At 72.3% G+C, this 446,681-nt stretch carries 442 protein-coding genes, 6 tRNA genes, 3 rRNA genes, 1 pseudogene and 1 riboswitch (2 of these 453 running past the window's edge); of the genes and pseudogenes, 265 read left to right on the top strand and 187 right to left on the bottom strand.

Annotation, left to right across the window (positions count from 1 at the left end; genetic code table 11):
* A protein-coding gene (locus NL142_RS15475) for a DUF998 domain-containing protein (RefSeq protein WP_435080412.1) crosses the window boundary here: on the bottom strand, positions 1 to 609 show its 5' portion. Its footprint begins 66 nt before the window's first position; 609 of the gene's 675 nt are visible here — the first part of the coding sequence; it begins with the start codon at positions 607 to 609; its stop codon lies beyond the left edge, outside the window.
* Positions 610 to 785: 176 nt separating this feature from the next.
* On the opposite strand from NL142_RS15475, the gene NL142_RS15470 reads away from it, so the two are divergent.
* The gene (locus NL142_RS15470) at positions 786 to 1,469 is read left to right on the top strand and encodes a hypothetical protein (RefSeq protein WP_194684072.1); all 684 of its coding nucleotides are present in this window, start codon (positions 786 to 788) and stop codon (positions 1,467 to 1,469) included.
* On the top strand, positions 1,462 to 1,752 hold the full coding sequence (locus tag NL142_RS15465; RefSeq protein ID WP_194667332.1) for a transcriptional regulator: 291 nt from the start codon (positions 1,462 to 1,464) through the stop codon (positions 1,750 to 1,752). Before NL142_RS15470 ends, NL142_RS15465 begins: the two co-directional genes overlap by 8 nt.
* A gap of 81 nt (positions 1,753 to 1,833) precedes the next feature.
* On the opposite strand, the gene NL142_RS15460 is transcribed toward NL142_RS15465, so the two are convergent.
* The gene (locus tag NL142_RS15460; RefSeq protein ID WP_435080411.1) at positions 1,834 to 2,838 is read right to left on the bottom strand and encodes an iron-siderophore ABC transporter substrate-binding protein; all 1,005 of its coding nucleotides are present in this window, start codon (positions 2,836 to 2,838) and stop codon (positions 1,834 to 1,836) included.
* A gap of 102 nt (positions 2,839 to 2,940) precedes the next feature.
* Between NL142_RS15460 and NL142_RS15455 the strand changes: the two genes are divergently transcribed.
* From NL142_RS15455 to NL142_RS15445, 3 genes are read left to right on the top strand one after another with little or no spacing between them, the layout of a single operon-like run.
* Positions 2,941 to 3,999 (top strand): FecCD family ABC transporter permease, encoded by a 1,059-nt coding sequence (locus NL142_RS15455; protein WP_435080410.1) that lies wholly within the window; start codon positions 2,941 to 2,943, stop codon positions 3,997 to 3,999.
* Complete coding sequence (locus tag NL142_RS15450; protein ID WP_435080409.1) at positions 3,996 to 5,102, top strand: FecCD family ABC transporter permease; 1,107 nt, start codon at positions 3,996 to 3,998, stop codon at positions 5,100 to 5,102. Before NL142_RS15455 ends, NL142_RS15450 begins: the two co-directional genes overlap by 4 nt.
* A gap of 19 nt (positions 5,103 to 5,121) precedes the next feature.
* Entirely contained in the window at positions 5,122 to 5,979 is an 858-nt protein-coding gene (locus NL142_RS15445) for an ABC transporter ATP-binding protein (RefSeq protein WP_435081610.1), read from the top strand.
* Between the two features lie 24 nt (positions 5,980 to 6,003).
* Here the strand turns inward: NL142_RS15445 and NL142_RS15440 are convergent, their stop codons facing one another.
* Both NL142_RS15440 and NL142_RS15435 read right to left on the bottom strand, forming a co-directional pair.
* Positions 6,004 to 6,432, bottom strand: a complete 429-nt coding sequence (locus NL142_RS15440) for a VOC family protein (protein ID WP_435080408.1) — start codon at positions 6,430 to 6,432, stop codon at positions 6,004 to 6,006.
* Positions 6,433 to 6,546: 114 nt separating this feature from the next.
* Positions 6,547 to 7,566 (bottom strand): hypothetical protein, encoded by a 1,020-nt coding sequence (locus NL142_RS15435; protein WP_435080407.1) that lies wholly within the window; start codon positions 7,564 to 7,566, stop codon positions 6,547 to 6,549.
* A gap of 130 nt (positions 7,567 to 7,696) precedes the next feature.
* Between NL142_RS15435 and NL142_RS15430 the strand changes: the two genes are divergently transcribed.
* Positions 7,697 to 8,998 (top strand): ATP-dependent DNA helicase, encoded by a 1,302-nt coding sequence (locus tag NL142_RS15430; RefSeq protein ID WP_012039613.1) that lies wholly within the window; start codon positions 7,697 to 7,699, stop codon positions 8,996 to 8,998.
* 31 nt (positions 8,999 to 9,029) lie between these two features.
* On the opposite strand, the gene NL142_RS15425 is transcribed toward NL142_RS15430, so the two are convergent.
* From NL142_RS15425 to NL142_RS15415, 3 genes are all read right to left on the bottom strand, one after another.
* Positions 9,030 to 9,728 (bottom strand): hypothetical protein, encoded by a 699-nt coding sequence (locus NL142_RS15425; protein ID WP_435080406.1) that lies wholly within the window; start codon positions 9,726 to 9,728, stop codon positions 9,030 to 9,032.
* Positions 9,729 to 9,865: 137 nt separating this feature from the next.
* Positions 9,866 to 10,285 (bottom strand): DUF4383 domain-containing protein, encoded by a 420-nt coding sequence (locus NL142_RS15420; RefSeq protein WP_043583712.1) that lies wholly within the window; start codon positions 10,283 to 10,285, stop codon positions 9,866 to 9,868.
* 100 nt (positions 10,286 to 10,385) lie between these two features.
* Positions 10,386 to 11,036, bottom strand: a complete 651-nt coding sequence (locus NL142_RS15415; RefSeq protein WP_435080405.1) for a dienelactone hydrolase family protein — start codon at positions 11,034 to 11,036, stop codon at positions 10,386 to 10,388.
* Positions 11,037 to 11,091: 55 nt separating this feature from the next.
* On the opposite strand from NL142_RS15415, the gene NL142_RS15410 reads away from it, so the two are divergent.
* The gene (locus NL142_RS15410) at positions 11,092 to 11,805 is read left to right on the top strand and encodes a DUF305 domain-containing protein (protein ID WP_435080404.1); all 714 of its coding nucleotides are present in this window, start codon (positions 11,092 to 11,094) and stop codon (positions 11,803 to 11,805) included.
* A gap of 99 nt (positions 11,806 to 11,904) precedes the next feature.
* Here the strand turns inward: NL142_RS15410 and NL142_RS15405 are convergent, their stop codons facing one another.
* A complete protein-coding gene (locus NL142_RS15405) occupies positions 11,905 to 13,200 on the bottom strand; it encodes a M18 family aminopeptidase (protein ID WP_435080403.1) in 1,296 nt (431 codons plus the stop codon).
* On the bottom strand, positions 13,200 to 13,922 hold the full coding sequence (deoC, locus tag NL142_RS15400; RefSeq protein WP_435080402.1) for a deoxyribose-phosphate aldolase: 723 nt from the start codon (positions 13,920 to 13,922) through the stop codon (positions 13,200 to 13,202). Before deoC ends, NL142_RS15405 begins: the two co-directional genes overlap by 1 nt.
* A 107-nt stretch (positions 13,923 to 14,029) precedes the next feature.
* Here deoC and NL142_RS15395 point away from each other — a divergent pair, with 107 nt between their 5' ends.
* Positions 14,030 to 14,248, top strand: a complete 219-nt coding sequence (locus NL142_RS15395; RefSeq protein ID WP_194667318.1) for a hypothetical protein — start codon at positions 14,030 to 14,032, stop codon at positions 14,246 to 14,248.
* 22 nt (positions 14,249 to 14,270) lie between these two features.
* On the opposite strand, the gene NL142_RS15390 is transcribed toward NL142_RS15395, so the two are convergent.
* A complete protein-coding gene (locus NL142_RS15390) occupies positions 14,271 to 14,474 on the bottom strand; it encodes a hypothetical protein (protein WP_435080401.1) in 204 nt (67 codons plus the stop codon).
* 251 nt (positions 14,475 to 14,725) lie between these two features.
* Here NL142_RS15390 and NL142_RS15385 point away from each other — a divergent pair, with 251 nt between their 5' ends.
* The 3 genes from NL142_RS15385 to NL142_RS15375 all read left to right on the top strand — a co-directional run bounded on the left by NL142_RS15385 (position 14,726) and on the right by NL142_RS15375 (position 17,075).
* Positions 14,726 to 15,049, top strand: coding sequence for a DUF7882 family protein (locus NL142_RS15385; RefSeq protein ID WP_012039605.1), 324 nt, complete (start codon positions 14,726 to 14,728; stop codon positions 15,047 to 15,049).
* Positions 15,050 to 15,197: 148 nt separating this feature from the next.
* Positions 15,198 to 15,524, top strand: coding sequence for a hypothetical protein (locus NL142_RS15380; RefSeq protein ID WP_435080400.1), 327 nt, complete (start codon positions 15,198 to 15,200; stop codon positions 15,522 to 15,524).
* Between the two features lie 375 nt (positions 15,525 to 15,899).
* Positions 15,900 to 17,075, top strand: coding sequence for a zinc-dependent alcohol dehydrogenase (locus tag NL142_RS15375; protein ID WP_435080399.1), 1,176 nt, complete (start codon positions 15,900 to 15,902; stop codon positions 17,073 to 17,075).
* 86 nt (positions 17,076 to 17,161) lie between these two features.
* On the opposite strand, the gene NL142_RS15370 is transcribed toward NL142_RS15375, so the two are convergent.
* The 3 genes from NL142_RS15370 to NL142_RS15360 all read right to left on the bottom strand — a co-directional run bounded on the left by NL142_RS15370 (position 17,162) and on the right by NL142_RS15360 (position 19,676).
* A complete protein-coding gene (locus tag NL142_RS15370) occupies positions 17,162 to 17,713 on the bottom strand; it encodes an NAD(P)H-dependent oxidoreductase (RefSeq protein WP_435080398.1) in 552 nt (183 codons plus the stop codon).
* 132 nt (positions 17,714 to 17,845) lie between these two features.
* Positions 17,846 to 18,871, bottom strand: coding sequence for a Gfo/Idh/MocA family protein (locus NL142_RS15365; protein ID WP_435080397.1), 1,026 nt, complete (start codon positions 18,869 to 18,871; stop codon positions 17,846 to 17,848).
* Positions 18,872 to 18,929: 58 nt separating this feature from the next.
* Positions 18,930 to 19,676 (bottom strand): SDR family oxidoreductase, encoded by a 747-nt coding sequence (locus NL142_RS15360; protein ID WP_435080396.1) that lies wholly within the window; start codon positions 19,674 to 19,676, stop codon positions 18,930 to 18,932.
* Positions 19,677 to 19,883: 207 nt separating this feature from the next.
* On the opposite strand from NL142_RS15360, the gene NL142_RS15355 reads away from it, so the two are divergent.
* From NL142_RS15355 to NL142_RS15345, 3 genes are read left to right on the top strand one after another with little or no spacing between them, the layout of a single operon-like run.
* Positions 19,884 to 20,966 (top strand): hypothetical protein, encoded by a 1,083-nt coding sequence (locus tag NL142_RS15355; protein WP_435080395.1) that lies wholly within the window; start codon positions 19,884 to 19,886, stop codon positions 20,964 to 20,966.
* Positions 20,967 to 21,014: 48 nt separating this feature from the next.
* Complete coding sequence (locus NL142_RS15350; RefSeq protein WP_435080394.1) at positions 21,015 to 21,824, top strand: DNA-formamidopyrimidine glycosylase family protein; 810 nt, start codon at positions 21,015 to 21,017, stop codon at positions 21,822 to 21,824.
* A 44-nt stretch (positions 21,825 to 21,868) separates the two neighbouring features.
* Complete coding sequence (locus NL142_RS15345) at positions 21,869 to 22,444, top strand: pyridoxamine 5'-phosphate oxidase family protein (RefSeq protein WP_435080393.1); 576 nt, start codon at positions 21,869 to 21,871, stop codon at positions 22,442 to 22,444.
* On the opposite strand, the gene NL142_RS15340 is transcribed toward NL142_RS15345, so the two are convergent.
* Positions 22,441 to 23,841: a GntP family permease gene (locus tag NL142_RS15340; protein ID WP_435080392.1), complete on the bottom strand. Its 1,401-nt coding sequence runs from the start codon at positions 23,839 to 23,841 to the stop codon at positions 22,441 to 22,443. The genes NL142_RS15345 and NL142_RS15340 overlap by 4 nt on opposite strands.
* 66 nt (positions 23,842 to 23,907) lie before the next feature.
* On the bottom strand, positions 23,908 to 24,426 hold the full coding sequence (locus NL142_RS15335) for a gluconokinase (RefSeq protein WP_435080391.1): 519 nt from the start codon (positions 24,424 to 24,426) through the stop codon (positions 23,908 to 23,910).
* Between the two features lie 145 nt (positions 24,427 to 24,571).
* Here NL142_RS15335 and NL142_RS15330 point away from each other — a divergent pair, with 145 nt between their 5' ends.
* Positions 24,572 to 25,300 carry a FadR/GntR family transcriptional regulator gene (locus NL142_RS15330; protein WP_435080390.1) on the top strand — a complete coding sequence of 243 codons (729 nt, stop codon included), beginning with the start codon at positions 24,572 to 24,574 and terminating at the stop codon, positions 25,298 to 25,300.
* 61 nt (positions 25,301 to 25,361) lie between these two features.
* On the opposite strand, the gene NL142_RS15325 is transcribed toward NL142_RS15330, so the two are convergent.
* The 3 genes from NL142_RS15325 to NL142_RS15315 all read right to left on the bottom strand — a co-directional run bounded on the left by NL142_RS15325 (position 25,362) and on the right by NL142_RS15315 (position 27,621).
* Positions 25,362 to 25,712: a hypothetical protein gene (locus NL142_RS15325; protein ID WP_435080389.1), complete on the bottom strand. Its 351-nt coding sequence runs from the start codon at positions 25,710 to 25,712 to the stop codon at positions 25,362 to 25,364.
* A 60-nt stretch (positions 25,713 to 25,772) separates the two neighbouring features.
* Positions 25,773 to 27,422: a KAP family P-loop NTPase fold protein gene (locus NL142_RS15320; RefSeq protein WP_435080388.1), complete on the bottom strand. Its 1,650-nt coding sequence runs from the start codon at positions 27,420 to 27,422 to the stop codon at positions 25,773 to 25,775.
* A gap of 125 nt (positions 27,423 to 27,547) precedes the next feature.
* Positions 27,548 to 27,621, bottom strand: a tRNA-Gly gene (locus tag NL142_RS15315).
* An 81-nt stretch (positions 27,622 to 27,702) separates the two neighbouring features.
* Between NL142_RS15315 and dcd the strand changes: the two genes are divergently transcribed.
* Positions 27,703 to 28,308 carry a dCTP deaminase gene (gene dcd / locus NL142_RS15310; protein WP_435080387.1) on the top strand — a complete coding sequence of 202 codons (606 nt, stop codon included), beginning with the start codon at positions 27,703 to 27,705 and terminating at the stop codon, positions 28,306 to 28,308.
* A gap of 24 nt (positions 28,309 to 28,332) precedes the next feature.
* Here dcd and NL142_RS15305 read toward each other — a convergent pair whose 3' ends face one another.
* Together NL142_RS15305 and NL142_RS15300 are read right to left on the bottom strand one after the other, a co-directional pair.
* Complete coding sequence (locus NL142_RS15305; protein WP_435080386.1) at positions 28,333 to 28,557, bottom strand: hypothetical protein; 225 nt, start codon at positions 28,555 to 28,557, stop codon at positions 28,333 to 28,335.
* Positions 28,558 to 28,575: 18 nt separating this feature from the next.
* Positions 28,576 to 29,478 (bottom strand): AraC family transcriptional regulator, encoded by a 903-nt coding sequence (locus NL142_RS15300; RefSeq protein ID WP_435080385.1) that lies wholly within the window; start codon positions 29,476 to 29,478, stop codon positions 28,576 to 28,578.
* A gap of 63 nt (positions 29,479 to 29,541) precedes the next feature.
* Here NL142_RS15300 and NL142_RS15295 point away from each other — a divergent pair, with 63 nt between their 5' ends.
* Together NL142_RS15295 and NL142_RS15290 are read left to right on the top strand one after the other, a co-directional pair.
* Complete coding sequence (locus NL142_RS15295; RefSeq protein ID WP_435080384.1) at positions 29,542 to 30,369, top strand: MBL fold metallo-hydrolase; 828 nt, start codon at positions 29,542 to 29,544, stop codon at positions 30,367 to 30,369.
* Positions 30,360 to 30,767 (top strand): nuclear transport factor 2 family protein, encoded by a 408-nt coding sequence (locus NL142_RS15290; RefSeq protein WP_435080383.1) that lies wholly within the window; start codon positions 30,360 to 30,362, stop codon positions 30,765 to 30,767. Before NL142_RS15295 ends, NL142_RS15290 begins: the two co-directional genes overlap by 10 nt.
* A gap of 51 nt (positions 30,768 to 30,818) precedes the next feature.
* Here NL142_RS15290 and NL142_RS15285 read toward each other — a convergent pair whose 3' ends face one another.
* The gene (locus NL142_RS15285) at positions 30,819 to 31,310 is read right to left on the bottom strand and encodes an Lrp/AsnC family transcriptional regulator (RefSeq protein ID WP_435080382.1); all 492 of its coding nucleotides are present in this window, start codon (positions 31,308 to 31,310) and stop codon (positions 30,819 to 30,821) included.
* Positions 31,311 to 31,477: 167 nt separating this feature from the next.
* Here NL142_RS15285 and ald point away from each other — a divergent pair, with 167 nt between their 5' ends.
* Positions 31,478 to 32,596 carry an alanine dehydrogenase gene (gene ald / locus NL142_RS15280; RefSeq protein ID WP_435080381.1) on the top strand — a complete coding sequence of 373 codons (1,119 nt, stop codon included), beginning with the start codon at positions 31,478 to 31,480 and terminating at the stop codon, positions 32,594 to 32,596.
* A 74-nt stretch (positions 32,597 to 32,670) separates the two neighbouring features.
* Entirely contained in the window at positions 32,671 to 33,366 is a 696-nt protein-coding gene (locus tag NL142_RS15275) for a DUF4190 domain-containing protein (protein ID WP_435080380.1), read from the top strand.
* A gap of 54 nt (positions 33,367 to 33,420) precedes the next feature.
* On the opposite strand, the gene NL142_RS15270 is transcribed toward NL142_RS15275, so the two are convergent.
* Positions 33,421 to 35,493, bottom strand: coding sequence for an MMPL family transporter (locus NL142_RS15270; RefSeq protein ID WP_435080379.1), 2,073 nt, complete (start codon positions 35,491 to 35,493; stop codon positions 33,421 to 33,423).
* Between the two features lie 77 nt (positions 35,494 to 35,570).
* Between NL142_RS15270 and NL142_RS15265 the strand changes: the two genes are divergently transcribed.
* Positions 35,571 to 36,134, top strand: a complete 564-nt coding sequence (locus NL142_RS15265; protein ID WP_204576117.1) for a MarR family transcriptional regulator — start codon at positions 35,571 to 35,573, stop codon at positions 36,132 to 36,134.
* 129 nt (positions 36,135 to 36,263) lie between these two features.
* The gene (locus NL142_RS15260; protein ID WP_435080378.1) at positions 36,264 to 37,142 is read left to right on the top strand and encodes a patatin-like phospholipase family protein; all 879 of its coding nucleotides are present in this window, start codon (positions 36,264 to 36,266) and stop codon (positions 37,140 to 37,142) included.
* A gap of 72 nt (positions 37,143 to 37,214) precedes the next feature.
* On the opposite strand, the gene idi is transcribed toward NL142_RS15260, so the two are convergent.
* On the bottom strand, positions 37,215 to 37,793 hold the full coding sequence (gene idi / locus NL142_RS15255) for an isopentenyl-diphosphate Delta-isomerase (protein WP_435080377.1): 579 nt from the start codon (positions 37,791 to 37,793) through the stop codon (positions 37,215 to 37,217).
* A gap of 44 nt (positions 37,794 to 37,837) precedes the next feature.
* Between idi and NL142_RS15250 the strand changes: the two genes are divergently transcribed.
* The 6 genes from NL142_RS15250 to NL142_RS15225 are packed head-to-tail and all read left to right on the top strand — an operon-like array spanning position 37,838 to position 44,426.
* The gene (locus tag NL142_RS15250) at positions 37,838 to 38,908 is read left to right on the top strand and encodes a polyprenyl synthetase family protein (protein WP_435080376.1); all 1,071 of its coding nucleotides are present in this window, start codon (positions 37,838 to 37,840) and stop codon (positions 38,906 to 38,908) included.
* Positions 38,905 to 41,541, top strand: coding sequence for a phytoene desaturase family protein (gene crtI, locus NL142_RS15245; protein ID WP_435080375.1), 2,637 nt, complete (start codon positions 38,905 to 38,907; stop codon positions 41,539 to 41,541). The genes NL142_RS15250 and crtI overlap by 4 nt, the downstream gene beginning before the upstream one ends.
* Positions 41,541 to 41,885 (top strand): lycopene cyclase domain-containing protein, encoded by a 345-nt coding sequence (locus tag NL142_RS15240; protein WP_043583763.1) that lies wholly within the window; start codon positions 41,541 to 41,543, stop codon positions 41,883 to 41,885. Before crtI ends, NL142_RS15240 begins: the two co-directional genes overlap by 1 nt.
* Positions 41,882 to 42,250, top strand: coding sequence for a lycopene cyclase domain-containing protein (locus NL142_RS15235; protein ID WP_435080374.1), 369 nt, complete (start codon positions 41,882 to 41,884; stop codon positions 42,248 to 42,250). Before NL142_RS15240 ends, NL142_RS15235 begins: the two co-directional genes overlap by 4 nt.
* Complete coding sequence (locus NL142_RS15230) at positions 42,243 to 43,139, top strand: prenyltransferase (protein WP_435080373.1); 897 nt, start codon at positions 42,243 to 42,245, stop codon at positions 43,137 to 43,139. Before NL142_RS15235 ends, NL142_RS15230 begins: the two co-directional genes overlap by 8 nt.
* Positions 43,140 to 43,163: 24 nt before the next feature.
* The gene (locus NL142_RS15225) at positions 43,164 to 44,426 is read left to right on the top strand and encodes an MFS transporter (RefSeq protein WP_435080372.1); all 1,263 of its coding nucleotides are present in this window, start codon (positions 43,164 to 43,166) and stop codon (positions 44,424 to 44,426) included.
* Between the two features lie 23 nt (positions 44,427 to 44,449).
* Here the strand turns inward: NL142_RS15225 and NL142_RS15220 are convergent, their stop codons facing one another.
* The gene (locus NL142_RS15220; protein WP_435080371.1) at positions 44,450 to 44,770 is read right to left on the bottom strand and encodes a hypothetical protein; all 321 of its coding nucleotides are present in this window, start codon (positions 44,768 to 44,770) and stop codon (positions 44,450 to 44,452) included.
* 149 nt (positions 44,771 to 44,919) lie between these two features.
* On the opposite strand from NL142_RS15220, the gene NL142_RS15215 reads away from it, so the two are divergent.
* A complete protein-coding gene (locus NL142_RS15215; protein WP_435080370.1) occupies positions 44,920 to 45,651 on the top strand; it encodes an SGNH/GDSL hydrolase family protein in 732 nt (243 codons plus the stop codon).
* A gap of 30 nt (positions 45,652 to 45,681) precedes the next feature.
* Here NL142_RS15215 and NL142_RS15210 read toward each other — a convergent pair whose 3' ends face one another.
* Positions 45,682 to 46,707, bottom strand: a complete 1,026-nt coding sequence (locus NL142_RS15210; RefSeq protein ID WP_435080369.1) for a LysR family transcriptional regulator — start codon at positions 46,705 to 46,707, stop codon at positions 45,682 to 45,684.
* Between the two features lie 103 nt (positions 46,708 to 46,810).
* On the opposite strand from NL142_RS15210, the gene NL142_RS15205 reads away from it, so the two are divergent.
* Complete coding sequence (locus tag NL142_RS15205) at positions 46,811 to 47,242, top strand: DUF5997 family protein (protein WP_104235202.1); 432 nt, start codon at positions 46,811 to 46,813, stop codon at positions 47,240 to 47,242.
* Between the two features lie 110 nt (positions 47,243 to 47,352).
* Positions 47,353 to 48,822: a DUF2079 domain-containing protein gene (locus NL142_RS15200; protein WP_435080368.1), complete on the top strand. Its 1,470-nt coding sequence runs from the start codon at positions 47,353 to 47,355 to the stop codon at positions 48,820 to 48,822.
* 123 nt (positions 48,823 to 48,945) lie between these two features.
* On the opposite strand, the gene NL142_RS15195 is transcribed toward NL142_RS15200, so the two are convergent.
* Positions 48,946 to 50,373 (bottom strand): CitMHS family transporter, encoded by a 1,428-nt coding sequence (locus NL142_RS15195; RefSeq protein ID WP_234424972.1) that lies wholly within the window; start codon positions 50,371 to 50,373, stop codon positions 48,946 to 48,948.
* Between the two features lie 159 nt (positions 50,374 to 50,532).
* On the opposite strand from NL142_RS15195, the gene NL142_RS15190 reads away from it, so the two are divergent.
* From NL142_RS15190 to NL142_RS15175, 4 genes are read left to right on the top strand one after another with little or no spacing between them, the layout of a single operon-like run.
* Positions 50,533 to 52,401 (top strand): sensor histidine kinase, encoded by a 1,869-nt coding sequence (locus NL142_RS15190; RefSeq protein ID WP_435080367.1) that lies wholly within the window; start codon positions 50,533 to 50,535, stop codon positions 52,399 to 52,401.
* Positions 52,398 to 53,060, top strand: a complete 663-nt coding sequence (locus tag NL142_RS15185; RefSeq protein ID WP_435080366.1) for a response regulator transcription factor — start codon at positions 52,398 to 52,400, stop codon at positions 53,058 to 53,060. The genes NL142_RS15190 and NL142_RS15185 overlap by 4 nt, the downstream gene beginning before the upstream one ends.
* 28 nt (positions 53,061 to 53,088) lie before the next feature.
* Positions 53,089 to 53,556 carry a YybH family protein gene (locus NL142_RS15180; protein ID WP_194684155.1) on the top strand — a complete coding sequence of 156 codons (468 nt, stop codon included), beginning with the start codon at positions 53,089 to 53,091 and terminating at the stop codon, positions 53,554 to 53,556.
* 38 nt (positions 53,557 to 53,594) lie between these two features.
* The gene (locus NL142_RS15175) at positions 53,595 to 53,942 is read left to right on the top strand and encodes an ASCH domain-containing protein (protein WP_194684157.1); all 348 of its coding nucleotides are present in this window, start codon (positions 53,595 to 53,597) and stop codon (positions 53,940 to 53,942) included.
* A gap of 64 nt (positions 53,943 to 54,006) precedes the next feature.
* On the opposite strand, the gene ectB is transcribed toward NL142_RS15175, so the two are convergent.
* Positions 54,007 to 55,341, bottom strand: coding sequence for a diaminobutyrate--2-oxoglutarate transaminase (gene ectB, locus NL142_RS15170; protein WP_435080365.1), 1,335 nt, complete (start codon positions 55,339 to 55,341; stop codon positions 54,007 to 54,009).
* A 147-nt stretch (positions 55,342 to 55,488) separates the two neighbouring features.
* On the opposite strand from ectB, the gene NL142_RS15165 reads away from it, so the two are divergent.
* Together NL142_RS15165 and NL142_RS15160 are read left to right on the top strand one after the other, a co-directional pair.
* Positions 55,489 to 56,358 (top strand): alpha/beta fold hydrolase, encoded by an 870-nt coding sequence (locus NL142_RS15165; protein ID WP_435080364.1) that lies wholly within the window; start codon positions 55,489 to 55,491, stop codon positions 56,356 to 56,358.
* A 111-nt stretch (positions 56,359 to 56,469) separates the two neighbouring features.
* Positions 56,470 to 57,291: a DUF4062 domain-containing protein gene (locus NL142_RS15160; RefSeq protein ID WP_435080363.1), complete on the top strand. Its 822-nt coding sequence runs from the start codon at positions 56,470 to 56,472 to the stop codon at positions 57,289 to 57,291.
* 127 nt (positions 57,292 to 57,418) lie between these two features.
* Here the strand turns inward: NL142_RS15160 and NL142_RS15155 are convergent, their stop codons facing one another.
* From NL142_RS15155 to NL142_RS15110, 10 genes are all read right to left on the bottom strand, one after another.
* A complete protein-coding gene (locus tag NL142_RS15155) occupies positions 57,419 to 58,054 on the bottom strand; it encodes a HEAT repeat domain-containing protein (protein WP_435080362.1) in 636 nt (211 codons plus the stop codon).
* A 63-nt stretch (positions 58,055 to 58,117) separates the two neighbouring features.
* Positions 58,118 to 59,227, bottom strand: a complete 1,110-nt coding sequence (locus NL142_RS15150; RefSeq protein WP_435080361.1) for a VIT1/CCC1 transporter family protein — start codon at positions 59,225 to 59,227, stop codon at positions 58,118 to 58,120.
* A 251-nt stretch (positions 59,228 to 59,478) separates the two neighbouring features.
* Positions 59,479 to 60,348 (bottom strand): M56 family metallopeptidase, encoded by an 870-nt coding sequence (locus NL142_RS15145; protein ID WP_435080360.1) that lies wholly within the window; start codon positions 60,346 to 60,348, stop codon positions 59,479 to 59,481.
* Between the two features lie 59 nt (positions 60,349 to 60,407).
* The gene (locus NL142_RS15140) at positions 60,408 to 60,869 is read right to left on the bottom strand and encodes a MarR family winged helix-turn-helix transcriptional regulator (RefSeq protein WP_043583791.1); all 462 of its coding nucleotides are present in this window, start codon (positions 60,867 to 60,869) and stop codon (positions 60,408 to 60,410) included.
* A 113-nt stretch (positions 60,870 to 60,982) separates the two neighbouring features.
* Complete coding sequence (locus NL142_RS15135) at positions 60,983 to 61,702, bottom strand: HAD family hydrolase (RefSeq protein WP_435080359.1); 720 nt, start codon at positions 61,700 to 61,702, stop codon at positions 60,983 to 60,985.
* A 49-nt stretch (positions 61,703 to 61,751) separates the two neighbouring features.
* Entirely contained in the window at positions 61,752 to 63,410 is a 1,659-nt protein-coding gene (locus NL142_RS15130; RefSeq protein ID WP_435080358.1) for a glycosyltransferase family 2 protein, read from the bottom strand.
* Between the two features lies 1 nt (position 63,411).
* Positions 63,412 to 64,533: a hypothetical protein gene (locus NL142_RS15125; protein WP_435080357.1), complete on the bottom strand. Its 1,122-nt coding sequence runs from the start codon at positions 64,531 to 64,533 to the stop codon at positions 63,412 to 63,414.
* Between the two features lie 268 nt (positions 64,534 to 64,801).
* A complete protein-coding gene (gene nucS / locus NL142_RS15120; protein WP_043583795.1) occupies positions 64,802 to 65,497 on the bottom strand; it encodes an endonuclease NucS in 696 nt (231 codons plus the stop codon).
* 9 nt (positions 65,498 to 65,506) lie between these two features.
* Positions 65,507 to 66,475, bottom strand: a complete 969-nt coding sequence (locus tag NL142_RS15115) for a DMT family transporter (RefSeq protein ID WP_435081609.1) — start codon at positions 66,473 to 66,475, stop codon at positions 65,507 to 65,509.
* A 134-nt stretch (positions 66,476 to 66,609) separates the two neighbouring features.
* On the bottom strand, positions 66,610 to 67,218 hold the full coding sequence (locus tag NL142_RS15110; RefSeq protein ID WP_435080356.1) for a TMEM175 family protein: 609 nt from the start codon (positions 67,216 to 67,218) through the stop codon (positions 66,610 to 66,612).
* A gap of 62 nt (positions 67,219 to 67,280) precedes the next feature.
* Between NL142_RS15110 and NL142_RS15105 the strand changes: the two genes are divergently transcribed.
* Positions 67,281 to 67,991 (top strand): alpha/beta fold hydrolase, encoded by a 711-nt coding sequence (locus NL142_RS15105; protein ID WP_435080355.1) that lies wholly within the window; start codon positions 67,281 to 67,283, stop codon positions 67,989 to 67,991.
* A 64-nt stretch (positions 67,992 to 68,055) separates the two neighbouring features.
* Entirely contained in the window at positions 68,056 to 68,574 is a 519-nt protein-coding gene (locus tag NL142_RS15100; RefSeq protein ID WP_435080354.1) for a GNAT family N-acetyltransferase, read from the top strand.
* Here NL142_RS15100 and NL142_RS15095 read toward each other — a convergent pair.
* On the bottom strand, positions 68,571 to 69,131 hold the full coding sequence (locus tag NL142_RS15095; RefSeq protein ID WP_435080353.1) for a GNAT family N-acetyltransferase: 561 nt from the start codon (positions 69,129 to 69,131) through the stop codon (positions 68,571 to 68,573). The two genes, NL142_RS15100 and NL142_RS15095, sit on opposite strands and share 4 nt — an antisense overlap.
* Positions 69,132 to 69,197: 66 nt before the next feature.
* Positions 69,198 to 69,734: a hypothetical protein gene (locus NL142_RS15090; RefSeq protein WP_194684187.1), complete on the bottom strand. Its 537-nt coding sequence runs from the start codon at positions 69,732 to 69,734 to the stop codon at positions 69,198 to 69,200.
* Between the two features lie 56 nt (positions 69,735 to 69,790).
* Between NL142_RS15090 and NL142_RS15085 the strand changes: the two genes are divergently transcribed.
* Genes NL142_RS15085 through NL142_RS15070 form a run of 4 tightly spaced genes read left to right on the top strand, consistent with a single transcriptional unit; the run spans position 69,791 to position 72,541 of the window.
* Entirely contained in the window at positions 69,791 to 70,306 is a 516-nt protein-coding gene (locus tag NL142_RS15085; RefSeq protein ID WP_435080352.1) for an ASCH domain-containing protein, read from the top strand.
* Positions 70,306 to 70,740 carry a hypothetical protein gene (locus NL142_RS15080; protein ID WP_435080351.1) on the top strand — a complete coding sequence of 145 codons (435 nt, stop codon included), beginning with the start codon at positions 70,306 to 70,308 and terminating at the stop codon, positions 70,738 to 70,740. Before NL142_RS15085 ends, NL142_RS15080 begins: the two co-directional genes overlap by 1 nt.
* Positions 70,737 to 71,657, top strand: coding sequence for a methyltransferase family protein (locus tag NL142_RS15075; RefSeq protein ID WP_435080350.1), 921 nt, complete (start codon positions 70,737 to 70,739; stop codon positions 71,655 to 71,657). The genes NL142_RS15080 and NL142_RS15075 overlap by 4 nt, the downstream gene beginning before the upstream one ends.
* 23 nt (positions 71,658 to 71,680) lie before the next feature.
* Entirely contained in the window at positions 71,681 to 72,541 is an 861-nt protein-coding gene (locus tag NL142_RS15070; protein WP_435080349.1) for an aldo/keto reductase, read from the top strand.
* Positions 72,542 to 72,556: 15 nt separating this feature from the next.
* Here NL142_RS15070 and NL142_RS15065 read toward each other — a convergent pair whose 3' ends face one another.
* Positions 72,557 to 73,885, bottom strand: a complete 1,329-nt coding sequence (locus NL142_RS15065; RefSeq protein ID WP_435080348.1) for an MATE family efflux transporter — start codon at positions 73,883 to 73,885, stop codon at positions 72,557 to 72,559.
* Positions 73,886 to 73,965: 80 nt separating this feature from the next.
* On the bottom strand, positions 73,966 to 75,765 hold the full coding sequence (locus tag NL142_RS15060; protein WP_435080347.1) for a MinD/ParA family ATP-binding protein: 1,800 nt from the start codon (positions 75,763 to 75,765) through the stop codon (positions 73,966 to 73,968).
* Positions 75,766 to 75,921: 156 nt separating this feature from the next.
* Here NL142_RS15060 and NL142_RS15055 point away from each other — a divergent pair, with 156 nt between their 5' ends.
* On the top strand, positions 75,922 to 76,476 hold the full coding sequence (locus NL142_RS15055) for a MarR family winged helix-turn-helix transcriptional regulator (RefSeq protein ID WP_435080346.1): 555 nt from the start codon (positions 75,922 to 75,924) through the stop codon (positions 76,474 to 76,476).
* Between the two features lie 38 nt (positions 76,477 to 76,514).
* Here NL142_RS15055 and NL142_RS15050 read toward each other — a convergent pair whose 3' ends face one another.
* The 5 genes from NL142_RS15050 to NL142_RS15030 form a co-directional block, all read right to left on the bottom strand.
* Positions 76,515 to 77,165: a hypothetical protein gene (locus tag NL142_RS15050; RefSeq protein ID WP_435080345.1), complete on the bottom strand. Its 651-nt coding sequence runs from the start codon at positions 77,163 to 77,165 to the stop codon at positions 76,515 to 76,517.
* A 63-nt stretch (positions 77,166 to 77,228) separates the two neighbouring features.
* Positions 77,229 to 77,966: a ZIP family metal transporter gene (locus NL142_RS15045; RefSeq protein ID WP_435080344.1), complete on the bottom strand. Its 738-nt coding sequence runs from the start codon at positions 77,964 to 77,966 to the stop codon at positions 77,229 to 77,231.
* A 55-nt stretch (positions 77,967 to 78,021) separates the two neighbouring features.
* Positions 78,022 to 78,627 carry a hypothetical protein gene (locus tag NL142_RS15040; RefSeq protein ID WP_435080343.1) on the bottom strand — a complete coding sequence of 202 codons (606 nt, stop codon included), beginning with the start codon at positions 78,625 to 78,627 and terminating at the stop codon, positions 78,022 to 78,024.
* A gap of 47 nt (positions 78,628 to 78,674) precedes the next feature.
* A complete protein-coding gene (locus NL142_RS15035) occupies positions 78,675 to 79,028 on the bottom strand; it encodes a biopolymer transporter Tol (RefSeq protein ID WP_435080342.1) in 354 nt (117 codons plus the stop codon).
* Between the two features lie 196 nt (positions 79,029 to 79,224).
* A complete protein-coding gene (locus NL142_RS15030) occupies positions 79,225 to 81,300 on the bottom strand; it encodes a PhoX family protein (RefSeq protein ID WP_435080341.1) in 2,076 nt (691 codons plus the stop codon).
* 193 nt (positions 81,301 to 81,493) lie between these two features.
* On the opposite strand from NL142_RS15030, the gene NL142_RS15025 reads away from it, so the two are divergent.
* Positions 81,494 to 82,246: an SDR family NAD(P)-dependent oxidoreductase gene (locus NL142_RS15025; RefSeq protein WP_435080340.1), complete on the top strand. Its 753-nt coding sequence runs from the start codon at positions 81,494 to 81,496 to the stop codon at positions 82,244 to 82,246.
* Between the two features lie 100 nt (positions 82,247 to 82,346).
* Here the strand turns inward: NL142_RS15025 and NL142_RS15020 are convergent, their stop codons facing one another.
* From NL142_RS15020 to NL142_RS15005, 4 genes are read right to left on the bottom strand one after another with little or no spacing between them, the layout of a single operon-like run.
* Positions 82,347 to 82,640, bottom strand: coding sequence for a putative quinol monooxygenase (locus NL142_RS15020; protein WP_435080339.1), 294 nt, complete (start codon positions 82,638 to 82,640; stop codon positions 82,347 to 82,349).
* Positions 82,637 to 83,434, bottom strand: coding sequence for an ATP-binding cassette domain-containing protein (locus NL142_RS15015; RefSeq protein WP_043583835.1), 798 nt, complete (start codon positions 83,432 to 83,434; stop codon positions 82,637 to 82,639). Before NL142_RS15015 ends, NL142_RS15020 begins: the two co-directional genes overlap by 4 nt.
* A complete protein-coding gene (locus NL142_RS15010) occupies positions 83,431 to 84,474 on the bottom strand; it encodes an ABC transporter permease (protein WP_194684214.1) in 1,044 nt (347 codons plus the stop codon). Before NL142_RS15010 ends, NL142_RS15015 begins: the two co-directional genes overlap by 4 nt.
* A 2-nt stretch (positions 84,475 to 84,476) precedes the next feature.
* Complete coding sequence (locus NL142_RS15005; protein WP_012039530.1) at positions 84,477 to 85,577, bottom strand: substrate-binding domain-containing protein; 1,101 nt, start codon at positions 85,575 to 85,577, stop codon at positions 84,477 to 84,479.
* 113 nt (positions 85,578 to 85,690) lie between these two features.
* Here NL142_RS15005 and NL142_RS15000 point away from each other — a divergent pair, with 113 nt between their 5' ends.
* The 3 genes from NL142_RS15000 (at position 85,691) to NL142_RS14990 (ending at position 88,743) form a co-directional block, all read left to right on the top strand.
* The gene (locus tag NL142_RS15000) at positions 85,691 to 86,755 is read left to right on the top strand and encodes a LacI family DNA-binding transcriptional regulator (RefSeq protein WP_435080338.1); all 1,065 of its coding nucleotides are present in this window, start codon (positions 85,691 to 85,693) and stop codon (positions 86,753 to 86,755) included.
* Positions 86,748 to 87,638 carry a carbohydrate kinase family protein gene (locus tag NL142_RS14995; RefSeq protein ID WP_435080337.1) on the top strand — a complete coding sequence of 297 codons (891 nt, stop codon included), beginning with the start codon at positions 86,748 to 86,750 and terminating at the stop codon, positions 87,636 to 87,638. The genes NL142_RS15000 and NL142_RS14995 overlap by 8 nt, the downstream gene beginning before the upstream one ends.
* A gap of 235 nt (positions 87,639 to 87,873) precedes the next feature.
* On the top strand, positions 87,874 to 88,743 hold the full coding sequence (locus tag NL142_RS14990; protein ID WP_435080336.1) for an SDR family oxidoreductase: 870 nt from the start codon (positions 87,874 to 87,876) through the stop codon (positions 88,741 to 88,743).
* Between the two features lie 46 nt (positions 88,744 to 88,789).
* Here NL142_RS14990 and NL142_RS14985 read toward each other — a convergent pair whose 3' ends face one another.
* The 6 genes from NL142_RS14985 to NL142_RS14960 form a co-directional block, all read right to left on the bottom strand.
* Positions 88,790 to 89,701, bottom strand: coding sequence for a carbohydrate ABC transporter permease (locus tag NL142_RS14985; RefSeq protein WP_081840891.1), 912 nt, complete (start codon positions 89,699 to 89,701; stop codon positions 88,790 to 88,792).
* A gap of 10 nt (positions 89,702 to 89,711) precedes the next feature.
* The gene (locus NL142_RS14980) at positions 89,712 to 90,551 is read right to left on the bottom strand and encodes a carbohydrate ABC transporter permease (protein ID WP_051629215.1); all 840 of its coding nucleotides are present in this window, start codon (positions 90,549 to 90,551) and stop codon (positions 89,712 to 89,714) included.
* Between the two features lie 134 nt (positions 90,552 to 90,685).
* Positions 90,686 to 91,984 carry an ABC transporter substrate-binding protein gene (locus NL142_RS14975; protein ID WP_239544797.1) on the bottom strand — a complete coding sequence of 433 codons (1,299 nt, stop codon included), beginning with the start codon at positions 91,982 to 91,984 and terminating at the stop codon, positions 90,686 to 90,688.
* Positions 91,985 to 92,097: 113 nt separating this feature from the next.
* Positions 92,098 to 92,451, bottom strand: a complete 354-nt coding sequence (locus tag NL142_RS14970) for a DUF202 domain-containing protein (RefSeq protein WP_435080335.1) — start codon at positions 92,449 to 92,451, stop codon at positions 92,098 to 92,100.
* Entirely contained in the window at positions 92,448 to 92,837 is a 390-nt protein-coding gene (locus NL142_RS14965) for a YidH family protein (protein ID WP_435080334.1), read from the bottom strand. Before NL142_RS14965 ends, NL142_RS14970 begins: the two co-directional genes overlap by 4 nt.
* On the bottom strand, positions 92,834 to 93,811 hold the full coding sequence (locus tag NL142_RS14960) for a DMT family transporter (RefSeq protein ID WP_435080333.1): 978 nt from the start codon (positions 93,809 to 93,811) through the stop codon (positions 92,834 to 92,836). Before NL142_RS14960 ends, NL142_RS14965 begins: the two co-directional genes overlap by 4 nt.
* 89 nt (positions 93,812 to 93,900) lie before the next feature.
* Between NL142_RS14960 and NL142_RS14955 the strand changes: the two genes are divergently transcribed.
* The gene (locus NL142_RS14955; protein WP_435080332.1) at positions 93,901 to 94,836 is read left to right on the top strand and encodes a LysR family transcriptional regulator; all 936 of its coding nucleotides are present in this window, start codon (positions 93,901 to 93,903) and stop codon (positions 94,834 to 94,836) included.
* Positions 94,837 to 94,869: 33 nt separating this feature from the next.
* Here the strand turns inward: NL142_RS14955 and NL142_RS14950 are convergent, their stop codons facing one another.
* The 3 genes from NL142_RS14950 to NL142_RS14940 form a co-directional block, all read right to left on the bottom strand.
* Positions 94,870 to 95,736: an aldo/keto reductase family oxidoreductase gene (locus NL142_RS14950; protein WP_435080331.1), complete on the bottom strand. Its 867-nt coding sequence runs from the start codon at positions 95,734 to 95,736 to the stop codon at positions 94,870 to 94,872.
* Positions 95,737 to 95,838: 102 nt separating this feature from the next.
* Positions 95,839 to 97,140, bottom strand: a complete 1,302-nt coding sequence (locus tag NL142_RS14945; protein ID WP_435080330.1) for an MFS transporter — start codon at positions 97,138 to 97,140, stop codon at positions 95,839 to 95,841.
* Between the two features lie 76 nt (positions 97,141 to 97,216).
* Entirely contained in the window at positions 97,217 to 97,597 is a 381-nt protein-coding gene (locus tag NL142_RS14940) for a winged helix-turn-helix transcriptional regulator (RefSeq protein ID WP_435081608.1), read from the bottom strand.
* A 112-nt stretch (positions 97,598 to 97,709) separates the two neighbouring features.
* Between NL142_RS14940 and NL142_RS14935 the strand changes: the two genes are divergently transcribed.
* A complete protein-coding gene (locus NL142_RS14935) occupies positions 97,710 to 98,573 on the top strand; it encodes an SDR family oxidoreductase (protein ID WP_435080329.1) in 864 nt (287 codons plus the stop codon).
* A gap of 88 nt (positions 98,574 to 98,661) precedes the next feature.
* Here the strand turns inward: NL142_RS14935 and mmuM are convergent, their stop codons facing one another.
* Entirely contained in the window at positions 98,662 to 99,567 is a 906-nt protein-coding gene (mmuM, locus tag NL142_RS14930; protein WP_435080328.1) for a homocysteine S-methyltransferase, read from the bottom strand.
* Between the two features lie 134 nt (positions 99,568 to 99,701).
* Here mmuM and NL142_RS14925 point away from each other — a divergent pair, with 134 nt between their 5' ends.
* Positions 99,702 to 100,211: a MarR family winged helix-turn-helix transcriptional regulator gene (locus tag NL142_RS14925; RefSeq protein WP_435080327.1), complete on the top strand. Its 510-nt coding sequence runs from the start codon at positions 99,702 to 99,704 to the stop codon at positions 100,209 to 100,211.
* 134 nt (positions 100,212 to 100,345) lie between these two features.
* Here the strand turns inward: NL142_RS14925 and NL142_RS14920 are convergent, their stop codons facing one another.
* Positions 100,346 to 101,419, bottom strand: coding sequence for a hypothetical protein (locus NL142_RS14920; RefSeq protein ID WP_435080326.1), 1,074 nt, complete (start codon positions 101,417 to 101,419; stop codon positions 100,346 to 100,348).
* A gap of 247 nt (positions 101,420 to 101,666) precedes the next feature.
* Here NL142_RS14920 and NL142_RS14915 point away from each other — a divergent pair, with 247 nt between their 5' ends.
* Positions 101,667 to 102,365, top strand: a complete 699-nt coding sequence (locus tag NL142_RS14915) for an HAD family hydrolase (protein WP_435080325.1) — start codon at positions 101,667 to 101,669, stop codon at positions 102,363 to 102,365.
* A 20-nt stretch (positions 102,366 to 102,385) separates the two neighbouring features.
* Here NL142_RS14915 and NL142_RS14910 read toward each other — a convergent pair whose 3' ends face one another.
* Positions 102,386 to 103,072, bottom strand: a complete 687-nt coding sequence (locus NL142_RS14910; protein WP_435080324.1) for a GntR family transcriptional regulator — start codon at positions 103,070 to 103,072, stop codon at positions 102,386 to 102,388.
* A gap of 149 nt (positions 103,073 to 103,221) precedes the next feature.
* On the opposite strand from NL142_RS14910, the gene NL142_RS14905 reads away from it, so the two are divergent.
* The 3 genes from NL142_RS14905 to atzF are packed head-to-tail and all read left to right on the top strand — an operon-like array spanning position 103,222 to position 107,116.
* Positions 103,222 to 104,598, top strand: a complete 1,377-nt coding sequence (locus tag NL142_RS14905; protein ID WP_435080323.1) for a purine-cytosine permease family protein — start codon at positions 103,222 to 103,224, stop codon at positions 104,596 to 104,598.
* Positions 104,595 to 105,326 (top strand): biuret amidohydrolase, encoded by a 732-nt coding sequence (gene biuH, locus NL142_RS14900; RefSeq protein ID WP_435080322.1) that lies wholly within the window; start codon positions 104,595 to 104,597, stop codon positions 105,324 to 105,326. Before NL142_RS14905 ends, biuH begins: the two co-directional genes overlap by 4 nt.
* Positions 105,323 to 107,116 carry an allophanate hydrolase gene (gene atzF / locus NL142_RS14895; RefSeq protein ID WP_435080321.1) on the top strand — a complete coding sequence of 598 codons (1,794 nt, stop codon included), beginning with the start codon at positions 105,323 to 105,325 and terminating at the stop codon, positions 107,114 to 107,116. The genes biuH and atzF overlap by 4 nt, the downstream gene beginning before the upstream one ends.
* Here atzF and NL142_RS14890 read toward each other — a convergent pair.
* The 4 genes from NL142_RS14890 to NL142_RS14875 all read right to left on the bottom strand — a co-directional run bounded on the left by NL142_RS14890 (position 107,095) and on the right by NL142_RS14875 (position 110,634).
* Positions 107,095 to 108,492: a hypothetical protein gene (locus NL142_RS14890; RefSeq protein WP_435080320.1), complete on the bottom strand. Its 1,398-nt coding sequence runs from the start codon at positions 108,490 to 108,492 to the stop codon at positions 107,095 to 107,097. The genes atzF and NL142_RS14890 overlap by 22 nt on opposite strands.
* A 184-nt stretch (positions 108,493 to 108,676) precedes the next feature.
* On the bottom strand, positions 108,677 to 109,960 hold the full coding sequence (locus NL142_RS14885; protein ID WP_435080319.1) for a uracil-xanthine permease family protein: 1,284 nt from the start codon (positions 109,958 to 109,960) through the stop codon (positions 108,677 to 108,679).
* Between the two features lie 91 nt (positions 109,961 to 110,051).
* Positions 110,052 to 110,453 (bottom strand): hypothetical protein, encoded by a 402-nt coding sequence (locus NL142_RS14880; RefSeq protein WP_435080318.1) that lies wholly within the window; start codon positions 110,451 to 110,453, stop codon positions 110,052 to 110,054.
* A complete protein-coding gene (locus NL142_RS14875) occupies positions 110,437 to 110,634 on the bottom strand; it encodes a helix-turn-helix transcriptional regulator (RefSeq protein ID WP_194684242.1) in 198 nt (65 codons plus the stop codon). Before NL142_RS14875 ends, NL142_RS14880 begins: the two co-directional genes overlap by 17 nt.
* A 92-nt stretch (positions 110,635 to 110,726) precedes the next feature.
* On the opposite strand from NL142_RS14875, the gene NL142_RS14870 reads away from it, so the two are divergent.
* The 5 genes from NL142_RS14870 to NL142_RS14850 all read left to right on the top strand — a co-directional run bounded on the left by NL142_RS14870 (position 110,727) and on the right by NL142_RS14850 (position 115,906).
* On the top strand, positions 110,727 to 112,709 hold the full coding sequence (locus tag NL142_RS14870; RefSeq protein WP_435080317.1) for a M13 family metallopeptidase: 1,983 nt from the start codon (positions 110,727 to 110,729) through the stop codon (positions 112,707 to 112,709).
* Positions 112,710 to 112,720: 11 nt separating this feature from the next.
* Positions 112,721 to 113,629 carry a serine hydrolase gene (locus tag NL142_RS14865; RefSeq protein ID WP_194684553.1) on the top strand — a complete coding sequence of 303 codons (909 nt, stop codon included), beginning with the start codon at positions 112,721 to 112,723 and terminating at the stop codon, positions 113,627 to 113,629.
* A 107-nt stretch (positions 113,630 to 113,736) separates the two neighbouring features.
* The gene (locus tag NL142_RS14860) at positions 113,737 to 114,480 is read left to right on the top strand and encodes a histidine phosphatase family protein (RefSeq protein WP_406566691.1); all 744 of its coding nucleotides are present in this window, start codon (positions 113,737 to 113,739) and stop codon (positions 114,478 to 114,480) included.
* 59 nt (positions 114,481 to 114,539) lie between these two features.
* A complete protein-coding gene (locus NL142_RS14855; RefSeq protein WP_435080316.1) occupies positions 114,540 to 115,523 on the top strand; it encodes a 1,4-dihydroxy-2-naphthoate polyprenyltransferase in 984 nt (327 codons plus the stop codon).
* Positions 115,524 to 115,528: 5 nt separating this feature from the next.
* The gene (locus tag NL142_RS14850) at positions 115,529 to 115,906 is read left to right on the top strand and encodes a hypothetical protein (protein WP_435080315.1); all 378 of its coding nucleotides are present in this window, start codon (positions 115,529 to 115,531) and stop codon (positions 115,904 to 115,906) included.
* 29 nt (positions 115,907 to 115,935) lie between these two features.
* On the opposite strand, the gene NL142_RS14845 is transcribed toward NL142_RS14850, so the two are convergent.
* Positions 115,936 to 116,217: a DUF1905 domain-containing protein gene (locus NL142_RS14845; RefSeq protein ID WP_194684248.1), complete on the bottom strand. Its 282-nt coding sequence runs from the start codon at positions 116,215 to 116,217 to the stop codon at positions 115,936 to 115,938.
* Positions 116,218 to 116,312: 95 nt separating this feature from the next.
* The gene (locus NL142_RS14840; protein WP_435080314.1) at positions 116,313 to 116,693 is read right to left on the bottom strand and encodes a DUF4229 domain-containing protein; all 381 of its coding nucleotides are present in this window, start codon (positions 116,691 to 116,693) and stop codon (positions 116,313 to 116,315) included.
* 139 nt (positions 116,694 to 116,832) lie between these two features.
* Here NL142_RS14840 and NL142_RS14835 point away from each other — a divergent pair, with 139 nt between their 5' ends.
* The gene (locus tag NL142_RS14835) at positions 116,833 to 117,255 is read left to right on the top strand and encodes a PLD nuclease N-terminal domain-containing protein (RefSeq protein WP_104235256.1); all 423 of its coding nucleotides are present in this window, start codon (positions 116,833 to 116,835) and stop codon (positions 117,253 to 117,255) included.
* Positions 117,256 to 117,345: 90 nt separating this feature from the next.
* Entirely contained in the window at positions 117,346 to 119,028 is a 1,683-nt protein-coding gene (gene menD, locus NL142_RS14830; protein ID WP_435081607.1) for a 2-succinyl-5-enolpyruvyl-6-hydroxy-3-cyclohexene-1-carboxylic-acid synthase, read from the top strand.
* Between the two features lie 35 nt (positions 119,029 to 119,063).
* Here the strand turns inward: menD and NL142_RS14825 are convergent, their stop codons facing one another.
* Positions 119,064 to 119,798, bottom strand: coding sequence for a tyrosine-protein phosphatase (locus NL142_RS14825; protein WP_435080313.1), 735 nt, complete (start codon positions 119,796 to 119,798; stop codon positions 119,064 to 119,066).
* A 98-nt stretch (positions 119,799 to 119,896) separates the two neighbouring features.
* Between NL142_RS14825 and NL142_RS14820 the strand changes: the two genes are divergently transcribed.
* Positions 119,897 to 120,442 (top strand): ArsR/SmtB family transcription factor, encoded by a 546-nt coding sequence (locus NL142_RS14820; protein ID WP_435080312.1) that lies wholly within the window; start codon positions 119,897 to 119,899, stop codon positions 120,440 to 120,442.
* The gene (locus NL142_RS14815) at positions 120,439 to 121,740 is read left to right on the top strand and encodes an MFS transporter (RefSeq protein WP_435080311.1); all 1,302 of its coding nucleotides are present in this window, start codon (positions 120,439 to 120,441) and stop codon (positions 121,738 to 121,740) included. Before NL142_RS14820 ends, NL142_RS14815 begins: the two co-directional genes overlap by 4 nt.
* Here the strand turns inward: NL142_RS14815 and NL142_RS14810 are convergent.
* Positions 121,737 to 123,011, bottom strand: coding sequence for an isochorismate synthase (locus NL142_RS14810; RefSeq protein ID WP_435080310.1), 1,275 nt, complete (start codon positions 123,009 to 123,011; stop codon positions 121,737 to 121,739). The genes NL142_RS14815 and NL142_RS14810 overlap by 4 nt on opposite strands.
* A 160-nt stretch (positions 123,012 to 123,171) precedes the next feature.
* Between NL142_RS14810 and ubiE the strand changes: the two genes are divergently transcribed.
* From ubiE to NL142_RS14785, 5 genes are all read left to right on the top strand, one after another.
* Positions 123,172 to 123,906, top strand: coding sequence for a bifunctional demethylmenaquinone methyltransferase/2-methoxy-6-polyprenyl-1,4-benzoquinol methylase UbiE (gene ubiE / locus NL142_RS14805; protein ID WP_435081606.1), 735 nt, complete (start codon positions 123,172 to 123,174; stop codon positions 123,904 to 123,906).
* A 35-nt stretch (positions 123,907 to 123,941) separates the two neighbouring features.
* Positions 123,942 to 125,015 (top strand): polyprenyl synthetase family protein, encoded by a 1,074-nt coding sequence (locus tag NL142_RS14800; protein WP_194684263.1) that lies wholly within the window; start codon positions 123,942 to 123,944, stop codon positions 125,013 to 125,015.
* Positions 125,016 to 125,106: 91 nt separating this feature from the next.
* Positions 125,107 to 126,477: an FAD-dependent oxidoreductase gene (locus NL142_RS14795; RefSeq protein ID WP_435080309.1), complete on the top strand. Its 1,371-nt coding sequence runs from the start codon at positions 125,107 to 125,109 to the stop codon at positions 126,475 to 126,477.
* Between the two features lie 132 nt (positions 126,478 to 126,609).
* Entirely contained in the window at positions 126,610 to 127,311 is a 702-nt protein-coding gene (locus NL142_RS14790) for a prepilin peptidase (protein WP_435080308.1), read from the top strand.
* Positions 127,312 to 127,435: 124 nt separating this feature from the next.
* The gene (locus NL142_RS14785) at positions 127,436 to 127,924 is read left to right on the top strand and encodes a MarR family winged helix-turn-helix transcriptional regulator (protein ID WP_435080307.1); all 489 of its coding nucleotides are present in this window, start codon (positions 127,436 to 127,438) and stop codon (positions 127,922 to 127,924) included.
* 27 nt (positions 127,925 to 127,951) lie between these two features.
* On the opposite strand, the gene cls is transcribed toward NL142_RS14785, so the two are convergent.
* Positions 127,952 to 129,421: a cardiolipin synthase gene (cls, locus tag NL142_RS14780; protein ID WP_194684271.1), complete on the bottom strand. Its 1,470-nt coding sequence runs from the start codon at positions 129,419 to 129,421 to the stop codon at positions 127,952 to 127,954.
* Between the two features lie 81 nt (positions 129,422 to 129,502).
* The gene (locus tag NL142_RS14775; RefSeq protein ID WP_043583901.1) at positions 129,503 to 129,991 is read right to left on the bottom strand and encodes a YajQ family cyclic di-GMP-binding protein; all 489 of its coding nucleotides are present in this window, start codon (positions 129,989 to 129,991) and stop codon (positions 129,503 to 129,505) included.
* 130 nt (positions 129,992 to 130,121) lie between these two features.
* Here NL142_RS14775 and NL142_RS14770 point away from each other — a divergent pair.
* The 5 genes from NL142_RS14770 to NL142_RS14750 all read left to right on the top strand — a co-directional run bounded on the left by NL142_RS14770 (position 130,122) and on the right by NL142_RS14750 (position 134,387).
* Positions 130,122 to 130,203, top strand: a tRNA-Tyr gene (locus NL142_RS14770).
* 114 nt (positions 130,204 to 130,317) lie between these two features.
* The gene (locus tag NL142_RS14765; RefSeq protein WP_435080306.1) at positions 130,318 to 131,304 is read left to right on the top strand and encodes an aldo/keto reductase; all 987 of its coding nucleotides are present in this window, start codon (positions 130,318 to 130,320) and stop codon (positions 131,302 to 131,304) included.
* A gap of 62 nt (positions 131,305 to 131,366) precedes the next feature.
* Positions 131,367 to 132,107, top strand: a complete 741-nt coding sequence (locus NL142_RS14760; RefSeq protein WP_435080305.1) for a YoaK family protein — start codon at positions 131,367 to 131,369, stop codon at positions 132,105 to 132,107.
* 45 nt (positions 132,108 to 132,152) lie between these two features.
* Complete coding sequence (locus tag NL142_RS14755) at positions 132,153 to 132,962, top strand: inositol monophosphatase family protein (RefSeq protein ID WP_435080304.1); 810 nt, start codon at positions 132,153 to 132,155, stop codon at positions 132,960 to 132,962.
* A gap of 225 nt (positions 132,963 to 133,187) precedes the next feature.
* The gene (locus NL142_RS14750; protein ID WP_435080303.1) at positions 133,188 to 134,387 is read left to right on the top strand and encodes a M23 family metallopeptidase; all 1,200 of its coding nucleotides are present in this window, start codon (positions 133,188 to 133,190) and stop codon (positions 134,385 to 134,387) included.
* 78 nt (positions 134,388 to 134,465) lie between these two features.
* Here the strand turns inward: NL142_RS14750 and NL142_RS14745 are convergent, their stop codons facing one another.
* Positions 134,466 to 136,205 (bottom strand): glycoside hydrolase family 13 protein, encoded by a 1,740-nt coding sequence (locus NL142_RS14745; protein WP_435080302.1) that lies wholly within the window; start codon positions 136,203 to 136,205, stop codon positions 134,466 to 134,468.
* Positions 136,206 to 136,365: 160 nt separating this feature from the next.
* Here NL142_RS14745 and NL142_RS14740 point away from each other — a divergent pair, with 160 nt between their 5' ends.
* The 7 genes from NL142_RS14740 (at position 136,366) to NL142_RS14710 (ending at position 140,617) form a co-directional block, all read left to right on the top strand.
* Positions 136,366 to 137,304, top strand: a complete 939-nt coding sequence (locus tag NL142_RS14740; RefSeq protein WP_435080301.1) for an aldo/keto reductase — start codon at positions 136,366 to 136,368, stop codon at positions 137,302 to 137,304.
* A 113-nt stretch (positions 137,305 to 137,417) separates the two neighbouring features.
* Positions 137,418 to 137,489 (top strand) — tRNA-Thr (locus NL142_RS14735).
* Positions 137,490 to 137,527: 38 nt separating this feature from the next.
* Positions 137,528 to 137,601: transfer RNA gene (locus NL142_RS14730), tRNA-Met, on the top strand.
* A gap of 168 nt (positions 137,602 to 137,769) precedes the next feature.
* Positions 137,770 to 137,961: a hypothetical protein gene (locus NL142_RS14725; protein WP_194684286.1), complete on the top strand. Its 192-nt coding sequence runs from the start codon at positions 137,770 to 137,772 to the stop codon at positions 137,959 to 137,961.
* Between the two features lie 607 nt (positions 137,962 to 138,568).
* Complete coding sequence (locus NL142_RS14720) at positions 138,569 to 139,018, top strand: FAS1-like dehydratase domain-containing protein (protein ID WP_435080300.1); 450 nt, start codon at positions 138,569 to 138,571, stop codon at positions 139,016 to 139,018.
* Complete coding sequence (locus tag NL142_RS14715) at positions 139,015 to 139,455, top strand: MaoC/PaaZ C-terminal domain-containing protein (RefSeq protein WP_435080299.1); 441 nt, start codon at positions 139,015 to 139,017, stop codon at positions 139,453 to 139,455. Before NL142_RS14720 ends, NL142_RS14715 begins: the two co-directional genes overlap by 4 nt.
* 7 nt (positions 139,456 to 139,462) lie before the next feature.
* Positions 139,463 to 140,617: a UDP-N-acetylmuramate dehydrogenase gene (locus tag NL142_RS14710; protein ID WP_435080298.1), complete on the top strand. Its 1,155-nt coding sequence runs from the start codon at positions 139,463 to 139,465 to the stop codon at positions 140,615 to 140,617.
* A 33-nt stretch (positions 140,618 to 140,650) separates the two neighbouring features.
* Here the strand turns inward: NL142_RS14710 and NL142_RS14705 are convergent, their stop codons facing one another.
* Positions 140,651 to 141,868, bottom strand: a complete 1,218-nt coding sequence (locus NL142_RS14705) for a pyridoxal phosphate-dependent aminotransferase (protein WP_194684291.1) — start codon at positions 141,866 to 141,868, stop codon at positions 140,651 to 140,653.
* A gap of 189 nt (positions 141,869 to 142,057) precedes the next feature.
* Between NL142_RS14705 and NL142_RS14700 the strand changes: the two genes are divergently transcribed.
* The 6 genes from NL142_RS14700 (at position 142,058) to NL142_RS14675 (ending at position 145,727) form a co-directional block, all read left to right on the top strand.
* Positions 142,058 to 142,130: transfer RNA gene (locus NL142_RS14700), tRNA-Trp, on the top strand.
* Between the two features lie 87 nt (positions 142,131 to 142,217).
* A complete protein-coding gene (secE, locus tag NL142_RS14695; RefSeq protein ID WP_012039478.1) occupies positions 142,218 to 142,490 on the top strand; it encodes a preprotein translocase subunit SecE in 273 nt (90 codons plus the stop codon).
* A 185-nt stretch (positions 142,491 to 142,675) separates the two neighbouring features.
* Complete coding sequence (gene nusG, locus NL142_RS14690; RefSeq protein WP_194684293.1) at positions 142,676 to 143,710, top strand: transcription termination/antitermination protein NusG; 1,035 nt, start codon at positions 142,676 to 142,678, stop codon at positions 143,708 to 143,710.
* Positions 143,711 to 143,763: 53 nt separating this feature from the next.
* Positions 143,764 to 144,195: a 50S ribosomal protein L11 gene (rplK, locus tag NL142_RS14685; protein WP_012039476.1), complete on the top strand. Its 432-nt coding sequence runs from the start codon at positions 143,764 to 143,766 to the stop codon at positions 144,193 to 144,195.
* 99 nt (positions 144,196 to 144,294) lie between these two features.
* Positions 144,295 to 144,981 carry a 50S ribosomal protein L1 gene (gene rplA, locus NL142_RS14680; RefSeq protein ID WP_012299879.1) on the top strand — a complete coding sequence of 229 codons (687 nt, stop codon included), beginning with the start codon at positions 144,295 to 144,297 and terminating at the stop codon, positions 144,979 to 144,981.
* 149 nt (positions 144,982 to 145,130) lie between these two features.
* Positions 145,131 to 145,727 carry a GNAT family N-acetyltransferase gene (locus NL142_RS14675; RefSeq protein ID WP_435080297.1) on the top strand — a complete coding sequence of 199 codons (597 nt, stop codon included), beginning with the start codon at positions 145,131 to 145,133 and terminating at the stop codon, positions 145,725 to 145,727.
* 25 nt (positions 145,728 to 145,752) lie between these two features.
* Here the strand turns inward: NL142_RS14675 and NL142_RS14670 are convergent, their stop codons facing one another.
* Positions 145,753 to 146,838 (bottom strand): LacI family DNA-binding transcriptional regulator, encoded by a 1,086-nt coding sequence (locus NL142_RS14670; protein ID WP_435080296.1) that lies wholly within the window; start codon positions 146,836 to 146,838, stop codon positions 145,753 to 145,755.
* 202 nt (positions 146,839 to 147,040) lie between these two features.
* Between NL142_RS14670 and NL142_RS14665 the strand changes: the two genes are divergently transcribed.
* The 5 genes from NL142_RS14665 (at position 147,041) to NL142_RS14645 (ending at position 152,403) form a co-directional block, all read left to right on the top strand.
* A complete protein-coding gene (locus NL142_RS14665) occupies positions 147,041 to 148,390 on the top strand; it encodes an ABC transporter substrate-binding protein (RefSeq protein WP_435080295.1) in 1,350 nt (449 codons plus the stop codon).
* A gap of 152 nt (positions 148,391 to 148,542) precedes the next feature.
* Positions 148,543 to 149,379, top strand: coding sequence for a carbohydrate ABC transporter permease (locus tag NL142_RS14660; protein ID WP_043584209.1), 837 nt, complete (start codon positions 148,543 to 148,545; stop codon positions 149,377 to 149,379).
* Positions 149,379 to 150,203, top strand: coding sequence for a carbohydrate ABC transporter permease (locus NL142_RS14655; protein WP_435080294.1), 825 nt, complete (start codon positions 149,379 to 149,381; stop codon positions 150,201 to 150,203). Before NL142_RS14660 ends, NL142_RS14655 begins: the two co-directional genes overlap by 1 nt.
* Positions 150,203 to 151,195, top strand: a complete 993-nt coding sequence (locus NL142_RS14650) for a glycoside hydrolase family protein (RefSeq protein ID WP_435080293.1) — start codon at positions 150,203 to 150,205, stop codon at positions 151,193 to 151,195. Before NL142_RS14655 ends, NL142_RS14650 begins: the two co-directional genes overlap by 1 nt.
* Positions 151,192 to 152,403, top strand: a complete 1,212-nt coding sequence (locus tag NL142_RS14645) for a serine hydrolase domain-containing protein (protein ID WP_435080292.1) — start codon at positions 151,192 to 151,194, stop codon at positions 152,401 to 152,403. Before NL142_RS14650 ends, NL142_RS14645 begins: the two co-directional genes overlap by 4 nt.
* A 155-nt stretch (positions 152,404 to 152,558) precedes the next feature.
* Here the strand turns inward: NL142_RS14645 and NL142_RS14640 are convergent, their stop codons facing one another.
* Together NL142_RS14640 and NL142_RS14635 are read right to left on the bottom strand one after the other, a co-directional pair.
* Positions 152,559 to 153,611 (bottom strand): NADP-dependent oxidoreductase, encoded by a 1,053-nt coding sequence (locus tag NL142_RS14640; RefSeq protein ID WP_081840896.1) that lies wholly within the window; start codon positions 153,609 to 153,611, stop codon positions 152,559 to 152,561.
* Between the two features lie 180 nt (positions 153,612 to 153,791).
* Entirely contained in the window at positions 153,792 to 154,454 is a 663-nt protein-coding gene (locus tag NL142_RS14635; protein ID WP_194684557.1) for a YqaJ viral recombinase family protein, read from the bottom strand.
* A 172-nt stretch (positions 154,455 to 154,626) separates the two neighbouring features.
* Between NL142_RS14635 and NL142_RS14630 the strand changes: the two genes are divergently transcribed.
* The 17 genes from NL142_RS14630 to NL142_RS14550 all read left to right on the top strand — a co-directional run bounded on the left by NL142_RS14630 (position 154,627) and on the right by NL142_RS14550 (position 168,947).
* On the top strand, positions 154,627 to 154,857 hold the full coding sequence (locus NL142_RS14630) for a hypothetical protein (protein ID WP_104235286.1): 231 nt from the start codon (positions 154,627 to 154,629) through the stop codon (positions 154,855 to 154,857).
* Between the two features lie 10 nt (positions 154,858 to 154,867).
* Positions 154,868 to 155,779 carry a TOMM precursor leader peptide-binding protein gene (locus NL142_RS14625; RefSeq protein WP_194684316.1) on the top strand — a complete coding sequence of 304 codons (912 nt, stop codon included), beginning with the start codon at positions 154,868 to 154,870 and terminating at the stop codon, positions 155,777 to 155,779.
* Complete coding sequence (locus NL142_RS14620; protein WP_435080291.1) at positions 155,776 to 157,038, top strand: YcaO-like family protein; 1,263 nt, start codon at positions 155,776 to 155,778, stop codon at positions 157,036 to 157,038. The genes NL142_RS14625 and NL142_RS14620 overlap by 4 nt, the downstream gene beginning before the upstream one ends.
* A gap of 64 nt (positions 157,039 to 157,102) precedes the next feature.
* Entirely contained in the window at positions 157,103 to 158,071 is a 969-nt protein-coding gene (locus tag NL142_RS14615; RefSeq protein ID WP_435080290.1) for a SagB/ThcOx family dehydrogenase, read from the top strand.
* On the top strand, positions 158,064 to 159,020 hold the full coding sequence (locus tag NL142_RS14610; protein WP_435080289.1) for an ABC transporter ATP-binding protein: 957 nt from the start codon (positions 158,064 to 158,066) through the stop codon (positions 159,018 to 159,020). Before NL142_RS14615 ends, NL142_RS14610 begins: the two co-directional genes overlap by 8 nt.
* Positions 159,008 to 159,799, top strand: a complete 792-nt coding sequence (locus NL142_RS14605; protein ID WP_435080288.1) for an ABC transporter permease — start codon at positions 159,008 to 159,010, stop codon at positions 159,797 to 159,799. Before NL142_RS14610 ends, NL142_RS14605 begins: the two co-directional genes overlap by 13 nt.
* Positions 159,800 to 159,927: 128 nt before the next feature.
* On the top strand, positions 159,928 to 161,004 hold the full coding sequence (locus tag NL142_RS14600; protein WP_435080287.1) for a sugar phosphate isomerase/epimerase family protein: 1,077 nt from the start codon (positions 159,928 to 159,930) through the stop codon (positions 161,002 to 161,004).
* A complete protein-coding gene (locus tag NL142_RS14595; protein ID WP_194684324.1) occupies positions 161,001 to 161,939 on the top strand; it encodes a TolB-like translocation protein in 939 nt (312 codons plus the stop codon). The genes NL142_RS14600 and NL142_RS14595 overlap by 4 nt, the downstream gene beginning before the upstream one ends.
* 190 nt (positions 161,940 to 162,129) lie before the next feature.
* The gene (locus tag NL142_RS14590; RefSeq protein WP_104293090.1) at positions 162,130 to 163,158 is read left to right on the top strand and encodes a TerC family protein; all 1,029 of its coding nucleotides are present in this window, start codon (positions 162,130 to 162,132) and stop codon (positions 163,156 to 163,158) included.
* 116 nt (positions 163,159 to 163,274) lie between these two features.
* Positions 163,275 to 164,072 carry a tetratricopeptide repeat protein gene (locus NL142_RS14585; RefSeq protein WP_435080286.1) on the top strand — a complete coding sequence of 266 codons (798 nt, stop codon included), beginning with the start codon at positions 163,275 to 163,277 and terminating at the stop codon, positions 164,070 to 164,072.
* A 59-nt stretch (positions 164,073 to 164,131) separates the two neighbouring features.
* Entirely contained in the window at positions 164,132 to 164,905 is a 774-nt protein-coding gene (locus tag NL142_RS14580; RefSeq protein WP_435080285.1) for a response regulator transcription factor, read from the top strand.
* A complete protein-coding gene (locus NL142_RS14575; protein WP_435080284.1) occupies positions 164,902 to 166,563 on the top strand; it encodes a sensor histidine kinase in 1,662 nt (553 codons plus the stop codon). The genes NL142_RS14580 and NL142_RS14575 overlap by 4 nt, the downstream gene beginning before the upstream one ends.
* Before the next feature lie 59 nt (positions 166,564 to 166,622).
* Entirely contained in the window at positions 166,623 to 166,889 is a 267-nt protein-coding gene (locus tag NL142_RS14570; RefSeq protein WP_194684326.1) for a hypothetical protein, read from the top strand.
* A gap of 51 nt (positions 166,890 to 166,940) precedes the next feature.
* On the top strand, positions 166,941 to 167,483 hold the full coding sequence (locus tag NL142_RS14565; protein WP_086521916.1) for an amino-acid N-acetyltransferase: 543 nt from the start codon (positions 166,941 to 166,943) through the stop codon (positions 167,481 to 167,483).
* 98 nt (positions 167,484 to 167,581) lie between these two features.
* The gene (locus tag NL142_RS14560) at positions 167,582 to 168,253 is read left to right on the top strand and encodes a hypothetical protein (RefSeq protein WP_435080283.1); all 672 of its coding nucleotides are present in this window, start codon (positions 167,582 to 167,584) and stop codon (positions 168,251 to 168,253) included.
* A gap of 108 nt (positions 168,254 to 168,361) precedes the next feature.
* Positions 168,362 to 168,520 carry a zinc transporter permease gene (locus NL142_RS14555; RefSeq protein ID WP_435080282.1) on the top strand — a complete coding sequence of 53 codons (159 nt, stop codon included), beginning with the start codon at positions 168,362 to 168,364 and terminating at the stop codon, positions 168,518 to 168,520.
* 112 nt (positions 168,521 to 168,632) lie between these two features.
* Positions 168,633 to 168,947, top strand: coding sequence for an ArsR/SmtB family transcription factor (locus tag NL142_RS14550; protein ID WP_435080281.1), 315 nt, complete (start codon positions 168,633 to 168,635; stop codon positions 168,945 to 168,947).
* A gap of 31 nt (positions 168,948 to 168,978) precedes the next feature.
* Here NL142_RS14550 and radA read toward each other — a convergent pair whose 3' ends face one another.
* From radA to NL142_RS14530, 4 genes are all read right to left on the bottom strand, one after another.
* The gene (gene radA, locus NL142_RS14545; RefSeq protein ID WP_435080280.1) at positions 168,979 to 170,340 is read right to left on the bottom strand and encodes a DNA repair protein RadA; all 1,362 of its coding nucleotides are present in this window, start codon (positions 170,338 to 170,340) and stop codon (positions 168,979 to 168,981) included.
* A gap of 178 nt (positions 170,341 to 170,518) precedes the next feature.
* Positions 170,519 to 171,037 carry a toll/interleukin-1 receptor domain-containing protein gene (locus NL142_RS14540; protein WP_435080279.1) on the bottom strand — a complete coding sequence of 173 codons (519 nt, stop codon included), beginning with the start codon at positions 171,035 to 171,037 and terminating at the stop codon, positions 170,519 to 170,521.
* Complete coding sequence (locus NL142_RS14535) at positions 171,034 to 172,167, bottom strand: TIR domain-containing protein (protein ID WP_435080278.1); 1,134 nt, start codon at positions 172,165 to 172,167, stop codon at positions 171,034 to 171,036. Before NL142_RS14535 ends, NL142_RS14540 begins: the two co-directional genes overlap by 4 nt.
* A 325-nt stretch (positions 172,168 to 172,492) precedes the next feature.
* The gene (locus NL142_RS14530; protein ID WP_435080277.1) at positions 172,493 to 173,269 is read right to left on the bottom strand and encodes an SGNH/GDSL hydrolase family protein; all 777 of its coding nucleotides are present in this window, start codon (positions 173,267 to 173,269) and stop codon (positions 172,493 to 172,495) included.
* Between the two features lie 85 nt (positions 173,270 to 173,354).
* Here NL142_RS14530 and NL142_RS14525 point away from each other — a divergent pair, with 85 nt between their 5' ends.
* Positions 173,355 to 174,305: a toll/interleukin-1 receptor domain-containing protein gene (locus NL142_RS14525; RefSeq protein WP_435080276.1), complete on the top strand. Its 951-nt coding sequence runs from the start codon at positions 173,355 to 173,357 to the stop codon at positions 174,303 to 174,305.
* A gap of 302 nt (positions 174,306 to 174,607) precedes the next feature.
* Here NL142_RS14525 and NL142_RS14520 read toward each other — a convergent pair whose 3' ends face one another.
* The 11 genes from NL142_RS14520 to NL142_RS14470 form a co-directional block, all read right to left on the bottom strand.
* Complete coding sequence (locus tag NL142_RS14520; protein ID WP_435080275.1) at positions 174,608 to 175,312, bottom strand: response regulator; 705 nt, start codon at positions 175,310 to 175,312, stop codon at positions 174,608 to 174,610.
* Entirely contained in the window at positions 175,309 to 177,906 is a 2,598-nt protein-coding gene (locus tag NL142_RS14515) for a DUF4118 domain-containing protein (RefSeq protein ID WP_435080274.1), read from the bottom strand. The genes NL142_RS14520 and NL142_RS14515 overlap by 4 nt, the downstream gene beginning before the upstream one ends.
* Before the next feature lie 32 nt (positions 177,907 to 177,938).
* On the bottom strand, positions 177,939 to 178,547 hold the full coding sequence (kdpC, locus tag NL142_RS14510) for a potassium-transporting ATPase subunit KdpC (RefSeq protein WP_043583959.1): 609 nt from the start codon (positions 178,545 to 178,547) through the stop codon (positions 177,939 to 177,941).
* A 52-nt stretch (positions 178,548 to 178,599) separates the two neighbouring features.
* Positions 178,600 to 180,753: a potassium-transporting ATPase subunit KdpB gene (gene kdpB, locus NL142_RS14505; protein ID WP_435080273.1), complete on the bottom strand. Its 2,154-nt coding sequence runs from the start codon at positions 180,751 to 180,753 to the stop codon at positions 178,600 to 178,602.
* Positions 180,750 to 182,426 (bottom strand): potassium-transporting ATPase subunit KdpA, encoded by a 1,677-nt coding sequence (kdpA, locus tag NL142_RS14500; RefSeq protein WP_435080272.1) that lies wholly within the window; start codon positions 182,424 to 182,426, stop codon positions 180,750 to 180,752. The genes kdpB and kdpA overlap by 4 nt, the downstream gene beginning before the upstream one ends.
* Positions 182,426 to 182,530 carry a K(+)-transporting ATPase subunit F gene (kdpF, locus tag NL142_RS14495; protein WP_041464319.1) on the bottom strand — a complete coding sequence of 35 codons (105 nt, stop codon included), beginning with the start codon at positions 182,528 to 182,530 and terminating at the stop codon, positions 182,426 to 182,428. The genes kdpA and kdpF overlap by 1 nt, the downstream gene beginning before the upstream one ends.
* A gap of 282 nt (positions 182,531 to 182,812) precedes the next feature.
* Positions 182,813 to 183,337 carry a putative immunity protein gene (locus tag NL142_RS14490; protein WP_435080271.1) on the bottom strand — a complete coding sequence of 175 codons (525 nt, stop codon included), beginning with the start codon at positions 183,335 to 183,337 and terminating at the stop codon, positions 182,813 to 182,815.
* Positions 183,338 to 183,374: 37 nt separating this feature from the next.
* Positions 183,375 to 184,028, bottom strand: coding sequence for a hypothetical protein (locus NL142_RS14485; RefSeq protein ID WP_435080270.1), 654 nt, complete (start codon positions 184,026 to 184,028; stop codon positions 183,375 to 183,377).
* Positions 184,029 to 184,156: 128 nt separating this feature from the next.
* Complete coding sequence (locus NL142_RS14480) at positions 184,157 to 184,639, bottom strand: hypothetical protein (RefSeq protein WP_435080269.1); 483 nt, start codon at positions 184,637 to 184,639, stop codon at positions 184,157 to 184,159.
* Between the two features lie 43 nt (positions 184,640 to 184,682).
* A complete protein-coding gene (locus NL142_RS14475; protein ID WP_435080268.1) occupies positions 184,683 to 185,483 on the bottom strand; it encodes a sulfite exporter TauE/SafE family protein in 801 nt (266 codons plus the stop codon).
* A 9-nt stretch (positions 185,484 to 185,492) separates the two neighbouring features.
* Positions 185,493 to 186,218 (bottom strand): NADPH-dependent F420 reductase, encoded by a 726-nt coding sequence (locus NL142_RS14470; RefSeq protein WP_435080267.1) that lies wholly within the window; start codon positions 186,216 to 186,218, stop codon positions 185,493 to 185,495.
* 421 nt (positions 186,219 to 186,639) lie between these two features.
* Here NL142_RS14470 and NL142_RS14465 point away from each other — a divergent pair, with 421 nt between their 5' ends.
* On the top strand, positions 186,640 to 187,323 hold the full coding sequence (locus tag NL142_RS14465) for a GAF and ANTAR domain-containing protein (protein WP_435080266.1): 684 nt from the start codon (positions 186,640 to 186,642) through the stop codon (positions 187,321 to 187,323).
* A 50-nt stretch (positions 187,324 to 187,373) separates the two neighbouring features.
* Complete coding sequence (locus NL142_RS14460; RefSeq protein WP_435080265.1) at positions 187,374 to 188,102, top strand: GAF and ANTAR domain-containing protein; 729 nt, start codon at positions 187,374 to 187,376, stop codon at positions 188,100 to 188,102.
* Between the two features lie 53 nt (positions 188,103 to 188,155).
* Here NL142_RS14460 and NL142_RS14455 read toward each other — a convergent pair whose 3' ends face one another.
* Positions 188,156 to 188,797, bottom strand: a complete 642-nt coding sequence (locus tag NL142_RS14455) for an HAD family hydrolase (protein ID WP_435080264.1) — start codon at positions 188,795 to 188,797, stop codon at positions 188,156 to 188,158.
* A gap of 168 nt (positions 188,798 to 188,965) precedes the next feature.
* On the opposite strand from NL142_RS14455, the gene NL142_RS14450 reads away from it, so the two are divergent.
* On the top strand, positions 188,966 to 189,547 hold the full coding sequence (locus NL142_RS14450; RefSeq protein WP_435080263.1) for a hypothetical protein: 582 nt from the start codon (positions 188,966 to 188,968) through the stop codon (positions 189,545 to 189,547).
* Between the two features lie 56 nt (positions 189,548 to 189,603).
* Positions 189,604 to 189,693 (top strand) — tRNA-Ser (locus tag NL142_RS14445).
* A gap of 240 nt (positions 189,694 to 189,933) precedes the next feature.
* Here the strand turns inward: NL142_RS14445 and NL142_RS14440 are convergent.
* The 3 genes from NL142_RS14440 to NL142_RS14430 form a co-directional block, all read right to left on the bottom strand.
* The gene (locus NL142_RS14440) at positions 189,934 to 190,860 is read right to left on the bottom strand and encodes a DUF4365 domain-containing protein (protein ID WP_435080262.1); all 927 of its coding nucleotides are present in this window, start codon (positions 190,858 to 190,860) and stop codon (positions 189,934 to 189,936) included.
* A gap of 323 nt (positions 190,861 to 191,183) precedes the next feature.
* The gene (locus NL142_RS14435) at positions 191,184 to 191,804 is read right to left on the bottom strand and encodes a response regulator (RefSeq protein ID WP_012039429.1); all 621 of its coding nucleotides are present in this window, start codon (positions 191,802 to 191,804) and stop codon (positions 191,184 to 191,186) included.
* Entirely contained in the window at positions 191,801 to 192,979 is a 1,179-nt protein-coding gene (locus NL142_RS14430; RefSeq protein WP_435080261.1) for a sensor histidine kinase, read from the bottom strand. The genes NL142_RS14435 and NL142_RS14430 overlap by 4 nt, the downstream gene beginning before the upstream one ends.
* Positions 192,980 to 193,128: 149 nt before the next feature.
* Here NL142_RS14430 and NL142_RS14425 point away from each other — a divergent pair, with 149 nt between their 5' ends.
* From NL142_RS14425 to NL142_RS14375, 11 genes are all read left to right on the top strand, one after another.
* Positions 193,129 to 194,226 (top strand): ABC transporter permease, encoded by a 1,098-nt coding sequence (locus NL142_RS14425; protein ID WP_435080260.1) that lies wholly within the window; start codon positions 193,129 to 193,131, stop codon positions 194,224 to 194,226.
* Complete coding sequence (locus NL142_RS14420) at positions 194,223 to 194,963, top strand: ABC transporter ATP-binding protein (protein ID WP_435080259.1); 741 nt, start codon at positions 194,223 to 194,225, stop codon at positions 194,961 to 194,963. The genes NL142_RS14425 and NL142_RS14420 overlap by 4 nt, the downstream gene beginning before the upstream one ends.
* A 45-nt stretch (positions 194,964 to 195,008) precedes the next feature.
* The gene (locus tag NL142_RS14415; RefSeq protein WP_194684352.1) at positions 195,009 to 195,419 is read left to right on the top strand and encodes a BlaI/MecI/CopY family transcriptional regulator; all 411 of its coding nucleotides are present in this window, start codon (positions 195,009 to 195,011) and stop codon (positions 195,417 to 195,419) included.
* Positions 195,420 to 195,662: 243 nt separating this feature from the next.
* Positions 195,663 to 196,352: a M48 family metalloprotease gene (locus tag NL142_RS14410; protein ID WP_435080258.1), complete on the top strand. Its 690-nt coding sequence runs from the start codon at positions 195,663 to 195,665 to the stop codon at positions 196,350 to 196,352.
* A 182-nt stretch (positions 196,353 to 196,534) separates the two neighbouring features.
* Positions 196,535 to 197,173: an ABC transporter ATP-binding protein gene (locus NL142_RS14405; RefSeq protein WP_435080257.1), complete on the top strand. Its 639-nt coding sequence runs from the start codon at positions 196,535 to 196,537 to the stop codon at positions 197,171 to 197,173.
* A complete protein-coding gene (locus NL142_RS14400; RefSeq protein WP_435080256.1) occupies positions 197,170 to 198,678 on the top strand; it encodes an ABC-2 family transporter permease in 1,509 nt (502 codons plus the stop codon). Before NL142_RS14405 ends, NL142_RS14400 begins: the two co-directional genes overlap by 4 nt.
* Before the next feature lie 186 nt (positions 198,679 to 198,864).
* A complete protein-coding gene (locus NL142_RS14395) occupies positions 198,865 to 199,998 on the top strand; it encodes an AI-2E family transporter (protein WP_435080255.1) in 1,134 nt (377 codons plus the stop codon).
* A gap of 58 nt (positions 199,999 to 200,056) precedes the next feature.
* Positions 200,057 to 201,043 (top strand): class II fructose-bisphosphatase, encoded by a 987-nt coding sequence (gene glpX, locus NL142_RS14390; protein WP_435080254.1) that lies wholly within the window; start codon positions 200,057 to 200,059, stop codon positions 201,041 to 201,043.
* Positions 201,044 to 201,055: 12 nt separating this feature from the next.
* Positions 201,056 to 201,967: an alpha/beta hydrolase fold domain-containing protein gene (locus NL142_RS14385; protein ID WP_435080253.1), complete on the top strand. Its 912-nt coding sequence runs from the start codon at positions 201,056 to 201,058 to the stop codon at positions 201,965 to 201,967.
* A 103-nt stretch (positions 201,968 to 202,070) separates the two neighbouring features.
* Positions 202,071 to 203,429: an ABC transporter substrate-binding protein gene (locus tag NL142_RS14380; protein ID WP_435080252.1), complete on the top strand. Its 1,359-nt coding sequence runs from the start codon at positions 202,071 to 202,073 to the stop codon at positions 203,427 to 203,429.
* Positions 203,430 to 203,480: 51 nt separating this feature from the next.
* Positions 203,481 to 203,545: riboswitch (guanidine-III (ykkC-III) riboswitch) on the top strand.
* Positions 203,546 to 203,554: 9 nt separating this feature from the next.
* The gene (locus tag NL142_RS14375) at positions 203,555 to 203,878 is read left to right on the top strand and encodes a DMT family transporter (protein WP_194684359.1); all 324 of its coding nucleotides are present in this window, start codon (positions 203,555 to 203,557) and stop codon (positions 203,876 to 203,878) included.
* Between the two features lie 27 nt (positions 203,879 to 203,905).
* On the opposite strand, the gene NL142_RS14370 is transcribed toward NL142_RS14375, so the two are convergent.
* The 3 genes from NL142_RS14370 to NL142_RS14360 form a co-directional block, all read right to left on the bottom strand.
* On the bottom strand, positions 203,906 to 204,901 hold the full coding sequence (locus NL142_RS14370; RefSeq protein ID WP_435080251.1) for a carbohydrate ABC transporter permease: 996 nt from the start codon (positions 204,899 to 204,901) through the stop codon (positions 203,906 to 203,908).
* On the bottom strand, positions 204,901 to 205,863 hold the full coding sequence (locus NL142_RS14365; protein WP_435080250.1) for a carbohydrate ABC transporter permease: 963 nt from the start codon (positions 205,861 to 205,863) through the stop codon (positions 204,901 to 204,903). The genes NL142_RS14370 and NL142_RS14365 overlap by 1 nt, the downstream gene beginning before the upstream one ends.
* A gap of 168 nt (positions 205,864 to 206,031) precedes the next feature.
* On the bottom strand, positions 206,032 to 207,126 hold the full coding sequence (locus NL142_RS14360; protein WP_435080249.1) for an ice-binding family protein: 1,095 nt from the start codon (positions 207,124 to 207,126) through the stop codon (positions 206,032 to 206,034).
* A gap of 99 nt (positions 207,127 to 207,225) precedes the next feature.
* On the opposite strand from NL142_RS14360, the gene NL142_RS14355 reads away from it, so the two are divergent.
* Complete coding sequence (locus tag NL142_RS14355) at positions 207,226 to 207,648, top strand: GNAT family N-acetyltransferase (protein WP_435080248.1); 423 nt, start codon at positions 207,226 to 207,228, stop codon at positions 207,646 to 207,648.
* Positions 207,649 to 207,678: 30 nt separating this feature from the next.
* On the opposite strand, the gene NL142_RS14350 is transcribed toward NL142_RS14355, so the two are convergent.
* Positions 207,679 to 208,623 (bottom strand): hypothetical protein, encoded by a 945-nt coding sequence (locus tag NL142_RS14350; protein ID WP_435080247.1) that lies wholly within the window; start codon positions 208,621 to 208,623, stop codon positions 207,679 to 207,681.
* Positions 208,624 to 208,750: 127 nt separating this feature from the next.
* On the opposite strand from NL142_RS14350, the gene NL142_RS14345 reads away from it, so the two are divergent.
* Positions 208,751 to 209,377 carry a histidine phosphatase family protein gene (locus tag NL142_RS14345; RefSeq protein WP_435080246.1) on the top strand — a complete coding sequence of 209 codons (627 nt, stop codon included), beginning with the start codon at positions 208,751 to 208,753 and terminating at the stop codon, positions 209,375 to 209,377.
* On the opposite strand, the gene NL142_RS14340 is transcribed toward NL142_RS14345, so the two are convergent.
* Entirely contained in the window at positions 209,374 to 209,742 is a 369-nt protein-coding gene (locus NL142_RS14340) for a hypothetical protein (protein WP_435080245.1), read from the bottom strand. The two genes, NL142_RS14345 and NL142_RS14340, sit on opposite strands and share 4 nt — an antisense overlap.
* A 265-nt stretch (positions 209,743 to 210,007) precedes the next feature.
* Here NL142_RS14340 and NL142_RS14335 point away from each other — a divergent pair, with 265 nt between their 5' ends.
* The 4 genes from NL142_RS14335 to NL142_RS14320 all read left to right on the top strand — a co-directional run bounded on the left by NL142_RS14335 (position 210,008) and on the right by NL142_RS14320 (position 213,496).
* Positions 210,008 to 210,346, top strand: coding sequence for an STAS domain-containing protein (locus tag NL142_RS14335; RefSeq protein WP_043584030.1), 339 nt, complete (start codon positions 210,008 to 210,010; stop codon positions 210,344 to 210,346).
* Positions 210,339 to 210,761, top strand: a complete 423-nt coding sequence (locus tag NL142_RS14330; RefSeq protein ID WP_043584032.1) for an ATP-binding protein — start codon at positions 210,339 to 210,341, stop codon at positions 210,759 to 210,761. Before NL142_RS14335 ends, NL142_RS14330 begins: the two co-directional genes overlap by 8 nt.
* Positions 210,761 to 212,089: a PP2C family protein-serine/threonine phosphatase gene (locus tag NL142_RS14325; RefSeq protein WP_435080244.1), complete on the top strand. Its 1,329-nt coding sequence runs from the start codon at positions 210,761 to 210,763 to the stop codon at positions 212,087 to 212,089. The genes NL142_RS14330 and NL142_RS14325 overlap by 1 nt, the downstream gene beginning before the upstream one ends.
* A gap of 153 nt (positions 212,090 to 212,242) precedes the next feature.
* Entirely contained in the window at positions 212,243 to 213,496 is a 1,254-nt protein-coding gene (locus tag NL142_RS14320; protein ID WP_435080243.1) for a PP2C family protein-serine/threonine phosphatase, read from the top strand.
* Positions 213,497 to 213,514: 18 nt separating this feature from the next.
* On the opposite strand, the gene NL142_RS14315 is transcribed toward NL142_RS14320, so the two are convergent.
* The 12 genes from NL142_RS14315 to NL142_RS14260 form a co-directional block, all read right to left on the bottom strand.
* Positions 213,515 to 213,892, bottom strand: a complete 378-nt coding sequence (locus NL142_RS14315; protein WP_146080090.1) for a hypothetical protein — start codon at positions 213,890 to 213,892, stop codon at positions 213,515 to 213,517.
* Complete coding sequence (locus NL142_RS14310; protein ID WP_435080242.1) at positions 213,873 to 214,385, bottom strand: hypothetical protein; 513 nt, start codon at positions 214,383 to 214,385, stop codon at positions 213,873 to 213,875. Before NL142_RS14310 ends, NL142_RS14315 begins: the two co-directional genes overlap by 20 nt.
* Before the next feature lie 283 nt (positions 214,386 to 214,668).
* On the bottom strand, positions 214,669 to 215,520 hold the full coding sequence (locus NL142_RS14305) for a hypothetical protein (RefSeq protein ID WP_435080241.1): 852 nt from the start codon (positions 215,518 to 215,520) through the stop codon (positions 214,669 to 214,671).
* Positions 215,517 to 215,924, bottom strand: coding sequence for a DUF4913 domain-containing protein (locus tag NL142_RS14300; protein WP_435080240.1), 408 nt, complete (start codon positions 215,922 to 215,924; stop codon positions 215,517 to 215,519). Before NL142_RS14300 ends, NL142_RS14305 begins: the two co-directional genes overlap by 4 nt.
* Entirely contained in the window at positions 215,921 to 217,693 is a 1,773-nt protein-coding gene (locus tag NL142_RS14295; protein WP_435080239.1) for a type IV secretory system conjugative DNA transfer family protein, read from the bottom strand. The genes NL142_RS14300 and NL142_RS14295 overlap by 4 nt, the downstream gene beginning before the upstream one ends.
* A complete protein-coding gene (locus tag NL142_RS14290) occupies positions 217,690 to 219,387 on the bottom strand; it encodes an ATP/GTP-binding protein (RefSeq protein WP_435080238.1) in 1,698 nt (565 codons plus the stop codon). The genes NL142_RS14295 and NL142_RS14290 overlap by 4 nt, the downstream gene beginning before the upstream one ends.
* A 66-nt stretch (positions 219,388 to 219,453) precedes the next feature.
* Positions 219,454 to 220,962 (bottom strand): SCO6880 family protein, encoded by a 1,509-nt coding sequence (locus NL142_RS14285; protein WP_012039405.1) that lies wholly within the window; start codon positions 220,960 to 220,962, stop codon positions 219,454 to 219,456.
* 12 nt (positions 220,963 to 220,974) lie between these two features.
* Positions 220,975 to 222,549: a TrbL/VirB6 family protein gene (locus tag NL142_RS14280; protein ID WP_435080237.1), complete on the bottom strand. Its 1,575-nt coding sequence runs from the start codon at positions 222,547 to 222,549 to the stop codon at positions 220,975 to 220,977.
* A 3-nt stretch (positions 222,550 to 222,552) separates the two neighbouring features.
* The gene (locus NL142_RS14275) at positions 222,553 to 223,311 is read right to left on the bottom strand and encodes a DUF8175 domain-containg protein (RefSeq protein WP_435080236.1); all 759 of its coding nucleotides are present in this window, start codon (positions 223,309 to 223,311) and stop codon (positions 222,553 to 222,555) included.
* Between the two features lie 78 nt (positions 223,312 to 223,389).
* Complete coding sequence (locus NL142_RS14270; protein WP_435080235.1) at positions 223,390 to 224,151, bottom strand: DUF8175 domain-containg protein; 762 nt, start codon at positions 224,149 to 224,151, stop codon at positions 223,390 to 223,392.
* A gap of 45 nt (positions 224,152 to 224,196) precedes the next feature.
* Positions 224,197 to 224,520 carry a hypothetical protein gene (locus NL142_RS14265; protein ID WP_194634731.1) on the bottom strand — a complete coding sequence of 108 codons (324 nt, stop codon included), beginning with the start codon at positions 224,518 to 224,520 and terminating at the stop codon, positions 224,197 to 224,199.
* Positions 224,521 to 224,548: 28 nt separating this feature from the next.
* Positions 224,549 to 225,160, bottom strand: coding sequence for a DUF6668 family protein (locus NL142_RS14260; RefSeq protein WP_435080234.1), 612 nt, complete (start codon positions 225,158 to 225,160; stop codon positions 224,549 to 224,551).
* Positions 225,161 to 225,188: 28 nt separating this feature from the next.
* On the opposite strand from NL142_RS14260, the gene NL142_RS14255 reads away from it, so the two are divergent.
* The 7 genes from NL142_RS14255 to NL142_RS14225 all read left to right on the top strand — a co-directional run bounded on the left by NL142_RS14255 (position 225,189) and on the right by NL142_RS14225 (position 230,748).
* A complete protein-coding gene (locus tag NL142_RS14255; protein WP_194684377.1) occupies positions 225,189 to 225,431 on the top strand; it encodes a hypothetical protein in 243 nt (80 codons plus the stop codon).
* The gene (locus NL142_RS14250; protein ID WP_435080233.1) at positions 225,428 to 226,822 is read left to right on the top strand and encodes a MinD/ParA family ATP-binding protein; all 1,395 of its coding nucleotides are present in this window, start codon (positions 225,428 to 225,430) and stop codon (positions 226,820 to 226,822) included. Before NL142_RS14255 ends, NL142_RS14250 begins: the two co-directional genes overlap by 4 nt.
* Before the next feature lie 441 nt (positions 226,823 to 227,263).
* On the top strand, positions 227,264 to 227,398 hold the full coding sequence (locus tag NL142_RS14245) for a hypothetical protein (RefSeq protein ID WP_303054882.1): 135 nt from the start codon (positions 227,264 to 227,266) through the stop codon (positions 227,396 to 227,398).
* 17 nt (positions 227,399 to 227,415) lie between these two features.
* On the top strand, positions 227,416 to 228,570 hold the full coding sequence (locus NL142_RS14240; protein WP_435080232.1) for a M23 family metallopeptidase: 1,155 nt from the start codon (positions 227,416 to 227,418) through the stop codon (positions 228,568 to 228,570).
* Between the two features lie 101 nt (positions 228,571 to 228,671).
* Positions 228,672 to 229,118 (top strand): helix-turn-helix domain-containing protein, encoded by a 447-nt coding sequence (locus NL142_RS14235; protein ID WP_051629233.1) that lies wholly within the window; start codon positions 228,672 to 228,674, stop codon positions 229,116 to 229,118.
* 148 nt (positions 229,119 to 229,266) lie between these two features.
* The gene (locus NL142_RS14230) at positions 229,267 to 229,725 is read left to right on the top strand and encodes a hypothetical protein (RefSeq protein ID WP_435080231.1); all 459 of its coding nucleotides are present in this window, start codon (positions 229,267 to 229,269) and stop codon (positions 229,723 to 229,725) included.
* Positions 229,726 to 229,728: 3 nt separating this feature from the next.
* On the top strand, positions 229,729 to 230,748 hold the full coding sequence (locus tag NL142_RS14225; protein WP_435080230.1) for a zeta toxin family protein: 1,020 nt from the start codon (positions 229,729 to 229,731) through the stop codon (positions 230,746 to 230,748).
* On the opposite strand, the gene NL142_RS14220 is transcribed toward NL142_RS14225, so the two are convergent.
* Positions 230,745 to 231,224 (bottom strand): DUF2087 domain-containing protein, encoded by a 480-nt coding sequence (locus NL142_RS14220; RefSeq protein ID WP_435080229.1) that lies wholly within the window; start codon positions 231,222 to 231,224, stop codon positions 230,745 to 230,747. The genes NL142_RS14225 and NL142_RS14220 overlap by 4 nt on opposite strands.
* An 89-nt stretch (positions 231,225 to 231,313) precedes the next feature.
* Here NL142_RS14220 and NL142_RS14215 point away from each other — a divergent pair, with 89 nt between their 5' ends.
* Both NL142_RS14215 and NL142_RS14210 read left to right on the top strand, forming a co-directional pair.
* Complete coding sequence (locus tag NL142_RS14215) at positions 231,314 to 231,454, top strand: hypothetical protein (protein WP_435080228.1); 141 nt, start codon at positions 231,314 to 231,316, stop codon at positions 231,452 to 231,454.
* Positions 231,455 to 231,502: 48 nt separating this feature from the next.
* Positions 231,503 to 232,909 (top strand): Fic family protein, encoded by a 1,407-nt coding sequence (locus NL142_RS14210; protein WP_435080227.1) that lies wholly within the window; start codon positions 231,503 to 231,505, stop codon positions 232,907 to 232,909.
* Positions 232,910 to 232,965: 56 nt separating this feature from the next.
* Here NL142_RS14210 and NL142_RS14205 read toward each other — a convergent pair whose 3' ends face one another.
* From NL142_RS14205 to NL142_RS14175, 7 genes are all read right to left on the bottom strand, one after another.
* Positions 232,966 to 233,157, bottom strand: a complete 192-nt coding sequence (locus NL142_RS14205) for a DUF2795 domain-containing protein (protein ID WP_194684385.1) — start codon at positions 233,155 to 233,157, stop codon at positions 232,966 to 232,968.
* 89 nt (positions 233,158 to 233,246) lie between these two features.
* The gene (gene rfaE2, locus NL142_RS14200) at positions 233,247 to 234,803 is read right to left on the bottom strand and encodes a D-glycero-beta-D-manno-heptose 1-phosphate adenylyltransferase (RefSeq protein ID WP_435080226.1); all 1,557 of its coding nucleotides are present in this window, start codon (positions 234,801 to 234,803) and stop codon (positions 233,247 to 233,249) included.
* The gene (locus NL142_RS14195) at positions 234,800 to 236,239 is read right to left on the bottom strand and encodes an aldehyde dehydrogenase family protein (RefSeq protein ID WP_435080225.1); all 1,440 of its coding nucleotides are present in this window, start codon (positions 236,237 to 236,239) and stop codon (positions 234,800 to 234,802) included. Before NL142_RS14195 ends, rfaE2 begins: the two co-directional genes overlap by 4 nt.
* Before the next feature lie 107 nt (positions 236,240 to 236,346).
* Complete coding sequence (locus tag NL142_RS14190; RefSeq protein WP_435080224.1) at positions 236,347 to 238,146, bottom strand: glycoside hydrolase family 35 protein; 1,800 nt, start codon at positions 238,144 to 238,146, stop codon at positions 236,347 to 236,349.
* A gap of 81 nt (positions 238,147 to 238,227) precedes the next feature.
* A complete protein-coding gene (locus NL142_RS14185) occupies positions 238,228 to 239,580 on the bottom strand; it encodes an ABC transporter substrate-binding protein (RefSeq protein ID WP_435080223.1) in 1,353 nt (450 codons plus the stop codon).
* A gap of 61 nt (positions 239,581 to 239,641) precedes the next feature.
* Positions 239,642 to 240,592, bottom strand: a complete 951-nt coding sequence (locus tag NL142_RS14180; protein ID WP_194684390.1) for a carbohydrate ABC transporter permease — start codon at positions 240,590 to 240,592, stop codon at positions 239,642 to 239,644.
* Between the two features lie 2 nt (positions 240,593 to 240,594).
* Positions 240,595 to 241,536, bottom strand: coding sequence for a carbohydrate ABC transporter permease (locus NL142_RS14175; RefSeq protein ID WP_194684561.1), 942 nt, complete (start codon positions 241,534 to 241,536; stop codon positions 240,595 to 240,597).
* 109 nt (positions 241,537 to 241,645) lie between these two features.
* Between NL142_RS14175 and NL142_RS14170 the strand changes: the two genes are divergently transcribed.
* Positions 241,646 to 242,695 carry a LacI family DNA-binding transcriptional regulator gene (locus NL142_RS14170; RefSeq protein WP_435080222.1) on the top strand — a complete coding sequence of 350 codons (1,050 nt, stop codon included), beginning with the start codon at positions 241,646 to 241,648 and terminating at the stop codon, positions 242,693 to 242,695.
* Positions 242,696 to 242,704: 9 nt separating this feature from the next.
* Here NL142_RS14170 and NL142_RS14165 read toward each other — a convergent pair whose 3' ends face one another.
* A complete protein-coding gene (locus NL142_RS14165) occupies positions 242,705 to 243,784 on the bottom strand; it encodes a hypothetical protein (protein ID WP_435080221.1) in 1,080 nt (359 codons plus the stop codon).
* 233 nt (positions 243,785 to 244,017) lie between these two features.
* Here NL142_RS14165 and NL142_RS14160 point away from each other — a divergent pair, with 233 nt between their 5' ends.
* Positions 244,018 to 245,154: a glycosyltransferase family 9 protein gene (locus tag NL142_RS14160; protein WP_435080220.1), complete on the top strand. Its 1,137-nt coding sequence runs from the start codon at positions 244,018 to 244,020 to the stop codon at positions 245,152 to 245,154.
* A 67-nt stretch (positions 245,155 to 245,221) separates the two neighbouring features.
* Here NL142_RS14160 and NL142_RS14155 read toward each other — a convergent pair whose 3' ends face one another.
* The 3 genes from NL142_RS14155 to NL142_RS14145 all read right to left on the bottom strand — a co-directional run bounded on the left by NL142_RS14155 (position 245,222) and on the right by NL142_RS14145 (position 248,486).
* Entirely contained in the window at positions 245,222 to 246,562 is a 1,341-nt protein-coding gene (locus NL142_RS14155; RefSeq protein WP_435080219.1) for an ABC transporter substrate-binding protein, read from the bottom strand.
* Positions 246,563 to 246,625: 63 nt separating this feature from the next.
* Complete coding sequence (locus NL142_RS14150; RefSeq protein WP_435080218.1) at positions 246,626 to 247,537, bottom strand: carbohydrate ABC transporter permease; 912 nt, start codon at positions 247,535 to 247,537, stop codon at positions 246,626 to 246,628.
* A 10-nt stretch (positions 247,538 to 247,547) separates the two neighbouring features.
* Entirely contained in the window at positions 247,548 to 248,486 is a 939-nt protein-coding gene (locus tag NL142_RS14145; RefSeq protein WP_194684396.1) for a carbohydrate ABC transporter permease, read from the bottom strand.
* A gap of 269 nt (positions 248,487 to 248,755) precedes the next feature.
* Between NL142_RS14145 and NL142_RS14140 the strand changes: the two genes are divergently transcribed.
* From NL142_RS14140 to NL142_RS14125, 4 genes are read left to right on the top strand one after another with little or no spacing between them, the layout of a single operon-like run.
* Positions 248,756 to 249,985, top strand: a complete 1,230-nt coding sequence (locus tag NL142_RS14140) for an ROK family transcriptional regulator (RefSeq protein ID WP_194684397.1) — start codon at positions 248,756 to 248,758, stop codon at positions 249,983 to 249,985.
* Entirely contained in the window at positions 249,982 to 251,058 is a 1,077-nt protein-coding gene (locus tag NL142_RS14135; RefSeq protein ID WP_435080217.1) for an ROK family protein, read from the top strand. The genes NL142_RS14140 and NL142_RS14135 overlap by 4 nt, the downstream gene beginning before the upstream one ends.
* A gap of 10 nt (positions 251,059 to 251,068) precedes the next feature.
* Positions 251,069 to 252,088, top strand: a complete 1,020-nt coding sequence (locus tag NL142_RS14130) for a Gfo/Idh/MocA family protein (RefSeq protein ID WP_435080216.1) — start codon at positions 251,069 to 251,071, stop codon at positions 252,086 to 252,088.
* 5 nt (positions 252,089 to 252,093) lie between these two features.
* Complete coding sequence (locus tag NL142_RS14125; protein ID WP_435080215.1) at positions 252,094 to 253,125, top strand: Gfo/Idh/MocA family protein; 1,032 nt, start codon at positions 252,094 to 252,096, stop codon at positions 253,123 to 253,125.
* Between the two features lie 4 nt (positions 253,126 to 253,129).
* Here NL142_RS14125 and NL142_RS14120 read toward each other — a convergent pair whose 3' ends face one another.
* The 3 genes from NL142_RS14120 to NL142_RS14110 form a co-directional block, all read right to left on the bottom strand.
* On the bottom strand, positions 253,130 to 254,443 hold the full coding sequence (locus NL142_RS14120; protein WP_194684400.1) for an alpha/beta hydrolase: 1,314 nt from the start codon (positions 254,441 to 254,443) through the stop codon (positions 253,130 to 253,132).
* A 127-nt stretch (positions 254,444 to 254,570) separates the two neighbouring features.
* A complete protein-coding gene (locus NL142_RS14115; RefSeq protein WP_435080214.1) occupies positions 254,571 to 255,983 on the bottom strand; it encodes a glycoside hydrolase family 26 protein in 1,413 nt (470 codons plus the stop codon).
* A gap of 112 nt (positions 255,984 to 256,095) precedes the next feature.
* Entirely contained in the window at positions 256,096 to 257,106 is a 1,011-nt protein-coding gene (locus NL142_RS14110; protein WP_435080213.1) for a glycoside hydrolase family 26 protein, read from the bottom strand.
* Between the two features lie 214 nt (positions 257,107 to 257,320).
* On the opposite strand from NL142_RS14110, the gene NL142_RS14105 reads away from it, so the two are divergent.
* Positions 257,321 to 257,698, top strand: coding sequence for a hypothetical protein (locus tag NL142_RS14105; RefSeq protein WP_194684403.1), 378 nt, complete (start codon positions 257,321 to 257,323; stop codon positions 257,696 to 257,698).
* 110 nt (positions 257,699 to 257,808) lie between these two features.
* Here the strand turns inward: NL142_RS14105 and NL142_RS14100 are convergent, their stop codons facing one another.
* The 9 genes and pseudogenes from NL142_RS14100 to NL142_RS14060 form a co-directional block, all read right to left on the bottom strand.
* Positions 257,809 to 258,513 (bottom strand): SDR family oxidoreductase, encoded by a 705-nt coding sequence (locus tag NL142_RS14100; protein ID WP_435080212.1) that lies wholly within the window; start codon positions 258,511 to 258,513, stop codon positions 257,809 to 257,811.
* 67 nt (positions 258,514 to 258,580) lie between these two features.
* Complete coding sequence (locus NL142_RS14095; RefSeq protein WP_435080211.1) at positions 258,581 to 259,990, bottom strand: PfkB family carbohydrate kinase; 1,410 nt, start codon at positions 259,988 to 259,990, stop codon at positions 258,581 to 258,583.
* Complete coding sequence (locus NL142_RS14090; RefSeq protein ID WP_435080210.1) at positions 259,987 to 261,951, bottom strand: glycosyltransferase; 1,965 nt, start codon at positions 261,949 to 261,951, stop codon at positions 259,987 to 259,989. Before NL142_RS14090 ends, NL142_RS14095 begins: the two co-directional genes overlap by 4 nt.
* Positions 261,948 to 263,000 carry a glycosyltransferase gene (locus NL142_RS14085; protein WP_435080209.1) on the bottom strand — a complete coding sequence of 351 codons (1,053 nt, stop codon included), beginning with the start codon at positions 262,998 to 263,000 and terminating at the stop codon, positions 261,948 to 261,950. Before NL142_RS14085 ends, NL142_RS14090 begins: the two co-directional genes overlap by 4 nt.
* The gene (locus NL142_RS14080) at positions 262,997 to 264,061 is read right to left on the bottom strand and encodes a glycosyltransferase family 9 protein (protein ID WP_435081605.1); all 1,065 of its coding nucleotides are present in this window, start codon (positions 264,059 to 264,061) and stop codon (positions 262,997 to 262,999) included. Before NL142_RS14080 ends, NL142_RS14085 begins: the two co-directional genes overlap by 4 nt.
* Positions 264,062 to 264,088: 27 nt before the next feature.
* Positions 264,089 to 264,580, bottom strand: a pseudogene (locus NL142_RS14075) (D-glycero-alpha-D-manno-heptose-1,7-bisphosphate 7-phosphatase); the annotation flags it as partial.
* Between the two features lie 90 nt (positions 264,581 to 264,670).
* On the bottom strand, positions 264,671 to 265,321 hold the full coding sequence (locus NL142_RS14070; protein ID WP_435080208.1) for a DUF2238 domain-containing protein: 651 nt from the start codon (positions 265,319 to 265,321) through the stop codon (positions 264,671 to 264,673).
* Positions 265,315 to 266,160 (bottom strand): endonuclease/exonuclease/phosphatase family protein, encoded by an 846-nt coding sequence (locus NL142_RS14065; protein ID WP_435080207.1) that lies wholly within the window; start codon positions 266,158 to 266,160, stop codon positions 265,315 to 265,317. The genes NL142_RS14070 and NL142_RS14065 overlap by 7 nt, the downstream gene beginning before the upstream one ends.
* Before the next feature lie 63 nt (positions 266,161 to 266,223).
* Positions 266,224 to 266,694 (bottom strand): MarR family winged helix-turn-helix transcriptional regulator, encoded by a 471-nt coding sequence (locus NL142_RS14060; protein ID WP_435080206.1) that lies wholly within the window; start codon positions 266,692 to 266,694, stop codon positions 266,224 to 266,226.
* Positions 266,695 to 266,739: 45 nt separating this feature from the next.
* On the opposite strand from NL142_RS14060, the gene NL142_RS14055 reads away from it, so the two are divergent.
* Complete coding sequence (locus NL142_RS14055) at positions 266,740 to 266,979, top strand: hypothetical protein (protein WP_435080205.1); 240 nt, start codon at positions 266,740 to 266,742, stop codon at positions 266,977 to 266,979.
* A 39-nt stretch (positions 266,980 to 267,018) separates the two neighbouring features.
* On the opposite strand, the gene NL142_RS14050 is transcribed toward NL142_RS14055, so the two are convergent.
* Positions 267,019 to 267,666, bottom strand: coding sequence for a GNAT family N-acetyltransferase (locus NL142_RS14050; protein ID WP_435080204.1), 648 nt, complete (start codon positions 267,664 to 267,666; stop codon positions 267,019 to 267,021).
* Positions 267,667 to 267,731: 65 nt separating this feature from the next.
* Here NL142_RS14050 and NL142_RS14045 point away from each other — a divergent pair, with 65 nt between their 5' ends.
* Complete coding sequence (locus tag NL142_RS14045; protein ID WP_435080203.1) at positions 267,732 to 268,355, top strand: TetR/AcrR family transcriptional regulator; 624 nt, start codon at positions 267,732 to 267,734, stop codon at positions 268,353 to 268,355.
* Positions 268,356 to 268,391: 36 nt separating this feature from the next.
* On the opposite strand, the gene bla is transcribed toward NL142_RS14045, so the two are convergent.
* The 3 genes from bla to NL142_RS14030 all read right to left on the bottom strand — a co-directional run bounded on the left by bla (position 268,392) and on the right by NL142_RS14030 (position 271,568).
* Positions 268,392 to 269,375: a class A beta-lactamase gene (bla, locus tag NL142_RS14040; RefSeq protein WP_435080202.1), complete on the bottom strand. Its 984-nt coding sequence runs from the start codon at positions 269,373 to 269,375 to the stop codon at positions 268,392 to 268,394.
* Between the two features lie 133 nt (positions 269,376 to 269,508).
* Positions 269,509 to 270,819, bottom strand: coding sequence for an ABC transporter permease (locus tag NL142_RS14035; RefSeq protein WP_435080201.1), 1,311 nt, complete (start codon positions 270,817 to 270,819; stop codon positions 269,509 to 269,511).
* Complete coding sequence (locus NL142_RS14030) at positions 270,816 to 271,568, bottom strand: ABC transporter ATP-binding protein (RefSeq protein WP_435080200.1); 753 nt, start codon at positions 271,566 to 271,568, stop codon at positions 270,816 to 270,818. The genes NL142_RS14035 and NL142_RS14030 overlap by 4 nt, the downstream gene beginning before the upstream one ends.
* A gap of 167 nt (positions 271,569 to 271,735) precedes the next feature.
* On the opposite strand from NL142_RS14030, the gene NL142_RS14025 reads away from it, so the two are divergent.
* The 3 genes from NL142_RS14025 (at position 271,736) to NL142_RS14015 (ending at position 274,389) form a co-directional block, all read left to right on the top strand.
* On the top strand, positions 271,736 to 272,917 hold the full coding sequence (locus NL142_RS14025) for a sensor histidine kinase (RefSeq protein ID WP_435080199.1): 1,182 nt from the start codon (positions 271,736 to 271,738) through the stop codon (positions 272,915 to 272,917).
* Entirely contained in the window at positions 272,914 to 273,597 is a 684-nt protein-coding gene (locus NL142_RS14020) for a response regulator (protein ID WP_435080198.1), read from the top strand. Before NL142_RS14025 ends, NL142_RS14020 begins: the two co-directional genes overlap by 4 nt.
* A gap of 126 nt (positions 273,598 to 273,723) precedes the next feature.
* Entirely contained in the window at positions 273,724 to 274,389 is a 666-nt protein-coding gene (locus tag NL142_RS14015; RefSeq protein WP_435080197.1) for a DedA family protein, read from the top strand.
* 21 nt (positions 274,390 to 274,410) lie between these two features.
* Here NL142_RS14015 and NL142_RS14010 read toward each other — a convergent pair whose 3' ends face one another.
* From NL142_RS14010 to NL142_RS13995, 4 genes are read right to left on the bottom strand one after another with little or no spacing between them, the layout of a single operon-like run.
* Positions 274,411 to 275,103: an ABC transporter ATP-binding protein gene (locus NL142_RS14010; RefSeq protein WP_435080196.1), complete on the bottom strand. Its 693-nt coding sequence runs from the start codon at positions 275,101 to 275,103 to the stop codon at positions 274,411 to 274,413.
* Positions 275,100 to 276,083 carry an ABC transporter ATP-binding protein gene (locus NL142_RS14005; protein ID WP_435080195.1) on the bottom strand — a complete coding sequence of 328 codons (984 nt, stop codon included), beginning with the start codon at positions 276,081 to 276,083 and terminating at the stop codon, positions 275,100 to 275,102. The genes NL142_RS14010 and NL142_RS14005 overlap by 4 nt, the downstream gene beginning before the upstream one ends.
* Complete coding sequence (locus NL142_RS14000; RefSeq protein WP_435080194.1) at positions 276,080 to 278,968, bottom strand: hypothetical protein; 2,889 nt, start codon at positions 278,966 to 278,968, stop codon at positions 276,080 to 276,082. Before NL142_RS14000 ends, NL142_RS14005 begins: the two co-directional genes overlap by 4 nt.
* A complete protein-coding gene (locus tag NL142_RS13995; RefSeq protein WP_435080193.1) occupies positions 278,965 to 282,339 on the bottom strand; it encodes an FtsX-like permease family protein in 3,375 nt (1,124 codons plus the stop codon). The genes NL142_RS14000 and NL142_RS13995 overlap by 4 nt, the downstream gene beginning before the upstream one ends.
* A 370-nt stretch (positions 282,340 to 282,709) precedes the next feature.
* On the opposite strand from NL142_RS13995, the gene NL142_RS13990 reads away from it, so the two are divergent.
* From NL142_RS13990 to NL142_RS13980, 3 genes are all read left to right on the top strand, one after another.
* Positions 282,710 to 283,735 carry a glycosyltransferase family 9 protein gene (locus NL142_RS13990; protein WP_435080192.1) on the top strand — a complete coding sequence of 342 codons (1,026 nt, stop codon included), beginning with the start codon at positions 282,710 to 282,712 and terminating at the stop codon, positions 283,733 to 283,735.
* A gap of 805 nt (positions 283,736 to 284,540) precedes the next feature.
* Positions 284,541 to 284,954, top strand: coding sequence for a helix-turn-helix domain-containing protein (locus tag NL142_RS13985; RefSeq protein WP_435080191.1), 414 nt, complete (start codon positions 284,541 to 284,543; stop codon positions 284,952 to 284,954).
* 3 nt (positions 284,955 to 284,957) lie between these two features.
* On the top strand, positions 284,958 to 285,422 hold the full coding sequence (locus tag NL142_RS13980; RefSeq protein WP_435080190.1) for a hypothetical protein: 465 nt from the start codon (positions 284,958 to 284,960) through the stop codon (positions 285,420 to 285,422).
* A gap of 437 nt (positions 285,423 to 285,859) precedes the next feature.
* Here the strand turns inward: NL142_RS13980 and NL142_RS13975 are convergent, their stop codons facing one another.
* The 3 genes from NL142_RS13975 to NL142_RS13965 form a co-directional block, all read right to left on the bottom strand.
* The gene (locus NL142_RS13975; RefSeq protein WP_435080189.1) at positions 285,860 to 286,912 is read right to left on the bottom strand and encodes a DUF1266 domain-containing protein; all 1,053 of its coding nucleotides are present in this window, start codon (positions 286,910 to 286,912) and stop codon (positions 285,860 to 285,862) included.
* Between the two features lie 55 nt (positions 286,913 to 286,967).
* Positions 286,968 to 287,561, bottom strand: coding sequence for a hypothetical protein (locus NL142_RS13970; protein ID WP_435080188.1), 594 nt, complete (start codon positions 287,559 to 287,561; stop codon positions 286,968 to 286,970).
* An 85-nt stretch (positions 287,562 to 287,646) separates the two neighbouring features.
* A complete protein-coding gene (locus NL142_RS13965; RefSeq protein WP_435080187.1) occupies positions 287,647 to 288,711 on the bottom strand; it encodes a S66 family peptidase in 1,065 nt (354 codons plus the stop codon).
* Between the two features lie 182 nt (positions 288,712 to 288,893).
* On the opposite strand from NL142_RS13965, the gene NL142_RS13960 reads away from it, so the two are divergent.
* The 3 genes from NL142_RS13960 to NL142_RS13950 all read left to right on the top strand — a co-directional run bounded on the left by NL142_RS13960 (position 288,894) and on the right by NL142_RS13950 (position 290,062).
* Entirely contained in the window at positions 288,894 to 289,100 is a 207-nt protein-coding gene (locus NL142_RS13960) for an antitoxin VbhA family protein (protein ID WP_435080186.1), read from the top strand.
* 113 nt (positions 289,101 to 289,213) lie between these two features.
* Positions 289,214 to 289,882, top strand: coding sequence for a Fic/DOC family protein (locus NL142_RS13955; protein ID WP_435080185.1), 669 nt, complete (start codon positions 289,214 to 289,216; stop codon positions 289,880 to 289,882).
* A gap of 6 nt (positions 289,883 to 289,888) precedes the next feature.
* Positions 289,889 to 290,062 (top strand): type II toxin-antitoxin system ParD family antitoxin, encoded by a 174-nt coding sequence (locus tag NL142_RS13950; protein WP_194684427.1) that lies wholly within the window; start codon positions 289,889 to 289,891, stop codon positions 290,060 to 290,062.
* Between the two features lie 44 nt (positions 290,063 to 290,106).
* Here the strand turns inward: NL142_RS13950 and NL142_RS13945 are convergent, their stop codons facing one another.
* Positions 290,107 to 290,775, bottom strand: coding sequence for a response regulator transcription factor (locus NL142_RS13945; protein WP_435080184.1), 669 nt, complete (start codon positions 290,773 to 290,775; stop codon positions 290,107 to 290,109).
* A gap of 124 nt (positions 290,776 to 290,899) precedes the next feature.
* Here NL142_RS13945 and NL142_RS13940 point away from each other — a divergent pair, with 124 nt between their 5' ends.
* The gene (locus tag NL142_RS13940) at positions 290,900 to 291,178 is read left to right on the top strand and encodes a GlsB/YeaQ/YmgE family stress response membrane protein (RefSeq protein WP_086506568.1); all 279 of its coding nucleotides are present in this window, start codon (positions 290,900 to 290,902) and stop codon (positions 291,176 to 291,178) included.
* 115 nt (positions 291,179 to 291,293) lie between these two features.
* Here NL142_RS13940 and NL142_RS13935 read toward each other — a convergent pair whose 3' ends face one another.
* On the bottom strand, positions 291,294 to 292,112 hold the full coding sequence (locus tag NL142_RS13935) for a ferritin-like domain-containing protein (RefSeq protein ID WP_435080183.1): 819 nt from the start codon (positions 292,110 to 292,112) through the stop codon (positions 291,294 to 291,296).
* A gap of 353 nt (positions 292,113 to 292,465) precedes the next feature.
* On the opposite strand from NL142_RS13935, the gene NL142_RS13930 reads away from it, so the two are divergent.
* On the top strand, positions 292,466 to 294,364 hold the full coding sequence (locus tag NL142_RS13930) for an ABC transporter ATP-binding protein (protein WP_435080182.1): 1,899 nt from the start codon (positions 292,466 to 292,468) through the stop codon (positions 294,362 to 294,364).
* 72 nt (positions 294,365 to 294,436) lie between these two features.
* Here NL142_RS13930 and NL142_RS13925 read toward each other — a convergent pair whose 3' ends face one another.
* Entirely contained in the window at positions 294,437 to 295,318 is an 882-nt protein-coding gene (locus NL142_RS13925) for a sugar phosphate isomerase/epimerase family protein (protein WP_435080181.1), read from the bottom strand.
* A gap of 176 nt (positions 295,319 to 295,494) precedes the next feature.
* Between NL142_RS13925 and NL142_RS13920 the strand changes: the two genes are divergently transcribed.
* The 3 genes from NL142_RS13920 (at position 295,495) to NL142_RS13910 (ending at position 298,085) form a co-directional block, all read left to right on the top strand.
* Entirely contained in the window at positions 295,495 to 296,226 is a 732-nt protein-coding gene (locus NL142_RS13920) for a ThuA domain-containing protein (RefSeq protein ID WP_435080180.1), read from the top strand.
* A complete protein-coding gene (locus tag NL142_RS13915) occupies positions 296,223 to 297,359 on the top strand; it encodes a Gfo/Idh/MocA family protein (RefSeq protein WP_435080179.1) in 1,137 nt (378 codons plus the stop codon). Before NL142_RS13920 ends, NL142_RS13915 begins: the two co-directional genes overlap by 4 nt.
* A 117-nt stretch (positions 297,360 to 297,476) precedes the next feature.
* Complete coding sequence (locus NL142_RS13910) at positions 297,477 to 298,085, top strand: nitroreductase family protein (RefSeq protein ID WP_435080178.1); 609 nt, start codon at positions 297,477 to 297,479, stop codon at positions 298,083 to 298,085.
* 69 nt (positions 298,086 to 298,154) lie between these two features.
* Here NL142_RS13910 and NL142_RS13905 read toward each other — a convergent pair whose 3' ends face one another.
* The gene (locus NL142_RS13905) at positions 298,155 to 298,562 is read right to left on the bottom strand and encodes a hypothetical protein (RefSeq protein WP_435080177.1); all 408 of its coding nucleotides are present in this window, start codon (positions 298,560 to 298,562) and stop codon (positions 298,155 to 298,157) included.
* 315 nt (positions 298,563 to 298,877) lie between these two features.
* Between NL142_RS13905 and NL142_RS13900 the strand changes: the two genes are divergently transcribed.
* Together NL142_RS13900 and NL142_RS13895 are read left to right on the top strand one after the other, a co-directional pair.
* Entirely contained in the window at positions 298,878 to 300,260 is a 1,383-nt protein-coding gene (locus NL142_RS13900; RefSeq protein WP_435080176.1) for a serine hydrolase domain-containing protein, read from the top strand.
* Complete coding sequence (locus NL142_RS13895; RefSeq protein WP_435080175.1) at positions 300,236 to 301,612, top strand: acid phosphatase; 1,377 nt, start codon at positions 300,236 to 300,238, stop codon at positions 301,610 to 301,612. Before NL142_RS13900 ends, NL142_RS13895 begins: the two co-directional genes overlap by 25 nt.
* A gap of 157 nt (positions 301,613 to 301,769) precedes the next feature.
* Here NL142_RS13895 and NL142_RS13890 read toward each other — a convergent pair whose 3' ends face one another.
* From NL142_RS13890 to NL142_RS13875, 4 genes are all read right to left on the bottom strand, one after another.
* Entirely contained in the window at positions 301,770 to 301,970 is a 201-nt protein-coding gene (locus tag NL142_RS13890) for a KTSC domain-containing protein (RefSeq protein WP_435081604.1), read from the bottom strand.
* Positions 301,971 to 302,174: 204 nt separating this feature from the next.
* Complete coding sequence (locus tag NL142_RS13885) at positions 302,175 to 304,049, bottom strand: amidase family protein (protein ID WP_435080174.1); 1,875 nt, start codon at positions 304,047 to 304,049, stop codon at positions 302,175 to 302,177.
* A 115-nt stretch (positions 304,050 to 304,164) separates the two neighbouring features.
* Positions 304,165 to 304,347, bottom strand: a complete 183-nt coding sequence (locus NL142_RS13880) for a PspC domain-containing protein (protein WP_012039344.1) — start codon at positions 304,345 to 304,347, stop codon at positions 304,165 to 304,167.
* Between the two features lie 64 nt (positions 304,348 to 304,411).
* Positions 304,412 to 304,819, bottom strand: a complete 408-nt coding sequence (locus tag NL142_RS13875) for a hypothetical protein (protein WP_435080173.1) — start codon at positions 304,817 to 304,819, stop codon at positions 304,412 to 304,414.
* Between the two features lie 123 nt (positions 304,820 to 304,942).
* Here NL142_RS13875 and NL142_RS13870 point away from each other — a divergent pair, with 123 nt between their 5' ends.
* Positions 304,943 to 305,755, top strand: a complete 813-nt coding sequence (locus NL142_RS13870; protein WP_435080172.1) for a hypothetical protein — start codon at positions 304,943 to 304,945, stop codon at positions 305,753 to 305,755.
* Between the two features lie 209 nt (positions 305,756 to 305,964).
* Positions 305,965 to 306,567: an ANTAR domain-containing protein gene (locus NL142_RS13865; RefSeq protein WP_435080171.1), complete on the top strand. Its 603-nt coding sequence runs from the start codon at positions 305,965 to 305,967 to the stop codon at positions 306,565 to 306,567.
* A 114-nt stretch (positions 306,568 to 306,681) separates the two neighbouring features.
* Here the strand turns inward: NL142_RS13865 and NL142_RS13860 are convergent, their stop codons facing one another.
* Positions 306,682 to 307,689 carry a sigma-70 family RNA polymerase sigma factor gene (locus NL142_RS13860; protein WP_435080170.1) on the bottom strand — a complete coding sequence of 336 codons (1,008 nt, stop codon included), beginning with the start codon at positions 307,687 to 307,689 and terminating at the stop codon, positions 306,682 to 306,684.
* Positions 307,690 to 307,943: 254 nt separating this feature from the next.
* On the opposite strand from NL142_RS13860, the gene NL142_RS13855 reads away from it, so the two are divergent.
* Positions 307,944 to 309,476 carry an amino acid permease gene (locus tag NL142_RS13855; protein WP_435080169.1) on the top strand — a complete coding sequence of 511 codons (1,533 nt, stop codon included), beginning with the start codon at positions 307,944 to 307,946 and terminating at the stop codon, positions 309,474 to 309,476.
* A gap of 18 nt (positions 309,477 to 309,494) precedes the next feature.
* Here the strand turns inward: NL142_RS13855 and NL142_RS13850 are convergent, their stop codons facing one another.
* From NL142_RS13850 to NL142_RS13840, 3 genes are all read right to left on the bottom strand, one after another.
* Positions 309,495 to 310,298 carry a DNA-formamidopyrimidine glycosylase family protein gene (locus tag NL142_RS13850; protein ID WP_435080168.1) on the bottom strand — a complete coding sequence of 268 codons (804 nt, stop codon included), beginning with the start codon at positions 310,296 to 310,298 and terminating at the stop codon, positions 309,495 to 309,497.
* A gap of 87 nt (positions 310,299 to 310,385) precedes the next feature.
* Positions 310,386 to 315,206: a DNA glycosylase AlkZ-like family protein gene (locus NL142_RS13845; protein ID WP_435080167.1), complete on the bottom strand. Its 4,821-nt coding sequence runs from the start codon at positions 315,204 to 315,206 to the stop codon at positions 310,386 to 310,388.
* A gap of 81 nt (positions 315,207 to 315,287) precedes the next feature.
* Positions 315,288 to 315,929 carry an alpha/beta hydrolase gene (locus NL142_RS13840; protein WP_435080166.1) on the bottom strand — a complete coding sequence of 214 codons (642 nt, stop codon included), beginning with the start codon at positions 315,927 to 315,929 and terminating at the stop codon, positions 315,288 to 315,290.
* Positions 315,930 to 316,046: 117 nt separating this feature from the next.
* Here NL142_RS13840 and NL142_RS13835 point away from each other — a divergent pair, with 117 nt between their 5' ends.
* Positions 316,047 to 316,601, top strand: coding sequence for an NUDIX hydrolase family protein (locus NL142_RS13835; protein ID WP_012039335.1), 555 nt, complete (start codon positions 316,047 to 316,049; stop codon positions 316,599 to 316,601).
* Positions 316,602 to 316,652: 51 nt separating this feature from the next.
* Here the strand turns inward: NL142_RS13835 and NL142_RS13830 are convergent, their stop codons facing one another.
* The 3 genes from NL142_RS13830 to NL142_RS13820 all read right to left on the bottom strand — a co-directional run bounded on the left by NL142_RS13830 (position 316,653) and on the right by NL142_RS13820 (position 319,880).
* A complete protein-coding gene (locus tag NL142_RS13830; protein ID WP_153259348.1) occupies positions 316,653 to 317,276 on the bottom strand; it encodes a TetR/AcrR family transcriptional regulator in 624 nt (207 codons plus the stop codon).
* 179 nt (positions 317,277 to 317,455) lie between these two features.
* A complete protein-coding gene (locus tag NL142_RS13825; protein WP_435080165.1) occupies positions 317,456 to 318,997 on the bottom strand; it encodes a DEAD/DEAH box helicase in 1,542 nt (513 codons plus the stop codon).
* Between the two features lie 235 nt (positions 318,998 to 319,232).
* Positions 319,233 to 319,880: a DUF1684 domain-containing protein gene (locus NL142_RS13820; protein ID WP_435080164.1), complete on the bottom strand. Its 648-nt coding sequence runs from the start codon at positions 319,878 to 319,880 to the stop codon at positions 319,233 to 319,235.
* 158 nt (positions 319,881 to 320,038) lie between these two features.
* On the opposite strand from NL142_RS13820, the gene NL142_RS13815 reads away from it, so the two are divergent.
* Positions 320,039 to 320,500 (top strand): hypothetical protein, encoded by a 462-nt coding sequence (locus NL142_RS13815; protein ID WP_194684447.1) that lies wholly within the window; start codon positions 320,039 to 320,041, stop codon positions 320,498 to 320,500.
* Positions 320,501 to 320,508: 8 nt separating this feature from the next.
* Here the strand turns inward: NL142_RS13815 and NL142_RS13810 are convergent, their stop codons facing one another.
* Positions 320,509 to 321,051, bottom strand: a complete 543-nt coding sequence (locus NL142_RS13810) for a hypothetical protein (RefSeq protein WP_435080163.1) — start codon at positions 321,049 to 321,051, stop codon at positions 320,509 to 320,511.
* 69 nt (positions 321,052 to 321,120) lie between these two features.
* On the opposite strand from NL142_RS13810, the gene NL142_RS13805 reads away from it, so the two are divergent.
* The 3 genes from NL142_RS13805 (at position 321,121) to NL142_RS13795 (ending at position 322,621) form a co-directional block, all read left to right on the top strand.
* Positions 321,121 to 321,621, top strand: coding sequence for an EVE domain-containing protein (locus NL142_RS13805; RefSeq protein WP_063070768.1), 501 nt, complete (start codon positions 321,121 to 321,123; stop codon positions 321,619 to 321,621).
* On the top strand, positions 321,605 to 322,195 hold the full coding sequence (locus NL142_RS13800) for a 2-phosphosulfolactate phosphatase (RefSeq protein ID WP_194684449.1): 591 nt from the start codon (positions 321,605 to 321,607) through the stop codon (positions 322,193 to 322,195). Before NL142_RS13805 ends, NL142_RS13800 begins: the two co-directional genes overlap by 17 nt.
* Positions 322,196 to 322,318: 123 nt before the next feature.
* Positions 322,319 to 322,621 carry a DUF427 domain-containing protein gene (locus tag NL142_RS13795; RefSeq protein ID WP_435080162.1) on the top strand — a complete coding sequence of 101 codons (303 nt, stop codon included), beginning with the start codon at positions 322,319 to 322,321 and terminating at the stop codon, positions 322,619 to 322,621.
* A gap of 10 nt (positions 322,622 to 322,631) precedes the next feature.
* Here the strand turns inward: NL142_RS13795 and NL142_RS13790 are convergent, their stop codons facing one another.
* Genes NL142_RS13790 through NL142_RS13765 form a run of 6 tightly spaced genes read right to left on the bottom strand, consistent with a single transcriptional unit; the run spans position 322,632 to position 327,216 of the window.
* On the bottom strand, positions 322,632 to 323,327 hold the full coding sequence (locus tag NL142_RS13790) for a CGNR zinc finger domain-containing protein (RefSeq protein WP_435080161.1): 696 nt from the start codon (positions 323,325 to 323,327) through the stop codon (positions 322,632 to 322,634).
* Positions 323,324 to 323,833, bottom strand: coding sequence for a SprT-like domain-containing protein (locus NL142_RS13785; RefSeq protein ID WP_435080160.1), 510 nt, complete (start codon positions 323,831 to 323,833; stop codon positions 323,324 to 323,326). Before NL142_RS13785 ends, NL142_RS13790 begins: the two co-directional genes overlap by 4 nt.
* Positions 323,834 to 323,869: 36 nt before the next feature.
* Positions 323,870 to 324,400, bottom strand: coding sequence for a hypothetical protein (locus NL142_RS13780; RefSeq protein ID WP_043561078.1), 531 nt, complete (start codon positions 324,398 to 324,400; stop codon positions 323,870 to 323,872).
* Positions 324,401 to 324,410: 10 nt separating this feature from the next.
* The gene (locus NL142_RS13775) at positions 324,411 to 325,595 is read right to left on the bottom strand and encodes a PQQ-dependent sugar dehydrogenase (RefSeq protein WP_435080159.1); all 1,185 of its coding nucleotides are present in this window, start codon (positions 325,593 to 325,595) and stop codon (positions 324,411 to 324,413) included.
* 41 nt (positions 325,596 to 325,636) lie between these two features.
* Complete coding sequence (locus tag NL142_RS13770) at positions 325,637 to 326,494, bottom strand: spermidine synthase (RefSeq protein WP_435080158.1); 858 nt, start codon at positions 326,492 to 326,494, stop codon at positions 325,637 to 325,639.
* Positions 326,495 to 326,547: 53 nt separating this feature from the next.
* Positions 326,548 to 327,216: an MBL fold metallo-hydrolase gene (locus tag NL142_RS13765; RefSeq protein ID WP_194684456.1), complete on the bottom strand. Its 669-nt coding sequence runs from the start codon at positions 327,214 to 327,216 to the stop codon at positions 326,548 to 326,550.
* Between the two features lie 305 nt (positions 327,217 to 327,521).
* Between NL142_RS13765 and rpoB the strand changes: the two genes are divergently transcribed.
* From rpoB to map, 36 genes are all read left to right on the top strand, one after another.
* Complete coding sequence (gene rpoB, locus NL142_RS13760; protein WP_435080157.1) at positions 327,522 to 331,010, top strand: DNA-directed RNA polymerase subunit beta; 3,489 nt, start codon at positions 327,522 to 327,524, stop codon at positions 331,008 to 331,010.
* 48 nt (positions 331,011 to 331,058) lie between these two features.
* Positions 331,059 to 334,958: a DNA-directed RNA polymerase subunit beta' gene (locus tag NL142_RS13755; protein ID WP_435080156.1), complete on the top strand. Its 3,900-nt coding sequence runs from the start codon at positions 331,059 to 331,061 to the stop codon at positions 334,956 to 334,958.
* Positions 334,959 to 335,183: 225 nt separating this feature from the next.
* A complete protein-coding gene (locus tag NL142_RS13750; protein ID WP_234425020.1) occupies positions 335,184 to 335,663 on the top strand; it encodes a hypothetical protein in 480 nt (159 codons plus the stop codon).
* Positions 335,664 to 335,857: 194 nt separating this feature from the next.
* Positions 335,858 to 336,706 carry an amino acid ABC transporter substrate-binding protein gene (locus NL142_RS13745; protein WP_435081603.1) on the top strand — a complete coding sequence of 283 codons (849 nt, stop codon included), beginning with the start codon at positions 335,858 to 335,860 and terminating at the stop codon, positions 336,704 to 336,706.
* A 44-nt stretch (positions 336,707 to 336,750) separates the two neighbouring features.
* On the top strand, positions 336,751 to 337,416 hold the full coding sequence (locus NL142_RS13740) for an amino acid ABC transporter permease (protein WP_012039316.1): 666 nt from the start codon (positions 336,751 to 336,753) through the stop codon (positions 337,414 to 337,416).
* A complete protein-coding gene (locus tag NL142_RS13735) occupies positions 337,403 to 338,242 on the top strand; it encodes an amino acid ABC transporter ATP-binding protein (RefSeq protein WP_194684459.1) in 840 nt (279 codons plus the stop codon). Before NL142_RS13740 ends, NL142_RS13735 begins: the two co-directional genes overlap by 14 nt.
* 73 nt (positions 338,243 to 338,315) lie before the next feature.
* Positions 338,316 to 339,323, top strand: a complete 1,008-nt coding sequence (locus NL142_RS13730; RefSeq protein ID WP_435080155.1) for a hypothetical protein — start codon at positions 338,316 to 338,318, stop codon at positions 339,321 to 339,323.
* A gap of 19 nt (positions 339,324 to 339,342) precedes the next feature.
* Positions 339,343 to 339,768, top strand: coding sequence for a DUF6121 family protein (locus tag NL142_RS13725; protein WP_308726745.1), 426 nt, complete (start codon positions 339,343 to 339,345; stop codon positions 339,766 to 339,768).
* Positions 339,769 to 340,032: 264 nt separating this feature from the next.
* Positions 340,033 to 340,407: a 30S ribosomal protein S12 gene (rpsL, locus tag NL142_RS13720; RefSeq protein ID WP_012039312.1), complete on the top strand. Its 375-nt coding sequence runs from the start codon at positions 340,033 to 340,035 to the stop codon at positions 340,405 to 340,407.
* A complete protein-coding gene (gene rpsG, locus NL142_RS13715) occupies positions 340,407 to 340,877 on the top strand; it encodes a 30S ribosomal protein S7 (protein ID WP_012039311.1) in 471 nt (156 codons plus the stop codon). Before rpsL ends, rpsG begins: the two co-directional genes overlap by 1 nt.
* A 47-nt stretch (positions 340,878 to 340,924) precedes the next feature.
* A complete protein-coding gene (fusA, locus tag NL142_RS13710) occupies positions 340,925 to 343,039 on the top strand; it encodes an elongation factor G (RefSeq protein ID WP_119372177.1) in 2,115 nt (704 codons plus the stop codon).
* A gap of 113 nt (positions 343,040 to 343,152) precedes the next feature.
* Entirely contained in the window at positions 343,153 to 344,346 is a 1,194-nt protein-coding gene (gene tuf, locus NL142_RS13705; protein WP_043584326.1) for an elongation factor Tu, read from the top strand.
* Positions 344,347 to 344,496: 150 nt separating this feature from the next.
* Positions 344,497 to 345,465 carry a DNA topoisomerase IB gene (locus tag NL142_RS13700; protein ID WP_435080154.1) on the top strand — a complete coding sequence of 323 codons (969 nt, stop codon included), beginning with the start codon at positions 344,497 to 344,499 and terminating at the stop codon, positions 345,463 to 345,465.
* A 440-nt stretch (positions 345,466 to 345,905) separates the two neighbouring features.
* Positions 345,906 to 346,214 (top strand): 30S ribosomal protein S10, encoded by a 309-nt coding sequence (gene rpsJ, locus NL142_RS13695; RefSeq protein ID WP_012039307.1) that lies wholly within the window; start codon positions 345,906 to 345,908, stop codon positions 346,212 to 346,214.
* An 8-nt stretch (positions 346,215 to 346,222) separates the two neighbouring features.
* Positions 346,223 to 346,876 (top strand): 50S ribosomal protein L3, encoded by a 654-nt coding sequence (gene rplC, locus NL142_RS13690; RefSeq protein ID WP_012039306.1) that lies wholly within the window; start codon positions 346,223 to 346,225, stop codon positions 346,874 to 346,876.
* A 2-nt stretch (positions 346,877 to 346,878) separates the two neighbouring features.
* Positions 346,879 to 347,535: a 50S ribosomal protein L4 gene (gene rplD / locus NL142_RS13685; RefSeq protein WP_043584322.1), complete on the top strand. Its 657-nt coding sequence runs from the start codon at positions 346,879 to 346,881 to the stop codon at positions 347,533 to 347,535.
* A complete protein-coding gene (gene rplW, locus NL142_RS13680) occupies positions 347,532 to 347,831 on the top strand; it encodes a 50S ribosomal protein L23 (protein WP_012039304.1) in 300 nt (99 codons plus the stop codon). The genes rplD and rplW overlap by 4 nt, the downstream gene beginning before the upstream one ends.
* 22 nt (positions 347,832 to 347,853) lie before the next feature.
* The gene (gene rplB, locus NL142_RS13675) at positions 347,854 to 348,693 is read left to right on the top strand and encodes a 50S ribosomal protein L2 (protein WP_435080153.1); all 840 of its coding nucleotides are present in this window, start codon (positions 347,854 to 347,856) and stop codon (positions 348,691 to 348,693) included.
* Positions 348,694 to 348,705: 12 nt separating this feature from the next.
* Positions 348,706 to 348,987, top strand: coding sequence for a 30S ribosomal protein S19 (gene rpsS / locus NL142_RS13670; protein WP_012039302.1), 282 nt, complete (start codon positions 348,706 to 348,708; stop codon positions 348,985 to 348,987).
* A 25-nt stretch (positions 348,988 to 349,012) separates the two neighbouring features.
* On the top strand, positions 349,013 to 349,405 hold the full coding sequence (rplV, locus tag NL142_RS13665; protein WP_012039301.1) for a 50S ribosomal protein L22: 393 nt from the start codon (positions 349,013 to 349,015) through the stop codon (positions 349,403 to 349,405).
* The gene (gene rpsC, locus NL142_RS13660; protein ID WP_012039300.1) at positions 349,405 to 350,202 is read left to right on the top strand and encodes a 30S ribosomal protein S3; all 798 of its coding nucleotides are present in this window, start codon (positions 349,405 to 349,407) and stop codon (positions 350,200 to 350,202) included. The genes rplV and rpsC overlap by 1 nt, the downstream gene beginning before the upstream one ends.
* Before the next feature lie 2 nt (positions 350,203 to 350,204).
* The gene (gene rplP, locus NL142_RS13655; RefSeq protein WP_012039299.1) at positions 350,205 to 350,624 is read left to right on the top strand and encodes a 50S ribosomal protein L16; all 420 of its coding nucleotides are present in this window, start codon (positions 350,205 to 350,207) and stop codon (positions 350,622 to 350,624) included.
* A complete protein-coding gene (gene rpmC, locus NL142_RS13650; protein WP_012039298.1) occupies positions 350,624 to 350,950 on the top strand; it encodes a 50S ribosomal protein L29 in 327 nt (108 codons plus the stop codon). The genes rplP and rpmC overlap by 1 nt, the downstream gene beginning before the upstream one ends.
* A 2-nt stretch (positions 350,951 to 350,952) precedes the next feature.
* Positions 350,953 to 351,249 (top strand): 30S ribosomal protein S17, encoded by a 297-nt coding sequence (gene rpsQ / locus NL142_RS13645; RefSeq protein ID WP_012039297.1) that lies wholly within the window; start codon positions 350,953 to 350,955, stop codon positions 351,247 to 351,249.
* Positions 351,250 to 351,276: 27 nt separating this feature from the next.
* The gene (rplN, locus tag NL142_RS13640) at positions 351,277 to 351,645 is read left to right on the top strand and encodes a 50S ribosomal protein L14 (protein ID WP_012039296.1); all 369 of its coding nucleotides are present in this window, start codon (positions 351,277 to 351,279) and stop codon (positions 351,643 to 351,645) included.
* A 2-nt stretch (positions 351,646 to 351,647) separates the two neighbouring features.
* Positions 351,648 to 352,007 (top strand): 50S ribosomal protein L24, encoded by a 360-nt coding sequence (gene rplX / locus NL142_RS13635; protein ID WP_015491186.1) that lies wholly within the window; start codon positions 351,648 to 351,650, stop codon positions 352,005 to 352,007.
* A 2-nt stretch (positions 352,008 to 352,009) separates the two neighbouring features.
* Positions 352,010 to 352,606: a 50S ribosomal protein L5 gene (gene rplE, locus NL142_RS13630; protein ID WP_194684462.1), complete on the top strand. Its 597-nt coding sequence runs from the start codon at positions 352,010 to 352,012 to the stop codon at positions 352,604 to 352,606.
* A 137-nt stretch (positions 352,607 to 352,743) separates the two neighbouring features.
* Positions 352,744 to 353,142, top strand: coding sequence for a 30S ribosomal protein S8 (gene rpsH, locus NL142_RS13625; RefSeq protein WP_012039293.1), 399 nt, complete (start codon positions 352,744 to 352,746; stop codon positions 353,140 to 353,142).
* A 4-nt stretch (positions 353,143 to 353,146) separates the two neighbouring features.
* Positions 353,147 to 353,683, top strand: coding sequence for a 50S ribosomal protein L6 (gene rplF, locus NL142_RS13620; RefSeq protein ID WP_012039292.1), 537 nt, complete (start codon positions 353,147 to 353,149; stop codon positions 353,681 to 353,683).
* A 2-nt stretch (positions 353,684 to 353,685) separates the two neighbouring features.
* Positions 353,686 to 354,057 carry a 50S ribosomal protein L18 gene (gene rplR / locus NL142_RS13615; RefSeq protein WP_012039291.1) on the top strand — a complete coding sequence of 124 codons (372 nt, stop codon included), beginning with the start codon at positions 353,686 to 353,688 and terminating at the stop codon, positions 354,055 to 354,057.
* A 35-nt stretch (positions 354,058 to 354,092) separates the two neighbouring features.
* A complete protein-coding gene (gene rpsE, locus NL142_RS13610) occupies positions 354,093 to 354,758 on the top strand; it encodes a 30S ribosomal protein S5 (protein ID WP_012039290.1) in 666 nt (221 codons plus the stop codon).
* Positions 354,758 to 354,940 carry a 50S ribosomal protein L30 gene (gene rpmD, locus NL142_RS13605; RefSeq protein ID WP_012039289.1) on the top strand — a complete coding sequence of 61 codons (183 nt, stop codon included), beginning with the start codon at positions 354,758 to 354,760 and terminating at the stop codon, positions 354,938 to 354,940. Before rpsE ends, rpmD begins: the two co-directional genes overlap by 1 nt.
* Complete coding sequence (rplO, locus tag NL142_RS13600) at positions 354,940 to 355,518, top strand: 50S ribosomal protein L15 (RefSeq protein ID WP_435080152.1); 579 nt, start codon at positions 354,940 to 354,942, stop codon at positions 355,516 to 355,518. The genes rpmD and rplO overlap by 1 nt, the downstream gene beginning before the upstream one ends.
* A gap of 125 nt (positions 355,519 to 355,643) precedes the next feature.
* Positions 355,644 to 356,966 carry a preprotein translocase subunit SecY gene (gene secY, locus NL142_RS13595; RefSeq protein ID WP_194684464.1) on the top strand — a complete coding sequence of 441 codons (1,323 nt, stop codon included), beginning with the start codon at positions 355,644 to 355,646 and terminating at the stop codon, positions 356,964 to 356,966.
* Positions 356,963 to 357,565, top strand: a complete 603-nt coding sequence (locus NL142_RS13590) for an adenylate kinase (RefSeq protein ID WP_435080151.1) — start codon at positions 356,963 to 356,965, stop codon at positions 357,563 to 357,565. Before secY ends, NL142_RS13590 begins: the two co-directional genes overlap by 4 nt.
* Positions 357,566 to 357,569: 4 nt before the next feature.
* Positions 357,570 to 358,406 (top strand): type I methionyl aminopeptidase, encoded by an 837-nt coding sequence (map, locus tag NL142_RS13585; protein WP_435080150.1) that lies wholly within the window; start codon positions 357,570 to 357,572, stop codon positions 358,404 to 358,406.
* 53 nt (positions 358,407 to 358,459) lie between these two features.
* Here the strand turns inward: map and NL142_RS13580 are convergent, their stop codons facing one another.
* Entirely contained in the window at positions 358,460 to 360,448 is a 1,989-nt protein-coding gene (locus NL142_RS13580) for a BglG family transcription antiterminator (RefSeq protein ID WP_435080149.1), read from the bottom strand.
* Positions 360,449 to 360,660: 212 nt separating this feature from the next.
* Here NL142_RS13580 and NL142_RS13575 point away from each other — a divergent pair, with 212 nt between their 5' ends.
* From NL142_RS13575 to glmM, 17 genes are all read left to right on the top strand, one after another.
* A complete protein-coding gene (locus NL142_RS13575) occupies positions 360,661 to 361,041 on the top strand; it encodes a PTS sugar transporter subunit IIB (RefSeq protein ID WP_435080148.1) in 381 nt (126 codons plus the stop codon).
* 93 nt (positions 361,042 to 361,134) lie between these two features.
* Positions 361,135 to 361,401: an HPr family phosphocarrier protein gene (locus NL142_RS13570; protein ID WP_012039282.1), complete on the top strand. Its 267-nt coding sequence runs from the start codon at positions 361,135 to 361,137 to the stop codon at positions 361,399 to 361,401.
* Positions 361,398 to 363,068, top strand: coding sequence for a phosphoenolpyruvate--protein phosphotransferase (ptsP, locus tag NL142_RS13565; RefSeq protein WP_194684470.1), 1,671 nt, complete (start codon positions 361,398 to 361,400; stop codon positions 363,066 to 363,068). The genes NL142_RS13570 and ptsP overlap by 4 nt, the downstream gene beginning before the upstream one ends.
* A gap of 116 nt (positions 363,069 to 363,184) precedes the next feature.
* Positions 363,185 to 364,714, top strand: a complete 1,530-nt coding sequence (locus tag NL142_RS13560; RefSeq protein ID WP_435080147.1) for a PTS mannitol transporter subunit IIBC — start codon at positions 363,185 to 363,187, stop codon at positions 364,712 to 364,714.
* A 108-nt stretch (positions 364,715 to 364,822) separates the two neighbouring features.
* Positions 364,823 to 365,260 (top strand): PTS mannitol transporter subunit IIA, encoded by a 438-nt coding sequence (locus NL142_RS13555; protein WP_012039279.1) that lies wholly within the window; start codon positions 364,823 to 364,825, stop codon positions 365,258 to 365,260.
* Positions 365,257 to 366,426: a mannitol-1-phosphate 5-dehydrogenase gene (locus NL142_RS13550; protein ID WP_435080146.1), complete on the top strand. Its 1,170-nt coding sequence runs from the start codon at positions 365,257 to 365,259 to the stop codon at positions 366,424 to 366,426. Before NL142_RS13555 ends, NL142_RS13550 begins: the two co-directional genes overlap by 4 nt.
* Before the next feature lie 241 nt (positions 366,427 to 366,667).
* A complete protein-coding gene (gene infA / locus NL142_RS13545) occupies positions 366,668 to 366,889 on the top strand; it encodes a translation initiation factor IF-1 (RefSeq protein ID WP_012039277.1) in 222 nt (73 codons plus the stop codon).
* Positions 366,890 to 366,961: 72 nt separating this feature from the next.
* Positions 366,962 to 367,075 (top strand): 50S ribosomal protein L36, encoded by a 114-nt coding sequence (gene rpmJ / locus NL142_RS13540; protein ID WP_012039276.1) that lies wholly within the window; start codon positions 366,962 to 366,964, stop codon positions 367,073 to 367,075.
* Positions 367,076 to 367,228: 153 nt separating this feature from the next.
* Complete coding sequence (rpsM, locus tag NL142_RS13535) at positions 367,229 to 367,603, top strand: 30S ribosomal protein S13 (RefSeq protein ID WP_015491172.1); 375 nt, start codon at positions 367,229 to 367,231, stop codon at positions 367,601 to 367,603.
* Positions 367,604 to 367,647: 44 nt separating this feature from the next.
* Positions 367,648 to 368,046 carry a 30S ribosomal protein S11 gene (rpsK, locus tag NL142_RS13530; protein ID WP_012039274.1) on the top strand — a complete coding sequence of 133 codons (399 nt, stop codon included), beginning with the start codon at positions 367,648 to 367,650 and terminating at the stop codon, positions 368,044 to 368,046.
* 161 nt (positions 368,047 to 368,207) lie between these two features.
* Positions 368,208 to 369,203, top strand: a complete 996-nt coding sequence (locus NL142_RS13525) for a DNA-directed RNA polymerase subunit alpha (RefSeq protein WP_012039273.1) — start codon at positions 368,208 to 368,210, stop codon at positions 369,201 to 369,203.
* Between the two features lie 52 nt (positions 369,204 to 369,255).
* Positions 369,256 to 369,819: a 50S ribosomal protein L17 gene (gene rplQ, locus NL142_RS13520; RefSeq protein WP_194684473.1), complete on the top strand. Its 564-nt coding sequence runs from the start codon at positions 369,256 to 369,258 to the stop codon at positions 369,817 to 369,819.
* Positions 369,820 to 369,923: 104 nt separating this feature from the next.
* On the top strand, positions 369,924 to 371,015 hold the full coding sequence (locus tag NL142_RS13515) for a GNAT family N-acetyltransferase (protein WP_234424852.1): 1,092 nt from the start codon (positions 369,924 to 369,926) through the stop codon (positions 371,013 to 371,015).
* On the top strand, positions 371,012 to 372,016 hold the full coding sequence (gene truA / locus NL142_RS13510) for a tRNA pseudouridine(38-40) synthase TruA (protein ID WP_435080145.1): 1,005 nt from the start codon (positions 371,012 to 371,014) through the stop codon (positions 372,014 to 372,016). The genes NL142_RS13515 and truA overlap by 4 nt, the downstream gene beginning before the upstream one ends.
* Before the next feature lie 151 nt (positions 372,017 to 372,167).
* Positions 372,168 to 372,614, top strand: coding sequence for a 50S ribosomal protein L13 (gene rplM, locus NL142_RS13505; RefSeq protein WP_012039269.1), 447 nt, complete (start codon positions 372,168 to 372,170; stop codon positions 372,612 to 372,614).
* A gap of 50 nt (positions 372,615 to 372,664) precedes the next feature.
* Entirely contained in the window at positions 372,665 to 373,150 is a 486-nt protein-coding gene (gene rpsI / locus NL142_RS13500) for a 30S ribosomal protein S9 (protein ID WP_012039268.1), read from the top strand.
* Positions 373,151 to 373,173: 23 nt separating this feature from the next.
* Complete coding sequence (glmM, locus tag NL142_RS13495; protein ID WP_435080144.1) at positions 373,174 to 374,523, top strand: phosphoglucosamine mutase; 1,350 nt, start codon at positions 373,174 to 373,176, stop codon at positions 374,521 to 374,523.
* 26 nt (positions 374,524 to 374,549) lie between these two features.
* Here the strand turns inward: glmM and coaA are convergent, their stop codons facing one another.
* Positions 374,550 to 375,509 (bottom strand): type I pantothenate kinase, encoded by a 960-nt coding sequence (gene coaA / locus NL142_RS13490; protein WP_194684476.1) that lies wholly within the window; start codon positions 375,507 to 375,509, stop codon positions 374,550 to 374,552.
* A gap of 149 nt (positions 375,510 to 375,658) precedes the next feature.
* Here coaA and glmS point away from each other — a divergent pair, with 149 nt between their 5' ends.
* The 7 genes from glmS (at position 375,659) to NL142_RS13455 (ending at position 383,515) form a co-directional block, all read left to right on the top strand.
* Positions 375,659 to 377,509 carry a glutamine--fructose-6-phosphate transaminase (isomerizing) gene (gene glmS, locus NL142_RS13485; RefSeq protein ID WP_012039265.1) on the top strand — a complete coding sequence of 617 codons (1,851 nt, stop codon included), beginning with the start codon at positions 375,659 to 375,661 and terminating at the stop codon, positions 377,507 to 377,509.
* A 10-nt stretch (positions 377,510 to 377,519) separates the two neighbouring features.
* Positions 377,520 to 377,879 carry a holo-ACP synthase gene (locus NL142_RS13480; protein WP_194684477.1) on the top strand — a complete coding sequence of 120 codons (360 nt, stop codon included), beginning with the start codon at positions 377,520 to 377,522 and terminating at the stop codon, positions 377,877 to 377,879.
* Complete coding sequence (gene alr, locus NL142_RS13475) at positions 377,876 to 379,033, top strand: alanine racemase (protein ID WP_435080143.1); 1,158 nt, start codon at positions 377,876 to 377,878, stop codon at positions 379,031 to 379,033. The genes NL142_RS13480 and alr (NL142_RS13475) overlap by 4 nt, the downstream gene beginning before the upstream one ends.
* A complete protein-coding gene (gene alr, locus NL142_RS13470) occupies positions 379,030 to 380,724 on the top strand; it encodes an alanine racemase (protein WP_435080142.1) in 1,695 nt (564 codons plus the stop codon). Before alr (NL142_RS13475) ends, alr (NL142_RS13470) begins: the two co-directional genes overlap by 4 nt.
* Before the next feature lie 9 nt (positions 380,725 to 380,733).
* Entirely contained in the window at positions 380,734 to 381,351 is a 618-nt protein-coding gene (tsaB, locus tag NL142_RS13465; RefSeq protein ID WP_435080141.1) for a tRNA (adenosine(37)-N6)-threonylcarbamoyltransferase complex dimerization subunit type 1 TsaB, read from the top strand.
* Positions 381,348 to 382,985 (top strand): tRNA (adenosine(37)-N6)-threonylcarbamoyltransferase complex transferase subunit TsaD, encoded by a 1,638-nt coding sequence (gene tsaD, locus NL142_RS13460; protein WP_435080140.1) that lies wholly within the window; start codon positions 381,348 to 381,350, stop codon positions 382,983 to 382,985. Before tsaB ends, tsaD begins: the two co-directional genes overlap by 4 nt.
* 104 nt (positions 382,986 to 383,089) lie before the next feature.
* Positions 383,090 to 383,515: a DUF4190 domain-containing protein gene (locus tag NL142_RS13455; RefSeq protein ID WP_435080139.1), complete on the top strand. Its 426-nt coding sequence runs from the start codon at positions 383,090 to 383,092 to the stop codon at positions 383,513 to 383,515.
* Between the two features lie 85 nt (positions 383,516 to 383,600).
* Here the strand turns inward: NL142_RS13455 and NL142_RS13450 are convergent, their stop codons facing one another.
* The gene (locus NL142_RS13450) at positions 383,601 to 384,803 is read right to left on the bottom strand and encodes a class I SAM-dependent methyltransferase (RefSeq protein WP_194684482.1); all 1,203 of its coding nucleotides are present in this window, start codon (positions 384,801 to 384,803) and stop codon (positions 383,601 to 383,603) included.
* A 144-nt stretch (positions 384,804 to 384,947) separates the two neighbouring features.
* Between NL142_RS13450 and groES the strand changes: the two genes are divergently transcribed.
* From groES to NL142_RS13435, 3 genes are all read left to right on the top strand, one after another.
* Positions 384,948 to 385,244 carry a co-chaperone GroES gene (groES, locus tag NL142_RS13445; protein ID WP_012039257.1) on the top strand — a complete coding sequence of 99 codons (297 nt, stop codon included), beginning with the start codon at positions 384,948 to 384,950 and terminating at the stop codon, positions 385,242 to 385,244.
* A 106-nt stretch (positions 385,245 to 385,350) separates the two neighbouring features.
* The gene (gene rarD / locus NL142_RS13440; protein WP_435080138.1) at positions 385,351 to 386,304 is read left to right on the top strand and encodes an EamA family transporter RarD; all 954 of its coding nucleotides are present in this window, start codon (positions 385,351 to 385,353) and stop codon (positions 386,302 to 386,304) included.
* 178 nt (positions 386,305 to 386,482) lie between these two features.
* The gene (locus NL142_RS13435; RefSeq protein WP_194684484.1) at positions 386,483 to 387,766 is read left to right on the top strand and encodes an ABC transporter substrate-binding protein; all 1,284 of its coding nucleotides are present in this window, start codon (positions 386,483 to 386,485) and stop codon (positions 387,764 to 387,766) included.
* Between the two features lie 392 nt (positions 387,767 to 388,158).
* On the opposite strand, the gene NL142_RS13430 is transcribed toward NL142_RS13435, so the two are convergent.
* From NL142_RS13430 to NL142_RS13415, 4 genes are read right to left on the bottom strand one after another with little or no spacing between them, the layout of a single operon-like run.
* Positions 388,159 to 388,917, bottom strand: coding sequence for an ABC transporter ATP-binding protein (locus NL142_RS13430; protein WP_104235996.1), 759 nt, complete (start codon positions 388,915 to 388,917; stop codon positions 388,159 to 388,161).
* The gene (locus tag NL142_RS13425) at positions 388,914 to 389,837 is read right to left on the bottom strand and encodes an ABC transporter ATP-binding protein (RefSeq protein WP_012039253.1); all 924 of its coding nucleotides are present in this window, start codon (positions 389,835 to 389,837) and stop codon (positions 388,914 to 388,916) included. Before NL142_RS13425 ends, NL142_RS13430 begins: the two co-directional genes overlap by 4 nt.
* Positions 389,830 to 390,801, bottom strand: coding sequence for a branched-chain amino acid ABC transporter permease (locus tag NL142_RS13420; RefSeq protein WP_194684485.1), 972 nt, complete (start codon positions 390,799 to 390,801; stop codon positions 389,830 to 389,832). The genes NL142_RS13425 and NL142_RS13420 overlap by 8 nt, the downstream gene beginning before the upstream one ends.
* A 6-nt stretch (positions 390,802 to 390,807) precedes the next feature.
* The gene (locus NL142_RS13415; protein ID WP_308726746.1) at positions 390,808 to 392,208 is read right to left on the bottom strand and encodes an ABC transporter permease subunit; all 1,401 of its coding nucleotides are present in this window, start codon (positions 392,206 to 392,208) and stop codon (positions 390,808 to 390,810) included.
* 297 nt (positions 392,209 to 392,505) lie between these two features.
* On the opposite strand from NL142_RS13415, the gene guaB reads away from it, so the two are divergent.
* The 8 genes from guaB to guaA all read left to right on the top strand — a co-directional run bounded on the left by guaB (position 392,506) and on the right by guaA (position 401,673).
* Positions 392,506 to 394,008: an IMP dehydrogenase gene (gene guaB, locus NL142_RS13410; protein WP_043584288.1), complete on the top strand. Its 1,503-nt coding sequence runs from the start codon at positions 392,506 to 392,508 to the stop codon at positions 394,006 to 394,008.
* 167 nt (positions 394,009 to 394,175) lie between these two features.
* On the top strand, positions 394,176 to 395,276 hold the full coding sequence (locus NL142_RS13405) for a hypothetical protein (protein ID WP_435080137.1): 1,101 nt from the start codon (positions 394,176 to 394,178) through the stop codon (positions 395,274 to 395,276).
* Positions 395,269 to 396,387 carry a GuaB3 family IMP dehydrogenase-related protein gene (locus NL142_RS13400; protein WP_012039248.1) on the top strand — a complete coding sequence of 373 codons (1,119 nt, stop codon included), beginning with the start codon at positions 395,269 to 395,271 and terminating at the stop codon, positions 396,385 to 396,387. Before NL142_RS13405 ends, NL142_RS13400 begins: the two co-directional genes overlap by 8 nt.
* A 101-nt stretch (positions 396,388 to 396,488) precedes the next feature.
* Complete coding sequence (locus NL142_RS13395; RefSeq protein ID WP_043668926.1) at positions 396,489 to 397,022, top strand: cation:proton antiporter regulatory subunit; 534 nt, start codon at positions 396,489 to 396,491, stop codon at positions 397,020 to 397,022.
* A gap of 3 nt (positions 397,023 to 397,025) precedes the next feature.
* Positions 397,026 to 398,546: a cation:proton antiporter gene (locus NL142_RS13390; protein WP_435080136.1), complete on the top strand. Its 1,521-nt coding sequence runs from the start codon at positions 397,026 to 397,028 to the stop codon at positions 398,544 to 398,546.
* Positions 398,546 to 399,544: an SURF1 family cytochrome oxidase biogenesis protein gene (locus NL142_RS13385; RefSeq protein WP_435080135.1), complete on the top strand. Its 999-nt coding sequence runs from the start codon at positions 398,546 to 398,548 to the stop codon at positions 399,542 to 399,544. Before NL142_RS13390 ends, NL142_RS13385 begins: the two co-directional genes overlap by 1 nt.
* Before the next feature lie 9 nt (positions 399,545 to 399,553).
* Complete coding sequence (locus NL142_RS13380) at positions 399,554 to 400,096, top strand: DUF3817 domain-containing protein (protein WP_435080134.1); 543 nt, start codon at positions 399,554 to 399,556, stop codon at positions 400,094 to 400,096.
* On the top strand, positions 400,093 to 401,673 hold the full coding sequence (guaA, locus tag NL142_RS13375) for a glutamine-hydrolyzing GMP synthase (RefSeq protein ID WP_194684491.1): 1,581 nt from the start codon (positions 400,093 to 400,095) through the stop codon (positions 401,671 to 401,673). The genes NL142_RS13380 and guaA overlap by 4 nt, the downstream gene beginning before the upstream one ends.
* Positions 401,674 to 401,781: 108 nt before the next feature.
* On the opposite strand, the gene NL142_RS13370 is transcribed toward guaA, so the two are convergent.
* Positions 401,782 to 402,585: a Bax inhibitor-1/YccA family protein gene (locus NL142_RS13370; RefSeq protein ID WP_435080133.1), complete on the bottom strand. Its 804-nt coding sequence runs from the start codon at positions 402,583 to 402,585 to the stop codon at positions 401,782 to 401,784.
* A 132-nt stretch (positions 402,586 to 402,717) separates the two neighbouring features.
* Here NL142_RS13370 and NL142_RS13365 point away from each other — a divergent pair, with 132 nt between their 5' ends.
* Together NL142_RS13365 and NL142_RS13360 are read left to right on the top strand one after the other, a co-directional pair.
* Positions 402,718 to 403,776: a glycerophosphodiester phosphodiesterase family protein gene (locus NL142_RS13365; protein WP_435080132.1), complete on the top strand. Its 1,059-nt coding sequence runs from the start codon at positions 402,718 to 402,720 to the stop codon at positions 403,774 to 403,776.
* A gap of 128 nt (positions 403,777 to 403,904) precedes the next feature.
* Positions 403,905 to 406,355, top strand: coding sequence for an ATP-dependent helicase (locus NL142_RS13360; RefSeq protein ID WP_043584279.1), 2,451 nt, complete (start codon positions 403,905 to 403,907; stop codon positions 406,353 to 406,355).
* Here the strand turns inward: NL142_RS13360 and NL142_RS13355 are convergent.
* Positions 406,327 to 408,228: a hypothetical protein gene (locus NL142_RS13355; RefSeq protein ID WP_435080131.1), complete on the bottom strand. Its 1,902-nt coding sequence runs from the start codon at positions 408,226 to 408,228 to the stop codon at positions 406,327 to 406,329. The genes NL142_RS13360 and NL142_RS13355 overlap by 29 nt on opposite strands.
* A gap of 195 nt (positions 408,229 to 408,423) precedes the next feature.
* The gene (locus tag NL142_RS13350; RefSeq protein ID WP_435080130.1) at positions 408,424 to 409,245 is read right to left on the bottom strand and encodes an oxygenase MpaB family protein; all 822 of its coding nucleotides are present in this window, start codon (positions 409,243 to 409,245) and stop codon (positions 408,424 to 408,426) included.
* A 247-nt stretch (positions 409,246 to 409,492) separates the two neighbouring features.
* On the opposite strand from NL142_RS13350, the gene sucC reads away from it, so the two are divergent.
* The 11 genes from sucC (at position 409,493) to NL142_RS13295 (ending at position 426,837) form a co-directional block, all read left to right on the top strand.
* Positions 409,493 to 410,656 carry an ADP-forming succinate--CoA ligase subunit beta gene (sucC, locus tag NL142_RS13345; protein ID WP_094114572.1) on the top strand — a complete coding sequence of 388 codons (1,164 nt, stop codon included), beginning with the start codon at positions 409,493 to 409,495 and terminating at the stop codon, positions 410,654 to 410,656.
* Between the two features lie 27 nt (positions 410,657 to 410,683).
* Positions 410,684 to 411,571, top strand: coding sequence for a succinate--CoA ligase subunit alpha (gene sucD, locus NL142_RS13340; RefSeq protein ID WP_012039236.1), 888 nt, complete (start codon positions 410,684 to 410,686; stop codon positions 411,569 to 411,571).
* Positions 411,572 to 411,731: 160 nt separating this feature from the next.
* Complete coding sequence (locus NL142_RS13335) at positions 411,732 to 413,012, top strand: cell division protein PerM (RefSeq protein ID WP_435080129.1); 1,281 nt, start codon at positions 411,732 to 411,734, stop codon at positions 413,010 to 413,012.
* Positions 413,013 to 413,021: 9 nt separating this feature from the next.
* On the top strand, positions 413,022 to 413,615 hold the full coding sequence (purN, locus tag NL142_RS13330; protein ID WP_435080128.1) for a phosphoribosylglycinamide formyltransferase: 594 nt from the start codon (positions 413,022 to 413,024) through the stop codon (positions 413,613 to 413,615).
* Positions 413,612 to 415,237: a bifunctional phosphoribosylaminoimidazolecarboxamide formyltransferase/IMP cyclohydrolase gene (gene purH, locus NL142_RS13325; RefSeq protein ID WP_435080127.1), complete on the top strand. Its 1,626-nt coding sequence runs from the start codon at positions 413,612 to 413,614 to the stop codon at positions 415,235 to 415,237. Before purN ends, purH begins: the two co-directional genes overlap by 4 nt.
* Positions 415,238 to 415,813: 576 nt before the next feature.
* Positions 415,814 to 417,334: ribosomal RNA gene (locus tag NL142_RS13320) — 16S ribosomal RNA — on the top strand.
* Between the two features lie 428 nt (positions 417,335 to 417,762).
* Positions 417,763 to 420,882: ribosomal RNA gene (locus tag NL142_RS13315) — 23S ribosomal RNA — on the top strand.
* A gap of 116 nt (positions 420,883 to 420,998) precedes the next feature.
* Positions 420,999 to 421,115: ribosomal RNA gene (rrf, locus tag NL142_RS13310) — 5S ribosomal RNA — on the top strand.
* Together the 16S, 23S and 5S rRNA genes form the textbook arrangement of a ribosomal RNA operon.
* Before the next feature lie 275 nt (positions 421,116 to 421,390).
* Positions 421,391 to 422,602 (top strand): dimethylargininase, encoded by a 1,212-nt coding sequence (gene ddaH, locus NL142_RS13305; RefSeq protein WP_435080126.1) that lies wholly within the window; start codon positions 421,391 to 421,393, stop codon positions 422,600 to 422,602.
* A 663-nt stretch (positions 422,603 to 423,265) separates the two neighbouring features.
* Complete coding sequence (locus NL142_RS13300) at positions 423,266 to 425,032, top strand: ABC transporter ATP-binding protein (protein WP_435081602.1); 1,767 nt, start codon at positions 423,266 to 423,268, stop codon at positions 425,030 to 425,032.
* Positions 425,029 to 426,837: an ABC transporter ATP-binding protein gene (locus tag NL142_RS13295; RefSeq protein WP_104237254.1), complete on the top strand. Its 1,809-nt coding sequence runs from the start codon at positions 425,029 to 425,031 to the stop codon at positions 426,835 to 426,837. The genes NL142_RS13300 and NL142_RS13295 overlap by 4 nt, the downstream gene beginning before the upstream one ends.
* Positions 426,838 to 426,913: 76 nt before the next feature.
* On the opposite strand, the gene NL142_RS13290 is transcribed toward NL142_RS13295, so the two are convergent.
* The 3 genes from NL142_RS13290 to NL142_RS13280 form a co-directional block, all read right to left on the bottom strand.
* Positions 426,914 to 427,351 (bottom strand): hypothetical protein, encoded by a 438-nt coding sequence (locus NL142_RS13290; RefSeq protein WP_435080125.1) that lies wholly within the window; start codon positions 427,349 to 427,351, stop codon positions 426,914 to 426,916.
* Between the two features lie 142 nt (positions 427,352 to 427,493).
* Entirely contained in the window at positions 427,494 to 427,814 is a 321-nt protein-coding gene (locus NL142_RS13285) for an MGMT family protein (protein ID WP_194685026.1), read from the bottom strand.
* 3 nt (positions 427,815 to 427,817) lie between these two features.
* Entirely contained in the window at positions 427,818 to 428,270 is a 453-nt protein-coding gene (locus tag NL142_RS13280; protein ID WP_194685025.1) for a GNAT family N-acetyltransferase, read from the bottom strand.
* 239 nt (positions 428,271 to 428,509) lie between these two features.
* Here NL142_RS13280 and NL142_RS13275 point away from each other — a divergent pair, with 239 nt between their 5' ends.
* From NL142_RS13275 to NL142_RS13265, 3 genes are all read left to right on the top strand, one after another.
* Complete coding sequence (locus NL142_RS13275; protein WP_012039226.1) at positions 428,510 to 429,724, top strand: NADP-dependent isocitrate dehydrogenase; 1,215 nt, start codon at positions 428,510 to 428,512, stop codon at positions 429,722 to 429,724.
* A 259-nt stretch (positions 429,725 to 429,983) separates the two neighbouring features.
* Complete coding sequence (locus tag NL142_RS13270) at positions 429,984 to 433,595, top strand: S8 family serine peptidase (RefSeq protein ID WP_435080124.1); 3,612 nt, start codon at positions 429,984 to 429,986, stop codon at positions 433,593 to 433,595.
* Positions 433,596 to 433,905: 310 nt separating this feature from the next.
* On the top strand, positions 433,906 to 437,523 hold the full coding sequence (locus NL142_RS13265; RefSeq protein ID WP_435080123.1) for a S8 family serine peptidase: 3,618 nt from the start codon (positions 433,906 to 433,908) through the stop codon (positions 437,521 to 437,523).
* A 106-nt stretch (positions 437,524 to 437,629) separates the two neighbouring features.
* Here the strand turns inward: NL142_RS13265 and purU are convergent, their stop codons facing one another.
* Positions 437,630 to 438,502, bottom strand: coding sequence for a formyltetrahydrofolate deformylase (gene purU / locus NL142_RS13260; protein WP_194685022.1), 873 nt, complete (start codon positions 438,500 to 438,502; stop codon positions 437,630 to 437,632).
* Between the two features lie 78 nt (positions 438,503 to 438,580).
* Between purU and NL142_RS13255 the strand changes: the two genes are divergently transcribed.
* The 3 genes from NL142_RS13255 to NL142_RS13245 all read left to right on the top strand — a co-directional run bounded on the left by NL142_RS13255 (position 438,581) and on the right by NL142_RS13245 (position 442,260).
* Positions 438,581 to 439,885: an MFS transporter gene (locus tag NL142_RS13255; protein ID WP_435080122.1), complete on the top strand. Its 1,305-nt coding sequence runs from the start codon at positions 438,581 to 438,583 to the stop codon at positions 439,883 to 439,885.
* Between the two features lie 64 nt (positions 439,886 to 439,949).
* Positions 439,950 to 440,879, top strand: coding sequence for a hypothetical protein (locus tag NL142_RS13250; RefSeq protein ID WP_435080121.1), 930 nt, complete (start codon positions 439,950 to 439,952; stop codon positions 440,877 to 440,879).
* 130 nt (positions 440,880 to 441,009) lie between these two features.
* Positions 441,010 to 442,260 carry an Nramp family divalent metal transporter gene (locus NL142_RS13245; protein ID WP_435080120.1) on the top strand — a complete coding sequence of 417 codons (1,251 nt, stop codon included), beginning with the start codon at positions 441,010 to 441,012 and terminating at the stop codon, positions 442,258 to 442,260.
* 21 nt (positions 442,261 to 442,281) lie between these two features.
* On the opposite strand, the gene NL142_RS13240 is transcribed toward NL142_RS13245, so the two are convergent.
* Positions 442,282 to 442,956 carry a metal-dependent transcriptional regulator gene (locus NL142_RS13240; RefSeq protein WP_435080119.1) on the bottom strand — a complete coding sequence of 225 codons (675 nt, stop codon included), beginning with the start codon at positions 442,954 to 442,956 and terminating at the stop codon, positions 442,282 to 442,284.
* Between the two features lie 117 nt (positions 442,957 to 443,073).
* Here NL142_RS13240 and NL142_RS13235 point away from each other — a divergent pair, with 117 nt between their 5' ends.
* Positions 443,074 to 444,105 carry an aldo/keto reductase gene (locus NL142_RS13235; RefSeq protein ID WP_435080118.1) on the top strand — a complete coding sequence of 344 codons (1,032 nt, stop codon included), beginning with the start codon at positions 443,074 to 443,076 and terminating at the stop codon, positions 444,103 to 444,105.
* Here the strand turns inward: NL142_RS13235 and NL142_RS13230 are convergent.
* The gene (locus tag NL142_RS13230) at positions 444,014 to 445,480 is read right to left on the bottom strand and encodes an MFS transporter (protein WP_435080117.1); all 1,467 of its coding nucleotides are present in this window, start codon (positions 445,478 to 445,480) and stop codon (positions 444,014 to 444,016) included. The genes NL142_RS13235 and NL142_RS13230 overlap by 92 nt on opposite strands.
* Before the next feature lie 156 nt (positions 445,481 to 445,636).
* Between NL142_RS13230 and NL142_RS13225 the strand changes: the two genes are divergently transcribed.
* On the top strand, positions 445,637 to 446,494 hold the full coding sequence (locus NL142_RS13225; RefSeq protein WP_194636070.1) for a LysR substrate-binding domain-containing protein: 858 nt from the start codon (positions 445,637 to 445,639) through the stop codon (positions 446,492 to 446,494).
* Positions 446,495 to 446,524: 30 nt separating this feature from the next.
* Here the strand turns inward: NL142_RS13225 and NL142_RS13220 are convergent, their stop codons facing one another.
* A protein-coding gene (locus NL142_RS13220) for a hypothetical protein (RefSeq protein WP_435080116.1) crosses the window boundary here: on the bottom strand, positions 446,525 to 446,681 show its final stretch. Its footprint extends 344 nt past the window's final position; only the last 157 of its 501 coding nucleotides appear in the window; its start codon lies beyond the right edge, outside the window; it ends in the stop codon at positions 446,525 to 446,527.

The raw sequence follows: 446,681 nt of genomic DNA, 5'->3' as shown, positions 1-446,681 counted from the left end.
CTCCCACGCGGTGACGGTGTAGACGGATCCGCGCTCCCAGATGCCGTCGATGTCCGACCCGCCGAGCGTCTGGAGCAGGGCGAGCGCGATGAGGCCGACGACGCCCAGCGCGACGCTCGCGACGCGGAAGGTCCGCGCGGCGCCGATGCGGCCGGATCCGAGGCCCGCCACGATCGAGGCGGCGTTGCCCGCGATGATCGCCATCCCGGCGCCGACCACGTGCATCCAGCCGATGCCGCTCGCGTCGCTCGACGCGCTGCCGTGGATGAGGCCGACCACCGTGATCCCGACGGCGTGCACCACGGCGAGGGCGAGGAAGGCGCGGCGGGGGCCGGCGCGGAGCGCACGGGTGGCGATCACGGCGGCCACGAGGTAGAGGACGCCCTGCAGGATGAAGCCCGCGTTCATCACCGCGGAGAGCGGGGAGTCGATGGCGCGGCCCTGGAAGACGGCGACGTCGGGGACGCCGAGGTCGCTGATGTAGTTGGCGGAGTAGCTGTAACCGGGGAAGGCGGACGCGGCTACGCCCTCGGTGCCGACGTAGACGGCGGCGGCGGCGATCCAGGCGATGCCGGCGGCCGCGGGGATGGGGGCGGTGCGGGTGCTCATGGGTCTCCTTCGACGTCGGACCCGGGGAGGATCGGTCTCATCGATGATGACGGACGCCGAGGCCGGAGATGGCCGCATCATCCTGCGGGATGCCATTGACACGGCAAAGCAGTTTGCGTTACAAAGTATTCAGGGCGGGAGCCCGGCGGGCGACGGTCGTCCGAGGAGAGGCGCACATGGACACGACGATGCACGAGGACGCGGTCGACGACGACGGGCCCGCGCCCGACCCGCGCGAGATGCGCGCGCTCATGGAGGACCAGCGGCGGGTCGCGGTCGACGCGCAGACCTCGTTCGTCTGGAAGATGGAGGTGTGCTGGGGCGTCGCGTGGATCCTCGGGTACACGGCCATGTGGCTCATCGACGGTTCGGACGCGGTGAGCCTGCCTGCGCCGGTGGCCGTCGGGATCTTCGCGGGGTCGATCGTGCTGTCGAGCATCGTGAGCATCGTGCTCGGGATCCGGAACGCCCCGGGTGTGGAGGCCTCGCCCCAGTCCGCGTGGCAGGGACGCGTCTACGGGATCAGCTGGTCGGTGGCGATGATCTCGGTCTACGTGCTCGGCATCGGCCTCGCGTTCAACGACGCTCCGGACCACCTGCTGGCGATCTTCTACACGTCGGGCTTCGCGTTCGTCGCGGGGCTCATGCTGCTGTCGACCGCCGCGCTGTTCTCCTCGCGCTCGTCGCTGCTGCTCGGGTCGATCCTCGTGGTCGCGGCGATCGCGGCGCCCTTCTTCGGCTACCCGGGCAACTACCTCGCGATGGCCGTGCTCGGCGGTGGCTCGTACCTCGTCACGGGGATCGCGCTGGCCGTGATGAGCGCCCGTGCCCGCCGCTCGCTGCGAGCCCGCCTTGGCTGACCTCGATCCCGTGATCCACGCGCAGGCCCGGCTCCGCATAGTGGCGTCGCTCGCGACGCTCGACGCGGGGGAGGCGCTGTCCTTCCCGCGGCTGCAGGAGATCCTCGACATGACGGCCGGCAACCTGTCGACGCACCTCAGGAAGCTCGAGGATCCCGGCTACGTCGAGGTGCGGAAGACGCACGAGGGTCGGCAGCCCGTGACGTACCTGGCGCTCACCACGGTGGGCCGCCGCGCGTTCGAGGACTACCGGCGGGCGCTCACGGCGATGCTCGAGACGTAGCTCGGGAGGCACCGGGCTGCCGAGACGACGAGGGCCCGCCGCGCTGCGTGCGCGACGGGCCCTCGGGGGTGCGGATCCGGATCAGCTCGTGGCGGTCTCCAGCAGCGGCACGAGCTGGTCGAGCGCGTACCCGGTGGAGAGCGTGGTGCCGATCGAGTAGGCCGACGAGACGTCGCCGTCGAGGACGATCGAGTGGCCGGCCGCGACCGCGGGGATCGCCTGCCACAGCGGGTCGTCGGTGATGACGGACTTGTCGATGAAGATCGGGAACGCCACGATCACGTCGGCGTCGAGCAGGTCGAGCTGCTCGGAGGAGACGTCGACGGAGAAGCCGCCGGCGTTGACGGGGATCCCCGCGATGGTCGGGCTCTGCTCGAAGCCGAGCTTCTCGAGGAACGCGACGCGCTCGCTGCCCTCGGCGTAGGCGCCCCAGCCCTCGCTGGTCTTGGTGGCGGCGGTGGCCGTCTTGCCCTTCCAGTCCGGGTGCGCGGCCTCGACCTGGTCGAAGCGCTGGTCGACTGCGTCGAGGAGGGCGTCGCCCTGGTCCTCGCGGCCGAGGGCCTCGGCGACCATGTCGACCTGGTCCTCCATGTCGGTGAGGTAGCTGTCGGCGCCCTCGGGCACGCCGATGGTGGGCGCGATCTGCGAGAGGCGGTCGTAGCGGGCCTGGTCGCCCGAGCCCTTGGTGTCGAGGATGAGGTCGGGCTTGAGCGCCGCGATCGCCTCGTAGGAGGGCTCGAGCGTCTCGATGATCTGCGGCTTCTGCGTGTAGAGGCCCTGCGCCCACGGGCCGACGCCGTCCGCGTCGGCGCCGAAGCCGAGCCAGTCGGACGCGCCGACGGGCTGGACGCCGAGGGCGAGCGCGGTCTCCGCGTCTCCCCAGCCGAGGGCGACGACGCGCTTGGGCTCGCTCGGCACGGTGACAGCGCCGAACTTGGTGTCGACGGTCGCGGGGAAGGCGCCGGTGGCGGATCCGGACGCGGGCGGAGCCGAGGCGCCCGGGTCGGAGGAGGCGGTGCATCCGGTGAGGGCGAGCGTCGCGACGGTGAGCGCGACGAGGGCGGAGCCGGTGGTGGGGAACCTCATGGTGCGGGGCCTCTCGGGTGTTCGGGTGCGGGCTGACGGACCGGTGTGGATCCCGTCAGGCAAGGGCAGCCTAACCTAAGGGCACGGTAGGATCATCGGGCCATGTCGCTCCGGGTCCTCGCGCGCGCCTCCGCTCCCGACGCCCCCGAGGGCCGGGCGCGGAGCGGTCCGTCACGCGCAGCGGGCCTGCTGCTCGCGCTCGGCGTGCTCGTGCTGGCGACGCTCGCGAGCATCGCGATCGGGTCGCGCGACATCCCGCTCGGCGCCGTCGTCGACGCGCTCGCCGGCCGGCCGCGCGACCCGGCCGAGCTCGTCGTGATCACCGACCTCCGCGTCCCACGCACCCTCGTCGGCCTCGCCGCGGGACTCGCGCTCGGGGTCGCGGGCGCGCTCATCCAGGCCGTCACGCGGAACCCGCTGGCGGATCCCGGCATCCTCGGCGTCACCGCGGGCTCGGCCTTCGCGGTCGCCATCGCGACGGGCGTCCTCGGCGTGACCGCCGTGAGCGGTTACCTCTGGTTCGCCTTCGGCGGGGCGCTGGTGGCGGCCGTGGTGGTCTACGTCGTGGGATCCGCGGGGCGCGGCGGCGGGGATCCGGTGCGCCTCACGCTGGCCGGCGTCGCCCTCGGCGCGGTGCTCGCGGGCATCACCTCGGGCATGCTGCTGGCCGACCCGCAGGGCTTCAGCGCCATGCGCGCGTGGGAGTCGGGCTCGCTGCAGGACCGCGGCTGGGACGCCCTCCTGCCGGTCGCGCCCTTCCTCGCGGCGGGCGTGCTGCTCGCCGCCCTCATCGCGCGGAGCCTCGACGCGGTCGCGCTCGGCGACGACCTCGCGCGGTCCCTCGGCGCGAACGTGGTCGTGGTGCGGGCCGTGGCCGTCGTCGCCGTGACGCTGCTGGCGGGCGGGGCGACCGCGATGGCCGGGCCGATCGCGTTCGTGGGGCTGATGATCCCGCACATCGCGCGCTGGATCGTGGGGCCTGACCAGCGCTGGATCCTCGCGTACACGATCGTCCTCGCGCCCGTGCTGCTGCTCGCCGCCGACATCGTGGGCCGGATCGTGCTGCGGCCGGCCGAGCTGCCCGCCGGGATCGTGACGGCCGTGCTGGGCGCGCCCGTGCTGATCCTGCTCGTCCGCCGGCAGAGGGCGTCGGCGCTGTGAGCGCGCCCGCCCGCGCCGGTCGCCGCCCCGACGCGACCCGATCAGGGGCGACCCGACCCACCGCGGTCCGCCCCGCCCGCGTGGCCGGGACCATCCGCCTGCCCGTGGTGGGGATCCGCCTGCAGCGCCGCGAGGTGCTCGTGGGGGCGGCGCTCGCCGTCGCGACCGTCGTCCTCGCGCTGGTGGCTCTCGGCACCGGCGACTTCCCGCTGTCGGTGCCCGAGGTGATCCGCGCGATGGCGCTCCCCGACGGCTCGTTCGCGTCCACCATCGTGCTCGAGTGGCGCCTCCCGCGCGTGCTCGCCGCGCTCGCGTTCGGCGCGGCGCTCGGGGTCGCGGGCGCCGTGTTCCAGTCGCTCACGCGCAACCCGCTCGGCTCGCCCGACATCATCGGCTTCTCGACGGGCTCGTACACGGGCGCGCTGATCGTCACGACGCTCGCCGGCGCGACCTTCCTGCCCACGGCGGTCGGCGCGCTCGCGGGCGGGCTCGGCACGGCGCTCGTCGTCTACCTGCTCGCGTACCGTGGCGGCGTGCAGGGGTTCCGGCTGATCATCACGGGCATCGCCGTCACCGCCGTGCTGCACGGGGTCAACACCTTCCTGCTGCTGAAGGCCGGCACCGAGGTCGCGATGGCCGCCTCGATCTGGGGCGCAGGATCCCTCGCGCTCGTCGGCTGGGACCGCGCGCTGCCCGCCTTCGTCGCCCTCCTCGTGCTCGCGCCGGCGATCCTGCTGCTCTCCGCGCCGCTCCGGCAGCTCGAGCTCGGCGACGACGCCGCTCGAGCCCACGGCGTGCGGGCCGAGCCGACGCGCCTGGCGCTGCTGATCCTCGGGGTCGCCCTCACGGCGATCGTGACCGCTGCCGCAGGCCCCATCGCGTTCGTCGCGCTCGCGGCCCCGCAGATCGCCCGACGCCTCACCCGGAGCGCCGGCCTGCCGCTCGTGCCGGCCGCGCTCACGGGCGGCCTGCTGCTCCTCGCCGCCGACTTCGCCGCCCAGCACGCGCTGCCCGGGACGGTGCCCGTGGGCATCGTCACGGTCGTCGTCGGCGGCGCCTACCTGATCGCGCTGCTGATCCGCGAGGCGTCCCGCCGTGCCTGACGCCGCCGCCCCCGACCCGATGGGAGATCCACCCGTGGACGACACCGCCACCGACACCGCCACTGCCGCGCCCGCCACCGCCGCGCCCACCGCGCCGCGCCTCCGGGTCGAGGGCGTCACGCTCTCCTACGACCGGCGGGTGATCTCCGAGGGCCTCGACGTCTCCGTGCCCGACCGCTCCTTCACGGTCATCGTCGGCCCGAACGCGTGCGGCAAGTCGACCCTGCTCCGCGCCCTGTCGCGCCTGCTCGCGCCCACCGCGGGCGGCGTGCTCCTCGACGACCGGCCGCTCGGCTCGTACCGCGCCAAGGAGGTCGCGCGGATCGTCGGCCTCCTGCCGCAGAGCGCCATCGCGCCCGACGGGATCACGGTGGCCGACCTCGTGGCGCGCGGCCGCTTCCCGCACCAGAACCTCATCCGCCAGTGGACCCCGACCGACGAGGACGCCGTGCAGGAGGCCATGGCCGCCACGGGCGTCGCCGACCTCGCCGCCCGGCACGTCGACGAGCTCTCCGGCGGTCAGCACCAGCGCGTGTGGGTCGCGATGGCGCTCGCGCAGCAGACGCCCGTGCTGCTGCTCGACGAGCCGACGACGTTCCTCGACATCGCCCACCAGATCGAGCTGCTCGACCTCCTCGCCGACCTGCACCGCGACGGCAGCACCATCGTCGCCGTGCTGCACGACCTCAACCACGCCGCGCGCTACGCCGACCACCTCATCGTGATGAAGGACGGCCGCGTCGTCTCCTCCGGCGCCCCGCGCGACATCGTCACCGCCGAGCTCGTCGAGGAGGTCTTCGGCCTGCCCTGCCTCGTGATCGACGACCCCGTCTCGCACACGCCGCTCATCGTCCCGCGCGGCGGCCGCTGGGACTGAGACCGGCGACCCGGCGGCGCGGGATCAGGCGTCGGCCGGCGGGGAGGCCTGCGCGATCGACACCATCCAGTCGATCCCGTACCGGTCCGTGCACATGCCGAACCGCTCGCCCCACGGCGCCAGCTCGAGCGGCAGCACGACGGTGCCATCGGCCGTGAGCGCGTCCCACCACCCGTCGAGGACGGCCGCGTCGTCGCCCGAGAGCGAGAGCGTGATGGCGGATCCGCTCGGCACGCCCATCGACGCCGGGGTGTCCGACGCCATGAGCACGAAGCCCGCGCCCGAGTCCAACCGGCCGTGCATGACCTTGTCGGCCTCGGCGGGGTCCGGGGCCATGCCGCCCTCGGCGAAGGTCGTCGTCGTGAGGCCGCCGCCGAAGATCCCCTGGTAGAAGCGGAGCGCGTCGGCCGCCTGGTCGCGGAAGGACAGGTACGGGGTCATGATCGCGGACATGGGGGCGCTCCTCGGGTGACGGATCCCCGCGGTCGCACGGACCCTGTTGCGTCCCGATCCTGGCCCTGCCGCGTCCGCACCGCACCGTGACGCCGGGGGAGGGTGCCGGAGCGGCTACAGCCCCTGGATCCGCACGCCCGTCGTGTCGTCCACGCTCACGCGCCAGCCCACGCTGAACGGCACGTCCTCGTCGAGGTCCTTCACGCTGCCGTCGTAGAGGGAGCGGACGGGGACCTCGATGTGCGCGGTGCCGACGGTCGACGGCACCACCCAGTCGAGTTCGGCGGGGTCGTCGCTCGCGGGCTGCAGGGTGATCTGCGGCATGGCCGTCATGCTCCACACGGGCGGCGCGGTGATCCGGTCGCGGATCGTCTTCCCGAACGGGCAGCCCGACGGGAAGAGCACGGCCTGCGTCGTGCACTCGGTGAGGTACGCCTCGACCTCCGACTGCACGGAGGCGACGAGCTCGTCGGTCGGCTCCGCGTCGACGCGCGCGGGGACGACGCTGCCCGGCTCCGTGACGGCGACCTCGGCGTCCGCCGCCTGGAGGTACTCCGACGCGTGGTCGAGCGCGAGGGACGCGGGCGCGAGCACGAGGTAGGTGGATCCGGCACCCGCTGCCGTCTCGCCGCCCGGCGTCGCGGAGACGGCCACCCCGTTGGCGGTGAACGTGGACGCGTGCCGCAGCTCGAGGTCGATCGCCGCGACCGGGCTCGTCGCGAACTCCCACCGGGCGAAGAGGCCGAGGGCCGCGGGGGTCTCGCGCACGCGGAACTCGGTGGATCCCGGCCCCGACGGCAGCGTGTAGGAGTACGTGACCGCGCGCTCGCCGCCGCCCGCGGGCTCGTCGGACACGAGCTGCACGTCGGCGAGGCCGGGCAGCGCGCGGGCGTCGAGGAGGGCGCGGCTGCCGTCGTCGGGCAGCACGACGCCGGGCGTGGCGAGCGCGTCGCGGCTGTCCTCGCGTGCCAGCGCGTCGAGGTAGGAGCGCACGAAGCCGTGGGCGCTGTAGGTGCCCTGGTTGAGCGCGGCGACGGTGCCGAGGAACGCCCCGACGAGGAGCGCCGCGAGGAGGGACCAGACGACGACGGCCCGACGCAGCTCGCCGCGCGCATCGACGGCGGGGCTCGGCATGCGGATCATCCTACGGGCGGGGCATCGACGCCTCGCCGGGCGGGCGCCGGGGTAGATTCGAGTGCGCATCGCGCGGCGCCGCCGCCGCCGGACGCGCACCCTCCCGTCCCCGACCCGCCAGGAGCCCCGCGTGAGCACGGTCCCCCTCTCCCCGGAGCAGGCCGCGGTCTTCCAGGCCATCGAGGGCACGCGCGACCACATCTTCGTCACGGGCCGCGCCGGCACCGGCAAGTCGACCCTCCTCACGCACCTGTCGTGGAACACCGAGAAGCAGATCGTCATCTGCGCGCCCACGGGCGTCGCGGCGCTCAACGTCGGCGGGCAGACCATCCACTCGCTGTTCAAGCTGCCCATCGGGGTCATCGCCGACGAGGAGATCGAGCAGACCGGCGAGCTGCGGAAGCTCCTCAACACCATCGACACGCTCGTCATCGACGAGGTCTCGATGGTCAACGCGGATCTCGTGGACGCCATCGACCGCAGCCTCCGCCAGGCGCGCCACAAGAAGGACGTCCCGTTCGGCGGCGTGCAGGTCGTGCTCTTCGGGGATCCGTACCAGCTGGCCCCCGTGCCGGGCGACGGCGACGAGCGCGCCTACTTCGCCGACCGCTACCGCTCCATGTGGTTCTTCGACGCGAAGGTGTGGGAGGAGGCGCAGCTGCGGATCTACGAGCTGACCGAGATCCACCGGCAGCACGAGGAGGCGTTCAAGGAGATGCTCAACGCCGTGCGCCACGGACGGGTCACGGCCGAGATCGCGGGCGTCCTCAACGCGGCGGGCGCGCGCCCCGCCCCGACGGACGGCGCCATCACGCTCGCCACCCGCAACGACACCGTGAACCGGATCAACGCGGAGGCCCTCAAGCGCCTGCCCGGCCGCTCGCTCACCGCCACCGCCGACGTCACGGGCGACTTCGGCGGACGCACGTACCCGGCCGACGAGAAGCTCGACCTCAAGATCGGCGCGCAGGTGATGTTCCTCCGCAACGACGTCGACCAGCGCTGGGTGAACGGATCCGTCGGCGTCGTCACGCGCATCGACACCAACGTGTACGTGGAGCTCGACGGCGTCGTGCACGAGGTCGAGCCGGTCACGTGGGAGAAGCACAAGTACTCGTACTCGCCCACCACCAAGCAGCTGCGGCGCGACGTCGTGGCCGACTTCACGCAGTTCCCGCTGCGCCTCGCGTGGGCGGTCACCATCCACAAGTCGCAGGGCAAGACCTACGACCGGGCGATCGTGGATCTGGGGGCTCGCGTCTTCAGTCCCGGCCAGACGTACGTGGCGCTCAGCCGGATCACCGACATCGACGGGCTGTTCCTCACGCGGCCGCTGCGCCCGGGCGACATCATCGTCGACGAGAACGTGCGGCGGTTCATGAGCGAGGCCACGCGGATCCGCGTCACGCCGGCGGTCGCGCCCGCGAGCTGACCCGGGCGTCTGCCGGCTCGAGCGCGCCCGCTCAGTGGCCGGAGTGCTCGCTCTGGATGCCGTCGAGGTCGATCGAGCTGTGCTGGCCGTGCGGGACGGCGAACTCGCCGGCGCGCGTGAGCGAGAGGGCCGGGGTGACGAGGCCGGCGACGACGAAGGCGCCGACGAGCACGCCCACCAGGTAGCGGCCGCCGGTGCGCTCGGGCTCGGGACCGGCGGGGGAGGCGTCCCCAGCGCTGGCCGCTGTCGGCAGCGTGGTGGCCACGACGGCGGGCGACGCGGCGGGGGACGGGAGCGGCGCGCCGGATCCGACGAGCGCGACGTCGGCCGGGAACGTGGCCTCGACGGCCGTGCACGCGGCCTGGGCGTCGGACTCGGCGCGGGAGCGGAGGTGGCGGCCGACGACGGCGGCGACCACGAGGTCGAGCAGGGTCGCGGCGAGCATGGGGATCGCGGGCAGGTCGCTCGTGATGCCGGGGGCGGACATGACGACCGCCGCGGTGACGAGGAGCGCCCAGCCGGCGACCGGGACGAGCGCGCCGAGGGCGGCCCAACCCGGGACCGGGAGGCGGTCGGAGCGGAGGACCGCGATGGCCCACGCGCCCTCGGCGACGCCGATGAGGAGGAGGGCCACCATGGCCGCGGGCGGGGATCCCGCCCCGACGGCCAGGTGGATGAGCGCGGCGCCCAGGGCGGCGAGGGCCAGCCAGTGGCGGATGAGCAGTGACACGTGCTGGTCCCTTCGTCGTCCCGGGCGCCGCGGGTGGTGCGGTGCTGCGTGCTGTCGTGCTGTGGTGCTGTCGTGCGGGTGGTGCCGGTGATGCGTTGCGTGACGCGCCCGGTGCAGCGGCGCGGCGGGTTCGCTGCCTAGGCGGCGCGGGCGGCGCGGTTGCGGACGCCCTTCTCGGCGCCGAGGCCCACGATCAGCAGCACGACGGCGCTGCCGAGGTGCAGGAAGTGGTCAGCGGTGTTGAGCGCGAGGATGTTGAAGTCGGTGTTCACGAGGAAGAAGCCGACGATGCCGAGCGCGAGGTACGCGAATCCGATGGTGGAGTTCACGGCCTTGGCCGACGCGACGCTGGAGAGGCCGCCGATGAGGAGGGCCGCGCCGATGAGGAGGTGCGCCACGTTGTGGAACGGGTTCACCATGAAGATCCCGAGCAGCAGGCCGCCGTCGGAGGAGAAGAAGCCCCCGCTCTGCGGCGGGAACAGGAAGCCGAGAAGGCCGACGAGGACGTAGACGGCGCCGAAGACGGTGCCGAGCAGGCGGTTCGGGGATGAGCTCATGATGGTGCCTCCACTGGTAGGGAAGAGCCGGGGTTCTCCCAGGCTCCCTACATTCGTACCGCCTAAGCGACCGGATTGGTGCCTATGCCGCACTGATCGGTCACTGGTCTCCGAGATGCTCGAGGAGGAACGTCTCAGTACGGCGGTACGCGAGGGCCGCGGCGTCGGGGTCGAAGCGGTCGCGGAGGCTGGCATCGGGGAACACGGGGGTCGTGCCGGGATAGGTGTGCGAGGCGACGGGCGTGCCGTGCTCGCGGAGCCGGCCGATGAACTCCTCGGGCCGCTGGTCGTCGATCCACTCGTCGTGCTCGGCGAGGTGGAGGAGCACCGCGCACGGGATGACGCCGTGCTCCTGGGGGCCGAGGCTCGCGCAGTAGGCGACGACCGCGTCGGCGCCGCCGTCCTGCGCCTCGAGGAGCGCGAGCCAGCCGCCGGGCGCGAAGCCGACGAGCCCTACGTGCCGGGATCCGCGGGCGCGCGCCGAGTCGATGCCGTCGCGGATCGTGCCGAGGGCGAACCCGACGTCGAGCTCGGCGGCGAGGCCCGCGGCGAGGCCGTCGTCGAGGGTGGCGCGGCCGTCGTAGAGGTCGGGGACGAGCACGTGGAAGCCCGCGCGGGCGAGCGCGAGCGCGTACTGGTCGAGCCAGGGGAGGCGACCGTGGTCGTCGTGGACGAGCACGACCACGGGGCTGCCGGGTTCGCCGAACTCGAGGGTGGCTCCGGGATGCGGCAGGTCGACGATCTCGGGCATGGGGAGAACCTATCGTCGGCCCCGCCGACGCCGCGCCGTGGAGGAGGATCGTCGCATGGGATACCGCAACCGCATCGCCGCCGCCACGACCGCCCTCGTCATCGCCGCCGCGCTCGCCGGATGCTCCACCCCGCCGCGCACCACCGACGACGCCGCCAGCCCCAGCGCCGACGCGGCCGCTCCCTCCGAGACGGAGTCGCAGGGCTGGAACCGCGCCGACCTGTCCTTCGCCGAGGAGATGGGCGACCACGCCGCGGGATCCGTCGAGCTCGCCGTGGCCGCGCTGCAGGTGCGCGACCTGCCGCCGGGTGCGCAGGAGCTGGCCGCGCAGATCCGCGACGAGCAGGGCCCGCAGGCCAGGACGCTCGCGCAGCTCGCCGAGGAGTGGTCGGGCGAGGAGGGCGGATCCGGCGCCACCGGCACCGAGGACCGCGACGAGGCCGGCGGGGTGTCGGCCAGCAGCGGATCCGAGGACGGCAGCACGGACGGCTCGGCGGGCGGCGGGGCGTCCGAGGCCGACATCGAGGCGATGAGCGACACCGCGTTCGACTCCGAGCTGCAGGTGCTCAAGGCGTCGAGCGGCACGGACGCCGGCCGGCTGTTCCTGCAGGGGATGATCTCCCGGCATCAGGCCGCGATCGACCTGGCCGACGGGGAGGCGCAGCTCGGCACGTCGACCGAGGCGCTCGAGCTGGCGGGCGCGATGGCGGCGGCGCAGGGCGACCAGCTCACGAAGATGCGCGCGCTGCTGGAGTCGTACGGGGGCTGATCCCCGGTGCACGATCGAGGGCCCGGCGCGGATCGCGTCGGGCCCTCGATCGTGTCGTACGCTGCGGAGCGTCGCTCGGGTGCGTCGCCCGCTCCGGCGTCAGGCGGCCGGGCGGAGGAACGCGGCGGCCGCGGCGGCGAGGTGCCCCGGGTCGTCGGCGCCGCACAGCTCGCGGGCCGAGTGCATCGAGAGCAGCGGGATCCCGACGTCGACCGTGCGGATCCCGAGGCGCGTGGCCGTGATCGGCCCGATGGTCGAGCCGCACGGCACCGCGTTGCTGGACACGAACTCCTGGAACGGGACGCCGGCGCGCTCGCAGGCCAGCGCCCACTCGCGGGCGCCGACGCCGTCCGTCGCGTAGCGCTGGTTCGCGTTGATCTTCAGCAGCGGGCCGCCGTTCGGCACCGGCCGGTTGGCGGGGTCGTGTCGGTCGGGGTAGTTCGGGTGCACGGCGTGGCCGGCGTCGGCGGAGAGGCACCAGGAGGAGGCGAACGCGCGGCGGCGGTCCTCCGAGGAGGCGCCGAGGCCCGCGGAGATGCGGCCGAGGACGTCCTCGAGGATGGGGCCGGCGGCGCCCGACGGCGTCGCGGATCCGACCTCCTCGTGGTCGAAGGCGGCGAGCACCGCGATGGGCGCGTCCGGGTCCTCGTCCGCGGCGGCGGCGAGCTCGAGCAGGGCGGCGAGGCCGGCGTGCACGGAGCTGAGGTTGTCCATGCGGCCGGCGGCGAAGAGCTCGCCCGCGAGGCCGAGGGATCCGGGCGCCTGCGTGTCCGCGACGCCCACGTCGTAGCCGAGCACGTCGTCGGCGGCCACTCCCGCGAGGCCGGCCAGGTGGCCGAGCACGTCGGCGTCGGCGGGGGAGCCCGTGCCGAGGATCGGGGACATGTGGCGCTGCGGATCCAGTCGGAGCCCGTCCGTGTTGACGCCGCGGTCGAGGTGCACGGCGAGCTGCGGGAAGCGCAGGAGCGGGCCGGTGCGGACGAGGTGGCGGGATCCGTCGCGCATCACGAGGCGCCCGGCGAGCTCGAGGTCGCGGTCGAGCCAGGAGTTGAGGAGCGGGCCGCCGTAGACCTCGACGCCGGCCTGGAGCCAGCCGTCGGATCCGATGGTGGGCTTCGGCTTCAGCTTGAAGCCGGGGGAGTCGGTGTGGGCGCCGAGCACGCGGAAGGGCGTGGTGGCGTGCGCGCCGGCCGGCTGGATCCAGGCGAGGAGCGCGCCGTCGCGGACGATGAACCGTCGCCCGGCGCCGGTGGGCCAGGCGTCGCGCTCGTCGAGTCGGGCGAAGCCCGCGGCCGCGAGCCGTCGGGCGCCCTCCTCGGCCGCGTGGAAGGAGGAGGGGGATGCCTGGATGAAGCGGCCGAGGTCCGCGAGGTGTGCGCGGCGGTCGGTCGGCATCAGTAGCCGCTCGATCCGAGCGCGCCGTTCTCGGGCGTCTGCACCGGACCCGCCAGCACGACCGCGCTGCCCGAGACGCCGAGGCGCGTGGCCCCCGCCTCGATCATCTGCACGGCGGTCTCGTAGGTGCGGATCCCGCCGGACGCCTTGATGCCGGCCTTGCCGTCGACGGTGCGGCTCATCAGCTCGACCGCGTGCACGGTCGCGCCGCCGGTGGGGTGGAAGCCCGTGGAGGTCTTGACGAAGTCGGCCCCGGCGGCGACGGCCGCCTGGCAGACGGCGACGATCTGGTCGTCGTCGAGCGCGGCGGACTCGATGATCACCTTGAGCACGGCGGGCGCGGGCACGGCCTCGCGCACGGCGCGGATGTCGGCCTCGACGTCGGCGAAGCGGCCCTCGCGGGCGGCGCCCACGTCGATCACCATGTCGACCTCGTCGGCGCCCTGGCGGATCGAGAGCGCGGCCTCGGCGGCCTTGACCTCGCTGTGGTGCTTGCCGCTCGGGAAGCCGCAGACCACGGCGACCTTGAGGTCGGATCCCGCGGGCAGCTCGAGCGGGAGCATCGAGGGCGAGACGCACACGGAGTAGGTGCCGAGCTCGACGGCCTCGGCGACGAGCGCGGCTACCTCGTCGCGCGTGGCCTCGGGCTTCAGGAGCGTGTGGTCGATGATGCGGGCGATCGCGGCCGTGTCGGTCGCGGGCGTGGACGGGCTGGTGCTCATGCGGGATTCCTCACCTCGTGCGGGACCTCGATCCTACGGCGGGGGTGCGGATGGGCCCGGCCGGACGGGGGTCAGCCGCCGACGGTCCGCGCCGGTAGCGTCGATGCGTGATCTCCGACGGCACGACCACCGCGCTCCTGTACGTGGCCCTCGCGGCCCTGGCCGTGGGGGTCGTGCTCCAGGTGATCGGCGCCATCAAGGGGGCCCGTGAGCACGGCTGGGGCAGGGCGAAGCTCTTCGCCCAGCCCGTCCTGCCATGGACGCTCGCGTCCTTCGGTGCGCTCGCGGTCAGCGTCCTCTGCTGCCTGCCGATCGTGTGGAGCTAGAGGAGCGCGACGGCCCCGCGGCTCAGGAGTAGTCGGCGCCCGGGATGCCGGCGGGACGGTAGACGTAGCCGTCCGCGTCGGCGTCGAGCTCCCACACGACCTCCTCCTCGCTGAGCGAGGTGGCGCGGACGAAGCTCTTCACGGGCTCGCCGTTGATGAGCTCCACCTCGGTCTCATCCGTGCCATCGGGGCCGACCAGCTGTGCGGTGTACGTCGAATCAGTCATGTCCCGACCCTACGACCGTCGGCCCGCGACGACCGGGCCGGCCGCATCCGCACGGCCCCCGCGCAGGTCGGCGACGGCGCCGCCCCCAGCGGCGATCCATTACCACATGCGGATCCCCCTTCCGGACGAGGCGATCCCAGCCGACAACGCTGGCATAGTGGGTGGGCACGGCCGAAGCTCAGCGCCGCTCTCTGGCCCCCTCTCCGTCGGCGCGGGGCCCGAGAGCTCATGAGGGGAACACGGGATCGATCATGGGGACGTTCAAGTACGACTCGACGCTGACGGCGGAGTTCGATGACCGCCTTCTCGCTCACCTGCAGCTCGTCATCGGCGCGAAGCTGCGCCGCGGGGAGAACTTCTACTTCTCCTGGCGCGACGACGTGGAGGTGGGCGACGGGCGCACGACCATCTGGATGCACAACTCGCTGCCGCTGGTGTTCAAGTACCACGGCAGCCGCGTGCCGCCCATCAACCGCAAGTGGGTGGACGCCCTCATGACCACGGCGAACAGCCCCGGCGGCCTGCTCATCATGCGAGAGCCACCCGAGGACGAGCCGCGCGACGACGCGCGCTGACCCCGCACGGCGGCAGGGGTCCGCGCACCCGCTGGTAGTCCGGCTCGCCTTCCCGTGTCAACCCCCGGCTTCGCATTCGGGCGTATCCGTGGCGCCTGGCATCGTGGGAGCGGGTCACGCGGGGGCGTCGCCCGATGAGAGGGACGCGATGCAGGACACCGGCACCGACGACATGGGTGATCCGGTCCAGTCCTCCGCGAGCGAGACCCTTCCGCCGCGACCCGCGGGCCCCGGCCGCAGCCCCACCGAGCAGGCCCGGTTCGTGGCGGGCTACTTCGGCTGGTCCATGACCGGGGACGAGATCCGCGAGCCGGACGGCACCGTCGCCCTCTACATCGAGGACCTGGCGGTCGCGCTCACCGACCTCCACTGGATCTCCGACGACGGCATCCGCTGGGACCTCATGCCCTGCGACGAGCTCGAGGCCGCCGATGCCCTGCGCGTCGCGCAGCGCGCTCGCGGCTGGGAGATCTGAGCCCCGCACCTGGCCATCCGCCGGGTGACGCATCCGTGCTCTTCTCATTTCCTCACGCGAGGAGCAGACTGCGGCCACGAGGCCGTCGCGGGCTCGGGCGCTTGAGGGTTGTCGAGAGTCCTCCTATGCAGTCCGGACCGTCATCACCGGCCCTCCAGATCCGCCCCGGTGCGGTCGTGTCGTGGACGACCGACTCCCCGGGGCGGATCGTCTGAGCGGCCGACGTCCGCGCCCTCGCAGCTCACCCGTCGGCGCGCCCGGATGTCCCCGCTGCCTGGACGCGGCCTGACCTTCGCTTGGCGGACAGCCCGCGAGGGCGTTGTGTGGAGGAGCGCGCGTCTCACGAGGATCCGCGCCCGAGGACGAAGGAGCACGATGAAGGCACTCACCTGGCAGGGCATCCACGACGTCGAGGTCAAGGAGGTCGCCGACCCCGTGATCGAGCAGGACACCGACGCGGTGATCCGCATCACGTCGACCGCGATCTGCGGATCCGACCTCCACCTCTACGAGGTCTTCGGCCCGTTCCTCGAGAAGGACGACGTGCTCGGCCACGAGAACATGGGCGTCGTCGAGCAGGTCGGCAGCGCCGTCACGAAGCTCAAGGTCGGCGACCGCGTCGTCGTCCCGTTCGTCATCGCGTGCCACGACTGCTTCATGTGCGACAAGGGCCTGTTCACGCAGTGCGAGACCACGCAGGTCAAGGCGCAGGGCAGCGGCGCCGCGCTCTACGGCTTCAGCGAGATGTACGGATCCATCCCCGGCGGCCAGGCCGAGCGCCTCCGCATGCCGCTCGCCGACGTCAACGCGATCGTCGTGAACAGCGAGCTCCCCGACGAGCGCTACCTCTTCCTCAGCGACATCCTCCCCACCGCATGGCAGGGCGTGCAGTACGCGAACGTGCCCGAGGGCGGCACGCTCGGCGTCATGGGCCTCGGCCCGGTCGGCCAGTTCGCGGCCCGCATCGGCAAGCACCTCGGCTACCGCGTCATCGCGGTGGACCCGGTCCCCGAGCGCCGCGCCATGGCCGAGCGCCACGGCATCGAGACCCTCGACCTCACCGACGACGTGGCCGACAAGCTGCGCGAGATGGTCGACGGCCGCGGACCCGACGCGATGGTCGAGGCCGTCGGCATGGAGGCGCACGGCAGCCCCGTCGCCTCGTTCGCGCAGAAGGCCGCGGGCCTCCTGCCCGACGGCATCGCGAAGAAGGTCATGGACGTCGCGAGCGTCGACCGCCTCGCGGCGCTGCACACGGCGTTCGACGCGGTCCGCCGCGGCGGCACCGTCTCCATCTCCGGCGTCTACGGCGGCGAGGCCGACCCGCTGCCCATGAAGTCGCTCTTCGACAAGCAGATCGCGATCCGCATGGGCCAGTGCAACGTCCAGCACTGGATCGAGGACCTGCTGCCCCTCGTCGAGGACCCGTCCGACCCGCTCGGCGTCATGGACCTCGTCACGCACTCCGTGCCGCTCAGCGAGGCCGCGCACATGTACGAGATCTTCCAGAAGAAGGAGGACGGCTGCATCAAGGTGGTGCTGAAGCCGTAGCCTCTCTGGCGCACGACGACGGCCGCGTCCCCTCGGGGGCGCGGCCGTCGTCGTGCGCGGGCGTGCTGCCCGGTCGGTGGGTCGGCTCAGGCGGCCGTCGCCGAGGAGCGCACGGCGCCGAGCACCTCGCGGAGCTGCGCCACGACCTCGGCGTCGTCCGCTGGGTGGCGCTCGGCGAAGCGGATCACCGACTCGGGGACGGCCATCTTGACGTCCTCAAGCACGTGCGCGCCGGCGATGCCGAGCGACTTGCGCGCCTCGTCCTGCGCCCACACGCCGCCGTACTGGCCGAAGGCGCTGCCGATCACCGCGGTCGGCTTCCCGGCGAGGGCGGACGCGCCGAACGGGCGCGAGGCCCAGTCGATGGCGTTCTTCAGCACCGCGGGCATCGTGCCGTTGTACTCGGGGGTGACCACGAGGAGCGCGTCGGCCGCGGCGATCGCGTCGCGGAAGGCCACGGCGGCGGCGGGCACGGATCCCTCGACGTCGATGTCCTCGTTGTAGAAGGGGAGCCGGTCGAGGCCGGCGTGGATGTCGAGCGTGACGCCGTCGGGGGCGTGGCGCACCGCCGCCTCGGCGATCTGCTGGTTGGTGGAGCCTGAGCGCAGGCTGCCGACGAGCACGAGGACGTGCGTCATGGTGTTCTCCTTCGGGGTCGTTCCGGGTCGGATCGTCTCCGTCGACGTGCCGCAGGGCGGAGGCGCGAGCCTCGCCATCGACCCTAACGACCGTCTTCTGACGGCTCCCCGGACGTGCGCCTCGGGCGCCGGTCAGCGCGCGCCGATGTCCGCGAGGATCCCGTCCATCAGCTCCGCCAAGGCGACGGACTCCGCGTGCGGCATCTGGGCGCACTCGACGGCGCCCGCGCGGATCGCATCCCGGGCCGCCCGGAACATGGGGACGTAGCCGCGGCCCTCGATCGCGTGCTCCTGCCGCTCCGGATCCCCGTCGGCGGGCACGACCGTGAGCGCGCGGGAGGCGAGGAACAGCGGATCCACCTCGATGCGGCCGGCCGTGCCGCTGACGGTGGCGCCCGTGGGGAGCGCGGCGACGAGCGAGCAGGCGAGCGTGGCCTGGCGGCCGTCGGGCCAGCCGAGCAGGATCGCGACCTCGGTGTCGACGACGCCGTCGATCACCGTGCCGACAGCGGAGACGGACGACGGCGTGCCGAACAGGCCATGCGCGAAGGCGAGCGGGTACACGCCCATGTCGAGCAGCGTGCCGCCGCCGACCTCCGGGTCCCAGAGTCGGCCCGTCCCGTCGGTGACGAATCCGAAGGCGACGGAGATGGCGCGCGGATCCCCGATGCGGCCGTCCGCGATCGCCTGCCGGACGGCCAGGTAGCCGGGGGAGAACGCCATCCAGAGCGCCTCGAGGAACAGCAGGCCTTCCGCGCGGGCGAGGTCGACGAGCGCGCGGGTGTCCTCCGCCGTGGTGGTGGCGGGCTTCTCGCAGACGACGTGCTTGCCGGCGCGGAGGGCTGCCTCGGCCTGCGACCGGTGGAGGGTGTGCGGGGTGGCGACGTAGACGGCGTCCACCTCGGGGTCGGCGAGGAGCGCGTCGAGGGTGTCGTGGATCCGCGCGATGCCGTGCTCCTCGGCCAGCGCCTCGGAGCTCGCGCGGGTGCGGGAGTGCACGGCCACGACCTCGACGCCGGGGACGAGCAGCATGTCGGGGACGACCGAGGTCGCGATGCCGGCGGCGCCGATCACGCCGAAGCGGATGGGGCGGGCGGCGTCGTCAGTCGGCTCCGGGTCGGGCGTGCGGGCGGGGGCGGGCGGCATCGTCGTCGACATGGATCGAGCCTAGGCGCGGGTGTACGTGGCCGACCGGTGCGGCCGGCGGCCCGGCGGATCAGTGCCCGCTGAGCAGCGCGAGCATCTCGTCGTGGCGGCAGTCGCGCTCGGCGAAGCGGAGGCCGTGGACGTCCTGCACGAGGATCTCCTCGTCCTCCGGGCGCGCCTGCAGGATCCCCATCACCTCGTCGAGGAAGTCCTCGAGCGGCATGGCGTCGGCCGCCTCGGCCTGGCCGGGCATGAGCGCGGTCTGCACCTTGGGCGGCACCAGCTCGACCACCTCGACGGACGTGCCGACGAGCTGCGCGCGGAGGCTCTGCGTGTACGAGTGCACGGCGGCCTTGGTGGCGCAGTAGGTGGGCGTGGCTGGCAGCGGGACGAACGCGAGGCCCGACGACACGGTCATCAGGGTGGCCTCGTCGCTCGCGAGGAGGCCGGGCAGGAACGCGTCGATCGTGCGGATGGTGCCGAGGAGGTTGGTCGTGACGACGGCCTCGGCGGTGGGCTGGTGCGCGGGATCCCGGAGGTCCTCGGCCTGCATGATGCCAGCCGTGGTGATCACGACGTCGAGGTCGGGGTGGCTCGCGGCGAGCTCGTCGCGCGCGGCCGTGATGGACGCGGGGTCGGCGACGTCGAGCACGACAGAGGCCATGCCGTCGTGCTGCGCGGTGATCTCGTCGAGCAGCTCCCGGCGGCGGCCCGCGATGACGACGCGGTTGCCCGCGGCGTGGAACCGCTCGGCGAGCCCGCGCCCGATGCCGGAGGTGCTGCCGGTGATGAGGACGGTGCGGCCGGTGATCTTCATGGGGCTCCTTCGCCGCGGTGGCGTGCGGCAGTCGGGACGGGCTTCGGGTTCGTGGGTCGAGTGTGGCCTGTCGCGCGGGCGGCGGCGGCGGGCGCGCGGGGATGCGCGGAGGATCCAGCGGGAGTTCACGTGGGGAGGGACGGCGGGGCGCGAACGGGGGCCAGTGGCGGGTCGGGTGGCTGGTCGCCCGGCCGATACGGTCGGAGGATGAGCGGACGCGGCACGGACCCCGGATCCACCCCGACCGACGCTGCGCGGGCCGGGAGCCTCGGCGCCCGGATCGCCCTGCTGATCGTCCTGGTGTTGCTGATCCTCGGGCTCGGCACGCTCTACGGCTTCGGCCTCTACCAGGCGGCCGTCGTCTCCGACGTGGACGCGGTCGCCGTCCTCCCGCAGCTGATCGCCGGCCTCCTCGCGCTCGCATTCGCCCCGGCGCTCGGCCTGCTGGAGCTGCAGTCGTGGCGGGACCCCGAGCGATCCGCCGGGACGCGCCGGCGTCCGGTGCGGGTGATCGTGTGGCTCGGGATGACCGCGCTCGCCGTGGTCGTGCACGCCGTAGCGTCGCTGGTCGCGGGCGTCTCCCTGCTCGTGGTGCTCGGCTTCGCGGTGGCGGCCGTCGCCACGGCCGCCACCAGCTGGATCCTGGTGCTCCGCGCGCAGGCCGCCGCCATCCTCCGTGTGGGCGCGCGCCTCGCCGAGGACGCCCCGGCCATCTCGATCGACCTCGACTGGACCGCGGACACCGCCCGCCGCAAGTGGCGCCTCATCGGCCTGGTGTTCGTGGTCGCGCTCGTCGTCACCCTCGGCGGGACGCTGCTGCTCGATCGGTATGAGCCGCAGGACACCGCCCAGGCGGTCGCCCTCGTGCTCCAGTTCTCGCTGCTCGCGCCGGCGCTCACGTGCCTGTTCGTCTCGGTCGGGGCGCAGCTGTCGGGATCCTCCATCACAGCGGGTCTGTCGAAGGAGGACCGGAAGGCGGTCGCGCAGCGTTCCGTGGGCAAGGGCCAGGAGCTGGAGCCGGAGCTCGAGTGGCGCGCTGCCCGGCTCGCTGTCTACAGCCGCACGCTGCAGCCGTTCCAGTTGGGTCAGTCCGCGATGCTGCTGGTCGGGATCTTCGTCCCCACCCTCCTCCGCGGCGACATCGACGGGTGGATCCTCGTCCTCTTCCTCGCAAGCCTCATCACCCTGGTCGGCACGGTGCCGTTCGCGGTCGTGCAGCACCGCCGCATGTCGCGGTACGCGGCGACCGTCGGCGACCTCCCGCGCTCGTACTCGCCCGCGCCCGCCTGAGCCGCCGCCTGAGCCGTCCCTGTCGGCGGCCCCCGCTACCGTCGACCCATGCCCGAGGGTGACTCCGTCTTCGTCCTCGCGGCACGCCTCCGGGCGCAGGTCGGCGGGGCGCTCATCGCCGACGGGGAGCTGCGGTCCGGCGCGCGGGCGGGTGCGCGGCTCGGCGGCAGGCGCATCACCGGGTTCGACACGCACGGCAAGCACCTGCTCATGCGGCTCGACGACGACACCACCCTCCACACGCACCTGCGCATGCAGGGCTCGTGGACGGTCACCGGCGCGGGCAAGCGCGTGCCCGCGCGGATCCAGCACCAGGTGCGCGTGCGCCTCCGCCTCGACGACGGCCGCACCCTCTGGGGCATCGACCTGCCGGTGGTCGAGCTGATCCCCACCCGCGACGAGCGCGCGGCCATCGGCCACCTCGGGCCCGACCCGCTGCGCGACGACTGGGATCCGGCGCTCGCCGTGTCCCGTCTCGCGGCTCGGCCCGACGAGACGATCCGTGCCGCCCTCCTCGACCAGCGCCCCATGGCGGGCCTTGGCAACCTCTGGGTCAACGAGGTCGGCTTCCTGCGCGGCGTGCATCCGGCGACGCGGGTCCGCGACGTGGACCTCCCGCCGCTGGTCGACCTCGCCGCCCGTTCGCTCCGGCGCTCGGCGACGGTGCCGGCGGCGTACCAGATCACGACGGGCGATCCCCGCCGAGGCCGCACGCACTGGGTGGTCGGCCGCGCGGGCCGCCCGTGCCTGCGCTGCGGGACGACGGTGATCGGCGTCGACGATCCGGGCGGCACGAGCGAGCGCGGGCGGCGGGCGTGGTGGTGCCCGAGGTGCCAGCCGGCGACCGATCGGACCTGAGGGCATCCGTCCCCCGTCGCGCCCCCGCCCGCGAGGATGGACCCATGACCTCCGACGACTTCGCCCGCTGGCTCCGCGCCCAGCCCTCGCTGACCGGATCCGCCCCGACGGTCGACCTCGACGACCTGCCCGACGACCCCGACGACCTCTTCCGCGCGTGGATCACCGCGGCCGCCGACGCGGGCGTGCCCGAGCCGCACGCCGCGACGCTCGCGACCGTCGACGCCGACGGCCTGCCCGACGCGCGCGCGCTGATCCTCAAGGACGTCTCCCCGCGCGGCTGGGCGTTCGCCAGCACGCGCTCCTCGGCGAAGGGCGCGCAGCTCGCGGCGGCACCGGCCGCGGCGCTCGCGTTCTGGTGGCAGCCGATCGTGCGGGCGGTGCGGGTGCGCGGATCCGTCGAGGAGGCCACGGCGGAGGAGAGCGCCGCCGATCTCGCTGCCCGCTCGGCGGCCGCGCGCGCCGACGTCGACCCGGGCGACTGGGTGCTGTGGCGCATCCGACCTGTGCACGTGGAGTTCTGGCAGGGCTCGCCCGACCGGCGGCATGCGCGGATCCTGTTCGACCGCGTCGGCGACACGTGGATCCGGAGCGGTGCCAGCGGCGAGGGCCGCGTCTAGACGAGCGACGCCACCCCGAACACCGCCGTCGCGATCGCGAAGCCCATGACGCCGATGGTGGTCTCCATCACCGTCCACGTCTTGAGGGTCGTCTTCACGTCCATCTCGAAGAAGCGGCCGACGAGCCAGAAGCCGGAGTCGTTCACGTGGCTCGCGACCACGGATCCGCCGGCCACCGCCACGACGAGCGCCGCCACCTGGAACGCGTTGTAGTCGCCCGCGAGGATCGCCGGGGAGACGAGGCCCGCGGCCGTGGTGAGCGCGACGGTCGCCGACCCTTGCGCGATGCGGAGGATCGCCGCGATGAGGAACCCGGCCAGGATGATCGGGATGCCGAGGTCGCCGAGCACGTCCGCGAGGGCGTCCCCGATGCCGCTGGTGCGGAGGACGCCGCCGAACATGCCGCCGGCGCCGGTGATGAGGATCACGGAGCAGACCGGGCCGAGCGCCGACTCGAGCGTCTTCTCGAGCGCGGTCTTGTCGATCCCGCGGCGACGGCCGAGCAGGAACGCCGCGAACAGCAGCGAGATCAGCAGCGCGACGGGCGTCTCGCCGAGGGTGCGGAGGATCTGGAACCACGACTGTTCGCTCGTGCCCTCGGGCAGGATCCCGCCGGTCGACGCCGCGTTGAGGCCGGTGTTCAGGAAGATGAGGAGCAGCGGGAGCAGCAGCACGGCGAGCACGGTGCCGAACTTGGGCGGGTTCGACTCGGCGCGCTCGTCGGCCTGGCCGAGGATCGAGGGGATCGGCAGCACGAACTTCTTGCCGACCCAGAGACCGAAGAGGTACGCGGTGACGTACCAGGTGGGGATCGCGGCGATGAGGCCGACGATGATCACGATTCCGACGTTCGCGCCGAAGAACTCGGACGCCGCGACGGGGCCGGGGTGCGGCGGCACGAAGATGTGCATGACCGAGAAGGCGCCGGCCGCGGGGAGGCCGTAGCGGAGCACGCCGCCGCCGAGGCGACGGGCCACCGAGAAGACGATGGGCAGCATCACGACGAGCCCGGCGTCGAAGAAGATCGGGAAGCCGAAGATCAGCGACGCGACCCCGAGCGCGAACGGGGCGCGCTTCTCGCCGAAGATCCGGATCAGCGTGTCGGCCAGCGTCTTCGCGCCGCCGCTGGTCTCGACGAGGCGGCCGAGCATCGCCCCGAGGCCCACGAGCAGCGCGACCGTGCCGAGCGTGGAGCCGAAGCTGCCGACGAGCACGGTGACGATCTGCGAGGTCGGGATCCCGGTGGCGAACGCCGTGAGGAGGCTCACGAGGATCAGGGCCACGAACGCGTGGACGCGCAGCGTGATGATCAGGAACAGCAGGACGGCGATGGCGCCCGCGGCGATCAGGAGGAGCGGACCCGCGGTGAGGGTCTGCGTCCAGTCTTCGATGGTCATGTTCTCTCCGTTGATGAACCGTGCGGTGTGCCGTGGTGGTGCGGGCTGGTGGTGGGGTGCGCGGCGCTAGCTCGCGACGAGGCCGAGCTCGTCGACGATGCGGGTCGTGACCTCGTCGGGCGTCCCGGTGTTCTCGAGCGTCAGGCCGCGCTCGCCGGCGTCGAGCGGCTCGAGCGTGCTGATCTGCGACGGCAGCAGCGAGGCCGGCATGAAGTGGCCGCTGCGCGTCTTCATGCGCTCGCGGATCAGCTCGGTGTCGCCCGAGAGGTGCACGAAGCGCACGTCGCCCTCCGCCCCGTCGAGCATGTCGCGGTAGGCGCGCTTGAGGGCCGAGCAGGTGACGACGGTGCTGCGACCGGCGCGGGCCTCGCCGCCCATCCAGTCGCGCATGGCCTCGAGCCACGGCCAGCGGTCGTCGTCGGTGAGGGGCGTGCCGGCCGACATCTTGGCGATGTTCGCCTCGGGGTGGAACTCGTCCGCCTCCGCGAAGGTCCAGCCGAGCCGCTCGGCGAGGGCGGTGGCGATCGTGGTCTTGCCGGATCCGGAGATCCCCATCACCACGACGTGGCGGGGCTGTGCGGCCATGCTGACTCCTTCGTCGACGCTGCCGGTGACGGATCACCGCTCAACGAAAGATAATACCTTTCACGCAGCAGGCGTTCGTTCGCTCGGCCGCACCGACCTACGCTGTACCGGTCGGACGCCCGCCGACGCGCACCCGGAGAGGACCATGACGACGCGGTCAGTCCCACCCTCGGCACCCGCCGGCGCGCTTCCCGCCGCCACGGTGCTGGCCACGCGGATCATCGAGGAGCTCGGCCGCGACATCGTCGACGGGCGGCTCGCGGAGGGCACCCGCCTCACCATCGAGGACCTCCAGCAGCGCTTCGGCGTCTCCCGCACGGTGGTGCGCGACTGCGTGCGCGTGCTCGAGGCGATGGCGCTCCTCGTGCCGAAGCGCCGCGTGGGTCTCGTGGTGCAGGGCCCGGACCGCTGGAACGTCTACGACCCGCGCATCATCCGCTGGCGCCTCACCGGCCCCGGCCGCTCGGACCAGTTCCGCTCCCTCACCCAGCTCCGCCGCGCGGTCGAGCCGGTCGCGGCGTCACTCGCCGCGCGCAATGCCACTGCCGCTCAGCGCACGCGCATCGCCGAACTCGCGGTGGATCTCCGCCGCCTCGGCGAGGCCGGCGCCCTCGTCGACTTCCTCGCCGCCGACATCGAGTTCCACCACCTGATCCTCGAGGCCAGCGGCAACGACATGTTCTGCGCCCTCCGCGAGGTGATCACGGAGGTCCTCAGTGGTCGCACGCACCAGGGGCTGATGCCGCGGACGCCGCGTCCGCATGCGCTCGACACGCACGAGCAGGTGGCCCATGCCATCCGGGATGGGGATGCGGCGACGGCGGAGGTGGGGATGGCGTCGTTGCTGGCGGAGGTCAGCAGCGCGATCAATTGATATTGGGTGAACTCGGCGACTCGCGATTGGGCCCTGACAATGCAGTAATTGCCCTTACGTGTCACCAAATGACTTCAGAAGTTTCATCAGTTCCACGAATGCGACCTAGACCCTGCATGGCAACACGGCGAATCTGATCGGCTGTTGGGTAGCTTTGAAACATATGATCGGTCTCTTTAGCTTCGTCACCCAGCAATGACTTAACGCTTTCTCGGTGACGAATGATAACTTCGTCCGAAACGGCAAACCTGAGATCCACAACGTTCAATTCCGGCTCGTACCGCGTGCCGGAACCCACCCACTGTCCTACGGTTACGAATTGAATTGCTACATCAATGAGATTTTGGACGCTTCTGACCTTCGCTGACAAAAAGCCTTCAAAATGTGGCGCGATGTCTGTGGTGTGTGCCAACGAAGTAATAGCGTAAAGCTCCGAACGCTGGAGAAGGCGGGACAGCGAAAGATGCTTGACCTATTCTAGCCAGGCAAGGCATACACCCGTGTACAATAGAGAAGCGCTTTCTTTGCCTTCGGTAGTGTTGCGACGGGCCCAGTACGCGCTAGCGACTACGGATTCGTATCCGACGGTGCTAATAATAGTCCGCATTTCTATGTCCTGCGTACGTAAAGCCCGATGTATTTCCCCCGCCAGCCACTGGTCGACAGAGGCCCAAACGTTTACATTGCGACTCTCCCGGTGTTCAATTATTGTGTGCAGATAGGCTACATAACGCAAGCGTTCTAAGCTGGTCACTTGATCTGGCATAGATGATTGCCGTGCGTAGGCGAGGGAGAGCAGCGCTCGATTCTGGTCTTCGCCCAATACCGAGTCTTTTAAATAGAGTACTGACGGGCGCGTTGATTCGCCGGTGAGGAGAAACTGAAGAGCATTAGATATTCGATCCTCGCTCACATCGTCATCGGCGATGTTTACATGAAAGTATCTCTCAAAGTATCTCTCATCGCGCATCCGACGGTTCATGACAGCGCCAATCGGTTCATGTGCCGAGTCGAAAAGAAAGCCAACAAGTGCTTCCAGGGGCGCGAGTCTAGGCCCTGAGACTATTTTAGACATATGTTCGTAACGCGCCTGCACGGCCTCGGGGGTACTTTTATCCCCCCAGTTCTTGTACATGGCGTGATTGCGACGAATGTTGTCCCAAAGCGCATGATGCGACAGTCTGATGAAGCTAAGAGCTATGAAGTCGTACGCAAATAGTTCTGCATCTGCGGCAAGCTGTCTTGTCGTCCGGAGTTGCGCATTCAGCCGACCCGCTGCTCTTGGGGTTTCCAGCGCCTCCGCTAATAGTTGAACGAGTAGGTTCTGCATTTCGGCGAAGCCTGTCGCAGAATCTGGAATATAGGACCCGAACTCGTCACACATCGCTTGGCTCCATCGACGACGTTCGACGACAGCAATCGGCGGGACCTCATACGGATACTGTACAATTTTCTCTAAGAACGATGACGTGACATTTTCGCTTTCTCCAAGCGTCTGCCGGAGTGTGTCCTCATCGTAAGACATAAGATAATGAACGTTTCTAAATCTGCCCAGTAGGCGCACCACTCTTAAAAGAGCATACAATTCGTCGCTTTGTAGCCGGTCAACATCGTCAATTATGACGAGGACTCGAGTGCCCTGGGCTTCGGTGCGCGCCGCAATGTCTGAGTAGTCCGCATGCCACGAATGTTTTTGGTCATTCTTTAGCCATATGCTGTCCACAACTTTGGTAAGTACCCCTCCAAAGACCGGCACTCTTTGAAGTAATGGCGTACCGTATCGCGCGTACGATCCAAGCCGCTTATAGATCGGAGATTTTCTAGGAAACGCGGATGAAAGGGCTGCAATGAATTCCTTCGTGACTGCTGCGCTATCAGCAGCCGACCAGGGGCTAAAGTGGACGACCTTCCAATGCGTAAGGCGCCCCGCAATATCTCTAAGCAGACGAGTCTTACCGGAGCCCCAGGAGCCGACGAGGCCAAAAACAGTTGAGGGGTGCCCTGGGTAACATCTATCAATTTGACTGGCAACTGCATTTGCGAATGGCAAACGCCCGGGGATATCGGAGCCTAGCCCTGACTCGTCGGCCCAGGCGGCGTCGTCAAATCCTTCGAGGCTCATGGCGAAATTACACCACAAACTGTGGCCCCGTGAGCGTGGCTACACGCAAAAAAGTGCTGACGGATGCGGGACTCGACGTGCGCGACGTCAAAGTGGTTACCTACGCAGATTGGCGTCAAGCTCTGTGGAGCGAGTGACGGGAATCGAACCCGCGCTATCAGCTTGGGAAGCTGAAGTTCTACCATTGAACTACACTCGCGCGACCGGCCTTGGGCCGGGTCGAGACCACAGCCTAGCAAGAGTCCGGCCGGGCGCCACCCCGCGCCGGTAGGCTCCTGCCGTGCTCCTCTCCGACCGTGACATCACCGCCGAGCTCGACGCCGGACGAGTGGCCCTCGATCCGTACGACCCCGGGATGCTGCAGCCCGCGAGCATCGACGTGCGCATCGACCGCTTCTTCCGGCTGTTCGACAACCACAAGTACCCCTACATCGACCCCGCCGAAGACCAGCCCGAGCTCACGCGCCTCATCGAGTCGAAGCCGGGGGAGCCGTTCATCCTGCACCCGGGCGAGTTCGTCCTCGGATCCACGTTCGAGCTGGTCACGCTGCCCGACGACGTCGCCGCGCGCCTCGAGGGCAAGAGCTCGCTCGGCCGCCTGGGCCTCCTCACGCACTCCACCGCGGGCTTCATCGACCCCGGGTTCTCCGGCCACGTCACCCTGGAGCTCAGCAACGTCGCGACGCTGCCCATCAAGCTCTGGCCCGGGATGAAGATCGGCCAGCTCTGCTTCTTCCGCCTGTCGTCGCCCGCCGAGAAGCCCTACGGATCCGGCGAGTACGCCTCCCGCTACCAGGGCCAGCGCGGCCCCACGGCCTCCCGCTCGCACCTCAACTTCGTACACACCGACGTGACGGTGACCGACGCGGGGCAGCCGGGGGAGTAGCCCTTCGGCTGCGTCCGTCCGCGTTCAGCGTGAACGGACCTCGTGGGCAGCGGCGGCCACCACCTGCACGGCGTCCGCCGGTGCGCGACCGATCAGCATCGGTCTATGGCCACTCGTGTCCGCGAGGAAGCCGTGCCGCATGGGCGTGTAGATCGACAGGAGCATCGCGGGGTGGAATGCCTGGAGCCCGGCGTCCTCATAGGACGTGCGTCGGCCGGCGAGGTCGAGAAAGGCGAGCGGTGCGCCCACGCCCGACCCGCCACTCGCTCACCTCCCGCCGAAGGCCGCCCCTGCCCGGAACCCGCCCGGCGTCTCGCCTGCGCGCAGGCGGAAGAACGTGGAGAAGTTCGACGCGTCGTCGAAGCCCAGGTCGGCGGCGATGTCCGCCACCGGCTGCTGCGTGTGCACGAGGAGGCGCCGCGCCTCCAGGACGATCCGGTCGTCGATGACCGCCTTCGGCGTGGTGCCGTGCTCGGCGGCCGCGCGCACCAGCGTCTTGGTCGACCAGCCCAGGCGGCCGGCGTAGTCGGCGACCAGGCGCTCGGAGCGGAAGCGCGCATCCACCTCGGCCTGGAACGACGCGAAGACGCGGTGGCGATCCGTGCTCGGGCCGCCGGCGCTCGCGTGCTGCGCGCGATCCGCAGCATCGGGCGCTGCCGCAGCCAGGCGGAGGAGCACGGCGGACAGCGCCGCCTCGCGCGCCAATGACCGAGCGGTCGGATCCCGGATCCCCGCGTCGTCCGCGTGCAGCGCCCGCCACGCGTCCGCGGCCCCCGAATCCCGCAGCTGATCCGCGGTCCAGGCGGGGACGCTGCCCGCCGAGCCGGAGTACCCCGCAGCGGTGACCGCCCGCTGCACCTCGGGCGGGATGACGTGCGCGGGGAACATCGCTACCCGGCCCTCGAGGGTCGAGATGTCGCCCCAGCGGTGCACCTGCCCGGCCCGCACCCAGAGCGCGTGGCCGATGCCGAGCTCATGCGGCACGAAGTCGACCACGTGCACGGTGCTCCCGCGCTCGAGCAGGTAGACCATGTCGAAGCCGAGTCGCTGCGTGCTGGCGAACTCCCGGCGCCCGCCCCGGCGGATGATCTCGCGGAGGCCCGTCAGCTCGATCGCCGGCCCGGGCCCGGGCAGTGAGAACCGCACGCGCTTGATCGCCGTCTGTCCCATATCCACCATGATGGCAGCCACGACGACCGTGACGGCGACTTCCGGGGGCGGCAACATCGGTGCATGACCACCACGCAGGCGACTCCCGCCAGTCTCGACTACACCATCCTCGACTCGGGCTCCTCCGCCCTCGAGAAGACCCTCACCCTCGTCACCGGCAGCACGGAGGCCGTGCTCGTCGACGCCGGCTTCACCCGCTCCGCCGGCCACCGCGCCGTGGCGGCCGTGCTCGACTCCGGCAAGGAGCTCACGACCGTCTTCATCGGTGCCGGCGACCCCGACTTCTACTTCGGCGCCGAGGTGATCCAGGACGCGTTCCCGGAGGCCCGCTTCGTCGCCCCCGCCGCCGTGATCGAGCACATCGACCACAGCTACGAGGGCAAGCTGCAGGCCTGGGCGCACCTGGGCGCGAACCTCCCCACCCGCAAGGTCGAGCTCACGCCCTTCGACGACGACCGCATCGCCATCGACGACGCCGTGCTCGAGGTGCGCCACGCGGAGGTCGACCCGGCCGACCGCGGCTGGTACCTCTTCGACCCGGCCAGCCGCACCATCCTCGGCGGGATCCTCGTCTTCGGCGGCCTGCACGTCTGGACGGCCGACACCGCGGCTCCCGAGCAGCGCGCGGCCTGGTCGGCGGCCCTCGACGGGCTCGAGGCCCTTGACCCCACGCTCGTCGTGGCCGGCCACCGCGATCCGGCGTTCCCCGCCGACGTGCGCGCGATCCGCCACACCCGTGACTACCTCGCGGCCTTCGAGGCCGCGATCGCCGCGAGCGGCACCGCGGAGGAGGCCGAGAGGATCCTCCAGGCCCGGTACCCGGACGCCGGCCTCGGCGTGGCCGCTCACCTCGGCACCCGGGTCGCGAAGGGGGAGATGTCATGGGGCTGACCCCGACCGACGACTCGCCGCGCGCCGTCGTCCGCCGGCAGTACCTCGCCTCCGCCGCGGGCGACCTCGAGGCCCTGCGCGCCACCCTCGCGCCCGACGTGGAGTGGACCGAGATGGCCGGCTTCCCCCTGGCCGGCACCTACCGCACCCCCACGGGCGTCACCTCCGCGGTGATGGAGGAGCTCGGCGCCGAGTGGGTCGGCTGGGTCGCCCACGACGACACCTACGTGGTCGAGGGCGAGGACGTGGTGGTGCTCGCGCGCTACACGGCCACGCACGGCATCACGGGCAAGGCGCTCGACGCCCGGGTCGCGCACCACTTCGTCGTGCGCGGCGGCCTCATCGTGCGCTTCGAGCAGTTCGTCGACACGGCGCTCGTGCGCGACGCCGCATCCTGACGGAGGTCCGCCCCGCCGACGGGTCGCGCTGATCCGGCGGCGGGCGGGTGGCTACGGCCCCTCGCCCACCGCCGGCCCCGAGTGGTGGTGGTCGAACACCACGCTCGTGCGGGTCGAGGCCACCGCCGGGTGCGCCGACAGGTGCTTCAGCACGAAGTCGCGGAGGTGGCCGCTGTCGCGGACGGCGATGTGGAGGATGAAGTCCTCGGATCCGCCGAGGAAGAAGAGCTGCACGACGTCGGCGAGCTCGCGCATCTCGGACGCGAACGCGGCCATCTCGTGGCGGGCTCCCGCGCGGATCGCGATGCTGATGAGCGCCTGCAGGCCCACGCCCACCGCGTCCGCGTCGATGGTGGCGGTGAAGCCGGTGATCACGCCGCGCTCCACGAGGCCGCGCACGCGGGTCACGCACGTCGACGGCGCGATGCCCGCCTGCTCGGCGAGGCGGCTGTTCGGGGTGCGCGCGTCGGCCCGGAGGAGGGCCACGAGCTTCCGGTCGATCGCGTCGAGCGGCTCGAGCGTCCGCAGTTCCTTCGTCGGCATCCGGTCCTCCTCGGCTGGTGGGCGCACGATCACGCGGATCGAGCGGCCGTCGCCGACGATCCTACGGATTTCACGCGCTCGAAACGCACGATGGCCACCATGAGTCTCGCCCTCCCGCATCGCTGCCGCCGGCCGCACCTCGCGGGGAGACGAGACGGAGCACGCGCATGAAGGTCGGGATCCCCACCGAGATCAAGAACAACGAGAACCGGGTCGCCGCCACGCCTGCGGGCGTGCACGAGCTCGTGCGCCGCGGCCACGAGGTGCTCGTGCAGGAGGGCGCGGGGCTCGGGTCCAGCATCACCGACGCCGACTACGTCGAGGCGGGCGCGACGATCGTCGCCACGGCCGACGAGGTGTGGGGCGCCGCGGATCTGCTGCTCAAGGTCAAGGAGCCGATTCTCGAGGAGTACCCGCGCATGCGCCCGGGCCAGACCCTCTTCACGTACTTGCACCTCGCGGCGTCGCGGCCCTGCACGGACGCGCTCGTCGCCTCCGGCACCACGGCCATCGCCTACGAGACGGTGCAGCTCCCCAACCGCCAGCTGCCGCTCCTCCAGCCGATGAGCGAGGTCGCCGGCCGGCTCTCCACCCAGGTCGGCGCGTACCACCTGATGCGCGCGGCCGGCGGGCGCGGGATCCTCCTCGGCGGCGTCCCCGGCACCCCGAAGGCGCGCGTCGTCGTGATCGGCGGCGGCGTCGCGGGCGAGCACGCGGCGGCGAACGCGCTCGGCATGGGCGCCGACGTCACGATCATCGACCTCTCGATCCCGCGCCTCCGCGAGCTCGAGATCCGCTTCGGCGGACAGGTGCAGACGCGCGTGTCGTCCGCCTACGAGATCGCGGCGCAGCTGAAGGACGCCGACCTCGTGATCGGCTCGGTCCTGATCCCCGGCGCGCAGGCCCCCAAGCTCGTGACCGACGCGATGGTGGCGACCATGAAGAAGGGATCTGTGCTCGTCGACATCGCCATCGACCAGGGCGGCTGCTTCGAGGGATCCCACGCCACCACGCACGACGACCCCACCTTCGACGTGCACGGCAGCGTCTACTACTGCGTCGCCAACATGCCCGGTGCGGTGCCGGAGACCTCCACGCGCGCGCTCACCAACGCGACGCTGCCGTACGTGATCGCGCTCGCCGAGAAGGGGTGGAAGAGGGCCCTCGCGGAGGATCCGGCGCTCGCCCTCGGCCTCAACGTGCACGACGGGCACGTGACGAACTCGCACGTCGCGGCGGCGCTCGAGATGCCGCTGACGCCGATCGCGGACGTGCTCGCCGCCTGACGCGCGCCCCGGCCGTCGCGGGATCGTGACCCCGTGACGGCCGGATCCGCCCGCATCCCTGGCAGGGTCGATGCATGACCTTCAGCTACGCGCCCGAACCCGACACCCGCGAGCCCCGCGAGCGGAAGACGCTCAACGGCGTCGGCCTCGCCGCGCTCATCGTGGGCGTGCTGTCGCTCATCGGCTCGGTCATCCCGATCCTCAACTACGTCTCCGGCTTCCTCGCGGCGGTCGGCATCGTGCTCGGGATCATCGGCCTCGTCCTCAAGGACCGGCCCAAGGGAATGGCGCTCGGCGGCCTCATCACGAGCGCAGTCGCGCTGATCCTGTCGATCGTGCTGGCCATCGTCTACACGGCGGGCATCGTCACGGCCATCACGGGCGCGGTGCGGGAGTCGGAGGCGCGGTCATCTGCGGAGGCGTCCGACGAGCCGCGCGTCAGCTACCAGGTGGAGGGCTCGGGCGGCACGGTCACCGCGGGCGTGCTCTGGACCACCTCCGTCGGCGGCACCGCGGGGTCCGAGCAGGCGTCCGACCAGCCGCTCCCGTTCAGCCGCGAGGTCGTCATCCCGGACACCACGGCCTTCGACATGGCGATGTTCTCGATCAGCGCGGTCGCGGGCGTCGACGCGACGGCGGGCTCGGACCCCGACATCACCTGCCGGATCCTCGTGGGCGACTACATCGTCACCGAGCAGCGGGCCGAGGGTGACGGCGCCACGGTCACGTGCACCGCGACGGCCGAGGACCTGCGGGACATCGCGGACTGATCCGCGCGGCGGGCCCCGCCATCCGCTCCGCCGACTCGCGGGCCGCGGCGCGCCTCACGCGTCCGCCGCCTCATGGCGTCCGAGGTGGCGCGACGGCCACCAGAACCGGTCGCCCAGCAGGAACACCAGCGCCGGCACGAGGAGCGTCCGCACCACGAGCGTGTCGAGCAGCACGCCGATGCAGACGATGACGCCGATCTGCGTGAGCGCCACCACGGGCAGCACGCCGAGCACCGCGAACACGGCGGCGAGCAGGATCCCCGCGCTCGTGATCACGCCGCCCGTCGACGCCAGCGCTCGCACCATGCCCTCGCGCGTGCCGTGCAGGCGCCGCTCCTCGCGCGCCCGGGTCACGAGGAAGATGTTGTAGTCGACGCCCAGCGCCACCAGGAAGAGGAACGCGAACAGCACCACGTTCGCGTCGAACGCGGGGAAGCCGAGCACCTGCTGGAACAGCACGTTCGCCGCGCCGAGGCTCGCGAAGAACGTCGCCAGCACGCTCGCGATGAGGATCACCGGGGCCACCAGCGACCGCAGGAGCAGGCCGAGGATCACGAACACGATGGCCAGGATGATCGGGATGATCAGCCCCTGGTCCCGCTCGGAGGAGGCGGCCGTGTCGGCCGCGGTGGCGTCGCTGCCGCCGACGAGCGTCGTGGACTCGGCGCCCGGCGCGTCCGCGTAGGCGTCGCGGAGGTCCTGCACGGCCGCGAAGGCCGCGGCGCTCTCGGGTTCGGCGTCGAGCTGCACGTCGATCCGCGTGCGGCCCTCCGCCGACTCGCCCGCCCGGGCGCCCGCGACGCCGGGGACCGACTCGGCCGTGGCGACCGCGTCGTCGGCCACCGCGTCCGGCGCGAGCACGACGGTCTGCGCCGTGAGGCCGGCGGAGAACGAGGCGTCCACGACCTCCTGGGCCGCGACCGACTCGGGGTCGCCGAGCAGCTGGTCCGTCTGCGACAGGCCGACGCGCGCGCCGACGAGGCCGAGCGCGAGCACGCCGACGCCGGCGAGGGCGACGACGGCCACGACCGCGGGGCGACGCCGGACCCCGAGGCCGAGCCGCCGCCACACGCCCGGCTTCCCGCCGTGGTCGGCGTCGGTCCCGGCGCGCGGGATGAACGGCCAGAAGAGGCCGCGCCCGCAGACCACGAGGGCCGCGGGCAGCACGAGCAGGGCGGCGGCGATCGCGATGAGCACGCCGATCGCGCACGCGAACCCGAGCGCGCGGTTGCCGGAGAGCTCGGCGAGCAGCAGCGTGATCAGGCTGAGCGCGACCGTGCCGCCGCTCGCCGCGATGGCGGGTCCCGCGCTCGTGACCGCCGTGAGCATCGCCGCGTGGCGGTCCTCCTGGCGCGTCAGCTCCTCGCGGTAGCGCGCGACGAGCAGCAGCGCGTAGTTCGTGCCGGCGCCGAAGACCAGCACCGAGAGGATCCCGCCGATGGAGGCGTCGATCGTGATGCCGAGCGGATCCGCGAGCGCCGTGACGACCACGCGGGCGAGGCCGTCGGCCGCGCCGACCACGACGAGCGGGACGATCCAGAGCACGGGGCTCCGGTACGTGACGATGAGCAGCACCGCGACCACGAGCACCGTCACGAGCAGGAGCCGGAAGTCGGCGCCCGCGAACGCGTTCGAGATGTCGGCCTGGAAGCCGACCGGGCCGGTCAGCTGCGCGACGAGCCCGTCCGGCAGGCCGTCCGCGGCCGTGGTGCGGAGGGTCGCGGCCGTCCCGGCGACGTCGTCGGCGGCCTCCGACGCGTCGAGCGGCACCGCGACGAGCGCCGCGCGCCCGTCGTCGCTGAGCTGCGGGACGACCGCCAGCGGGGCGGTCGAGTCGGCGGCCAGGGCCGCGGCGCGCTGCGCGATCGCGGCGGTGTCGGCGTCCGTGAGCGCGGCGCCGTCCCGGCTGAAGACGAGGATCCCGACCGTCGTGTCGGCGCTCGGGAACCGCTCGAGCAGCTCGCTCACCTGCTTCGCCTGGCTCGAGTCCGGCAGGCCGGAGGGCGGGAACGCGTCGGCCTCGCCCTTCGGCAGGAAGGCGAACAGGGCGGCGACGGCGGCGGCCGCGATGACGAGCGCCATCCAGGCGGTGCGGCGGGCGCTGACGAATCGGGCGATGGATCTCACGGGTCCTCCAGGGGTGCGGTGATCGTCAGCCTACTGATGATCAAGCGGCTTAGCTACCCGCGGCGTACGATGCCCGCATGCCCCGACGCCGTCCCCGCCCCGATGCGGACGCGCCCGTCGCCCTCCCCGCACCGGGCGCCGGCGTCCCCGTCGAGGCGGGCGAGGCCGGCGAGCTCGGCCGGATCCTCCGTGACGTGCTGGGCCTCGCCGCCGGGTTCGAGCGCCGCCTCGGCGGCGTGCTCGAGGTGAACCCCACCGACATGAAGGCGATGGAGCACCTCATCCAGGAGGGGTCGCTGTCGCCCACCGAGCTCGCGGGCCGCCTCGGGGTCACCACCGCGGCCGCCACGCTCGTGGTGGACCGGCTCGTCGAGGTCGGCCACGTCGACCGGCGCCCGCACCCGCACGACCGCCGCCGCGTCGTCGTCGTCCCGCGGCCGGCCTCCGTCGGCCGGGCCATGGCCGAGCTGATGCCCATGATCGGCGGGGTCGCGCGCGCCGCCGACGCCCTCACCGCCGAGGAGCGCGCCGCCGTGACGCGGTTCCTCGGGGAGGTGCGGGAGGTCTACCGGGAGGCGGCCGACGGCCCCGCGGGCCCCGCCGGATCCGCGTCCGTCGCGGATCCGCCCGCCGCGCGCTGATCCGGAGCACGTCCACCGCGCGTGCACCCCTCGCTCGGCCGGCGTCCACCGTGTTCGGGGATGATGGGTCCGCATCAACCACCACCACGACGCGCACGCGTGCCTCCGGGCGCGCGGAAGAGGAGGACCATGACCGGCACCGAGCGGGACACGACCACGCCGACGCGGGGACTGGTGCTCGGCGGCGGCGGCGTCGCCGGGATCGCCTGGGAGACGGGGCTCCTCTCCGGCCTCATCGCGGCGGGCGTGGACGTCGGCGCGGCCGACACGGTCGTCGGCACGTCGGCCGGATCCGTCGTCGCGATCAACCTGCGCGCGGGCGCCATCCAGGCCGCCTACGACGAGCACTTCGTCGACGTGGCGGGCATGGCCGAGCCGATGGGCAGCCGCGACCTCTCCCGCACGATCGAGGTCATCGGCGAGGGCGTCGTGAGCACCGCGGGCGAGATCCCGACTCGGCAGAAGATCGGCGAGTTCGCGCTCGAGGAGTACGACCCCGAGGTGGACGACGCCGCGAGCGTGGAGCGCATCGGCCAGCTGCTGCCGATCCGCGACTGGCCCGACGAGGATCTCCGGATCACCGCGGTCGACGCCGGCACCGGCCGCTTCACCGTCTTCGACCGGGAGTCCGGCGCCGACCTCGTGCGCGCGTCCGCCGCGAGCTGCGCGGTGCCCGGCGTCTTCCCGCCCGTCACCATCGACGGCCGGCCCTACATGGACGGCGGCATGCGCTCCGGCACGAACGCCGACGTCGTCGCCGACCACGAGCGGATCCTCGTCGTCGCGTGCGGCCCCGAGGCCCCGCAGAGCGGCATGGGCCCGACGCTCGCGACCGTCGTGCAGCAGCTCCGCGGCCGCGCCGACGTGCTCGTGGTCCAGGCCGACGCCGAGAGCACCGCCGCGTTCGGCGAGAACTCGCTCCTCCTCTCGACCCGCACGGCGTCCGCCGAGGCGGGCCGCCGCCAGGGCGAGCGCCTCGCCGAGGAGATCCGCGCCTTCTGGGGGTGATTCCGCCCGCACCACGTCGAGGGGCCCGGCCGCGCATCGCGGCCGGGCCCCTCGTGTCAGTGGATCCGGGGATCAGGCGGCGGGCACCGCGTCGGCGTCCGCCTCGGCGAGCCCCACGTGCGCCGCGTGCTCCGGGTAGAGCAGCGGCAGCTGCAGCGTGAGCCACGGGCTGAAGGCCCACGGGGTGTGGGCGACCGCGGGGATGAGCTCCTCCGGATCCACCCACTGGTACTCCCCGACCTCCTCGGGCCGCGGATCCACCGGCGTGGCCGCGACCGCGCGGAACACCGGGCAGATCTCGTTCTCGACGACGCCCGCGGCGTCGGTGGCGCGGTAGCGGAAGTCGGGCAGCACGAGCTCGACCGACGCGAGCGTCAGGCCCAGCTCCTGCTCGGCGCGGCGGTGCACGGCCTCGAGCATGTCCTCGTCGGGCGCGGGGTGGCCGCAGAACGAGTTGGTCCAGACGCCCGGCCAGGTGAGCTTGCCGATCGCCCGGCGCGTGACGAGGATCCGACCCTCCGCGTCGAAGACGTGGCACGAGAACGCGAGGTGCAGCGCGGTGTCGCGGGTGTGGACCGTCGCCTTGGGCGCCGTCCCGATGGTCTCGCCGTCGTCATCCAAGAGGACGACGAGCTCGGTGTGCTGTGGCATGCGCTCCCTGCTTTCCGTTACCCCCACGATGTTAGGTTTCATCCGTGGACGCCACCAACCTCGCTGCCGTCTCCACATCGAGGCAGGCCCATGTGAACGGCGTGCTGGATGCGTTCTTCGCCCGCTCGCTCGTCCGCGCGGAGGTCATGGGCGACGAGTACGTGAAGCTGTGGCGCACGCTCGAGTCGAACACGGCCGGCGGCAAGCGCTTCCGTCCCCGCATGGTCATGGCCGCGTACGACGGGCTCGGCGGCGAGGACACGAAGGCCGCGGCCCACGTCGGCGCCGCGTTCGAGATGCTGCACACCGCGCTCATCGTCCACGACGACGTCATCGACCGCGACTTCACGAGGCGCGGCGGACCCAATGTCTCCGGCGCCTACCGCGACATCGCCACCACGCAGGGCCTGCCCCAGCCGCTCGCCGAGCACCGCGGCATGTCGGCCGCCGTCATCGCGGGGGATCTGGCGCTCGTCAACGCCTACCGCCTGATCGACGCGAGCGGCGTGCGCGACCTCACGCGGTCGCACCTCATGGAGATCCTCGACGACGCCGTGTTCGCGTCGGCCGCGGGCGAGCTCATCGACGTCGAGTTCTCGCTCACCGCGGACGTGCCGAGCGTGGAGGAGATCCTCCGCATGGAGCGCCTCAAGACCGCCGTCTACTCTTTCGAGGCGCCGCTGCAGGCGGGCGCCGTGCTGGCCGGCGCGCGACCCGAGGTCGTCTCGGCGCTCGGCGACTTCGGCCGCGACATCGGCATCGCCTACCAGGTGGTCGACGACGTGCTCGGCGTCTTCGGCGACGAGCAGGAGACCGGCAAGACCAACCTCGGCGACCTGCGCGAGGGCAAGCGCACCGTGCTCATCGCGCACGCCGTCCGCTCGTCGGAGTGGGGCGAGATCAGCGCGCTCGTCGGCAAGGACGACCTCTCCCGCGGCGAGGCGGCGCTCGTGCGCTCCGTGCTGGAGAGCTCGGGCGCGCGGGCGTACGCCGAGGGCGTGGCGCGGGATCTCGCGGTCGCGGCCGTCGCGCGCCTCGACGACCCGGTCGTGCCGGAGGCGCTCCGCCGGGAGCTCGCGCCCGTCGCGGAGTCCGTGCTCGGGCGCATCCGATGACGCGTCGCCGGCCCGCCGCTCCCGAGGCGCCCACGGGACTCGAGAAGTACGACCGCGTGGCGCAGGAGACGGCCTCCGTCGTGATCCGCCGCTACTCCACCTCCTTCGGGCTCGCCTCGCGACTCCTCGGGCCTGACGTCCGCCAGCACATCGAGAACGTGTACGCGCTCGTGCGCGTGGCCGACGAGATCGTCGACGGCGCCGCGGCCGGGGCGGGCGTGGATCCCGCGCACGTCGAGGCCCTGCTGGATGCGCTGGAGCAGGAGACCGAGGACGCCATGCTCCGCGGCTACAGCACCAACCTCGTCGTGCACGCGTTCGCCATCACCGCCCGCCGCGCGGGCTTCGGCGCCGAGCTGACCGCGCCGTTCTTCGCGTCCATGCGCATGGACCTGCGCCGGATGGAGCACACGCCCGCGTCCTTCACGGAGTACGTGTACGGATCCGCCGAGGTCGTCGGCCTCATGTGCCTGCGCGCGTTCCTGGTCGGCCACGCCACGACGCGACCGGAGCGGATCCGCTTCGAGGAGGGCGCCAAGCGCCTGGGCGCCGCGTTCCAGAAGGTCAACTTCCTGCGCGACCTCGCCGCCGACCACGGCGCGCTCGGCCGCAGCTACTTCCCCGGCGTCGACGTCGCGACCTTCTCGGAGGCCGACAAGGAGCGCATCCTCGACGACATCGACCACGACCTCCGCATGTCCGGCGCCGTGATCCCCGACCTCCCCGCCTCCAGCCGCCGCGCCGTCGCGCTCGCGCAGGGCCTGTTCGCGGAGCTCGCCGTGCGCCTGCGCGACACCCCGGCGTCCGAGCTCGTGCGCACGCGCGTGCGGGTGCCGGATCCCGTCAAGGCCCGCATCGCGCTCGCCGCCGCGTCGGGCGCCGAGCCGTCGGGCGTCGACGGCCGCCTGGTGCGCCGCTCCCGCGGACCCCGCGCGCACGCGGCCCGGCCGGTACCCGCATCGCGGCCGGCCCCCGCCGCCCGACCCGCCCCGACCCAGCCCGCCCCGTCCGACCCCGAGCAGCAGGAGAGCGCCATGACCGCACCCACCGCCATCGTGATCGGCGGCGGGATCGCCGGCCTCGCCTCCGCGTCGCTCCTCGCCCGCGACGGCTACCGCGTGACCCTCGTCGAGGGCCGCGACGAGGTCGGCGGCCGCGCCGGATCATGGGAGAAGGACGGCTTCCGCTTCGACCTCGGCCCCAGCTGGTACCTCATGCCCGAGGTGTTCGACCACTTCTTCCAGCTCATGGGCACGAGCGCCGCCGAGCAGCTCGACCTCATGCGCCTGCCTGGCTACCGCGTGCTCTTCGAGGGCGATCCCGACCCCATCGACATCCGCGACTCCCGCGAGGCCAACCTCGACCTGTTCGAGAGCGTCGAGCCCGGATCCCGCCCGGCGATGACCCGCTACCTCGACTCCGCGAAGGACGTCTACGAGGTCGCGAAGAAGCGCTTCCTCTACACGACGTTCGCCGACTACCGGCCGCTGCTGAAGCGCGACGTCGTCACCCGCACGGGCACGCTCGGGAAGCTGCTGCTCACGCCGCTCGAGACGCACGTCGCGCGCTACGTGAAGGACCGGCGCCTCCGCCAGATCCTCGGCTACCCGGCCGTGTTCCTCGGCTCCTCGCCCAAGCTCGCACCGAGCATGTACCACCTGATGAGCCACCTCGACCTCGAGGACGGCGTGCTCTACCCGCAGGGCGGCCTCATCACCGTGATCGACGCGATCGAGCGGGTCGCGCGGGCCGAGGGCGTCGAGATCCGCACGGGCGCGCCCGTCTCGCGCATCCTCACCGAGCCGACGAAGGCCGGCAAGGCGCGGGCACGCGGCGTGCAGATCACGACCGACGCCGGCACCGAGACGCTCCAGGCCGACGTGGTCGTCTCCACCGCCGACCTGCACCACACGGAGACCGAGCTCATCCCCGAGGCGTTCCGCACCTACCCGCAGGCGTACTGGGACAAGGCCACCGCCGGCCCCGGCGCCGTGCTCGTGTACCTCGGCGTGAGGGGAGAGCTGCCCGCGCTGCACCACCACACGCTGCTGTTCACGGAGGACTGGGACGAGAACTTCTCCCGCATCTTCCCGCCGAAGGGCGGCACGACCTCCGTGCCGGATCCCGCGAGCATCTACGTCTGCAAGCCCAGCGCCACCGACCCCTCGGTCGCGCCCGAGGGCCACGAGAACGTCTTCATCCTCGTGCCCATCCCCGCCGACCCGACCATCGGCCGCGGCGGCATCGACGGCGCAGGCGACGCGCGGGTCGAGGAGATCGCCGACCGCGCCATCCAGCAGATCAGCGACTGGGCCGGCATCCCCGACCTCGCCGAGCGCATCGTCCTCCGGCGCACCTCGGGCCCCGGCGACTTCGCCGCCGACCTGCACTCCTGGAAGGGCACCATCCTCGGGCCCGCCCACACGCTCACGCAGTCGGCCATGTTCCGCGCCGGCAACACGAGCAAGAAGGTCGACGGGCTGCACTACGCCGGCGGATCCACCATCCCCGGCATCGGCCTGCCCATGTGCCTCATCAGCGCGGAGATCCTCGTCAAGCGGCTCCGCGGCGACACGTCGACCGGCCCCGGCGCCGTGCCGCTCGTGCGCACGGTCGGCCGCCCGGTGGTCTGATGGGCCTCGTCTACCTGGTGCTGCTGCTCGGCGCGCTCGGCTGCATGATGCTCATCGACCGGCGCTGGCGCCTGTTCTTCTGGCGCGACCGCACGGCCGCGGCGGGCACCCTGCTCATCGGCGTCGCGTTCTTCCTGCTGTGGGACATCGCGGGCATCTCGCAGGGCATCTTCTTCCGCGGGGAGACGCCGTTCATGACGGGGATCCTCGTCGGCCCGGAGCTGCCGCTCGAGGAGGTCTTCTTCCTCGCGCTGCTCTGCTACCTCACGATGAACCTCGTCAACGGGTTCAGCCGCCTCGCCGACCACCACGTCGCCCGGGCGAGGGAGCGCGCGAACCGATGAGCTACCTCGTGCTCGACCTGCTGTTCCTGATCCCCGTCGCGATCGTCGGGTTCCTGTTCCGTCGCCTTCTGCTCCGCGAGGCGAACGCCGTGCCCTACGGATCCAGCCGCTTCGACTACCCCGAGTACTACTGGTACCGGCGGATGCCCGTCGTGATCCTGCTCGTGATGACCCTGATCTTCGACAACATCATGATCAAGGTCGGCCTCGTCGGCTACGACGACGACAAGCTGGTGGGCCTCATCCTCGGCTACGCGCCCATCGAGGACTTCGCCTACGCGATCGCCGCGCTCGTGCTGCTGCCCGCGGTCTGGTACCTGCTGCGTCGGCGCCGCAGCGTCTCCGGCATCGAAGCGCATGAGTGACGTGCGGGCGCGTCCGGGCGCCACGGAGATGCTGCGCACCATCGCGCTCTCGTCGCGCCCGCTCTCCTGGGTGAACACGGCGTTCCCGTTCGCGGCCGCGTACCTCACGGTCACGCGCGAGCTCGACCTCACCGCGATCCTCGGCACCATCTACTTCCTCATCCCGTACAACCTCGCGATGTACGGCATCAACGACGTCTTCGACTACGAGTCCGACATGCGGAACCCGCGCAAGGGCGGCGTGGAGGGCGCGGTGCTCGCGAGCGCCATGCACCGGCCCGTGCTCATCGCGGTGCTCGTCACGAACGTGCCGTTCCTCGTCTACCTCGTGGCAGTGGGATCCGCGGCGAGCGTCGCCGTGCTCGCCGTGAGCGTCTTCGCGGTGGTCGCGTACTCGCTCAAGGGCCTGCGCTTCAAGGAGCGGCCGGTGCTCGACTCGCTCACGTCGAGCACGCATTTCACCTCTCCCGCGGTCTACGGGATCGTGCTCGCGGGCGGCGCGTTCACGCCCGCGCTGTGGGCGATCCTCGCCGCCTTCTTCCTGTGGGGGGTCGCGTCGCACGCGTTCGGCGCGGTGCAGGACATCGTTGCCGACCGCGAGGGCGGCATCTCCTCCATCGCGACCGTGCTCGGCGGAGCAGTCACCGTGCGGATCGCCGTGCTCGCGTACGCAGCGGCCGGTGCGGCGATGCTGTTCACGGGGCTGCCGGGGATCATCGCGGCCGTGCTCGTGATCCCGTACATCCTCAGCACCGCGCCCTTCTGGTCGATCCGCGACGAGGACGCGGAGGCCGCGAACCGCGGCTGGCGCCGCTTCCTCGGCCTCAACTTCCTGTCCGGCTTCGTGGTGACGATGCTCCTCATCGCGTACTGGCTCACGAACCCCTGACGCATCCGGCCGGGTGAGGGGCGGATGGGCGCGGGAACGGAGGGCGGGGCGGCCGACGTGCGCGCCGACCGCCGGGGGACGTGGCGGCGCCTGCCCGCCGAGGTCCGCATCCTCGTCGTCGCGCGGGCCGTCAACAGGCTGGGCGCCTTCACGCTGCCGTTCCTCACGGTCGTGCTCACCGTCGACCTCGGGGCCTCGCTCGCCACCGCCGGCCTCGTGGTCGCGCTGTTCGGGGCCGCCACGATCCCGTCGCGGATCCTCGGCGGGCTCCTCGCCGACGCCATCGGCCGCCGGAGCACCATCGCCATCGGCCTGATCCTGACCGCCTGCTTCCAGCTGATGCTGGCCGCGGCTCCGGGGATCGCGACGGCCGCGGTCGCGGCGGTGCTGCTCGGCCTCGCGTTCGAGCTGTACGAGCCGCCGTCGCAGGCGCTCGTCGCGGACCTCGTGACGGACGACCGCGAGCGGGTCTCCGCGTACGGCCTGCACGGCGCGGCGCTCGCGGTCGCGGGCGTGCTCGCCGGTGTCCTCGCGGCGATCCTGGGCGGCGTCGACCTGCGCCTGCTGTTCGTCGCGGACGCGGCCACCTGCCTGGCCTGCGCCGCCCTCGTGCTCGTCGGGCTCCGCCGGCGCCCGACCGCCGTGGCCGCGGAGCCGACGGCGGATGCGCCCGCGCCAGCGCCCGCCGCGCGCAGCCCGTGGCGCGACCCGCTGCTCCTCGCGATGCTCGCCAGCGGCACCGGGTTCGCGGTGCTCTACCTGCAGATCGACGTCGCCCTCCCGCTGACGCTGGCCGAGCGGGGGATCGGCCCGTCGATGCTCGGCGTGCTGCTCGCCGCATCCGCCCTCACGATCGTCATCGGACAGCCCCTCCTGGCCCGCGGGCCGGTGTCCCGCCTCGGGAGCACGGCGGCGATGTCGGCCGGCTTCGTGCTCCTCGGCGCCGGATTCGCGCTCGTGGGCCAGGCGGCGGACCTCCCCGGGCTCGTCGCGGCGACCGTGGTCTGGAGCATCGGCGACCTCATCCTGCTGGGCCGCGCGACCGCGCTCGTCGCCGCCATCGCACCCGCGGACGCGCGCGGCCGCTACCTGTCGGCCTACGGGATCAGCTGGGGCATCGCCGCGATGGTGGGGCCCCTGCTCGGGACGCAGCTCGTCGCGCGGCTGCACGCGTCCGGCACGTGGGATGCGCTCGGCGCCCTCTGCCTGGTGCTCGCCCTCGCGCAGCCGGTGGTCTCCGGGATCGCGCGGCGGACCGGGCGGCTCCCCGCGCCGCCCGCGCCGTGAGACGGGTGCCCGATCTCGCTCGCTCAGTAGTGCGTCGGCAGCATGCCGGTGGCGAGCTCGCGGCGGCGGCGCGCGTGCTCGCCCGCGAAGGAGAGCAGCTCCATGTCGTGCTCGCGCATCCACGCGACGGCGTCCTCGAGCGTGACCGCGGTGGAGACCCAGACCCGGCGGCCCGAGTCGTCGACCGCGTCGGCGTAGATCTCGAAGACGGGACCCGCACCGGCCGCGCGCGCGGTCGGCACGACGTATCCGAGGACGGGCTGCGACGCGACCTGCACGCGCCACGCGCCCTGGTGGTAGCGGGCGTGCGGGTGGTGGATGAGGGGCTCGGGCTCGCGGGTCATCGGTGCTCCAGGTGTCAGGACGGGGGCGCGAGCACCCGGCCGTGCTCGTGGACGACGATAGGCTGTGCGTCCGACACGGGGGTGGTCGGTGCCTGGTCTGCGCACGGTCTGCGCATGATGGACGGACGCCCCGCGATCCCCAGGAGCCCATGTCACCGCCGATCCGCCTCCTGCACCAGACGGTGCGCCCCTTCGTGGCGGCCGGCCTGCGCGGCGGCATCCCCACGCCGCTGACCGCGGCCGTGCCCACGGACGCGCCCGTCGGCGTGGTGCCGGGGACGGATCCGGATCGCATCCTCGCGCTCGGCGGCATCGGCGGATCCGGCGTCGGGCTGCGCACGCACGCGGAGGGCGTCGCGGCGCAGTCGGCGAAGGCGCTCGCCGCGATCACGGGTCGCGGCGTCGAGTGGCGCACCGTCCCGCTCGCCGACCAGCACATCACGGCCACGCAGGAGGCCGTCCACCAGATCACCGAGCTGCACCGGTACGACGTCGTGCTCGTGATGCCCGGGGTCGCCGACGCGCTGGAGCTCGCGCGCATCACGCCGTGGGTCCACCGCCTCGAGGACCTGCTCGACCACCTCGTGGAGCAGACCGCCGACAACTCGATCGTGCTCGTCTCGGACGTGCCGCAGGTGTCGCAGTACGTGGAGGCCGGCACGTTCGTGCGGGGCCTGTTCCGGGATCACGCGATGTACCTGTCGCAGCGCAAGGCCGAGGTCTGCGCGCGCTTCCCGCAGGTCACGTCGGTGAAGCTGCCGGATGCGGGTCCCGTCGACTTCGAGGGCGGCGAGTTCCGCTACTCCTCCATGTACCGCCGCTGGGGCGAGCACGTGGGCCGCGTGATCGCCGACCTGCAGGCGGGGCGCCCCGGGGTCTGAGCCGGCCGGCGGATCCGTCCGCTCGAGTCCCTAGCGCCCGCGCCGCTGCCCGCGCGGCGGTGGAGTGCGCTTGCCGCCGCCCTTCGGGGTCGGCTTCTTCGCGCCCGCGGCGCCCGCGGCGCCCGGCTTCCCCGCGGCCTTGCGCGCGGTCTTCTGCGCCGCGGTCGGCTTCCGGCGGTCGCGCTCGTCGTCGTCCCGCTGCGACCGCGAGCTCGCGGCCGTGCGCCCGCGGACGATGCCCACGAGCTCCTCGATGTCGGGGGAGGCGTCGCCCTCGCGCCAGGCCACGGCGATCCGCGTCTCCGGCAGGTCGTGCACCGGCACCGCGACGACGTCCTTGCGCGCGTGCAGCCGGCCGAGCGCGTGCGGCACGACCACGAAGCCGACGCCGGCGGCGACCAGCTCGACGGCCGCGGCGACGTCCTCGGGCATCGGGACGGGATCCGCGCCCGCGGTGCGCCCGGGCCAGCCCGGCACCTGCTCGGCCGGCTGCAGGAGCAGGTCCTCCGCCAGGTCGGCGATCGCGATCGCGTCGGCCGTGGCGTGCGCGTGGTCCTTGGGCAGGATCGCGACCTGCACCTCGCCGTAGAGCGGCACGATCGTGAGGCCGCGGCCGTCGACGGGGAGACGCAGGAACGCGACGTCCGCGGATCCGTCGACCACGGCGGGAGCTGCGTCCGGCTCCGCGAGCGGCACGACGCGCAGCGGCACGTCGGCGACGCGCTCGTCCCAGGCGCGGGTCCACTTCGCGACGGTGACGCCCGGCACGATCGCGACGACGAGACCGCGCGGCGGCGCTGCGGCTTCCTCAGCCAGGCGCGCGTCGTCCGCGGCGATCGCGGCGCGGGCCTCGACGAGCCGGTCCTCGCCCGCGGGGCTGAGGCGGGTGGGGCCGTCGTCGCGCACGAACAGCTCGACGCCCCAGAGCGCCTCGAGGTCGAGGATCGAGCGGCTCACGGCGATGCGCGAGACGTTGAGGGCCTTCGCGGCGCGGGCGAAGTGCAGCTCGTCGGCGACGGCGGCGAAGTGCCGGAGGGCGGTCGGGTCGGCGTCCACGGGAGTCCCCTCGATGGCCCGCACGGTGGTGGCACGCGGAGCGGCGGCGGGTCGGATCCAGGGTAGTGCAGGGCGCCCGGGGCCCCGACGGTACCCTGGGGGCATGACGAGCCCCGGATCCAGCCAGACGATGAAGGCCGCGACCGCGGCGAAGAAGCTGGGCGTGCACCTCCCGGCGACCCCCGTGGAGTTCCAGGAGTCGACCCCGTCCCGCGCGGAGCTCGCCGAGATGCACGAGAACCCGCCCGAGTGGCTCGCCACGCTGTTGCGCGACGGCCCGCACCCGCGCCAGGTCATCGCCGGCAAGCTCGGCGTCTCCATCGCGGGCCTCGCCCGCGGCGGTGTCGACGAGGCCCTCACCACCGCCCAGATCAAGGAGCTGCTGCAGGCCCCGCCGCAGTGGCTCGTGCAGGAGCGCGCGACGCAGGCCGAGGTGCGCGAGGAGCAGATCCGCGTGAAGAACCGCGACGCCGGCCGCGCCGCCATGGCCGCCGAGCGCGAGCGCCAGGACGGTGCCGGCGGCGCGCGCCGCTGAAGCGACCCGCGTCCCCAAGCGCTCTCGCGCTCCTCGGTCGACCGGCCCTGAGCGGATGATCCCGGGGATCCCGCCGCCGCGAACCCGGCCCCGCGTGAGACCCTGATGCCGTGACCCGCACGAACGACACGGCCCACCGCCGCCACGCCGCCGACGACGCATCCGGCGAGCCGGATCCCGCGGGCGGCGTCCGCGCACCGATCACCGGATCCCGCGTCCCCGGCACCGTCGGCTCCATCGTCGTCGCCGCGCTCGTCACCGCCGTCTACGTGCTGTACTCCGCGCTCGAGTGGCGCCGCTTCACCGTGAAGTCGTGGGATCTCGGCATCTTCACGCAGCTCGCGCAGGACTACTCGCGCCTCCAGGCGCCGCTCGTCTCCATCAAGGGCGACGGCTTCAACCTCATGGGCGACCACTTCCACCCGATCCTCGTGCTGCTCGGCCCGGTCTACGCCGTCTGGCCGCACGCGTTCGCGCTGCTCGTGGTGCAGGCCGTCCTCATCGGCATCTCGGTGGTCGGCATCGGCCGCCTCGCCGGCCGGGTCGCGGGCCGGTGGGGCGCGATCGTCGTGGCGGCCGCGTACGGGCTGAGCTGGGGGATCCAGGGCGCCGTCGCGTTCCAGTTCCACGAGATCGCGTTCGCCCTGCCGCTGCTGGCCTTCGCGCTCGACGCCGTGATCGCCCGCCGCGCGATGGCCGCCGCGGCGTGGGCCGTGCCGCTCGTGTTCGTGAAGGAGGACCTCGGCCTCACGGTCGCGGTGCTCGGCGCGATCATCGCGCTCACGATGGACCGCCGCATCGGCGTCGCGCTCGCCGGCTGGGGCGTCGCGTGGTTCGTGCTCGCGACCACCGTGATCCTGCCGGCCTTCAACCGCGAGGCCCGCTGGGACTACGCGTCGAAGCTCGACGCGGGCGGCGCGCTCGCGGATCCGCTCGGAACGGTCGCCGGGCTCTTCGTCGCACCGAAGCTCGAGACGGTGGCCTTCCTGATCCTCGCCGGCGCGCTGATCGCCCTGCGCTCGCCGCTGCTCCTCCTCGTGGTGCCGACGCTCGCCTGGCGCTTCCTCTCGCCGACCGAGGCGTACTGGGGGCCGGGCTACCACTACGACGCCGTGCTCATGCCGATCGTGTTCGCCGCCGCCATCGACGGCATCGTGCGCGCTCGCCGGGGCCGGCAGCACTGGCTCGCGATGGCGTCGCGCGCGACCGTGCCGCTGCTCGCGATCGCCGCCGTCCTCCTCTTCTTCCGCTCGCCCATGGCCGAGCTGACGAAGCCGGCCATCTGGCAGCCGGCCCCCCGGGCCGCGCAGGCGCAGGCCGCGCTCGACCAGGTGCCTGCGGGCGCGAGCGTCCTCAGCGACATCGGCCTCATGTCGTACCTCGTCGACGACCACGAGGTCTACTGGCTCGGCAACCCGGGCAACCCGGCGCCGCAGTACGTCGTGATCGACAGCCTCGGCGGCGGCCTCGGCCAGGGCGCGCTCAACGCGGACCAGTACGGCGAGGCGACGCAGGCGGGCACGACCTACGAGATCGTCTACGCCGACGCCGGGTACCAGGTGGCGCGGCGCACCCAGTAGGACGCACGGGCGGATCCAGGCGGCTCCCGTCGGACGGGCGGACCCGCCGCACGCGCGGAGGCCGGGCGCTCCCCCGAGCCGCCCGGCCTCCGCGTGCGCGCGCCCCTCGCGGAGCGCCCCCGATCAGATCGGGATCACCGCCGTGAGCACGCCCACGGCGAGCATCGCGAGCGACACGAGCACCGCCCGCCACAGCACCTTGCGGTGGTGGTCGCCGAGGTTCACGTCCGCGAGCGACACGAGCAGCAGGATCGCCGGCACGAGCGGGCTCTGCAGGTGCACGGGCTGCCCGGTGATGGACGCGCGCGCCATCTCGACGGGGTCGATGCCGTAGTTCGCCGCGCTCTCCGCGAGCACCGGGAGCATGCCGTAGTAGAAGGCGTCGTTGCTCATGAAGAAGGTCATCGGGATGCTGAGCACGCCCGTGATGACCGCGAGGCCGGGCCCGAGGGCGTCCGGGATGATCGTGACGAGCCAGGCGGACATCGCCGAGACCATGCCGGTGCCGTTGAGCACGCCGATCAGCACGCCCGCCGCGAGCACCATCGAGACCACGCCGACCACGCTGGGCGCGTGCGCCGCGATGCGCTCGCCCTGGTGCTTGAGGTCGCGGAAGTTGGCGATCAGCGCGATGGCGGCGCCGACCATGAAGACGTAGGCCAGCGGCAGCTGGTCCATGATCAGCAGCGCGAGCACCACGATCGTGAGGCCGAGGTTGAACCAGATCATGCGCGGGCGCAGGGTCTCGCGGTCGGGGTCGAGCATGGTCGTGCCGAGCGTGGAGACGGCGGCCGTCTCGGCGCGGACGAGCGACGGGGCCATCGTGATGAGGCCGCCGCGCGGGGTCGCGGGGGCGCCGCGACCGGCGCGCCACCAGCCTGAGCCGCCCGTGGACCCGCCGGAGCCGCTGCCGCTTCCGCCCGCGGCGTCGAGGCCGCCCTCGGCGCGCGCCTCGCCGAGAGCCGCCAGGCGGCTGCGCTCGCGGAGGCCCATGGTCCAGGCGAAGATCATGACGAGCGCGATGCCCACGAGGAGCGACGGGATCATCGGCACGAAGATGTCCGTCGGCGAGACCTTGAGCGCCGCCGCCGCGCGGACGGTCGGGCCGCCCCACGGGACGATGTTGAGCGTGCCGTTCGCGAGGCCGGCCGTGCAGGTGAGGACCACCGGGCTCATCCCGAGCTTGCGGTAGATGGGCAGCATGGCAGCCGTCGTGACGATGAAGGTCGTGGATCCGTCGCCGTCGAGGGAGACCGCGGCCGCGAGGATCGCCGTGCCGAGCACGATCTTCGCCGGGTCGCCGCCCGCGAGGCGGAGGATGAGGCGCACCAGCGGGTCGAACAGGCCGACGTCGATCATGATGCCGAAGTAGATGATGGCGAACATCAGCAGCGCGGCCGTGGGGGCCAGGTCGCCGAGCGCCTCGATCACCATGTCGCCGATGCCGAGCCCGGCACCCGCGAAGAGGCCGAAGATGGTCGGCACGAGGATGAGGGCGACCATGGGCGTCAGCCGCTTGGTCATGATGAGGGCCATGAAGGTGAGGACCATGGCGAAGCCCAGGAATACCAGCACGCGTGACTCCTTCGTCGGTGGGCGGGACGCCCGGCTGAACACCACACGCTAGGTGGGCGTCCGCGTCCCGTCGCGCTTGTGCCGCTTCATCGCGATAGTGCACGTAGACGACGTTCTGCGCATTATTCTCAGTGGGTGGGAGAGGCGACGGGGCGACGACGGGCGGGGCTCGACTTCGCGCGCCGCACCCTCGTCCTCCAGCTGCTCGTCGTGCTCGTGGTGGTGGGGATCGCGACGATCGCCTACGGCCTGCTGAGCTCCTCCGAGAACCGCCAGGAGGCGCAGGCGACGGCGCTCGCGATCGCGCGGACGGCCGCCGAGGATCCCGCGCTCCGGGCCGCCGTGACGGCCGAGACCGCGGATCCCGGGGTCGCCACCGCGTCCGACCTCGCCGACGGTCCGGTGCAGCTGACAGCGGAGGCCGTGCGGGAGCGCACTGGCGCGCTGTTCGTCGTGGTCACCGACGACCGGGGGCTGCGGCTCGCGCACCCGGACCCGGCCGAGCTCGGGGAGCGCGTGAGCACGGATCCGACGGTCGCGCTCGCGGGGCGCGAGGAGGTGACCTGGGCGACCGGGACGCTCGGGGAGTCGGCGCGGGCGAAGGTGCCGGTGAGGGCGCTGGCGGACGCGGGTGCTCCCAGTGACGCGTCCGCCGACGACCCCGACCGCGTCGTCGGCGAGGTCAGCGTCGGCTTCGCGGCCGCCACGGTGCGCGACTCCATCGGCGTCGACGTCGCGGCCATCGCGGTCGTCGCCCTGCTCGCGCTCGGCGTCGGGGCGGTGGCCAGCGGGATCCTCTCGCGGCGGCTCGCGCGCCTCACCCTCGGCCTCCAGCCGTCCGAGCTCGCGGGCCTCGTGCAGGACCAGGCGGCCGTCCTCTCCGGCGTCGGCGAGGGCGTCCTCGGCATCGGACCCGACGGGCGGGTGACCGTCTGCAACCCGCGGGCCGCGGCGCTGCTCGGCCTCGTGGATCCGGTCGGCCGCACGCTCGCCGACCTCGGCGTCGCGCCGGTGCTGCGCGACGCGGTAGCCGAGGCGCAGGCCGGGGCCGCCGCCGGATCCCCGTCGCTGCGCGCGGTCGTCGACGACCGGCTCCTCTTCGTCGACGTCGCCCGCGTCGACCGCGACGGCCGCGACCTCGGCACCGTGATGGTGCTGCGCGACGAGACCGACATCGAGGCGATGAGCCGCCGCCTCACCGCCGTCACCGCGATGTCCACGGCGCTCCGCGTGCAGCGGCACGAGTTCGCGAACCGCCTCCACGTCGTGCGCGGCCTCGTCGCGACCGGCCGGGTCGACGAGGCCGACAGCTACCTCGCGGGCGTGCTCGAGCAGGGGCCCGTGGCGTTCCCGACGGTCGACGCCGGGCTCGTCGACGAGCCGTACCTGCAGGCGTTCCTCGGCGCGAAGGCGATGGAGGCGGAGGAGCGGGGCGTGGTGCTGCGGGTCGGACCCGGCACGCTCGTCCGCGGGATCCTGGTGCGGCCCGAGGAGGTCACCACCGTCCTCGGCAACCTCGTCGACAACGCCATGCACGCGGCCGTCCGCGGATCCCGCGCCGACAGGTGGGTGGAGGTGGAGGCGCTCGACGACGGGGCCGACCTGCACATCGCGGTGTCGGACTCGGGCGACGGGCTCGCCGCGTCCGATGCCGGACGCGTGTTCCAGCGGCGGGCGGACGACGTGGGCGGCACCGCGGAGGCGCTGCTGTCCGAGGGCTCGTCCGCGGGCGGTGCATCCGTCGCCGGCGCGGGCGGCCGCGGGGGAGCGGATCCCGCGCACGGACTCGGATTCGGCCTGCCGCTCGTGCGCGACATCGCCCGGCGCGACGGCGGCGACGTGTGGGTCGCGGATCCCGGCGGGCCGCCGCCTGACGCCGACTCCGGCGCGGTGTTCTGCGCGCGCCTGGCCGGCGTGGTCGAGCTGCCCGACGCGGATCCGCCCGCCCCCGCCCCCACCGACGACACCCGGACCGACACCGACCCCGACGGAGCCCGCGCATGACCGACGACCTCACCGTCCTCATCGTCGACGACGACTTCCGCATCGCCCGCCTGCACGAGGGCATCGTGGAGCAGGCGCCGGGCTTCCGGGCCGTCGGCACCGCGGGCAGCGTGCGCGCGGCGCTCGCCGTGCTCGACACGTCGCGCCCCGACCTCGTGCTCCTCGACGCGTACCTGCCCGACGGCAGCGGGATCGACCTCGTGCGGCGCATCGAGCCGGACGTGATCCTCGTCACGGCCGCCGACGACCCCGCAACCGTCCGCCGCGCCCTCCGCGGCGGCGCCGTCTCCTACCTCGTCAAGCCGTTCGCGCCGGAGCTGCTCACCGCGCGCCTGGCGGCCTACGCGGCGTTTCGCGCCGGCCTCGCGAGCGACCGCCCGCTCGACCAGGCCGGGATCGACCGCGCCATCCACGCCCTGCGGCCCGGCCGGGTCTCCGCGCGCGAGCGGCCGGCGACCGAGCAGGCCGTGCTGGACGCCCTGTCCGCATCGGATGCGGAGCTCAGCGCCCCCGAGATCGCCGAGCGCGTCGGCGTCTCCCGCGCCACCGCGCAGCGCTACCTCGGCGCGCTCGCCCGCGACCGCGTGGTCGACGTGCAGCTCAACTACGGATCCACGGGCCGCCCGGAGCACCGCTACCGGATCCTGCGGCCGCGGTGACGTCGCCGGTCGGACGTACGCTCTCCCGATGACCTCCCCGCTCGACCGCCCCTCCTGGCACGCGCCACGATCCGTCTCGCGTGCCGGCATCAGCAGGGCCGCCGTGGCGCGCTGGCTCGACGCCTACGTCGCCGCCTGGCGGTCCTACGAGCCCGCCGACATCGCGGCCCTGTGGTCGGAGGACGCAGTGTGGCACTACCCGTTCGAGATCCGCGCGACGGGACGCGCCGCCATCGTCGCGGAGTGGATGGCCGAGCGCGACGCCTTCGTCGGCGAGCGCTTCGAGGCCGAGTACCAGCCGGTGGTGGTCGAGGGGCACACCGCGGTCGCGCACGGGCGCACCGTCTTCCTCGCGTCGGACGGCGACGAGGTCGTCACGGCGTACGACAACATCTGGTTCCTCCGGTTCGACGCCGACGGCCGGTGCACGGAGTTCCACGAGTGGTACGCCGGTCGCCCCGAGGACGAGCCGGACCGCGCCGTCCCGCGCCGATGACCGTCCGCGAGCGGGTGTCGCGCCCGTAGGCTCGACGGATGTCCGACGCAGGAGCCCAGGTCGTCCACTTCCATCGGAAGCACCACGACGCGATCGTGAGCGGCGAGAAGGTCACCACCGTGCGCTTCGCCGAGGACCTGCGGGTCGGCCCGGCGACGTTCGTCTTCGACGAGCACCCCACCGCGGTCCCCCTCGCCGGACGGGTCACCTCCGTGCGGCGGCACCTCCTGGCGGATCTGACGCCGGCGGACGCGCACCAGCCTCCGGGCACGGACATGGCGCTCTTCGCCGAGCAGCTGCGCGAGAACTATTACCCCGCGATGCCGGCGTCGGCGGCCGTCGTGGTCGCGGAGATCGAGCTGCAGGACAGCTCGCCCCTGGCCTGAGTCGAGCGACGGCCCGGCCACGGCGCATGCGGGACCGGGCCGTGAGGTGATGCGGAGGAGCGGATCAGCTCCCGACGACCACCGGCAGCGGCACCTCGTCGGCCGCGAGCTCCTCGCTCGTGGATCCGAGGACCTCGGCGACGGACGCGCGGATGATCGCGAGCCCCTCCTCGATCTCGGCGTCGGTGATGGTGAGGGCGGGCAGCACCTTCATGACCGTCCCGCCGGCACCGCTCGTCTCCATGAGCATGCCGCGCTCGAACGCCGCCCGGCAGACCGCGCCGGCGAGATCGCCCGAGGGGAACTCGATGCCGCGCGCGAGCCCGCGGCCGCGCACCTTCAGCTGCATCTCCGGCGCGGCCGAGGCGGCGATCTCGGTGAAGACCTCGTGGATGCGCTCGCCCTTGCGCAGCGTGGACGCCTCGAGCTCGCCGTCGGCCCAGTAGAGCCGCAGCGCCTCGGCGCCCGTGAGGAACGCGGGCGCGATGCCGCGGAAGGTGCCGTTGTGCTCGCCCGGCTTCCACTGGTCGAGCTCCGGCTTGAGGAGCGTGAGCGCCATGGGCAGGCCGTAGCCGCCGATGGACTTGGAGAGCGTGACGATGTCGGGGACGATGCCCGACTCCTCGAAGCTGAAGAACCCGCCCGTGCGGCCGCAGCCCATCTGCACGTCGTCGACGATGAGCACGATGCCGTGGCGAGTGGTGAGGTCGCGCAGCTTCCGCAGCCACTCGGGCGTAGCGACGTTGATGCCGCCCTCGCCCTGCACGGTCTCGACGATGACCCCGGCAGGGGTGTCGAAGCCGGAGCCCGAGTCGTCGAGCAGCTTCTCGAAGTACGCGAGGCTGTCGGTCTCGCCGCCGAGGTAGCCGTCGAACGGCACCGCGACCGCGTGGTGCAGCGGGTGCCCGGCGCCGCCGCGCTTGAGCGCGTTGCCGGTGACCGCGAGCGCGCCCTCGGTCATGCCGTGGAACGAGTTGGTGAAGTGGACGATCGTGGTGCGGCCGGTGACCTTGCGCGCGAGCTTCAGCGCCGCCTCGACCGCGTTCGCGCCGCCCGGGCCGGGGAACATGATGCGGTAGTCGAGCCCGCGCGGCTGGAGGATGACGTCCTGGAAGGTCTGCAGGAAGTCGCGGCGGGCCTCCGTGAACATGTCGAGGGAGTGCGTGACGCCGTCTCGGAGGATGTAGTCGACGAGCTTCTGCTTGAGCCCCGGGTTGTTGTGCCCGTAGTTGAGCGCGCCGGCGCCCGCGAAGAAGTCGAGGTAGCGATCGCCGTCGGCCGTGAACATCTCGCTGCCCACCGCGCGGTCGAACACGACCGGCCAGCCGCGGCTGTAGCTCCGGACCTCGGACTCCATCTGCTCGAAGATCGTCATGCCGTGTCGCTCCTTGATGCTCATCGGCGACCTGGGTCGATCGCCGCACGTCGGGCGGGCTCGTGGCTCCGGGCGACGGGGAAGGCGCTGCGATGCGCAGCCCCTCCATCGTCGCACCTCCTCCCGACATCGCTGAATCCCTCGGGCGAGGGATCTCGGTAGGGTCGCGGCATGGCCGCATCCGGGGACGTCGATCCGCTCGGGGCCCCGGGGACCGCGATGCTCGACGTCGACGGCCGGCGGGTGCGGCACCGCGTGACGGGCTCCGGGGATCCGCTCCTCCTCCTGCACGGCATCGGCCGCAGCCTCGAGGACTGGGACGAGCAGCACGCCCGCCTCTCCGCCGGCCACGAGCTGCACAGCCTCGACCTGCCGGGGTTCGGCTGGTCGGATCCCGTCGCCGGGCCCACCACGCTCGAGTCGCTCGCCGACGCGCTGCCCGCGTACCTCGACGCGGCGGGCGTCGCGGGTCCCGTGACCGTGGTCGGCAACTCCCTCGGCGGCGCGGTCGCCATGACCCTCGCGACCCGGCACCCGGATCGCGTGCGCGCTCTCGTGCTCGCCGACAGCGCGGGCTTCGGCCGGCAGGTCACCGTCGGTCTCCGGATGCTCGCCTTCGACCCGCTCGCGACGCTGCTGATGCGCCCGACGCCCGGCAACTCGCGCCGCTCGACCCGCACGATCTTCCACGACCCCGCGCTCACGACCGACGCGCGCGTGCGGCACGCGCAGGAGCTGTCGGCCCGGCCGACCCACGCGGCGACGATGCTCGACATCGCGCGCGACCTCGGCACCGTCCGCGGCGTCAGCTCGCGCTGGCGTCGGCCGCTCGTGGAGGGCGTGCGGGAGTCGCGCCTGCCGGTGCTCGCGGTGTGGGGCGACCGCGACCGGATCCTCCCGCCCGCGCACCTCGCGGCCGTCGCGCGCGAGCTCCCCGACGCGCGCACGCGCCTGATCCCCGACTGCGGGCACATGCCCCAGATCGAGCGGCCCGATCTCTTCGCGGGCCTGGTGGAGGACTTCCTCGCGTCGCTGCCCTGATGCTTTTGCGAGGCTCATGGCACCTATTCGGGGGATCTGTGATGTGACGATCGGCATGCGGGAATTGGCTACTCTCGCCTTATGACATATCTAGCCACAGTCGTCCGCGTCATGATCGCGTCTCCCTCGGATGTCGCAGATTCGCGCGATGCTGTAGAGCGCGCGATATACGGCTGGAACGATGCAAATTCGGAATCGAAAGGCATAATCCTGCAGCCGTGGCGCTGGGAGACATCGGCTATACCTCTCCTGGGTGCGCATCCGCAGCAGTTGATCAACTCACAAGGAGTCGATCAATCAGACATAGTCTTTGCAATGTTCGCCGGAAGACTCGGATCTGCGACACCTGATGCAATATCCGGAACGGCGGAAGAGATTAACCGCGCAGTCGGCGCGGGTAAGCCAGTACACCTCTACTTCTCATCGGCTGATTTGCCAGCGGATGTTGATACGGATCAGCTTGCAGCGGTCAGGGCCTTTCGTGCGGACATGGAGTCGAAGGGCCTCTTAGGCGAATATAAGAACGTAAGCCAACTTCAACATGAGGTTTGGAAGGCCATCGAACACGACATTGCTGACCTTACGCCTACGGACTTAGCCCCATCTGCGACGCGCAGAGGTATCGAGTTTCTCGTGCAGCCCAAACGTGAAAGTGATGTGACGTACAACACAAAGGGGCAGCCGAAAAACCGAACGCGTACATGGCTAGAGGTCACAAACAACGGTGGCGTTGACGCCCAAGGTGTTACCTATGCATCAGTCGGAGAACCGACTTCTATGCATATCGCAACCAGTGACGGCCCAACCGTTGTGCACGCTGGCCAAACGCGTCGAGTCAACACGGCATTCACATACGGCGGCGGCGAAAGTATTTTGCGTATAACCTGGACTGAAGACGGCAGGTCGGTATCAAAAGACTTTTATGTCGACTGAGATCCTTTAAATAGGGCCTTCCGTAAATTGGGCACAATAGCCCGCTTGGTATTCCGCGATCATAGTCGGAATCATGGAAAGTCTTACCCTCGTCGGTTAAAGGCTGCCTCGTTTCCGGGATCAAGGCCTAGGAGCGGTCGTCGTCCTCGGCGTCGGCGTCGTCGTCATCCTCGGCGGCCGCGCTCGCCTCGGCCGCCGCGGCCGCGTGCCGGCCCGCGGGGGAGAGCACCTGATCGTGGCGGGCGGCGAGGGCCTCGAGGCCGTCGTGGGCGGCGACGCGGACGGAGGTGTCGGGATCCGTCAGCGCGCGGCGGATGACCTCCTCGTCGGACGGGCCGCCGACGGCGCCGAGCGCGCGGAGGGCGGCGCCGCGGACGCGGGCGTTCTCGTCGGTGACGAGCACGGTGAGGGCGCGCACGAGCGGCAGCTGCCGGGTCGCGACGACCTTGGCGCACGCCTCGCGCACGCGCCAGGCGCGGTTCGTGAGGTTCTTCTCGACGACCTTCGCGGCCTCGGGCGTCCAGGCGTAGAGGAGCGCGCGGGCGCCCCACGCTTCGGGCCAGTAGAGGGGAGGTGCGCCGTTGAGGATCCCGCGGGCGTGGCGTCCGCCGACCAGCAGCAGGAAGTCGTCGCCCTCGTACAGCCCGTCCAGCAGGCCCATCGCCCGCAGGGCGACCTCCCGCTCGCTCGTGCGCGACACCGCGTCGCTCATGCGCGTCGCGAGGGAGTCCTCGCGACGGCGGGGGTCATCTCCGTCAGCCATGCGGACAACCGTATCGGCTGCGGCAGGCCGGCCCCGCCGCCCGAGGACGGCGGGACCGGCGGATCAGCCGGCCTGTGTGTTGAAGAGCAGCCCCAGCAGGTAGGTGGCACCGGCCGCGCCGAAGCCGATGACCAGCTGGCGTCCCGCGCGGCGCAGCGGCGGGCCGCCCGAGAGGAGGCCGGTGACCGCGCCCGTGATCGACAGCGCGATGGCCACGAGCACGCACGCGACCGCGAGGGCCGCGAGGCCCTGCAGGCCGAAGAGGTAGGGGAGCACCGGGATCACGGCGCCGGACGCGAAGAAGCAGAAGCTCGAGATGGCCGCGCCCCAGGCGGTGCCGACGCTCTCGTGGTCGTCCTCCGGTGCGGCGACGCCCGCGATGCTGACCGGGATCGGCCGGGTCTCGGCCGCGAGGTCGCGCAGCACCTCGTCGGCGTGCGTCAGCGCCTCCTCCTCCGTCATGCCGCGAGCGCGGTAGACGAGGGCGAGCTCGTTGGCGTCGACGTCGAGGTGGGGGAGGGCGTCGCGCGTGCCCGGATCCGGGGCCGAGGCCTCGAGCAGCTCGCGCTGGGAGCGCACCGACACGAACTCGCCCGCGCCCATGGAGAGCGCGCCGGCGAGGAGGCCCGCGAGGCCCGTGGCGAGGATCACGGCGTTGGGCACGCCCGTGGCGGTGATGCCGAGCACGAGCGCCAGGTTGCTGACGAGCCCGTCGTTGGCGCCGAACACGGCGGCGCGGAACGTGCCCGACAGGCGCATGCGCCCGCGGGTGGCGAGGCCGCGCACGACCTCCTCGTGCACGCGCTCGTCGGCGGCCATGGCGTCGGTCGCGTCGGCGTCGTCCGCGTACGGCGAGCGGCTCTCGGCGCGCTGCGCGAGCGCCAGCACGAAGACGGATCCGAAGCGGCGGGCGAGCAGGCCGAGGATCCGCGTGCGGATGTCGCCGCGCACGGGCTTGCCGACGCGGTCGCCGAGCAGCTCGATCCAGTGGTCGGCGTGGCGGCCCTCGGCCTCGGCGAGGGCGAGCAGGATCTCGCGCTCCTCGCCCGTGCGGCGACCGGCGAGGTCGCGGTAGACGGCGGCCTCGGCGCGCTCGTCGGCGAGGTACTGCCGCCAGCGGCGCACCTGGGCGGGCGTCGGATCGGGCGTGAGGGCAGGGGGCATGGATGTCATGGGTCCTCCGGTCGGGCGACGGCCGGGAACCTGGGAGGGTCTCCGGCCGACGCGACGGCGCATCGTGCGCCTGTCGTTCGTCTGGCCGAAGGTCTCGTCCGCCCGCCGCTCGTGCTCGTGGCGGGTGATGCACCGGGCCCGGGGGCCAGCATGTCGACGCATCGCCGTCCGGCTCGAAGGCCGGGGGGACTACTCCCCTTCGAGAGGAGACCCTAGCGCACGGGTCCGAGCGGCCCGGGTGCCCCCGTCGCTCAGGCTGCCGGCAGCAGCACGATGACCAGCGGCAGCACGGGGAGCGCGCACGCGACGGCGCACAGCAGCCGCAGCGCGATCCGGTGCCCGCCGCGGGGGTGGCGCATGCGGTCGGCGCGGAGGGCGGAGAGGCCGCCGTCGGGATCCAGCTTGCGGAGGGCCGCGGCGACCGTGGCCGGTCCGGCGACCCGGGCCGCGTGGTCGTCGGCGATGAACTCGATGGCGATGGTGGTGGAGAGCGCGAGGCGCTGGCTGGCGGGCAGCGCCGGCAGGATCGCGCGGGAGACCTGGGCGATCCGCACCGCGAGCGCGTGCCGCTGCTCCAGGTGCGCGGTCTCGTGCTCGAGCACGGCCGCGAGCTCGTCGTCGTCGAGGCGGGCGCGCGCCTCGGTGGTGAGGAGGATCACGCCGGTCGCGGGGGAGAGCGCGGCGAGCGGCACGTCGGACTCGACGAGGCGCGCATCCCGCCCGGCCACCCGGTACGGCCGCGACGCGAGCAGCAGCGTCGCCACCTCGCCCGCGCGCTGCCTGGCCTCGCGCACCACCCGGCCGCCCTCCTCCACGATGCGGAACAGCAGCACGCCGAGCACGCCGGCGGCCACGTAGGCCAGCGGGATCGCGGCGACGGGCGCCGTGTCCGCGTCCTGCTGCGGGCCGGCGCCCGCCTGCATCGCCATGCCCTGGTGGATGAGGAGGCCGAGCCCCGATCCGAGGCTCAGCACCGCCGTGACGAGGAACCCGTGCCAGGCCGCGAGCATCGCGACGGGACGCTGCGCGACGAGCGGCAGGCGGCCGAGGAGGAGCGGCGCCAGGAGGGTGACCGTGACGTAGCACTCCAGCAGGAGCACCGCGCGGACCGTGTCGCTCACTGGTCGCGCTCCGATCGGGTGGTGCGTGGGTGCCGGTGATGCGGGTGCCGGGGATCCGGTCAGATGGTCTCGGGGAGGGCCTTCGCGTTGTCGATGACCTGGCTCAGCACGGTCTTCAGGCCCTCGAGCTGCTCCTCCGTCATGGAGAGGCGGTCGCGGATCTGCTGCGGGATGTCGACGGCCTTCTCGCGGAGCTCGCGGCCCTGGTCGGTGAGGCCGATCTCCAGCACGCGCTCGTCCGTGGCCCGGCGGACGCGCCACACGTGGCCCATCGCCTCCAGCCGCTTGAGGAGCGGGGACAGCGTGGCGCTGTCGAGCTGGAGCTCGTGGCTCAGGTCCTTGACCGAGCGGGGCCCGCGGGCCCAGAGGGCGAGGAGCACGAGGTACTGGGGGTGGGTGAGCCCCAGCGGGTCGAGGATGGGTCGGTAGAGGGCGGTCACGCTGCGGGCGGCGACGACGAGCGAGTAGCTGACCTGCCTGTCGAGCGCGAGCGGGTCCTGCAGGTCCTGCGGTGTTGACATGGTTCCTCCGCGGGTCATTCTGTCACTCCGTGTTGCTAACCCCGGGGCCATCGGGCCTCAGCAACCGGATCTGTGGAAAGGCTCCTGCTTGTGAGGGATTCGGAGCGGCAGCCTCAGGCGGCGGGTCTGGCCGCCGTCGGGATCAGCCGGGCCTCGAGCTCGGCGGCCGTCTCGACCACCGCGATGGTGCCCGCCGCCTCCGCCGGGCTGCCGTAGCCCCAGCCGACCATCACGGTCGGGATCCCGTGGGCGGCCGCGCCGAGGACGTCATGCTCGCGGTCGCCCACCATCACCGCGTTGCCGAGGTCGACCCCGGCCTCGCGCAGTCGGCGCAGGGCCTCCTCGATGACGTCGGCCTTCGCGGATCGCACCTCGTCCTCGCTCGCGCCGCAGATCTCGGTGAAGAAGGGGGTGAGGCCGTAGTGGTCGAGCACGCGGCGGGCCTGCGACTCGGGCTTGCTGGTGGCGAGGGAGAGCGGGATGCCGGCCGCGTGGATCGCGCGCAGCACCTCGGGGACGCCGGCGTACACCGAGCTGTCGAAGACGCCGCCGCCCGCGTAGCCCTCGCGGTAGTGGGCGAGCGCGCGCTGCTGGGCGTCGTCGTCCATGCCTGCGAGGTCGCGGAACGAGTCGAGGATGGGCGGGCCGACGTACTCGAGGAGCTGCGCCGGGCCGGGCACGGGCAGGCCCATGAAGACCAGCGTCTTCGCGAGCTGCGCGGTGATCCCGGGGGCCGAGTCGGTGATGGTGCCGTCGAGGTCGAAGAGGATGCAGCTCCAGGGCGCGGAGCCGACGACGGCGGCGGACGGCGTGGACGTGTCGGGTGCGGTCACGCTGCCACCCTACGAGGGTCGTGCGGGTGCCCGCCGGGAACCCGCACCCTCACTGCTGCGTGAGGCCGTGCTCCGTCTTCTCCCAGTAGTGCGGACGGGTGAGCAGCTGCCAGAGGCCCTTGTACGCGGCGATGGAGTGCAGGATCCAGTACACCGGGTTGAGCAGCGACCACAGGATCAGGTGGAAGGTGCCGCGCTTGAACGGCCCCATCATCGAGACGTAGACCATGACCCCGTTGCCGATGAGGAAGTTGAACAGGCTCGTCCAGAGCGCCCACGCCGGGAAGACGGAGGTGAGGACCGTGCTCGGGATCGCGAGCGACGCGATGGTCACGAGGTAGAAGGGGATGACGCCGAGGAACGTGGCCGGCGTCCCGCCGATGAGCAGCGCGAACGACAGGAAGCGCACGATCCCGACCTCGCGGATGAGGGCGACGGGGCGCCGGGCGTGCACGAGCGTCGTCTGCATGTACCCCTTGATCCACCGCGAGCGCTGGCGGATGAAGTTCGGGATGGAGGTGTTCGCCTCCTCCATGGTCGTGGAGTTGATGACGCCCACGCGGTAGCCGACGGCCGAGGCGCGGATGCCGAGGTCGGCGTCCTCCGTCACGTTGTAGGGGTCCCAGCCGCCGAGCTCGACGAGCGCGCCCGTGCGGAAGTGGTTGGAGGTGCCGCCGAGGGGGATCGGCAGCTCCGAGTGGTCGAGGCCCGCGAGCATGTAGTCGAACCAGTACGAGTACTCGAGCGTGAACATGCGCGTGAGCGCGTTCTCGGTCGCGTTGAAGTAGTTGAGCGCGGCCTGCACGCACACCATCTCGGGCCCGCCGCGCTCGAACGCGATGAGGGCCTTCTTGAGCTGGTCGGGATCCGGCGTGTCCTCGGCGTCGTAGATCACGAGGAACTCGCCCGACGCGAGCGTGAGGCCGACGTTGCAGGCGCGCGGCTTGGTCTGCGGCTGGCCGGCGGGCACGGTGACGATGTGGAAGTGGGCGGGCGGATCCGCGTGGACGATCGCATCCCGCGTCTCGGAGTCCTCCTCCTCGATGAGGATGAGCACCTCGAGCTTGTGCGCCGGGTAGTCGAGGCCGCCGAGGTTCTCGATGAGCTGGGCGACGATGTTCGCCTCCCGGAACACCGGCACGAGGACCGTGTAGACGGGCAGGTCGGCGTCGTCGAGGCGCGCGACCTCCGCGTCGGTGACGCGCTCCACCACGTCGAAGCGCGCCCCCTGCAGCGCCACCAGGAACTTGAACGTCGTCGCCGCGAGGAACGCGAGGCTCACCGCGGAGAGCGCGCCGACGGCGGTCTGCCGCGGCCACACCACGGCCAGCGCCACGAGGAGGATCGCGGCCACCAGGGCGCCCGCCTTTTGCCCGCGCGAGAAGACGAAGCGGCCGGACAGCTCGGGGTTCCGCCGGAATAGCCGGTTGGCGGCGTCGTCCGCGACGGCCTCGCCGAAGAGGCGGAGGACGGCGTCCTTCAGCTCCCACGCGTCGACGAGCGTGACCGAGATCGGCCCGCCCAGCTCCGCGGCCAGCGCGGCCTCGAACCCCGGATCCCGGCGCCGCTCCTCTGCGGCGACGAGCTGCCGGCCGTCGTCGAGCCGTCGGACGGGGAGCCAGCCCTCGGCGAGGTAGCGCGCGCGGTCGCCCGGCCGGGCGAGGTCCGGGTCGATCCCGTCCGTCCACGTCGGCTGCGCGATCGTCATCTCACGCCCACCCGAGGACGCGGGCGATGGATCCCATCCAGTCGAGCACCACGGGCCGGTTGTACGCGGCCGCCCAGGCGATGGCGATCTGCACGGCGGCGACGACCGTGATGAGCACGTCGGCCCGTCGCGTGGTCGCGGCCGGGAGGATCGCCATGCCCATCATCGTCATGATGAAGAAGGTGTTGCCTGCGGAGTTGGCAGGGATCAGGCCGAGGATGTAGCCCGTCAGCAGGCCGAGGAACAGCAGCGTGGAGATGAGCACGGCGCCGGGGCGGCGGACCAGGAGCGCGAGGATCCAGCCGGAGATCATCGGGGCGAGCAGCAGGAACCCGTTGAGGGTGGTGACGAGCTGCGGCACGGTCGCCCAGAGCACGGGGTCGTAGTGGAACTGCGCCTCGATGAACGCGAAGGGCCGGTGCAGGAACACGAGCTGCAGGAACGACACGGTGAGGAACGCCGAGAGGGTCGGGAACAGGAGCACGAGGATGTTCGACGCCCGGGCCCCGCGCTCCCCGCGGCGGGCCAGCGTGACCAGCGGCGCGGCCAGCCCGATGACGACGATGTAGACGATGCCGCTCGCGCTCGAGAGGGCCGCGAGCGAGAACAGCAGCCCCGCGCGGAAGCCGGCCTGCGTGTTCCGGTAGGCGACGAACCGGACCATGCTGGTCGCGCCCACGCCGAACGCCGCGACGCCGAGGAACGCCTCGAGGTTGGTGGTCACCATGTGGGCGAACAGGGGGTTGGCGCCGAGGGCCGCCATGAACATGGCGGACTCGACCGGTGGGAAGCGGCGCTGCTGCATCGCCTGGAGCATCTGCTGCAGGAACGGACCCGCGATGAGCGCGCCGACGATCCCGAGGCCGAGCGTCCCGCCTGGCGTGATGGCCGCGATGACCGTCCCGACGGGCGGGTAGAGGTCGCCCACCCACGCGGCGTCGGCGCGGGTCCAGTCGATCCGGGCGACCCGCGCGAGGAGGTCGGCGTTCACCGTGCTCATCGCCGGGGGCGTCTGCGCGGCCGCCCGCTCGCCGAGGATCGCGACCACGACGTACGGGAGGGAGAAGAGCAGGCGCAGCAGCCAGCGGTTCCCGCGGCGGCGCGGATACGGGTCGATGCGCACGCGCGCGACGGTCGGTCCCGCTCCGGGCCCGGCACCGGCTCCGGCTGCTCGCGCGGCGGCGCGGGAGGCGGTGGCGTCCATCGTCGTCACGGCGTCGACCCGGCGATCGCTTCCACACGCCTCACGTCCACCCCCGGCCATGCGGCGATGAGCCGTCGCCCGTCAGACGCTAGGCACGGGTCCGAGCAGTGCACAGCCCCCGAACGGGGACACGTCGCGCGATGGACAGGCGGGCGCTCGCGACGCGGCGGGCCGCGGGCGGATCGGGTCAGAACAGGCGGGAGTGCCCGTCGTCCATCCCGCGCATGGCGTCGTAGTCGAGGAGGAGACAGCGGATGCCGCGGTCCTCGGCGAGCGTGCGGGCCTGCGGCTTGATCTCCTGCGCGGCGTAGACGCCCGTGACCGGCGCGAGGTGCGGATCCCGGTTCATCAGCTCGAGGTAGCGCGTGAGCTGCTCGACGCCGTCGATGTCGCCGCGCCGCTTGAGCTCCACCGCGACGGACTTCCCGGACGCGTCGCGCGCGAGGATGTCGACCGGCCCGATGGCCGTCATGTACTCGCGGCGCACGAGCTCGTGGCCGTCGCCCAGCAGGTGGATCTGCTCGGCCAGCAGCTTCTGCAGGTGCGCCTCCACGCCGTCCTTCACGAGGCCGGGATCGACGCCGAGGTCGTGCGCGGAGTCGTGCAGCACCTCGTGGATCGAGACGACGAGCATGTCGGCCGTCTTCGGCTGCACGACGCGCCAGATCTCGCGGACGCCCGCGAGCGCCTGGTCGTCGTCGGGCTCGACCTCGACGATCGTGCAGGGCGGGCTCATCCAGTTGAGCGGCTTGTAGGAGCCGCCGTCCGAGTGGACGAGGAGGCTCCCATCGGCCTTGACCATGAGGAGGCGGGTGGCGAGGGGGAGATGCGCGCTGAGGCGGCCGGCGTAGTCGACGGAGCAGCGGGCGATGACGAGACGCACCCGGCGAGCCTATCCGGGCGTCGGAGGGGTGCGCGTCGCGGCGGGCGCGGCGCCGGTGCCCACGGCGGGTGCGGCGGTCGCGGAGGCCCGGGTCACGGATCCGCGCGCGGCGCGGCGGCGGCCCTGCGAGAGGAGCACGCCGAGGAGCACGAGGACGGCACCCGCGGGCTCGTTCCAGTGCAGGGTCTCGCCGAGCACGAGGATCCCGAGCGCGACGCCGACCACGGGCGTGATGTACGTGACGGTGGAGGTGGCGGTCGGGCCCCACGCCAAGAGCACGTTCATGTTCCAGAGGTACGCGAGGCCCGTGCCGACGACGCCGAGCACCACGAGGCTGAGGACGACGGGCAGGTCGAGCGCCACCGGGCCGGTCGCGAGGAACGGGGTGGCGAGGATCATCGCGGCGGCGCCCATGCCGATCTGCATGAACGCGGTGACGACGCCCGGGATGCCGCGGTGCGTGAGGAACCGGCGGAGGTAGCCGAACGTGATCCCGTAGCAGAGGGCCGCGCCGAGGCAGGCGAGCTGGCCGGCGAGCTCGAGCAGCGGCTGGCCGGACGCGGTGGTCTCGGCGGACGGCGTGAGGCGCCAGGGGCCGATGATCACGACGACGCCGACGATCCCGAGCGCGATGCCCGCGAGCTGCCGGCGGCCCAGCCTCTCGACGCGGAAGGCGAGCGTCGCGAGGAGGGCCGTCATGATCGGCGTGGTCGCGTTGTAGATGCTGGCGACGCCCGACGTGACGTGCTGCTCGGCCCAGGCGAACAGCGAGTAGGGGATGGCGGATCCGACGACGCCGACCACCGCGAAGTGCAACCACACGACGCGCTCCTTCGGCAGCGGGAGGCGGCGCGCGGCGACGATGAGGCCGAGCGCCAGGGCGCCGAGCACCAGCCGCGTCCACGACACCTGGCCGAACGAGACGCCCTCGAGCGCGACCTTCATGAAGAGGAAGCTGGCGCCCCACACCGTGCCCATGGCGGCGAACTGGATCGCGATGCGGCGGCCGCCGGCGAGCGCGAGCGGCGAGGCGGCGGATGCGGGCGCGGGGGTGGGCGCCGATGCGCCGCGGGGTGTCACGTCGTCAGCGTATCGACGGGGTGCGACGTGGATCAGCGGCGCGAGACGCTCGGCCGTCCGAGACGCTCGGCCGGGATCGCCACGAGCAGGACGAGCAGCGCCCAGGTGCCGACGCCGGGGATCGCCGCGGCGAGCACGAGGGCGAGGAGCATGAGTCCCGCGGGGATCCAGCGGCGGCGGCGGAGCGAGGCGGTCGCGGCCTCCGCGGCGTCGTCCTCGGCGCCGGCGCGGTGGGCGAGCTCGGCGACGATCGCCAGCGAGGAGGTGGCGACGACCATCGTGCCGATGTAGATCACGACGCCGAGCCGGTCCACGCTGGTCGTCCCGACGATGAGCACCGTCGGCAGCGGCAGGAAGACGATGGCGGCGAGCCAGGCGAAGTTCATCCGCATCATGCCGCGCGTCGCCGACGTGAACCGGCCCCAGACGGAGTGGTGCGCCTGCCACAGGCTCGCGATCACCACGAAGCTCAGTGCCGCCGCGCCCAGCGGGGCCGCGTTCTCGCGGAGGAACCCGAGGACGCTGTCGCTGGCGCCGTCGCGCGCCGTGTCGACGAGCGGGAGCACGACGAGCGTGATGGCGATGGCGACGACCGCGTCGCTGAAGGCGACGAGGCGCTCGAGTCCGCGTTCCGGGGGCATGGGGCAATCAGATCATGCGCGCGGCTGGACCGCGGCAGGCGCCGGCGTGATCTCCTGGACGGATGCGCCTCCACATCGACGAGACCGGCACCGGGCCGCGCGCGGCCGTCCTGCTCCACGGGCTGATGGGATCCGCCGAGAGCTGGTGGCGCATCGCGCCGCTCCTCGTAGCGCGCGGGTACCGGGTGCTCGCCGTGGACCTGCCCGGCCATGGGCTGTCGGACCGGGATCCGGCGCTCACGATCCCGCGGGCGGCCGACGCGGTGACGCGCGCCGTCGCGGACGCGGGCGTCGAGCGGCCGGCGCTCGCGATCGGGCACTCGTTCGGCGGGATCGTGCTCGGGGAGGCGTTCCCCGAGCGGCGCCCCGAGGTCGTCATCTACGTGGATGCGCCGCTCGCGCCGGCCGGTGGTGGCGACCCCGTCGAGATCCGGGACGCCTACGAGCGCGACCGCCGGAACCGGACGGCCGAGGCGCTGCGGATCTCGCGGCCGGAGTACTCCGAGCGCGACCGCGAGGTCGAGGGCCGCGCCGCGGAGCGCTTCGACCCGGCCACGGCCGCCGCGCTCGCCGCGGTCCCGTCGTACGCGTGGGCGCCCGAGCCGGGATCCATCGTCGTGCGGGCCGACCCGAGCCGCTTCGTCAGCGCGGAGGAGGCCGCGCGCCTCGCGGCGGTGGGCGTCGACGTGCGCAGCATCCCGGGCGCCGCGCACTCGGTCTGGTACTCCCACTTCGCCGAGTTCACGGCGGCGCTGCCGGAGGCGTTCGGCTGATCCCCGTCCGGCGTCGCAGCGACGGGCGAGCAGCACCCCGCCCGACACGTGCGAGCATCGGGCCATGACGACGTCGTCCGCTCCCGTGCTCGTCACGGCGAGGTTCGCGCTCGAGCCGCTGGTGGTCGCGCACGCGCGGGAGATGGTCGGTGTGCTGGCGGATCCGGCCTTGTACCGCTTCACCGGGGGCGAGCCGCCGTCGCCCGCCGCGCTCGAGGTCCGGTTCGCGCGGCAGGCCGCGGGGCGCTCGCCGGACGGATCCGCGCGGTGGCTCGTCTGGATCCTCCGCGACCGCGGCACGGGACGGGCGGCCGGCTTCGTGCAGGCGACCGTGACCGGCGGCGCGCCCGCGCGGGTGGCGGAGGTCGCGTGGCTCGTCGGGACCGCGGCGCAGGGATCCGGCGCGGCGGCCGAGTGCGCGGCGGCGATGGTCGCGTGGCTGCGGGAGGACGGCGTCCGCGTCGTGCGGGCGCACATCCACCCCGACCACGCGGCGTCCGAGGCGGTCGCCCGGCGGCTGGGGCTCGCGCCCACGGACGAGCGCGTCGACGGCGAGGTGCGCTGGGAGACGCGGGAGGCCTAGGCGCTCGCGGGCGGCGGATCGCCGAGGTCGCACACCATCCAGACGGTGTCGCCGTCCTCGGGATCCGGCGTCACTCGGCCGCTCTCCGCGAAGCCCGCCTTCCCCAGCACGCGGAAGGACGCGGTGTTCCACCGGCGCACGGTCGACCAGAGCCGTGCGCGGCCGGACGCCCGGGCGGCGTCGACCACGGCGCGCGCGGCCTCCGTCGCGAGCCCCGAGCCGTGGACGACGCGGAGCAGCTCGAACGCCATCTCGGGCTCGTCCACGGAGGCGCTGCCGACGACGAGGCCGCAGTAGCCGATCGCCCCCGGCTCGTCCCGGCGCTCGATGGCGAGCAGCCCGATCCCCGTGCGGAGCGACTCCTCCGCCTGCACCGTGAGGCGGTCGCGCACCTCGTCGCGGGACGGGCGGCCCTCGTCGTCGAGGCGCCGCCTCGCGGGGTGGCGGGGATCGCGCTCGGCCCAGAGACGGTGGACGACGTCGACGTCCGACGGGCCCAGCGGCCGCATCCGGAGGCGGGCGGTCTCGAGGAGCGCGGGCAGCGGGGACGCGGTCATGCGTCCACGCTACGTGGCGGGTGCGCCGGGTCGGCGGCGGGCCTCGGCGAGCGGACACCCGGCGGATCAGTGGACGGCGAGCTCCACCACGAGCACCGCCACGCCGAGCACCGCGACCCCCGCGAGCACCAGCAGCTTGACGCCGAACGCCACGCGCAGGCGCCGGACGGCCACGAGCGTCACGACCACCAGCGTCGCCACGAGCACGATCGCGATGATCCGCAGGGCCGTCGCCAGATCGAGCGCGCCGAGGGCGGAGAGCCCGAGGATCGCCATCGGCGCGGGCAGGGCGCCGAGCGAGCTCGCGGCGACGTAGAGGATGTGCCCGACGTCGCGTCGGTCCGGCACCTCCCCGTCGCGCACCATCTGCGCGATGTACTCCGCCACCGACACCGCGAGCAGCGTGCCGACGACGGTGAGCAGCAGGGTGAGCGCGGCGCCGCCGACGGTCGCGTGCTCCGCCTCGCGCTCGGTCGCGATGGTGACCGCGAGCGCGGTGAACGTGACGTAGATCCGCTCCTTGAGCGCCTCGGAGCGCTGCTCGGCGTCGGGGGCGCGGCGGGCGCGGGGGTCGGGGGCGGGGTGCGGATGCGGGTCGGTCACGGGATCAGGCTAGGCGCGCCTCGGGCAGGCACCGTATGCGTGGGAGCATCGGATCCATGAGCGATGCGACCGCGCCCGTCTCCCCTCCCGACCGCGAGGCCGCCGCGCGCATGTGGGCCGCGTACGCCGAGGCGCACCCGCAGGCCGTCGCCGCGGGTCCGGAGCACACGGTCGAGCACTTCGGCGACCATGCCCGGCTCGCCGACGAGCTGCTCGGGATCGTGCTCTCCGGCCGGAAGCGGGCCACCGCCGAGCTGGTCGCCGACTTCCTCGCGCGCGGCGATGAGGTGCCGCGCATCGGCTCGCACTGGATCGCCTGCGACAGCACCGGGGCGCCGCGCATCGTGATCCGCAGCACCGAGCTCCGCGTCGGCCCCTTCACGAGCGCCGACGCCGCCTTCGCGCGCGACGAGGGCGAGGACGACCTCTCGCTCGAGAGCTGGCGCACGCAGCACCGGATCTACTGGGAGCGCGTCAGCGCGGCGCGCGGTGCCGTGTGGTCGGAGGACGACGAGATCGTCTTCGAGCGCTTCGCCCTGGTGTGGCCGCCGGAGCACGCGGACCCGCGGTGATGGGTCTGCGGAGGGCGGCGGCGCTCGGGGCCGCTGCGGTCGTGCTGGCCGGCGTGCTCTCGGGTTGCGGTGCGCTCCGGTCGGACCGCTGCCTGCCCGCGCCGCTCAGCGCATCACCCGCGACGGTCGCCCCCGGCGGCACGGTGACCGTCTCGAGCCCGGCCGTCGACTGCGACCTGGGCTACGGATCCGGTCGCACGCACACCATCGCGGTCAAGAGCGACGCGCCGCTCCCCGGCGGCGGGGTCGCGTCCCTGCGCGGCGAGGGGTTCGAGGTGGGCGCGGACGGCGCCTTCCGCCGCGACGTCGTCGTGCCGGGGGACATCGCGCCCGGCCCGGCCTCGATCTCGGTGCGGGGCAGCGCCATCGACGACTGCGACGACGGCGAGGGCTCGTGCGCGTCGTACCAGGTGCCGATCACGGTGACGGGGTGACCGCGCGCACCTGGGCGCGCCTCTGGTTCGCCGCGCAGGCGCTCGGCGGGGCCGCGTGGTGGATAGCCGTCCCGCTCGTCCCGGCGGTGCGCGTCGCGACGCTCGGGTCGCTGGATCCGCTGCCCGTCGCCCTCCTCGACGTCCCGCTGTTCGTGGTCGGGTCGGCGCTGGCCGCGGCGGGGATCCGGTGGGCGGCCGTCGTCGCGTCCGCGTGGACGCTCCTGGTCGCCGTCGCGCTCGCCGCGTACGCGACCGTCACGACCGAGGCCGGGATCGGCGTCGTGATCATGGCCGCGGCGGCCCTCGGATCCCTCGTCGCCTGCGCCCTGCTGCTCGTCGGCCGGCTGCCGACCCGGTGGGCGCTCATCGGCCCGTTCGCCGCGCGCCCGGCCGACGCGAGCGCGGCCACGTCCCGGCACGTGCTTGCGACGGCGGCGCAGATCGTCGTCTTCTGGGGCTCCTTCCTCGTGGTCGCGCCGCTCGGGATCCGCTGGCTGGAGCTGCGCTGGCGCGTGGCCGTGCCGCTGCCGTCGTGGTCGCTGCCCGTGGGGATCGCCGTGCTGGTGCTCGCGAGCGCGCTCGGGATCTGGTCGGCCGCCGCCATGTCGACCCGCGGCGGCGGCACCCCGCTCCCGGCGGCGACCGCCACGCGCCTCGTGATCGCGGGCCCGTACCGCTTCGTCCGCAACCCGATGGCGCTCGCGGGCGTGACGCAGGCTGCGGCCGTCGGGCTGATCCTCGGATCCTGGCTCGTGGTCGCCTACGCCGTCATCGGCTCGTCGCTCTGGAACCACGTCGTGCGTCCGGGCGAGGAGGCGGACCTCGAGGCCCGCTTCGGGGATCCGTTCCGCCGCTACCGCGCCGCCGTGCGCTGCTGGGTGCCGACGTTCCCGGGCGTCGCGGCGACGCCGCGCTGACGCACCGGCCCGACCGGCGGAGGATGGACGCGATGGCTGACACCGAGATCCCCACGACCACCTTCCCCGACGGCCGCAGCGCGGTCGCCCTCGCCCAGGGCACCTGGAACATGGGCGACGCGCCCGCCGCCCGCGCGACCGAGCTCGACGCCCTGCGCGCCGGCCTCGACGCGGGCCTCACCGCGATCGACACCGCCGAGATGTACGGCAGCGGGCGATCCGAGGAGCTCGTCGGCGAGGCGATCACCGGACGCCGCGACGAGGTCTTCCTCATCAGCAAGGTGCTGCCGTCGAACGCGTCCCGCCGCGGCACGGGCGAGGCCGCGCGCCGCAGCCTCCGCCGCCTCGGCACCGACCGGCTCGACCTCTACCTGCTGCACTGGCGCGGATCCCACCCGCTCGCCGACACGGTCGCCGCGATGCAGGAGCTCGTGGAGGAGGGCCTGATCCGCGCCTGGGGTGTCAGCAACCTCGACGCCCGCGCCCTCGACGAGCTGGCCGCGATCCCCGGCGGCGACGCCGTGCAGACCGACCAGGTGCTCTACAACCTCGTGCAGCGCGGGCCCGAGGCCGACGTGATCCCGTGGGCCGGCTCCCGCCGCATGCCCGTCATGGCGTACTCGCCGCTCGACCAGGGACGCCTCGCGACGGATCCGGCCCTCGCCGCCCTCGCCCAGCCGCTCGGCGTGAGCGCGGGTCAGCTCGCGCTCGCCTGGGTCCTCCGCCAGGCGCCGCACGTCTTCGCGACCGCCAAGGCCGCGACCGCCGCGCACGTCGCCGAGAACCGCGCGGCGCTCGACCTCGTGATCCCGGACGAGACGCTCGCGGAGCTCGACCGCGCGTTCCCGGCACCCGAGGGCGCGGGTCCGCTCGCGATGTACTGACGCGCGCGGCACGGATCAGGCCCGCGCGACCCCCGTCACGATCCACCGGTCGCCGCGCGCCCGCAGGCCCAGCGTGAGCGCCCGCGCGCCGATGTAGACGAGGCCGAAGGCCGCCCACAGCGCGAGGAGGGCGGGGGTGCCGGCGACGCGGCCGGTCTCGGTGAGCCAGGCCACGAGGATCAGCGCGGGCGCGTAGATCGCGAGGTTCACGAGGCCCGCGAGGGCGAGGTAGCGGGCGTCGCCGGCGCCGATGAGCACGCCGTCGAGCACGAAGACGTAGCCGGCGACGGGCAGGCCGACGGCGAGCACGAGCGTCACGGCGGTGAGCATGCGGTGGATCCCCGCGTCGCCCGTGAAGACCGGCCCGAGCAGCGGCGAGAGGGCCGCGAGCACGAGGCCGAGGATCGCGCCGAGGCCCACGCCCCACTGCACGAGCCGACGGGACACGGCGCGCACGCGCGGGACGTCGTCGGCGCCGAGCCCGTGGCCGACGAGCGCCTGGCCGGCGATCGCGAGCGCGTCGAGCACGAACGCGACGGTCGAGAAGAGCGTGAGCGCGATCTGCAGGGTCGCGAGCCCGGTGACCCCGAGGCCCGCGCCCACCGCGACCGTCGCGAGGATCGCCGCCCGGAGCGACGCCGTGCGCACGAGCAGCCAGCCGCCGGACGCCGCCGAGCGCGCGACCCCGCGGATCCCGGGCCGCAGCGTCGTGCCGGTCTCGCGGGCGGCGCGCACGGCGATCACGACGAAGACCGCCGCCATGCCCCACTGCGCGATGACGGTGCCCCACGCGGATCCGGCGATGCCGAACCCGAGCCCGTAGATGAGGAGCGCGTTGAGCGCCGCGTTGGCCGCGAAGCCGGAGACGGCGACGACGAGCGGCGTGCGCGTGTCCTGGAGGCCGCGGAGGAGGCCGGTCGCGGCGATGACGAGGAGCATCGCGGGCATCCCGGCGAGCGAGATGCCGAGGTAGGTGCGCGCGGCGTCGACCACGGCGGCGGTGGCGGCCGGATCCGCGTCGGCGCCGCCGGTGTCCGCGAGGGCGCGCACGAGCGGATCCGCGACCACGAGCCCCACGACCAGCACCACCGCGCCGAGGGCGAGCGCGAGCCACAGGCCGTCGATGCCCGCGCGGATCGCGCCCGGCCGGTCGCCCGCGCCGAGCCGCCGGGCGACCGTGGGGGTCGTCGCGTAGGCGAGGAAGACGAGGAGGCCGACGATCGTCTGCAGGATCACGCTCGCGATGCCGAGGCCCGCGAGCGGCGCGCTGCCGAGGTGCCCGACGAGCGCCGTGTCGGTGAGGAGGAACAGCGGCTCGGCCACGAGCGCGCCGAGCGCGGGCACCGCCAGCGCGAGGATCTCGCGGTCGAGCGGGCGGCGGATCCGCAGGCGGCGCCCGGCGGATCCGCCCTCGGAGGCGCCTGTCAGCGGACTGCGTGCGCGAGCCGCTGCACGACCCCGGCGGTCGCTGCCGTGAAGGCGCGCGCGACCTCGGGGTCGAGCGAGGCGAGCGAGATCGGGCCGCGCTCCGCGATGTGCGCGTCGTACGGCACCGTGAAGATCTGCGCCGGGCGGGCGTCGTCGAGGATCCGGTCGATGCGCGCGACGACCGCGGGATCCTCCGGGCGCCCGTCGTGCAGGCGGATGATGATCGCGTTGTCCGCGAGCATCGCCGCGTGACCGCCGAGCTCGCGCAGGAAGTCGAGCAGCGCGACGGCCTCGAGCACGGCGTCGCCCGCGTTGAGCACCGGGACGACGAGCACGTCGGTGACCTCGATCGCGCCGCGGAACGCGGACGACGACGGCTGGTTGCCGGAGTCCATCACGCGCATCGCGTAGTACTCGTCGATGAGGCGCGAGACGCCGATGACGTCGTCGCCCGTGAGCTCGCGGCGCGGCCCGACGGACGCGACCACGGAGGCGAAGCTCGTCTGCGGCGCCGTGTAGCCGGCGAGCTGGCCCGCGCTGTGGATCTCGTCGCGGTCGCGCACGAGCTCGCCGAGCCCTCGGGTCGGCTGGCCCTCGGCGCGGTAGCCGAGCGCTCCGGGATCGTCGGTGACCTCGACCACCGCGACGGATCCGCCGCGGATGGAGCCGAGCACGCCGCCGAGGATCAGGGAGGTGGGCGTCTTGCCGACGCCGCCCTTGCGGTTGGCGACCAGCACGCTGACCGCGCGCGACCAGGTGGCCTGGCGGATCACGCGCTCGTCGCCCTGGCGTCGCGTGACCTCCGCGTTCGCGGCTGCCTCCTCGGCGCCCGGGCCGATCTTGAAGACGCCGCCCGTGATGCTGTTCATGAAGCCGCGGAAGCCCGTGCGCGCGACGGCGGGTCCACGCGGCGCGCGCTGGCCCGTCTGCTCGGGGAAGAGGGTGAGGGCGCTCGTGGCGGCGTCGGCGCGCGGCGTGCGCATGGCGTAGCGCTGGGGATCCGCGTCGGGGAACGCCGTGAGGTCGGTGCCGGGGCGCGGGGCGGCGGCGGGATCCTCGATGTCGTCCGGCGCGGCGGGGAGCGAGGCGACCGGGGTCGGCTGGGGCTCCACCGCGGCGGCGGCGGGCGGGCGGGCGGGCGGCGCGTCGTCGAGGGGCGCGGCGTCGTCGCGCGCGGCGGGCGACTCGGCCGGGGCGGGGCTCGTGCGCTCGGCGTCCGCCGGCTCGGGGCCGGACAGCTCCGCGCTCGGGCGCAGCGGCATGCGGAAGGGATGCGCGTTCACGACGTGCGGCGCCGGGACCGCCCACGCGGATCCGGCTTCGGGGGAGACGACGGCGTCGAAGGGGGTGGACGCGGCGGCGGGTCGCGCGTCGTCGTCCGCGTCGTCCTCCGCGGGAGAGGGCGCGGCGGCGGCGGGCACGCGGTCCTCGGGATCCACGTCGTCGTCCTCCGCGTCGTCGAACAGCTCGTCGAAGGCGTGCATGCCGACGATGACCTCCTCGTCGGGCTCGGCGCCGGACGCGTCGGCGTCGCGCACGTCCGCGTCATCGGCCTCGGGAGCCGCGGCCTCGACGGGAGCTGCGCCGGGGCGCACGCGGTCGGGCCCGAACAGGCCGCCCTCGGAGGTGCGCGGCACGGCGGGGAACGGATCCACCCAGCGGTGCGCGTCGCCCGACGCGTCGGCGGAGCTCCGCTCCATCTCCTGCTGGCGGCGGCGCAGCTCCCTGCGGCTGAGGAGGGGAGGCTCGGATGCGCCGCCGTCGCGGTGGCCGGTGTCGTGCGTGTCGTCGGTCATGTGGCTCGCCTTCATCGTCCCCGCCTGCGCGGACGAGGCTACCAGGGGGCGGTCGGGCACCCGGATCCCGCTGGCGCCCCCGCGGCCGCGCCCCCGTCGGGGAGCCTGTCTCCCCATGCGGCGGATGCCCGGATCGGCGTCGGTTAGGGTCGGCACGTGATCCCGGAGCCGACCCTCGACCGCCCCGCCGGCGTGCCCGTCCACGCCGCGCCCGCGGACGGCGGCGCCGGGCCCGACGCGCCCGTCCCCGCGCCCGCCGGCGACCGCTCGGCCGCGGTGTCGTCCGTCGCGACCGAGCTCGGGGTCCTGCTCATGCAGATCCGCACGCTCCGCGTCGAGGAGGCGGCCGCGTTCCACGCCGGCCTCCAGCCCGGCGCGTTCGCCGTCGCCCGGTGGCTCCGCACCGACGGGCCCGCGTCCGCCGGCGCCGTCGCCACCGGCCTCCTCATGGACAAGAGCTCGGTGAGCCGGCACCTGCGCGTGCTGCGCGAGGCCGGCTACGTGCAGGACGAGCCGGATCCCGAGGACCGCCGCTCCACGATCCTCACCCTCACGCCGCTCGCCGAGGAGCGCCTCGCGCAGGTGCGGATGGGCACGCGCGAGCGGCTGCAGAACCGCCTCCATGCGTGGGACACCGATGAGGTCGAGCAGTTCGCCGGCCTGCTGCACCGCTTCAACGTGTCGCCGCGCGACCGGCCCGCGGACGCCTGACGCGGACGCCTGAGGGCAGCACCGGCGGGTCCGGACGATCAGCGAGGCCGGCTCCTCCGATCCTCGTCGGGGAGGTCCTCGGGGAGCCCGCGGGAGAGGCGGAGCCTCTGGGCCTTCCGCTCCACGCGGTAGAGGTGCCACCCGGCGAACGGGGCGAGGAAGGACACGGCCACGAAGAACCACTCGACCGGAGTGAGCACCCTGTCCCCCGGGGTCTTCGCCATGAGGCCGGCATCCTGCGCGATGAGGATCCCGATCATGACGAGCACGAAGACGGAGATCGCCGACAACGCGATGGAGAGCGCCAGGAGCCCCCTCGCCGAGGTGACCGTCAGCCTCCCCGGGTTCAGCACGAAGAGGTCGCCCTTGTAGACGCCGTACTCCTCGCGCGTGAGACCCCGACTCGCGGCGTCCGCGTCGGAGAGCCTCCGGAAGACGCCGGGGCGGCGCGGGTGCTTCCTCGCCCACAGCGCGTTGACGATCGAGAGCACGATGGCGGCCACGGGACCGAGGAGGGCGATGCCGGTGGGGATCATCGCGAGCAGGTGCCAGACGCGCCCGTCCGCGTCCAGCATCGCGCCGCTGATGAGGATGGACACGACGAAGATCACCGGGGCGGCGAGCAGCGGCAGGATCCACGATCGACGCCAGCGCGGTCGGTCTGTCGCGGATCCGGGAGCATCGGTCACCGGGGAAGTCTCTCAGCTCAGCTCAGCTCTGCTCAGCACGGATCGCGACAGTCCCGATCGGCCTCAGCCGGCCTGGTGCACCGCGTAGCTCGCCACGAACCCGAGCACCGTCACGAGCCCGGTGAGCGCCTGCGCCTTGCGGAACGCCTCGGGGATCATGGTGTCGCAGATCATCGCGAGGATCGCGCCGGCCGCGAACGCCATCACGACCGACTGCCCGCTCTCCGGCAGGCCGCCGAGCAGCGCGTAGCCGCCGAGCGAGGAGAGCGCGCAGACCACGGCGATGGATGTCCAGAGCCCGAAGGCGTAGCGCGCGCTCCGTCCGCTCTGCTTCAGATCCGCGGTGCTCGACATGCCCTCGGGGAAGTTCGAGATGACGACCGCGACGAGCACGCCGATGCTCAGCGCCCCGCCGCCTGTGAGGCTGAGGCCCTGCACGGCCGTCTCGGGCACGCCGTCGAGCAGGGCGCCGAGCGCGATCCCGACCCCCGTTCCGCCTCCGCCGCCCGACTTCCCGTGGTGCTTCTTGCGGAACCCGCCGTGCTCGAGGATCTGGTCGAGCACCACGTACACGACCGCGCCCGCGACGAAGCCGCCGAGCGTGGGGATCACGCCCCCGCTCGCCGCCGCCTCGTCGACCAGGTCGAAGGACAGCGCCGAGATCAGCACGCCGGCGCCGAACGCCATCACCAGCGCGACGACCTCGCGCGGCACCTTCACGAACCAGGCGACGAGGGATCCGACGACGAGCGACAGCCCGGAGAGCAAGCCGGCGAGACCGGCCAGGAGGAGAGGCGACATGCCTCCGAGGATGCTCCTCGCATGCGGCCCCGTCACATCGGCCGCGGTCGACCCGTCAGCGACCGCCCGACACCCCCGCGTCCCGCAGCGCGAGATCGGCGAGCTGGCGCACGACACGCGGGTCGCCCGCGCGCCAGGCGGCGACCGGATCCGGGTGCGCCTTCAGCAGCGCCGCCGGCTTCCTGGACGAGAGGGCCCGCAGCGCGAGCAGCTCGGTGCCGCCAGGCGTCGCGGCGAGCTGCCGGGCGGCCGCCGCGCGCCGCACGAACGAGACGCGCCGCAGCAGCCAGTGCCGCACGATGAACGCGATCGGCACGAGCGCCACGAGGAGCCCGAGCACGAGCGCGATGGTGCCGACGAGCGACTGCTGGTCGCGCCCTGCCTGCACGAGGCCGGATCCGATGCCGCTCGCGTCCTCGAACGGCCCGCGCGCGGCGTCGCCCACGAGCGGCAGGCGGCCGAGGGCGTCGGCCGCGTCGGTCATGGATCCGCTGAGCCGCGTGCCCGACTCCTCCATGCTGCGGCCGAGGTCGCCGAGCGGGCGGATGAGCGCGGCCACCGCGATCCCCACCAGCACCGACACGACGATGCCCGCGAGCGCCGCGGTGTCGGCCGCAATCTGCCGGGCGCGGACGAGGGGGAGCGCGGAGTAGAGCTGCATGCGTCCAGCCTGGCCCGCGGGCCGTCCCGGGTGCGCCGGGCGGTCGGTCAGCCGGACGCGTCGAGCGCCTCCAGAGCCCGCAGCGCCTCCCGCGCCCGCTCGAGGCGCGCGTCCTCCGGCTCGTCCCACCAGCGCGGGCCGCGCTCGCCGAGGCCGTGCTTCGCGAGGCTGACCCGCTCCCGGGCCGTGGCGATCGCGGCGTCGTCGCCCGCGCGCTTCGCCGCGCGGATCCCCGACCGGCCGCGGCCGAGGTGCGACTTCAGCGCGTCGACCAGCTCGGCCGGCAGCGACGGATCCGTGCGGGGCCAGCGCCGCCCGTCCACGACCAGCCAGCGCTCCGCCTCGATCGCGGCGGCAGACGCCGCGGCGTCTGCGTCGGGATCCTGCGGGCGCTCGGTCATGATCCCGACGCTAGCCCCGGTCGCACCGGGCGACCGACCGTCCGCGGCGATCGGCCACGTACGGCGACGGGCCCGCACGCACGCGGCCCCGCGCGCGCCCGGCAGACACACGAGGGCCGGGGCGCACGCACGCCCCGACCCTCGGATCGGCCCCCCGATCAGCTCGCGGGTCGCCCCGCGAGCAGCTCTCGGCGGGTCAGCCCCGCCACACCTGGATCACCGACGGGCGCGGTCCGCGCCACGCGCCCTTGGGCGGGGTGGCGCCTGCCGGCACGTAGTCGGGGAAGAACGAGTGCTGCTCGGCGAACGAGCCGTCCTCGCCCGGGTGCTGCACCGCGACGAACACCATGCCCTCGGTGTCGTGCACGACCGGCCCGCAGGTCTCCGCCTCGGTGGGCACGGAGAGGAACTGCTGCACGTGGCCGCGCTCGGCGCCCTCGACGGGGACCTTGAACAGGCCGTCGTTGAGGCCGATGGTGCTCGGGGCGCCGTCGGTGGAGATCCAGAGGTTGCCCTCGGAGTCGAACGCGACGTTGTCCGGGCAGCTGATGGGCGAGACCTTGTCCTTCGGGAAGCCCGAGAAGTAGGTGGACTCGTTCTTCGCCGGGTCGCCCGCGACGAGCAGCAGGTTCCAGGTGAAGGTGGTCGAGCGGGCGTCGCCGCCGTCCTCGGTGATCTCCACGATGTGGCCGTCGCGGTTGGTCGTCCGCGGGTTCATCTCCGTGGCACCCTCCTTGCCGGCCTTGCCGCGGTCGGTGTTGTTGGTGCAGGCGACGTAGATCTTGCCGGTGACGGGGCTCGGCTGGACGTCCTCGCAGCGGTCCATCTTCGTGGCGCCCGCGGCGTCGGCGACGAGGCGCGTGTGCACGAGCGCCTCGTCGGTGGTGAACCCGGGGACCTGGCAGACCCCGTCGATCACGAGCGGGATCCACTGGCCGATGCCGTCGAACGAGCCGTCCGACGGGACCTGGCCGGTGCCCGTGATCTCCGCGACGGGCGAGTCGCCCGTGAAGCGCGCCACGTAGAGCGCGCCGCGCGTGAGCAGCTGCTTGTTCCGCTTGCGGTCCTGGCGCGTGGTGCCGGTGACCATCGTGTCGTGCGAGACGAACTTGTAGAGGTAGTCGAAGCGCTCGTCGTCGCCCATGTACGCGGCGACGTGGCCGCTCTTCCCGAGGATCACGTTGGCGCCCTCGTGCTTGAAGCGGCCGAGCGCGGTGTGCTTCACGGGCGCCTCGCCGGGCTCGAACGGGTCGACCTCGACGATCCAGCCGAAGCGGTTCGGCTCGTTCTCGTAGCCGGCGGTGCGGGCGTCGAAGCGGGGGTCGATGGCCTCCCAGCCGCGGGTCGTCGCCTTGTCGGCGAGGCCGTAGCGCTTGTCGGCGGCGCTCGTGCCCGGGGTGCGGAAGTAGCCGTTGAAGTTCTCCTCGCCGGAGAGCACGGTGCCCCAGGGGGTGGTGCCGCCGGCGCAGTTGCCGAGCGTGCCGAGGATCCGCGTGCCCTTCGGGTCGTCCTTGGTGCGCAGGGACGCGGATCCGGCGGCGGGGCCCGACACGGAGAAGGGCGTGTCCGCGGTGATGCGGCGGTTGCGGTGGTGCCCGATCGTGTAGGTCCACGGCTGGCCGACGGTCTTGCGGCGGAGCGCGACCACCGACATGCCGTGCGAGGCCTTGCCGATGCGGCGCTGCTCGGCGAGCTCGGCGTCGTCGGCCGCGGGCGGGAACATGATGTTCTCGTTCGTGTACTCGTGGTTGGCGACGAGCAGCGCCTCCTTGTTCCGCGAGTTGATCGGGATGATGTCGAGGTAGTCGTTGTTGTAGCCGAACTGGCGCGACGCGAGCTTGGCGGTCTGGTTGTCGGCGTCGAAGTCGTCGGCGTAGCTGAAGAGCGGGTCGCCCCAGCGGATGATCGGCTGCCAGCGGTACCCGGTCGGCACGGTGAACTGGTCGACGGCGGCGTCGACGGGCGTGATCGCCGTGAAGGGCAGGTTCGACGCGGCCTGCGCGGCGGCGGCCTCGGCGCCGGGAGCCGCGGCGTTCTGGGCCACGAGGATCGCGAGGGCACCGGCGCCCGCGCCGCCGAGCAGCGTGCGGCGCGAGAGGGCGCGGCCGGCGATGTCGCGGAAGTAGGAGTTGTCGGTGACGTTCGGCACGGGCTTCGTGCACGCGTCGTCGCACTTGAGGTGGCAGGTGACGGTGCTGCGCTTGCCGCGGGCGTGCGGGTCGCGGGACAGGATCGGCAGCAGCCGGTGGTGGTTCTCGCGGGTGAGGGTCATGTGGGGTCTCCATCGATCTCGGGCGTCCCCAGCGGGGGCGGCGGACGCATCACGCTTGGAAGGTATTGGCGCCCTCGGGCGCGCCCCCGACTCCGGGGTGGACGCCGGGTTAACCGGGGATGGACGGATCGCGCGGGCGTAGCGTCGAGGAGCGGCGCGGATCCGCGCCGCCTCAGACCCGAGGAGGATCCCCATGGCCAGGTTCGACACGAAGACCGCGCTCGTGACCGGGGGAGGCAGCGGCATCGGCGCCGCGATCTCCCGCGCGCTCGCCGCGGAGGGCGCGTCGGTCGTCGTCACCGACATCCAGCTGGAGGCGGCCGAGCGCGTCGTCGCCGAGATCGAGGCGGCGGGCGGCACCGCGACCGCGTTCCGCCAGGACACCGCGAAGGCGGAGGACTCGGAGGCCGCCGTCGCGCACGCCGTGGACACCTACGGCGCCCTGCACCTCGCGGTCAACAACGCCGGCATCAGCGCGCCCGCGGCCGACATCGGCGACTACGAGATCTCCGCGTGGGACCGCACGCGCGCCATCGACCTCGACGGCGTCTTCTACGGCCTCCGCTACCAGCTCCCCGCGATGGTGGAGGCGGGCGGCGGCGCGGTCGTCAACATGAGCTCGGTGCTCGGATCCGTCGGCTTCGCCCAGAACGCCGCATACGTCGCGAGCAAGCACGCCCTCGTCGGCCTCACCAAGGTCGCGGCGCTCGAGTACACGGCCCGCGGCGTGCGCACCAACGCGGTCGGCCCCGGCTTCATCGACACCCCGCTCGTGCGCTCGTCCCTCTCGGCGGACGCGCTCGCGTACCTCGAGAGCCAGCACGCGACCGGCCGCCTCGGCACGGACAAGGAGGTCGCGGCCCTCGTGCTCTTCCTCCTCAGCGACGACGCGTCCTTCATCTCGGGCAGCTACCACCTGGTCGACGGCGGGTACTCGGCGCGCTGATCCGCGGGTCGCGCGCGCATCCGCGGCGCACGACCTCGCATGGCCGCGGCCGCCCGGCGCGTCGAGACGCCGGGCGGCCGCGGGGTCGGTGCCGCGCCCGTCAGACGGGCGCGAGGAACGTGAGCTGCGACCCGTCCTCCACGATGAGCGGCCCGAGAGCCGCGTTGAACTCGGCGCCGTACGACGCCCCGATGTGCGCCTGGAACGCCGCGTCGTCCCGGTAGACCTCGTGCACCACGAAGCGCGCCGGTTCCTCCACCCTGCGGTACGGCTCGAAGACGACGTTGCCGGGCTCGGCGCGCACGAGCTCGGCGAACTCCGCGATCATCCGCGCGACCTGCTCCTCGTTCCCCGGCAGCGCCGTGAACTCCGCGTACAGGACGGTGGCGGTCATGCCGTGGCCGCGCCCGTCATGATCGCGACGGCGTCGGTCATCGAGTGCGACTGCGGCGTGATCGTCGCGGCCTTCTTGCCGAGGCGCTGGATGTGGATCCGGTCGGCGACCTCGAACACCTGCGGCATGTTGTGGCTGATGAGGATCACCGGGATGCCGCGGTCGCGCAGGTTCCGCACCAGCTCGAGCACCTGGTTCGACTCGCGCACGCCGAGCGCCGCGGTGGGCTCGTCGAGCACCACGACCTTGGATCCGAACGCGGCGGCGCGCGCCACGGCGACCGCCTGCCGCTGCCCGCCGGAAAGGTTCTCGACGGGCACGGTCACGTCCTGCAGCGTAGAGATGCCGAGCTCGGTCAGCTCCGCCTTGGCCTCGCGGCGCATGCCGGCCGTGTCGAGCATGCGGAAGACGGATCCGAGGATCCCCTTCTTCCGCTTCTCGCGCCCGAGGTAGAGGTTCGAGGCCACGTCGAGCGCGGGCGAGACGGCGAGGTTCTGGTACACCGTCTCGATCCCCGCGGCCCGGGCGTCCTGCGGCCGCTTGAACGACACCGGCTTCCCGTCGAGGAACAGCTCGCCCTCGTCGGGCGTCTCCGCTCCCGTGAGGCACTTGATGAGCGTCGACTTGCCGGCGCCGTTGTCGCCGATGATCGCGAGCACCTCGCCGGGGAAGAGCTCGAGGCTGACGCCGTCGAGGCCGACCACCCGGCCGAAGGTCTTCACGAGCCGCTTCGCCTCGAGGACGGGCGTGCGGGTCGGGGCGGGGGCGCTCCCCGCGGGGTCGGTGAGGGTCACTTGCGCACCTTTCGGATCCACTGGTCGACGGAGACCGCGACGATGATGAGGACGCCCACCGCGAGGGTCTGGTACAGCACGTCCAGCCCGGCGAGCGAGAGCCCGTTGCGGAAGACGCCGACGATGAGCGCGCCGAGGAGCGTGCCCCAGACGGTGCCGCGTCCGCCGAAGAGGCTCGTCCCGCCGATGACCACCGCGGTGATGGAGTCGAGGTTGAGGTCGGCTCCCGCGTTGGGGCTGGCCGCGTTGCTGCGGCCGATCGCGATCCACGCGCCGACCGCGAGGATCGCCCCGGCCGCGAGGTACACGCTCATGAGCACCCGGTTGACGCTGATGCCGGCGAGGCGCGCGGCCTCCTTGTCGTCGCCGACCGCGTACACGTGCCGGCCCCACGCGGTCTTGCCGAGGATGAACGCGACCACGATGTAGAGCACCAGCATGAGCACCACGCCGAAGCTGATCTTCACCCCGGCCAGGTCGAACGTGCGGCCCGTCCACGAGAGGGCGGCGGGCATGTCCACGCCGCGGATGGTCGCGCCGTTGGAGTAGAGGAGCGTGAGCGCCACGAAGATGTTCAGCGTCCCGAGCGTGACGATGAACGGGGGCAGCCGAAGCCGCGTCACGAGCAGCCCGTTGAACGCGCCGGCCGCGAGGCCGACGATGAGCCCGGCGGCCAGCGCGGCGGGTGCCGGCAGGCCGTTCTCGCTCGCGGTCTGCGCGATGACCATCGACGTGAGCACCATCACCGCGCCCACCGAGAGGTCGATGCCCGCGGTGAGGATGATCAGCGTCTGCGCCACCGCGAGCGTGCCGACCACGGCGACCTGCTGCGTGACGAGCGACAGGTTGGCGGGATCGAGGAACCGGTCGTTGAGCAGGCCGAACACGATGACCGCGAGGACCAGCACGACGGCGGGGCTGACGGCGGGGTAGCGGTGGAGCACCCCGCGGATCCGGTCGACGGGGGAGCGCCGGTCGAGGAACTCGTTCGCGAGGTCGAGGGCGGAGGTGGGCGGGTTCGGGTCGGTGGTCCGGCTCACGGTCACTCGCCCCAGCACTTCGTCGCGGCGTCGTCGGCCGTGATGCTCTCGAGGCCGTCGACGGGGGTGTCGGTGACGAGCGCGGATCCTGTGTCGAAGAAGTCGAGGCCGGCGCTCGTGGCGGGCTTGGTGCCGTCCTTCGCGAGCTGCGCGATGGCCTCGACGCCGAGCTGCGCCATCTTCACCGGGTACTGCTGGGCGGTGGCGCCGATGACGCCCTCCTTGACGTTCTTGACGCCCGCGCAGCCACCGTCGACCGAGACGAGGATCACGTCCTTCTCCTTGCCGGCCGCCTGGAGCGCCTGGTACGCGCCGAACGCGGCGGGCTCGTTGATCGTGTAGACGACGTTGATGTCCGGGTCCTTCGACAGCAGCGTCTCCATCGCCGTGCGGCCGCCGTCCTCGGCGCCCTGCGTGGCCTCGTTGCCGACGATCTCGTAGTCGCCGCCGCTGTAGTCGCCGGTCTTCGCCTCGTCGCCGTTCTTGGCCTTGTCGCCGACGTCGATGCCCATGCCGGTGAGGAAGCCCTGGTCGCGGTTGTAGTCGACCGAGATGGCCTTGTCGTCGTACAGGTCGAGGAGGGCGATGGTCGCCTTCTTGCCGCCGAGCTGCGCGGCGGCCCACTTGCCGATGGACTCGCCCGCGGCGAAGTTGTCGGTGGCGAACGTGATGTCGACGGAGTCGGCCGGGTCGGGCGCCGTGTCGAGCGCGATGACGAAGAGGCCGGCGTCGCGGGCCTTCTGGATCGCGTCGAGGACCGACGGGCCGTTGATCGTGATGAGGATGCCCTTGTCGCCCTTCGAGATGGCGTTCTCGATGGCCTGGATCTGGGTGTCCTCGTCGCCGTCCGCCTTGCCGGCGGCGAGCGTGAGGTCGATGCCGTCCTTCGCCGCGGCCTCCTTCGCGCCGTCCTCCATCGCGACGAAGAAGGGGTTCGTGGTCGTCTTCACGATGAGCGAGACGCCGACGTCGCCGGAGCCGCCGCTGCCGCCGGATCCGGAGCCGCCGCTGGAGCTGGAGCAGCCGGCGAGCCCGCCCGCGGCGATGAGGGCCGCAGAGCCGAGGGCGATGGTGCGCACGAGGCGCGGGGATCGGTTCGTCATTGATGGATCCTGTCCTTCGGGTGGGAGCGCGCTCCCGACAACGTTGTCAGGTAGAGGTCTACCGGGTGAGACCCGATAAGGTCAACCCATTGCGCAGAGAGCGAGACCGTTTCGTGACACCGTTGTCATCCCCGCCCGGATCCCCGGCCGACCCGCCGTCGGGCGCGCGCCGCCCCACGATGAAGCACGTGGCGCGGCTCGCGGGCGTCGGCATCAAGACCGTGTCGCGCGTGGTCAACGGCGAGCCGAACGTCTCCGCGGAGATGACCGCCCGGGTGCAGGCCGCCGTGGAGCAGCTGCAGTACCAGCCCGATCTGCACGCGGGCAACCTGCGCCGCGCCGACCGGCGCACCAACACGCTCGGCCTGCTCGTCGGCAGCGTGGCCAACCCGTTCTCGGGAGCGGTGCATCGCGCGGTCGAGGAGGTGGCCAAGGAGCGCCGGGTCGCCGTCTTCGCCTCGAGCCTCGACGACGACCCCGAGCGCGAGCGCTCCTCCGTCGACGCGTTCCTCGCCCGCCGGGTCGACGGGCTCATCCTCACCACCATCGCGCCCAGCCAGGCCTACCTCGGCGTCGCGGCGTCGCGTGGCACCCCGCTCGTGTTCGTCGACCGCGTGCCCGCCGGGCTCGAGGCCGACTCGGTCATCGTCGACAACGCGGCCGGCATCTCCCGGGCGGTCGCGCACCTCGCCGACCAGGGCCACCGCCGGATCGCGTTCCTCGGCGACCGGCCGGAGATCTTCACGGCCCGGGAGCGCGAGCGCGGCTTCGTCGAGGAGATGCAGCGGCGCGGGCTGCCCGTGGCTCCCGAGCTCGTGCTCGACGGCGCGTGGGACGAGCGCGTGGCCGAGGCGCTCGCCGAGCGACTGCTCGCCCTGCTCGAGCCGCCGACCGCGATCGTCAGCGGGCAGAACCTCATCACCATCGGCGTCATCACGGCCCTCCGGCGGCACGACGCCCACCGTCGCATCGCGCTCGTCGGCTTCGACGACCTGCCGCTGGCGGCCCTGCTGGATCCGGCCGTCACCGTGATCGCGCAGGACCCGTCGGGCATCGGCCACGCCGCCGCAGAACGCGTCTTCGCCCGGCTCGACGGGGACGCCGGCCCCGCGCAGACCGTCGTCGTCCCCACCACGCTCATCGTCCGAGGCTCAGGAGAGGTCCCCCGCCATGCATGACCAGCCCATCGTCGTCGTCGGCGACGCCCTGATCGACCTCATCCGCGAGGGCGGCGAGGAGACCGCCTTCGTCGGCGGAGCCGCGCTCAACGTCGCCGTCGGCCTCGCGATACTCGGGCACCGCGTGCAGCTCGTCGCCATGGTCGGCGATGACGAGCACGGCGAGCGGATCCGCGCCGAGCTCGCCGCGCACGGGGTCGAGCTCATCGCCACCGTCGGCCCGTCCGGGACCTCCGTCGCGGTGAGCGAGCGCGAGGACGGCGAGCCGCGCTACTCCTTCAACGAGGCGGCGTGGAACCGGCGCGTGCGCATCGGCGAGGCGGAGCGGGCGTCGCTCGACGCGGCGTCGCTCGTGGTCGTCAGCTGCTTCCCGTACGACGACCACGCGCAGGCCGACGAGCTGCTGGCGGCCGTGCGGGATCCGCGGGAGCGCCTCCTCGTCGACCCGAACCCCCGCGGCGGCATGCTCCACGACGCGGCCCGGTTCCGCGCCGGGTTTGCGCGTGCGGCGGCTCAGGCGCTGCTGGTGAAGATCGGCGACGACGACACGGCGCTGCTCGGCCTGGGTGCGCTGGCCGACGCGCGCGCGCAGCTGCACGCGACCGGCAGCCGCCTCGTGCTCGCCACCGAGGGCGCGCGCGGCGCGAGCGTGCAGCTCGAGGGCGGCGAGGTCGTCACCACGGGCATCGCGCCGGATCCGCGACCCGTCGTCGACACCATGGGCGCCGGGGACGCGTGCCTCGCCGCCGCGGCCGACGCCATCGTGCGCCGGGGTGCGCCGCGCACGCCCGCGGAGGGCGAGGCGATGCTGCGCACCTGCATGGCGATCGCCGCGGCCACCTGCCGCGAGCAGGGCGCGCTGCTGAGGATGCCGACCGCCTGAGGCGAGCGCAGGGCGCAGCGTACCGCCGCGCGGGGCTGTCCGATCCGGCTCCCGCGTGCGGCGTAGCGTCGACGCGAACGAATCGATCGAACCGCCGGGCGGACATCCCCTCGGCGGCGGTGCTCGGGCAGGTCAGCGCAGTCCTCACGTGATGCGTCCGCCGGCGACACCCTTCCTCGGCAGGCGGCTGCGGGCCCTGCGCCGCGCACCGATGGAGCAGACGAGGAGGATCACCATGGACGACGCACGAACCCTGATCATCGGCGGCACCGGGACGGTCGGCTCGGCCGTCATCGCCGAGGCCCTGCGTCGAGGGATGACCGGACTGCGGGTCATGAGCCGCGACGCGCGGCGGCTCGAAGACCTCGCCGACGGCGTCGAGGGCGTGGTCGGGGATCTGGGCGACCCCTACGACGCCATGCCGGCGTTCGACGGAGTCGAGCAGGTGTTCCTGGCCCTGACGGGGACGCCCACCGAGCTGTACGAGACCACCGTCGCGGTCGACCACGCCGTGGCGGCGGGGGTCCGCCGGATCGTCTACCTCTCCGTCCAGGACCTCGACCGGGCGCCGCAGGTGCCGCACAACTCGGCGAAGCTCGCCGTGGAGTCCCTCCTCGAGCACAGCGGCGTCGAGGCCTGCTTCCTCCGCGTCAACAACTTCTTCCAGAACGACGTCTGGTACCTCGACGCGATCCGCGACGGCGTGTACCCGCAGCCGCTCGGCGGGACGGGCGTCTCCCGGGTCGACGTGCGCGACATCGCCGAGGTCGCGGTGAGCGCCCTGACCCCGGGGACGGAGCTCGCGGGCCCGATCGACGTGGCCGGCCCGACCGCGTGGACCGGCGAGGCGACGGCCGCGGCCCTGTCCGACGCCCTCGGGAGGACCGTGACGTACGGGGGAGACGACCTGGTGGCGTGGCGCGAGGCGTCCCTCGCCTCCATGCCCTCGTGGCTGGTCTACGACTACGAGCGCATGTACTCCGGCTTCCAGCGCGACGGGCTCGTCGGGAGCCCCGAGGCCATCGCGCGTCTCCGCGGCATCCTCGAGCACGCGCCCCGCGCGTACGAGGACTACGTGCGGGAGCTGCTCGGGCCCGTCTCCTAGCGGGACCCGGCCAGCATGCCGATCACGGCGGCGTCCGGGCGTCGCGTCAGCGGATCCCGCTGCGGGCGAACCCCTGCACGAAGTAGCGCTGGAAGACCAGGAACAGCACCACCATCGGCGCCACGTTGATGAGTGCGAACGCCATCGTGCCGCCGTAGTCGGAGCCGAACTGGCCCTGCAGGTAGAGCAGGCCGATCGGCAGCGTGAAGAGCTCGTTCTGCTTGAGCGCGATGAGCGGCCAGGAGAAGTCGTTCCACGTCGACAGCAGGCTCATGAAGAAGAGCACCGCGAGCAGCGGCTTGGACAGCGGCAGGACGATGCTGCGGAGGATGCGCAGGTGGCTCGCGCCATCGATGCGCGCGGCCTCGATGAGCTCCGTCGGGATCCCGAGGATGGACTGGCGCGCGAGGAACAGCCCGAAGGCGCTCGCTGCGGTCGGCAGGATGACGGCCCAGTACGTGCCGTAGAGGTCGAGGCCGGTGACGAGCGTGAACAGCGGCACCATGATCACCTGCACCGGGATCATGAGCGTCGCGAGCGCGACGAGGAACACGGCGTTGGATCCGCGGAACCTCAGCCGCGCGAACGCGTATCCGCCCAGCACGTTGATGGTCACGGTGATGAGCGCGACCACGAGGGCGATCGCGGTCGAGTTCCCGAACCAGGTGGCGACGGGGAAGGAGTCGAGCACGCGCTCGAAGTTCGCCGTCGTGAGGGTCGTCGGGAAGATGCGCAGCGCCCCGCCGAGGAGGTCGGCGCGCGTGGAGAAGGCGACGACGACCATCCAGTACAGCGGGAACAGGATGATCAGCGAGACGACGACGGCGGCGAGGAGCCGCAGCGCGCGGAGGCGGCGTTCGCGGGCGCGGCGGGCGCCGGGGCGGGTGAGGGGCGCGTCGGGAGCGGTCCGCGCGCGGCGGACCTCCTGCTCCACGGGCGCGACGGGTGCGGTGGTCATGGCGCGGCTCTCAATCCACGAGGTCCCGGGAGCGGCTGGAGTACCAGCGCACCACCGTGAAGGCGAGCATGACGGCGAGCAGCACGACGCCGATGGCGGCCGCGTAGCCCTGGTCGCGCGTCACGAAGCCCTGGTCGTAGGCGTACGTGACGATGACGCTGGTGGCGTTGCCCGGCCCGCCGCCCGTCATCACGAAGACCAGATCGAAGACCTGGAACGAGTAGATGACGTTGAGGATCAGCAGGAAGAACGACGACGGGCCCACGAGCGGCACCGTGAGGTACCGGAAGCGCTGCCAGCCGCCCGCGCCGTCGAGCCGACCGGCCTCGTAGACGCCCGCGTCGACGGACTGCAGGCCCGCGAGGTAGATGAGCATGTTGAAGCCGACGCGCCACCACAGCGTGATGAGCACGATCGAGACGAACGCCGCCGTCCCGTCCGACTGCCACGGCACACCCGGCAGGCCGACCGCGCGCACGAGCTTGTCGATGAGCCCGCTGTTCTCGTCGAACAGGAGCACGCCGATGAGCGCGGTCGCGACGCCCGAGATCGCCATCGGGAGGATGAGGATCGAGCGGAAGAGCCCGCGCGCCGGCAGCACCGAGTTGAGCAGCACGGCGGCGCCGAGGCCGAGGCCCATCGACAGCGGCGTGACGATCACGGTGAAGAGCACGGTGTTGGCCGCCGAGCGCCAGAACACGGGATCGGACACGAGCCGCTGGTAGTTGTCGAGGCCCGTGAACGTGCCGCCGCCGAAGCCGTCGGTGCGCTGGAGGCTCACGAACACGGCCCAGACGAGCGGTACGAGCACGAAGAGCGTGAGCATGAACAGGTTCGGCGTGAGGAGCATCCACGCGACCGCCGCCTCGCCGCGGGAGCGCGAACGGGACCCCGGCCGCTGCGGGCGGGGCGTCGACCTCCCGGCGTCCGTCCCCCGGCCGACGGGTGGGGTCGCGCGGGGCGCGACCCCGGGTGCCGCCGTCATCAGCCCGCCTGGACGGCCGACGCGATGCCCGTGCTGAGCGCCGCCACGACGTCGTCCGTGCTCGCGTCGCTCGTGAACGCCTTCTCGAGCTCGTCCTGCAGCACCGTGATGATGCGCGACATCGATGGGGAGGCGACCTGCCCCGAGTCCGACGCCTGCACGGTGCTGGCCTGGCCGACGTAGACGGGCGCCAGCTCCGGGCGCACGGCGAACTCGATCCCCGAGTCGATGAGGTCCTGCCGCGTGGGAAGCAGCGACGCGCCCTCGCAGAAGGCGCGCATGGCGTCCTCCTGGGTGAGGAAGTCCAGGAAGGCGGCGGCCAGCTCGGGATCCGCCGTGTCCTTGGTCACGACGAGGGCGTTGCCGCCGAAGTCGCTCGCGGCGCGCACGTCGCGCGGCGCGAAGGTCGCGCCCCACTCGAAGTCGAGCGTGTCGGTGGCGTCCGGGATGGAGAAGGCGCCCGAGAAGACCATGGCCGTGGTCTGCGCGTACCAGCTGTCCTGCGCGTAGGTGGAGGACTTGATCGTGTCGTTGTCCGGCACGTAGCCCTTGGCGAAGAAGGCGCGCGTGAAGTCGACGGCCTTGCGCGCGGCGTCGGAGTCGATGGCCGCGTCGGACAGGTCCTCGGTGAGGAAGCGACCGTCGGCCTCGAACAGCCAGGTGAGCCAGCGCGTGACCCCGTTGCCCTGCCAGTTGTAGGCGAACGGGTACTGGTCAGCGGGGAGGGACGCGCGCAGCTGCGCGGCGACCGCGTCGAACTCCTCCCACGTCCAGGCATCCTCGAGTGCGGTGGGGATGTCCGTGACACCGGCGGCGTCCAGGAGCGCCTTGTTGTAGAGGATCGCCGTGGTGTCGGTGTGGTGCGGGATGCCGAAGGGGGAGCCCTCGTTCTGCACGGCCGCCCACGCGCCGCGCGTGAAGCGGTCGCCGAAGTCGCCGTCGAGGTGGTCGCTCAGGTCGAGGAGCTGGCCGCGTCCCGCGTAGCTGCCGAACGTGTAGTACGGCACGCGGAAGACGTCCGGCGGGTTGCCGGCCTGGAGCTGCGCGTCGATGTTCGTGAACATCTGCTCGTACGGGACTGCGTTGAGCGCGACGGTGGATCCGGGGTTGGCGTCCTGGAACCGGGAGATCTGGTCGCGGAAGCCGGCCAGCTCGGAGTCGGTGCCCCAGGTCGTGAAGGTGAGGGTGCCGGCGGCGGCGGACGTCGCGGGCTTGCTGAAGCCGGCGCAGCCGGCGAGGAGCGCGGTGAGCGACACGGCGCCGGTGGCGGTGAGGAAGCGTCGGCGGTCGAGTTCCATGGGTTTCCTTTCCGATGGGGCATCGCCCGAGTCGACGCGATGTACCGCCACTGAATACCCCAGGCGAGGGAACCGGGGCGCCCTCGGATGCATCCGTCAGATCTGCTGTCCGTTCAGCGTCCGAGCGCCAGGAAGAGCGCGGCGAGGCCGGCGCACGCGGTGAGGGCGGCCACGAGCGCCGGGAGCGCGCCGCCGGGGAGGCCGGTGCCGGGGTCGACGGATCCCGCGGTGAGGATCCGGTGCACGCGCCGGTAGCGGAGGTGCGCGGTCGTGAGCACGGCGAGGGCGGCGATGACACCGGCCGCGGCGACCACCAGGCCGGCCGCGCCGAGGAGCGTGGGGAGCACGCGCAGCCCGAGCAGGGAACCGGCGACCAGCGCCAGCGCCGTCCGCCGCCACGCGAGCGCCGTGCGCTCGGGCTGGAGGCCGGGGTCGGAGGGGCGGCTGGCCGGATCCGGCGTGCTCACGCCGTCAGCACGCCCAGCAGCACGAGCACCCCGGCCGCGACCACGGCGATCCCGAGCGGAAGCGACAGCGCGGCCGACGGCAGCGGGCGGTCGCGGCGGAGGGCGCGCTCGGTGCGCATCCAGCCGATCCAGGCCTGCGCGGGCGCGGCGATCCCGGTGACGATCAGCACGATCGAGGCCGCCAGTCGGAACCCCGGCTGCAGCCCGAGCCCCAGCGCCTCGAGCGCGACGCCGCCGGCGATCAGGGCGAGCGAGGTGCGGATCCAGGCGAGGAACGTGCGCTCGTTCGCGAGCGTGAAGCGCACGTCGGGCTCGGCGCCCTCGCGGTAGACGCTCCGCGGGAAGCGGCGGTCGCTCGGCGGCGAGCCGGGGGCGGGGGCGGTCATGCGGCGGGATCCAGGGACCGGTCGGCCGGGGCGCGCGAGGGCATGTCGCCATCCTGGCCGACCGGACCGACCGCCGCGTCGATCCGCGCCCGGTGCCGCCGCTCGATCGCCTGGCCCGCGTACGACGCCGCGACGATCAGCGCCGCGCCGGCCGCGCCGACCGGCCCGATCGCCTCCCCGGCCAGCACCACGCCCACCAGCAGCGCCCACACCGGCTCGGTGCCCATGAGGATGCTCGCGCGCGACGCCGACGTCCGCCGCACGGCCCAGAGCTGCACCGCGAACGCGAACAGCGAGCACAGCACGCCGAGGAAGAGGACGCCGGCCCAGCCCCGGGCGTCGAGCGCCGCGGCCGCCGCGGGCAGGTCGGGTCCCGCCATCGCGGAGAAGAGCGTCGCGCACACGGCCATCTGCACGAGGACCACGCCGAGGGATCCCTCGCTCCGCCCGCGCGTGAGGTGCCCGCTCGCGGTGACGTGCACGGCCCGCACGACCGCCGCGGCGATCACGAGCCCGTCGCCCGGCGTCGGCGCGCGCAGGCCGCCCTCGGACACGAGCAGCGCGACGCCGACCACGGCCGCGACCGCCGCCACGAAGTACGACCGCGGCAGCCACGAGCGCGACGCGGCGCCCTCGAGCACAGGCGTCATCACGAGCGCGAGGCTGATGAGGAGGCCCGCGTTGGTCGCGCTCGTCAGGTGCACGCCCCAGGTCTCCAGGCCGATGACCGCGGCCTGCGAGCAGCCGAGCGCCGCCGCGATCAGGAGGCCGCGACCGCGCGGCAGCCGCTCGCGCCGGGCCAGGCAGACGATCCCGGTCGCGACCGCCGCGACGAGGAAGCGCAGCGCGACGGCCGCGGGCACGCCCGTCTCCGCCGCGAGGTCCTTGGCCGCGAGGAAGCTCGCGCCCCAAACGGCCGCGACGGCCAGGAGCAGCAGGTCGACGACGGGCTCGGGGCGGGTGCGGGAGGCCATGTCCCCACTGTCCGGCAGGCGACGCGGAAGATCGACGGGCATCGTCTTCATCGATGCGTTAGGCAGCGCTGATGCATTAGACAGGGCTCATGGATCCCGCCCGCCTCCGCCTCCTGCGCGAGCTCGGCGACCGGGGCAGCGTCGCGGCCGTCGCGGTCGCGATGCACGTGAGCGCGTCCGCCGTCTCGCAGCAGCTCGCCGCGCTGCAGGCCGGCGTCGCGGTGCCGCTCACCGTCAAGCGCGGGCGGCGGCTGGTGCTCACGGAGGCCGGCGAGGCGCTCGCCGCGGCGTCGGTGCGCGTGGACGAGGCGCTCGCCGCGGCCCGGGACGCCGTCGGGTCGTTCCTCGAGCACGACGCCCGGGTCGTCCGCGTGTCCGCGTTCCACAGCGCCGGTCTCGCGCTCTTCGGGCCGCTGCTCGCGGAGCTGGCGGGCGCGGAGGGATCCGGCACGGGCGTCGCGCTCGCGGACGCCGACGTGGCGCAGGGCGACTTCGCCGGCCTCACCGCGGATCACGACCTCGTCGTCGCGCACCGCCTCCCGCACGACCCGCCGTGGCCGACCGCCCGCCTCGTGGTCGTGCCGCTCCTCGTGGAGCCGCTCGACGTCGCCCTCCACGCCGGGCACCCGCTCGCATCGTCCGCGGGCATCGCGCCCGACCAGCTCCGCGACGAGCGGTGGATCTCCACCCACGCCGGCTTCCCGCTCGCGGGCGTGCTCGACCACCTCGGCGCGCTCATCGGGGAGGCGCCGCGCATCGTCCACCGCGTCAACGAGTTCTCGGTGGCGGCGCAGATCGTGCGGGCCGGCGACGCGATCGCCGTGATGCCCCGCACGACCGGAGCCCCGCTCGCGGTCGACGGGATGGTGCTGCGGCCGGTCGTCGGCGCGACCCTCGTGCGTCACGTCGACGTGCTCGCCCGGCCGGACGCGCTCGCGCAGGCGCCCGTCCGCGTGGTGCTGGCGGCGCTGCGACGGGTGGCGGACGCCGCGGCGGAGGCCGCCGAGCGGACCGCCGCGACCTGACGCGGCGCGCGCCGGGCGTTCGGGGCCGCGGGCTCAGCCCCCGATCCCCTCCAGCTCCGCGAGCGCGTCCTCGGGCAGCCGGATCCGCGCGCCCGCCACGTTCTCCCGCAGGTGCTCCACCGACGACGTGCCCGCGATGACGAGCAGGTTCGGTGACCGCTGCAGGAGCCAGGCGAGCGCGACCGGCAGCGGCGAGGAGCCGAGCGAGGCGGCGACACGCGCCAGCGCCTCCGACTGCAGCGGCGAGAAGCCGCCGAGCGGGAAGTACGGCACGTACGCGATGCCGTCGGCGGCCAGCTCGTCGATGAGCGCGTCGTCGTCGCGGCGCGCGAGGTTGTAGTGGTTCTGTACGGAGACGATGGGCGCGATCCCGCGGGCCTCGGCCACCTGCGCGGGCGTCACGTTGCTCACGCCGAGGTGCCGGATCAGCCCCTCCCGCTGCAGCTCCGCCAGCGCGGTGAACGGCTCCTCGATGGATCCGTCGGTCGGGCTGTCGAACGCCCCGACGCGGAGGTTCACGACGTCGAGCACGTCGAGCGTCAGGTGCGTGAGGTTGTCGTAGACGGCCTGGCGGAGCTCGGCCGCGGAGAGCGCCTGCGGCCAGCGGCCCTTGGCGTCGCGCAGGGATCCGACCTTCGTCACGATGTGCAGGCGCTCCGGGTACGGGAACAGCGCCTCCTCGATGATCGCGTTCGTGTGCCCGGGGCCGTAGAAGTCGGCCGTGTCGATGTGCGTGATCCCGAGCGCGACGGCCTCGCGCAGCACGGCGCGGGCGGCGTCCGGATCCGCGGGCGGCCCGAACACACGAGGCCCCGCGAGCTGCATGGCGCCGTAGCCGAAGCGCGTGACGGTGAGGTCGTGGGCGAGCGGGAAGAGCCCTCCGGGCAGGTCGGTCGGCATGGCGATCCTCTCGGGTGGCGGGCGTGGACCCACTCTCCCGCGGTCGGATGCGCCAGCCGCCGCACTCGCAGGAGCCCGTGAGCGGATCCGCCCGCGAGCGCCCTAGGAGGAGGCGCCGGCCGACCCCACGGCAGGCAGCTCCTGCGCCGCCGGGTGCGCCCGCCGCGTCGCGAGCACGCGCGAGAACACGAGCACGAGCAGACCGGCCGCCGGGATGAAGATCAGGCCGAAGCGGAGCGACGAGGCGTCCGCGATGGCGCCGACGACGGGCGGCGAGATGAGGAAGCCGAGCCGCAGCAGCCAGCCGACGATGGTGAGGCCGGTGCCGGGCTTGAAGCCCGGGAGCTCGTCCGCGGCCTGCATGGCGGCGGGGATGAGGGTCGCGACGCCGAAGCCCGCGACGCCGAAGCCGACGATCGTGCCGACGATGCTCGGGAACGCGAGCGCGGCGCCCATGCCGACGAGCACGAGGACGCCGCCGAGCCGGGCGATGGCGCGCTGGCCGAAGCGGTCGACCATGCGGTCGCCGAGCATCCGGCCGATGAACTGCATGCCCTGGAGCGAGATGAAGCCGAGGCCCGCGACGAACGCGCTGGCGCCGAGGTCGCCCGAGAGGTAGATGGCGGACCAGGAGCTGCCGGCGTCCTCGACGATGGCGCCGCCGGACGCGATGATCACGAGCGCGAGCAGCACGCCGTACTTCGCGACCAGGCCGAGCGCGCGCGGGGAGGCGGCGCGCGCGACGTCGCCCTCGGGATCCGGCGCGTGCGCGTGCGCCGCGCCGCCCTCGCCGGGCTCCGGCTCCGGGCCCTTCAGCAGCCACAGCAGCGACAGCACCGCCAGCGCGCTGAACAGCACGGCCGAGATGGAGAGGTGCACGATCAGCGGCATCCGGATCTGCGCGGCGGCCGCGCCCATGATGCCGCCCGCGACCGCGCCGATCGACCAGACCGCGTGGAACGAGTTGATGATCGACCGCCCGTACAGCCGCTGCACCCGGAGCGCGTGCGAGTTCTGCGCGACGTCGGTGATCGAGTCCATGGCGCCCGCGAGGAAGAGGGCGCCCGCGAGCACGAGCCAGCCGGGCGCGAGGCCGGCCAGCAGGATCCCGATGGAGGCCACCACGGTCGCGGCGACCGCCACGCGCGCCGACCGGTACCGGCGGATGAGCACGCCCGCGGCGAGCCCGGCGATGAGCGCGCCCAGCGGTGACGCGGCGACCGCGGCCCCGAACTCGACGTTGGCGAGCCCGAGCTCCGCCTTGATCGACGGGTATCGCGGCAGCAGGTTCGCGAAGATCGCGCCGTTGGTGAAGAAGAGGACGCCGACGGCGACGCGCGCGCGGCGGACGTCGCGGGTCGGGGCGGGCGTGCGCGACAGCGTCGGCGCGGACGGGGAGGGCATCGTCGGTCTCTCTCTGGCCGGGTGGCGCCGTGGCGCGGGGCGGGTCGGCGCCGATCCCTCGGCTGCCGGATCCAGCCTAGGGTCGGCGCGATGCCAGCGGTGACGTGTCCTCGGTGATGTCCATCACGAGGTCCATCAGCGGCACGAGCCGGGCGCTCACCTCGTGGCCGAGCTCGGTGAGCCGGTAGTCGACCCGCGGCGGGATGGTGGGCTGCGCCTCCCGGAGGACGAGCCCGTCGTCGGCGAGCGTGCGCAGCGTGGAGGCGAGCATCTTCTCGCTGATCCCCTCGACCTCGCGCCGCAGCTCGCCCCAGCGGCGGGACCGCTCGCCGAGCGCGAGGAGCACGAGCACGCCCCACTTGCTCGTGATGTGGTCGAGCAGGGTGCGCGACGGGCAGTTCGCGGGGTAGCGGCCCTCGGTCACGCCGGGTCGGCCGCGGCTCACCCGGAAGCTCATCTGCGTCACATCACACAACTTACCAGAAAGTGGGTACCTCCCTGTGGGAAGGTACTCGGCGACGGAGTCGTTGACCCCGGCGTACCGCTCCTCCCGACTCGAAAGGCATCCCATGACCATCGTCGTCACCGCCGCCACCGGCCGCCTCGGATCGCGCATCGTCGCGTCCCTCCTCGCCCGCGGCGCCGCCGCCTCCGACGTGCTCGCCACGGCGCGCCGCCCCGAGGCCCTCGCCGACCTCGCCGCGCAGGGCGTGCGCACCGCGCGCCTCGAGTACACCGACGCCGACAGCGTCGCCGCCGCGATCCAGCCCGGCGACACCCTCGTGCTCGTCTCCGGCAGCGAGGTCGGCCAGCGCGTGCCGCAGCACACCACCGTCATCGAGGCCGCGAAGGCCGCGGGCGTCGGCCGGATCCTCTACACGAGCGTCCTCCGCGCCTCCACCACCGAGCTCTTCATCGCGGGCGAGCACAAGGCCACCGAGGAGGTGCTCGCCGCCTCGGGCGTGCCCGTCACGCTCCTCCGCAACGGCTGGTACACCGAGAACTACGCCGGCACGGTCGACTCCGTGAAGCAGTCCGGCGCGCTCCTCACGAGCGCGGGCGACGGCCGCGTCGCGAGCGCCACCATCGCCGACTTCGCCGAGGCCACCGCGGTCGCGGCCCTCGACGACTCGCTCGCCGGGCAGACCCTCGAGCTCGCGGGCGACGAGCGCTGGACCCAGGACGACCTCGCCCAGGCGATCTCCGGCATCCTCGGCCAGCCCGTCCCCGTCTCGCAGGTCTCGAGCGAGGAGCACGCGCGGATCCTGGGCGGCGCCGGCCTCGACGAGGGCACCGTCGGCTTCGTCGTGGGCCTCGACGCCGCGACGCGCGCCGGCCAGCTCGACGACGAGACGGGCGACCTCGCGCGCCTCCTCGGCCGTCCCACCACGTCGCTCGCCGACGGCCTCCGCCAGGCGGTCGCGGGCGCCTGATCCGCCCGGATCCGCGCCCGAGGCGGATCCGCACGCCACGACGGCCCGTCCCCGCGCGGGGGCGGGCCGTCGTCGTGCGAGCGCGGCCTCAGCCGAGCGCGGCCCGCATCCGCCGGATCTCGTCGGGTCCCACCCGGCAGCACCCGCCGACGAGCGACGCGCCCGCCTCGATCCACGCGTCGACGGCCGGCAGCGCCGGGTCGCCGCCCCAGGCGCGCGCGACCGCGTCCCAGCGCTCGCCGGAGTTCGGGTAGACGACCACCGGCCGGTCGGTGACGCTCCGCGCCGCGGCGATCGCGGCGGGCACCTCCTCCGGTTGCGCGCAGTTGATCCCGACGGCGACGACCTCGTCGGCCTCATCCGCGAGCGCGAAGCCCTCGGCCATGGGCTCGCCCGAGCGCAGCCGCCCGCCCGCGACCGTGAACGCGAGCCAGGCGGACGCGCCCGAGCCGCGCGCGAGGTCCACCAGCGCGCGGCCCTCGTCGAGGCTGGGGATGGTCTCGCAGGCGAGGAGGTCGGCGCCCGCGTCGGCGAGCACGGCGAACCGCGCGGCGTGCCAGCGGCGGAGCTCGTCGCGCGTCAGGCCGCTGGATCCCGCGTACTCGGAGCCGTCGCCGAGCGTCGCGCCGTACGGACCGACGGACGCGGCGATCCACCGGTCTCGGCCTGCCCCGGCGGCGTCCTCGCGCGCGACCTCGTCCCGCGCCTCGGCCGCGAGCCGCACGCTCGCCCGCAGCAGCGCCTCGGTCTCCGCCGCGCCCAGCCCGCGCGCCGCGAAGGCCGCGAAGCCCACCTGGTACGACGCCGTGATCGCCACGTCCGCCCCCGCGCGGAAGAACTCGGCGTGCGCCGCCCGCACCGCGTCGGGCTCGTCGGCGAGCACGCGGGCGCTCCACAGCGGATCCGACAGGTCGTGCCCGCGCGCCTCCAGCAGCGTGCCGAGGCCGCCGTCGAGCACCAGCGGGCGGTCGGGGAGCGGGGGCGGCCGGGTCATGCGCACATCCTGCCGGAGCACGGTGACGGATCCGCCGTCCGCGACGCCCCGCGACACCGAGCGTCCGCCGCGTGCCCACCCGACCGCGAGGCGCCGCCGTCCCGGGTACCGTGGACGCGACGGTGGGAGTCCCGATGAAGGATGACGACGACGTCGACCTGGTGATCGACGCGTGGGGCGCCGCCATGCCCGACGTCGACTTCGCGCCGCTCGACGTGGTGTCGCGGCTGCGGCGCCTGCTGCCGCAGATGCAGCGGATCCGCGAGGGCGCCTTCGCCGCCGAGGGCCTCACGACGAGCGAGTTCGAGTTCCTCTCCGTGCTCCGCCAGCAGGGCGACGCGGGCCTCACGCGCGCCGGGCTCGCGGAGCGCCTCGGCACCGACACCGGCAGCCTCGTGCACCGCGTGAACCGGCTGACCGCGCGCTCCTTCATCACGCGCGAGGAGGATCCGGCGGGCGGCCGCAGCCGGCTCGTGGTGCTCACGCCGTTCGGCATCGAGCGCGTCGACCGGGCGATGCGCCGCCTCGTGGCCGACGAGGACGAGGTGCTCGCCGACCTCAGCCGAGAGCAGATCGCGACGCTCATCGACAGCCTGCGGGTCATCGCGCGGACGACCGAGCGGGTGCGGGCGCGGCGCGGTTAGAGTCAATGACCTGCAATCAGCCCGGTCGTTCTCGCGACCCTCGAGCTAGGGCTACTCAAGACGGACTTTTCAGGTCCCGCGATGATGCGGGTCAGCTGCTTAGAGGGCTGCCGATGAAGTACGAAGAAGCGCCATCAGCTACGCGTCTCCTTTGCGCGGCGCGAGCGATTCCTGTGGAATAGAGAAAAGAAGACATTCTTGTCCTTGTCGGCCACTGCTTCCGGGGTTGGTTGCGCCGGAGCGGCCTTGGCTGCCATTATCTGCTGGTCCCAAGAGAAGAGAATCGGGTGAATATTGGGATCGTCGAGAATTGTAACGACTAGGAGGTCGTTCGCGGAGAACGTGCTTTGCAATCCACGAACAGTCATTATGGTGAGAATTGCGTATAGTGCAGCTACGAACACGAAAGCCTGCCCTAGCGTAACCGCACTATAGAAGCCGGGAATATAAGAGAGAAGCGCTGCTGTGAGTGCTATAAGTGGGATAGTAAGAGCGTAGCGAAAAGAAGCCTCGGTGATTTCTCTATCGTACTCGCTGTGGACGCTGGGGTGTTTTAGCATTAACCGTTGAGCTGCCCGCGGCATGGCATCTTGTAGATCCTCGTCAAGAGAATCAGAGGCGCCCCTCACAAGCTCCCATAGGTTCTTTGGCTTGCCTTCCCTTCGCTTTACCGTGATTGAACTCTCTAAAAGCTCGCGTGTTCGGGGCAATTCTTGAAGCACTTCGGCCGGCGAGACTCCAGCTCGCTCCGCTTCATGGAGGCGAGTTAGTGCAAGCTTATGCAGCTTATCGCTGTCAGCCTCCCTCATTGCTGTCAGTGAACCCGCAATTTTCCAGGTGCTTTGCGACTCAAGGATATAATCGTAATCGTTGGCCAGGCCGCGAAATGCCGGAAGCTTTAACATGAGCTGGACCATCGGCCGGGTCATGGCCAGCGCTGGTGCCGACAGCGCTCTGTAGACCTGCGAGAGCTGAACCGATAACACCACTCCCGCGAGATAGGCCACGAATGTGACGACGGCCACTACTCCAGGGGTGCCAAGCGGCTCGACGAGTCGCCAGATCTCGCGCACTAGCTGAGGAGCCTCTTCGCTGTCCACATCTGGTGATTGGCGCGCTATGGCAAACCAGGCTGCAAGCAGCCAGAGGAGCCCGCACGCCAGCGGTGACCTCAAATCCCGTAAACCGGGCACGAGAGCAGCGAACATGGCGTCTTTCTGACTGGGGGGGGGGGTAGCGAGCATGCGGTCGTCGGCGACTGGGATGTGGGCCGCGGCAATCTGTGGATGGCAAGCGCGTACTTTATGCGAGCCGGCTTCATTAATAGCATTCCTCTCATTCCATCGCGACCCCCCTTTAGCGTCTCAAAGCTTCAGATGTGGGTAAGTGACGGTCCGCGCCCTCGGGACCGCAACGATTTGGTCGCACGGACGCGCACCGGAGCACGATGGACGGATGGCCGACACCGCATCCACCCCGCCCGCCGTCCTCTTCGACATCGACGAGACCCTCATCCACACGGGCGGGTCCGGCGCCCGCAGCTGGGCGATGGCGTTCCGCGACCTGCACGACGTCGAGGCCGACATCGGCGAGCACTCGTCGGCGGGGGAGACGGATCCGCAGGTCGGCGCCGCGACCTTCCGCGCCGTGATCGGCCGCGACCCCGAGCCCGCCGAGCTCGCCCGCCTCTACGCCTCCTACCTGCGGCACCTCGCCGACGACATCCGCGTGTCCGAGGGCTACCGCGTGCTCGACGGCGCCGAGGCGCTGCTCGATCGGCTCGCCGACGCGGGCGTCGTGCTCGGCGTCGTCTCCGGCGCGATGGAGGGCGCGGCCCGCACGAAGATGGAGCCCGCGCGGCTCGGCCGCTTCTTCGTGTTCGGCGCGTACGGATCCGACTCGCCCGACCGCGTCGACGTGGTGCGCCGCGCCATCGCCACGGCCGGCACCCTGCGCGGCGCCGCCCCCGCGCGCGACGAGGTGCTCGTCGTCGGCGACACCCCGAACGACATCACCTCCGCGCACGACGCCGGCGCGACCGCGGTCGGCGTCGCGAGCGGCCACTACTCGGCCGACGAGCTGCGCGACGCGGGCGCCGACCTCGTGCTCGAGTCCCTGGAGGGTCCGGCGCTGGAGCGGCTGCTCGGGCTCTGATCCTGAGCCGGCGACGCCTCCTAGCCCGCGGCCTCGGCCGCGTCGGCCTCCCCGCGCAGGAGGTCCTCGAGCGCCGCGCACGCGTCGACGCGCGTGGCCTCGACGTGCCGGCGCGCGAGATCCGCCGCCCGCTCGCCCTCGCGACGTTCGACCAGCGCCAGCAGCTCGCGGTGGTCGGCGAGCGAGTCGGTGCGCCGGGCGCTCGCGGCGGGCAGGTAGTGGAAGCGCACGCGCTTCGACATCGACTCGACGACCTGCGCGAGCGTGCTGTTGTGCGCGGCGGCCGCGATCGCGACGTGGAAGTCGTAGTTGAGGCGCGCGAGGTCGGCCGGATCCGCGGCGCGCTCCTGCAGGCGGATCACGCGCTCGAGCTCGCGGAGGTCGTCGGCCGTGCGGCGCCCCGCGGCGAGCTCGACGGCGCGCGGCTCGACGAGCGCGCGCGCCTCGAACAGGTCAACCAGCTCGGACAGCACGCGCGGCCGCACCGACATGCCCTCGTGCGCGCGATGCACGACCCAGCCGTCGGCCTCGAGCGCCCGCAGCGCCTCGCGCACGGGGATGTGGCTCGTGCCCATCCGCTGGGCGACCTCGTCGGCCTTCACGCGGGATCCGGGGGCGATGAGGCCGCCGAGGATCTCCTCCTCGAGCAGCACGCGCACGCGCTCCGCGGCGCCGAGACGGGCGGGGACGAGGGCGGGGGAGGCCATGGCCTGATTATAGGATCCGCCGCCAGGCCACCACCCAGACGTGTTTCACATCCCGGAAACACGGCAGAAACGCCCGTGTGCGGCCGGGCTGTTCCTATAGGACGCAGCCGGATCCCCCGCCGGCGTCACCCGACTCCCCAGGAGATCCCATGTCGCACCCCGCCGCCCCGCCGGTCGCGCGCCACGCCGACCCCGCCGCCCCGGATCCCGCCGACCGCCCCGCGTTCTCCGAGTACGAGTCGGAGCCCGTGCCGCCCCACGCGCGCCGCCGCACCGCGTCGGTCGCCGCCGTGTGGCTCGGCTTCCCGATGATCCTCACCTGCGCCGTCTTCGGCGGCCTGGTCGTCCACTCGCTCGGCTTCTGGCCGGGCATGGGCGCGATCGCGGTCGGCACGCTCGTCCTCATGGTCTACGTCGGGGCGCTCAGCTACCTGGCCGGCCGCAGCGGCGAGAGCTTCGCGCTCATGGCGATGCGCACGTTCGGCGCGAAGGGGTACGTCGTGCCGGCGGGCTTCCTCGCCACCGTGGTCATCGGCTGGTTCGCGTTCCAGACCGGGCTCACCGGATCCACCCTGCACGGCAGCCTCGGCTGGGACCAGACGGGCACGACCCTCGTGGCCGGCCTCCTCTTCGTCGCGGTCACGCTGCTCGGCATCCGCGCGCTCTCCTGGATCGGCGTCGTCGCCGCTCCTCTCTACCTCGTGCTCGGCGCGGTCGCCGTCGTCATCGTGGCGACCAGGCCGGGCGGCGCGGAGCTCCAGACCGCGCCCGCCGCGGGAGCGGGCGCGCTCAGCTTCGGCGCGGCCGTGACCCTCGTCGTCGCGCTCTTCGCCGACTCGGGCACCATGACCGCCGACTTCACCCGCTGGGCGCGCTCGGGCCGGCAGGCCGTGCTCGCGACCCTCGCGGCGTTCCCGTTCGGCAACGCGATCGCGCTGGTGGTCGGCGGCCTCGTCGTCGCGCTGGGCGGCGCGACCGACCCGGGCACCGCGGGCGGCGACTTCCTCGGGATCCTCGTCGCGCAGGGCGGTGCCCTCGTGCCGCTCGCCGTGCTGTTCGTGGTGGTGAACCTCGGATCCGTGTGCGCCCACTGCCTCTACAACGGCGCCGTCGGCTGGAGCCAGCTCACCGGCATGCGCATGCGCCGCACGACGCTCGTGCTCGGCGCGGTGGGCGTCGTCCTCGCGGTCGCCGGCATCTGGACCTACTTCGAGGTGTGGCTGAACCTGCTCGGCGTGATCGTGCCGCCCATCGGCGCCGTGCTCATCGTCGACCAGCTCCTGCTCGCGCCGCGACGCGCGGCGGCCGGATCCATCGTCGCCCGCGGCGCCTGGCGAGCCCCCGCCTTCGTGGGCTGGGCGGTCGGAGCCGTCGTCGCGCTCGTGGCGCACGCGTACGCCGACTTCCTCTCCACGGCCGTCGTCGGCATGGTCGTCGGCGCGGTCGTCCTCGTCGTCGCGGACGCCGCGGGGCGGGTGCGCGCCCCGCTGGCCGCGGCCGTCGACGCGGGGGAGGCCCGCTCGTGAGCGCGGTCACCGTGCCCGCGACCGTCGCCGGCACCACGTCCGTCGCGGCGGATCCCTACGCCTGGCCCTACGACGGCGCCGTCGACGTCGCCCGCACCGCCGTGGTCTGCATCGACTGGCAGGTCGACTTCTGCGGAGTCGGCGGCTACGTCGACCGCATGGGCTACGACCTCGCCCTCACCCGCGCGGGCCTCGCGCCCACCGCGCGGCTGCTCGAGCGGGTGCGCGCGCTCGGCATGACCGTCATCCACACCCGCGAGGGCCACCGCCCCGACCTCTCCGACCTGCCCGCGAACAAGCGCTGGCGGTCGGAGCGCGCGGGCGCCGAGATCGGCAGCGTCGGCCCGTGCGGGCGGATCCTCGTGCGCGGCGAACCCGGCTGGGAGATCGTCCCCGAGGTGGCCCCGCTCCCGGGCGAGCCCGTGATCGACAAGCCCGGCAAGGGCGCGTTCTACGCGACCGACCTCGACCTGGTGCTGCGGGCGCGCGCCATCGACCGGCTGATCCTCACGGGCATCACGACCGACGTCTGCGTCTCCACGACCATGCGCGAGGCCAACGACCGCGGCTACGAGTGCCTCGTGCTGTCGGACTGCACGGGTGCCACGGATCCGTCGAACCACGACGCGGCGCTGCGCATGGTCACGATGCAGGGCGGCGTGTTCGGCGCGGTCGCCGCATCGGGCGACGTGCTCGCGGCGCTCGCCGGGGCGGAGGTGCGCGCGTGAGCGGCGACTTCGGTGCGGCCGGCGCGACCACTCCGCTGCCGGCCGTGGGAAACGCATCCGTCGTCGACCGCGTGGAGGCCGCGTACGCGCGCATCGCCGAGGTCGACCGGCCCGAGGTGTGGATCACGCTGCTCGACCTGGCCGAGGCACGGGAACGCGCCGCCGAGCTCGACGACCGCATCGCCCGGGCGCCTGCGGGATCGCTGCCGCTCGCGGGCTGGCTCGTGGCCGTTAAGGACAACATCGACGTCGCCGGGATGCCCACGACCGCCGCCTGCCCGTCCGCCGCCACGACGCCCGAGGTCGACGCGCCCGCCGTCGCGCGCCTGCGGGAGGCCGGCGCGCTCGTGCTCGGCAAGACCAACCTCGACCAGTTCGCCACCGGCCTCGTCGGCACGCGCAGCCCCTACGGCGCCGTGCGGCACGCGACCCGGCCCGACCGCATCTCGGGCGGATCCAGCTCGGGCTCGGCGGTCGCCGTCGCGCTGGGCCTCGTCGACGTGGCGCTCGGCACCGACACCGCGGGATCCGGCCGCGTGCCCGCCGCGCTGCACGGTCTCGTCGGGATCAAGCCCACGCTCGGCCTGGTGCCCGCCACGGGCGTCGTGCCCGCCTGCCGCTCCTACGACACCGTGAGCGTGCTCGCCGCCGACCTCGCGACCGCGCAGCGCGCGCTCGCCGTGATGGTCGGGCCCGACCCGGCGGATCCCGCGAGCCGCGACTGGCCGTCCACCACGCGCCTCGCGCCGCGCGGCGTCCCCGTCATCGGCGTTCCCGCCGACGGCGACCTCGCGCCCCTCTCGCCCGGCGCCCGCGCGGCGTTCGCGGCCGCCGTCGAGCGGATGAGCGACTCGGGCGCCGTCGTCGAGACCGTCGACCTCGGCCCCTTCCTCCGCGCCGCGCTCCTCCTCTACGAGGGCGCGCTCGTGGCGGAGCGCTGCGAGGCGGCCGGGGCGTCCGTGCTCGCGGACGCGCCGGACCTGGATCCCACGGTCGCCGGCATCGTGCGCGCCGCCCTCGGGATCCCCGCGCACCGGCTGGTGGAGGACCGCGCGCTCCTCGAGCGCCTGCGCGTCGCCGCCTGCGCGGTGTTCGACGCCCCGCGCGGCGACCACCGCGGGATCGACGCGCTGCTCCTGCCGACGACCACCGAGCACCCGACGCTCGCCGAGGTCGCCGCCGAGCCGGTCGCCGTCAACGCGCGCCTCGGCACGTACACGAACTTCGTGAACCTCTTCGACCTGTGCGCCGTCGCGGTGCCCGCGGGGGAGGCGGACGGATCCCCCTTCGGCGTCAGCCTCGTGGCGCCCGCGTTCGCCGACCAGGTCGTGCTCGACCTCGCCGGGCGGATCACGGGCGATCCCGCGCGTCCCGCGCTCCTGCCGACCGACGCGGTCGACGTGGTCGTGTTCGGCGCGCACCTGGGCGGGCAGCCGCTGCATCGCCAGCTCAGCGACCTCGGCGCGCGCTTCTCCCGCGACGTGCGCACGAGCGCGGCGTACCGCATGGCGCACCTCCCGGGCGAGCCCGCGCGACCCGGCGTCGCGCCGGCACCCGACGGCGACGGCGTCCCGCTCGAGGGCGAGGCCTGGACCCTCACCCGCGCCGGCCTCGCCGCGTTCCTCGCCGGAATGGTCCGGCCCATGGCCCTCGGTCCGCTGGAGCTCGAGGACGGCACGTGGGCCGTCGGGTTCCTCTGCACCGACACGGCAGGCGCGCCGGACATCAGCGCGCACGGCGGGTGGATGCGGTACCTGGCGTCCCGCGGTCAGGCGGTCTCGGGCTCCTGATCCGCGGGCGCCGACCGCCACGGGCTGATCTCGTGCGCGGCGGCGGGGGCTGTCGCGGAGGTGGCCGTCGTGCCGGGGGCCGCCGCGGCCGCCGCCCGCGCCGCGCGTCCCGCCCGGACCCGCGCGGGCCCGTCCGCCGCCGTGCCGCGCAGCCGCACGAGCTGCATCACGGCCACGCCCAGGAGCGCGATCTCGCCGAGGTCGCGCAGCGTGATCACCCCGACCATCAACGGGACCACGTCGATGAGCAGCAGGTACGCGTAGGGGAACACGAGCTGCGTGAGCGCGGCCACGACCAGCCCGAGGCGCGCCGCGAGGGCCGTGCCGGGGGCGTGGCGGTCGTGCACGAGCATCACGATGATCGGCACGGCGAACCACGACACGTACTGCGGCGAGCCGACCTTGTTCGTCACGATGAGCGCCGCCACCAGCGCGAGCGACAGCGGCCCGATCAGCGCGGCGGGGGAGGCGCCGCGGTGGTGGGCGCGGATCCCGAGCAGCGTCACGACGAGCACGACGCCCAGCATGATCGGCGTGAGCGCGGCCGCGACGGCGTCCACCCCGGGGCCCGACACCTGGAAGGTGATGAGTGCCGCGTCGTGGTAGACGCGATAGCGGTCGTCGCCCGCGACGATGAGCCACAGGTGGTACAGCGCGGCGGTCGACTCGACCTGCAGCCCGCGGCCGGTCTGCTCGCCCACGAAGCCCAGCACGTTCGCGCCGCTGCCGAGGGCGAGGGATCCGGCGACGACGACGGCCGTGGTGCCGAGCGCGGCGGCGACGACCTTGCCGCGCGCGAGCCCGCGGCGGGCGATCACGCCGGTGAGCAGCAGCGCTGCCGGCCACACCTTGACCCAGGCTCCGACGGTCAGGAGCGCGGAGGCCAGGGCGGGCCGGGTCGCGAGCACGAGCAGGCCGGCGAGGGCGAGGGGCACGGTGACCGCGTCGATCCGGCCGAGCGAGATGGGCCCGAGCGCCACGAGGAAGCCGAGCCACCAGGCGGCGGGAGCGTGGCCCCGCCCGCGGCGGATGCGGAGCAGCAGGGCGAACGCGGCGGCGTCGAGCGACGTCACCAGCGCGAGCCACACCGTGCCGTAGAACGCGGTGCCGCCGACGAGCGAGATGAGCATGGGCACGGCCGCGAGGATCGGGTACACCCACGGCAGGTCCACGCCCACCCGGCCGCCGCCCGCCATCCCCTCCTGCATCCAGACGCGGTAGACGTCCGTCACGTCCGTGAGCGCCGAGGTGGGGCCGATCAGGTTGAGCGCGATGAGCCAGAGGTGGCAGAGGGCGAACGCCAGCCACGGCCGCGACATGATGCCCCGGGCCGGCGGGCGGACGGCGTGCGCGGCGAGGGACGCGTCCGCGGTCACCGGGCGGCGCCCTCTCGGCGCGCAGGCGGGTGCATGTCGGGTGGTTCTCCTGCGGTCGGGACGGACGGGGACGCGGGCCGCGGCGGCCGGAGCCCGGTTCGCGGACGCCCGGCAGGCGGGCGGTGCACCCGCGATGCTAGGACACGCGGGCGGCGGCCCGCCGTGAGCGGGGGCCGCCGCGCGATCAGTCGGTGCCGCGGAGCCGCGCCACCGTGTGCATCACGTGGTAGACGACGATGGCCGCGACGGTGCCGAGCGCGATCCCGTTGAACGTCACGGTGCCGAGCGTGAAGGTGAACGGCGCGATCGCGACGATGAGCGCGGTGGCGGCCGTGAGCTGGTTGACGGGCTTGGCGAAGTCCACCTTGTTGTCGAGCCAGATCTTCACGCCGATGATCCCGATGAGGCCGTACAGCGCGGTGGTCACGCCGCCGAGCACGCCCTGCGGGATCGTGTTGATCACCGCGCCGACCTTGGGCGAGAGCCCGAGCAGCACGGCGAACGCGCCCGCCACCCAGTACGCGGCGGTCGAGTAGACGCGGGTGGCCGCCATCACGCCGATGTTCTCGCCGTAGGTCGTGGTGCCGGATCCGCCGCCGAGGCCCGCGAGCACGGTCGCGAGGCCGTCGGCGAGGAGCGCGCGGCCGGTCAGCTTGTTGACGCTGCCGTCGGTCATCTGCGCGACGCCGCGGATGTGGCCGACGTTCTCCGCGACCAGCACGAGCACCACGGGCAGGAACGCGGGGAGCAGCGCCCAGAACTGCGGCGTGATCTCGGGCGCGTGGAACTCGGGCAGGCCGATCCACGCGGCCGACCCGACCGCGTCGAACACGATCTCGCCGCGGATCGCGGCCACGACGTAGCCCACGACCACGCCGAGCACGATGGAGAGCCGGCCGAGGATCCCGCGGAACAGCACGGTCGAGAGGATCACCGCGGCGAGCGTGATGCTCGCCGTCACGGGCGCCTTCACGAAGTTGTCGCGCGCGGCCGACGCCAGGTTGAAGCCGATGAGCGCCACGATCGCGCCGGCGACGACGGGCGGGAGCAGCGCGTCGATCCAGCCCGTGCCGGTGAGCTGCACGATGCCGCCGACGATGGCGAGCATCACGCCGACCGCCACGATGCCCGCGAGCGCCGCCCCGATGCCGCCGCCGCCCGCCGCCGTGGCCGCGTTGGCCGCGCCGATCGGCGCGATGAACGCGAAGGACGAGCCGAGGTAGCTGGGCAGCCGGTTCTTGGTGATGAGGAGGAAGAGGATCGTGCCGATCCCGGAGAAGAACAGCGTGGTCGTGGGCGGGAAGCCCGTGAGCGCGGGCACGAGGAAGGTCGCGCCGAACATCGCGACGACGTGCTGCATCCCGAGGCCGATGGTGCGCGGCCAGGTGAGGCGCTCGCCGGGGCCGACGACCGCGGAGGTCTCCACCGTCCGTCCGTCGCCGTGGAGGGTCCAGATCTGTCGGGCCATGATCGCCTGCTCTCGCGCGGGTGTGTGGGGAGACGCCCCGATCGGCGAGCGTACCGACGCCGTGTTGCGGTGGCGTTTCCGGGGGCGGATCTCAGCCCCGGCGGACCGCGATCCGGTTGGCGACGCCCCACACGACGACGAGCACGAGCACCTGCCCGCCGAGCCACCAGTCGAGGTCGCCCAGCATCGTGCGCACGAGGAACGCCCCGCAGGAGAGGAGGATCGCGGCGACGCCGACCGCGGCGAATCCGCGCTGGGCGAGCTGCCGGTCGCGCTCGTCCCGGTACTCGAGCCCGTCGATCCGCGTCCCGTCGCTCGCCTCCGGCTGCGCCGCGACCACGGCCTGGATGAGGCAGATGACGGCGAACGCGGCCAGGGTGATCGCCCGGTCCGTGTATCCGAGGATGAGCACGACGACCGCGGCGAGCAGGAACGCCCCGACGAGGATCATGTTGACGCGGGAGATCCCGCGGCGTTCAGTCGTCTTCGACATGGAAGACCTCCTCGACGGATCGGTGGAAGAAGCGCGCCGTCTTCACGGCGAGGGCGAGCGACGGGTCGTAGCGGCCCGTCTCGATGGCGTTGATCGTCTGGCGGGAGACACCGAGCGCGTCGGCGAGGGACTGCTGGGAGAGCCCGGCCGCCGTCCGGAGCGTCCTCACCTCGCTGCGCATGGATGACAAGCTAGCTTGACACCCGTGCGGTGTCAAGCGCGCTTGTCATCTCTCCCGGCGCGGATCCGGCCGACGCGCCTAGGCTCGTGCCCATGAGCGCCGAGACACCTCCGACCGGGATCCGCACCGACGAGCTGGACGCGGGGGTGCGCCCGCAGGACGACCTCTACCTCCACGTGAACGGGCGCTGGCTCGACCGCACCGAGATCCCCGACGACAAGGCCCGCTGGGGCTCGTTCCACCAGCTGGCCGAGGCGGCGGAGGACGCAGTCCGCGTGATCATCGAGGAGGCCGTCGACGCCGAGCCCGGCACCGAGGAGCGCAAGACCGGCGACCTCTTCACCAGCTTCATGGACGAGGAGCGCGTCGAGCGCCTCGGCGTCGAGCCGATCCGCGACCAGCTCGACGCCGCTGCCGCCGTCACCGACGTGCCGTCCTTCCTGCGCACCCTGGGAGCCCTCGAGCAGACCAACGTGAGCGGCCTGCTCGGCCTCTTCGTCGACAACGACCCGGGCGACCCCGAGCGCTACGTCGTGCAGATCGAGCAGGGCGGCATCGGCCTGCCCGACGAGAGCTACTACCGCGAGGACGGCCACGCGGACATCCGCACGGCGTACCGCGCGTTCGTCGAGCGCATGCTCGACCTCGCCGGCCTCGACGACGCGTCCGCCCACGCCGACCGGATCCTCGACCTCGAGACCCGCATCGCCGCGGCCCACTGGGACAACGTCCGCACCCGCGACAGCCAGGCCACCTACAACCTCGTCTCCTGGGCCGATCTCCGCGAGCTCGTTTCGAAGGCGGCCGGCGCCGACCTCGACGTCTGGCGCGCGGCCCTCGACGCGCCCGCCGCCGCGCTCGACGAGGTCGTGCTCCGCGAGCCGAGCTTCGCCGAGGGCCTCGGCGCGCTGCTGACCGACGCCGAGATCCCGGCGCTCCGCGACTGGCTCACCTGGCAGGTCGTCCGCTCCAACGCGGCCCTGCTGCCGAAGGCCTTCTCCGAGGCGTCGTTCGACTTCTACGGCCGCACGCTCACGGGTGCGCCCGAGCAGCGCGTGCGGTGGAAGCGCGGCGTCTCGCTGGTGGAGGGATCCATGGGCGAGGCCATCGGCCGGATCTACGTCGAGCGCCACTTCTCGCCCACCGCCAAGGCCGAGATGGACGTGCTCGTCGGCCACCTCGTGCAGGCCTACCGCGACTCCATCTCCGGCCTCGAGTGGATGACCGCCGAGACGCGCGGGCGGGCGCTGGAGAAGCTGGAGAAGTTCACCCCGAAGATCGGCTTCCCGGACAAGTGGCGCGACTACTCCGCGCTCGAGATCGACCCGACCGACCTCGTCGGCAACGTCCGCGCGACCGCCCGCTTCGAGACGCGGCGCGAGCTCGCCAAGATCGGCGCCCCGCTCGACCGCGACGAGTGGTTCATGACGCCGCAGACCATCAACGCGTACTACAACCCGGGGTTCAACGAGATCGTGTTCCCGGCCGCGATCCTGCAGTTCCCGTTCTTCGACGAGGCGCGGGATCCGGCCGCCAACTACGGCGCGATCGGCGCGGTCATCGGCCACGAGATCGGCCACGGCTTCGACGACCAGGGCTCGCGCTACGACGGCGACGGCCGCCTCACCGACTGGTGGACCCCGGCCGACCGCGCGGCGTTCGAGGAGCGGACGGCGTCGCTGATCCAGCAGTACGACGCCCTCGTGCCGGCGCAGCTGACGGCCGACGACGCCCCGCACGTCAACGGCGCGCTCACCATCGGCGAGAACATCGGCGACCTCGGCGGCCTCTCCATCGCGTGGAAGGCGTACCTCCTGTCCCTCGACGGCGCCGAGCCGCCGGTGATCGACGGGCTCACAGGCGCCGAGCGGTTCTTCCTCTCCTGGGCGCAGGCCTGGCAGCAGAAGGGCCGCGACGCCGAGGTGATGCGGCTGCTCGCCATCGACCCGCACGCGCCGAACGAGTTCCGCTGCAACCAGATCGTCCGCAACATCGACGCGTTCTACGAGACGTTCGACGTGCAGCCCGGCGACGGCCTCTGGCTCGACGAGGAGGCCCGCGTCACCATCTGGTGACGCGCCGCGCGATGGCCGCCGTCGGCGAGGATCCGCGACGCCGCTCCCGGCACGCCGGGGGCGGTCCCGCGCGCCACGCGGGGCAGGAGCCGACCGACGGCTTCCGCTCCGCGTTCCGCGCGCTCGGCGGACTCGCCCTCGACGGGATGCGGGTCGCGGCCCGCGCGACCGACCTCGACTCGGGCGACGTCGTGCTCGCCGTCGACGACCACGTCGCCCTGCCCGCGGCCGGGCTCGGCCGCGTGCTGCTCCTCGTCGAGCTCTCCGCGCGCATGACGGGCGGGGACCTCTCGCCGCTGCACCTCGTGGATCGCCGGCCCGACGACGAGGGCGGCACCGCGGGCCTGTGGCGCCACCTCGTGGTGCCCTCGCTGCCCGTCACCGACCTGGCCTCGCTCGTCGGCGCGACGGGCGACGCGGCCGCCACCAACGCGCTCCTCGGGCTCGTCGGCCTCGACGCCGTGCGCACGCGCGCCGAGTCGCTCGGCCTCCGTCGCACAGCGCTCCTCGACGTGGCGCGCGGCACCCGCGGACCGGACGACGCCCCGCAGCTCTCCGTGGGATCCGCCCGCGAGCTCGCGTCGCTCTTCGCCTCGCTCGTGCACGGCGAGGTGGTCGACGAGGAGACGAGCACGCGCGTGGTCGGCTGGCTCGCGCTCAACACCGACCGATCCATGGTGGCCGCCTCCTTCGGGCTGGACGCGCCCGTGGGCCGCGGCGGCGAGCACGGCATGGCGCTCGTGGACTGCACGGGCGTGGACGCGGGCGTCCGGGCCGAGGCCGGCGTGCTCCGCGGGCCGCGCGGCGCGGTCGCCTACGCCGTCATGGTCCACTTCGACGACGCCGACCTCCGCGCCCGCCTCGCCGTCCGCGACGCCCTGGGCGTGGTCGGCCTCGACCTGCTGGAGCACGTGCACTGAGCCCCGCGGATCCGGCCGCCCACCGGTCGTGGATCCGCCCGGGCGTAGAGTCGGATGTCGCCCGCAACCCCTCCCGGGCGACGGAGGAGACCCCCACGATGACCGGCATGAACCCCGCCACCGCCAAGCGCCTCGCCCGCGACGACGTCGCGCCGATGTACGCGGAGGTGGATGCGGCCATCGCGCGCGCCGAGATCCCCGGCACCCCGGAGTGGCAGGAGAAGGTCCGCGGACGCATCGTCATGGTGCGCCACGGCCAGACCGAGTGGAGCGTCAACGGGCGCCACACCGGCACGACCGACATCCCCCTCACGGAGACCGGCGAGGAGCAGGCCCGCGCGGTCGGCGGCGTGCTCGCCGGCACCGAGTTCGGCCTCGTGCTCGCCAGCCCGCGCTCCCGTGCGCAGCGCACCGCGGAGCTCATCGGCTACGGCGACCAGGCCGAGGTCGACGACCGGCTCGTCGAGTTCGACTACGGCGCGTACGAGGGCCGCACCACCGCCGACATCCAGTCCGAGCGCGGCCACTGGGACCTGTGGACCGACGGCGTCCCCGCGGGCGACACCCCCGGCGAGACGTCCCAGCAGGTCCGCGACCGCGTGCTCCAGGTGCTCGAGCGCGTGCTGCCCGTGCTCGAGTCCGGCCAGGACGTGCTCCTCGTCGCGCACGCGCACGTGATCCGCGCGCTCGCCGTCGCCTGGGTCGGCCTGCCCGCGGAGGCCGGAGGGATCCTCACCCTCTCCACCTCCACGCTCAGCGAGCTCGGCTTCGAGCACGGCCGCCACGCGATCATGCGCTGGAACTGCCCGGCCGACGGCTGGGCGCCGTCGCCCGTGGGCGGCAGCCGGTAGCCACCGCGGTCGCGACGGCGGGCCCGACGCCTGACGGGCGGCGCGTAGGATCGCCCTTCGTGGCACAGAAGAAGAAGCGCACCCGGCAGGCCCCGTCATCCGCAGCCCGCACCCGACCGGGATCGCCCGCGAAGGCCCGCTCCGGCAACCCGGCCAAGGTGCGGAAGGCCACCGCGCGCGACTGGATCTCCGGCGCCCGCATCCGCACCCTCCCGCTCGCCGTCGCCCCCGTCGCGATCGGCGCCGGAGCCGCTCGCGCGCTCGGCCCCGACGAGGGCGTCTCCCTCGGCCTCGCGCTCCTCTGCCTCGCTGTCGCGGTGCTGCTGCAGATCGGCGTGAACTACGCCAACGACTACTCCGACGGCGTGCGCGGTACCGACGACGTGCGCGTCGGCCCCGCCCGCCTCACCGGATCCGGCGCCGCGAAGCCCCGCACCGTGCTCGCCGTGGCGCTCACGTTCTTCGGCCTCGCCGCGGTCGCGGGCCTCGCCATCGTGCTCATCACCGGCCACTGGTGGCTGCTCGCGGTCGGAGCCGTCGCCATCGTCGCGGCCTACTTCTACACCGGAGGCAAGCGCCCCTACGGCTACGCGGGCCTCGGCGACGTCGTCGTCTTAGTGTTCTTCGGCCTGGTCGCGACCGCGGGCACGCAGTTCATCCTCATCGGCATGATCACGGGCGAGGGCTGGCTGGGCGGCGTCGCGGCGGGCGGATTCGCGTGCGCGGTGCTCATGGTCAACAACATCCGCGACATCGAGCAGGACGGCAAGGTCGGCAAGCGCACGCTGGCGGTGCGGCTCGGCCCGCGCGGCTCGCGGATCGTCTACTGCATCGAGATCGCGATCGCCTACGGCGTCGTGGCCTTCTTCTTCCTCTTCTACCCGAAGGCGCTGCTCGTGCTGTTCACGCTCGTGCTGGCGCTGCCGGCCGCGATCATCGCGTGCACCGGCCGCACGCCCAAGGAGCTGATCCTCTCGCTGCAGCTCACGAGCATGGCGGCGCTCACGTTCGGCCTGGGCCTCGGGGCGGCGTTCGCGTTCTGAGCGCGATGGATCCCGCCCTCGTCCGCGCCCTCGAGGTCGACCACCAGACGTGGCCGACCGGCGATCCACGGCTCCTCGCCGTCCGAGAGCGGTCGGGCCGCGGGCGGCTCGCGGTCCTCGTGGTCGACGCGGCGCTCCTGGCCTGGTGGGGCGAGCGGTCGGCGACGGATCCCGAGCGTGCGGCTGCCGCCCTCGCGGCCCGGGTCGCGCGGGCGCTCGCGGAGGCGCGTCCGGGGGAGCGGTACCTCGTGCTCGACGGCGGGCGCCTCGCGCCATCGACGCGCACGACGGCCCCCGCGGTGCGCGACACGCCCCCGACGACGGGCGGCCGGTGGGTCGCCTACGTGCCGATCGAGCGCGACGGATCCGCGGACCCGGGCTGACGCGCGCGGCTCAGCTGCGCGCGGGGCGGTCAGGTCAGGCGCTCGGTGATCCGGACGGCGACCTGGTCGCCCAGGTCCTTGCCCAGCTTCTTCCGGAGCTTCGCGCTGATCGAGAGCATGTGGCCGCCGGTGCCGGTGGGCAGGAGACCAGCCGTCAGCGGCTCGCCGTCGACGGTCGCCGTCACCTTCACCGCCTTGCCCGTCCCGAGGAGCTCCACGGAGCCGGGGACCTCCACGCACGGCCACAGGTCGCCCTTGACGGTGACGCCGATGGTCGCCGAGAAGGCGAGGTCGAGAGGTCTGGCGCTCACGCGTGCATCCCCTCGTCGACGTCCGTGCTTGTGCGGCTCGAGCGTATCCGGCGGGGCGCTGAGGCTCCAGCCCCGCCGTGATGTCGGCTCCGGCGTCAGCTGCGCTCGGCCTCGCCGTCGGCGCGCGGGGCGGCCGACGCGGTGCCGGCGGATCCGGCACCCGGCGTGCCCGAGGCCGCGACGTCGGGGGATCCGGCCGCCCGGGCCCGGCGCTCGGCGGCGTCCACCGCGGCGTCCTCGGAGTCGTCGTCCTCGACGGGCGCCTTGCGGCCGGCCGCGATGGCCGCGAGATCCGCCGCCATGGCCTCGCGCTGCTTGCGCAGGAAGATGTACGACCCGCAGAACGACACCACGGCGCCGACGACCGCGGCGAGCGGCCAGAAGTCCGGGCTCACGGCGACCACCAGCCCGAACGGGACGGCGAACAGGAGGATGCGGACGACGGTGTAGACGAGCCAGTAGCGACGGGAACTCACCGGGTCAGCATAGGTCGGTCGCCTGGGCAGGCCTCTCCCCTGCACAGGCCGCCGCCGTCCAGCCGGGGCCCGGCCGCCGCCCCCTTCCCGCTCGCTGGACGCCCGGCGTCCTCCCCGGTTGCGGAGCTACCATCGGGAGATGCCCCGCCTGTTGATCGGTCTCGCCGTCGTGATCGTGTTCTTCACGGTCTTCGTCATCGTGGACACCTCCCTGACGCCGCGGACCCGCATGCGCGGCCTCCCCAAGCCCGCGTGGATCGCGGTGGTCGTCCTGGTGCCCGTCATCGGCGGCGTCCTGTGGCTCACCATCGGCAAGGACCGCACCGACCTCGCCCGTGCATCCGGCCGTCGCCTCGGCCCGGACGACGACCCCGACTTCCTCTCCGGCCTCGGCCGCACGCGGTCGGAGGAGGAGCGGATCCGCCGCCTCGAGCAGGAGCTCGCCGACCTCGACAGCGACGGCACCGGCCCCGACGAGCCGCAGCAGCCCGGTGCCACCGGCGGCCCCACCCGGCCAAACCGCGACGACGACGACCGGGCGCCTGGCCGCCGGGACGCCTGACCGCCGGTGAGCTCGACCGAGTCCCGCCCCGCCCAGCCGTCCTCCACCTCGCCCCGCACGGGCAACCCCTCCACGGATCGCGCCATCGCGATGCTCCTCTCGCTCGTCGCGGAGGGCGTCACCGACATCGTCCTCTGCCCCGGATCCCGCTCCCAGGCCCTCGCGCTCGTCGCGGCCGAGCTCGAGCGGGTCGCGGGCGTCCGCCTGCACGTGCGCATCGACGAGCGGGCGGCCGCGTTCCTCGCGCTCGGCCTCGGCGTGGAGTCCGGCAGGCCGGCGCCCGTCATCACGACCTCCGGCACGGCCGTCGCCAACCTGCACCCCGCCGTGCTCGAGGGCTGGCACTCGGGCGTCCCGATGCTGCTGCTCACGGGTGACCGCCCGGCGGAGCTCCGCGGCATCGCGAGCAACCAGACCACCCGCCAGCCCGGCATGTTCGGCGACCGGGTCGTCGTCGTCGACGTGCCGGCGCCCGAGGAGACCGACGAAGACCTGGCACGCGATGCGGGTCTGGCCCGTGACGCGTACCGCCGCGCCCGCGACGAGCGGACGCCCGTGCACGTGAACGTGGCGTTCCGGGATCCGCTGTCCGTCGCGGTGCCGGACCTCACGGAGGCCGTGGCGGAGGCGCGCGCCGCCGCAGATGCCGAGGCCGCCGCCGCGCCTGAGCCCGCCGGCCCGCCCGCCGCCGACGTCCTCGACCTCCCGCACGGCCCGCGCACGCTCGTCGTCGCCGGCCACGCCGCGGGCGAGGCCGCCGAGGAGCTCGCGCGCGCCGGCGGCTGGCCGCTCGCGGCCGAGATATCGAGCGGATCCCACTTCGGCCCGAACCTCGTCGTCTCCTTCCGCGAGCTGCTCGCCCGCCCCGGCTTCGGCGACCGCGTCGAGCGCGTCATCGTCTTCGGCCACCCGACCCTCACCCGCGAGGTCCCGCTGCTCGTCGGTCGCGAGGACGTCGAGGCGATCGTCGTCGGATCCACCGGCGGCGAGGACTACGACCCGCGCCACCGCGTCACCGCCCACCCGGCCGCCGTGCGCGTCGTGGGCGAGCCCGCGGATCCCGCCGACGCCCGCCGCTGGCTCGGCACGTGGGTGCAGGAGAGCCGCGCGATCCTCGACGAGGCGAGCGCCGCGGAGTCCGCGCCGCTCCTGCCCTCGGGCACCACGCCGGCCGAGCGCCGCGACTTCGCGCGCGCCGAGCTCGCCGCCGTGCGCGCCGACGTCACCCGCCGCCACCTCGTGCGCGCGCTCTGGCAGGCCACCTGGCCGCACGACCGGCTCGTGCTCGGGGCGTCGCGCCTCATCCGCGAGGCCGATCGCGCGCTCCCCGGCAAGCGCGTGCGCGTGCACGCCAACCGCGGGCTCGCCGGCATCGACGGCACGATCTCCACCGGTCTCGGCATCGCGCTCGCCTCGCAGGCCGGATCCGGGAGCGCGGCCGCCGGCATCACGCGCGTGCTCGTGGGCGACCTCACGCTCCTGCACGACGTCGGGTCGCTGCTCATCGGCACGGGCGAGCGGATGCCGCGGATCCAGGTCATCGTCGGCAACGACGGCGGCGGCACCATCTTCGACGGCCTCGAGGTCGCGAACACGGCCGCGCCCGCCGCCATCGACCGCGTCATGTTCACGCCGCAGCGGGTGGACCTCGCGAGCCTCGCGAAGGCCTACGGCTGGGCGTACCTGCGCGCCGCGACCCACGGCGAGCTGGAGGCGGCGCTCACGACCGCGTCCGAGGCGCCGCTGCTCATCGAGGTGCCGCTGGTCCGGTAGCCGATCCGGATCGGCGGGCGGGCGCACGACCCGGGTCAGGCGGGGATCGCGCCGCGCCACGTGCGCAGCAGCCCGCGCTCGGACTCCGTCAGATCAGCTGCGTCGAAGAGCGAGTCGAGGTCGACGCCCGTCATCGCGTCCCGGAACGCCGCCTCGCTCGTGGTGCCGCGCTCGGCGAGGAACGCCTCGATCGCGGGCTCCAGGTCTGGCTGGCCTTGGTTCGCCGACCGCTCCAGCCCGAGTCGGATCGTCTCCAGGTAGTCGTCGACGATCTCGTCCGGCTCGGCGCCCACCGCGAGCAGCAGGAGCAGGGCGACGAGGCCCGTGCGATCGCGGCCGGCGCCGCAGTGGAAGAGGATGCCGCCGGCGGGCGCGTGCGCGATCGTCCGCAGGGCGGCGCCGGCTCGGTCCGGCAGCTCGGCGAGGTGCGGCAGGTAGTAGATCGGCGTGCCGTGGAGGCCGGCGGACCAGTAGGGCTCCCAGAAGCCGGGGTGGTCGTCGAGCCCGTCGAGGTCGACGTGCGCGCGGTGGATCCAGTCGGGCCGCGGATGCGTGTCCCGGGCGCGCTCGCCGGGCTGGCGGAGGTCGAGCACCGTGCGGTAGCCGAGCTCGCGCAGGCGCTCCCAGCCGGCGTCGGTGATGAGGTCGGCGTCCTCGCAGCGGGCGAGGACGCCGGTCGGGGTCGTGCCGCCGTCCCGGAGGCGGATGCCGCCGAGGTCGCGGGCGTTGACGAGGCCGTCGATCGGGAGGGCGCGGTCGGATGCGGTCATCGCCCGAGTCGACCACGGCGGTCGGCGCCGCCGCATCATCCTCCCGACCATCAAACGGATGTTTGACAGTGGTGCACCCGCCGTGGTCCGATGGCCGCATGCCCGCCGACGAGACCGACCTGCGCGACCTCCGCGTCATCGCCCACCCGCTGCGCCTGCGCCTGCTCTCCCTCTGCACCCGCTCGCCGATGAGCGCGTCCGAGGCCGCACGCGAGCTGGGCGAGACGCAGGCGAACGTCAGCTACCACCTGCGCCGGCTGCGCGAGGCCGGGCTCCTCGAGGACGCGGGCGTCGAGCGGATCCGCGGGGGAGCGGCCAAGCGCTACCGGCACGTGCCCGCGAGCGGCGAGCGGCTCGACGCCCTCACCGGCGGCAGCATGCCGACCCTGGCCGCGGCGCTCACGGCGGAGCTGACCCGCCGGGCCGCGCTGCACGAGGAGGGCACTCGGCCGGTGATCACGGACGCCGAGCTCACGGTCTCGACCGGCACGTGGATCCGCGTGCAGGAGCTGGCCCGCGAGCTCGGCACCGTGCTCCACGACGACTCCGCCCGCCGGCCGGGGGATGACGACGTGCAGGTGAGCGCGACGCTCGCGCTGTTCGCGATGGCGGCGCCCGCGCCCACGGCTCCGGCGTCGGCGTGACCGCCACCCGGACGCCGCCGCCCGCCCGCACCGGATACCTCGCCGTCCTGGCGCTGCCCGGCGCGCTCCGCGTGTTCCTCCCGGCGATGCTCGGCCGGCTCTCCTTCGCGATGGTCGCCCTCGCGCTGCTGCTCCTCGTCCAGGCGGGCACCGGGTCCTTCGCGGCGGCCGGCCTCGCGACCGGCGCGCTCGGCCTCGCCAACGTCCTCGCGTCGCCCATCCGGGCACGGCTCGTGGACGCGCACGGCCAGCGTCCCGTGCTCGTGGCGCTCGCGGTCGCCCACGCGCTCGGGCTCGTCGGGGTCCTCGCGGTGGTCCGCATCGGCGCGCCCGTGGGGGTCGTCGTCGTGGCGGCCGCGCTCGCCGGCCTCGCGATGCCGCCGCTCGGCGCCGCCATGCGCGTCGTCTGGGCCGCCCTCGTGCCCGACCCTCGGATGCGGACGCGCGCCTACAGCCTCGACGCCGTGGGGGAGGAGGTCGTCTTCACCGTCGGGCCGCTCATCGTGGCGGCGCTCGTGGCGGTCGCGGATCCCGAGGTCGCCGTGCTCGCGTCGGCCGCCGCGAGCGTCATCGGCACCCTGGGCATGACGTCGTCGCGCCTGTCCCGGGCGCAGGGCGCGCGGCCGGCCCGGCCGGAGGCCCGGCCGACGGGAGACGGGCGCGCGCGTCGCCGGTCCGCGGATCCGCTCCGCCAGCCGCTCGTGATCCCGCTGCTCGTGACGCTGCTCGGCGTCGGCGCCGTGCTCGGATCCGTCGAGGTCGCCGTCGCGGCGCTGGCCGAGCGCGCGGGCAGCACGGCGCTCGCGGGTCCGCTGCTCGCCGCCTTCGCCGCGGGCAGCGCGGTCGGCGGGCTCGCGTACGGGACGCGCGCGTGGCGGTCTCCCGCGCGGATCCGCCTGGTCGTCCTCGTCGCGGCGATGCTCGCCGCGACGGCCGTGCTCGCCGCGGTCGCGGCCCGCGTCCCAACCGCCCCGGACGCTCTCGCCCTGCTCCTGCTCGCCGCCGCGCTCGTCCCCGTCGGCCTGTTCCTCGCGCCCGCGATGGTCACGGGCTACCTCCTCGCCGACGCGCAGACGGAGCCGTCGGTGCGGACCGAGGCATCCGCGTGGGTCAACACGGCCGTCAACACCGGGGTCGCGCTCGCGGCGGCCGCGGTCGGCGCGGTGGTGGACGCTGCGGGCCCGCTGGCCGGCATCGGGGTCGGCGCGGTCGCGGCGCTCGTCGTGGCCGGGATCGCGGCGCCGGCGCTGCTGCGGCGACGCGCGACGGCCGAGCCGACCCGGCCCGGCGCGTCCTAGCCCAGCGCCTCCACGACGGGCCGGAACTTCATGGCCGTCTCGGCGCGCTCGCGCTCGGGATCCGATCCCGCGACGATGCCGGCGCCCGCATGCGCGACGATGGCGCCCGACGGATCCACCTGGGCGCCGCGCAGCGCGATGGCCCACTCGCCGTCGCCGTCGGCCGCGACCCAGCCGACCGGCCCGGCGTAGCGGCCCCGGTCGGCGGGCTCGAGCTCGGCGATGAGCGACAGGGCGGCGGCCGTCGGGTGCCCGGCGACCGCGGCGGTCGGGTGCAGCGCGCCCACGAGGTCGAGCGACGAGGATCCGTCGCCGAGCGTGCCCGTGACGTCGCTCGCCAGGTGCCAGAGGTTCGGCAGCTTGAGCGTGAAGGGCGCGTCGGTGGTGGAGAGGTCGCGGCTGTGCGGGCGGAGCGCGTCGAGCACGCTGTCGCGCGCGAACGCGTGCTCCTCGTTGTCCTTGCGGGATGCGGCGAGGCCGGCGGCCGCGGCGGCGTCGGTCCGCGCGTCCGTGCCGCGCGAGACGGTGCCGGCGAGCACGCGCGCGCCGACCGTGCCGCCGCCGACGCGCACGAGCGTCTCGGGGCTCGCGCCGATGAGGCCGTCGACCGCATAGGTCCAGCAGTCCGGGTAGCCGAGCGCGAAGCGGCTGAGCGCGAGCCGCAGGTCGCCGCCGAGGGGGAGGCGGCCGACGAGGTCGCGCGCGAGCACGACCTTCTGCACCTCGCCCGTGCCGATGGTCGCGACGGCGCTCGCGACGGCCCGCTCGTACTCGTCGGGGCCCATGGATCCGGGGCGCAGGTGCAGGCGGTACTCGGCGCCGGAGCGCTCGGGCACGGGGATGGAGCCCGCGGCCAGGGCGTCGAGCGGGGACGCGGCGTCGCCGTCCTCCTGATCGGCGAGCCGGATCCGCGTGACCCACGACACCCCGTCCCGTCGGCCGACCACGATGCGGGGCACGACGAGCACGCTCGCGGCCTCCGAGTCGTCGGCGAAGGCGAAGGCGCCGAACGCGATGAGGCCCGTGCCGGGGATCCCGAGCGGATCCGTCACGGTCGCGGCCGCGGCCACCTCGCGCCACGCGGCGGCGGCGTCCCGCACGCGGTCGGGCCCGCGGAACTCGAGGCGGAGGGCCTCGCCGATGCCGCCCATCCCGGATCCGTGCCGGAGCCACAGGAGCGGGTGCCGGGCGTCGAGGAGGGGGACGAGCCGGGCGATGGAGTCGACGGGGGTGGTGTCGACGAGGAGCGCTCGGACGCGGGATGCGGTCACGGATGCCAGCCTACCGCCGGGGATCCGGGCCTCCCCGGGTGCCGGCCGACCGCGGACGAGGGCCCCGTCGGTGCCCGCCGCCCCCGTCCTCTGATGGGCCCCTGGGCATCCGGCCGCCGCCCACCGCGTGCCCAGCGCGCCCGAATAGACTGACCGCGTGATGCGAGCAGACCTCAGCAAGAAGCCCGGCCAGGTGTCGGCCATGTTCGACGAGGTCTCGAGCGCCTACGACCGCACGAACACCCTCCTGTCGGTAGGGAACGACCAGCTGTGGCGCGTAGCCACCACGCGCGCCGTCGCCCCGGTCGCGGGGGAGCGGATCCTCGACCTGGCTGCCGGCACCGGCACCTCGAGCGCCGCGCTCGCCGTGTCCGGCGCCCACGTGGTCGCCGCCGACTTCTCCGAGGGCATGCTCGAGGTCGGCCGCCGCCGCCTCGCCGGCAACGAGCGGGTCGAGTTCGTGCACGCCGACGCAACCGACCTCCCGTTCGACGACGACTCCTTCGACGCCGTCACCATCTCCTTCGGCCTCCGCAACGTGGTCGAGCCGCGCAAGGGCCTCGACGAGCTGCTCCGCGTGCTCAAGCCCGGCGGCCGCATCGTCATCTGCGAGTTCAGCACCCCGCCCGTGCCGCTCGTGCGCCGCGGCTACGACCTCTACATGAAGGCCGTCGCGCCGTCGCTCGTGAAGCTCGTCAGCTCCAACGCCAGCGCGTACGAGTACCTCAACGAGTCGATCCAGGCCTGGCCCGACCAGGAGACGCTGTCGTCGTGGCTCCGTGAGGCTGGATTCGCGTCGGTCGAGCACCGTAACCTCACTGCGGGGATCGTGGCGCTGCACCGCGGCGTCAAGCCAGCCGGCCGTCACGCCGCTCCCCGTCCCGCCGCGTCCTGACCGCGCGTGAACCCCCACAGACAAGGACGCCGAACATGAGTCCGAGCATCCCGCTCGCCCGCCGCGGCACCTCCGTCGCCTCGCACGCCAGCCTCACCGAGCGCCTCTTCTCGTCCTCGGACGACCGCCGCATGGCGCGCAGCATCGACGACGGGCTCGCGCTCGTCGAGGAGCAGCTGCTCCGCGAGGTCCGGTTCGCCGACGACGTTGCGGACGTCACCACGCGCTACCTGCTCGACGCGGGCGGCAAGCGCGTGCGCCCGATGCTCGCGCTCCTCATCGCACAGCTCGGCGAGGGCAACACGCAGCAGGTGGTGGACGCTGCGGTCGCCATCGAGATCACGCACCTCGCGTCGCTGTACCACGACGACGTCATGGACGAGGCGGACATGCGCCGCGGCGTCCCGAGCGCGCAGGCCGTGTGGGGCAACTCCGTCGCGATCCTCGCGGGCGACCTCCTCTTCGCGCGTGCCAGCAAGATCGTCGCCGACCTCGGCCCGCGCGCCATCCGCCTGCAGGCCGCCACCTTCGAGCGCCTCGTCCTCGGCCAGCTGCACGAGACCATCGGCCCGCGCGACGAGCAGGATCCGATCGAGCACTACCTCGACGTCCTCGCCGACAAGACCGGCTCCCTCATCGCATGCGCCGCGCAGATGGGCGTCATCTACTCCGGCGCGGATCCCGAGCTCGAGTCGGCCGTGCTGGCCTTCGGCGAGCGCACGGGCGTCGCCTTCCAGCTCGTCGACGACGTGCTCGACCTCGCCGACCAGCCCGAGGAGACCGGCAAGCTCGCCGGCACCGACCTCCGCGCCGGCGTCGCCACCCTCCCCCTCCTCTACCTGCGCCGGCTCGCGGAGACGGACGCCGCCGCGGCGTCGCTGCTCGCCCGGATCCAGCGCGACGTCGCGCACGAGGAGACGCCCGAGTCCGAGGCCGACCTCACGGCAGCCATCGCCGAGCTGCGCGACCACGAGGTCACGGCCCGCACCATCGCGGAGGCGCACCGCTGGGCCGCCGAGGCGGTCGACGCGCTCGCGCCGCTCCCGGAGGGCCCGGTCAAGAAGGCGCTCACGCGCTTCGCCGACACCATCGTCGAGCGCACGCGCTAGCTGCCGCTCGTCCCCGCCGGCTCTCGCGGGGATCCGCACCACCACGCCCCCGCACGGCCGGCACGGGGACGACGACGAACCGGAGACACCAGTGACCAAGCTCAGGCTGGCCATCGTGGGCGCAGGGCCCGCGGGCATCTACGCGGCCGACATCATCCTGAAGGCCGAGAAGCAGTTCGACGTCTCCATCGACCTCTTCGAGCGCCTCCCCGCGCCCTACGGCCTGGTCCGCTACGGCGTCGCGCCCGACCACCCGCGCATCAAGGGCATCATCGGCGCGCTGCGCGACGTGCTCGACCGCGGCGACATCCGCATCTTCGGCAACGTCGAGTACGGCCGCGACATCACGCTGGAGGACCTCCAGAGGCACTACAACGCGGTCATCTTCTCCACGGGCGCGATCCGCGACGCCGAGCTCGACATCCCCGGCATCGACCTGCCGGGCTCCTACGGCGCGGCCGACTTCGTCAACTGGTTCGACGGCCACCCGGACTTCCCGCGCGACTGGCCGCTCGACGCCCGCGAGGTCGCCGTCATCGGCAACGGGAACGTGGCGCTCGACGTGGCGCGCATGCTCGCCAAGCACGCCGACGACCTGCTGCCCACCGAGATCCCGGACAACGTCTACACGGGGCTCAAGCACTCGCCCGTCACCGACGTGCACGTCTTCGGCCGCCGCGGACCCGCGCAGGTCAAGTTCACGCCGCTCGAGCTCCGCGAGCTCGGCGAGGTCCCGGACGTCGACGTGATCGTCTACGACGAGGACTTCGGCGTGGATCCCGCCGCCGAGGAGGCCGCGAAGACCAACAAGCAGGTCATGGTCATCAGCCGCGTGCTCGAGAAGTGGCGCGCGCGCGAGACCGGATCCGCGTCCCGCCGCCTCCACCTGCACTTCTACTCGCGCCCCGCGGAGGTGCTCGCGTCCGACGACGCCGAGCCCCGCGTCGCCGGCCTGCGCATCGAGCGCACGCGTCCCGACGGCCTCGGCGGCGTCGAGGGCACGGGCGAGTTCCGCGACGTGCCCGTGCAGGCGATCTACCGCGCGGTCGGGTACTTCGGCTCGCCGGTCGACGGGATCCCGTTCGACGAGCGCCGCGGCGTCATCCCGAACCACGAGGGCCAGGTCCTCGACGAGGACAACAACCGCATCCCCGGCGTCTACGCCACGGGCTGGATCAAGCGCGGCCCCATCGGCCTCATCGGGCACACCAAGTCCGACGCCATGGAGACCATCTCGCACGTGCTCAACGACCAGGGCGACTGGTGGACCCCCGAGGCGCCCGAGGAGCAGGCGATCGTCGACCTCCTCGCCGAGCGCGGCATCGAGCACACCGACCTCGCCGGCTGGCACGCGCTCGACGAGCACGAGATCGCCCTGGGGCAGCCGCACGGCCGCGCCCGCATCAAGGTGGTCGAGCGCGACGAGATGCTCGAGGCGTCGCGGCCGCGGCAGTCCGTCTGATCGGCGCGCGCCGCACGATCTGATCGACGCCGACGGGCGCCCGCGGTCCTCCCGCTGGCGCCCGTCCGTCATCCGTCCCCAGCCGCTCGCGCGTACGCCCGGCCGGCGGTCCGCAGCCCCTAGGGTCGCCGCGTGATCCTCGCCGCCGCGCCCGCCCTCGCCGCCGCGCCCGCCCTCGCCGCCGCGGCCGGGCTCGCCGGCGCCGCCGTCGGCGCCTGGTCCCCGGCGCTCGCCCGCGTCGCCCTCGCGGGAGGCCGGCGCCTCGACGGCCTCGACGCCCGCCCGCTGGATCCGCTCCCCGGCCTCGGCCGCACGGCCGCGGTCGTCGCCGCGCCGGTCACGGGCGCGCTCGCGGCCCTGGTCGTCGCCGAGACGCCGCCCGCGCGGATCCCCGTGGCGCTCCTCCTCGTGATCGTGGGCCCGGTGCTCGTGCTCGCGGACCTCGCCGCGCACCGCCTGCCCGACCGCGCCACCGCTCCCGCGGCCGTCGCCGCCGCGTCCCTCGCGCTGGTCGCGGGCGGATCCGGCCTCCTGCTCCAGGCCGCGGCGTGCGGCGCGGGCGCCGTCCTGGTGCTCGCGCTCCTCCAGGCGGCCACCGGCGGCGGCCTCGGCACGGGCGACGTGAAGCTCGCGGGCGTCATCGGGCTGGCGCTCGGGCAGGCCGGACCCGCTCAGGTCGCGCTGGGCCTCGCCGCGGGCACGCTCCTCGGCGGCGTCGCGGCGACCGCCCTGCTCGTCGCGGGACGCGCTCGGGCGTCGACCGCCGTGCCGTTCGGCCCGTGGCTCGTGCTGGGCGCGCTCCTGGTGGCGGCCGTTCCCCGTACGCTCGCCTGAGCGCGCACGCGACCCCGGCCGATGATCGCCTGTGCGCCGAGACCCTCGCGCGTCCGCAGGCGTACGGTGGAGGAAGTGTCCAAGACCCCGGCATCGACGTACTGACGAGCCAGAGGAAAAAAAGATGGCACAGAGATCGCTCACACTGCTGCATGACGAGACCGGCGTGCTCCTCGCCGCGGCCTCGCGCGCGGTGGTCTCGCTCTACCGGCCCCTGCTGCAGCCGCTCAACCTCACGCATCCGCAGTACCTCGTGCTGCTGGCCCTCGACGAGGAGGAGCCGCAGGCCGTCGTCGACCTGGCGGAGAAGCTGCACATAACCCCGGGCACGCTCTCGCCGCTGCTCAAGCGCCTGGAGGTCTTCGGGTACGTCACCCGGTTCCGCGACACGACGGACGAGCGTCGCCTGTCCGTCGGCCTCACGGACGCCGGGCGCGAGATGCTGCCCGTCATCTGGCGCGTGGGCGACCAGGTCCGCCGTGACATCGCCGGCGAGGACGCGGGCGACTCCGCGCTCCGCGGCCTGCTGCAGGACGTCCTCGACCGCGCCACCGCGCACGAGCAGGACCAGGGGCACGACCACCCGGACGCATCCGCCGCCGACCGCGACTGACGCGCATCCCGCGCGCGGGCCCCGCGGCTACTGCACGCCCGAGGTCAGCCGCGCGAGGTTGTCGAGGACGGTGCTCCAGCGCGTGCGCCTGCTCCACTCCTCGAGGGTCAGCTCGCGGCTGCGCTCGCGGTAGCCGTCCTCGACCCGCCGCATCTCGCGCACGAAGCCGGGACCGCGCACCATCAGCGAGACCTCCATGTTGAGGCTGAACGAGCGCATGTCCATGTTGCTGGATCCGATGACCGCCACGTCGTCGTCGATCGTGAAGTGCTTGCTGTGCAGGATGTACGGGGCCCGGTACATCCAGATCCGCACGCCCGCCTTCAGCAGCTCCTCGTAGTACGAGCGCTGCGCGTGATAGACCACGGGCTGGTCGCCGATCTCGCTCACGAACAGCTCCACCGAGAGCCCGCGCTGCACGGCCGTCGTGATCGCGTACCGCATCGAGTCGTCGGGCACGAAGTACGGCGACGTGATGACGATCCGCTCCTGCGCGTAGTAGAGCAGCGCGTTGAACAGGCGCAGGTTGTTCTCGCCGGGGAACCCGGGGCCGGACGGCACGACCTGGCAGTCGAGCTCCTCGTCGTCGTCCGACGCCGCGATCTCGATGGGCTCGGTCTCGCGCACGAGCAGCTGGTCGGTCTCGGCGTACCAGTCGGTGATGAAGATCGCGTTGAGGCCGCTGACGATGGGGCCCTCGAGCCTGGTCATGAGGTCCTGCCACTTGAGGCCGCGCTTGCGGTTGACGACCTTGTTGTAGCTGCGGTGCACCATGTTCTGCGATCCCATGAAGCCCACGCGGCCGTCGACCACGAGCACCTTGCGGTGGTTGCGGAGGTCCGGCCGCTGGTAGCGCCCGCGCAGCGGCTGCACGGGGAGCATGAGGTGCCAGTCCGCGCCGATCGCCGTGAGCTTGCGCGTGGTGCGCTTGTAGCCGGGCGCGCGCAGCGACGCGATGTGGTCGAGCAGCACCCGCACGGTGACGCCGCGCTGCACCGCGCGCTCGAGCGCGTCGAAGAAGGGGGCGCTCGTGACGTCCCACGCGAGGATGTAGAACTCGACGTGCACGTAGCGCGTCGCGCGGTCGACCTCGGCGGTCATCGCCTGGATCGACTCGTCGTAGTGGCTGTAGAGCTTCGCCCGGTTGCCGCCCACGAGCGGCATGGAGCCGAGCGTGCGGTTGAGCTCCACGACCGAGTCGAGCCACGACGGCCACGAGTGCTCGCGCGTGACGCGCTCGATGCCCTCGGTCGACTCGATGATGAACCGGTTGATCTCCTGCTGCTTCTCTCGGCGCCGCTTCGGCAGCCGGGTGGAGCCGATGAGGAGGAACAGGAAGATGCCGATGTACGGCAGGAAGAAGATCGCCATCAGCCACGCCATGGCGGTGGACGGCCGGCGATTCCGGGGGATGACCAGCAGGGCCACCACGCGCACGATGAAGTCGACGACGACCGCGAGCCCCGCGAGGACGAGGGTGGTCATCGAGGGGTCCATCAGCCGGAGTCTATCCGCCGATCGCCGCCGGCCCGGGGGTCGCGGCACCCGCCGGACAGGCCGGGCGGGCGCCGCGGAGGATCAGCGGAAGTTGACGAACTGCAGGTCGAGATCCACGTCGGCGCCCTTGAGCAGCGCGATGGTCTGCTGCAGGTCGTCGCGGCTCTTGCTCGAGACGCGGAGCTCGTCGCCCTCGACGCGGCTCTTGATGCTCTTGGGGCCCTCGTCGCGGATGATCTTGCCGATCTTCTTCGCGTTGGCCTGGTCGATGCCCTGCTTGAGGGTGACCTCGATGCGGTACTCCTTGCCCGAGGCGAAGGGCTCGCCCTCCTCGAGGCTCTTGAGGCCGATGCCGCGCTTGATCATCTTCGTCTGCAGCACGTCGAGGATCGCCTTCACGCGCTCCTCGCTCGAGGCCTTCATGAGGATGGTGTCGCCGCTCCACTCGATGGAGGCGCCTACGTTCTTGAAGTCGTAGCGCTGCTCCACCTCCTTCTGGGTCTGGTGGACGGCGTTGTCCGCCTCCATGCGGTCGACCTTGCTGACGACGTCGAACGAGGAATCTGCCATGCCGACCATGTTAAGGGACGGGCGGCAGCGGGCCCGCGGCGAGGGGATCCGACGATTTCGGTTCGCGGCCCGGCGCCCGCTATCATCGACGAGCGTCTCCGGTCCGTGATCACACAGGTCGGGTGCGCATGGCGAGTTACCCTAGCGGCCAAAGGGATCTGACTGTAAATCAGACGGCTCAGCCTTCGGGGGTTCGAATCCCTCACTCGCCACCGCACTGGACGGCCCCGCTCGCACGGGGCCGTTCGTCTGCCCCGCCGCATCCGTCGGGGCCCGCCCGCGCCGGCAGAGTCGCCCGCGCGCCCGACGACCTGGATCCACCACCGATGTTCCCCGCCGCACCCGGCCCACGCACGCGCGCCCTCGGCACGTCCGGCGTCGTCGTCTCCACGCTCGGCCTCGGCACGAGCGGCTTCGGCTGGACCGCCGACCGCGATGAGGCGTTCGCGATCCTCGACGCCTACCGCGAGGAGGGCGGCACCTTCATCGACACCGCGTCCTCGTACTCGCAGTGGGTGCCCGGCCACGCGGGCGGCGAGTCCGAGGCGATCATCGGCGGCTGGCTGGCCGCGCGCGGCTGCCGCGACGACGTGGTCGTGGGCACGAAGGTCGGCAAGAGCCGCGACGCCCCCGGCACGTCGGCCGACTCCATCCGCCGGGGCGTGGACGCCTCGCTCCGCCGCCTCGGCACCGGGCACGTCGACGTGGTGCACGCGCACCTCGACGACACCCGCACGCCGCTCGAGGAGACGGTCGCGGCGCTGTCCGACCTGGTGAAGGCGGGCAAGGCGCGGCTCGTCGGCGTCTCCGGCTTCCGCCCCGAGCGGATCGAGGAGGCGCTCGCGCTCGCGCACGGATCCGGCGCGGTGCCCGTCGGCGTGGTGCAGGAGGAGTACAGCCTCCTGGCGCGCGACCACGCGGAGGGGCGCCTGCAGGCGCTCGTCCGGCAGGAGGGCCTCGGCCTCGTCGCGCACAGCGTGCTCGCCAAGGGCTTCCTCACGGGCAAGTACCTGCCGGGCGCGCCCGCCGTGCCGTCCGCGCGTGCGCTCGACGCCGAGCAGTACATGTCAGCGGGCGGGCACGCCACGGTGCGCACCGCCGAGGAGATCGCGCGGATGCGCGGCGTCACGGTCGCCGAGGTCGCCATCGCCTGGGTGCTCGGGCGGCCCGGGATCGCCAGCGCGCTCGTCGGCGCGCGCACGGCCAGGCAGATCCGGCAGCTGATGCCTGCGGCGCGGCTCGTGCTCGACGACGACGAGGTGTCGCGGCTGGCGTCCGCCGCGGCCCGGGCGACGCGCGACGAGACCGCCTGACCCGCCCGTATCCTGGGGCGACCGCCGCCCGAGCGGCCCGAGCCTCCCGAGGAGATCCGCCCGTGTCCCGTCCCTGGCCCGAGGGCTCCTACATCGCCGCCCTGCTCGTGATGACCACCGCGACGGGCGCCATCGACGGCGTCAGCTACCTCGCGCTCGACCGCGTCTTCACCGGCAACATGACCGGCAACGTGCTCTTCATCGGCTTCGGCCTCGTCGGCGTCGCCGACATCCCCGTGCTCAACAACCTCGTGGCGCTCGTGGCCTTCATGCTCGGCGCGGTCATCGCGTCGCGCATCACGCGGCGCGCGCCCACCGACGTGCACCTGCCGCGCTCCTCCGTCTGGATCCTCGTCACGGGCACCCTGCTCACCCTCGCGCTCGCGGTGGTCTGGCTCGCGGTCGGGACGCTCGAGACCGGGATCATGGTGGCCATCACGGGCTTCCTCGCGCTGCTCCTCGGCGCGCAGGCGGCGGCCGTGAAGAGCATCGGGCTGCGCGACCTCTCCACCGTCGTCGTGACCATGACGATGGTGAACCTCTCCTCCGACAGCCGCGTGGCCGGCGGCACGGGCGCCGCGTGGGCCCGCCGCATCGGCGCGATCGTGTGCATGGGGCTCGGCGCCCTGGTCGCCGCGCTCATCACGACGCACGTCGGCGGCGCGTGGGCGCTGCTGGCGGCGGGCGGGCTGATGGTGGTGGGCGTCGGCCTGCTGTGGAACGCGCGGCGCGTGGAGCGCAAGCGCCTGCGGGAGACCGCCGCGTCGGGCCACGACGAGCGCGCGGCCGCCTCGCCCGCCTGAGCGCCGCCCGCCTGCCGGCCGCGACCCCTCTGGCAGGCTGGGCGCATGACGACCCCCGGTGACACCGAGCTCCTGACCATGGCCCGCGACATCGCCGTCCGCGCCGGGGAGCTCGCGCTCCGCCGCCGCCGGGAGGGCGTCGAGGTGGCCGCCTCGAAGTCCAGCCCCGAGGACATCGTCACGCACACCGATCGCGAGACCGAGGACCTCATCCGGCAGGCGCTCGCGGACGTGCGCCCCGACGACGGCTTCCTCGGCGAGGAGTCCGAGGGCACGTCGGGCAGCTCGGGCCTCACCTGGGTGGTCGACCCGATCGACGGCACCGTCAACTTCCTCTACGGGATCCCCGCGTGGGCCGTGAGCATCGCCGTGGTCGAGGGCGAGGCGGATCCGCTCACCTGGACCGCGCGCGCCGGCTGCGTCGTGAACCCCACCCTCGGCGAGGTGTACACGGCGACGAAGGGCGGCGGATCCGCGCTGGACGGCCGACCGCTCGCCGTGAACGCCGGCGTGCCGCTCTCCCTCGCGCTCGTCGGCACCGGCTTCTCCTACGGCGCCGAGACGCGCATGCGACAGGGCCGCGTGATCACGGACCTGCTCGGCGAGGTGCGCGACATCCGCCGCATCGGCGCCGCGTCGCTCGACCTCTGCAACGTCGCGGCGGGCCGCACCGAAGCCTACTTCGAGCGCGGCCTCAAGCCGTGGGACCACGCGGCGGGCGGCCTCATCGCGGCCGAGGCCGGCGCGCGCGTGACCGGGATCGCCGGCGGACCGGCGTCGGCCGAGCTCCTCATCGCGGCGGATCCGGAGCTCGCGCGCGCCCTCGAGGAGCGGCTGGAGCGCCCGCGCGCTTAGCCCCTGAGGGCCCTGCGGCGCATCCCCCGGGTGGCGCGAATCCCTTCCGGCGGTTAGCCTTTACCGATCCGTTACACGAAGACCGGGCACGAACCGGTCGCACGCGCACGCCCCGACCTCCGTCGGACGGCACAGCGCAGCACCTGTCCCTCGCACTAGGAGTCCCACGATCCTGTCCGTCCTCCACGCCTCGCGTGCCCCCCAGACCTCCGACCGGCGGCCCTCGTGCTGACCCCCGACGAGACCGCAGGGACCGTGTACCCGACGCGACGCGAGCGCCGCGAGGCGGAGCGCCGGGGGGCGGAGGCGCAGCAGGCAGCCGAGGCGCAGGAGGCGCCCCTGGACGACGCCGCCGCGCAGCCCGCGGACGAGCAGCCCGTGGCCGAGCCCGCGCAGGTCGCCCCCGCGCCCCGCATCCTCCACATCCCGGTCGAGGCCCCCGCGGCCCCCCGAGCGCACCTCCCCGCGGATGACGAGGCCGCCTCCGCGGCCGCCGCCGAGACCGTCCCCCTCGCGACCCGCGCCCGTCGCCTCCGCGCCGCGTCCGCCGCCGCGCCCGAGTCGCGCCGCTCCTCGTACGTGCCCGCGAAGCGCGCGAGCGTCCCCGCCGCCGCGCCGCACGCGCGCATCCGCGGACGCCGCGTCCCCGCCTCCTCGCGCCCCGCCCTCGCCGCGCCGGCGCCCGAGGCCGCCGCCGGCCGTCGTCGTGCGAACGCGTCGCGCGGCCTCACGCTCCTCACCATGGCCTTCGTCGCGACGGTGACCATCGCGACCTCGCTGCCGTCCTCCGCGTTCCTCACCGGCCAGGACATGGCGCAGGCGACCGTCGTCACGGACGCGCCGGCCACCTCGATCCCCAGCCAGAGCGTCGCGCTCTCCGCGGCCCCCGCGGCGACGGTCGTCGGCGGCACCGACGACGCCTTCACCGCCACGACGCCGCAGCAGATCATGCTCGCCCAGACGTCCAAGGGCGCGGGCGCCTTCACGAACGACATCAACGGCACGATCCAGTGGCCCTTCGCCTCGGGCGTGCCCATCAGCGGCGTCTTCGGCAAGCGCATCGCGCCCTGCTCCAACGGCTGCTCGAGCAACCACCAGGGCGTCGACTTCGCTCCCGGCCTGGGCGCGCCCATCCAGGCCATCGCCGACGGCGTCGTGCGCGAGGCCGTCAACAGCGACACCGGCCTCGGCGTCCATCTCGTCATCGACCACGTGATCGACGGGCAGCTCATCACGAGCGTCTACGGTCACCAGCTGCCGGGATCCCTGCGCGTCAAGGCGGGCGACCCGGTCAAGGTCGGCCAGCAGCTCGGCCAGGTCGGCAACACGGGCGCGTCCACCGGCCCGCACCTCCACCTCGAGATCCGCATGGCGGACGGCACCGCGGTGGATCCGTTCGCCTGGCTGAAGGAGCACGCGAACTAGCAGGCCTCCGCCGCAGCGCCCGCACGACGACGCCCCCTCGCCCGAAGGCGAGGGGGCGTCGTCGCGTCCGGGACGGGACTACTCCCGGATCAGCCACACGGTCGTGTCCGACGGCACGGCGTCGCCGTCGAGCGGCCGGCTCGCGAGCAGCACGCGTCCCTCGGGCAGCGGCACGGCGGCGTCGCCGAGGTTCGCGATCACGGTGACGCCCGCGCTCTCGAACGCGATCACGTCGTCGCCCTCCGCGGTGATCCACTCGAGCGCGCCCAGCGCGAGCCCGTGCTCGCGGCGCAGCAGCAGCGCCTCCGTGTAGAGGGAGAGGGTGGACGCGGGATCCGCCTGCTCGGCGTCGCGTGCGAAGCGGTCCCAGTCGTCGGGCTGCGGCAGCCAGCTGGCCTCGCCCTCGCTGAAGCCGTACGACGGCTTCCCGGCCTCCCACGGGATCGGCACGCGGCAGCCGTCGCGGCCGTAGCGCTCGCCCGCGGTGCGGTGGAACGTCGGATCCTGGCGCGCCTCGTCGGGCAGGCGGGTGTCCTCGGGCAGCCCGAGCTCCTCGCCCTGGTAGATGTACGCGCTGCCGGGGAGAGCCAGCATGAGCGCGCTGGCGGCGCGGGCCCGGCGGAGGCCGAGCTCCTCGTCCACCGTCACGGTCGAGAGCGGCCCGATGCCGACGCCCTGCGGGTTCTCGCCCGAGAGCGCGAGGCGGCTGGCGTGCCGCACCACGTCGTGGTTCGACAGCACCCACGTGCTGGGCGCGCCCACGGAGGAGAACGTCGCGAGCGACGCGTCGATCGACCCGCGCAGCGCCGCGGCGTCCCACGGCGTCTCGAGGTAGCTGAAGTTGAAGGCCTGGTGCATCTCGTCCGGGCGCACCCAGTCGGCGAGCTTGGCGAGCGGCTCGACCCACGCCTCGGCGACCATCGCGCGGTCGCCCTCGTAGGAGTCGAAGATCTCGCGCCACTCGCGGTAGATCTCGTGCACGCCGTCCTGCGCGAAGTACGGCGGCGGGGGAGCGGGCTGGTCGTCAACGCCGCCGGCGCCTCCCATGCTGCCCTGTCCCTCGGGCGGGGTGTAGTCGGGGAGGCCGGGCGCCTTGACCATGCCGTGCGCGACGTCCACGCGGAACCCGTCGACGCCGCGGTCGAGCCAGAAGCGCAGGATCTCGCGGAAGCGCTCGCGCACCCACGGGTTCGTCCAGTCGAGGTCGGGCTGCGACGAGTCGAACAGGTGCAGGTACCACTGGCCGGGCGTGCCGTCGGGCTCGGTGAGGCGCGTCCACGCCGGGCCGCCGAAGATCGACTCCCAGTTGTTCGGGGGCAGCTCACCGTCGGCGCCCTTCCCGTCGCGGAACATGTAGCGCGCGCGCTCCTCGCTGCCGGCGGGGGCCGCGAGCGCCTCCTGGAACCAGCGGTGCGCGGAGGACGTGTGGTTCGGGACGATGTCGACGATCACGCGCAGGCCGAGCTCGTGCGCGCGGCGCTGCATCCGCTCGAAGTCGTCGAGGGTGCCGAACAGCGGATCCACCGCGCAGTAGTCGGCGACGTCGTAGCCCGCGTCGTTCTGCGGCGACAGGAAGAAGGGGGAGAGCCAGACGGCGTCGACCCCGAGCTCGCGGAGCGCGGGGAGGCGCTCGGTGATGCCGGGGAGGTCGCCGATGCCGTCGCCGTCGGAGTCGGCGAAGGAGCGCGGGTAGATCTGGTAGATGACGGCGGTGCGCCACCACTCGGATCCGGTGCCGTGCTGCGGGGTGCTGTCGGGGTGGGTCGAGATGTCGTCCCGGGCAGCCGTGGACGGGGCTGTGGGGGCAGGCGAGGTCATGCATCGAGCCTAGGCGACGGCCCCCGGGCGCTCCCGCCGAGCGCACGGGCCGCGCCTGCGCGGATCCGCGGATGCGGCCGCGGGCGGAATAGCCGGGCACCCCTGCGCGCTGGGGAAGGGGGCGGCCACCGCCCTCATCACCGGACGAAGGAGATCAGGAATGACGAACCCCGCACGCGTGCCCCTCGGATCCAGCGGCCTGGAGGTGCTGCCCCTGTCCTTCGGCGGCAACGTCTTCGGCTGGACGGCCGACGAGGCCACCTCCTTCCAGCTCCTCGACGCGTACACCGCGGCGGGCGGCAACTTCATCGACACCGCCGATGTGTACTCCGCGTGGAAGCCCGGCAACTCGGGCGGCGAGTCCGAGGAGATCATCGGCCGCTGGCTCGCCTCGCGCGGCCGCCCCGACGACCTCGTCATCGCCACCAAGGTCGGCGCGCACGAGGCCGCGAAGGGCACGTCGCGCGACAGCGTCCGCCGCGGCGTCGAGGCGAGCCTCCGTCGGCTCGGCGTCGACGCGATCGACCTGTACTACGCGCACGTCGACGACCAGGACACCCCGATCGAGGAGACCGTGACGGCGCTCGCCGAGCTCGTGACCGAGGGCAAGGTCCGCGCCATCGGCGCATCCAACTTCACCGCCGAGCGCCTCCAGGCCGCGCTGGACGTGTCCGCCCGCGAGGGCATCGCCCGCTTCGAGGTCCTCCAGAACCGCTACAACCTCGTCGCCCGCGACGACTACGAGGGCGAGCTCGCCGACCTGCTCGTCCGCGAGGGCATCGGATCCGCGCCCTACTCGAGCCTCGCCAGCGGCTTCCTCACGGGCAAGTACCGCGGCGCCGAGGTCGACAGCCCACGGTCGGGAGCCGCGTCCAAGTACCTGGACGACCACGGCCGCGCCCTGCTCGAGGTGTTGGATCGAGTGGCCGAGGCCCACGGCGTCTCCGTCACGACGGTCTCCCTCGCCTGGCTGCGGGCGCAGCCGTCGGTCACCGCGCCGATCGCCAGCGCGCGCGACCTCACGCAGCTGCCCGACCTCCTCGCCTCCGTCGAGCTCGAGCTGACGGCCGACGAGATCCGGGACCTCTCCGCGGTCTGATCCCCGGACACCGGCTCGCCGTGCCCCGGTCCGGGGCCGTCCCGCGTCTCGTGGGCGGTCCCGGACCTGCTATCGTCGTATGGTTCCAGCGCGTCTCCGACGCGCCCGGGCACGCCCCCATAGCTCATTGGTAGAGCACTTCCTTGGTAAGGAAGAGGTAGTGAGTTCAATCCTCACTGGGGGCTCGATCCCTCAGGCGGCCGCGGCCGTCGACGAGGGTCATGGCGGGGTAGCTCAGGTGGTTAGAGCACACGGCTCATAATCGTGGTGTCGCGGGTTCAAGTCCCGCTCCCGCTACGGAAGCACGGATCGTCAAGGATCCGTCCTCCTCGATAGGCCCCGGACACCTCTCGCCAGGTTCCGGGGCCTTTCCTCTGCCCTGCCCCTGCACGCGGGGCCTCCGCCGCGTGTCCTGAAGCGGCCGCCGCCCTTCCGGCGCCCCCGCCCACGGCGTAGCCTCCGGGCATGACCCACCACGAATCCCCCGACCATCCCGACCACGCCTCGGGCGCCGAGCACGACGACGTGCTCTACAAGACCCAGGGCAACCCCGTCCCCGACGCCCACGACGAGGAGCGCCGCGAGGCGCCCGCCGGCGGCGACTACACCGCCAGCGAGTCCGAGGAGGAGAAGGAGGCGCGAGAGGGCGACGCCTGATCCGCACTCCGCACTCCGCGCACCGAGCGCACCGAGCGCACGAGGGCCGCCGCGACGCGTTCGCGGCGGCCCTCGTGCGTCCCCCGGTCGGTCGTCCCGGGTCGATGAGGGGCGACACGCCGGGTCCGCGCGGGCTCCGGATCCGGCCAGCGCGCCCGGATCCGCATGACGACGCGGAAGGCGCCGCGACACGCCGAACCACTACATGTAGTGGAATGACAGGTCTGTAGTTCGGGTTATATAGTGGAGAACCTCACCGCCCCACCGGGTGGCCGAGCAACCCGGATCCTCGCGAAGACGCGGATCCGGAGGCCATCGGGGCGAGAGCCACGAGACCTGAGGAACCGCACCGGCGGTTCCCGACCAGACACAACGGGAGGCACCCATGGACTACGACAACAACGACACCGTCGGCGGCTACGCGATCCCCGTCGACCCCATGGAGCTCCTGCAGTGCGACTCCTGCCAGTAGGCAGCTGACGCCGCAGCAGCGGAATCGCGACCCGGGCCCCGGTCCCCACGAGAAGTGGGGGCCGGGGCTCTCGCGTACCCGGGAGGGGAGAGGCCCGCCCCGGTCGCGCCGACGGCCGCCGCGTAGGATCGTCCGGTGCCAGTGAATCCAGACCTCCAGGGTCGCGTGCTCCCCGCCGCCGCCCCGTACCTGGTGGGACGCGAGAAGGTGCGCGAGTTCGCCCGCGCCGTCGGCGCCACCCACCCCGTCCACCTCGACCCGGATGCCGCGCGCGCCGCCGGCCACGCCGACGTGGTCGCGCCGAGCACCTTCCCCGTCGTGCTCCAGGAGGCGACGCTCGCGCAGCTGCTCGCCGAGCCCGACGCCGGCATCGACTTCAGCCGCGTGGTCCACGGCGAGCAGGCCTTCACCTACAGCCGGCCGGTGGTCGCGGGCGACGAGCTCACCGCGACGCTCACCGTCACCAAGGTGGCGACCCTCGGCGGCAACGCGATGGTGACCGCCGAGTCCGCCATGGTCGACGGATCCGGCGCGCACGTCGTGACCGCCGTCTCCACCCTCGTGGTCCGCGGGGACGACGCGTGAGCGCCGCCGCCGCGGCCGTGCCCGTGCTCGCCGACCTCGCCGTGGGTGACGTCGTGGCGGAGCGCTCCGTGCACCTGACGCGCGACTCCCTCGTCCGCTACGCCGGCGCGTCGGGCGACTTCAACCCCATCCACTACCGGGACGACGTGGCCGCGTCGGTCGGGCTGCCGGGTGTCCTCGCCCACGGCATGCTCACGATGGGCCAGGCCGTGCAGCCCGTGGCCGACTGGGCGGGCGATCCCTCGCGCGTCGTGTCCTACGGCGTGCGGTTCACGCGGCCCGTGGTCGTGGATCCCGCCGACGGCCAGGACCTCTCGATCGTCGCCAAGGTCGGTGCGATCGACGCCGATGCCGGCACGGTGCGCATCGACATCGCCGTCTCCGTCGACGGCAAGACCGTCCTCGGCCGCGCGCAGGCGCAGGTCCGGCTGGCGTAGGGCCCCCGTGACGATCGAGACCCACCGCGACGCGCCGCTCGCCGACCTCACCACGCTCCGCGTGGGCGGACCGGCCGAGGAGCTCGTCACCGTGAGCGAGCGCGACGAGCTCGTCGACACCCTCATGGGCCTGTGGGCCGTGGGTGAGGACTGGATGGTCCTCGGCGGCGGATCCAACTCCCTCATCTCGGACGAGGGCGTGGAGGGCACCGTGATCCGCATCGCGACCCGCGGCGTCGAGGCCGGCGAGGAGCGGGCCGACGGCACCGTCCTCGTCCGTGTGCAGGCTGGCGAGCCGTGGGACGCGCTCGTCGCGCGCACCGTGGCCGAGGGCCTCACCGGGCTCGAGGCGCTCTCCGGGATCCCCGGATCCACCGGCGCCTCGCCCGTGCAGAACATCGGCGCGTACGGCCAGGAGGTGGCCGACGTCCTCGAGGGCGTCGACTTCCTCGACTACGAGACCGGGGCGGTCGAGCGGCTGGGCGCCGCCGACCTCGGCCTCGGCTACCGCACCTCCGCCCTCAAGCGCGGCCGCGTGGGCGTCGTGCTCTCGGTCGACTTCGCGCTCACCCGCGGCGAGGGTCCCGACGCGCTCGGCCTGCCCGTCGCCTATCCCCAGCTCGCCGGCGCGCTCGGCGTCGAGCTCGGCGACCGCGTCCCCGTCGCCCGCGTGCGCGAGACGGTGCTCGCCCTCCGTGCCTCCAAGGGCATGGTGCTCGACGACGCGGACCACGACACCTGGAGCGCGGGCTCCTTCTTCACGAACCCCATCGTCAGCGCCGCGTTCGCGCGCACGCTCCCGGCCGACGCCCCGCGCTGGCCGCAGGAGGATCCGCCCCAGGACCTCGTCGTGCCGCTCGGCGACGCGTGGGAGGTCGCCGACGCGATCGAGCGCGAGGCTGCCGCGCGCCGGCGCCGCGAGCCCGCCGGCGTGAAGCTCAGCGCCGCCTGGCTCATCGAGCGCTCGGGCGTCAGCCGCGGGTTCCGGCTGCCGGGATCCGGCGCGGCCGTCTCCTCGAAGCACACGCTCGCGCTCACCAACCGCGGCACCGCGACCGCCGAGGACGTCGCCGCCCTCGCGCGCTACGTGCAGGGCCGCGTGATGAGCGAGCACGGCGTGATCCTGCAGCCCGAGCCCGTGCTGGTCGGCCTCGCCCTCTAGGGGCGGGCCGACCCGTGGGGGCAGGGCGGCGGATCAGGCCAGCAGGTCGCGGATCCGGCGCACGCCCTCGAGCAGCGCCTCGTCGCCGAGCGCGTAGCTGAAGCGCAGGAACCCGCTCGGGCCGAACGCCTCGCCGGGCACCGCCGCGACCTCCGCCTTCTCGAGCAGCACGTCGGCGACCTCGAGAGAGGTGGTCGGCGTGACGCCGTCGATGTCGCGGCCGAAGAGGCCGGTGACGTCGGGGTAGACGTAGAACGCGCCCTGCGGCGTGGGCGTGACGAAGCCGGGGATGGCGTCGAGCTCGGCGACGATCGTGCGGCGGCGGCGGTCGAAGGCCTCGCGCATCCGGTCGACGGTGTCGCGGGGGCCGCGGAGCGCCGCGATGGCCGCGCGCTGCGAGACGTTCGAGACGTTCGAGGAGAGGTGCGACTGCAGGTTGCCCGCGGCCTTGATGGCGTCGGCCGGGCCGACCATCCACCCGACGCGCCAGCCGGTCATCGCGTACGTCTTGGCGACGCCGTTGACGAGGATCGTGCGGTCTGCCAGCGCCGGCACCACGTCGACGATGCTCGCGGCCTCGGCCCCGTCGTAGACGAGGTCCTGGTAGATCTCGTCGCTGATGACCCAGAGGCCCTTCGACTCCGCCCACTCGCCGATCTCGCGGGTCTGCTCCCGCGAGTAGACGGCGCCGGTCGGGTTCGACGGCGAGACGAACAGCAGCACCTTGGTGCGCGGCGTCCACGCGGCCTCGAGCTGCTCGACCGTGACGAGGTAGCCCTGGTCGGCGCCCGCGAAGACGTCCACGGGCACGCCTCCCGCGAGACGGATCGCCTCGGGGTATGTGGTCCAGTAGGGAGTGGGCACGAGGACCTCGTCGCCCGGGTCGAGCAGCGTCTGGAACGCCTGGTAGACGGCCTGCTTGCCGCCGTTGGTGACGATGATCCGGTCGATGCCCACGTCGAGGCCCGAGGAGACGCGGGTCTTCTCGGCGATCGCCTCGCGGAGGTCGGGCAGGCCGGCCGCCGCGGTGTAGCGGTGGTTGCGGGGATCCCGCGCGGCCTCGACCGCGGCCTCGACCACGTAGTCGGGCGTCGGGAAGTCGGGCTCGCCCGCCGCGAAGCTGATGACGGGGCGTCCGGCGGCCTGCAGGGCCTTGGCCTTGCCGTCGACCTTGAGGGTCGCGGACTCGGCGATGGATCCGATGCGGGTGGAGACGCGGCTGAGGGGGATGGTGCTCTGCGGTTCGGCCATGCATGTGAGCATAGGGATCCGCGCCCGGCGCCACGCGGGTGCCGACGACCGCCAGGCCGCCGCCCGACCGTGCGCCCGCGGATGCTGGTACACTCGTCCGGGTCGGTATCTCCGCCATGCTCTTCCGCGCCTTCTTCCGTCCGTGCTCGCACGGTCGTGGTGCATGAGGGCAGGTGGGTGTCGACGCAGAGGGTGGTGGCTCAATTGGTAGAGCAGCGGTCTCCAAAACCGCAGGTTGCAGGTTCGAGTCCTGTCCGCCCTGCTAGATGGAACGGGTCCCCGGGCACGTGACATCGCGGCTCGCCCGAACTCCGGGCGAAAGCCGAGCAATGCAGGAAGGGACCCACGCGTGGCGCGGAAGATCGTCGACGAGCCGAGCGAGGAGATCGTCGCGCAGGCTCGCGAGCAGCGGGACGCACGACGCAACCCCTTCGCCCGGCTGGTGCTCTTCATCAAGCAGGTCGTGCAGGAGCTCAAGAAGGTGGTCACCCCCACCCGCAAGGAGCTGCTGACGTTCACGGGAGTGGTGCTGGCCTTCGTCATCGTCATGATGGTGATCGTCTCGCTCCTCGACCAGCTGTTCGGGTACCTCGCCATCGTGGTGTTCGGCAACGGCGCCTAGCACCAGGGCCTCCACGCGGAGGCGGCACGGGCCGGGAGGGCGAGCGGCGCGGACCACGGGTCCACGCGCGCGGAGCACGGCAGCGGCGCGGATCCTCACGGGTCCCGCATCCGCGCGGCCCGGCGCCCGGGACCAGCACGGCACAGAACGGCAACGCACGACGAAGAACGAGGGAAGTAGATCCATTGGCTGAGAGCAAGCGCGACGACGTCGACCTCGCCCCCGCGGCGGAGCAGTCCTCCGAGGTGGACGAGGTCCAGGAGGGCCACGCCATCGAGTCCTCCGAGGAGAGCTCGGACGCGGCGGAGCACACCGCCCTGCACGTCGAGTCCGACTCGGTCGAGACCGACCTGACGGCGGCGCTCGACGCGATGGAGTCCGTCGAGGACCCCGAGGCCGACGCCATCGTCGAGGACGCGCTCGACATCGACTCGCCCGACGAGGCCGAGGCCGCCGTCGAGGCGACCGACGACGAGGCGGAGGAGGAGGCGGCCGAGGAGGCCCTCGAGCCCGCCGACGTCGCGCCCGCCACCGCGGACGACATTGCGGAGGCCGAGGCCGACCTGGTCCCCGACGAGGCCGCGACCGAGGACGACGCCGAGGTCGACCCCTACGAGGACTTCCGCAAGGAGCTCCGCTCCAAGCCGGGCAAGTGGTACGTCATCCACTCCTACGCGGGCTTCGAGCGCCGCGTGAAGAGCAACATCGAGAACCGCATGGTGTCGCTCAACATGGAGGACGACATCTACCAGATCGAGGTCCCGATGGAGGACGTCGTCGAGATCAAGAACGGCCAGCGCAAGATGGTCAACCGCGTGCGCATCCCCGGCTACGTGCTGGTGCGCATGGCCCTCAACGAGGACAGCTGGTCGGTCGTCCGCCACACCCCCGGCGTCACGGGCTTCGTGGGCAACGCCCACAACCCCACGCCCCTCCGCTTCGAGGAGGCCTTCTCCATGCTGAAGAGCCTCGTCGAGATCAAGGAGGTGGCGCAGGTCAAGGGCCAGCCCACCAAGGGCGGCCAGGCGCAGCGCGTCGTCGCCGCCGAGGTCGACTTCGAGATCGGCGAGACCATCACGATCAAGGAGGGCTCGTTCGCGGGCCTCCCCGGCTCCATCAGCGAGATCAAGCCCGAGAGCGGCAAGCTCACGGTGCTCGTCTCCCTGTTCGAGCGCGAGACCCCGGTCGAGCTCAGCTTCGACCAGGTCACCAAGCTCTAGGCGGTCGGGCCGCGCGGCCCGCTCGATCTAGCAATCAAGAAGAAGGAAGAGAAATGGCACCGAAGAAGAAGGTCACGGGTCTGATCAAGCTGCAGATCAAGGCCGGCGCCGCCAACCCCGCACCGCCCATCGGGCCGGCGCTGGGACAGCACGGCGTCAACATCATGGAGTTCTGCAAGGCGTACAACGCCCAGACCGAGGCTCAGCGCGGGAACGTCATCCCCGTCGAGATCACCGTCTACGAGGACCGGACGTTCACGTTCATCCTCAAGACGCCCCCGGCCGCCGAGCTCATCAAGAAGGCCGCCGGAGTCGCCAAGGGCTCGGGCACGCCGCACACGGTCAAGGTCGCGAAGCTCACGATGGACCAGGTCCGCGAGATCGCCGAGCAGAAGCAGGCCGACCTCAACGCCAACGACATCGACGCCGCGGCGAAGATCATCGCCGGCACCGCCCGCTCCATGGGCATCACGGTCGAGGCCTAGCCTCCACCACCCGCGGATCCCGACCGGGATCCGCTCCAGCATCACGCGGGAGAGCCGGCCAGGCTCACATCAACCGCACTCTCGAAACAGGAGACACGAATGGCGAAGTCAAAGGCCTACCGGGCCGCAGCCGAGAAGATCGACCTCACGAAGGCGTACACCGCCTCGGAGGCCGTCGAGCTCGCGCGCGAGACCGGATCCAGCAAGTTCGACAGCACCGTCGAGGTCGCGCTCAAGCTCGGCGTCGACCCCCGCAAGGCAGACCAGATGGTCCGCGGCACCGTCATCCTTCCTCACGGTACCGGCAAGACCGCCCGCGTCATCGTCTTCGCGACGGGCCCCGCGGCCGAGGCGGCCATCGCCGCGGGCGCCGACGAGGTCGGCGGCGACGAGCTCATCGAGAAGGTTGCGGGCGGCTACACGTCGTTCGACTCCGCCGTCTCGACGCCCGAGCTCATGGGCAAGGTCGGTCGTCTCGGCAAGGTGCTCGGCCCGCGTGGCCTCATGCCCAACCCGAAGACCGGCACGGTCACCCCGGACGTCGCGCGCGCGGTGTCCGACATCAAGGGCGGCAAGATCGAGTTCCGCGTCGACAAGCACGCGAACGTCCACTTCGTGGTCGGCAAGGCGAGCTTCTCGCCCGAGCAGCTCTCGGAGAACGTCGGCGCGGCGCTCGAGGAGATCGTCCGCCTCAAGCCGTCCTCCTCGAAGGGCCGCTACGTGCAGAAGGCCACGGTCTCCACGACCTTCGGCCCCGGCATCCCGGTGGACGTCAACTCCATCTAGCACCGCCGCGCGAGAAGCGCACGCACGACCAGCAGCACAGGAAGGGCCCGCTACGGCGGGCCCTTCCGTCGTCTCCGGGGCTGCGACCATCGAGGCTCGGCGGGCCCTTCCGTCGTTCCCGGGTCGCTCGGCTGCCTAGGCTCGACAGGGTGAGCATCCCGGATCCCGCCGCCCCCGCCGTCCCCTCCTTCCGCGTCGCCTCGCCCGCCGACGCGGACGAGGTGGCTGCCCTCGCCGCCCGCACCTTCGCGCTCGCGTGCCCGCCGACGACGACGGCGGAGGCGATCGCGGAGCACATCCGCACGGTCCTGTCTCCCGCGCGCTTCCGGGCGCACCTCGCGGATCCCGCCCATCGGGTCGTCCTCGCGGAGGTGGATGGGCGGCCGGTCGGCTACACGATGGTCGTCGCCGCGCCACCCGCGGACGCCGACGTGGCCGGCGCGCTGCGGCTGCGGCCGGAGGTCGAGCTGAGCAAGGTGTACGTCGTGCAGGGGTCGCACGGGGCGGGCGTCGCGCGGCCGCTCATGGCGGAGACGCTGCGGGTCGCGCGCGAGCTCGCGGGGGAGCGGGGGCGTGACGTGGAGGCCGGGATCTGGCTCGGCGTGAACGAGCACAACGCGCGTGCGATCCGCTTCTACGAGCGCAGCGGGTTCCGCATCGTGGGCACGCGGTCGTTCCGGCTGTCGGACGCGGTGGAGACGGATCACGTGATGGAGCAGGCGCTGGCGGCGACCGCGTCCGCGTAGGGCGGCACGGCTGGGGTTCCGGCCGTCAGGCCGACGCCGCCAGGGCCGCCAGGCGCGCCGCCGCGAGCGAGGCCGCGCCGCCGTCAGCCGGGGCGACCCGGGCGATCGAGCCGCGCTCGACCACGGGCATCGCCACGAGGCGCTCGCCCGGCTCGGCGTCGCGCAGGACGAGACGCACGGCCTCGCGCCCCATCTCCTCGTGCGGGAGGGCGATGGTCGTGAGGCCGGGCCGCAAGTAGGACGCCAGCTCGTCGTTGTCGAAGCCGACGAGCGAGACGTCGGTGCCGACGCGGATCCCGCGCTCCTGGCACGCCTGGTACGCGCCGAACGCCAGGCGGTCGTTCAGGCAGAGGATCGCGCGGGTCCCGGGTGCCGCGTCGAGCATCGCGCCCGCGGCCTCGTAGCCGGCGTCCGGCTCCCAGTCCTCGCACGACCGCTCGGCCGCGAAGCGCAGGCCGAGCTCGTCCATCTCGGCGCGGATCCCGTGCAGCCGACGGGCCACGGTCTCCGAGCGGAAGAGGATCCGCTCGGTCTCGACGTCGCTGCCGAGCAGCGCGATGCCGTCGCGGTGGCCGGCGGCGGCGAGGAGGTCGACCGCGCGGCGCCCGCCCTCCTCCTCGTCCGGCAGCACGGAGCTGCCGTGATGGGGGCTCGTGGCGTTGAGCATGACGACGCGCGTCGAGGCCGGCACGTCGGGGACGACGAGCTCCCGTGCGCGCATGGTGGCGAAGACGATGCCGTCGACCTGGCGATCGAGCACCGCGGACACCGCCTCGGCCTCGCGCGCCTCCTCGCCGCCGGTCTCGAGCACGAGCACGACGTGCCCGGCGCGCTCCGCCTCGACGAGCGCGCCGCGGATGAGGCCGCTCGCGAAGCGCGTGGTGGCGACGACGTCGGAGATGAAGCCGATGGTGAGCGACCGGTCGGTGCGGAGGGCGCGGGCGCCCATGTTGGGGCGGTAGCCGAGCTCGGCCGCGGCGGCCAGGACGCGGCGGTGGGAGTCCTCGGAGAAGCGCGTCTCGGGCGTGCCGTTGAGGATCTGCGACGCCGCCGTCGGGGAGAGGCCGGCCAGCCGGGCCACGTCCGCCAGGGTCGGTCGCTTCTGGCGCATGTGCCGTCCTCCTCCCCGTGAGCGTATCCGGTGACCCGACCGCTGCAGCGACGGCGGGTTGACACCCGGCGTCGCTGCGCGCATGATCTCCTGCATCCGATAAATGGATTTACCATCACCCTCCCACACCGCGGGCACCGCTGCCCTCGGCTAGCTGCACCGCCCGCCCCGCCCCCGCATCACCTGACGAAGGAGTCACCGCATGTCCACGATGAGAAGGGCGGGACGCGCGGCAGCGCTCACCGCCGCCGCCGCCATCTCGGCGCTCGCCCTCGCGAGCTGCGCGCCCGGCAGCGCGCCCGTCGCCTCCGCGCCCGCGGGCGACGTGAGCACCGCGATCCCCACCGACGACGTCACCATCCGGATCCAAGACGAGACCGGCTTCCCGGTCACGGACGAGCTGACGGCCGAGTTCACGAAGCAGCACCCGAACGTGAAGTTCGACATCACGCGCGACAGCTTCCAGAACCTCCTGGCGAACACGCCTCGGCTCCTCGCGAGCGACGACGCCCCGGACCTGATCCGCCTCTCGACGCTCGGCACCACGGTCAAGGACGGGCTCCTCACGAACCTCGACCCGTACTTCGACGCCTACGGCTGGGACCGCTTCCCGGCGGGCCAGCTCGCGGGGGCCCGCATGGACGAGAAGGGCGTGCGCGGCGAGGGCTCGCTCTGGCAGTTCGGCATCGGGTACAGCGTCACGGGCATCTACATGAACCAGAAGCTGGCCGACCAGGTGGGCATCACCGACATGCCGACCACGATGGACGAGCTCGAGGCGGACCTCGCCAAGGCGAAGGACGCGGGCGTGCTCCCCATCCAGACCGGCATGCAGGACGGCGTCGGCACCTTCATCCTGCAGTCGCTCATCAACCAGCAGGGCGACAAGCAGGACCTCGTCGACTGGATGTACAACAAGCCGGGCGCGACGATCCAGACCGACGCTGCGCTGGCGGGCGCCACGCAGTTCCAGGACTGGGCGAAGGCCGGGTACCTCCCGCCGGACGTCAACGCCATCAACTACACGACGATGGTGTCGAACTTCTCGGCCGGCCAGGGGCTGTTCATGTGGGACGGCAACTGGGACGCCGCGAACGTGGAGAAGGCCCTCGGCCAGGGCGGCGCGCAGTTCGGCCTCGTGCCGCCGGTCGAGGCGGGCGGGAAGCACGTCGCGATGGGCACGGGCAACACCTTCGCCATCCCGGCCAAGTCGAAGAACGCCGACGTCGTCGCCGCGTTCCTGAACTGGATCGTGACCGACGAGAAGGCGCGCCAGATCGTCGTCGACGTGACGGGCGCATCGCCCGGCGGCGACCCGGCCCAGGCCCTGCCGACCGCCCAGGAGGGCAGCCTCATCGCGAAGGCCCTCGAGCTGTCCGCCGAGGTCGGCGACGACGACGGCTTCGTCGACTTCATGGCGAACAGCACGGCCGGCATCTACCAGGGCTCGCTCCAGCCGAACGAGCAGCTGCTGCTCACCGACAAGATGACGCCCGCGGACTTCCTGAAGGCCACGCAGGACTTCTACGAGCAGGACCTCGCCGCACAGTGAGCACCGCGGATCGCACCATCCCCGCGGGGGCGACGGCAGCCGCCGCCGTCCCCGCGGGGCCGTCCCCTCGAGGCAGCGGGCCCGGGCACACGCCCGCGAGGCGCCGCCGGCTCGGCCCCGAGGCCCGCCGGACCGCGACCGTCGGCTGGATCATGCTGCTCCCGGCCGTCGCCGCCTACGGGGCGTTCGTCGTCTGGCCGCTCATCACGGCGGTGCAGTACTCGTTCTACAAGTGGAACGGGATCGGCGCCTCCACCTTCATCGGCCTCGACAACTACGTGCAGATCTTCACGGACACGCGGCTGCTGACGCCCATCGTCAACGCGCTGGTCCTCGTGGTCTTCTTCATGGTGATCCCCATCACCGCCGGCCTCGCCCTCGCCACGCTCCTGCGCGGCATGAAGCCGGGACCGTTCGCGTCGATCTCGCGCACCATCCTGTTCCTGCCGCAGATCGTCCCGCTCGTCGCGGCGGGCATCGCCTGGTCGTGGATGTACGCGCAGTCCGGCACCATCAACTCCATCCTCGATGCGGTGGGGCTCGGCTTCCTGTCCCGTTCCTGGCTCGCCGACTTCGGCACGGCTCTGCCCGCGGTCGGGCTCATCGGATCCTGGGTGCTCACGGGCCTCTGCACCGTGCTGCTGCTCACGGGCATGGGCAAGATCGACGGCTCGCTCTACGAGGCGGTGCGGCTCGACGGCGCCGGCTTCTTCCGCGAGTTCGTCACCATCACCCTGCCGGGCCTCCGGCAGGAGATCGCGGTGCTCGTGACCATCACGGTCATCGCCGCCCTGAGCACGTTCGACATCATCTACACGACCACCAAGGGCGGGCCGGGCACCACCACGCTCGTGCCCGGCATCGAGATCTTCCGGCTCGCGTTCGTGCAGAGCCAGGTGGGCCTCGCGTCCGCGTTCGGCGTGGTGCTGCTCGTGTTCGTGCTGCTGCTCGTGCTCCCCGTCCAACGACTCTCGAGGGAGCGCGACTGATGATCGTCAACCGCACCGAGCTCGTCGTGGGCCGCATCCTCCTGATCGCGGTCCTCGTGCTCACCCTGCTGCCCTTCGCCAGCATGCTCACCGCCGCGCTGCAGTCGCCCGACTCGCTGCCCAACGGCTTCTCCTGGCCGACGCCGGCGTACTGGGAGAACTTCGTGACGGCGTTCACGGTCGGGAACATCGGCACGCTGATGCTCTCGAGCCTGTTCATCGTGGTGATGGTCGTGCCCGTCAGCCTCGTCTGCGCGACGCTCGCCGGCTACTCGCTCGGGAACCTCCGGGTGCCCGGCGGGAAGTACGTTCTCGTCGCCATGATCATCGGGCTGACCATCCCGTTCGAGGCGATCATCATCCCGCTCTACTACCAGATGACGGGCTTCGGCCTCATCAACACCAGGTGGGCGGTCATCCTCCCGCTCATCGGGCTGTACATGCCGTTCAGCGTGTTCTGGATGCGCGCGCACTTCGTCGGCGTGCCGCGGGAGCTGTCGGAGGCCGCGCGCGTGGACGGCGCGAGCATCTGGCAGGAGTTCCGGAGCATCCAGCTGCCGCTCGCGCGGCCGGCCCTGTCGGCGCTCGGGATCCTCCTGTTCCTCTGGACCTGGAACCAGTTCCTGCTGCCGCTCGTGATGATCGACGACCCGAGCGAGCGCACCATGGCCGGGGCGCTCGGCGCGTACCAGGGCCAGTACATCGACGCGCTGCCGCTGCTGTTCGCGGCGTCGCTCATCGTGATGCTGCCCACGGTGATCGTGTACGTCATCTTCCAGCGGCAGTTCATCGCGGCGCTGCTGCAGGGCGCGGTGAAGGGCTGATGGCGTTCGCGCTGCCCGGGCACTGGGTCTGGGACTCGTGGACCGCGGTCGACGGCGACACGACGCACCTCTTCTACCTGCACGCGCCGACCGCGCTCGGGGATCCCGACCTGCGACACCGGAACGCCGCCGTGGGCCACGCGACCTCGACCGACCTCGTCACGTGGACCGACCACGGAGTCGTCCTCGAGCACGGGCCGGCCGGGTCGCCGGACGCGTCGGCGACGTGGACGGGCAGCGTGACGCGCGACCCGTCGGGGCTCTGGCGGATGTCGTACACGGGCTCGGTGTTCCCGCGGGACGACGAGGGCATGAACGTGGAGACCGTGCTGCAGGCGACCTCGACCGACCTGCACCGGTGGGTGAAGGCGAGCGTGTCCGCGCTGTCGGCCGACCCGCGCTGGTACGAGACGCTCGCCGACGGCACGTGGCGCGAGGAGGCGTGGCGGGATCCCTGGGTCGAGCCGGACCCCGCGGGCGACGGCTGGCGCATGCTCGTCACCGCGAGATCCCGGGCGGACGCATCCGAGGCCGGGGCGGATCCGCTCGACCGGGGCGTCGTGGGCCAGGCGGTCTCGCCCGACCTCGTGACGTGGGCGACCGCTCCGCCGCTCAGCGCGCCCGGCGCCGGGTTCGCGCAGCTCGAGGTGCTGCAGGTCGCCGAGGTCGAGGGCCGGCGGGTGCTCGTGTTCTCGTGCGCGGGATCCGACCTCGCGGGCGCGCGCGCCGGCCAGGAGGGCGGCGTCTTCGCGCTGCCGCTCGACGACGACCAGCCCTTCGGCCGCCCCGTCGACATCGGGTGCGCTCGGCTGCTGCACGGCGAGGGGCTGTACGCCGCGCGCATCGTGAGGACGCCGTCGGGTCCGGCGCTCCTGGGCTTCGAGGACGTCGGCGCGGACGGCTCGTTCGTCGGCCGCATCCCGGATCCGGTGCCCGTGCGCTGGGACGCGGCCGGGCTGCTGGTCGCGACGCCCGTAGGGTCGGCGTCATGACCGGCGCGGGCGCCGGTGCCGGCGCCCGCACGCGCGTCGACGGCGTGGTCGGCTGGGTCGCGCCCGGCTTCGATGGCGTGCGGCGCGCGTTCGCGGACGCCGTCGCGTCCGACGTCGGCACGGGCGCCGCGCTCTCCATCCGGCGCCGTGGCGACGTGGTGGTGGACCTCGCGGGCGGCGTCGCCGACGACGTGACCGGCCGCGCGTGGGGGCTCGACACCCCGAGCGTGCTGTTCTCCGCGACCAAGGGGGTCATGTCGATCCTGGTCGCGCGCCTCGTCCAGGACGGGCGGCTCCGCTACGACCAGCCGGTCGCCGAGCTGTGGCCGGAGTACGGGCGCGCCGGCAAGGCGCGCACCCGGGTCGCGGACGCGCTCGCGCACCGTGCCGGGCTCGCGGCGCCGCGGGTGGACTGGACGCTGTCCGACCTCGTCGACTGGGATCGCGCGACCGCGCTCGTCGCGGCGGAGGAGCCGAGGTGGGAGCCGGGCACCGCGTGGGCGTACCACGCCATCACGCACGGCTGGCTGACGGGCGAGATCGTGCGGAGGGTCACCGGGCTCAAGCCCGGCGCGTGGTTGCAGGCGCTCGCGACCGGGCCGCTGGGAGTGGACGCCTGGATCGGGATCCCGCCCGAGGTCGGCGAGCGCGTCGCGCGCATGCGCGTGGGCACGACGCTGCGGGAGCTCACCTCCCGGCAGCGCGAGGATGTCGCGGCGGGCGGATCCGACCTGCCGCTGCGCGCCCTCACGCTCGGCGGCGCGCTGCCGCTGGAGCTCGTGGGCGACGACGCGGGCTTCTCCCGCGCGGACGTGCAGGCGGCGGAGGTCCCCGGCGCCGGCGGCATCGGCACGGCCCATGCGCTCGCCGCCGTATGGTCGGCCGTGGTCGTGGAGACCGCGGGCGTGCGCCTGCTCGACGACGACACGATCCGCCTCGCGACCCGTCCCGTCTCCGGCGGCGACGAGCCGTCCGCGTTCGACGTGCAGGGCCCGTGGCCACGGTGGGGCATGGGCTTCCAGCTCGACTCGGCCGCGCGCCGCTACCTCGGATCCGGCAGCCTCGGCCACGACGGCGCCGGCGGCCAGGTCGCCTTCGCCGACGTCGAGCACCGGGTCGGCTTCGCGTTCCTCACGAACCGGATGGAGGCCGACGACGACCGCGGGACCCGGATCGTCGACGCGCTGCGGGAGGCGCTGGAGCGCTGAGCGCACACGGCGGGCGAGGATCAGCCCCGCGCCACGTCGAGGACGACCTTGCCTGTCGGCGAGGATCAGCCCCGCGCCACGTTGAGGACGACCTTGCCTGTCGCTGCGGATCAGCCCCGCGCCACGTCGAGGACGACCTTGCCTGTCGCTGCGGATCAGCCCCGCGCCACGTTGAGGACGACCTTGCCGCGGGCGTGCCCGCTCTCCATGTGGCGGTGCGCCTCGGCGGCGTCCTCCAGGTCGAAGACCTCGTCGACGTAGACCTTGATGTCGCCGGACTCCAGCAGCCGGGAGATCACGGCGAGCTTCTGCCCGTCGGGCGCGACCTCGTAGTGGGTGGCGCGCACGCCGACCGCGGCCGCGTCCTGAACGAGCGTCGGCCAGCCGCGCACGGGAGCGCTGACCAGGAGGCCGCCACGACGGAGGACCTGCAGCGAGCGGGTGCCGGTGTCGTCCGTGCAGTTGCCGACCAGGTCGATCACCACGTCCACGTCGGCGAGCACGTCCTCGAAGCGCACCTGCGAGCGGTCGATGACCTCGTCGGCGCCGAGCTCGGCCAGCCAGTCGACGTTGCGGGGCGAGCCCGTCGCGACGACCCGGGCGCCGAAGTGGCGCGCGAACTGCACGGCGAAGTGGCCGACGCCGCCTGCTCCCGCGTGGATCAGGACGACCTGGCCCTCGTGCGCCCTGCCGATGTCGACGACCATGCCCCACGCGGTGAGGGCGCTGACGGGCGTCGCCGCGGCCTCCACGTGCGAGAGGCGCGCGGGCTTCCTGGCGAGGCTCACGCTCGGGACGGCGATGTAGGGGGCGTAGCTGCCGGGCATCCGCGGCACCATCGCGAGGCCGAACACCTCGTCGCCCGGATGCAGCGCGTGGTCCTCGTAGGGCGACTCGACGACGACGCCGCTGAAGTCGCGGCCGAGCACCGCGGGCAGGACGCCGAGCGTCGGGCCGCCTGGCTCGCCCGCGCGGAGACGCAGGTCGATGGGGTTCACGCCCGCGGCGACGACCTTCACGAGCACCTCGGAGTCGAGGCGGTGCGGCACCGGCACGTCCGCGAGGTGCAGGACGTCGGGCCCCCCGGTCTCCGTGACGACGACCGCGCGCATGGTCTCCCCGTGGGGCGCCAGGGCGACGGCGGCCGCCGCCCGATCCCGCTCGGCGGCGGCGGCGACGCCGGCTCTCGACTGGACGACCTGGCTCATCGTGCGACCCCTCCTCGGAACGCGGCGGCATCGTGGATCCCACCTGCCCACGCTCATCCAGTGAAGCCGCCGAGTGAGTCGGGCGTGTTTCCGCGGTGTTCCCCGGGCGAGAAGAATGCCGAGGGCACTCGCCGACCGCGACGGCGCGCGCACCGGGTCGGGCCTCGCAGGCAGCGCGGCTCAGGCCAGGCCGCGGGCTCCCGCCGGCGCGTTCGCCATGCGCACGATGAGCGCGATGAGGTCGTTCGCGCGCGCCACGAGCGCGGCGATCTCGGCCTCGTCGCGGTCGATCCACTTCCACTTCGGGATGTCGTGCACGGGCACGAAGTCCACGTGCTGCTCCCAGACGATGAGCGAGCGCTCGGCACCGAGCACGTACTGCTGCCACCAGATCTGCCGCAGGTAGTTGCGCGGGACGCTGCGCCACGGCTTCGCGGTCGTCTTGATCTCCGCGAGCTCGAGCCGGCCGTCTGACCGGAGGCCCACGCCGTCGGGGGTCGCCAGGTGACGGCGCTGGCCCTCCGCGTGGAACAGGTGCGCGCTCGGCACGATGCCGTGCTCCGCCTCGACCCAGCGGGCGATCTCGGGCTCGCGCTCCCGGCCGTGGTCGGTGTAGCGGTTGCCGCCGAAGCCGGATCCGTAGAGCTTCTCGAGCGCGACGGCCTGCAGCGAGGCGTCGGTCGCGAGGCGCGCGACGTCGGTCGCGGTGATGCCGAAGCTGCGGGCGCGGAGCCAGGCGACGCGATCCGACGAGTGGGCGACGATGCGCGTCAGGTGCGGCGGGGGAGGAGGCGGCGCGGGTGCTGCGGGGGCGAGGTCGTCCTCCCAGGGGAAGGCCAGCATCTCGTCCGTCACGGGCTCCAGGGTACGCGCCGGATCCGACCCGGGCCGCCTCGACGCGGGCTGATCGTGCCGCCTCGCAGACGCGTTGTCAACAGGTGATGCGCATCTGCCCAGGGCACGGAAGATCGTGCTAGAAAGGCCTCGTCCCACCCACCCAGAGGAAGGAACGGCAATGTCACTGCTCATGGAAACGGCGGCCCCGGCTCAGCTGCTGCCCACCACCGCGCCCGAGGTCGCCCCGGCGGCCGCAGGCGACGCGGCGTCGGACGCGCTGCTGGCGGAGGCCTTCGGCTTCACCATCACGCACCGCGGCGCGGAGGAGGAGATGGTGATGGGCGACGTCACCCTGTGCTGCAGCACGACGTGCTCGTCGAGCGGCAGCGGCCACCAGCAGCCTCGCTGATCGCCCGCGCATGGATTCGTCGACCACGTACTCGGTGAGTCCCCGCTACGCCGTCGGGGAGGTGGAGGACACCCTCCACCTCCTCGGCGGTCGCGAGCTGGTCTCCCTGCAGCTGCCCTCCGGCGACGCCGTCTCCGCGGTGTCGCGCCTCCTCTCCCGTCCCTTCACCCGCGCGGACCTCGACCGGGCCTTCGCCGCGCACGCCCCCGCCGTGGCGCACCTGGTCGACGAGCTCGTGCTGCGCGACGTCGTGGTCGGGTCGCCGTCCGGCTCCGCGGGATCCGTCCCCGACGAGCTCGCGCACGTCCTCGACGAGGCGCGGCGCAACGGCGGCGACCGCACCGGGCTCGGTCCCGTGCGCGACCCCGCGTCGCCTGCGCGGGTCGCGCTCGTGGGCGACATGATCCCTTCGCTGCTCACGGGCCTGGCGGAGGCCCTCCCCTCGGCCGAGCTCGGCGACGAGCACGACGCCGACCTCGTCATCGCGGTCGGCTCCCGGCCGGTCCTCCGCGAGGTCGGCGCGCGCATGCACGCCGCGGGGCGCCCGTGGCTCCCCGTGCATCCGTTCGACGGCCGGTTCCAGCTCGTCGGGCCGGTGGTCGTGCCCGGCGAGGGGCCGTGCCTGGAGTGCGTTGCGCTGCGCTGGGCGTCGACTACGCCGTTCGCCGCGGATCACGCCGCGGCGGCCGACGCGGTCGCCGTCGTGCCCCGCGACCCGAGCCTCGACGCCATCACGGCCGGGTTCGCCGCGCGCTACGCCGCCCGGTGGATCCACGCCCACGACTGGCTCGTGGCCAGCACCGTGCTCGTCATCGAGCCCAAGGTCATGGAGGCCGAGGCGCACGCCGTGTTCCGCGTCGCGCGCTGCGGCACGTGCGGACCCCGCCCCTACGCCGGCGTGGCCTCGCCGTGGCGGGCATGAGCCGCGGCGGGGCGGGCGTCGTCAGCCCGTACACGGGGCTGGTGGAGCACGCGCATCCCATGGCCTTCACGCCCGACGCCATCCCGGACGCGCTGTACTCGGGCCGCTCCGCGGACACCGGGTTCCTCACCGGCACGGAGTCCGAGCGCTTCAGCATGGGGCCGGGCGGGTCCCGGATGGAGGCAAGGCGCTCCTGCATCGGCGAGGCCGTCGAGCGCATGTCGCTCGCGTGCGCGCCCGGCGGGTTCCGCGCGCCCCTCGGCGCCGACGCCCGCCAGGTGGGGCCGGACGCCTTCCAGCGCTTCCACCCGACGCAGCGCGAGGATCCGGCATTCCACTACGAGCGCGCCCGGCCGGGCGACCTCCTCACGTGGATGCCGGCGCGCTCGCTGCATCGGGGCACGACCGTGCACGTGCCCGCGCAGCTGGTGGTGTTCGACGACCCGCACCGCGCGGACGGGCACCGGGAGCCGCACGTCGAGCCGGCCACCTCGTCCGGCGTCGCGGCGGGGCCGCACTTCGGGTTCGCCGCGGGCCGCGCCGTGCTGGAGCTCATCGAGCGCGACGCGTTCCAGCGCACCTGGCTCCGAGGATCCACGCCCCCGGCCTTCGACTGGCGCGGCAGCCCCCGGCTGACCGACGCGACGCTCCGGGAGCTCGAGCGCCTGGAGGAGCTGTGCGGCCGGTTCGGCGCGTCGTTCTCGGTGCGCGTGCTGGACGCGGCGGCGGACGTGCCCGTGATGCTCGCGGTCATGCGCAGCGACCGCATCGGCGTCGCGGTGGGCTGCGCGGCCGACTTCCGGCTCGACCGGGCGATCCTCAACGCGGTCCGCGAGGCGCTGCACACGCACAACTGGTGCCTGCGGCTGCTGGCGGAGCCGACCATCGACGCGGCGGACGTGGTCGAGTTCGAGGACCACATCCGGCTGCACTGCCGCCCGTCCGCGCGCCCCCTCACGGCCGCGCTCGACGCCTCGGACGAGCGGGTCGCGGCCGTCGGGGGCCCCGACAGCTGGGCGGAGGTCGTCGCCGGTCTCGACCGCGAGGGCATCGAGGTGCTGCTCGCGGACATCACGGCACCCGAGGTGCGCGCGGCCGGCTTCCACGTGGTGCGCGCGCTGAGCCCCGACCTCGTGGCGCTCGACGTGGTGCACGCGGCGCGGTTCCTCGGGCACCCGCGCCTCTACCGGCGGTGGCGAGACGGGCCCGCGATCGACGGGCCGGCCGACCTCGTCCCCGTCCCGCATCCGTTCCCGTGACGGGCGGCACCGCCCGTCCCCGTCCCCGCCGCCGTCCCACCGCCCGCCGCACCAGGAGGATCCCATGAGCACCATCGAGACCGACGCCACCCCCGAGCGCGCGGAGGCCCCGACGGGTCCGTCCGTGGTGGCGGATGCCGGCACCCCCGCGTCCGCGCGCTCCCTCGGGAGCGTGGGGCCGATCTTCAGCGTCGGCGGAGCCGTCGACCGGTCGGCGGGCGACCCCGCGGAGGACTTCCACGAGGCGTCGAAGATCACGCGGATCACCCACCCCGGCTGGACCGACGTGCGGTACGCGCACCAGATGGCGCAGGAGGCGCATGGTGTCGCGGACGCCGGGCCGGGCGGGGCCACCTCCGCGCCGCGGCTGCTCCCGGCGCTGCCCCTGCCGCGCGCGCTCCCGCTGCGGCACGAGCTGGGCGCGACGCTGGCGGCGCGCCGGTCGGCGGAGCCGCGCACGCTCGGTCGGCCGGTCGAGCTGGCCGAGCTGGCGACCGTGCTTCGCCTCGCCTACGGTCCGCGCGGCGACGGCACGCCCGGGCGGTTCGTGCCCTCGGGCGGCGGGCTGTACCCGCTCGACCTGCACGTGGTCGCGCGATCGGTCGTGGGGCTCGAGCCGGGGATCCACCAGCTCGACCCGCTCGAGGAGACGCTCGTCGACGTGTCCGGGCTCGACCGCGACGGTCGGCTCGCGCGGTTCCGCCGCGCGGCGCCGTCGCTCATGGCGCCGATCCCCGAGACGGCCGCGGTGACCGTCGTCATCACGGGCAGCTTCGAGCGCTCGCGCTGCAAGTACGGGCTCCGCGGCTACCGGCTCACCCTGCTGGAGGCCGGGCACGTCGGTCAGAACGCGCTCCTGGTCGCGACCGCGCTGGGGCTGCCGGTGCTGGGCTGGGTCGGCTTCGTCGACCACGAGCTCGACGCGGTGCTCGGGCTCGACGGGGTGACGCAGTCGTCCCTGTACGCGATCTCGTTCGGCGGCGCCGAGCCGGGTGCGCGCCGTCTCGCCGAGGAGGAGGCATCCCATGACTGACGCGATCGAGCTCGAGGGGATCACCCGCACCTTCGGCCGGACGCGCGCGCTCGACGCCGCGTCCTTCTCCCTCGCGCCGGGGCTCGTGCACGCGCTGCTCGGGCCGAACGGATCCGGCAAGACCACGGCCATCGACGTGCTCACCGCCACCCGGCGCCCGGATGCGGGCCGGGCGCGCGTGCTCGGCCACGACGTGCGCCGCGGCGGTCCCACGGCGGCGCTCGTCGCGGTCATGCCGCAGGCGCTCGCGTTCCCCGAGTACCTCACGGTGCGCGAGGTGCTGGCGCTCGCCCTCGTGCCGCACGCCGCCGCGCTCACGCCGGCCGCTGCGATCGACCGCTTCGACCTCGACCGCCTCGCGTCGCGCCAGACCGGCGGCCTCAGCGGCGGCGAGCGACGGCGGGTCGCGCTCGCGTGCGTGGTGGGCGCCGGGACGCCCGTCGTGGTGCTCGACGAGCCCTCCGCGGCGCTCGACATCCCGGGTCGGGCCGCCGTGCGCGACGCCATCGCCGCGGTCCGCGACTCCCGGCGCACCGTGCTCCTCGCGTCGCACGACATGGAGGAGGTCGCCGCGCTCGCCGACACCGTCGTCTGCCTCGACCACGGGCGCGTCGTCGGCCACTGGACCGCCGCCGACTTCCGCGGGCTGGCCGGTGTCCGTCGGGTCGGCTTCGACGCGACCGTCGCCGAGGCGCGGCGCCTGCGATCGTCCGGCGCGGTGCCCGAGGCGGGGGAGGAGCCGCGCGGCCTCGAGCGGATCCGGTGGGTCATCGACACCGACCGCTCCGACGTCGTCGCCGGGCTGGTGCTCGCCGCCGTGCCGCAGCCCCGCCTCACGGTCGTCGAGCCCGGGCTCGGCGAGATCGTGGAACGCGTGCTGACGGGTGGCGCGGACGCGATCCCCGCCGATCCGTCGCGCACCGAGGATCACGCGGGATGCGCCCGATGACCGCCGCGCCGAGCCCGGTCCGCGCCGCCCCCGGCCGCCGCCTCGCCATCTACCGCGCCCACGTCGTGAGCGAGCTCGCGCAGAACGCGCGCATGCCCGCGTTCGTGCTGCCGCTCCTCGCCTACCCCGTGCTCATCTACGCGGTCGTCGGCCTGCCGCAGGGCGGGCCGCCGAGCGCGCGGCTCAGCGTCCTCCTCGGCTACGTGCTGTTCTCGGTGCTCGGCACGGTGACGTTCCAGTTCGGCGTGGGCGTCGCGTCGGCCCGGGAGTCTCCGTGGGAGCGGTGGTTGTTCACGGCGCCCGTGCCCGCGTGGATTCGGCTCGCCGCCAAGCTCACGGTCGCGTGCGTCTTCGGCGTCGTCTTCGTGATCCCGGTGGTCGCGGTCGGGATCCTCGCGGGCGGCGTCCGGGTGGACGCGGCGACACTCGGATCCGTGGCGCTCGCCGTGCTGGCCGGCGCCGTGCCGATGGCGCTGCTCGGCCTCGCGATGGGCTACTGGTTCCCCGCCCGCGGCGCGCTCGGCCTCGCGAACCTCGTGTACCTGCCCCTGTCGTTCGCGGGCGGCCTGTTCACGGGCGGCGACACGAGCGGCACGCCGTGGGCGTCGCTCACGGTGCTGCTGCCGACCGGTGCGTGGAGCACGCTGACGAGTGCGGCGGCGCGGCAGGACACGGCGGCCATGGGGATCCCGCTGATCCTCCTCGCGGCGTGGGCGGTGCTGCTCGGCGGCATCACCCTCGCGGGCTACCAGCGCACGCAGTCGGCGAACTTTCGCTGACGGCCACCCGGGAGCGGGCGCGGCCCGGTGTGTAGCGTGGATCCCGCGCGCCGTCACCGAGCCGCGCCACCGCACGCAACGCACCGCACGCACCGCGCCGTCACCGTCACCGTCGACGAGAGGGAACCATGCCCCAGATCACCACCCCCGTAGCGCTCTTCACCGGCCAGTGGGCCGACCTGCCGCTGGAGGAGGTCGCCCGGCTCGCGAGCGGCTGGGGGTTCGACGCCCTCGAGATCGCATGCTCCGCCGAGCACCTCGACGTGTGGCGCGCCGCCGAGGATCCGGCGTACCTCCGCGGCCGCCTCGAGATCCTCGAGCGCCACGGCCTCCAGGTGCACGCGCTCTCGCAGCACCTCACCGGCCAGGCCGTGTGCGACGACCCGATCGACTTCCGGCACCAGGCGATCCTCCGCTCCAAGGTCTGGGGTGACGGCCAGGCCGAGGGCGTGCGCCAGCGCGCCGCCGAGGAGCTGAAGCTCACCGCGAAGGCGGCGGCGGTGCTCGGGGTCACGCGCGTGACGGGCTTCACCGGATCCCGCATCTGGCCGTACGTCGCGATGTTCCCGCCGGTGCCGGAGTCGGTCATCGACGCCGGCTACCAGGACTTCGCCGACCGCTGGAACCCGATCGTCGACGTGTTCGACGACGAGGGCGTGCGGTACGCGCTCGAGGTGCACCCGAGCGAGATCGCCTACGACTACTGGACCACCCGCCGCACGCTCGAGGCCATCGGACACCGCCCCGGCTTCGGCCTCAACTGGGATCCGAGCCACATGATGTGGCAGGGCATCGACCCGGTGGGCTTCCTCCTCGACTTCGCCGACCGGATCTACCACGTGCACGCCAAGGACACGCGCGTCACGACGGACGGTCGCGGCGGCCGGCTCGGATCCCACCTGCCCTGGGGCAACCCGCGCCGGGGCTGGGACTTCGTCTCGGTCGGCCATGGCGACGTCCCGTTCGAGCGCGCCTTCCGAGCTCTGCGCAGCATCGGCTACGACGGCCCCGTGTCGGTCGAGTGGGAGGATGCGGGGATGGACCGCCTGCACGGAGCCCCCGACGCCCTCGCCCAGGTCCGTTCCCTCCTCTGGCCGACGCCCGACAGCCTCTTCGACTCGGCGTTCGCGAACAACCGGGACGACGCGCCCGCCGCGACGCCCGCCGCGACGCCCGCCGACGGCACCGCCGGATCCACCGCGTGACGCTGCGCGACGGCCAGCTGGCTCGCCTCCTCGTCATGGACGTGGAGACGGGCGCCGAGCGCATGGTCGCCGAGTCGGCCGTGCTGCACATCGAGGCTCCCAACTGGACGCCCGACGGCCGCTGGCTCGTCGTCAACGCGGAGGGCGGGCTCTGGCGGCTGCCGGCGCCCGACCCGGAGGAGCCGGATCCGGACCTGCCCGAGCCCGCGGTCGACTTCCAGGCGGTGGATCTCGGCGGCGTCCCGCCCATCAACAACGACCACGTCATGTCGCCCGACGGCGCGCACGTGTACGTCTCCGGCCGCGACGGCCACCTGTACGACGTGCTCTGGAACGACGGCGCGGGCGGGCAGGGGCGGCGGATCACGGCGGACCGGGATCCTGCGCTCGGCTTCAAGAACTACCTGCACGGCGTCTCGCCCGACGGCTCGATGCTCAGCGTCATCGGCGGCCAGCTCGACGCGCGCGGCGAGTGGACCACGAACATCCACCTCGTGCCCGTCGACGGCGGCCCCACCACGCAGCTCACCGACGACGGCTTCCCGGACGACGGCGCCGAGTTCTCGCCCGACGGCGGCTGGCTCTACTTCAACTCCGAGCGCGGATCCGACCTCCCGGGCCACGCGCAGCTGTTCACGATGCGCACCGACGGCTCCGACACGCACCAGTTCACCTCCGACGAGCGCGTCAACTGGTTCCCGCACCCGTCGCCCGACGGCGAGCACATCGTCTACCTGAGCTTCCCGCCCGGCACGCTCGGGCACCCGGCCGACCACGACGTGATCCTCCGCGTCATCGACCGGCAGAGCCACCGCACGCGCGACCTCGCGGCGTTCCCAGGCGGACAGGGCACCATCAACGTCACGAGCTGGGCGCCCGACTCGCGCCGGTTCGCCTACGTCGCGTACCCGTTCGAGGCGCCGAGCCTGACCTGACCTGACCCGGCCGGCAGGCGGTCGGGCGGTCCTGCGGCTCCGCGGGCGTGCGGCCCCGTGGCACGCACGATCCGCGGAGCGTAGGCGCAGGCATTTCCCCGGTGTGAGGAGATCCCGCATGGGATCATTGACGGGTCCGCGCGCCACCTAGCCGTTCCGATTCCCGTCGGCCTCATCACCGGAGACCCCCGTGAACATCACCACGACCACCTGGCTCATCACGATCGCGGTCACCATCGCGTTCTTCGTCTACGAGTTCTTCACCCACGTGCGCAAGCCGCACGAGCCCACCATCGGCGAGTCCGCCCGCTGGTCGGCCTTCTACATCGGCCTCGCGCTGATCTTCGGCGTCGGCATCGGCTTCACGAGCGGCTGGGGCTACGGCGGCGAGTACTTCGCCGGCTACCTCACCGAGAAGGCCCTGTCGATCGACAACCTGTTCGTGTTCCTGCTGATCATGACCGGGTTCGCCGTACCCCGGAAGTACCAGCAGAAGGTGCTGATGATCGGCATCGTGATCGCGCTGATCATGCGCGCCGGCTTCATCGCGCTCGGCGCCGCGCTCATCGAGAACTTCTCGTGGGTCTTCTACATCTTCGGCGCGCTGCTGTTCGTGCTCGCGTACCAGCAGCTGAAGGGCGACCACGGCGGCAACGCGGCGGACAACATGTTCGTGCGCATCGCCCGCCGGATCCTCCCCGTCCACGACGAGTTCGTCGGCGACCGCTTCACCACCAAGATCGACGGCAAGCGCTTCGTCACCCCGCTGCTGCTCTGCGTCATCGCGATCGGCTTCGTCGACCTGGTGTTCGCGCTCGACTCGATCCCCGCGATCTACGGCCTCACGAACGAGGCGTACATCGTCTTCACCGCGAACGCCTTCGCGCTGATGGGCCTCCGCCAGCTCTACTTCCTCATCGGCGGCCTGCTCGAGCGCCTCGTCTACCTGTCGCAGGGCCTCGCGGTGATCCTCGCCTTCATCGGCGCGAAGCTCGTGCTGCACGCGATGCACGTCAACGAGCTGCCCTTCATCAACGGCGGCGAGCCGATGCTGTGGGCGCCCGAGATCCCGATCTGGTTCTCGCTCCTCTTCATCGGCGCGACCATCACGGTCGCCACCGTCGCGAGCCTCGCGAAGACCCGCGGGGACAAGCAGAAGAAGGACCGCGCGAGCGTCGACGGCGAGACCGTCACGCGCGCGACGGAGGACAAGCACTAGGTCCTCGCACCTCCGCACGACCCGGGCCAGGCGCACCACGCGCCGGGCCCGTCGTCGTCCGCGGGCGCCCGTGCGCTGCCCGCTCGCCGCGCGCGCCGACCTGGCAGCATCGGCCGGTGCCCGACGCTCCCGACGCCCCGACCCGCGCCCGCCTGCTCTGGGACGAGCATGACCGGGCCGCGGCGCTCGCCCTCCTCAAGGATCACCTGCGCGAGGACCCCCGCGACGCCCCGGCCCGGCTCGCCCTCGCCGGGCTGTACCGCGAGCTCATCGCGCCCGACCAGGCCGGTCGGTGGGGCATCGGCGTCCCCGGCTGGACGACGGAAGTGGAGCGCGACCGGCTGGCCCGGATGATCGCGCACTCGGGGATCGGGGACCACGAGATCCCGGCCTTCCTGGCGCTGCCGCCGGATACCGCGCTGCCGGAGGAACTCGCGGCGCTCGCTCCGGCGATCGCCGATCACCGCGCGCACTTCGCCGACCCCGCCCGGATGACGCGCCGCGAGCGGAAGGCCGCGCGCTACCGGCTGCCGGGGCCCCATCCGCACGTCGTCGAGGACATGGCGCGGGAGCTGTCGGTGGCGGTGGCGGAGGAGGGACTGAAGGCCGTGGGGTGGATCCTCGGGGTCGTCTTCGGCCTGGGCCTCCTGGCGGTGTGGGTGGTCGCGCTGGTGGGCGGACCGGCGGCGGCGCTCGCGCGCTGGACGGGCATCGCCGTGGTCGGGACGCTCGTGGTCATCTGCATCGGGTGCGCCTACGGGGCGCGTGCCGCACGGCGGCTCGAGCGCCGCGTGGACCCGGAGCTCGGCGACGTGGACGTGAGCTCGTGGATCATCGGCGCGATCCTGATCGCACTGGTCCTGTACGCCCTCATCGCGGAGGGCCTGCGCAGCGGGGCGCTGATCCTGTCCTGATCCGCTACAGCGGAAGCCGGCCCATGGCCGTCTCATGGCTCATTCATAGGAACATGCGGATGATGGATCCCGTGACCACCACCCCGCCCTCCGGCTTCCAGCCCGCCGCCGCCCCGCAGCCCCGCCTCACCCGCGCCGACGGGTCGCCCATCCGGGTGCTCGCCGTCGACGACGAGGCGTCCCTCACCGACCTGCTCCAGATGGCGCTCCGCTACGAGGGCTGGCAGATCCGCACGGCCGAGAACGGGCACCAGGCGCTCGCCGCCGCGCGCGAGTTCAAGCCCGACGCGGTGGTGCTCGACATCATGCTGCCGGACCTCGACGGGCTGCAGGTGCTGTCGCGGCTGCGGGCCGATGCCGAGGACATCCCCGTGCTCTTCCTCACCGCGAAGGACTCGCTCGACGACCGCCTCGCCGGCCTCACCGCGGGCGGCGACGACTACGTGACCAAGCCGTTCAGCCTGGAGGAGGTCGTGGCCCGGCTGCGCGGCCTCATCCGCCGCTCGACGCTCGTGGTGAGCGACAGCGTCGACCCGGTGATCCGCGTCGGCGACCTCACCCTCGACGAGGACAGCCACGAGGTCGCGCGCGCCGGCGACCCCATCGAGCTCACCGCCACCGAGTTCGAGCTGCTGCGCTACCTGATGCGCAACCCGCGGCGGGTGCTCAGCAAGCTGCAGATCCTCGACCGGGTGTGGAGCTACGACTTCGGCGGCAAGTCGAGCGTGGTCGAGATCTACATCTCCTACCTGCGGCGCAAGATCGACGCCGGGCGGAACCCGATGATCCACACGGTGCGCGGCAGCGGCTACATGCTCAAGGCCGCGGAGTGACCCAGCCGCAGGTCGCCGCGTCGCCGGATGCGCCTCCGCAGGGCGCCCCGCCGCTGCGCGAACGACTGGCCGCGGCGGCGCGCGGCATGACCCTGCGCCGCCGCCTCGTCCTCAGCGTGGTGGGGCTGCTGGCGCTCGCGAGCATCCTCATCGGCATCGTGAGCATCCTGGCGCTGCGGACGTCGCTGATGCAGCAGGTCGACCAGCAGCTGCAGGCCACGGCGGCACGCTCGCAGAGCTTCGTCGACCAGGATCCGGGTGGCTACGGCAGCTTCCCCGGGGCGCCCGGTGGGCTCGGCGCGTTCGGGCAGCAGGTCGGCACGATCAGCGCGACCATCGTCGACGGCGTCGTCGTCTCGGGCGGGTACATCGCCGACCGCGATGCCGCCGAGGGCGAGCCGGGTGGCGCCGGTACCGTGGAGCTCACGCAGGTGCAGAGCCAGAAGCTGCAGAGCGTGTCCACGGACGGGGTCCCGCGCACGGTCGACCTGGGCGGCACGCTCGGCAGCTACCGGCTCATCGGCGAGACCTCGTCGTCGGGCGCGACCATCGTCACCGGCCTGCCGACGAAGCCCGCCGACGACGTGGTGGAGCAGCTCATCCTCGTGATCACCGTGGTCGCCGCCATCACGCTGGCGCTCGCCGCGTTCCTCGGCACCCTCATCGTGCGGCGCGCGCTGCGCCCGCTCGACCGGGTCGTCGACACGGCGACCCACGTGGCCGCGCTGGAGCTCGACCGCGGCGACGTCGCGCTCGAGGCGCGCGTGCCCGCATCCGACACGGACGAGCGCACCGAGGTCGGCCGCGTGGGCGCCGCGCTCAACGGCCTGCTCGGGCACGTCGCCGCCGCCCTGTCGTCGCGGCAGGCGAGCGAGGCCAAGGTGCGACGGTTCGTGTCGGACGCGAGCCACGAGCTACGGACCCCCCTCGCCTCCATCCGCGGCTACGCCGAGCTCACCCGCCGGGGTCCCCACCAGCTGCCCGAGGACGTGACGCACTCGCTGTCGCGCATCGAGTCGGAGTCGGTGCGCATGACCACGATCGTCGAGGACCTCCTGCTCCTCGCGCGCCTCGACGAGGGGCGCGAGCTGGAGTCGGATCCGGTCGACCTCACGCGCATCCTCCTCGACACGGTCGGCGATGCCAGCGCGGCGGGCCCGGACCACGACTGGGACCTCGACCTGCCGGACGACTCCGTGACCGTCCCCGGCGACGATGCGCGGCTCCGCCAGGTGGTCGTCAACCTGCTCGCCAACGCCCGCACGCACACCCCGGCCGGCACGCGCGTCGTCGCGTCGCTCGCCGTCGAGGGCGCCGGTCCGGATGCGCACGCCGTCATCCGCGTGACCGACGACGGCCCCGGCATTCCGCCCGCCCTGCAGGAGAACCTGTTCGAGCGCTTCGTGCGCGGCGACGGATCCCGGGCGCGCTCCACCGGCGGCACGGGCCTCGGCCTCGCGATCGCGCAGGCGATCGTCGCGGCGCACCACGGCGCGGTGTGGGTGGAGTCGGAGCCGGGCCGCACGGTCTTCGGCGTGCGGCTGCCGGTGGAGCGGCGAACGGCGGATGCGCGGGCCGTGTCCGATCCTGCCTCCGACCGCTGGGCGCCGCCGTCGGGCGCGCCCGTCGCTGATCGGCCGGGGCCGCGCCCGGCGTGATGACGCCGCGTGGCCCGCGCGACGGACGGCCACGCAGGTCGGGGGCGCAGGATCGGGGCATGGATCCCGTCCGCCGCCTCATGTTCTGGCTGCGCGTGCCGTTCGTCGCGGACGCGGCGCTCGTCGTCATCGGGATCGCGCTGCTCGTCGGCGGCGACGGGGTCGGCTGGTGGGTGCTCGTGTTCGCCGGGCTGCGCGCGGTGGTGGGCGTGGTGGCGATCGTGTGGATCGCGCCGCGGATGATCGCGCGGCTCGCGACACCGGCCCCGGGCGCTGCCGCCGACGCCGCGCCGCCCGCCCCGGACGCGGGATCCGCCCGTCGCTAGGCTGGACCCCTGATCCGGGCGCCCGTGCCGCGGATCGAGAGGGTCGTCACCGTGAGCGCAGAGCCAGTCGTCGTCGAGTCCGCGGAGCCCGCAGGCGGCGTCACCGTGCGACGCGCGCGCACCGGGGACGTGCCGCGGATCCAGCAGCTGGTCGAGCCGCTCGTGATGGAGGGGATCCTCCTCGGCAAGGACCTCGTGGTGCTCTACGAGAACGTGCAGGAGTTCCGGGTCGCGGTCGACGCGTCCGGGGAGGTCGTCGGCTGCGGCGCGCTGCACGTGATGTGGGAGGACCTCGGCGAGATCCGCACCCTCGCCGCCGCCCCGCACACGCGCGGCACCGGCGTCGGTCACGCGATCCTCGAGCGCCTCGAGGACGACGCCCGCGAGCTCGGCCTCAGCCGCCTGTTCTGCCTGACCTTCGAGGTCGGCTTCTTCTCGCGCCACGGGTACCACGAGGTCGCGGAGTCGATCATCGCGCAAGAGATCTACTACGAGATGCTCCGCTCGCACGACGAGGGCATCGCCGAGTTCCTCGACCTCTCCCGCGTGAAGCCGAACACGCTCGGCAACACGCGCATGCTCAAGGCGCTCTGACCCCGGCCCCTGGCCGCTGCGACCCCGGATCTCCCGAGGGACGCGAGCGGCGGGCGCGCCGACCCGGCCCGGCGGGCACCCGACCGTAGCCTGTGGTCATGTCCTCGACCTCGCCCGGAGGCCGCCCGTCCGCGGCCGTGTACCGCCGTCGCCGCCTGCTCGCGCTGCTCGTCGTCGTGGCCGTGATCGCCGTCGTCGTGATCATCGTCTCCAACCTCGGCCGCGGCACGGCGGAGACCGCAGCTCCCGGCGCGACGCCCAGCGCGGACGCCGCCGCCGGCGACTCGGGTGACGCGGCCGCGGAACCCGCCCCCGATCCCAGCCCGAGCGCGAGCGCGAGCGCCGGCACGGAGACGAACGCCGACGGATCCTGCGCCGCGGGCCAGCTGACCGTCACCCCCGTCACCGACGCCGCCTCCTACAAGGCGGGCGTCCTGCCGAAGCTCTCCTTCACCGTCACGAACACGGGCATGGAGCCCTGCACCGCGAACCTCGGGACGACCACGCAGGTGTTCACGATCTCGAGCGGATCCGACGTCTACTGGAAGTCGACCGACTGCCAGACCGGCGCCGAGGACGCCGAGGTCGAGCTCGCCGCCCGCACGCCGCAGACGTCGTCGCCGTTCGAGTGGTCGCGCCAGCGGTCGTCCACCACCACGTGCCAGGAGAAGCAGCGTCCGGCCGTGCCCGCCGGCGGCGCGACCTACACGCTCTCGGTCGAGGTGGCCGGCGTGAAGAGCGCCGAGCCGAAGTCGTTCCTGCTGTACTGACCGGCGCCGCCCGCGTGCGCACGTGATCATGGTTCCCGATTGGATGCATCCATTGCAATCCATGCATGCGTCTGTCATCCTGGTGCTCCACCGACGTTAGGACGCATCATGACCGACACCACCGAGACCCACGCCGAGCACACCGTCGCCCAGCACCAGCACGGTGCCGACTGCGGTCACGAGACCGTCACGCACGAGGACCACGTGGACTACGTCCACGACGGCCACAAGCACGCCGAGCACGGCGACCACTACGACGAGCACTGATCCCACCGCGCGACGCTGCGCGAGGATCGACACGGGGACCCGGCCTTCGGCCCGGTCCCCGTCGTCGTCTCCGCGACCGGCCGCGTGTCCGCCTCGCCCTAGGATCGTCCAGGTGACCTACCCACCCGCTGGCTTCGAGCAGGCCGCCGAGCTCTTCAAGGCGCTGTCCTCGTCGTCGCGCCTCGGGCTCATCGGGCTGCTGGCCTCGCGGCAGATGAGCGTGACGGAGCTGGTCGCCGAGTCGGGCCTCTCGCAGCCGCTCGTGTCGCAGCACCTGCGCGTGCTGCGGTCGGCGGGGCTCGTGACCGTGGAGCGCGACGGGCGCATCGCCCGGTACGAGGTGGCGGACACGCACGTGACCCACGTGGTGGCGGACGCCGTGGCGCACGTGCGGGAGCACGTGGACGGATCCGTCAGCGCGAGCTGAGCCGCGCTCTTCAGCCTCCGCGGCCCGCGGATCAGAACGCCTCGTCGAGCTCCTTCTCCCGCTCGCTCTTCGCGAGGGAGAACGCACGGCCGAGCGCGGAGAACAGCGGCCCCCACTCGGCGTCGACGATCTGGGTGAAGCCGAGCCGCCTCGCCTCCGCCGCGCGCTGCGGCGCCGACGTGACGCCGCGGATCTCGCCCGCGAGGCTGATCTCGCCGAACGCCGCGAGGTCGTGCGGCATGGCCTTGCCGTTGACGGCGGACACGAGCGCGACGGCGATGGCGAGATCCGCCGCCGGTTCGGTGAGCCGCACGCCGCCGACCGTGGACACGTAGACGTCGCGATCCGAGAGCCGCACGTTGGCCCGCTTCTCCAGCACCGCGAGCAGCATGGCGACGCGGGACGCATCGACCCCGTTGACCACGCGGCGCGGCTGCGGCGCCTTCGTGTCGACGACGAGCGCCTGCACCTCCACGGGCAGGGCGCGGCGGCCCTCCATCGCGACGGTGACGCACGTGCCGGAGACCGAGTGCACGCCGCGCGAGAGGAACATGCCGCTGGGATCCGGCACCTCGACGATGCCGTCGCCCGCCATCTCGAAGCAGCCGACCTCGTCGGTGGGGCCGAAGCGGTTCTTGAGCGCGCGGATGAAGCGGAGCGACGTCTGCCGGTCGCCCTCGAACTGGCACACCACGTCGACCAGGTGCTCGAGGAGCCGCGGGCCCGCGATGGATCCGTCCTTCGTGACGTGGCCGACGAGGAGGAGCGGCAGGTCGCGCTCCTTGCAGACGCGGATGAGCGTGACGGCGACCTCGCGCACCTGGCCGGGGTGGCCGGGCAGGCCGTCGGACGTGCTGCTGGAGACGGTCTGCACGGAGTCGACGATGAGGAGGTCGGGCGCGACCTGCTCGATGTGGCCGAGGATCGTGCCGAGGTCGGTCTCGGCCGCGATCATGAGCGACTCCTGCAGCCCGCCCGTGCGCTCGGCGCGCATCCGCACCTGCGCGACCGACTCCTCGGCCGTGACGTAGAGGACCTTCGCGCCCTTCGCGGCCGCGCGCGCCGCGACCTCGAGCAGCAGCGTGGACTTGCCGACGCCGGGCTCGCCGCTCATGAGGATGGCGGCTCCCGGCACGATCCCGCCGCCGAGCACGCGGTCGAGCTCACCGACGCCGCTTGGCATGTGGCTGGCGGACGCGGTGCCGACGTGCATGATCGACCGCGCCTGGCTGGATCCGGCGGGCGTGAGCGCGGTGACGCGGCCGGCCGCGGCGGGCGTCTGCGACACCTCGGCGACGGTGTTCCAGCTCTGGCACTCGGCGCACCGCCCGACCCACTTCGGGGTCGTCCACCCGCACTCCGAGCAGCGGTACGTGGAGTGGATGCGGGCCATGCGGGGGACTCTACCGGCGGCCGCCGACACCGGCGGACGTGGCGTTATCTTCTTCATCCACTGGTTACAAAAGCCAGGGGGGGGGTGACTGATCATTGGAACGTTACTACGCGCCGTCTCCTGATGATCTGTACGTGAATCGGCGCTTGTGGCCGAAAGTATTACGACGAGATTCGTATCAATCAAATACGACGAGGGGCCCAAGAGGCGGAGGCGTAAAGCGGGGCTGACCTGTTAGGCGTCTATAGAGGGCCTCATCACCGTCAGACCCTGGGCTCCACTTGTAATAGGTATGCCCATAGGGCCGGAGTACGTCCGGCAAGTCGTCTGGTGTAGTACTTTCCATGACCACGCTCAGGAATTTTGCAGGCGCTCCGGCAATGTCTGAATACATCGCATCCGTGATGAGTGCGCCTTCCCATCTCGCGCCACGACCAGTATCGGGGTCACCGTTTTGCTCAGAACGCATCTTGTATAATGGAGAACCCAAGCAAAGAACGTAGTCAGCGTCACGAATTTGGTCCGCCATCCACCGTGGCCAGTGAATTGGTTCATGTTCGACCCATTTATCTATAAACGAAAGGACACCGCGACGACGAAGGGAGTCGGCAAGCTCGAGGGCGCGATCAGCATGCCCTGGAACTCCATCGTCGTGTGCGTAGCTAATGAATACGCGTACTGCATTGAGCGTACTCAATTCAGCGCCTCCGGGCTATCCGTCAACTTTTTTAGCCGGTTCAATAACCGCTCGTCGACGTACGATGTGTTGTGGGTTAATTTGAGCGCTTCGTCAACATACCCTCTGGACCTGTCTGAGCGGTCGCCGGTTCGCTCTAGCATTTCAGCTACCCCTACCAATGCGTGAAGTCTAGCAATGGGTTCCATTAAAGGCGCCATGGCGGTAAGAGCTGATGAATAGTAGTTGATAGAGGCAGCGTAATCGCCGCGCGCTCGGCTCGTATTGGCTAACGCCGTCAAGGCTGTGCCTTCGGCGGTTAATGACTCGCTTGCTCGTGCCATTACGACCACGTCGGAGTAAATGTCTTGCGCCTCCGCGTAACGGGCGGATGCCAAATAAGTATTACCTAACATCAACTTTGCTTCTATGCGATCGTCGGAAGTTGTGCTAGTGCTAATCCACGACTGAATTAGGTGCAACGCGGATTCATAATCGGCCGCGACAACGAACTTAATTGCCAGTCTGCGCCTAAGTGACCCTACTGAGGGATGAGCGCGCCCAAGTGTCCGCTCGCCCCAGGTCAGCGCTTCGGAAAAGGATTGCCTCTCAAGGAGGGCGTCTGGTGTCGAGCGGGCGGCTAGCTGTGTGATTTCATCGAGAACAAGCGCGCCCGCCTGTGGCGATTTGTGGATGTCAGAACGAAGGAGGGAGATGTAAAGAGAGAGCGGCGATCCTGCTTGAGCTTTGGGCTTTTGTGCCACTGATCGCACAAGATCTTGGATCACTTTGATGAGTGCACCTAGGTCGCCATCCGATTCGAGTTTAAAAGCTCGATATTGGCCGATATTCGGCGATGCGTGCCGACCGGGTAATAGAACAGGAAGTAGGGGCTTGCCTTCCAGCGCATTACGAGCAATTGCTGCCTCGCTATAAACATGAGAATCGAGAGGCGCATTCGTCGGCGCTGGCTGAAGTAGCACGAAAACTGATGCCTGCGCCGCGGCCGTCGAGATCGCCTGCGCGAATGATTTGCCAACGGGCGTCTCATCAAGCCTGGCCAGGGATAGTCCTGCTTCTTCCAGCTGCTCAGCAAGTCGATGCGCAGTGTTCGAGTCATCGATGCTGTAGCTCAAAAATACGTCTGTCACGTGGGTATCATTGCACAGTTGGCACGCAGTCGGACACTGCTTTGGCCGCCTCTGTCGCGTCCTATTGGCATCGCGAAATACAGCCTGAAGCTGCTTATCGTGGCGCTTCAAGCCTCCTAGTCACGGGCGGCAACGAGCCTCCTCTAGGTTCGCTAGGGCTTCGTAGGGTCGATGAATGGTGACATCAACAACGCGGCGAGTCCGCTGCCCGTCTCTGCAGCGTCTGGCAGATGTGCGGGATCGCGCATCTGAGAAGATGCCTCGGCGACTCGGCGACTCGGCGACTCGGCGACTCGGCGACTCGGCGACTCGGCGCCTCGGCGCCTCAGCGCCCCGACACCTTCAGCGCGCGCACCGTCGCCGGGAGGAACGGCAGGAACGCGCTCGCCCAGACGCGGTAGCCGCGGTCGTTGGGGTGGAAGAGGTCGCCGGCGGCCTGGGTGATCGCGAGGACGGCCGTCTGGCGGCGCGTGATGCGGTGCAGCGGCGCGAGACGGAGGCGGCGGTCGGTGGCGAGGCGGCGCACGATCTCGTTCGCGACCCGCACCTTGCGCTCGCTCGCGGGGAAGTGGAAGCACGGCAGGTCGGCGACGACGGTGGTCGGCGGGACGGCGTCGAGGATCCGGCCGAGGGCGTCCTCGAACGCGACCGGCTCGAACGCGGCGATGTCGTTGGCGCCGATCGCGAGGGTCACCACGTCCGGCTGCAGCTTCGCGAGGCGCGGGAGCTGGTGCTCGACGAGGTCCTGGACGCGGGCGCCCGAGACGCTGAGGTTGACGGTGCGGACCGAGCGGCCGCTGAGCGCGCGGATCCGGTCGGCGAGGATCCCGACGTAGCCGTTGCCGGGGCGGCTCGCCCCGATGCCCTGCGCGGTCGAGTCGCCGAGCGCCACGTAGAGGAGGTCGCCGTCGAGCTTCGCGTGCTCGCGCCACCAGGCGGAGTTCACGGGGAGCGTCTCGTTGAGGACGGCGGCGCGCTCGCGGCGTCCGGCCTCGAACCGGCGCGGCACCACGAGGGCGGCGGCGGCGAGGCCGCCGAGCGCGGCGGCGGCGGAGGCGAGGAGGGCGGCGGGACCGGCGGAGCGGGTGGATCTCTGGGGCACCACGGGAGCATACGCTCGCGTCATAGCCGCGGCCAACTATCGGACGTACGGAGTACGTTGGTGGAAACGAAAAGAAGGCAGGGGCATGAAACTGTTCATTAGCTGGTCGGGTGCGGAGGCCCGGGAAGTGGCTAAGGCTTTGCGCTCATTTCTCCCTAGGGTGTTGACAGATAAGTTGATACCATTTGTAAGTAGCGACGATATTGAGAAAGGGTCACGCGGACTTCCCGCAATCGCGTCTGAGCTAGAAGAAGCTGCCTTCGGCATAGTCATTGTTACTCCCGCTAATATGAACTCGGCATGGATTAATTTTGAAGCAGGAGCTCTTGCTAAGTCGATAAAGTACGGAAAAGTTGCCCCGCTTCTTGTGGGGTTGTCGACCGTAGATCTCACTGGTCCTTTAAGTCAATTTCAAAACGTGATTGCATCCGACCGGGAAGCCGTGTTATCACTTGTCACAACTATTAATGGCAACATGCAAGATAACTTGCCACCTCACATCGTTGAGACGATGTTTGATAAGGAATGGCCGAGTCTCGAGGTTGCAATTAGGAAGGCAAGCGAGCTGGACGAAACCTCGGCTCCGGTAAGAGATCCCGAGAGTGTATTAGACGAGATACTACTTGCCGTCCGGGGGCTCGCGCGTGGCGCCGGTGGGGCAGTAGCGGGGGCTGCCGGGTACGAACGTGATCCTTTAAGGACACATTACATAAACGAGCCCTGGTCGGCTTCCGACGGATCCGTAGCGCCTCTATATGAGGGTGGCGCGACGCCAAACCTACCAGTGTCGAACAGAACGTTGATCTTCGATATTGCCCGGGATTTGCAGGTGGGATTTCTCGAGGGCAGGCTCCCTTTGCCGCCGGGGAGCCACATCGAACTGCTTGATAGTCATGCTGGACTGACTACTACTGTTGTGGTGAAAAAGGTGCGAATCGGGGCTAGTTTCCGCGGGGCGCCTGGCCACCTGATCCTCGATTGCGAGGTAGATGAACAGTGGGCGTTAAGAATATACGAAGGACAAAAAAGAGAGTAATTTGGCTGTGAGCTTAAGTTTCGTGTCCGGACTGACGTGGGTTCGTTGGTGCGTTTTGTACTGTCTCAGAAATCGGGTGTGTCACTCAATGCTGCCGGCCATGCGAGCGTCTAACCGATAGCTACTCACTAGGGCGGGTCCGTGCTTCCCGGAAAAAGTGCTAGCGATGTAGTGGTGACGCTAGGTGCCGTTCCTTGCGGTGCGGAAGCGGTTACGTATCCCTACCTGGTCCGCATTCAGCGACGCCAGATGTCGCCTTCTGCGGTGCTTAATACCTTACGGAGCTCCTCACCTTTACCCTTTTACCCCTCGCCCGGCGCCCGCCCCGCCCCCGCCGGCACGAAGCGGTACCCCATGCCGGGATCCGTCAGCAGGTGCCGGGGGTGCGACGGATCCGGCTCGAGCTTCTTGCGCAGCTGCGCCACGTAGAGGCGGAGGTAGCCGCTGTCGTTCAGGTGGGTCGGGCCCCAGATCTCGGTGAGGAGCGTCTGGCGCGAGACGAGCCGGTCGGGGTTCCGCACGAGCAGCTCGAGCACCTGCCACTCGGTGGGGGTGAGGCGCACGCGCTGGTCGCCGCGGGTGACGACGCGGGCGGCGAGGTCGACCGTCACGTCGGCGAACGAGACCGTGGCCGAGCGGTCCTCGTCGGCGGCGGCGCGGCGGCCGAGGGCGCGGATCCGGGCGAGCAGCTCGTCGATGGAGAACGGCTTGGTCACGTAGTCGTCGGCGCCCGCGTCGAGCGCCTCGACCTTGTCGGCGGCGCCCGAGCGGCCGGAGACCACGAGGATCGGCGCGGTCGACCAGAGTCGGAGCGCCTGGATCACCTCGACGCCGTCGAGCCGCGGCATGCCGAGGTCGATCATGTAGAGGTCGGGCTTCTCGGCGACGGCGGCGCGCACGGCGGCTGCGCCGTCCTCCGCCGTGACGATGTCGTAGCCGAGGCTCGTGAGGGTGATGCGCAGGGCCCGCAGGATCTGCTGGTCGTCGTCGGCGATGAGGATCTTCACGCGGACACCTCCGAGGCGGACGAGGCGGACGAGGCGGGCGCGGCGGGCGCGGGCATGTCGGCGGGAGCAGGCGCGTCGGCGACCGGATCGGCGACCGGATCCGCGACCGGCTCCGCGTCCGCCCTGCTCGCCGGCAGCGCGACCACCATCGTGAGCCCGCCGCCCGGGGTGTCCTCGGCGGTGAGCGTTCCGCTCATCCCCTCGGTGAAGCCCTTCGAGAGCGCGAGGCCGAGGCCGAGCCCGGACGCGTTGTCGGTGTCGCCGAGGCGCTGGAACGGCACGAACATGTCGTCGCGGCGCTCGGGGGCGACGCCCGGTCCGTGGTCCACGACGCGGATCTCCACTGAATCGGCGAACGCGCTCGTGCTGAGCCGCACGGGCACGCCGTCGGGCGCGTGCCGCACGGCGTTGCTCAGCAGGTTGACGACCACGCGCTGGAGGAGGCCCGGATCCGCGACCGCGCCGGGCAGGTCGGGCGCGAGGTCGAGCACGGCGTCGGCGGGCCCGAGGTCGAGCTCGTCGAGGGCGGCGAGCACGACGTCGTCGAGGTCGACGTCCATGAGCCGCACGCCGAGCACGCCGGCCTGCACGCGGCTGACGTCGAGCAGGTCGGTGACGAGGTCGGCGAGCGTGCCCAGGCTCTCCTCCGCGGTCGCGAGCAGCTCCTCGCGGTCGCCGTCGGCCCACGTCATGCCGGGGGAGCGGAGCGCGGAGACGGCGGCTGTCGCGGCGCTGAGCGGTCGCCGGAGGTCGTGGCTGACGGCCGAGAGCAGGGCCGTGCGCACGCGGTCGGTCTGGGCGAGCGGGCCGACCTCGCGGGCGGTGTCGGAGAGGTCGCGGTGCTCGAGCGCGGCGTCGAGCTGCGCGGCGATGACGCGGAGGAGGCGGCGGCCGGACGCCTCGAGGTCGTCGCCGTAGAGGGTGAGCACGCCGCGGGATCCCACGGGCACGTCGGTCGATGCGCCGCCGGTGACGACGCCGTCCCATGCGATGGTCTCGTCGCGGTCGACGAGCTTCACGCCCTGCAGGCCGAACGCCTCGCGGGTGCGGCTCACGAGCGCGTGCACGGCGCCCTCGCCGCGGAGGACGGATCCCGACACGGTCGCCAGCAGCTCGGCCTCGGCGACCGCGCGGCGGGCCAGGCGGGTGCGGCGGGCGGCCTGGTCGACGATCCAGCTGACGAGCAGCGCGATGACCACGTAGAGCACGAGCGCGAGCAGGTGCAGCGGCTCGTCGACGGTGATCGTGTAGAGCGGGTCGATGAAGAAGTAGTCGAGCGTGAAGCCGGAGAGCACGGCCGCGAACAGGGCCGGCCAGATCCCGCCGACGAGCGCCACGAGCACCACGAGCAGCTGGTACGAGAGCACGTCGCTCGTGATGGAGTCGTCCGAGCGCGTGGCCGAGAGCAGCCAGGTGAGCAGCGGGCCGCCGCCGAGCGCGAGGAGCCCGCCGAGGATCCGGCGCCGCATGCTGAGCGCGCCGCCCCGGATGCGCGGCAGCCGGAAGCGCCCGCCCGCGGCCGCGTGCGTGACGATGTGCACGTCGATGTCGCCGGACTCGCGGATCACGGTCGCGCCGATGCCGGGCCCGGTCGCCGCTGCAGCCAGGCGGCTGCGGCGGCTGACGCCGAGCACGAGCTGCGTGGCGTTGGACGCGCGCGCGAACTCGACGAGCGCGCGCGGGATGTCGTCGCCGACGACCTGGTGGTAGCTGCCGCCGAGCGAGTCGACGAGCGCGCGCTGGCTGGCGAGCGCCTCGGGGCTGCCGGAGCGCAGGCCGTCCTGGCTGGATACGTGCACGGCCATCAGCTCGCCACCGGCCGAGCGGGCCGCGATCCGGGCGCCGCGCCGCAGGAGCGTCTCGCCCTCGGGTCCGCCGGTGAGCGCCACGACCACGCGCTCGCGGGCCTCCCAGCGGGCGTCGATCCCCTTCTCGTCGCGGTAGGCGGCGAGCGCGGTGTCGACCTCGTCCGCGAGCCAGAGGAGCGCGAGCTCGCGGAGCGCGGTGAGGTTGCCGAGGCGGAAGTAGTGGGAGAGGGCCGCGTCGATCCGCTCGGCCGGGTAGACGCGCCCGCCGGCGAGCCGGTCGCGCAGGGCCTCGGGCGCCAGGTCGATGACCTCGATCTGGTGCGCCTCGCGGAGCACGCGGTCGGGGATCGTCTCGCGCTGCGGCACGCCGGTGATCTTCTCGACCACGTCGTTGAGCGAGGCGATGTGCTGGATGTTGACGGTGGAGATCACGTCGATGCCGGCGTCGCGGATGAGGTCCACGTCCTGCCAGCGCTTCTCGGATCGGCCGCCGGGGGCGTTCGTGTGGGCGAGCTCGTCGACCAGCGCGATGGTCGGCCGGCGGGCGATGACCGCGTCCACGTCGAGGTCCGTGATCTCCACCCCGCGGTGCGACACTTCGCGCCGGGGCAGGATCTCCAGCCCCTCGAGCATCGCCGCCGTGGCGGCGCGGCCGTGGGTCTCCACGACCGCGACCACCACGTCGGCGCCCTCGTCGCGCAGCCGCCTGCCCTCCTCGAGCATGGCGTAGGTCTTGCCCACGCCCGGTGCCGCTCCCAGCAGCACCCGCAGTCGACCGCGCTTCATGTCATCTCTTCCTTGCCCGCGTGGTGCGGGCGTCAGCCGCCGAGGCCGGCGAGCGCGATGTTCAGCTCGAGCACGTTCACGGTCGGCTCCCCGAGGTAGCCGAGGTCGCGGCCCTGCACGTGCTCGTCGACGAGGCGCTCGACCTGCTGCTCGGGGATGCCCCGGGCCGAGGCTATGCGCGACACCTGCTCCCGAGCGTATTCCGGGCTGATGTGAGGATCGAGCCCCGACGCGGACGCGGTGAGCGCGTCGGCCGGGATGGTGCTCGGATCCACGCCGTCGGACTCCGCGATGGCGGCCTTCCGGTCCGCGATGGACGACACGAGGTCGTCGTTCTCGGGGCCGAGGTTGCTGCCGCTGGACGAGGTGCCGTCGTAGCCGTCGCCCGCGGCCGAGGGCCGGGACTGGAACCACTCGGGGAGCGCGTCGCCGTCGGAGTCCTGGAAGGACTGGCCGATCAGCGAGGATCCGACGACCTGGCCGCCGGAGGAGACGAGCGAGCCGTCCGCCTGCGCGGGGAGCGCGAGCTGGCCGATGCCCGTGACGACGGCCGTGTAGCCGACGCCGAGGACGACGGTGAGGACGGCCATCGCGCGGACGGCGACGCCGGCGGTGCGGAGGGACTGGCGGGGGGAGGACATGCGCTTCCTTCTCTGTGCTTTTCGTGCTCTGGGTGTTTCGGGGAGGAGGGGATCAGAAGCCGGGGATCAGGCTGACGACGAGGTCGACGAGCTTGATGCCGATGAACGGCGCGATCACGCCGCCGACCCCGTAGACGAGCAGGTTCCGGCTGAGCACCTTGGAGGCGCTGAGCGGCCGGTAGGCCACGCCCTTCAGGGCCAGCGGGATGAGCGCCACGATGATCAGCGCGTTGAAGATGATCGCCGAGAGGATCGCGGACGCCGGCGAGTGCAGCTGCATCACGTTGAGCACCGCGAGCTGCGGGAAGACGCCCGTGAACATCGCGGGGATGATCGCGAAGTACTTCGCCACGTCGTTCGCGATGGAGAACGTGGTGAGCGCGCCGCGGGTGATGAGCAGCTGCTTGCCGATCCGGACGATGTCGATGAGCTTCGTCGGGTCCGAGTCGAGGTCGACCATGTTGCCGGCCTCCTTCGCGGCCGACGTGCCCGTGTTCATCGCGACGCCGACGTCGGCCTGCGCGAGCGCGGGCGCGTCGTTGGTGCCGTCGCCGGTCATGGCGACCAGGCGGCCGCCCTCCTGCTCCTTGCGGATGAGCGCGAGCTTGTCCTCGGGCGTCGCCTCGGCGAGGTGGTCGTCCACCCCGGCCTCGGCGGCGATCGCGCGGGCGGTCAGCGGGTTGTCGCCCGTGATCATCACGGTGCGGATGCCCATCGCGCGCAGCTCCGCGAAGCGCTCCTTGAGGCCGTCCTTCACGACGTCCTTGAGGTGCACGACGCCGAGCACGCGGCCGGATCCGTCGGCGTCCTTCGTCGCGACGACGAGCGGGGTGCCGCCGCCGTTCGAGACGGCCTCCACGGTGTGCGTGAGCTCGTCGCGGACGAGCTTCGGCAGCGCGCGGCCGCCCTCCTCGATCCAGGCGAACACGGCGGACGACGCGCCCTTGCGGACGATGCGGCCGTCGGGCAGGTCGACGCCCGACATGCGGGTCTGGGCGGTGAAGGGCACGTCGACGCCGCGGGGCAGCGTCGCGGTGTCCACGCCCTGCGCGACCGCGAGGTCGACGACGCTGGATCCCTCCGGCGTCGGGTCCGCGAGCGACGACATGGCCGCGGCGCGGGCGAGCTCGTCGCCCGTCACGCCGCCCACCGGGATCAGCTCGCTGGCGCGGCGGTTGCCGTAGGTGATGGTGCCGGTCTTGTCGAGCAGCAGCGTGGTGACGTCGCCGGCGGCCTCGACCGCGCGGCCCGACATGGCGAGCACGTTGCGCTGCACCAGGCGGTCCATCCCCGCGATGCCGATGGCGGAGAGCAGCGCCCCGATGGTGGTCGGGATGAGGCAGACGAGCAGCGCGATCAGCACGGGCACGCTCACGGTCGCCGCGGCGTACGAGGCGATCGGGTTGAGCGTGAGGGCCACGATCACGAACACGATGGTGAGGCTCGCGAGCAGGATGTTGAGCGCGATCTCGTTCGGCGTGCGCTGGCGCGACGCGCCCTCGACGAGGCCGATCATGCGGTCGACGAAGGTCTCGCCGGGCTTCGAGGTGATGCGCACGACGATCCGGTCGCTCAGCACCCGCGTGCCGCCCGTGACGGCGCTGCGGTCGCCGCCGGACTCGCGGACCACCGGGGCGGACTCGCCCGTGATGGCCGACTCGTCGATGGAGGCGATGCCCCACACGACGTCGCCGTCGCCCGGGATCGACTCCCCGGCGACCACGACGACCGTGTCGCCGAGCGTGAGGTCGGCGCTCGAGACCTCGCGGAGCTCGGCGCGCTGGGCGCCCGGGTCCCCGGCCTGGTCGTACGACGTGACGACGCGCGCCATGGTGCTGGTGCGGGTCTTCCGCAGGCTGTCGGCCTGCGCCTTGCCGCGGCCCTCGGCCACCGACTCCGCGAGGTTCGCGAAGACGACCGTGAGCCAGAGCCACAGGGCGATCCCCGCGGTGAACGTGGTCGGCACGGAGCTGCCGCCGGAGGTGCCGGCGCCGCCCGTGAACGGCTCGGCGATGGCGAGGACGGTGGTGAACGCGGCGCCGACCTCGACGATCAGCATCACCGGGTTCTTCCACATGAGGCGCGGATCGAGCTTCCGGAAGGCGCCGGGGAGCGCCTCGACGAGCTGCCGGGCGTCGATGGCCCGGGCGCGCGTGGCGGCGGGAGCCGGTTCGGCCGGCGCCTCGGGGGTGGTCAGGACGGTCATGATGCGAGCCCTTCCGCCAGGGGACCCAGCGCGAGAACGGGGAAGTAGGTGAGAGCGGTCACGATGACCGTCACCCCGATGAGGAGGCCGACGAACTGCGGCCGGTGGGTGGGCAGGGTCCCCGAGGTGGTGGGGATGCGGTCCTGCGCCGCGAGGGATCCGGCGAGCGCCAGCACGAACACGATCGGGAGGAACCGCCCGAGCAGCATCGCGACGCCGAGCGCCGTGTTGAACCACGGCGTCGAGGCGGTGAGGCCGGCGAACGCGGATCCGTTGTTGTTGGCCGCCGAGGTGAACGCGTAGACCACCTCGGAGAGGCCGTGCAGCCCGCTGTTGAGGATCGAGGTGCCCTCGACGTCCTCCCGGACGGCGGGGATCGCGAAGCTGAGCGCGGTGCCGACGAGCACGAGGGTCGGCGTGACGAGGATGTAGAGGCTCGCGAGCTTGATCTCGCGCGGCCCGATCTTCTTGCCGAGGTACTCGGGCGTGCGGCCGACGAGCAGGCCCGCGACGAACACCGCGATCACGGCGAGGATGAGCATGCCGTAGAGGCCCGAGCCGGTGCCGCCGGGGGCGACCTCGCCGAGCATCATGTTGAGCATCGGCATCATGCCGCCGAGCGCCGTGTACGAGTCGTGCATGGAGTTGACCGCGCCCGTGGAGGTGAGCGTGGAGGCGGTGCCGTACAGCGTCGATCCGATGATGCCGAAGCGCTGCTCCTTGCCCTCCATCGCGCCGCCGGCGGCCATCGGGGCCGTGCCCTGGCCGTTCAGCTCGAAGATCGTGAGCGCGGTGAGGGAGACGACGAAGATCGTGGCCATCACGGCGACGATCGCGACGCCCTGGCGGGTGTCGCCGACCATCTTGCCGAAGGTGCGGGGGAGCGAGAACGGGATCGCGAGCATCAGGATCACCTGGAACGCGCTCGTCCACGCCGTCGGGTTCTCGAACGGGTGCGCGGAGTTCGCGTTGAAGAACCCGCCGCCGTTCGTGCCGAGGATCTTGATCGCCTCCTGCGAGGCCACCGGCCCGCCCGGGATCGTCTGCGTGCCGCCCGTGATGGTCGCCACGTCCTGGAAGCCCGCGAAGTTCTGGATCACTCCGCCGGCGATGAGGACCACCGCGGTGACGAGCGAGAGGGGGAGGAGCAGGCGGAGCGATCCGCGGAGCAGGTCGACCCACATGTTGCCGATCGTGCCGCTGCGCGTGCGGGCGAAGCCGCGGACGAGCGCGATCGCCACCGCCATGCCGACCGCCGCCGAGACGAAGTTCTGCACGGCGAGCCCGGCCAACTGGACCGTGTAGCCCATGACCGCCTCGGGCGAGTACGACTGCCAGTTCGTGTTGGTGACGAACGAGACGGCCGTGTTGAAGGACAGGCCCTCGGGCACGGCGGGGAGGCCGAGCGAGTAGGGGAGGAACGCCTGGAGGCGCTGCAGCCCGTACACGACGAGGACGCCGACGAGCGAGAACGCGAGCACCGCGCGGAGGTAGGCGGGCCAGGTCTGCTCGGAGCGGGGATCCACGCCGATGAGGCGGTAGATGCCGCGCTCGACGCGGGAGTCGTGGCGCGACTCGTACATGCGCGCCATGAGGTCGCCCAGCGGGCGGTGGATGAGGACGAGGACCAGGACGACGGACGCGACCTGGAGGATTCCGGCGAGCGTGTCCATCAGAACTTCTCGGGGCGGATCAGGGCGTACACGAGGTACACCACGGAGGCGATGCCGAGCACGGCGGCAGCGAGGCCGGCGGCGTCGGCGAACGAGGTGATCACAGCTTCTCCACTCCTCGGCCGACGACGGCGACGAGGGCGAACAGGACGATGGCGCCTGCGATGTACACGAGGTCGAGCACTGGGGGATCCTCCGTTGAGGGATGCCGCGGCCGGTCGGACGCGGGTGCCCGTCGGGGGCACGGAGGACGAGTAGACACCTCGCGCGAGGGCGTCCTCACGCATCCATACGGTTCCCTCACGGGGCGGCGGGGAACCTCACGACACTCCTACGCGGGGTGCGCGCGGGGCGCGCGTCAGTCCGGGATCGCGACGCCGACGGGGTCAGGCGAGGTCGTCGAAGACGCCCCAGCAGATGGCGCTGCGGGCGTGCTGGTCGGCGAGGACGGCGGCGCGGAGGTGGGCCGGGATCCGCTCGCGCTGCCAGGCGCGCTCGGTGGCGCGGGCGGCGTCCCGCTCGGCGGGCGGGGCGGCGGCGCTCGCCGCGCGGATCGCGTAGGCCGCAGCTCCGAGGTCGTGCGCCGCGACGTGCGCGACCGCCACCGCCTGACCCACCGCGAGCGCCGCGAACCGCGCCGGATCCGGCCGTCCCTTCCCGGCCGCGTTCGCCCGGAACGACTGCTGGTGCGCCTCCTTCATCGGCACCTCGCCGCGCACCCAGCCGCGCGCGACCTCCAGCGTCTCGCGGAGGATCGGGTCGTCGGGCCGCTCGGCCTCGAACAGCGGCCGCACGTGCTCCGCGCACGCGATCGCCCACGTCGCGAGCAGCCGGTGGTCGTCGTCGGTCAGCGTGCCGCCGCGGCGCACGGTGATGAGGGCGGGGTCGCGCTCCTTCGGGAGGATGGGCATGCGGGGGATCCCTTCCGAGAGCCTGGCCGGCGACTCGTCAGTACCCGATCGTGAAGCGCGGGTCGACCGTGACGACGACGTCGAACCCCGCGAGGTCGGCGGCCGGGATGCCGGCGCGGATGCGGTCCTCGAGCTCGTCGACGTCCAGGGGCAGGTCGGAGACGTCGTCGGAGGATGATGCGCCGATGTCCACCGTGAAGGCGCGGTCGCGCACGAAGGCGCTGATGGCGAAGGTGCGATCGGGGGCGACCGCCCGGGTGCGCTCGCTCAGGGCGCCGACCACCTGGTTGAGCTCGACGCTCGAGATCCCCAGGCCCTCCTGCACGTCGTAGGGGCGCTCCAGCGCGCGCAGCCGCTCGACGACCTCGGCGGGTGCGGCACCGGAGAACGCCACGGTCGGCACGTCCCCCTCCAGCCACGCTTCGGTGACGTCGTCCGGGAAGTCCTCCATGATGCCCGCGAGGACGCTGTTCACCGGGCCCCGCCAGCCCGCCGACAGATCGACGGATGCCGGTGCCGGTGCGCGCGTCGGCGAGCCGGAGGGCGACGGCGTGGGATCCGAAGTCCCGGGAGGGGACGCGGCGGGCTGCGGCGACAGCGCGTCCGGACGCGGGGTGGTGGCGAGCGCCAGTCCGCCCACGGCCGTCGCGCACAGCGCGACCACCAGCAGCGCCGATCCGATGCGGTGCATGCGGGATCCTCCCTCGTCGGCCGATCCAGGAGCACGCGGACGGTGCGCCTCCTCCGCCGACGCTACGGGCGCGTCGTCCGCCCCGCCAGACCCGCGATCGGGGTGCGGCGGCGGGCGTCCTCGGTCGCTCAGCCCTCGACCCGGAGCTCGACCGGATCGGTGACGTGCGGGCCGTCGCAGGGTGAGTCGGGGTGGACGCGCGTCCACTCGAGCTCCTCCTCCGCGCTGTCGAGGATCGCTCCGTCGGCCGCGGAGCCGGTGATGCGCACGTCCTCGGGATCGTCCATCGACACGCTGATCGTCCAGGCCCTGCCGTCGGAGGACGGGATCGAGACCCATCTGCTGCGCTCGTCCGGCTCGCCGTCGGCGGGCGCCCCCGACGGATCGCCCTGCAGGCGCGAGCAGACGTCGTCCTCGCAGAGGCGGACCTCCGTCACGCGGTCGACGGCGGTCGCCGAGCCGGAGAGCCTGATCTCGACGGAGTCGTTCCAGGCGGACGCCGCGCACGCCACGCTCGTGGACGAGCAGCCTGCCAGCAGCATCACGCCGACGGTCACGGCGGCGGACAGCGCCGCTCCGCGCGCGGGGAGCCGATGCGGGGATCGGGTCATCCTCCAGGGTCGCAGACGCGTGTCGCGGCGTCCATCGATGCGATCACGCGCCCCACTCCGCCACCACGTCCGACCCCACCTTCACGATGAGCACCGCGACCACCACGATGAACGCGATGCGGATGAAGCGGCTGCCGCGGGCGACCGCCATGCGGGATCCCGCGTAGCCGCCGACCATGTTCGCGACGCCCATGCCGAGCGCGAGGGCCCAGAGCACGTGGCCCTGCGGGATGAAGAACGCGAGCGCGCCGAGGTTCGTCGCGACGTTGACGATCTTCGCCTTGGCGCTCGCGAGCACGAAGTCGTAGCCGAGCGCGGTGATGAGCGCGATGATCAGGAACGTGCCGGTCCCGGGGCCGATGAGGCCGTCGTAGAACCCGATCACCACGCCGAGCAGCGCCGCGATCCCGTGGTGCTTCCGTCCCGTATGGCGGAGCGCGGCGACGTCGCCGAGCCTCGGGCGGGCGATCGTGACGACGGCCACGATGATCAGCGCGACCACCACCAGCGGCTTGAACACCGACGACGGCAGCAGCGCCGCGAGGCTCGCGCCGCCGTAGGAGCCCACGAGCGCGACGGCCGCCATCGGCAGCGCGGTGCGGAGGTCCGGGTGCGTGCGCCGGTACCAGGTGACCGCGCTCGTCGACGTGCCGAACAGCGAGGCGAGCTTGTTGGTCGCGAGCGCCTCCACCGGCGTGATCCCCGGCACGAGCAGCAGGGCCGGCAGCTGCAGCAGGCCGCCGCCGCCCACGACCGCGTCGATCCATCCGGCCGCGAGCGCCGCCAGGATCATGAGCAGCGCGACCGTGAGCGTGATCTCGCCGAGGGAGCCGCCGATGTCCATGCCCGCCCGCTACTCGGAGGCGGGGGAGGCGGCGCGCGCGTCCGCCGACTCGAGCGCCACCAGGCGCCGGATCTCGTCGGCGTCGACGTTCACGCCGAAGAGCGAGCGTCCGGGCTCGAGCACGCGGCCCGCAGCCAGCGGGCCGATGTCGACGGGGTCGAAGCCGAACGCGTCGACGAGGGCGGCGACCGTCGCGCGCGCCCGCCCGTCGTCGCCCGCGACCGCGATGCCCTTGCGGCCGGGCTCGCCTGCCGGCCGGGGTCCCTCGTCGAGGTCGTGGTACCCCATGTGGTTGAAGGCCTTGACCACGGTCGAGTCGGGGAGGGAGTCCTGCACCAGCTCGCTGGTGGAGGAGGCGGGGTTCGCGAGGTCGTCGCGGTGGCCGTCCACCTCCCACCAGTAGTTCATGGCGTCGACCACGAGCTTCCCGGCGAGCTCGGCGACGGGCACCGAGGGCAGCTTCCCGAGGGGGAGCGCGAGGATCACGACGTCGGCGCGCGCGGCGGCATCCGCCGAGGTGGTGGCGACGGCGCCCGGCGCGAGCACGTCGACGATGAGGGCGATGCGCGACGGATCCCCCGAGCCCGAGATGAGCACCTCGTGCCCGGCGGCGATCGCGCGGCGGGCGAGGACGGTGCCGACCTTGCCGGCGCCGAGGATCCCCACGGTGGCCGGTCGCGCCGCCTCCGACGCGGGGGTCTCGGGTCGGTCGGAGGGGTCGTGGTGCAACGTCATGGGATCCATTCTGCGCAGACCTGCGTGGCCCGCTCGACCACGGAGCCCGACGTGGCCTAGCGTCAGCCGAGGTCCTGCGGCATCACGACGCGGGACCGAGAGCGGGATCCATCCGAACCTCGATCCGACCCCCGGTCGTGGATCCGGTACCCGCGCACACGCTCAGCCGCGGCATGCGCCACCGACCGGGCACAGAGGCCTCATGAAGTCAGCCCAGACCCCGCTGATGGCGGGTCCGCGAGCGCGGGCCCGCCGGCCTCGACCCCACCGCCCCGTGCTTCCACCCCGGCGCTAGGCTGGCGTGCGGTCGGTACCGGTCCCTGCGCTCCGCGGTCCACCTCGCGGACTCGACGGGCCATGGAGGCTTTCGTGATGACACGCACATCCCCGCACGCGGCGGCTCATGCCTAGCCGCGGTCTCGTGGCCGACGCCGCGGAGGCCCTCGAGCACGCGACGTCCGCCGGCGCCGACCTGTGCGGCCCCCTCGTCGCCGCCATCGGCGTCACCGGCGCCGCGGTCTCGACGCTCGGGGATCCGCTCGGCAGCGAGACCGTCTGCGCATCGGACGAGCGCGCGGCCAGGCTCGACGAGATCCAGCTCGACCTCGGCGAGGGCCCGTGCTGGGACGCGATGACCACCCGCCTGCCCGTGCTGGAGCCCGACGTGCAGGGATCCGCCGGCACGTCCTGGCCGCTCGCCCGCAGCGCCATGCACGAGACGGGCCTCGGCGCGGTCTTCGCGTTCCCGCTCGTCGTCGCGGGCCTCAGCCTCGGCGCGGTGGACCTCTACTCCCGCACCGCCCGCGACATCTCCTCCCAGGAGGTGTCGGACGCGACCACCCTGTCCCGGATCGTCGCCCGCCAGGTCCTCCGCCGCGCGCTCCTGGCCGCGGAGCTCCAGCAGGAGGAGACTGGCAGCCGGAAGGGCCGGTACTCGCGCCGCGAGGTGCACCAAGCCACCGGGATGGTCGTCGCGCAGATGGGCATCCCCCCGGCTGATGCGCTCCTCGTGATCCGGGGGCACGCCTTCGCCACCGGACGCCCCGTGCGTGACGTGGCCGAGGACGTCGTCGGGCGCATCCTCGACTTCACCCCGGACCGCTGATGCGGACCACCGACCACCGACCGCCCGAACGACCCAGAGGAAGCACGACGATGCCGGAGACCCGGGAAGAGCTGCTCGTCCACACGTTCGTGAGCCTCGCGGACTCGCTCGTGAGCGACTTCGACGTGCTCGAGCTGCTCCAGACGCTGGTCGACCAGGCCACGCTGCTGTTCGACGCGAGCGCGTCCGGGATCATCATCGGGCCGGACGCCCAGCACCTCGAGGTCGTCGCGTCGACGAGCGAGAAGAGCCGGCTCGTCGGGCTGATGCAGCTCGAGGCAGGCGAGGGCCCGTGCGTCGAGGCCGTGAGCACCGGCCGGGTCGTGTCCGTCTCCGATGTGCGCGAGATCGCCCACCGCTGGCCGGCCTTCGCGGCGCAGGCCGCGGGTGCGGGGTACGTGTCGGTGCACGCGATCCCCCTGCGGCTGCGCGGGCAGGTCATCGGCTCGCTCAACCTCTTCCGCGACCACGAGGGCGCGCTCAACGCGGCCGACGCGACGGCCGCGCAGGCGCTCGCCGACGTGGCGACCATCAGCGTGCTGCAGGAGCGGACGATCCGCGACAGCACCGTCGTGCACGACCAGCTCCGCCACGCGCTCGACAGCCGCGTGGTGATCGAGCAGGCCAAGGGCGTCGTCGCGCACACCCACGGCGTCGACATGGACGAGGCGTTCCAGCTGATCCGCCGCGAGGCGCGGGGCACCAGCACGGCGATGCACGTCGTCGCGGCGCACATCGTGTCGGGTCGGCTGACGATCCCGGCGTCCGCGCGGCCCTAGGGTCCGGGTCCGTCGCGGCCCGTCGCGGCGTCCGGGCTCGGCCCGCTGCCGCGTCAGGCGAGCGTGCCGGCGAGGATCCGGTCGAGCGTCCCGAGGTCCTCCCACACGTGGGCGTGGATGCCAACGGCGCGGGCCGCGTCGACGTTCGCGGGCTTGTCGTCGACGAACACGATCCGCTCGGCCGGGCTGTCGAGGCGCTCGACGGCGTGCTGCCAGACGTCGGCGTCGGGCTTGGCCATGCCGATCCGCGCGCTCACCAGCACGACCTCGAACCGCCCGCCCCAGCCCGCGGGGTCCTCGAGCACGTCGGCGAGCTCGTGCGGCGCGTTGGAGAGGATCGCGAGCCGGTACCCGGCGGCGATGGCGCGATCCAGGGCGGCGAGCGTCCGGTCGTCCGGGGATCCCCAGCGGCGCTGCTCGATCGCGACGAGCTCCGCGAGGTCGTCGTCCGTGGGGACGGGCGCGTCTGCGTCCCGGGCGACGGCGTCCCAGAACTCCCGGGCGCTGCCGCCGCGGTCGTACGCCTCGCGGTGCGCGTCGAAGGCCGCGCGGACGCGCTCCTCCGCGTCTTCGCCACCCGGGGCATCGGGATCGAGCGCGCGGCTGATCGCGCCGATGTCGTCCGGCCGGGTGATGAGCACGCCGCCGATGTCGAAGAGGAGCCAGGGCAGGGAGGGGTCGCGGTTCTCGGGCACGGGTCTCCTTCGGGACGGGCGGATGGGATCCCTCGAGCATGCCCGCTGCGCGCCCGGGGCGCCCGCCGGGTCCACGGGCGTGCGGATCCCGTGAGGGTCGCGGCCCCCGCCGCACGGCTTCCGTGAGGGCCGGCTCCCGCCGCCGTCCGCGGGGGTAGACCTGCTGCCATGACCCTCACCGCGATCCTCCCGTCGCTCCGCCGCAGCATCCCGGATCCGCTCGCCGCCACCCTCTGGCCCGCCGGCACCGTCGCCACCACGACCGACCTGCGCGTCGGCGACGTGTCGCTCGTCGCGCTCGCCGCAGAGCGCGGCACGCCCTGCACGACCACGGCGGCCGCGGTCGAGCGGGGCAGCAGCGGGCGGGCGTCGCGCACGGCGTCGGCCTCGGCGGTCGTGCTGCGGATCCTCGCCGTCGCCCCCGCGACCGACGGCTCCCCGCGCGCCCTCCTCGTCGACGCGGACGTCGCCGGCCTCGCCTGCGCCTGGGCCGAGGCGCGGCTCATCGGCCGCGCGTCCACCGCCGCGGCGCGCCCCGCGGAGGTCGGCGGCCAGGCCGTCCGGCTTCCCGCCGACCTCGCGGCAGGCGACCTCATCGCGGTGCCCGTGCCGGCCGCGGTGGAGGTGCGGGGGATCCGCGTGGTCGACGCGTCGACGCCCGTGACGCTCCCGCGCGCGGCCCGCATCGCCGCCGTCCCGGTGCGCGTCGAGGCGCCCGTGGTCGTGCGCGCGCTGGCGCCCGCGCGCTGATCCGCCGCCGCCCGCCCCGTGCGGCCGCGGCGCCGCCCTGTACTACACTCGATCCCGGTGGCGTGTCCGAGCGGCCTAAGGAGCACGCCTCGAAAGCGTGTGTGGGGGAGACTCCACCGTGGGTTCAAATCCCACCGCCACCGCCAGATGGATCCGGCACCGCGCCTCGCGCGCAGCCGCCGATCCGCGCGAAGGGCCCCGGGAGACCGGGGCCCTTCGTCGTGCGCGGGACGATCGCGAAGATCGAGAGCCTGCAGATCGTCCATTCGATTTAAGGACGAGTGGATTAGCTTTATGCAGTAACTAACTAGTCGACGTCACCAGATTAGTTCCTTCAAGTATGAATTTCGTGCCGATTCGGCGGTTAATAGTCCTGTGTTTGCGGATCAGTAACCAGACTCGCGTAGGAAAGAGTCTACTTCGTGCCAGGATCTCCCCAGGCTATTGGTAGTGAGATCTAGTTCCCAATTTGTGACTTCGTCGTCACGTGCAAACGGCCGCAGTGGGGCTAATGTTGACCGCCAGGTTTCAAATGGCAAGTCCTCTGGGTCTGTATCTGTTTCAAGCAATAAATCCGTCCAGTCGTCTCGCTCCTCCCGACTGTAGCTATCAAAGTTTATCTTTAGATCGGCCCACGGGAACAGTGATCTTATCAAAGTAATTATCTGCGTTTCGGGCACGGACACGGTCCACCGAGCTACCTCGGTTGTGATCATTTCTGCATCAGAGCGATGTAGCACCATTTGGCACCGATCTGTCCCGTCTGCAAACCAGTGCTGAATTCCCAAATTAAGAGTCTCGGAGAGAGGTGTATCCTGACGCACGGCCATGCTCAATCGAAGATACTCGACTCCGGATAGGACGCCAGAAGTATGCGACTCTTCCTGCATGAGTTCAATAGCTTTTTTATCTAGTACATCGTCGGGCCGGAATACTAGCGCGAGCCCATCTGATCTCGTGGCTTCGAGCGCCTCTTCGGTCACTAACTTTATGTAAGCGGTATCGGCGGCCGGATGGTAAAATGCTACATAAACCGGAAGTACGTGCCTGAGCCAATAGTCGATCTTGTCCTGAGGCGGATAATACTTCCATTCGCCGGAGACCGCATGATAAAAAATGTCGTCACCAGATTTTATCTGTAGGGCAACTAGGCGGCCTGATACCATTTTGGTTTTCTCGCGGAATTCGACGTGAGCATCGATGCCATGATCGGATTTACTTTGCTCACGGAAGATGTGACCCTCCCTCAATATATGCTTCTCTACGACGTTAACGCCAAGGTCGCCTACAACTTCGCTGTCGAGTCGAGTCATGATGCCTCCTCAAGTAAGGGCAGTGTGTTGGAGCTCTATCGAGCTAGTCGCTCGGATCCCGCCTTGGCTTGAGCGTATCGACTCTCTGTCGATTTGGCGCACAACGCGTCAAGCCTGCGTGTTCCCTTGCGGGGTCATCGGGCTGCATGAGCGCTGTTTAAGGGTGCAGGTCGCAACATTGACACCTCAAATGCGCAAAGTGCTGTTTGACGGAAAAACTTCACCATCGGCTCCGCAAGTAGGGGGGGGATGGCCACACAGCGAAGGCGCAAGGTATGCCGACCAACGCCAACCGCAGTTGTCGAGTTGGACAACAGTGCGCGTCAGCGCAGCACCCCCAGCTCCCGCGCCGCCGCGACCGCGCCCGTGCGCGAGCTCACGCCGAGCTTCGAGAAGACGTGCACGAGGTGCGACTTCACGGTTGCGTCCGTGATGTGCAGGCGCGCGGCCACGTCGGTGTTCGACGCGCCGTCGGCGACGAGCCGGAGCACCTCGATCTCGCGCGACGACAGGCTCACGCGCGGGGCGCGCATCCGGGCGAGCAGGCGGCTCGCGACCGCGGGCGCCAGCGCGCTCTCGCCGGCCGCGGCCGCGCGCACCGCGGCGAGCAGCTCGGCCGGCGGCGCGTCCTTGAGGAGGTAGCCGCTCGCGCCCGCCTCGACCGCGCTGAGGATGTCGCCGTCGCTGTCGTAGTTGGTGAGGATCAGCACGTACGGCGCGGCCTCCGCGGCGCGGATCTGCCGGGTCGCGTCCGCGCCCGTGCGCTCCTGGCCGAACTGGAGGTCCATCAGCACGAGGTCGGGATCCTCGGACGCCGCGAGGGCGACGGCCTCGGCAGGCGTCGCCGCCTCCCCGATCACGTCGATGTCGGCGGCGGCGTCGAGCACGGCGTGGAGCCCGGCGCGGACCACGGGGTGGTCGTCGGCGATGACGATGCGGATCACGGCTGCTCGACCGCCAGGATCGCGGTGATGGCGGTGCCCCGGCCGGGCGCGCTGTCGATGTCGAGGGTGCCGCCGAGCTGCTCCACGCGCTGCGCCATGGCGCGCAGACCGAACGAGTCGGACGCGCCGGCGTCGGCGCCGACGCGCGCCGGGTCGAAGCCCGCCCCGTCGTCGCGCACCGTGAGGGTCGCGTGCGTCGCCGTGACCGCGAGGCCGATCTCCACGACGCTCGCGTCGGCGTGCTGCGCGACGTTCGCCACCGCGCCCTGCGCGATGCGCAGCAGGGCCGTCTGCACGTCCATCGGCAGCCGCGACTCGAGCGGTGGCACGGCGACGTCGATGCGGAGTCCCTCCCGGTGCCACTGCGCGCTCAGCCGGCCGAGCGCCGCGGCGAGCCCCGCGTCGAGCGAGGGCGGCGCGAGCTCCCGGATGAAGCGGCGCGTGTCGGCGAGCCCGTCGGCCGCGGTCGCCCGCGCCAGGCGGATGTGGTCGAGGCCCGGCCGGTCGCCGTCGGCCGCCTCCGCCGCGTGCAGCAGCATCTGGATGCTGCTGAGGCCCTGCGCGACGGTGTCGTGGATCTCCCGCGCGAGGCGCGCGCGCTCCGTCAGCACCCCCTGCTCCCGCTCGGTCGCGGCGAGCAGGTCGCGCGTGGCGATGAGCTCCGCGAGGAGCGCCTCCCGCTCCGCCGATTCGCGCGCGAGCGCCCGGTAGCCGAGGCCGATGAGCAGGGCGACGCCCGCGCCGACGAGCGGGCCGATCACGCCGCCGATGGTGAAGCCGCCGTGCAGCCCGAGCGCCACCACCGCGACGAGCGTCGCGACCACGACGGCGATCGGCCCGGCGGCGCGCGGCAGGGCGTGCAGGTAGAGGAAGAAGAGCGGGAAGACGAGGTACGCCGCATCCGGCACCAGCACGAGGAGCGCGATCCACGCGGCGGTGAGCGCGGTGATCCAGACGGCGCCGACCACGGCCCGGCGGGACTCGCGCACGAGCCGCACGCGGGCGCCGAGCAGGTAGAGCACCGCGAACGCCGCGGCCAGCGCGAGCGCCGTCGCCGTGCGCGGCGAGTCCGCGACGAGCACGCGCACCACCACGAGCGCGAGCAGCCCCGCGACGAGCACGTGCAGTCCGGTGCGGAGCCCCACGAACACGGGGGAGAGGGTGCTGTGGGCCATGTCCCCTGGAGCGTACGGCGGCGCGCGGGGGATCGGATCAATCGAAAGTGGGAAGCAGGGAGCGAACCTCTCCCCGATGGATGCGCGGAGCCCGACGGCGAGGCTGATCACGGCGGTGGGGAGGGACCTCGGCGCCGGAAGGATCCATCGTGTTCGTCGCCTGGCGTGATCTCCGATTCGCCCGGGGGAGGTTCGTGCTCATCGGCGCGGTCGTCGCCCTCATCACCCTGCTCGTGGGGTTCCTCGCGGGCCTGACCGGCGGGCTCGCCGCCCAGGACGTGTCGGCCGTGCTCGGTCTCCCCGGGGATCGCCTCGTGCTCGCGCAGCCGGACTCCGGGCAGCCGTCGTTCTCCCAGTCCTCGCTCGACGACGCCACGGTCGCGGCGTGGCGCGGCACCGCGGGGGTCACCACCGTGACGCCCATCGGCATCGCGCAGGGTCGGGCGACGGGCGCGGGGGCGGCGGGTGGCGCGGACGCTGATGCCGTCGCGGTCGCCCTGTTCGGCGTCCCGCACGGCGCGCCGGCCTCCACGGTCACCGCCCTGGCGCCCACCGCGGACGACGAGGTCGGGCTGTCGTCCGAGGCGGCGCGCGCCCTCCACGCGGCCGTCGGCGACCGGATCACGATCGCGGGCGCCGCCTACGACGTCGCCTCGATCGGCGGCGACGCCTCCTACAGCCACACGCCCGTCGTCGCGCTCACGCCGAACGCGTGGGCGGACGCCGACGAGCGGCTCGGCGGCGACGGCGACGCGACCGTGCTCGCCGTCTCCGGATCCCCCGACTGGTCCGCCGCCGCGAGCGCCACCCGCACCTCCGCCTCGCCCGCCCTCGCGAGCCTCGGCGCCCTCGAGACCTTCAAGTCGGAGATCGGATCCCTCGCGCTCATGATCGCGATGCTGTTCGGCGTCTCCGCCCTCGTCGTCGGCGCCTTCTTCACCGTGTGGACCATGCAGCGGGCGGGCGACATCGCCGTGCTGAAGGCGCTCGGCGCGTCCGACGCGTCCCTGATCCGCGACGCGCTCGGCCAGGCGCTCGTCGTCCTGGTGCTCGGGATCGGCGTCGGCATGGCCGTGGTCGTCGGCCTCGGCGCGCTCGCCGGCGGCACCATCCCCTTCCTGCTGAGCCCGCTCACCACCCTCCTGCCGGCGGCCGCCATGGCCGTCCTCGGGCTCGCCGGCGCCGCCGTCGCGCTCCGCACCGTCACCCACGCAGACCCCCTCACCGCACTCGGGAGCAACCGATGATCCACCTCGACGACGTCACCCTCACCTTCCCCGACGGGGACTCCCGCATCACCGCGGTCGACCACGTCACGCTCACGGCACCTGCGGGCGTCGTCACCGGGATCACCGGACCGTCGGGCTCCGGCAAGTCCTCGATCCTCGCGGTCGCCGCCACGCTGATCCGCCCCGACTCCGGGCGCGTGCTCATCGGCGACGTCGACGCCGCGACCCTCAGCAAGAAGGAGGCGACGGCGCTGCGGCGGGACGGCATCGGGATCGTGTTCCAGCAGTCGAACCTCGTGCCGTCGCTCACCGCGCGGGAGCAGCTGCTCGTGATGGCGGAGCTCGGCGGCGGGCGTCGGGACCGGACCGCCGTCCGTCGCCGGGCCGACGCCCTGCTCGACGCCGTGGGCCTCGCCGCGCACTCCGGCAAGCGCCCGGCCCAGCTCTCCGGCGGGCAACGGCAGCGCGTCGCCATCGCCCGCGCGCTCGTGAACGACCCGTCCGTGCTCCTCGTCGACGAGCCCACCAGTGCGCTCGACCAGGAGCGCGGCGCCGAGATCATGGACCTCATCGCGCAGCTCAGCCACCAGCGCGGCACGGCGACCCTGCTCGTCACCCACGACCTGGTGCACCGCGCCGCGCTCGACCGGCTCGTGACGGTGGTGGACGGGCGGATCGCGGGCGTCGAGGAGGCCAGCCTCGATCACGACGGGGCGTCCCGCTCAGTCGATCGACCGGCGAGAGTGCCGCGATGACCCGCCGGCATCCATCGACCAACGGTTGCTGCTACCTTCTGTCGCATGACGTCGTCCGGAGCCCGCGGTCTCGCCGCGAGCTTCGGCCCTCTCGAATACGAGATCCTCGAGGCGCTCTGGAGGATCGGCGACTCCTCCGTGGGGGACTGCATCGACGAGCTCCCGGGCGGCCAGGCGTACTCCACGGTGAAGACCGTGATGGAGCGCATGGTGGACAAAGGCCATCTCACGCGGGTCAAGGACGGGCGGGCGTTCCGCTACTCGACGGCGGCCACGCGCGAGGAGATGACCCGCCGGGCCGCGTCGAGGTCCAGCCGCGACCTGCTCGCCGGATTCGGGAGCGTGGCCGTGAGCAGCTTCGTCGATCAGATCGATCCCGCTTCCCCCGAGTTCGATGAGCTCGTCGCGCGGTTGCAGGCGGTCGTCGATCGTTCCGACGGACGGGACAGCGCGTGATCCTCGGCGGGCGCTGACCCCACCATGGAGATCGCGATGATCGGATACCCGGAGGTCGTCCTCGCCGTGTGGGGTCCGCTCCTGGCACGAGGCGCGTGGTCGCTGTGGCGCAGGACTGCGGGGATGCGCGCTTCCCCGAGCACCCGCGCGCACGTCGCGGTGGCGGTCTCCGTCGCCCCTCTGCTGGCGCTGCTCGTCCCGTTCGATCCGAGCACGCCCCTCCGTTCCATGGTCCCGTGGCGCATGCCCCTCGCGTACGGGATATCGGACGCCCCGCCATCGGACGCCCTGCACTCGCTGGCCGGATTCCTCCTGATGCTGCTCACCGTGGTCCCCCTCGCATCCATCGGCGCGTCCTTCGCCGTCGGGGTGGTGGAGCTCCTGGCGTCGCAGCGGCGACTCGCACGCGCGGTGGTGGGGCATCGCGGTCGCGTCCGCGTACTGTCCGAGCGGTACGCGGCCGGGCCGTGCGTCTCGGGGCTCCTGTCCCCCCGCATCCACGCGAGCGTCTCGGTCCTCGACGGTCCCGACGCCGACGTCGTGCTCGCACATGAGGAATGCCATCAGCGGCATCGTCATCCCCTCCTCCGGTTCGTGACCTCCTGCGCCCTCCGTGCCTGGTGGTGGATCCCCGGGGCGCGCTCGATCCAGGAGGACCTCATCGCGGCCACCGAGGAATGGGCGGACGCTGATGCGCGACGCAGCGTCGGTGATCACCGCGTGGCCCGCGCGCTCCTGGCGGCAGTTCGCGCGGACGGCCCTCAGGTAGGTCGTGGCCCGATCGGCGTGGCCGGGATGGTCGGGAAGGCAGGGGTGCTCGAGAAGCGCATCCAGGCGCTCGCGACTCCCGTACGTGACGTGCCGATGCTCCATCGGATCGGTGCGGGCGTCGGCATCTACGCCGCACTCCTGATCTTCGTCGTCCTGTTCTGACCGACCAACTGCTACGGTCTGTAGCAGTTGCGGGCGGCACCTGATCCGCCCAGGAAGGCGGGAGCATGTCCGGTGGAGTCGAGGTAGATCGAGACGCGTCAGGCACGGAGGGACCGCCGGACCTCGTCATCGAGACCCGCGGTCTCACGCGGCGGTTCGGGCGGTCGGCGGTGGTCGAGGGCGTGGACCTGGCGGTCCGTCGCGGAACCGTCTATGGCCTGCTCGGCCCGAACGGCGCGGGCAAGAGCACGACGATCAAGATGATCCTCGGGCTGCTGAAGCCCACCGCCGGCGGCGTCGATCTCTTCGGCCAGCCCTGGAGCCGGCAGTCGCTCGGGCGGCTCGGCGCGAGCGTGGACGGACCGAGTCTGTTCGAGCACCTCTCCGCTGCGCAGAACCTCCAGGTCCACGCGCATCTGCTGGGGCTGGACGGCGGCGGCGTGGACACGGCGCTCGATCTGGTCGGGCTGGCCTCCGCGGGTCGGAAGGCCGTTCGGAACTTCTCACTGGGGATGAAGAGCCGGCTTGCGCTCGCGATCTCGTTGCTGGGCGAGCCGGAGCTCGTCATCGCGGACGAGCCGCAGAACGGCCTCGATCCGGAGGGAATAGCCGACACGCGCCGGCTCATCAGGTGCATCGCGGACTCCGGTCGGACGGTGGTCCTGTCGAGCCACGTTCTCGCCGAGGTCGCTGCTGTCGCCGATGACGTGGGCGTCATGGTCGGAGGGCGCCTCGTGCACCAGGGGCCACTCTACGACGTCGCCCCCGACGGCGACCTCGAGCGCCAGTACTTCCGTCTCACCGCAGCCGCTCGACGATGAACGCCGTCGTGCCGATGACGCGAGTCCTGCGTGCGGAGAGGGTCCGCTGGCACCGTGACGTGTCGTCTCGGATCCCGTGGGCCGGGCTTGTGGTCGGGATCGGGCTGGGCCTGCTGTCCTCGGGAGCGTCCACCTCCCCCGGATGGATCCCCGTCCTCGCGTGGCTGAATCCGTGGGCGGTGTTCGTCGGGCCCATGTTGGCCGTGCTCGTCGTGGCGGTGTCCCTCTCGGGTGACCGCGCCAGCCGGGGCGGTGGCACATGGTGGCGCCCGGTGACGGGGCGGCAGATGGACGCGGCGAAGCTGATCATCGCGGCGCTCTTCCTCCTCATGACGACCATCGGCGCCGTCGTGGGCGTATTGGCGGTGGGAGCGACGCACGAGGACCTCGCCACGCTGCCCTGGGTGCGCGTCATCGCGGTGGTGGCGACCCTGTGGGCCGGATCGGTGAGCCTCGCCGCGGTGATCGTGCGCGTGGGGCGCCGCCTCGGCTTGCTGGCGTCACTGGGGATGGGGGCTGCGTGGTGCGTCGTCGGCGCACTGTCCGCGGAGTCCCCTTGGGCATGCGCCGTGCCCCCTGCCTGGTCGGTCCGGGCGACGATCCCGCTCTTCGGGACCCACTCCAACGGGATCACGCTGCCACCCGCTTCGTCACTGGCGCAGATCGCTCCCATCCCCTGGTCGCTCGCGTGCCTCGGCTTCGCTGTGCTCGTCATGATGGTCCGCAGGCGCCAGGTCGGCCCCCCAGGGGCGGATCGCGCCGCCTCCCCAGTCGCCGTGCGGCGCGTGGAGGACGATGTTCCGGGCGTCGCGCTGCCGCGGCCGTCCGACAGTCGGCACCCGCGTCGCGCCGGACGGGAGGCATCCTCACGAAGCGTCACGCGGGCGACCCTCGAGGCCTTGCGACGGACGCCCCTGTGGATCGTGCCGCTGGTGGCGACGGCCTCCATCCTCCTGATGACGCGGTGGCAGCCACCGGCGCGCGTGCTCCAGGTGGTGCCGCTGGCTGTCGTCCCCGTGGTGGCGTTCGTCGTGCCGCTCATCGTGTGGGGTCGGCTGCGACCCGCATGGCGGGCGGTCTCGACGAGGCCCATCGCTCTCGTCCGGCCCGCTCTCGCGGCAGCGACCGTCGTGGCGTTCGTCAGCTCGTGCTCCGTCGTCCTGCCGCTCCTGCTGCTCGGCGCCGTGGGGGTCGATTCGACACGTGTGCAGGTGCTCGCGGTGATGTGCGTGCTGACCGGCGTCATGTGGACCTGCGTGCAGCTCGTGCTGACGATCGCCATGGGGCGGGTCGTCGCGACAGCCGCTGGCATCATCGGCACGTTCGTCGCCCTGTTGATCGGTGGGAGCGTCCTCGCCGATCGGTTCTGGCGGTGGGCGCCGTGGTCGTGGGGAGGCCTCACCGCTGCGTCCCAGATCGCCTTCGCCGTCCCGGTGATGATCGCGGTCACGGTCGTGAGCTGCCTCGTCCTCGGTCGCGTGGTCCAGCGGGCGGCCGCAAAGTGATCGATCCGCCGCGCAGATCGAGGTTCCGCGGCGGCGCACGGATCCCGCACAGCCGCACCGAGGATCCTCATGCGCACGCATGCGGGACATCGCGGGCCGCCGTCCACCGCGCACCGCCATGATGGGCGCCTGGCCCTCCTCCGAGCGAGGGGCCGGCCTCCCGCGCATCGAGATCGGAGCACCGCAATGTCCCACGACGTCCCACCCTCGCCGGGCGCGCCCGAGCCGGCGCCGCACGCCGACCGCGCCGCCCAGCGCGGCGTCACCCCGGGCGTCCTCCTCGCGGCCGAGTGGTCGTGGCGCCTGCTCGTCATCGGCATCGCGGTGGCGGCGGCCGTGTGGATCCTCATCGCGGTCAAGGAGGTGGTCATCCCGTTCCTCATCGGCCTCCTGGTCTGCGCGCTGCTGGAGCCGCTCGTGGGTGCGCTGCGGAAGCGCCGGTGGCCGGCCTGGGTCGCCATCACGTCGACGCTGCTCGGCACCGCGGTCGTCATCTCCGGGCTCGTGCTCCTGCTGATCACGCAGATCCGCACGGGCATCCCCACCCTGCAGCGCGAGGCGATGGAGCGGTTCGAGTCCGTGCGCGACCTGCTCGCGCAGCCGCCATTCAACGTCGTGCCGTCCGACTACGACGCGCTCCTCGCGTCCGTCGGCAAGGCCCTCGAGAACAGCCGCGAGGCGCTCCTCACCGGCGCGCTCGACGCGGGGCTCGGCGTCGGCCACCTGGTCACGGGCGCGCTGCTCGCCTTCTTCACCATCGTCATCGTGCTCATCGACGGACGCGGCATCTGGCGCTTCGTCGTCTCCGTCTTCCCGCGTCGCGCCCGCCCCGCCATCGACGGCGCAGGCCGCGCGGGCTGGGGCACGCTGTCCGCCTTCACGCGCGTGCAGATCTTCGTGGCGGCCGGCAACGCGGTCGGCATCGGCATCGCGGCGTGGCTGCTCGGCCTGCCGCTCGCCGTCCCCATCGCGGTCCTCGTGTTCCTCGCGTCCTTCATCCCGGTGGTCGGCGCCATCGTGTCGGGGGCGTTCGCGGTGGTCATCGCGCTGGTGTTCGTGGGGCCGCTGCAGGCGGTGATCATGCTGGTCGCCGTCATCGGCGTGCACCTGCTCGAGTCGCACGTGCTGCAGCCGCTCGTGATGGGCGGCGCCGTGCACGTGCATCCGCTCGCCGTCGTGCTGTCCGTGGCCGCGGGCTCCTACGTCGGCGGCGTCGCCGGCGCCCTGTTCGCGGTGCCAGCCGTCGCGACGCTGAACGTGATGGTGCGGTACATCGCGGGCGGCAGCTGGAAGGCCCGCACCCCCGCCGTAGGATCGTAGGGACGAACCTGCGGAGTCGACGGAGCCGCCCGCGCACGTCTCTACGGGAGGACCCCACATGACCGAGGAGAACTACTCGAATCCGGATCGCAACCTCGGGATGGAGCTCGTCCGAGCCACCGAGGCCGCCGCCATCCGCTCCGCCCCCTTCATCGGCAAGGGCGACAAGAACGCCGCGGACGGCGCCGCGGTCGACGCGATGCGCAAGTTCCTCGGTACCGTCGCCTTCGACGGCCTCGTCGTCATCGGCGAGGGCGAGAAGGACGAGGCGCCGATGCTCTTCAACGGCGAGCACGTCGGCAACGGCTTCGGCCCCGCGTGCGACATCGCGGTGGATCCCATCGACGGCACGAGCCTGACCGCCGCCGGCCGCATGAACGCCCTCTCGGTGATCGCGGTGAGCGACCGCGGCAGCATGTTCGACCCGTCGGCCGTCTTCTACATGGACAAGCTCGTCACCGGACCCGAGGGCCGCGGCGTCGTCGACCTCGACCGCCCCATCGGCGACAACATCCGCGCGCTGGCCGACGCGAAGGGCCTCGCGGTCGAGGACATGCAGGTCGCCGTGCTCGACCGGCCGCGGCACGCGGACCTCATCGCGCAGATCCGCGCGGCCGGCGCGTCCACCCGCCTCCTGCTCGACGGCGACGTCGCGGGCGGCATCAACGCGGCCCGCCCCGACTCGCGCATCGACATGTGCGTGGGCATCGGCGGCACCCCCGAGGGCATCATCACGGCGTGCGCGATCAAGGCGCTCGGCGGCGTGCTCCTCTCCCGCCTCGCGCCCAAGGACGACGCGGAGAGGCAGCGCGCGATCGACGCGGGCCACGACCTCGACCGGATCCTCGACCAGGACGACCTCGTCACGGGCGACAACGCCTACTTCGTCGCCACCGGCGTCACCGACGGCGCGCTCGTCGCGGGCGTCACCCGGCACCGCGGCATGATCCGCACCTCGAGCATCGTCCTCCGCTCGCACTCGGGCACCATCCGCCGCGTGGAGGCCGACCACCTGGTCTCCAAGTGGTACAGCCACGCCAGCTGATCCGACGCTGACATGACCGGAACGCGCACCCGCCGCAGCCTGCTGGCCCGCATTGCCCGGCCCGTGATCGCCCTCGTGGGCGGGCAGGGCGAGTTCGCGTCGCCCGCGCGCACGATGGGCGGCGCGCACCGGCGCGTGGTCCGGCCGGGCGCGTTCGCGCCGCCGCCGCTCCTCCGCGGGGTGCGCGTGACGGCCCGGATCCAGGGCGGCTGGCACGTGTACGAGGTGGCCCCGACGGGTCCCGCGTCCCGACGTCGGGCGCTGTACGCGCACGGCGGCGGCTGGACCCACGAGATCAGCCCGTTCCACTGGTGGCTCGTCGCGGGGCTCGCCCGGCGCACGGGCACGACGTTCACCGTGCCCATCTACCCGCTCGTCCCGTCGGCCACGGCGGCCGAGGTCGTCGAGCGCACGGCGGATCTCGCGGAGGCGCTCGTCGCCGAGGTCGGTCCCGGCGCCGTCACGCTCATGGGCGACTCGGCCGGCGGGCAGATCGCGCTGTCGACCGCGATGGTGCTCCGCGACCGCGGCGTGCCCGCGCCGCGCGACGTGGTGCTGCTCTCGCCCGCGCTCGACCTGTCGTTCACGGATCCGCTCATCGCCCGCATCCAGCCGACCGACCCGTGGCTCGCGGTCGACGGCATGCGCGCCGCCGTGGAGTCGTGGCGCGGCGACCTTCCCGTGGAGGACCCGCGGGTGAGCCCGATGCACGGATCCCTCGCGGGCCTCGGCCGCGTGACGGTGTTCTCGGGCACGCACGACATCCTCTTCGCCGACGCGCGCGCCTTCGAGCGCAAGGCGGCGGCCGTGGGGCACCCGGTGCGGATCCACGTGGAGCCGAACCTCCTGCACGTGTACGCGCTCATGCCCATCCCCGAGGGCGCCCGCGCGCGCGACGCGATGGTGGACCTGCTCCTGTCCTGACACCGCCGCGCGCGTCCGGCGCCGCCGCCCGGATCGCCGCGGGAGATGCGGCGTACGTTCGAGGAGCGGGCGACGAGGCCCGCCGTGCTCTCGGAGGTACCCCATGACCAGGACACACAGGACGCTGGCGGTCGTCGCGGCGGCCGCCACGGCCACGCTGCTCGCGGGATGCGGATCCGGCGGCACCGGCGCGGCCGACGCCTCCTTCACCACGGAGGCCACCGGCACCCTGAAGGCCTGGGCCTTCGACGGCGCCGACGACGTGGGCGAGGCCCGCCTCGCGCACGCGGCCGACGCGCTCTCAGGCGTGGAGATCGACCTCGACTCGACCGCGTTCGACGCGCAGAAGTTCACGACCCGCGTCGCGAGCGGCCAGACGCCCGACGTGGTGCAGATGGACCGCCAGTTCGTGGCGACCTACGCGGCGCAGGACCTGATCCTCTCGCTCGACCAGTGCTACTCCGCCCACGACGTGGATCCCGCGGAGCGCTTCTACGAGTCCGTCACGAACGACATCCGGTACGACGACGCGATCTGGGCGGTGCCGCAGTTCTTCCAGCCGCCGGCGATCCTCCTCAACGAGCGCGTGCTCTCCGCGGCCGGCGTCTCGGGCGACCAGTTCGACACCTCGAAGCCGGACCAGCTGCTCGACGCGGTCGGGAAGGTCTACCGGGAGTCGGGCGGCGACCCCGCGGTGCTCGGCCTCGACGCCGTGCCCACCGCGCAGGCCGCCCTCTGGATGCTCGGCTTCGGCGGCCAGCTCGTCGACGCCGACGGGAAGCCCACGCTCGACGACGACGCCAACCTGCCGGGCCTCGAGTTCCTCAAGCAGCTCTCGGATGCGCAGGGCGGCTACGCGAAGGGCAAGAGCTTCAGCGACGCGTTCGACACCTTCGGCGACGGCAACCAGTTCGTGAAGGACCAGGTCGGCGCTCAGATCGACGCCCAGTGGTACCTCAACGTGGTCGCGCCCTATCGCGACGACATCGACATCTCGGCCGTGCCCTTCCGCGACAGCGACGGCGAGCCGTTCGCGGTGGCCGGCGGATCCGCGTTCGTGATCCCCGCGGGCGCCGCGAACAAGGACGCCGCGTGCGCGTGGATGATCGACCTCACCAGCCAGGAGTCGTGGGAGGCGGCGGGCGACGTGCGCGCCGCGACCGTGACGGAGAACGGCGGCATCAACACGGGCCTGTTCACGGGATCCCCGGCCGCCGACCAGGCCATCCGCGACGCCCACGTCGTGCCGAGCGGCGACGACGGCATCGATCAGGCCATCGCGACGTTCTACGACGTGGTGGCGGAGGGCCGGTCGATCGGCGGATCCCCGGCGGGGCAGCAGATCCAGAGCGAGCTCCAGAACGCGGTCGCCTCGACGCTCCTCGGCGACAAGACGCCCGAGCAGGCGCTCGCCGACGCGCAGACCGCGGCCATGCGGGCCTACGAGCAGGCGGCGCGCTGATCCACCGCTGACGTGCACATGGGGTGACCAGGGCGCCCGGCTACCGTGGTGGTCGGGCGCCTTCCCGCGCTCCCGGACGAGGGATCAGTACCCGGAACGCGACAAGACTGGCCAGGAGAAGTGCCATGTCGTGGATCGTCCTCATCGTGTCCGGGGTGCTCGAGGCCGTCTGGGCCACCGCCCTCGGGAAGTCCGCCGGGTTCACCAAGCTCGGGCCGTCGATCGTCTTCGGCGTGACCGTCGTGCTGAGCATGGTCGGCCTCGCGTACGCGATGCGCGAGATCAGCACGGGCACCGCATACGCCGTGTGGGTCGGCATCGGCGCGGCGCTTACGGTGACCTACGCGATCGTCACCGGATCCGAGCCCGCGAGCGTCGTCAAGGTCCTGCTGCTGCTCGGCCTCGTCGGCTGCGTGGTGGGCCTCAAGGTCGTCGACACCGGGCACTGATCCCGCGCCCGTCGCCGAGCGCCCGGATCAGCCCTTGCGCCCCTGCGTCGCGATGCCCTCCACGAAGTAGCGCTGGCCGAACGCGAAGAGCAGCAGCATCGGCAGCGTCACGAGCAGCGCCGCCACCATCACGAGCTGGTAGTCGCCCTGCCCGCCGTTCGTGGGGCTGAACGCGGTCATCGCGTAGGAGAGGCCGAGCGGCACGGTGAAGCCCTCGACGCTGCCGGCGTTGAGGTAGATGAGCGACGCCTGCAGGTTGTTCCAGCTGGCCTGGAACTCGAAGATGAAGATGATGACGAACGACGGGATCGACAGCGGCAGCGCGATCCGCCGGAACATCCCGACGTAGCTGGCGCCGTCGAGCCGGGCCGCCTCGAACAGCTCCCGCGGCAGCCCGAGGAAGAACTGGCGCTGCAGGAAGATGTAGAAGGCCGAGCCGAACAGGTTCATGCCGAACAGCGGGATCCACGTGCCGATGAGCCCGAGGTTCTTCCAGATGAGGAACTGCGGCACCATCGTCACGGCGCCCGGCAGCATCATCGTCGCGAGCACCAGGCCGAACAGGATCCGCCGGCCCGGGAACCGGAAGTACGCGAAGCCGAACGCCACGAGCGCGCTCGAGATCGACACGAGCGCGGCCGACAGCAGCGCGATCGCGAGGCTGTTGCCCATCCAGCCGAGGAGCGGCAGCTGCTCCCACACCTCGACGTAGTTCTGCGGCGTGAAGGTGCGCGGCCAGAGGGAGTTGTCGAACACCTCGCCGCGCGGCTTGAGGCTCGCGGAGAGCAGCCACGCGAACGGGTAGAGGAACAGGAGCGCGAATCCCACGAGCAGCGCGGTGATGAGGGCGCGGCCGATGCGGGAACGGACGCGGCGGACGCGGTCGGGGTCCCGGCGGTCGGGCAGGCGATCCCGCGACGGCAGCGGCGTGAGGGTGGCGGCGAGGCGCGGATCCCCGGAGGCGGCCGCGGGCACGGCCTCCGGCGTCGAGGCGGCGCCGGGCGTGCGGTCGGTGACGGCCATCAGCGGTCCCCCTCGTAGTAGACGAACCGGTTGCTCAGCTTGACCTGCACGAGCGTGATCAGCAGCACGATCACGAACAGCAGCCACGCCATCGCGGCCGCGAACCCGAAGTCGAACGAGCGGAACGCCTGCTGGAACAGGTACACGCCGTAGAAGAGCGACGAGTCGGGCGACGCGTTCGTCTGGTCCCGCCAGAACAGCAGGTAGGCCTGGTCGAAGACCTGCAGCGCGGCGATCGTGAGCACGACGACGTTGAAGAAGATGGCGCCGGAGATCATGGGCACGGTGATGGCGAAGAACTGCCGGACGGGACCGGCCCCGTCGAGCGACGAGACCTCGTAGAGCTCGCGCGGCACGTCCTTGAGGGCGGCCAGGAAGATCACCATGGTGCCGCTCACGCCCCACAGCGTCATGAGCACGATGGACGGCTTCACCCACGCGGGGTCGATGAGCCACTGCGGGCCGTCGATGCCGATCGCCTCGAGACCCTGGTTCACCGCGCCCGTGTTGCCGTTGAGCAGCAGCAGGAAGACGCTCGCGGTGGCGACCGTCGGGGTCATCTTCGGCAGGTAGTAGAGGGTGCGGAAGATGCCCGCGCCGCGGCCGAGTCGGGCGAGGAGGATCGCGAGCAGGAGCGCCAGGCACACCTCGAACGGCACGGCGAGGATCGCGTAGAAGAGGGTGTTGCCGAGCGAGAGGGCGACGCGCGGATCCGAGAACAGGCGCTCGTAGTTCTCGGTGCCGACCGGGGTGGCCACGTCGGTCGCGAGGTTGTAGTCGCTGAACGACACCACGAGGCTGTAGACCATCGCGCCGAGCGTGAAGACGAGGAAGCCGACGATCCACGGGCTGATGAAGAGGTAGCCGGCCATCGCCTCGCGGCGGGCCATGCGGGAGCGGCGGGGACGGGGCGGCCGGTCGGCGGTGCTGCTGCTGCGTAGAGGGCGGCTCGTCGTCGTCATGGTGGTCCTCGTCGACTGGTGGAACGGAGCGTCGTCGCTCCTGCTGCCGACCCTAGACCGGCTCCTCCTCCGCGTCCGGGCCGTGCGCATGACGGACGCCCGCCCCCGCGCGAGGCGGGGACGGGCGTCGGATGGTGCGGGGCGCCGCGGCGCGCGGCGGTGCGGCGGCTAGTGCCGGCGGCGGCGGATGCGCACCGCGATCACCGCGACGACACCGGCTGCGAGCGCCGCGGCGCCGAGCCCGAGCTCTAGGGCGAGGCGCGCCCCGTCGCCACCGGTGCGGGGGAGGTGGCCGGACGGCGGCGGCACGTCGCCGGGCGGCGTGGTGGACGTCGGCTTACCGGAGGTGGGCGTGGGGGACGGCGTCGGCGTGGATCCGCCGGTGGTGCCGCCCGTCGTGCCGCCGGTGGATCCGCCGGTGGGAGTGGGTGCCGGCGTCGACGAGGGCGCCGGCGTCGGGGTGACGACGGGCGTGCTGCCGGAGCCGATGGGCGACGTGGAGGTGCCGCAGGTGGAGGCGACGAACGCGTCGTCGTCGAGGGTGACGGCGCCGTTGCGCGCGAGCGCGCGGCCGTCGACCGTGGCGCCGGTGCCGACGGAGATGGAGGTGAGCGCGAGGATCGTGCCGGCGAAGCCCGAGTTCGTGCCCAGGGTGGCGGAGCTCGACACCTGCCAGAAGACGTTGCAGGCCTCGGCGCCGTTGACGAGCGACACGCGGCTGCTCGAGCCCGTGGTGAGCGTCGACGGGGCCTGGATGACGAAGACGGCCGACGGGTCGCCCTGCGCGTCGAGCGTGACGGTGCCGGTGTTGGCGAGCGGGCCGCCCGCCGTGTAGACGCCGGGCGTGAGGGTGGATCCGACGAGGTCGGCGGGCACCGCGGCGGTGGTGGGGCGGCCGGCTGCGTCGTCGTACGCGGTGGTGAGGTCGGACTGGGCCTGGCCGGCCGCGGCGTCGGCCGCGTGCGTGGCGCCGCCGACGACGCCGGGCGGGAAGCCCGAGACGGCCGCGTTCGGGCTGGTGCCGAGATCCGCCGCCAGCGTGCTGGGGCCGGTGTTGGTGACGCCCTGGCCGGCGAGCACCGAGTACGAGGCGGCGGTGCCGAGGCCGACGGTGGCGGTGGCGGCGAACGCGCTCGCGGGGGCTAGGAGGGCGGCGCCGAGGCCGGAGGCGGCGACGGCCGCGACGGCCAACGAGGCGAGGGCGAGGGATCCGGATCGGCTCCGACGGGATGAGGACGTGCAGGCGTGGCGCGACTGGTGCATGGACAGCTCTCGTCGGAAGGGTTGGCGGGCGGAACCGCGACCGTATCGAGGGGCGGTCATCGCGCGTGCGCCGAGTCCACAGGCGGTTACGGTGTGGGGGTGACCCTCCTCGCCGACGAGATCCCCGCCCGCGACGAGCTGCTCGACCTCTACGGATCCGTCGGCTGGAGCGTCCACACGCGCGACCCGGAGCGGCTCGAGCGGGCGCTCGCCGGATCCGACCTCGTCGCCACCGCGCGCGACGCCGGAGGCCTGCTCGTCGGCCTGGTGCGCACCGTGGGCGACGGCGCGACCATCTGCTACGTGCAGGACCTCCTCGTGCGGCCCGACGTGCAGCGCGGCGGCGTCGGGCGCGCGCTCGTCGAGCACGTGCGCGCGGGACAGCCGGCGGGCGTTCTCCTCGTGCTCACCACCGACGCGGGCGGCACCGAGGACGGCGACCGCTCGCACCCCTTCTACCGCTCGCTCGGCTTCGCGCCGCACGGCGAGCAGGGTCTGGCGGCGTTCTCGTTGCGGGTGTGACGGGGCGCGCCGGCTGCGCCGTGCTCGTCGTCAGCTCCCGTCGGCGGGGCGGGCAGGCTCGGATGGATCCACGGGGTCCATCGCTGCGGTCTCGGCCGCGCGCTGTGCGTGGGCCCGTCGCGCATCGCGCCGGATGGCGAACGCGTACGCGATCCCGCCCGGCAGCATGACGATCGCGATGCCGATCACCGGGATGCCCTGGCGGCCGAAGAGAGCGTCCGGGTGGAACACCGAGAGCACGGTCGCGCCGAGTCCGAGGAGCATCGCGAAGCCGGCGATGACGTACTGGGAACGAGTGCTCTGCCGCGGGATGCGGGGCGTCGTCCCAGCGTGGTGGACGTTGCGCGCGCCCGACCCGAGCCCCCGCCCGGGGAGCGCTGCGGTCGGGTCGGCGGTCCCGCTGCCGTCGACGAGCGCCGCGGTGTCCTCCAGCGTCAGGTGCCCGGGGAACTCGACGTGGGCGAAGCGGCCGTGCGGGTCGTCCTTCGAACGGGGCGGCGCGATGCGGGATCCGCGGATCGCCGCGAGGAGCGCGTCCCGCTCGTCGTCGGCCAGCCGCACGCCCTCGCGCGTGGAGACGACGACGCTGCAGCTCTCGCCGCCGGTCGTCGAGAGGCGCAGGATCAGGGTGTCGTCGCCCTCGCCGCCGGTCAGCTCGATCCGCGCGCCGGTGATCTCCGAGAAGCCCCACTCCTTGCGCCCGATGCGGAGGATGCCGCGCGCGACGTCGACCGCGGGCGGCTGCGTGCGCTCCGCGACGATCAGGTACGCGATGACGAGCACCGCGAGGGCCAGGAGGATCGGCAGGCCCACCCGGATGAGCGGCGACGGGCCGACGGCCTCGTCGACGATCCGCGTGAGCCCGCCGACGGGCGTCCAGAGGAAGAGGGAGAGGATCGCGAGCGAGCCGAAGGTGAGGAGGAGCCGCTGCCGGGTGCCGGGGGACGGGATCCGCACCCACACGCCGCTGGCCATGCTCCGACCCTACGAGCGCGGATCCGCGGCGCCGGCCCGATCGACGCCCGGCCGCGCCCCAGAACGAGGCGCGCGCGTCCTCCATCCGCTCATGGCCGGCCCGCCCGCGCTCCGGTTGGATGGACCCATGCAGACACCCCCGGCGGCACCCGCGCGCCTGCTCCTCACCCGTCACGCGCAGACGCCCTGGAACCGGGAGTACCGCTACGACTCGCGCACCGACGTCGACGTGGGTGACGACGCGGCCGAGCAGCTCGCGCCGCTGGCGGCCCGGCTGCGCGGGGAGGGCGTGGAGCGGATCCTCGTGAGCACGCTCGCGCGCGCCCGCAGCACCGCGCGGATCCTGCAGGAGCAGGGCGTCGCGCCGGGCGTCGTGCCCGAGCCGCGGCCCGAGCTGGTGGAGCTGGACTTCGGGGGCTTCGAGGGCATCACGCGCGACGAGCTGCGCGGACCCGTGCACGGAGAGGCGTTCGCGGCCTGGCTCACGGGCGAGGACGGCGAGCCCGCGGCGCCCGGCGGCGGCGAGACGTGGGCGGCGGCGGCGGTGCGGGCGCAGGCGATCCTCGACGACGTGGCGGCGGATCCGCGCACCACCCTCGTGGTCGCGCACGGCTACCTCCTGCGCGTGCTCTACCTCACGGCGCTCGGCCGGTCGCCCGCGCTCACGCGCTCGCTGGTGTGGGCGAACGGGCAGCTCATCGAGCTGGAGCGCGACGGATCCAGGTGGCGCGAGCCGGCCACCCCCGCCGGCTAGTCGTCCGGGCCGGTCGGATCCGCGCACTCCGCCGGGTAGCGGAGCTCGAACACGACCTCGTCGATGGCTCCCGTCCAGACCATGTCCGCGCCGCGGCGGGCGAGCGGCCCGTCGGTGAGGTCGATGGCGTCGGCCAGGCCGAGCCCCGCGATCCACGACTCGATCACCTCGCGCCGCGCCTCGGGCGCGTACGCGTCGGCGTCGCCCGAGAAGTGCACGCCCTCCCACGGGCCCCCGAGCTGCCACGCGAGCGGCGGCAGACCGCGGATCGCGCCCTCGGCGTTCCAGGCCATCGCGACGGAGGTCTCGATCGCCAGCCGCGTGATGCGGCGCTCCGTCGGGACGTGCTCGGGTGCGGTCGACACGGTGTCTCCTCGTGCGGCCGGTGCGGCCGTGCTCGTGCGTGGGGTCAGCCGCACCGTAACCGGGAGCGGGCCACCTCGCCAGTCGGATGCGCCGCGCGGACATGCGACGGGACGCCTGACCCATCGTATTTCCTCGGACGATGGATGAGAGGATGAGCGCGGTGGAGGCAGGGGATCCGCGCGGGGGACCGCGGGGGACCGGCGCCGCCCGCCGGCCGCATCGGGGGATGCCGACGCCGGTGCACGGACCACCCGAGGGGGACGCATGGCGCTCACGACCGCCACCGCACGACGCGAGGACGACGTCACCGTCGTCACGGCCGCAGGGATGCTCAACATGGCCGCGGCCCCCGAGCTCCGGCAGGCGATCCACGACGCGCTGGATCCCGCGCCCGCGCGCATCGTCGTCGACCTCGCCGGCGTCGACTTCATCGACTCCTCTGGCCTCGGCGCCCTCATCGCCGGCCTCCGCTCCGCGCGCGACGCCGGCGGCGACCTCCGCATCTCGGCGCCCGGCCCGCAGGTCCAGATGGTGCTGCAGCTCTCCAACCTCGACCGGGTGCTGATCTCCACCCCGACGGCCGAGGCGGCCTACCGTGACTGAGACCACCCGCAGCCTCACGCTCCAGTCCCCGCCCGACGACGTCGACGCGGTCCACGAGCTCGTCGCCGGCCTCTGGGACGACCGCCCCGACGTGGGCGCGCTCGACCGGATGGCGTTCGAGACCGCGCTCATCGAGCTGGCCTCCAACGTGATCGAGCACGCCGACGACGGCCAGGGCGTCACGTGCGTGGTGAGCGTCACCGTCGACGACGGCGTGATGAGCGCGCGGCTGCGCGACGGATCCGAGCCGGGCGACTTCCGCCTCACCACGCGCGAGATGCCGGGTGCCGACGCCGAGTCGGGCCGCGGCCTAGCGATGGTGCAGATGCTCTGCGACGAGCTGACCTACGAGCGGGTCGGCGGCGAGAACGTGTGGAGCGTCCGCCGGACCCGGATCGAGCCCGAGGCGTCCTGATGAGCTCGCCCGCGCGCGCGTCCGGTCTCGCCGCGTTCCCGTTCCCCGCGTGGGTCGGCCGCGCGACCTGGATCCCCGAGTCCGCCGCCCGGTCCGGATCCGCCGGCACGTCCGGCCCCACCCCCATGCTCAAGCAGCTGCCGATGCTGGCGCTCTTCGTGCTCGCGGTGCTGGCGAGCATGGTCGTGCCCACGCTCGGGATCACGGCGCCGCGCGCGCTCCTCGTCTCGTGCGGGATCCTCGTGCTCGCCACCCTGCTCGCCGTCGTCGTCACCCTGCGCCTGGACCTCGCGCGCTTCGCCGTCGTCGTGCCCGCGCTCGACTTCCTCGCCGTCGGCCTGCTGCGGATCGGGACGGGCGAGAGCGCGTCCGTGTTCGGGTCCCTGGTGATCCTCCCGGTCGTCTGGTTCAGCCTGAACCCGAGCCGCTGGAACGTGCTCGTCGCGTTCGTCGGCGTCTACGTGAGCCTCGGCCTGCCGCTCCTGCTCCGGCTCGGCTCGCAGAACGCGAACGAGCTGTGGCGCGGGTTCTTCAGCGCCCTGGCCTTCGCGGTCGCGGCGCTCGTGGTCAACGAGCTGTCCCGGCGCACCCGCTTCAGCCTCGAGGCCGCTCGCGACCGGGAGCGGGTGAGCGAGGAGGAGCTGACCCGCGCGTCCATCGTGCAGCAGGCGCTCCTGCCGAAGACGACCGTGCCGCTCGCCGGGTACCAGGTCGCGGGCGCGTGCCTGCCGTCCAAGGCCGTGGGCGGCGACTTCTTCGACTGGTACCCGGTGAAGGAGGGCCTGGCGTTCACCCTGGGCGACGTGATGGGGAAGGGCGTGGGGGCGGGCATCATCGCGGCCACCGCGCGCGCGGTCGTGCGCAGCGCCAAGAACGTGCCGGATCCCGTCGCCGCGATCGAGCGCACCGCCGACTGCTTCACCGCGGAGATGAGCGCCGCGGCGTCGTTCGCGACGGTGTTCCACGCCCGCGTGCGCGCCGAGGACCACACCGTCCTCTACGCCGACGCGGGCCACGGCCTCTCCGCCGTCGTGCGCGCGGACGGCACCCACGAGCGGCTCGAGTCCAGCGACCTGCCCGTCGGCGTGCCGGGCGCGTCCGGGTGGGGCGCGCACGAGGTCGTGCTCGGCCCGGGCGACCTCATCGTCACGTTCAGCGACGGCGTGCTCGACCTCTACGATGGCACCCTCCGCGCGGTCGACCGGGTGGCCGAGCTGGCGCGCGCGTCCGCGTCGGCGGACGAGCTGGTGCGGCGGATCACCGCGCTCGCCGGCGGCCAGGCGAACCCCGACGACGTGACCGTGGTGGTGCTGCGCCGCGAGGCGTGACGGCTCGCCCGGCTGGCTGTGGAGCCCCTCCGATCCGGGGTGGGCTCCGAACACCAGCGCATACACTCGAAGCAGGCGCCGCGGTCCGGGGGGATCGTGCGGCGGGCGGCATCCGCCCGGCGCGAACGGCGCCCGATCCACCAGGGGGAGCACATGGCCATGCCGGAGACCGTCGCGCGCTCGGGTGGCTCGGATCCCGCGGGTCGCGCCAGCCGCGATGCCCCGACCCTGCGCGGTTCCGCCGAGGAGGCTCGCCTCCGGGCCGTGCACGACCTGCGGCTCGTCGGATCCACCGCGGAGGAGCGCTTCGACCGCGTCACGCGCGTCGCGCGCGAGCTGTTCGGCGTGCCGGTGGCCGAGATCAACCTGGTCGACGACGCCGAGCAGTTCACGAAGTCGCCGCAGCCCGCGGGCGTCTCCCTGCTGTCGGACCGCACGCAGTCGTTCTGCGACGTCGCGATCCGCTCGTCCGGCATCCTCGTGGTGCCCGATGCGACGCAGGACGCGCGCTTCGCCGAGCGCACCACGGTCACCGGCCCCCGCCACATCCGCTTCTACGCCGGCCGCCCGCTGCTCTCCGGCGGCCAGACCGTCGGCACGCTCTGCCTCGTCGACACCGAGCCGCGCGAGCTCGCGCCCGACCAGGAGAAGCTGCTCGACGAGATGGGCGCCTGGGTGGAGCGCGAGCTCCGCGACAGCCGGGACGAGGAGCTCGCGGGCGACATCCAGCGCCGGCTCCTGCCCGTCGACCGGCCGCTCTGGCCCGACTTCGACCTCGCCGGCATCAGCCGCCCGGCCCGCGGCGTGGGTGGCGACTTCTACGCGTGGGGCGAGGACGCCGACGGCCTGCACGTGACCATCGCCGACGTGATGGGCAAGGGCGCGGGCGCGGCGATCCTGGCGTCGGCCGTGCGATCGGGCTTCCAGGCGCACCGGGGTCCGGATGCCGCGGGCACCGTCTCCGCGGTGCAGGCCCAGCTCCAGGCCGACCTCGACGCGACCGAGACGTTCGCGACGTTCCTGCACTGCCGCGTCGACGGATCCACCGGCCGCTTCGCGTACGCCGACGGCGGCCACGGCCTCACGGTGGTGATCCGCGCGGACGACACCCACGAGATGCTGCCGGCGCTCGGCCTGCCGCTCGGCGTAGTGCCGGGCGCCTCGTGGGCGGCGCGAACCGGCGAGCTGCGGCCCGGCGACCGGCTCCTCGCGTTCACCGACGGCGCGCTCGACCTCTTCGACGGATCCCTCGACTCGGTCGCGCCGCTCATCGACCTGGTCCGCACGGCCGCGGACGCCGCCGAGACGGTCGGCCGCATCGCGGACGCGGCCGCCGCAGCCGCCGCGCGCGGCACTGTCGGCGACGACGTGTCGGCGGTGTGCGTGCGCTACGCGGGCGGCGCCTGACTCCTGCAGGGCAATTGGCTAAATGCCTGCAAAGGGATCTTGGGCAACAGCTTCAAGATCGCTCATTAGCTTCGCAATTCGGGCGGGAGCATCCTTAACTTGTCTTTCGATCGCAAATTTCAACTTGAATAAGCTAGCCCGATTCGCTTTGGCAATATCATTGCTGTTGCCCGTCGAGCTGGGTTGTTCGTAGATGTCAAGTTCTTCTCCCGATTCTGTCACCGAGAGGAAGTAAGGAGGCTGCTCGTCCTCGTCGACAGAACCGATTTGGTATTTGGCCGTACCAACTTCTGCCGAATATACGGAATCCGATGTCATCCATCGGACCTTATCTTGCTCAGTCAGATTGATTAGCGTCTCCAGCAACGCCGACCACTCACTTTGCTTCAATAGCATTTGCGCTCACTCGATTCTTTATATCGGCAGTTAACTTTGTTAGGCCACCTCTGACGTCCGAATTTGCGGAAATGACGTCTCTGACCAAAAGTTTGGCGGAATCATCTCCACCTAGAGCACCTTTTTGTTTTAAGGCGGTACGACCCAGTCTTTCGATTTTTTTGATCAACTTGCTTTGGTCACTGTCCAAACCGGCGAGAATAGACGACGATTCATTACAGAGCCCGTGGAGGCGAAGAAGAGCGAAACGTGCTACTTCTTCTGCACCGCCTCCATAGACGTAGTCTAGTTCTGCCCCAATATCCCCAAACTGTCCCGGAAGGGCCAGTACCTGGTCCGAAATGAGACGGGACTCTGCTCGTGCAAGAGCGTCCGTTGCCACTTTTGCTGCTTTTCGGGTCCTCCCAAGCTGAACGAACGCTGCAACAAACCCGGCCACCGTCAGGGCGATGCCCAGGACATCGATCCACGTGGGCGGGGTAGTCAGGTCCAAAGGTTCCTCTCGTGGATTACTGCCATGCTACTCGCGAAGGGGTGGCCGAGGGCAACGGGAGCCGCTGCAGTCTCTGTAAAAGCGGTACGAGTTCAGAGGGGCTGATCTCAACAGCGCCACCTGGCGGCTTTGAGAGCGTAGCTCGGTGTTAGTTCGAAAAAGCTGGCCAGTCTGGGAGCGCTGACGAGCGGCGTGGAAGCTACAGACTGAGTCCGATGGCCCATAAGGAAGCGGACGAGCCGCCTCGCCATGGTCTCGCTCTGATGACTCCGTGCGGCCCTCGTCAGGATTGCGGCGGCACCGCCCCCAGCGCCTGCAGGCTCGGGTGGTCGCGCAGCGCGTCGAGGCCCTGCGTGCCGAGCACGGTGAGCACGGCGGCGATGGGGGCGTCGACGCCGCGGAGGCGGAGCGGCTCGACGTCCGGGAACTGGCAGACGAGCGCCCACTCGCGCACCTCGGGGTAGACGGCCGTCATGCCCGCGTACCAGAACGCGAGCCATCGGCCGCCGACCTGGCAGAGGAGGCGGCGGTCGGAGATCACGAGGCGCACGGGCTGCAGCTCGCGCCACTGCTCGGCGGCCTGCGCCTCGGCCGCGCTCCGCCGGGATGCGTTCCCGAGGGCAGCGACCGCCATCCCGCCGAGCACGAACGCGGGGCTCCCGACGAGGAAGGCGCTGGAGCGCGTGTACGTGACGTCCTGCCCGTAGTAGCGCTCGTAGTCCGCCTGCACGTCGTAGAGGAACACCTCGCCGGGCTCGGCGACGACGTCCCAGACGGGGATCCCGGGCGGGCGCTCCCCGCGCAGCAGCGATGCCCGGAGACGGCACGCCTCCGCCCAGCCCGCGGCGCTCCTGGCTGCCAGGTCCTCGGCGGCCGCCGCCTCGCGGGCCGGACGGGCGAGCTCGTGCCGGGCACCGCGGATCACGCCCGCCAGCACGCGCGCGCCGCGGATCAGGGTCCGCACCGCCGCGACGCACAGGAGAAGGAGCACGAGCCCGGGGATGAGCGTCTCGGGTCTAGTGAGCACCGACGGATCCGCCGCCGCGGTCAGGAGCGCCAGCAGCCCCATCCCGAGCACGAGCAGCGCGGGCCAGCAGAGCAGCAGGCGGAACCAGCCGGGCACCTCGCGCTTCACGAGGCCGCTCCCGCGGGTGGCGTGCCGAGCAGATCCGGCTCCGGCCGCGGCGCGCACGGCAGCGGCTCCCCGGCCTCGGTGGTGGCGGAGGTGCGGGCGAAGGGGCCGGTCGGGCCCATGAGGACGGCGAGGTGGTAGTCGGCGTGATCCCGCCACCAGACGCTCATGCCGGTCGCGCCCTCGAATCGCAGCGCCTCCCACGCCAGCCACAGCGCCTCGAGCCGCGCGACGGCCTCGGGGTGGCGCCACCACTCCGGATCCCACCGGCCTTCGCCGCGCGGGCTCACCTCGCGACGGTAGGTGGGTGCGAGGAAGTCGCGCACGAACGCGTCCACGTCGGCGAAGACCGGATCCCCGGAGGCGGATGCGGCTGGCGCGTCGCCCCAGCCGAACGCGTCCGTCACGACGCGGCCCCCGGCGTCGGTGCCGTCGCCGAGCCGGATACCGCACGCGCGTCGGCGGCCGCGAGCGAGGCGCGGATGACGGCGGCCTCGGGGCCGTCCATCCACGGCACGGTCGCGATCATCGAGGCGCGCACGCCCGACGCGAGCAGCACGGCGCGGCCGCGGGGCAGCTCGGCGAGCTCCGCGGTGTCGAGGATCCGGCGCCGGTCGTTCTGCACGCTGGTCGACCGCACGCCGCGCGTCGTGGAGCTCGAGACCGTCTCGTGGTCGTAGTCGCCGATGAGCTCGGACAGCTCCCGCAGCCACTCCGCCTCCTTCACTCCGCCGAGGTACACGACCTCGTTCGCGGCGCTGAACAGCTTGCGCATGCCCTCCCGGCCGAACACGTCGACGCCCTGCGCGTACGACTGGAAGATCGACATGACCGGGATCCCGCGCGAGCCGAGGTGCGAGTACAGGTCGGGCAGCTCCTTCCACCGGCACACGTTCGCGGCCTCGTCGAGCACGCACACGAGCGGCGTGGACAGGCGGCCGCCCGGCTGCGTGCGGGCGAGGCGCTCGGCGGCCTCCACGATCGCGACCGTGAGCGCCGTGACGAGCGGCGCGGCCGTGCCCTCGCCCTCGACCGAGAGGGAGTAGAGGGTGTCGGTGGAGCGGACGAAGGCGTCGGGGTCGAGCCGGGGGCGGGGATCCGCGGCCGCGTCGCCGCAGGCCGGGGTGATCCACCTGTTGATGCGGCTGCTGCGCACGCACGACGCCATCTTGCGCGCGGTCGCGTACACGCCGTCGCGCTGGCGGGGCGAGGTGCGTGACGCGCTCTCGACGTCGTCCGCGATGAGCGGGTAGCCGCCGCGGCGGAGCACGGACACCATCTCGCGCTCGTCCGGATCCGTGAGCCAGCCGAGCACGTCCGTGATGGGCCGGTGGTCGAGCGCCGCCGCGAGGAGGAGCCCGGTGAGCAGGTCCTTGCCGGCGGCGTCGAAGAAGGCGTCGCCGCGGTCGTCGGGCTCGCGGGATCCGGCGGCGAAGTGCCCCGCGAGCTTGGCGGCGGAGGTGTCGTCGGTGACGGAGGAGAGCGGATCCCACCACCACGTCGGCTCCTCGTCCACGACCTGCTGCGGGTCGAAGACCCACGCGGTGCCGACGCCGGCGCGCAGGTCCCGGGTGGCGTGCACGACGTCGGGCTTGTTCGACGTGGTGATGAGCGCGCCCGGCGCCGCGAGGATCGCCGGCACCACGAGCGAGGTGGTCTTGCCGACGCGGGGCCCGGCGATGCCGACGACCACGTCCTCCCACGAGGCGTAGACCATGCCGCCGGAGCGGAGGTCGCGGCCGAGCGGCAGCCCGGGCCGCCCGGGCACGCCGAGGCGCGCGGCCTTCGCGAGGGACGCCCGCTCGCGCAGCTCCTCGAGGTCGGACGCGGAGGCGAGGTAGCGGGCACTGCGGTCGACGCGCGTGTGGCCGCGGCCGAGGCGGCGGATCGCGCGCGCGACCACGACCGTGAGGGCCGTGAGCAGCGCGGCGACCACCACGGCGAGCACGACCGCGAGCGGGGTCCACGCGACCTCGCCCTTCTTCAGCGCGATGGCGACGGCGAGCGGATCCCCGGGCAGCGCCGCGCCCTCGCCCGTGAGCACGTGCGCCGCGGCGAGCCCGGCCCAGGCGGACGCGAGCAGGCCGGCGGCGATGCCGATCGCCCACGTCGCGATGATCGTGCCCGGGTTCGCGCGCCCCGGCTCGGCGCGGCGGTTGGTGCGGTCGGAGCTCATGCGGCGCCGGCCTCGACGGTCTCGCGCTCGGCGTCGAACCCGTCGACGGTCCCTGCCACGGCTGGCTCGGGCGGCCGCCCCGACGTCTCGTCAGGCTCCGGGAACGACTCGGTCGCGTGCCACGCCTTGTTGGTGTCGTTGATGTGCCGCTCCTCCTCGGTGAGCTCCACGTGCACGGGGATCCCCGGGTGCCCGCCGACCTTGATGAGGAACCGCCCGCGTCCCGGCGGCTCCTGGTCGGGCGACCAGCCGGGCGGGTTCTGCCACGACATCACGAGGTCCTGCTCCGAGCGCGACAGCGCGACGGCCTGCGTGAGCATCGACATCTCCGCGCGCGGCAGCCCGCCCGCGACGACCATGCCGGCGCGCTCGACGAAGCCGCGCGCCTTCATGCGGTCCTGCTCGTCGGCGAGCGCGAGCAGGTCGGACATGGTGTGCGTGATCATCGCGAGCCCCACACCGCGCTGCCGGTTGAGGCGCGTGAGCGAGTCGATGCGGTCGACGATGCCCTTGCCCACGCGGAGCGCGCGCCACAGCTCGTCCATCACGATCAGGTAGTGCTGCCGGGGCTGCAGGCCCGCGTCGGCGAGCGCGGTCGCGACGTTCACCGTGCCGAAGCCCTGCGACCAGCAGGCGAGGAGCACGGCGGCCTGGAGGTCGGTGTCCGACTCGTCGATGGACGACACGTCGTAGACCACCGGCCGGTCGTGCCGCATCGCCACGTCGGTCTGCTGCGCGAAGATCTCGCCGAGCCGTCCGCCGCGCGTGAGGCTGATGAGGCTGGCCTCGAGACCGCGCGTGATCTCCTGGTAGCGCCCGAGGTCGCCGCGGTCGACGGCCACGTCGCGCACGGCGGGGTGGGCGTCCTGGATCACGCGCAGCAGGTCGGCGAGCACGGGGATGCCCGGGAACTCGTCGTCGAGCACGCGCAGGGCGGCGTCGATGATCGACTCCTCCACGTCGTCAGGCGCCTGCTTGCGGAGGATCGTGAGCAGCGACGAGACCATCGTGTTGCGCCGGCCGTGCGCGTCGGCGATGAGGCGCTGCCGCTCCTGCTCGAAGCCCGCGGCGCGCAGCTGCTCGGCTGCCTCGATCGCGCCGCCCGGATCCAGCACGTTGAGGTGCCCGCGACCCCGCCCGAGCGTGATGACCTGGCCGTCGAGCGCGTGCACCATGTCGACGTAGTCGGGCTTGAGGTCGCCGAGCACGAGCGGCAGGTAGCCCATGCCGTCTCCGCCCACGCACATGCGGCGGATGAGGGTCGACTTGCCGAGGCCGGGGAGGCCCAGGGCGAAGATCGACGGGTTGGAGATGATCCCGGACTGGAACCAGGAGATCGGGTCGGCGCACACGGTGGCGCCCGTGTCGAGGTGCAGGCCGAGCGGCACGCCGCTGATGGGGCTGCTGGATCCCACGGCGTACGGCCACAGCCCGCACACCTGCACGGTGGTGCCGCGCCACTCCGGGGCGGGCTGCACGAGCACGGTCTCGCCGCGCGCGCGGCCGAGCCAGCCGCGCGGGGAGGGGCGGCGGTGGGAGCGGGCGGCGGTGCGGAGGGCCCGGCGCTCCGCCCGGGTCGGCCGCGGCGCCTCGGGACGGACCTCGGCCTCCGACGCCGCGCGGGCGGCCTCGGCGGCGAGCTTCCGGGTGCGGCGGGTGGCGACCTTGCGGGATCCCTGGTCAAGCGCGGGCACGGGGGCTCCTCTCGTGGCGGGCGACCGGGGCGGACGCGACCCCGCGGGCGGCGCGCGGGCGGCGGATCACAGCTGGTCCCGGATGTCGTGCGGGATGGCCAGGTGCCGCGGCAGCACCAGGCCGAGCGGCAGGCCGGCGGCGAACGCGGAGTCCTGCGAGCCGTGCACCACGCGGAGCCGGATGCGGGCCTGCGCGGAGAGGCTGTCGACCGCGGCGCGCGCGTCCTCGATGGTGGCCGGATCCTGCACGGTCGCGGTCACGACCATCCCGAAGTTCACGAGGCCCGCGCCGCCCGACTCCTCCGACTCGTTCGCGAACGCCGCGATGACGTCCTTGCGCGACCGGCCGGTGGGGTTCTTGGTCGAGCCGACGAGGAACTCGGCGTCGCGCTTGTCGGCCTCGACGATGGCGGCGGCGCGCGCCGGGTCGATGGGCCGGTAGAGCATCGTCACGCGCTTGCGGGCGATGTGCCGGTGCGGCGCGAGCAGGCGCGACAGGATCGACTCGCCCACGTTCCCGCGCGGAGCCTGCGACATCATCCACGACACCGAGAGCGCCGAGTCGTGCCGGTAGGAGTCCCACGACGCCTGGTGCGCGGTGGGGCCGACCTCCGGCCAGTACAGCTCGGTGGCCTGCCCGGCGGAGTTCGCCTGGTCGATGAGGATCGCGGCGGCCGGGTCGTAGGCGATCCGCACGACCTCGCAGAGGTCCTGCGCCGTGAGCGGCCGGGCCGCCCCCGCGCCCGTGGACGAGAGGCCCGAGGTGAGGCCGGGCAGCCGGTAGGCGAGCTCGCGGCCCATCTCCTCGGGGCTGCGGCGGGCGGCGCCGGTGCGCGCGGCGCCCGCGAAGGTGATGGCCACGTACGCCTTGATGGTCGCGGCGCCCGCCGGGTAGGTGGCCACGATCTTGCGCAGCACGCTCTTGGAGAACTCGGACCCGCGGTCGTCGATGCGGCCGAGCACCTCGGAGGCGAGCCGCGTGCCGGTGTCGGGCGCGGTCTCGAGCGTGACGGACGCGGCGACGAGGCCGGGCTCGTCGGCGAGCGCCTCGAGCCAGGAGCCCCACTCGGCGACCCAGATGTCGACCTGCTCCTGGTCCACCAGCGCGGATCCGTCGGGCTCCGCCCCCAGCACGACCGTGAAGTCGTTCGTCGACGGCACCTCGATGAGCGCGAACGGACGGCCGTACGAGTCCTTCCACTCGGTGAGGCGTGATCCCGCGGCGAGGCCCGGCAGCTGCGCCGTGCCCCACTCCGCGAAGCCCAGCGGCCCCGAGCGGTAGAGGTGCGCGCCGCGGTTGCGGGCGAACAGCCAGCCCGCGCGGTTCATGATCCGGATCATCCCCGACTCCCCGTGCTTGTCCTTGACCGCGACCGCGGCGAGCACGCCGGCGAACACCGCCGCCGTGATCACCCCGGCGACGAGTCCCTTGTTGGTGGCGACGATGATGACCATCACGGCCCCGGCGAACCCGAACATCGTCGGGAACATGCCGAGTCCGCCGACGCCGCGGGTGCGCGGCTTCCGCCAGTTGCCGTACGTGCGCGCGGTGGCGCGGCCCTCGATGGCGCTCATGGATCCGTGTCCCTACCTGGCCCCCGAGGGGCCCTCTCCCGCGGCGTCCTCGACGGCGCCCTTGGTGGCGTGCGCGGCCTTCTTGGCGCCCTCGGCGAGCTTCGCGACGCCGAGCGCGGCGAGGCCGATGGGGCCCGCCGCCGCGGCTCCGGCGGCGGCCGCTCCGCCGGCTGCGCCGCCCGCTGCCGCGCCGCTCGCGCCGGCGCCGGCCTTGGCTCCGGCGGCCGCGCCCTTGGCGGCGGTGCCGCTGCGGGCGCCCGCGCTCGCGTTGGCTGCTCCGGAGGGACCGGAAGCGGATCCGCCGCCACCTCCGCCGTTCGACCTGCTCGCCATCGAGCCGGCCTGCTTGATCGCCCCGGACGCGGCCTCGCCGGCCCCGCCCATCACGGCACCCGCGACGGCTGCGCCCGACACCCCGCCGGCCGGCGCGACCATCGGCGCGATGAGCCGCATGAGCGCGGGCAGCGCGACGAGCGCGATGAGCATGAGCGCCATGCCGGTGAGGATCGACCACGGTCCCTGGTCGTCCTTCGCGAACAGGTCGGTGCCGATGAGGCGGAACGCGGCCGCGTAGACGAGGGCGGCTGCGGGCTTGTAGAGGATGAACGCGGTGAGCCACCCGAGGGACTTGCGGAACCACTGGTTGCCGGTCGGCGTGTTCGTGAAGCTGGCCGTCAGCGGCAGGATCCCGGCGAGCAGCACCAGCATCGCGGAGCGGACCACCATCATCGCGATCTGCACGTACGTGATCAAGACGGCGATGAGCGCGAGGATGAGGATCCCGATGGCGCCGAGCGGCGACTGGTCCGTGAGGAAGATGAGCGCGGCGATGTTGCGGCCGAAGCAGTTGCCCTCGACGACGCTGACGTCGCAGCTCGTGGCGGCGTTGAGCACGCCGACCGAGAAGACGTCACCGATCTGGACGGCGAGCTGGATCACCGTGAGCCCGATGGTCGAGACCATCACGAGAGTGACCAGCGAGCGGACCAGCTCGCCGATCGGCTGCGTGCGCTGCGTCCACGCGAGGCGGATCCCGGCGAGCACGACGGATCCCACCGCCATGGCGAGGACGATGTACCAGGTCGAGTTCTGCAGGAAGCCCACGGTCGAGCTCGACCCGTCCGGAGCCGAGTTCGGGATGACCCACGCGACGAGCGAGGAGGCGCTCGTGATCAGGAAGACACCGGCGAGCACCACGCCGAGCCGGCCCAGGCTGTCCATCCCGGTGTCCTCCGACCGGGCGCGCATGTAGAGCATCGCGAAGCCGATGATCGAGAGGACGGCCACGATGAGCCCGATCCACGCGATGTACCCGAGCAGGGTGTCGAAGTCGCTCGTGACGGTCGAGTTCGGCGTGTAGCCGGCAGTCGAGGCATCGCCCTTCGTGAACTGCGGGCTCGGCACGTGCACCCACATGGTGCCGAGCGAGGCGATGACGCGACCGTATGCCTCGACCGCGTCGTGCACGAGCTGTCGGAGGGTGTCTCCGGCAGCGCTCACGACCACGTCGGACACGGCCTTCTTCGTGCAATCGCCGGCATGGAGGGTGGCGCTCAGGAAGTTCCCGCAGTCCGGCTCATCCGCCATGCGTCAGGCTCCGCGGAACGGGATGTAACCCCCGAGGCTGCTGAGGGGGGCCTGGGCGATGGGCGCACCGTTGTCCGTGAAGACGACCTTCCAGTCGCCGGCCTCCCACTTCAGGACAGTGGGGAAGCTGACCAGCTGCGTGCCGGAAGCCCCACCTGCCGAGTCGCCGACGCTCATGGCTAGGTCTACCGTCGCGGAGTCGCCCGAGTACTGGTCGATCTTGAATCCGGAAACTTGCACGCGACCGCCGTCGGGTCCAGGGCTCGACGACGCGATGTAGTCCTTGAGCTTCTGCTTGAACGAGCCCTCCGCGATGAGGTCGGGGATGCGCACGGTGTTGCGGCCGTCGGTCAGAGATGCGTAGTAGTTGATGCTCGCGAGGAGCGCGCCGGTGGGGGTGTGGGCGAAGCACGTCGAGAAGGCTCCATCTGAGGACGTGCTTCCCGGACCGGCCTCCTGCGAGGCGGGTGCGGCGAAGGTGCCGATGAGCCGCCATCGAACTTCCGGAGCGCTCGTCAGCGTGCCCGACGCCTCATAGCTGGCGATGCCGCAGACCGATGCCCCTCCGGGAGGAGGCGAACTGCTGGCGTCGGTGCTCGTCGCTTCATCCGTGGTGGCTGCCGTCGGCGCCGCGGCGGTCGTCCCGCCGCCCGAGAACGCCCCCGTCGCCGCGATGCCGCCGCCCACGAGGACGAGGGCGAGGAAGGCCGCGATGGCGATCCAGAGGGGGCGCTTGTGGAAGGGCGTGGCGGGGGTGCTCATGAGGATCCTCTCGGACGAGCGGGCTGGGGCTGATTGACGGAGGTGGTGAGGGGCATCTCGCTGGTGCTGCCAGGCACGTCACAGCCCTGCGAACGGGATGTAGCCCCCGAGGCTCGTGAGCGAGGACGGCTTGATGGGCGGACCGTCCGTGCCGAACACGATCTTCCAGTCGCCGTGCTCCCAGCGGAGGACGACCGGCATGCTGATCAGCTGCGGCTGGTTGCCTGAGTAGGAGAGCGCAAGATCGACAGTGGCTTCATCTGCGGAGTACCGGTCGACCTTGAACCCGGAGACCTGCGCGCCGGAGTCGCCCGACGAGTCCTGCGCCTCCCTGGTCGAGCCGACCGACTGCGCCACGTCCCGGGCATCTCCTTCCGCCAGGAGTTCGTAGAGGCGAGGGAAGTTGCGCGAGTCGGTGCCGACGCCGAGGAAGTTGATGCTCGCGAAGAGGGCGCCGGCCGCCGTGTGCGCAAAGCAGGTGGTGAACCTGCCGTCGTCCTCGACCTTCCCGGGCCCCGTCGTGGTGGCGTCCTGGGGGACCGCCGTGTTGCCGATGATCACCCAATGAGCCTGCGGAGCGGTGGCGAGCGAGCTCGTCTCCTCGTATCCCGGGAGGCCGCACACGGAGGCGGTGCCGTCCGGGAGCGCAGGTGCGCTCGTCGAGAGGTCGGGCTCTGTCGCAGCGACCGCGTCGCCCGTCGGCGCCGCGACCGGCGCCCCGCCGCCCGAGAACGCGCCCGTCGCCGCCGCGATGCCGCCGCCCACGAGGATCAGCGCGAGGAGCACGACGATCGCGATCAGGAGCGGGCGCGTGCGGGCGGGCGGGGCGGGGGTGCTCAACGGGATCCTCTCGGGGAGCGGGCGGCGGGGAAGCGGGAGGTCGCGCTACGCGATCACGAAGCTCACGAGCGACGCGGCACCGAGGCCGAGGAAGAGGCCGAAGCCGATCTTGATGAGGCGCTCCTGGATCTCGCCGCCCTCGTGCCGGTTGTTGCGGAAGAGCATCGCGCCGGTGGCGATGAGGGAGAGCACCGCGAGGGGCAGGAGCACCCACTTGGCGATGCCGATGATGCGGCCGAACTTCTCGGTCCAGTCGTCGGGGGCCGAGGCCTGGCCGTCGGGCACGTCGATGGCGACGGCGTCCATTGCGTGGTGGATGTGCGCCGACGCCTGGTGGACGGCATCGAGCGCGAGGAGCGTGGGGGACATGCGGGGGACCTCTCGTGGAAGGGGGGGATCAGCGGGGGGAAGCGGTGAGCTGCAGGTCGGCGAGGAGCCGCTGGTGCTCGCGGCCCATGTCGGCAGGATCCGCGGGGCCGAGGCGCCACGCGTCGATCCATGGCAGGGTCCACGCGTGCGGGTAGCCGCCGGCGACGAGCTGCTCCAGCTGGCGGAGCTCCTTGGGGCGGCGGCCCGGCGCATCCGCCACGAGCACGAGGCCGACCAGGTCGACGAGGCCCGCGACCTGGCCCGAGGCCCACTCGCGGGCGACGCGCTGCGCCGCGAGGAGGCCGGAGTGGTCGGTGCGCGCGACGACGACGACGCGGGAGGCGGGGGATCCGGCGGCGGGTGCGGGCCAGGCGTGGCCGGCGGCGCGGGATCCGGCGGCGAGGCGCGCGAGGGTGGTCTCGCCGGCGCCGCCGTGGGCGCCGACCCACCAGAGCTCGGCGGTCCCGTCCGCGCGGCGGACGGGCAGGCGGTCGGTCGCCGCGGGCGCGGAGACGGTGGCCGGCTGGGGTGCGCGGGGTCCGCGGAGCCGCTCTCGCCGGGTGAGGGGCGGTGCGTCAGACGCGGGGGTGTCCACGACCGCGGGCGCGCCGACCACCCACGGATTGCCGCTGTCGCTCATGCCCTGCCCATCCCACCCGAAGGGTCTCGTGCTCGCCTCACGCGTGATCCACCGGGCGGGGGATGTCGACAGGACGCTGCACGGTGATGCTGCCAAAGTGCTTGCGCAGGCGCAAGTGCTTGATCCTGCTCGCATTTTCCGTGAGACTGTCTCGCCGTCGTCGATCCTGGCGGGCACGACCGCTCGCGCGGGCCGGCTCTCCACACGGGAGGCCCGGCATCTCGTCCCGAACGATCCGCACGACGCCCCCTTCACCGAGAGCCGCAGATGACCGACGCCCCGACCGTGCCCGCCTTCCCCCGCATCGACGCCACCATCACGCCCACGGCCGACGGCCGGGCCACCGGGGTCCTCACCGTCAACGGCGTCGCGACGCCGTTCGCGGAGGCGGCGGAGGACGAGATCCGCCGCGGCATCCTGATGAGCGTGCGCGGCACGGCGCTGCAGATGCAGCGCGCGGTGCGGCTCACCACGCGCGACCGATTCGGATCCCAGGCGCTCGCCGTCGCACCGGACGGGCTCATCGAGGCGCTCAGCGAGCTCGACCGGGCGGACGCGATCGCGGCACCCGCTGCCGCCGACCCCGCGCCGGCGGTCCCTGCTCCCGTGTCGGCCGCGGCCGCGACGACCGCGGGCGGGCCGGTGTCCGCATCGTCCGCGTCCGCGCCGGCGGCACCCGCGCAGGCTGCGACCGCGCCGCCCGCAGCACCCGCCGCATCGACGGATCCGCAGCTCACCCGCCGCGCCGCCCGTCAGTCCTTCCTCACGCGCGAGGAGGTGGAGGAGCCGGCGTCGCAGGGCATGCGCGGCACCCTCACGCGGCTCGGGATCCGCATGTCGCCGTCCGAGGCCGAGCGCCGCGAGCGCGAGTGGACCCGCCTCGTCAGCCAGCACTGGCCCGGCCCCCGCACGGTCGCGGTCGTCAACGGCAAGGGCGGGGTCGGCAAGACCATGACCACCATCTGCCTGTCGTCGGTCTTCGCGCGGCACGGCGGCGCGGGCGTGCTCGCGTGGGACAACAACCAGACGCGCGGCACCCTCGGCTGGAGCACCGAGCAGGGCCCGCATGACGCGAGCATCCTCGACCTCCTGCCGCAGGTCGACCGGCTCCTCGGCACCGGCGCGCAGTCCGCCGACCTCGCGCACTTCGTCCACCACCAGACCCGCGACCGCTACGACGTGCTCCGCTCGAAGCCCGAGGTGCTCGCCACGCAGCAGCGGTTCGACGACACCACGGTGGATCTCATCCACGCGGTCGCCGCCAAGTTCTACCGGCTGGTGCTCATCGACTCGGGCAACGACGAGACCGATCCGATGTGGCTGCGCGCCATCGAGCGCGCCGACCAGATCGTGGTGCCCACCATCGGCGAGGCCAAGGCGGCGGAGTCGGCGGCCCTGCTCATCGAGGGGCTCGCCGAGCGCGGCGGCCACTTCGCGGAGCTCGCGGAGCGCGCGGTCGTGGTGGTCAGCGCGCACAAGCACGACCTGCGCGAGGCGGAGGTGGACAAGATCGCCACGGGCTTCGGATCCCTCGCCCGCGACGTCGTGGCCATCCCGTACGACCCCGCCCTCGGCGCGGACGTCCTCAACTACGGGGCCCTCCGCGCGCAGACGCAGCGGGCCTGGCTCTCCGCGGGCGCCGCCGTGGCGCGCGGCCTCTGATGCGCGCCGCCGCCGTGGGCATCCGCGTCGCGCGCGCCGCGGGTGCCGTGGCGCTCGCGGCCGCCCTCGCGCTCACGGCGGCCGGCTGCGCGAGCGTCACGGTGCACGGCGACGGGCCGGGGGATCCGGGCACGACGCCCGCGGCGTCCCCGGCCGACTCGATGCCGGGCGCGAACGACGCCGGCAGCTCCTCCCCGGGCGCGACGGACGACGACGGCGCCGCCCAGCCCGAGCCGGTGGCGGACGCGGCATCGCAGGCGGCGGCGCTCGCCGCGGCAGACGAGGTCATGCGCACCTACGCGCAGCCCGGGATCGCCGAGGCCGCGTGGGAGCAGCAGATGACGCCGCTCCTGTCGCAGCAGGGGGCGGTGGCGTTCGTGCCCACGATGCCGTCGCGGCTCACGGCTCACGGCCCACGCGGTCACCGGCACCGGCACGGTCATGCCGGCGCCGACCGCCTACGCGCTCATCGTGCGCGTGCCGACGGACGACGGCGACTACGACGTGGCCCTCATCCGCTCGTCGACCACGGCTCCGTGGCTGGCGGACGAGATCCAGGCCGTCCGCGACAAGTGAACGGCGCCGGGAAGGGGGTGCTGATCCTCGTCGGCGCGCCCGCGGCGCTGATGGGGATGATCGTCTTCCTGGTGCTCTTCGGCTTCGGCGGCGACGACGCGTCCGCGTGCACGACGCAGGGCGCCGCGTCCTCGTCGACCGGGCCGCGCACGCCCGTCGACGGCTACTCGGGGGACCAGCTCGACAACGCCGCCGCGATCATGGACGCCGCCGCCGGGCTCGGGCTCTCCCGGCAGGCGCAGGTGCTCGGGGTCATGGCCGCGATGGGCGAGTCGTCGCTCCGCGCCATCGACTACGGGGACAACGCGGTGAACCCCGACGGCTCCATCGCCGACTCGATCGGGCTCTTCCAGCAGCAGTCGTCGTGGGGCTCGGTGCAGGAGCGGATGGATCCGACGTCGAGCGCGAAGCTGTTCCTCACCCGGCTGCAGAAGGTGGAGGGGTGGGAGACGCTCGAGCCGACCCTCGCGATCCACGAGGTGCAGATCAACAAGGACCCGTACCACTACCGGCAGTTCCAGCAGCCCGCCGAGGACGTGGTCGCGCAGCTGTCGGGCGCATCCGCTGCCGCGCCAGCGGCGACCCCTGCCGCGACCGGCACGCCGGATCCCTCCGTCACGCCCGCGCCCGTCGGCGGCTGCTCGGCAGGCGGCACCGTGCTCCCGCTGAAGGCCCCCTTCGACCAGACGTCCGGGTACGGACCGCGCGAGAGCCCGACCGCGGGCGCCTCCTCGTGGCACCCGGCGAACGACTACCAGACGCGGGAGACCGGGACGTCCTCCGGGCGGAGCGGCTACTCGTGCGGCTCGCCCGTCCTCGCCGCGCAGGCAGGCAGCGTGACGACCGCGGGTGGGTACACGGTGTCGATCCGGTCGGCGGCGGGCTACACGATCAGCTACCTGCACATGTACGAGCCGGACATGGAGGTCCACGTGGGGGACAGCGTGACCCCCGGCCAGGAGATCGGCAAGGTGGGGTCGAACGGCCCGTCGACGGGGTGCCACCTCGACATCCGCATCGACGTCGCGGGATCCACCGACCCGCGCGTCAGCGGCCTGCCGCAGTCGCAGACGCAGGGGGCGCCGGTGAGCGGCTACGTGGATCCCGAGAAGTTCTTCGCCGCGTTCGGCGTGACGCTCTGCGGCGGGGAGTGCCGGCATGCGTCCGCGTGAGACCAGCGGGGTTGCGATGCACGGGGGTCCTCCGGCCATAATTGCTCAGGCGGGTAAATTCGAGCATCCCGCGCCAGATCCGACCGGAGCAGCATCCGCCCATGGCAGACGACGACACCTGGGACGCCCTGCCGGCGACCCTGCGGTCGGCGGATCTGCAGCGGATCCTGCAGATCGGGCAGACGACCGTGAGCCTCTGGTTCGCGAAGGGCATCATCCCCGGCTACCGCATCTCGCACTCCTGGATCGCGTTCCGCTCCGAGGTGCGCGAGTGGCTCGAGTCCACGTCGACCGTGCCGGTGCCGCCGCACGAGCCGTACCCGCATCCGCTCGACGCCTACCCCGACCACCTCACCCACCGCGACCTGATGGAGCTCTTCCAGAAGAGCCGGCCGGCGATCCTCGGCTGGCTGCGCGACGGCGTCATCCCGGCGATGCGCCCCGGCGGCCGCTGGCTGATCGAGAAGGCGGCGATCCGCCGGCTGCTCGAGGAGACGAGCAACCAGCGGGTGGACTTCGTGCCGAAGGGCGATCGCGCGGCGAGCTGACGCGCGCGGTGCCCGGGGGCGGCAGGCGGGTCGCCGCCTGCCCTAGCCTGGCTGCTTCTGGCACCCGGATCCGCTCCACGGCCGCTCGGCCGCGCTCGCGGCCCCTGACCGACCACGTACCCGACCACCCGCACGAGGAGGCTGCCGCATGACCGCACGCGATGTTCCCGAGGAGGTGGCGCCGGCGGCGTCGGCGCTCCTCCGGTTTCGTCTAGCCGAGCTGGACTACCTGCGGGAGGTGCGGCGACTGCTGGACGCGGGCCGTCCCGAGGAGGAGCTGGCGCGGGAGCTGCGGGTGTTCCGTCCGGAGGATCTCGCCAGGCTCCGCGCGGCGCGCGAGGTGAGCCTGCCGCTGGAGGGGTTCTCGGGCGCGTTGCCGATGGAGATCTGCGAGCGGTACGCGGCGGGGATGCTGGAGCGGGAGCAGTTGGTGGACGAGCTGGCGCGGTATCCGTATGTGCCGCGAGCCCTGCCTGACGGATACGACGATCTCGTGGTGAACCCGCCGGGGACGTTCGCGGATGTCGCAGAGGCTGCCGACCTGGGCCTCATCGAGGACGACGTGTACGAGGACACGTTCACCCGCCGACACGGATCCACGGTCTGACGCGTGTCTGTCGAGGAGCCGTCTGAGCACCTGGCGACACTGCGCCAGCTGTCTGTCGACGGCGGCCCCATCGCCTGGGACGCGCCCACGGCCACGACGAGGAACCCCCGTTGGTGGCAGGGGGGCGAACCCACGTCGAACCGAAGGCGTCTCCATGAGCGCCTGCTTCGCGAAGCGATGGACTCGGCTGCCAACGACGGCGCAGGCAAGCGCGCCATCCTCCTCGCCGGGCCACCTGGCGCGGGGAAGTCGACGGCGCGCGCTTCCGTGCTGGGCGCTGCATCTCGCGAGTTCATCACCATCGATGCCGACGAGTTCAAGACCCGCCTGTTGGATGAGGCGGTCGCGGAGGGGAGTTACGACTCCTGGATCAAACCGCCCGTCGTGGCGGAACGCGAAGCGGCGGGTGAGCGGTTCCACCCGATGGAGCTGTCCTCACTGGTCCACACGGAATCGGCGGACCTCGCGGACCGACTGCGGCGGCGGGCTCTGAGCCAGGGGCGCGATGTCGTCATCGACACGGTCCTGTCGTCGGACACCAAGGCGCGGCAGATCATGGGCGAGCTGGAGCGGGCCGGGTACGACGTGCAGGTGGTGGACGTGGAGGTGCCGCGGGAGGTGTCGGAGGAGCGGATCCGGCAGCGGTGGCAGGAGGGCAACGAGCGGGCCGAGCGGGGCGACGGGCTCGGGGGCCGGTGGGTGCCGAGCGAGTTCGGGGCGTGGGTGTACGGGAATCCGGGTGGACGGTCGCGGCCGGAGGCGAACGCGCGGATGGTGGCGGAGGAGTCGCCTGCGGTGTCGCGGTACCGCGTCTACCGGACGACGGCGGAGCAGGCCGAGGCGAAGGCGCCGCCGAACCTCGAGACGGACATGTCGCGGGCGATGCGGGGTGGGCCGCTGGTGCCTACTCGGTCGGGACCGGCGACCGAGGTGCCGCGCGCGAGAACCCTGCCGGGAATCACGCGTGCAGGGAGGACGGTGCCAGGGCGAGCGGGACCCGCGCGCGTGGACCTCGGGCGCTAGGTCGGCTCGTCCGTCGCCCGCGCGTACTCGGATCCCGAGCGCGTGCGCAGCAGCAGGCCCGCGTCCACGAGGTGGCGGCGGAGGAGCGCGTGGTCGTCGGTGAGGCGCAGCAGGCGCTCCGTGAGGGCCTTCTCGTCGAGCACTTCGTCGGGCTCCAGCACCTCGGCCACGACGTGCCGCAGCAGGGCGTCGAGGTCCGCAGGGGAGGCCGGCCACTGGACGATGCGGCCGTCGCGGAGGAAGCGCTCGACGCCCTGGGCGGGCGGCGTCGCGGGCTGCTGGGCGAGGATCGTGCGGAAGACGGCGTCGGGCGCGGCCGCGGTGCCGTCGGCGGCGAGCGCGACGAGGCCGGATCCGGTGAGCGCCGCCCGGGCCTTCCGCGCGCGGGCGGGGGAGAGGTGGGCGAGGGCGTCGACGAGGCCGGATCCGAGGACGACGCGCGCGTACGCGTCCCGCATCTCCGCGTCGGCGAGCACCGCGGCGAGGCGGCGCGGGCGATGTGGTCCATGCCCCCATCCTGCCCGGCGCCTTCCGCCTCGCCGACCGTCGCCGGTACGGTCGGGAGATGACGGTCCTCCGCTTCCTCGGCCGCGTGCTCACGCGGATCCTCTACGTGATCGGCAAGGTCCGTCTCGGCGGCAGCGGCCAGAACCCGTCCAACGGCGACCCGATGGGGTTCGACAAGCCGCAGCAGTACCGGCCCTAATTGCCGACGTTCCAAAGCCGCAACGAACCCTTGAATGAAGAGATTGCCATGACTGACGTAACTGGCTCAAGTAAAGTCAACCCAACGCATTATGAATCGGCACCGAGTTTCAAAAGCTGGGCGGGTACGAGTCTCGACCTCAGGTTGATTGCAGAGTTTGATAATCGTCTCCGCCAGGCGCGTGAGGCGGCTTCCAAGGAAACTTGGGAATCTATGCTGGACGCCGCAAATAAGTGGGCGGCCGTCGAAACGGGCGCTATCGAAAGCCTCTATGAGTCTGAGCGGGGCTACACATATTCAGTGGCGGCATCGACTGCAAGTTGGGAGGGAATAGCGGGCGCCAAGGGCCTGGAAGCTTCTCGTGCTATCACCAATCAGCTAGCGGCGTATGAGTGGGTGCTCGACGCTGCAACAAGCCACACCGAGATCTCAGAGTACTGGATAAAATCACTACATGAGGCTGTTTGTCGTTCTCAATCCACTTATTCCGTTCGCACGTCGCTAGGGCCGCAGGAGCGCAAGCTCAGCTTGGGTGCGTATAAGGAATTTCCCAACAGTCCGTCAAGCACCGATGCGTCTGTAATACACCACTATGCCCCACCTATGGATGTCCCCATCGAAATGGGTCGGCTCATTGCGCAGATGAGGACATCCGAATTTATCTCCGCGAGCCCCATTGCACAGGCGGCCTACGCCCACTACGCGTTCGTGCAGATACATCCATTCGCAGACGGAAATGGTCGGGTGTCGCGAGCTCTTGCATCCATATTCCTTTACCGCGCTTTCGGTATCCCTTTGGTTATTTTTGCAGACCAAAAGCATCGCTATTTTGATGCGCTCGAGGCCGCGGATAAGGGTCGGTACGGAGAGTTTTCCAACTTTATACGCGATTCTGTTGTGGACACTATCAACTTAGTTGTTGAAAATATGCGGAGGGCTACCCGACCGGACATTAGTGCGCGTCTGTCAGAATTGACGCTATTGCAGCGGGGGCGTGGGGGGTTGTCAATTAAGGAGTTAGAAGAAACTGGACTGAGGGTCCTTGGGTTGATGTCTGAGACCTTGACTGACGTTATTAATGACACCCCCCTACCCGAAGGGGTGAGCCTGCGATCGGATATGTACGTAGATGCCGAACCCCGAGACGAACGCTATCGACAGATACCATTTCAACATCGCGTAGTCGTACTTGAGTGCTCAGAGCCGGCGTACGCACTCTCTGTGCGATCTTTGTTCGTGGCCATTGGAAAGCCACATGCAGGCGGCGCGGACGTCATTATTTATGACGATCAAGGAGAGACGATATTCCCTGTTTTTATTCACGAGGTGCATCCGGTAATTACTGAGCAGCTGCGTTTGCGGGCCAGGGCTGTTATTGAAACGGAATGGAGCTCCGTCGTCGACACGCTGATCACACGAGTCAAAGCGTCGTTGAATGGTGAAACAATAGTCTGATGTTGTAGAGGTCAACCCGCCCTTTTTCGGGGGCGGGTTGACGCCGTTGAGCCGGATCAGCTCGCGTCGGAGACCGCGGAGTTGATCGCGGTGGGCGCGTCGTACTCCGTGTCGGCGATGCCGCGGAGCGCGTCGAGGGTGTCGGAGTCGGCGCCCGACTCCTCCGCCTTCTTCACGATCGCGTCCTTCGACGCCGGGTAGTCGAGGCCGCTGAGGTGCTTCTGGAGCTCGATGGGGTCGATGGCCATGGGGTGTCCTCTCGTCGGGTGCGGGCTGCGTCGCTCGCGCGTCGAGTCGACTCCCGAGGTCGAGCAGTGGGCAGGGGGACGGTCTCGATCTACGGGGAGCCGTCAGGATCCGCTGTCGCCGCCGGGGCCGGGGGCTGCACGGGCGCCGACGTCGCCGTCCCCGCCGGCCGCGTGAACCCGGGGTCGGGCGCCGAGGCGCGGATCCGGTCCACCATCGAGCTCGTCGACTGCGACGGGACGTATCCGAGGATCGACACCTCGCCGCCGTAGGCCCGCACCACGGCGGTCTCGTCGAGCATCTCGGGCGTGTAGTCGCCGCCCTTCGCGTAGACGTCGGGCCGCACCGCCTCGAGCAGCGGGATGGGGGTGTCGGTGTCGAAGACGGTGATCACGTCGACGCACGAGAGCTCGGCGAGCACGCCCGCGCGGTCCTCGGCGGTGTTCACCGGCCGGTCGGATCCTTTGAGCCGCCGCACGGAGTCGTCGCTGTTGAGCGCCACCACGAGCACGTCGCCGAGGCGCTTGGCCTGGCGGAGGTAGGTGGTGTGGCCGCGGTGCAGCACGTCGAAGCAGCCGTTCGTGAAGACGATCCGGCGGCCGGCGGCGCGCTCTCCCGCGACGAGGTCCACGAGCTCGGACTGCGACACCGTGCGGGAGCGCGTCTCGCCGAGGTGGTCGGCGAGGGTCGCGGCGGAGCACACGGACGTGCCGGGCAGGCGCACGACCACGTCGGCCGCCGCCTGCGCGAAGTCGGCGCTCACCGCGAGCGGGAGGCCGACGGCGCGCGCGAGCGTGAGGGCGGCGACGAAGGTGTCGCCCGCGCCGGACGCCTGCTTCTCGGGCACCGGGTGCGCGCGCGTGCGGTACGGCTCGCCCGCGCCGAGCACGACGGTGCCATCGCGGTCGAGCGTGACGACGGCGGTGGCGGATCCGGCGATTGCCAGGATCCGGTCGGCGAGCGAGGCGACCACGGCGGCGCGGTCCTCGTCGCGCGCGAGCGGCCGGTCGATCATGCGGCCGGCCTCACCCGCGTTCGGCGTGATGAGGTCGGGGCGGAGCGGTGCCCAGAGCGCGGGATCGTGCGCATCCACCACCGTGAGCCCGGGGCGGCTCGTGCGCGCGGCGAGCGACTCGAGCACCACGCCGTGCAGCGTGCCGGTGCCGTAGTCGGAGACGATCTCGGCGTCCACGCCCGCGGTGGCCTCGAGCGCGGCGCGGGCGAGGGCGCGCGCGTCGTCGCGGTGGACGGATCCGCGGTGCACGTCGTCGACCCGCACGATCACCTGGTCGTCGCCGACGATGCGCGTCTTGGTGGTGGTGCGCAGGCGCGGCGAGTGCACGAGGCCGGACACGTCGACGCCGGCCGCCAGGAGCAGGTCGCGCACGCGGTCGCCCGCGGCGTCCTGGCCGACGAGGCCGACCATCCGCACGGTGCCGCCGAGGCTCGCGAGGTTCACGGCGGTGTTCGCGGCGCCGCCGAGCGACTGGATCCGCTCGGTCACGTCGACGACGGGCGCAGGCGCCTCGCGGGTCATCCGGTCGCTGTGGCCGCGCCACCACTCGTCGAGGATGACGTCGCCGATGACCGTGACGGTGGGGCGGCGCTCGGCGAGCAGGCCGATGATCCCGCGCAGCTCGCTGGTCATCGCGCGTCCCCCGCGTCGAGCACCGGCAGCCCGAGGTGCACGACCGTCGTCGTGCTCATCTCGTCGAGGAGCTCGGGGCCGTAGCCGAAGCCGGATCCGCTGCGGCCGCGGGGCTGCGCGGCGCCGCCGGGTGCGCCGCCGAAGACGCCGTTGACCTTGATGGTGCCGACGGGCAGCTCGGCCGCGGCGCGCTGCGCGTGCTCCATCGACGCGGTGAGCACGCTCGCGGCGAGCCCGTAGCGGTCGTCGGATGCGCGGGCGAGCGCCTCGTCGAAGTCCGCGACGATCTGCACGGCCGCGACCGGGCCGAAGGTCTCGGCCGTCATCACGGTCATGTCGGCGGTGCAGCCGACGAGCACGGTGGCGGGGTAGCGGGATCCGGGGCCGTCGGGCACGTGCCCGCCGACGAGCGCGCGGGCCCCCTCGGTGAGCGCCTCCGCGACCTGGTCGTGCACGGCGTCGCGCATGCGCTCGTCGACCAGCGGGCCGAGGTCGCCGGAGGAGTTCCAGCGCTCGGCCTCCGCGACGAGCGCGGCGGTGAAGCGGTCGGCGATGGCGCGGTGCACGTAGATCCGCTCGACCGAGGTGCAGATCTGGCCGGCGTTGGCGAAGGAGCCGAGGGCGGCCTGCGCGGCGGCCCACGCGGGGTCGACGCCGGCGTCGACGAGCAGCGGGTCGTTGCCGCCGTTCTCGCGGATCACGTGGGTGGGAGTGCCTGCGGCGCGGCGGGCGATGGCCTCGCCGGCGGCGGTGGATCCGACGTGCGCGACCACGCGCGTGTCCTCGTGCGCGACGAGCCGGTCGCCGACGTCGCCGCCGCCGACCACGGAGACGAGCACGCCGTCGGGGAGGGCCTCGGCGAGGATCCGGCCGAGCAGCTCGCCGGTGTGCGGGCAGCGCTCGCTCGGCTTGTGGACCACGGTGTTGCCCATCACGAGCGCCGCGCCGATGATCCCCGCGGCCACCGCGACGGGATCGTTCCACGGCGTCAGCGCGACCGTGACGCCGCGCGGCCGAGGCACCGAGAAGTCGACGGCCGGCAGCGTGCCGAGCAGGCTCTTCCCGCGGTGCACCGGTCCGAGCTCGGAGTACTGCAGCAGCGTGTCGACGCCCGCGCCGACGCCGCCGAGCGCATCGCCGATCGGCTTGCCGGTCTCGCGCTGGTTGAGCTCGGCGAGCTCCTCGGCGTGCTCGGCGAGCGTGTGGGCGGCGCGGCGCATGGCCTGACCGCGCTGGGCGGGCGGCGTCGCGGCCCACGCGGCTGACGCCTCCACCGACCTGCGCACGGCGGCGTCGACCTCGTCGGGCGTCGACGCGTCGACGTCGCCCACGAGCGAGCCGTCGCGCGGATCCGTGATCCGCAGCGTCCCGGGCCCGGCCTCGGCGTCCGCGGGGTCGATGAGGCCGTCGATGTCGAGTGCGGTGTCGGTGGTCACGGGTCTCCTCGCGGGGTCGGCGGCCCGCGGGGATGCGCGGGCGGAAGGCGCTCGCGCGCCCACCCGGCCCGTACCCACTTCCCCCGTCCCTCACACGGAGGCGCGGATCACGACTCCAGGTGCCCCAGCTCCGGCTGCGCCAGGAACGCCACGACCGGATCCGCCGCCGCGCCCGTGTCGAACACGACGAGGTCGTTGCGGCCCGCGCGGAGCTGCGCGCCCGGCACGTAGAGCGTGTGCTGCGGCCCGCGGGTCCAGTAGCGGCCGAGCGCGAATCCGTTGACGAAGGCGACGCCCTTGCCCCACGAGCGCGTGTCGAGGAAGAGGTCGGCGGGCGCGTCCATGTCGAAGGACGCGTGCGCGAGCACCGGCCCGTCGAGGAAGCGGACCGGCTCCGCGACAGACGCCTCAGCGAAGGACGCGGCGGACGAGACTGCAGCCGCCATCGCGTCCAGGTCCAGCGGCACGCTCGCCCATCCCGTGAGCTCCGCGCCGTCGAGCGTCGCCGGCCCGATGAGCCCCTTGGCCTCGCCGATCCGCACGCCGTAGTTGACGCGCCCCTGGTCCTCCACGAGCACCTCGAGGATCCGGCCGGGCGGCACCGTGATCGCGGTCTCGTGCTGGTCGCGCTGGATCACGCCGACCCGCACGCCGTCGACCGAGACGACGGCCCGGTCGCGCACCTCGCCGAACGCGAGCACGCGCGTGCGGGTCGACGCGGGCAGCTCCACCCGGTGCAGCGCGAACCCCCGGAAGACGCCGAGCTGATCCATCGACGGCACCGCGTCGGTCGCGCGCCAGGCGGCGGCATCGTCCGGCACCACGTCGGCCAGCGGCACGGCCGCGCCGAACGCGACCTCGAACGCGGGTGCGTCGCCGCGCATCGCGGGCACCTCGTCGGGCACGGACCGGTAGCGCGCGATCACGTCGCGGAAGGCGAAGAACTTCTCCGTGGGGGATCCGGTCTCGTCGAGCGGGGCGTCGTAGTCGTACGAGGTGACGTGCGACTGGTACGTGCCCTTGTGGTTGGCGCCGTTCGTGAAGCCGAAGTTGGTGCCGCCGTGGAACATGTAGATGTTGACGGAGGCGCCCGCGGCGAGCAGCGCGTCCAGCTCGGCGGCGGCGTCGGCCGCGGAGGTCGTGTGGTGGTGCTCGCCCCAGTGGTCGAACCAGCCGTCCCAGAACTCGCTGCACATGAGCGGGCCGGTAGGCTGGTGGCGGCGCAGGGTGGCGAGGCGCTCGGTGGCGCGCGAGCCGAAGGATCCGGTGCGGTGCAGCTCGTCGAGACTGCCGCGGGAGAGCATCTCGTCGGTCGGCTGGTCGACGGTCGTCAGCGGCACGATGATGCCGGATTCGCGGGTGAGGTCGACGAGGTGCCGGAGGTAGTCGGCGTCGTCGCCGTATGCGCCGTACTCGTTCTCGATCTGCACGAGGACCACGGGCCCGCCGTGGTCGATCTGCCGCGGCGCGACGATCTCGTAGACGCGGCGGAGGAACTCGTCGACCGCCGCGAGGTACAGCGGCTCGCTGCGGCGCACGCCCACCGCGGGATCCTCGAACAGCCAGCCCGGCAGCCCGCCGCCATCCCACTCCGCGCAGATGTACGGGCCCGGGCGCACGATCGCGTGCATGCCCTCCGCGTGCACGAGGTCGAGGAAGTGGCCGAGGTCGAGGCCGGCGCTCGTGTCGAACGCGCCGCGCTCGGGGGAGTGCGCGTTCCAGGCGACGTACGTCTCGATGGTGTCGAGCCCCATGAGCCGGGCCTTGCGGATCCGGTCGGCCCACTGGTCGGGGTGCACGCGGAAGTAGTGGAGCGCACCCGCGATGACGCGGTGCGGGCGGCCGTCGAGCTCGAAGTCGTCGGCGCCGATGCGGAAGCGGCTGCTGGTGGCGGGGAGGCCGGTCATGTCGTGTCCTTGTGTGAGGGAGGGCATGGGAGAGGGGAGGCGCGACTCGCGTCGCACCTCCCCTCGGGTCGATCGGTGGTGCTACTTCACGTCGACGGTGAAGCCCTGCTGCTGGCCGTACTCGGCGGCCGCCTTGCCCCACGCCTCGAGGACGGGGTCGAGCGACGTGCCGTTGGAGTACGCGGACGAGGCCGAGTCGCTGAAGATGCTGTTCGTGTACACCTGGAAGGGCAGGTACTGCCATCCGGTGACGACGTTCTTCGAGGCCGCGCTGAGCACCTCGTTGATCTTCTGACCGCCGAAGTACTCGGGGGCGTCGCCGAGGAACTCGGGGCTGTTCAGGTCGGCCGTGGTCGACGGGAATCCGCCGGCGTCGAAGGAGATCTTGCGACCCTCCTCGTTGGCGGTCGTGAACTTGGCGAACTCCGCCGCGACGAGCTTGTTCGAGGACTGCTGCATGACGGCGATGGAGGATCCGCCGCTCTCCGCGGTCGCGGTGTCACCCGCGGTGTACTGCGGCATGGGGGCGACGCGCCACTGGCCGGAGCCCGCGGTGGCCTGCGCCTCGAGGTTGCCGGGCATCCAGGCGCCGGTGATCAGCGTCGCGATGGATCCGTCGCCGAGGCCGCGGAACCACTCGTCGGTCCAGCCGGGGGTCTGGGCGAGCGAGCCGTTGGCGACGAGCTTGTTCCACATGGCCGTGTACTTCTTGGCGCCCGCGTCCTGCATGTCGATGGTGACCTTGTCGCCGTCGACCTTGTAGGGGTGGCCGCCGGCCTGCCAGATCATGCTCGTGGTGAAGCCGGCGTCGCCGGAGTCGCTGGTGATGTACTGGTTCGGGTCGGCGGCGTGCATCTTCTCCGCGGCGGCCACGTACTCGTCCCACGTGGTGGGGACGGCGATCTGGTACTTGTCGAAGATGTCCTGGCGGTAGAACATCGCCATGGGGCCCGAGTCCTGCGGCAGCGCGTAGAGGGCGTCGCCCTCGGTGACCGCGTTCCAGGTGGACGCCGTGAACTGGTCCTTGAGGTCCGTGTAGCCGTAGCCGGAGAGGTCGGCGAGGGACTTGCCGAGCGCGAACTGCGGGATCGCGAAGTACTCGATCTGCGCCACGTCGGGAGCGCCCTTGCCCGCCTTGATGGCGTTCTGGAGCTTCGTGTACTGGTCGGCGCCGGTGCCGACGTTCTGCACGTCGACCGTGATCTTCGGGTGCTCCTTCTCGAACGCCTCGGCGATCGGCTTGATCGCGGGGGCCCAGCCCCAGACGGTGATGGAGGACTGCGTGTCGAGGGCCTTCGCGAGGTCGTCGGCGGAGGCGGTGTCGGCGCTGGCGCCGCCCGATCCGGAGGAGCACGCCGCGAGGGAGCCCGCGAGGACGATGCCGAGGCCGAGCGCGATGGCGCGCTTCGCCCTGCGGGGGAACGAGATGGACATGGTGGTGCCTTTCACTTCTTCGTGGTGGTGAGGGGAGGTGCGGAGGTGCTGTCGGAGGGCGCTACGCCTTGACGCCGCCGGCCGAGAGGCCGGACTGCCAGTAGCGCTGGAGGAAGAGGAACGCGATCACGATCGGGATGATCGCGAGGAACGAGCCCGTGATGACGAGGTTGTAGATCGGCTGGCCGCCCACGGTGGTGGACTGCGCGTTCCACTGGTTGAGGCCCACCGTGAGGGGGTACCAGCGGGAGTCGCTCAGCATGATCAGGGGGAGGAAGTAGTTGTTCCAGGTCGCGACGATCGAGAACAGCAGCACCGTGATGAGGCCGGGCGACAGGAGCCGCAGGCTGATCGTGAAGAAGGTGCGGATCTCGCTCGAGCCGTCGATCCGGGCCGCCTCGAGGATTTCCTCGGGGACCGAGTCGACCGCGTAGGTCCAGATGAGGTACAGCCCGAAGGGGCTGATGAGCGACGGCAGGATGATCGCCCACGGGGTGTTCGTGAGGCCCATCTGGCTGAAGAGCAGGAAGGTCGGCACCGCGAGGGCCGTGCCGGGGATCGCGACGGCGCCGAGCACCACCGCGAACACGATCTTCTTGCCGGGGAAGTCGAACTTCGCCAGGCCGTAGCCCGCGAGGGTGGCGAGCAGCGTGGCGCCGCCCGCTCCGACGACCACGTAGATCAGCGTGTTGCCGAGCCAGCGGACGAACTCGCCGTTGCCGTAGGTCAGCACGCCCTGGATGTTGTCCCACAGCGCGAAGTCGCCCGAGAACCAGAGGCCGAACGAGCTGAACAGCGCGTCCTGCGTCTTGGTCGAGTTGACCAGGAGCCAGAACAGGGGGAGCACGGAGTAGATGAGCAGCAGCGCCATGACGAGCGTGAGCACGATGCTGCGGCGCTCGCGTGGGGCGCCGGCGCTCTTGCGGCGCTTGGGCGTCTTGTCCGCCGGGGTGGCGCGGACGGGCGTGCCGGCGTCGGGCGCGGCGATGGGGGTTCCGGTGAGGGTCGACACGGTCAGCTGTCCTTCCGGGTGCCGACGAGCTGCACCACGTAGGCGACCACCATCGTCAGGACGCCCATGATGATCGCGATGGCGGCGGAGTAGTTGAACTGCTGTCCCGCGAAGGACAGGTTGTACGCGTACATGTTCGGGGTGAAGTACGAGCTGATCGCGTTCGGCGCCAGCGTCTGCAGGATGTTCGGCTCGTTGAAGAGCTGGAAGCTGCCGATGATGGAGAAGATCACGCCGATGACGAGCGCGCCGCGGATGGCGGGGAGCTTGATGCCGGTGATGATGCGGAACGGGCCCGCGCCGTCGAGCTCGGCGGCCTCGTAGAGGTCCGGCGAGATGACACGGAGGGCCGCGTAGAACAGCAGCATGTTGTAGCCGACGAACTCCCACGTGACGATGTTGCCGATCGACGCGAGGATCCAGCTCTGCGAGAGCAGGTCGGGCAGGTCCCAGCCGGTGGCCTGCTCGACGTTGCCGACGAGGCCGAAGCGGTTGCCGTAGATGAAGCCCCACATGAGCGCCGCGACGACCGCGGGGACGGCGTACGGCAGGAAGATCGAGATGCGGAAGAACGCCGTGAAGTGCAGGCGGGCCGAGTCGAGCGCGAGGGCCGCGAACAGGGCGATGAAGAGCATGATCGGCACCTGCACGACGAGGAACAGGGCGACGCGGCCGAGCGCGTCCCAGAAGTTCGGGTCGTTGAGCGCCTGCGTGTAGTTGGCGATGCCGACGAACGAGTTGCCGCCGATCATCCGCTCCTGGAACAGGCTGAGGTAGATCGAGTAGCCGACCGGCGCGATGAGGACGACGAGGAAGACCACGAGGAACGGGGCGACGAAGCCCAGCCCGGTCCAGCGTCGCCGGTCGCGTCGCATCGGGGGACCGCTCGGGCGGGCCGCGTCGGGCGCCTTCGGCCGGGTGGCCGAGGTCGACATCGTCGTCATGTTGTTCCACTTCGTCGGGGGATCTCCGCGCATCCAGCCCCCGGGGGAGGGCCGTCACCCCTTTCGGGGCGATTGGGTGTTTGCGCAAACATCTGTGATGCTCGCAACCATGACATCTCCACCGTCGGCCGTCAAGTCGGGTGGCCGGCGCACGCCCGGCGGCCGCACCGTGTCGATGGCCGACGTCGCCGCGCACGCCGGGGTGTCCGCCCAGACGGTCTCCCGGGTGTCCAACGGGGCGCAGAACGTGGAGGCCACGACCCGGCAGCGGGTGATGGATGCGATGGCCGAGCTCGGCTACCGGCCGAACAGCGCCGCGCGGGCCCTGAAGACCGGTCGCTTCCGCAGCATCGGAATCATCATGTTCACGCTCTCCACCCTCGGCAACATGCGCACGCTCGACGCGATAGTCACGGCCGCGTCCGGCGCCGGGTACACGATCACGCTGATGCCGGTGCCGCATCCGACCGAGGGCGAGGTGGCCGGCGCGTTCAGCCGGCTGCAGGAGGAGGCGGTCGACGGAGTCGTCATCATCATCGAGGCGCACATGCTCGACCGGGCCGACGTGATCATCCCCGTGGGGCTGCCCGTCGTGATCATCGACTCCGACGCGGGCGACCCCTTCGTGGTGGTGGACACCGACCAGGAGCAGGGCACACGGCTCGTCACGCAGCACCTGCTGGACCTCGGGCACGCCGCGATCGTGCACGTCGCCGGGCCGTCGACCTCCTACTCGGCGGCCCGCCGCGCGGCCGAGTGGCGCGCGACCATGCTCGACGCGGGGCTCGCGCCTGAGGATCCGGCGCAGGGCGACTGGACCACGGCGTCGGGCTACCGCATCGGGAAGGAGCTCGGGCAGCGCGCCGACATCACGGGCATCGTCGCCGCGAACGACCAGATGGCGCTCGGGATCATGCACGCGCTGCACGAGCTCGGTCGCGACGTGCCGGGCGACATCAGCGTGGTCGGCTTCGACGACACCGAGGAGTCGAGCTCGTTCTGGCCGCCGCTCACCACCGTGCACCAGGACTTCACGGAGATCGGCCGCCGCTCGATGCAGGTGCTGCTCGAGATGCTCGACGGCCGCGAGCCCTCGGGCGACCGCATCGTGCCGACGCGGCTCGTGGTGCGCGAGAGCGCGGGGGCGCCGCGGGCGTGAGGCGCCGGGTCAGCTCCGCGTGGCCTCTGCCCGCGGCGGCAGCGGCTGGCCCTTCGCGATGGTGCCCGTCGTCGCGGTGAAGGTGTTGCCGCCCTCGAACAGCGCGTAGGTGTCCGACGGTGAGTCGAGGTGGATCACGATGGGGTTGTTCGAGTGGTCGAACCTGCAGCCCTCGACGATGACCCGGCCGCCGCTGCCGACCTCGATGGCCGCGTACTGCTCGGATCCGGCCTGCGTGTTGTCGAACGTCACGCCCTTCACGTCCACGTCGCCGCGGAGCAGCGGCCGTCCCCGGACGAGCGGGCCGATGTGGTCGTCCACGAGGTTGACGTGCAGATGGCCGGTGACCGCGTAGCTGTCCTTCGCGTTGGCGCCCACCAGGATCCCGAGGCGCTCGGACGCGAGCGGCTGCAGGCCGAAGCCCCAGTCCCAGCGGATGGACGGGTCGATGTCCGCGTACGCGCGCGAGTACGAGAACGTGCTGTTCGAGATGGTGACGTCGTCGGCGCCGCGGGTGACGGACATGAGGTCGTCGGTGGTGTCGTAGGCGACGATGTGGTCGATCGTCACGTGCGCTGCCCCGCGCACGCTGATGGCCTCGTAGTTGACGCCGACGCCGTAGGGCTTCGTCGCGGCACCGGTGAGCGCGACGAGGTCCTGGATGCGGCCGTGCATGGTGAGGTCGCGCACCGTCACGTCGTGGATGGCGCCCGCGTAGGTGAGGTCGAAGATCCGCAGCTGGATGTTCACGAGCTCCACCGTCGGGGTGGCGCCCTCGATGACGGTGCCGCTCGATGCCGCGTCGAGCACGTCGACGTAGACGGGCGACGTGCCGCCGTAGAGGGAGGTGGTGATGACGATGTGGTGCGCGTGCTGGGTGATGGCGGCCTGCAGCGCCTCGACGCTGGCGACGCGGGCGGTGGGGCCGGCGCCCGTGGCAGCGGAGCCGGAGCCGGCGGCGGTGGTGCTCGCGGCGGCGGAGGTGCTGATCGCGGGAGCGCCGCTCGCGGTGGCGGTCGGGCCGGTGCCCGTCAGTGCGACGAGCATGAGCGCGCCGGCGAGCGCGGCGGGGAGGGGGCGGATGCGCATGTGCGCCTCTCATGAGGGGGCGTCGGCGTCCGAGGAGGCCGGCGCGGGATCGGGAGGCGGCCGCCCGTCGACGCGCAGCCTCTATGTCAGACGATCGTCTGACAGGTCACCGTAGCGGCGGGCGCGGCAGCCTCGGACGGCCTCCGCACAGGGCCGGACGCGAGCCCGCGTTTCGACGCGCCCGCCGCGGGGAACGGGAAGGGGGACCCGACCGCCCGAACTGGAGGCCGCCCGTGCCCGTCGTCGCCCCGCTCCACGAGAGATTCCCCGACGTCCGCTCCATCGCCGTGCTGCGCGGCGGCGGGCTCGGCGACCTGATCTTCGCGCTGCCCGCGATGGCGGCGCTCAAGGCCGCGTACCCGGGCGCCAGGATCACGCTGCTCGGCACGCCGCTGCACAGAGCGCTCCTCGCCGGGCGTCCGGGCGGACCCGACGAGATCGAGGTGCTGCCGGTCGCGCGCGGCGTGCGGGACGTGCCGGGCACGGATGCGGACCCCGCGGAGATCGAGGCGTTCGCGGCCCGCATGCGCGAGCGACGCTTCGACCTCGCCGTGCAGGTGCACGGCGGCGGCCGCAACTCCAACCCGTTCCTGCTGCGGCTGGGCGCGCGCCACACCGTGGGCACCGCGACCGACGACGCCGAGCGGCTCGAGCGCGTGATCCCGTACGTCTACTACCAGCACGAGGTGCTGCGCGGGCTCGAGGTCGCGGGGCTCGCGGGGGCGCCCGTCGCCGATCTGGAGCCGGTCGTCGAGGTGACCGACGCCGAGCGGGCGGCCGCGGGCGAGCGCGTGACGGGCGCATCGGGCGGGCTCGTCGTGATCCACCCGGGCGCCACCGACCCGCGTCGCCGCTGGCCCGTGGAGTCGTTCGCGGAGGTCGCGCGCTGCGCCGCCGCGGACGACGCGCAGGTCGTCGTCGTGGGCGACGCCACGGACGCGGCCGATGCCCACCGCATCGTCGCGCTGGGCCGCGACGGGCTGCCCGCGGAGCAGGCCGAGCGGATCACCTCGCTCGCCGACTCCCTCACCCTCGGCGAGCTCGCCGGCCTCTTCACCCACGCCGACGTGGTGCTCGGCAACGACAGCGGCCCGCGCCACCTCGCGCAGGCCGTCGGCGCGCGCACGGTCGGCGTGTTCTGGTTCGGCAACGTGGTCAACGCGGCGGCGTTCGGGCGCACGCGGCACCGGATCCACATCGGCTGGACCACGCGCTGCCCCGTCTGCGGCGTCGACGTGACCCAGGTCGGCTGGACCGCCGAGCGCTGCGCCCACGACCCGTCGCACGTCGCGGAGGTGCGGGTCGACGACGTGCACGCGGACGTGGATCAGCTGCGGCGGGCGTCGCTCGCCGAGCGCGTGACGGCCTAGGCGCGCACGACGACGGCGCGGCCCCTCGTGCGAGGGACCGCGCCGTCGGCGCATCAGCGGGAGTGGATCACCCCGCGTCGAGCGCCGCCTGGCCCGCGGCCGCCGCGGCCTTCAGCGCGTCCTCCGGCGACTCCTTGAGGAGCATCGCCTTCTCGAGCTCGGCGCCCAGCGCGGCGCTCACCTCGGCGTAGTTCGACACCGACGGGCGGGAGCGCGCGTAGTCGAGCTGGTCGACGAACACCTGGATCAGCGGGTTCTCCTTCAGGTACGCGCTGTAGGTGTCCGACGCCTCGGTCTTCGTGTTCGTCGGCAGGTAGCCGCTCGCGATGTCCCACTCGGCCTGCTGGTCGGGCTGCATGAACCAGGAGAGGAACGCGTAGGACCCGGCCTCCTGCTCGGGCGTGCCCTTCGTGATGTACGAGACGTTGGTGCCCGTGTTCATCGCTGGCTGGTCGATCTGCGGGAACGTGAAGACGCCGACGTTCTCGGCGCCGATCCCCTCCTGCACCGTGCTGAGGTTGTACGCGCCGCCGATGAACATGGCGAACTGGCCCGCGTTGAAGAACGGAGCGCCCTGGTTCTGGTTGCTGTCCGCCGCGCTCGAGGGGTACGCGACGCCGTCCTTCACCATGTCGGTCCAGGTGGTGAGCGCCTTCACGCCCTCCGGGGAGTCGAACGCGACCTTCGAGTCGTCCTCGTCCAGGAACTCGCCGCCGGCGCTCCACAGCATCGACTGGAAGGTGAAGACGGGCCACTCGTTGCTGCCGATGGGCAGGTACACGCCGTACTGCCCGTCCTTGGTGAGCGTCTTCGCGTCGGCGGCGAGCTCGTCCCAGGTGGTGGGGGTGTCGGTGATGCCGGCGTCGGCGAACATCTTCTTGTTGTAGATGATCGCGTAGTCGCCGCCGTCGGTCGGCAGCGCGTAGGTGGTGCCGTCGAACTGCCCGGAGGCGAGCATCCCTTCGGGGATGTCGTCGGCGCTGAGCGCGTGGTCGCCCGTGCCGAGCTTGTCGTCGAGCGGCACGATCTTGCCGGTCGCGATGGACTCGCCGAGCGACGACGGCTCCGAGTCGCTGATCACGAGGTTCGGCGCCTGGTCGCTCGAGAGCGCCTGCACCATGCGGGCCGTGAAGCCCTCCGACGCGATGAACTGCGATTGCACCGTGTACTGGTCCTGTGCGTCGTTGAAGCGCTGGACGAGCTCGGTGAGCTTGGTGGCCGCGTCGCCCGTGGCCTGGTTCCACATGGTGATCGTGGTGCGGCCCGAGGCGTCGTCGACGTTGCCCGTGACGGATCCGCCGCTGCACGCGGAGAGGGCGACGGCGGTCGCGATCGCCGTTCCGGCGACGAGGGTCCGCCGGAGGGCGGAGGCGCGCGGGGAGCGCGTCGAGGGGCGGCGGAGCTTCATGGATTCCTCCTGGTGCGGGATGGTGCGGTGCGGTGGGTGCCGTGCGGGGATGCGGGATGCGGCCTAGCGGAGGCCGCCGGAGATGGCCTTGACGATCTGGCCCTGGAAGAGCAGGAAGACCAGGAGGACGGGGATCACCGCGAGCGTGGATCCCGCCATCAGCAGGTTGAAGTTCGAGGCGCCCTCCTGGGATTGGAGGAGCGTGAGGCCGATCTGCACGGTGAAGAGCTCGGTGCGGTTCACGGCGATGAACTGGAAGAAGAAGTTGTTCCAGTTGTAGACGAAGGAGAGGATCGCGAAGGAGCCGATCATCGGCGTCGCCATGGGCGTCATGATCAGCCGGAAGCGCTGCCAGACGCCCGTGCCGTCCATGCGCGCCGCGTCCTCGATCTCCGACGGGAAGTTCGAGAAAAACTGCCGGAACAGGAACACCCCGAGGATCGACGGGATGTTCGGCACGATGAGCCCCTGGTAGCTGTTCAGCCAGCCGAGCGACGAGAGCAGGGTGATGAGCGGCGTGAACACGATCTCGAACGGCACCATGAGCGCCGCGAGCAGCACCAGGAACAGCAGGTTCCGTCCGCGGAACCGGAGCCGCGCGAACGCGTACCCGGCCATGAGGCTCGTGATCACCTGCCCGGCCGTGGAGAGCACCGCGACCACGATCGTGTTCACGTAGAAGCGGCCGAACGGCGCGATCTCGAACAGGCGCGTGTAGTTCTCCGGGTGCCATTCCGTGGGCAGGAACGTCGGCGGGACGGAGAGCGCCTCCTGCGCCGACTTGAAGCTCACGAGCACCATCCAGACGAACGGCCCGAAGAAGATCACGCTCGCGACGATGAGGATCACGTGGCGGATCGTCGACGGGAGGTACCGGCGCAGCGGCCGGCGGCGGCGCGCGGGGCGGGCGTGGCGGGATCCACCGGCGGGGGGCACCGGGGCGGCGGCGGTCTCGTGCTCGAGGGAGATGGTCATGACGGGCCCTTCACAGCATCTCGACGGTGTCGCGGCGCGACAGGAGCTTGAGCTGGATCGCGGTCACGGTGATGCCGATCAGCAGGAGGACGACGGAGGCGGCCGTGGCCGCGCCGCCGTTGAAGAACTGGAAGCCCTGCTCGTAGATCCAGTAGATGGCGGTCTTGGTGGATCCGAGCGGGCCGCCGCCCGTGAGGACGTAGACCTGCGTGAACACCTGCAGCGTGCTGATGAGGCCGGTGATGACCAGGAACCCGCTCGTGGGCGCGACCAGCGGCAGCGAGATGGAGAAGAACCGGCGGACGACGCCCGCGCCGTCGAGCTTCGCGGCCTCGTGGTAGCTCGGCGGGATGGTGGACAGGGCCGCCGAGAAGATGATCATCGTGTAGCCCGTCTGCTGCCAGACGATGAAGACGATGACCGCGACGATGGCCCACGGCTCGGTCGTGAGGAACGAGATCGGGTTGACGCCGAAGGGCTTCAGCGCCGTGTTCACCAGGCCACCGAGCGGCGTGAGCAGGTAGCTGAAGATGAGCGCGCTTCCGACCGTGGGGGCGATGTGCGGCGCGAAGATCATGGTCCGGTAGAACGAGCGGCCGCGGAACGGGCCGTCGAGCATGGCGGCGAAGAGCAGGCCGACGGCCATGGATCCCGGGACCACCACGATCGCGATGATCGCCGTGTTGCGGAGCGCCGCGAGGAACCCGCTCGTGGGGGAGAGGAGCCCCGCGAAGTTGTCGAGGCCGACGAAGCTCGTGGCGCCGGGGGCGCCCGGGTTCCAGTCGGTGAAGCTGTAGACCACGGTCTGCAGCAGCGGGTAGAGGTAGAAGACCGACAGCAGGATCGTGGTGGGGGCGACGAGCGCGTACCCGGCGCGGCCCTCCTTCTCGTGCAGGGTGCGGCGCTGGTACGACTCCGGCAGTCGGGTCGACGCGAGGGCGGTCGTCACGACGGGCCTCGGCGGGATCGGCACGCGGCCGGGCGGGCATCGGCCGCGGCGCCCGGACGGGCGATCGGGGGACGTGCGGTCATCGCGTGCTCCTCGTGGTGGGCGGCTCGGGATCCGGACGCGTGCCCCTCACGGGAGGACGACCTCGTCCGGGAAGCCCTGGCTCTCGACCGTAGGCTTCAGGTGTTTCCCGCATGTTACTGGCCCGTTGCAAGAAGAAGTAGTTCTTTTTTCGTCGGACTTCGTTCGATCGTCGATAGGATGCCGACATGACCCCGAACGCCACGCGCCTCCAGGACGCGGAGGTCGCCCCCGGATCCGTGGGCGACGTGCTCCGTCTCATCCGGGAGGAGCGCGCCGTCTCGCGCTCCGCCATCGCGCGCCGCACGGGCCTCTCGCCGTCCACCGTCGGCATCCGGGTGGACGCGCTGCTGCGCCTCGGCCTCGTCGCCGAGGGCGGGGACGAGGAGTCCCGCGGCGGGCGCCGCGCCCGACGGCTCGACGTCGTGCGGGAGGCGGGATCCGTCGCCGCGGTCGACTTCGGCGCCCGTCACCTCACCGTGGCCGTCGCCGACCTCGCGGGAGACGTCGTCGGCAGCGTGCGGCGGCCGGGGCTGCCCGACCACGACCCGGAGGCGGTCGTCGCCGCCATGTGGGCCGAGGTGCAGGGGCTGCTGGCGGAGCACGGGCTGGATCCCGCGCTCCTGTCCGGCATCGGCGTGGGGCTGCCCGCGCCCATCGAGCACCCGTCCGGCCGGGTCGTGCTGCCGTCCTTCATGCCGTCGTGGCACAACGTCAGCCTGCCGTCGCTCTTCGCCGCGCACACCGACGTGCCCGTGGTCGTCGAGAACGACGCGAACCTCGTGGCGCTCGCCGAGTCGGCGCCCGGCGCCCGCAGCGACGCCGACCACCTCCTCGCGGTGGTGCTCGGCACGCGGATCGGCAGCGGGATCCTCACCGGCGGGCGCCTGCACCGCGGGGCCAGCGGCGCGGCCGGCGAGATCAGCCACTCCGCGGTCGACGGCGAGGCGGCCATCTCCTGCATCTGCGGGATCCCGAACTGCCTCGAGTCGGTCGCGGGCGGCGGCGCCGTGGCCGCGCGGCTCACCGCGCTCGGGCACCCGGTGGAGAGCGCGTCGGACATCATCGAGCTAGGACGCACGGCGGATCCCGAGATCGTCACGGTGCTGCGCGAGGCGGGCACCCGGATCGGGGCGTCGCTCGCCACCATCGTGAACTTCCTCAACCCGCGCGCGGTCGTGCTGAGCGGCACCATGTCGGCGTCCGCTCCGCTCGTGGCCGCCATCCGCGCGGAGCTGTTCTCGCGCTGCCTGCCCATCGCTGCGCACGACCTCGACGTGCGCGCGGCCGCGGATCCCGCGAACGCCGTGGTCCGCGGGGCCACCCGCATGATCCTCGAGGAGGTGCTCGCGCCCGCCCGCGTCGAGCAGCGCGTCCGCGCCCTCGCCGAGGCCGACGCGCCGGGCGCGACCGCGTGACGGGTCAGGACGCGGATGCGACGTCGGCGCGGCCGTGCGCTGTCGTCGCGGTGGACGTCGGCGGCACCACGCTGAAGGGCGCCGTGCTCGACGCCGACGGCGGCGTCGTGGCGCGCCGCATCAGGCCGACGTTCGACGCGCGGACGGACGCGCTCGCCACGCTGCGCGAGCTCGTCGCCGACCTCGTCGACAGGTCCGCGCGCGACGGCACGCGCGTGGCCGCCGTGGGCCTCGCGTCGCCCGGCCTCGTGGACGCGGAGACGGGGAGCATCGGGTACGCCGCGAACCTCGGCTGGTCCGGGCTGCCGCTCCGGCGGATCCTCGAGGACGAGCTGGGCCTCCCCGTGCGCGTGGAGCACGACGCGCGGGCCGCCGCGGTCGCCGAGCGCGCCGCGCACCCGGACGAGGAGGCGGCCTTCCGCGACTTCGTCTTCATCCCCATCGGCACGGGCGTGGCCGCCGCGGTCGTGACCTCCGGCGTCGTCGTCCGCGGCGCGACCGGCGGCGCGGGCGAGTTCGGGCACACGCCGATCGTCGACGGCGGCGACCTCTGCGGCTGCGGCCAGCGCGGCTGCCTGGAGGCCTACGCGTCGGCGACGAGCGTCCTCGCCCGGTACCGAAGGCGCGGGGGCACGGCCGCCTCCTCGACGCCCGGGATCGTCGCGCGGCTCGATGCGGATCCCGACGCGGGGGCCGTGTGGGCCGATGCGGTCGACGCGCTCGCCGTGGGGATCACGACGCTCGCCGTGGTGCTCGACCCCGCGCGCGTCGTGATCGGCGGCGGCCTCTCCGGCGCGGGCGACGCCCTGCTCGTGCCGCTGCGCGCCGCGGTCGACGCCCGGCTCGGCTGGCGGTCGGCGCCGCCCATCATCCGCTCGACGCTCGGCACGCACGCGGGCGTCATCGGCGCGGCCCTGCTCGCCGGCGGCCCCGCCATGTCGCCGGGATTCGCCGTGCGCGCGGAGGCGTCCCTGCGGGCGTCGACCGCCGAGGCCCTGGGCGCGCCCGCGCCCGACGCGCTCGCAGCCACCCCGCCCGCCCCCGGATCCACCGTCCCATCCGCCCGCACGTGAGGAACCGCACATGACAGCTCCACCCCTCCGCATCGGCCTCGTCGGTGCCGGCGGCATCAGCGCGTCGCACCTGCCGCACCTGCTGGCGCTCGGCGCCGAGGTCTACGTCCACTCCGAGCAGGGCGCCGCCGAGGCGGTCGCCCGGCACGGCGGCGGCACGGTCGTCGACACCCTCGACGAGCTGCTCGCGCTGGTCGACGTCGTCGACGTGGTCACGCCCACCTGGACGCACGCGCCGATCGTGCGCCGGGCGCTCGAGGCGGGCAAGGACGTCATCAGCGAGAAGCCGCTCGCGCGCACGGACGGGGACGCCGACGAGCTGGTCGCGCTCGCCGCGCGGCTCGGACGGCGGCTGCACCCCGCGCACGTCGTGCGGTTCTTCCCCGAGTACGTGCGCCTCAAGGAGGCCGTCGACCAGGGCCTCCTCGGCGACCTCGCGGTGCTGCGGTTCTCGCGCGCCGGCGCCTACCCGACCCGCACGCCCTGGTTCGCCGACCGGGAGCTCTCGGGCGGCATCATCATGGACCAGATGATCCACGACCTCGACATCGCGCGCTGGGTCGCCGGAGAGGTCGTGCGGGTCTCCGCCGTCTCCACCCGCGTGGGCGACGCCGAGCACCCGATCGAGGCGGCGCACGTGCTCCTCACGCACGCGTCCGGCGCGATCAGCCACGTCGCCGGCGTGTGGGGCCCGGCGCACCTGCGCTTCACGACCGAGTACACGGTCACGGGCACGGGCGGGCAGCTCGAGCACTCCTCGGCGGTGCAGCGGGGCTACGTGGCCGACCTCGCGGGGGGCGGGACGGACGGGGAGCTCGTGCCCGACACGGATCCCGCCGAGGACCCCTACTTCGTCGAGCTGCGCGAGTTCACGCGGGCGTTCGCGGGCGGACCGGAGCCGCGCGTGAGCGCCGCGGACGGGGCCGCCGCCGTGCGGATCGCCACGGCCGCGCTCGAGAGCCTCGACACCGGGCAGCCGGTGGACCTCGCGCCGGTGGACCTCGCGCCCGCGCCCGGCGGGGAGGGGTGACCGCCATGCGGGAGATCCACGAGGGCCCGCTGCGCGTCGCCGTCATGTCGTTCGCGCACACGCACGCCCGCTCCTACCTCGCGCTGCTCGCGGGGATGGGCGACGTCGAGGTGCGCGCGAGCGACCCCGGCCCGCATCCGGACGGCGAGCTGCGGGGCCGCGACATGGCCGACGCGCTCGGCGTCGCCTACGCCGACACCTACGACGAGCTGCTGGCGTGGCGGCCGGACGCCGTGATCGTCGCGAGCGAGAACGTGCGGCACCGCGAGCTGGTGCAGCTGGCCGCGTCCGCCGGCGCCGACATCCTCTGCGAGAAGCCGCTCGCCACCACGCTCGAGGACGGCCTCGCCATGGAGCGGGCCGTCGCTGACGCGGGCGTGCGGCTGATGGTCGCGTTCCCCGTGCGCTTCGCGAGCGCGTTCCAGGAGCTACGGGCCGCGCACGCCCGCGGCGCCCTCGGCCAGCTCGTCGCGCTCCGCGGCGCCAACAACGGGAAGCTGCCGATGGAGCGGGCGTGGTTCGGGGATCCGGCGCTCTCCGGCGGCGGCGCGCTCGTCGACCACGTGGTGCACGTCGCCGACCTGCTCGACGCGCTCACGGGCGCGGAGGCGGTCAGCGTCACGGCCGTGAGCAACCGGATCCTGCACGCCCACCGCGCGCAGGCCGAGACCGGCGGGCTCGTGACCATCACCTACGACTCGGGCCTCGTCGCCGCGATCGACTGCTCGTTCACGCAGGCCGACACCGCGCCCACCTGGGGCGGCGTGAAGGTCACCGCGACCGGCACGGCCGGCAGCGTCGGGATCGACTTCTTCGGACCCCGGGTCCGCGGGCTCGACGCCGCCACCGGCCGGCCGATCGAGCTGCCGTACGGCCCGGACTTCGACGCCGCCCTCCTCGACGCGTTCCTCGCCGGGGTGCGCAGCGGGGAGCAGCCGCAGCCAGACCTGCAGGTCGGGCTCCGGACGCTGCGCATCGTGCTCGCGGCGCAGGAGTCGGCCCGCACGGGACGCACGATCGAGGTCGCCGCGCTCTGACGCGTCAGCCCGCGGTCGGGTCCAGCCGCTCGGTCGCGTGCGGCGTCGTCGCGATCGCCGCGTTCCGCAGCGACTCCGTGCCCGCGTCGAGGTAGCCGTACGTCTTCTCGTGCGCGGCGAACTCGGCGGCGCGCTGGGCCGGATCGCGGATGGTCGTCCAGGCGCGCGAGTCCGGGTCGTCGTTCCAGCTCGAGTGCAGGACGGGGGCGTGCGTGGTGACGGGGAGGAGGCCGCGCGCGGGATCCCCGTCGACGGAGATGACGGTGGCGCCGAAGCCGGGCGCGCGGGGATCCTGCCGGGAGAGCCGGCCCCACACGGCCTCGTCGTCGTCCGCCGCCTCGCCCGCGTAGACGTGGCGGGCGTGCAGGTCGCGCGCGTCGTCGATGCCGTCCTCGACGCCCGCCGAGCCGAGCATGACGAAGGAGTCGACGCCGAGATCGCGGGCGGCGAGGGCGTCGGCGGCCATGGTGGATCCGTACGAGTGCGCGATGACGTTCACGCTGGCCAGGTCGCCGCCGTGCCGGGCCGCCTGCAGCCCGGCGAGCTCGCTCGCGAGCATCGGGGCGCCGCGCTCCGCGTAGTCGCCGAGCGTCGCGTCGATGCCGGGCGGCGGCGTGCGGTATCCGATCCACGCGACCACGGCGTGCGCGGCCGGGGCGCCGACCGACGCCTGCGCATCGAACACGTTCTGCGCGGTCTCCGTCCAGAGCTGCATGTCGTCGGTGTAGGTGCCCATGCCCGGCACCGTGAAGGTGACCTGGCGGGCGGTGTCGAGGTCGCCGACCGCGATGGCGGCGAGCGGCGGATCCCGGTGGCTGAGCGACACGAGCGTGCGCTTCGGCTCGGCGTGCCCACCCGCGCGGGCCTCCGGCTTGAGCGCGTCGCGGATCGCGGTGAGCGCGGTGAGTCGGTCGCGTGCGTCGGCGTCGTCCGGGTGGGCGGCGACGGCCTCCCGCTCCGTGCGCAGCTCGGCGCGCAGCTGGCGTCGGTTGGCCGCGTCGCGCGAGGCGTAGTCGACACCATCGAGGTTGCCGACGAGCGCGGGCGAGTTCCGGATCAGCGCGCGCTGGTGCTTCCGGTCCTTGGCGGCCCACCAGGAGACGACGCGCGCGGGCGACGCGTCCATCACCTGCAGCTCGAGGGCCGGATGCGCCTGGATCATCCGCTGGGCCTGCGCCTGGGTGAGGGCGGCGTAGCGGTCGAGCTGGGCGAAGCCTCCCTCGACGCCGGATCCGGGCGGGGCCGGCAGGATCACGAGGCCGACGAGCACGGCGGCGAGGGCGAGCGCTGTCTCGCGCCGCCGGTGGGCTCGGGTCACCACCGCCTCCTCATCGCGTGCGCCGCCGTCGGGTCGGACGGGCGCAGGTCAGATCGTAGGCCGCGCTCTCCTCGTGACGCCCATGCGCCGGCTGGGCGGCGACTGTGCGCCGCCCGGACGCCCGGGATCAGCCCCGCCGGAGCGCGAGCGCGTCGCGCAGTGCGGCGGCGGAGGCGGCCGAGCTGTCGATGCGCCAGTCCGCCTCCTTCTGGAAGTCGAACCACACGAAGCCGAGCACGTCGGGCTGGGCCTGCAGGTACGCGACGAGGTCCTTGTCCCACGCGGCCTTGGATCCGCCCGTCTCGCTCGACGCCACCTCGCCGATGATGAGCGGCTTCCCGGGCGCGACGGCGCGCAGCTGCGCGATGCCGGGACCGAAGAGGTCGGCGGGCGCGGTCCAGCGCTGGCCGGCGACGGCGCCCCAGTTGTAGCCGTCGAGGGCGACGACGTCGACCTGGTCGGCGCCGGGGTAGAGGGAGGCGAGGTCGGTGGATCCCGGGTAGGGCACGTTCGGGCTCCACACCCACTTCACGTTCGTGGCGCCCTGCGCGACCACGAGGTCGTGCACGTGCTTCCACGCCTGGACGTAGGAGCCGGATGCGTTGCCGTTCACGCCGTCCGACCACGGGTACCAGTTGCCGTTCATCTCGTGCGCCAGGCGCAGGTAGACGGGCTTGCCGTACTTCGCGAGGTCGGAGCCCCACGAGCGGATGTAGGAGTCGTAGTCGCCGGCCACGATGCGCGCGTTCGCGTAGGCGGGCTGGTCGACCCCGGCGCCGCCCTGCCACGGCTCCCACGTGATGAGGCTGTCGGCACCGCGCGCGGCGACGCTCTGGATGCCGGCGATGGGCGCCGGGTGCGTGAAGTCGACGTGGCTCATCACGATGGACGGGCTCTCGCCGAGGGTCGCCGACGCGGCGTCGAGCTCGCCGTTGGCGGTGGGGCCGCCGGGGGTCGAGAGGCCGAGCCGCAGGCGGGCGGAGCTGATGGCGGGGGCGGTGGATGCGGTGGATCCGGCCGTGCTCCCCGGCGCGGTGCCCGTGCTCGTGCTCGTGCTCGTGGGAGCCGACGTCGTCGCGGGCGTGGGCGCGGCCGTCGTCGGCGTAGGGCTCGTGGTGGGCGCGGGTGCCGGCGCGGCGGAGCGCGAGGACGAGCTCGACTTCGCCGTGGTGACGGTGAACGCGGCCGAGGCCGAACGCGTGCCGGCCGTCGCGGTGATCCGGATGGTGGAGAGCGAGGTGCGGGGGATCGTGATCGCGGTCGTGAACCTGCCCGTGGCGGTGGTCGTGATGCGCTTCGTGGTCGACCCGACCGCGACGACCGCGGCCTTGGTGGACGGGAAGCCGGTGCCGGTGACCGTCACGGGTGTTCCGACCGGCCCGGAGGCGACGGAGAGGACGATCGCGGCGGGTGCCGTCGGGACGGCCCGGGCCGAGGCGGCGCGGGCGGAGACCGCCGGGGCGACGAGCACGGTGGCCGTCACGACCGCCGGTGCGACGGCGGTGACGACGGCGCATTTGAGACGGCGGCGAGTGGGCATGGCGATAGGGTCCTTCCCCCGATGGATGTATGCGAGCGTATGTTCTTCGTCACCCTCCGTCCACCGGATGTCCGCCGAGCGACGGGATCCGGTGGCAGGGGATGAGCGGCTATCAGACGCGACGTGCGGCGAGCGCGTCGCGGATGGCCGTCGTGGAGGACGCGGAGCTGCCGATGCGCCAGTCCGCCTCCTTGTCCATGTCGAACCAGACGAAGGCGACGACGTCGGGCTGTGCCTGCAGGAACGCGACCAGATCGGTGTCCCACTCGGCCTTGGACCCGCCGACCTCGGACGACGCGGTCTCCGCGATGATGATCGGCTTGCCGGCCGCGACGGCGCGCAGCCGCTGGAGGCCGAAGCCGAACAGGTCGCTCGGCGCGGTCCAGTGCTGGCCGGCGACGGAGCCCCAGTTGTAGCCGTCGAGCCCGACGACGTCGACGTAGCCGGCGCCCGGGTAGAGGCCCGCGAGCAGCGTGGATCCGGTGTACGGCACGTTGGGTGTCCACACCCACTTCACGTTGGTCGCGCCCTGGGCGACGACGACGTCGTGCACGTGACGCCAGGCGGCGGCGTAGGAGCCCGGCGCGTTGCCGTTGACCCCGTCGGCCCACGGGTACCAGTCGCCGTTCATCTCGTGCGCGTAGCGGAGGGAGACGGGGCCGCCCCAGGCGGCCAGCTCGGATCCCCACTGGCGGAGGTAGTCGTCATGGTCGCCCGCGAGGATGCTCGCGTTCGAGAAGCCTGACTGGTTCACACCGGCTCCGGCCTTCCACGGCTCCCAGGTGAGGAGGCTCTCGGCGCCGCGGGCGCGGACCTGGTCGAGGGCCTGGATGGGCGGCGCCTGGGTGAAGTCGGCGTAGGAGAGCACGATGCTCGGGTCCTCGCCGACCTGCTGGGCGACGGCGTCGAGCTCGTTGCCGGCGGTGGGACCACCGGGGGTCGCGACGCCGAATCGGAGCCGGGCGTCGGAGACGGTCGGAGCGGCGCTCGCGACGGTGGGGGCCTGGCCGGTGGCGGCGGTGGCGGAGTTGGCCGGGGATGCTGCGGTGAGGATCCCGGCGGTGAGGGCGAGACCCAGGATGAGGGTGGTCGCGTTGCGGATGGTGCGGGGGTGGTGCGTCATTTTGTCCAGTTTTCTGCGGATGTCCGCTCCCTGGAAGCTATCCCGCGCTCCCCAGGGATCCGCGGCCGATGTCCGCTCACGGCCGGACGGTCAGGCGATGGGCGGGTGGGCGATGGGCGGGTCCACCCCGCAAGGCCCTTCCACGCGGGACCCCTCACCGCTAGCGTCACGCACACCCGCTGACGCGCGGGCCCCGACTCCGACGGAGGACACCATGAGCCAGCAGCAGACCGCGCAGCGCCCGAGCCTCGCGGGGCCCGACCCGATCCGGCCGCCGTACGACGCGCGGCTCGCCATGATCCTGCTCGTGACCGAGGGGGTGCTCGCGTTCGCGGGCCTCGTCGCGATGGTGGTCGCGAGCTGGACCCCGGCCGTCTGCGCCGTGCCCGGCTGCGACTACCCCCTCGGCGAGCTGGCGTCGCGGCTCTGGGTCGTGGGGACGATCAGCGTCCTCGTCCTCTCCATCATCGCGACGGTCGTCTGTCGCACGCGACGCGTGAACGCGTGGTGGGCGCCGGCGACGGGCATCGTGCTGATCGTCGGGATCAACGTGGCGGCGCAGATCATGACGCGGTTCGCGACGATGCGCTGACGGGTCCCCGACAGATCCTCACGGACGAACGACACGAGCCCGGCCCCGCGCGATGCGGGGCCGTGCTCGTCTCGTGCGCGCTGGGCGCGGCGCCGCGGATCAGCCGCGACTCACGGCCAGCTGTCCTCGAGCTCGTGGGTGATGACGAGCTCGCGGATCTCGCAGCCGCGCGGCTGGCCGAGGATGAACATCACCGAGTCGGCGACGGCAGCAGGGTCGTTGAGGTTCGCGTCGGAGCCGGGCTTGTACTTCGGGTCGCGGTCGTCGAAGAAGTGGGTCTTCATGCCGGAGGGGATCAGCGTGGTCACGCCGACCTCGCCCTTCGTCTCGGCGGCCAGGGCGCGGGTGAAGCCGAGCACGCCGAACTTCGACGCGCAGTAGGCGGTCGCATCCGAGACGGCCTTGATGGCGAGCGACGACGCGACGGTGACGACGCGGCCGTGCGACTCGGTGAGGAACGGCAGCGCCGCGCGGACGACGGCGACCGTGCCCATGAGGTTCACGCCGATGACCTTCTCCCACTCGGTGGGGGCGACGTCGACGAGGCGGCCGCAGCGGTCGATGCCCGCGGCGGTGACCACGGCATCCAGGCCGCCGTGCGCCCGGGCGATCTCGGTGACGAGCGCCTCGGTGGCGCGGGTGTCGGAGACGTCGATGCGGTGCGCCTCCATGCCGGTGACGCTCGACGTGTCGAGGTCGAGCACGATGGGCTCGCCGCCGGCCGCGAGGACCGCCTGCGCGACCGCGGCGCCGAGCCCGGACGCGCCTCCGGTGATGAGGACGCGGCCGGTGCTGGGGCGGGGGGAGTCGGTCATGGGTGTTCCTTCCGTGGTGCGGATCGCGCGAGGGGCGCGGTGGTTCGGGGAGTCGTGGGTGGTGGGTTCAGCCGACGCGCGCGAGGGCGCCGGCGAGCCTCGTGGTGGAGCGGCCCGGGTGGTACGGCACGGTCACTGCCTGGCCGCCCCACTCGGCGATGACCGCCGACTCGGGGAGGTCCTCGGCGCGGTAGTCGCCGCCCTTGACCCAGAGGTCGGGCTTGATGGAGCGGAGCGCCTCCTCGGGGGTGTCCTCGGAGAAGAGCACCACCGCATCCACGACGCCCAGCGACATGAGGAGGTCGACGCGGTCCTCCTCGGTCATGATCGGGCGCTCGGGTCCCTTGAGGCGGCGCACCGAGTCGTCCGAGTTGAGGAGGACGACCAGGCAGTCGCCGAGGGCGCGCGCTGCGGCGAGCGTGCGGGCGTGGCCGGCGTGCACGAGGTCGAAGCAGCCGCCCGTCGCGACGACGGTGCCGCCTGAGGCGCGGGTCGCGCGGACCACCTGGAGGGCGCTCGCCGCGTGGCCGCCGATGGGGCGCGCGGCGGGCGGGCCGACGAGGGTGGCCACGCCGCCCGCGTCCACGTACTCGGCCGCGGCGGCGACGGCGTCGCGCACGGCGTCCTCGACGGGGGATCCCTCAGCCAGCGCCGCGAGGGCGGTGGCGGCGAGCCGGTCGCCCGCGCCGCACGGGTCGCCGGTCGCGACGAGCGGGGCGGGGACGACGACGGGCATGGATCCGCCGCCCGAGCCCTCCGCGCCCGAGCCCGAGCCCGCGCCCGACGTGGGCGCCGACACGAGCAGGGCGCCGCGCTCGCTCATGGTGACGGCGACGGTGCGGACGCCCCACCGCTCGAGCAGGAGACGGGCCGCGTCGGCTGCTGCTGCGACGTCGCGTCCGGCGACGCCGGAGAACACGCGCGCCTCGGCGAGGTTCGGGGTGGCGAGCGCGGTGTTCGGGACGGGCGGCTCGCCCGCGGGGTGCGGATCCCAGACGAGCGGCACCTGGGCGGCGCGCGCGTCGAGGGCGGCGCGGAGGCGGAGGTCGCGCGTGACGCCGCGGCCGTAGTCGGCGACGACGATGGCGTCGGCCGTGGCGATCGCGTCGAGCATCTCGTCGGTCGCGGCGGGCGTGGGCGGCGGCGCGCAGCCCTCGTCGATGCGGGCGATGGCGTGGCCGTCGGCGCGGACGCGGGTCTTCACGGGCGTGGGCGCGCCGGACGGGCCGGCGATCACCTCGATCCCCTTGAGGCACTCACGGAGCGTCGCGGAGTGGCGGTCGTCGGAGAGGACGGTGACGAGGCGCACGTCGTGGCCGTCGCGCGCGAGCATCGTGGCGACGAGGCCGGCGCCGCCCGCGCGGGGCAGCGACTCCTCGACCTCGATCACCGGCACGGGCGCGTCGGGGCTGAGCCGGTGGGCGGCGCCGGTCATGTCGACGTCGAGCAGCACGTCGCCGACCACGACGATCCTCACGCGGGCACCTCGGCGGGCTCGGCCGTGGTGGAGGCGGGCGCGACGGTCACGGGGACGGACGCGGATGCGGCCCCCGACACCGGAGCAGGGGCGGCCGACGCGCGCGCCGCCACCCGGTCGTTCGCCTGCAGGCGGCTCTCGAAGGAGCGGCAGATCGCGTGCACGGCGACGAGCTGCGCCTCCTGCACGTTGGCCGACGGCCCGTCGAGCGCGATGTGCTCGTCGCACGCCTCGACGAGCGGGTTCGGTCCGGGACCCGTCATCGCCCAGGTGGTGGCCCCGGCGGCGCGCGCGGCGGCTGCTGCCCGGAGCAGGTTCTGGCTGCGGCCGCTCGTGGAGAGCAGCACGACGATGTCGCCGGATCGCGCGTGCGCGTGCACCTGCCGGGCGAACACCTCGTCGAAGCCGTAGTCGTTGCCGATGGCCGTGACCGCGGACGACTCGGAGTGCAGCGCGATGGCGGAGAAGGGGCGGCGGTCGCCGTCGAACCGGCCCACCAGCTCGCTCGTGAGGTGCTGGGCCTCGGCCGCGGATCCGCCGTTGCCGGCCGCGAGCAGGCGCGCGCCGTGGCTCATGCGGTCGGCCATCTCGCGGCCCCACGCGGTGAGGCGCGGCGCGTGCGTGCGGAGGTCGGCGAGCACCGGGGCGAGCGCGTCGAGGTGCGCGTCGACGACGGTCGGGTCGGCAGGGAGCGCGTCGGGTGCGGCCGCCTGGATCGCGGCGCGGTAGGCGTCGGCGGTGCGGGCGGCGACGGTCGACCACGCGTAGCCGTGCTCCATCCGGTCGCGGCCGGCGCGGCCGAGGCGTCGGCGGCGGGCGGGATCCGCGAGCAGCTCCCCGAGGGCGTCGGCGATGGCGGCGGGGTCGCGCGGGGGCACGAGGATCCCCGTCACGCCGTCGACCACGCTGTCGGTGAGGCCGCCGACCGCGGACGCGACCACGGGCACGCCGGAGGCCATCGCCTCGAGCGGCACGATGCCGAACGGCTCGTACCAGGGCGCGCAGACGACGACGTCGGCGGTGCGCATCACGGCGGGCATGTCGGCCTGGGAGACGCGGCCGTGCAGGCGCACGCGGTCGGCGACCCCGGCGGCGCGCGCGGCGTCCATCAGGCGGCGGGCCTCGGCGTCCTCGCCCGCGTCGGCGGCGTCGCCGGATCCGCCGACTATGACCAGCTCGACGTCGCGGCGGCCGCGGCGGGCGAGGATCCCGATGGCCTCGATCGCGAGGTCCACGCCCTTGCGCGGCACCAGGCGGCCGACGACCATGACCCGCATCGGGCGCGCCGGGTCGGCGTCGGTGGCGTCGTCGCCGCGGGGCGTACTGCCCTCCTGGGGCGTGAAGTGCCCGATGTCGACGCCGCAGGGGATCACGGTGATGCGGGCCGCGTCGACGCCCGCGCGCACGAGCTCGGCGGCCTCGTCGGAGCAGGTCGCGATGACCGCATCCGCGCGGCGGCCGACGCCCGGCTCGAGCTCGGCGCGTTCGGCGGGGCTCGTGTCCTCGGCGCCCAGGTGGCGGCGCTTCACGGATCCGAGCGCGTGGAAGGTGTGCAGCACGGGCGGGGCCGCGGCGGCGCCGACCGGGGAGGAGGCGAGGCGCGCGGCCGCGTCGAGCGCGGCGACCCCGGACATCCAGAAGTGGCTGTGCACCACGTCGGGCCGGGCGGTGCGCCAGTCGGCGAGGAGTCCGTCGGCGAGCTCAAGCATGTGCGGCAGCAGCTCGTCCTTGGGCACGGCGCGGGCGGGTCCGGCGTCGAGGTGCACGACCTCCACGCCGGGCGCGAACGCGACGCGCGCGGGCAGCGCCGCGTCGTCCCGGCGCGTGTAGACGGTGACGGTGTGGCCCTCCTCCGCGAGCGCGGCCGACAGCGCGGCCACGTGCACGTTCTGGCCGCCGGCGTCCACGCCGCCGAGCGTCGCCAGCGGGCTGGCGTGCTCCGAGATCATCGCGATCCTCATCGTGTCGTCCTCTCGTCGAGCGGGTGGTGCGGGGAAGTCGGGGAGCCGGATCCGGCGGGCGCGCGTCGGGACCGGCGCGCGGCGGCGGCGTCCACGGCGTCGTGCAGCACGGCGTCCATGTCGTGCAGGAACCGGCCGAGCGAGTAGCGGGCGAGCGCGGCATCGCGGGCGACGCGGCCGCGGCGGGCGGCCTCGTCGGGATCCGCGAGCAGCAGCCGGGCCACGCGCACCAGGTCGGCGGGGTCGGACGAGATCGCGCCCGCGTCCGGCGGCACCGCGCGCGACGCCTCGGTCGCGTCGAGCACGAGCACGGGCATCCCCATGTGCATGGCCTCGAGGAGCGACAGGCCGAGCGAGGTCCAGCGGTGCGGGTGGATGTAGGCGCGCAGGCGCGCGAGCGCGGGGTGCATGCGGGCCGTGGGCAGGTCGCCACGCGGCACGAGCTCTGCGCCGAGCTGCGGGAAGGCGCCGGGCAGCAGATCCGTGCCCATCCCGAACACCTCGACGGGCGCGACCGCCGCGAAGGCGGGCAGCAGGTCGGTGCCGGTGATGCGGCCGCGGCGCACGGGCTCGTTGATCACCGCGCCGAACGACGCGACGTCGCCCGTGTAGAGCGCGCCGGGGTCGGGCACGCCGTGCTCGACGACCGTGGTCGGCGCGGATCCGGTGTCCCACATGAGCGCGTTGAAGCGCGTGACGTGGATCACCGGGATGTCGTCGCGGTCGGCGAGCGCGTGCACGGTCTCGGTCGGGGCGCCGCGCGGGGTGTTGTGCTCGAGGAAGACGGCGGGCACGTCGGATCCGAGGCGGCGGCCGAGCAGGCGCTCCGCCTCCTCGATCTCGGCCACGCGCTGGAGGAGGACGAGGTCGACGTCCGCGTCGTGCAGGGACGACGGATCCACCTCGCGCGCGCTCGCGGGCCACGCGCGGCCGCCGCGGCCGAGGCCCCACGCGTCGCGCGCGGGCGTGGTGGGGAACAGGATCTCGTGGGATCCGAGCACGAACGAGTCGGTCCAGCCGCCGTGGACGTGCCACATCAGGATCCTCATGCGGGCACCTCCGCCCGGCTCGTCGCCATCAGCTGCTCGACCGCGTCGGCGACCTCGGCCGGCGACACCCCCGCGAGGCACGGGTGCCCCGGCACCGGGCAGTCGCGCGCGCGGCTGAGCTTGCAGGCCGCGTCCTGGTCGCCGAGCAGGATCACGGGCACGCGGTACGGCGCCCAGCGGACGGGCGGCACGACGGGCGAGAACAGGCTGACGACGGGCAGTCCCACGGCCGCGGCGAGGTGCGCGGGACCGGTGTTGCCGCTCACGAGCACGGCCGCGCGGCGCATGAGCGCGCCCAGCCCGGCGAGGTCGGTGCGGCCGCCGAGGTCGAGGGCGGCGGATCCGGCGACGTGCGCCGTGAGGTCCCGCTCGTCGGGGCCGCCCGTGACGACCACGGGGATCCCGCGCTCGACGAGGAGCGCCACGGCGTCGCGGTGCTGGTCCGCCGGGTAGGAGCGCGCCCCGACCGCGGCGCCCGGGTGCACGAGCGCGAAGGGGCCGTCGGGGAGGAGCGCCTCCACGTCGGACGGCAGCTCGGCCGGCATCAGGGCCAGGCGCCCGTCGTCGTCCGCAGGAAGCGCGTGCCCGGCCGCCGCCGCGATCGCGAGCGCGCGCTCGGGCTCTGGCCGGTCCTCGTCGAGGTCCTCGCCGGGCTTGAGGCGCACGTCGAGGAGGGAGCCGGCGTAGTCGACGCTGGCGCCCGTGATCCGCCGCACGCCCGCGAGCCGCAGCAGCAGCGCGAGCGGGAGCGGCGACTGGTGGAAGGACGTGAGGATGACGGCCTCGTCCGCGTCGACCTCGGCGAGGATCGCGTGCAGCGCGTCGACCGAGGCGGCGTCGGCGGCGGGCGCGGGGGAGGAGATCCACGGCGCGTCCCAGACGTGCACCGCGTGGACGCCGGGCAGCAGCCGACCGGCGGACGCGCCGCGCGGCCCGCAGAGCAGGTGCACCTCGACGCGCGCGTCTGCGGCGACCGCGCGCACCGCGGGCCCCGAGATCAGCACGTCGCCCACGGAGTCGAGCCGCACGACGAGCACGCGGCGGGGCGCGGGGTCGTGGATGAGGAGGTGCACGGCGTCGAGGATCGTCGGGGCCACGAGCTCCGCCTCGGCCACCTCCTCCTCGCGCGTGACGGGCGTCGGCACGAGCACGCCGCGCGCGCCCGCGGCCCGGGCAGCGCCCATGTCGGCGGCGATGTCGCCCACGACCGCGACGCGCGACGGATCCATGCCCCACGTCCGGCAGGCCTCGAGCACCATGCCGGGCCGGGGCTTGCGGCAGTCGCAGCCGTCGTCGGATCCGTGCGGGCACAGCAGCACGAGGTCGAACGCGCCGAGCAGCTCCTGCACGCGCGCGTTGACGGCGTCGGCCTGGTCGCGCGTGATGAGACCGCGCGCGATGCCGGACTGGTTGGTCACCATCCCGACGCGCAGCCCTGCGGCGCGCACGGCGTCGACGGCCTCGCGGGCGCCGGGCATCAGCGTCACGAGCGCCGGATCCCCGTTGTACGGCACGTCGACGACGAGCGTCCCGTCCCGGTCGAACAGGACGGCCTCGAGGTCGTTCCCGGGCGAGCGCATGACGGACAAGTACCCGACTGCTCCTCCACCCAAACCCGGCCCGGAGCACTTCTCCTCGGGGCGTCGGATCGCCTCCGAGCCCCCTCTCCGTCAGCGCGCCGGCGCCTCCGTGATCCACCGCGACCGCGCCAGAAGCATCGGCATGAGCGGCGCGATCAGCAGCGCCCCCAGCCCGCCGACCGCCATGTCGCCGATCGTGTCGGCGTAGCCCGTGAGGATCTCCGGGTCGAGCCACGCCTGCCCCGCCCACTCGCCGAGCTCCCACAGCGCCGAGAGCGCCAGGCCCACCGTCAGCGCGAGGAAGCCGAGGGGCAGCGGCCGCCGGTCCACCATGACGCCCGCGCGGTCGGCCAGCAGGATCACGAGCGCGGCGAGGGCCGCCGTCGTGAGGAGGTGGGCGGGGATGTCCCACCACGGCAGCCGCTCGTAGAGGTCGAGCCGGTTGCTCGCGGCCGAGACGAGCGTGGTGATCCCGATCCCGAGATCCAGCCCCGGCCGTGCCCCGAGACCCCGCGGCGCGACGAGGCCGAGCAGCGCGAGCGCGAACATCGCCGACGTGACGCCCGTCCACGCGAACACGGAGAAGAGGAACGTGAGGAGCCCGATCACGCGGACGGCGTCGGCGAGGACCGCCGTGATCCCGCGCGGCGGCTGCAGGAACGTGAGCCCGGCCAGCCCGGCGAAGGCCGCGACGTCCTCGGGCGGTGAGGGCGCGTCCTGCGCGGTCGGATCCGTCAGCACCGCACCACCGCCTGCAGCGCCTCGTGGTCGCTCGGTGCGCGCCCGCCGATGCGCGTGGTGTTGATGCCCACGCGCTCCACCTCGATGTCGGGCGTCACGAGCATCCAATCGATGCGGCGGGTCGTGCGCTTCGGCGCCTTGTAGTTCGACCACGTGCCCCACTCGGGCGTGAGGCGCTCACGCGCGGCGGGCCACGCGTCCACGAGCGCGCCGTGCTCGAGGAGCAGCCGGTGCGGTTCCGTGTCGACGCCCGCGTTGGTGTCGCCCGCGACGATCGCGGGCACCGGCAGCTCGGCGACGATCTCGAGGATCATGCGCGCCGACTCCTCGCGCGACCGCCGGGAGAGGTGGTCGAAGTGCGTGTTCACGTGCCGCAGCGGCAGACCCGTGGCGCGATCCGTGAAGTCGGCGACCACGGCGATCCGCGGCACCATGTTGCCCCAGCTGCGGGATCCGGCGACCGCGGGCGTGTCCGACAGCGCGACCTGGCGCCAGCTCGTGAGCTCGAGGCGGCGCGTGTCGTAGAAGGTGGGGCAGCCCTCGCCGTGCCCGTCGGCGTTGCGGCCGTGCCCGATCCGCCGGTAGTGCCGCCCGAGCGCGTGCGACAGCGCACGGCCCTGCGTGGGCATCGCCTCCTGCGTGCCGAGGAGCGCGGGCTGCTCGCGCTGGAGCAGCTCGGCGATGAGCGGCTCGCGGTCGGCCCAGCGGTCGGGGCTGCCCGGCCGGTACCGGCGGAACAGGCGCCGGATGTTGTACGTCATCACGTGCAGCTCGGGGGCGTCGACCGGGCCGACGAGCGCCCGTCCGTCCGTGAGGGTGCCGTCGGCGCTGAGGGTCATGGATCCATCGTCCCCCAGAGCGGCCGCGGCGACGGCGGCTGGCGGGGAACCGTCACGGGCGCTCTAGGCGCCCGCGGGATCGGGCGCGGCGTCGATGCGCGCGAGGAACTCGTGCAGGTCGTCCCGGATCCTGCCGAGCTCCGCAGGGGTCATGCCCGTGCGCTCGGCGACCCGGGCGGGCACCTGCTCGGCCTCGCTGCGGAGCGCGCGGCCCGCGTCGGTGAGCGTGACGCGCACGACGCGCTCGTCCTCCACGCTGCGCGCGCGCTCCAGCAGGCCGGCCGACTGCAGGCGCTTCAGAAGCGGCGTGATGGTCGCGGGCTCCAGGGCGAGCGCGCCGCCGAGGTCGGAGATCGAGCGGCCGTCGCGCTCCCAGAGGGCGAGCATCACGAGGTACTGCGGATGCGTGAGGCCCAGCGGCTCGAGGATCGGCCGGTACAGCGCGACGACCGACCTCGCCGCCAGCACGGCCGCGAAGCAGAGCTGGCTCTCGAGCGCCAGGGGATCCGTGCGCGTCGCGCCCTCGTGTGCCATGCCAGCTCCTCGCCGCCTGCCGAATTACCGCGTACACTGAATACTATGACACGCGGTAAGGATCGAGACGGTGCGCCGAAGCGGCGCGAGCGCGGCTTCGGGGCGGCCGTCGAGCGGTTCAACGAGCGGCTCCGCCCGTACCTCGGCGCGCCGCCGCTCGGCCCGTACACCGACGACCCGGTGCCCGAGCCGCAGTCGCGCCTCTGCCCCATGTGCGGCAAGCCCATGCCAGACCACGACATCGACCGGTCGGGCGCGCGCACGCAGGTGCACTGCCCGTTCTGATCCCGGCACGCGGATCCCGCGGATCCTCGCCCGGGCGCCTCAGCGAATCGGCGACTCCACCCGCGCCGCCCGCCACATCGCCACCGGGCGCGACCCGGCCAGGCCCGCGAGCTCGCCCAGCTCGGCGAAGCCGTCGCGTCGGTAGAGCGCGCGGTTCCGCTCGGTCGACGACTCGAGGTAGGCCGCGGATCCGTCGGCGTCGACGCGGGCGAGCCCGTGGGCGAGGAGCGCGGATCCGATGCCGAGCCCCCGCGCCGCAGCGCCCACGCCGACCTCGGCGAGGCGCCAGTGCGGGAGACCCGGTCGTGCGCGGTCGAGGGTGCGGAGGCGCGTGGCCGCGCGGAGGGCGCCCGCGACGCCGAGGGCGCGCAGGAACGTCGGCGCCTGCCGGAGGGTCCGGTGCGCGGGGATGCCGCCGGGCGCCTCCCAGACCGCCGCGCCGAGGATGCCGCCGCGCACGTCGACCGCGACGTCGACCGTCCCGTCGGGGAGCGGTCCGCTGCGCAGGAGCGCGGCGAAGAGCAGGGCGAGGCGCGCGCGCTTCCGGGGGCCGGCGGGGACGAAGCCGGCCAGCACGGGATCCTCCGCGAAGGCCTCCGCGAGGACGCGCGTGACGTCCTCGAGGTCGGCGGCGCGGGCCGTGCGGATGACGGCGGTGGCGGAGTTGACGGGGCGCTCGGTGCTCATGCTCCGACGCTAGGCGACAGATTCGGCCAGGTGGCCGAATCTCTCTCGCTTGGTAGCTTTCTCCCATGAAGCCCGCCTCCGAGAGCACCCGCGCGTACGGATCACGGGACGCCAGGCGGGCCGAGCTGCTCGATGCCGCGGTGCGCGTGATGGCGGTCGCAGGCGTCGCCGGGGCGAGCACGCGGGCGATCACCGCGGAGGCCGGCCTGGCGCACGGCGCCTTCCACTACTGCTTCGGCGTGCGGGAGGAGCTGCTCGGCGCGCTGCTGCGGCAGGAGGTCGATGCGGTCGTCGCGCAGCTGGAGGCCGCCGAGGATCCCGCGGGCGCGCCGCTCGGCGAGGTCGTCGCCCTGACCCTCCGCGCCGAGCTCGACCGGGTGCGCCGGGAGCCCGACCGCCAGCGCGTGCTGTTCGACCTCGCCGCGACCGTGCAGCGGATCCCGGCGCTCGCCGACCTGCCCGCCTGGGAGCACGGCCGCTACGTGGAGGAGACGCGCCGCCGGTTCGCCGCGGCCGGCCTCGACGACGCGCGCGCCGACCGGTGCGCGGCGCTCGCGGTCGCGGGCATGCGGGGGATCATCGGCGCCTGGCTCGCGCGCCGGGACGACGGGGCCGATCGGGCTGCCGAGCGGGCGGTCGAGGATCTGTCCCGGGCGCTCGCGTTGCTGGCGGAGGACGACGGGCGCTGATCCCGGCGCGCCCTCGCCGGGCGGCGTTCGGTCGCGTCAGCCCAGCGCCCCGAGCGCCTGCACCGCGGCCCTCGCGGCGCCGGAGATCAGGGCGTCGTCGGCCTTAGCATCCTGCTGGTCCTTGGAGGAGTGCACGGCGATGACGATGGGCGCGGCGTCGGGCCGCCAGATCACCGCGACGTCGCCGCGGCTGGCGTAGGCGCCGCTGCCGGACTTGTCGCCGACCGTCCAGTCCGTGGGCAGCTCGGCGCGCACGAGCGTCGCGCCGGTCTGCGTGGCCGTCAGCCAGCCGGTGAAGAGGGCGCGCTCGTCGGCGTCGAGGGGATCCGCGATGGAACCCGGATCGCCCAGCGCGTAGGCCCGGAGCAGGGCGGCGGCGGCGCGCGGGGTCGTGGTGTCGCGGTCGTCGCCGGGGATCGCCTCGTTGAGGTCGGGCTCGGTGCGGGAGACGACCGTGGTGTCGTCGCCGAGGGCGGTGAGCGCCGCATCCAGCTCGGCCGGGCCGCCGAGCGCCTCGAGCAGGAGGTTCGCGGCCGTGTTGTCGCTCCGGGTCATGGCGGCCTCGGCCAGCTCGCGGAGGGTCATCGTGCCGCCGACGCGCGTCTCGGTGACGGGCGCGTAGGAGAGGATGTCGGCCGCTTCGATCGGCACCGCGCGATCCATCCCCGCGATGCCGACGCGGTCGAGCAGCGCGGCCGCGAGCGGGGCCTTGATCGTGGACGCGTACGCGAACCGCTCGTCCGCGCGCCAGGAGACCTCGGCGCCCGTGCCGGTGTCGACCGCGTGCACGCCGAGGCGTGCGCCGAAGCGCTCCTCGAGGGCGGTGAACGCGGCGTCGGCGGCGGCCTGGTCGACCGCGGGGGCGGCGGATGCGGAGGGCGCGGCGGATTCGGACGCGGGCGGGGCCGTCGGCGCCTCGGCGGCGGGGGTCGCGCATCCGGCGAGGAGGGCGGTGGTGAGCGACGCGGCCAGGGCGAGGCGGGCGGGACGGGCGGCGGTGGCACGGGCGGGGTGGATCACGGCGGAGCTCCTCGGGAGGCGTCGGGCGGGAGGCGATGAGGGGATGCGGGCCGGGGTTCGGCCCGCATCCACCCTCTGCCGTCCGCGGCGCGGCGTCGTCCCCCTCGCGGTCGACGCCGGTGCTCCTCGCGGACTACTCGTACCGGAGCGACGTCACCGGATCGGCGCGCGCCGCCCGTGCCGCGGGCAGCGTGCCGGCGAGGAACGCGATCGCCATCACCACGAGCACGATGGTCGCGATCGACGCCGGGTCGAACGCGATGAGCGTCAGCCCGGGCAGGTTCGACAGCACCGTGCCGGAGAGCGCCGCGCTGATGCCCGTGCCCGCGGCCACCGCGATCACGACCCCCACGGCGCTGCCGAGGAACCCGATGAACGCGGCCTCGATGCTGAACAGCGCGAACACCTTGCCGCTGCTCTGGCCCATGGCCTTCATCAGCCCGATCTCCCGGGTGCGCTCCTGCACCGACATGAACAGCGTGTTCACGATGCCGAACGACGCGGCCAGCAGCGCGATGACCGCGAACCCGTTGAGCACGAGCACGATGCCGTCGATCACGGTCTGGAACGTGCCGAGCTGGTCCTGGACGGTCGTGCCCGTGTAGCCGGCGTCGGCGAGGCGCGACTTCAGCCCGTCCACGTCGGCGTCCGTGGCGGAGGCGTCGAACGAGACGGTGGCCTGCGCGTACCGGTCGGCCTGGTCCGCGGGGAGGCCCGCGTCCTGGGCCGTGGACAGCGCCGTCGTGAGGGCCTGGTTGGCGGTGACGCGGGATCCCCCGGCCGCCGCGATGCTCTCCTCCGCGACGCCGACCACGGTCGCGTCCACGGTGTGCGGGGCGCGGGCGGCGTCCGTCACGGCGAGCGTCACGGTCTGCCCGACGGCGGAGGCGTCGTCCGCGAAGCCCAGCGGCTGCACGTAGGAGGTCGGCAGCACCACCTGCAGCGCGGACGACGCGTCGTCGGGCGCGCTGCCCGCCGTGAGGGTCAGCGTCTGCCCGGGGGCGAGGCCCGACGCGCCGACCACGTACCTCGTGCCGTCGCCCGCGGCGATCCAGTCGGTCGCGAGCGACACGGTGGGCTGCACGGCGCGCACGCCGTCGATGCCCTGGATGGTCGTGATGTCGTCGGGCGTGAGCGCGACGACGGTCGAGCCGGGGCGGCTGGTCACGGACCCGCTCGCGACCGTGTCGGGGTCGTACTCGCGCGGGCCGCTCGCGGCGGGACCGGCGCCCGCGTCGTCGCTCGTGCGCGTGACGGTCATGGTGTCGGAGGACCCGACGGCACCGACCGTCGAGGCGATGTACCGGTCGATGCCGGTGCCGATCCCGTTGGTGAGGGTCAGCGTGAACGCGCCCACGAAGATCGACAGGATCGTGAGGACGAGCCGCGTCTTGGAGCGGAACGTGTTGCCGACGGCGGACCGGATGAGGTCGAGCGGCTTCATGCGGCCACCGCCCCGGATGCGGAGCCGACGGCGGCGTGCGCGCCGTGCGGGCGCGGGCCGTCGTCCACGGAGTCCTCCACGATCAGCCCGTCGCGGATGAGGATGCGGCGGTCGCAGCGGGCCGCGAGATCCTCGTCGTGCGTGACGATGATGAGCGTGATCCCGCGCTCGCGGTTGAGCGCGAACAGGATGTCCTCCACCACGGCGCCCGTCGCGGAGTCGAGGTTGCCCGTGGGCTCGTCGGCGAAGATGATCCGCGGGTCGTTGACCAGGGCCCGGGCGATCACGGTGCGCTGCTTCTGCCCGCCCGAGAGGTCGCCCGCCCGGTTCCGCGCCTTGCCGTCGAGCTCGAGCTGCGCCAGCGCCGCCATGCCGCGGCGCCGACGCTCGGTGCGCGGGACGCCCGCGATGGTCATCGGCAGCATCACGTTCTCGAGCACCGACTGGCTCGCGGTGAGGAAGAACTGCTGGAAGACGAACCCGAAGGTGCGGTTCCGCGTGCGGTCGAGTCGCTTCCCGCGGAGGGTGGACGTGTCGACGCCCTCCAGCTCGATGGTGCCGGAGGCCGGCGCGTCCAGGAGCGCGAGCGTGTGCATCAGGGTCGACTTGCCGGATCCGCTCTTGCCGACGATCGCGAGGCTCTCGCCCTGCCGGACGTCGAGGCTCACGCCCTTCAGCGCGTCGAAGCGGCTCTGGCCGCGGCCGTACGACTTGCGCACGTCCCGTACCCGGATGATGGGGGTGTCCATGGTCCTCCTCGGTGGTCGGGCGCCGGTGGTCCGGGCCCGCATCGAGCCTCGCCGTCCGGGTCGCGGGGCGCGTCGTCCCGCTGCGTCGGGCGCGTACCGCGGGCGCGGTATCCGGTCCGGTCCCGCGGGGTGACGCGCCGGGCCCATGGGTCCGGGATCATGAGGGCATGCACGGATCCGCCGCCGCCCCGCGCCCGCCCGCGTGGGTCGGCGACGTCGTCGCCGGGATCCTCGTCGCGATCGCCGCCTTCGCGCGCTTCCCCGGCGGCGAGTACCGCACGGACTCCGCGCTCACGCTGGCCCTGGCGCTCGCGCCCATCGCGGTGCTGCCGTTCCGGCGCCGCTTCCCCGTCCCCGCGTTGACCGTCTGCCTCGCCCTCTTCGGCGGGGCCGCGTTCGCGGGGCTGCTCGCACCCGGGATCCTGCTGTCTGTCGCCGTCACGATGTTCGGCGTCGCGAACCGGCGCGCCAGGCGGACGTCCGGGATCGCCGCGGCCATCGCGGTCGTCGCCGTGCTGGTGCTCAGCCTGCTGGCGTCGGTGGGGTCCGTGTTCGATCCGCGCATCATCCAGTTCGCCGTCATCACCGCCTTCGCGGCCGCCGCGGGCGACGCCACGCGCTCCCGGCGCGCGTTCATCGCGGCCATGGTCGAGCGCGCCGAGCGCGCCGAGCGGAGCCGCGAGTCCGAGGCCCGCCGCCGCGTCACCGAGGAGCGCCTGCGCATCGCCCGCGACCTGCACGATGCGGTCGCGCATCAGATCGCGGTCATCAGCCTCAACGCGGGGGTCGCGTCCTCCGCCGTCGACACCCGGCCGGAGAAGGCGAAGGAGGCGCTCGTCACCATCCGCAGCGCCTCGCGTGCGGTGCTGGCCGAGATCGGCGACCTGATGCGGATGCTGCGGCACGGCGAGGACGCCGGGGAGGGCGCGGGATCCGCCGCGCAGCCGGGCCTCGATCGGCTCGATGCCCTCGTGGAGCAGTTCGCGACCGCGGGCCTCACCGTGACCGTGCGCGTCGAAGGAGAGCGGGCGGCGCTCACGGGCGCCGCCGACCTCGTCGCGTACCGCGTGGTGCAGGAGGCGCTCACCAACGCCCACAAGCACGGCACCGCCGGGCACGCGCACGTGCTCGTGGAGGTGGACGGCCGCGAGGCGCGCATCGTCGTGACGAACCCGGTGCCCGTGCCGGATGCGCGGGAAGACGACGCCGACGCCCCGCTCGACGGCCATGGCCTGCTCGGCCTGCGCGAGCGCGTGGATGCTGTGCGCGGCCGCATCGAGGCCGGCACCGCACCCGGCGGCTGGCGGCTCGCCGCAACGCTGCCGCTCACCCGCGAGGAGACCCCGTGATCACCGTGCTCGTCGTCGACGACCAGCCCCTCATCCGCCAGGCCGTCGGCGACATCCTCGAGGCGGATCCGCGCACGACGGTGGTCGGCACCGCAGTCGACGGGCGTGAGGCCGTCACGGCGGCGCGCACGCTCCGCCCGGACGTCGTGCTCATGGACATCCGCATGCCGGAGCTCGACGGCATCGGCGCCACCGACGGGATCTGCGCTGATCCGGAGCTCGCAGCGACGCGGGTGCTGATCCTCACGACGTTCGAGGAGGACGAGTACCTCGTGGCCGCCCTCCGCGCGGGCGCGAGCGGCTTCATCGGCAAGGGCGCCGAGCCCGACGACATCGTGCGTGCGGTCGTGTCCGTTCACGCCGGCGACGCGCTGCTCTCGCCCGCCGCGACCCGCGGCCTCATCACGCGGTACGTGCTGCCGGGCGGCGCCGGGGCGCCAACGCCCGACCTCTCGCGGCGCCAGGCCGAGCTGGATCACCTCACCGACCGCGAGCGCGAGGTGCTGCTGCTCGTCGCGCAGGGGCTCGCGAACCAGGAGATCGGCGAGCGCCTCTTCATCAGCCCGCACACCGCCAAGACGCACGTGAACCGGGTGATGGCCAAGGTGGGCGCGCACGACCGCGCGCAGCTGGTGATCCTCGCGTACGAGACCGGGATGCTGCGCCCGGGCGAGGGGTAGTCGCGGCAGCGATTCAGCGGACGTGGAAATGCGTTCCCTAGGCTCGCGGGGATCCACGGCGGCGACCTGATCCACCACCGACCGCCGCATCACGACGCCCGACCCCCCGACAGGACGAGAGGCCGCATGAGCGCCATCACCGCAGTGACCCCCGGCGAGATCCATCCGAGCGAGGGGTACGACGGCTTCGTCGGCTGGGTCCTCTCGCTCATCGAGACGCTGGGGGAGGTGGGCGTCGGCCTCGCGGTGCTGATCGAGACGTTCGTGCCGCCGATCCCGTCCGAGGCGATCCTCCCCGTCGCCGGCTTCCTCGCCTACGAGGGCCGGATGAGCGCGTGGGGCGCGTGGGCCGCGGCCACCGTCGGAGCGCTCCTCGGCGCGCTCATCTGGTACGCGATCGGCGCCGCGCTCGGCCGGGACCGCACGCGCCGGCTCGTCGGCCGGATCCCGCTGCTCGACCACGCCGACTTCGACAAGGCCGAGGCGTTCTTCCAGCGCTGGGGCGGCACCGCCGTGCTCCTCGGCCGGTGCGTGCCGCTCGTCCGCTCGTTCATCTCGATTCCCGCGGGCATCGAGCGCATGCCGATCTGGCGGTTCTCGCTCTACACGGTCATCGGATCCGGCGCCTGGAACGCCATCTGGGTCGGCCTCGGCTTCGCGTTCGGCCCGGCGATCCGCCCGGTGCTGGAGGAGTGGAGCGGCCTGATCTCGTACGCGGCCATCGGGATCATCGCGCTGCTCGTCGTGTGGTTCGTGGTGTCGCGGCTGATCCGGCGGGTGCGGGCGGCCTGACGCCGGGCCGCCCCTCCGCCTTCACATGCCCGTCGGATCCACCCGCCCGTCGGTCAGCCGGATCGACGCGTCCGCGAGCCCCTGCAGCGTCGCGTCGTGCGTCGAGATGAGCGCGGTCGTGCCCTCGGCGCGCACCACGTCGAGGAGGAGCCGCATGATCGCGGCGCCCGTCTCCTGATCCAGCTGGCCGGTCGGCTCGTCGGCGAGGAGCAGGCGCGGCCGGTTCGCGAGCGCTCGGGCGACGGCGACGCGCTGCTGCTGGCCGCCCGACATCTCCGACGGACGCTGGCCGGCGTGCGCGGTGAGGCCCACGAGTTCCAGCAGCTCGGCGACGCGGTCCTCGCGCTCGTCGTGCGCGGCGCGGCGGAGGCGGAGCGGCAGGCCGACGTTCTCGGCCGCGGTGAGCGCGGGCAGCAGGCCGAAGGTCTGGAAGACGAAGGCCACGCGGTCGCGGCGGAGCTCGGTGCGGCCGGCCTCGTCGAGCGCCGTGACGTCCACGCCGTCGGCCTCGATGCGGCCCGCGGTCGGCCGGTCGAGGCCGCCGATGCAGGTGAGCAGCGTGGTCTTGCCGGATCCGGAGCGGCCGACGAGGGTCACGAGCCGGCCGCGCGGCACCTCGAGCGACACGTCGCGGAGGGCGTGCACGGCGGTGGGGCCGGATCCGTGGGAGCGCGAGACGCCCTCGACGCGGACCATGGGGGTGGGGTCGGTCATCGTGCGTCGTCCTCGCTCTCGGCGGCGGTGGCCCGCGGCACGCCGTCCGGCCACACGCCCACGTGGTCGGCCTCGAGCTCCAGGCGGACGCGGCCGCGGAGGTCCAGCGACCGACGGTAGGAAGCGGGTAGCTGTAGACGGCCCGCGCGATCCAGCACCGCGTACTCCTCGGCGACCACGCGGGACTCGCCCGCCGCATCCACCTCGCGCCGCCGGACGACCTCGCTGGCGGTGCGGCCGTCGCGGATCGCGACCGTGCGCTCCACCTGCTCGGCGACCGCCGCGTCGTGCGTGACGATCACGACCGTGGTGCCGAGCTCGCGGTTGGCGGCGTGCATGGCGGCCATCACGTCGGATCCGGAGGCCCGGTCGAGCTCGCCCGTCGGCTCGTCCGCGAGCAGCACCTGCGGATGGTTCGCGAGCGCGACGGCGATGGCGACGCGCTGCTGCTCCCCGCCGGAGAGCTGCGCCGGCCGTCGGTCGCCCTCGTCCGCGATCCCGAGCATCCCGAGGAGCTCGGCGGCGCGCGCGGCCCGGTCGCGGCGGGGCACGCCCGCGAAGGCCATCGGCAGCGCGACGTTCTCGGCGGCCGTGAGGTAGGGCAGCAGGTTCCGGGAGGTGCGCTGCCAGACGAAGCCGACGACCTCGCGGCGGTACGCGACGCGGTCGGCGGCGGTCATGCGGAGGAGGTCCCAGCGGCCGACGCGCGCGCGGCCGGCCGTGGGCACGTCGAGGCCGGAGATGATCTGGAGGAGCGTCGACTTGCCCGCGCCGGACGCGCCGACCACGGCGATCATCTCGCCGGCGTCGACGAGCAGGTCGAGGCCCTGCAGCGCCTGCACCTCGACGTCGCCGACCTGGTGGATCCGCACGAGGCTGTCGCAGACGATGAGCGCGCCCGCGCCGAACTCGGGGGCGCCGGGGCGCGGGGCGGTCGCGGTCGCGGCGCCGCCGGTCTCGTGCGTCGGTCGTCGGGTCATGCTGCATCCCCTTCTCGGAGCACCGCGGCGAGGCGGTCGTGGCGGTGGGCGGCGGCCTCGGCGAGGATCGCGAGGGCCAGGATCAGGAGGGCGGCGCCGGCGACCGCGAGCACCACGGTGGGCGCGATCGAGGGCGGCGGATCCGCGCGGCCGCCCGTGAGCAGCCGCAGGCCGAGCGCGGGCCCGAGCGCCAGCACGGTGACGACCGCCGCGACCGCGCCGCCGATGAGCGCGGCGATCACGGCCGGCGCGAGCTCCGCGACGGCCAGGGGGATCCCGCCCCGCCTCGGGAGGCCGAGCGTGCGGAGGAGCGCGAGCGTGCGCGCGCGTCGGCCGGCGCCCGCGACCGCGGTGGCGAGGAGGGCGAGGGCCGCGAGGATCCCGGCGGCGGCCGTCGCGAGCGCGAGCACGAGGTCCACCCCGCCCGCGAGCGCGCCCGTGGAGCGCTGCGCCTGCCAGGCGTCGCGCGTGAGGACGTCGGCGGGATCCGCGTCGAGCTCGGCGACGGCCGCGGCGGCGCCCGGGCCGGTCACGAGCACCTGGTCGGCCACGATCGGCTCGCCCGCCCAGTACGCGAGCGCGCCCCGGTCGACGATCACGAATGGGCCGCCGAGGTAGCCGCGCGGGCCGTCGGAGATCACGCCCGCGACACGGACGCGCACGTTGCGCTCGCCGAAGGTGAGCACGGGGTCGTCGGTGACGAGGCGGTCGGCGAGGACGCGGTCGACGAGGACGGGGAGGCGGTCGTCCTCGGCGGGCTCGCCGGCGAGGGCGCGGATCCGGTCGGGGTCGGCGGGGTCGATCGCGTCGGCGTCCGCGGGGAGGGCCGCGAGCGCGTCGGCGTACCCGGCGTCGACGGCGAGGAGGGTCGCGAAGGCCTGCACGGGTCCGTCGGCGAGGAGCGCGTCGTCGGTGACTCGGGCGGATCCGGCGGCCGTCACGCCGGGCGCGTCCCGGAGTCGGGCGACGTCCGCGTCGGACACCTCGGCGTCGACGCGCGCGTCCGCCCCCACGGCCTGCCACGACGCCGCGACGCGTCCGGTCGCGACGGTCTCGGCGAGCAGCCCGCCGGTGAGCGCGACGGCGACCGCGAGCGTGAGCGCGCCGAGCGGGAGCGGCGAGGCGGGGGATCCGGTGGCGCCGGCGACCGCGCCCAGCGCGCCGCGCCCGCGCCGGGCCAGGGCCGCGAGAGCCGCGAGGGCGGGCGGGATCAGGCGGACGGCGACGAGGGTCGCGGCGGCCGCGAGGAGGAGGGGCGCGGCGGCGAGCAGCGGATCCACGCCGTCGGTGCGCGCGTCGAGGAGGCCCCGGCCGCGCGCGGCGACCACTGCGGCGATCGCGAGCACGACCACGAGCGCCTCGGCGACCAGGCGGCGGATCGCGGCGGTGCGGCGCGCGTCGACGCGGCCCGGGCGGCCGAGCTGGCGGCGGCCCGCGTCGGCGGATCGGCGGGCGATCCACGCGGCCTCGGCGGGCGGGGCCAGCGCGGCGACCGCGACGAGCAGGACCACGGGCGCGGGATCCGCGAGCGGCCACGGCACCCCGAGCAGCGCGGCGGCGCCGAGCCCGGCCGCGCCGCCGACCGCCGCCAGCAGCACCGACTCGACGCCCGCGGTCAGCGCGACGGACGCCGTGCCCGCCCCGCGCGCCCGGTCGCGCGCGATGTCCTCGCGCCGCCGCCCGACGAGCAGCCGCGCGAGCAGCACGAGCACGATCGCGGCGACGCCGAGCGCGCCCGCGAGCAGCACCGACATCTGCGCGACGGCCGCGCGCGCGGCGTCGTCGTGGGCGGCGACCACGCGGTCGAGGCCGGACGTCACCTGCAGCGGTGCCGAGGATCCGCCGACCTCGGCGCCGTCGACGCCCACCGGCGCCGTGCCGGCCGCGAGCCGCTGCACGTCGCGCACGACCGCCCGCGCGCCCTGGTCGGTGAAGGCCGCGGGATCGAGGCGGACGCGGATCACGCCGTCGCCGTCCGCGAGGTCGGCCGTGCGGGCCAGGTCGAAGCCGTCGGCCGCGGCGACGACGGTGATGCCGGCGGTGGATCCGGGGGCGCGGTCGGCCGCGGCTACGGGCGCGAGGAGGCCCGGGACGTCGGGGAGGGATGTGCCTGGGGCCGCCTCGACGATGCCGACCACGCGGATCCCGAGCAGCGGCGCCCGGCCGTCGATCCGGTCGGCGCCGCCCTGCGGGACGGTGAGCGCGGATCCCACGACGAGGCCCGCCGCCTCCGCCGCGGCCGACGAGACGGCGACCTCGACGGGGCCGTCGGGGGAGGTGCCGATGGGCGGGCCGGGCTCGGCGTCGGCATCGCTCGCGGTGCCGGGCAGCACGCCGCGCACCACGCGCAGGTCGGCGGCGAGCGACGTCGTCAGCAGCGCGATGCGCACGGCCGGCGTCGCGGAGGGGCCGCCGCCGACGCCCGCCGACCCGCCGGATCCGTCGGCCTGCGCGCCGACCGTCAGCGGTCCGGTCGCGAGGGTGCCGGGCGTGACGACGGCGCTCGTGATCCCGTCGGCGGCGCGCGCGAGGGCCCGTGGCAGCTGCGCGGGGAGCGCGTCGGCGAGGGAAACGACGTCCTCCGGCTCGACGGATCCGCCCTCCTGCGACCGGCCGAGCGGGGCGCGGAGCACGACGTCCGCGGTGGATCCGGCGGCGGCGACGCGCTCGCGGACGTCGGCGTCGAGGATCCGCCTGACCAGCGCCGGCGCGCCCGCCGCCAGCAGCGACGACACGGCGACGAGCAGCGCGAGGCACGCGGCGAGCCCGCGGTCGCGGAGCAGCCGGCGCGGTGCGAGGGGGATGGCTCCCGCGGTGAGGATCCGGAGCCGCGCGCCGACGCGGGGTGCGCGACCACGCGGATCCGCCGCCCGCCGCCCGCTCACTCCCCGCCTCCCGCGCGCAGCAGCTCGGCGGGCCGCGCGGCCTGCTGCGCCCGCGCGACCGCGGCCACCACGAGCGCCAGCACGACCGCGAGCCCGGCCGGCAGCAGCCCGATCGCGAGCCACGGCACGTGCACCTCGACCGCGGGGACGGGCGCGGTGCCGCCCGGCGACACCGCGACGAGCGGCCCCACCGCGAGCGCCGTCGCGAGCCCGGCCGCGATCCCCGCGAGAGCGCCGAGCACCGTGAGGATCAGCGCCTCGACCGCGACCAGCCCGACCACGCCGGACGCCGAGACGCCGACCGCCCGCAGGTGCGCGAGATCCGCCCGCCGGGCCCGCAGCGACGCGACCGTGTGCAGCGCGAAGCCGGCGGACGCGAGGATCCCCGCGGCCACGATCGCGAGGAGCAGCGCGGTCGGCGTCGCGACCCGCAGCGGCGCCTCCTGGAGGTCGCGGGCGAGGGCGGCGCGCGTGACGACGGGGTCGGCGCCGGAGTCGGCGGTCGCGAGCCCGCCCGAGCCCGCCCACCACTCGTCCACGAGCGCGCCCGTCGCCCCGCGCTGGATCAGCAGGCGCGCGAGCGAGGGCCCGTCCACCACGACGGTGGTCGCGCCTCCCGCGCCCGCGAGCCCGGAGGCGCCCGCCGCGAGCGCCTCGGAGGTCGCGGATCCCGGCACGAGCGGCGCGTCGCCCGCGACCGTCACCGTGACCCGCTCGCCGGAGACCGCGAGGTCGAGCGCCATCCCGGGATCCACGCCGAGGCCGTCCGCGAGCGCCGTCGGGATCACCGCGTCGACCAGCTGCACGGGCACCCACGCGACGAGCAGCGTCACGGCCGTGCGGGTGGACGCGTCCGGCGGCACGAGCACGGGCAGGCGCACCTGCCAGCCGGCGGGCGCGGCCTCGATCACGGGCGGGCGCGCGGCCGGATCCACGCTCACGCCGCCCCAGCCCGCGACGGCCTCGGTCACGGCGGTGTCGTCGAGGGGCGCGGCGGTCGCGTCGGCGAGCGGATCCGCGGGGTCGGCCCCGCCGCCCGTCCGCGCCGCGATCCCGCCCACGAGCACCTCGGTGGCGCGCTCGGACGACGTGTCGGCGTCGCGTCCGCCGACCACCTCGGTGCGGAGGCCGACCAGCCGGAGACCGTCGACGCCGGCGGGCGTCGTCGCGTCTGCTGTCCCACCCGCCGCCCCGGCCGCATCGCTCCCGCTCCCGCCGTCGAGCGCCCCCGCGACCTCGACCGTCGACCCGTCCGCGGGCGCGTCCCCGAGGTCCACGACCGCGAGCAGCCCGCGCGGATCCTCGACCACGGCCGCGACCCGCACCCGCACGTCCGCGAGGGGCGCCGCCGCGTCGCCCGCCCGCACGGTCGCGACGAGCCCGCGCGTCCCGTCCGGCAGCGCGACGCCCGCGTCCTCGCGCGTGCGCGCGGATCCCCGCAGCAGCTCCTCGACGCGCGTCCCGCCGGCCGCGCCGCCGCGCCCGTCCGCGATCATCGTGCGCGCCGCCGCCGACAGCCCGAGCACCTGCGCCCCCGTCCCCACGCCGCCCTCGGCCGGGTCGCCCGCGGGCGCGCCGTCGATCCGCATGGGCCGCCGCAGCACGGGCTCCACGCCGCCGTCCGCGCTCGCCGCGCCGGCCCGCCCCGCCGCCTCCGCGAGCCGCGCCGACTGCCCCACCGCCCGCTCCGGATCCGCGACCACCCGCGCCGCTGGCCCCACGGCGACCGCCGCCTGGTCCTCCTGCGAGATCCGCCACGTGTGCAGGAACGTCACGCCGAACGTGCACACCGCGAGCGCGAGGCTCAGCAGGAGCACGGCCGCGGTCGCCCGCCGTCCGCGCCGGGCGAGCTCCCACGCGGCGAGCGGCAGCACGGATCCGCGGGCGCGCGCCGCCAGCGCCCCCAGCCCGCGGGCGACGAGCGGCACGAGCCGCACCGCGAGCGCCGCCACCGCCACGAGCACCACGACGGGCGCGGCGACGAGCACGGGGTCGAGCCCGGTGGGCGCGTCCTCGCCCCCGGACGCCGACGCGGACCGGTACGCCACCAGCTGCGCGATCCCGAGCCCCGCCAGCACGAGCAGCGCCAGGTCGATCCCCGACCGCGCCAGCCGCGCCACCCCCGCGCGCCCGGCCGCCGGATCCTCGTCGTCCGCCCGGCGCAGCGCCGGCGCGAGCAGCACCGCGGCCAGCAGCGCGGCGACGGCGACGGCCGTCAGCACGGATCCGAGCGGCACACCGGACGACGCCGGCATCCCCGCCGCGCGCATCGCCGGCAGCGCCGCGAGCCCCCGGTACCCGAGCGCGGCGACGAGCGGGCTGATCCCCGCCACCAGCGCCCCGAGCACCGCAGCCTCGAGGCCCGCGAGCGCGATCACCTGCCGCCGCGACGCCCCGCGCGCCGCGAGCAGCCGCCGCTCGGCGTCGCGCGCGTCGGCGAGGAGCCGTCCGGCCTGCGCGATCGCGGCCAGCGCGAGCACCGCCAGCAGCAGCCCCGCGACGGCGACGGTCGCGCGCGTCACGGTCAGCGCGGCGGACGCCCCGGCCACCGCCTCCGCGACGCCCGACGAGTACGCGACGGACTGCCCCACGTCGCCGGCCGCCCGTGTGATCCCCGCGTCCGCGTCCCCGAGCCGCGCCACGAGCGGATCCATCCCCGCCACCGTCACGCGGTCGAACGTCGGCTGCGTGCGGAGGTCCAGCGTCTCGACGCGCACGTCGGCGGCGTCGAGCGCGCCGTCGGCCACGATCAGCGGGCCGATCGCGTGCACGAAGTCGGCGAAGGACACGTCCGGCTCGGGGAACGCGGCATCGTCGCCGCGGCCCTGCAGCGGGTCGTCGAGCCAGGCCGCGCCGCCCGGATCCACCGCCCGGTACAGCCCGACGACCCGCACGGTCGCGGTGGCGTCCCCGCGCGCCGCGACCTCGAGGGTGGATCCGATCCCCAGCCCGAGCGCGGACGCCGCCGCCTCCGGGAGCGCCGCCTCCAGCTCGCCGTCGCCCGAAGGCACGGCGCCCCACGACCCGGTGACCAGCTCGGCGCGCGCGTCCCGGTCGTCGTACTCCCCGGCGTACGCGAGCACGCGCTCGGATCCGTCGCCCGCCACTCCGCCCACGTCCTCGATCTCGCTCACCGCGGATCCCGTCGGCGTCGCCCCCGCCGTCTCGCCGAGGAGCTCGCGGAGCGCCCGGTCGATCGCGTCGCGCGCCTCCGAGACGGTCCCGGTGGGGGTGTCGACCGTGACGCGCACGGCGGTCCGCTCCGCGGGCACGGCGTCGAGGGTGCGCCGCACGCCGCCCTCCTCGGTGGTGGTCACGAGCAGGCCGAGCACGGTCACGAGCGAGCAGGCGAGCGTCGCGACGGCGACCACCGCGACGACGAGCCGCCATTGCGCGGCCGCGCGTCGGAGCGCCGTGCCGAGGATCCACGATCGCGGTCCGACGCCGCCCGCCCGCCGGTGGGGTCGGTGCGCGCGCCCGTCGCCGTCGCGCGGAGCACGGGCGGAGGAGCGAGGACGCCGGGGCGCGGAGGCGTCGGGCCGGTGGCGACCGTGCGCGCGTCCTCGCGTCTGCCCCTGCATGCCTCCGTCGGCCGTGCGACGGTCGGCCCCGGGTGGGCCACGCGCGTCGCTGCGGGCTCAGCATATGGGGAAATAGGCCGCGGGAGTCCACGATCCGGGTGCCGAGCGAGGCTCGTCGCCGCCCCGACCGTCGCGCGTCCCCTCTGCCAGGCTGGAACCCATGCAGACCCCCGGCGACCGCGCCGCCCTCCCCGACGACGCCGCCCACCCCGCCGAGATCCTCATCCTGCGCGCCATCAAGCTCGGCGACATCCTCGTGGCCGTCCCCGCGCTCCGCGCCATCCGCCGCGCGCACCCGGACGCCCGCATCTCGCTCGCCACCACCGGCTGGCTGGCGCCCGTCGTGAAGCTGCTCGGCATGGTCGACGAGCACCTCCCGCAGCAGGGCTTCGACCACCCCATCGCGCGCGAGCCCGGCACCGTCGACCTCGCGATCAACCTGCACGGCGCCGGCATCGAGAGCCGCGCGCTCCTGCACGAGCTGCGCGCCGACCGCACCCTCGGCCACGCCGCCCCCGAGCTCGACGGCATGCCCGCCGCCGACGGCCCCGCCTGGGAGGACCACGTCCTCGAGCGCCACCGCTGGGCCCGGCTCGTCTCCTGGCACGGCATGCCGGCGGATCCGGACGACGTCGGCATCCTCGTGCCCGCCGAGCCGCCTGTCGCCGAGCACGCCGTCGTGATCCACGTGGGCGCCGCCTACGGATCCCGCCAGTGGCCCGTCGACCGCTTCGCCGAGGTCGCCCGCGCGCTCGCGGACGAGGGCCGCACGGTCGTCTTCACCGGATCCGACAAGGAGCGCGAGCGCGCCCTCGAGGTCGCCGCCCTCGCGGGCATGCCCATCTCGACCGTGCTCGCGGGCCAGCTGGCCCTCGACGCCTTCGCCGGCATCATCGCGGCCGCCGACCTCGTGATCTCCGCCGACACCGGCGCCGCCCACCTCGCGACCGCCTACGGCATCCCCTCGGTCGTGATCTTCGGCCCGGCCCCGCCCGAGGAGTGGGGCCCGCCCGCGTCCGGCCCGCACGTCGTGCTGACCGACGCGTCCCAGCGCCTCGGCGACACGTTCTCCGCCATCCCGGACCCTGCGCTCCTCGCGATCACGCCCGCCCACGTCCTCGAGGCGGCCCGCTCCCTCGACGGTCACCGCGTGATCCGCCCCCTCACGGGCGAGCCGCGCGACTGACTTTCCCTCGAAAGCGCATGTAGACCGCATTCGTTGTCGAGCCTAGACGCCCCAAGGTAGTAACTCATCGTTACCGCCACTCACAGTCTCTACGCTTCCAATATGGGTGCGGAGGAGAGTTGGTCAGTATCGCAGAGAATGTCTGTGCTGTAGGCCGGAAATGCAATTTGCAGCACAGCGGGTTGAAGCGTAGGCCCCCGTTTGGGGGTAATACGCGCACCTGGGCCTGGGCCGTGACGGTGGCATGGCGTATGGTGACAGGATGAGTGTTAGTCATGAGGTTGACTCGGGAACAAAGTCCATCTGTTCTCAGCCTGAATATGCTCTAATTACGTATCATTGGTACGCACGTAGCCCTGGCGAGCGCCCCATCGACCTGATCCGTGGGCTCCTGGAAGGTGCTGGGGTTCGAGATGAGGACGCAAGTTACTTTGTGGGCCAGATTCGAGCAACTATGAAGTCGCTCGCACTTGGGCAACTACTTCCGCTACACGATGTGAAGGGGCCGCTGTCTTCGGAGACGCGCTTGGAGCTGTATGAGCTGAGGTTCAGTCATGCCATTCGGGAAGAGAATGGTGAGGATCGCGAATTGCATATACGAATGTACCACGTGGAACCAAGGCAGTTGAAGAGTAAAGGTCAAAGTACAATCGTAGGGCTGCATCTGTATTGGAAAGACTTGGACAGCGACAGTGTCACAGGCGATCAAGACGCTTCTATCCAAGTCGCTTCGCAGAGGTATTTTGAAGGTCGGCCATCCACATGGGGCTTGATGTCGTCGTAGTTGTGGTATAGACTCCGGTCTATGTCCCCCACTACTCGTACGTTGGGCGCGTCATCCGCAGCCCGTGGTGAAGTCGCTGATCCATTCGGATTCGATGAAGAAACTGATTCAGAGAAGCTATCTCGCACATTACACGAGAACGATCTGCGTCTTCTGTGGAGCCTGCGTCATATTCGGGAAAGTAAGGCAATCACTCAAGCAGAGCTCGCGGAGCGTATGGGTATTGCCCAACCCACTCTGGCAGCGTTTGAAAGTCAAGCAAATGATCCTAAGCTGTCCACGATCCGTCGATACGCCCATGCATTAGGGGTATTAATCGATCATTCCATTAATTCAGTCACAGAAATAAATCATTCTGACTGGGGCAGTTCGCGCGTGGTTCATCTGCCGAGCGTCCGCGCGCGGCGAACTACTGCCCGGGCCGGCTGGAGGTAGGCGTTGACCGACAAGTCTGTAGAAACCATTGAGTCTCTTGTTGAAAAGTTAAGTTTAAGTGCGGTAACGTTTTATCAAGTCGGCGCAACGCTTCACGAAGAAGAAGTGGACGAGGGTACCGATGAGTCTGTCGACAGCGGTCTTGAAACCATGTTCAAAGTTCGAACGAGGCACAAGAAGAACGAATTCGGAACCCGATTTCGGGTTGAAGTCTCCTCTATTTATGGCGAAGCGGTTGTTGACGTTGCCTGCGAGTACGAATCCGAGGAGCCGCTGAGAATTCCTCGGGACGTAGCTCATGTTTTTATTAATCAAGTGGCCGTAATGCAGGCGTTTCCTTACATTCGAGAAAGTATTATGACGACCACGGCTCGAATATTACCCGTGCCGATATTGCTTCCTGTCGTAAAGAGAGGCGAATTAGAATTTGAGTTGCAGGGCGGCCCCGAGGTCTCCGAAGGCCTTTGAAAAGGTAGATGGGGCGCGACACGGCCGTCAAGTAACCGAACCTCTCTCGCCAGGACAAGGACTTCGATAATCCAACAGCTGGTGTGCCGCGTCGATTTGAAGTGCTTCTTTAATCGTCGGATTCAAATACAAGTTAATAGCTAAGAGCGTTTATACTGTCGCCTTAGGTCGCCCCCAAGTGTGTCACGGATTGGTGGAGCCATTACTTGCTGCCGAGAGGTTCGTTTCATCCCGGCCGGGTATGGAGAGAGAGCACGATCGCTTAAGCGCGGAACATTCGAGTTATGGCGGACGAGGCGCTAAGCGGCGGTACTGTGCGGTTCTCCCCGTGGCGACTGTGATCAGGCAAACTTCCGATTGTAAGGAAGCCCCCGCCCTCGACGGACGTCGACTGATTCGGCTTGTTTCGGGTCAGCTGGGCGACCGCTAAGAACATTTTAGGAGCCCGCAGCGCCCGGCGAAGCCCCCGGCCATGGCACCGTCGCCGCCGGCCACGCGGACGCGACGAGCGCGTCCCGCACCCGCCGCTGCGACATCACCGCGTCGAGGCTGTCGGTGCGGAAGGCGAGCGCGAGCGCCGCATCCGCCCAGTACGCGTCCCAGCCGTCGTAGGTCGCGAAGACCCGCGCGCCGATCTGCCGGATCAGCGCCCACGCATCGTCCGCGGGCAGGTACCCGGCCATGTAGGCGTAGCGGATCGCGCCGATCGTGCGCTCGCTGTCGCCCGCGAGCAGCAGCACGGGCGGGCGGCCGTCGTGCGGGCGGGTCAGGTCGATGATCTCGAACTCGCTCCGGCCGGTGAGCGCGGCCATGCGCGACACCATGCGCTCCGCCTCCTCGGACGCGGCCAGCTCCGCGAAGCGCGCCGACTGCGGCCCCTGCGCCAGCGCATCCGCCACGAACAGCTCGATGTCGTCGCGCGACGCGATGCGGAACTGCGTGTCGAGGGCGGCGCGGTGCTGCGCGAGCGTCGTCATCGGGAGGCCGGTCCACTCGTGCCCGGTCGACCCGTCGGCGTGCTTCATGCGCAGCTCCGCCGGCATCTCGGCCCACGTCGGCTGGAACGCGAGCGACGAGTTCCAGCCGCCGAACGAGTAGTCGCTCACCGCGTCGAGGGCGAGGAGCTGCTGCTCCTCGAGCGTGACCGGCCGGATCCTGGCCTGGGCCACGTAGTCGAGCTGGTCCCGTCGAGGCGCCCGCGCGTCGATCTGCTGGAACACGATCGACGCGACGAGCATCCCGATGCCCAGCCCGAGCGCGAACAGCACGATGGGCATCGCCGGTCCGCCCTCCGGCGGGCCGGACGTCGCCACGAGGATCCCGAGCCCCGAGCCGGCGACCCCGAACGGCAGCGCGAAGGCCGTGATGAGCAGCGCCCGCTTCCCGCTCCCGCCGCGCGGCTTCATCCGCTGCGCGTTGAGCATCTGGGCGTAGCGCACGCGCGCGCGAACGGGGAACTCGACCTCGCCGGGGTGGTTCTGCAGCGTCACGCGCGAAGCCTATCCACCCGGCGGATCCGCGCCACCGCCGGGCGGACCACGCGGCTCAGCGCCGCAGCCGCATGACCTCGAACGCGAGGTCCACTGGGATGGCGAGCGGCTGCTCCGTGAGCGGCACCCCGTGCCGGAACCGGTCGTCGCCGATCCCCGTCACGATGCGCGCGAGCTCGCCGTCGCGATGCACCTCCACCAGGTGCAGCCCCGGCACGTTGTCGTCGAGGTGACCCTCAAGTGAGGCGAGGTCGTAGTGCAGCGTCAGCCAGATCGACCACGGCGTCATGTCGTACGGGAAGCTCTGCCAGCAGTCCGTGTCCAGCGGCGCGAGCGGCATCACGGCGGCGAGTGCCTCATGGATCTCCTCGCTCGTCGCCCACCCCGACATGCGGATCCGGTGCCCGGAGGTCGTGATCAGCGTCGTCGAGTCCTCGGCGAACTCGACGCCCTCGACGATCGCGACGCCCTCCGGCTGCGACCGCTCCACGAGCGTCAGCCGCGACAGCAGGTTCCCGCGGAACGTCGCCGAGCGCGGCAGGTTCGAGTGCTCGGGCGGCGCGGGCGGCTCCGAGGTCCCGGCCGACGAGACGCCCTCATCGCCATGCTGCCCGTGCGGCGGGCCCTCGCTCCGTGCGGTCGAGGCCATTCGCGCGCGCATGGCCGCTGTCATGACGACGGCGCGGCGGTCCGTAAGTCCCCCCTGGTCCCCATCCACCTCGTCCACGTCGCCCTCAGCTGTAGTCCGCGTGCACCGTCTTCGCCGCCCCGTCGAGCCGCACCGTGCCGCCGTGGGGCAGGATCCACTGCGGCCGCGTGTGCCCGAACGGCACGCCCACGCAGACGACAGCGCGCGGGTTGTAGCGGGTGATCTGCTCGATGACGGTGTCGCGCTGCTCGGCCCGCAGCCGCGCGCGCTCCTCGGCCGACGGCACCGGCGCGCCCATGACGATGGTCACCGGCCGGGCGACGAGCACGCCCGCGACGACATCGAGGATCCCGCGCTCGCCGAGCCCTCGCACCCACCGCTTCACGCTGTCGGCCGACGGCACCTCCTCGCTCGTCTCCAGCAGCAGGATCCCGCCCTCGAGCTTCGCGGTCTCGGGCATGCGCCCGGCCATCGCGATCTGGTCGATCACCTCGATGCAGCCGCCCCACGTCGGCCCCTCCACCGTGCGCGCCGGGCCGGCCCACTTCCACGGCTCCGTCGCGTGCCGCTCGCCGAACTCGGTGAGCGCGCGAGGATCCGTCCAGTCGATCCCGAAGTCCTCCGACTCCCCGGGCTCGGTGATCTCGAGCTCCCCGCCCTCGATCAGCGCGGCCCGCAGCGAGCGCAGGTGCACGTCGTCGATGCCGGGGCCCGCGCCGAGGTGCACCTGGGTGGATCCGCCGTAGAAGCTCGGGATGCCGAGCCCCGCCAGCAGGTTGTGCAGGTTCGTGTTGTCGCTGTAGCCGAGGAACGGCTTCGGGTTCCGGGCCAGCTCCTCGATGTCGACGTGCGGGATCACCGTGACCTGGTCGTCCCCGCCGATGGTCGAGACGATCGCGCGGATGGAGTCGTCGGCGAACGAGGCCGTGATGTCGGCGGCGCGGTCGCGGGCGCTCGCGCCGAGACGCCTGGTGGTCGGGTACTCGACGGGGATCAGCCCGGTCGCCTCCTGCAGCCGCCGCATCGCCTGCTCGTGCACCTCGGGAGCCATGCCGGGTGCCGCGAACGCGGGGCTCAGCACCGCCACCCGATCTCCCGCCTTCGCCTTGGGCACGGACTTGCGGAACCGGGAGGAGGTGGAGGGGATCATGCGGGTCATGCTCCCAGAGGAGGCGGGGAGCGCGCGGGTGATGTGCCGGGCCATGCGTCCGCTTTCGCGGTCAGGAGCTCCTCCCCAACTCGCCGTCCCGGCTGCGCTCCGAGGATGTCGCGATTCACCGCTCACGCCACAACCGCGCGGGTAGGTTTGTAGATCCCAGGAAGGATCTCGTCATGCCCCACGCATCTCCCGCCTCAGCCGCTGCCGCAGCCGAAGACGCACGGGTAGCCGACCGCCTCGCGTTCGCGGATGCAGCACTGGCCCTGGCCGGACACGAGGTGTCGGATCCTGCACTGAGAGCCATCCTCGAGCGAGCCGCACGACACGAGATCACCGGTGACGAGGCAGTCGCGGAGATCCGCCGGCACATCCAGGGCTGATGCCTCGCCGTTCGACGTTCCGTACCTGGGATGACTACTTCATCCCGGGTACGTCTGTATTGAGGAACAAGTTCACGGGACCCGGCCGGCCGCACGGCGAGGTGGATGGAATCGTGCTCACGCAGCTCGAGGAGGCGGCCACGGCTCTGAGGACGGGTGAGCTGGCCGACGAACCGATCGACGGCGTCTTCGACTACCCCCACATGAAGGCGACCCACCGGCACATCTTCCAGGATGTCTACGACTGGGCCGGTGAGGAGCGCGTGGCTCCCGTCGGCTCCTTCATGACCAAGGACGGGCACTCCTACTACCCGGCCGGTCCGACCCTCACCGAAGCAGCCGAGGCCCAGTACCGGCAGCTCGCCGCCAAGGACCTTCTGCGCGGTCTCGAACGGCCGGACTTCGTCCACGAGCTGGCAGAGATCTGGGGTGAGCTCAACGTGATCCACAGCTTCCGCGAGGGCAACACCCGCACGCAGTTCGTGTTCTTCTCGCAGCTCGCGGAGCAGGCGGGGTACCGGATCGAATCCTCTCGGTTCGCGGTCGGCTCGCCGCTGAGGGAGCAGTTCGTCGAGGCTCGGTTCCACAGCCAGGACACCGGCAGCAATGCGCGCTTGGAGGAGGTGTTGGGGCGAGCGATCGTCCCTCTCCCGCGACCGGCATCGCCCGGGACCGCGCGACCCGCGAGGCCGTCACCGTCGCGAGCGGTCCGCGGCGCCGCGCGACCGGGCCCGCTTGCCGGTGGTCGCGCGAGCGGCCGAGACGGCGGCTACGGGAGGTAGCGACAAGTGGCATCCGGGCGCTATCGGTCCGCGAGCGAGGTCGTCCACGCCGGGCTCCGCCGCATGGAGGACCAGGAATCGCAGCTCGACGTGCTGCGAGCAGCGCTGCTCGCCGGTGAGGCGAGCGGCGAAGCCGCACCGTTCGACCTCGACGCGTTCATCGCGGACAAGCGCACGTGAATCCATGACGGTTCCCATCGGCCGCGAAGACCTCTAGGTGCCCGCTACGGCCCACCCAGCCAATGGTCGATCCGGTGGTGATCCGGGCTGAACCCGTGCCCGACGCCCCAGATCACCGCCTGGGTGCGGCTCTGCACCTGGATCTTGCGGTAGATCGAGCGGATGTAGCTCTTGACCGTGTTGGGGGAGAGGTACGTGAGCGCCGCGACCTCCTGGTTGCTCTTGCCCTGCGTGATGAGCGCGAGGATCTCCGACTCGCGGTCCGTGATCCCCTCGCGCTTGCCCGGCCAGTCGAGCGAGGGCGCGCTCGCGGCCCGCAGCGGCGCGTCGTTGAAGAGCTCCTCGCCCGAGTGGATCCGCTCGAGCGCCTCCACGAGCTCCCTGGCCGGCAGCGCCTTGGAGAGGTAGCCGTGCACGCCCTGGCGGCGGGCGTCCGCGATCAGCTCGGGCTGGAAGTTCCAGGTGTAGACGACCACGCGGCGGGCGCGGGGGTTCCGCACCAGCTCCGCGATCTCGTGGTGGTCGGACTCCGGCTGCGCGAACGAGTCGTAGAGCACGATGTCGATCTCGTCGGAGAGCGCGGCATTCGCGTCGATCTCGGCGACCAGCACGCGGTCGCGGTAGTCGTCGAACATGTGGGCGAGGCCCTTCAGCACCACGTCGTAGTCGTCGACGAGCGCGATCGTGACGGGGCGGGTGCGGGTGGCGGGCATGGGATCACCATCCCACCCCCAGGGGTGTGCCGCCACACCCCGCAGGGTGGGACGTTGGATCCATCGCCCCGAACGGGCACCACCGCGCGTCTTCCTGACGTGCTCGCACAGAAGAGAGATCACCATGCTCGGACTCATCATCAGCCTCATCGTCATCGGCCTCATCGCCGGCTTCATCGCCCGCGCCGTCATCCCCGGACGCCAGAGCATGTCGATCCTCATGACCATCGTGCTCGGCATCGTCGGCTCGTTCGTCGGCGGCTTCCTCGCGTTCCTGCTGTTCCAGCGCGACGCGATGGACGGCTTCTTCCAGCCCGCCGGCATCATCGGCTCGATCATCGGCGCCATCATCGTGCTCTTCATCTACGTGAAGGTCGGCGGCCGCAAGGCAGTCCGCCGCTGAACACGACCGGGCGACCCGTCGATGCGCTGGCGCGCGTCTGACGACAGCCGGTAGCGGACCAGGAGGAGGGGCGGGTCGCCGAGCAGGCGGCCCGCCCCTTCTCGTCTGCCTGGGGTCAGGCGCGGGCGGGCTCGGCGTCCGTCGGCCCCAGCAGCGGCGCCCGCGGATCCACCAGCACCGACCGCGCCGCAGCCCCGAACCCGTGCATCGCCCGCCGCCAGTACGCGCGCGGTGCGACACCGCACGCACGCAGCGCAGCCCGGTGGTCGACCACGATCACGGTCGCGGCGCCCGCCGCGACGACCGTCCAGGCGGTGCCGATGAGCGCGCGCAGGGGAGCGGGGGTCTCGCGGAAGCCGGTGCGGAGGCGGTCGATCTGGAAGCGGACGTGGTCCCGCTCATCGTCCGCGATCCGCCGACCGAGGGCGCGCAGCGCGGGATCCGGGGCGTGGTCGGCGAGGGCGTGGAAGTAGCCCGTCGCGACCGTCTCGGCGATGAGGAACAGGCTGATCTCCGTCCGCAGCCCGATGAGGTGCCGCAGCCGCGTGAAGGCCGCGTCCGTCCAGTGCGCGGGCAGCGCGGGCGCGTCGAGGTGGTCGAGCGCGCGGAGGAACAGGGCCGCGTGCTTCTGCTCCTCCTGCACGAGGAGCGCGAGCGCGTGCGTGTAGGCGGGATCGCCCGCCGCGGTCGCCATGCGCAGGAGGTGGGCGCCGTCGCCGCTCTCGCCGAGCGCGAACCGCTGGAACGAGCGGACGAACGCCCGGCGCGTGCGGGCGTCCATCGGCGAGGGCGTGCCGGACGGGATCAGCTGCTCGGGCGTCAGATGCCGGTCCGCGTTGGCGTGGAAGTGGGCGATCCAGTCGGCGGCGGTGCCCATGCGGGCGGTCGCCGCGGCGGGGCGTGCGGGCGTCGGTGTCTGCGTGATCGAGGTCATGCCCTCACGCCAGGAACGACGATGCGACGGCCTCGCCGGGCGCAGGAGGGACTCCGGGGGTCGCCAGGGCGCATCCTGCGGCGGCGAGGTGGTCCGTGCGGCGTACCCGGCTGCATCCTCCGCCCGACGGCCATCCGGTGACGCTTCGCCGGCTGGGCGCGATCGCGTCCGTCCGTGGCTCATGATGGGCATGCGCCCACCGGCAGGACGATCCGTCCACGCTCGTCCGCGGATCCGGTCACGACGACGGCGTCCCGGTCGGAGCATCGACGCGGATGCCCGATCCGCCGCAGAGGACCCGACTCGCGCGCACCCCCGTCCGCCCCGAGCGGCCGTCCACGAGAGGAACCACCATGAGCATGGACAGCGTCGCCTGGAGCTCGCTCTACAAGATCTCGAGCGCGCAGGACGGGTCGCGCGGCATCTCCCGCGAGTCCGTGAAGCGGATCATGACGTTCGCGGTGCCGTACCGGGCGAAGCTGCTCGTCTTCATCGGGCTGTCCGTCGTCGGCGCGTTCCTCGCGGTGGCGACGCCGGTGCTCGCCGGCCAGGTGGTCGACGTCATCGTCGCCCGGGGCGAGACCGCCACGATCGTCCGGCTCGCCGTCGTCATCGCGCTCGTGGCCGTGGCCGACGCCGCCGTGTCGCTCGTGACGCGCTGGTTCTCGGCGCGCATCGGCGAGGGCGTGATCCTCGACCTCCGCACCGCCGTGTTCGACCACGTGCAGAGGATGCCCATCGCGTTCTTCACGCGCACGCGTACCGGCGCCCTCGTGAGCCGTCTCAACAACGACGTGATCGGCGCGCAGCAGGCCTTCAGCGGCACGCTCTCCGGCGTGGTCACGAACGTCGTGGCGCTGATCCTCACCCTCGTCGTCATGCTCAGCACGTCGTGGCTCGTGACCGTGCTCGCGGTGATCATGCTCCCCGTCTTCCTCGTGCCCGCGCGCCGCATGGGCGGTCGCCTCGCCGCGCTCCGCCGCGAGGCCGCCGACCACAACTCCGCCATGAGCACGCAGATGACCGAGCGCTTCTCGGCGCCCGGCGCGACCCTCGTGAAGCTGTTCGGCCGGCCCGACGAGGAGTCCGCGGAGTTCCGTGTCCGTGCTGCCCGCGTCCGCGACATCGGGGTCCGCACGGCGATGCTGCAGTTCGTCTTCGTCACCGCGCTGATGCTCGTCTCCGCCCTCGCGCTCGCGCTCGTCTACGGGCTCGGCGGCGCCCTCGCGCTCGGCGGCCAGCTGGACACCGGCGAGGTCGTCACCCTCGCGCTCCTCCTCACGCGGCTGTACGCGCCGCTGACCGGCCTCGCGAACGCGCGGGTCGAGATCATGAGCGCGGTGGTCAGCTTCGAGCGCGTCTTCGAGGTGCTGGACCTCGAGCCGCTCATCCAGGAGAAGCCCGACGCCGTCCGCGTCCCCGGGGGCCCGGTCGCGGTCGAGTTCGACGACGTGCGCTTCGCCTACCCGTCCGCCGACAAGGTGTCGCTGGCCTCCCTCGAGGAGGTCTCGACGCTGGACACCCGCGGCGGCGAGGAGGTGCTGCACGGCGTGTCCTTCCGGATCGAGCCGGGGCAGACCGTCGCGCTCGTCGGCACGTCAGGCGCCGGCAAGTCGACGATCGCGCAGCTCCTCTCGCGCCTGTACGACGTCGACAGCGGCGCCGTGCGGCTCGCGGAGACCGACGTGCGCGACGTCACCTTCGCGTCCATGCGGCACACGCTCGGCATGGTGACGCAGGACGGCCACCTCTTCCACGAGACGATCCTGTCCAACCTGCGCCTCGCGCGGCCGGAGGCGACCGAGGACGAGGTGTGGGACGCCGTGCGTCGCGCGCGGCTCGAGCCGCTCATCCGCTCCCTGCCTGACCAGCTGGACACCATGGTGGGGGAGCGCGGCTACCGGCTGTCCGGCGGTGAGCGTCAGCGGATGACCATCGCGCGGCTCCTGCTCGCCCAGCCGCGCGTCGTCATCCTCGACGAGGCGACGGCGGCGCTGGACTCGACGTCGGAGGCGGCGGTGCAGGCGGCGCTGAGCGAGGCGCTCGAGGGGCGGACGGCCCTGGTCATCGCGCACCGCCTCTCCACCATCCGCGACGCGGACCTGATCCTCGTGGTCGAGGACGGCGCCATCGTCCAGCGCGGCACGCACGAGGAGCTGCTGGCCGCGGGCGGCCGGTACGAGGAGCTGCACCGCACCCAGTTCGCGGTGCAGAAGGCCGTCGCGGCGGATGCGGAGTCGGCGCTCGGCTGATCCGGGCTCGCCTCACCCGGGCTCAGCTCATCCGGGCTCACCTCACCCGGGCTCACCTCACCCGAGATCTCCTCACCCGAAGACCCGCCGCACCACCTCGTGCTCCTGCTCGAGGCCGTCCCACTCGTCGGATCCGTCGGGCCGGGTCGACTCGTTGACCATCGCGAGCGCTCCCTGGTAGCCCGCGTCCTGGAGGACGCGGAGGGAGCGGGCGTAGTCGACGTCGTCGAGCCGGCCGTCCGCGTCGCGGTGCGCCTTCGCGTGGCAGGTGACCGCGTGCGGCGCGATGCGGGCGAGCTGCTCGTGCTTGTCGGGCATGGTCCAGTTGCCGAGGTCGATCAGGAGGCGCACGTCGACGGCGTCGGCCAGGAGCGCGAGCACCGCGTCCGCGTCGGGCAGCAGCTCTCGCCAGTTCTCGGTGACGACCGCGACGGCCGGGTGCGCGGCGGCCAGCCGTGACAGGCGCCGCGCGCTCGACGCGAGCAGCTCCGGCGTCGGTGCGCTCCGGCCGGCGACGACGCGGGCGTGGTGCGCGCCGAGGGCCTCGGCGTCGGCGAGGCGGTCGGAGATCCACCGCTCGTGCTGGTCGGCGTCGGTGGGGTGCGTGAGGTCGCCGTCGTCGACGAGGAACGCGTCGAGCGTGATCCCGGACGCCGCGAGTGACGCGCGCAGCTCCGCGAGGTAGCCGGCGTCCCGCGTGGGCAGCTGGAAGTGGGTGATCTGCACGGCCCGGTAGCCGCGCCGCGCCAGCTCGGCGGGCAGGTCGAGGAGGTCGAGCGCGTTCGCCGCTCGGCCGCCCCGGGTGGTCGGGCCGGATCCGTCGGGCCCGGGGACGCGCGGACGCCCGAGCGTCCCGTCGAGGGACCAGGCGTGCACGGCCTTGTCGGTCGGGCGGGTGGACGCGGTGGGACGGTCGGCGCCGGTCGGCCCGGCGGTCCCGGTCGGCCCGCTCATCGGATCGCTCCGCGGTCGTCGTCGCTGGCGGTCATGCGGCCTCCCGGGTCGCCCGCATCGGCGCGGGGCATGCGTACGATCGTAGGCGCGGGCATCCGCCGCGTCACGGCCGATCTCGGGTCGAGCCGGTCGCGCGATCGCCTGACCACCCCGACCACCGCCGAACGAGGAGCGCCATGGACATCGTCGTCTGGAACGAGAACGTGCACGAGAGCCGGGGGGACGCGACCGTCCTGTCGCACTACCCGGACGGGATCCACACCGTGGTCGCCGATGGCCTCCGCGAGCTGCTGGGCGACGACGCGCGCGTGAGCACCGCGACCCTCCAGGAGGATCAGCACGGCCTCACCGAGGAGCGCCTCGCCGCGACCGACGTCCTCTACTGGTGGGGCCACGTCGCGCACGGCGAGGTGTCCGACGAGGTCGTCGAGCGCGTGATCCGCCACGTGCACGCAGGCATGGGCCTCGTCGTCCTGCACTCCGGCCACTACTCCAAGGTCTTCACGCGCCTGATGGGCACCACGTGCTCGCTCAAGTGGCGCAACGACGGCGAGCGCGAGCTGGTCTGGACCATCGCGCCGCAGCACCCGATCGCCGAGGGGATCCCGCACCCGATCGTCATCGACCGCCAGGAGATGTACGGCGAGCAGTTCGACATCCCGCGCCCCGACGAGGAGGTGTTCCTCTCCACCTTCGCGGGCGGCGAGGTCTTCCGCTCCGGTGTCGCGTACCACCGCGGTCGCGGACGTGTCTTCTACTTCTCGCCCGGCGATCAGGAGTACCCCGTGTACCACCACCCCGACATCCGCCGCGTGCTCGCGAACGCCGCCCGCTGGGTCGCGCCGACGGACGGCCGCGCCGACCTCACGGCCGACGAGCACCCGCGCGACTGGTTCCTCGCCCGATGAGCGCCGCGAAGCCCGCCGTGCCCACGACCCCGGCGACGCCCGCCGCTCCGGCTTCCCCCGCGTCGGCGGCCGCCCCGGCTGCTCCCGCCTACGACGGCCCGCGCGTCCGCGTGATCCACGTCGGCCTCGGCGGCTGGGGCGGCGACTGGGCGCGCAACGCCGTGCCGGCCGTCGCCGAGATCGAGGTCGCCGCGATCGTGGATCCGAGCGAGCCCACCCGCGAGAAGGTGCGCACGCTGCTCGGCCTCCCCGCCGAGGCCGCGTTCGCCTCGCTCGCCGACGCGCTCGCCGCGGTGGAGGCGGACGCCGTCATCGTCACAGCTCCGGCCGTCACCCATGCGCCGCTCGCGCTGGAGGCGCTCGAGGCGGGCAAGCACGTGATCGTCGAGAAGCCGTTCGCGAACTCGACCGCCGAGGCCGCCGCCGTGGTCCGCCGTGGCGAGGAGCTCGGGCTCATCGTGCAGGTCAGCCAGAACTACCGCTGGTACCCGGCGCCGCGCCGCGTGCGCGAGCTGCTCGCCGCCGACGCGCTCGGCGAGGTCGCGACCATCGAGATCGACTTCCGACAGTGGGACAACGACGAGCCCGACGACTATCCGCACTACCGGTTCCCGCAGCCGATCATCAACGACATGGCGATCCACCACTTCGACCTGATACGCATGATCACCGGCCGCGAGGCCGTGCGCGTGTTCGCCCGCACCAGCCGCCCGTCGTTCAGCCACTACCGCGACCCGGCTGTCGCCTCCATGGTCATCGAGCTGGAGGGCGGCCTGATCGTCGACTACCGCGGCAGCTGGCTGCACCGCGGACCGGTCACGCCGTGGGCGGGCGAATGGCGCATCTCCGGCGAGGACGGCGAGCTGACCTTCACGAGCCGCGGCGAGGGCGTCTCGGCAGACCGGGTCGGGATCCGCGACGCCGACGGCTCCGAGCGCGAGCTCGACCTCGAGACCCTGCCGCTCATCGGCCGCGCCGCGGGCCTCCGCGCATTCGCCCTCTCGATCCTCGGCGGCCCGCCGCCCGAGACGAGCGGCCGCGACAACCTCGGCAGCCTCGCGCTGATGGAGGCGGCAGGCCGTTCGGCGGAGTCGGGCCGCTTCGAGGACGTGCGCGACCCGCTCGCGGGGTAGGCCGCGCGGCGGGGATGCGGCCCGGCGTCACCCAGGAATAGCCGGGCGGCGTCCCGCATTGTGATCCGCGAGGCCCGACGATGTGCCGCATCCCCGACATCGACCGAAGGAATCGCCATGACCCTCATCGAGGACGCCACCACCTCCGCATCCACCGCCCGCACCGCCGACACCGCCGTGCCGATCGTGCGCGAGCTCGACGCCCGCTGGAGCCCGCGCTCCTTCGACACGGACGCCAGCGTCTCCGACCAGCAGCTCGACGCGCTGCTCGAGGCCGCGCGCTGGGCGCCGTCCGCCAGCAACCAGCAGCCGCGCCGCTTCATCGCCGCCCGCCGCGGCACGCACGCGTTCGACACCATCGTCGACTCGCTCGTCGGCTTCAACGCCGCGTGGGCCGTCAACGCCTCCGCGCTGATCGTCGCCATCGCCGAGACCTCCACGGTCGAGGGCGAGAAGCGCCCCTACGCCGCCTACGACCTCGGCCAGGCCGTCGCCCACCTCTCCGTGCAGGCGCAGGCCGAGGGCCTGCACACGCACCAGATGGCCGGCGTCGAGTTCGACAAGCTGTCCGCCGCGTTCGACCTGCCCGAGAACCTGCAGCCGCTCACCGTCACGGCCGTCGGCACGGTCGCCCCGGCCGACGCGCTCGAGGGCCCGCTCGCCGAGCGCGAGACGGCGCCGCGCTTGCGCCTGCCGCTCTCCGAGCTGGTGCTCGTCCGCGAGTGATCCGCCTTGCACGACAGCGGCCGCCGACCCACGGGTCGGCGGCCGCTCGTGCGTCATGGGGAGCGGGTGTCAGCCCCCGAGTACGCGCCCGATGAGGTCCTGCACGAAGGGGATCGCGTCCTGCACCTGGTCGACGCTCGCGATCACGGTGGCGACGAGCGGCCACGCGGATCCCACGAGCGTCGCCACCACGGCGGAGACGGCGGCGACCCAGGCGACGCGACCGTCCCGGGTGCGCGCGGCGATCCCGAGCATCACGACCGCGACCACCAGCGACACGCCCACGCCGAGCGCGATGAGGGTCACCGGCACGTCGAGCTGGCCGGCGGTCGCCGCGTCGGCCGCGCCGATGAACCCGAGCGCGGGCAGCAGCACGACGACCACGACCACGATCACCACGACGAGGCCGGTGACGGCGGCCGCGCGCGTGGCCCGCGGGCGGCGGCGGAGGACGGGGCCGGCGGAGCGGGCGCTCATCGCGCGGCTCCTCGGTCGTCGGCGCCGGCGGCGGCCGCGCCGGTCGGGCGGGGGGATGCGGATGCGGTCTGCGCGGCACGGGATCCGCGGGTCGGGTCGTTCATGGCTGCTCCTGTCGGGTGGTGCGTCACCCAGGAGACGGGACGGGCCCGCCGATCGTCCCGCCCGTCCAGGAGGCGCCCAGCGGGGAGCGCCAGACGTTCGCTCCGCGGATGCGGACGGGTCCCCGCGGTTCGCTCGACGGATCAGGCGGGGGCGAGCGCGGGTCGCGTAGAGTCCGGCACGCCCGCCGTCCCCGATCCCCGGAGCGCCCCCATGAGCGAGATCCTCGACTACGTCCGCACCTGGCTCGACCACCGCGTCTGGCAGACCCGCGTCCCCGGCGCGCAGGTCGCCATCGCCCGGCACGGCGAGGTCGTGCTGTCCGAGGCGTTCGGCGTCGCGGATCCCACCACCGACGCGCCGCTGACGCCCGCGCACCTGTTCCGCGTGGCCTCGCACTCCAAGACCTTCACGGCCACCGCGATCCTGCAGCTCGCCGAGCAGGGCGCCCTCCGCCTCGACGACACGCTCGGCCAGCACGTGCCCGAGCTGGCCGAGGCTGGGTCCGAGCTCGCCGGCGTCACGATCGCCGCGCTCCTGGAGCACGGCGCGGGCGTCCTCCGCGACGGGCCCGACGGCGACCACTGGCAGCACTCCGGCCCGTTCCCCGACCGCGCGCACCTGATCGCCATCGCGACCGCGCCCGGCGTCGCCAAGGTCGCGCCCGACACCGCGTTCAACTACTCGAACATCGGGTACTCGCTGATCGGCCTGGTGATCGAGGCGGCGTCCGGCCTGTCCTTCGCGGACTACCTCGCCGAGCGGATCGCCGCGCCGCTGGGCCTCCGCGACACCACCGCGGAGTACGTCCCGGCGCGCGCGGACGAGTACGCGGCCGCGTCCACCTCGCTCCGCACGTCGCGCGAGCGCACCGTCATCCCGCACGTCGATACTCGCGCGATGGCCGCGGCCACCGGCGTCACGAGCACCGCGTCCGAGCTCGTGTCCTTCTTCTCCGCGCTCGTGCTGCCCGACGACGAGCGGCTCATCTCGGCCGCGTCGAAGCGCATCCAGCAGCGGCCGCGCTACGCCTCCAGCGCGGATCCGGCCGGCACCCGCCGCTACGGCTACGGCCTCATCATCGAGCGCGTCGGATCCGGGGCGCACGAAGCCACGGTCGTCGGCCACTCGGGCGGGTACCCGGGCCACATCACGCGCACGGCGGTGGATCCCGCGAGCGGCTGGGCGGTCAGCGTGCTCACGAACGCCATCGACGGCCCGGCCGCCACGCTCAGCACGGGCATCCTCGAGCTGCTGCTCGCCGACTCGGCCGCCACCGAGGACGAGCGTGCCGCGGTCGACGCCCCCTTCACCGGTCGTTTCGCGAACGTCTGGGGCCTGCAGGACTTCCAGGTGATCGGCGACCGCTTCCTCCGCATCGACCCGACCGCGGAGCACCCGCTCGACTCCGTCGACGTGCTCGAGCGCACGGGCGACTCCTCGGTGCGCATCGTCGAGGGCGACGGGTTCGGATCCGTCGGCGAGGAGGTCACGGTCGACCGAGCGCCGGACGGCTCCGTCGACCGGATCCGCGCGGGCGGCGGGATGACGCTGGAGCCCGAGACGCGCGCGTGGGTCCCGAGGTCGCGCGGCTGAGGCCGAGCCCTCTCGCGGGTGGCCGGGCGGACGCACCGCCCGGCCACCTCCGCTCCACCTCCCGGAAGGATCCGCGTCACGCCCGATCCGTACGGTGCCGGAGGCCGCACGGCCGCCCGCTCCCGACGAGAGGCACGATCATCCCCACCCCGCTCCGGCGTCCCCGCGCCCGCACCGCGACGCTGCTGTCGACCACCGCGATCCTCGGCCTGCTGCTCACCGGCACCGGCGTCACCGCCGCGACCGCCTCCGACGCACCCACCGCGTCCTCCACCGCCCCGGCCATCGCGCCCTTCGACCAGGCCACGCTCGACGCGCCCTACCCGTCGAACAGCACCTACGACTTCGTGCCGATGCTCGACCAGTTCACCTCGCTGAAGGCGAACCGCCCCGACATCATGAAGCTGAACGACAAGAAGACCATCAAGATCAACCAGGCCGCGACCCGGGCGCAGGCGGACCGGGCGATCATCGACCAGTACGCCGACATGTCGATCACGATGTCGGACGGCCTCGGCAAGAACCTCGGCGAGATCTACCGCACGGCGCGCGAGGCGGGCCAGCTCCCGAAGACGGACGCGCTGCTCGCCAAGAACGGCGGCCTCGTCGGCAAGTACTCGTCCACCAACCCCGTGAAGACGTACTTCAACAACCCGCGGCCCTACGTCGCGTTCCCGCTCAAGCTCAAGTACCGCGACAAGCCGGACGGCAACGCGTGGGCCGGCCAGGACGGCTCGTACCCCAGCGGCCACACCTCGCAGGCGTTCTGGCAGGGCACAGCGCTCGCGACGATGCTGCCGGAGCTCGCGCCGCAGATCCTCGCCCGCGCCTCCGATGCCGGCAACAACCGCATCATCATGGGCGCGCACTACCCGCTCGACGTGATGGCCGGCCGCATGATGGGCCAGAAGATCGTCGAGCGCCGCTGGTCCGACCCGTCGTTCCGTACGCTCTTCGAGCAGGCGTCCACCGAGCTGCGCACCGTGCTCGAGGCCAAGTGCGGCGCGACGCTCGCGGTCTGCATCGCGAAGGACAAGCCGTACCTGACCACCAAGCAGGCGCTCAAGGTCTACGAGCAGCGCATGAGCTACGACTTCCCGCGCGTCGGCGACAAGGGCCAGCCGACGACCGTGCCCACCGGCGCCGAGTCGCTCCTCATCACCAGCCACCCCGACCTCACGCCCGAGCAGCGCCGCCAGGTGCTCGCGCTCACCGCGATCGACTCGGGCGAGCCGCTCGACGAGGGCACCGAGGGCAGCTGGCAGCGCATCGACCTCCCGGCCGCGATGGCCGCGAAGGTCGTCGTGACGGCCGACGGCACGGTGTCGCTCGTGAAGCACGGGAAGAGCTGACCGGATCCGTCTCCGCACGGGTGAGGGGCGGGTGGCCGATGGCCGCCCGCCCCTCTATCTTCATTTGGAAAGCCGTAAGTCTCTGCGAATTTGCATTAAGTACGCACTTTCTTAATTCAGAGGATTTATGCCTTCCCCCAGAAGAATGCGATCCGACTTATGTCACTCGATTGGTGACATGCGCCTTAATTTTACGCCCGACTCTTCGCCACGGATTGGGCTGAAGCATCTCCTGGTACAGGCTTGGCGCAACTTCGTAGTAGTCGTAGATCCCGCCGCTTTGAAACTGTACGCGAAGCGTACGTGAGCTATTGTCATAACCCACGGCTTGAACGTTGGTGGAGATAACGGAGTGCATTTGCATGATGGCCTTCGGGTCGGTAGTTCGGTGGCAGTGGTCCTGGTGTGGATACAGGTAATAGGCGCCACTGCTCTTTTGGATTGAGCCCAATCTAACGCCCGGCATCAACTGGTATATGGTCCTGCCAATTATTCATTAGCCCCAAAAGAGGGGCGGGTGGCCGATGGCCGCCCGCCCCTCTCGCGTCCCGGGTGCGCGCGGTCAGGTGGCGGGGTGGCGCCGGCGGCGCACGAGGCCCGCGGCGACCACGATCCCGCCGACGAGCGCGAGAGCCGCGGCGATGGCGAGATTCTCGGCGAGCGTGTTGATCCCGATGCCGGCCGTGCGGACCGCGCCGAGCGCCTGCGGGGCGGGGTCGGCGGGGTCGTCGGTCGCGGCGGCCGGGGCCTCCGTTGCCGCGGGCACCGGATCCGCATCCGCCACCAGCTCCGGCGTCGTCCCCGGCGCGACCCGGTGCCGGGTCGCCTGCTCGTACGCGTAGGCCATCGCGAGCAGGTCGCCGTCGTGGCTGCGGGGCGCGGCGAGCTCGAGGCCGACGGGAGCGCCCGTCGAGGTGAAGCCCGCGGGTACCGAGATCGTGGGGATCCCGGTGTTCGCGCCGACGTCGCAGAACGTGGTGCCCGCCCATGTCGCCGTCGCGCTGGTGGCGCTCGTCGGCATCGCGAGCGCGTCGATGCCCTGCTCCACGAAGAACGCGTCCATCGCCGCCTTGCCCGCGTCCTGCTCCGCGATCGACCGCTCGTAGTCGGGGCTCGGGACGTCCTCGTGGCTGAGGAAGTAGGCGATGTCGCCGTCGGTGAGCGCGCTCGGCCGGTCGGCCATCACGTCGGCGAAGGAGAGCACGTCGGCGGGTGCGGTGCGCGCCGCCACGCGCGTCGACCAGGTGGCGGGCGTCTCGCGGAGGAAGCGGTCGATCGCCGGGCGCATGTCGCGCCATCCGCCGCTCTGCAGCGTCTGCTCCACGAACTCCTGCGTGAGCGGCACGTCCACGACCTCGGCGCCCTGGGCTTCGAGGTCGCGCACGGCCTGCTCCATGAGGGCGCTCGTCTCGGCGAGGCCGGGCCGCTCGGGATCGTCCGGGATGTCCCAGCGGACGTAGCCGATGCGCTTCCCGGCGAGGGCGGTGGTCGACAGGCCGGAGACGTACGCGTCGGTGTCCTGCTGGTCGGCGATCTCCGTGAGCGGATCCGCCGGGTCGCGCCCCGCGAGCACCTCCGTGAGGAGCGCGGCGTCGGCGACCGTGGTGGTCATCGGCCCGGAGACGTCCTGCCGGGGCGAGAGCGGCACGATGCCAGCGGTGCTCGTGAGGCCCATCGTCGGCCGGAATCCCACGAGGCCCTGGTGCGCGGCCGGTCCCAGGATGGATCCGCACGAGTCCGTGCCGAGCCCCGCCGGCGCGTAGGCGGCCGCCACCGCCGCGCCCGTGCCCCCGCTGGATCCGCTCGCGCTCCACGACCGGTCGTACGGGTTCGCCGTGCGGCCGCGCGCGGAGCCCAGCGTGTAGGTGCCGTGCCACGCGAACTCGGACATGTTCGTCTTCGCGAGGATGATCGCGCCGGCCGCCCGCAGCCGCGCGACCGCGGTGGAGTCGGCCGTCGTGCGGTAGTCGCGGAGCGCCGCGCTGCCGACGGTGGTGGGCATGTCGGCCGTGGCGTGGTTGTCCTTCACGACGATCGGGACGCCGTGCAGCGGCCCGCGGATCGAGCCGGCCGCGCGCTCCGCGTCGAGCGTCGCGGCCGTCGCGAGCGCGTCCGCGTTCGTGGTGATGACGGCCTGGAGGCCCGGCCCGTCGTCGCCCCGGTCGTCGTACGCGTCGATGCGCGCGAGGTAGGCGCGGGTCAGCGCGACGGAGGTGGTGGATCCGGCGTCGAGGAGCGCGACCGCGTCGGCGACGCCCAGGTCGACGACGGCGGGGGCTGCGGGCGAGGCCGATGCGGCGGGATCCGCGTCGGTGGACGCCCGGGCAGGGCCCGCGTCGATCCCGCCGCCCGTCGCGAGGCCGACCGCGAGCGCGGCCGTGGCGAGGGCGCGACCGCCGGTGCGGATCCGGGCGCGGGCGCGTGGACGAGCGGGCATGCGGATCCATCCAGACGTGGGGAGAGGCGTCTCCCCAGTCTGGGAACCGGGTGTTGCGGGAGCGTTTCCGGCGCGGGACGATCCCGGGTCGCCGACGCACGGCGACCCGGGCGGGTCAGCGCTGCTTGGGGAAGACGATCCAGAGGATCAGGTACAGGAGCACCTGCGGGCCCGGCAGTACGATGGAGAGCACGAACAGCAGGCGGACGAGGAAGCGGCTGATGCCGAAGCGGTCGGCGAGGGCGGCGCAGACGCCGGCGATGATCTTGCCGCGACGGGGACGGGTGAGGGAGGCCATGCATCGAGCATGGCAGGGGCGGCTGCGCCGCTGCCGGATGCGCGCCCCCTGCGGACGGGTCGCGTCAGCCGCGCCCGGCCCCCGCGCGCGCCTCGTCGATCGCGGCGATGATCCGCGCGCCGCCCCACACGATGAACAGCAGCCGGTGGCCGCTCACGAGCGTGACCTCGAGCCGACGGCTGATGCCGCGGGACACGTCGCGCGCCGCCGCGATCTCGCCGATCGGGACCTTGAGCGTGCCTCGGACGCGGTTGGCGGCGTGCGTGCGGAAGACGAGCGCCCGCGTCGTGATCGTCAGACGGCCGCCGAGTCCCTCCCTGCCCGCCATGCCGACGGCGCGCATCGCCGGCTCGACGCTCGGTGCCAGCGGCACGATGCGCAGCTCGGAGAGGCCGAACTCGGCGCGGTCGACGAGGTGGTTCGCGGCCTTGCTGATCAGGATGCGGCCCTCGTCGGCCCGTGCGTCGCTCATGCCCCGACGGTATCCGGGTCCGCTCCCGCCGCCCGCGCGCGACTCTCGCGCCCCGGGCTCCGTCCCCTGGGCAGCCCGTGGGAATGCGCGCGTTCCCTCGGGTGCCGGAATTAGCGTCGGGGGATGAGGATGCGCACCCTGCCCCTGGTCCTGATCGCCTCGACCGCGGTCGTCCTGACGTCGTGCACCGGCCCCGACGAGGTCGAACCCGTCCCGTTGCCGGTCCCCGAGTCCGTCGAGACGTCGCCCGCGGACGAGGGCGACGAGGCCGCGGCGCCCACCGCCGCGACCGCGCTCGTCGCCGCGTACCTCGACGCCGTAGCGGCCGGCGATGCCGGCACCGCATGGGGCATGCTCACGCCCGAGGCGCAGGGGTCGGCCGGATCCCGGGAGTCGTACGTCGCCTCCTTCGGCCGCGCGGGCAACGTCTCCCCGGAGGATGCCGAGCGGCTGCGCGCGGTCGAGCCGATCTCGGCCGAGGGCCCCGAGGGCGCCTTCACGCTCGTGTCCGCCTCGGACGGCGACGTGGCCGACGCCTGGATCGTGCGCGACACCGGCCGGGGACTCCTGCTCGACGACCACGTCGTCCCCGCGACCGGCGCGACGCCCTACGAGTGGCGCAACCCGGCGGCGGGCCCCGAGGGATCCGCGGATCCGGTGCCCGCCGTCGACGCCTCGCGCCCGCTCTCCGTCGCGTTCGTCGCGCCGGAGGACGGCTCCGAGGATGGCGGGCTCGTCGGCTACCCCGAGACGGCCTGGGCGTGGGTCGACGGGACCGAGGTGCCCGTCGGGCTCGTCGCCGCGGGATCCGGCCGCCTCCTCGAGCTCGACACCTCGGCCTGGACGGACGACGACGAGGCCCGTGACGCGGTCACGCTCGTGTGGCAGGTGGGAGGCGACTCGCTCGCCTGGCGCGGCACGACCGTCGCGGCCTGACGCGACGGCCCTGCGTCGAGCCCGCGAGGGCCGGGCGTCGCCCGCGAACGGCTCCCCGTGAGTTCTCGTCCCCGACGCTTTGCGCACAAATCGATGGTGCGATACTCGAATGGTCGAGCCGGGGCTCGGCGTCTCGCCGCGCTGCGGAGGGTCCGGGCCGCGCATCGCCCGAGATCTGCCGACGTCCCCGAACGCACGGGAGGCATCGGATGGAGCAGCACCGTTCGGCCCTGCCCGTCCACGTCGTCGCCGCGTTCCACGCGGCACCGAGCCGCGCCGCCGGCGTCGAGCTGCTGCTCTCCGCGCTCCTCGACGCGTCCTCCGCGACGGGCGCGGCCGTCGTCCTGCCCCGCGCGGCCGAGGTCGCGGTGGCGGGGGAGTCCGGCGCCGCGCTCGGCGCGCTCCTCGCAGCGCGGCCCGTGCCCGGCGGATCCGGCCTGTTGCTCGTCGGCTTGGCCGACGGTGCCGGCGGGCGCACCGACGGGAGGCCCGACGCGCGCACCGACGCGGGCGGCGCCGTCGCGCTGCACCGCGCGACCGGGACGCTCGACGCGGCCGACCGAGCGGTGGCCGAGGAGGTCGCCGTGCACGCGCGCATCGCGCTCGCCGCGTGGGACGCCGCGGACGACCTCGCGCTCGGCCTCGCGTCGCGCTCCGTCATCGGTCAAGCCCAGGGGATCCTGATGGAGCGCTTCTCGCTCGACGCCGACCGCGCGTTCCAGGTGCTCCGGCGCTACTCGCAGGACGGCAACGTGAAGCTCGTCGAGGTCGCGCGCCGAGTGGTGGAGACGGGCGCGCTGCCCGGCACCTGAGCGGATCGCGTCGGCGCCGCCGCCGGGGTGCGCTGGCGCGGAGCCCCGAGCCGCGGAGCCCCGAGCCGCGGAGCCCCGAGCCGCGGAGCTCCGAGCCGCGGAGCCGATCCGGCCTCAGGCCGTGCGCCGGTCGGCCTCGCGCACGCGGATCGGCGACACGGCGGCCAGCGGGGCGACCTCGGGCAGGGCCTCCGCCTCGCCGCGGGTCAGCTCGGCGCGCAACGCCCCGAGGATCCGCGCGAGCAGCCGCGACACCTGCATCTGCGTCACGCCGAGCTCGGCCGCGATCTCGCTCTGGCTGCACTCGTCGACGAAGCGCAGGTGCAGGATCCGCCGGTCGCGATCGCTGAGGACGCCGCGCGCCGCGTCCAGCAGCACCGTGCGTTCGGCGCGCGCGTAGCCGGGGTCGTCGGCGCCGAGGGTGTCTGCCAGGGAGATGCCCTCGTCCTCGTGCACCGTGAAGTCGAGCGACGCGGGCCGGAGGCTGGAGTGCGCGGCGAGCGCCTCGGCCACCTCCTCGCGGGCGTGCCCGGTGTGCGCCGCGAGCTCGGCGTCGGTGGGCGTGCGGCCGAGCCTCTGCGTGAGCGCGGGCACGACCGCGAGCAGCGCGTGCCGGAGCTCCTGGACCTGCCGGGGTGGGCGGACCACCCACCCGTTGTCGCGGAGGTGGCGCTTGATCTCGCCGGAGATGGTGGGGATCGCGAACGAGACGAAGGGCGCGCCGAACCCCGGGTCGTAGCGGCGCGCGGCCTTCACGAGGCCGAGGTAGCCGACCTGACGCAGGTCGCTCCAGTCGTGGGCGCGGCCCGAGTGCTGGCGGGCGAGCTGGTCGGCGAGCTCGAGGTGGTCGAGCACGATCTGGTCGTGAAGGCGGCGGCGTTCGGCCTCGCCCGCGGGATCCTCGGCGACTGCGGCCGCGCGCACGAACCGGTCGTGGGTGACCCGGCGCTTCTCGTCGCGCGCCGCCGTGAGGTCGGGCGCGAGCGGCGTCGGGCGGGGGAGGTTCGTCGGGCGGGGGAGCGTCGTCGACAGCGGGATCGCCGACGCGGATGCGCGGGAGGCGGATCCGCACGAGGCGGTCGGGGCGGCGGCGAGGGCGCGCGTGCGCAGCGTTCCGGTCACTCAGGACCTTCCGGACTCGTGTCGGATGCGGCACGCTGCTTGACCGCTCCTCCAGAGAAGCACTGCTCCTCATGGGTGCCTAGGTCCCCCGATCACTTCTCCTCGGCGCTTCTCCCGCTTCTCCGCGGGCCGGGCGTGTCGGGGGCCCGCGCATCCGCACCAGCACGGAGCAGCGCCCCCGGACGGGGGCGCTACCCGCCCGCCGGTAGGCTCGATCCCCGTTCCCCGAGCCACCACCACCGAACGGACGCCCCATGAGCCTGTTCCGCACGAAGAGCATCGAGTCGTCGCTCGCCGACGCCGCGGGAGGCGAACGCAGCCTCACCCGCTCCCTCGGCACCTGGGACCTCATGCTCATGGGCGTGGCCGTCGCGGTCGGCGCCGGCATCTTCTCCGTCGGCGCGAAGGCCGCGGGCAACTACGCGGGCCCGTCGGTCACGCTCGCGTTCGTGCTCGCCGCCGTCACGTGCGGCCTCGCGATCATGTGCTACGCCGAGTTCGCCTCCGCCGTGCCCGTCGCGGGCAGCGCGTACACCTTCACCTACGCGACCATGGGCGAGCTGCTCGCGTGGATCATCGGCTGGGACCTCATCCTCGAGATGCTCACGGCGGCCGCGGTCATCGCGAAGTACTGGGGCATCTACCTGGAGTCGGCGCTCAAGCTCGCGGGACTCGACATCCCGTCCACCATCACGGTCTTCGGCCTCGGGATCAGCTGGGGCGCCGTGCTCATCACCGCGATCTTCACCGTGCTGCTCGTGCTCGGCACCAAGCTCTCCAGCCGGGTCTCGAGCGTCTTCACCGTGCTCAAGGTCGGGGTCGTCCTGTTCGTGATCGTCGTCGGCGCGTTCTACGTGAAGGCGGAGAACTACTCGCCGTTCATCCCGCCGCAGCGCCCGACCGAGGGCGGATCCGCCGACGTCTGGACCCAGTCCCTGTTCTCCTGGGCGAGCGGCCAGGAGCCGACGCAGTACGGCCTCTACGGCCTGCTCGCCGGAGCGTCGCTCGTCTTCTTCGCGTTCATCGGCTTCGACGTGGTCGCCACGAGCGCCGAGGAGGTCAAGGACCCGCAGCGGACGCTGCCGCGCGGCATCTTCGCGGGCCTCGCGGTCGTCACCGTGCTCTACGTGCTCGTGACCCTCGTGCTCACCGGCATGGTCCCGTACACGGTGCTCGCGGATGCGGAGGAGCCGTCGCTCACGACCGCCTTCACCGCGGTCGGCGCCGGATGGGCGGCGCAGGTGATCTCCATCGGCACGCTGCTCGGCCTCACCACCGTGCTCATGGTGCTGCTGCTCGGCCTCGCGCGCGTCGTCTTCGCGATGAGCCGCGACGGCCTGCTGCCGCGCGGCCTCAGCCGCACGTCGGCGAAGCGCCGCACGCCGGTGCGGGTGCAGATCATCGCGGGCGTCGTGGTCGCGGCCCTCGCCGGGTTCACCGACGTGGGCGTGCTCGAGGAGATGATCAACATCGGCACGCTGTCCGCGTTCGTGCTCGTGAGCATCGGCGTGATCGTGCTGCGGAAGAAGCGCCCGGACATCCGGGCGTCGTTCCGCGTGCCGCTCATGCCGTGGCTGCCGATCCTCTCGGCCGTGCTCTGCGTGTGGCTGATGCTCAACCTCACGACCCTCACCTGGGTCCGCTTCGTCGTCTGGCTCGCGCTCGGCTTCGCGGTCTACTTCCTCTACGGACGCCGCCACTCGCTGGTCGGCAAGGAGGAGGCGCGGATCGCGGCGGGCGGCGCGCCCGCGCCCGAGCTGCCGTCGGCGTCGACGCCGCGCGACTGAGCCCCCGGTGCCCGCGCGTCAGGTCTGGCAGCGCGGGCACCAGTAGGTGACCCGATCCTGCGCGCCCATGCCGGGCCGCACGGGGTCGCCGAGCTGCCCCTGCTGGATCCGCGTGCCGCACCGGAGGCACGGCTTGCCCTTGCGCCCGTAGACCCAGTCGGTGCGGCCGCGGCGGAGGTCGCCCGTGGTGGTGCGCTCGATGCGGTCGCGGTTCGCGCGCATGGTGCGGCGGGCGAGCGCGACCATCGCGGGCAGGTCCGGCACCTCGCCGACCGGCCGTGTGGGCAGCACGCCGCGCAGGAAGCAGAGCTCGGCCCGGTAGACGTTGCCGATGCCGGCGGCGTTCCGCTGATCCAGCAGAGCCAGGCCGATCGCCCGATCCGGCTGCGCGGAGATGCGCCGCACGATCTCCTCGGCCGCCACGTCGCCCCAGTCGGGCCCGAGGATGTCCGGCCCGAGATGCCCGACGACCGTGTGCTCCTGGTCGCGCGGGATCACCTCGAGCACCCCCAGCGAGAACCCCACCGTGACGCGCTCCGCCGTCTCGAGCACCACGCGCGCCTCGAACGCCGGCCGCCGCCACGCGGTGCCGTGCTGGTAGATGTGCCAGGAGCCCTCCATCTTGAGGTGGCTGTGGATCGTGAGGTCGCCGACGCGATGGAGGATGTGCTTCCCGACGCTCACGACCTCGTCGACCTCCTGGCCCGCGAGATCGAGCGTCGCGAACTTGGGCACGCGGAAGTCGCTGCGCGTGAGCACCCGGCCGCCGATGGCCTCGTGCAGGTGCGACGCGGTGCGCCAGACGGTGTCGCCCTCAGGCACGGGCGGCTCCCGGCGCGGGCGTGGGACCGGCGTCAGCGCGAGCGGCCGTGTGCGCCGCGCTGCCCGTGCGCGCCTCGCTGCGCGCGCTCACGACCGCATCCGCAGCCCGCGCGGCGTCGCCGAGAAGCCGTGCTCCTGGAGCGCTGTGCCGAGCGGCGTGCCGAGGATGAACGCGCCGTTGACCTTCTCGATCGCGAGCTTCGCGACCCCGCCGCGCCGGACGATCCCGCCGAGCGACTCGGCCGCCGCGCGGATCACCGCCTCGTCGTCGTCGAAGAGCAGCACGGTCTTGCCGCCGCGCTCCACGTAGAGCACGAGCTCGCCGTCGACCAGCACCACGAGCGCGCCCGCCTTGCGGCCGGCGCGGTGGCCGGTGGGGCGCTCGCCGCGCGCGTCGACGCTGCCGGACTCCGCGATCGCGGACGACGCGTCGCCGACTCCCGCGTCGATGTTCGCCTCCGTGCCGGCGCCCGTGACCGCGCCGCCGTCCCCGTCGGGCGACGACGCGTCGAGCCTCGGCCAGGGCAGCGCCGCCCCGTACGCGTTCGCCGGATCCGTGGCCGCGAGCGTCAGCGCGACCAGCGGCCGCTCGCCCGCGTCCGGATCCCGCGTGAAGCCGCGCAGCCGGTCGACCGTGCCGCCCGTCGAGAACTGCGCCGCGCCGAGCGTCTCGATGAAGTACCCGCGGCGAGCACGCCCGGTGTCCTCGAAGCCCGCGAGCACCTTGTACGTGAGCGCGAAGCCGCCGGGCACCCGCTCGGTCATGACGGATCCGCGCGTGACCACGCCGTACCGCTCGAGCAGCAGCTCGGCCGTGCCCGCCGCGCGCACGGTGGCGTCGGTCTCGGCGAGCGGCACGATCGACCAGCGACCGGCCGCGGTGGGTGGCCCGGTGCGGGTGGGCATGTCGGGCCGCGGCATGCGTCCCCCGCGGTACATGCGCCCGCGCGGCGCCCGCTGCGGCGTCTTATGCGCCGTGGATCCGCCGGCGAGCAGCGCCCGCAGCGGCGACAGGGTGTCGTTCGTGACGAGGCCCGCCCACACGAGATCCCACAGCGCGGTGACGAGCGCCTTGTCGTCCGTGGATCCCACGGCGTCGCTCAGCTGACGGAAGAAGTAGCCGCCGCCGGTGCCGAGCGTGGTGAGGATCTCGCGCTGCAGCTCGTCGGTGTCGTGCGCGTCGGGCTCGGGCAGCGTGAGCGCGACCTGGTCGGCGAGGTGCAGGCTGACCCAGCCGTCGGCGCCCGCGAGCGTGCCGGCGCCCGACCAGATGACCTCGCCCGTCGACGTGAGCTCGTCGAGCATGGCGGGCGTGTAGTCGCGCACCCGAGCGGGCAGCACGAGCGTCTCCCACGCGGATGCGGGCACTGGCGCGCCCGCGAGCTGCTCGATGACCTGCAGCACGCCGTCCACCCCGCGGAGCCCGCGCTCGCGATCCGCGCCGGCCACGTGCTGCCACGCGGGCAAGAAGCGCGCGTACGCGGCCCGCTCCACGGGCTCGACCTCGCTGCGGAGCGCCGCGAGCGACCGACTGCGGAGGCGCCGCAGCACCTCGACGTCGCACCACTCGCTGCCGGACGCGCCCGGCCGGAACTCGCCCTCGACCACGCGCCGCTGGGCGCCCAGGCGGGCGAGCGTGTCGGCGATGACGGCGGATCCGAGCCCTATGCCCGTGGCCGCGTCCGCGATGGTGAAGGGGCCGTGCGTGCGGGCGTACCGGCCGACGAGGTCGCCGAGCGGATCCGCGACCGGCTCGACGAACGCCATCGGCGTGCCGATGGGCAGCGGCACGCCGAGGGCGTCGCGCAGCCGGCTCGCGTCCTCGATGGCGGCGACCCGCGGCTTCCCGCCGAACGAGACCCGGAGCGCGCGCCTGCCGGCGACGAGCGCATCGAGGTGGTCGGCCGCGGATCCGGCCTCCTCGGGCTCGAGCCGCGCGGCGACCTCCTCGGCGTCGAGCGGCCCGAGGATCCGCAGCAGGTCGGCGACGCCCTCGAGCCCCTTGGCGCGACGATCGGGCGCGAGCCGCTGCAGCTCCAGCTCGGTGCGCGCGATGACCGCGGGATCCAGCAGCTCGCGCAGCTCCGCCCGCCCCAGCAGCTCGGAGAGCAGGCCCGCGTCGAGCGAGAGCGCGGCCGCCCGGCGTTCGGCCAACGGGCTGTCGCCCTCGTACATGAACGCGCCGACGTAGCTGAAGAGGAGGCTGCGCGCGAACGGCGACGCGTCCTCCGTGGTGGTCTCGACGATCTTGATGCGCCGGGCCTCGATGTCCTTCGCGAGCGACGTGAGCGCGGGCAGGTCGTAGACGTCCTGCAGCACCTCGCGCACGGTCTCGAGCACGATCGGGAACGCGGGGAACTTCCGCGCGACGTCCAGCAGCTGCGACGCGCGCTGGCGCTGCTGCCAGAGCGGCGAGCGGCGGCCCGGGTTGTAGCGCGGCAGGAGGAGCGCGCGGGCGGCGCATTCTCGGAAGCGCGACGCGAACAGGGCGGATCCGCCGACCTCGCGCGTGACGATCGCGTCGAGCTCGTCCGGCTCGAACACGAACAGGTCGGCCCCCGGCGGCTCGCCGTCGGTCTCGGGGATGCGCACCACGATGCCGTCGTCGTTCGCCATGGTCGCGCCGTCGATGCCGTACAGCTCGGTGACCCGCGCCCCGACCGCGAGCGCCCACGGCGCGTGCACCTGCATCCCGTACGGGGAGTGCAGCACCACGCGCCAGTCGCCCAGCTCGTCGCGGAACCGCTCGACCACGAGCGTGCGGTCGTTCGGCACGTGGCCGGTGGCCTTCTTCTGGTCGTCGAGGAACGCGAGCAGGTTGTTCACGGCGCGGTCGTCGAGGCCCACGCGGCCGGCGCGCGCCCGGGCGTCGTCCACCGCGGATCCGGACAGCTCGCGCACGAACGCGCCGATGGCGCGCCCCAGCTCCAGCGGCCGGCCGAGCCCGTCGCCCTTCCAGAACGGCAGCTTGCCCGGCTCGCCGAACGCGGGCGTCACGAGCACGCGGTCGTGCGTGATCTCCTGGATCCGCCAGCTCGTGGCCCCCAGCGCGAACACGTCGCCGACGCGCGACTCGTAGACCATCTCCTCGTCGAGCTCGCCCACGCGCGACGCCTTCTCGCCCACCATGAACACGCCGAAGAGGCCGCGATCCGGGATGGTGCCGCCCGAGGTGACCGCGAGCCGCTGCGCGCCCGGCCGCCCCTCGATGGTGCCCTCGTCGCGGTCCCACACGATGCGGGGGCGCAGCTCCGCGAACTCGTCGGACGGGTAGCGGCCGCTCAGGAGGTCGAGCGTGGCCTCGTACGCGGAGCGCGGCAGCGTGGCGAAGGGCGCGCTCCGCCGCACGATGTCGAACCACTCCTCGACGCCCAGCGGCTCGAGCGCGACGGACGCCACCGTCTGCTGCGCCAGCACGTCGAGCGGGTTCGCCGGCACGCGCAGCGACTCGATCTGCCCGCTCGCCATGCGCTCGGCGGCGACGGCCGAGTGGATGAGGTCGGCCCGGTGCTTGGGGAAGATGACGCCGCGCGAGACCTCGCCCACCTGGTGGCCGGCGCGGCCGACGCGCTGCAGCCCGCTCGCGACCGAGGGCGGCGCCTCGACCTGCACCACGAGATCCACGTCGCCCATGTCGATGCCGAGCTCGAGGCTCGAGGTGGCGACCACGCAGCGGAGCCGACCGGACTTGAGGTCGTCCTCGATGAGGGCGCGCTGCTCCTTCGAGACGGATCCGTGGTGCGCCTTCGCGAGCACCGGATCCGCGCCCTCCGTGCTCCCGGCCTGCGCCATGACCTCGGCGGGCGGCCGGGCGGCGGTGCGGCGCGTGGCGGAGAAGGCGGTGGCGTCGACGGGCCGCGACGACCCGGATCCGGCCGCGGCACCCGCGAGCACGGGCACGGCGTCGGCCGTCGCGGAACCCGTCGCGGACCCGCCCGCCACCGCGTTCCCCGCCGCGTCGATGCGCCCCTCCTCGATGCGCGTCGCGTAGATCTCGTTGAGCCGCGCCGTGAGCCGCTCCGCCAGCCGCCTGCTGTTGGTGAAGACGATGGACGACGTGTGCTGGAGCACGAGGTCGACGATGCCCTCCTCCACGTGCGGCCAGATGGATCCCTGCTGCGGCGCGTCCCCCTGCGCCGCCGACCCCTCGAGCGGCGCCGTGGTGCCGAGCTCGGTCATGTCGTCGACCGGGACGATGACCCGGAGGTCGAACTCCTTCGTGTTCTTCGGCGACACGATCGAGACGGGTGAGCGACCGCCGAGGAACCGCGCCACCTCCTCGGGCGGCCGCACGGTGGCCGACAGGCCGATCCGCTGGGCCGGCTTCTCCAGAAGCGCGTCGAGCCGCTCGAGCGAGAGCGCGAGGTGGCTGCCGCGCTTGGTGGCCGCGACCGCGTGCACCTCGTCGACGATGACCGTCTCGACCCCCGCGAGCGTCTCGCGCGCGGCCGAGGTGAGCATGAGGAACAGCGACTCGGGCGTGGTGATGAGGATGTCCGGCGGCGTCTTCGCGAGCGCGCGCCGGTCGGCCGCCGGGGTGTCGCCGGAGCGCACGCCCACCGTGACCTCGGGCGGCTCGGCACCGAGCCGCTTCGCCGTCTGCACGATGCCCACGAGCGGCGAGCGCAGGTTGCGCTCCACGTCGACCGCGAGCGCCTTCAGCGGCGAGATGTAGAGGACGCGCGTGCGCCGCATCGGATCCTCGGGCGCGGGCCGCGAGGCCAGCCGGTCGATCGACCACAGGAACGCCGCGAGCGTCTTGCCGGATCCGGTGGGCGCCACGACGAGCGCATGCGACCCCTTCTGCACGGCCTCCCACGCGCCGACCTGGGCGGGCGTGGGGCCGGGGAACGCGCCCTGGAACCACTCCCGGGTGGCCGGGGAGAAGCGCGCGAGGACGGGATCCATCTGCTCATCCTCCTCCGGACCACCGACAACGCGTCCGCCCGGGCGCTCCCCGGACGACGGCCGCGCGGGCCGCCACGCGGATCAGCCCGCGTGCTCCCGGATGAACGCCGACACGTCCCGCAGCTCGGCCGCGGAGACGGAGTGCGGGAGGTCCTCGTAGATCCGCTCGGTGAGGGCGGTGTGGGCGCCGATCCACGCGGCCGTGCGCGCGACGGCCTCGTCGGGGATCACCTGGTCGGCGGTGCCGCGGCCCCAGAACACCGGTGTCGGTGAGTCCGCGTTGGCCGCATCGCCCGCGTGATCGCCCCGCACCGAGAACCCGCTGAGCTGCACCGCGTACGAGAACCGCCCGGGCGCGAGCCGCAGCAGCTGGAGCGCGGTGGCGCCGCCCTGGCTGAAGCCGAGGAGGCCCACCGACCGCGGCGGCACGGGCAGCGCGTCGAGCCAGTCGAGCACGCCCTGCGCGGCGGCGTCGGCGGCATCGGGATCCGGATCGCCGGTGGATCCGGGCACGATCGGGAACCACGCGAACCCGCCCTGCAAGGGGAGAGGCGCCCGCAGCGACGCGACGACCGGCCCCAGCGGCAGGTACGGCGACAGCCCGAAGAGGTCGCCCTCGTGCGAGCCGTAGCCGTGCAGCAGCACGAGCAGCGGCCGGTCGGCGAGCTCGGCCGAGGAGGCCGACCAGAGGACGGCGTCGGGATCCAGCGGGAGAGCGGTCACGGTGTCCTGTTCGGGTGGGATGCGGGGCGTCGGGCCCGCCCATCCTCGCATCCGCCCCCGGCAGCCGGTCCGCGCGCCGGGTGGCCGCCGCGCTCCGGCCGTGGGTCACAATGGACCATGACCGTTCGCACCCCGGACCCGAACATCCCCGACCCGAACTCCGGCTGGCTGTCGGACGTGGAGCTGGCGCAGATCCGGCAGCGGCTGCCCCTCCTCTACGTGGAGGCCGTGCCCGTGCGCGTCGACGGCATGGGCCAGGTGAAGGACATCGGCGTGCTGCTGCGCGCCACGGTCACCGGCCAGATGACCCGCATGCTCGTCTCCGGCCGCGTCATGTACGGCGAGACCCTGCGCGACGCGCTCTTCCGCCACCTCGAGAAGGACCTCGGGCCGATGGCGTTCCCGCAGCTCCCCGCGAGCCCGACGCCGTTCTCGGTCGCCGAGTACTTCCCGTTCCCCGGCGCGAGCCCGTACACCGACGACCGGCAGCACGCCGTGTCGCTCGCGTACGTGGTGCCGGTGACCGGCACGTGCGATCCGCGCCAGGACGCGCTCGAGATCACGTGGATGACGCCCGAGGAGGCGGCGTCCGACGCGGTCTCGGCCGACATGGAGGGCGGCCGCGGCGCGCTGCTCCGCGCGGCCCTCGCCTCGGTGGGCGTGCTGCCCTAGTCGCATCACGCCAGCCGGGATGCGGCGGACCGCGGACCGCGGTCTCCCGGATCAGACGGCGGCGGCCCGCTCGGCGAACTGCGGCGGCTCGAGGTAGTGCCGGCGGAGGTCCTCGAAGGCCTGGCTGGCGCCCGCGCCGACGCCGTAGCAGCGCTGCACGTGCAGGCCGTCCATGGCGGAGAGCACGACGGCGGCCGCCGCCTCCGGGTCGAGGTGGGGGTCGATGAGGCCGCGCGCCTGGTCGACGATGACGCCCGCGGTGATGCGCTCGAGCTCGCGCGCGCGGCGCTCGCGGAACAGCTCGTGCAGCGGGTGGCCTGCGGCCGAGGCCTCCGACGAGACGACGGCGATGACGCGGGTGAGGCACGCGCTCTGCTCCCCGTCCGCGATGACCACGGCCGCGTGCTCCGCGACGCTGCGCGGGCGGTGCAGCTCGATGGCCGCGGCGAGACGCTCCTCGCGGCGCTCGAGCACGGCGAGCAGCAGCTCCTCCTTGCCGCTGAAGTGGTGCAGCAGGCCGGCCGGCGTGATCTCGGCCCGGGACGCGATCTCGCGCAGCGAGCTGCTGCGGTACCCCTGCTCGGCGAAGACCTCGATGGCGGTGCGGATGAGGAGCTCCCTGCGCTCCACGCCCTTGCGGTACGGGCCACGGGTGGCGAGGGCGGCGCGAGTCATTGGCTCACCGTAACCGGATGCCGCCGGGCGTCCGCGCGACCGTCAACAGGCACTGCCTCAGCTGTGGAGACTCGGGGCACGGACGCGTCGTCGTGTGTCTCTCCGGACATGACGGAGGGCCCCCGTCCGTGGACGGGGGCCCTCGATGTCATGCCGGCGCGCGGTGCGCGCCGTGCGGTCTAGCGTCCGCTGGAGACGCGGCGGTGGGTGCGCTCGCGGCCGCCGGCCGAGGCGCCGCCGGACGCCGCGGGGCGCTCCTGGCGGGGACGTGCGGTGCCGACGGACGAGCCGCCGCCGAAGCCCTCGGACGAGGTGCTGAAGTTGCGGGGCGCACCGCCGCGCTGTCCGCCCGAGGCGCCGTCGCGGCGACCGGACGAGGCGCCGTCACGACGACCGCCGCCGACGGGCGCGCCGTCGCGGGCCGCGCGCTTCCGCTGCGCGTTGGCGCCCTGCGAGCGTCCGCCGCCGTTCGCGCGGCCGCCCTGCGACTGGCGCTGGGTGGACTCGCGGACCGACTTCGTCTCACGCGGCGCGGGCTTGACGTACGCCGCGACGGCGCCCGTCAGCTCGGCCACGGCGGGGGAGGACTCGGTGACCTGCTGCGGCGTGACGTGGATGTCGGCCTTGCGCATCAGGAGCTGCACGTCCTTGCGCTGCGCCGGCAGCATGATCGTGACGACGTCGCCCGCGGAGCCCGCGCGCGCCGTGCGGCCCGAGCGGTGCAGGTACGCCTTGTGCTCGGCCGGCGGGTCGACGTGGATCACGAGCTCGATGTCGTCGACGTGCACGCCGCGCGCCGCGACGTCTGTGGCCACGAGGACCTTGACGTCGCCCGCGGAGAACGCCGCGAGGTTGCGGTCGCGGGCCACCTGCGAGAGGTTGCCGTGCAGGTCCACCGACGGGATGCCCGCGTCGGTGAGCTGCTTCGCGAGCTTCTTCGCGTGGTGCTTGGTGCGCATGAAGAGGATGCGGCGGCCGGTGCCGCCCGCGAGCTTCTGGACGAGGAGGCGCTTGGCCTCGACGTCGGTCGCCTCGAAGACGTGGTGCGTCATGGCGGCGACGGGCGAGTTCGCCTCGTCGACGGAGTGCAGCACCTGGTCGTGCAGGTAGCGGCGCACGAGCTTGTCCACGCCGTTGTCGAGCGTGGCGGAGAACAGCATGCGCTGGCCGCTGTTCGGGGTCTTGTCGAGGATCCGCGTGACGACGGGCAGGAAGCCCAGGTCGGCCATGTGGTCGGCCTCGTCGAGCACGGTGATCTCCACGGCGTCGAGGTTCACGAAGCCCTGCTTCATGAGGTCCTCGAGGCGGCCGGGGCAGGCCACGACCACGTCGACGCCGGCCTTGAGGGCCGCGACCTGGCGCTGCTGCGAGACGCCGCCGAAGATCGTCGTGGTGGTGAGGTTGTACGCCTCGGCCAGCGGCGCCATGGCCGCGGTGATCTGCGTGGCGAGCTCGCGGGTCGGCGCGAGGATCAGGCCGAGCGGGCGGCCCGGACGACGACGGCCGCCGGCGAGTCCGCCGCCGAGGCGCGCGATCATCGGGATGGCGAACGCCAGCGTCTTGCCGGAGCCCGTCTTGCCGCGGCCGAGCACGTCGCGGCCGTTCAGGGTGTCGGGGAGCGTGTCCACCTGGATGGGGAACGGCGTCGTGATGCCGTTCGCCGTGAGGGCGGAGACGAGGGGTGCGGGCACGCCGAGCGCGCCGAAGGTGTCAGTGGTCATGCGGGGGAGTTGCCTTCCAGGCAGGGGTCCGCCCCGATGTGCGTTCTCGGGATGTGCGACGACGCACGGAAGCGGAGGATGGCGAAGGCGCCGATGGGCGCATCCGTTCGCCAAAAGAAAGATGTCACTCGGCCCCGTCGGCCTGTTCGGCGATCTGATCGGGGCGAGGAGGGAACGCGTTCTCTCGACGCAGGGAGCACGGTGATGTGCTCGCAAGTGATGCCACCGTAGCAGGTCAGGCCGGGGAGAAGCCCATCTCGCCGACGGGGACCTCGAAGCCGAGCACGTTGCCGGCCGGCGCGAGGGGGCACGCCCACTCCGGGTCGTAGGCGCACGACGGGTTGTAGGCGAAGTTGAGGTCGACCACGATCGAGCCCGGCGCACCCGGGCCGAGGTCGGATCCCTTGACCGTGTCGAGCAGGTAGCGGCCGCCCCCGTACGTGCCGCCCTCGCGCCGGTGCGACGCGTCCTTGACGGGCAGGTGCAGGCCGCCGCCGTAGCTCGCGAGCCGCCAGACGTCGAGGCTCCCGGCGTCGCGGCCGTCGGCGGCGGGCAGGTGCACGGAGCCGAGCAGCTCGAACGGCACGACGCCGTCGGTGCCGGTCTCGACGTCGTGGCGCTCGTCGCCGCGGTCGTCCTGGATCTCCAGCTCGAACCGCCAGGCCGGGTCGTAGTCCTTGACGTCCAGGCGGTCGAAGCCGTCGCGGTGCTCGGGCAGGAGCGGCGTCGCGGGGTGGCTGCGGAACATGTCGTCGCGCGTGCGGCGCCAGAGGTCGTGCGCGGCGGCCGGATCCGTCTGCGCGACCCAGCGCACCTCCGCGTACATCTCGTGCGTGCGGCGGCGCCAGTCGGCGACGTGGAGGGCGGTGACGGCGGAGGGCATGCGCCCACCGTACGCGGCCGGGCGGCGCGGGTCCGCGGGAGGTCGTGCCGCGGATGTCCGGATGCGGGCCGGCCCTGTCGCGGATGCGCCCGCCGACGTAGCGTCGTCACGGACGCCGTCGACCCGCGCGGCGCCGCCCCACGGATCGGATGCCGGCCATGCGCGCTCCCCGCCTGCTGCTCGTCCCGGCGCTGGTCGTCGCGCTCGTCGGATGCACGGCGCCGACCGGATCCTCGCTCGACGCCGCCCCGCTGATCGCCCGCGACGCGCAGGCCATGCCCGACGCGAGCGCGTCCGTCGAGCTCCGCACGATGGACCACTCGACGGCGCTCGACGCCGCGTCGCTCGTCGCGTGGCATCCGTCCGACGTGGTCTCGCCCGAACCGTGGGTCGACGTGACGTGGACCTCCGGCGCCCCGGCGTGCGGCGGCCAGGTGGAGGGCGCACGCGTCGTGGAGACCGACGCGCGGGTCGTCATCGACCTCCAGCGCGGGGAGTCCCACCTCTCCGAGGGCGGGGCCTCGTGCGGGGACGTCGGGTTCCCGGGCAGCGCGCGGATCCCGCTGGCCGAGCCCGTCGGCGACCGGGAGCTCCTGCAGCACGCCCCGCCCGCGGGCTGAGCGGCGGGTCAGGAGGCGGGCGTCGGGTCCGCGTCGTCGTCGGCGGTCTCGGGCTGCCAGTCGTACGCCCACGTCGGCGCGAGCTGGCGCAGGCGGAACGCGCGCCACTGCCAGAAGGCCCAGAAGGTCGGCCACATCGCGGGGCCGAGGAGGCCGGCCTCGAACTCGAGCTGGTCGCGGAAGAGGGTCTTGACGCGGCCGTCGGCGTCGGGGCCCGCGGGATCCGCCGAGACGGCCATGCTGTGCCGCATGCTCGTGGGGATCGACATGAGCCCGGAGAGCCCGTGGCCGTCGTCGCGCACGATGCGCACCCCCTCGACGCGCGGCCTCATGTCGCGGAGCCGGATGCTCTGGCGTCCCGCCGTGAACGGGCCGGTCTGCATCGCGGCGACGTGCTCGCGGCCGTCCCAGCTGGAGGGGAAGCCGCCGTCCTCGAGCGGCACGAAGTCGACGAGCGGGCCCGCGACCTCCCGCATCACGGTGGGCGAGTGGAGCGCGCGCCAGGCGGCGTCGGGATCGCAGTCGAGGATGGTCTTCAGCAGCACGCGCATGAGCCCAGTGTGCTCCGCCCGGCTGGGCGTGCCCGGCGTCCCGCCGCCGTGGGACAGGATGGGACGGACATGATCAGGTACTGGGTGGGCGTCGTCTCGCGCGACCGCGTGCTCGACGGCCTGGACCTCGGCATCGCGCAGGTCAACCGCGGCGCCCGCGAGCCGGTCGAGCGGCTCGGCGAGGCCGACGGCTTCGTCTACTACTCGCCGCGCGAGTCGTATCCCGACGGGCAGCTCCTCCGCTCCTTCACCGCGATCGGCCGGGTCGCCGACGCCGCGCCGTACCAGGGTCGCGTGGGCGAGTGGCGTCCGTGGCGCCGGCGGATGGAGTGGGACCTGGGCGCGGTCGACGCCCCCATCCGCCCGCTCGTCCCCGTGCTCGACTTCACGCGCGACTCCCTCGAGTGGGGCAGGAAGCTCGCACCCGGGCTCCTCGAGATCACGCGCGACGACTTCGAGGTGATCCGCCAGGCGATGCGGCGCGGGGCGCCCGAGCCGTCGCGCCGCGTCATCCGCGGAGGGTCCGGCCCGTGGACGCCCGTAGCATCGGATCGTGACCTCCTCCGCTGACGCCGCGCACCCCGACCCGTCGACGCAGGCCCGCTACCAGGTCCGGCTCGACGGCGGCGTGGCCGGCGCCCGCCGCATCGCCGCCGGGGCCGACGTGATCGTCTGGGTCGACGCGCTGCCCTCCGTCCCGCCGCCCACGGCCGCCCGCCGCGACGAGGTCCTCGGGACCATGCCCGCGCGCCCGGCCGTCGTGAGCTCCGGGCTCGCCGACGCCCCGGCCGTCGCCGACTGGATCCTCGCCCTCCAGACCGCGCTCGGCCGCCGCGCCTACGTGGCCGTCGTCGCCGCGGGCACGGTGGAGGCGGACGGATCCTGGCGCGCGTGCGCCGAGGACCAGCTCGCCGCCGGCGCCGTGGTCGACGCGCTCGCCGCCCTGGGGATCGACGCCACCTCGCCCGAGGCCGCCGTCGCGTGCGCCGCGTACCAGCAGCTCCGGCCGGCCGTCGGCCACCTGGTGACCGCGAGCGTCTCCGCGCGCCGGCTCGACGCCGCGGGGCACGACGGGCTGGTCGCCGAGGCGCTCGCCGCGGGCCCCGTCGACGTGGTCGTGCACCGCCTCCACCGCGACGCCTGAGTCCGCGCGCCGCCGCGCGGCATCCGCTCACCGCCCGCCCGGAATGGGCACCCAGGAGCGCGTGTTCCCCTGTGCATCAGGCGCCGCGCCCGGGACGACGCCACGCAACCGGAAGGTCATCACATGAAGGCACTCATCAACGGCGTCACCGTCGCGGAGGCACCCAAGGACGAGCTCATCGAGATCGAGGGCAACTGGTACTTCCCGCCCCAGAGCGTCGACATGTCGCTCCTGACGGAGACCAGCACGCCGTACCACTGCCCGTGGAAGGGCGACACGCAGTACTACTCCGTCAAGGACGGCGACACCGTGCTGCAGGACCGCGCCTGGTCGTACCCGACGCCCATCCCGTCGTCGTTCGACCGCGTCGGCCGCGACTACAGCGGCTACGTCGCGTTCTGGAAGGAGGTCCGCGTCAGCGAGTGACGCGGATCCGTCACGACGGCTCGGGGGCTCCGGCTCCCGGGCCGTCGTCGTACGCGGGGGAGGCCGCGGGACGCACGGGCGCGACGCGCGCCGGGATCCCCGTCCGCCGCTCCCGCAGCTGCCTGGCGCGGTGGGCGCGCACCTTCGCGCGGTTGCCGCAGCGCCGCATCGAGCACCACCGCCGGGTGCCCGAGCGCGTGGTGTCGAGGTAGAGCACGGTGCAGTCGTCGGCGGAGCAGCGGTGGATCCGCTCGGATCCTGCCCCGAACACCACCACCGCGTCGCGCGCCGCCGACGCGAGCGCCTGCGCGGGCCGGGCGAGCGCGCGGCCGGCCTGGCGGGATCCGCCGCCGAGCGCGGGCGGCAGGTCGGGCGTGGCCGCGTAGAGGTTGAGCACGTCGACGTCCCGCGGCGCGGGCTCCCCGCCGTCCGCGATGGCCGCCGCGATGTCGCCGATCGCCTGCCGGAGCGTGCGCGCGTCCGCGAGGTCGCGCTCGCCGGGCTCGGAGACGGGCGCGAGGTGCTCGCTCAGCCACGCGCCGAGGGCCGCGGCGTCGGGCAGCGTCTCGCGCGGCTGCGGATCACCGAGCGCGCCCGTGTACGCGAGGTCGAGGCTCACGGCGCCCGTGTCGAGGAACCAGCGCAGGCCGTCGGGGTCGGTGATCCACTGACCGGTGGGCCGCTCGGATCCCGGCGCCCGGCTCACGCGGCTCCCTCGCGCCGATCGGTGCCCGATGCCCGCGACACGGCGGCGCCCGACGGCACCTCGCGCTTCGTCCACGCGATGAGGTGCGCCTTGTCGAACCGCTTCGAGCACAGCCCGCAGGCGAGCGGGCGGGTCGGCCTCCGGTAGCGGAAGTGGGCGTGGCCGGCCGGGCACGCGCCCACCCAGGGTGCGAGCTCCTCGGCGACGGCGCCCGAGTGCAGCCGGGATCCCTCGTAGCCGAGCTCGGCGGCCACCTTCTTCCATCTCGGCCCGTGGCCCGCGCGGGATCCGGCGAGCGCGTGCGCGACCTCGTGCAGCAGCACCTGGTGGATCTCGTCGTCCTCGAACCGCCCCGCGAGGTGCTTCGAGACCGTGATCCGCTTCTCGCCGTAGTGGCAGGCGCCGGCGCGCGTGCGGGCGTGGTCGAACGCGAAGGTCCACGAGGGGTCGAGGTGCAGCGCGATGAGGGCGTCGGCCCAGATCCGCACCCGGGCGAGGTCAGCCACGGCCGGCCGCCGTCGGCCGGGGAGCGAGCGGGCCCATCACGCGGGCTGGGCGGCGATGCGCTCCTTGGCGACGTCGATCGCGAGCGCCGAGCTCTCGAGCTGGTCGCTCGGCAGGCCCTCGCGGGTGCGCAGCGTGTACGCGTCCTCGAAGTCGGAGAGCGCGAGGCGGTAGTCGCCCCGGTCGAAGTGCACCTTGCCGCGGTGCTGCAGCGCGAACGCCTCCAGCGCGTACCACTCGTGCGCGCGGGCCTCGTCGACGCAGCCGCCGAGGTCCTGCAGCGCGATGTCGAGCTTGCCCTGGTACTGCTGCACCTGCGCGCGGCGGATGCGGCACGCGAGCAGCGTCTCCCGGTCGCCCGTGAAGCGCGCTTGGCGGACGGCCGCGTTCGCCATGTCCCACGCCTCGTCGAGGCGGCCCAGCATGCGCAGCAGCGCGACCTTCTCGGTGATGGCGGAGAGGCTCCGGAGCGCCTCCAGCTCGTCCAGGCGCTCGCCGGCCGCCCGAAGGTCCACCTTCTCCCGGAGGGTGTCCCTGTCGTAGCCGATGATGATCGCGGTGCCTGTCACGAGGTAGAGATTATCCCGCCTGGATCGGCATGAGCTCGACCCGGAGCAGCTTGTCGTCGCCCGCGCGCGGCGTCCCGCGGCCGTCGGTGTTGCCGGTGAGCATGCGCAGCGATCCGTCGGGCGCGGCCTGCACGTCGCGGATCCGGCCGAACTCGCGCGTGTAGAACTCGGTCACGCGGTCGTCGGGGATGGGGTCGGTGACCACCGCGCCCGGCCGGATCACCCAGAGGCGCTGGCCGCCGAGGCCCGCCATGAAGATCGTGTCGCCGGAGATCGCGATGCCGCTCGGGCTCGCGTCGTCGGTGGCCCACTGGCGGACGGGGTCGATGTACGCGTCGTCCGCGGCGTCGTCCGTCGCGCCCTCGACGACCGGCCAGCCGTAGTTCCCGCCGGGTTCGATGAGGTTCAGCTCGTCCCAGGTGTCCTGCCCGAACTCGGCCGCCCAGAGGTTCCCCTCGACGTCCCAGGCGATCCCCTGCGGGTTGCGGTGGCCCATCGAGTAGACGGGCGACCCCGGCGTCGGGTTGTCCTGCGGCCCCTGCCCGTCGGGCGTGAGGCGGAGGATCTTGCCCGCGAGCGAGATCGGGTCCTGCGCGGCGTCGCGGAGGTTCGCGTCGCCCGTGGTGGCGTAGAGCATGCCGTCGGGGCCGAACGCGATGCGGCCGCCGTTGTGGGTCGTGTCGCGCGGGATCCCCGTGACCACGTCCTCGGCCGCCCCGAGCCCGAGGGATCCCGGCTCGCCCGTCACGTCCATGCGCACGATGCGGTTGTCGGTGGCGCTCGTGAAGTAGGCGTAGAGCTGCATGCCGCCGTCGGCCTCGCGCACCGCGATCCCGAGCAGGCCGCCCTCGCCCTGCGGCCCCACGCCCGCGATCGTGCCGGCGACCCGCGTGGTGCCGTCGCCGAGCACCTCGACGATGCGCGACGTGTCGCGCTCGCTGACGAGCAGGGATCCGGACGGCAGCTCGGCGACGGACCACGGCGAGACGAGGTCGGACGCGAGCGCGGTCGGCGTGCCCGACGGCGCGACTCCGGCCGGCGCGGCGTCCGTGCTGGTGGGGGAGGGCGCGGGCGGCTCGGTGGCGCGCACGTCCACGGGTGACCCGTCGTCGTTCGTGCAGCCCGTCAGCGCGACGAGGGCGGCGAAGCCGAGCGCGGCGACGCGCGCCGGGCGGGTGCGGGAGCGGCGGTTCATGGGTACTCCGGTGGTTCGGCGGGCCTCGGTGCCCGGACCGGTCACGGCTTCGTCTGGAAGACGCTGCGGGCGGGGGAGGGGGACGGGACGGCCGTGGCGTCGGTCACGACGGACGCTCCGGCGATGAAGTCGGCGAGCTCGCGCCCCTCGACGACCTTGGCGGGATGGGGGCCCCCGGCGAGCAGGCGCGGCACGAAGTCGAAGGGCAGCGGCGTCGCGGACGCGGCGAACACGACGTTCCCGAACCGGCGGCCCTTGAGCACCTGCGTCTCGGCGAGCGCGGCCACGTGCGGCAGCACGTCCTGGATGGTCGCGGCCTGGCCGCGCGCGAACCGGAGGCCGTGGCCGTCGGCGACGTTGACCGTCATGATCCCGCCCGGCGCGAGGAACGCCGCGGCGTCCGCGTAGAAGTCGCGGCTCGTGATGTGGGCGGGCGTGCGGGCGCCGCTGAAGACGTCCACCACGACGAGGTCGACGGATCCGCGGAGCCCCTGAGGCAGCCGCCCCATCACCTCGCGCGCGTCGCCGTAGCGGAGCCGGATGGAGGCCTTCCGCGACCAGGGCAGGTGCTCGCGCACGAGGTCCACGAGGTCCTGCTCGAGCTCGATGACCTGCTGGCGGGATCCGGGCCGCGTCGCCTCGACGTACCGCGGGATGGTGAGCGCCCCGGCGCCGAGGTGCAGGGCGGTGATCGGCTGCCCCGGATCGCCGACGAGGTCGATGACGTGCCCCATGCGCTGCACGTACTCGAAGAACAGCTCGCCCGGGTCGTCCATGTTGACGTGCGACTGGGGGGTGCCGTCGACCACGAGCTGGTACGCGCCCGGCACGAACCGGTCGGGCTCGATGACGGCCCGGTGCCCGCTCAGGGACAGGACGGTCGACGGGTGCTCGGGCATCTCCTCAGCCTATGCGTCCGTCCGGCGCCGGGACCCGGCCGCCGGGCGACCCGTCACCAGCCGCGCGAGCGCCACGCGGCGAGGGATCCGCGCTCCGCGCCGAGCGTCGTCGAGTCGCCGTGGCCGGGGTGCACGTGCGCGTCGTCGGGGAAGCGCGCGAAGAGCCGCTCCTCCACGTCGTCCATCAGCTGCCGGAAGCGGCCAGCGTCGCCCTGCGTGCTCCCGACCCCGCCGGGGAAGAGCGAGTCGCCCGTGAAGAGGTGCGTGCTGCCGTCGCCCGGCTGCAGCACGAGCGCGACGCCGCCCGGCGTGTGCCCGCGGAGGGCGACGACCTCGAGCGTCACGCCCCCGAAGGCCACCCGGTCGCCGTGCGCGAGCCGCCGGTCGGCGTCGACGGGCAGGTCGGCGGCGTCGGGGTCGCCCACGGCCGAGGATGCGCCGGTCGCGTCGAGCACGGCCGCGAGCGCGCCGTGGTGGTCGGCGTGGCCGTGCGTCGTGACCACGACGGCGAGGCGGCCCACGGGATCCGGCTCCTCCACGAGGGCGAGCAGCCGGTCGACGTCGGCGGCGGCGTCGACGAGCAGGCGCTCGCCGGAGTCGAGGTCGGTGAGGAGGTACGCGTCGTTGTCCATGGGACCGACGGAGGCCTTCCTGACCTCCACGTCGCCCGCCACGTGCACGTGCGAGGGGCCGCCGGGGGACACGTGCCAGGGTGCGCTCATGCCCCGACGCTACGCGGGCGGAGCGGTCCTGCGGCAGGGCAGCCGCACGTTATACACCGAGACACGCCGAGGATGCAAGATTCCGCTGGACATGGCGCGTCGCGACCCGTATGGTGATCCTTTGCGCTCCCACTCCCTTTTGCCTTCATATTGCGGTCGGTCATCGTGTGCGCTCGGGTCCATCCCGAGCCCATCCCGCGAGGTGTGGCGAGCAACTCCATCAGGATCGGCACGGGTCACGTCCCGGGTCGGTCTCGGCGTATCGACGACATCGGAGCCCGACGGGGCCCACGGAGGTAATTTCCTTGGCTGCTGCGCGCAACGCAACTCCCACTCCCCAGAACGGTCGCGACGCATCGCGGCTCTCGTTCGCGAAGATCACTGACACCCTCACCGTCCCCGACCTCCTCGCCCTGCAGACCGAGAGCTTCGACTGGCTCGTCGGCTCGGACGCGTGGAAGCGGCGCGTCGAGGAGGGCACCGCGCAGGGTCGCACCGACCTGGCGCTCAACTCGGGCCTCGAGGAGATCTTCGAGGAGATCTCCCCCATCGAGGACCTGGGCGAGACCATGCAGCTCGGGTTCACTAACCCGTACCTCGAGGAGCAGAAGTACTCCATCGACGAGTGCAAGGAGCGCGGCAAGACCTACTCCGCTCCCCTCTACGTCGAGGCCGAGTTCATGAACCACCTCACGGGTGAGATCAAGACCCAGACGGTCTTCATGGGCGACTTCCCCCTCATGACGGAGAAGGGCACGTTCATCATCAACGGCACCGAGCGTGTCGTCGTGTCCCAGCTCGTCCGCTCGCCCGGCGTGTACTTCGAGCGCCAGCAGGAGAAGACCTCCGACAAGGACATCTACTCCGCCCGCGTCATCCCGTCCCGCGGCGCCTGGCTCGAGTTCGAGATCGACAAGCGCGACCAGGTCGGCGTGCGCATCGACCGCAAGCGCAAGCAGTCGGTCACCGTGTTCCTCAAGGCCCTCGGCCTCACCAGCGAGCAGATCCTCGAGGAGTTCAAGGGCGTCGCGTCCATCGAGCTCACGCTCGAGAAGGACTCCATCCTCACCAAGGAGGAGGCCCTCAAGGACATCTACCGCAAGCTCCGTCCCGGCGAGCAGGTCGCCGCCGAGGCCGCCCGCGCGCTGCTCGACAACTTCTACTTCAACCCGAAGCGCTACGACCTGGCGAAGGTGGGTCGCTACAAGATCAACCGCAAGCTCGGCATCGACAAGCAGCTCACCGACTCGGTGCTCACGGTCGAGGACATCCTCGCGACCATCAAGTACCTCGTCTCGCTGCACGCGAACGAGACGAAGATGAACGGCACGCGCGACGGCAAGCCCGTCGAGCTGCGCCTCGACGTGGACGACATCGACCACTTCGGCAACCGCCGCATCCGCGCGGTCGGCGAGCTCATCCAGAACCAGGTCCGCACCGGCCTGTCCCGCATGGAGCGCGTCGTCCGCGAGCGCATGACCACGCAGGACATCGAGGCCATCACGCCGCAGACCCTGATCAACGTGCGCCCCGTCGTCGCCGCGATCAAGGAGTTCTTCGGCACGAGCCAGCTGTCGCAGTTCATGGACCAGAACAACCCGCTCGCGGGTCTCACCCACAAGCGCCGCCTCTCGGCGCTCGGCCCGGGTGGTCTGTCCCGTGAGCGCGCCGGCGTCGAGGTCCGCGACGTCCACCCGTCGCACTACGGCCGCATGTGCCCCATCGAGACCCCGGAAGGTCCGAACATCGGCCTGATCGGCTCGCTGGCGTCGTTCGCCCGCATCAACTCGTTCGGCTTCATCGAGACCCCGTACCGCCGCGTCGTCGACGGCGTGGTCACGGACACGATCGACTACCTCACGGCCAGCGAGGAGGACGAGTTCCTCGTCGCCCAGGCCAACGCGCCCCTCACGAAGGACTTCCGCTTCGCGGAGGACCGCGTCCTCGTCCGCCCCAAGGGCGGTGAGGTGGAGCTCGTCGCGAAGGAGAACGTCCACTACATGGACGTCTCCCCGCGCCAGATGGTGTCGGTCGCGACCTCGCTCATCCCGTTCCTCGAGCACGACGACGCGAACCGGGCCCTCATGGGCGCGAACATGCAGCGTCAGGCCGTCCCGCTGCTGCGCAGCGAGAGCCCGCTCGTCGGCACCGGCATGGAGGGCTACGCGGCCATCGACGCCGGCGACGTCCTCACCGCCGACGCCTCGGGCGTCGTGGCGGAGGTGTCGGCCGAGGTCGTCACCATCCAGCTCGACGAGGGCGGCACGCAGACCTACTACCTGCGCAAGTTCGACCGCTCCAACCAGGGCACGAGCTACAACCACCGCGTCCTGGTCTCGGCCGGCGACCGCATCGAGGCCGGCGAGGTCATCGCCGACGGCCCCGCCACGGAGAACGGCGAGCTCGCGCTCGGCAAGAACCTGCTCGTCGCGTTCATGCCGTGGGAGGGCCACAACTTCGAGGACGCGATCATCCTGAGCCAGAACCTGGTCAAGGACGACACCCTCTCCTCCATCCACATCGAGGAGTACGAGGTCGACGCGCGCGACACCAAGCTCGGCAAGGAGGAGATCACCCGCGACCTCCCCAACGTCAGCCCGGAGCTGCTCGCCGACCTCGACGAGCGCGGCATCATCCGCATCGGCGCCGAGGTCCGCCCCGGCGACATCCTCGTGGGCAAGGTCACGCCGAAGGGCGAGACCGAGCTCAGCGCCGAGGAGCGCCTGCTGCGCGCGATCTTCAACGAGAAGAGCCGCGAGGTCCGCGACACGTCCCTGAAGGTGCCCCACGGCGAGCAGGGCACGATCATCGGCGTCAAGGTCTTCGACTCGCAGGACGGCGACGACGAGCTCGGCTCGGGCGTCAACCAGCGCGTCGTGGTGTTCATCGCCCAGAAGCGCAAGATCACCGAGGGCGACAAGCTCGCCGGCCGTCACGGCAACAAGGGCGTCATCTCCAAGATCCTGCCGGTCGAGGACATGCCGTTCCTCGCCGACGGGACCCCGGTCGACGTCATCCTCAACCCGCTCGGCATCCCCGGCCGCATGAACTTCGGCCAGGTCCTGGAGACCCACCTCGGGTGGATCGCCAAGCAGGGCTGGGAGGTCGAGGGCAAGCCGAAGTGGGCCGAGCGCCTGCCGGACCACGCGCGCCAGGCGCCCGCCGGCACGAAGGTCGCCACCCCGGTGTTCGACGGAGCGCTCGAGGAGGAGATCGCCGGCCTGCTCGACTCGACGACGGTCACCCGCGACGGCGACCGCCTCATCGGGTCCAGCGGCAAGACGCGCCTGTTCGACGGCCGCTCCGGCGAGCCGTTCCCCGAGCCCGTCTCGGTCGGCTACATGTACATCCTGAAGCTGCACCACCTGGTGGACGACAAGATCCACGCGCGCTCGACGGGTCCCTACTCGATGATCACGCAGCAGCCCCTGGGCGGTAAGGCCCAGTTCGGCGGCCAGCGGTTCGGCGAGATGGAGGTCTGGGCGCTCGAGGCCTACGGCGCCGCGTACGCGCTGCAGGAGCTCCTCACCATCAAGTCGGACGACATCCTCGGCCGCGTGAAGGTGTACGAGGCCATCGTCAAGGGCGAGAACATCCAGGAACCGGGTATCCCCGAGTCCTTCAAGGTCCTGATCAAGGAGATGCAGTCCCTCTGCCTGAACGTCGAGGTCCTCTCGGCCGACGGCCAGGCGGTCAGCCTGCGCGACACGGATGACGAGGTCTTCCGCGCGGCGGAGGAGCTCGGCATCAACATCTCCACCCGCTTCGAGTCGTCCAGCATCGACGACATCTAAGCCCGCTCAAGACTTTCGACTCGAAGCTTTCCAAGGAGAGAAGGAAAATTGCTCGACGTAACAACTTTCGATGAGCTGCGGATCGGCCTGGCCACGGCCGACGACATCCGCCGCTGGTCGCACGGTGAGGTCAAGAAGCCCGAGACCATCAACTACCGCACGCTGAAGCCCGAGAAGGACGGCCTCTTCGGAGAGCAGATCTTCGGACCCAGCCGCGACTGGGAGTGCTCCTGCGGCAAGTACAAGCGGGTGCGCTTCAAGGGCATCGTCTGCGAGCGCTGCGGCGTGGAGGTCACCAAGTCCGCGGTCCGCCGCGAGCGCATGGGCCACATCGAGCTCGCCGCGCCCGTCACGCACATCTGGTACTTCAAGGGCGTCCCGTCGCGCCTCGGCTACCTGCTCGACATGGCGCCGAAGGACCTCGAGAAGGTCATCTACTTCGCCGCCTACATGGTGATCAGCGTGGACGAGGATGCTCGCCACGAGGACATGCCCGGCCTCGAGAACGAGCTCCGGCTCGAGATCAAGACCCTGCAGGACCAGCGCGACAGCCAGATCGCCGAGCGCCTCGGGCGCCTGGAGACCGACCTGGCCGCGCTGGAGGCCGAGGGCGCCAAGAGCGACCAGAAGCGCCGCGCGAAGGACGGCGCCGAGAAGGAGATGGGTCAGACGCGCAAGGCGTTCGACGAGGACATCTCCCGTCTCGAGCGCGTCTGGGAGGAGTTCCGCAGCCTCAAGGTCGGCGAGCTCAAGCCCGAGGACGCCGTCTTCCACGAGCTGCAGGACCGCTTCGGCATCTACTTCGAGGCCCACATGGGCGCCGAGGCGATCCAGAAGCGCCTGGAGGCCTTCGACCTCGAGGCCGAGGGGGAGCTGCTCCGCGAGCAGATCGCCACCGGCAAGGGACAGAAGAAGATCCGCGCCATCAAGCGCCTGCGCGTCGTCAGCTCCTTCCTCGCGACCGGCAACTCGCCGGCCGCGATGGTGCTGCAGGTCGTCCCGGTCATCCCGCCGGAGCTGCGCCCGATGGTGCAGCTCGACGGCGGCCGCTTCGCGACCAGCGACCTGAACGACCTGTACCGCCGCGTGATCAACCGCAACAACCGCCTCCGTCGTCTGCTGGATCTCGGCGCCCCCGAGATCATCGTCAACAACGAGAAGCGCATGCTGCAGGAGGCCGTCGACGCGCTGTTCGACAACGGCCGCCGCGGTCGTCCCGTCACGGGCACCGGCAACCGCGCGCTCAAGTCCCTCAGCGACATGCTGAAGGGCAAGCAGGGCCGGTTCCGCCAGAACCTGCTCGGCAAGCGCGTGGACTACTCGGGCCGCTCGGTCATCATCGTCGGGCCGCAGCTCAAGCTGCATCAGTGCGGTCTGCCCAAGCAGATGGCGCTCGAGCTGTTCAAGCCGTTCGTCATCAAGCGCCTGATCGACCTGAGCCACGCCCAGAACATCAAGGCCGCCAAGCGCATGGTCGAGCGCAGCCGCGGACAGGTCTGGGACGTGCTCGAGGAGATCATCCGCGAGCGCCCCGTGCTGCTCAACCGCGCGCCCACGCTCCACCGCCTGGGCATCCAGGCGTTCGAGCCCCAGCTCGTGGAGGGCAAGGCGATCCAGCTGCACCCGCTCGTCTGCGCCGCGTTCAACGCGGACTTCGACGGCGACCAGATGGCCGTCCACCTGCCCCTGTCGGTCGAGGCCCAGGCCGAGGCGCGCATCCTGATGCTCGCCTCGAACAACATCCTCAAGCCGTCGGACGGACGCCCGGTCACCCTGCCCACGCAGGACATGATCATCGGCCTGCACCACCTGACCACCCTCAAGGAGGGCGTCGCCGGTGAGGGTCGCGCGTTCAGCTCGGTGGCCGAGGCCATCCTGGCGAAGGACCAGCTCTCGCTGGACCTCAACGCCAAGGTGCGCATCCGCCTGCATGACCTCTACTTCGCGGAGGGTGAGGTGCCCGAGGGCGTCGAGCTCGACGAGAAGGGCAAGACCGTCGGCCCCGTGCTGCTCTCGACCACCCTCGGTCGCGCGCTGTTCAACGAGACCCTGCCGGTCGACTACCCCTACATCGAGGCCGTCGCCGACAAGGGCAAGCTCTCCGAGATCGTCAACGACCTCGCCGAGCGGTACCCCAAGGTCGAGGTCGCGGCAGCGCTCGACCGGATCAAGGACGCGGGCTTCTACTGGGCCACGCGCTCCGGCGTCACGGTCGCCCTCTCCGACGTGCTGACCCCGCCCACCAAGGCGGCCATCCTGTCGGGCTACGAGAAGCAGGCCGCCAAGGTCCAGGGCCAGTTCGAGAAGGGACTCACGACGAACGCCGAGCGTCGTCAGGAGCTCATCGAGATCTGGAACAAGGCCACCGCCGAGGTCGCGAAGGCGATGGAGGACAACCTCCCCGCCGACAACAACATCAACCGCATGGTGTCCTCCGGGGCACGAGGCAACTGGATGCAGGTCCGCCAGATCGCCGGCATGCGCGGCCTCGTGTCGAACCCGAAGGGCGAGATCATCCCCCGCCCGATCGTCCACTCGTACCGCGAGGGCCTGACGGTGGCGGAGTACTTCATCTCCACCCACGGTGCTCGCAAGGGACTGGCCGACACCGCGCTTCGCACCGCCGACTCCGGGTACCTCACCCGTCGTCTGGTGGACGTGTCGCAGGACGTCATCATCCGCGAGGACGACTGCGGCACCGGCCGTGGGCTCGACCTGCCGATCGCCACGAAGGGCGCTGACGGCTCGTCCGTCCGCGACTCGAACGTGGAGAACTCGGTGTACGCCCGCTCGCTGGCCGCCGACGCGGTCAACGAGGCAGGCGAGGTCGTCGCCCCCGCGGGCAGCGACGTCGGCGACGTCATGATCGACCACCTGATCGCTGCCGGCGTGCACGAGATCAAGGTGCGCTCGGTCCTCACGTGCGAGTCCGCCGTCGGCGTGTGCGCGGCCTGCTACGGCCGCTCGCTCGCCACCGGCAAGCTCGTCGACATCGGCGAGGCCGTCGGCATCATCGCGGCCCAGTCGATCGGCGAGCCCGGCACGCAGCTCACGATGCGCACCTTCCACACCGGTGGTGTGGCATCGGCGGACGACATCACGCAGGGTCTGCCCCGCGTGCAGGAGCTCTTCGAGGCCCGCACCCCCAAGGGTGCGTCGCCCATCGCGGAGGCCGCCGGTCGCATCACGATCGAGGACACGGATCGCAGCCGCAAGGTGATCCTGACCCCGGACAACGGCGACGAGCCGCACATCTACCCGGTGCTCAAGCGCGCGACCCTCCTCGTCGAGGACGGCCAGCACGTCGAGCTCGGGCAGCAGCTGCACGTCGGCGCCATCGACCCGAAGGAGGTCCTCCGGGTCAAGGGCGTGCGCGAGGTGCAGAAGCACCTCGTGGGCGGTGTCCAGGGCGTCTACCGCTCGCAGGGCGTCCCGATCCACGACAAGCACATCGAGGTCATCGTGCGGCAGATGCTGCGCAAGGTCACGGTCGTCGAGCACGGCGACACGGACCTCCTCCCCGGTGAGCTCGTCGACCGGGCCCGCTACAACGAGGTCAACCGCGCCACGCTGACGGAGGGCAAGAAGACCGCCTCCGCCCGCCAGGAGGTCATGGGGATCACCAAGGCCTCGCTCGCGACCGAGTCGTGGCTGTCGGCCGCGTCCTTCCAGGAGACGACCCGCGTGCTCACGCAGGCCGCCATGGAGGGCAAGTCCGACCCGCTGATGGGCCTCAAGGAGAACGTCATCATCGGCAAGCTGATCCCGGCCGGCACGGGGCTCGCGAAGTACCGCGACGTCACCGTCACCGCGACGGAGGAGGCCAAGGCCGAGCGCTACCCGAACCGCATCTTCACGGATGAGTCGGTGTTCAACGAGTCCGACCTGAGCTTCGTCGACTTCGACAGCTTCAGCTCGGACGACTACACGCCCGGCACCTACAACTAGGACCGCCGGCGCGTGAGCGCACGATGAGAAGGGCCCCGCTCCGGCGGGGCCCTTCCTCGTCCCCGGGGGGGCGTCTCGTCCCCGGGGGGCGTCTCGTCTCCGGGGGCGCGGGTCGCGCGCCCCCGTCCCGCACCGCCGGGCTCCCGGATCGGGGCCCGTCCCCCCGATACAGTGGGCGGACCCGGCGCCGGCCGACGCCCGGGGACCCGAGGAGGCGTCGTGCGGATGCTCGAGGACGTGGTCCTGGCATGGCGGGCGCACGCGCTCCGCCACGCCACGGACACCTCGACCTCGTCGGGCAGCGGATCCGGCTCCTGCCCGGCCTGCGACGCATCGCCGTTCACGGACCAGGAGGCGATCCCGCGGGACGCGCCCCACACGGCGATCCACCCGCTCGTCGCCGCGCTCGAGGTCGCACGCGCCGAGGCGGCCCGCGATGCCGCGGAGCGCCTCTACCGCGAGACCCGCGGACCCCTCTACCGCGACCACCCCTTCGGCATGCCCGCGTTCGTCGACTACGGGGAGCGCGAGGACGACATCCAGCGGGTCGTGGACGACGCGATGGCGCGCGAGCTCGCCCCGCTCGCGCCCGTCATCCGCCAGGCACTCGACCGCGTCGTGGCCCTGCGCCTCCAGGAGCTCGAGGGCGAGATCGGGCCGGTCGCCGACGACGGCGACGGGACCGAGCCCGAGCCGCTCTTCTAGCCACCGGGCGAGCGGGCCGGCGGACGCCGTCCGTCATCCGGCGACACGGGAATACCGACACGGCGAGGGCGTTGAGATCATGGCGGTCGGCGCACCCGGACGGGTTCCGGGCATCCGACGCCCCATCACCGCGAACACAGCACCCGCACGAGGCGATCCCGCACCAGGGACCCGCCGTGACCGCAAGGACCCCCATGACGCTCCGCTCCCGCCTCCGCCCCTCCCTCGCCCTCACCGGTCTCCTGGCCGCGGCTGCCCTCGGCCTCGCGGGCTGCGCCTCGGGTGACGCGGGCACCGGATCCGCCGACGGCACCTCAGGCACCCCCGCCGCCGCGACGAGCCTCTCCGACGTCAAGGCCAAGGGCGAGCTCGTCATCGGCACCGAGGGCACGTACTCGCCGTTCTCCTTCCACGAGGGATCCGGGTCGGGCGCGCTCACGGGCTACGACGTCGAGGTCGCGACCGCGGTCGCCGACAAGCTGGGCGTGAAGCCGGTCTTCGAGGAGACCCAGTTCGACGGCATCTTCGCGGGCCTCGAGGCCGGGCGCTGGGACGTCATCGCCAACCAGATCTCCATCACGGACGAGCGCAAGACGGTCTACGACTTCTCCGAGCCGTACACGGTCTCGCCCGGCGTGATCATCGTGAAGGGCGCCGACTCGGGCATCAGCTCGTTCGCCGACCTCAAGGGCAAGACCACGGCCCAGTCGCTCACGAGCAACTGGAACGAGCTCGCCACCCAGAGCGGCGCCAAGGTCGAGGCCGTCGAGGGCTTCGCGCAGGCGGTGACGCTCCTCCAGCAGGGCCGCGTCGACGCGACCATCAACGACCGCCTCACGCTGCTCGACTACCAGAAGCAGCAGGGCGACTCCGACCTGCAGGTCGCCGCGGAGACCGACGACCCGTCGCTCAGCGCGCTCGTCTTCCGCAAGGGCAGCGACGACCTCGTGACCGCGGTCGACCAGGCCCTCGCCGACCTGCGTGCCGACGGCACGCTCGCGTCGATCTCCGAGAAGTACTTCGGCGCGGACGTCTCGCAGTAGACCGCCGCGTACGCTGACGGACGAGGACGAGACGAGGGGATCGCATGTCGAGGGAGTGGGACCTGTTCTGGTCGTCCTTCGGGCCGCTCGCGCTCGAGACGATCCGCGGCACCATCCCGCTCGCCCTCGTCACCTTCGCCCTGGGTCTCGCGATCGCGCTCGGCCTCGCGCTCATGCGCCTCTACGGCAACCGGCTCGTGTCCGGCATCGCGCGGTTCTACATCTCGGTCGTGCGCGGCACCCCGCTCCTGGTGCAGCTCTTCGTGATCTTCTACGGCCTGCCGTCCATCGGCGTCGTGCTGCCGCCGTGGCCGAGCGCGGTCATCGCCCTGTCGGTGAACGTCGGCGGCTACGCGGCGGAGATCATCCGCGCGTCGATCCTCTCCGTGCCGCGCGGGCAGTGGGAGGCCGGCCACACCATCGGCATGTCCCGCGCGCTGACGCTGCGCCGCATCATCGTGCCGCAGGCCGCCCGCGTGTCGGTGCCGCCGCTGTCCAACACGTTCATCAGCCTGGTGAAGGACACGTCCCTCGCCTCGGTGATCCTCGTGACCGAGCTCTTCAAGCAGGCGCAGCTCATCGCGTCGTCCACGTTCGAGTACATGCTGCTGTACCTCGAGGCGGCGCTGATCTACTGGCTCGTCTGCCTCGTGCTGTCGTTCGCGCAGACCCGCCTCGAGAGGAGGCTCGACCGGTATGTCGCCCACTGATCCCGTCGATCCCGCGCCCGCCCCGCACCGGACGCCCGGTGAGCCCGTCCTCACCGTCCGCGGCCTCCGCAAGTCGTTCGGCGACAACGAGGTGCTCCGCTCCATCGACCTCGAGGTCCGTCGCGGCGGCGTGACCGCGCTCATCGGCCCGAGCGGATCCGGCAAGACCACGGTCCTGCGCTCCCTCAACGGCCTCGAGGTGCCGGAGGAGGGCGTCGTCGAGGTCGCGGCTGCCGACGCCGACTCCCGGTCCCGCACGACGGGCCCCCTCCGCGTCGACTTCGCCGCGAAGCCGAGGCACCGCGAGCTGCTCGCCCTCCGCGACCGCTCGGCGATGGTGTTCCAGCAGTACAACCTGTTCCCGCACAAGACCGTCCTGGAGAACGTCATCGAGGGCCCCGTGCAGGTCCAGCGGCGCCCCGTGGCCGAGGCGACGCGCGAGGCCGAGGAGCTGCTCGCCCGCGTCGGCCTCGCCGACAAGCGCGACCAGCACCCGTTCCAGCTGTCGGGCGGGCAGCAGCAGCGCGTGGGGATCGTGCGCGCGCTGGCGCTCCGACCGCAGATCCTGCTGTTCGACGAGCCGACGTCCGCCCTCGACCCCGAGCTCGTGGGCGAGGTGCTCAGCGTCATCAAGGAGCTCGCCGACGAGGCGTGGACCATGGTGATCGTCACCCACGAGCTGGCCTTCGCCCGCCAGGTGGCCGACGAGGTCGTGTTCATGGACGGCGGCGTGGTGGTCGAGCGCGGGCACCCGTCCGAGGTCCTGCAGCGCCCGACCGAGGAGCGCACGCGCCGCTTCCTGCAGCGGCTCCTCGAGCCGTTCTAGCCGCTCCTCCCCATCTGGCCGCTCCCCGGCACGCCGCCCGGGCGGCGGAGCGCCGCCGAGGTAGGTTCGTGCCATGACCGACGACAGGCCCGCCCCGCACCGACAGCCCGACGAGGCCGACCAGCCGCTGGATCCCCGCACCCCGGACGAGCGCGCCGCCGCCGCCTTCGACGACGGCCCCGCCGACCGGAGCGCCGACTCCGCGCACTCCGACACCTCCACCTTCGACCAGACGGCGTTCGCCGCCCCCGTCGACGAGGACCACGACGCGCGTGAGCGCGAGCGACGCGAGTCCGAGGCCCGCGTGGCCGAGGCCCGGGCGCGCGACGACCGCGAGCGCGAGGCCCGCGAGGCGGAGGCCCGCGAGGCCGAGGCGCGTGAGGCAGAAGCGCGCGAGTCCGAGGCCCGCCAGCGCGACGTCGAGGACCGGGAGCGCCGCGAGCGCGAGGCCCGCGAGGCCGACGCCCGCGAGCGCGAGGAGCGCGACCGCCGCGCCCGCGACGAGGAGACCGCGCGCCAGTCGCAGTCGCAGCCCATCTACGTGCAGGCCCCCGTCCCGCCGGAGAAGCGCGGCAACCGCGGATTCGGCGTGCTCATCGCGGTCGTCGCCGCCATCCTCTTCGCCCTGCTCTACTCGCTGGGCACCGCGCTCCTCGCCTCGGTGCGCAACCCCGACGCGTTCGGCGACGTCTTCGGCCGCTACATCGCGTCGCCCGTCTTCTACGTGCCCACGATCGCGTTCCTCGTGTTCTTCGTCCTGCTCGCGCTCCTGGTCAACCGGGGCAAGTGGTGGGCGTTCGTCCTCGGGGGCCTGCCGGTCGCGATCCTCGTCTACGCCGCGTACGTCGGCACGCGTCTCCTCCAGGGCGGCGTCATGGACCTGGCCCCGTCGGAGCAGGCGCTCCTGCTCCAGCGCACGGTGACCTTCCCCGACGGGATCCTCGCGGGCTTCCTCGCGCGAGAGCTCGTCACGTGGCTCGGCGCCGGCATCAGCGCGCGCGGCCGCCGCATCAAGGCCAAGAACGCCGAGGCCCGCGCCGAGTACGACCGCAAGCTGGCGGAGCAGCCGGACCACCGCTGACGCGTGTCAGGCTGGGGGAGTGATCCCCCTCCTGGCCGCCGTCATGCACGTCGCGCTCGTCGTGTGCGTCTTCGGCTTCGTCGCCCTGCTCGGCGGTGACGAGGTGATCCCCGAGCGCGACGCCGGCGTCCTCCTCGGACCCGTGATGGTCGTGAGCGCCACGCTGGTCTTCGCCGTCGGCCTCATCCGCACCACGCGCGAGGCCGACCGCGAGCGCCGGATCCCCGTCCTGCCGGTCATCGGCTGGGGGGTCGGCGCCTGGCTCGCGTACGGGATCGTCGGCTCCGTGCTCTTCCTCCTGGGCGGCGCGGACGTGTTCGCGAGCCTCGCGTTCGCCGTCCGCCACCTCGTGGATCCGTTCGGCGTCGCCGTGCTGGGGATCTCGGTGCTCCTGGGCCTCGGCGCCGTCGCGTTGGCCGCCCGCGGCCCCTCGTCCACCGTTTGACCGGCGAGTCGCGGAACTGTATCGTTGCGGGGGTGTGCGCTCAGGCGTGCGCTCGTGTCGTGCCGTGAAGTCGGCGCGCCGAGCGGGCCAGGAGCGCACCGATCAGGGTTCGTCCATTCGGCCGGCCCCCACGGCATACCCGCCGGCGCCTCCCACTCCCGTGGGCGACGGACGCGCGGGTCCAGTTGAACTCGATCCCCGCTCGCGGGCGTCGAATGCTGACCATCAACCCGCTGTCACCGTGCAGCATCGAGGAGTCCCGTAGTGCCCACCATCCAGCAGCTGGTCCGCAAGGGCCGCACGCCCAAGGTCGTCAAGACCAAGGCGCCCGCCCTGAAGGCGAACCCCCAGCAGCGCGGCGTCTGCACCCGCGTCTACACGACCACGCCCAAGAAGCCGAACTCGGCCCTGCGCAAGGTCGCCCGCGTCAAGCTCAGCAACGGCCAGGAGGTGACGGCCTACATCCCCGGTGAGGGCCACAACCTGCAGGAGCACTCCATGGTGCTCGTCCGCGGCGGTCGCGTGAAGGACCTCCCCGGCGTGCGCTACAAGATCGTCCGCGGCGCGCTCGACACCCAGGCCGTGAAGAACCGCAAGCAGGCTCGCAGCCGGTACGGCGCGAAGATGGAGAAGAAGTAATGCCTCGCAAGGGTCCCGCCCCCAAGCGCCCTGTCGTCGCAGATCCCGTCTACGGTGCGCCGATCGTCAGCCAGCTCGTCAACAAGATCCTGCTCGACGGCAAGAAGGGCCTCGCCGAGAAGATCGTCTACGACGCCCTCGCAGGCGTCGCCGCGAAGAACGGCCAGGACGCCGTCGTCACGCTGAAGAAGGCGCTCGACAACGTCCGCCCGGCACTCGAGGTCCGCTCGCGCCGCGTGGGTGGCTCCACCTACCAGGTGCCGATCGAGGTCAAGCCGCACCGCGCGAACACCCTCGCGCTCCGCTGGCTCACGACGTACGCCAAGTCGCGTCGCGAGAAGACGATGACCGAGCGTCTCACCAACGAGATCCTCGACGCGTCGAACGGCCTCGGTGCAGCGGTCAAGCGCCGCGAGGACACCCACAAGATGGCCGAGTCGAACAAGGCCTTCGCGCACTACCGCTGGTAGTCGTCCACCTCGTTCGACAGCACCACCAACCCCTTTCGGAGGAACCTGTGGCACAGGACGTGCTCACCGACCTGAACAAGGTCCGCAACATCGGCATCATGGCTCACATCGATGCCGGCAAGACCACCACCACCGAGCGCATCCTGTACTACACGGGCATCACTCACAAGATCGGCGAGGTCCACGACGGCGCCGCCACGATGGACTGGATGGCCCAGGAGCAGGAGCGCGGCATCACCATCACGTCCGCCGCGACGACGTGCTTCTGGAACAAGAACCAGATCAACATCATCGACACCCCCGGGCACGTCGACTTCACCGTCGAGGTGGAGCGTTCGCTCCGCGTCCTCGACGGCGCGGTCGCCGTGTTCGACGGCAAGGAGGGCGTCGAGCCCCAGTCCGAGACGGTGTGGCGCCAGGCCGACAAGTACGACGTGCCGCGCATCTGCTTCGTCAACAAGATGGACAAGCTCGGTGCCGACTTCTACTTCACGGTCGACACGATCATCAACCGCCTCGGCGCGAAGCCGCTGGTCATCCAGCTGCCGATCGGCGCGGAGGGCGGCTTCGAGGGTGTCATCGACCTCGTCGAGATGCGCGCGCTGACCTGGCGCGGCGACTCCAAGGGAGACGTCGAGCTCGGTGCGAAGTACGACATCGAGGAGATCCCCGCGGATCTCAAGGACAAGGCGGACGAGTACCGGGCCAAGCTGCTCGAGACCGTCGCCGAGACCGACGACGCGCTGCTCGAGAAGTACTTCGGCGGCGAGGAGCTGACGGTGGCGGAGATCAAGGCCGCCATCCGCAAGCTCACCGTCAACAGCGAGATCTACCCCGTGCTCTGCGGTTCCGCGTTCAAGAACCGCGGCGTCCAGCCGATGCTCGACGCGGTGATCGACTACCTCCCCAGCCCGCTCGACGTGCCCCCCATGGAGGGCCACGACGTGCGCGACGAGGAGAAGATCATCATCCGCAAGCCCGACTCGACCGAGCCCTTCTCGGCGCTCGCGTTCAAGGTCGCGGTGCACCCGTTCTTCGGTCGTCTCACGTACGTCCGGGTCTACTCGGGCACCATCGCGAGCGGCTCGCAGGTCATCAACTCGACCAAGGGCAAGAAGGAGCGCATCGGCAAGATCTTCCAGATGCACTCCAACAAGGAGAACCCGGTCGACTCGGTCACCGCCGGCCACATCTACGCGGTCATCGGCCTCAAGGACACGACCACGGGCGACACGCTCTGCGACCCGCAGGACCAGATCGTCCTCGAGTCGATGACGTTCCCCGAGCCCGTCATCGAGGTCGCGATCGAGCCGAAGACGAAGGCCGACCAGGAGAAGCTGGGTGTCGCCATCCAGAAGCTCGCCGAGGAGGACCCGACCTTCCGCACCGAGCAGAACCAGGAGACCGGTCAGACGGTCATCAAGGGCATGGGCGAGCTCCACCTCGACATCCTGGTCGACCGCATGAAGCGCGAGTTCAACGTCGAGGCCAACGTCGGCAAGCCGCAGGTCGCGTACCGCGAGACCATCCGCGGCACGGTCGACAAGCACGACTTCACGCACAAGAAGCAGACGGGTGGATCAGGGCAGTTCGCCAAGATCCAGATCAAGATCGAGCCCATGGAGGTGACCGCGGAGAAGACCTACGAGTTCGACAACAAGGTCACCGGCGGTCGCGTCCCCCGGGAGTACATCCCCTCGGTGGACGCGGGCATCCAGGACGCGCTCCAGGTCGGCATCCTCGCCGGCTACCCGATGGTCGGCGTGAAGGCGACGCTGCTCGACGGCGCCGCGCACGACGTCGACTCCTCGGAGATGGCGTTCAAGATCGCCGGCTCGATGGCCTTCAAGGAGGCCGCGCGCAAGGCGAAGCCCGTGCTGCTCGAGCCGCTCATGGCCGTCGAGGTCCGTACGCCCGAGGAGTACATGGGCGACGTCATCGGCGACCTGAACTCCCGTCGCGGCCAGATCCAGGCCATGGAGGACGCGAGCGGCGTGAAGGTCATCACCGCGAACGTCCCCCTGTCGGAGATGTTCGGCTACGTCGGCGACCTGAGGAGCAAGACCTCGGGCCGTGCGGTGTACTCGATGAGCTTCGGCAGCTACGCCGAGGTCCCGAAGGCTGTCGCCGACGAGATCGTCCAGAAGAACAAGGGCGAGTAGCCCTCCAGTTCGAGCGGCATCCGCCGTTTCAGTACCATAAGCAAGATCTCCAACACGCAGGGCGTCCGGGAACACCCGGACGCCCCGCAACCGAGTCCTGAGGAGGACCCACAGTGGGTAAGGCCAAGTTCGAGCGGACCAAGCCGCACGTCAACATCGGAACGATCGGTCACGTCGACCACGGCAAGACGACGCTGACGGCAGCGATCTCCAAGGTCCTGGCGGACAAGTACCCGTCGGCGACCAACGTGCAGCGCGACTTCGCGTCCATCGACTCCGCTCCCGAGGAGCGCCAGCGCGGCATCACGATCAACATCTCGCACGTCGAGTACGAGACGCCCAAGCGTCACTACGCTCACGTCGACGCCCCGGGTCACGCTGACTACATCAAGAACATGATCACGGGCGCCGCCCAGATGGACGGCGCGATCCTCGTGGTCGCCGCCACCGACGGCCCCATGGCGCAGACGCGCGAGCACGTGCTGCTCGCCAAGCAGGTCGGCGTGCCGTACCTGCTCGTCGCGCTCAACAAGTCGGACATGGTCGACGACGAGGAGATCCTCGAGCTCGTCGAGCTCGAGGTCCGCGAGCTGCTCTCCAGCCAGGACTTCGACGGCGACAACGCCCCCGTCGTCCAGGTCTCCGGCCTCAAGGCGCTCGAGGGCGACGAGAAGTGGGTCGAGCAGATCGTCAAGCTCATGGAGGCCGTCGACGAGTCGATCCCCGAGCCCGTCCGCGACAAGGACAAGCCGTTCCTCATGCCCGTCGAGGACGTCTTCACGATCACCGGTCGTGGAACCGTCGTCACGGGTCGTGCCGAGCGCGGCACCCTCGCCATCAACTCGGACGTCGAGATCGTGGGCATCCGTCCCACCGTCAAGACCACCGTCACGGGCATCGAGATGTTCCACAAGCAGCTCGACGAGGCCTGGGCCGGCGAGAACTGCGGGCTCCTGCTCCGTGGCACCAAGCGCGAGGACGTCGAGCGCGGCCAGGTCATCGTCAAGCCGGGTTCGGTCACGCCGCACACGGACTTCGAGGGCACCGCGTACATCCTCTCCAAGGAGGAGGGCGGGCGTCACAACCCGTTCTACGCGAACTACCGTCCGCAGTTCTACTTCCGCACCACCGACGTCACCGGCGTCATCACGCTGCCCGAGGGCACCGAGATGGTCATGCCCGGCGACACCACCGACATGAACGTCGCGCTGATCCAGCCGATCGCCATGGAGGAGGGCCTCGGCTTCGCAATCCGTGAGGGTGGCCGCACCGTCGGCGCCGGCACGGTCACGAAGATCGTCAAGTAGCACCCAGTTCCACCAGCACCACCTCCGACAGGGTCGGGCCGTCATGGCCCGGCCCTGTCGGCCGTTTAACGGGTAGTGAGGTGTCACGGCTGGCCGGGAGCATTCGCATCGTGCCCTAAGCGATGGCGATGGTGCGCGTAGGTTCGACCAATGGTCAGACTCCGGCGCAGCGACGCCACCGGCAAGGGCTACACGCGCAGGCGCTCGGGGAAGGGCTGGACCTACCTCGACGCCGACGGGAACCGCGTCAGCGACAAGGTGCTCCGCGCGCGCATGGACCACCTCGGCATCCCGCCGGCCTGGACCGACGTCTGGATCGCGCCCTACGAGAACGGGCACGTGCAGGCGACGGGCATGGACAGCGCCGGCCGCCGGCAGTACATCTACCACCCGACCTGGCGCGAGCAGAAGGACCGGATCAAGTTCGACCGATCGTTGCAGCTGGCCGAGTCGCTCCCCGCCGCGCGCCGCCAGGTCACCATCCACCTCCGGCAGGACGGCTTCACGCGCGAGCGCGCGCTGGCCGCCGGCTTCCGCATGCTCGACACGGGCAGCCTGCGCGTCGGCAGCGAGCGCTACACGGAGTCGAACGGCAGCCACGGGCTGTCGACGCTGCTGTGCTCGCACGTCACCGTGCACGAGGACACCGTGCACCTCGAGTTCCCCGCGAAGAGCGGGCAGGAGTGGTCGAGCGACATCCGCGACCACGACCTCGTGCAGGTCGTCGGCGGGCTGCAGGAACGGGGTCCGAACTCCCGGCTGCTGGCCTACGAGGACGGCGGCGAGTGGCACCCGCTCGGCGCGGCCGACATCAACGACTACGTGCGCGAGCGCACGGGCGGCGAGTTCACCGCGAAGGACTTCCGGACGTTGCACGGCACGGTCGCCGCGGCGATCAGCCTGGCGAAGCACGGCCCCGAGGCGACGAAGGGCAAGCGGCAGCGAGCGCTCGCGCAGGCGTACCGCGACGCCGCTGAGGTGCTCAGCAACACCCCGACCATCGCGAAGAACAGCTACGTGGATCCGCGCCTCGTCGACGAGTACGTCCACGGGCGCACGATCGACCCGCAGCGCCTGGGCTCGGGCGAGACGGAGCTGCGGAACCTGCTGTTCCGGTGAGCGGAGCGGCAGCTCCGCGCCCTGCGCGCGAGGCGCCGAGAGCCCCGGAAACACGGGGGAGTGGGCGCGACACGCCCGGGTTGCACGCATGGCCGGACTATGACAAACTCGTCTAGTTCAACATTCCGGTGCACGCCGCCCTGCGCGCGAGACACCGGATCACTGCCAGGCAGTGCATAGCCGCCCGGAGCGCTCGTCGCTCCCGGAGCAGGTTAGGCCGCGGGCAGCAGAGCAGAAGCACACGACACCCACCGGATGAGCACCGCTCGTCCGCGCCCGCATGCGGGCGGGTGCACGAGCTGCCCGAGGCCGCGTCCCACGATGCGCGCCCGGGTGCACCACGGATGGGGCGCGCCACGCGGCCGGGCCATCCGAGCGAGGGACACACGCGTCCAATACGGTCCGAGGCCGCATGACGCACGAAAGAGAGAGAGTCACACATGGCGGGACAGAAGATCCGCATCCGACTTAAGTCGTACGACCACTCGGTCATCGACTCCTCGGCCCGGAAGATCGTCGACACGGTGACCCGCGCGGGCGCCACGGTCGTCGGCCCGGTGCCGCTGCCCACGGAGAAGAACGTGATCTGCGTGATCCGTTCCCCCCACAAGTACAAGGACAGCCGCGAGCACTTCGAGATGCGCACGCACAAGCGTCTGATCGACATCGTCGACCCGACGCCGAAGGCGGTCGACTCGCTCATGCGACTCGACCTCCCGGCCGACGTCAACATCGAGATCAAGCTCTAAGGGAACCCATGTCTACCGCTAACAGGACTTTCACCGGTCTGCTCGGCACGAAGCTGGGCATGACGCAGGTGTGGGACGAGAACAACAAGCTCATCCCCGTGACCGTCGTGCAGATCACCCCGAACGTCGTCACCCAGGTGCGCACGCCCGAGGTCGACGGCTACGGCGCCATCCAGATCGCCTACGGCCAGATCGACCCCCGCAAGGCCGACAAGCCGAGCACCGGCCACTTCGACAAGGCCGGCGTCACGCCGCGCCGCCACCTCACCGAGGTCCGCACGGCCGACTTCGCCGAGTACGCGCTCGGCCAGGAGATCACCGTCGGCGCCTTCGAGCCCGGCACCAAGGTCGACGTCGTCGGCACCAGCAAGGGCAAGGGCTTCGCCGGCGTCATGAAGCGCCACAACTTCAAGGGCGTCTCCGCTTCGCACGGTTCGCACCGCAACCACCGCAAGCCCGGCTCCATCGGCGCCTCCTCGACCCCCAGCCGTGTCTTCAAGGGCATGCGCATGGCCGGTCGCATGGGCGGCGAGCGCGTCACCGTGCTGAACCTCGTCGTCCACAGCGTGGACGCCGAGAAGGGCCTCCTGCTCGTCAAGGGCGCAGTGCCCGGCGCGCGTGGCCGCATCGTCTTCGTCCGCAACGCAGTGAAGGGGAAGTAGTCATGGCTACCGACACCCAGCTCGACGTCCTCGACGCGACCGGTGCAGTCACCGGCTCCGTCGACCTGCCCGCGTCGCTGTTCGACGTGCAGACCAACGTCCCGCTCATCCACCAGGTCGTCGTCGCCCAGCTCGCCGCGGCGCGCCAGGGCACGCACAAGACCAAGGGTCGCGGCGAGGTCTCCGGCGCCGGCCGCAAGCCGTTCAAGCAGAAGGGAACCGGTCGCGCTCGTCAGGGCTCGATCCGCGCCCCCCAGATGACCGGCGGTGGCATCGTCCACGGACCCACGCCCCGCAACTACTCGCAGCGCACCCCCAAGAAGATGATCGCCGCGGCTCTGCTCGGCGCCCTCTCCGACCGCGCGCGCGGCGCCCGCCTCCACGTCATCGAGAGCCTCTCCGCCGGAGACGTCCCCTCGACGAAGACCGTGGTCGCGCTGCTCGAGGGCATCGCCACGAGCAAGCACGTCCTCATCGTCCTGGAGCGCACCGACGAGGTCAGCCTCCGCAGCGTGCGCAACATCCCGACGGTCCACGTGCTGTCCTACGACCAGCTCAACGCGTACGACGTGCTCGTGAGCGACGACATCGTCTTCACGAAGGGCGCGTTCGACGCGTTCGTCGAGTCGAAGACGGCCAAGGAAGAGGTTGCCGCATGAGCGCCACCCAGAAGGATCCCCGCGACATCATCATCGCGCCGGTCGTCTCCGAGAAGAGCTACGGCCTGATCGACCAGGGCAAGTACACGTTCATCGTGGACCCCCGCTCGAACAAGACCGAGATCAAGCTCGCGATCGAGAAGATCTTCGGCGTGCAGGTCGCGTCGGTCAACACGCTCAACAAGCAGGGCAAGACCCGCCGGACCAAGTTCGGGATGGGCAAGCGCAAGGACACCAAGCGCGCCATCGTCTCCCTCAAGTCGGGCTCCATCGACATCTTCACGACTGTCGGCTGAGACCGGGACTAGGAAAACACCAATGGCCATTCGCAAGTACAAGCCCACGACCCCGGGTCGTCGCGGTTCGTCCGTCGCCGACTTCGCGGAGATCACGCGTTCGACGCCCGAGAAGTCCCTGCTGCGTCCCCTCCCCAAGCACGGTGGTCGCAACAACGCCGGTCGCATCACCACCCGTCACATCGGTGGTGGGCACAAGCGCCAGTACCGCGTCATCGACTTCAAGCGCAACGACAAGGACGGCGTCCTCGCCACCGTCGCGCACATCGAGTACGACCCCAACCGCACGGCGCGCATCGCGCTCCTGCACTTCATCGACGGCACGAAGCGCTACATCATCGCGCCGAACAAGCTGAAGCAGGGCGACAAGATCGAGTCTGGTCCCCAGGCCGACATCAAGCCGGGCAACAACCTGCCGCTGCGCAACATCCCCACGGGTACCGTCATCCACGCCATCGAGCTCCGCCCCGGTGGCGGCGCGAAGATGGGTCGCTCCGCCGGCGCCTCCGTGCGCCTCGTGGCGAAGGACGGCCCCTACGCCCAGCTGCGCCTGCCCTCCGGCGAGATCCGCAACGTCGATGCGCGCTGCCGCGCGACCATCGGCGAGGTCGGCAACGCCGAGCAGTCGAACATCAACTGGGGCAAGGCCGGCCGCATGCGCTGGAAGGGCGTCCGCCCGACCGTCCGCGGTGTCGCCATGAACCCGGTCGATCACCCGCACGGTGGTGGTGAGGGCAAGACCTCCGGTGGTCGCCACCCGGTCAGCCCGTGGGGCCAGAAGGAAGGCCGCACGCGCCACATCAACAAGCCCAGCGACAAGCTCATCGTTCGCCGCCGCAACGCCGGCAAGAAGCGCAAGTAGGAGTTGTAGAAGATGCCACGCAGTCTGAAGAAGGGCCCCTTCGTCGACGACCACCTGCTCCGCAAGGTGATCTCGGCGAACGAGGCCAGCAGCAAGAACGTGATCAAGACCTGGTCGCGCCGCTCGATGATCATCCCGGCGATGCTGGGTCACACCATCGCGGTGCACGACGGTCGCAAGCACGTCCCCGTGTTCGTCACGGAGTCCATGGTCGGACACAAGCTCGGCGAGTTCGCGCTCACGCGCACCTTCCGCGGCCACGTGAAGGACGACAAGAAGGGTCGTCGCCGCTAACGCGGCGACGAGAAGGAGGAGAGAAATGGTGGAGTCGATCGCACGCGTGCGTCACATCCGCGTCACCCCCCAGAAGGCCCGTCGCGTCGTGGACATGATCCGTGGCAAGCAGGCCGAGGAGGCCCTGGCCATCCTGAAGTTCGCGCCGCAGGGCGCGAGCGAGCCGATCTACAAGCTGGTGGCCTCGGCCATGGCGAACGCGCGGGTCAAGGCCGACGCGTCCAACAGCTTCCTCGCGGAGCAGGACCTCTACATCGCCAAGGCGTTCGTGGACGAGGGCACCACCCTCAAGCGGTTCCAGCCGCGCGCACAGGGTCGCGCATTCCGTATCAACAAGCGCACCAGCCACATCACGGTCGTCCTCGCGACGCCGGATGAGGCGGACGTGGCGACGACCACGAAGAAGGCGAGCAAGTAATGGGACAGAAGGTCAACCCGTACGGGTTCCGTCTCGGGATCACGACCGACCACGTGTCGCGTTGGTTCTCGGACAGCACGAAGAAGGGGCAGCGTTACAGCGACTACGTCGCCGAGGACGTGCGCATCCGCACCATGCTCAAGACGAGCCTCGACCGCGCCGGTGTGGCGCGCATCGAGATCGAGCGCACCCGTGACCGTGTCCGCGTGGACATCTACACGGCGCGTCCCGGCATCGTCATCGGCCGCCGCGGCGTCGAGGCCGAGCGCATCCGCGCCGACCTCGAGAAGCTCACGGGCAAGCAGATCCAGCTGAACATCCTCGAGGTGAAGAACCCCGAGGCCGAGGCGCAGCTGGTCGCCCAGGGCATCGCCGAGCAGCTCGCGGGTCGTGTGGCGTTCCGCCGCGCGATGCGCAAGGGCCTGCAGGGCGCGCAGCGCGCCGGCGCCAAGGGCGTCCGCATCCAGGTGTCGGGCCGCCTCGGCGGCGCCGAGATGAGCCGCTCGGAGTTCTACCGCGAGGGCCGCGTGCCCCTGCACACCCTCCGCGCGAACATCGACTACGGCTTCTACGAGGCCCGCACGTCCTTCGGCCGCATCGGCGTGAAGGTCTGGGTCTACAAGGGCGACATCACCAACAAGGATCTCGCTCGGGAGCAGGCGAACCAGAAGTCGTCGCGCCCGGAGCGTCGTAACGACCGTTCCGACGGTCGAACCGGAGATCGCCGCACCAACGCGCCGCGCACCGCGCCGGCCGCCGAGGCAGCGCCGGTCGCCGCAGCAGGAGTTGAGGCGTAACCATGTTGATCCCCCGCAAGGTCAAGCACCGCAAGCAGCACCACCCGGGTCGTACCGGCCACGCGACCGGCGGCACCGTCGTCTCGTTCGGCGAGTACGGCATCCAGGCCCTCACGCCCGCCTACGTCACCAACCGCCAGATCGAGTCCGCTCGCATCGCCATGACGCGTCACGTCAAGCGCGGCGGGAACGTGTACATCAACATCTTCCCGGACCGCCCGCTCACCAAGAAGCCCGCCGAGACCCGCATGGGTTCCGGAAAGGGATCGGTCGAGTGGTGGGTCGCCAACGTCAAGCCGGGTCGCGTGCTCTTCGAGCTCTCCGGCGTCGACGAGGCCACGGCGCGCGAGGCGCTCACCCGGGCCATCCACAAGCTGCCCCTCAAGGCACGCATCATCAAGCGCGAGGAAGGCGACGCATAATGGCGATCGGTTCCAAGGAGCTCGCCCCCGTCGAGCTGGACACTTTCGAGGACGAGCGACTCGTCGAAGAGCTGAAGAAGGCCAAGGAGGAGCTGTTCAACCTGCGCTTCCAGTCGGCCACCGGTCAGCTCGACAGCCACGGCCGCCTCCGCGCGGTCAAGCGCGACATCGCTCGGATCTACACGGTCATCCGCGAGCGCGAGCTGGGCATCCGTGCCACGCCCGCCCCCGTCGAGGTCCCCGAGAAGCCCGAGAAGAAGAAGGCGACGAAGAAGGCCGCGAAGGCCGACGACGCCGCCGTCACCGAGAAGGCTGAGGAGGCTTGATCATGGCGAACGCCGAAGAGAAGAACACGGCTGACACCGCGACGGCCGACCGCGGCTACCGCAAGTCGCGCCGTGGCTACGTCACCAGCGACAAGATGGACAAGACCATCGTCGTCGAGGTCGAGGACCGCGTGAAGCACCCGCTGTACGGCAAGGTCATCCGCCGCACCTCCAAGGTCAAGGCGCACGACGAGGCGAACACCGCCGGCATCGGCGACCTGGTCCTGATCAACGAGACCCGTCCCCTCAGCGCCTCCAAGCGCTGGCGCCTGGTCGAGATCCTCGAGAAGGCCAAGTAGCCCCGGCTGCTTGGATAAGGAGCAACAGTGATTCAGCAGGAATCCCGCCTCAAGATCGCGGACAACACGGGTGCCAAGGAGATCTTGACCATCCGCGTGCTCGGTGGCTCGGGTCGCCGCTACGCCGGTCTCGGTGACGTCATCGTCGCGACCGTCAAGGACGCGATCCCCGGCGGAAACGTCAAGAAGGGCGAGGTCGTCAAGGCCGTCATCGTCCGCACCAAGAAGGAGACGCGCCGTCCCGACGGCTCGTACATCAAGTTCGACGAGAACGCCGCCGTCATCCTGAACAGCAACGGGGAGCCCCGCGGCACCCGCATCTTCGGACCGGTGGGCCGCGAGCTCCGGGACAAGAAGTTCATGAAGATCATCTCGCTGGCACCGGAGGTCATTTAGTCATGGCGAACATCAAGAAGGGTGACCTCGTGCAGGTCATCACGGGTCGCACGCAGGCCAAGGGCGGCGACCGGGGCAAGCAGGGCCGCGTCCTGTCGGTCCTGGTCGAGCGCAACCGCGTCGTCGTCGAGGGCGTGAACTTCGTCACGAAGCACGTCCGCGTCGGCCAGACGCAGCGCGGCTCCAAGACCGGCGGCATCGAGACCGTCGAGGCGCCCATCCACATCTCCAACGTCGCGCTCGTCGACCCCGAGTCCAAGAAGCCCACGCGAGTCGGCTTCCGGACCGAGCAGGTCGAGAAGGACGGGGTCTCCAAGACCGTCCGCGTCCGCTACGCCAAGAAGTCAGGTAAGGACCTCTAGCAATGACCGACACCGCAACCGCTGGCACGGCCGAGGGCACGCAGCTCCCGCGCCTGAAGCAGAAGTACCGCACCGAGATCGTCAGCCAGCTGACCGCTGATCTCGGCTTCACGAACGTGCACCAGGTGCCCGGGCTCACGAAGATCGTCGTGAACATGGGCGTCGGCGACGCGGCTCGTGACGGCAAGATCATCGACGGCGCGGTCGCCGACCTCACCAAGATCACGGGCCAGAAGCCGCAGGTCACGAAGGCCCGCAAGTCGATCGCCCAGTTCAAGCTGCGTGAGGGCCAGGCCATCGGCACCCACGTGACGCTGCGCGGCGACCGCATGTGGGAGTTCCTCGACCGCCTGCTGTCCCTCGCCCTGCCCCGCATCCGCGACTTCCGCGGGCTCAGCCCGAAGCAGTTCGACGGCAACGGCAACTACACGTTCGGCCTCAACGAGCAGTCCATGTTCCACGAGATCGACCAGGACCGCATCGACCGGGTCCGCGGCATGGACATCACGGTCGTCACGACCGCTCGGACGGACGACGAGGGACGCGCACTGCTCAAGGCGCTCGGCTTCCCGTTCCAGACGCCCGAGAACACGCCGTAGCACGCTCCACCCGCACGACCAGCACGACCGCATCACCGCACGATCGGCGCCGGGCACCTCCGCCCGGCGCCGCCACCACCACAGGTCGTCATCCGTGTCCGGATGAACGAAACCAGGCGAGAGAGGCACCACCAGATATGACAATGACCGACCCGGTCGCTGACATGCTGACCCGACTCCGGAACGCGAACTCCGCGCACCACGACACGGTCTCCATGCCGCACTCCAAGCTCAAGTCGCACATCGCCGACATCCTCAAGTCCGAGGGCTTCATCGCCGGCTGGGACGTCGCGGACGCCCGCGTCGGCCAGACGCTGACGCTCAGCCTCAAGTTCGGCCCCGACCGCGAGCGCTCCATCCGGGGCATCAAGCGCGTGTCGAAGCCCGGACTGCGCGTGTACGCGAAGTCCGCGGAGATCCCCCAGGTCCTCGGTGGCCTCGGGGTCGCCATCCTGTCCACCTCCTCGGGGCTCCTCACGGACCGCCAGGCTGCGAAGAAGGGCGTGGGTGGGGAAGTCCTCGCCTACGTGTGGTAACGCCATGTCACGCATCGGAAGACTCCCCATCGACGTCCCCGCAGGGGTCGACGTCGCCGTGGACGGCCAGCACGTCACGGTCAAGGGCCCGAAGGGCGAGCTGAGCCTCACCATCGCCCAGCCCATCCGCGCCGAGGTCCAGGACGGGCAGGTGCTCGTCACCCGTCCCGACGACGAGCGCGAGTCGCGTTCGCTCCACGGCCTCACGCGCAGCCTCATCGCGAACAACATCGTCGGCGTCACCACGGGCTACACCAAGGGCCTCGAGATCGTCGGCACGGGTTACCGCGTCGCGATCAAGGACAAGGGCGTCGAGTTCGCGCTCGGCTTCTCCCACCCCGTGTACGTCGAGGCGCCCGCGGGCATCAGCTTCACCGTCGAGGGCGTCAACAAGATGACGGTCGTCGGCATCGACAAGCAGCTCGTCGGCGAGACGGCCGCCAACATCCGCAAGATTCGCAAGCCCGAGCCCTACAAGGGCAAGGGCGTCCGCTACGCCGGCGAGAACGTTCGCCGCAAGGCCGGAAAGAGTGGTAAGTGATCATGGCTCTCGGAGTTAGAGGAAAAAGCAAGTCCGCCGCCCGCGGCCGCAGGCACGCACGCCTGCGCAAGAAGGTCGAGGGCACCGAGCTGCGTCCGCGCCTGGTCGTCACCCGTTCGGCCCGTCACGTCTTCGTGCAGGTCGTCGATGACAGCCGTGGTCACACCGTCGCGTCCGCGTCGACCCTCGAGGCCGACATGCGCACGTTCGACGGCGACAAGACCGCCAAGTCGCGCAAGGTCGGCGAGCTCGTCGCCGAGCGCGCCAAGGCGGCCGGCGTGGAGAGCGTCGTATTCGATCGTGGTGGCAACCGCTACGCAGGACGCGTCGCGGCCATCGCCGAAGGAGCTCGAGAGGGTGGTCTGAGCCTGTGAGCGCAGCCGAGAACAACAACAAGGAGCCCGAGGTCGTGGCAGTGGCGGAGACGCCCGTCGAGACCGCGGCGTCCACCGCACCCGCGCAGAACGAGGGCCGTGAGGGCCGTCGTGGCGGACGCGATCGCAACCAGGGCGGCCGCGACAGCCGCGGTGGCCGTGATGCCGACAAGAGCCAGTTCCTGGAGCGCGTCGTCACCATCAACCGCGTGTCCAAGGTCGTCAAGGGCGGTCGTCGCTTCAGCTTCACCGCGCTCGTGATCGTCGGAGACGGCAACGGACTGGTCGGCGTCGGCTACGGCAAGGCCCGCGAGGTCCCGACCGCCATCTCCAAGGGCGTCGAGGAGGCGAAGAAGAACTTCTTCCGCGTCCCCCGCATCGGCCTGACCATCCCGCACGCCGTGCAGGGTGAGGCATCCGCCGGAGTCGTCCTCCTGCGCCCCGCGTCCGCGGGTACCGGCGTCATCGCCGGTGGCCCCGTCCGCGCGGTGCTCGAGTGCGCCGGCATCCACGACGTGCTGAGCAAGTCGCTCGGATCGTCGAACACGATCAACATCGTGCACGCCACGGTCGAGGCGCTCAAGCAGCTCGAGGAGCCGCGCGCCGTCGCAGCCCGTCGTGGGCTCGAGCTCGAGCAGGTCGTCCCGGCCCGCATCCTCCGCGCCCAGCGCGCCGAGGCCGACGCGAAGGCAGGTGTCTGATGGCTCAGCTCCGAGTGACGCAGATCAAGTCCAAGATCAGCGAGAAGCAGAACCAGCGCGACACCCTGCGGAGCCTCGGGCTCCGTCGCATCGGTGCCGTGGTGGTCCGTGAGGACAACGCCCAGAACCGCGGGTACGTGAACACCGTGGCGCACCTGGTGAAGGTGGAGGAGATCGACTGATGGCTGAGAAGAACGAGTCGGCCGAGGCGCCCGTGAAGGCGCCCAAGGCCGCACCCAAGAAGACCGCGAAGGCGCCCACCGCCGCTGCGGCCGCGTCCGCCGAGACGACCACGGTCGGCTCGACGGAGACGGTCAAGCGCGAGCAGGTCCTCAAGGTCCACCACCTCCGTCCCGCCGCCGGGGCCAAGAAGGCACGCCAGCGTGTCGGCCGCGGTGAGGGCTCGAAGGGCAAGACCGCGGGTCGTGGCACCAAGGGCACGAAGGCCCGCTACACGGTCCGCGTCGGCTTCGAGGGTGGGCAGATGCCGCTGCACATGCGCACCCCGAAGCTCCGCGGGTTCAAGAACCCGTTCCGCGTCGAGTACCAGGTCGTGAACCTGGAGAAGCTCGCCGTGCTCTACCCCGACGGCGGCGACGTCACCACGAGCGACCTGGTCGCCAAGGGTGCCGTGCGCAAGAACGAGAAGGTCAAGGTCCTCGGGGACGGCGACATCTCGGTTAAGCTGACGGTTGCGGTCGACAAGGTCTCCGGCTCCGCAGCGGAGAAGATCGTCGCAGCAGGCGGCTCCGTCAAGTAGCACCACAGGACGCAACGGCAGGGGCGGTCGGGCAACCGACCGCCCCTACCGGCACCTGGGGCCGCATCGGGTCGGCCCGACCCCCGCCTCCCGGCGGACCTCCCACAGAAAGCAGGACACCCTCCGTGTTGAGCGCCGTCGTCAGGATCTTCCGCACCCCCGATCTACGTCGCAAGATCGGGTTCACGCTGGGCATCATCGCCCTCTTCCGCCTCGGATCCTTCATCCCGGCGCCGTTCGTCGACTTCGCCAACGTGCAGTCGTGCCTCGCGGCCAACCAGGGCACCTCGGGCCTCTACGAGCTCGTCAACCTCTTCAGCGGCGGTGCGCTGCTGAAGCTCTCCATCTTCGCGCTGGGCATCATGCCGTACATCACGGCGTCGATCATCGTCCAGCTGCTCCGCGTGGTCATCCCGCACTTCGACACCCTCTACAAGGAGGGCCAGTCCGGCCAGGCCAAGCTCACGCAGTACACGCGCTACCTCACGATCGCCCTCGCGGTCCTCCAGTCCACGACGCTCATCACGGTCGCGCGCAGCGGCGCGCTGTTCGGCCAGACCAACGTCAGCGCCTGCACGCAGCTCGTCACGAACGACGCCTGGTACGCGATCATGCTCATGGTCATCACGATGACCGCCGGCACCGGCCTCATCATGTGGATGGGCGAGCTCATCACCGAGCGCGGCATCGGCAACGGCATGTCGCTCCTCATCTTCACGTCGGTCGCCGCCGCCTTCCCGACCTCGCTCATCGCGATCCAGCAGAGCCGCGGCTGGGAGGTCTTCCTCCTGGTGATCCTCGTCGGCCTCCTCGTCGTCGCCGCCGTCGTCTACGTCGAGCAGTCGCAGCGACGCATCCCCGTGCAGTACGCGAAGCGCATGGTCGGCCGCCGCACCTACGGCGGCAACAACACGTACATCCCGATCAAGGTGAACATGGCCGGCGTCGTGCCCGTCATCTTCGCGTCGTCTCTGCTGTACCTGCCGGCCCTGGTCGCGCAGTTCAACCAGCCCGCCGTCGGCCAGGCCCCGGCGCCGTGGGTGCAGTGGATCACCGACAACCTCACGACGGGCGACCACCCGCTCTACATGGCGATGTACTTCCTCCTCATCGTCGGCTTCACGTACTTCTACGTCGCCATCACCTTCAACCCGGAGGAGGTCGCCGACAACATGAAGAAGTACGGCGGCTTCATCCCCGGCATCCGCGCGGGACGCCCGACGGCCGAGTACCTCGACTACGTGCTCACGCGCATCACGCTGCCGGGCTCGCTGTACCTCGGGCTCATCGCGCTCCTGCCGCTCATCGCCCTGTCGCTCGTCGGCGCCAACCAGAACTTCCCGTTCGGCGGCGCGAGCATCCTGATCGTGGTCGGCGTCGGCCTCGAGACGGTGAAGCAGATCGACTCGCAGCTGCAGCAGCGGCACTACGAGGGGCTGCTCAAGTGACCCGGCTCCTGATCGTCGGCCCTCCCGGCGCGGGCAAGGGCACGCAGGCGAAGCGGATCGCCTCCGAGTACGGCATCCCTGACGTCTCGACGGGCGACATCTTCCGGCAGAACATCAAGGACCGCACGGAGCTCGGCCAGCAGGTGCAGGCCCTCGTGGACGCGGGCAACTACGTCCCCGACGAGCTCACCAACAGCCTCGTCACCGCGCGCCTCCAGGAGGAGGACGCGCAGGCCGGCTTCCTGCTCGACGGGTACCCGCGCACGCTCGACCAGGTCGCGTACCTCGAGGAGCTGCTGCAGGGCTGGGGCCAGGAGCTCGACGCCGTCATCCAGCTCGTCGCCGACGAGGAGGAGGTCGTCGCCCGCCTCACGCGCCGCGCGGCCGAGCAGGGGCGCGCCGACGACGGCGAGGAGGAGATCCGCCACCGCCAGGAGGTCTACGTCCGCGAGACGAGCCCCCTCATCGACGTGTACCGCGAGCGCGGCCTGCTCCTCGAGGTCGACGGGCTGGGCGAGGTCGACGAGGTCGCCGAGCGCATCCGCACGGCCCTCGCCGGTCGCGGCGTGCGTCCCTCCTCCGACGCCGGCCGCGCGTAGCGGCGTGGGCGCGCTCCGCCGAACGCCGGGGATCTACAAGACCCCGGACGAGATCCGCCGCATGGTCGCGCCCGGCCTCGCGACCGCCGCGTCGCTCGACGCCGTCCGCGGGCTCATCGCCCCGGGCGTCACGACGGGCGAGCTCGACGCCGCCGCGGACGCCGCCATCCGCGCGCTCGGCGGCCACTCCAACTTCCAGCTCGTGCCGGGCTACCGCCACACGGTGTGCGTCTCCGTCAACGACGAGGTCGTCCACGGCATCCCGGGCGACCGCGTGCTGCAGCCGGGCGACATCGTCTCGGTGGACAGCGGCGCGGAGATCGATGGCTGGAACGGCGACTCGGCCATGACGGTCGTGGTGCCGGATCCCGCGCGCCCCGACGTCGTCGAGGCCCGCGAGCGGCTGTCCCGCGTCACCGAGGACTCGCTCTGGGCTGGCATCGCCCGGCTCGCGACCGCGTCGCACCTCAACGAGGTGGGCGAGGCCGTCGAAGAGAGCGTCGAGGCGGCCGGGACGTTCGGCATCGTCATGGACTACACGGGCCACGGCATCGGGCGCAGCATGCACGAGGATCCGCCGGTGTTCAACTACCGCGTGCGCGGCAGGGGGCCCGCGGTGAAGCCCGGGCTCGTCGTCGCGATCGAGCCGATGATCACCGACGGCGAGGCGGAGACGCGCGTCCTCGACGACGACTGGACCGTCGCCACGGTCGACGGCAGCATGGCCTCGCACTGGGAGCACTCCGTCGCGGTGCACGCGCGCGGCATCTGGGTGCTCACGCTCGCCGACGGCGGGGCGTCGCGCCTCGTGCCCCTCGGCGTCACGCCCGTCGCGCCCTGATCGCCGCGGACGCCTGACCCGCTCCGCAGACGGGGCGGCTGGGGGTCGGCCGGTCAGGTGTCCATGACGTGCACGAGCTCCTCGATGAAGGAGCCGTGGGATCCCGACGCCCGCATGATCGCCTGCACGTCGCGGTGGTCGGAGAAGACCTCGACGAACTGGTCGAACACGTGCTGGAAGCTCGTGCGGCCGCTCGCGCTGAAGGCCACGAGGGCGACCACGTGCACGCGGTTGCCGCCCCACTGCATCGCCTCGTCGTTGACCACGATCGCGATGGCCGTGCGGTGCGCCGTCATGGCGAGCGAGTGCGGCACCGCGAGGGTGTCGGTGAAGGCCGTGGATGACAGGCGCTCGCGCTCGATGGCCCCGTCGATGTACTCGGGCTCGATGATGCCCTGCTCGACCATCCGCTGACCGAGCAGCCGGATCATCGCCTCCTCGTCGGGTGCGTGCAGGTCGCGGAAGAACAGCGACTCGTCCAGGAAGCGCAGCAGGTCGTGCTTCATGGAGCTGCGGCGCGCGTGGCGGCGGACGCGCGCGACGGCCCGGCGGATCGACTCGATGTCGTCGGGCGTCGGCAGCGGCTGGACCACGACGACGTCGTCGCCGGGCGGACGCGTGCCGGTGGCGTCGATCACGAGCTGGACCCCGAGGGCATCCGCGTCGACGTCGGTGCGCGTGACCACGGCGTCCACGCTGATGTCGGCGCCGAGCGCCTGCTCGATGCGCTGCCGCATGATCTGGTGCAGGTCGTAGTAGTTCGGGCAGACGAGCGCGCACGCGACCCGGTCGTCGCGGCGCGCCACGCGCTCCCGGTGCGAGCCCACGTGCAGCGCGATGTACGCGATCTCGTCGTCGTTGATCGCGATCCCGCGCCGCCGCTGCACCTCGCTCGCGATGAACACGGCGATCTCGTAGGTCATCGGGTAGGAGGTCTTGATGGAGCGGGCGAGCGGGTTCCGGGAGAAGGAGCGGTCGGCCGCGCGGGCGACGAGGTTGCCGAGGTGCAGCGAGAAGCGGACCGTGAAGTCCTCGTCCTCGAGGTCCACCAGGTACTCCTGCTTCACGCGGCGGACGATGGCGCGCACCACGTCGAGGTCGCTCTCGACGACGTGCTCGCGCATCACGGTGGCGAGCGACTGCTCGTTGCCGGGGGTGACGACGCGCGTGCGGACGAGGAGCGCGAGGTAGGCGACGTCGCCGGCCGGCACCGGCACGTCGAAGTGGGCGGCGAGCAGGCGCGCGAGCACGGCGCGGATCGCGAGGGCGGTGGGGTCGGCGGAGGGGGCGGCCGATGACGCGTCGTCAGCCGTCGGGTGCCCGGCGCCCGGCGTGCCGTCGTCGGCGGGATCCGTGTCCGCGCCCGAGTCCGCCCGCTGCGGGGACCGCGCCAGCCGGTCGACCGCGATCGCCACGTGCAGCAGCACGTTGTCGACGCCGTACTCGTTCACGAAGAAGCCGCCCTCCGTGAGCTCGCGGACGAGATCCGTCTTGAACGCGCGCAGCGAGTCGGACGCGAACTCCCGCTGCACCGTCTCGAGCGGCAGGAAGCCCTGCGCGCTCTCGTCGCGGAACATGCGCGACAGCAGCCGGCGGAAGTCGCGCTCCGAGCCCTCGAGCACGACGGTGGATCCGGTGCGGCGGAGGGCGAGACCGGCGTCCTCGACGAGGGCGCGCACCTTGCGGAGGTCCGCCTCGACGGTGGAGTCGCTCACGTGCAGCTCGCCCGCGAGCGCGAAGACGTCGAGGCCGTCGGGCGCGTCGCCGAGGCGGCGGACGAGCGCGTGCAGGCGGTCGCGGGGCGTGCCCTGCTGGTCGCCGCCCGTGCGGGTGCCGAGGTGGCGGGCGTAGCTGCCGGCGTCGATCCGGTAGCCGTCGGGGGAGGAGGCGATGGCCACGGTCGAGCGCTCGCGCACCGCCTGGACGTAGGTGCGGACGCTGCGCGTGGTGACCCCGAGGCGGTCCGCGAGCTCGCCGGCCTCGACCCAGCGGTCGGCCGTGGACAGGTAGTCCAGCAGCCTCTCGTGGTTCTCGCTCAGCATGTCCGTCTCCCTGCGCGGCGGCTCGCGTCCCCTCGGGCGGCGGACAGAGAGCGCCGCTCTCGGAGACGAGTCAACCATCCGCTCCTGCCCGGGATGCCCGCCTGAACGTCCGCCGGCCCCGTCTTCCTACCCCGCGGAAGCGGATCTGCTGGCACGCGGCGCGTCCCGGGGAGCACGATGGGACGACCAGCGACGACGCGAGGAGGCACAGCATGACCGGGAGGATCCTCGTCGTCTGCGGCTCCGGCGCATCCAGCACCTTCCTCGCCCAGCGCCTCCGCGCGCTCGCCGAGGCCGACGGGCTCGAGATCGAGGCCGTCGCCGGATCCATCGCCCAGGTGCGCCTCGACGCCGCCGGCATGGACGTCGTCCTCCTCGGCGCCCACCTCGCCGACCGCCTCGACGCCGTGCGCGCCGCGGCCGCCGACGAGGGCGCGACCGCCGTCCTCCTCGACGCCGACGCCGCGCGTCCCGAAGGCGCGCGCGCCGCGCTCGACCGGGCCGTCGCCGCCATGCGCCAGGGCGCCCGCTCGCTCCGCCTCGCGCCGGGGCTGCACGGCCGCCCCGTCGGGGGATCCCCGCCCCTCGCCTGACCACCGGCCCCGCGCCGACGCCGCACTACCCGCAGCACCGCACGACGCCCGCCCACCAGGGCCCCACCGCCGGGGCCGACCGAAGGAGCCACCATGGCAGAACGCACCGTCACCATCGCCTCGTCGCACGGGCTGCACGCCCGCCCCGCCTCGCTGTTCACGCAGGCCGCCGCGAAGGCCGGGATCCCCGTGCAGCTCGCCAAGGGCGACCGCAGCGTCAACGCCGCCAGCATCCTCGGCGTGATCTCGCTGGGCGTCGACACGGGCGACGAGGTCGTCGTCTCCGCCGAGGGCGAGAACGCCGAGCAGGTCGTCACCGACCTCGCGACGCTCCTCGAGTCCGACCTGGACGCCGCATGAGCTCCCGCACCCTGAACGGCATCGGCATCGGCCGGGGATCCGCCGTCGGACCCGTCATCCGCATGCCCGACCCGCTGCCCGAGCCCGCCGACACCGCGAGCACCCTGACCGCAGATGAGGAGCGGATCCGCGTGAGCGCGTCGCTCGCCGCGACGGCCGCCGACATCCGCATCCGCGGGGAGAAGGCCGGCGGCGCCGCCAAGGACGTGCTCGAGGCGCAGGCCTTCATGGCCGAGGACCCCACGCTCGTCGACGACATCACCGCCCGTCTCGCCACGGGCCGCACCGCCGAGCGCGCCGTGCACGAGGCGTTCGCCGGCTTCCGCGACCTGCTCCTCAGCATGGGCGGCTACATGGGGGAGCGTGCCACGGACCTCGACGACGTCTCGCAGCGCGTCGTCGCGCACCTGCAGGGCGTCGCCGCGCCCGGCGTGCCGGATCCCGACCACGCGTTCGTGCTCGTCGCGCGCGACCTCGCGCCCGCCGACACCGCGCTCCTCGACCTCGACAAGGTCCTCGCCCTCATCACGACCGACGGCGGCCCGACCTCGCACACCGCGATCCTCGCCCGCGAGAAGGCGATCGTCGCGGTCGTCGGCGTCGCGGCCGCGAAGGACCTCGCCGACGGCGAGACCGTCGTGGTCGACGCGCTCACGGGCGCCGTCACCGTCGCCCCGACGCCCGAGGAGGAGTCCGCCGCGCGCGACGCCATCGCGGCCCGGAAGGCGCGGGTCGACGTGCCCACCGGACCCGGCGCGCTCGCCGACGGCACCGCGATCCCGCTGCTCGCCAACCTCGGATCCGCCGACGGCGCCGCCGACGCGGTCGAGAAGGGCGCCGAGGGCGTCGGCCTCTTCCGCACCGAGTTCCTCTTCCTCGACGCCACGAGCGCGCCGACCGTCGACGAGCAGCGCGCGCACTACACGCGCCTGCTCGAGGCGTTTCCGGGCCAGAAGGTCGTCGTCCGCGCGCTCGACGCCGGCGCCGACAAGCCGCTGAGCTTCCTCAACGACGCCGACGAGGAGAACCCGGCCCTCGGGCTGCGGGGCCTGCGCGCGCTGCGGGCCAACGAGCAGATCCTGCGCGACCAGCTCACCGCGCTGGCGCAGGCCGACGCCGCCACCGAGGCCGACCTGTGGGTCATGGCGCCCATGGTCTCGACCGTCGAGGAGGCGCGCTACTTCACGGCCCTCGGCCGCGAGCTGGGCCTCAAGACGGTCGGCGTGATGGTGGAGGTCCCGTCCTCCGCGCTCCTCGCCGACCGGATCCTCGCCAACGCCGACTTCGCGAGCATCGGCACCAACGACCTCACGCAGTACACGCTCGCGGCGGACCGGCTGCTGGGATCCGTGGCCGCGTTCCAGGACCCGTGGCACCCCGCCGTCCTCCGCCTCGTGCAGGAGGTCGGCACCGCGGGCCGCGCGCTCGGCAAGCCCGTGGGCATCTGCGGCGAGGCCGCGGCGGACCCGCTGCTCGCCGTCGTGCTCGTCGGCCTCGGCGCCACCAGCCTCTCGATGTCGCCCGCGGCCCTCGCCGACGTGCGCGCCGAGCTCGCCCTCCACACGCGCGAGGAGGCGGAGGCCCTGGCCGCCGTCGCCCTCGCCGCCGACAGCGCCGTCGAGGCGCGCGCCGCGGTCACCGCGGCATCGGCGCCCGCCACCGTCTGATCCGCACCACCGACCCACCCGCACGGCCCTCTCCACCGCACCACCGCACATCCCCCTCACCGCAGCACGGCGGGCCGCAGCAGGCCCGCCACCACCACGACAGGAGCACCACCCCCATGACGACGACGTCACCCACCCGCAGCACGGGACAGTCCGTGCGGCTCGGCGTGCAGAAGTTCGGCACGTTCCTCAGCGGCATGATCATGCCGAACATCGCGGCGTTCATCGCCTGGGGCCTGCTCACGGCCCTCTTCATCCCGGACGGCTACCTGCCCAACGAGCAGCTCGCGGGCCTCGTCGCGCCCGTGCTGTACTTCCTCCTCCCGCTGCTGATCGCGAACACCGGAGGCCGCATGGTCTACGACGCGCGCGGTGGCGTCGTCGCGAGCATCGCGACGATGGGCGTCATCGTCGGCACCATCGGCGAGCCCTACTTCGAGGGCGGCAGCCCGATGTTCCTCGGCGCCATGATCACGGGCCCGCTCGCGGCGTACCTGCTCAAGGTCGTCGAGCGGCTCTGGATCGACCGGATCCGCCCCGGCTTCGAGATGCTGGTCAACAACTTCTCCGCCGGCATCCTCGGCGCGATCTTCGCCATCGGCGCGTTCTTCGGCCTCACCCCGGTGATCCGCGGCATCACGTCGGTCCTCGGCGGCGGCGTCGGCTTCCTCGTCGACAACGGCCTGCTGCCCCTCACGAGCATCGTGATCGAGCCGGCCAAGGTCCTGTTCCTCAACAACGCCATCAACCAGGGCATCCTCACGCCGCTCGGGACCGAGGAGGCGACCCGCACGGGCAAGAGCATCCTGTTCCTGCTCGAGGCGAACCCCGGCCCCGGCCTCGGCGTGCTCCTCGCGTTCACGATCTTCGGCGCGGGCGTCGCCCGCAGCACGGCCCCCGGCGCGATCCTCATCCAGTTCGTCGGCGGCATCCACGAGATCTACTTCCCGTACGTGCTCTCCAAGCCGCTCCTGTTCCTCGCGGTCATCGCGGGTGGCGCCTCGGGCGTCGCGACCAACGTCGCGTTCGGCTCCGGCCTCCGCGGCCCGGCATCGCCCGGCAGCATCATCGCCGTGCTCGGCCAGACCGAGCGCAACAGCTTCCCCGGCGTGATCCTCTCGGTCATCATCTCCGCGGCCGTCACCTTCGTCATCGCGGCGGTCATCCTCCGCACCGGCAAGAAGACCGACGGCGACTTCGGCGCCGCGGTCCAGGCGACGCAGGCCAACAAGGGCAAGGAGTCCTCGATCCTCTCCGGCCTCGGCGCCGAGACCGGAACCGCGGGCACGGTCGGCGGCCTCGCCGACGGCGCGAGCGCGACCGGCACGGGCACAGGCACCGCCACGACGACGCGCATCACCGACATCGTGTTCGCCTGCGACGCCGGCATGGGCTCATCCGCCATGGGCGCCTCGGTGCTCCGCAACAAGATGAAGAAGGCGGGCGTCACCGACGTCACGGTCGTCAACAAGGCGATCGCGGCACTCGACGGCACGGCCGACCTCGTGATCACGCAGCGCGAGCTCACCGACCGGGCCCGCGAGAAGAGCCCGTCCTCCGAGCACGTCTCCGTCGACAACTTCATGAACTCGCCGCGCTACGACGAGATCGTGGAGCTGGTCCAGAAGCAGCGCTCGGACAGCTGATCACCCCGGGTCCGCCCTCGCGGCGGACCCCGCACCACCGCACCGCGGGGGCCGGGCCATGCTGGAAGGCACCCGGCCCCCGCACCACGCACACACGTCAGGAGCACCATGTCGAACGTCCTCGAACCCGCCCAGATCCGCGTGGGCGGCACCGCGTCGAGCGTGGAGGAGGCCATCGCCGAGGCGGCGGGCATCCTCGTCGCCGCGGGCGCCGTCACCCCCGAGTACCAGGGGTTCATGCTCGAGCGCGAGAAGAGCGTCTCGACGTACATGGGCAACCTCCTCGCCATCCCGCACGGCACCAACGAGGGCAAGGACACGATCCTCGACTCCGCGCTCTCCTTCGTCCGCTACGACGCCCCCATCGACTGGGCGGGCAACGAGGTGCGCTTCGTCGTCGGCATCGCCGGCAAGGACAACGGCCACCTCGACATCCTCAGCAAGATCGCGATCATCTTCAGCGACGACGACGAGGTGCAGAAGCTCGTCGACGCCCCCGACGCCGAGGCGCTGTACGCCCTCCTGGCCGAGGTGAACGAGGCGTGAAGGCAGTCCACTTCGGCGCCGGCAACATCGGGCGCGGCTTCGTCGGGCTGATCCTGCACGAGGCCGGATACGAGGTCGTCTTCGCCGACGTCAACGCCGAGCTCATCGGGCACCTCGCGTCCGCCGACTCCTACCGCGTCACCGAGGTCGGCCCGCACGCGCGCGACTGGACGGTCACCGGGTTCCGGGCGATCGACAGCGCCGCCGACGGCGAGGCGCTCATCGCCGAGATCGCGACGGCCGACGTCGTGACGACGGCCGTGGGCCCCGCCATCCTCCGCTTCGTCGCCCCCGCGATCGCCGCCGGCCTCCGCGCGCGCTCGGCCGACCTCGGCCCCGTCGCCGTCATGGCGTGCGAGAACGCGATCAACGCGACCGACACCCTCCGCGACGAGATCGCGAAGGCGCTCGGCGACGAGACCGACGCCCTCGGACGCGCGGTCTTCGCGAACACGGCCGTCGACCGCATCGTGCCGAACCAGGATCCCGCCGCGGGCCTGGACGTGACCGTCGAGGACTTCTCGGAGTGGGTCGTGGAGCGCACGCCGTTCGGCGACGCCGTGCCCGAGATCGCCGGCGCCACGTTCGTCGACGACCTCGCGCCCTACATCGAGCGGAAGCTCTTCACGGTGAACACCGGTCACGCCACCGTCGCGTACCACGGCTACGCGCGCGGCGCCGTGAGCCAGTCGGACGCGATGGCGATCCCCGAGGTCGCCGACGAGGTGCGCCAGGTGCTCGAGGAGACGAGCGCGCTGCTCGTCGCCAAGCACGGGCTCGACGAGGGGGAGCAGGCGGCGTACCGCGAGAAGAACCTCGCGCGCTTCGCCAACGCGGCCCTCGCGGACACCGTCGAGCGCGTCGGCCGCCAGCCGCTGCGCAAGCTCTCCCGCGAGGAGCGCTTCGTGGGTCCCGCGTCGCAGCTCGCCGAGCGCGGGCTCCCGCACGACGCCCTGGTGCGCGCGATGGGGCAGGCGCTCCGCTTCGACCCCGCGGGCGACCCGCAGGCGCTCGAGCTGCAGGGGCTGCTCGCGACCGACACGGCCGCCGACCTCGTCCGCCGCGTGACGGGCCTCGAGGACCAGCACCCGCTGACGCCCGACCTCGTCGCCGTCGTCGACGCCGCGCAGGCCGACCGCCGCAGCGCCCCCCGCCACCGCGCGTAGCGGGCACAGCGACAGCAGCACGGGCACGGGCCGGACGGGCGACCGTCCGGCCCGTCGTGCGTCCGCTAGCGCAGGATCCGCGGATCCGCCCGCGACACGCGGGGAGAATTGCGACACGCCCGGGGATGCCGTACTCTCGACCCTTGGTGCTCGGCCGCCTCCCGGCGTGCCCGGCATCTGCGTCTCACCATGATGCGCATCCGCACGAACAGCAGACACCACCTCTAGCGACAGTGAGTATATGGCCAAGAAAGACGGCGTCATCGAGATCGAAGGCGGAGTTGTCGAAGCTCTGCCGAACGCGATGTTCCGCGTTGAGCTGAGCAACGGGCACAAGGTCCTCGCCCACATCTCGGGCAAGATGCGTCAGCACTACATCCGCATCCTCCCCGAGGACCGCGTGATCGTGGAGCTGAGCCCGTACGACCTCACCCGCGGCCGGATCGTCTACCGCTACAAGTAGGCCTGCTGCACAAGGAACGGCCCCGCATCCGCGGCGGCACGAGGCCAGCGAGAACGAAAGCAAGGAAGCATCATGAAGGTCAACCCCAGCGTCAAGAGGATCTGCGAGAAGTGCAAGGTCATCCGACGCAACGGCCGCGTGCGCGTCATCTGCGACAACCCCCGCCACAAGCAGGTCCAGGGCTAGTCAGCACGACCGCACGGCACCACCGCACCACCTGAAGAAGAACGACAGCAGCGCCGGAAGCCGGGGTCCTGAGGGATCCGGGGGACACCATCGGTCGGAGGCCGATGCACAGGCTCTGCTGCAGACCTCCATCCATCACCAGGAGAAGCCTCAATGGCACGTCTAGCAGGCGTCGACCTCCCGCGCGACAAGCGCGTCGAGATCGCACTCACGTACATCTACGGCGTCGGCCGCACCTCGAGCGTCAAGACCCTCGAGGACACCGGCATCGACAAGAACATCCGCGTCAAGGACCTGAGCGACGACCAGCTCATCGCCCTCCGCGACTACATCGACGGGAACTTCAAGGTGGAGGGCGACCTCCGCCGCGAGGTGGCCGCCGACATCCGACGCAAGGTCGAGATCGGCAGCTACGAGGGCATCCGCCACCGCCGCGGCCTCCCTGTCCACGGGCAGCGCACGAAGACCAACGCTCGCACCCGCAAGGGCCCGAAGCGCACCGTAGCCGGCAAGAAGAAGGCGCGCTAGGCCTTCGGCCCGCGCCTCGCCACCCGTAGACACAGGAGAATTCCATGGCAGCACCCAAGTCGGCCGTTCGCAAGCCGCGCCGCAAGGACAAGAAGAACATCGCCGTGGGCCAGGCCCACATCAAGAGCACCTTCAACAACACCATCGTCTCGATCACGGACCCGACCGGTGCCGTCATCAGCTGGGCGTCCTCGGGCGTCGTCGGCTACAACGGCTCGCGCAAGTCGACGCCGTTCGCCGCGCAGCTCGCCGCCGAGTCGGCCGCCCGCCAGGCGCAGGAGCACGGCATGAAGAAGGTCGACGTGTTCGTCAAGGGACCCGGCTCCGGCCGCGAGACCGCGATCCGCTCGCTCCAGGCCGCCGGCCTCGAGGTGGGCTCGATCAACGACGTCACCCCGCAGGCGCACAACGGCTGCCGCCCGCCCAAGCGCCGCCGCGTCTAGCTCGCGCTGATCGGCCGCTGCCGTCCCGCTCCACCAGGAGGGGACGGCGTCGGCCGATCCGCCGTGTGTCCGATCGACCAATTCACTACCCGCCCGGGCCGCCACTCGGGGGGCATCGCAGGCGTCATATAGCGGACGCCTCGCCGAAAGGAAACAACACAGTGCTCATTGCGCAGCGCCCCACCCTCACCGAGGAGTCCATCTCGGAGTTCCGCTCGCGGTTCGTCATCGAGCCGCTCGAGCCCGGCTTCGGCTACACGCTCGGCAACTCGCTCCGCCGCACGCTCCTCTCGTCCATCCCCGGCGCGGCCGTCACCAGCATCCGGATCGACGGCGTGCTGCACGAGTTCAGCACCGTCCCCGGCGTGAAGGAGGACGTGACCGAGATCATCCTCAACATCAAGGGCCTCGTCGTCTCCAGCGAGCACGACGAGCCGATCACCGCGTACCTGCGCAAGCAGGGTGCGGGCCAGGTCACGGCCGCCGACATCTCGGCTCCGGCCGGGGTGGAGATCCACAACCCCGAGCTCGTCATCGCCACGCTCAACGAGAAGGCGAAGTTCGAGCTGGAGCTGACGATCGAGCGCGGCCGCGGCTACGTCTCGGCGACCCAGAACCGCAGCGAGTTCAGCGAGGCGGGCCAGATCCCGGTCGACTCGATCTACTCGCCCGTGCTCAAGGTCACCTACCGCGTCGAGGCCACCCGTGCCGGCGAGCGCACCGACTTCGACCGCCTCGTGGTCGACGTCGAGACCAAGTCGGCCATCACGCCGCGCGACGCCATCGCGTCCGCCGGCCGCACGCTCACCGAGCTGTTCGGCCTGGCGCGCGAGCTCAACTCGGCCGCAGAGGGCATCGAGATCGGCCCCGCGCCGGTCGACGCCGTCCTCAGCTCCGAGCTGTCGATGCCCATCGAGGACCTCGACCTCTCGGTGCGGTCGTACAACTGCCTCAAGCGCGAGGGCATCAACAACGTCAGCGAGCTCGTCGCCCTCTCGGAGACGCAGCTCATGAACATCCGCAACTTCGGACAGAAGTCGGTGGATGAGGTCAAGGACAAGCTGGTCGAGCTCGGTCTGTCGCTGAAGGACGCCGTCCCCGGCTTCGACGGCGCGCACTACTACAGCTACGACGAGGACGAGACCACCACCAACTGATCCGTCCGGCCTCGGCCGTACGCCTTCTTTCGACACTTACGGAGACAAGACCATGCCCAAGCCCACCAAGGGTCCCCGCCTCGGAGGCGGCCCGGCGCACGAGCGCCTCATGCTCGCGAACCTGGCCCAGAGCCTCTTCGAGCACAAGTCCATCAAGACGACCGAGACGAAGGCCAAGCGCCTGCGTCCCGTCGCCGAGCGCCTCGTCACGTTCGCCAAGCGCGGCGACCTGCACGCCCGCCGCCGCGTCATGGGGATCATCCCCTCGAAGAGCGTCGTCCACGAGCTCTTCACGGAGATCGCGCCCCTCGTCGCCGAGCGCGACGGCGGCTACACCCGCATCACGAAGCTCGGCTTCCGCAAGGGCGACAACGCCCCCATGGTGCAGATCGAGCTCGTGCTCGAGCCCGTGACCCCGAAGGTCCGCTCCTCGCGCACCTCCACCGCGACGGCCCCGGCCGCCGCGGCCCCGGTCGCCGAGGCGCCCGCGGAGGAGTCCGACGTGCCGGTCGAGGAGACGGACACCGTCGAGCACACCGACGAGACCCCCGCGGAGGCGACCGACGAGGCCGCCGCCGAGGTCGAGGCCGACGCCGCGGAGAAGTCCGCCGAGTAGCAGCACCGCACCATCCCGAGAGCCCCCGCCGCCCTGCGCGACGGGGGCTCTCGTGCGTCCAGACGGCCAGGCGGCTGCTCACGCGGTCCCGGTACCCTGGACGGATGACCGACAGCAGCACGACCATGCCGGACGACCCCTCCTCCACCGCGCCGATCCCGCTCCCCGAGGGGCCGGAGGGGATCACGTGGCGCCCCATCTCCCCTGGCGACGTCGACGCGCTCGTCGAGCTCGCGAGCGACGTGGCCGACGCCGACCACCCGGAGTACCGCGCCACCCGCGACGAGATCGTGATGGCGCAGGGCTTCTCCTTCGTCGACCTCGCGCGTGACACGATCGTGGCCGTCGACGCCGACGGGCGCCTCGTGGCCGAGGGCGTCGCCGTCGTCAAGCCGGACGACGAGACCGTCGTCCGCGCGAACACCTCGGGCTCCGTGCACCCCGGCTTCCGCCGTCGCGGCATCGGCGGGCGGCTGCTCGACTGGCAGATCGCGCGTGCCACGCAGTCCCTCGCCGTGGCCCAGCCCGCCCCGCACATCGAGGAGCCGGTGCCGACGCGCATGGGGGCGGACGTGCAGGTCGACTCCGCTGGCCATGTCGCCCTCCTCGAGTCGCGCGGGTTCACCCCGAGCCGCTACTTCATCGAGATGCACCGCGACCTGGCGACCGAGCTGCCCGACGTGCCGGCGCCCGAGGGCCTCCGCCTCATCCCCGTCACGCCCGAGTGGTGGGAGCGCACGCGCCTCGCGAAGAACGAGGTGTTCCGCGACCACTGGGGATCCGAGCCCGTCAGCGTGGAGCGCTGGGACGCGTACCTGTCGCTGCCGACCGCGCGCCACGACCTCTCGGTCATCGCGGTGACGGGCGACGGCGAGGACGCCGTGGTCGCCGGGTTCGCGATGGCCGAGGTGTACCCGGACAACTGGGAGGCGGCGGGCTACACGTCCACCTACATCGCCCTCGTCGGAGTGCGGCGCGAGTTCCGCGGCCGCCGCCTCGCGCAGGCGCTCCTGTCCACCGCGCTCGCGGGGTCTCGCGCGGAGGGCGTCCAGCGCGCCGTCCTCGACGTCGACTCCGACAGCCCCACCGGCGCGCTCGACCTGTACGAGCACCTCGGCTTCACGCAGGCGAGCCGCTCGGCCGTCTACGAGCGCGAGGTCGGCATGACGCCGCCGCGGGGATCCGCCGCCCGATGAGCGCGGATGCCGAGGCGGGGGACGCCGGCACGCGCCTCCGCCTCGACATCGCGTACGACGGCACGGGGTTCGCCGGCTGGGCGAAGCAGCCCGGGCTGCGCACCGTGCAGGGCGCCCTCGAGGACGCGCTCGCGCAGCTGCTCGCGCGGACGCCGCCGGCGCCGACGCTCGTCGTCGCCGGGCGGACCGACGCGGGCGTGCACGCGACCGGGCAGGTCGCGCACCTCGACCTCACGGATGCGCAGATCGCGTCCCTCGACCGGCCGCCGCGGGGTCGCGCGGCCGAGGCCGACGCGGGGGAGGGGGCGCACGTCCCCTCGGCCGAGCGCGCCGCGGCGTCCCTCGCGCGCCGGATGAACGGCGTGCTCGGCGCCAGGTCCGACGTCGTGGTGCTCGCCTGCGCCCCTGCCCCCGACGGGTTCGACGCGCGCTTCTCCGCGACATGGCGCGCGTACCGCTACAGGATCTCCGACGTCGACGGCCCCCGCGACCCCCTCCAGCGGCATCGCACGGTCGAGCTGCCGGTCGCCCTCGACGCGGCCGTGCTGCAGGAGGCGGCCGACGCGCTCCTCGGCCTGCACGACTTCGCGGCGTACTGCAAGCCGCGCGAGGGGGCTTCCACCATCCGCACGCTGCAGGAGCTGAGCTGGACCCGCGCGGCCGACGGCGCGCTCGAGGCGGCGGTCCGCGCCGACGCGTTCTGCCACAGCATGGTGCGCGCGCTCGTCGGCGCGTGCGTCGCGGCGGCGTCCGGACGCGTCGGGGTCGCCCGGCTCCGCGAGCTGCTGGAGCTGCGCGAGCGCACGAGCGAGTTCACCGTGATGCCCGCGCGCGGCCTGGTGCTCGAGCGGGTGGGCTACCCGCCGGACGCGGAGCTCCGAGCGCGGAACGAGATCACGCGCGCCAGGCGCGGCGCGCACGAGGTGGACACGATCGCCGAGGGCGCCGCGACTGCCGCCCGCGACCTCGCCCGGTTGGCCGACACGCCCGGGATTGCCTGATCGTCCCGGATCGCGTACTCTGAACCGGTTGTCTGCACGCATGCGCGCGGCGACGTACAAGGTTGAGCCCTCCACCGGATGCGTTCTCGTCAGAACGCCCACGGAGCGGGATCCACGACCATCTCACCTCGAAAAGAAGGCAGTCAGATCAATGACGCGCACCTATTCCCCCAAGGCCAGTGAGGTCCAGCACGACTGGGTCGTCATCGACGCCACGGACATCGTCCTCGGCCGTCTCGCCAGCCACGCCGCCGCGCTCCTGCGCGGCAAGCACAAGGCCACGTTCGCCCCCCACATGGACATGGGCGACTTCGTGATCATCGTCAACGCCGAGAAGGTGGCGCTCACGGGCCAGAAGCTCGAGAAGAAGCTGGCCTACCGCCACTCCGGCTACCCGGGCGGCCTCACGGCCACCACCTACGTCGAGATGCTCGAGAAGCACCCCACGCGCGCGGTCGAGAAGGCCATCCGCGGCATGCTGCCGAAGAACTCGCTGGGTGCGGCGCAGCTGAAGAAGCTCAAGGTCTACGCGGGCCCCGAGCACCCCCACGCTGCTCAGCAGCCCACCCCGTACACCCTCGGCCAGGTCGCTCAGTAGCTCCGGCTGCCGACAGCGACGACCAAAGACCTCAGAAGGAATCGAACCCAGTGGCTCAGATCTCAGACTCCCTCGACGTGGCTCCCGAGAGCTTCTCGACCGAGACCCCGAACGAGGAGGCCCCCAAGGCCCCCCGCGCGGTCCTCAACGTGTCCGGCGGCGCCGTCGGACGACGCAAGCAGGCCATCGCCCGCGTGCGCCTCGTCCCCGGCTCCGGCTCGATCACGGTCAACGGCCGTGAGTTCGCGGACTACTTCCCCAACAAGCTGCACCAGCAGCTCGTCAACGACCCGTTCAAGGTGCTCGACCTCCTCGGCAGCTACGACGTCGTCGCGCGCATCTCCGGCGGTGGCCCCTCCGGCCAGGCCGGCGCCCTGCGCCTTGGCATCGCGCGCGCCCTCAACGAGATCGACGAGGAGAACAACCGCGCCGTGCTGAAGAAGAACGGCTTCCTCAGCCGCGACGCGCGCGTCAAGGAGCGCAAGAAGGCCGGACTCAAGAAGGCCCGCAAGGCGCCCCAGTTCTCGAAGCGCTAAGGCGCTCGGGTACTCCGGCACTCATGCCCCGGCTCTTCGGCACGGACGGCGTCCGCGGACTCGCCAACGGCGAGACCATCACCGCGGACCTCGCCCTGCGCCTGGCCCAGGCCGCCGCGCACGTGCTCGGCCAGGACGCCCGGGATGCCGGGCGACGACCCATCGCGGTCGTCGCCCGGGATCCCCGGGTGTCCGGCGAGTTCATCGCGGCGGCCGTGGCCGCCGGCCTCGCGAGCTCCGGCGTCGACGTGTTCGACGCCGGGGTCATCCCGACGCCGGCCACGGCGTACCTCATCGCGGACTTCGACGCCGACTTCGGCGTGATGATCTCCGCGTCGCACAACCCCGCTCCCGACAACGGGATCAAGTTCTTCGCCGCAGGCGGACGGAAGCTCGCCGACGAGCTCGAGGACCGCATCGAGGCGCAGCTGAGCCAGCCCGTCCTGCTCCCCACGGGAGCCGACGTCGGCCGCATCCGCCGCTTCGCGGACGCCGAGGACCGCTACGTCCTCCACCTGCTCGGCACGCTGCAGCACCGGCTCGACGGGATCCACGTGGTCCTCGACTGCGCGCACGGCGCCGCCGCCGGCATCAGCCCCGAGGTCTTCACCGACGCGGGTGCGCGCGTCACCGTCATCGGCAACGACCCGGACGGCATGAACATCAACGACCGGGTCGGGTCGACGCACCTCGACCTCCTGGCCGAGGCCGTCCTCGCGCACGGCGCCGACGTCGGCATCGCGCACGACGGCGACGCCGACCGCTGCCTCGCGGTCGACCACACGGGCGCCATCATCGACGGCGACCAGATCATGGCCGTCCTCGCGCTCTCGATGGCCCGTCGAGGCCTGCTGGCGGAGCGCACGCTCGTCGCGACCGTCATGAGCAACCTCGGCCTCCGCATCGCCATGGCCGAGAACGACATCACCGTGATGCAGACCCGCGTCGGCGACCGCTACGTGCTCGAGGCCATGAACGAGGGCGGCTACTCCCTCGGCGGCGAGCAGTCGGGCCACCTCGTCATCGCGGAGCACGCGACGACGGGCGACGGGATCCTCACGGGGATCCAGCTGCTCGGCGAGATGGCGGCGACCGGCAGGAGCCTGCACGAGCTCGCCTCGGTGATGACCGTCTACCCGCAGGTGATGATCAACGTGCGCGGCGTCGACCGCGATCGCGTGGGCGACGACGCCGAGCTGAACGCGGCCGTCGCACGCGCGGAGGCCGAGCTCGGCGACACGGGCCGGATCCTCATGCGCGCCTCGGGCACCGAGCCGATGATCCGCGTGATGGTGGAGGCCGCCGACCAGACCACCGCCGAGCGGCACGCGCAGGAGCTGGCCGCCCTCGTGACGGAGCGCCTGGCCATCTAACCGGCCCGCCCATGACGCGGCCGGCGTCAGAGCTTGCGGAGCAGGACGTTCGCGACCGAGTGGTCGGCGTCCTTCCGCAGCACGAGCGTCGCGCGCGAGCGGGTGGGGCGGATGTTCTGCTCGAGGTTCGGCTCGTTGATGGCCGACCAGATCCCGCGCGCACGCGCCACGGCCTCGGCCGGGCTGAGCTCCGCGTACCGGTGGAAGTAGGAGCGCGGGTTGCTGAAGGCGCCGCGCTGGAGGCTCAGGAACCGCTCCTCGTACCACTGCGCGATGTCGTGGGTGCGGGCGTCGACGTAGATCGAGAAGTCGAAGAGGTCGCTGACGGCGAGCTTCGCGCCGGACGCCGCCGGCTGGAGCACGTTGAGGCCCTCGATGATCAGCACGTCCGGCTGCCGGACGACCACCTCGGCGCCCGGGACGATGTCGTAGGCGAGGTGCGAGTAGAACGGCGCGCGCACCTCAGGCACGCCGCTCTTGACCTGCGTGACGAACCGCAGCAGCGCCCGCCGGTCGTAGGACTCGGGGAAGCCCTTCCGCTCCATGAGGCCGCGCCGCTCGAGCTCGGCGTTCGGGTGCAGGAAGCCGTCCGTGGTCACCAGCTCGACGCGCGGGGTGTCCTCCCAGCGAGCCAGCATCTCGCGGAGGAGGCGGGCGACGGTCGACTTGCCGACGGCCACGGATCCCGCGACGCCGATGACGAACGGCGTGCTCTTGGCGCGCTCGCCCAGGAACGCGCTCGTGTCCCGGTGCAGCTTCTTCGTGCCCGTGACGTAGAGGTTGAGGAGGCGGCTGAGCGGGAGGTAGACGTCCTCGACCTCGTGCATGTCGAGCCGGTCGCCGATGCCGCGCAGCTGCACAAGCTCGGTCTCCCGCAGCGGGAGGTGCGTGGCGGGGGCGAGGGCCGCCCAGTCGGCACGGGCGATCTCCACGAACGGGGAGACGTTGCCGTGGCTCGTCGGGTGTCCCGTCGCGGTGTCTGGCATGGCGTGCCCATCCTACGGCGGGGTCGGCGGGCGGCCGGAGCGCGCGGCGGCCGCCCGGCGTCCCTCCCCAGCGGGCTCCCGGCCCGGGGCGCGCCGCGATGCCCGGCCGCGCAGGGGAACCCCGACGCGGACGGCTAAAGTGGTGCCCCATGTGCGGAATCGTGGGATACGTCGGTGAGTCCAAGAGCCTCGAGGTGCTCCTCGGGGGGCTGCGGAGGCTCGAGTACCGGGGCTACGACTCCGCGGGCGTCGCGGTGCTCGACGAGGACGGCACGCTCGGCGTCCGCAAGCGCGCGGGCAAGCTCGACCGTCTGCTGGAGGACCTCGAGGCGTCGCCGCTGCCGAACGGATCCACCGGCATCGGCCACACCCGCTGGGCCACGCACGGCGGTCCCACCGACCGCAACGCGCACCCGCACCTGGGCGACGACGGCAAGCTCGCCCTCATCCACAACGGGATCATCGAGAACTTCGCGGAGCTCAAGGACGACCTTCTCGCGGACGGCTACACCTTCGAGAGCGACACCGACACCGAGGTCGCCGCCCGCCTCCTCGGCCGCGAGTACGGCATCACGCACGATCTCGAGCAGGCGTTCCGCAACACGGTGAGCCGGCTCGAGGGCGCCTTCACGCTCCTCGCCGTGCACCGCGACCAGCCCGGCCTCGTGGTCGGCGCCCGCCGCAACTCGCCGCTCGTCATCGGTCTGGGCGACGGCGAGAACTTCCTCGGATCCGACGTCGCCGCGTTCGTCGAGTTCACGCGCCGCGCGGTCGCCATCGGCCAGGACCAGATGGTCGCCATCCGCCCCGACTCCGTCACCGTCACCGACTTCCACGGTGCGCCCGTCGAGACGCACGAGTTCGAGATCGCGTGGGACGCGTCCGCCAGCGAGAAGGGCGGCTGGTCGAGCTTCATGGCGAAGGAGATCAGCGAGGGCCCGGACGCGGTGGCTAACACCCTCCGCGGCCGCATCGTCGACGGCGTCGTCGTGCTGCCCGACCTCGACGCGATCGGCGAGGTCGACCTCGCCGAGATCTCGCGCATCGTCATCGTCGCGTGCGGCACCGCCGCCTACTCGGGGATCCTCGGCAAGTACGCCATCGAGAAGTGGGCCCGCGTGCCCGTCGAGGTCGAGCTCGCGCACGAGTTCCGCTACCGCGACCCCGTGCTCGACGCGACCACGCTCGTCATCTCCATCAGCCAGTCCGGCGAGACCATGGACACGCTGCTGGCCGTGCGCTACGCCCGCGAGGCCGGGGCGCGCGTGCTCTCCATCTGCAACACGCAGGGCGCCACCATCCCGCGCGAGTCCGAGGCGGTCGTCTACACGCACGCGGGGCCCGAGGTCGCCGTGGCGTCCACGAAGGCGTTCGTCGCGCAGGTCGCGGCGCTGTACCTCTTCGGCCTGCACCTCGCGCGCATCCGCGGCACGCTGTCGGCCGACGAGATCGTCGCCAACACGGAGGAGCTGCTGGCCGTGCCGGAGAAGCTCGCCACCGTCGTGGAGCAGGGCGAGAAGATCAGCCAGCTCGCGAAGTGGATGGCCGACACGCGCGCCGTGCTCTTCCTCGGCCGCAACGTGGGCTTCCCGGTCGCGCTCGAGGGCGCGCTGAAGCTCAAGGAGCTCGCCTACATCCACGCCGAGGGCTTCGCCGCGGGCGAGCTCAAGCACGGGCCCATCGCGCTCATCGAGCCGGGGCAGCCCGTGTTCGTCATCGTGCCGAGCCCCGTGCACCAGCTCGCGCTGCACAAGAAGGTCATCTCCAACATCGAGGAGATCCGCGCGCGCGGCGCCCGCGTCATCGCGATCGCCGAGCAGGGCGACGCGTTCGTCCTGCCGCACGCCGACGAGGTCATCCCGATCCCGCTCGCCGCGCCGCTGTTCGAGCCGCTCCTCGCCGTCACGCCGCTGCAGATCTTCGCGATGGAGCTCGCCGCCGCGAAGGGCCTCGACGTCGACCAGCCGCGCAACCTCGCGAAGTCCGTCACCGTCGAGTGACCGCGGCGGCGTGATCAGGGGCATCGGCGTCGACGTGGTCGACGTGGCGCGGTTCGCCCGGAGCGCCGAGCGCACTCCGGGTCTCGTGCCGCGCCTGTTCGCGCCCGGCGAGCGTTCCCTGCCCACGCGCTCGCTCGCCGCCCGGTTCGCGGCGAAGGAGGCGCTCATCAAGGCGCTCGGCGGACCCGGCGGGATCAGCTGGCAGGACATGGAGGTCGTCCGGGACGACCACGGCGACCCGTCGTTCCGCGTGGGCGGCGTCGTCGCCGAGGTGGCGGCCGCGCGGGGCGTGACGCGGATCCACCTGAGCATGAGCCACGACGCCGGCCTCGCGACCGCGTTCGTGGTGACCGAGGGGGACGACCTGTGACCGACGAGGCGACGCTCCAGGCGCCGGCCGCCCTCCGGCGGGAGGCGCGGATCGACACGCGCGCGATCTCGGCGAACGTGCGCGCTCTGCGGGAGACCACGGGTGCACTGCTCGTGATGGCCGTGGTGAAGGCCGACGGCTACGGGCACGGCGCGGTCGCGTCGGCGCGGGCGGCGCTCGCGGGCGGGGCCGACCGGCTCGGCGTCGTCGACATCCGCGAGGCGCTCGCGCTGCGGGCGGCCGGGATCGAGGCGCCGATCCTCACCTGGATGCACGCACCCGGCGCCGACTTCGCCACCGGCATCGAGGCCGGCGTCGACCTCGGGCTCAACAGCCTGCGACAGGTGTGCGAGGTCGCGGACGCCGCCCGTCGCCTCGGGCGCCCCGCCGAGGTGCACCTCAAGGTCGACACCGGCCTCGGCCGCAACGGCGTGACGCCGGCGGAGTGGCCGGGCGTCGTCGCCGAGGTCGCCGCGCTCGTCGCGGAGGGCCGGATCCACCTCGGCGGCGTCTTCAGCCACCTCGCGAACGCGGGGCAGGAGGAGGACCGGGCGCAGGTCCGCGCATTCCACCGGGCGGTCGACGTGGTGCGGGCCGCGGGGCTCGAGCCCGGGATCCGCCATCTCGCCGCGACCGCGGGCGCCCTGCGCGTGCCCGAGGCCCGCCTCGACATGGTGCGCTTGGGCATCGGGATCTACGGCATCTCGCCGCTCGACGGCGTCACGTCCGCCGACCTCGGCCTCGTGCCGGCCATGACCCTCGTCGGCAGCGTCGTCGCGGTCAAGCGCGTTCCTGCCGACACGGGCGTCTCCTACGGCTACACCTACCGCACCACCAGCGCCACGACCCTCGCGCTCGTCTCGCTCGGGTTCGCCGACGGGGTGCCGCGGCTCGCGAGCAATCGCGCGCCCGTCGCGATCCACGGCGCGCGCTTCCGCGTGAGCGGCCGGATCGCCATGGACCAGTTCGTCGTCGACGTGGGCGACGGCGTCGTCGACGGGATCCCGGTGGCGGTGGGCGACGACGCCGTGCTGTTCGGGGATCCCGCGACGGGCGCACCTTCGGTGGAGGAATGGGCCGAGGTGACCGGCACCATCGGCTACGAGATCGTCGCGCGCGTCGCCGGCCGCGTGACCCGGAGGTTCAGCGCGTGAGCGACATCGTCCCCGCGCCCGGGCCCGCTGGATCCGTCGCGCCCGGCCGCCGTGCCGTCGTCGACCTCGACGCGATCCGCCACAACGTCCGCACGCTCGCGGCGCTCGCCGCCCCCGCGCGCACGATGGTCGCCGTGAAGGCCGACGCCTACGGCCACGGCGCCCTGCAGGTCGCGCGCGCCGCCCTCGAGGCCGGCGCCGAGAGCCTCGCCGTGCTCGACGTCGCGTCGGCGGTCGAGCTCCGCCGGGCCGGCATCACCGCCCGTCTCCTCGCCTGGCTGCACGGGGTCGACACCGACTTCCGCGTCGCGGTCGAGAACGGCATCGACCTCGGCGTCTCGGCGCTGTGGGAGCTGGAGCGCATCGCGGCCGCCGGGCGCGCCACGGGGATCCGCGCCCGCGTGCACCTCAAGGCCGACACCGGACTCAGCCGCAACGGCGCCACCCCGGAGCTCTGGCCGGATCTCGTGCGCGCGGCCGTCGCCGCCGACGCCGCGGGCGAGCTGACGCTGCACGCGCTCTGGTCGCACCTGGCCGACGCCTCGCCCGAGGACGACGACGCCGCGCTCGCCCGGTTCCACGAGGCCGTGCGCGTGGCCGAGGAGCTGGGCGCGCGCCCGGTCGAGAAGCACCTGGCGGCGAGCTCCGCGGGGATCCGCCTGCCCGCCGCCCGCTTCGACATGGTGCGCTTCGGCATCGCGGTCTACGGCATCTCGCCGTTCGACGACCGCTCCGGCCGCGACCTCGGCCTGATCCCGGCCATGACGCTCGAGGCCGACGTCGTCTCCGTCAAGCGCGTCGAGGCCGGGCACGGCGTCTCCTACGGGCTGGATCACCGTACCGCCGGGCCGTCGACGCTCGTGCTCGTGCCGCTCGGCTACGCCGACGGGATCCCGCGCATCGCCGCCGAGCGCGCCGCCGTGCTCCTGAACGGCCGCCGCTTCCCGATCGCCGGCCGCATCGCCATGGACCAGCTCGTGCTCGACGTCGGCGACCTGCCCGTCGAGGTCGGCGACACCGCCGTGATCCTCGGCCCCGGCGACCGCGGCGAGCCCACCGCCGAGGAGTGGGCAGGCTGGGCCGAGACCATCGGCGACGAGATCGTGACCCGCGTCGGCCCGCGCGTCGACCGCGTGCACCTGCACGAGCACCCGGAGCCCGACGGCCCGGCCGACGAGGTCCTCTCCGACGAGCTCGTCCCCGTCGCGACCACCGACGACATGGAGGAGCTCGGCCGCGCGGTCGCGCGGGAGCTCGGCCCGGGCGACCTCGTCGTCCTGTCCGGCCCGCTCGGCGCGGGCAAGACGACGTTCACGCGCGGTCTCGGCGCCGGCCTCGGCGTCCGCGGTCCCGTCACGAGCCCCACCTTCGTGCTCGCCCGCACGCACCCGAGCCTCGTCGACGGCCCGCCGCTCGTGCACGTCGACGCCTACCGCCTGGCCGACGCCCGCGAGCTCGACGACCTCGACATCGACTTCGCACGCTCGGTGGTGGTGGTCGAGTGGGGCGACGGCAAGCTCGACGGCATCGCCGAGGAGTGGTGGGACCTGCGCATCGCGCGGCCCACGGGCGCGGGCGACGCGGATCGGGACGCCGCCGACGGCGCCGGTGCCGACCCGGATCCGGACGCCGCCCCCGAGGAGCCCCGCACCGTCCGCATCCGACGGCTCCGCGCGCGTCCCCGCGCCTAGACTCGTCCAGTGCTCCTCGCGATCGACACCTCCGCAGGCACGGGCGTCGCCGTCATCGACCGCGACGGCCGCGTGCTCGCCGAGCGCCAGGAGGCCGACACCATGCGGCACGCCGAGGTCATCGGCACGCTGCTCGACGAGTGCCTCACCGCGTCCGACGTCGAGCGCTGCGACGTCCGCGCCGTCGTCGCCGGCATGGGCCCCGGCCCCTTCACCGGCCTCCGCGTCGGCATCGCGGCGGCCCGCGTCCTCGCGACCGGCCTCGACGTGCGCGTGATCCCCGTGGTCAGCCACGACGCCGTCGCCCACGACCACTACGCGGCGGGCGGCACCGGATCCCTCGTGGTCGTCACCGACGCGCGCCGCCGCGAGCTGTACTGGTCCGTCTACCGCGAGCCCGTCGCCGGAGGCGTCGCAGAGCGCACCGCCGGCCCCGGCCTCAGCAAGCCCGACGACGTGCCCGCGGCCGACCACCGCGTCGACGCGGCCGGCGTCCGCGCGGCGTCCCTCGCGCAGGTCGCCCGCCGGATGGACGAGCTCGGCCTGCCCTTCGCGGCCGACGAGGCGCTCTACCTCCGCTCGCCGGATGTCACCGTCTCCGCCGGCCCGAAGCGGGTCACGTCGTGAGCGTCCTGTTCCGCCCCGCCGAGGTCGCCGACCTGCCCGCGCTGATGCGCCTCGAGACCAGCACGTTCGTCTCCGACGCCTGGTCGGCCGACGCGATGCGCGGCGAGCTGACCGCCCGCCACGGCTGGTACGTCGTGGCCGTCGCCGACTCCGACGGCGGGATCCTCGGCTACGCGGGCCTCTCCTGCCCGCGCGGCGCGCACGCCGCCGACGTCCAGACCATCGCCGTCGCCGACGGCAGCCGCGGCCGGGGGATAGGACGTGCCCTCCTCACCCGTCTCGTCGCGGAAGCGCACGCCCGCGGCGCCCGCGAGGTCCTGCTCGAGGTGCGCGCCGACAACCCGGTCGCGCAGGCCCTGTACTCCTCGCTCGGCTTCGAGGCCATCGCCGTGCGTCCGCACTACTACCAGCCGGACGACGTCGACGCCGTCGTGATGCGCGCAGCCCTCGCCGCGACGCCGCCGCAGGTCGCCGAGCCGCGGGACGCGCCCGCCGTGCGCTCCGGATCCGCCGCCCCGGACGCCGAGGACGCCCCGGACGCCGAGGCGCACGCCGACGAGACCGCGGGCGGCGACGGCGGCCCGCTCGTCCTCGGCATCGAGACCTCCTGCGACGAGACGGGCATCGGCATCGTCCGCGGCCAGACGCTCCTCGCCAACGTCATCTCCAGCTCCATGGACGAGCACGCGCGCTACGGCGGCGTCGTGCCCGAGGTCGCCGCCCGCGCGCACCTCGAGGCCCTCACCCCCGCCATCGACGCGGCGCTCGCCGAGGCGGGCGTCACCCTCCGCGAGCTCGACGCGATCGCCGTCACCGCGGGTCCCGGCCTCTCCGGCGCGCTCATGGTCGGCGTCGGCGCGGCGAAGGCGCTCGCCGTGGCCCTCGACATCCCGCTGCACGGCGTCAACCACCTCGTCGGACACGTGGGCGCGGATCTCCTCAGCACCGACGGCGGGCCGGGCGTCCCGCTCGAGACCCCGAGCATCGCGCTGCTCGTCTCCGGCGGCCACACCTCGCTCCTCCTCGTGCGCGACCTCGTGGACGACGTCGAGCTCCTCGGCGAGACCATCGACGACGCCGCGGGCGAGGCCTTCGACAAGGTCGCGCGCGTGCTCGGCCTGCCCTACCCGGGCGGACCGCACATCGACCGGGTCGCGGCCGAGGGCGACCCGAAGGCGATCCGCTTCCCCCGAGGCCTCTCCCTGCCCAAGGACATGGAGCGCCACCGCTACGACTTCTCGTTCTCGGGACTCAAGACCGCGGTCGCCCGCTGGGTCGAGAAGCGGCAGGACGCCGGCGAGCCCGTGCCCGTGGCGGACGTCGCCGCGAGCTTCCGCGAGGCCGTCGTCGACGTGCTGCTCACGAAGGCCGTCGCCGCCTGCGTCGACCACGGGATCCCGCGCCTGCTGCTGGGCGGCGGCGTCGTCGCGAACGCGCGCGTGCGGGAGCTGGCGGCGGAGCGGTGCCGGGCCGCCGGCATCGAGCTGCGGATCCCGCCCCTGTCGCTCTGCACCGACAACGGCGCGATGATCGCCGCGCTCGGCGCCCGCCTCATCGAGTCGGGCCGCGCGCCGTCCGGCCTCGCGTTCGGCGCCGACTCGACGCTGCCGGTCACCGTGGTCCAGGTCGGCTGACCCTCCCGGCGCCCCCATTAAGGGGACCTTTCGCGGCTATTTCCCGAACGGGAGAATCCCGGGGCACGCATCACGGTATGTTCCCAGGGACGAAAGGAACGACAATGACCGATCCGCAGAACCCGGACCGCTCCAACGACGGCTTCCCGCCCGCGCCGAGCCAGCCCGCCTACCCGGCCGCTCCCGCCGCCGGCTCTGACTCGCCCTACGCGGCGCCCTACCAGCCCGGCCAGGGCGGTGCGCCGGCCTCGAAGGGGCTCAGCATCACGTCCATGGTCCTCGGCATCGTGTCCGTCGTGACGGTCCTCTTCTGGTTCCTCTCGGTGCCCCTCGGCATCGCCGCGCTCGTGACCGGCATCCTCGGCCGCAAGCGGAACGCCGGTGCCAAGGGCTTCTGGCTCACGGGCATCATCACGGGCGTGATCGGCATCATCCTCAGCATCATCCTGGTGGTCATCGCCATCGCGTTCGTCAACACCGTCGTCCAGAACGGCGAGATCAACGGCACGCCGCTGCCCACGGCGCCGTAACGCGCCACCCGCACGACACGACGCGGCCGTCCCCTCGGGGGCGGCCGCGTCGTCGCGTCCGGGGCATGCGTCCGGCGGCCGGGCGTCAGCCCGCGTCGACCCCGTGCCGGTCCGCGAGGATCGCCACCCGCCGCCCGCCGACCCGCGTCGCGATGAGCGTCGCCGATCCGTCGCCCTTCAGCTGCAGCCGCGTCCGCAGCCGCGCCGGATCCACGTCGACCCCGCGCTTCTTGATCTCCAGCGTCCCGATCCCGCGCGCCCGCAGCTCGCGCTTCAGTCGCTGCTCGTCGAGCGGCAGCACCTCGCGCACCCGGAAGCCGCGCGCGAACGGCGTCGCCTGCTCTCGCTCGGACGTGATCCAGGCGATGCCCTCGCCGACCATCCGCCCGTCGAGCGATCGGGCGAGGTCGCCGATGAGGCGGGCGCGGATCACGGCGCCGTCCGGCTCGTACAGGTGCGCGCCCAGCTCGCCGAGCTCGGCGTCCTCGCTGTCGGCGGCCGCCGTGAGCTCCGCCTGCGACCCGCCGCTGATGACGAGCGCGGCCCGCCGGACGCCGTCGCGCCGCGTCGGCCCGAACCAGAGGCCCATCTCCACGGCCTGCCCGTCGACCGAGACCCACTGCGCTTCCGCCTCCGCGGGGATGAGGTCGCGGTCGAGCCCCGGTCCGAGCTTGATGCCGGCGGCGCGACCCGCGGCGAGCTCGAACGCGGCGGAGAGCGTGGGGGAGTAGGCGTCCGGATCCGAGATGCGGCGGGTCGACGAGTGCCCGTCCGTGCGCCGGGCGGGATCCAGGTAGACGCCGTCGACGCGGCCGGCGTCGAACGCCTCGGCCGTGCCCTGCTCGACCTCGGCCTCGGGGAACGGCGCGAGGTTCCAGCCGGCGACCGCCGCGGTCACCTCGTCGCGCTCGACGGCCGTGACGCGGATCCCGATGGCCGCCATCGCCATCGCGTCCCCGCCGATCCCGCAGCCGAGGTCGGCCACGTGCGCGACGCCCGCCTGCTGGAAGCGCCCCGCGTGCTGCGCGGCGACGGGCAGCCGCGTCGCCTGCTCCAGCCCGGCCTCCGTGAAGAGCATGCGCGCGGCGAACTCCCCGAACTTGCCCCTGGCCTTCGCGCGCAGCCGCGACTGCGTGAGGACGGCGGACACGAGCGCGGGGGAGTGCCCCTCGCCGCGCAGCGCGCTCACCATCCGCACCATGTCGTCCCCCGGCGCGGGCGCGGGAAGGGAGTCGAGCAGGCGGAGCCCCTCGAGCGAGAGCACCTCGCGGAGGTCGGTCTGATCCATCCGCCCACCGTACCGGGGCGCCTCTGCACCGATTGGCACTCGCGTTGCGCGAGTGCAAGCGCGGCCCGTAGAATCTCACCTGGCACTCTCCCCGGGAGATTGCCAATCAGTCTTGTCCCTTAGTCACGAAGGAAGAGGTCAACCGTGTCGGTCTCCATCAAGCCGCTCGAGGATCGCATCGTCATCCAGCAGGTCGAAGCCGAGCAGACCACCGCGTCTGGTCTGGTCATCCCCGACACCGCCAAGGAGAAGCCCCAGGAGGGCGAGGTCGTGGCCGTGGGCCCCGGCCGCATCGACGACAACGGCAACCGCGTCCCGCTCGACGTCGCCGTGGGCGACAAGGTCATCTACTCCAAGTACGGCGGAACCGAGGTCAAGTACGACGGCCAGGACCTCCTCGTCCTCTCCGCGCGCGACGTGCTCGCCGTCATCGAGCGCTGACGCTCCACCTCAGCGACACCGCACCACGCACCACCGCTTCACCCGGGAGCCCGGCCGACACGTTCGGCCGGGCTCTCGTGCGTCCGGGCGGGGCTAGCCTCATGAGGTGACGCGCACCGCCTCGGAGTCCTCGACCCGCACCGGACTCCTCGCCGCCGTCGGCGCGTACGGCCTGTGGGGCGTCCTCCCCGTCTTCTTCCTGCTGCTCGTGCCGGCGGGGGCGTTCGAGATCGTCGGCTGGCGGATCCTCTTCTCGCTCGTCGTCTGCGCCGTCGTCATCACGGCCGCCCGGCGCTGGTCGCGCGTGGTCGCCATCGTGCGCCGCCCGCGGATCCTCGTCGGGCTCGGCCTGGCGGGCCACCTGATCCTCGTCAACTGGACCGTGTACGTCTACGGCACGCTCTCCGGCCACGTCGTCGAGACCGCGCTCGGCTACTTCATCAACCCGATCGTCACGGTGCTGCTCGGCGTGATCCTCCTGCGCGAGCGCCTGCGCCAGCTGCAGTGGACCGCCGTGGGCCTGTCCGCTGTGGCGGTGGCCGTCATCGCCGTCGGCTACGGGCAGCTGCCGTGGGTGTCGCTCGCGCTCGCCGGGTCGTTCGGGCTCTACGGGCTGGTGAAGAAGCGCGTGAGCGGGGGAGCCGATGCCCTCTCCGGCCTCGCGCTCGAGACCGCCTGGCTCGTGCCCGCCGCCACGGCGATGCTCGTGATCACGGGCGCGGGTGCCGGGCTCACCATCGGCACGGTGTCGCTCGGGCACACTCTGCTGCTGGTCAGCACGGGCGTCGTGACCGCGGGCCCGCTCCTCCTCTTCGGATTCGCCGCCGGGCGCCTGCCCCTCTCGGTGATCGGGCTCACGCAGTACCTGGCGCCGCTGCTGCAATTCGCGTTCGGCGTCTTCGTGATGCACGAGGCCATGCCGCCCGAGCGGTGGGCCGGATTCGCGATCGTGTGGGCGGCGCTCGCGCTGCTCACGATCGACATGATCCGCGCGTCCCGCCGTCCGCTTTCCGCCGCGGCGCCCGCGCAGACGGTTCCGGCGGTCGTCGACGGCATCTGATTCGGATCCCGTCGCGCATTCCGCGAATGGTAACGATCCGGTCGCGTTACACGACGGAAATGCCGATGCATTGTGTCCGTCTCATCCGCGCCATAGGGTCGCACCAGGCGAGGCGCGCATTCGCGTGCCTCATGCACCACATTCCCGAGCATCACCACACACATCCATAAGGAGCACCATGAGCGCATTCGGCAGGGCTTCGGCCTCCCGCTCACGATCCGCCCGCACCGCCCTCAGCGCCCTCACCATCGCGGTGGCCGGCGCCCTCGTCCTCGCCGGCTGCTCCGGCGGCGGCGGAGGCGAGGGGGGCACCACGGCCGACGGCGGCCTGAACCTCAAGATCGGCACGATCCTGCCGCAGACGGGTTCCCTCGCGGTGCTCGGCCCGCCCGAGTTCGCGGGCGTGCACAAGGCGGAGCAGGACATCAACGACGCCAAGGCCGGCATCACCGTCAACGTCACCGACAAGGACTCCGGCGACACCACGACCGACATCGCGAGCCAGTCGGCCACCTCGCTCATCGCGGACGGCAACAGCGCCATCATCGGCGCGGCGTCCTCCGGCGTCTCGAAGACCTTCATCGACCAGGTCACCCAGGCCGGCGTCGTGCAGCTCTCGCCGGCGAACACCTCGCCCGACTTCTCGACCTACAAGGACGACGGCTACTACTGGCGCACCGCTCCCTCGGACGTGCTTCAGGGCCGCATCCTCGGGAACAAGATCCTGCAGGACGGCAAGACCAACGTCTCGATCCTCTACATGAACGACGCGTACGGCACGGGTCTCGAGGAGAATATCAAGAAGACGCTCGAGGCAGGCGGCGCCACCATCGCCGCCGAGCAGGTCTTCGAGCCCTCCGCGACGGACTTCAACAGCGCGATCACCTCGGTGCTCGCCCCGAACCCCGACGCGCTCGTCGTCATCTCGTTCGACGAGATCAAGACCATCGCCGACCAGCTGGCGTCGAAGGGCTTCGACTTCTCGAAGTTCTACGGCACGGACGGCAACTACGGCGTCATCAAGGAGACCGACACCAACGTCGACATCGCGGGAGCGCAGTTCACGAACCCCGGCGTCGAGGCCAAGGAGGACTTCCAGGCCGGTCTGCAGGACATGGTGAAGGCCGACGGCGATCCCGCCCTCACGGTGTTCAGCTACGCCGCCGAGTCGTACGACGGCACCGTGCTCCTCGCGCTCGCCGCGCTCCAGGGCAAGGCGACCGACGGCGCGACGCTGAAGGAGAACCTGCAGTCCGTCTCCGAGGGCGGCGAGAAGTGCACGACCTTCGCGGACTGCGCGAAGCTCATCGCGGCGGGCACCGACGTCGACTACGACGGCCTCTCCGGCCCGATCACGTTCGATGAGAACGGCGACCCGACCGAGGCGTACGTCTCCGTCTACAAGTACGGCACGGGCAACACCACGACCTTCGAGGAGCAGGTCTACGGCAAGCTCGACTAGCACCCGCACCACGCACGGCTGAGGGCCCGGTCCGCATGGACCGGGCCCTTCGGCGTGCTCGGGCGCGGGTTCGCGCATCGCGGCCGCCGCCTCGCGGACGCCGCCTCGCGCCGGCGGCGGCTCCAGGATCCGGAAGCTGCCACGCGGATCCCGCGACCGGGCGTCACCGTCCGAGAGGCGGCACTGCGACGGCCACCGCCACCGCGACCGCGACCGCCACCGCGACCGCGACCGCGACCGCCACCGCGACCGCGACCGCCACGACGCGACCCCTTCGTGGCGCGCGCCGTCAGCGGTTGCCTCCCCGTGAGCGCGCCGCGACGCGCGCATGCCCCGCACACGACGACGCGGCACCCCCGGAGGGATGCCGCGTCGTCGTGTGCGAGGAGGGATCAGGGCTGGGGCGCCGCCTTCGCCTTCTCCTGATCGGCGGCGAGCGTGCCGAGGTACAGCTCGATGACCTTCGGGTCGTTCATGAGCTCGCGCCCGCGGCCCTCGTACGCGTCCTTGCCCTGGTCGAGCACGTAGCCGCGGTCGCAGATCTGCAGCGCGCGCCGGGCGTTCTGCTCCACGATCATCACGGAGACGCCCGCGCGGTTGATCTGCGCCACGTTGATGAACGTCTCGTCCTGGCGGACGGGGGAGAGCCCGGCCGACGGCTCGTCGAGGAGCAGCACCGTCGGGTCCATCATGAGCGCGCGCGACATGGCGACCATCTGCCGCTCGCCGCCCGAGAGGGATCCGGCGCGCTGCTTCAGCCGCTTGCCGAGCTCCGGGAACAGATCGGTGACGAACGCCAGCCGCTCCTTGTACATCTTGGGCTTCTGGTACGCGCCCATCTGCAGGTTCTCGTCGATCGTGAGCGTGGGGAAGACGTTGTTGTTCTGCGGCACCATCCCCACGCCGCGCGAGACGAGCTTGTCGGCCTTGAGCCCGGTGATGTCCTGGCCGTTCAGCTCGATGCTGCCGCCGCGCACGTTCACCTGGCCGAAGATCGCCTTCAGCAGCGTGGACTTGCCGGCGCCGTTCGGGCCGATGATGCCCACGAGCTCGCCCTTGTCGACGTGCACGTTGCACCCGTTGAGGATGTTGACCCCGGGCAGGTAGCCCGCGTGGAGGTCGGTGGTCTGGAGGACCCGCTCTACCGTCACTTGTCTGCCGCTTCCTTCTCGATCTCGCTCTTCACGAGGTCGGAGTCCATGTCCTTCGCCACCTCGCGCTGGCCCGTGAGGGTGCCGAGGTCGGTGTCGTGGTGGGCGCCGAGGTAGGCGTCGATGACGGCCGGGTCGCTCATCACGGTCGAGGGCGGACCCTCGGCGACGATGCGGCCCTCGGCCATCACGACCACCCAGTCGGCGATCTCGTTGACCATGTGCATGTCGTGCTCGACGAACAGCACGCTCATGCCCTCGGTCTTGAGGTCGAGGATGTGGTGGAGCAGCGACTGCGTCAGCGCCGGGTTGACGCCGGCCATGGGCTCGTCGAGCATCACGAGGTCCGGCTTCGTCATGAGCGCGCGCGCCATCTCGAGGAGCTTGCGCTGACCGCCGGAGAGGCTGTCCGCGTAGTCCTCCTCCTTGGCGTCGAGCTTGAACTTCTTCAGGAGCCCGCGGGCGCGCTCCGTGATCTCGTCCTCCTTCTTGCGCCAGAGGGGGCGGATCAGCGCGGAGAAGAAGTTCTCGCCGCCCTGGCCCGTGGCGCCGAGGCGCATGTTCTCCAGGACGGTCATGCCGCCGAGGGCCTTGGTGAGCTGGAAGGTGCGCACCATGCCGAGGCGGGCGACGCGGAATGCGCTCATCCCGGCGAGGTCCTTCCCCGAGAACTCCCACGTGCCGGTGTTCGGCTTGTCGAAGCCGGTCAGCAGGTTGAAGAACGTGGTCTTGCCGGCGCCGTTCGGACCGATGAGGGCCGTGATGGAGCCGCGGGGGATCTCGAGGTGGTCGACGTCGACCGCCTTCAGGCCGCCGAACTGCCGGCTGACGCCGTGCGCGACGATGATGGGGTCCTTCTTGGCGCAGCCCGGAGCGGCATCGCCGTCGAGGATGGCCGAGACCGGGGTCTTGTCAGGCAAAGTGCGTCTCCTTCTTCTTCCCGAAGATGCCCTGTGGTCGGAAGATCACGAGCAGCATGAGCGCGACGCCCACGATGATGAAGCGGATCGGGCCCTGCTGGGTGCTCGAGATGGGCAGCCAGTCGTTCGACACCGCGAGGCTGAGCAGGCCGTCCGAGAGCGACAGCGTGACCCAGAAGATGATCGAGCCGATGACCGGCCCGAAGATCGTGGCCGCACCGCCCAGCAGCATGATCGTGTAGAGGAAGAACGTGAGCTGCGTGCCGTAGTTGTCGGGCTGCAGCGACCTCGGGAGGATGAAGACCACGCCCGCGAGCCCGCCGAACACGCCGCCGAGCACGAGCGCCTGCATCTTGTAGGAGTACACGTTCTTTCCGAGCGCGCGGACCGCGTCCTCGTCCTCGCGCACGCCCTTCAGCACGCGGCCCCAGGGGCTGCGCATGAGGAGGAAGACCAGCAGGCAGGCGATGCCGACGAGGCCCCAGCCGACGATGCGGATCCACCACTGGTCGGCGGAGTAGGTGAGCACGCCGAAGCCGAAGCGGCCCTCGGGCAGCGGGTTCAGGTCGTTGAAGCCGGCCGCCGCGCCGTTGATGCCCTCGGAGCCGCCCGTGACGTCCGAGAACTCGGGTGTCTTGACGCTCAGCCGGATGATCTCGGCGGCCGCGATGGTCACGATGCTCAGGTAGTCCGCCCTCAGCCGCAGCGTCGGGATGCCGAGGATGAGCGCGAAGACCGTCGAGGCGACGATCGCCGCGAGCAGCGAGGCCCACACCGGCCACTCGTACATGACCGCCGTGATGGCGAACGCGTAGCCGCCGATGGCCATGAACCCGGCCTGTCCGAAGTTGAGCAGGCCCGTGAACCCGAAGTGGATCACGAGGCCGACGGTCGCGAGCGCGTACGCCGCGGTGGTGGGCGAGAAGATCTCGCCGATCGCCAGGAAGATGAAGTTGGAGTTCATGCGCGGCTAACCGATCCGATCTTTCCGACCCAGGATGCCCTGGGGCCTGACGAGCAGGATGACGATCATGACCACGAGAGCGGCCACGTACTTCATGTTCTCGGGCAGGACCATGGTGCTGACGTTGATGAAGACGCCGATCACGATCGAGCCGATGAGTGCGCCGAACGCCGTGCCCAGCCCGCCGAGGACGACGGCCGAGAAGACGAGCAGCAGGATGGACGCGCCCGTGTCCCAGCGCAGCGACTGGTAGTAGGCGATGAAGACGCCGGACAGGGCGGCCAGCGCGGCGCCGCCGATCCAGACCACGCGGATCACGCCCTCCACGTCGATGCCCGACGCGGCCGCGAGCGACCGGTTGTCGGAGACGGCGCGGGTGGCCTTGCCGATCTTCGTGTAGAGCAGCACGTACGCGACGGCGAGGAGCAGCACGATCGAGACGACCGCGCCGGCGACATCGGTGAACTTGAGGCTCACCGGGCCGACGACCAGGAACGGCGCCGGGCTGTTCGGGAGCGTGAGGCGGTCGGCGCCGAAGATGAACTGGAAGACGTAGCGCAGGGCGAGCGACAGGCCGATGGTGACGATCATGAGCGGCACCAGCCCGAGGCGCCGCTTCCGCAGGGGCTTCCAGAGGGCCGCGTCCTGCACGAACCCGAAGGCCCCGCCGAGGATCACCGTGATGACGATCGCGAGCACCGGGTTGAGGCCGAGCACGTTGCTGAAGAGGTACGCCATGAGCGCCCCGAAGGTCACCAGCTCTCCGTGCGCGAAGTTGTTGAGGCCCGTGGTCCCGTAGATGAGGGAGAGGCCGATGGCCGCGAGGGCGAGCAGCAGGCCGAAGATGAGGCCCGTCACCACCTTGGGCCAGAAGATCTTCCAGAAGTTGTTCTGGGTCACGGGCTCCGCGGTGCCGGAGACCGCGCCGGTCTCGGTGTCCGGCGCCGCGGTCTCGCCGCCGGTGGAGGTGCCGGCGCCTGCGCTCGCGCTCGGTGCCGGCGTCGATCCCGCCGCTCCGGCCGCAGCTCCGTCGGGCGATATGAAGAAGAAGGCGGGGACGTTCTTGTTGCCCGCGGCCACGTCGACCTCGCGGGGGCTCGAGCCCGCGCGGGGGACGCCGGCGCCCTCGGGGATGGTGGACTCGTCGACCTCGACCGTGAAGGAGCCCGGCGCGCTGAGGCCGACCTCGGCCTTGCCGTCCGCGCCGGTCGTGCCGGTGGCCTCGACGCCGCCGCCCGAGACCTTGACGGTGACCCCGGCGATGCCGGTCTTGTCGGCGTCCGCCCGGACCCACACGAGCAGCGACTGCTCGGCGGACGCCGGGTCGACCGCCTGGGGCGCCGCGCGTGGATCCGCGTGGGCAGCCGATGGGGCCGAGAGGAGAAGTGCGGTGCAGGCGAACGCCACCGCGAGAATCAGGGCCCAGACGCGCTGCGCGCGTGCTCCGGCCGAACCAGTGGCTATCACTAGACCTCCATAGGGGGAGCCGTGCGACGGGTACATCCGCACAGGCACCGCGACTACCGTCAGGACGACGTTGGTTGACAGTACGTGCTGATTATGTCCTGGATGTTTCGGGCGCGTACGGCGTGGAGGCGTGATATGCCGGGAATGCCGGTCGGCGCGTCCCGTTAACATTGAGACACCGGTTGCCGACGCGGTCCCCCGGGTATCTCATCCGCCTCTCATCCCCCTGGAGGGAACTTGGACCAGTCCGACCCGTTCGGCGTCATCGGCCTCACCTACGACGACGTCATGCTCCTGCCGGGGCACACCGACGTCATCCCCAGCGAGGCGGACACCACCTCCCGCCTGACCCGCAACATCAGCGTCGCCGCACCTCTCCTCTCCTCGGCGATGGACACCGTCACCGAGGCGCGCATGGCCATCGCGATGGCGCGCCAGGGCGGTCTCGGCGTGATCCACCGCAACCTCTCCATCGAGGACCAGGCCGCCTTCGTCGACAAGGTGAAGCGCAGCGAGTCGGGCATGATCACCAACCCCGTCACCACGCGCCCCGACGCGACGGTCGCCGAGGTGGATGCGCTGTGCGGCCAGTTCCGCGTCTCCGGCCTCCCGGTCGTCGAGTCCGACGGCACGCTCGTGGGCATCATCACGAACCGCGACATGCGCTTCGTCTCGCCCGTGCAGGCCGCCACCACGCTCGTGCGCGACGTCATGACCCGCACCCCGCTCATCACGGGCCAGGTCGGCATCGACCCGGACCACGCGATCGCGATCTTCGCGGAGCACAAGATCGAGAAGCTCCCGCTGGTGGACGACCAGGGGAAGCTGCGCGGACTCATCACCGTCAAGGACTTCGACAAGTCGGAGCAGTACCCGGACGCGACGAAGGACGCCGAGGGGCGCCTCCGCGTCGGCGCGGCCATCGGCTTCTTCGGCGACGCCTGGCAGCGCGCGCTCGCGCTCGTCGAGGCCGGCGTGGACGTGCTCGTCGTCGACACCGCCAACGGCGACAGCAAGGGCGTGCTCGACATCATCCGTCGCCTGAAGTCCGACCCTGCCACCTCGCACGTCGACGTGATCGGCGGCAACGTCGCCACGCGATCGGGCGCGCAGGCGCTCATCGAGGCGGGCGCGGACGCGATCAAGGTGGGCGTCGGCCCCGGATCCATCTGCACCACGCGCGTCGTCGCGGGCGTGGGCGTGCCGCAGGTCACCGCGGTCTACGAGGCGTCGCTCGCCGCGCGCGCGGCGGGCATCCCCGTCATCGCGGACGGCGGCCTGCAGTACTCGGGCGACATCGCCAAGGCGCTCGTCGCCGGCGCCGACACCGTCATGCTCGGCAGCCTCCTCGCCGGCTGCGACGAGAGCCCCGGCGACCTCATGTTCGTGGGCGGCAAGCAGTTCAAGAGCTACCGCGGGATGGGATCGCTCGGCGCCCTGCAGACGCGCGGCTCGAAGACCTCCTACTCGAAGGACCGCTACTTCCAGTCGGACGTGCCGAACGACGACAAGCTCATCCCCGAGGGCATCGAGGGCCAGGTGCCCTACCGCGGATCCCTCGCGAACGTCGTGTACCAGCTCACCGGCGGCCTCCGGCAGTCCATGTTCTACGTCGGCGCGCGCACGGTCGGCGAGCTCAAGGACCGCGGGCGCTTCGTGCGCATCACGGCGGCCGGGCTCAAGGAGTCGCACCCGCACGACGTGCAGATGGTCGTCGAGGCGCCCAACTACCGGCGCTGATGCGGTCAGCCGCGCGGATCCCGCGCGGTGACGACGAGGGGCCGGTGCCGTGCGCACCGGCCCCTCGTGCGTGCGGGCGCTCCCTCACAGGGCGCGGCTCCGATCCCGCGTCCGGCGAGTCGCGGCCGGAGGCATCCCGGGCCCTCGTCGGCCGCGACACTGCCGGCATGCCCTCGATCCCGCCCGCGCCCGACGCCCGTCCTCTCGAGGCCGCGACGCTCGGGCCACCCGGGGTCGTCCTGCTCCTCTCGGGGGCCATGGCACTGCCGGGGGCGGATCCGGTGGGCGAGGAGGAGCGCGCGGATCCCGCCGTCGTCGCCCGAGCGGAGGCGCGCGGGGAGCTGGTGCGGCTGCGGGCCGGCGTGCACGTGGAGCGCGCGGCCTGTGAGGCGGTGTCGGCCCGGGAGCGGCACCTGCTGCGGATCCGCGCGCTCGCCCGGGTCTGTCCGGCTCCAGTTGCGCTCGGCGGCGCATCGGCCGCCGCCGTGCACGGGCTGCCGCGCCTCGCGCCGTGGCCGCTGCACGTGACGCTCCTCGACGTGCCGGGCCTGCCGCCGGGGCGCCGGGCGGGCACGCGCATCGTGCGGGATCCCTCCTGCGGGCGCTCGCCGGTCATGCGAGGCCCGGGTGGCGTGCGGCTGCCCACGCTCGCGGCGACGGCGCTCGCCGCCTCGCACGACGCGGCCGTGGCCGCCGTGCGCGCAGCCGCGGCGCCCGGGCCGGGCTGGTGCGCCCACGGGCTGGTCGCGCTCGACGACGCGCTCGCGCACGCGCGCCTCGTCCCCGTGACGCGCGCCGAGCTCCATGCGGAGAGGGAGCTGCGGGGGCCGGGGCCGTGGAGCAGGCGCGCCGAGCTCCTGGTCGACGCCGCGGACGGGGCGGCGGGCGGCCCCGTGGAGTCGATCGCCCGCGGGGTCGCGGCGGAGACGGGGCTGGCGCGGCCGGCCGTCGGCTCGCTCGTGCCGGGTCACGGGCGGCTCGCGCTGGCCTGGCCGCGGCAGCGGGTCGGGCTCCGGATCCGCAGGGCGGGCCCGGAGGATCCCCTCGTCGTCGGCTCCTGCGGGGCGGAGGGGGATGAGGGCGCGGAGTGGCGCGTCGTCGAGGCGACCGAGAGGGACGTGCTGGCCGCCGGACGGCTCCGCGCGCTCCTGCTGCACGCGGGGCTCGAGCCCGAGCGGCGTGCCGCGCCGCCCGTCACGGGGATGCGGGCGGATCCGGGCCACGGCCGGTCGCGCAGGAGCCCGCCGCTAGGCTGTGCGGGTGAGTGATGTAGAGATCGGCCGCGCCAAGCGGGCCCGCCGTGTGTACGCGTTCGACGACATCGCCATCGTCCCGTCGAGGCGCACGCGCGACCCGCAGGACGTGTCGGTCACGTGGTCGATCGACGCGTACCAGTTCGAGATCCCGTTCCTCGCTGCCCCCATGGACTCCGTGGTATCCCCGGCGACGGCCATCGCGATGGGGCGCTTCGGCGGCCTGGGCGTCCTCGACCTCGAGGGCCTCTGGACCCGGTACGAGCACCCGGAGCGCCTGCTCGAGGAGATCCGCTCGCTGCCGCCCGAGTCGGCCACCGCGCGCATGCAGCAGATCTACGCCGAGCCGATCAAGCCGGAGCTCATCACGGCGCGCATCGCGGAGATCCGCGCGGCCGGCGTCGTCGTCGCCGCTGCCCTCTCGCCCCAGCGCACCGCCGACCACTACGAGACCGTGGTCGCGGCCGGCGTCGACCTCTTCGTCATCCGCGGCACCACCGTCTCGGCGGAGCACGTCTCCAAGGGCGCGGCTCCCCTCAACCTCAAGAAGTTCATCTACGAGCTCGACGTCCCGGTCATCGTCGGCGGCGCGGCCACCTACACGGCGGCCCTGCACCTCATGCGCACGGGCGCGGCCGGCGTGCTCGTCGGGTTCGGCGGGGGAGCGGCGTCGACGACCCGCTCGACCCTGGGGATCCACGCGCCCATGGCCACCGCGCTCTCCGACGTCGCGGGCGCTCGCCGCGACTACATGGACGAGTCCGGCGGTCGCTACGTGCACGTCATCGCCGACGGCGGCCTCGGCAGCTCGGGCGACATCGTCAAGGCCATCGCGGTCGGCGCCGACGCGGTCATGCTCGGATCCACGCTCGCCCGAGCGACCGACGCGCCCGGCCAGGGCTTCCACTGGGGCGCCGAGGCGCACCACTCCGAGCTGCCCCGCGGCCACCGCGTGCGCGTCGACCAGGTCGCGCCTCTCGAGCAGATCCTCTACGGGCCGTCCACCACGGCCGACGGCAGCGCCAACCTGGTCGGTGCCCTCCGTCGGGCGATGGCGACCACCGGCTACTCCGACCTCAAGGAGTTCCAGCGCGTCGAGGTGGTCGTCGCGCCGTACGGCAAGTAGTCCGCGCCGGCCGCTCGGCCGGACCCGTGCCGCGTCGAGCGGGCAGGGAACATGCGGGGCGCGGCCCGCGTTGTGAACCACAGGAAGAGGGAGGTGCGCGCATGGCGGAGGTCCGTCGCGTCAAGCTGCCGGGTGTCGGCGTGCTGCACACCTTCATCACCGACGACGGGGGCAAGGTCGGCGTCATCGCCCACCGCTCCGGCCACAGCGACCTGATCACCTTCTCGGAGGAGCAGGACGGGCCCGACACGCAGAAGGTCTCGCTCCGCCTGAGCGAGGACGAGGCGCACACGCTCGCCGAGCTGCTCGGCGGCACGCGCATCACGGAGTCGCTCGACAAGCTCGACCAGATCCCCGGCCTCAGCATCGACTGGTTCACGGTCGACTACGACGACCACATCGCCGGCCAGGCGCTCGGCAACCTCGCCTCGCGCGGCGTCGTCGGGCTCACGGTCGTGGCGGTCGTCCGCGGCGAGTCCGCCAATCCCGCGCCGTCCGACGACTTCACCGTCTACCCGGGCGACACGCTCGTCGTCGCCGGATCCCCCGAGAAGGTCGCCAAGGCCTTCGCGTTCTACCGGACGGGCGAGTTCCCGCACCGCCCCGCCTCCGGCTCCGCGCCGGACGGAGGGTAGCGGGTGCACCACGGCCTCGACCTCATAGTCCTCGGCCTGCTGTTCATCCTCGCCTACGCGTTCGGTCAGCTCGGCAAGCGCATCGGCCTGCCCGCGATCCCCATCTACATGCTCGTCGGGCTCCTCGCGAGCCCGAGCGTCGACTGGTTCCCGCTCGACTTCGCCTCGGGCGACATCGAGCTCATCGCGGTATTCGGCCTGATCCTCCTGCTGTTCAACCTCGGGCTGGAGTTCGACCAGGACGAGTTCTTCGGCAACGCCGGCAAGCTCATCATCTCGGGCGGCTCGTACGTGCTCATCAACATGGGCGTCGGGTTCGCGTTCGGGTTCGCGCTCGGCTGGGGCACCCGCGAGGCGCTCATCATCGCGGGCATGACGGCGACGTCCTCGAGCGCCATCGTCACCAAGCTCCTCATCGAGCTGAACCGGCTGGCCAACGACGAGACGCCCATGATCCTGGGCGTCACCGTGGTCGAGGACATCTTCATCGCCGTCTACCTCGCCATCGTGTCCGTCGTGCTGAGCGGGCAGACCGAGCCGTGGGCGGTGTTCGGCCAGCTAGCGGTGTCGTTCGCCTTCCTCGTCGTCATGTTCACGGTCGCGCGGAAGGGCGGCGCGTTCCTGTCGCGGTTCATGCGCACGCGCGACGTCGAGCTGTTCACCGTCCTGTTCTTCGGGCTCGCGATCCTGTTCGGCGGCATCGGCGAGGTGCTCGGCGTCACGGACGCGATCGGCGCCTTCCTCATCGGGCTGGTCCTCGGCGCGACCCGGGTGCGCAACCGCATCGAGCAGATCGCCATCCCGCTGCGCGACGTGTTCGGCGCGTTCTTCTTCCTCAACTTCGGCCTCGCGCTGGATCCGGGCGAGTTCCCCACCGTGCTCGTCCCGGTGCTCCTCGCCGTGCTCATGACGGTCGTGCTCAACATCATCGCCGGGCAGTTCGTCGCCTGGCTCAACGGGCACGGCGCGCAGGCCGGCATCAACACGGCGTTCATCCTGCAGAACCGCGGCGAGTTCGCGCTCATCCTCGCGACGCTGTCGCTGTCTGCGGGGCTCGACGAGCGGATCCAGCCGTTCGCGGGCCTCTACGTGCTGGTGATGGCGATCATGGGGCCGCTCCTCGCCGCGAACTCGGTGCGCATCGGCACGGCCGTGCTGCCCACGAAGTACCGCTCCGCCACGAAGCGCGCGGCCGAGAAGGCCGGGCGCGACGCGGAGCGCGCCGGCGCGCTCGCCCTGTTCGAGGCCGCCGAGCGCGGCGAGCGGGCGCCCGCCGATGCCTTCGACGACGGACTCGCGGCGGCGGGGCCCCGTCCGGGCACCGTCGCGCGCGGCGTGACGCCGGGCACCGGCCCCGAGGCCGAGGGCGCGCGCCCCGTGCGGCCCGGGGCGGACGACGACGGCGACGCCGGCAGCGCGGAGGGCCCGCGACCCGCCCCCGACCGCCGCGCCGAGCAGGCCGGCCAGCAGTCCGACCACGACACCTGGACACCACCCACCCGCGAACGGGAACCCGACTACTGATGACGCACGCATCCGACCCCCGCTCCGACGCCGCCGCGCGTCCCGATGACGAGCCCGCGGTCTCCGGCCAGGGCGGCTCCGGTGCGCCGGCCGCCCCCGGCCCCACCGTCGGCCAGGTCGCCCGCCGCCCCCGCTCGCTCGCGCTGCTCGCGCTCGCGCTCGTCATCGCCGCGGGCTTCGCCGCGCTCGGGCAATGGCAGCTGGCGCGCGCGGTCGAGTCGGGCGTCGTCATCGAGCGCGACACAGAGACGGCGCTGCCGCTCGGCACGCTGGTCGAGCCGCAGGGCTACGTCACCGACACGTCCGCCGGGCACATGGTCACCGTCGCAGGCTCGCTCGTCCCCGGCGACTTCGTCGTCGTCTCCGACCGCCTCAACGCCGGCCGCACCGGTGCCTGGGTCGTCGGCCACCTCTCCATCACGGACGACGGCGGCTCCGCGGTTCGGGCGCCCGACGCGCTGCCCGCCAGCGTGCCCGTCGCGCTCGGCTGGACCGCGACCGACGCGGAGGCGGCGGCCGTCGCGGCGCAGCTGAACTCGGGCGACGGATCCCCGACGGGGGTCCAGGAGATCGTCGGCCGCTTCCTCCCGAGCGAGCAGCCCGAGCCCGCAGGCGAGGGCCAGGATCCCCAGCGCATGACGCGGCTGAGCACGGCCGCGCTCGTCAACCTCTGGCCGGGCGACGTGGGCGACGTCTACAACGGCTTCATCGTCGCGTCGACCCCCGTCGCCGGCCTCGCGACGATCGACTCGCCGCCGCCGAGCGAGGCCGTGCAGCTCAACTGGCTGAACATCTTCTACGCGGCGGAGTGGGCGGTGTTCGCGATCTTCGCGATCGTCATCTGGTACCGCACCGTCCGCGACACCTGGACCCGTGAGCAGCCCGGCTACCGCGAGGACGAGGACGAGGACGACGACGAGGATCCGCTCCCCGAGGGCGACCGCGACGACCCCGTCGGAGCTCCCGGGCGCGGGAGCCGCGCAGACGCCGACCGGTAGGATCCACGCATGGCCTACGGACTCAAGCGCTCCGACGTCCCGCAGATCCGGAGGGTCCTCGGCTTCTACCGCGTCATGGCGTTCATCACCGGCGCGTTCCTCCTCCTCCTCGTCGTGGAGATGGGCATCAAGTACCTGCCCGGCTTCCAGTTCGTCGACGGATCCCTGCAGTACCTGGCCGGCGCCGGCTACGAGCTCGAGCTGAACGGCCCCTCCGGCTTCCTCGCGCTGTCGCCCGCGGACACGCTCACGGGCACGAACCTGAGCCTCCTGATCCAGATCGTCCACGGCAACATCTACGTGGTCTACCTCATCAGCGACTTCCTGCTCTGGCAGAAGATGCGCTGGTCGTTCACCCGCTTCATCCTCATCGCCGCGGGCGGCGTCGTGCCGTTCCTCTCCTTCATCGTCGAGGCGCGCATCGCCCGCCGGGTGCGGGAGGTCATCGCGAAGCTCGAGGCGCCCCGCCGCGCGAGCACGTCCGCCGACGACCGCGACGACGCGGACCCCCGACCCATCGACCCGACCACCACCACGGAGGCCACCACTTGAGCGTCGACAACCCCACGAACCAGCGCCCCGTCCTCGTCGTCGACTTCGGCGCCCAGTACGCGCAGCTGATCGCCCGCCGCGTCCGCGAGGCCAACGTCTACTCGGAGATCGTGCCGTCGACGATCACGGCCGAGGAGATCCGCGCGAAGGACCCGTCCGGCATCGTCCTCAGCGGCGGCCCGTCCAGCGTCTACGAGGAGGGCTCGCCCGGCCTCGACGAGGGGATCCTCGAGCTCGGCGTCCCCGTGCTCGGCATCTGCTACGGCTTCCAGGTCATGGCCCGCGCGCTCGGCGGCGAGGTCGCGCACACGGGAGCGCGCGAGTACGGATCCACCGCGGTCACGCTCACGCCCGGCAGCACCCTGCTCGACGGCCAGCCCGACGACCAGACCGTGTGGATGAGCCACGGCGACTCCGTGTCGAAGGCGCCCGAGGGCTTCGAGGTCCTCGCCTCGAGCGCGTCCACGCCGGTCGCCGCCTTCGCGAGCGACGAGCGCCGCCTCTACGGCGTGCAGTGGCACCCCGAGGTCAAGCACTCCGCGCACGGCCAGGCCGTGCTCGAGAACTTCCTGCACCGCGCCGCCGGCATCCCCGGCGACTGGAACAGCGGCAACGTCATCGCCGAGCAGGTCGAGCGGATCCGCGCTCAGGTCGGCGACGCCCGCGTCATCTGCGGCCTCTCCGGCGGGGTCGACTCCGCGGTCGCCGCGGCGATCGTGCACCGCGCGGTCGGCGACCAGCTCACCTGCGTCTTCGTCGACCACGGCCTCCTCCGCCAGGACGAGCGCCGCCAGGTGGAGGAGGACTACGTGGCCGCCACGGGCGTCCGCCTCGTGACGGTCGACGCGGCCGACCAGTTCCTCGACGGACTCGCGGGCGTCACGGATCCCGAGGCCAAGCGCAAGATCATCGGCCGCGAGTTCATCCGGTCGTTCGAGGGAGCTGCCGAGGCGCTCGTGCTCGAGGCGAAGGCCGACGGCGAGCCGATCCGCTTCCTCGTGCAGGGCACGCTCTACCCGGACGTGGTGGAGTCGGGCGGCGGCACGGGCACCGCGAACATCAAGAGCCACCACAACGTCGGCGGCCTCCCCGAGGACCTGAAGTTCGAGCTCGTCGAGCCGCTCCGCACCCTCTTCAAGGACGAGGTGCGCGCCATCGGCCGCGAGCTCGGCCTCCCCGAGGTCATCGTGGGCCGCCAGCCGTTCCCCGGCCCCGGCCTCGGGATCCGCATCGTCGGCGAGGTCACGGCCGAGCGCCTCGAGCTGCTCCGCAAGGCCGACGCGATCGCGCGCGCCGAGCTCACCGCCGCGGGCCTCGACGGCGAGATCTGGCAGTGCCCCGTCGTGCTGCTCGCGGACGTGCGCTCGGTCGGCGTGCAGGGCGACGGCCGCACCTATGGCCACCCCATCGTGCTGCGCCCCGTCTCCAGCGAGGACGCGATGACCGCCGACTGGACCCGCCTCCCGTACGACGTGCTCGCCCGCATCTCGAACCGCATCACGAACGAGGTCGACGGCGTGAACCGCGTCGTGCTCGACGTCACGTCCAAGCCGCCGGGCACCATCGAGTGGGAGTGATCCTCCCGCTCGCGCTACGGCGCTGACATGACGAAGGCCGCTCCCCGAGGGGAGCGGCCTTCGTCATGCTGCCGGTCCGCGGTGCTGTGCCGCGGACCGACCAGGGTGCTAGTTGTTGCCGCGCAGGATCGCGAAGAGGCGCAGCAGCTCGACGTACAGCCACACGATGGTGACGACGAGGCCGAACGCCGCGGTCCAGCCGTAGCGGCGCGGGGCGCCCGAGCGGACGCCGCGCTGGATGAAGTCGAAGTCGAGGACCAGGGAGTAGGACGCCAGCAGGATGACGAAGATGCCCAGGATGACGCCGAGGGGGATGCCGGCGATGGTCTCGGTGCGGAGGCCGTACGGGCTGTCGAGGACACCGAACGCGACGAGCGCGAAGTTGAACACCGAGAACAGCGCGTAGCCGACCATCGCGATCATGAAGATCTTCGTGGCCCGCGCGGAGGCGCGGATCTTGCCGCTGCGGAACAGGATCAGCACGGTCGCGAAGATGGCCGCGGTCGCGAGCAGCGCCTGCGTGGCGACGCCCGGAGCGACGGCCTCGAAGACGCGGGAGATGCCTCCGACCAGCAGCCCCTCGAACGCCGCGTACGCGACGATGAGCGGGACGGACGGCTCCTTCTTGAAGGAGTTGACGAGGCCGAGCACGAGGCCGCCGATGGCACCGAGCATGGCGAGGGGGAGCGCGAGCGGGCCCGAGAACCAGGCGACCGCGCCGAGCACGACGACGATCGCGAGGAGGCTGACCGTCTTGACGGTCGTGTCCTCGAAGGTCATGCGGTCGGTCTCGGAGGCCGTCGCGGACGGGCGGGCGTACAGCTCGTCGAGGCTCTCCGGGGTCACATCCCTCGTGGGCGTCGCTCCCCGGCCGTTGAAGACCGGGTTGTTGGAGAACGTGGGGTTGGCCATGGTCCTTCTACTCTCAATGGTGGTTGAACGTGATTGGCGTCCAATTTAGCTGGCCAGGCTGGGAGACCACTCGCGCGGGCCGTGTATTTCCTCAGATGAGTACGCGCTCGCCGTCCACCTGGCGCATGTAGCGTGCCCGGCGTGGATCACGCCCCTCGCCCTCGCCCCCTCGTCATCGCCCATCGCGGAGCCAGCGGCTACCGCCCCGAGCACTCCGCCGCCGCCGTGCGGCTCGGCTTCGCACAGGGCGCGGACGCCGTCGAACCCGACCTCGTCGCGTCCTCCGACGGCGTGCTCGTCATCCGGCACGAGAACGAGCTGTCGGGCACGACCGACGTCGCGGACCGCCCGGAGTTCGCCGACCGCCGTGCCACGCGCGTCGTCGACGGCGTCGAGCGCACGGGCTGGTTCACCGAGGACATGACGTGGGCCGAGATCCGCACGCTGCGCTGCCGAGAGCGGGTGCCCGCGGCCCGGCCGGACAGCGCGGCCCACGACGACGAGGAGACCGTGCTCTCCCTGCCCGACCTCCTGCGGATCATCGACCAGGAGTCGACGCGCCACGGCCGCCCGCTCGGCATGGTCGCGGAGATCAAGCACGCCACGCACTTCGCCGCGCTCGGCATGCCGCTCGACGAGCTGCTCGCCCGCGACCTCCGCGAGCACGGCTGGGCGGACGACGCATCGCGCCTCACGATCGAGTCCTTCGAGCGGAGTGCGCTCCTCGGCGTCCGGGCGCACGGCATCGCGGCGCGGCTGGTGTACCTCCTCGAGGGGCGCGGCGCGGCGATCGACGAGGTCGCGCGTCACGGCGACTCGGCCGTCACGTTCGAGGACCAGCTGACCGACGCCGGTCTGGCGGCGCTCGCCGCGGAGGTGGACGGGATCAGCGTGGGCGTCGAGCGCATCTGCCCGGCCGACGGCTTCGGCTCCGCCGACGAGGCCGCTCCCGTGTCCGACCTGGTCGAGCGCGCTCACCGGGCCGGACTGTCGGTCTTCACCTGGACGCTGCGCCCAGAGAACGCATTCCTGCCGCGACCCCTCCGCGGGCCCGGTGCGAAGTCCGCGCACGGCGACTTCGGCACGCACTGGGGCCGGCTCCTCGACGCGGGTGTCGACGGCGTCTTCGTCGACCACCCGGATCTCGCGGTCCGGCTCGTGGGGGAGCGGGCCGCGGCCGCGGGGAGCTAGGGCTCTCCGCGCCGGCACGGCACGGCACGGCACGGCCATGCTCCGCACCGGCGCGGCTCCGGTCGGCGCCCGTCTCCGCGTCGACGCCCGTCTCCGCGTCGGGGGCAGCGCCTAGGATCGATGCCGACATGAGTTCCGACCCCGCCGCCATCTCCCCCTCCAGCACGCCGATCATCCTCGACGGCCGGTCGGGTGCCGCCGGGGGGTCGGGCGCTCCGGAGGATCCGCTGCTGGAGGGCCTCAACCCGGAGCAGCGGGAGGCCGTCGTCTACCGGGGTCCCGCGCTGCTCATCGTCGCGGGCGCCGGTTCCGGCAAGACGCGCGTGCTCACGCACCGCATCGCGAGCCTCATCGAGTCCCGGGAGGCGTGGCCGAGCCAGATCCTCGCCATCACCTTCACGAACAAGGCCGCTGCCGAGATGCGCGAGCGCGTCGAGTCCCTCCTCGGGCAGGCGTCCGAGGGCATGTGGATCTCCACCTTCCACTCCGCGTGCGTGCGCATCCTCCGACGCGAGGCGGAGGCCTTCGGCTTCACGCAGAACTTCACCATCTACGACTCCGCGGACAGCCGCGTGCTCATCAAGCGGATCATCAAGCAGCTCGACGCGGACACGCTCGGCTTCACCGTCTCGTCGGTGTCGGGCCGCATCTCGAAGCTCAAGAACGAGCTGTCGGACGCGGACACCTTCGCGCGCACGGCGAACTTCAACGATCCGGCCGAGGCCATGTTCGTGGAGATCTTCCGGCAGTACACGCGCTCGCTCGCCTCCGCCAACGCGTTCGACTTCGACGACCTCATCGGCCAGACCGTCTACCTCTTCCGCGCCTTCCCCAAGGTGGCGGCGCTCTACCAGCGGCGCTTCCGGCACGTGCTCGTGGACGAGTACCAGGACACGAACCACGCGCAGTACTCCCTCATCCGCGAGCTGACGCGTGCCGTGGCCCCCGAGGACGTGCCCGTCGACACCCGCATGTCCACGAACGGCATGGGCGGGATCGACGGGGCCTCGCTCACCGTGGTGGGCGACAGCGACCAGTCCATCTACGCCTTCCGCGGCGCCGACATCCGCAACATCACCGAGTTCGAGCGCGACTTCCCGCAGTCGAAGGTCGTGCTCCTCGAGCAGAACTACCGGTCGACCCAGAACATCCTCACCGCCGCCAACGCCGTCATCTCGAACAACTTCGACCGCAAGGACAAGAAGCTGTGGACCTCCATCGGCGACGGCGACAAGATCGTCGGCTTCACGGGGTACTCGGGGCACGACGAGGCGCAGTTCGTCGCCGACGAGATCCAGAAGCTGCACGAGGAGGGCACCGCCTACTCGGAGATCGCCGTCTTCTATCGCACGAACGCGCAGACGCGAGCGCTCGAGGAGATCCTCATCCGCTCGGCCGTGCCCTACAGGATCATGGGCGGCACGAAGTTCTACGAGCGGGCGGAGATCAAGGACGCCATGGCGTACCTGATCGCCGTCGCCAACCCCGCGGACGTGCTGGCGCTGCGCCGCATCCTGAACACCCCGAAGCGCGGCATCGGCCCGGCCACGGAGACCGCCCTCGCGAACTTCGCCGAGTCGCACGGCGTCACCTTCCGCGAGGCCATGCGCCGTGCGTCCGAGCTGGGGCTCGGGCCCAAGGTGACGCAGGCGATCCTCACGCTCTCGCGCATGCTCGACGAGGTCGCGCTCCTGATGGACCCCGAGCGGCCCGAAGGGCGGACGTCCGTCGGCGACCTGGTGACCACGCTGCTGGAGAAGAGCGGCCTGGTGCAGGCGCTCCGGGCCAGCAAGGACGCGCAGGACGAGGCCCGCGCGGAGAACGTCGAGGAGCTCGTCGCCGTCACGAAGGAGTTCTCGCGCAACAACCCCGAGGGCCAGCTGGTGGACTTCCTCACGGAGGTCTCGCTCGTCGCCGCCGCGGATGAGCTCGACGACTCGAGCGGCACCGTGTCCCTCATGACCCTCCACACGGCGAAGGGACTGGAGTACGACTCGGTCTTCCTCACCGGCGTGGAGGAGGACCTGCTGCCGCACCGGATGTCGGCCAACGAGCCCGGCGGCCCGGCGGAGGAGCGCCGTCTCTTCTACGTCGGCATCACGCGCGCCCGTCGGCGCCTCTTCATCTCCCTGGCGATGACGCGGGCCCAGTTCGGCGAGGTCAACGTCGCCATGCCCAGCCGGTACCTGCAGGAGATCCCGGCCGAGCTCATCGACTGGAAGCAGTCGCCCGGCATGGCCACGTCGCGGGGTGGCACCCAGCCGCGCGCCCTCAACGCCCGGCGCGAGGGAGGCGGGTACGGCGGTCGCTCGCGCTCGTCGAGCGGCTTCGAGGATCCGGCGCTGCCGCCGCCACCGCGACCCAAGACCCAGTGGGCCAACACGGTCACCGGCCAGGTGCGCGACAACGGCGACCTCGAGCTCGCGTTCGGCGACCGCATCCGCCACACCGACTTCGGCGACGGCCGCGTGACCGGCGTCACGGGTGAGGGGCGCAAGCGCATCGCCGAGGTGCAGTTCGACGGACCGGCCGGTCGCAAGCGGCTGCTCATCAAGATCGCGCCCATCGAGAAGCTCTAGCCGGGACCCTGCGGCGGCGGCCGACGTGACGAACGCCGATGCCGGCGGCCCCCAGCGCGCCGATGGCGATGGCGGCGCACGCCAGCGGTAGCGCACCGATCCGCTGCGTCGCCCCGGATCCCGGCACGTCGATGCCCGGCGCTCCGCCCGTCATGGCCAGCTGGGCGTGCCCGTGCGATGCGGGGACGTCGACGGCGGGCGGCGGGCCCGCGTGGAAGATCTCGCTCGCGTGCGCCGTGTGATCGGCGAACGGCGCGATGGCCGCCCCGTCCGCGTCTCCGGCGGGACGCCCCGGGCTGTCGAGGACGGCGACGTACCACCCGGGCGACAGGACGCGCATGCAGGGCGTGGTCGCATCCCCGTCATCGGAGACATCGAGGTCGGACTCCAGCCCGCCTGAGGTGCCGCCCTCGGGGACGGCCACCGCCTCGCCCTCGGCGGGCGCGGTCGCGAACGGACCCGCGAGGCGGATGCGCACGGGGACGGGACCGACCCCCACGAACGACGTCACGTGCAGGGTGTCGGTCTGGCAGCTGCCCGTCGTGATCTCCGACGCCCCGATGGTCGTCGTGATCCGCGGCGGCTGCGGGACCTGCGTCGTCTCGGTGGCGGAGCCGAAGGTCGACTGCCAGGGCAGCACCCGTGCCCGCCCGGCTGGCACGGCCGTGTCGTCGGGTGAGATGGACTCCACCCAGGTGTAGAAGCCGCCGGCCGGGAGCCGGCAGGCGGGCGAGGTGTAGTCGCCGGGACCGCGGTCGATGCGGGTCACGACGTCGCAGACCTCCGGTGCGGCGGTCGGGATGTCCTCGCGCTCGGGCCCGACCTGCTCCGGGAAGGGGCCGAGGAGCCTGCTGCGGACGGTGACCGGCACGGGCACCAGGGTCCCGTCGCCTCCGCGCGTCAGCCCCCAGCCACCCGAGGTCGCCGGTCTCCCGTGGTCGGCGGGCGCCGCGGGATCCGCGGACACCTGGAGCGAGTCCGTCAGCTGGTCGCCGACGGACGCCACGGCGCGCGACGTGCGCGTGACCACGCGCGGGGCGAAGGGGAGCGGGCTCGGTGCCTGCGCGTCCGCCCGCGCCTCGGCTCGGGCATCCGTGGGCCGGGCCAGGACCATCCGCTGCGACGCTCCGCCATCGCCCACCGCGTCGAGGGCGTCGCCGTACGGGAGGGAGGAGAAGACGGCGCTCGCCATCACGTGCAGCGCCGCCGACGAACCGGTCGCCCGCAGCGCCACCGCTGCGCCGTTCGACACCTGCGCGGTCGTGCTCCCGTCGTCGAACACGGCGCCGTCGAGCGTGACGGTGCCCGTCTCGGATCCGGCCGGCACGTCCGTGGGCCCTCCCGCCACGAGGTCGGCGCGCAGGTCGACGCGCACGGACCCGTTCCCGTCGTCGCCGAGGGTCACCGTCGCGGATGCGGACACCGAGCGCGACGCGCGAGCCGCCGTCTCCGCCAGCATGTCGCGCGCGCGGGACTCGACTGCGCCCGCGTGGTCGCCGGCGCGCGCCGCGTACCAGGAGAGGTCGTGCACGCCGAGGCCGGTGATGCTCCACGTCGCGAGCTGCCCCGCCGCGGCGGTGTCGGGATCCGCGGATCCGGCCCAGCGCCTCGAGATGTAGGCGAGCCGTGCCCGGTCCTCGGGTGATGCACCCGCGTCATCGACCGGGGAGTACGCGTAGCCGGGCGGCGCGGCGAGCCCGACGTCGATGCAGAAGCCGAGCCGCCCGTCATCCATCCGGTACGAGCCCAGCCAGCGGCCCTCCGACCCCGAGGAGTAGCCGACTCCGTGCGAGACCGCGCTCAGCGCCTGCGCCGGCGGCACAGCGCTCGCCGCGATGCCGAGCGCGAGGCCGACGCCGACGATCGCCGACACGAGCCGTGCGGCGCGCGGACGAAGGGGCGGGCGGTCGTGCCTGGGCCGCGCTGAGGAGGGAGAGAGGTGAGGTTCCGAGGGGTTCCGAGTCATGGCCGCACAGTGCGGGTGCACCGCGGCGCCGCTGCGCGCAGGTCGGCGAGCCGGGGACGGGATCCCCGGCCGTGCGCCTGTGCAGGAGCGGCCGGGCGACGGCTACCCGGCGTCGCGGCGGAGGTACCTGCGGGTGATCACCGAGCGGGGCGCCTCGCGGACGGCACGCGGCAGCACCCGGTACACCGCGATGACGGACGCCAGGAGCCGCGCGTGGCGCCGTTCGAGCCGGGCATCCCACCGCATCCCGAAGCCCGAGCGGAGGCGAGGCGGCAGCAGCCCCGCCGTCACGAGCGCGACGACGGGCATCACCGCCCGGACGACCGGGGACCCGACCCGTCCGCCCAGGAGCGTCCGCGCGACCCTCCGCGCGTCCGCGGTCGGATCGAGGGTCGCGATCCGGTCCTCCCAGTAAGCGCGGAATGCCGCCCGATCAGCGGGCCACCGGCTCTCGGGGACCTGCAGCGCGGTCCCGAGGACGGCGTACTCGCGGTAGACGCGGTCGGCGGCCTCCTCGGGCAGCCGGCCGAAGCAGAGCTCGAACATCGTGATGGCCGAGTCGTACAGCGTCGCGGCCACCCACAGCTGCAGGTCGGGGTCGTACGCGGAGTAGGCCGGTGCGGATCCGTCGGCCGCGGGAGCCGCCGACCGGACCGGCGCGTGCGCACGACCGACGATCCGCCTGGCGCGCGCGACCTCGTCCGGTGAGCCGAACACGACCGCGTAGACGTAGCCGAGCGTCCCCTCCAACCGGTCGAGCGGTCGTGACGCGAAGTCGCTGTGCTCGGCCACGCCGCGGGCGACGGACGGGTCGGCGATCTGGAGCAGGATGGCCCGTCCCCCCGCGGCCAGCAGGATCCCCTCGCCCGCGAGATCGCGGATGGATCCGTCCGGCCGGCATGCGGGGTGCGTCCTCGGCCTCATCCGCCCAGTCTCCCTCCCCAGGGCGCGGATCGCGCGTCGGCGCACGGCCCGCGCGCACCCGGGCCGGCGCACCCGCGACCCGATAGGCTCTCCACGGTCGTCGACGCGGCGGGCCGGCCCACGCAGGTGGGCGGCGGGCGCGTCGACCAGCCGCAACACACCGGGTGCCGCCGCCAGACGGTCGTGGCACCGCAGCCTCGAACGACGCACATGACCGCCGAGCGCGGGTGCGGATGGGATGACACGCGTGGATCTTTTCGAATACCAGGCCAGGGACCTCTTCGAGTCCTACGGCGTCCCGGTCCTCCCGGGGATCGTCGCCGACACCGCCGAGGAGGTGCGCGCCGCGGCCGAGAAGCTGGGCGGCACCGTGGTCGTGAAGGCGCAGGTGAAGACCGGCGGCCGCGGCAAGGCCGGAGGCGTGAAGGTCGCCCAGAGCGCCGACGCGGCCTTCGAGGCCGCCGAGGGCATCCTCGGCCTCGACATCAAGGGCCACACCGTGCACCGCGTGATGGTCGCGGCCGGCGCCCGCATCGCGCAGGAGTTCTACTTCTCGATCCTCCTCGACCGCGCCGAGCGCTCCTACCTCTGCCTCGCGAGCTACGAGGGCGGCATGGAGATCGAGGAGCTCGCGGTCACGCGCCCCGAGGCGCTCGCCCGCATCGAGATCGACCCGGTCGCCGGCATCGACGCCGCCAAGGCCGAGGAGATCGCGCGCGCCGCCTCGTTCCCCGAGGAGCTCATCGCCAAGGTCGCGCCGGTCTTCGAGCGCCTCTGGTGGGTCTACCGGGACGAGGACGCGACGCTCGTCGAGGTCAACCCGCTCGTCCTCACGGAGTCGGGCGAGATCATCGCCCTCGACGGCAAGGTCACGCTCGACGAGAACGCCGGCTTCCGGCACGAGGGCCACGCGGCCCTCGAGGACGCGGCCGCAGCCGACCCGCTCGAGGCCAAGGCCAAGGAGTCCGACCTCAACTACGTGAAGCTCGACGGCCAGGTCGGCATCATCGGCAACGGCGCGGGCCTCGTCATGTCCACGCTCGACGTCGTCAGCTACGCCGGCGAGCAGCACGGCGGCGTGCGTCCGGCGAACTTCCTCGACATCGGCGGCGGAGCGTCGGCCGAGGTCATGGCGGCCGGTCTCGACGTCATCCTCGGCGACGAGCAGGTCACGAGCGTCTTCGTCAACGTCTTCGGCGGCATCACGTCGTGCGACGCGGTCGCGAACGGCATCGTCGGCGCGCTCGACAAGCTGGGCGACGCCGCCACCAAGCCGCTCGTCGTCCGCCTCGACGGCAACAACGTCGAGGAGGGCCGCCGCATCCTCGAGGAGCGCGCCCACCCGCTCGTCACCGTCGTCGGCACCATGGACGAGGCGGCCGACAAGGCCGCCGAGCTGGCCGCCGCTTAACTCCCGAGAGAGAACAGGAACAGATAGATGTCGATTCTTCTCGACGAGAACAGCAGGATCATCGTCCAGGGCCTCACCGGCTCCGAGGGCACCAAGCACGCGGGCCGCATGCTCGCGTCCGGCAGCAAGGTCGTCGGCGGCGTCAACCCGCGCAAGGCAGGCAGCACGGTCACCATCGAGGGCGTCGAGCTCCCGATCTTCGGCTCGGTCGCCGAGGCCATGGCCGAGACGGGTGCCGACGTGTCGGTCATCTTCGTCCCGCCGGCCTTCGCCAAGAGCGCGGTGGTGGAGGCGATCGACGCGGCCATCCCGCTCGCGGTCGTCATCACCGAGGGGATCCCCGTCAAGGACTCCGCCGAGTTCTGGTCGCACGCCAAGAGCACGGGTGGAAAGACGCGCATCGTCGGCCCGAACTGCCCCGGCATCATCAGCCCCGGCAAGTCGAACGCCGGCATCATCCCCGCCACCATCACGGAGGCCGGCCCCATCGGGCTGGTGTCGAAGTCGGGCACGCTCACGTACCAGATGATGTTCGAGCTGCGCGACCTCGGCATCTCGACCGCCATCGGCATCGGCGGCGACCCGATCATCGGCACCACGCACATCGACGCCCTCGAGGCGTTCGAGGCCGACCCGGAGACGCGCGCCATCGTCATGATCGGCGAGATCGGCGGCGACGCCGAGGAGCGCGCGGCCGAGTACATCAAGGCCCACGTCACCAAGCCGGTCGTCGCCTACGTCGCGGGCTTCACCGCCCCCGAGGGCAAGACCATGGGCCACGCCGGCGCCATCGTCTCCGGCGGCAGCGGCACGGCCCAGGGCAAGAAGGAGGCCCTCGAGGCCTCGGGCGTCAAGGTCGGCAAGACGCCGACCGAGACGGCGAACCTCCTCCGCGAGGTCTTCGCCGCCCTGTAGCGGCGCGGCGCTCGCGAGCGCACGACGACGGCCCGCATCCCCGGTGGATGCGGGCCGTCGTCGTGCCCGGGTCCTCCCCACGCGGATCGACTCGCGGATGCCCCGGCGCGCCCGGCGCCGGACGGGTCGCGCACTGCCCGGCCGGTAGGGTCGTCGAGGCATGAACCGACACGCAACCGCCCTGTTCGCGGCACTCGAGGCGCTCCTGGTGGTGGGGGTCGGCGTCGCCCTGCCCCTCGTGCCGCTCACCGCGCTGTGGGCCGGCCAGTACGACCTGCAGATCGACTGGGGCGTCTTCGCGCGCACGGCCGTCGACCTGTGGCTCCTCGGCCACGGCGTGCCGCTCACGGCGTCGCTGGATCCGTCGCTCGCCTCGTCCTTCGGCCTCCCGGGCGTCGACGCGCCGTTCGCGCTCACGCTGGCGCCCCTGGGATTCGCGCTCCTCACGCTGCTCCTCGGGATCCGGGCCGGCCGCCGCATCGTCGAGACCGACCACCCCGGCGTCGGCGCGCTCTCCGCCGTCGCCACGACCGCCGTGCTGTCCCTCGGCCTCGCGCTCGCGGCGCAGCATGACGGCGTCTCCCCGGCCGTCGTCCGCGGAACGATCCTCCCGACCCTGGTCCTCGCGCTGGGCCTCCTCGTCGGCGGCATCGCACGCGCCGATCGAGCGCGGGCCCGTAGGTGGTGGGGGTCCCTGTCCTCCGGGCGGGCGGCCGGTTTGATCCGCGGCGCTCGCGACGCCCTCGACCGCCTCCCGGACGGTGCGGCCTCCGTGGCGGCCACGGCCGTGCGCGGGGGAGCGGCCGCGGCCTTCGGCGTCGTCGCGATCTCCGCCGTGGTCGTCGCGGTGCTGCTCGGCCTCCAGTACGCGACCGTGATCACCCTCTACGAGACGCTGCAGACGGGGATCGTCGGCGGCATCGCCCTCACGCTCGCGCAGATCGCGCTCCTGCCGAACCTGGTGATGTGGGCTGCGTCGTGGCTCATCGGGCCCGGCTTCGCCCTCGGCACCGGATCGTCCATCTCCCCGCTCGGCACGACCGTCGGCCCGATCCCGTCCGTCCCGGTCCTGGGCATCCTGCCGCAGGGTGCGTTCGACCTCGGGTACCTGGGGATCCTGGTGCCGGTCGTCGTGTCCTTCGTCGCCGCGGTCGCGCTGTCCCCGCGGGTCGCCCGGATCCCCGAGCCCGAGGGGCGCCGCTGGCCGTGGTTCCTGGTCGCGGGTCTCGGCATGGGGCTCGTCGGCGCGGTGGTGCTCGCCCTGCTCGCGGTCCTCTCCGGCGGCGCCGCCGGACCCGGGCGCCTGGCCGACGTCGGCCCGTCAGGCGGGTGGATCCTCCTGGTCGCGTTCCTCGAGATCGGCGTGGCGTCCGTCGCGGGCATGTTCGTCTCGGGCCTCATGGCCCCCCTCGTCCGGCGCAGCCCCGAGGGACGCGGATAGGCTGTGCGCGTGCTCAACGTGGTCGTCCTCATCTCCGGCAGCGGGACCAACCTCCACGCCCTCCTCGAGGCGGCCGACCACGCGGAGTACTCGGCGCGCGTCATCGCGGTGGGAGCCGATCGCGACGCCGACGGCCTCCGCTTCGCCGAGGAGCGGGGCATCCCCACCTTCACCGTGCCGTTCGCGAGCTTCCCCGATCGCGCCTCGTGGGGCGACGAGCTGGCGGCGGCGATCGCCGGGTGGGAGCCCGACCTGGTGGTCCTCAGCGGATTCATGCGGCTCCTCCCGCCGCGCGCCGTGGCGGCCTTCGCGCCCCACATCGTCAACACCCATCCGGCGTACCTCCCGGAGTTCCCCGGCGCCCACGCGGTCCGGGACGCCATCGCCGCCGGGGCCACGAGCTCCGGGGCGTCCATCATCGTCGTCGACACCGGGGTCGACACCGGGCCGGTGCTCGCGCAGGAGCGCGTGCCCGTGGAGCCGGACGACACCGAGCACACCCTGCACGAGCGCATCAAGGTCGTGGAGCGCAGGCTCCTCGTCGACACGGTGCGCGCGATCTCCCTCGGCACCATCGACCTCAAGGAGCTGTCCCCGGCATGAGCGGACCCCGTCACGACCCGTCCCTGTTCCGCGATCGAGACGGCATCGAGGTGGCGCGCGCCCTCGTCTCCGTCAGCGACAAGGCGGGGCTGCTCGAGCTGGCCGCTGCGCTCGCGGAGGCCGGGGTCGAGATAGTCTCCACCGGATCCACCGCCAGCACCATCGCGGACGCGGGCTTCCCCGTCACGCCGGTGCAGGACGTGACCGGGTTCCCGGAGGCGCTCGACGGACGCGTCAAGACGCTGCATCCCGCGGTGCACGCCGGTCTGCTCGCCGACCTCCGGCTCGAGTCGCACGAGGTGCAGCTCGCGGAGCTCGGCATCTCCCCGTTCCAGCTCGTGGTCGTGAACCTCTACCCGTTCGTGGAGACGGTGGCGTCGGGAGCCCCCGCGTCGGACGTGATCGAGCAGATCGACATCGGCGGTCCCGCCATGGTGCGGGCGTCGGCCAAGAACCACGCGAACGTCGCGATCGTCGTGTCCCCGTCGAGCTACGACGAGGTGATCGCAGCCGTGCGCGCCGGGGGGACCACCCTCGAGCAGAGGCGGCGTCTCGCGGCCGCGGCGTTCGCGCACACGGCCGACTACGACCGGGCTGTCGCGGACTACTTCCGGTCGACGGTCGTCGGCACGGGATCCTCCGAGCCGGGTGGCTCCGCCTGGCCCACCAGCTGGGACGTCGCGGGCGAGCTCGCTCAGGTGCTCCGGTACGGCGAGAACTCCCACCAGGATGCGGCGCTCTACCGACGGCCGGATGGCGCGGGCATCGCCCAGGCGACCCAGCTGCACGGCAAGGAGATGTCCTACAACAACTTCGTCGACGCGGACGCGGCGGTGCGCGCCGCCTACGACTTCGCGGAGCCGGCGGTCGCCATCATCAAGCACGCGAACCCCTGCGGCATCGCCGTGGCAGCGCCCCGCGCGGTGGACGCGATCGCCGCCGCGCACCGCAGCGCGCACGACTGCGATCCCGTCTCGGCGTTCGGGGGAGTGATCGCGGCGAACCGCACCGTCACCCTGGGGATGGCCGAGACGGTGAAGGAGATCTTCACCGAGGTCCTCGTCGCCCCCGGGTTCGACGACGACGCGCTCACGCTGCTGAAGACGAAGAAGAACCTGCGGCTGCTGACGCTCCCGGAGGGCTACCACCGCGAGCTCCTGGAGGCGCGGCAGATCTCGGGTGGGTACCTGGTCCAGTCCGGTGACGCGTTCCCGACCGACGGCACGCGCCTCTCGGCGTCGTGGACCCTGGCGACCGGGGAGCCCGTGGACGAGCAGACGCTCGCGGACCTCGAGTTCGCGTGGAAGGCCTGCCGGGCGGTGAAGTCGAACGCGATCCTGCTCGCCCACCACGGCGCGTCCGTGGGAGTGGGCATGGGACAGGTCAACCGGGTGGACTCGTGCCAGCTCGCCGTCCAGCGCGCGGGCGACCGGGCGTCTGGATCCGTGGCGGCGTCCGACGCGTTCTTCCCGTTCGCCGACGGGCTCCAGGTCCTGCTCGACGCCGGCGTCCGCGCCGTGGTGCAGCCCGGCGGATCCGTGCGCGACGAGGAGGTCGTCGAGGCCGCCCGTGCCGCAGGCGTCGTCATGTACTTCACGGGCGAGCGCCACTTCTTCCACTGACCGGCACGGCGGCGGTCCCCTGGGGGCCGCCGCCATGCCGCCGGCAGAAGCCGTCGCGACACGCCCGGGATGTGGGTGGTTTTGCGGGGGTGGGGCGGTCCGCGTAATGTCTCCTCTTGTCGCCGGAACGGGCGGGGAGCTGAGAAGCTTCCGGAGTTGTTCTGGTGTTCTGGATCCTGGTGAAACAGAAGTTGCCGTGGCCCTGAAGGGTTGCGTGTTTACCATCAACTGAGCTAGGGTCTGATTCTGCTTCCGACGTGAGTGCTGGGCCTTATGGTCTGGATCACTCCCACGGGGAGCGGTGGAGTGTGAGCTCCGATGGCTGGCTGTGATGGTCGGTGTCGGGAGCGTCCGTTCCTTGAGAACTCAACAGCGTGCACAATGTCAAATGCCAAATACCCGTTGCGGGTGTCCTTCGGATGCTCGTTTCGGATTCCTTTGGAATACATTTAAACAAACAAGCAAGTCAGTAATGATTTGTTCTGTCGGTTTCAAACTTGCTGGTTCGTGTTCGATTCCCGTTCACGTCTGGCTTTAGATGTGCCGGCTGCTTTTGGGTGGTCGTGCGTTTAAGCATTTATGGAGAGTTTGATCCTGGCTCAGGACGAACGCTGGCGGCGTGCTTAACACATGCAAGTCGAACGGTGATGTCAGAGCTTGCTCTGGCGGATCAGTGGCGAACGGGTGAGTAACACGTGAGTAACCTGCCCCCGACTCTGGGATAACTGCTAGAAATGGTAGCTAATACCGGATATGACGACTGGCCGCATGGTCTGGTCGTGGAAAGAATTTCGGTTGGGGATGGACTCGCGGCCTATCAGGTTGTTGGTGAGGTAATGGCTCACCAAGCCTACGACGGGTAGCCGGCCTGAGAGGGTGACCGGCCACACTGGGACTGAGACACGGCCCAGACTCCTACGGGAGGCAGCAGTGGGGAATATTGCACAATGGGCGAAAGCCTGATGCAGCAACGCCGCGTGAGGGATGACGGCCTTCGGGTTGTAAACCTCTTTTAGTAGGGAAGAAGCGAAAGTGACGGTACCTGCAGAAAAAGCACCGGCTAACTACGTGCCAGCAGCCGCGGTAATACGTAGGGTGCAAGCGTTGTCCGGAATTATTGGGCGTAAAGAGCTCGTAGGCGGTTTGTCGCGTCTGCTGTGAAATCCCGAGGCTCAACCTCGGGTCTGCAGTGGGTACGGGCAGACTAGAGTGCGGTAGGGGAGATTGGAATTCCTGGTGTAGCGGTGGAATGCGCAGATATCAGGAGGAACACCGATGGCGAAGGCAGATCTCTGGGCCGTAACTGACGCTGAGGAGCGAAAGCATGGGGAGCGAACAGGATTAGATACCCTGGTAGTCCATGCCGTAAACGTTGGGAACTAGATGTGGGGACCATTCCACGGTCTCCGTGTCGCAGCTAACGCATTAAGTTCCCCGCCTGGGGAGTACGGCCGCAAGGCTAAAACTCAAAGGAATTGACGGGGGCCCGCACAAGCGGCGGAGCATGCGGATTAATTCGATGCAACGCGAAGAACCTTACCAAGGCTTGACATATACCGGAAACATGCAGAAATGTGTGCCCCGCAAGGTCGGTATACAGGTGGTGCATGGTTGTCGTCAGCTCGTGTCGTGAGATGTTGGGTTAAGTCCCGCAACGAGCGCAACCCTCGTTCTATGTTGCCAGCACGTAATGGTGGGAACTCATAGGAGACTGCCGGGGTCAACTCGGAGGAAGGTGGGGATGACGTCAAATCATCATGCCCCTTATGTCTTGGGCTTCACGCATGCTACAATGGCCGGTACAAAGGGCTGCGATACCGTAAGGTGGAGCGAATCCCAAAAAGCCGGTCTCAGTTCGGATTGAGGTCTGCAACTCGACCTCATGAAGTCGGAGTCGCTAGTAATCGCAGATCAGCAACGCTGCGGTGAATACGTTCCCGGGCCTTGTACACACCGCCCGTCAAGTCATGAAAGTCGGTAACACCCGAAGCCAGTGGCCTAACCGCAAGGGAGGAGCTGTCGAAGGTGGGATCGGTGATTAGGACTAAGTCGTAACAAGGTAGCCGTACCGGAAGGTGCGGCTGGATCACCTCCTTTCTAAGGAGCATGTGCACCTCTCCTCTGTATACAGGGAGATCAAGGGTGCCAAGTCACGCGTCAGGCGTCTGTTCTGGCGGTGGCGCTCATGGGTGGAACATTGACATTGATGCCGGCTGATGTGTCGGGCTGCTAGTACGCCTCCTTGTGGGGTGGGAACGCGGTCTGGTGTGTCGAGGGCATGTTGCACGCTGTTGGGTCCTGAGGGACCGGGCCGCACCTTTATGGGTGTGTCTGGTTTCTTGTCGGACCCTTTCCGTCGTCCTGTTGTGGATGGTGGTGGGGTACCGCCCGTATATTGAGAACTACACAGTGGACGCGAGCATCTTAGATTCACCGGTTTACCGGTGGATCACAAAGATCTATTTATAGATCATTGGTCAATTCTGTCTCCTCTAGGGGAGGCGAAACGATTCAATCTCATGTGATTTCAAGATTCTAAGAGCAAACGGTGGATGCCTTGGCATCTGGAGCCGAAGAAGGACGTATAAATCTGCGATAAGCCTCGGGGAGCTGATAATAGAGCTGTGATCCGAGGATCTCCGAATGGGGAAACCCCGCCAGGCCCTTTGGGTGACCTGGTGACTCCCGCCTGAATATATAGGGCGGGTAGAGGGAACGTGGGGAAGTGAAACATCTCAGTACCCACAGGAAGAGAAAGCAAAAGCGATTCCGTTAGTAGTGGCGAGCGAAACCGGAAGAGGCCAAACCGATCATGTGTGATATCCGGTAGGAGTTGCATGGTCGGGGTTGCGGGACTTTCCGTACAGTTCTACCGAGCTGTGAGGGCAATGAGCGCGATATAGACGAATGGTCTTGAAAGGCCAGTCATAGAGGGTGCGAACCCCGTAGTCGAAATGTCGTCGCCTGTCCGGAGAGTATCCCAAGTAGCACGGGGCCCGAGAAATCCCGTGTGAATCTGTCAGGACCACCTGATAAGCCTAAATACTCCCAGATGACCGATAGCGGACAAGTACCGTGAGGGAAAGGTGAAAAGTACCCCGGGAGGGGAGTGAAATAGTGCCTGAAACCGTTTGCTTACAAACCGTTGGAGCACCCTTGTTGGTGTGACAGCGTGCCTTTTGAAGAATGAGCCTGCGAGTTAGTGATATGTGGCGAGGTTAACCCGTGAGGGGCAGCCGTAGCGAAAGCGAGTCTTAATAGGGCGTATGAGTCGCATGTTCTAGACCCGAAGCGAAGTGATCTATCCATGGCCAGGTTGAAGCGACGGTAAGACGTCGTGGAGGACCGAACCCACTTCAGTTGAAAATGGAGGGGATGAGCTGTGGATAGGGGTGAAAGGCCAATCAAACTTCGTGATAGCTGGTTCTCTCCGAAATGCATTTAGGTGCAGCGTTGCGTGTTTCTTGCCGGAGGTAGAGCTACTGGATGGACGATGGGCCCCAAAAGGTTACTGACTTCAGCCAAACTCCGAATGCCGGTAAGTGAGAGCGCAGCAGTGAGACGGTGGGGGATAAGCTTCATCGTCGAGAGGGAAACAACCCAGACCACCATCTAAGGTCCCTAAGCGCGTGCTAAGTGGGAAAGGATGTGGAGTTGCATAGACAACCAGGAGGTTGGCTTAGAAGCAGCCACCCTTGAAAGAGTGCGTAATAGCTCACTGGTCAAGTGATTCCGCGCCGACAATGTAACGGGGCTCAAGCACGCCACCGAAGTTGTGGCATTTATATTATAGGCAGGCCTTCGTGGTCCAGCCGTATGGATGGGTAGGAGAGCGTCGTGTGGCCAGCGAAGCGGCGGTGTGAACCAGCCGTGGAGGCCACACGAGTGAGAATGCAGGCATGAGTAGCGAAAGACGGGTGAGAAACCCGTCCTCCGAAAGACCAAGGGTTCCAGGGCCAGGCTAATCCGCCCTGGGTAAGTCGGGACCTAAGGCGAGGCCGACAGGCGTAGTCGATGGACAACGGGTTGATATTCCCGTACCGATGAAGAACCGCCCAAGACAATCCAGTAATGCTAAGTGTCTGAATCCTTGATTCGATCCCTTCGGGGTGACGGTCTTGGCCTAGCACACGACCCTACGCTGGGGCGTTTAGCGTATTAACAGGTGTGACGCAGGAAGGTAGCTGAGCCGGGCGATGGTTGTCCCGGTCTAAGGATGTAGGGCAGAAGATAGGCAAATCCGTCTTCTATGTAGCCTGAGACCCGATGGGTAGTCCTCACGGACGAAATCAGTGATCCTATGCTGCCGAGAAAAGCATCGACGCGAGGTTCCAATCGCCCGTACCCCAAACCGACTCAGGTGGTCAGGTAGAGAATACTAAGGAGATCGAGAGAATCGTGGTTAAGGAACTCGGCAAAATGCCCCCGTAACTTCGGGAGAAGGGGGGCCTGAGGCGTGTAGGGATTTACTCCTGAAGCGTTTGAAGGCCGCAGAGACCAGTGGGAAGCGACTGTTTACTAAAAACACAGGTCCGTGCTAAGTCGCAAGACGATGTATACGGACTGACGCCTGCCCGGTGCTGGAAGGTTAAGAGGAACGGTTAGCACGCAAGTGCGAAGCTGAGAATTTAAGCCCCAGTAAACGGCGGTGGTAACTATAACCATCCTAAGGTAGCGAAATTCCTTGTCGGGTAAGTTCCGACCTGCACGAATGGCGTAACGACTTCCCAGCTGTCTCAACCGCGAACTCGGCGAAATTGCACTACGAGTAAAGATGCTCGTTACGCGCAGCAGGACGGAAAGACCCCGTGACCTTTACTACAGCTTGGTATTGGTGTTCGGTGTGGCTTGTGTAGGATAGGTGGGAGACTGTGAAGCTCGGACGCTAGTTCGGGTGGAGTCATTGTTGAAATACCACTCTGGTCACTCTGGATATCTAACTTCGAACCGTAATCCGGTTCAGGGACAGTGCCTGGTGGGTAGTTTAACTGGGGCGGTTGCCTCCTAAAGAGTAACGGAGGCGCCCAAAGGTTCCCTCAACCTGGTTGGTAATCAGGTGTCGAGTGTAAGTGCACAAGGGAGCTTGACTGTGAGACTGACAAGTCGAGCAGGGACGAAAGTCGGGACTAGTGATCCGGCAGTGGCTTGTGGAAGCGCTGTCGCTCAACGGATAAAAGGTACCTCGGGGATAACAGGCTGATCTTGCCCAAGAGTCCATATCGACGGCATGGTTTGGCACCTCGATGTCGGCTCGTCGCATCCTGGGGCTGGAGTAGGTCCCAAGGGTTGGGCTGTTCGCCCATTAAAGCGGTACGCGAGCTGGGTTTAGAACGTCGTGAGACAGTTCGGTCCCTATCCGCTGCGCGCGTAGGAAATTTGAGAAGATCTATCCCTAGTACGAGAGGACCGGGATGGACGAACCTCTGGTGTGTCAGTTGTTCCGCCAGGAGCACCGCTGATTAGCTACGTTCGGAACGGATAACCGCTGAAAGCATCTAAGCGGGAAGCCGGCTTCGAGATGAGATTTCCATCCCTTTTAGGGTGAAGGCTCCCGGCTAGACTACCGGGTTGATAGGCAGGATGTGGAAGCGAGGACTAAAGACTCGTGGAGCTGACCTGTACTAATAAGCCGATATCTTGAAAACACTTTGCTTGCGTCCACTATGTGGTTCCCGATATACGGTCGGGTGCTAATTGAACAACCAGCTTGACTGGTCGATTCATCACAGATTTCATGCCCTGTGGGGTGTGTATGAGGTGTTTCGGCGGCCATAGCGAGAGGGAAACGCCCGGTCACATTCCGAACCCGGAAGCTAAGACTCTCAGCGCCGATGGTACTGCAGGGGGGACCCTGTGGGAGAGTAGGACACCGCCGGACTTAACTTGAGAATGATCGGGGAGGCCCGTCGCACATCGTGCGGCGGGCCTTTCTGCGTTAACACTCGAGCTACCCCGTGGTTCGGGCGCGTTCCTGTCAGCCCCCTCACATGCCGGTCATAAGGGCTGACGTTATCGTCGTCGTTCGTGACCGAATCCCGCGAGAACGACCGCACACCCGGCCAGCCCGTCGACTCCGCTGACGGTGGAACGTCCACGACTCCAGCGATGTCCACCGGCGTCCGCCCATCGGCGGCGCGTCCACCGCGCGCAGGGATGTCGAACGCTCCCCTCGGCAGGGCGCTCTCCGCGGCTCTCGTGTCCGCGGGCGTGTCGGCGATCATCGGCCTGCTCTTCAGCGTCCTGACGCTCTTCAGCTCCAACCAGCCGAGCGCTGCCGTGCTGGTGACGCTCCTCGACTACTGGACGGTGCACACGCTCGTCGCCTTCGTCCTCCTCGCCGCGTTGGCGGGGGTGGGCATGCACCGGCGTCTGTGGACGTCCATCGTGGGATCCGTGGCTGCCGCAGTGGTCGGCGCGCTCACCGGGAGCCTCGTCGGCGCCCTGGGGCAGGGCGCCACCGTCAGCGGCGACATCGTCGGCCCGCTGCTCGAGACGCTCCTCGGCCTCAACCTGATGTTCGTGCTCGGCGTCGCTCTGGCGTCCATCCTCCTGGGCCGTCGGCTCTGGATCCGACTCGCCGCCGCGGGGGACGGGGAGATCGAGCGGGAGCGCATCGCCCTCGTGCGGATCCCGTCATCGCGGCTCGCCGACGGCGAGCTGACGCACCTGGAACGCCGGCCCGTGGAAGCCGAGCTCGCGGACCAGCAGTGGGAGCGCTACGTGCTCGCGCTCGAGGAGCACGGATGGTCGACCCGCGAGGTGCCGCCGGCCGACGACCACCCGGACTCGGTGTTCGTGGAGGACGCCGTGCTCGTGCTCGGGACCACAGCCGTCCTGCTCACGTCCGGGGCCGACTCGCGCCGTGGCGAGCGGACCGGCGTCGAGCGTGCGCTCGAGGACATGGACCTGGCGCTCACGTCCATCGACCTACCCGCGACCATCGACGGCGGGGACGTGCTCGAGGTCGGGCGCACGCTCTACGTCGGTGCGAGCAGTCGGACCAACGCGGCGGGGATCCAGCGGCTGCGCGAGATCGCCCGGCCCCTCGGATACGCCGTGGTGGGCGTCCCCGTCAGCCGGACCCTTCACCTCAAGTCGCAGGTCACGGCGCTGCCGGACGGGACGGTCATCGGATACGAGCCGCTGGTCGACGCACCCCGCCTGTTCCCGTCGTTCCTCCCCGTCCCCGAGGCGGAGGGCGTGGCCGTCGTCGCGCTCGACGACGACACCCTGCTGCTTTCAGCCGCCGCTCCTCGCACGGCGGACCTGCTCCGCGGTCTGGGCTACGAGGTCATCGCCGTCGACATCAGCGAGTTCGAGAAGCTCGAGGGCTGCGTCACCTGCCTGTCGGTCCGCATCGGCTGACGTCCGCGTCACGCGCCTCCGCACCGCGGGAAGCGTCAGCACCGCACCGCGCGAGCCCGGCCCGCATCTTCGGATGCTGGCCGGGCTCTTGTGCGTTGGGCCTGCGCTCCATATGCTGGAAGGCTGCCTGGGGCGGCCATTCACGTGGTCGATCGGTGCGGCCCACACGTGAATCGCATACGCAGCCAGGGAGGGTGTCATGACCACGACATCGACGACACACGCACGCACCGTCTCGCACCGGATCGACGAGGTGGCCGTGACCGCGACCCCGTCCTCCCGCGCCGCCAGCTGACCTCACCGCTCGACGCCCCGGCGTCGGGCGCGCGGCGGACGACCGGGGCGGTCGGCACGGAAGCGCGGCTCGGCCTCCCCGGTCGAACGCGTCCGCGTGCGGATCGCCGTTCGTCCCGCGGCGCCCGACCGGATCCCCCGTCTGCTCCACCGCTCGCGTCTCGCCGGGCAGCTGCTCGGCCCTCCCCGAGATCCATCCACCCCCGATCCTCCGCCGCGCGCGTGCTGACGCGCGCGGTCGCCCCGCACGCCCGGCCGCGCATCGGCCGATCACAGAAGGAATGACTCGTGTCCACCTCACCGCCCGCATCGTCCGACCAGGCGCCGTCCGAGCGGCACGGCCCCCGGCCCGGCACCATCGCCGTGCTCATGCGGCTGCTGCCGTTCGCCCGGCCCGCCATGCCCAGCATCATCGCGGGCATGGTGGTCGCGCTCGTCGGCTCGCTGCTGTCGCTCGTCATCCCGCAGATCCTCCGCGGCCTCGTGGACGGCCCGCTCGGCGACGGCGACTCGGCCGCCGTGGTGCCCGCGGTGCTCCTGATCCTCGGCCTCGGGATCCTCGAGGCCGCCATGATCGCGCTCCGCCGCTGGTTCGTGCTGAAGCCCGGCACGCTCATGGAGGCGGACATGCGGAACGCGTTCTACCGGAAGCTGCAGCGGCTGCCCGTCGCGTTCCACGACCGGTGGCAGAGCGGCCAGCTGCTGTCGCGCATGGTCAGCGACCTGAACCTCATCCGCCGCTGGATGGCGTTCGGCCTCGTGCTGTTCATCGTCAACATCCTCACGATCCTGGTGGGCATCGGCTTCCTGGTCTCCATCGACTGGCGCCTCGGGCTCGGCTTCCTCGTGTGCTCCATCCCGCTGTGGGTCTACGGCTACCTCTTCGAGCAGAAGTACTCGTCCGTGGCGCGTCTCAGCCAGGACCAGTCCGGCGACCTCGCCACGAGCGTCGAGCAGTCGGTGCACGGGATCCGCGTGCTGAAGGCGTTCGGCCGCGGCAAGCACATGCACGACGCGTTCGCCGAGCAGGCGGAGGAGCTGCGCGGCACGGAGATCAAGAAGGCGAAGGCCATCGCCGGCATCTGGCTCTGGCTGCTGCTGGTGCCCGACCTGACCTTCGCCCTTGCGCTGCTCGGCGGCGTGCTGCTGGCGGCCGGCGGGCAGATCTCGGTGGGCGACCTCGTGGCCTTCTTCGCGACCGCCGCGGTCCTGCGCTGGCCGATCGAGTCGATCGGGTTCCTCCTGTCGATGACCTTCGACGCGCGGACGGCCATCGACCGCTACTTCGAGGTGATGGACGAGGAGGACGCGATCACGGATCCGGCGAACCCCGTGCGGATCGCCGAGCCCCGTGGTCATCTCGTCTTCCGCGGCGCGCGCTTCCGCTACCAGGACGCCTCCGCGGACCAGCCCGACCTCATCGACGGGGTCGACCTCGACCTGCAGCCGGGGGAGACCATGGCGCTCGTCGGGGTCACCGGCTGCGGCAAGTCCACGCTCACGGCGCTCACGACCCGGCTCTACGACGTGACGGGCGGCAGCATCGAGCTCGACGGCGTGGACATCCGCGACCTGGGGCTCGAGGAGCTGCGGAGCCGGATCGCCATGGCCTTCGAGGACGCGACGCTGTTCTCCTCGAGCGTCCGCGACAACGTGCTGCTCGGCCGCCCCGACCTCGCCGACGGCGGGCCCGAGGCGGAGCGGGTCCTGCAGGAGGCGCTCGACATCGCGCAGGCCGGCTTCGTGCGCGACCTGCCCGACGGCGTCGAGACGACCGTCGGCGAGGAGGGGCTCAGCCTGTCCGGCGGGCAGCGGCAGCGGCTCGCCCTCGCGCGCGCCGTCGCGGCGGCGCCGGACGTGCTCGTCCTCGACGACCCGCTGTCGGCGCTCGACGTCGACACGGAGGCGCTCGTCGAAGCGGCGCTGCGCCGCGTGCTCGCCTCCACCACCGCGCTGATCGTCGCGCACCGCCCCTCGACCGTGATGCTCGCGGACCGGGTGGCGCTCATGCAGGACGGCCGCATCACCGCGGTCGGCCGGCACTCCGAACTGCTCGCCACGAACGAGCACTACCGGTTCGTCATCTCGAGCCTGGACGTGGAAGGGAACACCGTGCGCGAGGAGGCCTCAGCATGAGCGTCACCGGAGTCACCGGCGAGGAGAGGGACGACTTCTCCCGCGAGGAGAGCAAGCAGATCCGCCGCCGCTCGACGCGGCTGCTCGTCAGCACCATCCAGCCGGTCAAGCGGACGCTGATCCTCACGGCCGCGACGATCCTCGTGGCCACCGCCGCGAACGTCGCCGGCCCCGCCCTCATCGGCGTGGGCCTCGACCGCGCGCTGCCGTCGCTGCTGGGCACGGGCGACCCCACGATGCTCGCGCTCGTCATCGGGGCGTACGTCCTGGTCGCGGTCACGGGCGCCGTGCTGGTCGCGAAGTATCAGGTGATGTCCGCGCGCATCGCGCAGGAGATCCTGCTCGACCTCCGCAAGCGCATGTTCCTGCACACCCAGAAGCTGAGCCTCGAGTTCCACGAGACGTACACGTCCGGCCGGATCATCTCCCGCCAGACGAGCGACCTCGACTCGATCCGGGAGCTGCTGAACGGCGGCATCAACCAGCTCGTGCAGGGCGCGCTCTACATGGCGTTCACCGCGATCGCGCTGTTCTCGTTCGACTGGGTGTCCGGCCTCGTGCTGCTCGCGGCGCTCGTGCCGCTGTTCTTCCTGAGCCTCTGGTTCGCGGTGAAGTCGCAGGCGCTGTTCCGCCAGACGCGCGTGAAGTCGGCGCGGCTGATCGTGCACTTCGTCGAGACCATGACGGGCATCCGCGCGGTGAAGGCCTTCCGCAAGGAGAAGCGCAACGCGGAGGAGTTCTCCGAGCACGTCGAGGGCTACCGCGACACCAACATGCGCGTGATCCAGGTCTTCGGCATCTTCGACCCGGGCCTCATCCTCATCGGCAACGTCACGGTCGCCGTGGTGCTCCTGGTGGGCGGCCTGCGCGTCGCGGACGGGCAGCTCGGCATCGGCGCGCTGCTCGCGGTGGTGCTCTACACGCGGCAGTTCTTCGGGCCGGCGCAGGACATGGCGATGTTCTACAACAGCTACCAGTCGGCCTCGGCCGCGCTCGAGAAGATCTCGGGCGTGCTCGAGGAGGAGCCGAGCGTGCCGGATCCCGTGACGCCGGTCGACCTGTGGGAGTCCACCGGTCACGTCTCCTTCGAGGGCGTCGAGTTCGGCTACGGGAAGGGCAAGACGATCCTGCCGCGGTTCGACCTCGACATGCCGGCCGGGCAGACCATCGCGCTCGTCGGATCCACCGGCGCGGGCAAGACGACGCTCGCGAAGCTCATCTCCCGGTTCTACGACCCGTCCGGCGGCCGCGTGGCGCTCGACGGGATCGACCTCCGCGACCTGCACCCGAAGGACCTGCGGCGCGCCATCGTGATGGTGACGCAGGAGGCGTACCTGTTCTCCGGATCCGTCGCCGACAACATCGCGATCGGCAAGCCCGACGCTACCCGGGGCGAGATCCAGGCGGCCGCGGAGGCCGTGGGGGCGCACACGTTCATCGAGTCGCTGCCCGACGGCTACGACACGGACGTGAACAAGCGCGGGGGCCGGGTGTCCGCGGGGCAGCGTCAGCTGATCTCGTTCGCGCGCGCGTTCCTCGCGGACCCGGCGGTGCTGATCCTCGACGAGGCGACGAGCTCGCTCGACATCCCGAGCGAGCGGCTCGTGCAGCAGGGCCTCACGACTCTGCTCGCGGACAGGACGGCGATCATCATCGCGCACCGGCTCTCGACCGTCGCGATCGCGGACCGCGTGCTCGTGATGGAGCAGGGGCGCATCGTCGAGGACGGGACGCCGGAGTCGCTCATCCAGGGCACCGGCCGGTTCTCGCAGCTGCACGCGGCGTGGCGGGAGTCGCTGGTCTAGCGTCGGCGCGCGGTCACGGCCCGGGGCCTCCCGACGGGGAGGCGCCCGGGCCGCGTCGCGTCCGGACACCGTGCCGTCAGAGGTCGAGCGCGGGGGAGCCCACAGGCAGCCACGCGTGCACGGCGTCTCCGTCCGCGGCGGCCAGCCAGCCGTCGCCGCACGCCATGGCCGCGGCGGGGGACGGATCCGGCCACCAGGTGTCCTGCACGGTCGGAGCGGGGGCGTCGGCGGGCGCGGCGGCGCAGCCCAGCCGGTCGGCCGGCGTCGCGGAGCGGAACTCGAGGATCGCGCCCTCGCCCCGCAGCGAGGTCTTGATGCGGATGTCGGTCGCGTCCGCGGGGATCCACGTCGGGATGCGTCCGTCGGCGTCCGCCGCCGTGGCGTAGACGCGCGCATCCGCTGGCGTGGTCATCCCGCCGACGGTGCTCGCGGCGCCGCAGCCGGTGAGGATCAGGACGACGAGGATCGTGAGCGGGGCGGCGGCGAGGGAGCGTGCGGACGGGCGACGGGGCATGCTCCCAGTCCAGCGGAGCCGCGCCCGCGGCGCATCGGCCGCGAGGCCCCGACCCTGGTCCCGCAGCATGACCTGCGCTCGGCCGCCAGGCGGACGGCGGCCATGCCGCGAGCGGCGCGGCGAGCGGACCGCGGTCGGCGGATCACGGGAACCAGCGGGCGGCCTCGAGGTCGACGCGGTAGCCCGCGTCGGTGGGGGCGTCGACCAGCGGCGTGCCCTCGGCCTCGTAGCGGGGACGGGCCTCGTCGGCGAGCCCGGTCGGCGGGTGCCCGCCGGCCCGGAGCACGCGCCACCAGGGCAACCCGGCGCCGTGGTAGCGCAGCACCATGCCGACCGCTCGGGCACCGCGGCGGCCGAAGACGGCGGCGACGTCGCCGTAGGTCATGACGCGGCCCGACGGGATCTCGGCGACGACCTCGAGCACGCGGTCGGTGAACTCGCCCGGGTTGGCGAAGACGGCCACGCGCTAGAGCGCCAGCGCGCCGATGGCCTCGCCGTACTGGGTCTCGCCGATGACCTCGAAGCCGACGTGGGTGAAGAACTCCTCGGGTCCGTCCTCGCCCGGCTCCCACACGACCGTGAGGCGGTCGAAGCCGCGCGAGCGCGCCTCGTCCGCGAGCGCGAGCACCGCGAACCGGCCCACGCCGTGGCCCTGCGCGTCGGCGTCGACGTTGATGCGCCAGATGCAGCTGCGGAAGATCTCCTCGTGGGCCTCGGGGTCGAAGTTGCCCATGATGAACCCGACGACCTCGTCGTCCTCCATGACCACGCGCGGCCATGCGGTGGTCGGGTTGACGTAGGCCTCGGCGATGGAGTGCGACACGGGGGCGACGAAGGCCTCCTGGCCCGGCTTGAGCGTCAGCGTGTTGGCCGCCACGATCGTGCGGGCGCTCAGCTCTTCGAGTGTCATGTCGCTCATGGGCACAGGGTATCGGGCGGGCCTCCGTCGGGCCAGGTGCGTCGGGCCGGGCCGGGTCGGAGGCGGCGTCGGGGCACGGAGTCGGGGCGCGGATCCGACCCGGACCCGCCGATGTCTCGATGTCGAGAGACAGGGCCCGCCGGGTAGGCTGGCCCACGGATCCACCGGCGACGAGCCGGACCCGGCGCGCGCCGACGGAGACGCGCACGGAGGCGACCGACGAGCATGAGGAGGACTTCGTGGAGAAGATCAAGGTAGAGGGGACCGTCGTCGAGCTCGACGGCGACGAGATGACGCGCATCATCTGGCAGTCCATCAAGGACACGCTCATCCACCCGTACCTCGACATCGACCTCGAGTACTACGACCTGGGCATCGAGAAGCGCGACGAGACCGACGACCAGATCACGATCGACGCGGCGAACGCCATCAAGAAGCACGGCGTCGGCGTCAAGTGCGCGACGATCACGCCCGACGAGGCGCGCGTCGAGGAGTTCGGGCTGAAGAAGATGTGGCGCTCGCCGAACGGCACCATCCGCAACATCCTGGGCGGCACGATCTTCCGCGAGCCCATCATCATCAGCAACATCCCGCGCCTCGTGCCCGGCTGGAACAAGCCGATCATCGTCGGCCGCCACGCGTTCGGCGACCAGTACCGCGCCACCGACTTCCGCTTCGAGGGCGAGGGCACGCTCACGATGACCTTCACGCCCAAGGACGGCTCCGAGCCGCAGCAGTTCGAGGTGTTCCAGAGCCCCGGATCCGGCGTCGCGATGGGCATGTACAACCTCGACGACTCGATCCGCGACTTCGCGCGCGCGTCGCTCTCGTACGGCCTCGCCCGGAACTACCCCGTGTACCTCTCCACGAAGAACACGATCCTCAAGGCCTACGACGGCCGCTTCAAGGACCTGTTCCAGGAGGTCTTCGAGGCCGAGTACGCCGACCAGTTCGCCGCAGCCGGCCTCACGTACGAGCACCGCCTCATCGACGACATGGTCGCCGCGTCGCTCAAGTGGGAGGGCGGCTACGTCTGGGCCTGCAAGAACTACGACGGCGACGTGCAGTCCGACACCGTCGCGCAGGGCTTCGGCTCGCTCGGCCTCATGACCAGCGTGCTCACCACGCCCGACGGCAAGGTCGTCGAGGCGGAGGCCGCGCACGGCACCGTCACGCGCCACTACCGCCAGCACCAGCAGGGCAAGCCCACGTCGACGAACCCCATCGCGTCGATCTACGCCTGGACCCGGGGCCTCGCGCACCGCGCCAAGCTCGACGGCAACGACGCGCTGAAGACCTTCGCGGACACCCTCGAGGACGTCGTCATCACGACGGTCGAGAGCGGCAAGATGACGAAGGACCTCGCGCTCCTCGTCGGACCGGACCAGCCGTACCAGACCACCGAGGAGTTCCTCGCGTCGCTCGCGGAGAACCTGCAGACGCGCCTGGCCTGATCCCGCGGGCGTCCTCGCGACGCCGCCGGACGCCGAGAGGCCCCGCCCCCGAACCGGGGGCGGGGCCTCTCGCATGCCCGGGTGCGCGTCAGGTGTGCAGAGGGCGGACGGGCGCTGGTAGATCCTCCCTACGGTTCTCCCCATCGCGTCGTCCGACGCGGTTCCGGGGATCCGGTCCGTGCCTCCTCCACCTGGCCGCGGGCCCGGTCCTTCCCGGACCCGTGCGCCCGGCTGCAGCCGGCGACAGGAGGGAACCCCCATGTCCACACGCACACAGACCCCGCCGACCAGGCGGGGCCGCCCGCCCGGCCCGGCGCGCGCGTTCGCCGCGTCCCTGCTGGCCGTCGCACTCGTGGCGGCAGGAGGATCCATCGCCTCCGCCGCCGACGCGCCGACCGCTTCGGTGCCGCTGGACGCGACCGACGGTCACTACATCGTCACGTTGCGCGACCAGCCAGCCGCCTCCTACGACGGCACGCTCGACGGTCTCCCGCGCACGCAGGTGGATCCGGGTTCGCGCCTCGACGCCGAGTCCGACCAGGTGCAGAAGTACTCGGCGCACCTCGGCGACCTGCACCGCCAGACGGCCGACGCGGTCGGCGCCACCATCACGAACGACTACTCCGTCACCACGGACGGGTTCTCGGCCGAGCTCACGACCGATCAGGTGCGGAGGCTCGCGACCGACCCCGACGTGCTCAGCGTGGAGAAGGACGTCGAGCTGCACCCGGAATCCACCCCCTCCATCCGCGCGCTCGGCCTCGACGGCGCCGGCGGCGTGTGGGCGAAGACGGGCGGCCAGGACCACGCGGGCGCTGGTGCGGTGATCGGCGACATCGACAGCGGCATCACGCCAGACAGCCCGTCGTTCGCCGGTTCGCCGCTCGGCACGAAGCCCGGCGCCGACCCCTATCGCTCCGGATCCGGCATCGTCTTCCGCAAGGGGGACGGCACCCTCTTCCACGGCGTCTGCCAGACGGGTGACGGGTTCACCGCGTCCGACTGCTCCACGAAGATCGTGGGGGCGCGGTACTTCGTGGCCGGGCGTGACGCGGCCACCGACAAGCCGATCGGCCCGCAGGAGAAGCGCTCCCCGTTCGACGCCAACGACCACGGGACGCACACCGCGAGCACGGCCGCGGGTGACGCGGGTGTGTCGGCGACGGTCGCGGGTCGTGTGCTGGACACCATCTCGGGCGTCGCGCCGGCCGCGAAGGTCGCCGCCTACAAGGTCTGCTGGAGCGGGCCCGACCCCAAGGTCGAGACCGACGACGGATGCGAGGGCTCCGACATCGTGGCCGCCATCGAGCAGGCCACCAAGGACGGCGTGGACGTCATCAACATGTCGCTCGGCGGATCGCAGGACGACCAGGCCACCAAGCGCGCCCTCCTGGGGGCGGCTTCCGCCGGGATCTTCGTCGCCGCCTCCGCGGGCAACGAGGGCCCCGGCGCGAGCACGCTCTCGAACACCGAGCCGTGGGTCACCACGGTCGCCGCCAGCAGCGTGCCCGACAACTACTCCGCGACCGCTACCTTCGGCGACGGCCGGAAGGTCGCGGGCGCATCCGTCTCGGTGGTCGCGAAGGTCACCGGGAGCCTCGTGCTCGCCTCGGCATCCGGGGCCTCGGGCGCGAGCTCGCCCAACCTCTGCGGGGCGAACACGCTGGATCCCGCGAAGGTCACGGGGAAGATCGTCGTATGCGAGCGCGGCGTCGTGAACCGCGTGGACAAGAGCGCCGAGGTGCTCAGGGCGGGCGGCATCGGCATGCTGCTGGTGAACCCGACCAGCAACTCGACCGACCTCGACACCCACTCCGTGCCGACCATCCACCTCGACGCCGACGTCTACCAGGAGGTCGTGGACTACGCGGGGAAGGCCGGTGCGACGGTCACGTTGGCGCCGGGCAACAGCTCGGGTGTGCAGCCCGCGGCTCCCCAGATCGCGGGCTTCAGCTCGCGCGGCCCGAAGCAGGACGAGGGCAGCGACATCGTCAAGCCGGACATCGCGGCACCCGGCGTGGGCATCGTCGCGTCCGTCGCCGACAAGGACGGGAAGCCGGCGTTCGCCGTGGAGTCGGGCACGAGCATGTCGGCGCCGCACATCGCCGGGCTCGCGCTCCTCTACCTCGGTGTGCACCCGAAGGCGTCGCCCGCTGAGATCAAGTCGGCCATGATGACCACCGCCTCCGACACGGTCGACACGAAGGGCGCCACGGTCACCGATCCGTTCGCCCAAGGGGCGGGTGAGGTGGTGCCGAGCCGCTTCCTCGATCCTGGCCTCCTCTACCTGAGCGGGGAGAAGGACTGGCGGGGCTACGCCGCGGCGACCGGGCTCGACCTGCCCCATCCGAGCCAGCCCGTTGCCGCGTCCCAGCTCAACCTGCCGAGCATCGCCGTCGCCCAGCTGCTGGGCAGCGAGACCGTGACGCGCACCGTCACGTCGACGAAGGCCGGCACCTGGAAGGCGTCCGTGCAGGGGGTCTCCGGGGTCGACGTGCAGGTCGCGCCGTCCACGCTCTCCTTCACCGGGCCGGGCCAGACGAAGTCATTCCAGGTGCGCCTGACCACCCATGCGGGCGCGAAGACGGGGAGCTGGACCACCGGATCGCTCACCTGGTCGGGCCCCGGTGGCACCGTCCGCGGCCCCATCGCGGTGACGCCGGAGTCGGTGCAGGTCCCGGCGACGGCCTCCGGATCCGGTGTCAGCGGCACGACCGGAGTGACCGTCACGGGCGGCATCGACGGGACGGTCGCGCTCACCGCGGCCGGTCTCGCGAAGGGCGAGCACGTGAGCGACCCCGACGATGCGGGCGCGGCCCACAGCGGCGAGGCGCCCACGGGCTACGAGGTCGACTACCCGCTCACCCTCACGAACGCGACCAAGGCCCTCGTGATCGACATCGCGCCGGCCGACGGGAAGTCGGACATGGGCGTCGCGCTCCTGAAGAAGGCGAAGACCGGGCCGCCCACCGTCGTGGCCGACCAGGAGACCGCGTCGCTCGGCGAGCGGCTCGTCGCGTCGGACCTCGAAGCGGGCGACTACACGGTCGCGGCGCTGGTGAACCAAGCGGCGGGATCCGCGAAGACCGCGGCCTTCGACCTCACCGAGTACCAGGTCGGGAGCGGAGCGGGTGAGGGGTCCCTCGCCGTGACGCCCTCTGCCCTCCGCACGAAGCCGGGCAAGCCCGCGTCATACACCGCGTCCTGGTCGGGTCTCGCTGCCGGGTCCTCCTACGTCGGGGTCGTCTCCTACGGGGGATCCGATGCCACGACGCTGCTGAGCGTGTCGACCGCTGCCGCCTCCCCGCCGCCGGCCGCGACCGCTCCGACGGCCTCCGCGCCGCCCGCCATCACCGGCACGCCGGACGTCGGGCAGACGCTGACGGCGTCGACCGGCACGTGGACCCCGGAGGGCGTCACGCTCGCGACGCAGTGGCTCTCGAACGGCACGCCGATCGCCGGGGCGACGGGATCCACGTTCCGCGTGACCTCCGCGGTCGCGGGCACGGCGCTCGCCGTCCGGGTGACGGCCACCGCATCCGACGGGCAGACGGGCGTCGCCACGAGCCCGACCGTCGCGGCACGCGACGCGGCGACGGTGCACCTGCAGGCGACGCAACCGCGGGGCGCGGCGAGCGGCACCGTGCACGTGCAGGTGTCGGTGACGTCGGCCGGGAAGCAGGCCGCCACCGGGGTGGTGCGGGTGACCGTGGACGGCGCGGAGCGCGACGTGCCCCTCGACGGCTCCGGCACGGGCTGCGCCGACATCGCGGGCATCGCGCCGGGGACCCGCACGGTGCAGGCGTCCTACGCGGGCGACAACCTCGTCGGCGGGGGCACGAGCCGCGCGCAGAGGATCCTCGTGCGCTGATCGTCGCGTGAGGCGAGCGGAGGGCGGGTGCCGGAGGGCACCCGCCCTCCGTCGTGCGTGCGGCACCTGTCCACTACACGGAAGGGGACGAGGGAGTCTGAAAGGCTGCCTTGCGGCAGGCGATGGTGCTGCGGTGTGGGCGGTGCGCGCTCGGGTGCTGATGCCCGTCGTGGTGGGACTCGCGCGCCGGCCGGCAACTGTTACACGGCGGTAACAACCGGCCGCTCTCAGGGCGAATACCCGGGGTATGTTGAGGATTCGCGCGTGTCGCAAGGGGTGCGCGCGGGCCACTCATCCCCACTCGAAGGACGTGTTCGTGATCCCACGCTCCCCCCGGCTCCGCTCGGAGTCCGACCGCGCATCATCCCTGCGCAGGGCGACGGCCTCCGTCGCCGCCACCGCCCTCGTCGCCGCAGGCCTCGTCACGTTCGGAGCAGCAGGGGCCATGGCGGCCCCTGCGCCGACCGTGGCGACGCCGGCATCGGCCCTCGAGGACGGCCGCTACATCGTCACCCTCGCGGACGACGCCGCCGCGACCTACCGGGGCGGGGTCGACGGGCTCCCCGCGACCCAGGCCCGCTCGGGCGCGCAGCTCGACGCGAAGGCCGGCCCGGTCGTCGCGTACACCGACTACCTCGAGGACCGGCAGGAGGATGTGGCCGCCAGCGTCGGCGCCGACATCGAGTACTCCTACTCCCTCACGGTCAACGGCTTCTCCGCCGACCTCACGGCCGAGCAGGCGTCGAAGCTCTCCGGCGACCGGGAGGTCGCCTCCGTCGAGCCCGACCGGATCTACCACCCCACGTCCACCCCGGCGGCCGACTTCCTCGGGCTCACGGGCGCCGACGGCGTCTGGGCGAAGACGGGCGGTCAGGAGAAGGCGGGCGAGGGCGCGGTCATCGGCGTCATCGACACCGGCATCGCCCCCGAGAACCCCGCGTTCGCGGGCGAGCCGCTCGGCACGACGGCGGGCGCCGAGCCGTACCGCGACGGATCCGCGATCGCGTACGCCAAGGGCGACGGCACCACCTTCCGGGGCGCGTGCCAGACCGGCGAGCAGTTCACGGCGGCCGACTGCTCCACCAAGATCGTGGGCGCGCGCTACTTCGTGACGGGCTTCGGCCAGGAGAACATCGGCACGGCGGCGACGGGCGAGTACGTCTCCCCGCGCGACGGCGACGGCCACGGCTCGCACACCGCATCCACCGCCGCCGGCGAGGCGGGCGTGACGGCCACCATCGACGGCAACGACCTCGGGGAGATCTCGGGCGTCGCGCCCGCCTCCAAGATCGCGGCCTACAAGGTCTGCTGGTCCGGCCCTGACCCGGCCGTGCAGACGGACGACGGCTGCGCGGGTGCCGACCTCGTCGCCGCCATCGAGCAGGCCACGAAGGACGGCGTCGACGTCATCAACTACTCCATCGGCGGCGGATCCGCGCGCACCACGTTCTCCGCGACCGACAGCGCGTTCCTCGGCGCGGCCAGCGCGGGCATCTTCGTGTCGGCCTCCGCGGGCAACTCCGGCCCGGGCGCCTCGACCCTCGACAACGCGTCGCCGTGGATCACCACGGTCGCCGCCAGCACGGTCGCGGGCAACTTCGAGGCCACGGCGCAGCTCGGCGACGGGCAGGCCTTCGCCGGCTCGTCGATCACGGTCACGGAGCCCGTCACGGGCTCGTTCGTCACGGCGGCGTCCGTCGCGGCGGCCGGCGCCACCACTCCGGCCCTCTGCGGGCCCGGCGTGCTGGATCCCGCGAAGACCGCCGGGAAGATCGTGCTGTGCGAGCGCGGCACGTTCGACCGGGTCGCGAAGTCGGCCGAGGTCGAGCGCGCGGGCGGCATCGGCATGGTGCTGGTCAACCCGACGCCGAACTCGGTCGACGCCGACACGCACTCCGTGCCGACCGTCCACCTCGACGCCGACGTCTACGCGGCCGTCTCCGCCTACGCGGCGACGCCCGGCGCGACCGTCACGCTGGTGCCCGACAACACGACGGGCGTCTCCGCCCCGACGCCCCAGGTCGCCGGCTTCAGCTCGCGCGGCCCGGTGCTCGCGGACGGCAGCGACATCCTGAAGCCCGACGTCACGGCGCCCGGCGTCTCGATCATCGCGGCGACGAACAACGCCGAGGGCGAGGAGCCGACCTTCGCGCTCCTCTCCGGCACCTCGATGGCGGCCCCGCACGTGGCCGGCCTCGCGCTGCTGTACCTCGGCGAGCACCCGAAGGCGACGCCCGCCGAGATCAAGTCGGCGATGATGACCACCGCGTACGACACGGTGGACGAGGACGGCGGCAAGGTCACGGATCCCTTCACCCAGGGCGCCGGCCACGTCGACGCGCGCCGGTACCTCGACCCCGGCCTGCTGTACCTCAACGACCGCGCCGACTGGCTCGCGTACCTCGCGGCCACCGGCTACGCGTCGGGCATCGACCCGGTCGACCCGTCGGAGCTCAACCTGGCGAGCATCGCGATCGGCGCCCTCACCGGCTCCGAGACCGTGACGCGCGAGGTCACGTCCACGCGGGCCGGCACCTACACGGCGAGCGTGCAGGGCCTCGCGGGCGTCACGGCCGAGGTGACCCCGAAGACGCTCGAGTTCACCGAGGCGGGGCAGACGAAGTCGTACGAGGTCGCGTTCACGCGCACCACGGCCGACATCGACGCCTACGCCACCGGATCCCTCACCTGGACGGACGGCGACACCACTGTGCGCAGCCCGATCGCGGTGAACCCGGTCTCCATCGCCGCACCGGACGAGGTGCAGGGGAAGGGGATCACGGGATCCGTCGACGTCACCGTGACGCCCGGCACCACCGGGCCGATCGCGCTCGCCGCGGAGGGCCTCACCGCCGGCCGCGTCTACGCGAACCCGAAGGACGCGTCCTCGCCCATCTCGGGCACGGGGCCGGCCAAGGCGGAGCTGCAGTACGCGACCACCGTCCCCGCCGGCCAGCTGGCGACCCGGATCGACCTCGACTCCGCCGACGACAAGGCCGACCTCGACCTCTCGGTGTTCCGCCTCGAGGACGGGGAGCCGGTCGAGCAGTTCGACTCGGCGACGGAGTCCGCCGACGAGTCCGTGACCATCGAGACCCCGGAGGCCGGTGACTACGTCGTGGTCGTGTCGATCTTCTCGATCCCCGCGGGCGCGACGACGCAGGACTTCACCATCACGCAGTTCGACCTGTCCGAGTCGACGGACGAGGGCGCATTCACGGTGTCCCCGAACCCGCTCGACGCGGTGCAGAGCCAGCCGATCACGTACACGGCGTCGTGGAGCGGGCTCGCGCCCGAGACCGCGTACCTCGGTCGGGTCGCCTACTCCGGCACAGAGTCGTCGACGTACGTGCGCGTCGAGTCGGGCGCGATCCCGGCGCCGACGGCGACCGCGCCGCCCGTGATCACCGGCACGCCCACCGCCGGCCAGACGCTCACGGCGTCACCCGGCACGTGGGACCAGGAGGGCCTGAAGTTCTCCTACCAGTGGTTCGCGGACGGGAAGGCCCTCGCCGGCCAGACGCGCGCGACCTACAAGGTCTCGCCGTCGGTCGCGGGCAAGTCGATCACGGTCGTCGTGACGGCGAAGCCGGCCTCGGGCCCCTCGGGCACCGCGACCAGCGAGGCCGTCGTGATCAAGCTCGCGAGCACTGTGACGGTGAGCGTCAAGCCGCCCGTGCTGACGAGCGCGCAGAAGGCCGTCGTCACGGTCAAGGTCGACAGCGCAGCGAAGGCGGCGCCCACGGGCACCGTCACCGTGAAGGTCGGCTCGGACTCGTTCGAGGTCGCGCTGGATGCTGCGGGCACCGGCCGCGTGGAGCTGCCGGCGTACGCGAAGGGCCGGTACACCGTGACCGCGACCTACGCGGGCGACGCCGCCAACGCGGCGAAGACCAGCTCGCCGAAGTACCTCTACGTGAGCCGCTGATCCGGCTGACGTAGGACCACCGCGGAGGGGCGGGTGCCGGGAGGCGCCCGCCCCTCTCGGCGTCCGGGCCCGGCGCGTCCCGGCCGCGTGCGCCCCGGCCCGCGCGTCAGCGGAAGATGATCGTCCGCGCGCCGTCGAGCAGCACGCGGTGCTCCGCAAACCAGCGCACGGCCTGCGTGAGGGTGCGCGACTCCTCGTCCTGGCCGATGGCCATGAGCTCGCGGGCGCTGCGCGAGTGGTCGACCCGCACGACGTTCTGCTCCACGATCGGGCCCTCGTCGAGGTCGCTCGTGACGAAGTGGGCGGTCGCGCCGATGAGCTTGACGCCCCGCGCGTGCGCCTGCTTGTAGGGGTTCGCGCCCTTGAAGCCGGGCAGGAAGGAATGGTGGATGTTGATGATCCGGCCGCTGAGGCGCGCGCAGAGCTCGGGGGAGAGGATCTGCATGTAGCGCGCGAGCACCACCAGCTCGATGTCGTGCTCCTCGACCGCGCGGATCACGCGCTCCTCGAACGCCCGCTTCGACGCGTCGTCGCTGACGGGCACGTGCTCGAACGGCACCCCGTAGAAGCCCGCGAGGTCCGCCAGCCTCCCGTGGTTGCTGAGCACGAGCGGGATCTCGACGGGCAGCTGGCCCGCGCGCTGTCGGAACAGCAGGTCGTTCACGCAGTGCTCGGCGGTGGATCCCAGCACGAGCGTGCGCAGCGGCCGGCCCACCTCGTCGAGGTGCCAGGTCGCGTCGTACCGCTCGACCACGGCGGCGAGCGCGTCGGCCAGGCGGTCGTCGTCGGCCGCGCTCTGGATCTGCAGGCGCATGAAGAACCGGCCCGTGTCGGCGCTCGAGAACTGCTGCGACTCGGTGATGTCGCCGCCGGCCTCGACGATCGCGCCCGCGATGGCGTGCACGATGCCCGGGCGGTCGTCGCAGGAGAAGACGAGGACGCGGTGCGGCGGACGCGCGGGGGTGGCCTGGTCGGTCATCCGTCTAGGCTATTCCCTGGCTGCGCGGATCCCGCCGGCCCCGGGAGCACTCCCGCCGTCGACGTCCTGTGGGTCTCCATGACGAACACCTCCCCCATCTTCCTGCCCGACCTCGAGCGCGCCGAGCGCTCCGGTCGTCGGCGCCCGACGCCGGGCGTCGACCCGTCCTTCCGCTTCCCCTGGGTCGGGATCCTCACGCTCGCCGCGTGCGTGTTCCTCAGCGTGACGAGCGAGATGCTGCCCACGGGCCTCCTCAGCGAGATGAGCGGCGACCTCCGCGTCGAGGAGTCGCGCGTCGGCCTGCTCGTCTCGGTGTTCGCGGTCGCGGTGGTCGTCTCCAGCGCGCCGCTCGCGGCCCTCACCCGCCGCGTCCCGCGGCACGCGCTGCTGCTCGCGGTGCTCGCGGTCTTCGCGACGAGCAACCTCCTCACCGCCCTCGCGCCGACGTTCGAGCTCGTCACCGCGACGCGCGTGCTCGGCGGCCTCGCGCACGGCCTGTTCTGGGCGGTCGTCGGCGCGTACTCGGCGCACCTGGTGCCGCCCGCGCTCATCGGCAGGGCGGTCGCGCTGACGGTCGGCGGCGGCAGCCTCGCGTTCGTCCTCGGCGTGCCGGTCGGCACCGCGGCCGGGCAGGCGTTCGGCTGGCGGGCGGCGTTCGCGGGGATCGGCGTGCTCACGCTCCTCGGCATCGTGCTGGTCTGGCGCTTCCTCCCGGCGGTCGGGCGGCCCGAGCGGGAGGCGCCGGTCGACGCGCCCGCGGGAGGTCGCGTGGGGATCCGACAGCGCATGGCCGGGCAGGGCCTCGGCGGCGTGCTACTCGTGTGCCTCACGGCGATGGTCATCATGATCGGCCACTACGGCTTCTACACGTACGTCGACCCGTTCGTCACGCGGGTGATGGGGATCCCCGAGCAGCATCTCAGCGCCATGCTCTTCGGCTACGGGATCGCCGGCGCGGTCGGGCTCCTCATCGCCGGCACCGTGTTCGCGAGCCGACCGCAGCTGGGCGTGCTCGCGGGCCTCGCGGCGGCGGCGGCGGGCGTCAGCGCGCTCGCGTTCGTGCCCGGCCTCTGGGCCGTCGCGATCCCCGGCTTCCTCCTCTGGGGGCTCGCGTTCGGCGCGATCCCGACGCTGCTCCAGACGCGCATGCTGCACGCCGCGCACCCGTCGTTCCGCGACACGGCGAGCTCCTTCTACACGACCGCGTTCAACGTCGGGATCGGCGGCGGCGCGCTCGTGGGCGGCGCGCTGCTCGACGGGCTCGGCATCGCCGCGCTGCCGGGGGCCTTCCTCGCGGTGATGGCGGTGTCGGTCGTGCTCGTCGTGGGATCCGCCGGCCGGGCCGCCCGGGGTCGCGCGGCCTCCGCGCGCGCCGCCGCCTGAGGCCCGCCTGCGGGAGGCCGTCGGTGTCCCCAGTCGCATCGGCGTACCTCATGCCTGCGGGAGGATGGGAGCCGTGACCACGACCCCCGCGCCCCTCGGCCTCCTCCTCGACGTCGACGGCCCCATCGCCAGCCCGATCACCCGCACCCTCGCCATCCCGAGCATCGCCGCCGACCTCGTGGAGCTCGCGGCCGCGGGCGTCCCGGTCGTCTTCAACACGGGCCGCTCGGACGCCTTCATCCGCGAGCAGGTCGTCGGCCCGCTGCTGGCGGCCGGTCTCCCCGCGGGCGCGCGCGTGCACGCCGTGTGCGAGAAGGGCGCGTCCTGGTTCTCGATCACCGCGGACGGCGCGGGCGAGGTGCACGTCGACCGCTCGCTCGCGCTGCCCGAGGCGTACATGCGCGACATGGAGCGGCTCGTCGCCGAGCGCTTCGCCGACTCGATGTTCTTCGACACCACCAAGCACGCGATGGTCTCGGTCGAGCAGCTCACGAGCGTCTCGTCCGCCGACTACCTCCGGCTGCAGCCCGACCTCGACGCGCGCGCCGTCGAGATCCTCACGGCGCACGGGCTCGGCTCGGTGCTCGAGGGCGTCGAGGTGCCTGATGCGCACGGCGAGGTGCAGGTGCGCGTGGACCCGACGATCATCTCGACCGACGTCGAGTCGATCCGCCTCGGCAAGGACCTCGGCGCCGCCCGCGCCCTGGAGCTCCTCGCCGACAGCGGCCCGCTGCCGCTGCGCTGGCGCACGGTCGGCGACTCGCGCACCGACTACGCGATGGCGCGCTGGCTGCACGAGAACGGGCACGAGGTCGCGCACGTCGACGTGCGGCCGGCCGACGGGATCCCCGCGACGCCGTACCCCGTGCTCACGGCCGGCGACCTCATCCACGACGAGGCGGGCGCCGCGCTCCTCGGGCAGTGGGTGCGCATCGTGCGCGGCGAGGCGGAGGACGACTCCGCGTTCCTCGCGCCGGGGCGCGGCGCGAGCTGAGCCGCGCGGGTGCTCGCCGCGCCCCTCTCGACCCGCAGGACCCTCGGGGCCCGTCCGCTTCCGGACGGGCCCTTCCGCGTGTGCGCGAACGGATGTTAGCCTCGGCTAACACTTCGACGGAGAGGCCGCCATGATCCGCACCGCCCCCGAGCGCGCCCGCGCGGGTCGGCCCGTCTCGGGCCCGCGGCTCGTGCTCCTGCTGGGACCGGCGTTCGTCGCGGCCATCGCGTACGTGGATCCCGGCAACGTCGCCGCGAACCTGACCGCGGGCGCGCGCTACGGCTACCTGCTGGTGTGGGTGCTCGTCGCCGCGAACCTCATCGCCGTGCTCGTGCAGTACCAGTCGGCGAAGCTCGGACTGGTCACGGGCCGCAGCCTGCCTGAGCTGCTCGGCCAGCGGCTGCCGACCACGCGCCGTCGTGCGTTCTGGGTGCAGGCCGAGCTCATCGCCGCGGCGACCGACCTCGCGGAGGTCATCGGCGGGGCGATCGCGCTGCACCTGCTGTTCGGGATCCCGCTCGTCGCGGGCGGCGTGATCGTCGGCCTCATCTCGATCGGCCTCCTCGCCGTGCAGTCGCGGCACGGGCAGCGGCCGTTCGAGCTCGTGATCGGCGCGCTCCTCGTCGTGATCACGGTGGGCTTCCTCACCGGCCTCGTCGTGAGCCCGCTGTCGGGATCCGGCATCGCGGGCGGCCTCGTGCCGCGCTTCGACGGACCGGACAGCGTGCTGCTCGCCGCGAGCATGCTCGGCGCGACCGTCATGCCGCATGCCGTCTACCTCCACTCCTCCCTCAGCCGCGACCGGCATGGCGTGCAGAGGGACCCGGGCGTGCTGAAGCGGCTCCTCACCGCGACGCGCTGGGACGTGATCACCGCGCTCGCCGTGGCCGGCGCCGTCAACATCTCCATGCTCCTCATCGCCGCCGCGAGCCTCGGCGGCGTCCCCGGCACCGACTCGATCGAGGGCGCGCACGCGGCCATCACGGCGTCGCTCGGGCCGGTCGTCGGCGTCGTGTTCGCGGTCGGGCTGCTCGCGTCGGGCCTGGCGTCGACGTCGGTCGGCGCATACGCGGGCGCGGCGATCATGGGCGGCCTGCTGCACGTGAAGGTGCCGCTGCTCGCGCGGCGCGTGGTGACGCTGATCCCGGCGCTCGCGATCCTCGCGATCGGCGTCGACCCGACCACGGCGCTCGTGATCAGCCAGGTCGTCCTGAGCCTCGGGATCCCGTTCGCGCTCGTCCCGCTGATCCGCCTGACGGGCGATCGCCGCGTGATGGGCGAGCACGTCGACCGGCCGCTCACGCGCATCGCGGCGTGGGTCGCGGTGTCGCTCGTGGTGGTGCTCAACGTCGCGCTCGTCGTGCTGACCTTCACGGGCTGACGCACGCGGGTCGGCCGGGCGTCAGCCGGCGTCGGAGACCCAGACCGCGGAGGCGGCGGCGGGCGTGAGCGGCCTCGCCGCGGATCCGTCCACCGTCACGCGCACGGCGCCGGGAGAGCCGGGTGCGGCCTCGCGCACGAGCGTCGCGTCGAGCCCGATGCCGTGCTCGGCGAGCTCGCGCAGCAGGCGCGGGTCCTCGTCGGAGATGCGCCGCACGCGCATCGGCCGGTCGGTGTCCGCGTACGCGAGCACGGTCGCGTCCGGCAGGTGCGGCTCGCCGTCGGCCGAGGGGATGGGGTCGCCGTGCGGATCCCGCGACGGGTGCCCGAGGTGCTGGTCGATGCGCGCCACGAAGTCGTCCGAGACCGCGTGCTCGAGCACCTCGGCCTCGTCGTGCACCTCGTCCCAGCCGTAGCCGAGCACCTCCACGAGGAACGTCTCGAGCAGGCGGTGGCGGCGCACCATCTGGATCGCGTGCCTGCGACCGTCGTCGGTGAGCTCGATGCTGCCGTACGGCCGGTGCTCCACGAGGCCCTGCGCGGTGAGGCGGCGGATCCCGTCGGAGGCGGTGGCGGGCCGGATCCCGAGCCGATCGGCCAGGCGGCTGACGGTCATCGGCTGGTCGGTCCACTCGGTCGCCGACCAGATGAGCTTGAGGTAGTCCTGCGCGGCGCTGGAGAGCTCGTCGACGGACATGCCGCCATGGTACCGAGCGGCTCCGTGGGGCCCGTCGTCACGCCGCGTGCCCGGGCGGTGCAAGCTGGACGGGACCGCGGGCAGGGACGCCCGCGGCGGATCCGATGGAGGAACCACATGCAGTACCGGAATCTCGGGAACAGCGGCGCGGTCGTCTCGACCTACGCGCTCGGCACCATGACCTTCGGCGCGGAGGCCGACGAGGAGACCTCGGGGCGCATCCTCGAGGCGTACGTCGAAGGCGGCGGCACGTTCATCGACACGGCGGACGTCTACACGTCGGGCGTCTCCGAGGAGATCGTCGGCCGCTGGCTCGCGGCGCACCCGACCGAGGCCGACCAGCTCGTCGTCGCGACGAAGGGCCGCTTCCCGATGGGGGAGGGCAACAACGACGTCGGCACCTCGCGACGCCACCTCACCCGCGCGCTCGACGACTCGCTCCGCCGCCTCGGCGTGGACACGATCGACCTGTACCAGATGCACGCCTGGGACGCCGTGACCCCGCTCGAGGAGACCCTGCGCTTCCTCGACGACGCCGTGCGCGCCGGGAAGATCTCGTACTACGGCTTCTCGAACTACCTCGGCTGGCAGCTGACGAAGGCGGTCGGGCTCGCGAAGGCGCTCGGGTACACGCCGCCCGTGACGCTGCAGCCGCAGTACTCGCTGCTCGTGCGCGAGATCGAGTCGGAGATCGTGCCCGCGTCGCTTGATGCCGGCATCGGCCTGCTGCCGTGGTCGCCGCTCGCGGGCGGCTGGCTCACCGGCAAGTACCGCCGCGACGAGACGCCGACCGGAGCGACGCGCCTCGGCGAGGACCCGGAGCGCGGCATGGAGGCGTTCACGCCGCGGAACGGCCAGGAGCGCACGTGGGCGATCCTCGACGAGGTGCGCCGCATCGCCGACGCCCACGGATCGAGCTCCGCCCGCGTCTCGCTCGCGTGGCTCGAGGCGCAGCCGGCGGTGACCAGCGTGATCCTCGGCGCCCGCACCGTCGAGCAGCTCGAGGACAACATGGCCTCGGCCGACCTCGAGCTCACGGCCGACGAGATCGCGTCGCTCAGCGCGGTGAGCGCGCCCGTGGTGTCCGACTACCCGTACGGCCCGGCCGGCGTGCAGCAGCGCCACCGCGCGATCGACGTGCGCGGCTGATCCCGCCGCCGGTCGTCCCCTCGTCGGCTCCGGCGACGCGGGGGCGGCCGGCACCCGGCGCCCGGGGCGTGATCCGCACGCGCGGCACGTGCCGCCGCACCACGACCTCGAGGGTCAGCTGCCCGCGGCGGGCCAGGATCACGGCCACCACCGCAGCGGCCAGCGCCGGCATCCCGCCGGACACGACCATGCCGGCGTGCACGCCCCACGCCTCGACGATCCCGCCCATGAGCGGACCGCCGATCGCCTGGCCGCCGAGCAGCACGAGCACGTAGACGCTCATCACGCGCCCGCGGATGGCCACGTTGCTGGAGAGCTGCACGAGCGAGTTCGCCGCGGTCTGGAACAGCAGCGACGCCATCCCGACCGTCACGAGCAGCACCGCGAACGGCGCGATCCCGGGCATCAGCCCCGCGGCCGCCTGCAGCAGGCCGGTGATCCCGACGCCGACCACGATGGTCCGCAGCCGCACGGTCGCGCGGCGCGTCGAGAGCAGCGCGCCCGTGAGCGCGCCGATCGCGACCATCGAGTTGAAGAACCCGTAGCCGCCGGCGCCCACGTCGTAGACCTGGCTCGCGAACGCCGCGAGGAGCACGGGCATCGTCAGGCCGAAGACGCTGAACACGGCCACGAGCACGACGGGCCACAGGATGGTCGGCTTCGAGCGCGCGTAGCGGAGGCCCTCCGCGAGCTGGCCGCGGCGGCGCGGGGCGGGCGGGATGCGGATCAGGTCGCGGGTCTTCAGGCTCCACAGCGTGAGGACCACGACGACGCACGCGAGCGCGTTGATCGCGAACGACCAGCCGGCGCCGACCGCGAGCAGCAGGACCCCGCTGAGCGCGGGTCCCACCATGCCGCCGAGCTGGAACACCGACGAGTTGACGCTGATCGCGTTCCGCAGGTGCTGCTGCCCGACGATCTCGGTGACGAACACCTGGCGCGCCGGGTTGTCGATCACCGTCACGAGACCGGTCGCGAATGCGATGGCGAAGATGTGCCACGCCTCGACCGCGCCCGAGAGCGTGAGCACGGCGAGCAGCGCGCTGAGGAGCGCGTAGGTGCCCTGCGTGATCATCATCAGCATGCGCTTCGAGCACCGGTCGACGATGACGCCGCCGAGCAGGCCGAAGAACAGCATCGGCGCGAACTGCATCGCGACCGTGATGCCGACCGCGGTGACGCTGCCGGTGAGCTCGAGCACGAGCCAGTCCTGGGCGATGCGCTGCATCCAGCCCGAGGTCATGGCGATGACGTTGGATGCCGTGAACCGGCGGAAGTTCGGCACGCTCAGGGCGATGAGCGTGTGACGCCACGGCGGGCGGCGGGTCTGGATCGGGAGCGGGGCGGTCGGGGGGAAGGCGTTCGGCGGGGTCACGGTGTTCCTGCGGTGGCGGTTGCGTATGGGTGGCGTCGGTTCTGCATGGATGCGGCTCGGCGTCGAGCCGCGATCGACGCTACCCGCGGGCTTCCCATTCGGATCCCGTCTCGACATGATGAGTGGCATCACATCCTCGAATGGCCGGGAGGCGCCGTGCTCGACCCGACCCTGCTCGCGACGTTCCTCGCCGTCGCCGACACCCGCAGCTTCACGCAGGCGGCCGCGCGGCTCGGGATCAGCCAGCCGACCGTGAGCCAGCAGGTGCGCCGGCTGGAGCGCGCGGTCGACCGCACGCTCATCGCGCGCGACACCCGGGCCATGCGCCTCACCGACGCGGGCGACGCCATGGCGGGCTTCGCGCGCACGATCCTGGCGGCGCACCGCGCGGCGGAGAGCTACTTCGGCGGATCCGAGGTGAGCGGCCGCCTGCGGTTCGGCACCGCGGACGACCTCGCGATCACGCAGCTCCCGCGGATCCTCCGCCACTTCCGGCAGCTGCACCCGCAGATCGAGCTGGAGCTCACGGTCACCCAGAGCGGGCCGCTGCACCGGCGGCTCCTCGCGGGCCAGCTCGACCTGATCCTCACCAAGACCACGGTCGACGAGCAGCCGGGCGCCCGGCTCGTGGGCCGCGACCGCATGGTGTGGGTGGGCCTCGAGCGCACGCTGGTCGAACCCGGCGCCATCGTGCCGCTCATCGCGTACCGCGCCCCGAGCATCAGCAGGCAGATGGCGATGGACGCGCTGGAGCGGGAGGGCCGCACCTGGCGGATCACGTGCAGCACGCGCGACGTGAACGGCGTGCTGGCCGCGGTGCGCGCGGGCATGGGCGTGGCGGTGCTGCCGCAGGCGCTGATCCCGACGGACCTCGTGAAGGTGACCTCGCGGCTCGGCCTGCCCGAGCTCGACGAGGTGGACTACGTGCTGATGGACAACCCGGCCGGGCCGCGCGCGTCCATCGAGGCGCTGACGTCGGCGATCATGTCGCGCGGGGTGACGCGCGCGAGCTGATCGGCGTGAGCTGACGAGCGGTGGCCGCCGCTACCAGCGGGCGACGGGCGGCAGGTCGTCGGGCCAGGCCTCGCGCGCGCGGTCCCTGCGCCCCCGGCCCCGGCCACGGCCGGCCGGCTGGTGCGGCGGCTCGGGCTTGTCGGGATCCGCGGACGGGTCGCCTGGCTGCTCGAGCTGCATCGCGAGC

Origin of the sequence: Clavibacter quasicaliforniensis, assembly GCF_051201715.1 — a bacterium.
In the GTDB taxonomy this organism is placed as follows: Bacteria; Actinomycetota; Actinomycetes; order Actinomycetales; family Microbacteriaceae; genus Clavibacter; species Clavibacter seminis.
This window is presented reverse-complemented; position numbering and strand designations above follow the sequence as displayed.

Coding starts and splice junctions, on each gene's coding strand:
- NL142_RS13385 (WP_435080135.1), top strand. CDS start 398,546: ATGACGCACGCATCCGACCCCCGCTCCGACGCCGCCGCGCGTCCCGAT.
- NL142_RS14150 (WP_435080218.1), bottom strand. CDS start 247,537: ATGACCATCTCCCTCGAGCACGAGACCGCCGCCGCCCCGGTGCCCCCC.
- NL142_RS13250 (WP_435080121.1), top strand. CDS start 439,950: ATGGGAGCCGTGACCACGACCCCCGCGCCCCTCGGCCTCCTCCTCGAC.
- NL142_RS15155 (WP_435080362.1), bottom strand. CDS start 58,054: ATGGCTGACGGAGATGACCCCCGCCGTCGCGAGGACTCCCTCGCGACG.
- NL142_RS14665 (WP_435080295.1), top strand. CDS start 147,041: ATGTCCACGATGAGAAGGGCGGGACGCGCGGCAGCGCTCACCGCCGCC.
- NL142_RS15235 (WP_435080374.1), top strand. CDS start 41,882: ATGAGCTACCTCGTGCTCGACCTGCTGTTCCTGATCCCCGTCGCGATC.
- rplX (WP_015491186.1), top strand. CDS start 351,648: ATGGCGAACATCAAGAAGGGTGACCTCGTGCAGGTCATCACGGGTCGC.
- rpsJ (WP_012039307.1), top strand. CDS start 345,906: ATGGCGGGACAGAAGATCCGCATCCGACTTAAGTCGTACGACCACTCG.
- NL142_RS14285 (WP_012039405.1), bottom strand. CDS start 220,962: ATGAGCGCCATCGAGGGCCGCGCCACCGCGCGCACGTACGGCAACTGG.
- NL142_RS13255 (WP_435080122.1), top strand. CDS start 438,581: ATGACGAACACCTCCCCCATCTTCCTGCCCGACCTCGAGCGCGCCGAG.
- NL142_RS14640 (WP_081840896.1), bottom strand. CDS start 153,611: ATGAGCCAGGTCGTCCAGTCGAGAGCCGGCGTCGCCGCCGCCGCCGAG.
- NL142_RS14115 (WP_435080214.1), bottom strand. CDS start 255,983: ATGCCCACTCGCCGCCGTCTCAAATGCGCCGTCGTCACCGCCGTCGCA.
- NL142_RS15275 (WP_435080380.1), top strand. CDS start 32,671: ATGACCTTCAGCTACGCGCCCGAACCCGACACCCGCGAGCCCCGCGAG.
- NL142_RS14765 (WP_435080306.1), top strand. CDS start 130,318: ATGTTCCCCGCCGCACCCGGCCCACGCACGCGCGCCCTCGGCACGTCC.
- NL142_RS15295 (WP_435080384.1), top strand. CDS start 29,542: ATGACCACCACGCAGGCGACTCCCGCCAGTCTCGACTACACCATCCTC.
- NL142_RS13805 (WP_063070768.1), top strand. CDS start 321,121: ATGATCAGGTACTGGGTGGGCGTCGTCTCGCGCGACCGCGTGCTCGAC.
- NL142_RS14235 (WP_051629233.1), top strand. CDS start 228,672: ATGGCAGACGACGACACCTGGGACGCCCTGCCGGCGACCCTGCGGTCG.
- NL142_RS14775 (WP_043583901.1), bottom strand. CDS start 129,991: ATGGCAGATTCCTCGTTCGACGTCGTCAGCAAGGTCGACCGCATGGAG.
- ectB (WP_435080365.1), bottom strand. CDS start 55,341: ATGAGCATCAAGGAGCGACACGGCATGACGATCTTCGAGCAGATGGAG.
- NL142_RS14130 (WP_435080216.1), top strand. CDS start 251,069: ATGACAGCTCCACCCCTCCGCATCGGCCTCGTCGGTGCCGGCGGCATC.
- NL142_RS14315 (WP_146080090.1), bottom strand. CDS start 213,892: ATGCTATTGAAGCAAAGTGAGTGGTCGGCGTTGCTGGAGACGCTAATC.
- NL142_RS15045 (WP_435080344.1), bottom strand. CDS start 77,966: ATGTCGCCTCTCCTCCTGGCCGGTCTCGCCGGCTTGCTCTCCGGGCTG.
- ddaH (WP_435080126.1), top strand. CDS start 421,391: ATGTCGAACGCTCCCCTCGGCAGGGCGCTCTCCGCGGCTCTCGTGTCC.
- rpsC (WP_012039300.1), top strand. CDS start 349,405: ATGGGACAGAAGGTCAACCCGTACGGGTTCCGTCTCGGGATCACGACC.
- NL142_RS15230 (WP_435080373.1), top strand. CDS start 42,243: ATGAGTGACGTGCGGGCGCGTCCGGGCGCCACGGAGATGCTGCGCACC.
- NL142_RS13380 (WP_435080134.1), top strand. CDS start 399,554: ATGGCCTACGGACTCAAGCGCTCCGACGTCCCGCAGATCCGGAGGGTC.
- NL142_RS13970 (WP_435080188.1), bottom strand. CDS start 287,561: ATGGCCTCGACCGCACGGAGCGAGGGCCCGCCGCACGGGCAGCATGGC.
- NL142_RS14945 (WP_435080330.1), bottom strand. CDS start 97,140: ATGCCCTCCCCGTCCGCGCCGACGCTGTCGCGCACGCCCGCCCCGACC.
- NL142_RS15180 (WP_194684155.1), top strand. CDS start 53,089: ATGACCTCCCCGCTCGACCGCCCCTCCTGGCACGCGCCACGATCCGTC.
- kdpB (WP_435080273.1), bottom strand. CDS start 180,753: ATGACCGTCCTGACCACCCCCGAGGCGCCGGCCGAACCGGCTCCCGCC.
- glmM (WP_435080144.1), top strand. CDS start 373,174: ATGCCCCGGCTCTTCGGCACGGACGGCGTCCGCGGACTCGCCAACGGC.
- NL142_RS15100 (WP_435080354.1), top strand. CDS start 68,056: ATGACGACGTCGTCCGCTCCCGTGCTCGTCACGGCGAGGTTCGCGCTC.
- NL142_RS15375 (WP_435080399.1), top strand. CDS start 15,900: ATGAAGGCACTCACCTGGCAGGGCATCCACGACGTCGAGGTCAAGGAG.
- NL142_RS13960 (WP_435080186.1), top strand. CDS start 288,894: ATGCCCCACGCATCTCCCGCCTCAGCCGCTGCCGCAGCCGAAGACGCA.
- NL142_RS14755 (WP_435080304.1), top strand. CDS start 132,153: ATGACGACCCCCGGTGACACCGAGCTCCTGACCATGGCCCGCGACATC.
- NL142_RS14090 (WP_435080210.1), bottom strand. CDS start 261,951: ATGAGGATCGCGATGATCTCGGAGCACGCCAGCCCGCTGGCGACGCTC.
- NL142_RS14230 (WP_435080231.1), top strand. CDS start 229,267: ATGACCGCACGCGATGTTCCCGAGGAGGTGGCGCCGGCGGCGTCGGCG.
- NL142_RS13820 (WP_435080164.1), bottom strand. CDS start 319,880: ATGCCCTCCGCCGTCACCGCCCTCCACGTCGCCGACTGGCGCCGCCGC.
- NL142_RS15040 (WP_435080343.1), bottom strand. CDS start 78,627: ATGCAGCTCTACTCCGCGCTCCCCCTCGTCCGCGCCCGGCAGATTGCG.
- NL142_RS14800 (WP_194684263.1), top strand. CDS start 123,942: ATGAGTCCGAGCATCCCGCTCGCCCGCCGCGGCACCTCCGTCGCCTCG.
- NL142_RS14050 (WP_435080204.1), bottom strand. CDS start 267,666: ATGAGCACCGAGCGCCCCGTCAACTCCGCCACCGCCGTCATCCGCACG.
- NL142_RS14985 (WP_081840891.1), bottom strand. CDS start 89,701: ATGACCACCGCACCCGTCGCGCCCGTGGAGCAGGAGGTCCGCCGCGCG.
- mmuM (WP_435080328.1), bottom strand. CDS start 99,567: ATGACCCGGCCGCCCCCGCTCCCCGACCGCCCGCTGGTGCTCGACGGC.
- NL142_RS14280 (WP_435080237.1), bottom strand. CDS start 222,549: ATGGCGGATGAGCCGGACTGCGGGAACTTCCTGAGCGCCACCCTCCAT.
- rplM (WP_012039269.1), top strand. CDS start 372,168: ATGACGCGCACCTATTCCCCCAAGGCCAGTGAGGTCCAGCACGACTGG.
- NL142_RS13300 (WP_435081602.1), top strand. CDS start 423,266: ATGCGGCTGCTGCCGTTCGCCCGGCCCGCCATGCCCAGCATCATCGCG.
- NL142_RS14960 (WP_435080333.1), bottom strand. CDS start 93,811: ATGGCCTCCCGCACCCGCCCCGAGCCCGTCGTCGACCTGCTGCTCCTG.
- kdpA (WP_435080272.1), bottom strand. CDS start 182,426: ATGGACACGCTCGCCGGAATCCTCCAGGTCGCGTCCGTCGTCCTGGTC.
- NL142_RS15175 (WP_194684157.1), top strand. CDS start 53,595: ATGTCCGACGCAGGAGCCCAGGTCGTCCACTTCCATCGGAAGCACCAC.
- NL142_RS13885 (WP_435080174.1), bottom strand. CDS start 304,049: ATGCCCGCTCGTCCACGCGCCCGCGCCCGGATCCGCACCGGCGGTCGC.
- NL142_RS14350 (WP_435080247.1), bottom strand. CDS start 208,623: ATGGCCAGCGGCGTGTGGGTGCGGATCCCGTCCCCCGGCACCCGGCAG.
- NL142_RS15385 (WP_012039605.1), top strand. CDS start 14,726: ATGGGGACGTTCAAGTACGACTCGACGCTGACGGCGGAGTTCGATGAC.
- NL142_RS13575 (WP_435080148.1), top strand. CDS start 360,661: ATGACCGGGAGGATCCTCGTCGTCTGCGGCTCCGGCGCATCCAGCACC.
- NL142_RS14215 (WP_435080228.1), top strand. CDS start 231,314: ATGACGGTCCTCCGCTTCCTCGGCCGCGTGCTCACGCGGATCCTCTAC.
- NL142_RS14480 (WP_435080269.1), bottom strand. CDS start 184,639: ATGACCCGATCCCCGCATCGGCTCCCCGCGCGCGGAGCGGCGCTGTCC.
- NL142_RS13910 (WP_435080178.1), top strand. CDS start 297,477: ATGACCCTCATCGAGGACGCCACCACCTCCGCATCCACCGCCCGCACC.
- NL142_RS14015 (WP_435080197.1), top strand. CDS start 273,724: ATGAGCGCCATCACCGCAGTGACCCCCGGCGAGATCCATCCGAGCGAG.
- NL142_RS15340 (WP_435080392.1), bottom strand. CDS start 23,841: ATGACCATCGAAGACTGGACGCAGACCCTCACCGCGGGTCCGCTCCTC.
- rplO (WP_435080152.1), top strand. CDS start 354,940: ATGGCTGAGAAGAACGAGTCGGCCGAGGCGCCCGTGAAGGCGCCCAAG.
- NL142_RS15220 (WP_435080371.1), bottom strand. CDS start 44,770: ATGACCCGCGAGCCCGAGCCCCTCATCCACCACCCGCACGCCCGCTAC.
- NL142_RS14950 (WP_435080331.1), bottom strand. CDS start 95,736: ATGCCGACCGACCTGCCCGGAGGGCTCTTCCCGCTCGCCCACGACCTC.
- NL142_RS13990 (WP_435080192.1), top strand. CDS start 282,710: ATGCAGACCCCCGGCGACCGCGCCGCCCTCCCCGACGACGCCGCCCAC.
- NL142_RS13570 (WP_012039282.1), top strand. CDS start 361,135: ATGGCAGAACGCACCGTCACCATCGCCTCGTCGCACGGGCTGCACGCC.
- rpmD (WP_012039289.1), top strand. CDS start 354,758: ATGGCTCAGCTCCGAGTGACGCAGATCAAGTCCAAGATCAGCGAGAAG.
- NL142_RS13560 (WP_435080147.1), top strand. CDS start 363,185: ATGACGACGACGTCACCCACCCGCAGCACGGGACAGTCCGTGCGGCTC.
- NL142_RS14490 (WP_435080271.1), bottom strand. CDS start 183,337: ATGCCCATCCTCCCGAAGGAGCGCGACCCCGCCCTCATCACCGTGCGC.
- NL142_RS15290 (WP_435080383.1), top strand. CDS start 30,360: ATGGGGCTGACCCCGACCGACGACTCGCCGCGCGCCGTCGTCCGCCGG.
- NL142_RS15095 (WP_435080353.1), bottom strand. CDS start 69,131: ATGACCGCGTCCCCGCTGCCCGCGCTCCTCGAGACCGCCCGCCTCCGG.
- NL142_RS15350 (WP_435080394.1), top strand. CDS start 21,015: ATGCCCGAGGGTGACTCCGTCTTCGTCCTCGCGGCACGCCTCCGGGCG.
- NL142_RS13770 (WP_435080158.1), bottom strand. CDS start 326,494: ATGCCCGAGCACCCGTCGACCGTCCTGTCCCTGAGCGGGCACCGGGCC.
- NL142_RS15110 (WP_435080356.1), bottom strand. CDS start 67,218: ATGCCCCCGGAACGCGGACTCGAGCGCCTCGTCGCCTTCAGCGACGCG.
- NL142_RS14630 (WP_104235286.1), top strand. CDS start 154,627: ATGTCACTGCTCATGGAAACGGCGGCCCCGGCTCAGCTGCTGCCCACC.
- NL142_RS14295 (WP_435080239.1), bottom strand. CDS start 217,693: ATGAGCTCCGACCGCACCAACCGCCGCGCCGAGCCGGGGCGCGCGAAC.
- NL142_RS13830 (WP_153259348.1), bottom strand. CDS start 317,276: ATGACTCGCGCCGCCCTCGCCACCCGTGGCCCGTACCGCAAGGGCGTG.
- NL142_RS14185 (WP_435080223.1), bottom strand. CDS start 239,580: ATGTCCATCTCGTTCCCCCGCAGGGCGAAGCGCGCCATCGCGCTCGGC.
- NL142_RS14615 (WP_435080290.1), top strand. CDS start 157,103: ATGAGCACCATCGAGACCGACGCCACCCCCGAGCGCGCGGAGGCCCCG.
- rplW (WP_012039304.1), top strand. CDS start 347,532: ATGAGCGCCACCCAGAAGGATCCCCGCGACATCATCATCGCGCCGGTC.
- NL142_RS13865 (WP_435080171.1), top strand. CDS start 305,965: ATGGAGCAGCACCGTTCGGCCCTGCCCGTCCACGTCGTCGCCGCGTTC.
- NL142_RS15320 (WP_435080388.1), bottom strand. CDS start 27,422: ATGAGCCTCGAAGGATTTGACGACGCCGCCTGGGCCGACGAGTCAGGG.
- NL142_RS14140 (WP_194684397.1), top strand. CDS start 248,756: ATGACCCCGAACGCCACGCGCCTCCAGGACGCGGAGGTCGCCCCCGGA.
- NL142_RS14860 (WP_406566691.1), top strand. CDS start 113,737: ATGAACCCCGCCACCGCCAAGCGCCTCGCCCGCGACGACGTCGCGCCG.
- NL142_RS15030 (WP_435080341.1), bottom strand. CDS start 81,300: ATGACCCTCACCCGCGAGAACCACCACCGGCTGCTGCCGATCCTGTCC.
- NL142_RS14175 (WP_194684561.1), bottom strand. CDS start 241,536: ATGACGACGATGTCGACCTCGGCCACCCGGCCGAAGGCGCCCGACGCG.
- NL142_RS14170 (WP_435080222.1), top strand. CDS start 241,646: ATGACATCTCCACCGTCGGCCGTCAAGTCGGGTGGCCGGCGCACGCCC.
- NL142_RS15415 (WP_435080405.1), bottom strand. CDS start 11,036: ATGCCCGAGATCGTCGACCTGCCGCATCCCGGAGCCACCCTCGAGTTC.
- NL142_RS14085 (WP_435080209.1), bottom strand. CDS start 263,000: ATGAGGATCCTGATGTGGCACGTCCACGGCGGCTGGACCGACTCGTTC.
- NL142_RS14745 (WP_435080302.1), bottom strand. CDS start 136,205: ATGACCTCGCCTGCCCCCACAGCCCCGTCCACGGCTGCCCGGGACGAC.
- rplR (WP_012039291.1), top strand. CDS start 353,686: ATGGCTCTCGGAGTTAGAGGAAAAAGCAAGTCCGCCGCCCGCGGCCGC.
- rplV (WP_012039301.1), top strand. CDS start 349,013: ATGGTGGAGTCGATCGCACGCGTGCGTCACATCCGCGTCACCCCCCAG.
- infA (WP_012039277.1), top strand. CDS start 366,668: ATGGCCAAGAAAGACGGCGTCATCGAGATCGAAGGCGGAGTTGTCGAA.
- NL142_RS13915 (WP_435080179.1), top strand. CDS start 296,223: ATGAGCGCCGCGAAGCCCGCCGTGCCCACGACCCCGGCGACGCCCGCC.
- rpsQ (WP_012039297.1), top strand. CDS start 350,953: ATGGCGAACGCCGAAGAGAAGAACACGGCTGACACCGCGACGGCCGAC.
- NL142_RS15455 (WP_435080410.1), top strand. CDS start 2,941: ATGTCGCTCCGGGTCCTCGCGCGCGCCTCCGCTCCCGACGCCCCCGAG.
- NL142_RS15420 (WP_043583712.1), bottom strand. CDS start 10,285: ATGAGCTCATCCCCGAACCGCCTGCTCGGCACCGTCTTCGGCGCCGTC.
- NL142_RS15060 (WP_435080347.1), bottom strand. CDS start 75,765: ATGACCGACGACACGCACGACACCGGCCACCGCGACGGCGGCGCATCC.
- NL142_RS14065 (WP_435080207.1), bottom strand. CDS start 266,160: ATGACCCTCAGCGCCGACGGCACCCTCACGGACGGACGGGCGCTCGTC.
- NL142_RS14060 (WP_435080206.1), bottom strand. CDS start 266,694: ATGGCACACGAGGGCGCGACGCGCACGGATCCCCTGGCGCTCGAGAGC.
- NL142_RS15020 (WP_435080339.1), bottom strand. CDS start 82,640: ATGACCGCCACCGTCCTGTACGCGGAGTTCACGGCGCTGCCGGGGAAC.
- NL142_RS14645 (WP_435080292.1), top strand. CDS start 151,192: ATGACCGGCGCGGGCGCCGGTGCCGGCGCCCGCACGCGCGTCGACGGC.
- NL142_RS13580 (WP_435080149.1), bottom strand. CDS start 360,448: ATGCTGAGCGAGAACCACGAGAGGCTGCTGGACTACCTGTCCACGGCC.
- NL142_RS14740 (WP_435080301.1), top strand. CDS start 136,366: ATGACGAACCCCGCACGCGTGCCCCTCGGATCCAGCGGCCTGGAGGTG.
- NL142_RS14165 (WP_435080221.1), bottom strand. CDS start 243,784: ATGCGCATCCGCCCCCTCCCCGCCGCGCTCGCCGGCGCGCTCATGCTC.
- NL142_RS14275 (WP_435080236.1), bottom strand. CDS start 223,311: ATGAGCACCCCCGCCACGCCCTTCCACAAGCGCCCCCTCTGGATCGCC.
- NL142_RS14995 (WP_435080337.1), top strand. CDS start 86,748: ATGCATGACCAGCCCATCGTCGTCGTCGGCGACGCCCTGATCGACCTC.
- NL142_RS14825 (WP_435080313.1), bottom strand. CDS start 119,798: ATGACCGCATCCGACCGCGCCCTCCCGATCGACGGCCTCGTCAACGCC.
- NL142_RS13935 (WP_435080183.1), bottom strand. CDS start 292,112: ATGACCTCGATCACGCAGACACCGACGCCCGCACGCCCCGCCGCGGCG.
- NL142_RS14605 (WP_435080288.1), top strand. CDS start 159,008: ATGCGCCCGATGACCGCCGCGCCGAGCCCGGTCCGCGCCGCCCCCGGC.
- NL142_RS13930 (WP_435080182.1), top strand. CDS start 292,466: ATGAGCATGGACAGCGTCGCCTGGAGCTCGCTCTACAAGATCTCGAGC.
- NL142_RS13810 (WP_435080163.1), bottom strand. CDS start 321,051: ATGCGCGTGCTGCTGAAGACCATCCTCGACTGCGATCCCGACGCCGCC.
- rplC (WP_012039306.1), top strand. CDS start 346,223: ATGTCTACCGCTAACAGGACTTTCACCGGTCTGCTCGGCACGAAGCTG.
- NL142_RS13295 (WP_104237254.1), top strand. CDS start 425,029: ATGAGCGTCACCGGAGTCACCGGCGAGGAGAGGGACGACTTCTCCCGC.
- NL142_RS14920 (WP_435080326.1), bottom strand. CDS start 101,419: ATGTTCGCTGCTCTCGTGCCCGGTTTACGGGATTTGAGGTCACCGCTG.
- NL142_RS14660 (WP_043584209.1), top strand. CDS start 148,543: ATGCTGCTCCCGGCCGTCGCCGCCTACGGGGCGTTCGTCGTCTGGCCG.
- NL142_RS14655 (WP_435080294.1), top strand. CDS start 149,379: ATGATCGTCAACCGCACCGAGCTCGTCGTGGGCCGCATCCTCCTGATC.
- NL142_RS13280 (WP_194685025.1), bottom strand. CDS start 428,270: ATGAGCGACATGACACTCGAAGAGCTGAGCGCCCGCACGATCGTGGCG.
- NL142_RS14600 (WP_435080287.1), top strand. CDS start 159,928: ATGCCCCAGATCACCACCCCCGTAGCGCTCTTCACCGGCCAGTGGGCC.
- NL142_RS15470 (WP_194684072.1), top strand. CDS start 786: ATGGACACGACGATGCACGAGGACGCGGTCGACGACGACGGGCCCGCG.
- NL142_RS13245 (WP_435080120.1), top strand. CDS start 441,010: ATGATCCGCACCGCCCCCGAGCGCGCCCGCGCGGGTCGGCCCGTCTCG.
- NL142_RS13920 (WP_435080180.1), top strand. CDS start 295,495: ATGGACATCGTCGTCTGGAACGAGAACGTGCACGAGAGCCGGGGGGAC.
- idi (WP_435080377.1), bottom strand. CDS start 37,793: ATGCCACAGCACACCGAGCTCGTCGTCCTCTTGGATGACGACGGCGAG.
- NL142_RS14370 (WP_435080251.1), bottom strand. CDS start 204,901: ATGGCCGTCACCGACCGCACGCCCGGCGCCGCCTCGACGCCGGAGGCC.
- NL142_RS15025 (WP_435080340.1), top strand. CDS start 81,494: ATGGCCAGGTTCGACACGAAGACCGCGCTCGTGACCGGGGGAGGCAGC.
- rpsH (WP_012039293.1), top strand. CDS start 352,744: ATGACAATGACCGACCCGGTCGCTGACATGCTGACCCGACTCCGGAAC.
- NL142_RS14030 (WP_435080200.1), bottom strand. CDS start 271,568: ATGGACACCCCCATCATCCGGGTACGGGACGTGCGCAAGTCGTACGGC.
- NL142_RS14980 (WP_051629215.1), bottom strand. CDS start 90,551: ATGCTCCTCACGCCGAACCTGTTCATGCTCACGCTCTTCGTGCTCGTA.
- radA (WP_435080280.1), bottom strand. CDS start 170,340: ATGGCCCGCATCCACTCCACGTACCGCTGCTCGGAGTGCGGGTGGACG.
- NL142_RS15405 (WP_435080403.1), bottom strand. CDS start 13,200: ATGCCGACCGACCGCCGCGCACACCTCGCGGACCTCGGCCGCTTCATC.
- rplQ (WP_194684473.1), top strand. CDS start 369,256: ATGCCCAAGCCCACCAAGGGTCCCCGCCTCGGAGGCGGCCCGGCGCAC.
- NL142_RS13905 (WP_435080177.1), bottom strand. CDS start 298,562: ATGAGCGCCCGCTCCGCCGGCCCCGTCCTCCGCCGCCGCCCGCGGGCC.
- NL142_RS14010 (WP_435080196.1), bottom strand. CDS start 275,103: ATGACCGACCCCACCCCCATGGTCCGCGTCGAGGGCGTCTCGCGCTCC.
- NL142_RS15225 (WP_435080372.1), top strand. CDS start 43,164: ATGGGCGCGGGAACGGAGGGCGGGGCGGCCGACGTGCGCGCCGACCGC.
- NL142_RS15360 (WP_435080396.1), bottom strand. CDS start 19,676: ATGAAGATCACCGGCCGCACCGTCCTCATCACCGGCAGCACCTCCGGC.
- NL142_RS14250 (WP_435080233.1), top strand. CDS start 225,428: ATGACCGACGCCCCGACCGTGCCCGCCTTCCCCCGCATCGACGCCACC.
- NL142_RS14485 (WP_435080270.1), bottom strand. CDS start 184,028: ATGCACCGCATCGGATCGGCGCTGCTGGTGGTCGCGCTGTGCGCGACG.
- NL142_RS13290 (WP_435080125.1), bottom strand. CDS start 427,351: ATGCCCCGTCGCCCGTCCGCACGCTCCCTCGCCGCCGCCCCGCTCACG.
- NL142_RS14560 (WP_435080283.1), top strand. CDS start 167,582: ATGTCCTCGACCTCGCCCGGAGGCCGCCCGTCCGCGGCCGTGTACCGC.
- NL142_RS14325 (WP_435080244.1), top strand. CDS start 210,761: ATGAGCTCGCCCGCGCGCGCGTCCGGTCTCGCCGCGTTCCCGTTCCCC.
- NL142_RS13370 (WP_435080133.1), bottom strand. CDS start 402,585: ATGGCCAACCCCACGTTCTCCAACAACCCGGTCTTCAACGGCCGGGGA.
- NL142_RS14835 (WP_104235256.1), top strand. CDS start 116,833: ATGCCCCGCCTGTTGATCGGTCTCGCCGTCGTGATCGTGTTCTTCACG.
- NL142_RS14475 (WP_435080268.1), bottom strand. CDS start 185,483: ATGGACATCGGCGGCTCCCTCGGCGAGATCACGCTCACGGTCGCGCTG.
- NL142_RS14055 (WP_435080205.1), top strand. CDS start 266,740: ATGACACGCGGTAAGGATCGAGACGGTGCGCCGAAGCGGCGCGAGCGC.
- NL142_RS14785 (WP_435080307.1), top strand. CDS start 127,436: ATGGCACAGAGATCGCTCACACTGCTGCATGACGAGACCGGCGTGCTC.
- NL142_RS13815 (WP_194684447.1), top strand. CDS start 320,039: ATGCGCGCTCCCCGCCTGCTGCTCGTCCCGGCGCTGGTCGTCGCGCTC.
- NL142_RS15240 (WP_043583763.1), top strand. CDS start 41,541: ATGGGCCTCGTCTACCTGGTGCTGCTGCTCGGCGCGCTCGGCTGCATG.
- ubiE (WP_435081606.1), top strand. CDS start 123,172: ATGCGAGCAGACCTCAGCAAGAAGCCCGGCCAGGTGTCGGCCATGTTC.
- rpsG (WP_012039311.1), top strand. CDS start 340,407: ATGCCTCGCAAGGGTCCCGCCCCCAAGCGCCCTGTCGTCGCAGATCCC.
- rplD (WP_043584322.1), top strand. CDS start 346,879: ATGGCTACCGACACCCAGCTCGACGTCCTCGACGCGACCGGTGCAGTC.
- NL142_RS14335 (WP_043584030.1), top strand. CDS start 210,008: ATGGCGCTCACGACCGCCACCGCACGACGCGAGGACGACGTCACCGTC.
- NL142_RS13515 (WP_234424852.1), top strand. CDS start 369,924: ATGACCGACAGCAGCACGACCATGCCGGACGACCCCTCCTCCACCGCG.
- NL142_RS14320 (WP_435080243.1), top strand. CDS start 212,243: ATGGCCATGCCGGAGACCGTCGCGCGCTCGGGTGGCTCGGATCCCGCG.
- NL142_RS13965 (WP_435080187.1), bottom strand. CDS start 288,711: ATGATCCCCTCCACCTCCTCCCGGTTCCGCAAGTCCGTGCCCAAGGCG.
- NL142_RS13835 (WP_012039335.1), top strand. CDS start 316,047: ATGACCGTTCGCACCCCGGACCCGAACATCCCCGACCCGAACTCCGGC.
- NL142_RS14450 (WP_435080263.1), top strand. CDS start 188,966: ATGACCCTCACCGCGATCCTCCCGTCGCTCCGCCGCAGCATCCCGGAT.
- NL142_RS13455 (WP_435080139.1), top strand. CDS start 383,090: ATGACCGATCCGCAGAACCCGGACCGCTCCAACGACGGCTTCCCGCCC.
- NL142_RS13745 (WP_435081603.1), top strand. CDS start 335,858: ATGACGCTCCGCTCCCGCCTCCGCCCCTCCCTCGCCCTCACCGGTCTC.
- NL142_RS13235 (WP_435080118.1), top strand. CDS start 443,074: ATGCAGTACCGGAATCTCGGGAACAGCGGCGCGGTCGTCTCGACCTAC.
- NL142_RS14620 (WP_435080291.1), top strand. CDS start 155,776: ATGAGCCGCGGCGGGGCGGGCGTCGTCAGCCCGTACACGGGGCTGGTG.
- NL142_RS15215 (WP_435080370.1), top strand. CDS start 44,920: ATGTCACCGCCGATCCGCCTCCTGCACCAGACGGTGCGCCCCTTCGTG.
- NL142_RS15070 (WP_435080349.1), top strand. CDS start 71,681: ATGGACGCGATGGCTGACACCGAGATCCCCACGACCACCTTCCCCGAC.
- NL142_RS15445 (WP_435081610.1), top strand. CDS start 5,122: ATGGGAGATCCACCCGTGGACGACACCGCCACCGACACCGCCACTGCC.
- NL142_RS14635 (WP_194684557.1), bottom strand. CDS start 154,454: ATGCTGGCCTTCCCCTGGGAGGACGACCTCGCCCCCGCAGCACCCGCG.
- NL142_RS15300 (WP_435080385.1), bottom strand. CDS start 29,478: ATGGGACAGACGGCGATCAAGCGCGTGCGGTTCTCACTGCCCGGGCCC.
- NL142_RS13350 (WP_435080130.1), bottom strand. CDS start 409,245: ATGAGGCCGAGGACGCACCCCGCATGCCGGCCGGACGGATCCATCCGC.
- NL142_RS14940 (WP_435081608.1), bottom strand. CDS start 97,597: ATGAGCTTCCGGGTGAGCCGCGGCCGACCCGGCGTGACCGAGGGCCGC.
- NL142_RS13875 (WP_435080173.1), bottom strand. CDS start 304,819: ATGAGCGACGCACGGGCCGACGAGGGCCGCATCCTGATCAGCAAGGCC.
- glmS (WP_012039265.1), top strand. CDS start 375,659: ATGTGCGGAATCGTGGGATACGTCGGTGAGTCCAAGAGCCTCGAGGTG.
- NL142_RS14460 (WP_435080265.1), top strand. CDS start 187,374: ATGCCGGAGACCCGGGAAGAGCTGCTCGTCCACACGTTCGTGAGCCTC.
- NL142_RS13855 (WP_435080169.1), top strand. CDS start 307,944: ATGAGCCTGTTCCGCACGAAGAGCATCGAGTCGTCGCTCGCCGACGCC.
- glpX (WP_435080254.1), top strand. CDS start 200,057: ATGACCGAGGAGAACTACTCGAATCCGGATCGCAACCTCGGGATGGAG.
- NL142_RS15285 (WP_435080382.1), bottom strand. CDS start 31,310: ATGCCGACGAAGGAACTGCGGACGCTCGAGCCGCTCGACGCGATCGAC.
- NL142_RS14410 (WP_435080258.1), top strand. CDS start 195,663: ATGCCCCTCGCGTACGGGATATCGGACGCCCCGCCATCGGACGCCCTG.
- NL142_RS14345 (WP_435080246.1), top strand. CDS start 208,751: ATGCAGACACCCCCGGCGGCACCCGCGCGCCTGCTCCTCACCCGTCAC.
- NL142_RS15365 (WP_435080397.1), bottom strand. CDS start 18,871: ATGTCGACGACGATGCCGCCCGCCCCCGCCCGCACGCCCGACCCGGAG.
- NL142_RS14025 (WP_435080199.1), top strand. CDS start 271,736: ATGCACGGATCCGCCGCCGCCCCGCGCCCGCCCGCGTGGGTCGGCGAC.
- NL142_RS15085 (WP_435080352.1), top strand. CDS start 69,791: ATGAGCGATGCGACCGCGCCCGTCTCCCCTCCCGACCGCGAGGCCGCC.
- NL142_RS14580 (WP_435080285.1), top strand. CDS start 164,132: ATGATGGATCCCGTGACCACCACCCCGCCCTCCGGCTTCCAGCCCGCC.
- NL142_RS13740 (WP_012039316.1), top strand. CDS start 336,751: ATGTCGAGGGAGTGGGACCTGTTCTGGTCGTCCTTCGGGCCGCTCGCG.
- NL142_RS14420 (WP_435080259.1), top strand. CDS start 194,223: ATGATCCACCTCGACGACGTCACCCTCACCTTCCCCGACGGGGACTCC.
- NL142_RS14125 (WP_435080215.1), top strand. CDS start 252,094: ATGCGGGAGATCCACGAGGGCCCGCTGCGCGTCGCCGTCATGTCGTTC.
- NL142_RS15330 (WP_435080390.1), top strand. CDS start 24,572: ATGACGACGCGGTCAGTCCCACCCTCGGCACCCGCCGGCGCGCTTCCC.
- NL142_RS14555 (WP_435080282.1), top strand. CDS start 168,362: ATGACCGACACCACCGAGACCCACGCCGAGCACACCGTCGCCCAGCAC.
- rpsM (WP_015491172.1), top strand. CDS start 367,229: ATGGCACGTCTAGCAGGCGTCGACCTCCCGCGCGACAAGCGCGTCGAG.
- truA (WP_435080145.1), top strand. CDS start 371,012: ATGAGCGCGGATGCCGAGGCGGGGGACGCCGGCACGCGCCTCCGCCTC.
- NL142_RS14365 (WP_435080250.1), bottom strand. CDS start 205,863: ATGACGACGACGAGCCGCCCTCTACGCAGCAGCAGCACCGCCGACCGG.
- NL142_RS14105 (WP_194684403.1), top strand. CDS start 257,321: ATGAGCCAGCAGCAGACCGCGCAGCGCCCGAGCCTCGCGGGGCCCGAC.
- NL142_RS14375 (WP_194684359.1), top strand. CDS start 203,555: ATGTCGTGGATCGTCCTCATCGTGTCCGGGGTGCTCGAGGCCGTCTGG.
- NL142_RS14110 (WP_435080213.1), bottom strand. CDS start 257,106: ATGACGCACCACCCCCGCACCATCCGCAACGCGACCACCCTCATCCTG.
- NL142_RS13900 (WP_435080176.1), top strand. CDS start 298,878: ATGAGCGAGATCCTCGACTACGTCCGCACCTGGCTCGACCACCGCGTC.
- NL142_RS13360 (WP_043584279.1), top strand. CDS start 403,905: ATGAGTTCCGACCCCGCCGCCATCTCCCCCTCCAGCACGCCGATCATC.
- NL142_RS13825 (WP_435080165.1), bottom strand. CDS start 318,997: ATGACCACTGACACCTTCGGCGCGCTCGGCGTGCCCGCACCCCTCGTC.
- NL142_RS13420 (WP_194684485.1), bottom strand. CDS start 390,801: ATGAACTCCAACTTCATCTTCCTGGCGATCGGCGAGATCTTCTCGCCC.
- NL142_RS14725 (WP_194684286.1), top strand. CDS start 137,770: ATGACCCACCACGAATCCCCCGACCATCCCGACCACGCCTCGGGCGCC.
- NL142_RS13405 (WP_435080137.1), top strand. CDS start 394,176: ATGCCCTCGATCCCGCCCGCGCCCGACGCCCGTCCTCTCGAGGCCGCG.
- NL142_RS14190 (WP_435080224.1), bottom strand. CDS start 238,146: ATGACCGGCCTCCCCGCCACCAGCAGCCGCTTCCGCATCGGCGCCGAC.
- NL142_RS13395 (WP_043668926.1), top strand. CDS start 396,489: ATGGCGGAGGTCCGTCGCGTCAAGCTGCCGGGTGTCGGCGTGCTGCAC.
- NL142_RS15115 (WP_435081609.1), bottom strand. CDS start 66,475: ATGGGCACGGTGTGGGGCGCCAGCTTCCTCTTCATGAAGGTCGCGCTC.
- ald (WP_435080381.1), top strand. CDS start 31,478: ATGAAGGTCGGGATCCCCACCGAGATCAAGAACAACGAGAACCGGGTC.
- NL142_RS15105 (WP_435080355.1), top strand. CDS start 67,281: ATGCGCCTCCACATCGACGAGACCGGCACCGGGCCGCGCGCGGCCGTC.
- NL142_RS15140 (WP_043583791.1), bottom strand. CDS start 60,869: ATGTCAACACCGCAGGACCTGCAGGACCCGCTCGCGCTCGACAGGCAG.
- rpsK (WP_012039274.1), top strand. CDS start 367,648: ATGGCAGCACCCAAGTCGGCCGTTCGCAAGCCGCGCCGCAAGGACAAG.
- kdpC (WP_043583959.1), bottom strand. CDS start 178,547: ATGTCCTCCCCCCGCCAGTCCCTCCGCACCGCCGGCGTCGCCGTCCGC.
- NL142_RS13775 (WP_435080159.1), bottom strand. CDS start 325,595: ATGAACCGCCGCTCCCGCACCCGCCCGGCGCGCGTCGCCGCGCTCGGC.
- ptsP (WP_194684470.1), top strand. CDS start 361,398: ATGAGCTCCCGCACCCTGAACGGCATCGGCATCGGCCGGGGATCCGCC.
- NL142_RS13750 (WP_234425020.1), top strand. CDS start 335,184: ATGCTCGAGGACGTGGTCCTGGCATGGCGGGCGCACGCGCTCCGCCAC.
- NL142_RS14155 (WP_435080219.1), bottom strand. CDS start 246,562: ATGAAGCTCCGCCGCCCCTCGACGCGCTCCCCGCGCGCCTCCGCCCTC.
- NL142_RS15390 (WP_435080401.1), bottom strand. CDS start 14,474: ATGACTGATTCGACGTACACCGCACAGCTGGTCGGCCCCGATGGCACG.
- NL142_RS14245 (WP_303054882.1), top strand. CDS start 227,264: ATGCCGGCGCCGACCGCCTACGCGCTCATCGTGCGCGTGCCGACGGAC.
- NL142_RS14625 (WP_194684316.1), top strand. CDS start 154,868: ATGGATTCGTCGACCACGTACTCGGTGAGTCCCCGCTACGCCGTCGGG.
- NL142_RS15185 (WP_435080366.1), top strand. CDS start 52,398: ATGACCGACGACCTCACCGTCCTCATCGTCGACGACGACTTCCGCATC.
- deoC (WP_435080402.1), bottom strand. CDS start 13,922: ATGAGCACCAGCCCGTCCACGCCCGCGACCGACACGGCCGCGATCGCC.
- NL142_RS14820 (WP_435080312.1), top strand. CDS start 119,897: ATGCCCGCCGACGAGACCGACCTGCGCGACCTCCGCGTCATCGCCCAC.
- NL142_RS14515 (WP_435080274.1), bottom strand. CDS start 177,906: ATGAAGCGCGGTCGACTGCGGGTGCTGCTGGGAGCGGCACCGGGCGTG.
- NL142_RS15260 (WP_435080378.1), top strand. CDS start 36,264: ATGACCGGCACCGAGCGGGACACGACCACGCCGACGCGGGGACTGGTG.
- NL142_RS13730 (WP_435080155.1), top strand. CDS start 338,316: ATGACCGACGACAGGCCCGCCCCGCACCGACAGCCCGACGAGGCCGAC.
- purH (WP_435080127.1), top strand. CDS start 413,612: ATGAGCGGACCCCGTCACGACCCGTCCCTGTTCCGCGATCGAGACGGC.
- NL142_RS14705 (WP_194684291.1), bottom strand. CDS start 141,868: ATGGCCGAACCGCAGAGCACCATCCCCCTCAGCCGCGTCTCCACCCGC.
- NL142_RS14395 (WP_435080255.1), top strand. CDS start 198,865: ATGTCCCACGACGTCCCACCCTCGCCGGGCGCGCCCGAGCCGGCGCCG.
- NL142_RS15380 (WP_435080400.1), top strand. CDS start 15,198: ATGCAGGACACCGGCACCGACGACATGGGTGATCCGGTCCAGTCCTCC.
- NL142_RS15130 (WP_435080358.1), bottom strand. CDS start 63,410: ATGACGATCGCGCAGCCGACGTGGACGGACGGGATCGACCCGGACCTC.
- NL142_RS14975 (WP_239544797.1), bottom strand. CDS start 91,984: ATGGAACTCGACCGCCGACGCTTCCTCACCGCCACCGGCGCCGTGTCG.
- NL142_RS14205 (WP_194684385.1), bottom strand. CDS start 233,157: ATGGCCATCGACCCCATCGAGCTCCAGAAGCACCTCAGCGGCCTCGAC.
- rpmJ (WP_012039276.1), top strand. CDS start 366,962: ATGAAGGTCAACCCCAGCGTCAAGAGGATCTGCGAGAAGTGCAAGGTC.
- NL142_RS15265 (WP_204576117.1), top strand. CDS start 35,571: ATGCCCCGACGCCGTCCCCGCCCCGATGCGGACGCGCCCGTCGCCCTC.
- NL142_RS14910 (WP_435080324.1), bottom strand. CDS start 103,072: ATGGCCTCCCCCGCCCTCGTCCCCGCCCGTCTCGGCGCCGCGGAGCGC.
- NL142_RS13795 (WP_435080162.1), top strand. CDS start 322,319: ATGAAGGCACTCATCAACGGCGTCACCGTCGCGGAGGCACCCAAGGAC.
- NL142_RS14045 (WP_435080203.1), top strand. CDS start 267,732: ATGAAGCCCGCCTCCGAGAGCACCCGCGCGTACGGATCACGGGACGCC.
- NL142_RS14905 (WP_435080323.1), top strand. CDS start 103,222: ATGTCGCACCCCGCCGCCCCGCCGGTCGCGCGCCACGCCGACCCCGCC.
- rplP (WP_012039299.1), top strand. CDS start 350,205: ATGTTGATCCCCCGCAAGGTCAAGCACCGCAAGCAGCACCACCCGGGT.
- rplK (WP_012039476.1), top strand. CDS start 143,764: ATGGCACCGAAGAAGAAGGTCACGGGTCTGATCAAGCTGCAGATCAAG.
- NL142_RS14400 (WP_435080256.1), top strand. CDS start 197,170: ATGAACGCCGTCGTGCCGATGACGCGAGTCCTGCGTGCGGAGAGGGTC.
- NL142_RS15195 (WP_234424972.1), bottom strand. CDS start 50,373: ATGGTCCTCACCTTCATGGCCCTCATCATGACCAAGCGGCTGACGCCC.
- NL142_RS14650 (WP_435080293.1), top strand. CDS start 150,203: ATGGCGTTCGCGCTGCCCGGGCACTGGGTCTGGGACTCGTGGACCGCG.
- NL142_RS14100 (WP_435080212.1), bottom strand. CDS start 258,513: ATGACCGACTCCCCCCGCCCCAGCACCGGCCGCGTCCTCATCACCGGA.
- NL142_RS14440 (WP_435080262.1), bottom strand. CDS start 190,860: ATGACTCGACTCGACAGCGAAGTTGTAGGCGACCTTGGCGTTAACGTC.
- NL142_RS14925 (WP_435080327.1), top strand. CDS start 99,702: ATGAAGGATGACGACGACGTCGACCTGGTGATCGACGCGTGGGGCGCC.
- NL142_RS13270 (WP_435080124.1), top strand. CDS start 429,984: ATGTCCACACGCACACAGACCCCGCCGACCAGGCGGGGCCGCCCGCCC.
- NL142_RS14470 (WP_435080267.1), bottom strand. CDS start 186,218: ATGACGTTGCACCACGACCCCTCCGACCGACCCGAGACCCCCGCGTCG.
- NL142_RS13940 (WP_086506568.1), top strand. CDS start 290,900: ATGCTCGGACTCATCATCAGCCTCATCGTCATCGGCCTCATCGCCGGC.
- NL142_RS15035 (WP_435080342.1), bottom strand. CDS start 79,028: ATGACCGAGCGCCCGCAGGATCCCGACGCAGACGCCGCGGCGTCTGCC.
- NL142_RS14380 (WP_435080252.1), top strand. CDS start 202,071: ATGACCAGGACACACAGGACGCTGGCGGTCGTCGCGGCGGCCGCCACG.
- NL142_RS14035 (WP_435080201.1), bottom strand. CDS start 270,819: ATGAAGCCGCTCGACCTCATCCGGTCCGCCGTCGGCAACACGTTCCGC.
- purU (WP_194685022.1), bottom strand. CDS start 438,502: ATGACCGACCAGGCCACCCCCGCGCGTCCGCCGCACCGCGTCCTCGTC.
- NL142_RS13870 (WP_435080172.1), top strand. CDS start 304,943: ATGAGGATGCGCACCCTGCCCCTGGTCCTGATCGCCTCGACCGCGGTC.
- rpmC (WP_012039298.1), top strand. CDS start 350,624: ATGGCGATCGGTTCCAAGGAGCTCGCCCCCGTCGAGCTGGACACTTTC.
- NL142_RS13925 (WP_435080181.1), bottom strand. CDS start 295,318: ATGAGCGGGCCGACCGGGACCGCCGGGCCGACCGGCGCCGACCGTCCC.
- NL142_RS14990 (WP_435080336.1), top strand. CDS start 87,874: ATGGACGACGCACGAACCCTGATCATCGGCGGCACCGGGACGGTCGGC.
- NL142_RS15005 (WP_012039530.1), bottom strand. CDS start 85,577: ATGACGAACCGATCCCCGCGCCTCGTGCGCACCATCGCCCTCGGCTCT.
- NL142_RS14430 (WP_435080261.1), bottom strand. CDS start 192,979: ATGGCCCACAGCACCCTCTCCCCCGTGTTCGTGGGGCTCCGCACCGGA.
- NL142_RS13890 (WP_435081604.1), bottom strand. CDS start 301,970: ATGCACTCCGTTATCTCCACCAACGTTCAAGCCGTGGGTTATGACAAT.
- NL142_RS13845 (WP_435080167.1), bottom strand. CDS start 315,206: ATGGATCCCGTCCTCGCGCGCTTCTCCCCGGCCACCCGGGAGTGGTTC.
- NL142_RS15150 (WP_435080361.1), bottom strand. CDS start 59,227: ATGACATCCATGCCCCCTGCCCTCACGCCCGATCCGACGCCCGCCCAG.
- NL142_RS15410 (WP_435080404.1), top strand. CDS start 11,092: ATGGGATACCGCAACCGCATCGCCGCCGCCACGACCGCCCTCGTCATC.
- NL142_RS14415 (WP_194684352.1), top strand. CDS start 195,009: ATGACGTCGTCCGGAGCCCGCGGTCTCGCCGCGAGCTTCGGCCCTCTC.
- NL142_RS15370 (WP_435080398.1), bottom strand. CDS start 17,713: ATGACGCACGTCCTCGTGCTCGTCGGCAGCCTGCGCTCAGGCTCCACC.
- NL142_RS14610 (WP_435080289.1), top strand. CDS start 158,064: ATGACTGACGCGATCGAGCTCGAGGGGATCACCCGCACCTTCGGCCGG.
- NL142_RS15440 (WP_435080408.1), bottom strand. CDS start 6,432: ATGTCCGCGATCATGACCCCGTACCTGTCCTTCCGCGACCAGGCGGCC.
- rplF (WP_012039292.1), top strand. CDS start 353,147: ATGTCACGCATCGGAAGACTCCCCATCGACGTCCCCGCAGGGGTCGAC.
- NL142_RS15160 (WP_435080363.1), top strand. CDS start 56,470: ATGATCGCGTCTCCCTCGGATGTCGCAGATTCGCGCGATGCTGTAGAG.
- NL142_RS14875 (WP_194684242.1), bottom strand. CDS start 110,634: ATGCGCAGCGAGGTGAGGACGCTCCGGACGGCGGCCGGGCTCTCCCAG.
- NL142_RS15165 (WP_435080364.1), top strand. CDS start 55,489: ATGGCCGCATCCGGGGACGTCGATCCGCTCGGGGCCCCGGGGACCGCG.
- NL142_RS15335 (WP_435080391.1), bottom strand. CDS start 24,426: ATGGCCGCACAGCCCCGCCACGTCGTGGTGATGGGGATCTCCGGATCC.
- NL142_RS13335 (WP_435080129.1), top strand. CDS start 411,732: ATGAACCGACACGCAACCGCCCTGTTCGCGGCACTCGAGGCGCTCCTG.
- NL142_RS13765 (WP_194684456.1), bottom strand. CDS start 327,216: ATGAGCGCACCCTGGCACGTGTCCCCCGGCGGCCCCTCGCACGTGCAC.
- rfaE2 (WP_435080226.1), bottom strand. CDS start 234,803: ATGACCAGCGAGCTGCGCGGGATCATCGGCCTGCTCGCCGAGCGCCGC.
- NL142_RS15435 (WP_435080407.1), bottom strand. CDS start 7,566: ATGCCGAGCCCCGCCGTCGATGCGCGCGGCGAGCTGCGTCGGGCCGTC.
- menD (WP_435081607.1), top strand. CDS start 117,346: ATGCTCCTCTCGCTCGTCGCGGAGGGCGTCACCGACATCGTCCTCTGC.
- NL142_RS14260 (WP_435080234.1), bottom strand. CDS start 225,160: ATGAGCGACAGCGGCAATCCGTGGGTGGTCGGCGCGCCCGCGGTCGTG.
- NL142_RS13240 (WP_435080119.1), bottom strand. CDS start 442,956: ATGTCCGTCGACGAGCTCTCCAGCGCCGCGCAGGACTACCTCAAGCTC.
- NL142_RS15345 (WP_435080393.1), top strand. CDS start 21,869: ATGACCTCCGACGACTTCGCCCGCTGGCTCCGCGCCCAGCCCTCGCTG.
- NL142_RS13435 (WP_194684484.1), top strand. CDS start 386,483: ATGAGCGCATTCGGCAGGGCTTCGGCCTCCCGCTCACGATCCGCCCGC.
- NL142_RS14870 (WP_435080317.1), top strand. CDS start 110,727: ATGAGCGCCGAGACACCTCCGACCGGGATCCGCACCGACGAGCTGGAC.
- NL142_RS14385 (WP_435080253.1), top strand. CDS start 201,056: ATGACCGGAACGCGCACCCGCCGCAGCCTGCTGGCCCGCATTGCCCGG.
- NL142_RS13945 (WP_435080184.1), bottom strand. CDS start 290,775: ATGCCCGCCACCCGCACCCGCCCCGTCACGATCGCGCTCGTCGACGAC.
- sucD (WP_012039236.1), top strand. CDS start 410,684: ATGTCGATTCTTCTCGACGAGAACAGCAGGATCATCGTCCAGGGCCTC.
- NL142_RS14525 (WP_435080276.1), top strand. CDS start 173,355: ATGAAACTGTTCATTAGCTGGTCGGGTGCGGAGGCCCGGGAAGTGGCT.
- NL142_RS14005 (WP_435080195.1), bottom strand. CDS start 276,083: ATGACCCGACGACCGACGCACGAGACCGGCGGCGCCGCGACCGCGACC.
- NL142_RS14360 (WP_435080249.1), bottom strand. CDS start 207,126: ATGCACCAGTCGCGCCACGCCTGCACGTCCTCATCCCGTCGGAGCCGA.
- NL142_RS14265 (WP_194634731.1), bottom strand. CDS start 224,520: ATGTCCCCCACGCTCCTCGCGCTCGATGCCGTCCACCAGGCGTCGGCG.
- NL142_RS15355 (WP_435080395.1), top strand. CDS start 19,884: ATGAGCGGACGCGGCACGGACCCCGGATCCACCCCGACCGACGCTGCG.
- NL142_RS13555 (WP_012039279.1), top strand. CDS start 364,823: ATGTCGAACGTCCTCGAACCCGCCCAGATCCGCGTGGGCGGCACCGCG.
- NL142_RS13985 (WP_435080191.1), top strand. CDS start 284,541: ATGTCCCCCACTACTCGTACGTTGGGCGCGTCATCCGCAGCCCGTGGT.
- rpsS (WP_012039302.1), top strand. CDS start 348,706: ATGCCACGCAGTCTGAAGAAGGGCCCCTTCGTCGACGACCACCTGCTC.
- cls (WP_194684271.1), bottom strand. CDS start 129,421: ATGGACCCCTCGATGACCACCCTCGTCCTCGCGGGGCTCGCGGTCGTC.
- crtI (WP_435080375.1), top strand. CDS start 38,905: ATGACGCGTCGCCGGCCCGCCGCTCCCGAGGCGCCCACGGGACTCGAG.
- NL142_RS14570 (WP_194684326.1), top strand. CDS start 166,623: ATGGATCCCGTCCGCCGCCTCATGTTCTGGCTGCGCGTGCCGTTCGTC.
- NL142_RS13880 (WP_012039344.1), bottom strand. CDS start 304,347: ATGGCCTCCCTCACCCGTCCCCGTCGCGGCAAGATCATCGCCGGCGTC.
- NL142_RS14850 (WP_435080315.1), top strand. CDS start 115,529: ATGGATCCCGCCCTCGTCCGCGCCCTCGAGGTCGACCACCAGACGTGG.
- NL142_RS13700 (WP_435080154.1), top strand. CDS start 344,497: ATGGTCAGACTCCGGCGCAGCGACGCCACCGGCAAGGGCTACACGCGC.
- rplE (WP_194684462.1), top strand. CDS start 352,010: ATGACCGACACCGCAACCGCTGGCACGGCCGAGGGCACGCAGCTCCCG.
- coaA (WP_194684476.1), bottom strand. CDS start 375,509: ATGCCAGACACCGCGACGGGACACCCGACGAGCCACGGCAACGTCTCC.
- NL142_RS15080 (WP_435080351.1), top strand. CDS start 70,306: ATGGGTCTGCGGAGGGCGGCGGCGCTCGGGGCCGCTGCGGTCGTGCTG.
- NL142_RS14670 (WP_435080296.1), bottom strand. CDS start 146,838: ATGCGCCAGAAGCGACCGACCCTGGCGGACGTGGCCCGGCTGGCCGGC.
- NL142_RS14965 (WP_435080334.1), bottom strand. CDS start 92,837: ATGACCGCCCCCGCCCCCGGCTCGCCGCCGAGCGACCGCCGCTTCCCG.
- NL142_RS14955 (WP_435080332.1), top strand. CDS start 93,901: ATGGATCCCGCCCGCCTCCGCCTCCTGCGCGAGCTCGGCGACCGGGGC.
- NL142_RS13450 (WP_194684482.1), bottom strand. CDS start 384,803: ATGGATCAGACCGACCTCCGCGAGGTGCTCTCGCTCGAGGGGCTCCGC.
- NL142_RS15205 (WP_104235202.1), top strand. CDS start 46,811: ATGACGAGCCCCGGATCCAGCCAGACGATGAAGGCCGCGACCGCGGCG.
- rplB (WP_435080153.1), top strand. CDS start 347,854: ATGGCCATTCGCAAGTACAAGCCCACGACCCCGGGTCGTCGCGGTTCG.
- NL142_RS13735 (WP_194684459.1), top strand. CDS start 337,403: ATGTCGCCCACTGATCCCGTCGATCCCGCGCCCGCCCCGCACCGGACG.
- rplA (WP_012299879.1), top strand. CDS start 144,295: ATGGCGAAGTCAAAGGCCTACCGGGCCGCAGCCGAGAAGATCGACCTC.
- NL142_RS14935 (WP_435080329.1), top strand. CDS start 97,710: ATGACCATCGTCGTCACCGCCGCCACCGGCCGCCTCGGATCGCGCATC.
- NL142_RS14885 (WP_435080319.1), bottom strand. CDS start 109,960: ATGGCCCGACAGATCTGGACCCTCCACGGCGACGGACGGACGGTGGAG.
- NL142_RS14865 (WP_194684553.1), top strand. CDS start 112,721: ATGGCCGCCGTCGGCGAGGATCCGCGACGCCGCTCCCGGCACGCCGGG.
- NL142_RS15460 (WP_435080411.1), bottom strand. CDS start 2,838: ATGAGGTTCCCCACCACCGGCTCCGCCCTCGTCGCGCTCACCGTCGCG.
- NL142_RS14915 (WP_435080325.1), top strand. CDS start 101,667: ATGGCCGACACCGCATCCACCCCGCCCGCCGTCCTCTTCGACATCGAC.
- NL142_RS14880 (WP_435080318.1), bottom strand. CDS start 110,453: ATGTCGAAGACGACTGAACGCCGCGGGATCTCCCGCGTCAACATGATC.
- NL142_RS14210 (WP_435080227.1), top strand. CDS start 231,503: ATGACTGACGTAACTGGCTCAAGTAAAGTCAACCCAACGCATTATGAA.